At 45.4% G+C, this 461,373-nt stretch carries 433 protein-coding genes, 2 riboswitches and 3 other annotated features (2 of these 438 only partly in view); of the genes, 69 read left to right on the forward strand and 364 right to left on the reverse strand.

The genetic code is table 11. The features are described 5' to 3' along the window. The 3 genes from NLBNIHML_RS04720 to pdhA form a co-directional block, all read right to left on the reverse strand. Positions 1–954 carry the 5' portion of a dihydrolipoamide acetyltransferase family protein gene (locus tag NLBNIHML_RS04720; RefSeq protein ID WP_339234468.1) on the reverse strand. 369 nt of this gene lie to the left of the window's left edge, so the window shows 954 of its 1,323 coding nt (coding positions 1–954); it begins with the start codon at positions 952–954; its stop codon lies beyond the left edge, outside the window. Between the two features lie 176 nt (positions 955–1,130). Further along, positions 1,131–2,108: an alpha-ketoacid dehydrogenase subunit beta gene (locus tag NLBNIHML_RS04725; RefSeq protein ID WP_339234470.1), complete on the reverse strand. Its 978-nt coding sequence runs from the start codon at positions 2,106–2,108 to the stop codon at positions 1,131–1,133. Between the two features lie 101 nt (positions 2,109–2,209). After that, the gene (pdhA, locus tag NLBNIHML_RS04730; protein ID WP_017688072.1) at positions 2,210–3,277 is read right to left on the reverse strand and encodes a pyruvate dehydrogenase (acetyl-transferring) E1 component subunit alpha; all 1,068 of its coding nucleotides are present in this window, start codon (positions 3,275–3,277) and stop codon (positions 2,210–2,212) included. A 256-nt stretch (positions 3,278–3,533) separates the two neighbouring features. On the opposite strand from pdhA, the gene NLBNIHML_RS04735 reads away from it, so the two are divergent. Next, a complete protein-coding gene (locus NLBNIHML_RS04735) occupies positions 3,534–4,268 on the forward strand; it encodes an alpha/beta hydrolase (RefSeq protein ID WP_253437164.1) in 735 nt (244 codons plus the stop codon). Positions 4,269–4,438: 170 nt separating this feature from the next. Here the strand turns inward: NLBNIHML_RS04735 and NLBNIHML_RS04740 are convergent, their stop codons facing one another. Together NLBNIHML_RS04740 and NLBNIHML_RS04745 are read right to left on the reverse strand one after the other, a co-directional pair. Then, complete coding sequence (locus NLBNIHML_RS04740; RefSeq protein ID WP_494353888.1) at positions 4,439–4,909, reverse strand: low molecular weight protein-tyrosine-phosphatase; 471 nt, start codon at positions 4,907–4,909, stop codon at positions 4,439–4,441. Between the two features lies 1 nt (position 4,910). Next, the gene (locus NLBNIHML_RS04745; RefSeq protein WP_339255833.1) at positions 4,911–5,612 is read right to left on the reverse strand and encodes a trimeric intracellular cation channel family protein; all 702 of its coding nucleotides are present in this window, start codon (positions 5,610–5,612) and stop codon (positions 4,911–4,913) included. Positions 5,613–5,794: 182 nt separating this feature from the next. Here NLBNIHML_RS04745 and NLBNIHML_RS04750 point away from each other — a divergent pair, with 182 nt between their 5' ends. Both NLBNIHML_RS04750 and NLBNIHML_RS04755 read left to right on the forward strand, forming a co-directional pair. Beyond that, positions 5,795–6,436 (forward strand): thiamine diphosphokinase, encoded by a 642-nt coding sequence (locus NLBNIHML_RS04750; protein WP_339234479.1) that lies wholly within the window; start codon positions 5,795–5,797, stop codon positions 6,434–6,436. 293 nt (positions 6,437–6,729) lie between these two features. Then, positions 6,730–7,230: a C40 family peptidase gene (locus NLBNIHML_RS04755; RefSeq protein ID WP_339234482.1), complete on the forward strand. Its 501-nt coding sequence runs from the start codon at positions 6,730–6,732 to the stop codon at positions 7,228–7,230. 114 nt (positions 7,231–7,344) lie between these two features. Here the strand turns inward: NLBNIHML_RS04755 and NLBNIHML_RS04760 are convergent, their stop codons facing one another. The 26 genes from NLBNIHML_RS04760 to metH form a co-directional block, all read right to left on the reverse strand. Beyond that, on the reverse strand, positions 7,345–8,049 hold the full coding sequence (locus NLBNIHML_RS04760) for a winged helix-turn-helix domain-containing protein (protein WP_494353889.1): 705 nt from the start codon (positions 8,047–8,049) through the stop codon (positions 7,345–7,347). Between the two features lie 119 nt (positions 8,050–8,168). After that, positions 8,169–9,224 (reverse strand): MoeB/ThiF family adenylyltransferase, encoded by a 1,056-nt coding sequence (locus NLBNIHML_RS04765; protein ID WP_494353890.1) that lies wholly within the window; start codon positions 9,222–9,224, stop codon positions 8,169–8,171. Then, positions 9,221–9,988, reverse strand: coding sequence for a thiazole synthase (locus NLBNIHML_RS04770; protein WP_494354672.1), 768 nt, complete (start codon positions 9,986–9,988; stop codon positions 9,221–9,223). The genes NLBNIHML_RS04765 and NLBNIHML_RS04770 overlap by 4 nt, the downstream gene beginning before the upstream one ends. Before the next feature lie 2 nt (positions 9,989–9,990). Next, positions 9,991–10,194: a sulfur carrier protein ThiS gene (thiS, locus tag NLBNIHML_RS04775; RefSeq protein WP_339255841.1), complete on the reverse strand. Its 204-nt coding sequence runs from the start codon at positions 10,192–10,194 to the stop codon at positions 9,991–9,993. After that, positions 10,191–11,426, reverse strand: coding sequence for a glycine oxidase ThiO (gene thiO, locus NLBNIHML_RS04780; RefSeq protein ID WP_494353891.1), 1,236 nt, complete (start codon positions 11,424–11,426; stop codon positions 10,191–10,193). Before thiO ends, thiS begins: the two co-directional genes overlap by 4 nt. Positions 11,427–11,440: 14 nt before the next feature. Next, positions 11,441–12,136 (reverse strand): thiamine phosphate synthase, encoded by a 696-nt coding sequence (locus NLBNIHML_RS04785; protein WP_494353892.1) that lies wholly within the window; start codon positions 12,134–12,136, stop codon positions 11,441–11,443. 193 nt (positions 12,137–12,329) lie between these two features. Further along, a riboswitch (TPP riboswitch) is annotated at positions 12,330–12,439 on the reverse strand. A gap of 75 nt (positions 12,440–12,514) precedes the next feature. Beyond that, on the reverse strand, positions 12,515–14,065 hold the full coding sequence (locus NLBNIHML_RS04790; protein ID WP_062834886.1) for an ABC-F family ATP-binding cassette domain-containing protein: 1,551 nt from the start codon (positions 14,063–14,065) through the stop codon (positions 12,515–12,517). Positions 14,066–14,202: 137 nt separating this feature from the next. Continuing rightward, positions 14,203–15,186, reverse strand: a complete 984-nt coding sequence (locus NLBNIHML_RS04795) for a hypothetical protein (protein WP_494353893.1) — start codon at positions 15,184–15,186, stop codon at positions 14,203–14,205. Further along, the gene (locus NLBNIHML_RS04800; protein WP_494353894.1) at positions 15,173–15,724 is read right to left on the reverse strand and encodes a hypothetical protein; all 552 of its coding nucleotides are present in this window, start codon (positions 15,722–15,724) and stop codon (positions 15,173–15,175) included. Before NLBNIHML_RS04800 ends, NLBNIHML_RS04795 begins: the two co-directional genes overlap by 14 nt. Further along, the gene (locus NLBNIHML_RS04805; protein ID WP_339234501.1) at positions 15,721–16,119 is read right to left on the reverse strand and encodes a hypothetical protein; all 399 of its coding nucleotides are present in this window, start codon (positions 16,117–16,119) and stop codon (positions 15,721–15,723) included. The genes NLBNIHML_RS04800 and NLBNIHML_RS04805 overlap by 4 nt, the downstream gene beginning before the upstream one ends. Before the next feature lie 16 nt (positions 16,120–16,135). Beyond that, positions 16,136–16,621 (reverse strand): ABC transporter permease, encoded by a 486-nt coding sequence (locus NLBNIHML_RS04810; protein WP_494353895.1) that lies wholly within the window; start codon positions 16,619–16,621, stop codon positions 16,136–16,138. A gap of 62 nt (positions 16,622–16,683) precedes the next feature. After that, entirely contained in the window at positions 16,684–18,750 is a 2,067-nt protein-coding gene (locus NLBNIHML_RS04815) for a hypothetical protein (protein ID WP_494353896.1), read from the reverse strand. Then, positions 18,740–20,566: a pilus assembly protein CpaF gene (locus NLBNIHML_RS04820; RefSeq protein WP_494353897.1), complete on the reverse strand. Its 1,827-nt coding sequence runs from the start codon at positions 20,564–20,566 to the stop codon at positions 18,740–18,742. The genes NLBNIHML_RS04815 and NLBNIHML_RS04820 overlap by 11 nt, the downstream gene beginning before the upstream one ends. A 7-nt stretch (positions 20,567–20,573) precedes the next feature. After that, complete coding sequence (locus NLBNIHML_RS04825) at positions 20,574–21,404, reverse strand: CpaE/TadZ family protein (protein ID WP_494353898.1); 831 nt, start codon at positions 21,402–21,404, stop codon at positions 20,574–20,576. After that, entirely contained in the window at positions 21,401–22,114 is a 714-nt protein-coding gene (locus NLBNIHML_RS04830) for a hypothetical protein (RefSeq protein ID WP_339234509.1), read from the reverse strand. The genes NLBNIHML_RS04825 and NLBNIHML_RS04830 overlap by 4 nt, the downstream gene beginning before the upstream one ends. An 84-nt stretch (positions 22,115–22,198) precedes the next feature. Continuing rightward, a complete protein-coding gene (locus NLBNIHML_RS04835; RefSeq protein ID WP_494353899.1) occupies positions 22,199–23,218 on the reverse strand; it encodes an SAF domain-containing protein in 1,020 nt (339 codons plus the stop codon). Positions 23,219–23,244: 26 nt separating this feature from the next. Continuing rightward, positions 23,245–24,723 carry a serine/threonine protein kinase gene (locus tag NLBNIHML_RS04840; protein WP_494353900.1) on the reverse strand — a complete coding sequence of 493 codons (1,479 nt, stop codon included), beginning with the start codon at positions 24,721–24,723 and terminating at the stop codon, positions 23,245–23,247. Positions 24,724–24,949: 226 nt separating this feature from the next. Beyond that, entirely contained in the window at positions 24,950–25,999 is a 1,050-nt protein-coding gene (locus NLBNIHML_RS04845) for a 23S rRNA (cytidine(2498)-2'-O)-methyltransferase RlmM (RefSeq protein WP_494353901.1), read from the reverse strand. 6 nt (positions 26,000–26,005) lie between these two features. Then, the gene (locus tag NLBNIHML_RS04850; protein ID WP_494354673.1) at positions 26,006–26,779 is read right to left on the reverse strand and encodes an ABC transporter ATP-binding protein; all 774 of its coding nucleotides are present in this window, start codon (positions 26,777–26,779) and stop codon (positions 26,006–26,008) included. A gap of 2 nt (positions 26,780–26,781) precedes the next feature. Next, positions 26,782–27,099 (reverse strand): thioredoxin family protein, encoded by a 318-nt coding sequence (locus NLBNIHML_RS04855; protein WP_062834898.1) that lies wholly within the window; start codon positions 27,097–27,099, stop codon positions 26,782–26,784. Further along, positions 27,096–27,437: a cyclic-phosphate processing receiver domain-containing protein gene (locus NLBNIHML_RS04860; protein ID WP_339234516.1), complete on the reverse strand. Its 342-nt coding sequence runs from the start codon at positions 27,435–27,437 to the stop codon at positions 27,096–27,098. Before NLBNIHML_RS04860 ends, NLBNIHML_RS04855 begins: the two co-directional genes overlap by 4 nt. A gap of 19 nt (positions 27,438–27,456) precedes the next feature. After that, the gene (locus NLBNIHML_RS04865; RefSeq protein WP_494354674.1) at positions 27,457–28,305 is read right to left on the reverse strand and encodes a deoxyribonuclease IV; all 849 of its coding nucleotides are present in this window, start codon (positions 28,303–28,305) and stop codon (positions 27,457–27,459) included. Continuing rightward, on the reverse strand, positions 28,295–29,116 hold the full coding sequence (locus NLBNIHML_RS04870; protein WP_339234519.1) for an Fpg/Nei family DNA glycosylase: 822 nt from the start codon (positions 29,114–29,116) through the stop codon (positions 28,295–28,297). Before NLBNIHML_RS04870 ends, NLBNIHML_RS04865 begins: the two co-directional genes overlap by 11 nt. A gap of 6 nt (positions 29,117–29,122) precedes the next feature. Further along, a complete protein-coding gene (locus NLBNIHML_RS04875) occupies positions 29,123–29,932 on the reverse strand; it encodes a TIGR01457 family HAD-type hydrolase (RefSeq protein WP_494353902.1) in 810 nt (269 codons plus the stop codon). A 355-nt stretch (positions 29,933–30,287) separates the two neighbouring features. Then, positions 30,288–31,226 carry a ribonuclease Z gene (rnz, locus tag NLBNIHML_RS04880; protein ID WP_494353903.1) on the reverse strand — a complete coding sequence of 313 codons (939 nt, stop codon included), beginning with the start codon at positions 31,224–31,226 and terminating at the stop codon, positions 30,288–30,290. A 76-nt stretch (positions 31,227–31,302) separates the two neighbouring features. Beyond that, on the reverse strand, positions 31,303–34,743 hold the full coding sequence (gene metH, locus NLBNIHML_RS04885; protein WP_339255862.1) for a methionine synthase: 3,441 nt from the start codon (positions 34,741–34,743) through the stop codon (positions 31,303–31,305). A 180-nt stretch (positions 34,744–34,923) separates the two neighbouring features. On the opposite strand from metH, the gene NLBNIHML_RS04890 reads away from it, so the two are divergent. Further along, entirely contained in the window at positions 34,924–35,469 is a 546-nt protein-coding gene (locus tag NLBNIHML_RS04890; RefSeq protein ID WP_036613600.1) for a cupin domain-containing protein, read from the forward strand. 96 nt (positions 35,470–35,565) lie between these two features. On the opposite strand, the gene NLBNIHML_RS04895 is transcribed toward NLBNIHML_RS04890, so the two are convergent. From NLBNIHML_RS04895 to NLBNIHML_RS04930, 8 genes are all read right to left on the reverse strand, one after another. Then, entirely contained in the window at positions 35,566–36,240 is a 675-nt protein-coding gene (locus NLBNIHML_RS04895) for a GntR family transcriptional regulator (RefSeq protein ID WP_339234531.1), read from the reverse strand. A 102-nt stretch (positions 36,241–36,342) separates the two neighbouring features. Then, positions 36,343–37,977 (reverse strand): ABC transporter substrate-binding protein, encoded by a 1,635-nt coding sequence (locus tag NLBNIHML_RS04900; RefSeq protein WP_494353904.1) that lies wholly within the window; start codon positions 37,975–37,977, stop codon positions 36,343–36,345. A 97-nt stretch (positions 37,978–38,074) separates the two neighbouring features. Continuing rightward, positions 38,075–38,947 carry a carbohydrate ABC transporter permease gene (locus NLBNIHML_RS04905; RefSeq protein ID WP_036613592.1) on the reverse strand — a complete coding sequence of 291 codons (873 nt, stop codon included), beginning with the start codon at positions 38,945–38,947 and terminating at the stop codon, positions 38,075–38,077. Between the two features lie 12 nt (positions 38,948–38,959). After that, positions 38,960–39,889: an ABC transporter permease gene (locus NLBNIHML_RS04910; protein WP_371129062.1), complete on the reverse strand. Its 930-nt coding sequence runs from the start codon at positions 39,887–39,889 to the stop codon at positions 38,960–38,962. Between the two features lie 596 nt (positions 39,890–40,485). Beyond that, positions 40,486–41,277: an HAD family hydrolase gene (locus tag NLBNIHML_RS04915; protein WP_472477555.1), complete on the reverse strand. Its 792-nt coding sequence runs from the start codon at positions 41,275–41,277 to the stop codon at positions 40,486–40,488. Positions 41,278–41,305: 28 nt separating this feature from the next. After that, positions 41,306–41,815, reverse strand: a complete 510-nt coding sequence (locus NLBNIHML_RS04920; protein WP_339234540.1) for a hypothetical protein — start codon at positions 41,813–41,815, stop codon at positions 41,306–41,308. A 125-nt stretch (positions 41,816–41,940) separates the two neighbouring features. Continuing rightward, positions 41,941–42,150: a DUF896 domain-containing protein gene (locus tag NLBNIHML_RS04925; RefSeq protein ID WP_017688036.1), complete on the reverse strand. Its 210-nt coding sequence runs from the start codon at positions 42,148–42,150 to the stop codon at positions 41,941–41,943. A 94-nt stretch (positions 42,151–42,244) separates the two neighbouring features. After that, positions 42,245–42,622, reverse strand: coding sequence for a LysM peptidoglycan-binding domain-containing protein (locus NLBNIHML_RS04930; RefSeq protein WP_339234545.1), 378 nt, complete (start codon positions 42,620–42,622; stop codon positions 42,245–42,247). Positions 42,623–42,918: 296 nt separating this feature from the next. Between NLBNIHML_RS04930 and lexA the strand changes: the two genes are divergently transcribed. Next, on the forward strand, positions 42,919–43,545 hold the full coding sequence (lexA, locus tag NLBNIHML_RS04935; RefSeq protein WP_017688034.1) for a transcriptional repressor LexA: 627 nt from the start codon (positions 42,919–42,921) through the stop codon (positions 43,543–43,545). A 108-nt stretch (positions 43,546–43,653) separates the two neighbouring features. On the opposite strand, the gene NLBNIHML_RS04940 is transcribed toward lexA, so the two are convergent. Then, positions 43,654–44,955 (reverse strand): aldehyde dehydrogenase, encoded by a 1,302-nt coding sequence (locus NLBNIHML_RS04940; protein WP_494353905.1) that lies wholly within the window; start codon positions 44,953–44,955, stop codon positions 43,654–43,656. An 855-nt stretch (positions 44,956–45,810) separates the two neighbouring features. On the opposite strand from NLBNIHML_RS04940, the gene NLBNIHML_RS04945 reads away from it, so the two are divergent. Beyond that, positions 45,811–46,278, forward strand: a complete 468-nt coding sequence (locus tag NLBNIHML_RS04945; RefSeq protein WP_339255872.1) for a hypothetical protein — start codon at positions 45,811–45,813, stop codon at positions 46,276–46,278. A 548-nt stretch (positions 46,279–46,826) separates the two neighbouring features. On the opposite strand, the gene glnA is transcribed toward NLBNIHML_RS04945, so the two are convergent. From glnA to NLBNIHML_RS05040, 19 genes are all read right to left on the reverse strand, one after another. After that, positions 46,827–48,155, reverse strand: coding sequence for a type I glutamate--ammonia ligase (glnA, locus tag NLBNIHML_RS04950; protein WP_091029299.1), 1,329 nt, complete (start codon positions 48,153–48,155; stop codon positions 46,827–46,829). Between the two features lie 129 nt (positions 48,156–48,284). Continuing rightward, positions 48,285–48,698 carry a MerR family transcriptional regulator gene (locus NLBNIHML_RS04955; RefSeq protein WP_056689944.1) on the reverse strand — a complete coding sequence of 138 codons (414 nt, stop codon included), beginning with the start codon at positions 48,696–48,698 and terminating at the stop codon, positions 48,285–48,287. An 82-nt stretch (positions 48,699–48,780) separates the two neighbouring features. Further along, a complete protein-coding gene (locus NLBNIHML_RS04960) occupies positions 48,781–50,034 on the reverse strand; it encodes a methionine gamma-lyase family protein (RefSeq protein WP_494353906.1) in 1,254 nt (417 codons plus the stop codon). A gap of 83 nt (positions 50,035–50,117) precedes the next feature. Then, on the reverse strand, positions 50,118–51,404 hold the full coding sequence (gene hflX, locus NLBNIHML_RS04965; protein WP_339234679.1) for a GTPase HflX: 1,287 nt from the start codon (positions 51,402–51,404) through the stop codon (positions 50,118–50,120). A 119-nt stretch (positions 51,405–51,523) separates the two neighbouring features. Next, complete coding sequence (locus NLBNIHML_RS04970) at positions 51,524–52,495, reverse strand: AAA family ATPase (protein ID WP_062834999.1); 972 nt, start codon at positions 52,493–52,495, stop codon at positions 51,524–51,526. 110 nt (positions 52,496–52,605) lie between these two features. Next, positions 52,606–53,169, reverse strand: coding sequence for a ribonuclease FAU-1 family protein (locus tag NLBNIHML_RS04975; protein ID WP_062835000.1), 564 nt, complete (start codon positions 53,167–53,169; stop codon positions 52,606–52,608). 288 nt (positions 53,170–53,457) lie between these two features. Beyond that, the gene (locus tag NLBNIHML_RS04980) at positions 53,458–56,130 is read right to left on the reverse strand and encodes a PBP1A family penicillin-binding protein (RefSeq protein ID WP_494353907.1); all 2,673 of its coding nucleotides are present in this window, start codon (positions 56,128–56,130) and stop codon (positions 53,458–53,460) included. Positions 56,131–56,299: 169 nt separating this feature from the next. Then, on the reverse strand, positions 56,300–56,542 hold the full coding sequence (hfq, locus tag NLBNIHML_RS04985; protein ID WP_494353908.1) for an RNA chaperone Hfq: 243 nt from the start codon (positions 56,540–56,542) through the stop codon (positions 56,300–56,302). A gap of 373 nt (positions 56,543–56,915) precedes the next feature. Continuing rightward, complete coding sequence (gene miaA / locus NLBNIHML_RS04990; RefSeq protein WP_494353909.1) at positions 56,916–57,872, reverse strand: tRNA (adenosine(37)-N6)-dimethylallyltransferase MiaA; 957 nt, start codon at positions 57,870–57,872, stop codon at positions 56,916–56,918. Further along, positions 57,853–58,638: a class I SAM-dependent methyltransferase gene (locus NLBNIHML_RS04995; RefSeq protein WP_494353910.1), complete on the reverse strand. Its 786-nt coding sequence runs from the start codon at positions 58,636–58,638 to the stop codon at positions 57,853–57,855. Before NLBNIHML_RS04995 ends, miaA begins: the two co-directional genes overlap by 20 nt. A gap of 17 nt (positions 58,639–58,655) precedes the next feature. Then, positions 58,656–60,857: a DNA mismatch repair endonuclease MutL gene (gene mutL, locus NLBNIHML_RS05000; protein ID WP_494353911.1), complete on the reverse strand. Its 2,202-nt coding sequence runs from the start codon at positions 60,855–60,857 to the stop codon at positions 58,656–58,658. A 21-nt stretch (positions 60,858–60,878) separates the two neighbouring features. Next, positions 60,879–63,689 (reverse strand): DNA mismatch repair protein MutS, encoded by a 2,811-nt coding sequence (mutS, locus tag NLBNIHML_RS05005; RefSeq protein WP_494353912.1) that lies wholly within the window; start codon positions 63,687–63,689, stop codon positions 60,879–60,881. Positions 63,690–63,892: 203 nt separating this feature from the next. Beyond that, entirely contained in the window at positions 63,893–65,143 is a 1,251-nt protein-coding gene (locus NLBNIHML_RS05010; RefSeq protein WP_494353913.1) for a putative amidoligase domain-containing protein, read from the reverse strand. A 201-nt stretch (positions 65,144–65,344) separates the two neighbouring features. Continuing rightward, entirely contained in the window at positions 65,345–65,905 is a 561-nt protein-coding gene (locus NLBNIHML_RS05015) for an outer spore coat protein CotE (RefSeq protein WP_339234691.1), read from the reverse strand. Positions 65,906–65,980: 75 nt separating this feature from the next. Beyond that, the gene (locus tag NLBNIHML_RS05020) at positions 65,981–66,958 is read right to left on the reverse strand and encodes an aromatic acid exporter family protein (RefSeq protein WP_124116373.1); all 978 of its coding nucleotides are present in this window, start codon (positions 66,956–66,958) and stop codon (positions 65,981–65,983) included. A gap of 347 nt (positions 66,959–67,305) precedes the next feature. Further along, complete coding sequence (locus NLBNIHML_RS05025) at positions 67,306–68,097, reverse strand: ABC transporter permease (protein WP_494354675.1); 792 nt, start codon at positions 68,095–68,097, stop codon at positions 67,306–67,308. A 38-nt stretch (positions 68,098–68,135) separates the two neighbouring features. After that, positions 68,136–68,930 carry an ABC transporter ATP-binding protein gene (locus NLBNIHML_RS05030; protein ID WP_339234693.1) on the reverse strand — a complete coding sequence of 265 codons (795 nt, stop codon included), beginning with the start codon at positions 68,928–68,930 and terminating at the stop codon, positions 68,136–68,138. A 28-nt stretch (positions 68,931–68,958) separates the two neighbouring features. Beyond that, positions 68,959–69,963 carry an ABC transporter substrate-binding protein gene (locus NLBNIHML_RS05035; RefSeq protein ID WP_494353914.1) on the reverse strand — a complete coding sequence of 335 codons (1,005 nt, stop codon included), beginning with the start codon at positions 69,961–69,963 and terminating at the stop codon, positions 68,959–68,961. Positions 69,964–70,123: 160 nt separating this feature from the next. After that, complete coding sequence (locus NLBNIHML_RS05040) at positions 70,124–71,638, reverse strand: carboxypeptidase M32 (protein WP_339234696.1); 1,515 nt, start codon at positions 71,636–71,638, stop codon at positions 70,124–70,126. Positions 71,639–71,990: 352 nt separating this feature from the next. On the opposite strand from NLBNIHML_RS05040, the gene NLBNIHML_RS05045 reads away from it, so the two are divergent. From NLBNIHML_RS05045 to NLBNIHML_RS05060, 4 genes are all read left to right on the forward strand, one after another. Then, a complete protein-coding gene (locus tag NLBNIHML_RS05045; RefSeq protein WP_339234698.1) occupies positions 71,991–72,566 on the forward strand; it encodes a beta-class carbonic anhydrase in 576 nt (191 codons plus the stop codon). Between the two features lie 172 nt (positions 72,567–72,738). Beyond that, complete coding sequence (locus NLBNIHML_RS05050) at positions 72,739–73,305, forward strand: PadR family transcriptional regulator (RefSeq protein WP_253437997.1); 567 nt, start codon at positions 72,739–72,741, stop codon at positions 73,303–73,305. A gap of 98 nt (positions 73,306–73,403) precedes the next feature. Continuing rightward, positions 73,404–73,907, forward strand: a complete 504-nt coding sequence (locus tag NLBNIHML_RS05055; protein ID WP_339234702.1) for a hypothetical protein — start codon at positions 73,404–73,406, stop codon at positions 73,905–73,907. A 5-nt stretch (positions 73,908–73,912) separates the two neighbouring features. Then, positions 73,913–74,191, forward strand: coding sequence for a YxcD family protein (locus tag NLBNIHML_RS05060; RefSeq protein WP_017687903.1), 279 nt, complete (start codon positions 73,913–73,915; stop codon positions 74,189–74,191). A gap of 93 nt (positions 74,192–74,284) precedes the next feature. Here NLBNIHML_RS05060 and tyrS read toward each other — a convergent pair whose 3' ends face one another. From tyrS to NLBNIHML_RS05100, 8 genes are all read right to left on the reverse strand, one after another. Next, positions 74,285–75,547: a tyrosine--tRNA ligase gene (gene tyrS, locus NLBNIHML_RS05065; RefSeq protein WP_091011938.1), complete on the reverse strand. Its 1,263-nt coding sequence runs from the start codon at positions 75,545–75,547 to the stop codon at positions 74,285–74,287. Positions 75,548–75,663: 116 nt separating this feature from the next. Then, positions 75,664–75,891: a binding site (T-box leader), on the reverse strand. Between the two features lie 84 nt (positions 75,892–75,975). After that, the gene (locus NLBNIHML_RS05070; protein WP_494353915.1) at positions 75,976–76,440 is read right to left on the reverse strand and encodes a DMP19 family protein; all 465 of its coding nucleotides are present in this window, start codon (positions 76,438–76,440) and stop codon (positions 75,976–75,978) included. Between the two features lie 20 nt (positions 76,441–76,460). Further along, positions 76,461–76,904, reverse strand: a complete 444-nt coding sequence (locus NLBNIHML_RS05075; protein ID WP_494353916.1) for an Imm63 family immunity protein — start codon at positions 76,902–76,904, stop codon at positions 76,461–76,463. Positions 76,905–76,977: 73 nt separating this feature from the next. Then, complete coding sequence (locus tag NLBNIHML_RS05080) at positions 76,978–78,447, reverse strand: protein adenylyltransferase SelO (RefSeq protein ID WP_494353917.1); 1,470 nt, start codon at positions 78,445–78,447, stop codon at positions 76,978–76,980. 338 nt (positions 78,448–78,785) lie between these two features. Continuing rightward, positions 78,786–80,102 (reverse strand): nucleobase:cation symporter-2 family protein, encoded by a 1,317-nt coding sequence (locus tag NLBNIHML_RS05085; RefSeq protein WP_494353918.1) that lies wholly within the window; start codon positions 80,100–80,102, stop codon positions 78,786–78,788. 321 nt (positions 80,103–80,423) lie between these two features. Beyond that, a complete protein-coding gene (locus tag NLBNIHML_RS05090; RefSeq protein WP_494353919.1) occupies positions 80,424–81,200 on the reverse strand; it encodes an NRDE family protein in 777 nt (258 codons plus the stop codon). 45 nt (positions 81,201–81,245) lie between these two features. Beyond that, positions 81,246–81,545, reverse strand: coding sequence for a Dabb family protein (locus tag NLBNIHML_RS05095; RefSeq protein WP_494353920.1), 300 nt, complete (start codon positions 81,543–81,545; stop codon positions 81,246–81,248). An 80-nt stretch (positions 81,546–81,625) separates the two neighbouring features. Then, a complete protein-coding gene (locus NLBNIHML_RS05100) occupies positions 81,626–82,234 on the reverse strand; it encodes a TetR/AcrR family transcriptional regulator (RefSeq protein WP_494353921.1) in 609 nt (202 codons plus the stop codon). Between the two features lie 193 nt (positions 82,235–82,427). On the opposite strand from NLBNIHML_RS05100, the gene NLBNIHML_RS05105 reads away from it, so the two are divergent. The 3 genes from NLBNIHML_RS05105 (at position 82,428) to NLBNIHML_RS05115 (ending at position 85,564) form a co-directional block, all read left to right on the forward strand. Next, a complete protein-coding gene (locus NLBNIHML_RS05105) occupies positions 82,428–83,546 on the forward strand; it encodes an NADH:flavin oxidoreductase (protein ID WP_494353922.1) in 1,119 nt (372 codons plus the stop codon). Positions 83,547–83,786: 240 nt separating this feature from the next. Then, on the forward strand, positions 83,787–84,638 hold the full coding sequence (locus NLBNIHML_RS05110; RefSeq protein WP_494353923.1) for an AraC family ligand binding domain-containing protein: 852 nt from the start codon (positions 83,787–83,789) through the stop codon (positions 84,636–84,638). Then, positions 84,635–85,564 (forward strand): DMT family transporter, encoded by a 930-nt coding sequence (locus NLBNIHML_RS05115; protein ID WP_494353924.1) that lies wholly within the window; start codon positions 84,635–84,637, stop codon positions 85,562–85,564. The genes NLBNIHML_RS05110 and NLBNIHML_RS05115 overlap by 4 nt, the downstream gene beginning before the upstream one ends. Positions 85,565–85,634: 70 nt before the next feature. On the opposite strand, the gene NLBNIHML_RS05120 is transcribed toward NLBNIHML_RS05115, so the two are convergent. After that, a complete protein-coding gene (locus NLBNIHML_RS05120; RefSeq protein WP_494353925.1) occupies positions 85,635–86,336 on the reverse strand; it encodes a pseudouridine synthase in 702 nt (233 codons plus the stop codon). A gap of 198 nt (positions 86,337–86,534) precedes the next feature. Between NLBNIHML_RS05120 and NLBNIHML_RS05125 the strand changes: the two genes are divergently transcribed. The 5 genes from NLBNIHML_RS05125 (at position 86,535) to NLBNIHML_RS05145 (ending at position 92,137) form a co-directional block, all read left to right on the forward strand. Continuing rightward, the gene (locus tag NLBNIHML_RS05125; RefSeq protein WP_494353926.1) at positions 86,535–87,167 is read left to right on the forward strand and encodes a hypothetical protein; all 633 of its coding nucleotides are present in this window, start codon (positions 86,535–86,537) and stop codon (positions 87,165–87,167) included. A gap of 331 nt (positions 87,168–87,498) precedes the next feature. Then, positions 87,499–88,707 carry an MFS transporter gene (locus tag NLBNIHML_RS05130; protein ID WP_494353927.1) on the forward strand — a complete coding sequence of 403 codons (1,209 nt, stop codon included), beginning with the start codon at positions 87,499–87,501 and terminating at the stop codon, positions 88,705–88,707. A 90-nt stretch (positions 88,708–88,797) separates the two neighbouring features. Beyond that, on the forward strand, positions 88,798–90,036 hold the full coding sequence (locus NLBNIHML_RS05135) for an aspartate aminotransferase family protein (protein ID WP_342570426.1): 1,239 nt from the start codon (positions 88,798–88,800) through the stop codon (positions 90,034–90,036). A 238-nt stretch (positions 90,037–90,274) separates the two neighbouring features. After that, complete coding sequence (locus tag NLBNIHML_RS05140; RefSeq protein ID WP_253438041.1) at positions 90,275–91,324, forward strand: zinc-dependent alcohol dehydrogenase; 1,050 nt, start codon at positions 90,275–90,277, stop codon at positions 91,322–91,324. 75 nt (positions 91,325–91,399) lie between these two features. Further along, positions 91,400–92,137, forward strand: coding sequence for an HAD family hydrolase (locus NLBNIHML_RS05145; RefSeq protein ID WP_494353928.1), 738 nt, complete (start codon positions 91,400–91,402; stop codon positions 92,135–92,137). Positions 92,138–92,278: 141 nt separating this feature from the next. On the opposite strand, the gene NLBNIHML_RS05150 is transcribed toward NLBNIHML_RS05145, so the two are convergent. From NLBNIHML_RS05150 to NLBNIHML_RS05165, 4 genes are all read right to left on the reverse strand, one after another. Next, positions 92,279–92,461, reverse strand: coding sequence for a YjfB family protein (locus tag NLBNIHML_RS05150; RefSeq protein ID WP_105599263.1), 183 nt, complete (start codon positions 92,459–92,461; stop codon positions 92,279–92,281). Between the two features lie 198 nt (positions 92,462–92,659). Further along, positions 92,660–93,520, reverse strand: a complete 861-nt coding sequence (locus NLBNIHML_RS05155; RefSeq protein WP_494353929.1) for a Cof-type HAD-IIB family hydrolase — start codon at positions 93,518–93,520, stop codon at positions 92,660–92,662. Between the two features lie 76 nt (positions 93,521–93,596). After that, positions 93,597–94,055: an SMI1/KNR4 family protein gene (locus NLBNIHML_RS05160; RefSeq protein WP_339255920.1), complete on the reverse strand. Its 459-nt coding sequence runs from the start codon at positions 94,053–94,055 to the stop codon at positions 93,597–93,599. A gap of 50 nt (positions 94,056–94,105) precedes the next feature. After that, entirely contained in the window at positions 94,106–94,630 is a 525-nt protein-coding gene (locus NLBNIHML_RS05165) for a GNAT family N-acetyltransferase (RefSeq protein WP_494353930.1), read from the reverse strand. Between the two features lie 216 nt (positions 94,631–94,846). Between NLBNIHML_RS05165 and NLBNIHML_RS05170 the strand changes: the two genes are divergently transcribed. Beyond that, complete coding sequence (locus NLBNIHML_RS05170) at positions 94,847–96,007, forward strand: S8 family peptidase (RefSeq protein WP_091020575.1); 1,161 nt, start codon at positions 94,847–94,849, stop codon at positions 96,005–96,007. A 227-nt stretch (positions 96,008–96,234) separates the two neighbouring features. Here the strand turns inward: NLBNIHML_RS05170 and NLBNIHML_RS05175 are convergent, their stop codons facing one another. From NLBNIHML_RS05175 to NLBNIHML_RS05200, 6 genes are all read right to left on the reverse strand, one after another. After that, positions 96,235–97,677, reverse strand: coding sequence for a 6-phospho-beta-glucosidase (locus NLBNIHML_RS05175; RefSeq protein WP_494353931.1), 1,443 nt, complete (start codon positions 97,675–97,677; stop codon positions 96,235–96,237). Between the two features lie 34 nt (positions 97,678–97,711). Beyond that, the gene (locus tag NLBNIHML_RS05180; RefSeq protein ID WP_494353932.1) at positions 97,712–99,625 is read right to left on the reverse strand and encodes a beta-glucoside-specific PTS transporter subunit IIABC; all 1,914 of its coding nucleotides are present in this window, start codon (positions 99,623–99,625) and stop codon (positions 97,712–97,714) included. A gap of 502 nt (positions 99,626–100,127) precedes the next feature. Continuing rightward, positions 100,128–102,068, reverse strand: a complete 1,941-nt coding sequence (locus NLBNIHML_RS05185) for a beta-glucoside-specific PTS transporter subunit IIABC (protein WP_494353933.1) — start codon at positions 102,066–102,068, stop codon at positions 100,128–100,130. Positions 102,069–102,236: 168 nt separating this feature from the next. Then, positions 102,237–103,079: a BglG family transcription antiterminator LicT gene (licT, locus tag NLBNIHML_RS05190; RefSeq protein ID WP_253438078.1), complete on the reverse strand. Its 843-nt coding sequence runs from the start codon at positions 103,077–103,079 to the stop codon at positions 102,237–102,239. A 224-nt stretch (positions 103,080–103,303) separates the two neighbouring features. After that, entirely contained in the window at positions 103,304–103,609 is a 306-nt protein-coding gene (locus tag NLBNIHML_RS05195; RefSeq protein ID WP_339255928.1) for a hypothetical protein, read from the reverse strand. Between the two features lie 94 nt (positions 103,610–103,703). Further along, entirely contained in the window at positions 103,704–104,681 is a 978-nt protein-coding gene (locus NLBNIHML_RS05200; RefSeq protein ID WP_494353934.1) for a hypothetical protein, read from the reverse strand. A gap of 358 nt (positions 104,682–105,039) precedes the next feature. Here NLBNIHML_RS05200 and NLBNIHML_RS05205 point away from each other — a divergent pair, with 358 nt between their 5' ends. Continuing rightward, positions 105,040–106,101 carry a cysteine peptidase family C39 domain-containing protein gene (locus tag NLBNIHML_RS05205; RefSeq protein ID WP_339255932.1) on the forward strand — a complete coding sequence of 354 codons (1,062 nt, stop codon included), beginning with the start codon at positions 105,040–105,042 and terminating at the stop codon, positions 106,099–106,101. Here NLBNIHML_RS05205 and NLBNIHML_RS05210 read toward each other — a convergent pair. From NLBNIHML_RS05210 to NLBNIHML_RS05325, 24 genes are all read right to left on the reverse strand, one after another. Beyond that, a complete protein-coding gene (locus NLBNIHML_RS05210; protein WP_494353935.1) occupies positions 106,087–107,877 on the reverse strand; it encodes an ABC transporter ATP-binding protein in 1,791 nt (596 codons plus the stop codon). The two genes, NLBNIHML_RS05205 and NLBNIHML_RS05210, sit on opposite strands and share 15 nt — an antisense overlap. Before the next feature lie 2 nt (positions 107,878–107,879). Beyond that, the gene (locus NLBNIHML_RS05215) at positions 107,880–109,568 is read right to left on the reverse strand and encodes an ABC transporter ATP-binding protein (protein WP_494353936.1); all 1,689 of its coding nucleotides are present in this window, start codon (positions 109,566–109,568) and stop codon (positions 107,880–107,882) included. Between the two features lie 119 nt (positions 109,569–109,687). Beyond that, a complete protein-coding gene (locus NLBNIHML_RS05220; protein ID WP_494353937.1) occupies positions 109,688–110,881 on the reverse strand; it encodes an acyl-CoA dehydrogenase family protein in 1,194 nt (397 codons plus the stop codon). A gap of 42 nt (positions 110,882–110,923) precedes the next feature. Continuing rightward, a complete protein-coding gene (locus tag NLBNIHML_RS05225) occupies positions 110,924–112,078 on the reverse strand; it encodes a nucleotidyltransferase domain-containing protein (RefSeq protein WP_494353938.1) in 1,155 nt (384 codons plus the stop codon). Positions 112,079–112,109: 31 nt separating this feature from the next. Continuing rightward, on the reverse strand, positions 112,110–112,943 hold the full coding sequence (locus NLBNIHML_RS05230; protein ID WP_494353939.1) for a class I SAM-dependent methyltransferase: 834 nt from the start codon (positions 112,941–112,943) through the stop codon (positions 112,110–112,112). Beyond that, positions 112,940–113,452, reverse strand: coding sequence for an NUDIX hydrolase (locus tag NLBNIHML_RS05235; RefSeq protein WP_494353940.1), 513 nt, complete (start codon positions 113,450–113,452; stop codon positions 112,940–112,942). Before NLBNIHML_RS05235 ends, NLBNIHML_RS05230 begins: the two co-directional genes overlap by 4 nt. Beyond that, entirely contained in the window at positions 113,442–114,311 is an 870-nt protein-coding gene (locus NLBNIHML_RS05240; protein WP_339234784.1) for a hypothetical protein, read from the reverse strand. The genes NLBNIHML_RS05235 and NLBNIHML_RS05240 overlap by 11 nt, the downstream gene beginning before the upstream one ends. 46 nt (positions 114,312–114,357) lie before the next feature. Continuing rightward, positions 114,358–115,824 (reverse strand): class I adenylate-forming enzyme family protein, encoded by a 1,467-nt coding sequence (locus tag NLBNIHML_RS05245; RefSeq protein ID WP_494353941.1) that lies wholly within the window; start codon positions 115,822–115,824, stop codon positions 114,358–114,360. A 28-nt stretch (positions 115,825–115,852) separates the two neighbouring features. After that, positions 115,853–116,584 carry an SDR family oxidoreductase gene (locus tag NLBNIHML_RS05250; RefSeq protein ID WP_339234790.1) on the reverse strand — a complete coding sequence of 244 codons (732 nt, stop codon included), beginning with the start codon at positions 116,582–116,584 and terminating at the stop codon, positions 115,853–115,855. Between the two features lie 13 nt (positions 116,585–116,597). Beyond that, positions 116,598–116,846 (reverse strand): phosphopantetheine-binding protein, encoded by a 249-nt coding sequence (locus tag NLBNIHML_RS05255; RefSeq protein ID WP_253438113.1) that lies wholly within the window; start codon positions 116,844–116,846, stop codon positions 116,598–116,600. Between the two features lie 44 nt (positions 116,847–116,890). Beyond that, complete coding sequence (locus NLBNIHML_RS05260) at positions 116,891–118,108, reverse strand: phenylacetate--CoA ligase family protein (RefSeq protein WP_494353942.1); 1,218 nt, start codon at positions 118,106–118,108, stop codon at positions 116,891–116,893. Positions 118,109–118,123: 15 nt separating this feature from the next. Then, positions 118,124–119,257 (reverse strand): amino acid--tRNA ligase-related protein, encoded by a 1,134-nt coding sequence (locus NLBNIHML_RS05265; protein ID WP_494353943.1) that lies wholly within the window; start codon positions 119,255–119,257, stop codon positions 118,124–118,126. Between the two features lie 41 nt (positions 119,258–119,298). Further along, a complete protein-coding gene (locus tag NLBNIHML_RS05270) occupies positions 119,299–120,144 on the reverse strand; it encodes a phytanoyl-CoA dioxygenase family protein (protein WP_494353944.1) in 846 nt (281 codons plus the stop codon). A gap of 30 nt (positions 120,145–120,174) precedes the next feature. Further along, entirely contained in the window at positions 120,175–121,131 is a 957-nt protein-coding gene (locus tag NLBNIHML_RS05275) for an aldo/keto reductase (protein WP_494353945.1), read from the reverse strand. Positions 121,132–121,156: 25 nt separating this feature from the next. Further along, positions 121,157–122,236, reverse strand: a complete 1,080-nt coding sequence (locus NLBNIHML_RS05280; RefSeq protein ID WP_494353946.1) for a phosphotransferase enzyme family protein — start codon at positions 122,234–122,236, stop codon at positions 121,157–121,159. A 31-nt stretch (positions 122,237–122,267) separates the two neighbouring features. Further along, complete coding sequence (locus NLBNIHML_RS05285) at positions 122,268–123,029, reverse strand: P-loop NTPase (protein ID WP_494353947.1); 762 nt, start codon at positions 123,027–123,029, stop codon at positions 122,268–122,270. 29 nt (positions 123,030–123,058) lie between these two features. After that, the gene (locus tag NLBNIHML_RS05290; protein ID WP_339234808.1) at positions 123,059–123,301 is read right to left on the reverse strand and encodes a phosphopantetheine-binding protein; all 243 of its coding nucleotides are present in this window, start codon (positions 123,299–123,301) and stop codon (positions 123,059–123,061) included. Then, complete coding sequence (locus NLBNIHML_RS05295; protein ID WP_494353948.1) at positions 123,282–124,550, reverse strand: type III PLP-dependent enzyme domain-containing protein; 1,269 nt, start codon at positions 124,548–124,550, stop codon at positions 123,282–123,284. The genes NLBNIHML_RS05290 and NLBNIHML_RS05295 overlap by 20 nt, the downstream gene beginning before the upstream one ends. Before the next feature lie 5 nt (positions 124,551–124,555). Continuing rightward, positions 124,556–126,046, reverse strand: a complete 1,491-nt coding sequence (locus tag NLBNIHML_RS05300) for a class I adenylate-forming enzyme family protein (protein WP_494353949.1) — start codon at positions 126,044–126,046, stop codon at positions 124,556–124,558. Between the two features lie 156 nt (positions 126,047–126,202). After that, a complete protein-coding gene (locus tag NLBNIHML_RS05305) occupies positions 126,203–126,460 on the reverse strand; it encodes an acyl carrier protein (protein ID WP_339255960.1) in 258 nt (85 codons plus the stop codon). Next, a complete protein-coding gene (locus NLBNIHML_RS05310; RefSeq protein ID WP_494353950.1) occupies positions 126,444–127,241 on the reverse strand; it encodes a helix-turn-helix domain-containing protein in 798 nt (265 codons plus the stop codon). Before NLBNIHML_RS05310 ends, NLBNIHML_RS05305 begins: the two co-directional genes overlap by 17 nt. A 480-nt stretch (positions 127,242–127,721) precedes the next feature. Continuing rightward, positions 127,722–128,810 (reverse strand): acyltransferase, encoded by a 1,089-nt coding sequence (locus NLBNIHML_RS05315; RefSeq protein WP_494353951.1) that lies wholly within the window; start codon positions 128,808–128,810, stop codon positions 127,722–127,724. 139 nt (positions 128,811–128,949) lie between these two features. Continuing rightward, positions 128,950–129,489, reverse strand: a complete 540-nt coding sequence (locus NLBNIHML_RS05320) for a GNAT family N-acetyltransferase (RefSeq protein WP_494353952.1) — start codon at positions 129,487–129,489, stop codon at positions 128,950–128,952. A 143-nt stretch (positions 129,490–129,632) separates the two neighbouring features. Then, entirely contained in the window at positions 129,633–132,386 is a 2,754-nt protein-coding gene (locus tag NLBNIHML_RS05325) for a family 78 glycoside hydrolase catalytic domain (protein ID WP_494353953.1), read from the reverse strand. A gap of 101 nt (positions 132,387–132,487) precedes the next feature. Here NLBNIHML_RS05325 and NLBNIHML_RS05330 point away from each other — a divergent pair, with 101 nt between their 5' ends. Then, positions 132,488–133,372, forward strand: coding sequence for a helix-turn-helix transcriptional regulator (locus NLBNIHML_RS05330; RefSeq protein WP_339234826.1), 885 nt, complete (start codon positions 132,488–132,490; stop codon positions 133,370–133,372). A gap of 13 nt (positions 133,373–133,385) precedes the next feature. On the opposite strand, the gene NLBNIHML_RS05335 is transcribed toward NLBNIHML_RS05330, so the two are convergent. The 4 genes from NLBNIHML_RS05335 to licT (NLBNIHML_RS05350) all read right to left on the reverse strand — a co-directional run bounded on the left by NLBNIHML_RS05335 (position 133,386) and on the right by licT (NLBNIHML_RS05350) (position 138,542). After that, complete coding sequence (locus NLBNIHML_RS05335) at positions 133,386–133,952, reverse strand: 5' nucleotidase, NT5C type (RefSeq protein ID WP_339234829.1); 567 nt, start codon at positions 133,950–133,952, stop codon at positions 133,386–133,388. Positions 133,953–134,120: 168 nt separating this feature from the next. After that, positions 134,121–135,584, reverse strand: a complete 1,464-nt coding sequence (locus NLBNIHML_RS05340; protein ID WP_494353954.1) for a glycoside hydrolase family 1 protein — start codon at positions 135,582–135,584, stop codon at positions 134,121–134,123. Positions 135,585–135,633: 49 nt separating this feature from the next. Continuing rightward, positions 135,634–137,553: a beta-glucoside-specific PTS transporter subunit IIABC gene (locus NLBNIHML_RS05345; protein WP_494353955.1), complete on the reverse strand. Its 1,920-nt coding sequence runs from the start codon at positions 137,551–137,553 to the stop codon at positions 135,634–135,636. A gap of 146 nt (positions 137,554–137,699) precedes the next feature. Further along, positions 137,700–138,542 carry a BglG family transcription antiterminator LicT gene (licT, locus tag NLBNIHML_RS05350; protein ID WP_339255973.1) on the reverse strand — a complete coding sequence of 281 codons (843 nt, stop codon included), beginning with the start codon at positions 138,540–138,542 and terminating at the stop codon, positions 137,700–137,702. Positions 138,543–138,803: 261 nt separating this feature from the next. Between licT (NLBNIHML_RS05350) and NLBNIHML_RS05355 the strand changes: the two genes are divergently transcribed. Beyond that, entirely contained in the window at positions 138,804–139,826 is a 1,023-nt protein-coding gene (locus NLBNIHML_RS05355) for a hypothetical protein (protein ID WP_494353956.1), read from the forward strand. 232 nt (positions 139,827–140,058) lie between these two features. Here the strand turns inward: NLBNIHML_RS05355 and NLBNIHML_RS05360 are convergent, their stop codons facing one another. The 4 genes from NLBNIHML_RS05360 to zwf form a co-directional block, all read right to left on the reverse strand. Next, positions 140,059–141,159, reverse strand: a complete 1,101-nt coding sequence (locus NLBNIHML_RS05360) for a metallophosphoesterase (protein WP_494353957.1) — start codon at positions 141,157–141,159, stop codon at positions 140,059–140,061. 245 nt (positions 141,160–141,404) lie between these two features. Beyond that, positions 141,405–142,823 (reverse strand): NADP-dependent phosphogluconate dehydrogenase, encoded by a 1,419-nt coding sequence (gnd, locus tag NLBNIHML_RS05365; protein ID WP_494353958.1) that lies wholly within the window; start codon positions 142,821–142,823, stop codon positions 141,405–141,407. 68 nt (positions 142,824–142,891) lie between these two features. Beyond that, positions 142,892–143,557: a fructose-6-phosphate aldolase gene (gene fsa / locus NLBNIHML_RS05370; RefSeq protein ID WP_091020607.1), complete on the reverse strand. Its 666-nt coding sequence runs from the start codon at positions 143,555–143,557 to the stop codon at positions 142,892–142,894. Between the two features lie 36 nt (positions 143,558–143,593). Then, positions 143,594–145,117 carry a glucose-6-phosphate dehydrogenase gene (gene zwf, locus NLBNIHML_RS05375; protein ID WP_494353959.1) on the reverse strand — a complete coding sequence of 508 codons (1,524 nt, stop codon included), beginning with the start codon at positions 145,115–145,117 and terminating at the stop codon, positions 143,594–143,596. Between the two features lie 112 nt (positions 145,118–145,229). Here zwf and NLBNIHML_RS05380 point away from each other — a divergent pair, with 112 nt between their 5' ends. Next, positions 145,230–146,114 (forward strand): LysR family transcriptional regulator, encoded by an 885-nt coding sequence (locus tag NLBNIHML_RS05380; protein WP_253438181.1) that lies wholly within the window; start codon positions 145,230–145,232, stop codon positions 146,112–146,114. Between the two features lie 96 nt (positions 146,115–146,210). Here the strand turns inward: NLBNIHML_RS05380 and NLBNIHML_RS05385 are convergent, their stop codons facing one another. The 12 genes from NLBNIHML_RS05385 to NLBNIHML_RS05440 form a co-directional block, all read right to left on the reverse strand. Then, positions 146,211–148,226, reverse strand: a complete 2,016-nt coding sequence (locus tag NLBNIHML_RS05385) for a chemotaxis protein CheW (protein ID WP_339255981.1) — start codon at positions 148,224–148,226, stop codon at positions 146,211–146,213. 14 nt (positions 148,227–148,240) lie between these two features. After that, positions 148,241–148,666, reverse strand: a complete 426-nt coding sequence (locus tag NLBNIHML_RS05390) for a chemotaxis protein CheW (RefSeq protein WP_339234855.1) — start codon at positions 148,664–148,666, stop codon at positions 148,241–148,243. Positions 148,667–148,691: 25 nt separating this feature from the next. Further along, positions 148,692–150,281 (reverse strand): methyl-accepting chemotaxis protein, encoded by a 1,590-nt coding sequence (locus NLBNIHML_RS05395; RefSeq protein ID WP_339234858.1) that lies wholly within the window; start codon positions 150,279–150,281, stop codon positions 148,692–148,694. Between the two features lie 548 nt (positions 150,282–150,829). Continuing rightward, a complete protein-coding gene (locus NLBNIHML_RS05400) occupies positions 150,830–151,510 on the reverse strand; it encodes a hypothetical protein (RefSeq protein WP_342570469.1) in 681 nt (226 codons plus the stop codon). Positions 151,511–151,723: 213 nt separating this feature from the next. Next, positions 151,724–152,320, reverse strand: a complete 597-nt coding sequence (locus tag NLBNIHML_RS05405) for a cupin domain-containing protein (protein ID WP_342570470.1) — start codon at positions 152,318–152,320, stop codon at positions 151,724–151,726. A 134-nt stretch (positions 152,321–152,454) separates the two neighbouring features. After that, complete coding sequence (locus NLBNIHML_RS05410) at positions 152,455–153,411, reverse strand: aldo/keto reductase (protein WP_494353960.1); 957 nt, start codon at positions 153,409–153,411, stop codon at positions 152,455–152,457. A 135-nt stretch (positions 153,412–153,546) separates the two neighbouring features. Next, positions 153,547–154,353: a helix-turn-helix transcriptional regulator gene (locus tag NLBNIHML_RS05415; RefSeq protein ID WP_494353961.1), complete on the reverse strand. Its 807-nt coding sequence runs from the start codon at positions 154,351–154,353 to the stop codon at positions 153,547–153,549. Positions 154,354–154,753: 400 nt separating this feature from the next. Further along, complete coding sequence (locus tag NLBNIHML_RS05420; RefSeq protein ID WP_339234869.1) at positions 154,754–155,476, reverse strand: GntR family transcriptional regulator; 723 nt, start codon at positions 155,474–155,476, stop codon at positions 154,754–154,756. Between the two features lie 11 nt (positions 155,477–155,487). After that, the gene (locus NLBNIHML_RS05425) at positions 155,488–156,501 is read right to left on the reverse strand and encodes a sugar kinase (protein ID WP_494353962.1); all 1,014 of its coding nucleotides are present in this window, start codon (positions 156,499–156,501) and stop codon (positions 155,488–155,490) included. Next, the gene (dagF, locus tag NLBNIHML_RS05430; protein WP_494353963.1) at positions 156,494–157,249 is read right to left on the reverse strand and encodes a 2-dehydro-3-deoxy-phosphogluconate aldolase; all 756 of its coding nucleotides are present in this window, start codon (positions 157,247–157,249) and stop codon (positions 156,494–156,496) included. The genes NLBNIHML_RS05425 and dagF overlap by 8 nt, the downstream gene beginning before the upstream one ends. Then, entirely contained in the window at positions 157,246–158,355 is a 1,110-nt protein-coding gene (locus NLBNIHML_RS05435) for a DgaE family pyridoxal phosphate-dependent ammonia lyase (protein WP_494353964.1), read from the reverse strand. Before NLBNIHML_RS05435 ends, dagF begins: the two co-directional genes overlap by 4 nt. Continuing rightward, complete coding sequence (locus tag NLBNIHML_RS05440; RefSeq protein WP_494353965.1) at positions 158,333–159,433, reverse strand: amidohydrolase/deacetylase family metallohydrolase; 1,101 nt, start codon at positions 159,431–159,433, stop codon at positions 158,333–158,335. Before NLBNIHML_RS05440 ends, NLBNIHML_RS05435 begins: the two co-directional genes overlap by 23 nt. 221 nt (positions 159,434–159,654) lie before the next feature. Here NLBNIHML_RS05440 and NLBNIHML_RS05445 point away from each other — a divergent pair, with 221 nt between their 5' ends. Further along, positions 159,655–161,985, forward strand: coding sequence for a helix-turn-helix domain-containing protein (locus tag NLBNIHML_RS05445; protein ID WP_342570475.1), 2,331 nt, complete (start codon positions 159,655–159,657; stop codon positions 161,983–161,985). Positions 161,986–162,063: 78 nt separating this feature from the next. Here NLBNIHML_RS05445 and NLBNIHML_RS05450 read toward each other — a convergent pair whose 3' ends face one another. The 4 genes from NLBNIHML_RS05450 to NLBNIHML_RS05465 are packed head-to-tail and all read right to left on the reverse strand — an operon-like array spanning position 162,064 to position 166,692. Further along, entirely contained in the window at positions 162,064–163,080 is a 1,017-nt protein-coding gene (locus NLBNIHML_RS05450; RefSeq protein WP_339234884.1) for a glycoside hydrolase family 130 protein, read from the reverse strand. A 57-nt stretch (positions 163,081–163,137) separates the two neighbouring features. Next, positions 163,138–164,748, reverse strand: a complete 1,611-nt coding sequence (locus NLBNIHML_RS05455; RefSeq protein ID WP_494353966.1) for an extracellular solute-binding protein — start codon at positions 164,746–164,748, stop codon at positions 163,138–163,140. Between the two features lie 38 nt (positions 164,749–164,786). Beyond that, the gene (locus NLBNIHML_RS05460) at positions 164,787–165,698 is read right to left on the reverse strand and encodes a carbohydrate ABC transporter permease (protein WP_091017811.1); all 912 of its coding nucleotides are present in this window, start codon (positions 165,696–165,698) and stop codon (positions 164,787–164,789) included. A 16-nt stretch (positions 165,699–165,714) separates the two neighbouring features. After that, the gene (locus tag NLBNIHML_RS05465) at positions 165,715–166,692 is read right to left on the reverse strand and encodes an ABC transporter permease (protein WP_339234889.1); all 978 of its coding nucleotides are present in this window, start codon (positions 166,690–166,692) and stop codon (positions 165,715–165,717) included. A 372-nt stretch (positions 166,693–167,064) separates the two neighbouring features. On the opposite strand from NLBNIHML_RS05465, the gene NLBNIHML_RS05470 reads away from it, so the two are divergent. Together NLBNIHML_RS05470 and NLBNIHML_RS05475 are read left to right on the forward strand one after the other, a co-directional pair. Next, on the forward strand, positions 167,065–167,673 hold the full coding sequence (locus NLBNIHML_RS05470; protein ID WP_494353967.1) for a CPBP family intramembrane glutamic endopeptidase: 609 nt from the start codon (positions 167,065–167,067) through the stop codon (positions 167,671–167,673). Positions 167,674–167,696: 23 nt separating this feature from the next. Continuing rightward, a complete protein-coding gene (locus NLBNIHML_RS05475) occupies positions 167,697–168,443 on the forward strand; it encodes a MerR family transcriptional regulator (RefSeq protein WP_494353968.1) in 747 nt (248 codons plus the stop codon). A 229-nt stretch (positions 168,444–168,672) separates the two neighbouring features. Here the strand turns inward: NLBNIHML_RS05475 and NLBNIHML_RS05480 are convergent, their stop codons facing one another. From NLBNIHML_RS05480 to NLBNIHML_RS05510, 7 genes are all read right to left on the reverse strand, one after another. Then, complete coding sequence (locus tag NLBNIHML_RS05480) at positions 168,673–170,025, reverse strand: glucoamylase family protein (protein WP_494353969.1); 1,353 nt, start codon at positions 170,023–170,025, stop codon at positions 168,673–168,675. A gap of 289 nt (positions 170,026–170,314) precedes the next feature. Continuing rightward, a complete protein-coding gene (locus NLBNIHML_RS05485; RefSeq protein WP_494353970.1) occupies positions 170,315–170,806 on the reverse strand; it encodes a hypothetical protein in 492 nt (163 codons plus the stop codon). 20 nt (positions 170,807–170,826) lie between these two features. Further along, positions 170,827–171,207 (reverse strand): hypothetical protein, encoded by a 381-nt coding sequence (locus NLBNIHML_RS05490; protein WP_339234901.1) that lies wholly within the window; start codon positions 171,205–171,207, stop codon positions 170,827–170,829. An 18-nt stretch (positions 171,208–171,225) separates the two neighbouring features. Beyond that, positions 171,226–171,969, reverse strand: coding sequence for a hypothetical protein (locus tag NLBNIHML_RS05495; protein WP_494353971.1), 744 nt, complete (start codon positions 171,967–171,969; stop codon positions 171,226–171,228). After that, on the reverse strand, positions 171,969–173,276 hold the full coding sequence (locus tag NLBNIHML_RS05500; protein ID WP_339256014.1) for an SPFH domain-containing protein: 1,308 nt from the start codon (positions 173,274–173,276) through the stop codon (positions 171,969–171,971). Before NLBNIHML_RS05500 ends, NLBNIHML_RS05495 begins: the two co-directional genes overlap by 1 nt. A 284-nt stretch (positions 173,277–173,560) precedes the next feature. Then, positions 173,561–174,628, reverse strand: coding sequence for an ankyrin repeat domain-containing protein (locus tag NLBNIHML_RS05505; RefSeq protein WP_494353972.1), 1,068 nt, complete (start codon positions 174,626–174,628; stop codon positions 173,561–173,563). Between the two features lie 29 nt (positions 174,629–174,657). Next, positions 174,658–175,443: a hypothetical protein gene (locus NLBNIHML_RS05510; RefSeq protein ID WP_494353973.1), complete on the reverse strand. Its 786-nt coding sequence runs from the start codon at positions 175,441–175,443 to the stop codon at positions 174,658–174,660. Positions 175,444–175,628: 185 nt separating this feature from the next. Between NLBNIHML_RS05510 and NLBNIHML_RS05515 the strand changes: the two genes are divergently transcribed. Further along, a complete protein-coding gene (locus tag NLBNIHML_RS05515) occupies positions 175,629–176,609 on the forward strand; it encodes a serine hydrolase domain-containing protein (protein WP_494353974.1) in 981 nt (326 codons plus the stop codon). A gap of 96 nt (positions 176,610–176,705) precedes the next feature. Here NLBNIHML_RS05515 and NLBNIHML_RS05520 read toward each other — a convergent pair whose 3' ends face one another. Continuing rightward, positions 176,706–177,728, reverse strand: coding sequence for a serine hydrolase domain-containing protein (locus NLBNIHML_RS05520; protein WP_494353975.1), 1,023 nt, complete (start codon positions 177,726–177,728; stop codon positions 176,706–176,708). Positions 177,729–177,905: 177 nt separating this feature from the next. After that, entirely contained in the window at positions 177,906–178,637 is a 732-nt protein-coding gene (locus NLBNIHML_RS05525) for a DUF1361 domain-containing protein (RefSeq protein WP_494353976.1), read from the reverse strand. Positions 178,638–178,900: 263 nt separating this feature from the next. On the opposite strand from NLBNIHML_RS05525, the gene NLBNIHML_RS05530 reads away from it, so the two are divergent. Both NLBNIHML_RS05530 and NLBNIHML_RS05535 read left to right on the forward strand, forming a co-directional pair. Beyond that, entirely contained in the window at positions 178,901–179,542 is a 642-nt protein-coding gene (locus tag NLBNIHML_RS05530) for a spore coat protein (RefSeq protein ID WP_445252976.1), read from the forward strand. 242 nt (positions 179,543–179,784) lie between these two features. Then, on the forward strand, positions 179,785–180,738 hold the full coding sequence (locus tag NLBNIHML_RS05535; RefSeq protein WP_494353977.1) for a hypothetical protein: 954 nt from the start codon (positions 179,785–179,787) through the stop codon (positions 180,736–180,738). Between the two features lie 99 nt (positions 180,739–180,837). Here the strand turns inward: NLBNIHML_RS05535 and NLBNIHML_RS05540 are convergent, their stop codons facing one another. Continuing rightward, the gene (locus NLBNIHML_RS05540; protein ID WP_494353978.1) at positions 180,838–181,773 is read right to left on the reverse strand and encodes a sigma-70 family RNA polymerase sigma factor; all 936 of its coding nucleotides are present in this window, start codon (positions 181,771–181,773) and stop codon (positions 180,838–180,840) included. A 33-nt stretch (positions 181,774–181,806) separates the two neighbouring features. Continuing rightward, the gene (locus NLBNIHML_RS05545; protein ID WP_339256030.1) at positions 181,807–182,253 is read right to left on the reverse strand and encodes a carboxymuconolactone decarboxylase family protein; all 447 of its coding nucleotides are present in this window, start codon (positions 182,251–182,253) and stop codon (positions 181,807–181,809) included. Between the two features lie 405 nt (positions 182,254–182,658). Here NLBNIHML_RS05545 and NLBNIHML_RS05550 point away from each other — a divergent pair, with 405 nt between their 5' ends. Beyond that, positions 182,659–183,702 (forward strand): Rieske 2Fe-2S domain-containing protein, encoded by a 1,044-nt coding sequence (locus tag NLBNIHML_RS05550; RefSeq protein WP_339256032.1) that lies wholly within the window; start codon positions 182,659–182,661, stop codon positions 183,700–183,702. 226 nt (positions 183,703–183,928) lie between these two features. Here the strand turns inward: NLBNIHML_RS05550 and NLBNIHML_RS05555 are convergent, their stop codons facing one another. Together NLBNIHML_RS05555 and NLBNIHML_RS05560 are read right to left on the reverse strand one after the other, a co-directional pair. Beyond that, complete coding sequence (locus NLBNIHML_RS05555; RefSeq protein ID WP_494353979.1) at positions 183,929–184,726, reverse strand: cupin domain-containing protein; 798 nt, start codon at positions 184,724–184,726, stop codon at positions 183,929–183,931. A 151-nt stretch (positions 184,727–184,877) separates the two neighbouring features. Then, entirely contained in the window at positions 184,878–185,927 is a 1,050-nt protein-coding gene (locus NLBNIHML_RS05560; protein ID WP_494353980.1) for a leucine-rich repeat domain-containing protein, read from the reverse strand. Positions 185,928–186,035: 108 nt separating this feature from the next. On the opposite strand from NLBNIHML_RS05560, the gene NLBNIHML_RS05565 reads away from it, so the two are divergent. Next, positions 186,036–186,356 (forward strand): hypothetical protein, encoded by a 321-nt coding sequence (locus tag NLBNIHML_RS05565; protein ID WP_494353981.1) that lies wholly within the window; start codon positions 186,036–186,038, stop codon positions 186,354–186,356. Positions 186,357–186,452: 96 nt separating this feature from the next. Here the strand turns inward: NLBNIHML_RS05565 and NLBNIHML_RS05570 are convergent, their stop codons facing one another. Genes NLBNIHML_RS05570 through NLBNIHML_RS05600 form a run of 7 tightly spaced genes read right to left on the reverse strand, consistent with a single transcriptional unit; the run spans position 186,453 to position 191,504 of the window. Then, the gene (locus NLBNIHML_RS05570) at positions 186,453–187,064 is read right to left on the reverse strand and encodes an SMI1/KNR4 family protein (RefSeq protein ID WP_494353982.1); all 612 of its coding nucleotides are present in this window, start codon (positions 187,062–187,064) and stop codon (positions 186,453–186,455) included. Beyond that, on the reverse strand, positions 187,064–187,507 hold the full coding sequence (locus NLBNIHML_RS05575) for a hypothetical protein (protein ID WP_342570492.1): 444 nt from the start codon (positions 187,505–187,507) through the stop codon (positions 187,064–187,066). The genes NLBNIHML_RS05570 and NLBNIHML_RS05575 overlap by 1 nt, the downstream gene beginning before the upstream one ends. Positions 187,508–187,539: 32 nt before the next feature. Then, complete coding sequence (locus NLBNIHML_RS05580) at positions 187,540–188,841, reverse strand: hypothetical protein (protein WP_494353983.1); 1,302 nt, start codon at positions 188,839–188,841, stop codon at positions 187,540–187,542. A gap of 20 nt (positions 188,842–188,861) precedes the next feature. Then, positions 188,862–189,596 (reverse strand): hypothetical protein, encoded by a 735-nt coding sequence (locus NLBNIHML_RS05585; protein ID WP_494353984.1) that lies wholly within the window; start codon positions 189,594–189,596, stop codon positions 188,862–188,864. 44 nt (positions 189,597–189,640) lie between these two features. After that, positions 189,641–190,201, reverse strand: coding sequence for a hypothetical protein (locus NLBNIHML_RS05590; protein WP_494353985.1), 561 nt, complete (start codon positions 190,199–190,201; stop codon positions 189,641–189,643). Continuing rightward, on the reverse strand, positions 190,198–190,848 hold the full coding sequence (locus NLBNIHML_RS05595) for a hypothetical protein (protein ID WP_339234959.1): 651 nt from the start codon (positions 190,846–190,848) through the stop codon (positions 190,198–190,200). The genes NLBNIHML_RS05590 and NLBNIHML_RS05595 overlap by 4 nt, the downstream gene beginning before the upstream one ends. Positions 190,849–190,895: 47 nt before the next feature. Next, a complete protein-coding gene (locus tag NLBNIHML_RS05600; protein ID WP_339234961.1) occupies positions 190,896–191,504 on the reverse strand; it encodes a hypothetical protein in 609 nt (202 codons plus the stop codon). A 279-nt stretch (positions 191,505–191,783) separates the two neighbouring features. Between NLBNIHML_RS05600 and NLBNIHML_RS05605 the strand changes: the two genes are divergently transcribed. Next, on the forward strand, positions 191,784–192,773 hold the full coding sequence (locus NLBNIHML_RS05605) for a multicopper oxidase domain-containing protein (RefSeq protein WP_494353986.1): 990 nt from the start codon (positions 191,784–191,786) through the stop codon (positions 192,771–192,773). Between the two features lie 54 nt (positions 192,774–192,827). Then, positions 192,828–193,532, forward strand: a complete 705-nt coding sequence (locus NLBNIHML_RS05610; protein WP_339256044.1) for a Crp/Fnr family transcriptional regulator — start codon at positions 192,828–192,830, stop codon at positions 193,530–193,532. Between the two features lie 102 nt (positions 193,533–193,634). Here the strand turns inward: NLBNIHML_RS05610 and NLBNIHML_RS05615 are convergent, their stop codons facing one another. Continuing rightward, positions 193,635–194,357 carry a ZIP family metal transporter gene (locus tag NLBNIHML_RS05615; protein ID WP_339234968.1) on the reverse strand — a complete coding sequence of 241 codons (723 nt, stop codon included), beginning with the start codon at positions 194,355–194,357 and terminating at the stop codon, positions 193,635–193,637. Between the two features lie 184 nt (positions 194,358–194,541). Here NLBNIHML_RS05615 and NLBNIHML_RS05620 point away from each other — a divergent pair, with 184 nt between their 5' ends. The 6 genes from NLBNIHML_RS05620 to NLBNIHML_RS05645 all read left to right on the forward strand — a co-directional run bounded on the left by NLBNIHML_RS05620 (position 194,542) and on the right by NLBNIHML_RS05645 (position 198,275). Next, the gene (locus NLBNIHML_RS05620; protein ID WP_494353987.1) at positions 194,542–195,243 is read left to right on the forward strand and encodes a Crp/Fnr family transcriptional regulator; all 702 of its coding nucleotides are present in this window, start codon (positions 194,542–194,544) and stop codon (positions 195,241–195,243) included. A 238-nt stretch (positions 195,244–195,481) separates the two neighbouring features. Then, positions 195,482–195,715: a DUF2249 domain-containing protein gene (locus NLBNIHML_RS05625; protein ID WP_339234973.1), complete on the forward strand. Its 234-nt coding sequence runs from the start codon at positions 195,482–195,484 to the stop codon at positions 195,713–195,715. A gap of 17 nt (positions 195,716–195,732) precedes the next feature. Continuing rightward, the gene (locus tag NLBNIHML_RS05630; protein WP_342570497.1) at positions 195,733–196,107 is read left to right on the forward strand and encodes a hypothetical protein; all 375 of its coding nucleotides are present in this window, start codon (positions 195,733–195,735) and stop codon (positions 196,105–196,107) included. Continuing rightward, positions 196,094–196,699, forward strand: a complete 606-nt coding sequence (locus tag NLBNIHML_RS05635) for a DUF2249 domain-containing protein (RefSeq protein WP_342570498.1) — start codon at positions 196,094–196,096, stop codon at positions 196,697–196,699. Before NLBNIHML_RS05630 ends, NLBNIHML_RS05635 begins: the two co-directional genes overlap by 14 nt. A gap of 13 nt (positions 196,700–196,712) precedes the next feature. Further along, on the forward strand, positions 196,713–197,945 hold the full coding sequence (locus NLBNIHML_RS05640; RefSeq protein ID WP_494353988.1) for a hypothetical protein: 1,233 nt from the start codon (positions 196,713–196,715) through the stop codon (positions 197,943–197,945). Positions 197,946–197,975: 30 nt separating this feature from the next. Further along, entirely contained in the window at positions 197,976–198,275 is a 300-nt protein-coding gene (locus tag NLBNIHML_RS05645) for a metal-sulfur cluster assembly factor (RefSeq protein WP_339234983.1), read from the forward strand. A 267-nt stretch (positions 198,276–198,542) separates the two neighbouring features. Here the strand turns inward: NLBNIHML_RS05645 and NLBNIHML_RS05650 are convergent, their stop codons facing one another. The 9 genes from NLBNIHML_RS05650 to NLBNIHML_RS05690 all read right to left on the reverse strand — a co-directional run bounded on the left by NLBNIHML_RS05650 (position 198,543) and on the right by NLBNIHML_RS05690 (position 211,357). Next, the gene (locus NLBNIHML_RS05650) at positions 198,543–198,884 is read right to left on the reverse strand and encodes a cupin domain-containing protein (RefSeq protein WP_339234985.1); all 342 of its coding nucleotides are present in this window, start codon (positions 198,882–198,884) and stop codon (positions 198,543–198,545) included. A 143-nt stretch (positions 198,885–199,027) separates the two neighbouring features. Then, positions 199,028–200,986, reverse strand: a complete 1,959-nt coding sequence (locus tag NLBNIHML_RS05655; RefSeq protein WP_494353989.1) for an ABC transporter permease — start codon at positions 200,984–200,986, stop codon at positions 199,028–199,030. Beyond that, positions 200,961–201,731 carry an ABC transporter ATP-binding protein gene (locus NLBNIHML_RS05660; RefSeq protein WP_339234990.1) on the reverse strand — a complete coding sequence of 257 codons (771 nt, stop codon included), beginning with the start codon at positions 201,729–201,731 and terminating at the stop codon, positions 200,961–200,963. Before NLBNIHML_RS05660 ends, NLBNIHML_RS05655 begins: the two co-directional genes overlap by 26 nt. Before the next feature lie 194 nt (positions 201,732–201,925). Beyond that, complete coding sequence (locus tag NLBNIHML_RS05665) at positions 201,926–202,924, reverse strand: sensor histidine kinase (protein ID WP_339256054.1); 999 nt, start codon at positions 202,922–202,924, stop codon at positions 201,926–201,928. Then, complete coding sequence (locus NLBNIHML_RS05670; RefSeq protein WP_494353990.1) at positions 202,921–203,634, reverse strand: response regulator transcription factor; 714 nt, start codon at positions 203,632–203,634, stop codon at positions 202,921–202,923. The genes NLBNIHML_RS05665 and NLBNIHML_RS05670 overlap by 4 nt, the downstream gene beginning before the upstream one ends. 83 nt (positions 203,635–203,717) lie before the next feature. Next, positions 203,718–204,692 carry a diacylglycerol kinase catalytic domain-containing protein gene (locus tag NLBNIHML_RS05675; protein WP_494354676.1) on the reverse strand — a complete coding sequence of 325 codons (975 nt, stop codon included), beginning with the start codon at positions 204,690–204,692 and terminating at the stop codon, positions 203,718–203,720. Positions 204,693–204,763: 71 nt separating this feature from the next. Next, a complete protein-coding gene (locus NLBNIHML_RS05680) occupies positions 204,764–205,807 on the reverse strand; it encodes an SPFH domain-containing protein (RefSeq protein WP_339234996.1) in 1,044 nt (347 codons plus the stop codon). Between the two features lie 201 nt (positions 205,808–206,008). After that, entirely contained in the window at positions 206,009–210,385 is a 4,377-nt protein-coding gene (locus tag NLBNIHML_RS05685; protein WP_494353991.1) for a glycosyl hydrolase 53 family protein, read from the reverse strand. Between the two features lie 255 nt (positions 210,386–210,640). Further along, complete coding sequence (locus tag NLBNIHML_RS05690) at positions 210,641–211,357, reverse strand: YceI family protein (protein WP_494353992.1); 717 nt, start codon at positions 211,355–211,357, stop codon at positions 210,641–210,643. Positions 211,358–211,545: 188 nt separating this feature from the next. Here NLBNIHML_RS05690 and NLBNIHML_RS05695 point away from each other — a divergent pair, with 188 nt between their 5' ends. After that, a complete protein-coding gene (locus tag NLBNIHML_RS05695; protein ID WP_342570512.1) occupies positions 211,546–212,232 on the forward strand; it encodes a response regulator transcription factor in 687 nt (228 codons plus the stop codon). After that, positions 212,217–213,683: a HAMP domain-containing sensor histidine kinase gene (locus NLBNIHML_RS05700; RefSeq protein WP_342570513.1), complete on the forward strand. Its 1,467-nt coding sequence runs from the start codon at positions 212,217–212,219 to the stop codon at positions 213,681–213,683. Before NLBNIHML_RS05695 ends, NLBNIHML_RS05700 begins: the two co-directional genes overlap by 16 nt. A gap of 71 nt (positions 213,684–213,754) precedes the next feature. Here NLBNIHML_RS05700 and NLBNIHML_RS05705 read toward each other — a convergent pair whose 3' ends face one another. Next, complete coding sequence (locus NLBNIHML_RS05705) at positions 213,755–214,567, reverse strand: AAA family ATPase (protein ID WP_342570514.1); 813 nt, start codon at positions 214,565–214,567, stop codon at positions 213,755–213,757. Between the two features lie 336 nt (positions 214,568–214,903). On the opposite strand from NLBNIHML_RS05705, the gene NLBNIHML_RS05710 reads away from it, so the two are divergent. Beyond that, entirely contained in the window at positions 214,904–215,056 is a 153-nt protein-coding gene (locus tag NLBNIHML_RS05710; protein WP_074095586.1) for a DUF1540 domain-containing protein, read from the forward strand. Between the two features lie 201 nt (positions 215,057–215,257). Further along, positions 215,258–216,715: a 4-hydroxyphenylacetate 3-hydroxylase family protein gene (locus tag NLBNIHML_RS05715; RefSeq protein ID WP_339235030.1), complete on the forward strand. Its 1,458-nt coding sequence runs from the start codon at positions 215,258–215,260 to the stop codon at positions 216,713–216,715. Positions 216,716–216,733: 18 nt separating this feature from the next. Here the strand turns inward: NLBNIHML_RS05715 and NLBNIHML_RS05720 are convergent, their stop codons facing one another. The 3 genes from NLBNIHML_RS05720 to NLBNIHML_RS05730 are packed head-to-tail and all read right to left on the reverse strand — an operon-like array spanning position 216,734 to position 218,617. Next, entirely contained in the window at positions 216,734–217,300 is a 567-nt protein-coding gene (locus NLBNIHML_RS05720; protein WP_342570515.1) for a nitroreductase family protein, read from the reverse strand. A 52-nt stretch (positions 217,301–217,352) separates the two neighbouring features. Continuing rightward, on the reverse strand, positions 217,353–218,159 hold the full coding sequence (locus NLBNIHML_RS05725) for a hypothetical protein (RefSeq protein WP_339256069.1): 807 nt from the start codon (positions 218,157–218,159) through the stop codon (positions 217,353–217,355). A gap of 5 nt (positions 218,160–218,164) precedes the next feature. Continuing rightward, positions 218,165–218,617, reverse strand: coding sequence for a flavodoxin (locus NLBNIHML_RS05730; protein ID WP_339235037.1), 453 nt, complete (start codon positions 218,615–218,617; stop codon positions 218,165–218,167). A 292-nt stretch (positions 218,618–218,909) separates the two neighbouring features. Between NLBNIHML_RS05730 and NLBNIHML_RS05735 the strand changes: the two genes are divergently transcribed. The 3 genes from NLBNIHML_RS05735 to NLBNIHML_RS05745 all read left to right on the forward strand — a co-directional run bounded on the left by NLBNIHML_RS05735 (position 218,910) and on the right by NLBNIHML_RS05745 (position 220,968). After that, complete coding sequence (locus tag NLBNIHML_RS05735) at positions 218,910–219,773, forward strand: class I SAM-dependent methyltransferase (protein ID WP_017687801.1); 864 nt, start codon at positions 218,910–218,912, stop codon at positions 219,771–219,773. A gap of 2 nt (positions 219,774–219,775) precedes the next feature. Further along, positions 219,776–220,507: an RluA family pseudouridine synthase gene (locus NLBNIHML_RS05740; protein WP_494353993.1), complete on the forward strand. Its 732-nt coding sequence runs from the start codon at positions 219,776–219,778 to the stop codon at positions 220,505–220,507. Between the two features lie 116 nt (positions 220,508–220,623). Then, positions 220,624–220,968, forward strand: a complete 345-nt coding sequence (locus tag NLBNIHML_RS05745; protein WP_494353994.1) for an MGMT family protein — start codon at positions 220,624–220,626, stop codon at positions 220,966–220,968. A 110-nt stretch (positions 220,969–221,078) separates the two neighbouring features. Here NLBNIHML_RS05745 and NLBNIHML_RS05750 read toward each other — a convergent pair whose 3' ends face one another. The 25 genes from NLBNIHML_RS05750 to leuC form a co-directional block, all read right to left on the reverse strand. Next, a complete protein-coding gene (locus tag NLBNIHML_RS05750) occupies positions 221,079–222,590 on the reverse strand; it encodes a DHA2 family efflux MFS transporter permease subunit (protein WP_124116268.1) in 1,512 nt (503 codons plus the stop codon). After that, a complete protein-coding gene (locus tag NLBNIHML_RS05755; protein WP_062835118.1) occupies positions 222,587–223,033 on the reverse strand; it encodes a MarR family winged helix-turn-helix transcriptional regulator in 447 nt (148 codons plus the stop codon). Before NLBNIHML_RS05755 ends, NLBNIHML_RS05750 begins: the two co-directional genes overlap by 4 nt. Before the next feature lie 278 nt (positions 223,034–223,311). Further along, entirely contained in the window at positions 223,312–223,752 is a 441-nt protein-coding gene (locus tag NLBNIHML_RS05760; RefSeq protein ID WP_253438342.1) for a MarR family winged helix-turn-helix transcriptional regulator, read from the reverse strand. A gap of 232 nt (positions 223,753–223,984) precedes the next feature. Further along, positions 223,985–226,444, reverse strand: coding sequence for a DNA gyrase subunit A (gyrA, locus tag NLBNIHML_RS05765; protein WP_339235046.1), 2,460 nt, complete (start codon positions 226,442–226,444; stop codon positions 223,985–223,987). A 12-nt stretch (positions 226,445–226,456) separates the two neighbouring features. After that, positions 226,457–228,436, reverse strand: a complete 1,980-nt coding sequence (gene parE, locus NLBNIHML_RS05770; protein ID WP_253438346.1) for a DNA topoisomerase IV subunit B — start codon at positions 228,434–228,436, stop codon at positions 226,457–226,459. Positions 228,437–228,512: 76 nt separating this feature from the next. After that, entirely contained in the window at positions 228,513–229,502 is a 990-nt protein-coding gene (locus NLBNIHML_RS05775) for an ABC transporter permease (RefSeq protein WP_253438348.1), read from the reverse strand. Then, entirely contained in the window at positions 229,495–230,460 is a 966-nt protein-coding gene (locus tag NLBNIHML_RS05780; RefSeq protein WP_494353995.1) for an ABC transporter ATP-binding protein, read from the reverse strand. Before NLBNIHML_RS05780 ends, NLBNIHML_RS05775 begins: the two co-directional genes overlap by 8 nt. After that, positions 230,461–231,333, reverse strand: coding sequence for a GDSL-type esterase/lipase family protein (locus tag NLBNIHML_RS05785; protein ID WP_494353996.1), 873 nt, complete (start codon positions 231,331–231,333; stop codon positions 230,461–230,463). A gap of 290 nt (positions 231,334–231,623) precedes the next feature. Further along, positions 231,624–232,409, reverse strand: coding sequence for a CAP domain-containing protein (locus NLBNIHML_RS05790; RefSeq protein WP_339235054.1), 786 nt, complete (start codon positions 232,407–232,409; stop codon positions 231,624–231,626). A 257-nt stretch (positions 232,410–232,666) separates the two neighbouring features. Beyond that, entirely contained in the window at positions 232,667–233,125 is a 459-nt protein-coding gene (locus NLBNIHML_RS05795) for a GNAT family N-acetyltransferase (protein ID WP_253438357.1), read from the reverse strand. Then, entirely contained in the window at positions 233,115–234,302 is a 1,188-nt protein-coding gene (gene purT / locus NLBNIHML_RS05800; RefSeq protein ID WP_339235059.1) for a formate-dependent phosphoribosylglycinamide formyltransferase, read from the reverse strand. The genes NLBNIHML_RS05795 and purT overlap by 11 nt, the downstream gene beginning before the upstream one ends. Before the next feature lie 254 nt (positions 234,303–234,556). Then, positions 234,557–235,579 (reverse strand): NAD(P)/FAD-dependent oxidoreductase, encoded by a 1,023-nt coding sequence (locus NLBNIHML_RS05805; RefSeq protein ID WP_494353997.1) that lies wholly within the window; start codon positions 235,577–235,579, stop codon positions 234,557–234,559. A 62-nt stretch (positions 235,580–235,641) separates the two neighbouring features. Next, entirely contained in the window at positions 235,642–236,631 is a 990-nt protein-coding gene (locus NLBNIHML_RS05810; protein WP_494353998.1) for an ABC transporter substrate-binding protein, read from the reverse strand. A 119-nt stretch (positions 236,632–236,750) separates the two neighbouring features. Beyond that, complete coding sequence (locus NLBNIHML_RS05815) at positions 236,751–238,403, reverse strand: AraC family transcriptional regulator (protein WP_494353999.1); 1,653 nt, start codon at positions 238,401–238,403, stop codon at positions 236,751–236,753. 217 nt (positions 238,404–238,620) lie between these two features. Further along, the gene (locus tag NLBNIHML_RS05820) at positions 238,621–240,471 is read right to left on the reverse strand and encodes an ABC transporter ATP-binding protein (RefSeq protein ID WP_339235068.1); all 1,851 of its coding nucleotides are present in this window, start codon (positions 240,469–240,471) and stop codon (positions 238,621–238,623) included. Then, positions 240,468–242,240 (reverse strand): ABC transporter ATP-binding protein, encoded by a 1,773-nt coding sequence (locus tag NLBNIHML_RS05825; protein WP_339235070.1) that lies wholly within the window; start codon positions 242,238–242,240, stop codon positions 240,468–240,470. Before NLBNIHML_RS05825 ends, NLBNIHML_RS05820 begins: the two co-directional genes overlap by 4 nt. Before the next feature lie 324 nt (positions 242,241–242,564). Beyond that, complete coding sequence (locus NLBNIHML_RS05830) at positions 242,565–246,251, reverse strand: dynamin family protein (RefSeq protein ID WP_494354000.1); 3,687 nt, start codon at positions 246,249–246,251, stop codon at positions 242,565–242,567. Positions 246,252–246,614: 363 nt separating this feature from the next. Next, entirely contained in the window at positions 246,615–246,887 is a 273-nt protein-coding gene (locus NLBNIHML_RS05835) for a hypothetical protein (RefSeq protein WP_017687779.1), read from the reverse strand. A 23-nt stretch (positions 246,888–246,910) separates the two neighbouring features. Further along, a complete protein-coding gene (gene nth, locus NLBNIHML_RS05840; RefSeq protein WP_339235075.1) occupies positions 246,911–247,606 on the reverse strand; it encodes an endonuclease III in 696 nt (231 codons plus the stop codon). A gap of 163 nt (positions 247,607–247,769) precedes the next feature. Further along, positions 247,770–250,508, reverse strand: coding sequence for an S-layer homology domain-containing protein (locus NLBNIHML_RS05845; RefSeq protein ID WP_494354001.1), 2,739 nt, complete (start codon positions 250,506–250,508; stop codon positions 247,770–247,772). A 71-nt stretch (positions 250,509–250,579) separates the two neighbouring features. Then, positions 250,580–251,257 (reverse strand): GerMN domain-containing protein, encoded by a 678-nt coding sequence (locus NLBNIHML_RS05850; protein WP_494354002.1) that lies wholly within the window; start codon positions 251,255–251,257, stop codon positions 250,580–250,582. Between the two features lie 35 nt (positions 251,258–251,292). Further along, the gene (locus NLBNIHML_RS05855; RefSeq protein WP_339235081.1) at positions 251,293–252,702 is read right to left on the reverse strand and encodes an N-acetylmuramoyl-L-alanine amidase family protein; all 1,410 of its coding nucleotides are present in this window, start codon (positions 252,700–252,702) and stop codon (positions 251,293–251,295) included. Positions 252,703–252,960: 258 nt separating this feature from the next. Next, positions 252,961–254,367 (reverse strand): N-acetylmuramoyl-L-alanine amidase family protein, encoded by a 1,407-nt coding sequence (locus NLBNIHML_RS05860; RefSeq protein ID WP_494354003.1) that lies wholly within the window; start codon positions 254,365–254,367, stop codon positions 252,961–252,963. Between the two features lie 412 nt (positions 254,368–254,779). Beyond that, on the reverse strand, positions 254,780–255,382 hold the full coding sequence (gene leuD, locus NLBNIHML_RS05865; RefSeq protein WP_091028995.1) for a 3-isopropylmalate dehydratase small subunit: 603 nt from the start codon (positions 255,380–255,382) through the stop codon (positions 254,780–254,782). Between the two features lie 31 nt (positions 255,383–255,413). Next, on the reverse strand, positions 255,414–256,835 hold the full coding sequence (leuC, locus tag NLBNIHML_RS05870; protein WP_472479213.1) for a 3-isopropylmalate dehydratase large subunit: 1,422 nt from the start codon (positions 256,833–256,835) through the stop codon (positions 255,414–255,416). 377 nt (positions 256,836–257,212) lie between these two features. Between leuC and NLBNIHML_RS05875 the strand changes: the two genes are divergently transcribed. Continuing rightward, positions 257,213–258,133, forward strand: a complete 921-nt coding sequence (locus NLBNIHML_RS05875) for a LysR family transcriptional regulator (RefSeq protein ID WP_339235087.1) — start codon at positions 257,213–257,215, stop codon at positions 258,131–258,133. A gap of 509 nt (positions 258,134–258,642) precedes the next feature. Here NLBNIHML_RS05875 and NLBNIHML_RS05880 read toward each other — a convergent pair. From NLBNIHML_RS05880 to NLBNIHML_RS05890, 3 genes are all read right to left on the reverse strand, one after another. Continuing rightward, positions 258,643–259,464 carry a carbon-nitrogen family hydrolase gene (locus NLBNIHML_RS05880; protein ID WP_494354004.1) on the reverse strand — a complete coding sequence of 274 codons (822 nt, stop codon included), beginning with the start codon at positions 259,462–259,464 and terminating at the stop codon, positions 258,643–258,645. A 73-nt stretch (positions 259,465–259,537) separates the two neighbouring features. Then, positions 259,538–261,160, reverse strand: coding sequence for an ABC transporter substrate-binding protein (locus NLBNIHML_RS05885; RefSeq protein WP_494354005.1), 1,623 nt, complete (start codon positions 261,158–261,160; stop codon positions 259,538–259,540). A 199-nt stretch (positions 261,161–261,359) separates the two neighbouring features. Further along, the gene (locus NLBNIHML_RS05890; protein WP_494354006.1) at positions 261,360–262,379 is read right to left on the reverse strand and encodes an ABC transporter substrate-binding protein; all 1,020 of its coding nucleotides are present in this window, start codon (positions 262,377–262,379) and stop codon (positions 261,360–261,362) included. Positions 262,380–262,641: 262 nt separating this feature from the next. On the opposite strand from NLBNIHML_RS05890, the gene NLBNIHML_RS05895 reads away from it, so the two are divergent. From NLBNIHML_RS05895 to NLBNIHML_RS05925, 7 genes are all read left to right on the forward strand, one after another. After that, entirely contained in the window at positions 262,642–263,850 is a 1,209-nt protein-coding gene (locus NLBNIHML_RS05895; protein ID WP_494354007.1) for a pyridoxal phosphate-dependent aminotransferase, read from the forward strand. 64 nt (positions 263,851–263,914) lie between these two features. Next, positions 263,915–264,129: a binding site (T-box leader), on the forward strand. An 82-nt stretch (positions 264,130–264,211) separates the two neighbouring features. Beyond that, positions 264,212–265,315 carry a glutamate 5-kinase gene (gene proB / locus NLBNIHML_RS05900; RefSeq protein ID WP_339235101.1) on the forward strand — a complete coding sequence of 368 codons (1,104 nt, stop codon included), beginning with the start codon at positions 264,212–264,214 and terminating at the stop codon, positions 265,313–265,315. Between the two features lie 57 nt (positions 265,316–265,372). Beyond that, positions 265,373–266,620, forward strand: a complete 1,248-nt coding sequence (locus NLBNIHML_RS05905) for a glutamate-5-semialdehyde dehydrogenase (RefSeq protein WP_339235104.1) — start codon at positions 265,373–265,375, stop codon at positions 266,618–266,620. A gap of 35 nt (positions 266,621–266,655) precedes the next feature. Next, positions 266,656–267,522: a pyrroline-5-carboxylate reductase gene (gene proC, locus NLBNIHML_RS05910; protein WP_339235107.1), complete on the forward strand. Its 867-nt coding sequence runs from the start codon at positions 266,656–266,658 to the stop codon at positions 267,520–267,522. After that, positions 267,515–268,738: a 2,3-diketo-5-methylthiopentyl-1-phosphate enolase gene (locus tag NLBNIHML_RS05915; protein ID WP_339235110.1), complete on the forward strand. Its 1,224-nt coding sequence runs from the start codon at positions 267,515–267,517 to the stop codon at positions 268,736–268,738. Before proC ends, NLBNIHML_RS05915 begins: the two co-directional genes overlap by 8 nt. Continuing rightward, complete coding sequence (locus NLBNIHML_RS05920) at positions 268,735–269,412, forward strand: 2-hydroxy-3-keto-5-methylthiopentenyl-1-phosphate phosphatase (RefSeq protein ID WP_339235113.1); 678 nt, start codon at positions 268,735–268,737, stop codon at positions 269,410–269,412. Before NLBNIHML_RS05915 ends, NLBNIHML_RS05920 begins: the two co-directional genes overlap by 4 nt. Before the next feature lie 3 nt (positions 269,413–269,415). Then, positions 269,416–270,069, forward strand: coding sequence for a methylthioribulose 1-phosphate dehydratase (locus NLBNIHML_RS05925; protein ID WP_339235115.1), 654 nt, complete (start codon positions 269,416–269,418; stop codon positions 270,067–270,069). A gap of 163 nt (positions 270,070–270,232) precedes the next feature. On the opposite strand, the gene NLBNIHML_RS05930 is transcribed toward NLBNIHML_RS05925, so the two are convergent. The 25 genes from NLBNIHML_RS05930 to NLBNIHML_RS06050 all read right to left on the reverse strand — a co-directional run bounded on the left by NLBNIHML_RS05930 (position 270,233) and on the right by NLBNIHML_RS06050 (position 294,893). Continuing rightward, a complete protein-coding gene (locus tag NLBNIHML_RS05930) occupies positions 270,233–271,528 on the reverse strand; it encodes a multi-tm2 domain protein (RefSeq protein WP_472477325.1) in 1,296 nt (431 codons plus the stop codon). A gap of 28 nt (positions 271,529–271,556) precedes the next feature. Beyond that, positions 271,557–272,009: a hypothetical protein gene (locus tag NLBNIHML_RS05935; protein WP_339235121.1), complete on the reverse strand. Its 453-nt coding sequence runs from the start codon at positions 272,007–272,009 to the stop codon at positions 271,557–271,559. Next, a complete protein-coding gene (locus tag NLBNIHML_RS05940) occupies positions 272,002–272,502 on the reverse strand; it encodes an RNA polymerase sigma factor (protein WP_494354008.1) in 501 nt (166 codons plus the stop codon). The genes NLBNIHML_RS05935 and NLBNIHML_RS05940 overlap by 8 nt, the downstream gene beginning before the upstream one ends. A gap of 248 nt (positions 272,503–272,750) precedes the next feature. Next, positions 272,751–273,455 carry a DnaD domain protein gene (locus NLBNIHML_RS05945; protein WP_339256098.1) on the reverse strand — a complete coding sequence of 235 codons (705 nt, stop codon included), beginning with the start codon at positions 273,453–273,455 and terminating at the stop codon, positions 272,751–272,753. A gap of 20 nt (positions 273,456–273,475) precedes the next feature. Beyond that, on the reverse strand, positions 273,476–274,771 hold the full coding sequence (gene asnS, locus NLBNIHML_RS05950) for an asparagine--tRNA ligase (RefSeq protein ID WP_017687752.1): 1,296 nt from the start codon (positions 274,769–274,771) through the stop codon (positions 273,476–273,478). A 101-nt stretch (positions 274,772–274,872) separates the two neighbouring features. After that, on the reverse strand, positions 274,873–276,078 hold the full coding sequence (locus tag NLBNIHML_RS05955; RefSeq protein WP_339235126.1) for an acetate/propionate family kinase: 1,206 nt from the start codon (positions 276,076–276,078) through the stop codon (positions 274,873–274,875). Then, positions 276,075–276,947 (reverse strand): 3-hydroxyacyl-CoA dehydrogenase family protein, encoded by an 873-nt coding sequence (locus tag NLBNIHML_RS05960; RefSeq protein WP_253438508.1) that lies wholly within the window; start codon positions 276,945–276,947, stop codon positions 276,075–276,077. The genes NLBNIHML_RS05955 and NLBNIHML_RS05960 overlap by 4 nt, the downstream gene beginning before the upstream one ends. 133 nt (positions 276,948–277,080) lie before the next feature. Then, entirely contained in the window at positions 277,081–278,583 is a 1,503-nt protein-coding gene (locus NLBNIHML_RS05965; RefSeq protein ID WP_494354009.1) for an AAA family ATPase, read from the reverse strand. Beyond that, positions 278,576–279,103 carry a hypothetical protein gene (locus tag NLBNIHML_RS05970; RefSeq protein ID WP_253438514.1) on the reverse strand — a complete coding sequence of 176 codons (528 nt, stop codon included), beginning with the start codon at positions 279,101–279,103 and terminating at the stop codon, positions 278,576–278,578. The genes NLBNIHML_RS05965 and NLBNIHML_RS05970 overlap by 8 nt, the downstream gene beginning before the upstream one ends. Before the next feature lie 300 nt (positions 279,104–279,403). Beyond that, positions 279,404–279,934, reverse strand: a complete 531-nt coding sequence (locus NLBNIHML_RS05975; protein WP_339235134.1) for a DUF5590 domain-containing protein — start codon at positions 279,932–279,934, stop codon at positions 279,404–279,406. A gap of 39 nt (positions 279,935–279,973) precedes the next feature. Continuing rightward, positions 279,974–281,278: an amidohydrolase gene (locus tag NLBNIHML_RS05980; RefSeq protein WP_494354010.1), complete on the reverse strand. Its 1,305-nt coding sequence runs from the start codon at positions 281,276–281,278 to the stop codon at positions 279,974–279,976. Further along, positions 281,265–281,918: a redox-sensing transcriptional repressor Rex gene (locus NLBNIHML_RS05985; protein WP_253438523.1), complete on the reverse strand. Its 654-nt coding sequence runs from the start codon at positions 281,916–281,918 to the stop codon at positions 281,265–281,267. Before NLBNIHML_RS05985 ends, NLBNIHML_RS05980 begins: the two co-directional genes overlap by 14 nt. Positions 281,919–282,137: 219 nt before the next feature. Beyond that, complete coding sequence (gene dinG / locus NLBNIHML_RS05990; protein WP_494354011.1) at positions 282,138–284,999, reverse strand: ATP-dependent DNA helicase DinG; 2,862 nt, start codon at positions 284,997–284,999, stop codon at positions 282,138–282,140. Between the two features lie 142 nt (positions 285,000–285,141). Next, entirely contained in the window at positions 285,142–285,789 is a 648-nt protein-coding gene (locus NLBNIHML_RS05995; RefSeq protein ID WP_339235142.1) for a tetratricopeptide repeat protein, read from the reverse strand. Positions 285,790–285,882: 93 nt separating this feature from the next. Further along, complete coding sequence (panD, locus tag NLBNIHML_RS06000) at positions 285,883–286,266, reverse strand: aspartate 1-decarboxylase (protein WP_017687742.1); 384 nt, start codon at positions 286,264–286,266, stop codon at positions 285,883–285,885. Then, positions 286,259–287,155, reverse strand: a complete 897-nt coding sequence (panC, locus tag NLBNIHML_RS06005) for a pantoate--beta-alanine ligase (protein ID WP_494354012.1) — start codon at positions 287,153–287,155, stop codon at positions 286,259–286,261. Before panC ends, panD begins: the two co-directional genes overlap by 8 nt. Next, positions 287,152–288,027 (reverse strand): 3-methyl-2-oxobutanoate hydroxymethyltransferase, encoded by an 876-nt coding sequence (panB, locus tag NLBNIHML_RS06010; RefSeq protein ID WP_339235148.1) that lies wholly within the window; start codon positions 288,025–288,027, stop codon positions 287,152–287,154. The genes panC and panB overlap by 4 nt, the downstream gene beginning before the upstream one ends. Before the next feature lie 344 nt (positions 288,028–288,371). Then, a complete protein-coding gene (locus NLBNIHML_RS06015) occupies positions 288,372–289,349 on the reverse strand; it encodes a biotin--[acetyl-CoA-carboxylase] ligase (protein WP_494354013.1) in 978 nt (325 codons plus the stop codon). Further along, positions 289,336–290,634, reverse strand: coding sequence for a CCA tRNA nucleotidyltransferase (locus NLBNIHML_RS06020; RefSeq protein ID WP_494354014.1), 1,299 nt, complete (start codon positions 290,632–290,634; stop codon positions 289,336–289,338). Before NLBNIHML_RS06020 ends, NLBNIHML_RS06015 begins: the two co-directional genes overlap by 14 nt. Positions 290,635–290,696: 62 nt before the next feature. Then, entirely contained in the window at positions 290,697–291,857 is a 1,161-nt protein-coding gene (gene bshA / locus NLBNIHML_RS06025) for an N-acetyl-alpha-D-glucosaminyl L-malate synthase BshA (protein ID WP_339235154.1), read from the reverse strand. Positions 291,858–291,957: 100 nt separating this feature from the next. Continuing rightward, positions 291,958–292,656, reverse strand: a complete 699-nt coding sequence (gene bshB1, locus NLBNIHML_RS06030; RefSeq protein WP_339235157.1) for a bacillithiol biosynthesis deacetylase BshB1 — start codon at positions 292,654–292,656, stop codon at positions 291,958–291,960. Then, complete coding sequence (gene mgsA, locus NLBNIHML_RS06035) at positions 292,653–293,093, reverse strand: methylglyoxal synthase (RefSeq protein ID WP_017687735.1); 441 nt, start codon at positions 293,091–293,093, stop codon at positions 292,653–292,655. The genes bshB1 and mgsA overlap by 4 nt, the downstream gene beginning before the upstream one ends. A 12-nt stretch (positions 293,094–293,105) precedes the next feature. Then, the gene (gene dapB, locus NLBNIHML_RS06040) at positions 293,106–293,909 is read right to left on the reverse strand and encodes a 4-hydroxy-tetrahydrodipicolinate reductase (RefSeq protein WP_339235159.1); all 804 of its coding nucleotides are present in this window, start codon (positions 293,907–293,909) and stop codon (positions 293,106–293,108) included. A gap of 79 nt (positions 293,910–293,988) precedes the next feature. Then, positions 293,989–294,513 carry a tetratricopeptide repeat protein gene (locus NLBNIHML_RS06045; RefSeq protein WP_307410829.1) on the reverse strand — a complete coding sequence of 175 codons (525 nt, stop codon included), beginning with the start codon at positions 294,511–294,513 and terminating at the stop codon, positions 293,989–293,991. A gap of 50 nt (positions 294,514–294,563) precedes the next feature. Continuing rightward, positions 294,564–294,893 (reverse strand): nucleotide pyrophosphohydrolase, encoded by a 330-nt coding sequence (locus NLBNIHML_RS06050; protein ID WP_017687732.1) that lies wholly within the window; start codon positions 294,891–294,893, stop codon positions 294,564–294,566. Between the two features lie 173 nt (positions 294,894–295,066). Between NLBNIHML_RS06050 and NLBNIHML_RS06055 the strand changes: the two genes are divergently transcribed. Next, positions 295,067–295,936 carry a YitT family protein gene (locus NLBNIHML_RS06055; RefSeq protein ID WP_253438555.1) on the forward strand — a complete coding sequence of 290 codons (870 nt, stop codon included), beginning with the start codon at positions 295,067–295,069 and terminating at the stop codon, positions 295,934–295,936. 116 nt (positions 295,937–296,052) lie between these two features. On the opposite strand, the gene NLBNIHML_RS06060 is transcribed toward NLBNIHML_RS06055, so the two are convergent. The 32 genes from NLBNIHML_RS06060 to mtrB form a co-directional block, all read right to left on the reverse strand. Further along, entirely contained in the window at positions 296,053–296,922 is an 870-nt protein-coding gene (locus NLBNIHML_RS06060; protein WP_494354015.1) for a sporulation protein YpjB, read from the reverse strand. A gap of 151 nt (positions 296,923–297,073) precedes the next feature. Beyond that, positions 297,074–297,700 carry a DUF1405 domain-containing protein gene (locus NLBNIHML_RS06065; protein ID WP_339235168.1) on the reverse strand — a complete coding sequence of 209 codons (627 nt, stop codon included), beginning with the start codon at positions 297,698–297,700 and terminating at the stop codon, positions 297,074–297,076. 110 nt (positions 297,701–297,810) lie between these two features. Next, on the reverse strand, positions 297,811–298,695 hold the full coding sequence (locus tag NLBNIHML_RS06070; protein WP_339235171.1) for a menaquinol-cytochrome c reductase cytochrome b/c subunit: 885 nt from the start codon (positions 298,693–298,695) through the stop codon (positions 297,811–297,813). A 22-nt stretch (positions 298,696–298,717) separates the two neighbouring features. Next, positions 298,718–299,389, reverse strand: coding sequence for a menaquinol-cytochrome c reductase cytochrome b subunit (qcrB, locus tag NLBNIHML_RS06075; protein ID WP_017687726.1), 672 nt, complete (start codon positions 299,387–299,389; stop codon positions 298,718–298,720). Between the two features lie 15 nt (positions 299,390–299,404). Then, entirely contained in the window at positions 299,405–299,947 is a 543-nt protein-coding gene (locus tag NLBNIHML_RS06080) for a QcrA and Rieske domain-containing protein (RefSeq protein WP_017687725.1), read from the reverse strand. 193 nt (positions 299,948–300,140) lie between these two features. Further along, on the reverse strand, positions 300,141–300,563 hold the full coding sequence (locus tag NLBNIHML_RS06085; protein ID WP_472477306.1) for a DUF2487 family protein: 423 nt from the start codon (positions 300,561–300,563) through the stop codon (positions 300,141–300,143). A gap of 152 nt (positions 300,564–300,715) precedes the next feature. Further along, complete coding sequence (locus tag NLBNIHML_RS06090; protein ID WP_017687723.1) at positions 300,716–300,895, reverse strand: IDEAL domain-containing protein; 180 nt, start codon at positions 300,893–300,895, stop codon at positions 300,716–300,718. A gap of 23 nt (positions 300,896–300,918) precedes the next feature. After that, on the reverse strand, positions 300,919–301,425 hold the full coding sequence (locus NLBNIHML_RS06095; protein WP_339235180.1) for a gamma carbonic anhydrase family protein: 507 nt from the start codon (positions 301,423–301,425) through the stop codon (positions 300,919–300,921). A gap of 44 nt (positions 301,426–301,469) precedes the next feature. Continuing rightward, positions 301,470–302,588 (reverse strand): hypothetical protein, encoded by a 1,119-nt coding sequence (locus NLBNIHML_RS06100; protein WP_339307336.1) that lies wholly within the window; start codon positions 302,586–302,588, stop codon positions 301,470–301,472. Between the two features lie 276 nt (positions 302,589–302,864). Continuing rightward, entirely contained in the window at positions 302,865–303,464 is a 600-nt protein-coding gene (locus tag NLBNIHML_RS06105; protein ID WP_339307334.1) for a histidine phosphatase family protein, read from the reverse strand. Positions 303,465–303,507: 43 nt separating this feature from the next. Next, on the reverse strand, positions 303,508–304,143 hold the full coding sequence (locus NLBNIHML_RS06110; protein WP_339235188.1) for an anti-sigma factor family protein: 636 nt from the start codon (positions 304,141–304,143) through the stop codon (positions 303,508–303,510). Beyond that, positions 304,140–304,733, reverse strand: coding sequence for an RNA polymerase sigma factor (locus NLBNIHML_RS06115; RefSeq protein WP_062835180.1), 594 nt, complete (start codon positions 304,731–304,733; stop codon positions 304,140–304,142). Before NLBNIHML_RS06115 ends, NLBNIHML_RS06110 begins: the two co-directional genes overlap by 4 nt. Positions 304,734–305,444: 711 nt before the next feature. Beyond that, on the reverse strand, positions 305,445–306,539 hold the full coding sequence (locus tag NLBNIHML_RS06120; protein ID WP_339256126.1) for a prephenate dehydrogenase: 1,095 nt from the start codon (positions 306,537–306,539) through the stop codon (positions 305,445–305,447). A 26-nt stretch (positions 306,540–306,565) separates the two neighbouring features. Next, the gene (gene hisC / locus NLBNIHML_RS06125) at positions 306,566–307,666 is read right to left on the reverse strand and encodes a histidinol-phosphate transaminase (RefSeq protein WP_494354016.1); all 1,101 of its coding nucleotides are present in this window, start codon (positions 307,664–307,666) and stop codon (positions 306,566–306,568) included. An 86-nt stretch (positions 307,667–307,752) separates the two neighbouring features. After that, entirely contained in the window at positions 307,753–308,559 is an 807-nt protein-coding gene (trpA, locus tag NLBNIHML_RS06130; RefSeq protein WP_472477301.1) for a tryptophan synthase subunit alpha, read from the reverse strand. Continuing rightward, positions 308,556–309,755: a tryptophan synthase subunit beta gene (gene trpB, locus NLBNIHML_RS06135; RefSeq protein WP_215076005.1), complete on the reverse strand. Its 1,200-nt coding sequence runs from the start codon at positions 309,753–309,755 to the stop codon at positions 308,556–308,558. The genes trpA and trpB overlap by 4 nt, the downstream gene beginning before the upstream one ends. Further along, positions 309,752–310,453: a phosphoribosylanthranilate isomerase gene (locus NLBNIHML_RS06140; RefSeq protein WP_494354017.1), complete on the reverse strand. Its 702-nt coding sequence runs from the start codon at positions 310,451–310,453 to the stop codon at positions 309,752–309,754. The genes trpB and NLBNIHML_RS06140 overlap by 4 nt, the downstream gene beginning before the upstream one ends. A gap of 35 nt (positions 310,454–310,488) precedes the next feature. Beyond that, positions 310,489–311,277: an indole-3-glycerol phosphate synthase TrpC gene (trpC, locus tag NLBNIHML_RS06145; RefSeq protein WP_494354018.1), complete on the reverse strand. Its 789-nt coding sequence runs from the start codon at positions 311,275–311,277 to the stop codon at positions 310,489–310,491. Beyond that, positions 311,267–312,307, reverse strand: a complete 1,041-nt coding sequence (gene trpD, locus NLBNIHML_RS06150) for an anthranilate phosphoribosyltransferase (RefSeq protein WP_494354677.1) — start codon at positions 312,305–312,307, stop codon at positions 311,267–311,269. Before trpD ends, trpC begins: the two co-directional genes overlap by 11 nt. A 68-nt stretch (positions 312,308–312,375) precedes the next feature. Further along, on the reverse strand, positions 312,376–313,944 hold the full coding sequence (gene trpE, locus NLBNIHML_RS06155; RefSeq protein WP_253438597.1) for an anthranilate synthase component I: 1,569 nt from the start codon (positions 313,942–313,944) through the stop codon (positions 312,376–312,378). Between the two features lie 690 nt (positions 313,945–314,634). After that, positions 314,635–315,012, reverse strand: coding sequence for a chorismate mutase (gene aroH, locus NLBNIHML_RS06160; protein ID WP_253438600.1), 378 nt, complete (start codon positions 315,010–315,012; stop codon positions 314,635–314,637). A 5-nt stretch (positions 315,013–315,017) separates the two neighbouring features. Beyond that, positions 315,018–316,112: a 3-dehydroquinate synthase gene (aroB, locus tag NLBNIHML_RS06165; RefSeq protein WP_494354019.1), complete on the reverse strand. Its 1,095-nt coding sequence runs from the start codon at positions 316,110–316,112 to the stop codon at positions 315,018–315,020. Between the two features lies 1 nt (position 316,113). Then, entirely contained in the window at positions 316,114–317,283 is a 1,170-nt protein-coding gene (aroC, locus tag NLBNIHML_RS06170; RefSeq protein WP_105599406.1) for a chorismate synthase, read from the reverse strand. 178 nt (positions 317,284–317,461) lie between these two features. After that, positions 317,462–318,256, reverse strand: a complete 795-nt coding sequence (locus NLBNIHML_RS06175) for a CheR family methyltransferase (protein WP_062835189.1) — start codon at positions 318,254–318,256, stop codon at positions 317,462–317,464. Positions 318,257–318,281: 25 nt separating this feature from the next. Next, on the reverse strand, positions 318,282–318,725 hold the full coding sequence (ndk, locus tag NLBNIHML_RS06180; RefSeq protein WP_339235211.1) for a nucleoside-diphosphate kinase: 444 nt from the start codon (positions 318,723–318,725) through the stop codon (positions 318,282–318,284). Between the two features lie 154 nt (positions 318,726–318,879). Next, the gene (locus NLBNIHML_RS06185; RefSeq protein ID WP_017687703.1) at positions 318,880–319,854 is read right to left on the reverse strand and encodes a polyprenyl synthetase family protein; all 975 of its coding nucleotides are present in this window, start codon (positions 319,852–319,854) and stop codon (positions 318,880–318,882) included. Positions 319,855–320,195: 341 nt separating this feature from the next. After that, complete coding sequence (locus tag NLBNIHML_RS06190) at positions 320,196–320,816, reverse strand: UbiX family flavin prenyltransferase (RefSeq protein WP_494354020.1); 621 nt, start codon at positions 320,814–320,816, stop codon at positions 320,196–320,198. Then, a complete protein-coding gene (locus NLBNIHML_RS06195; protein ID WP_091028934.1) occupies positions 320,817–321,683 on the reverse strand; it encodes a UbiA-like polyprenyltransferase in 867 nt (288 codons plus the stop codon). It lies immediately after the preceding gene. Beyond that, complete coding sequence (locus NLBNIHML_RS06200; RefSeq protein ID WP_339235218.1) at positions 321,676–322,404, reverse strand: demethylmenaquinone methyltransferase; 729 nt, start codon at positions 322,402–322,404, stop codon at positions 321,676–321,678. The genes NLBNIHML_RS06195 and NLBNIHML_RS06200 overlap by 8 nt, the downstream gene beginning before the upstream one ends. 15 nt (positions 322,405–322,419) lie before the next feature. Then, positions 322,420–323,283, reverse strand: a complete 864-nt coding sequence (locus NLBNIHML_RS06205) for a heptaprenyl diphosphate synthase component 1 (protein WP_339256140.1) — start codon at positions 323,281–323,283, stop codon at positions 322,420–322,422. A gap of 101 nt (positions 323,284–323,384) precedes the next feature. Further along, on the reverse strand, positions 323,385–323,936 hold the full coding sequence (locus tag NLBNIHML_RS06210; RefSeq protein ID WP_339235223.1) for a hypothetical protein: 552 nt from the start codon (positions 323,934–323,936) through the stop codon (positions 323,385–323,387). Between the two features lie 121 nt (positions 323,937–324,057). Then, positions 324,058–324,279, reverse strand: coding sequence for a trp RNA-binding attenuation protein MtrB (gene mtrB / locus NLBNIHML_RS06215; RefSeq protein WP_017687697.1), 222 nt, complete (start codon positions 324,277–324,279; stop codon positions 324,058–324,060). Between the two features lie 147 nt (positions 324,280–324,426). On the opposite strand from mtrB, the gene NLBNIHML_RS06220 reads away from it, so the two are divergent. After that, positions 324,427–324,588, forward strand: a complete 162-nt coding sequence (locus NLBNIHML_RS06220) for a hypothetical protein (protein ID WP_339235225.1) — start codon at positions 324,427–324,429, stop codon at positions 324,586–324,588. A gap of 66 nt (positions 324,589–324,654) precedes the next feature. Here the strand turns inward: NLBNIHML_RS06220 and NLBNIHML_RS06225 are convergent, their stop codons facing one another. From NLBNIHML_RS06225 to NLBNIHML_RS06335, 23 genes are all read right to left on the reverse strand, one after another. Continuing rightward, positions 324,655–324,927, reverse strand: coding sequence for an HU family DNA-binding protein (locus NLBNIHML_RS06225; protein ID WP_024630670.1), 273 nt, complete (start codon positions 324,925–324,927; stop codon positions 324,655–324,657). A 217-nt stretch (positions 324,928–325,144) separates the two neighbouring features. Next, positions 325,145–326,131 (reverse strand): ABC transporter permease, encoded by a 987-nt coding sequence (locus NLBNIHML_RS06230; protein WP_062835197.1) that lies wholly within the window; start codon positions 326,129–326,131, stop codon positions 325,145–325,147. Continuing rightward, the gene (locus tag NLBNIHML_RS06235; RefSeq protein ID WP_494354021.1) at positions 326,128–327,645 is read right to left on the reverse strand and encodes a sugar ABC transporter ATP-binding protein; all 1,518 of its coding nucleotides are present in this window, start codon (positions 327,643–327,645) and stop codon (positions 326,128–326,130) included. The genes NLBNIHML_RS06230 and NLBNIHML_RS06235 overlap by 4 nt, the downstream gene beginning before the upstream one ends. Before the next feature lie 114 nt (positions 327,646–327,759). Beyond that, positions 327,760–328,857, reverse strand: a complete 1,098-nt coding sequence (locus tag NLBNIHML_RS06240; protein WP_494354022.1) for a sugar ABC transporter substrate-binding protein — start codon at positions 328,855–328,857, stop codon at positions 327,760–327,762. A gap of 218 nt (positions 328,858–329,075) precedes the next feature. After that, positions 329,076–330,554, reverse strand: coding sequence for a stage IV sporulation protein A (spoIVA, locus tag NLBNIHML_RS06245; RefSeq protein WP_017687692.1), 1,479 nt, complete (start codon positions 330,552–330,554; stop codon positions 329,076–329,078). A gap of 454 nt (positions 330,555–331,008) precedes the next feature. Beyond that, entirely contained in the window at positions 331,009–331,788 is a 780-nt protein-coding gene (locus NLBNIHML_RS06250; RefSeq protein WP_494354023.1) for a YphF family lipoprotein, read from the reverse strand. A gap of 27 nt (positions 331,789–331,815) precedes the next feature. Beyond that, a complete protein-coding gene (locus NLBNIHML_RS06255; protein ID WP_494354024.1) occupies positions 331,816–332,166 on the reverse strand; it encodes a 2Fe-2S iron-sulfur cluster-binding protein in 351 nt (116 codons plus the stop codon). 11 nt (positions 332,167–332,177) lie between these two features. Beyond that, a complete protein-coding gene (locus tag NLBNIHML_RS06260) occupies positions 332,178–332,795 on the reverse strand; it encodes a hypothetical protein (protein WP_494354025.1) in 618 nt (205 codons plus the stop codon). A gap of 83 nt (positions 332,796–332,878) precedes the next feature. Further along, on the reverse strand, positions 332,879–333,058 hold the full coding sequence (locus NLBNIHML_RS06265; protein WP_278294380.1) for a DUF2768 family protein: 180 nt from the start codon (positions 333,056–333,058) through the stop codon (positions 332,879–332,881). A 173-nt stretch (positions 333,059–333,231) separates the two neighbouring features. Continuing rightward, on the reverse strand, positions 333,232–333,507 hold the full coding sequence (locus tag NLBNIHML_RS06270) for a stage VI sporulation protein F (RefSeq protein ID WP_017687687.1): 276 nt from the start codon (positions 333,505–333,507) through the stop codon (positions 333,232–333,234). Between the two features lie 102 nt (positions 333,508–333,609). Continuing rightward, on the reverse strand, positions 333,610–334,650 hold the full coding sequence (locus NLBNIHML_RS06275) for an NAD(P)H-dependent glycerol-3-phosphate dehydrogenase (RefSeq protein ID WP_494354026.1): 1,041 nt from the start codon (positions 334,648–334,650) through the stop codon (positions 333,610–333,612). Further along, a complete protein-coding gene (gene plsY, locus NLBNIHML_RS06280) occupies positions 334,643–335,266 on the reverse strand; it encodes a glycerol-3-phosphate 1-O-acyltransferase PlsY (RefSeq protein ID WP_339235242.1) in 624 nt (207 codons plus the stop codon). Before plsY ends, NLBNIHML_RS06275 begins: the two co-directional genes overlap by 8 nt. A gap of 11 nt (positions 335,267–335,277) precedes the next feature. Next, positions 335,278–336,600, reverse strand: a complete 1,323-nt coding sequence (gene der, locus NLBNIHML_RS06285) for a ribosome biogenesis GTPase Der (RefSeq protein ID WP_253438644.1) — start codon at positions 336,598–336,600, stop codon at positions 335,278–335,280. Positions 336,601–336,785: 185 nt separating this feature from the next. After that, on the reverse strand, positions 336,786–338,000 hold the full coding sequence (rpsA, locus tag NLBNIHML_RS06290) for a 30S ribosomal protein S1 (RefSeq protein ID WP_062835205.1): 1,215 nt from the start codon (positions 337,998–338,000) through the stop codon (positions 336,786–336,788). Between the two features lie 142 nt (positions 338,001–338,142). Then, positions 338,143–338,730, reverse strand: a complete 588-nt coding sequence (locus tag NLBNIHML_RS06295) for a lysophospholipid acyltransferase family protein (protein ID WP_339235244.1) — start codon at positions 338,728–338,730, stop codon at positions 338,143–338,145. Then, complete coding sequence (gene cmk, locus NLBNIHML_RS06300; RefSeq protein ID WP_339235246.1) at positions 338,727–339,431, reverse strand: (d)CMP kinase; 705 nt, start codon at positions 339,429–339,431, stop codon at positions 338,727–338,729. Before cmk ends, NLBNIHML_RS06295 begins: the two co-directional genes overlap by 4 nt. Before the next feature lie 103 nt (positions 339,432–339,534). Continuing rightward, positions 339,535–339,759: a hypothetical protein gene (locus NLBNIHML_RS06305; protein WP_339235248.1), complete on the reverse strand. Its 225-nt coding sequence runs from the start codon at positions 339,757–339,759 to the stop codon at positions 339,535–339,537. Between the two features lie 63 nt (positions 339,760–339,822). Continuing rightward, a complete protein-coding gene (locus NLBNIHML_RS06310; RefSeq protein ID WP_339235250.1) occupies positions 339,823–340,476 on the reverse strand; it encodes a flagellar brake protein in 654 nt (217 codons plus the stop codon). A 148-nt stretch (positions 340,477–340,624) separates the two neighbouring features. Further along, positions 340,625–341,971 (reverse strand): germination protein YpeB, encoded by a 1,347-nt coding sequence (gene ypeB, locus NLBNIHML_RS06315; protein WP_339235252.1) that lies wholly within the window; start codon positions 341,969–341,971, stop codon positions 340,625–340,627. Between the two features lie 121 nt (positions 341,972–342,092). Beyond that, positions 342,093–342,263 carry a hypothetical protein gene (locus tag NLBNIHML_RS06320; RefSeq protein ID WP_167350887.1) on the reverse strand — a complete coding sequence of 57 codons (171 nt, stop codon included), beginning with the start codon at positions 342,261–342,263 and terminating at the stop codon, positions 342,093–342,095. Between the two features lie 115 nt (positions 342,264–342,378). Beyond that, on the reverse strand, positions 342,379–343,074 hold the full coding sequence (prsW, locus tag NLBNIHML_RS06325; RefSeq protein WP_339235254.1) for a glutamic-type intramembrane protease PrsW: 696 nt from the start codon (positions 343,072–343,074) through the stop codon (positions 342,379–342,381). A gap of 43 nt (positions 343,075–343,117) precedes the next feature. Continuing rightward, positions 343,118–343,732: a genetic competence negative regulator gene (locus NLBNIHML_RS06330; RefSeq protein WP_076209900.1), complete on the reverse strand. Its 615-nt coding sequence runs from the start codon at positions 343,730–343,732 to the stop codon at positions 343,118–343,120. Positions 343,733–343,919: 187 nt separating this feature from the next. After that, positions 343,920–344,273 carry a hypothetical protein gene (locus NLBNIHML_RS06335; protein ID WP_339235257.1) on the reverse strand — a complete coding sequence of 118 codons (354 nt, stop codon included), beginning with the start codon at positions 344,271–344,273 and terminating at the stop codon, positions 343,920–343,922. A gap of 94 nt (positions 344,274–344,367) precedes the next feature. On the opposite strand from NLBNIHML_RS06335, the gene NLBNIHML_RS06340 reads away from it, so the two are divergent. Continuing rightward, positions 344,368–345,261, forward strand: coding sequence for a polysaccharide deacetylase family protein (locus tag NLBNIHML_RS06340; protein ID WP_339256155.1), 894 nt, complete (start codon positions 344,368–344,370; stop codon positions 345,259–345,261). Between the two features lie 46 nt (positions 345,262–345,307). On the opposite strand, the gene NLBNIHML_RS06345 is transcribed toward NLBNIHML_RS06340, so the two are convergent. Genes NLBNIHML_RS06345 through NLBNIHML_RS06355 form a run of 3 tightly spaced genes read right to left on the reverse strand, consistent with a single transcriptional unit; the run spans position 345,308 to position 347,177 of the window. Next, positions 345,308–346,108, reverse strand: a complete 801-nt coding sequence (locus NLBNIHML_RS06345) for a metallophosphoesterase (protein ID WP_494354027.1) — start codon at positions 346,106–346,108, stop codon at positions 345,308–345,310. Positions 346,109–346,134: 26 nt separating this feature from the next. Then, a complete protein-coding gene (locus NLBNIHML_RS06350; RefSeq protein WP_494354028.1) occupies positions 346,135–346,587 on the reverse strand; it encodes a hypothetical protein in 453 nt (150 codons plus the stop codon). After that, complete coding sequence (locus NLBNIHML_RS06355) at positions 346,584–347,177, reverse strand: CPBP family intramembrane glutamic endopeptidase (RefSeq protein ID WP_494354029.1); 594 nt, start codon at positions 347,175–347,177, stop codon at positions 346,584–346,586. The genes NLBNIHML_RS06350 and NLBNIHML_RS06355 overlap by 4 nt, the downstream gene beginning before the upstream one ends. Before the next feature lie 335 nt (positions 347,178–347,512). Continuing rightward, positions 347,513–347,743 (forward strand) — a binding site (T-box leader). A 199-nt stretch (positions 347,744–347,942) separates the two neighbouring features. Between NLBNIHML_RS06355 and serA the strand changes: the two genes are divergently transcribed. Further along, on the forward strand, positions 347,943–349,538 hold the full coding sequence (gene serA, locus NLBNIHML_RS06360; protein WP_253438670.1) for a phosphoglycerate dehydrogenase: 1,596 nt from the start codon (positions 347,943–347,945) through the stop codon (positions 349,536–349,538). A gap of 304 nt (positions 349,539–349,842) precedes the next feature. Here serA and NLBNIHML_RS06365 read toward each other — a convergent pair whose 3' ends face one another. From NLBNIHML_RS06365 to NLBNIHML_RS06585, 45 genes are all read right to left on the reverse strand, one after another. After that, the gene (locus tag NLBNIHML_RS06365; RefSeq protein ID WP_494354030.1) at positions 349,843–354,528 is read right to left on the reverse strand and encodes a BclA C-terminal domain-containing protein; all 4,686 of its coding nucleotides are present in this window, start codon (positions 354,526–354,528) and stop codon (positions 349,843–349,845) included. A 194-nt stretch (positions 354,529–354,722) separates the two neighbouring features. After that, positions 354,723–356,120 carry an ATP-binding protein gene (locus NLBNIHML_RS06370; RefSeq protein ID WP_339243132.1) on the reverse strand — a complete coding sequence of 466 codons (1,398 nt, stop codon included), beginning with the start codon at positions 356,118–356,120 and terminating at the stop codon, positions 354,723–354,725. A gap of 55 nt (positions 356,121–356,175) precedes the next feature. Then, complete coding sequence (locus tag NLBNIHML_RS06375) at positions 356,176–356,892, reverse strand: response regulator transcription factor (RefSeq protein WP_494354031.1); 717 nt, start codon at positions 356,890–356,892, stop codon at positions 356,176–356,178. Positions 356,893–357,031: 139 nt separating this feature from the next. Beyond that, a complete protein-coding gene (gene ccsA, locus NLBNIHML_RS06380) occupies positions 357,032–358,294 on the reverse strand; it encodes a cytochrome c biogenesis protein CcsA (protein ID WP_339235269.1) in 1,263 nt (420 codons plus the stop codon). Next, the gene (gene resB / locus NLBNIHML_RS06385; RefSeq protein ID WP_339235270.1) at positions 358,291–359,964 is read right to left on the reverse strand and encodes a cytochrome c biogenesis protein ResB; all 1,674 of its coding nucleotides are present in this window, start codon (positions 359,962–359,964) and stop codon (positions 358,291–358,293) included. The genes ccsA and resB overlap by 4 nt, the downstream gene beginning before the upstream one ends. A 14-nt stretch (positions 359,965–359,978) precedes the next feature. Beyond that, complete coding sequence (locus NLBNIHML_RS06390; protein WP_494354032.1) at positions 359,979–360,506, reverse strand: redoxin family protein; 528 nt, start codon at positions 360,504–360,506, stop codon at positions 359,979–359,981. A 133-nt stretch (positions 360,507–360,639) separates the two neighbouring features. Next, positions 360,640–361,389: a pseudouridine synthase gene (locus tag NLBNIHML_RS06395; RefSeq protein ID WP_124116190.1), complete on the reverse strand. Its 750-nt coding sequence runs from the start codon at positions 361,387–361,389 to the stop codon at positions 360,640–360,642. 197 nt (positions 361,390–361,586) lie between these two features. Further along, positions 361,587–362,405: a S1 family peptidase gene (locus tag NLBNIHML_RS06400; protein WP_494354033.1), complete on the reverse strand. Its 819-nt coding sequence runs from the start codon at positions 362,403–362,405 to the stop codon at positions 361,587–361,589. 63 nt (positions 362,406–362,468) lie between these two features. Beyond that, a complete protein-coding gene (locus tag NLBNIHML_RS06405; RefSeq protein WP_062835224.1) occupies positions 362,469–363,002 on the reverse strand; it encodes a spore maturation protein in 534 nt (177 codons plus the stop codon). Positions 363,003–363,008: 6 nt separating this feature from the next. Further along, a complete protein-coding gene (locus tag NLBNIHML_RS06410) occupies positions 363,009–363,635 on the reverse strand; it encodes a nucleoside recognition domain-containing protein (protein WP_339235281.1) in 627 nt (208 codons plus the stop codon). A gap of 31 nt (positions 363,636–363,666) precedes the next feature. After that, the gene (locus NLBNIHML_RS06415) at positions 363,667–364,854 is read right to left on the reverse strand and encodes a D-alanyl-D-alanine carboxypeptidase family protein (RefSeq protein ID WP_494354034.1); all 1,188 of its coding nucleotides are present in this window, start codon (positions 364,852–364,854) and stop codon (positions 363,667–363,669) included. Between the two features lie 161 nt (positions 364,855–365,015). Further along, positions 365,016–365,819: a sigma-70 family RNA polymerase sigma factor gene (locus NLBNIHML_RS06420; protein WP_339235284.1), complete on the reverse strand. Its 804-nt coding sequence runs from the start codon at positions 365,817–365,819 to the stop codon at positions 365,016–365,018. 66 nt (positions 365,820–365,885) lie between these two features. After that, entirely contained in the window at positions 365,886–366,587 is a 702-nt protein-coding gene (locus tag NLBNIHML_RS06425; RefSeq protein WP_494354035.1) for a lytic transglycosylase domain-containing protein, read from the reverse strand. 63 nt (positions 366,588–366,650) lie between these two features. Continuing rightward, positions 366,651–366,866, reverse strand: a complete 216-nt coding sequence (locus tag NLBNIHML_RS06430) for a hypothetical protein (protein WP_472477252.1) — start codon at positions 366,864–366,866, stop codon at positions 366,651–366,653. After that, positions 366,863–367,237, reverse strand: a complete 375-nt coding sequence (locus tag NLBNIHML_RS06435) for a hypothetical protein (RefSeq protein ID WP_472477250.1) — start codon at positions 367,235–367,237, stop codon at positions 366,863–366,865. The genes NLBNIHML_RS06430 and NLBNIHML_RS06435 overlap by 4 nt, the downstream gene beginning before the upstream one ends. Before the next feature lie 78 nt (positions 367,238–367,315). Then, on the reverse strand, positions 367,316–367,702 hold the full coding sequence (locus tag NLBNIHML_RS06440) for a hypothetical protein (protein WP_494354036.1): 387 nt from the start codon (positions 367,700–367,702) through the stop codon (positions 367,316–367,318). Between the two features lie 135 nt (positions 367,703–367,837). Beyond that, positions 367,838–368,404, reverse strand: a complete 567-nt coding sequence (locus tag NLBNIHML_RS06445; protein ID WP_339235296.1) for a sigma-70 family RNA polymerase sigma factor — start codon at positions 368,402–368,404, stop codon at positions 367,838–367,840. Positions 368,405–369,000: 596 nt separating this feature from the next. Beyond that, positions 369,001–369,417 carry a Na-translocating system protein MpsC family protein gene (locus NLBNIHML_RS06450; RefSeq protein ID WP_339235298.1) on the reverse strand — a complete coding sequence of 139 codons (417 nt, stop codon included), beginning with the start codon at positions 369,415–369,417 and terminating at the stop codon, positions 369,001–369,003. A 234-nt stretch (positions 369,418–369,651) separates the two neighbouring features. Then, entirely contained in the window at positions 369,652–369,849 is a 198-nt protein-coding gene (locus NLBNIHML_RS06455; RefSeq protein ID WP_494354037.1) for a hypothetical protein, read from the reverse strand. Next, the gene (locus NLBNIHML_RS06460) at positions 369,818–370,141 is read right to left on the reverse strand and encodes a hypothetical protein (RefSeq protein ID WP_494354038.1); all 324 of its coding nucleotides are present in this window, start codon (positions 370,139–370,141) and stop codon (positions 369,818–369,820) included. Before NLBNIHML_RS06460 ends, NLBNIHML_RS06455 begins: the two co-directional genes overlap by 32 nt. A 155-nt stretch (positions 370,142–370,296) precedes the next feature. Next, on the reverse strand, positions 370,297–371,211 hold the full coding sequence (locus NLBNIHML_RS06465; protein ID WP_494354039.1) for a hypothetical protein: 915 nt from the start codon (positions 371,209–371,211) through the stop codon (positions 370,297–370,299). Between the two features lie 14 nt (positions 371,212–371,225). Continuing rightward, entirely contained in the window at positions 371,226–371,621 is a 396-nt protein-coding gene (locus NLBNIHML_RS06470; protein WP_036672279.1) for a hypothetical protein, read from the reverse strand. Further along, on the reverse strand, positions 371,618–372,178 hold the full coding sequence (locus tag NLBNIHML_RS06475; RefSeq protein WP_494354040.1) for a hypothetical protein: 561 nt from the start codon (positions 372,176–372,178) through the stop codon (positions 371,618–371,620). The genes NLBNIHML_RS06470 and NLBNIHML_RS06475 overlap by 4 nt, the downstream gene beginning before the upstream one ends. 14 nt (positions 372,179–372,192) lie before the next feature. Then, positions 372,193–372,984 carry a hypothetical protein gene (locus NLBNIHML_RS06480; RefSeq protein WP_339235310.1) on the reverse strand — a complete coding sequence of 264 codons (792 nt, stop codon included), beginning with the start codon at positions 372,982–372,984 and terminating at the stop codon, positions 372,193–372,195. A 16-nt stretch (positions 372,985–373,000) separates the two neighbouring features. Beyond that, positions 373,001–373,954: a hypothetical protein gene (locus NLBNIHML_RS06485; protein WP_339235312.1), complete on the reverse strand. Its 954-nt coding sequence runs from the start codon at positions 373,952–373,954 to the stop codon at positions 373,001–373,003. Positions 373,955–373,957: 3 nt separating this feature from the next. Continuing rightward, positions 373,958–375,019 carry a hypothetical protein gene (locus tag NLBNIHML_RS06490; RefSeq protein ID WP_494354041.1) on the reverse strand — a complete coding sequence of 354 codons (1,062 nt, stop codon included), beginning with the start codon at positions 375,017–375,019 and terminating at the stop codon, positions 373,958–373,960. Positions 375,020–375,031: 12 nt separating this feature from the next. Further along, entirely contained in the window at positions 375,032–375,385 is a 354-nt protein-coding gene (locus tag NLBNIHML_RS06495; RefSeq protein WP_494354042.1) for a hypothetical protein, read from the reverse strand. A 1-nt stretch (position 375,386) separates the two neighbouring features. Then, on the reverse strand, positions 375,387–377,153 hold the full coding sequence (locus tag NLBNIHML_RS06500; protein WP_494354043.1) for a hypothetical protein: 1,767 nt from the start codon (positions 377,151–377,153) through the stop codon (positions 375,387–375,389). 59 nt (positions 377,154–377,212) lie between these two features. Then, positions 377,213–378,346 (reverse strand): hypothetical protein, encoded by a 1,134-nt coding sequence (locus NLBNIHML_RS06505; protein ID WP_494354044.1) that lies wholly within the window; start codon positions 378,344–378,346, stop codon positions 377,213–377,215. 16 nt (positions 378,347–378,362) lie between these two features. Beyond that, positions 378,363–382,769 (reverse strand): hypothetical protein, encoded by a 4,407-nt coding sequence (locus NLBNIHML_RS06510; RefSeq protein WP_494354045.1) that lies wholly within the window; start codon positions 382,767–382,769, stop codon positions 378,363–378,365. Between the two features lie 270 nt (positions 382,770–383,039). After that, on the reverse strand, positions 383,040–388,838 hold the full coding sequence (locus tag NLBNIHML_RS06515; protein ID WP_494354046.1) for a hypothetical protein: 5,799 nt from the start codon (positions 388,836–388,838) through the stop codon (positions 383,040–383,042). Positions 388,839–388,939: 101 nt separating this feature from the next. Next, the gene (locus tag NLBNIHML_RS06520; RefSeq protein ID WP_494354047.1) at positions 388,940–390,076 is read right to left on the reverse strand and encodes a hypothetical protein; all 1,137 of its coding nucleotides are present in this window, start codon (positions 390,074–390,076) and stop codon (positions 388,940–388,942) included. 13 nt (positions 390,077–390,089) lie between these two features. Further along, on the reverse strand, positions 390,090–392,045 hold the full coding sequence (locus tag NLBNIHML_RS06525; protein ID WP_494354048.1) for a hypothetical protein: 1,956 nt from the start codon (positions 392,043–392,045) through the stop codon (positions 390,090–390,092). Between the two features lie 11 nt (positions 392,046–392,056). After that, entirely contained in the window at positions 392,057–392,467 is a 411-nt protein-coding gene (locus tag NLBNIHML_RS06530) for a DUF8551 domain-containing protein (protein WP_076331348.1), read from the reverse strand. Positions 392,468–392,485: 18 nt separating this feature from the next. After that, positions 392,486–392,902: a hypothetical protein gene (locus NLBNIHML_RS06535; RefSeq protein ID WP_494354049.1), complete on the reverse strand. Its 417-nt coding sequence runs from the start codon at positions 392,900–392,902 to the stop codon at positions 392,486–392,488. Further along, positions 392,902–396,042, reverse strand: coding sequence for a M23 family metallopeptidase (locus NLBNIHML_RS06540; RefSeq protein WP_494354050.1), 3,141 nt, complete (start codon positions 396,040–396,042; stop codon positions 392,902–392,904). Before NLBNIHML_RS06540 ends, NLBNIHML_RS06535 begins: the two co-directional genes overlap by 1 nt. Before the next feature lie 15 nt (positions 396,043–396,057). Next, complete coding sequence (locus NLBNIHML_RS06545; RefSeq protein WP_494354051.1) at positions 396,058–397,395, reverse strand: hypothetical protein; 1,338 nt, start codon at positions 397,393–397,395, stop codon at positions 396,058–396,060. A 115-nt stretch (positions 397,396–397,510) separates the two neighbouring features. Next, complete coding sequence (locus NLBNIHML_RS06550) at positions 397,511–398,161, reverse strand: S-layer homology domain-containing protein (RefSeq protein ID WP_282320884.1); 651 nt, start codon at positions 398,159–398,161, stop codon at positions 397,511–397,513. Positions 398,162–398,175: 14 nt separating this feature from the next. Next, complete coding sequence (locus NLBNIHML_RS06555) at positions 398,176–402,039, reverse strand: hypothetical protein (protein ID WP_494354052.1); 3,864 nt, start codon at positions 402,037–402,039, stop codon at positions 398,176–398,178. Positions 402,040–402,106: 67 nt separating this feature from the next. Then, complete coding sequence (locus NLBNIHML_RS06560) at positions 402,107–402,439, reverse strand: hypothetical protein (protein WP_494354053.1); 333 nt, start codon at positions 402,437–402,439, stop codon at positions 402,107–402,109. A 20-nt stretch (positions 402,440–402,459) separates the two neighbouring features. Then, complete coding sequence (locus tag NLBNIHML_RS06565; protein WP_339235341.1) at positions 402,460–402,939, reverse strand: hypothetical protein; 480 nt, start codon at positions 402,937–402,939, stop codon at positions 402,460–402,462. A gap of 128 nt (positions 402,940–403,067) precedes the next feature. Beyond that, positions 403,068–403,889 (reverse strand): YomU family phage tail tube protein, encoded by an 822-nt coding sequence (locus NLBNIHML_RS06570; protein WP_494354054.1) that lies wholly within the window; start codon positions 403,887–403,889, stop codon positions 403,068–403,070. Positions 403,890–404,142: 253 nt separating this feature from the next. After that, the gene (locus tag NLBNIHML_RS06575; RefSeq protein ID WP_494354055.1) at positions 404,143–404,781 is read right to left on the reverse strand and encodes a hypothetical protein; all 639 of its coding nucleotides are present in this window, start codon (positions 404,779–404,781) and stop codon (positions 404,143–404,145) included. Beyond that, entirely contained in the window at positions 404,765–405,856 is a 1,092-nt protein-coding gene (locus tag NLBNIHML_RS06580; protein WP_494354056.1) for a glycosyltransferase, read from the reverse strand. The genes NLBNIHML_RS06575 and NLBNIHML_RS06580 overlap by 17 nt, the downstream gene beginning before the upstream one ends. Beyond that, positions 405,834–406,493 carry a glycosyltransferase family 2 protein gene (locus NLBNIHML_RS06585; RefSeq protein ID WP_494354057.1) on the reverse strand — a complete coding sequence of 220 codons (660 nt, stop codon included), beginning with the start codon at positions 406,491–406,493 and terminating at the stop codon, positions 405,834–405,836. The genes NLBNIHML_RS06580 and NLBNIHML_RS06585 overlap by 23 nt, the downstream gene beginning before the upstream one ends. Positions 406,494–406,682: 189 nt before the next feature. Here NLBNIHML_RS06585 and NLBNIHML_RS06590 point away from each other — a divergent pair, with 189 nt between their 5' ends. The 4 genes from NLBNIHML_RS06590 (at position 406,683) to NLBNIHML_RS06605 (ending at position 408,654) form a co-directional block, all read left to right on the forward strand. Then, positions 406,683–407,423, forward strand: coding sequence for a GT-D fold domain-containing protein (locus NLBNIHML_RS06590; RefSeq protein ID WP_472477202.1), 741 nt, complete (start codon positions 406,683–406,685; stop codon positions 407,421–407,423). 183 nt (positions 407,424–407,606) lie between these two features. After that, on the forward strand, positions 407,607–407,876 hold the full coding sequence (locus tag NLBNIHML_RS06595; RefSeq protein WP_339235354.1) for a hypothetical protein: 270 nt from the start codon (positions 407,607–407,609) through the stop codon (positions 407,874–407,876). A gap of 174 nt (positions 407,877–408,050) precedes the next feature. Continuing rightward, positions 408,051–408,278 carry a hypothetical protein gene (locus NLBNIHML_RS06600; RefSeq protein WP_472477200.1) on the forward strand — a complete coding sequence of 76 codons (228 nt, stop codon included), beginning with the start codon at positions 408,051–408,053 and terminating at the stop codon, positions 408,276–408,278. 187 nt (positions 408,279–408,465) lie between these two features. After that, the gene (locus tag NLBNIHML_RS06605) at positions 408,466–408,654 is read left to right on the forward strand and encodes a hypothetical protein (protein WP_339235359.1); all 189 of its coding nucleotides are present in this window, start codon (positions 408,466–408,468) and stop codon (positions 408,652–408,654) included. Positions 408,655–408,679: 25 nt separating this feature from the next. Here the strand turns inward: NLBNIHML_RS06605 and NLBNIHML_RS06610 are convergent, their stop codons facing one another. The 17 genes from NLBNIHML_RS06610 to NLBNIHML_RS06690 form a co-directional block, all read right to left on the reverse strand. Continuing rightward, positions 408,680–409,447 (reverse strand): peptidoglycan recognition protein family protein, encoded by a 768-nt coding sequence (locus NLBNIHML_RS06610; RefSeq protein ID WP_472477198.1) that lies wholly within the window; start codon positions 409,445–409,447, stop codon positions 408,680–408,682. Then, a complete protein-coding gene (locus NLBNIHML_RS06615) occupies positions 409,444–409,869 on the reverse strand; it encodes a phage holin family protein (protein WP_339235365.1) in 426 nt (141 codons plus the stop codon). The genes NLBNIHML_RS06610 and NLBNIHML_RS06615 overlap by 4 nt, the downstream gene beginning before the upstream one ends. A 161-nt stretch (positions 409,870–410,030) precedes the next feature. After that, positions 410,031–410,513 carry a GerW family sporulation protein gene (gene ytfJ / locus NLBNIHML_RS06620; protein ID WP_307534717.1) on the reverse strand — a complete coding sequence of 161 codons (483 nt, stop codon included), beginning with the start codon at positions 410,511–410,513 and terminating at the stop codon, positions 410,031–410,033. Between the two features lie 148 nt (positions 410,514–410,661). Then, positions 410,662–411,399 (reverse strand): DUF2953 domain-containing protein, encoded by a 738-nt coding sequence (locus NLBNIHML_RS06625; protein ID WP_494354058.1) that lies wholly within the window; start codon positions 411,397–411,399, stop codon positions 410,662–410,664. A 416-nt stretch (positions 411,400–411,815) separates the two neighbouring features. After that, on the reverse strand, positions 411,816–412,472 hold the full coding sequence (scpB, locus tag NLBNIHML_RS06630; protein WP_339235372.1) for an SMC-Scp complex subunit ScpB: 657 nt from the start codon (positions 412,470–412,472) through the stop codon (positions 411,816–411,818). Next, positions 412,441–413,241, reverse strand: coding sequence for a segregation and condensation protein A (locus NLBNIHML_RS06635; protein ID WP_494354059.1), 801 nt, complete (start codon positions 413,239–413,241; stop codon positions 412,441–412,443). The genes scpB and NLBNIHML_RS06635 overlap by 32 nt, the downstream gene beginning before the upstream one ends. Before the next feature lie 104 nt (positions 413,242–413,345). Further along, positions 413,346–413,813 carry a 6,7-dimethyl-8-ribityllumazine synthase gene (gene ribH / locus NLBNIHML_RS06640; RefSeq protein ID WP_017687651.1) on the reverse strand — a complete coding sequence of 156 codons (468 nt, stop codon included), beginning with the start codon at positions 413,811–413,813 and terminating at the stop codon, positions 413,346–413,348. 102 nt (positions 413,814–413,915) lie between these two features. Then, the gene (locus tag NLBNIHML_RS06645) at positions 413,916–415,148 is read right to left on the reverse strand and encodes a bifunctional 3,4-dihydroxy-2-butanone-4-phosphate synthase/GTP cyclohydrolase II (RefSeq protein WP_339256167.1); all 1,233 of its coding nucleotides are present in this window, start codon (positions 415,146–415,148) and stop codon (positions 413,916–413,918) included. A 31-nt stretch (positions 415,149–415,179) separates the two neighbouring features. Beyond that, positions 415,180–415,848, reverse strand: a complete 669-nt coding sequence (ribE, locus tag NLBNIHML_RS06650; RefSeq protein WP_150364570.1) for a riboflavin synthase — start codon at positions 415,846–415,848, stop codon at positions 415,180–415,182. Positions 415,849–415,874: 26 nt separating this feature from the next. Beyond that, positions 415,875–416,978 carry a bifunctional diaminohydroxyphosphoribosylaminopyrimidine deaminase/5-amino-6-(5-phosphoribosylamino)uracil reductase RibD gene (gene ribD, locus NLBNIHML_RS06655; protein ID WP_339235382.1) on the reverse strand — a complete coding sequence of 368 codons (1,104 nt, stop codon included), beginning with the start codon at positions 416,976–416,978 and terminating at the stop codon, positions 415,875–415,877. A 320-nt stretch (positions 416,979–417,298) separates the two neighbouring features. Further along, positions 417,299–417,465: riboswitch (FMN riboswitch) on the reverse strand. 188 nt (positions 417,466–417,653) lie between these two features. Beyond that, positions 417,654–418,958 carry a hypothetical protein gene (locus tag NLBNIHML_RS06660; RefSeq protein ID WP_494354678.1) on the reverse strand — a complete coding sequence of 435 codons (1,305 nt, stop codon included), beginning with the start codon at positions 418,956–418,958 and terminating at the stop codon, positions 417,654–417,656. 183 nt (positions 418,959–419,141) lie between these two features. After that, positions 419,142–419,573, reverse strand: coding sequence for a peptidylprolyl isomerase (locus tag NLBNIHML_RS06665; protein WP_253438709.1), 432 nt, complete (start codon positions 419,571–419,573; stop codon positions 419,142–419,144). 247 nt (positions 419,574–419,820) lie between these two features. Next, on the reverse strand, positions 419,821–421,152 hold the full coding sequence (gene lysA, locus NLBNIHML_RS06670; RefSeq protein ID WP_145148860.1) for a diaminopimelate decarboxylase: 1,332 nt from the start codon (positions 421,150–421,152) through the stop codon (positions 419,821–419,823). Between the two features lie 104 nt (positions 421,153–421,256). Beyond that, a complete protein-coding gene (locus NLBNIHML_RS06675) occupies positions 421,257–422,924 on the reverse strand; it encodes a spore germination protein (protein ID WP_339235387.1) in 1,668 nt (555 codons plus the stop codon). 24 nt (positions 422,925–422,948) lie between these two features. Further along, entirely contained in the window at positions 422,949–423,377 is a 429-nt protein-coding gene (locus NLBNIHML_RS06680) for a stage V sporulation protein AB (RefSeq protein ID WP_339235389.1), read from the reverse strand. Next, positions 423,358–424,014 (reverse strand): stage V sporulation protein AA, encoded by a 657-nt coding sequence (locus tag NLBNIHML_RS06685; RefSeq protein WP_339235392.1) that lies wholly within the window; start codon positions 424,012–424,014, stop codon positions 423,358–423,360. Before NLBNIHML_RS06685 ends, NLBNIHML_RS06680 begins: the two co-directional genes overlap by 20 nt. Positions 424,015–424,592: 578 nt before the next feature. Next, the gene (locus NLBNIHML_RS06690; RefSeq protein ID WP_494354060.1) at positions 424,593–425,492 is read right to left on the reverse strand and encodes a helix-turn-helix transcriptional regulator; all 900 of its coding nucleotides are present in this window, start codon (positions 425,490–425,492) and stop codon (positions 424,593–424,595) included. 107 nt (positions 425,493–425,599) lie between these two features. On the opposite strand from NLBNIHML_RS06690, the gene NLBNIHML_RS06695 reads away from it, so the two are divergent. Continuing rightward, positions 425,600–426,514: an EamA family transporter gene (locus NLBNIHML_RS06695; protein ID WP_494354061.1), complete on the forward strand. Its 915-nt coding sequence runs from the start codon at positions 425,600–425,602 to the stop codon at positions 426,512–426,514. Positions 426,515–426,615: 101 nt separating this feature from the next. Here the strand turns inward: NLBNIHML_RS06695 and sigF are convergent, their stop codons facing one another. The 11 genes from sigF to NLBNIHML_RS06750 form a co-directional block, all read right to left on the reverse strand. After that, positions 426,616–427,371, reverse strand: a complete 756-nt coding sequence (gene sigF, locus NLBNIHML_RS06700) for an RNA polymerase sporulation sigma factor SigF (protein ID WP_036607856.1) — start codon at positions 427,369–427,371, stop codon at positions 426,616–426,618. Positions 427,372–427,385: 14 nt separating this feature from the next. Then, positions 427,386–427,841 (reverse strand): anti-sigma F factor, encoded by a 456-nt coding sequence (gene spoIIAB / locus NLBNIHML_RS06705; RefSeq protein WP_036672324.1) that lies wholly within the window; start codon positions 427,839–427,841, stop codon positions 427,386–427,388. After that, positions 427,838–428,191: an anti-sigma F factor antagonist gene (spoIIAA, locus tag NLBNIHML_RS06710; protein ID WP_017687636.1), complete on the reverse strand. Its 354-nt coding sequence runs from the start codon at positions 428,189–428,191 to the stop codon at positions 427,838–427,840. The genes spoIIAB and spoIIAA overlap by 4 nt, the downstream gene beginning before the upstream one ends. 143 nt (positions 428,192–428,334) lie before the next feature. Then, on the reverse strand, positions 428,335–429,456 hold the full coding sequence (locus NLBNIHML_RS06715) for a D-alanyl-D-alanine carboxypeptidase family protein (protein ID WP_339243135.1): 1,122 nt from the start codon (positions 429,454–429,456) through the stop codon (positions 428,335–428,337). Positions 429,457–429,758: 302 nt separating this feature from the next. Beyond that, complete coding sequence (locus NLBNIHML_RS06720; RefSeq protein WP_062835238.1) at positions 429,759–430,583, reverse strand: purine-nucleoside phosphorylase; 825 nt, start codon at positions 430,581–430,583, stop codon at positions 429,759–429,761. 178 nt (positions 430,584–430,761) lie between these two features. Then, on the reverse strand, positions 430,762–431,652 hold the full coding sequence (locus NLBNIHML_RS06725; protein WP_339256174.1) for a tyrosine recombinase: 891 nt from the start codon (positions 431,650–431,652) through the stop codon (positions 430,762–430,764). 75 nt (positions 431,653–431,727) lie between these two features. Further along, positions 431,728–431,970, reverse strand: a complete 243-nt coding sequence (locus NLBNIHML_RS06730) for a DUF4227 family protein (protein WP_017687632.1) — start codon at positions 431,968–431,970, stop codon at positions 431,728–431,730. Positions 431,971–432,129: 159 nt separating this feature from the next. After that, positions 432,130–432,597 carry a ferric iron uptake transcriptional regulator gene (gene fur / locus NLBNIHML_RS06735; RefSeq protein ID WP_090922447.1) on the reverse strand — a complete coding sequence of 156 codons (468 nt, stop codon included), beginning with the start codon at positions 432,595–432,597 and terminating at the stop codon, positions 432,130–432,132. Positions 432,598–432,704: 107 nt separating this feature from the next. Further along, positions 432,705–433,334, reverse strand: a complete 630-nt coding sequence (gene spoIIM, locus NLBNIHML_RS06740) for a stage II sporulation protein M (RefSeq protein ID WP_339256176.1) — start codon at positions 433,332–433,334, stop codon at positions 432,705–432,707. 174 nt (positions 433,335–433,508) lie between these two features. Beyond that, a complete protein-coding gene (locus tag NLBNIHML_RS06745) occupies positions 433,509–434,729 on the reverse strand; it encodes an endonuclease Q family protein (protein ID WP_494354062.1) in 1,221 nt (406 codons plus the stop codon). A 2-nt stretch (positions 434,730–434,731) separates the two neighbouring features. Continuing rightward, positions 434,732–435,325 (reverse strand): NUDIX domain-containing protein, encoded by a 594-nt coding sequence (locus tag NLBNIHML_RS06750; protein WP_494354063.1) that lies wholly within the window; start codon positions 435,323–435,325, stop codon positions 434,732–434,734. Between the two features lie 122 nt (positions 435,326–435,447). On the opposite strand from NLBNIHML_RS06750, the gene NLBNIHML_RS06755 reads away from it, so the two are divergent. Next, positions 435,448–435,594, forward strand: a complete 147-nt coding sequence (locus tag NLBNIHML_RS06755) for a Z-ring formation inhibitor MciZ (RefSeq protein WP_253438738.1) — start codon at positions 435,448–435,450, stop codon at positions 435,592–435,594. A gap of 145 nt (positions 435,595–435,739) precedes the next feature. Here NLBNIHML_RS06755 and NLBNIHML_RS06760 read toward each other — a convergent pair whose 3' ends face one another. After that, entirely contained in the window at positions 435,740–436,873 is a 1,134-nt protein-coding gene (locus tag NLBNIHML_RS06760) for a tripeptidase T (protein ID WP_339256182.1), read from the reverse strand. 78 nt (positions 436,874–436,951) lie between these two features. Here NLBNIHML_RS06760 and prli42 point away from each other — a divergent pair, with 78 nt between their 5' ends. Beyond that, positions 436,952–437,053: a stressosome-associated protein Prli42 gene (gene prli42 / locus NLBNIHML_RS06765; RefSeq protein ID WP_017687624.1), complete on the forward strand. Its 102-nt coding sequence runs from the start codon at positions 436,952–436,954 to the stop codon at positions 437,051–437,053. 26 nt (positions 437,054–437,079) lie between these two features. Here prli42 and lipB read toward each other — a convergent pair whose 3' ends face one another. From lipB to lpdA, 5 genes are all read right to left on the reverse strand, one after another. Beyond that, positions 437,080–437,787, reverse strand: coding sequence for a lipoyl(octanoyl) transferase LipB (gene lipB, locus NLBNIHML_RS06770; RefSeq protein ID WP_339235412.1), 708 nt, complete (start codon positions 437,785–437,787; stop codon positions 437,080–437,082). A gap of 111 nt (positions 437,788–437,898) precedes the next feature. Continuing rightward, a complete protein-coding gene (locus NLBNIHML_RS06775) occupies positions 437,899–439,350 on the reverse strand; it encodes a dihydrolipoamide acetyltransferase family protein (RefSeq protein ID WP_494354064.1) in 1,452 nt (483 codons plus the stop codon). Positions 439,351–439,406: 56 nt separating this feature from the next. Beyond that, on the reverse strand, positions 439,407–440,393 hold the full coding sequence (locus NLBNIHML_RS06780) for an alpha-ketoacid dehydrogenase subunit beta (RefSeq protein WP_062835245.1): 987 nt from the start codon (positions 440,391–440,393) through the stop codon (positions 439,407–439,409). A 2-nt stretch (positions 440,394–440,395) separates the two neighbouring features. Beyond that, the gene (locus tag NLBNIHML_RS06785; protein ID WP_342570561.1) at positions 440,396–441,424 is read right to left on the reverse strand and encodes a thiamine pyrophosphate-dependent dehydrogenase E1 component subunit alpha; all 1,029 of its coding nucleotides are present in this window, start codon (positions 441,422–441,424) and stop codon (positions 440,396–440,398) included. Positions 441,425–441,563: 139 nt separating this feature from the next. Next, positions 441,564–442,988, reverse strand: coding sequence for a dihydrolipoyl dehydrogenase (lpdA, locus tag NLBNIHML_RS06790; RefSeq protein ID WP_339256188.1), 1,425 nt, complete (start codon positions 442,986–442,988; stop codon positions 441,564–441,566). A 224-nt stretch (positions 442,989–443,212) separates the two neighbouring features. Here lpdA and NLBNIHML_RS06795 point away from each other — a divergent pair, with 224 nt between their 5' ends. Continuing rightward, a complete protein-coding gene (locus tag NLBNIHML_RS06795) occupies positions 443,213–443,530 on the forward strand; it encodes a DUF2627 domain-containing protein (protein ID WP_494354065.1) in 318 nt (105 codons plus the stop codon). 63 nt (positions 443,531–443,593) lie between these two features. After that, on the forward strand, positions 443,594–443,941 hold the full coding sequence (locus NLBNIHML_RS06800) for a potassium channel family protein (RefSeq protein WP_192133999.1): 348 nt from the start codon (positions 443,594–443,596) through the stop codon (positions 443,939–443,941). A gap of 8 nt (positions 443,942–443,949) precedes the next feature. On the opposite strand, the gene NLBNIHML_RS06805 is transcribed toward NLBNIHML_RS06800, so the two are convergent. Beyond that, positions 443,950–444,162, reverse strand: a complete 213-nt coding sequence (locus NLBNIHML_RS06805) for a hypothetical protein (RefSeq protein WP_253438764.1) — start codon at positions 444,160–444,162, stop codon at positions 443,950–443,952. Between the two features lie 176 nt (positions 444,163–444,338). On the opposite strand from NLBNIHML_RS06805, the gene NLBNIHML_RS06810 reads away from it, so the two are divergent. Continuing rightward, complete coding sequence (locus NLBNIHML_RS06810; protein ID WP_339235429.1) at positions 444,339–444,938, forward strand: thymidine kinase; 600 nt, start codon at positions 444,339–444,341, stop codon at positions 444,936–444,938. A gap of 119 nt (positions 444,939–445,057) precedes the next feature. Here the strand turns inward: NLBNIHML_RS06810 and NLBNIHML_RS06815 are convergent, their stop codons facing one another. From NLBNIHML_RS06815 to NLBNIHML_RS06835, 5 genes are all read right to left on the reverse strand, one after another. Further along, positions 445,058–445,534, reverse strand: a complete 477-nt coding sequence (locus NLBNIHML_RS06815) for a hypothetical protein (RefSeq protein ID WP_017687614.1) — start codon at positions 445,532–445,534, stop codon at positions 445,058–445,060. Positions 445,535–446,067: 533 nt separating this feature from the next. After that, positions 446,068–446,718, reverse strand: a complete 651-nt coding sequence (locus tag NLBNIHML_RS06820) for a hypothetical protein (RefSeq protein WP_339235432.1) — start codon at positions 446,716–446,718, stop codon at positions 446,068–446,070. Positions 446,719–447,049: 331 nt separating this feature from the next. After that, positions 447,050–448,087 (reverse strand): NAD(P)/FAD-dependent oxidoreductase, encoded by a 1,038-nt coding sequence (locus NLBNIHML_RS06825; protein WP_494354066.1) that lies wholly within the window; start codon positions 448,085–448,087, stop codon positions 447,050–447,052. A gap of 159 nt (positions 448,088–448,246) precedes the next feature. Further along, complete coding sequence (locus tag NLBNIHML_RS06830; protein WP_494354067.1) at positions 448,247–450,217, reverse strand: AraC family transcriptional regulator; 1,971 nt, start codon at positions 450,215–450,217, stop codon at positions 448,247–448,249. A gap of 191 nt (positions 450,218–450,408) precedes the next feature. After that, entirely contained in the window at positions 450,409–452,373 is a 1,965-nt protein-coding gene (locus NLBNIHML_RS06835) for an ABC transporter substrate-binding protein (RefSeq protein WP_494354068.1), read from the reverse strand. Positions 452,374–452,577: 204 nt separating this feature from the next. Between NLBNIHML_RS06835 and NLBNIHML_RS06840 the strand changes: the two genes are divergently transcribed. After that, entirely contained in the window at positions 452,578–453,387 is an 810-nt protein-coding gene (locus NLBNIHML_RS06840; protein ID WP_494354069.1) for a hypothetical protein, read from the forward strand. 263 nt (positions 453,388–453,650) lie between these two features. On the opposite strand, the gene NLBNIHML_RS06845 is transcribed toward NLBNIHML_RS06840, so the two are convergent. From NLBNIHML_RS06845 to dxs, 8 genes are all read right to left on the reverse strand, one after another. Beyond that, positions 453,651–454,607 (reverse strand): GGDEF domain-containing protein, encoded by a 957-nt coding sequence (locus NLBNIHML_RS06845; protein WP_494354070.1) that lies wholly within the window; start codon positions 454,605–454,607, stop codon positions 453,651–453,653. 419 nt (positions 454,608–455,026) lie between these two features. Continuing rightward, the gene (gene spo0A / locus NLBNIHML_RS06850; protein WP_062835258.1) at positions 455,027–455,833 is read right to left on the reverse strand and encodes a sporulation transcription factor Spo0A; all 807 of its coding nucleotides are present in this window, start codon (positions 455,831–455,833) and stop codon (positions 455,027–455,029) included. Positions 455,834–456,027: 194 nt separating this feature from the next. Continuing rightward, the gene (gene spoIVB / locus NLBNIHML_RS06855) at positions 456,028–457,356 is read right to left on the reverse strand and encodes a SpoIVB peptidase (protein ID WP_339235449.1); all 1,329 of its coding nucleotides are present in this window, start codon (positions 457,354–457,356) and stop codon (positions 456,028–456,030) included. A gap of 120 nt (positions 457,357–457,476) precedes the next feature. Next, positions 457,477–459,195, reverse strand: a complete 1,719-nt coding sequence (gene recN / locus NLBNIHML_RS06860) for a DNA repair protein RecN (RefSeq protein ID WP_339235453.1) — start codon at positions 459,193–459,195, stop codon at positions 457,477–457,479. Positions 459,196–459,249: 54 nt separating this feature from the next. After that, complete coding sequence (gene ahrC, locus NLBNIHML_RS06865) at positions 459,250–459,699, reverse strand: transcriptional regulator AhrC/ArgR (protein ID WP_017687604.1); 450 nt, start codon at positions 459,697–459,699, stop codon at positions 459,250–459,252. Between the two features lie 84 nt (positions 459,700–459,783). Continuing rightward, positions 459,784–460,269, reverse strand: a complete 486-nt coding sequence (locus tag NLBNIHML_RS06870; protein WP_339235455.1) for a hypothetical protein — start codon at positions 460,267–460,269, stop codon at positions 459,784–459,786. Between the two features lie 84 nt (positions 460,270–460,353). Next, positions 460,354–461,199: a TlyA family RNA methyltransferase gene (locus tag NLBNIHML_RS06875; RefSeq protein ID WP_494354071.1), complete on the reverse strand. Its 846-nt coding sequence runs from the start codon at positions 461,197–461,199 to the stop codon at positions 460,354–460,356. A 22-nt stretch (positions 461,200–461,221) separates the two neighbouring features. Further along, a protein-coding gene (gene dxs / locus NLBNIHML_RS06880) for a 1-deoxy-D-xylulose-5-phosphate synthase (RefSeq protein WP_339307194.1) crosses the window boundary here: on the reverse strand, positions 461,222–461,373 show its 3' end. Its footprint extends 1,756 nt past the window's final position; only the last 152 of its 1,908 coding nucleotides appear in the window; the start codon falls outside the window, past its right edge; its stop codon occupies positions 461,222–461,224.

Raw genomic sequence — 461,373 nt, forward strand, 5'->3', positions numbered from 1 at the left:
AACAGGAACGATCAAGCCGTTGTCTGTATCTGTTGCGATACCGATGTTGTAGTATTTTTTGTAGACAATTTCGTTAGCTTCTTCATCAATCATAGCGTTCAGAGCAGGGAATTGGCGGGAAGCCGCAACCAGTGCTTTAACGATGAATGGCAGATAAGTAACTTTTGTTCCTTTTTTCTCTGCAATAGGTTTCATACGAGTACGGAAAGCAACCAATTCAGTTACGTCCACTTCGTCCATGATTGTAACGTGAGGTGCTGTGTAAGCCGATTTAACCATTGCGTTAGAGATCGCTTTACGGATACCTTTGAATGGTACGCGCTCTTCTTCAAGGTATTGTTCACCTGCAGCCGCTGCTGGTGCTGCGGATTTTTTCTCTTCTTGAGCCGGAGCTTCGGAAGATGCCGCTGCGGAAGAACCGCCACCGTTTTTGAAGGATTCAACATCTTCTTTGGTTACTTTACCGTTGTTGCCAGTACCGTTAACCTGAGCGATGTCTACACCTTGTTCGCGAGCAAATTTGCGCACGCTTGGCGTTGCCAGAACGTCTTTGGCAGGTACTGCCGGAACGCTGTTGTTTCCGCCTTCTTTAGCTGAATCCGAGCTGGAAGCTGCTGCAGAAGAACCGCTAGTATCAGCTCCGCCTTGAGCTGCATCTTTCTCTTGCTCGCCTTGATCGCCAGCAGGAGCGTCTTCTTGCTCAGGAATTTCACCTTCTGCATCAATGATGGCAACAACTTCACCAACGTGGCAGACTTGACCGTCTTTAGCGAATACTTCAGTCACTGTTCCGTTAACCGGACAAGGTACTTCAACTACCGCTTTGTCGTTCTGTACTTCCATGATGATATCATCGTCAGTTACTTTGTCCCCGACTTTGATGTGCATCTTGATGATTTCGCCTTCGTGAAGGCCTTCGCCTAGTTCAGGGAATTTATATTCAAATTTAGCCAACTGAAAAACCTCCTTGATTATGTGCTCAATCCTGAAAACAACCCTTAACTCCAAGAACCAACTGTTACTGCTAATGCAAATAACTGTTACTCAAGGGGCTAATGGCTGTTTACAGTGCAGCCTGCGCTGCGGTGTGAATCACCATACTGCGCCTTGCGGCATGTCAGATGATTAGATTAGAAATTCACGACTTTGTTAACCGCAGCAACGATACGTGCCGGGTTAGGCAGCCATGTATCTTCGATTTGTGCAAAAGGATATACAGTATCCGGACCAGCTACACGCAGAACCGGTGCTTCCAAGTGCAGGATTGCTTTTTCATTGATTTGGGCAATAACTTCAGCTGCAACACCTGCGCTCTTTTGAGCTTCCTGTACAACAATTGCACGGTTTGTTTTCTTAATAGAAGCAACGATGGTATCGATGTCGATCGGGCTAACCGTACGAAGGTCGATAACTTCAACGTTGATACCTTGTTTTTCGAGTTCCTCTGCTGCTTTCACAGAAGTATGAACCATCATACCGTAAGTGATGATCGTTACATCGGAACCTTCACGAACAACGTTCGCTTTACCCAATTCAACAACGTAGTCTTCTTCAGGAACTTCTGCACGGAAAGCATGGTACAGGTTCAAGTGCTCCATGAAGAATACAGGGTCATTATCGCGAATAGAAGCGATCATCAAACCTTTTGCATCGTATGGGTTAGAAGGAACAACTACTTTGATACCTGGTGTTTGCGTGAGCAGACCTTCCAGGGAATCTGTATGCAATTCTGCCGCTTTTACACCGCCACCGAATGGTGTACGGAATACGATTGGAGAATTGTATTTTCCACCGGAGCGGAAACGCATACGAGCAGCTTGCACTACCATTTGGTCAAGGGCTTCGAAGATAAAACCAACGAATTGGATCTCAGCAACCGGACGGAAGCCTTGCACACCCAGACCTACAGCCAAACCGCCAATAGCGGACTCCGCCAGTGGTGTATCAAACACACGCTCTTCGCCAAACTCTTTTTGCAGACCTTCCGTTACACGGAAAACGCCGCCTACATTACCTACGTCTTCACCGAAAAGCAGAACGTTAGGATCACGTTTCAACTCCACGCGAAGCGCATCACGGATTGCTTCTTTCATGTTCATTTGTGCCATTTGCTTCATTTCCTCCTTAAACATTGACAGTTCACATTTGAATTCGTACATGTATACCGGGACATTAAAGTCGCGGATGTTTATGCTTTATCGGAAAAAACTTATTGGAAATCAGCTTTTTGCTCTTCCAAGTGCTTAGGCGTTTGTTCGAACATGCTGTCGATCAAGCCCGAAATCGTCATTTTCTCGGTTTTTTCCGCTTTTTTGATTTCTTCATTTACTTTAGCTTTTGCTTCTTCTTTCACACGTGCTGTATCTTCTTCAGTCCAAAGACCTTTTTTCTCCAGATATTTAGCGAAACGTGCGATAGGATCTTTAGCAGACCATTCAGCCTCTTCTTCTTTTGTACGATACTTGGAAGCATCATCCGAAAGGGAGTGAGGGCGGAAACGGTATGTTACTGCTTCGATCAATGTTGCGCCTTCTCCGTTACGTCCGCGTTCAGCAGCTTCCTGAACAGCTTTGATAACAGCGAAGATGTCCATACCATCAACTTTAACACCTTTGATCCCTGCTGCTACCGCTTTGTGAGCGATGGACAGAGCTGCTGTTTGTTTAGCAAAAGGAGTTGTGATGGCATAACCATTGTTTTGTACGAAGAAAATTACAGGCAGTTTGTATACACCAGCGTAGTTCAGACCTTCATAGAAGTCACCTTCAGAAGAACCGCCATCACCTGTGTACGTGATAACAACTTGTTTTTGTTTCTTCAATTTGTAACCCATAGCGATACCCATTGCATGCAGAATTTGTGCACCAATGATGATTTGTGGCATCAATACATTAACGCCATCTGGAATTTGTCCACCATGTTGGTGTCCACGGGAGTACAAGAATGCTTGATAAAGAGGAAGTCCATGCCATACGAGTTGCGGAATGTCACGATAGCCAGGACATACAAAGTCTTCTTTTTCAATTGCAAATTCACTACCAACCATTGTAGCTTCTTGACCAGATACTGGAGCATAGAAACCAAGACGACCTTGACGGCCTAGGTTTACTGCACGGTCATCCCAAGTACGGGTAAATACCATGCGGTACATAATTTCTTTTAATTGATCATCGGAAAGTGTAGGCATCATGTCTTTGTTAACAATTTCGCCGTCAGGAGACAGCACGGACAGAGCTTCTACATCCTCTGTATACACTTCATAAGGAACCTTGCTCATTTTTTTCTTCACCTCAACAAAAAATTTGAATATCAAGTTCCGCTGTTATAATATTATTATACACCTGTTTCACTCCATACGTCAAAGAAATCCGTAATTTTTTTATGTTTCCTGTCGGATTGTATGTATAACAGGGGCTTAATATTGGTATAACAGCATAATACATGATTGCGTGTTTGACCTAACCCCGCACAAGGGTAATCTTACCGTATTGCGCGGTCGAATGCAAAAAATTAACCGAGAAAGGTGACGTTTTATGACGGATTCCCGCTATTTGAAACGCACGATTGTGAAGGAAGAGATTGAAAGTCGCTATCTCGGAGAGAAGCGAACGCTCCGTATTTATCTTCCTCCGGGCTATAACGAATTACTTAGCTACCCTGTCGTATATTGTCAGGATGGTGAAGAGTTTTTCAATTTCGGTCGAATTGCCACAACAGCTAACCGAATTATTTTGGACGAAGGAGCTGAACCTTTCATTATTGTAGGTGTTCAGGTCGATGTGTCTGTAAGAACGCAGGAATATGCTCCATTCGGAGATCGGTTCAAGGCATATACCGCTTGCTTCGCTGAAGAGATTATTCCCTATATAGAAGAGAAATATCCTGTGCGCCGTTCTCCGCAGGAACGTATTCTTGCCGGAGACTCGCTAGGTGGCAGTGTTTCGCTTCATCTTGCTCTGTTATATCCGGATCTGTTCACACGTGTAATCAGCATGTCCGGTGCCTTCTATTCTGCTTCTCAAGAAATCTATGCTGCAGCCGAAGATCTGTCCTGGCTCTCGATCTGGATGATCGTTGGTTTGCAGGAAACTGCATTCAAGGCAGACACAGGTACATATAATTTCGTTCAATTAAACCGGGATACGCGTGATTTGCTGGAAAAACGTGGCGCTCTCGTCTCCTATCAGGAGAAAGACGGGAACCACCAATGGGGTTTTTGGCAGAATGAATTGCCAGATGCATTGTTATATTTTCTTCAGGAAAGATAAAAATAAATTGGATCACTTCAACAGGCGGCTGAAATGCCGCTTTTGTTTTGCGCCATAATGATACCGCTTACAATTGTAATCTAAAAAGAAGCAGGATTCCCTGCCTGGTTAAATGCCCACTCCTGCTTCTTTGTCCGATTACAAGTGAAATATCAGTTCACGTTTAGTTACTAGGCTATGGAATGTTCCTTTTTAATCTTACTCAACAGAACGTCGCAGCCTGCGCTAACCAACTCGTACACCTCTTCAAAATTGCCAGTGTAGTACGGGTCAGGTACTTCCCTGAGTTTTTCCTCCGGAAGCATGTCCATAAACTTGATGATTTCCGCCTCAGCTCCGCCTGGAACGTTGCGTACATTATCTGCATTCGAATTATCCATACACACAATATAATCAAATTGATCAAAGTCTTCGCTGGCGAATTGTCTCGCTGCCATGTTGGCATAAGAAATCTGGTATGAATCCAGCAATTTTCGAGTCCCTTCATGCGGAGGTTTACCAACGTGCCAGTTCCCCGTACCCGCTGAGTCCACACGAATCTGTTGTTCAAGCCCATTCTCCAGGACTTTGTGGCGAAGAACTGCTTCAGCCATAGGTGATCTACATATATTGCCCAGACATACAAATAAAACGTGAATCATATTAATCCCCCTTGCTTAACGTACCTTGAAGTACCGACGATGTTGGCTGTGTTACAATGCTTTCCGGCTGAGGACCGATGTTTCCCGTCTCGGATGGCACCAGCGAACGGCGTGGCAGTTTCCATTTATAATGTACAGAACACATTCGGAAAAACACAACAGCCGCGAAACATAACAATAATCCGGCATTCGTTGTTAACCAGCCCATACCTATGACAAAACCGGCTGTCATTGCCCATACAGCATAGATTTCATCTCGCAATACAAGCGGCTTGCGCCCTGCAAGCACATCACGAATAACGCCCCCGCCAATCCCTGTCATTACAGCCGCTACAATAACTGCGCTAATAGGATGTCCCATGTTTGCAGCGTACAGTGCACCTTGGATTGCAAATGCTGCAAGTCCGATTGCATCAAACAACGCCTCTGTTCGCTTCCAGTGACTAATCCACTTAAGAGGTAATATAAACGCAATCGCTACAGATACTAAGGCCAACATAATTAGTGATCCCTGGCTCCAGAGTGTAGTTACAGGTATACCTATAAGTACATTCCGAATAATTCCGCCTCCGAATGCCGTGACAAGTCCCAGCACAAGTACACCCAAAATGTCATACTCCTCTTCCATTGCCACGAAAGCACCGGACATTGCAAATGCGATGGTGCCTATAATACTGAATACTTCAAAAATGTGTAAGTCCAACCTGTTCAAACCTCACTTTTCAAGTCATCTCCATGTCGCTCTACCCATTGTATCCGCGAGCACTGAAATTGTGCAACCACATTTTGTGGATTATACTGGTTTGGTGAATATATTTGTACAGTTTCCTACAACATATCTGAACAACGAACTATTTTTCTTTGAACTAGGAAGGATGAAATAAAATGACGGTGAAACGGATTGTTATATTTACAGGCGGAAATCTATCTCCGGAATTACTTCAGGAAATACGTGATGATGACATGATCATTGCGGCTGATCGCGGCGCATTATTTTTAATTGAACACGGCGTTCAGCCTCATATTGCAGTTGGTGATTTCGACTCTATCTCCGAAGAGCAACGTATAATTGTTAGTAACAACAGCACAAAGTTCATTACATGCGACCCTGTTCATAAAGATCTTACCGATACGGAAATGGCTTTTGAAACAGCGTTAGATCACGAACCTTCTCACATTCTGATGTTAGGCGCTACAGGTACTCGGATGGATCATACACTCGCTAATGTACATATTATGGTTCGTGCAATGCAGCATCATATCTCATGTGTAATTCAGGACAAGCATAACTATATGACTCTGACAACTTCCAAAGCTGTAGTTGAACACCGTGACTATAAATATGTTTCTTTACTCCCCTTAACTCATGAAGTTACAGGAATAACACTGGAAGGTTTCATGTATCCGCTGAATCAAGCGACTATTCGCATGGGCCAATCCCTTGGCATAAGCAACCAACTTCTAGGCGCTTCAGGTACCGTCACTATCGATAGCGGCCTACTACTAATCATTCAAAGCAAAGATTAAATGTATCCGCATGGCATTTTAATTATTACGTTTTTGTAACCAATGATTTCGATCATAAAATAGATTCATACACAACAAAGACCCTTGAGATTCAAGGGTCTTTTCTATTTCATCTTTATTTATTATTCGTCAATGATTAATTTTTTGACATTTTTAATTATATTTTAATAAACATACCCAAACCATTGTGGCGCAAGGGATTACACATGCCCATCCAATTTCTAGGCTGTTACAAAGCTGTTATACTCGCTCTAGCAACTTAACGAAAACGAATTTTGGAGGTACTAACTAATATGAAAACAAACATCTTTGTCCAAAAGGCCGTAACCGTCGGGTTGTGCGCTACACTAGGTTTTGGAGCTGTATTAATGACTAACGCCCCTGTCGCACAGGCAGCAACTGCATCTGTGTCCACAGGTCAACAAATTGTTAACTATGGTAAAAAATTCACTGGAACTCCATATGAATTTGGTGCTTCAACAACAACAACCAGAGTTTTTGATTGCTCTTCCTTTATGAAATATATTTTCAAAAAGTATGGTGTAGACTTGCCACGCACTTCCGTGAAACAATCTAAAGAAGGTAAAGCTGTATCCAAAGCTAATCTGCGTGTTGGTGATCTTGTATTTTTCTCCAGCGGTAGCCGTTCTACAGGCTCCAACGTTACTCATGTAGGCGTATATGCAGGTGACGGAAAGATTCTGCATACGTATGGATCTCCAGGCGTAACGATCTCGGATCTGAACTCCGGTACTTGGAAAAGAACTTACGTTAAAGCTCGTCGTGTACTCTAGAACCGTTTATAGTTCATATTTAATCAGTAAGGGCCGGATAATATGATCCGGTCTTTTCTTTTACCCTTTTTTCACCACACTTTAAACTGGAGATTCATGGAATGGTTGAAATTTCTAAATTTTATCATGAAGCATATAGCCGATCCCACGCACAGTATGAATCAGCTTCACACTTCTTCCCTTATCTACCTTAACCCTCAGATGTTTGATATACACGTCCACAACGTTCGTATCCATGGCATACTCATACCCCCACACTTCCCTTAAAATATCACTCCGGGTACATGCTTCATTCACATGCAACGCCAGAAATTCCAGCAATTCGTACTCTTTTGGCGTTAATGTTAGGTACTCACCCGCACGATTTACCCGCCTTGAACGTAAATTCACTTTAAGATCATGAACTACAATCACTTCTTCACTCTCCTGCGTTGCATTCGCAAAAACACGCAATAGATTTCGTATTCTGGCTAGCATCACGGTCAAGTGAATGGGCTCCTCCATCACGTCATTAGCTCCGTAATCCAGCCATTCCACGATGACCTGAGGAGATGCATTTGAAGTAATAACCAGCAGAGGGATCACCTGTCCGCTCTCTATCCAACGTTTCAACTCTGATTTCTGATCCTGGTTAAGGTGTGCATGCTCCTCTTCCCGGTCTACCAGGATGATCAGGTTAATATGCTGCAACGAAGGCTTGACGGATTGGTTTAGTTCAGAACACTCCATTCGTTGCACCTCATACCCTTCAGCACATAAAACGTCGTAAATAAGGCTAACCTGCTCTCCTGCTCCAATCAGCAAAATGGCTGTTTTCACTGTTTTTCACCCGGCCTGTCTCTATCCCCGCCGCTCGTAGCAGTGGTTGGTACAGTTAGCATGCCGTAAAATGAAAAAGTCCATTCCCTCAAGGGAACAGACTTTGTTTCTTTCTTGCTTTAACCAAAGTAACGATGAACGAGAGTACGCGCTTCAGCTGTATCTTTTGTTCCGTGCACGAGAACACGTCCATCCTGGAATACGACCATTCTATGAGCTCCTGTTGTAAAAGAAACCAGAAACGGATTGGATTCCACTTTTCCTTCTTCAAGTCTGCTCAAGCGATCCGCCGTTTGTTGAAGATTCAAATTCATGCGCCGTGCAGGGCGGATCTGAACGGTATCCCTTCCACACAACACATCGGTTTTTTCCAGATTGGACGCAGAAAGATATGGATACGTTGCCGAAGCACCGCATGAAGGACAGTCTTGCTTTTTCGCACCATCCACATTGATGGATATGTATTCGTTCCTCCACACGTCAAATGACAACAACTTGCGTCTCAATGCATTCTCATTGCCACTAAGCAGCTTCATCGCTTCTGCTGTCTGATTCGCCGTTACCATTTGTACCGCTTGTGGAATGATGCCAGACGTATCACAGGTATCTCCACCCAGGGGGACTTCACCCAGCAAACAATTTAAACATGGCGTCTCTCCAGGCATAAACGTATAGGTGATGCCGTAACTCCCCACGCATCCACCATAAATCCAGGGAATACGATGCTTTTGTGCCATATCATTGATGAGTAGTCGGGTATCAAAATTATCCGTTGCATCCATGATCAAGTCTGCATGCTGAATGAGTTCTTCCAGTTCATCTACCCTGACATCCAATACCTTTCCTTCCACATGAACCGTGGAATTAATGGCAGATAAACGTTTTTTCGCAGCCATCGCTTTCGGCATCCGTTCAATTGCGTCCTGCTCTACATATAATTGTTGCCGCTGCAAATTACTCCACTCCACATAATCACGATCCACGATCGTTATGTGCCCGACGCCTGAACGCACTAACGTTTCGGCAATTCCTGTTCCGAGTGCGCCAGCGCCTACAATTAAAACTCTGCTGTCCTTTAATCTGTCCTGGCCTTCCTTGCCAAGTGGCGCATACCTTTCCTGTCTGGAATACCGGTCGGCCTGCTCGGAGGAAATTGATTGTTGTTGATCTATCATGTATGAACCATTCCTTCCACCGGACTACTGGCCGCTGCATAACGCTTCACAGGAATCATGCCTGCCTCATATGCCAGTCTACCTGCCTCTACACCCATTCGCATCGCTCTAGCCATATTCACCGGATTTCCTGATCCGGATACTGCTGTATTCAACAATACACCATCTGCACCAAGTTCCATGGCATAAGCAGCATCTTTTGGAGAGCGCAACCCTGCATCCACAATCACAGGCACAACGGCCTGCTCAATGATGATCTCAAGATTATAGGGATTAATGATGCCTCTACCTGCTCCGATGGGAGAAGCGCCAGGCATTACGGCATGTACGCCAAGCAATTGCAGCCTTTTGGCCAGAATGACATCATCTGAAATATAAGGCAATACGGTGAAGCCCTTTTCAAGCAAAATTTCGCAAGCCTTGTACGTTTCAATCGGATCTGGGAGCAATGTCTTTCCATCTCCGATGACTTCGACTTTTATCATATCACAAAGTCCCGAAGCCCGCGCAAGCTCGGCGATCCGCACTGCCTCTTCCGCAGTGGAAGCCCCGGCGGTATTCGGAAGAAGCGTGTATTTATCCAGATCCAATGTATCCAGGAAATGCTTCTGGTTACGTTCCTCCAGATTCAGACGACGAACAGCAAAGGTTAAAACTTCCGTTCCAGAAGCATCCACAGCCTGACTCTGCACTTCAAAATCCGAAAACTTGCCTGTTCCGAGCAATAATCTGGACTCAAACGTATATTTACCAATGTTCAACATCATCAACCGCCTCCTACAAAATGTACAATCTCGATTCGATCGCCTTCTCTTAATGCCGTTGACTCGTGATACTCACGCGTTAAGATATGCCTGTTCAGCTCGACAACTACAGTCTTGACTTGCAGGTCAAACGATTGGAGCAGTTTATCCACACGATTTAATCTGTCTTCAATCTCCATCCGTTGTCCATTAACAATGATATTCACTGCACCACTCCCTTTCTGTTCAAACGCTCTGGATTCAGCACTTCAATTCCGAGTTCTTCTGAGCTTTTGCCAGTGATTAACTCCGCGATAAGCCTGCCTGTTATCGCACTTAGCAAAATACCATTACGGTAATGCCCAAAGGCAGCGAACAGTCCAGGTATACTCTTGCATGCACCTATATAAGGCAGCCCATCTGGCGTTGCCGGTCTTACACCTGCCCACGCTCGCTTAAATTGCGCTTCTTTCATCCCGGGTACCCAGTGGGTAGCCGCTGTTAGCAGCTTCTGAACACCCTGTACAGAAACATTCAAATCCGTTCTGCCCGGCAGACTGGTTGCCCCGAGCCAAACTTCGCCATTGGCTTTGGGAACAATATAGACATCCTCTGCATAAACCGTTCTGTCAGGTCTGTACCCTGCATGTTCATCTGAGAACTGAACGGCAGCTATTTCTCCTTTTACCGACCACACAGGTAAGCTCAGATTCACATGTCTCATCAATGCTTCACTCTGTAATCCAGCCGCTATAACGACATGTTTGCACGTTATCTCACCGATCGATGTGGTGATCCCCTGCACGCCGTGTTCGTTTGCTTGTACACGTATACCCTGTATGTCCTCTATAAACCGAGCTCCCATGGCTTGAGCAGATTCCGCATATGCCCTAGTTAGATGGACAGGAAGGATTTCACTCTCGTATGGTCTGTAGTAGGCTCCGTATGTATCTCTGTTAAGCCACGATGCCTCCTGTTGCACAACCGAACGATCCCACCACACCTCATCAGCAGACAAACCGGATTTTCGATTGTTCTTATAGCGGTTTAATTCACTGTATGATCGAAAAGGGGTCAAGAATCCATGGCGTTGCAGGCCGATATCTACCCCACTGAGGGTACCCATTATCCCTTGTTGCTCAATAAGTAACTGTCTACTCTGCCTGGCAAGCTTAGCCATCAAAGGATGAGCAAAATCCTCACTATCTGGCGCAAGCATTCCAGCCGCTGCGCAAGAAGTGCCTCCCGCAATCGCGGAACGCTCCAGCAACAAAACATCCTGTCCACGGGAAGCAAGCTCATACGCAATGGCACAACCAACGACACCTCCGCCTACAATAATCGTTTCTGCATGAATCTTATCCGGATTATCAGTTACACTTTTGCTTCTTGATTCCGTTTCAGAGTTCAGTTGATGACTGAAATGATTCCTGTTCTGACCCGTTACGATCTCATTCATCCTCTCATCTCCTTTCACCGGCTTAGACTTCCTGTAGCAACGATAGCCTGCCTTAGTGATGCAGCTGCCCGATCCGGGGAATCGCTCGACCATACATTTGAGATCACGGCGACTCCCTGTGCCCCTGTAGTGCGAATCGCTTGGATATTTCCCGGCTCTATGCCTCCGATCGCGATGACAGGAATGGAGACACCTCTGCATACTTCATCAAGAGCATATAATCCTCTTGGTTCTAGATCTGGCTTGCTATTGGTCGCGAAGACATGCCCAAAGAAAAGGTAATCAGCTCCCTGTTCTTCAGCGATTTTTGCCTCATCGATGGAATGAACAGATACACCCAGACGAAGTCGCTGCATTTTGCTTATGACAGCAGGGTTGTATTTACGTATCGCATCTTGCCCCCAATGAACACCGCCATAGAGATCATTCTGTGAAGGCAGTTCTGAACCATTGATAACGATGCGACAAGATGGAATATTAACATTACGCAGACTTTCAGCCCAGCCGATCTTGTCTTGCCATGTAAGTTGTTTCTCTCGTATGTGAATATAGTCCACCCATGGCCAAACGTCCTTGGCTGCTTTTACAAAAGATGCTCGATTTCCTGCACCCGTAGATACAACATGCAATTCAAATGATTCGTCAACATGCTCATGAAAAATTGCGGTACCCTCCCTCTCCTTCCATGCGTGAATGCTATGAAAACACAAAAAAAGCCACTCCCGTAGGGGAGTGGCTGCGTATGAATTATAGGATCAGATCACTGACTGATGCATACAGTTTATTTCGTGCAGTACAGCTATAGATCTATAGCCATAACGTTATACACGCAACTGCATGTTTCAATTCGCTAAGCAGACGGTTGAAATCTTTTCGAGTTGCCGTTTGCTCACGTCATTCACTGAAACGCGCTCGCCACTTCCCTACGCTGGTATGATCCAGATCAGGTGCAAAGGGTCCGGAATCGCATTCTTCCATCTCAGCCGCATCGTGCGGCCCCCCTAGTGTTCATATGAAGTTGTAGCCTATGTTACCATAGACGGATTTTTTTGTCACCGTCATTTCTGTTAAACATGGTCTCAAATCATCTAGTTTTTCTCAGACCATTCTTCGACATTCCATGTTTTGGTGACCCAACCCTCGTAAAAATCAGGTTCATGAGATACCAGTAGCACCGTTCCCTTAAATTCTTGCAAGGCACGTTGCAACTCCGCTTTGGCTGTGACATCCAGATGGTTTGTCGGCTCATCAAATAAAATCCAGTTGCTTTCGCGCATCAGGAGTTTGCATAAACGAACCTTGGCTTGTTCTCCACCACTCAGCATGTTGAGCGGACGAGTAATGTGCTCATTCTTTAATCCGCAGCGAGCGAGATGACCCCGGACCTCATTCTGAGTCAAATGTGAAAACTCATTCCAGACATCCTCGATCGGCGTGATATTTCCAGCACGAACCTCCTGCTCAAAATAGGCCGTTTCGAGATAATCTCCCAAAAAGGTCTTTCCACTCAGTGGAGATATTTTCCCGAGGATGGTTTTCAGCAGTGTCGATTTACCCACACCATTACAGCCTACAATGGCAATTTTCTCACCACGTTCAATCGTCATCGTCATTTTGGGCAGCAAAGGATAGGTATATCCAATTTCAAAATCAATGCCCTCAAAGACCGTTTTGCTACTCGCGCGGGCATCCTTGAATTTAAACGTTGGTTTAGCCGCTTCATCTGGGCGATCAATACGTTCAATCTTGTCCAGCTGTTTCTCGCGGCTCTTCGCACGACCTGAAGTTGAAGCCCGCGCCTTATTACGCTGAATGAAATCTTCCTGTTTCTTGATGTACTCTTGCTGTTTCTCGTATGCATCAATATGCTGGGCTTTATTCATATCAGCCATCTCCAGGAACTTGTTATAGTTCGCTGCATATCTCGTTAATTTGGCAAATTCCAAATGATAAATGACATTTACGACTTCATTCATGAATTCCGTGTCATGGGAAATTAAGAGGAATGCATGCGGGTAGTCCTTTAGGTAACGCGACAGCCATTCAATGTGCTCTACATCCAGATAGTTGGTTGGCTCATCCAGTAACAGAGCTGTAGGTTTTTCGAGCAGAAGCTTGGCAAGCAGCACCTTGGTGCGCTGTCCACCACTTAGAGCTGCGACATCTCGATCAAGACCAATTGCAGACAAACCAAGACCATTGGCCATCTCTTCAACTTTTACGTCAATCAGATAAAAGTCGCCCTGTTCCAGTTGTTCCTGAATATCGCCCATCTCTTCCAGCAACTGCTCCAGCTTATCTGGATCTGCATCTGCCATCTGGTCCGTAATATTCATCATTTCTTTTTCCAATTCAAGCAACGGAAGGAAAGCATCCTTAAGCACATCACGAATCGTTTTGCCTGGCGTAAGCTTTGTGTGCTGATCCAGATATCCATAACGGACCTTAGGTGTCCATTCCACTTTTCCACTGTCTTTAAGCAATTTACCGGTAAGGATGTTCATTAATGTGGATTTACCAACACCATTGGCACCAACAAGTCCTACACGCTCTCCGGCGAGTAAACGAAACGATACATTTTTAAATAACGTGCGATCTCCAAAATTGTGACTCACGTTCTCTACTGACAATAAACTCATAAGATGAGGTTGCTCCTATCTATTAGACATTACTTTTATTATGGTTCCGAACCCCTATTCTAGCACAGGTCTCGTCTTTTCTGAAAGTAATGTAAACAGTTCAGGAACTCCTTCCAAGATTTTGTCATGTACGCAAGCTAACGATTAGAGCAGTTATATTCGAAATAGCCTTGTGCAGCTGCTTGTCTTCCGTCTGTGAACACCTCTTCGGCACGGTAACCATTACCACATGTGGAGGGATAGTAGTACTTGATACCCGTTAAAGGATCTACTCCACCTACGATGGCCGTTTTCTTCACAAGTCTGCCTCCACCAATCGCATAATTGTTGATCTTCTGGTCACCAACACCTATACCTTGGATAAAGGCCATAATTCCTGTATCGTTGATGGAGTTGTACCAATCTTCCTGTGCTATCAGGGGCATCGTAAATGTATAGGATACACCGTTCTTTCTGGCAAACTCATTATGGCGATTAATCACATCAGCAAGATCATCCTGCACAGAAGTCACAATCCGGCTTCGTCGAACTTGTTCAAATACGCTGCTATCTTGAAGTAAAGGAATCTGTGTGGTTGAAACCAGTTCTTTTTGAAAGCCCTCCACCCATCTCCCTGCGCTTGCGTCGTAGGCATAGACATAGTCGTCCAATGTAAAGTTAATACTGTTACCGTATGAATCTGAATATGTATAAGGTTTCTTGGGACTCCATACTTGCCTGAAAGAATCTTCCCGGTTACCTGTCAACTCTGTTTCTGTGGACATCATATAATAGCCATCGTAATCCAGAATAACCACGGCAGGAATGTAATTAAACATGTTTCGAATAGCTGCGGGATCATCCTGAATCCCCATATTCAAAGCCATCGTCTGAGTAAACGTCAACAAGGCAAGCTCCTTATCCGCTTTAACAAACTTGGTTGAATCATAACCTGCTTCATCACTTTGTTTCTCATTTTGATGCATAACTGCACCTGCATCCATCACTGCGGTTTGAAGTGCAGATCTGTATCGATGTCCAAGAAAGTTAGCCTCTTCGGCATCTTGGGTATGGAGTGAGATGATCCAGAAGAGCGGGAAGAAGATCAGCACGAATACTATGGATAGCTCAGTAATCTTCATTGAGGACCATACCTCCGTAGGTTACAAATACCGCTGAGGCCTGAGCCGTACCACTAAGCCATTCACGAATGAGCATGGAAGGTGTACGGTTTGTATTTTGGAGCGTCACGGTAAAAAAATCTCCTGTTGTCAACGTGTATCTTCGACCAGGATCATCAGCCGGAATCACACTTGAGGTAGGGAATAGTCTCTCTCGAATCTGAGCTGCATAATATCCATCCTGTACAACCTCGTACGTCCCAGTAAAACTATTAATGTTCAACGGGTCCGTATAATGAGGTACATATTTCTTATGTAAATGTTCCATCGACACCTCATACACATTGCCCGTCTGGGCCAGTTGCTCCTCAAACTCAGCCAACATTCGAGGTGAAATATACCCTTTCGTGCGGACTGCATCGACAAAACGTGTTACATTCTGTATAGCCGTCATACGTGCTATATCATCCTGCCGATCGGCTGTTTCAGCAGCTGGATACACATAGAGCAGAAGAACTGCGAGCAATACGGCAAGCAACTTGGATGCAGCATTAATCAATTCACACTGGCCTCCTTCCAAAAAACAATCTTGAGCAGTTCTCCAGTTTCATTTCGTATCAACTCTGGTCTGTAGGTAGCATCGAGCTGGACAGGAATAGTCGCTGTTTTGCTGACTAGTGTATCGATTACATATGAAGTCCCGTCTACCTCCACAGGCACGCCTGTGCCTGTCATCTGTCTTACGGTATGTAACACTTCCGCACCACTATACTGAGATGGTTTGGTGGTATGCAATGTTGTTGTCAGACGACCTTCCATGCCGACTGCTGTCCGTACTCTATCGTTCAATGAAGCTGATAAAATCTTAACATTCTGTTGCCCGTACAGGCAGGCTGTCACAAACAGGACAACCGCCGTACAAAACAACATAAGATGCTGGGTATTCTGGGACATGTTAAACCAACTCCTGTCAGGATTGCTGGAAGATTAGCCCTCTTACCACGTTGGAGCGGTCTTTTATAATAATGGCTTTGAATTTACCACTTGGATTGACATATTGATTGTCCTTTTCACTCATGGTCTGGTTAATAATCCCCACTTTATCGTCAGGAGCAATAACCGAGCCGTAGTCCGCGTTATTGAGATCCTGTGAAATGTTCAATTGGTTGCCATACCATTGACCCGCTTTATTTTTACCTGTAATGACTTGAATACCGAACTGATCCTTGTCCGCGTATTTACGCAGCGCATTAGTTACCTGTGATCCACTGATCGTTGTTCCGTCATACACCGTGAATGCAGCCTGAGACAGCTCGGTCTGAATATCAGCAAAATTGTTCTGCGCCGTCTTGGTTGCTTCCTGAGCCGAAATAAATAACAGAACTACAATTGTGATCAGAGCGATTGTCAAAAATATCCCTGCTGCTACCTTTAAAGCGCTTGATGCATTGTTCATGATAAATCCTCCCAAGTTATAAATTATTAATATATTTCAGACTGTCACACAGAAGAATTGTGCTACAGTTTCTGAATTTGTTCATAATAGATGTTCATCTGCAGGAAGCTCATACCGACCAATGGTATGACCAGGTACAAAAAGATTAGGGCATACATGGGAGCAAATCCGATGGTTCTCCCCCAGGATGCTTTAACATCAATCATTTTGCTGTACTCCTGCTTGCGTTGTTCAAAATAGAATGCCATCATGCTCTCAAGATCATCAAAAGCTTCACGTATTGAGATTTTGCCAAGGGCAAGCTGCAATTTATCAATCAGTCGCTGGAATTCGGGCAAGCCCGCCTCTTCCTTTAATTGATCAAGTGCAAGCTCTGGCCCATGTTCAAAATGCAACAAACACTTTTGCAGCGGACGCTTGAAAATGACGGCAAATCGATTAAGCCATTCCAATATCTCCTCGACTGACATCCGATCCATCTCACGCAGAATGGATATCACTGTCTGAAATTGATAGATTTCATGCCGCATATCCAACTTTCGCATTTTCCGCTGAAATAACATGAGCCATATGGGCATGTAATACCCTGCTACACCGATGAGAATTGCTATAATCATTTCCCACCAGCGTACATATTGCTTGTTATACACCTCAAGTTTCTGCATGATGCGCATGATGGTCTCACTCTGGGTATCATGGTCCAACTGAACGGGAGATAACTGCTGTAACGCGTTGGAGACTTCTTCGTATGTAGCTCCTCGGTTCATCTCTACACTTTCCAGCACGGATTGATCCAATGCTGTTTTTTCCTTGGCTTTCCTGAGATCCGCTTCAGCCATTGCACCAAACATTCGATCGTCCCGGATTGGATCATGCAAGATGTGGTTACGTTCAACCTGGTGCAACAGCAAGATGCAACCCAGTGTAAGGACCAAACAACCTGCGAATAACATCACTCGGCGAATGGCGAGCCATTCGTATTTCAACTCCGAGCTACTCTCCCTCATAAGCCGTATCGTTTGGTTGTACTGTACACTGCCAGGTTTCGCCGCAAACAACATCGCCAATTTCCGGATGAAGGTCTGCCTGTATAGAAACTGATCCAACCATGAATGCTTATGTCCTGAGCGGTAACGAGTTTCATCGTATTGCTGGAGCCTCTGCAGAAGCAAATAAGCAAGAATGATGATGACATAAATTGATATTTTGGTAACAAAACCAATCTTGCTGCGATAAAATTCATCCATCGTTGGAAAACTGACTCTGGCCCAGCGTTCAATTGGAGCGGTGAATAATACAGGGGCAAGCGCGATGATATTAAGTCCTTTAAGCAGGTAATCCAATTTGTCACGCCGCAAAATCTCCAGATGAATCTCCTGTGTCAGGTTCCCCAGTCCCTTAAGATAGATAGACCCTTGTTCTCGGTCCTTATCCCCGAACTCCATGACCATATAGGAAACGCCGGCGAAGCCTTTGAGAAAACGGTTGGGTGCCACTTCATAGTAACGCTCAAGTGCTTCATTCGGATCTGGAGAAGTTAGAGCTTCATAGATCAGTCTTACCTGTTCTGCTGCTTCTCCTGTACCGGCTTCAGCCGCTTCATAAAGTGCTTCCTCAACCATGCCATGCTGGTGATACCGATGTCTTACATCTGCAAAGATATCCAGCATTTGAACCAGCAACCGTTTCTCCATACGACTGAGGCACATATCCAGCACCAAGCTGTTTAGCACCACAGCACAGAGCACGGACAATATTACAAAAGCGATACCCGGCTGCAGAAGGAACAGAATGACACTTATGCCTCCATAGCCTCCCAGAATAATCAGAACCACTGTCATCGTCAGTCTTCGAAGTGAAGGCTCATCCCCTACATGTCGAAATGAAATACGTTTCTGCACTTGTAGAATATAGGTGGATAGCAGTGGAACTTTCATTCCCAGGCGGTAGGACTGCAACAAGAATGATCCCAGTCCCTTGAACCCCTTCGTTCCGGGAGTTAGAATAACGCCGGATGGACTTGTTGGACCCCTTTCTCTGCGACGTAATACATTTAAAACCAGAAGTGTGATCAGCAACCCTCCTGCACAAATACCTAATACGAGGAGCAGAATCCATTTAATTGTCATGCGGATCACCCCAGTGTTGCCTCATAAAATGTCCAAATTTCTCGGCATCCTGCAATGTCATCTGTTCTCGCATATCCAACATGCATTCCGAGGAGATTGGAGCTGTTGCTACATACTCTCCATCTCTGTACTCCACTACATTACGAAATGTAAAACCTGCCCTCTCTTCCACGCTGTCACCTTGATTCGCGCGAGGAAGACATTCCGTAATACGTTCGATATATCTTCGTCCCTCAGCATCTTTCTTCATATGAACATCGAAATTGATGACACTCACAACCTGCTCCTCAGCAATATGCTCATGTTGAAACATGCCTGTCTTGAGTAAGGAATTACGAAGAGAGAAGACCAGATCACGAAACGTTTTGGCATGGTGGGTAAACAGGGTGAACAGACTGGCAACCTGAGACATTTGAATCATCCATGCGGCCACTTCATCACTCGCAACCTCACCAAGAATATTGACGGTACCATCCGTTTTTTTCTGCAAATCTAGCCCTTGTTGACCTGAAATGTGCTCAGTTTCTCGGAAACTCAAAATATTACGTCGGCTATAGATCCGTCTTAATTGAAGTTCGAACGCCATCTCCTGCACCCGAAGGGTGTACGATGCATAGATGTGCTTGACCATAGCCATAAGTAATGTCGTTTTACCAGAACCCTGTGCTCCGGTTACCGCTGTGATCCGGCTTCCTTTCATCAAATATTGAAGCAATGTAATTGGCAGATCTGCGTTGTTACCCGTAATCAATTGCTCAAGTGAAGCATTTGGGATATCGAACTTCCGGACGAAGAACGCCCACGATTCTGCAAAAGGAGGTCTGACAACAACCACACGGGAACCGTCTTTCATCTCGTTCACTTTGTATCCACTTGCTTCTGACAACTGTCCCGGATAATTGTATTTGTATATATTCTGGCATACCCTTTTCAGTTCACGGATGCTGCCGAAGGACAGAAAAGGTAGATGAATGGATTTCCCTTTATAGAAAATCCAGACACTCTCCATGCCGCTAAGCGGTTCTTCATGAGTATCATCCTCCAGTCCTTGCTCCAACAGATCATTCCATGATGCCGGTTTCTGAAATCCAATATTATGAGCAGTATCCAACATACCGCTGACACCACCACTAACGCCGTCAATACGTTGGTCCCTTATCTCATCAACAACCGAAAATCCTTTGTAATGCTGATAGATACGCTGCACGATGATATCTGTCTTTTCTCTGAACCCAAGCTCTCGATATTCGCACTCAAAAACATAGTGAATGTCTTCCTCGGAAATATAATAACTCCCTCCGTCCTCCGTTCCTTCCTCCATTCTCAGCCTTCCCAGATCGTAGGTATCAATCATTCGGGAGAGTGCATCCACACCGAATTGCTGTCGGTACAGATAAAACACAATTTCGAATCGGTCCTGGATCGTCAATAAATCCGGTTCTGCAAACAAAATGACTTCATCTACATTTGATTTGTTCAGTCCTATGCTTCGGATCAGAAGATCCCCTATCAGATTTTTGACATACGTTTTGTCACTGATACTGCCTGAGACACAGCCCTTCAGCGCTTTTCTCATCTCTGCACGTTGATTGATTCTTCGACGATATTCTTCTTCATGCAGACCTGCATCCGCGAGCTGACTATGACTAAGCTCATGAAGTGAGTTCTTCACCTTCTCAATCAACATGTCAATCGTGAAGGATTGCTGTTCAGGAACACGAGCATTCTTTTCACGAAGAAACGCACTATACTTGAACCAGACATAAGTCAGACACAGAATCAAAATTAAACTTATCCATATGGTATTCCAGAGCATTGGAGGTTCAGGCTCCCCTTTCCAGCCTCTTCAGAACTGTGCGCATACCTGCACCGTCCATAATCAGGCGAGCGAGTTCGCTCATGCTTGCAGCAAAGCTCCCTTTACGAATATCCTTATCCTCAGACAAACTTTCCAACTGCAAGTACCTGGCGACATCTCGTCGATTCATTGCATCCAGGTAACCAGTTGTGTACGGTATCGCAGATATCGTACCTTTGTATCTAAACTGGCGCCGAATATTGGAAAGCGTTGCACGGGAGTGAGAATCGTATTTGTTAATGACAACATGCATATTCTTATTGTTCATTCGTGTTGGCAGAATCTCTTCAAAGAACAACTCCAGATTTCGCATATTTTGATCGAGATTAATGACAACATAGTCCGCTTGTTGCAGCTTGAGCTGCAAATCGACACCAGCATGATCCGCATCCAGAAGAACCAGATCATAATACTCGTTAGCTACTTTCAGCAGCTTTTTCACAGTCTCACCCTGTTCCTGCGGGGAACGTTCCATCTCAACAATTCTCCCGGTCAGGAAATCAAGTCTTTCTTTCAAAAGTGGCTTGGTATAATCCCTGAGATTGTGCTTATTCAGACTTCCGCTCGAATGCAGCCGTTCAATCGCATCCCAGCCCCCCTCTTCGAAGGAGAACATAAAATCCGCTGAATCCGAATCTTTGGATGGTAGAGCAGCTTCTGTGCCAGTTCCAGCAAGGCCTGCGTTAACAAGTAACACTCTTGTCCTGTAGTGAAGTGCCATCGCATAGGCACTAATTAATGTGCTTGAAGTGCAGCCTGTTCCTGCAAAAGGGCTCCAAAAGGTAATCGTGCTCATGCTCTCATCCTCTCTGCTTCTTTCATCGCACGGCGACTACGAACACTTTCCCAACCTGTTAGCTGCTCGACCACGCGGCACAACGATTTTTTGTAATTTCGTGATAAAGGTCCAAGATGAACTCGGCGATGATGCTCATTCTCAAGCTTAACCGCCGCTGTTAACTCATCCCACGGAAGCACTAAGGATTCTCCTGTCCACACAAATGGACTGCCCTCCAGATATGCCCACAGATAACGAGCTTCAAGTTTGCAATCAACCCCGTTAATTAAGAGCCGCTGAAATGACAGCTCACCAGGCAATGACTGTTCTTCAAGCAACCGCTTCAACCAACCCTTGCCACGTTCCAGATTATAACGCTCATAATCACTTACCCAGACTCTTACATCAGCGCTTAGCCAGAGATTACGTGAAGCAAAATGTGAGGTCTCCATGTCATATAACACATAGTCATAACTGTCCAATCGTTCTCCATTTACTTCTAGATGATTCTCTACAGCTGCTGAAGTGACAAAATGACAAGCGATATCAAATCCTTCAAATTCCGTAATTCGCAAAGACTGCTGACTGTCACCTACACCGTACCCATACTTTTGTAGTAAGGTTCCATCTACGAGTAAGACCTTGTTACCTGTCGAAGCCAATATCTTGCAAAGATATAACATCAAATCATTCTTCTCACACAAACCCGCAAAGATCCATGATCGCATAGATCTTATCACTCCCTCTCATTTCTCAAAAACCTTGTTATCTGAATTTTATTCAACTGAACACGTGAACATTGCTATCGGCCTCTACTCTCCGCCTGTTAACAAACTCTGCTGTTCTGTCTGTAAAACTTCAACGGGATCATTAACACTTCCAGTATTAGTTTCTGCTCCGTTACCTGAACCATCATTCCACATCACTGCATCCGATGTTGCCGAATTATTCGCTGATGGACGACTGTTATAGGTAACTGAGGATTGTGCCACATCCTGTTCAACGCCTTTTGATGGGGCTGTCACGGAGGCAGCCAGTGAACTTTCAAGCGAACTTCGCACCTGTCTGGATAACTCCTGTTCCGCTCGTCGAACAATATTCGGATCACTCTCCAGCAGTTTTAATACTTCTGAATTGGCAGGATACGTCGCGATTGCAGGTGTCTGAAACTGTGGTTCTACATAGGTTAAGGCATAGATTGAAGCTTTATGTAAATAGGCATCTACAATTGCACTGGAGAGTGACAGAATCTCTTCCTCCGTCATCGTAATCCATAAGGTAGCTGAATTGAGTCGTTCCACTTTTTTCTTCGATAAGAGAACATAATCCTGCCCTGTCGGGAACTGAATACGAACATCAATAATATCTCCCTTAACGAGTGAGGATGGCAATAATACAACTTGCAGCTCTCGATTTCTTAAATCAGGCGGAGCCGGTGTATCCTCATACACCATCTCGGTAGTAATGGCTGTTCCTTTTTTCAACTCTATTTTGGCCACTTGGCCTTCCATTTGCTTGGTACTGGACCAGAGATTTCGTGGTGCTTGTGCATCTGGAACAGCAATGAGCTTCAGATCCTCCGCTAATATCGGTTCACCTGCTTCAATATCCCGAACCGTGACCCATCCTTGTGCTCCCGAATCCCATTGTTGCTTTAATTCAGCTTCCTTTTCCTCATATGCCGATAAATAACGGGCTTCTACAGCTGACCTGACATCAGCCATCGTTTTGACATTATAAATAACATATCCTCCGAACACCAACCCTACAGCGCCTGCTCCGATAAGCCCGGCATAGATCAGTTTACGGCTTTGTTTTCTTAATTTAGACAAAAGAGGCTCTCCTTTCGTAATCTCGTCTAATCATGAACTTTCCTTCTTGAAAAGAACGAACGTTTCTTGGGTTGCTGTCCCATCATATGCGTTAAAATATGAGAAAACACTTTATCCATCTGTGCGTCCTTGTCAAAAGGGTCAATATGTAACGGCAGACCATATACACTCGATGTATCCAGCGTTTTACGAATGCGCTGAACAGCTTCAGTTGCTGCGAGGGGCAGACAATATATCCATTTCTCTCGTGGATACCGATGATGTGATCGAACAAAGGCGCCAATTTCCGCCTGTCTCCATTCGGCACCTGAGCCAATAACAATCGGCAGATCTGCACGCAGAAATTCCTCCAGCCGGTTCTGGTCCTGACCACTACCGAGGTCCATCACGATGAACTGATAGCTCCCCCCAAGCAAAGACAAAATATCTGCTCGCCCGGATTGTTTCCAATAATGCACACCATCCACTGCAAATTGTCTACCTGCCGGCACCGGTTTACCGGCTTGAGCGATTTGTTGGATTCTTGCAAAGGATTGAGAGCGAGGTGACATTTCAATCACAGCGACTTTAAAGTTTTGCCTTTCGAGATAATGACTGATAGCTATAGCGGTGTGGGTAACCCCTACACCAGATGAAGCACCAGTTAAAGCAATAACTCTTGTTCCGCCATTCAGGGTCATGGTCGCATCTCCACCAGGCGTTATTCCACCAGGTATGCGGAGCAGTTCCTTCCTCACCTCATCCGCAGATTGGAATCGCTCCTCGGCATTATACCTTAACAGTCTTCTCGCCACAGGGATGTACGTCCGTGGAACATCACTCCGAATAGAGCTTTCTACACCTTGAATCCATTCTGTATATGCACCACCAGTCATAAGATATAGCAACAATGCTCCAAGTCCATATAGATCCGAACGGGCATCGGTCTGACCCGAGCCATATTGTTCTGGAGCGGCGAAACCAGCTGTTCCCAACTTGATGGTATCTTCGGCACTTTGCGGCTTGTAACTTCTGGCGATGCCAAAATCGATTAATCTTACTTCATGTTCCGGGGTGATCATGATATTGGATGGTTTCAGATCCCTATAGATGACAGGTGGATTCAGACTATGCAGATAACTCAACACATCCAGCAATTGAAGCACTAGCTCCGTTAACTGCTCCATCGGAATTTTCCCGCGGCACTGCTTGAAATACTCACTGAGCGTTAACCCTTCGATGTATTCCATCACCAAGTACGTGTACCCATCTTCATCCGGGACAAAAAAATCAACAATTTGCGGTAATCTTGGATGGCGGAGTGATGTCAGGAGAGCGGCCTCTGTCTCCATGCTGCCTTCATACGGCATAGCCGTTACGCTTTCTTTAATTGCCCATATCTTGCCCGGCAGCTTCAGATCCTCCGCCTCGTATACATGGCTCATTCCGCCTGTTCCCAGAATGGATACGATACGATATCTACCTCCCAGCAGGCTTCCGCGTTCCAGCCTGGCCGGATGTCTCATACCAATTCCTCCTTCAATACACAACAAAAAAGGGAAAACTTCACCGAAGAAGAACAGACCGGATATCCGGTTTCGTTCGCTTCGGGATGCTTTCCCTTAGGTTTGTTATGGTTAATATTGGTATCATTATAGTACAGGCCGGAATAGATTGTAAAGCACAAAATTTAATGTGCTTAATCGAATCAATTCATAATACATTTAGCTGCTTTAATCAAGGCTAGATCTCTTAATATTTGACCATATAGAGTGTAATCTCTTCCCGGTTATGGAACAACTGCTTGGAACGTTGAATCTGCATTCGCGAACGCTCAAACGTATCGATAACATCCTTAATGAGTGCGAGCGGTTTTTTATGCAATAACTTCACAGTAACAATCGCTGTTCCCCCAGGTTGAAGACTATATAGAAGGTCTGATACAAGTCGGCTCATCAACTTGGGACTCCAACTCATATCACATACGAGCAGATCAAATTCTCCTTCGCGAAAGCGTACATCGCCTGCATTTTTCTTCAAGAAAGTCAGTTTTGGTGATGCCAACAGCGTTGCATCCATCTTCGCGGGATCTACCGCAGTAACTTCAAGCCCGCGTTCAAGCAGGAACGAGGTCCATCCACCTGGCGCTGCACCGATATCAAGTGCTTTACGAAATGAAGTAAAGTCAATGCCAAACGTTTGCTCGGCTTCAAGCAATTTGAACTTGGCACGCGAGATCTGTCCATCTTCTTTTTGAAAACGTACGGCGCCCCCGTTCCAGTCTGACAGGTTCTGTTCAGGTCTGGATACACCTGCATACAACATGTCATTCGCAGCAAATACGGAAATGACATATTCAGCATCACGTACGACCCATTCACAGCCAAGCTCATCCAGTTTTTCTGTCAGCAATTGTTTCAATGAAGCTGCATTTTCTTGCCAAAAGGCCCCGTCTGTCTTCCGTACCTGTAGTACGACAGGGGTACCCGTCAGTTCCTTATGATTCATTACAAATGCAATCAATTTCTCAATAGACTGCTCCGAATCTTCTGTATTCTCCTGAAACTGAACAGGCTGGATATGACGTAAAAACGTTGGATAATCTTCCAGCAGTTTACCTGCAACTTCTTCCTCCGCTACAGGCAGACCCGCAAACAAAATTTCTCCCGGTACGAGTACTGTGCTCTTCACCGCACCAAACGTACGGCGTAATTCTTCCTGTGCATAAGGGGCAAAGCCATGATTGGCTGTGCAGATAAAACGGGAGAAGTTGCCTTCTTCCCAAGACGATTGTGTACTCAAATTGTGTTACCCTCCAGAACGTACGCGTATCCACGGACGACCATCATCCCACTGGATATCGACCGGAACATCGTACGTATGCTTAATTGTATCTTGTGTCAAAACTTCATGCTTGGGGCCAGCCGCCGAAATGCGTCCATCGCGGATCAAGGCCACGTGCGTAAATAAAGGTACGATCTCTTCAACATGGTGTGTTACATACACCACTGTAATGTTACGCTGGCGCAAACGATCAATCTCAGCCAGCATTTTCTCACGTTCATATAAGTCCAGCCCGGCACAAGGCTCGTCCATAATCAGCAGTTTTGGCTCAGCCATTAATGAACGAGCAAGCATGACTTTTTTGCGCTCCCCTTGGGATAACGTTCCAAGCGGGTTGTTGGCGAGGTTGGCAAAGCCCATGTCATCTAGTAAACTCATTGCCTTTGCTTTTACTTCATCAGGAATGGTCTGATAAAAACGCAAAAAAGCATAAGCCCCAGTAGCCACGACCTCCCATACCGGATCTCTCGGTGTGAGTTTCTCAATCAACGTTTGGCTGATATAACCTATTTCCTTACGTACTTCCCTGACGTCACACTGTCCATACAGATTACCGAGTACTTCAATGCGTCCCTGGCTTGGAAACAGATATCCGTTCATCATTTCCAGTAACGTTGTTTTACCAGAACCATTCCGGCCGAGAATAACCCAATGCTCGCCTTGTTCAATGCGCAGATGCACGTTATCCAGAATCTGATTCTCTTCTCGTCTGAGTGAGACATGTTCCATTGAGATTATACTCATTTCAGCACCGCCTTCCGGATCTCCGAGAGTAAATGCTCCACAGAGCTCATCCGATAAACCATTTTTGGAACATCTTGCTGGCCGTCAAACAGCATCACGGCTGGTACGCTTGAAATTTGAAATTGTTGTACAAGTTCAGGAATGTCATGGATGTTCATTTCGGATAAAATACCTTCTGGCAGCATGTGCTCAACAACCTCTAACATACGCCGTGCAGCCGCACATGTCCCACATAAAGGGGTGTATATAAACACAGCCTGTGGCATGCCTTCCCATACGCCGCGCATTAACATTTTGGATGTAATTGGCTTCATGAACTTTCTTCTCCCGCAGCAACACGCAGCATAACCTCACCCGTCATAGGACCATTATGAATGGTAACCGTATCGGGTTTATTGCTATATAACATCTCGTACATCTGGCGTTTGCCAAACATACTGGACGTATGCAAATAGATTTCACGCGGAAATAAACCTTCTCGTACAATGGATGCCGCAACCTCACCGCCATTCGGCGAATCCGGCCCAAGCTCATAATCCAGAGACAATATGTCCACGTCACCTTCTCTTAGCAGCATCAGGCACTCTTCTGCATTCGTTGCCAGAACAAATCCTTTTGGACATGCCCGATAGTCATCCAAAAAAACATGCATACAATCGCTCCTCTCCCCATTATAACCAGGAACGCATGAGCGCTATATCATCACGGTGCGTTCCATCTTCGCCCGTTTCTGTCTCGAGCACAACAACCGCCTTTTGGAACTCAGGCGCATTGATCAATGTTTTCAGTGATTCATTTCCGATATATCCCTGTCCGATCCTCGCATGTCTATCCTTACACGAACCAGACGCATATTTGGAATCATTAAAATGTACAGCAGCAACATCATCCCAGTATCCGAGCACCCTGCCTTGATCAAGCATCTCTGATTCGTTGCCTGACGACCACATACCAGAAGCAAAAGCATGGCATGTGTCAAAACAAAATGCAATATGCTCTGGATATCGAGACAATTTGCGAATCTGTATCATTTCTTCCATTGTCGTGCCCATGGGGCCATGATCACCTGCCTGATTCTCAAGCAACACCTTCGAATGACCATTCCAATTCTCCAAGGCGGTATCCAGACAATGAATGAGGTTCTGATACCCCTCAAGCGGATCATTTGTTTTGATGTGTCCAAAATGGACCACCGTCCCAACAGAACCGCAAGCATTCGAAATTTCAAGATCATTGCGAATAGAAGCAATTGTAGCATGAAACCCCGCCTCTCCACGGGTCATGCCCAACGCCGGATTCGTAGGATAGGGTGAATGGGCAATCGAAGCCAGTCCATGCTGTTCACACCAATCTCTGCACTGCTCAGCATCCTTGAGATCCAGACTTTTCAGACCAAGACTACGCGGGTTCTTCGGAAAATACTGAAACGCCGTTGCCCCCATCGCATATGCTCTCTTGGCTGCCTGAAGAAATCCACCTCTCGTGCTGACATGTGCCCCGATTCCGTAGTTAGGCTTCATGCTGGCATTTCGGACAGAAGAATGCCTTCTTGCCCGTAATTTCCACTCGTTCAATCGTTCCCCCGCAGCGCGGACAAGTCTCGCCTTCCCGATCGTACACCCGACATTGCTCGTCAAAGCTTCCTGTCTTCGTATCCCCTTGCATCAGTGGCATTTCCATATATCCACCTTCAGATGCTGCTTCGCGCAACACGGACTGCATCGAATGGAACAAACGCTCCGTCAGCTCAGGTGAAGTCGCGATGTTCTGCGTTTTGGAGCTTGGTCTCAGACCTGCAGCGAACGCAATCTCATCCGAATAACAGTTGCCAATCCCTGCAATGATATGCTGGTTCACCAACGTTGTCTTGAGCGTACCCCGACGACCTTTCAACAGAGAAGCAAAACGTTCCACGTTCATCCGTCGATCCAAAGGTTCCGGTCCAAGATCGGACATTGCCGCTTCGGTTTCTTTTGAAGTAAGCAGATGTAAATACCCCAAGCGCAGGCCAATAAAGAATAAAATGTGATCTCCAAACTGGATTTCCACCTGTGTGGAACGATCAGGGCGTTCCTCTTCCGTGCCCCAGAAAATCATACCGCCCAACATGAGGTGCAGCACCAGACGTTTGCCATTAGCCAGGTGGAAAATCAAATGCTTTGCTCGGCGCTCAACAAATATGATGCGATTGCCTGTAAGTTCATTGATGAACAGATCAGGCTCCGTATTTATCGTTTTATCGCGGTTAATTACAACACCTGTAATCGGTAGATCAAGTATTTTCTCGGACAACAAGGTCCGGTAATTTTCCATTTCCGGCAGTTCCGGCATCGTACATTACCCCTTTTTGGAAGTTTGGTCTGTCTCTTGCGACAGCCACTCCATCAATTTATGCAAATCTTCAAACACATGATCAGGTCGAGCCTTGGCTGCTTGAATGTGTCCATCCATATTTTCCCGTGTTGTCACACCGGTAAGTACCAGCATCGTCTCACATCCTGCTGCGACTCCAGCTGCGATATCGGTTCGCATATTGTCTCCGATCACTGCCACTTCATGAGATGCCAGGTTCAGCCGGCTAATGGCTGACTTCATTATAACACTGGATGGCTTGCCTATGACTGTAGGACGAACTCCGGTTGCGGCTTCAATTGCTGCTCCAATCGTTCCAGCACCAGGCGTCAGTCCATCATCGGAAGGAAGCTGCAGATCCGGGTTGGTCATGATGAACTTTGATCCCGCATTAATCCACCTTAGCGCCTTGGTCAGTTTAGAATAGGAAAATTCACGATCAATACCCTGTATCACGTAATCAGGTGCATCTTCTGTCAACTGTAGTCCTGCTTCTTCTATGGCTTGCAGCAGTCCTGCTTCACCAATACATGCCACTTTTGCACCCGGAGACTCTTCGGCAACATATTCAGCAGCAGCCACAGCAGAAGTACACACTTGAGACGCATCGGCAGGTATGCCCATCCCGTTCAGATGGTCTGCCACACCTTGTGGTGTACGAGAAGAATTATTGGTTACGAATAAATACGGCTTGCCTAGCTCTTGCAGTGTTCGAATAAGCTGATCGGCTCCTTCGATACGATGTCTGCCATGATAGAGCGTACCATCCAAGTCAATCAGATAGGCCTTAATCACACACAGCACTTCCTTTCTTTATTCCATTAACGTTTCATGTCCTTAATCATTTACCTTGAACTTGACCGCGAACCTATGTATTCAGGCAAAAATAATGGCTTGCTGACATGTGCACGCAACAAGTCGAACCAAATCGAACACCGACGGTTTAACTCGCGCGTCTTCTGCACAAGCTTGTCATTTCCTGCGCTTTCCCGGAAAATAATTTGAATCATTTCCCTCTTCATATTGCCCATCCTACACGCTTTCTGACCAGATTGCAAAAGGGACCGCGGGAGTTCCTCTCCCTCAGTCCCGTGCAATTACCCGGTTCATTATATGACGTGTTTAGCCGTGCAATGGATCGCAATCATGGTTAAGATTCTTGCTTGCGATGCACGACAGGAATAAGCTGGTGTTCGTTTGCAAGTCTGGTATTCGGAAATACGGACTGTGCTTCTTCCAAAAGTGGCTGCAGTTGATCCTCATCCTTATAACGTGAGCTAAAGTGAGTCATGATCAATTGCCCGACATTCGCTGCTCTAGCCGCTTCCGCCGCTTGTTTTGAAGTACTATGATAGTATTCATGCGCTGTATCGGCCAGATCATGCATAAATGTAGCTTCATGGACAAGCACATCTGCATTTACGGATAGAGGCTGTACATTGTCGCATGGACGTGTATCACCCAATATGGTGATTACCATGCCGCGTTTTGGGGTGCCCAATACATCCTCTGGACGAAGCGAATCACCGTTATCCAGCGTAATGGTTTCTCCACGTTTCAGCCGGCCGAACAACGGGCCTGGTTTCAAACCGTATTCCGCCAGTTTGGCCGGGTCCAGGCTCCCTGGACGATCTTTTTCCGTAATTCGGTATCCGTAGCTATCAATCCGATGCTCAAGCAAAGCAGCTTCCACGATAAAACTTTCATCCTCGAACAGGACGCCGCCCGTATGTTCCACGATATTCAACTCATAGTTGACCCGTGATTGGCTAAGCTCCATGGTTGTACTGATCATTCGTTCCGTACCTGGCGGACCATATACTGTTAAAGGTGTAGTGCCACCTTGATAGGCTCTGCTCGAAAGCAGTCCTGGAAGTCCAAATACATGATCACCATGCAGGTGTGTAATGAATATTTTCTCCAATTTGCTTAGTTTAAGCGGAGAACTTAAAATCTGATGCTGCGTTCCTTCCCCGCAGTCAAACAACCACAAAGCTCTGCGCTCATCCAACATGCGTAGCCCAATGGAAGTTACATTCCGTTGAAGCGTAGGTACACCAGCATTAGTTCCCAGGAAATATAGTTCCACTCTGGATCGCACCTCTTTCTGTTGCCAGCAAAAAACCTCCGACAATGCGGAGGGCTTTGCCTGACACCCAACTGATTTATGCCTTTTCTACGTTAAAATACTTGGCTTGCGGATGGCTGAATACCATCGCTGATACGGATGCTTCAGGTTCCATCATGAAACCTTCCGTCAATTCCACACCGATATCCTCAGGCTGTAACAACTTGAACAGCGGTCCTTGGTCTTCCAAATCCGGACAAGCCGGATATCCAAAGGATACCCTGATCCCCTGATAACGCGCACCGTGTCGTTGCTTCATCGTCATCTGTGCAGAATCTGGGAATCCCCAGATATCTCTCATCATATGATGCACACGCTCAGCTAATCCCTCTGCTACTTCGAGCGCTACGGATTGAAGAGCATGCGAGCGAAGATAATCCCCTTGATCTTTCCACGCCGTGGATAGTTCACGCACACCGTGTCCGGCAGTAACAACCATGAAGCCAACGTAATCCATTTGACCGGATTCAACAGGTTTCAGGAAGTCGGACAGGCACAGGAATGGCTCGACTTTTTGACGTGGGAACGTAAATGTATGCAAAATATTGCTCGTGTCCTTTGGATCATAGATAATGATGCTGTTACCACTGGACTGAGCCGGGAAGAAACGATACATGGCATGCGCCTGTATAATCCCGTCACGAACAGCCTCTTGCATGATATCATCCACCACTGCTTTCAGGTCGGTAGCCTTTTTGTCACCTGAAGCAAGCAGTTGTTCAACTGAACCGCGCAACCCTAAATGGTGTCCAAGCAGCATCTGCATGTTCACGTATGGCAGAATATGTGATAACGGATAGTTGCGCATCGTATGTCGCTCCAGATCCGGCGGTACAAGAACCGGATGATCTACAGCAATATCCGAACGCTCCACTCGTGTAAGCTCTGGAAGGGCCTGAACAGCTACAGCACCTGAAGCATCCGCTTCTTTCTCCGCATCCATCTCCAATTGCATGGCTTCACGTGTAACGGGATTCATCAATTTGTTCGCCAGATCCAGACCATCCATCGCGTCTTTGGCATATACAACCATTCCATTATACTCAGGTCGGATACGGTTTTTGGTGAATTTACGAGTTAGCGCCGCTCCGCCAACCATAATAGGTACATCAATCCCTGCTGTTCGCAAATCCTGAGCGGTAAGAATCATCTGCTGGGCTGATTTTACCAATAACCCCGAGAGACCGATTGCATCGACTTTCTCTTCTCGGTAAGCCTCAATAATACGTTCTGGTGGTACTTTTATACCCAAATTAATGATCTGGTAACCGTTATTGGACAGGATGATCTCTACCAGGTTCTTCCCGATGTCATGCACATCACCCTTAACCGTGGCCAGAATGATCTTGCCTTTAACCGAAGTCTCGTTCTTCTCCATGAATTGCTCCAGATATGCTACAGAAGCCTTCATAACCTCCGCACTCTGCAACACCTCGGCTACAATCAACTCATTGTTGTTAAAGAGACGACCTACTTCCTCCATCCCCCGCATAAGTGGACCATTAATCACTTGAAGTGCTGTGTATTTGGCAAGTGCCTGTTCGAGATCTGGCAGTAATCCTTCTTTGCTTCCTTCAACAACATATGAAGCGAGACGCTCTTCTAATGAAAGGTTCGAGATTTTTTCCTTCTTCTCCACCTTCTTGTTACGGAATGCCGCTACGAATGCCGCCAGTGTATCATCATTCGTGTTATATAAAAGCTCTTCCGAGAGCCTGCGTTCTTCTTCAGGAATGGATGCATAACGCTCCAGTTTCTCTGTGTTCACGATGGCATAATCGAGACCTGCTTTGGTACATTCATACAAAAATACAGAGTTCAGCACTTCACGGCCTGCCTCAGGCAGTCCGAATGAAATGTTACTGATCCCAAGTATCGTATGACATTCAGGCATCGCTTCTTTGATCACTCTTATACCTTCAATGGTTTCTTTGGCTGAACCGATGTACTGTTCATCTCCCGTACCTACCGGGAACACCAATGTATCGAAAATAAGGTCTTCTGGTTTGAGTCCATATTTGTTCACCAGCAGATCATAAGAACGCTTGGCTACGTCGAGCTTGTCTTCCCGACTAATCGCCTGACCCCGCTCATCAATCGTTCCGACAACAACCGCACCACCATATTTATGAAGCAACGGCGTGATCAGCTCAAATTTCTCTTCGCCATCCTCAAGGTTAATGGAGTTAATTATCGCTTTACCTTGCGAGTACTGAAGAGCCAAATCAATGACTGAAGCATCTGTCGTATCGATCATGAGAGGAACCTTTACTTTTTTCACAACCAATTCAAGGAACTTCACCATGTCTTCTGACTCTTCACGGTCTGGATCTTGTACACACACATCGACAATGTGCGCTCCATTTTTCACTTGAGCACGAGCAATTTCCGAAGCTTCTTCATATTTGCCTTCGACAATGAGTCGTTTGAATTTCCGTGATCCCAGCACATTCGTACGTTCACCGACCATGTAGGGACGATTGTCCTGTTCGATATAGATTGGTTCTATACCAGACAATGCCGGTGGATGTGTTCCGTTCATTTCTCTTGGGGGGTACTGGGCAAGCGTATCACGCATAGCCCGAATATGTGCAGGGGTTGTCCCGCAACATCCACCAGCGATATTCAACCAGCCCTGTTCCGCAAATGCACCTATCTTCTGAGCGAGTGAGTCTGGTGACTCATGATAATTACCGTTCTCATCCGGGAGACCCGCGTTCGGGTAACAACTAACCGCAACCGATGCCATTCCGGAAAGCGAACGAATGTGATCACGCATGAATTCCGGACCCGTAGCGCAGTTTAGTCCTACCGAAATTGGGTTAAGGTGTTCTAAGGATATATAAAAGGATTCGATGTTCTGGCCCGCAAGGGTCGTTCCCATCGGTTCGATCGTTCCTGAGATCATCAGGGGCAGTGTAACACCGCTCTGTTCGAAGGCCTGCTGAATTCCGATGCTACCTGCTTTTACATTGAGGGTATCCTGTGAGGTTTCAAGCAGTAGCGCATCAACGCCTCCCTCTATTAAAGCAAGCGCTTGCTCCAAATAACTGTCGATAAGTTCCTGGAACGTTACTCCCCCGGTTACAGACAGTGTTTTGGTTGTTGGTCCCATCGCACCTACCACATAACGTGGAGATTCCGGTGTAGAGAAACGATCAACCGCAGCTTTCGCAATTCTGGCTGCTTCCAGGTTGATTTCGCGTGCCCGATCCTGAATATCGTATTCAGCAAGCACGACCGATGTCGCACCAAATGTATTGGTTTCAATTAAATCGGCGCCAGCCTCCAGATATTCTTCATGAATGCGCTGGATCAGCTCTGGACGAGTAAGCACTAACATTTCATTACATCCATCCAGATCTTCGCCGCCAAAATCTTCGCCAGTCAGATCAACTTGTTGAATCATGGTCCCCATCGCACCGTCGAGGATTAATATTCGTTGTTTTAATGCATCGTGTAGACTAATCTTATCCAATATCTTCACCCCCGCAAAACGTTAAATCTTAGTTTAACAGAAACTAACTTAATGTGAAAGATCGGGTTTTCTCGCGAAAGATGGCGGGTTTACACGAATTATGAACGGAATTTGAGAATCGACAAAAACAGAGCAATCCGATATAATTCAATTAAACCAAGTGGAAAAGAGGGAAAGAACATGGCTGAAATTGTTATCCGAAATACGAACGAACGCATCACTGGTGACGAAAATGTTCGAAATTTCTTAAACAAATACGAAGTATTATATGAGAAGTGGGACGCATCCAAACTGAACACTGATCTGCAAAATAACTTTGGATTAACGGATGAACAGAAAACCGAAGTTTTGGAAACTTACGACTATGAGATCAGAGATTTGGCTGCACGTCGCGGGTACCAAATCTGGGATGTGATCACACTATCCGAGCAAACACCAGATATCGAAGAAAAGCTGGCCAAGTTCGAAGAGATCCACACCCACGCTGAAGATGAGATCCGTGCGATTGTCGCTGGTAAAGGAATCTTTGTTATCAAAGCCACAGATGATGTAGGTTACTTTAATGTAGAACTGTCTCCTGGAGACGTCATTTCTGTACCCGAGAATACACCGCACTTCTTCACCTTAATGGAGAACAAACAAATTATCGCTGTACGTCTGTTCATCGAAAAAGATGGCTGGATTGCAGATCCATACCCTGATCCTACATTTATCAAAAACGCCTGACACTCTCATGTTATAACTTGCTTAACCAAAACCCCTGTTCAATTGAACAGGGGTTTTCGCATATGCATATGGAGATTATTATACAACATCCGTGCATTATATAAAATAATGCGGGTATTTCGCTTTTATCGATTCTTGTTCAATCACAACCAGTCTGAGATGAGCTTCCATTACCTGAACAGCCTGTTCTGTTTTACGCTCTGTGATAAGTCGATATATATCTTTGTGTTGGGAGATAATGACCTCCAGGTTGGAGTCCTCCGCTAGACGTAACAAACGCAACCGATTAAACGGAATATTCAGTTGTTGCAACATTTTCCATGTTCTTAGCTTACCCGTGCCCTGAAACAAAATCTGATGAAACTCTTCATCCAGCTCAAAAAGACGATAGAAATTGTTTTTTCCTATACAAACTTCCTGCATCGCAATGTTGGTTTCAAGTCGAAATCGGAATTCTTCAGGAAAAGAAACACATGCCAAAGTCACGATTTCCTTCTCCATCTTTTCCCTCGTAAACCTGCCTTCTTCCACATGCTCTAGATTAATATGAGAGACGATCGTTCCACTCTGGGGAATAATGTCCAGCAGTTCTTCTTCTGCAAGCTTCATGAATGCTTCTCGCACGGGGGTTCTGCTCACTTGCAATTCATCTGCAATCTCTTTCTCTGAAATTTTAGTACCAGGCTTAAGTTCCAGATGCAGAATTCGTTCCTTTAACAAATTATATGAATATGCCCGGGTCGAGCCTCTAATTTTTTGATTAATTGACATGCCTTGACCTCTTTCTCTCAGCCGTATTCATTCATATTAGCACAAATTACCGTTCCACTTAAATATCGGTGTGAAACGGTAATTTGGCCAACCTTAACTATGTTATTGCTTGTTTTCTTTGTAGGCTTTATACGTGTCATTTGCAAGCTTCAGATAATTGGATAGGCCTTGACTTTCCAGCTCTTTGGCAAACGTATCGAATTCCGACAAGTCCCGCTCACCCAAGATAAATTTAAGTGTATTTTGGTCTGAGTAATCTTTCAGTGGAGTACTCAGAAGTGTCACCCGTTCACGATCCTCAGAAGAGTATGGAATCGGTGGTTCAGCCGGGATCACTTCTTTGGTATCCTTCATGTCTTGCTGGAATTTCAACTCTTCTTCACTAAACATCGATTGCAGCAGATCTGTTGTACCTCCGTAGGCAAATACACCACCTGAGAAGCCAAAGTCAATACGCAGATCCTTCGTTCCTTTTGGATTCAAACCATTATAGTTAACGTCTTCAACCAATTTACGTGTTCCGCCCTCTTTGGTAAATGTTTCGCCTTCAACACCCCATTTGGCAAACTCTTGACCCTCATCACTGTAGTATAACCAATCAATAAATTGCATAATGGCTTTGAAATTTTCGCTTTTTTGAATTTTCCCAGAGATCATGACACCGTTTTCAAGTCTGGAGCCTGACATTAATTGGCCTTTTGGTCCACCAGGAACTGTAATCTTCTCAACTGAGAATTTGCCCTCTCCCAGCGTTTTGTTCATATCAGTTCGGTGCATTACCAGCGTTTGGGAATTGCCGTTAATCATAAAAGATTTGCCGGATACAAATTTCTGTATTGCCTGATCGTCATCCTGTGTAAAACTTTCTTTGTCCAGCAATCCTTCAGATACCAACTTGTTAAAGTAGGTCAACAGCTCTTTGTATTCTGGTGTTGTAGCCGTGTATACGAATTCATCCTGATCTTCTTTATACGTCAATCCATTACCAAAACCCCATCCAGCCTTGGTACCAAAACCGGTAGCAGCGATGTTCAATGTACTATTGAATTTAAATCCATCCGAAAATGGAATGGAATCGGGGTAGATTTCTTTCAGCTTTTTGGCTGCATCATACAATTCGTCCCATGTCGTCGGGATGGCGATGTTATTTTCTTCAAAAACATCCGTTCTTACCAGTAATGTATAATCCGGCCATACTTCTTCATGCAGACCCGGGAGCACATAGTACTTTCCATCTTCTTGCCGAAGTCCTTCCAGTTCATCCTCCAAACCCCATTTTTCCACTTTATCCTTGAAGTTCGGCATCAAATCAATGTAATCACTAATGGGCAAGACCGCACCGGAAGATACAAATGCAGATTCTTCACCAGGATAGGTTTTGGGAATAATCAGCGGTGCATCGCCTGAACTAATTAGAAGGGATCTCTTCTGAGAGTAGTCACTCATGGGAACAATCGTTGGCTCAAGCGTAACACCCGTCAGTTCGGTAATTTTATCGAAAAGTAACCAGTTTTTTTTATAAGGATAAATAGGATGATCACTGTATAGTATGGATAGATTAAATGGCTCGGTCGCCTTGAATGTATCCCCTACATTGTACGTTTCCATCGCTGCCTTGGTTTGAACTTCCGTGACGTCACCTCCAGCTCCAGTACCGCTGCTACATGCTGCCAGAACGAAGGTCATCATTGTTGCCAACACCATTTTACCAACAAACTTACGTGGCTTTTGATTCATTTAGGTTATCCCCCTGAATTTGGTTTAGGTTGACTTTGCCTTAAACTTTAAACAACATCTAAAAATTAATCATGTGAATTACTCTAGCTGCTGCTTTTTACTGTTTGACAGACCCTAACATGATTCCGGTTACAAAGTATCTTTGGACAAATGGATAGATGGTGAGTATCGGCAAAATGGTTAATACCATCGTTACTGATTTAATATTGGCAGCAATCTGTGTCAGGTTATCCGCTGAGGTTGCACCGGCAGACGCCCCGCTTGTCGCTCCTGCAATCATATTGCGCAGATAAATGGTTACCGGGAACAGTTCTTTTTTGTCCAAATACAGAAAGGCTGGGAACCAGGAATTCCAATGGCCCACTGCGTAGAACAGCACCATGGTTGCCATAACTGCTTTACTTAGTGGCAAAATAATGCGTAACAAGATTCCGTAAGTGTTCAAACCGTCAATCGAGGCAGCTTCCTCCAGTTCTTCAGGCATATTTTCAAAAAATGATTTCATGATCAGCATGTTGTATATGCTAATTGCGCCAGGAACAACAAGTGCCCACATGGTGTTGTTGAACCCAAGGGAATTAATCAACACATAGTTTGGAATCAATCCACCACTGAAGAACATGGTGAATACGGCGAACATGGTCAGAAATTTGCGACCCATTAATCTCTTTTTGGACAGGGCATATGCGAAAATAGTTGTCATGAACATGGAGATTAGCGTACCTACCACGGTGTAGATAATCGTATTTTTATAATTCGTCCAGAACATGCTGTCACGCGAGATGGTCTTATACGTCTCCACATTGAATCCTCTTGGGAACAGACTAACCTTGCCCGAATTAATATAGGACTCACTACTGAAGGATTGTGCCACGACATTTAAGAATGGATAGAGCGTTATAAATACTACGAACAGCAGAAAGATAACATTGAATACTTTAAATACCTTGTAAGATCTGGATTCCTGCATGATGCTCCTCCTTTACCATAAGCTTCTTTGTGTCAGTCTGCGTGAGATCGCATTTACGGAGAACACCAGAATCAGACCGATCAGCGATTCGAACAAGCCAATTGCGGTAGCATAACTGAAGTTACTGGATTCCAGTCCGACCCGATACAGGTAAGTCGAGATGACATCAGATGTCTCGTAGATTAGCGGATTGTACAAGAGTAAGATTTTTTCGAATCCAACAGCAAGGAAATTACCCATGTTCAAAATCAATAATGTCACAATCGTTGGCAAAATCCCTGGTATCGTTACATGAATCGTTTGCTTCCACCGATTGGCACCATCGATACGCGCAGCTTCATACAAAGAATCATCTATGGTTGTCAGTGCAGCCAGATACAGAATCGCTCCCCAACCCATACCCTGCCATACCTCAGAAGTGATATAGATTGTTCGGAACCACTCCGCCCGCTGCATAAAAGGAATATTGTCTCCAGTGAAGAAAGCTACCAGTCCATTAATGGAACCATTCACTGCTGTCAGCTGCAGGATCATACCCGCCACGATAACGATGGACAGAAAATGAGGCAGATAGGACGCGGTTTGAACAAACTTTTTGAATCGTTTACTCTTCACTTCGTTAAGCATCAAGGCAAAAATGATTGGAACCGGGAATGTAAAGAGCAACGCGAGTCCGCCCAACATCAGCGTGTTACCAAATACTCTCCAAAAGGTAGGGTCCTCAATGAACATTTTGAAGTATCTTAACCCAACCCACGTTTCTCCAAATATACTTCCTCCCGGAACAAAGCGTCTGAACGCAATCACATTTCCGATCATCGGCCCATATTTAAAAATAAGGAGATAGATGATGGGAAGGATTAATAGTGAATACAACTGCCAGTCTTTGCGGAACAAAGTTGCTGCCGTTCGTAATCTGCTTTCTTTACGTAAAGATGTCATGGTTAACGTTGTTTTAGCGGTTTCCGACTCCATGTGTTTTCACTCCAATCCAGGACTTGATAGATATAAACTATTTCACGAGCAATTCCCATCGCTTCTTTGGTAGAAAACAACCAATCCTTCAATTTCACCCCCACCACGAAATAGAGTACAGTCCAATGTAAGCGATATCATTTTGATGTTTTATGTAAAATCACTCAATCCAAGGTGCTTCACATCATGTATTAGCACTTAATAATTGGTGTGATCTCCAAATCGAAAGAAGGTCTTCGAAGTGTATAAAGCGCTTACAACAAATAAAAAATAATTAGCAACAACCCTCGCTTCCATTCAAATGAATTCAAATGAATTAAGTCAAAAGAAATTGCTCAGAATAATCTAAATACTAGTCATACTAGTATGTTAGTTATATTTTAATCCAGCTCCCCCCTAATTTCAATAACTTTTAGCAAAATAAATGGAAATCTCATTTAACAAGGTAACTTAGTTAATTTACTCAAATTAAAAAAACATTGGTAACTTCAAGAACGATATCATCGTTCATTGAAGCTTCCAATGTTTCAGAGTGCTGAGGAAAGATGTTATGGCTGATTTGCTCAGAACTTAGCAATAAGTTGATCTAATTCGGATAAATGCGTAATTTCATGGTCAGGCGCATACGTTTCATTGTTGTTCTTATGCTCACGGTTAATCCATACGGCTTGGATGCCTGCTGATAGAGCACCACGAATATCCGTCGTCAACTTGTCCCCAACCATCATGCTCTCTTCGGGTTTAACACCCAGTTTACTCAAAGCATGCTCGAATATGGACGGATCTGGTTTTCCTTTTCCAAAGTTACCCGAGATAACAATCTCATCAAAGAAAGGAGTCAATTCAGGTACACCATCCAACTTCTCTTGTTGCAAAGCAGGACAACCGTTCGTTAACAGCAAAAGTTTGTATTTCCCTTGTAATTGACGCAAAGTATCCATCGTTTCTTCGTACACATGAGGTCTGGATCTACGTTCTACTCCAAACTGCGCGGCCAGTTGTTCAGCAAGATCTTCCCGATCTATACCCAACTTCAACAAGCCACGACGCCAGGATTCTTTACGGTAAGCTGGAGCAAGTTGTTCCAACTGACGGAACTCAGCTTGATCCCCACCAGTAAAGTTGGCCCAAAGGCCTTCAAACGGATTGATTCCAATCATTTTGGTAAAAGGAAAGGTCTCATAAGATTCATACAGTGCACGTGCCTCGTTACGAACAGCTTCTTCAAGTTCCTCCGGTTTGACCCCAGTCTCTTGTGCTGCAATTAGACAAGTCTCACGAAATGCTTCTCGAACACTGCGCTCATCCCACAATAAAGTATCATCCAGGTCGAACAAAATCGCTTTTAACGCCATTCCGATCATCTACCCCTTTATGCAATAATTACTTATCGATCGTTTCCACGGTGATCTGGTGTGCTTTTGCAAACTTCAGCAAACGTTCTGCAATCGCATCTGTATCGTAACGGTTCAATAACTTGGTGAACACCCATCTTTTCCCGCGACTTTTATGTTCGATAACAACTGTGCCTGGTTCAATTCTGAATTTGACAATATCTTCAACCCCGATTGAACGTTCACGATTACCCTTTGTTGTTATAATCCGATTACTGCTGATCTTGATGTATGGACGACGAAGCATGAAGATGACTGCCAAAAATACGTAAAGCAGCATCGTCACCCAGTCCCAGGTTGTCATCGGAGCTTGCACAAGGAACGTGCTCATAAACAGATACAAAAAGGCGAGACCGATCAAAAATATAGGGAACAAAAGGCTACGTCCCTTAAAGACTTCTTCACCTGGTGTACCTGTGATTGGCTGACCACTTTTTTTGCGTTGCTGATTTAACTGCTTGGAATTTTTCTTAACCGTTCTCTCGAACGAACGCGACATGAGAATCCCCCTTATGTGTCTTTGTATCGGCTTACATAACTGTAAACCAACATTTCCCCCTATAAATTGCATACTCAGAATAACAGGAAGAAACCTAAATATCATAATGATATCATTAGGTTTCGTTAGTGTTTGAGTTTGCCTTGGTGGCCTTTGTCATTCTCATCATCAACAATCTCAATGGTATCCAGTTGTTGTCTGAAATTGCTGCGAATATTACTCAAATAAATCTCTCTTAGCTCGGCACGTTCAGCAAGTTCTTCCTCCGACAATCCAGTGGACTTTTGCTTACGAGCCAATTCGTTAATACGTGCTACCAGACTATCTATATCCAAGCTTGTCCCCTCCAAAAATACAAAGTCATATTAACTTTGCCATGATAAAGGCTGCTTGTCAAGCTGACACGCGTTAACTCTCATTGATGTGCATTTATTCTGCGAATTGCGGTAGAGTTAGTACTTGTCCCACTTGGATCGAAGTCGCTTGAAGTTGATTCACTTTCTTAATTGCTTCTATATATATACGTGTATCCATATTAGTCGGTTTATGTTCCAAAGAAATACTCCATAATGTTTCCCCTTGTGAAACGGCTATCTTTCCTCCAGGCAGAACATCATTCTCATTGCCAGCAAATACCGTTAATACAGTGCTACATCCAATAAATATAATCAAAGAAGTGATGGCTACCTTTAATATCCATGAAGAAATCTTGAAACGCGCTAAAACCTTCTTGTAGTTCCCTATGTTAGACTTCACCAGTTCCGAATTCATCGGTTCATAAATACTTTGATAAGTTGAATATCTCATTAAATACCCGCCTCCAAACGTTTGTTCCTATCTGTTGAAATCAATATAACACGAACACTTGTTTTGTTCAATAGATTTTTAGAACAATTGTTCGCTTGTTTTTTGAAGGAGAAATATCTTAATTCAAACCCTTCTGCGAAGCATTTGCAGTATTCTGCTCTGACTTTTGGATAAATTCGGTTCTATAAGTTAAAAAACACTGATTATATGCCATTTTATTTAGAACTTATGTTTGTACGAACGGAGGTTCTATGTTATAATTTTCCCAAACGTTACTAAAATGGGGTTGATACGGTATGTCGAAGATATCCAGCAGGCAGCAGGCAATTCTGGAATTTATACGAAATGAAGTCCGGTTGAAGGGGTATCCTCCTTCCGTACGGGAAATTGGTGAAGCTGTTGGACTGGCTTCCAGCTCAACAGTACATGGACATTTGGATCGCCTGGAGAAAAAAGGTTTGATCCGACGCGACCCTACCAAGCCAAGAGCCATTGAGCTTTTGAGCCAGGAAGAATCTGAGCATTCTCATCAATTTGCTCATAGCGTTGCACGTATTCCTGTCGTTGGTAAGGTTACAGCCGGGGTTCCAATTACTGCAACCGAGAACATTGAAGACTACTTCCCTCTTCCTACACATTATGTAGGTGAACAGAAAGTGTTTATGCTTTCGGTAGTCGGAGATAGTATGGTGGAAGCAGGAATCGTTAACGGAGATTACGTTATTGTCCGTCAACAGCAAACTGCTGATAACGGTGATATCGTAGTGGCAATGACTGAAGACGATGAAGCTACAGTGAAAACGTTCTATAAAGAGAAAGATCATATTCGCCTTCAACCGGAGAATGCGACTTTCGAGCCTTTACGTTTGAAACACGTTAGTATTCTGGGTAAAGTCATTGGCCTTTTCCGAGATATTCATTAATATCTAACCTGAGTAACAAAACTAGATGCAATACACTGAAATACAAAAAGAGGTTGCCCTGATGAACAGGACAACCTCTTTTTATGTTTATATTGTTTTATCGGATAATTATTCGCTGCGTTTCAGAACACTCTTGTGATGCGAGAACACATCAAAGCTCTGTTGTCCGTGATATGAGCCCATACCACTCTCTCCTACACCACCAAACGGAAGATAATGCGAAGTCATATGAGAAAGCGTGTCATTAATACATCCCCCACCGAAGGAAACTTGATTCAGCACCTGATCCTGTAGTTGCTCATCCTGTGTGAAGAGATATAGTGCCAATGGTTTTGGCCGGCGAACAATCTCATCCAGCACGGGATTCAGGTCGCTGTACGTAAATACGGGAAGAATCGGACCAAAGATCTCTTCTTGCATGACAGGTGAATCCCAGTTCACATCTCCAAGTACAGTCGGCTCAATCAGCAACTGCTCACGCACAGACCGTCCACCTATCAGCGTTTTGCCATCTGTAAGAAATTTCGACAACCGATCAAAGTTACGCGCGTTGACAATATGTGGGAAATCAGCATTCTGTAACACATCATCCCCAAATTTATCTTTGACCTCTGCGCCAATCAGATTAATTAATTCGTCATGAACTTGTTCATGCACAAGCAAGTAATCCGGAGCAACACATGTTTGCCCTGCATTCAGGAACTTACCACGAACAATACGCTGAGCCACCAGCTTCAGATCTGCGTCACTATGGACAATAGCAGGACTCTTACCACCTAATTCAAGAGTTACAGGAGTCAGGTGCTCCGCAGCTGCCTTCATAACAATGCGACCAACACCCGTACTACCTGTGAAGAAAATATAATCAAACTTCTCTTTCAACAATGCTGTGCTGGCTTCGACTTCCCCTTCCATAACGGCAATATACTCCTGAGGGAAGATCTCCTGAATAAGATCATACGTCAGACGAGATACGGCTGGTGTTAATTCAGAAGGTTTGATAACTGCACAGTTACCGGCTGCAATTGCTCCAATCAGTGGACCAAACGCCAGTTGGAAAGGATAGTTCCAAGGTGCAATAATAAGAGCCACTCCGTATGGTTCAGGGTAAATGGTGCTCACCCCATCCGGCATAGCCGAATTAGTTGGGACTTGTTTTGGCGCAGCCCATTCCTCCAGATGTTCTAATGCAAAATCCAATTCACCCAGAACAATGCGAATCTCGGAACCGTAAGCTTCCGCCTCGGATTTGTTCAGATCCACCCGAAGTGCATCTTGTATCCGTTGCTGATACTTTTCGATTCCTTTTCTAAGCTGTTGAAGTGCATTAATCCGATACTCGATATTTTTAGTTTGTCCTGTATAAAAAAATGTACGTTGTTCTGTCACCAATTGTTTTGCCTGATCCATATTAACATCTCCAATTAATTATTTAAAATTAAATTGCTCAAAATTCAATTAAAGTATACCTCTTCTATATGAAACTATCAACATAATATTGAAACATTAATTTGAAAATTTCTGAAATTTGGTAGGCGTTTCAAGATATGAGAAAGCTACCCTTTTTTTTATGTAAGTGTTCGACTATAGCGAATTATTGGGTATTATTAGAATTCATCTTTATTTCTCCAGAAGATTATATGTACTGAGATCTAAAGAGATGGATGTAGCCTTGTAAATCTTACGCAATGTCAACATAGAGATCATATGTCCTAATTGCCGATAACTCTGCGGACGTGGAGAAGTAATTTCTCTAATTCAATGACTTGTGGTTTTGTGTTGGTTTTGTTTGCATAGTAAACAAAGAAGCCGGCCTATTTTTGAATCTTTTACTCGAATGTATCACGAAATTTTCTCTTTTCCATGTTCTTAATGGATAGTGTGCGCTACGCTTCTACTACTCCTCTATAATCAAATACTAGATAGGTACCCGAACCTACATAAGACTACCGGGAGGAAATCATTTTTCATATCTTAATGTCTTATATGTATATTTATCTTATTATCACCCAAATCTATTAGTTCGATAAAAGGCATGCTTAATAAATCATTTCTATCAATTAGTCAAAATTAGCATTTCAAAAGAATATCCATAAATCCAACATTTTACAACTATATTATTTACAAATAGTAATCTTATATGGTATATTTAACCATGGTTGGCCAACCTAATTATTTGAACTCTACTCGATATCTTTAATTTCAAATAACAACTTAAAACAGAATCTTACTCTATTGGTTCTAGTATATTTGGGAGGTTTGAATATGAAAAGATTAAGAAAATTCTCTATTTCTGTTATGGCAACTGCTTGTCTATTAGCATTCGGTTCCAGCTCTGCATTCGCTAAAACTGGTTGGGCTGATTCATTTGAGACAGCAGAAGTGATGTACTCAAGTGTAAACCAGTCTTCTGGATTTAGCGCAACACAGTATTTAGATAGCATGAGCGACAATGATTTTTATGTAGTCGACAACACAAACGGTACATCCGAAATCACATATTCTGTTATAGCCACTCCACCAGCTAACTTCGACATTGTTATGGGTGTTATTAAAATGAATGCAAGCGGTGCGATCCTGTCCATTCAAATGGATAACTGGAATGGACGGGGATACCCTGAGGCGATTAGTTGGAATGCTAAACCTGGTGAGAAGGTTTACTTCAGAATTATGGACAACGGTATCAACAACTATAACGAGCCTTATACAATTCAATTCACAAAAACCAGCTAAATAATATTTTAGTAGATATTCAATGGCTCCCCGCTATATTAATGGGGGGGCCATTTTTTATACTTTGTAGACAAGGATGAGTACAGCGATAAATTTATTTTATGTTTTCCAGAGATAATGCTCTTTTAATTGTTGAATTATAGCTTAAGAGGATGTTTCATTGAGTCATTATTGCTTATTCAGATTGAAAAGAGCTTTATTAAATCAAATTCTCGAAATAGCTATGCATCATATTTTATCATTTTCAAAGTTTGAACGAAGTTTTTTTACTCATGGTCAGGAAACAAAATTCAATGGAATATTTTGAGGTTCGTTATTGAATCTAGAGTTAACAGAATCTTAGAACATTGTGATCTTCCTTACCTTTTCGTTCACTATCTCAGGCCTGCGTAGTTCTTTTACTTGAGTGCGGGGAAGATACGAAATTCACTGAAGAAATTTTTGTGTAGAAAAATATTTTGGGGGCATTTTGATTTTTCTTTAAATGTTTAGGGATTGCCCACAAAAAGAAAAACCCCTCAGCGCTAGAGCGCCAAGGGATTGAGCTATTAGTACAAAGTGATATATTGATCGCGTTCCCATTGGTGGACTTGTGTTCTATACATATCCCACTCAATTTCTTTCAGCTCATAGAAGTGAGCCAAGGCGTGGTCGCCGAGAGCATCACAGATAACTTCGCTGCGGATCAATTCATTCAGTGCTTCTTTCAGGTCAGCTGGCAAGCTTGGAATGCCTTCTTCCACACGCTCTTCTTCTGACATGATGTAGATGTTACGGTCAATTGGAGCTGGTAAGGAAAGCTCACGTTTGATTCCGTCCAGACCTGCTTTCAACAAAACAGCCAAAGCCAGGTAAGGGTTAGCAGCCGGATCCGGGTTACGAACCTCAACACGTGTGCTCAAACCACGGGAAGCTGGAATACGAATCATTGGGCTACGGTTACTCGCAGACCATGCTACATAACAAGGAGCTTCATAGCCTGGTACAAGACGTTTGTATGAGTTCACAGTTGGATTAGTAATAGCTGCAAACGCACGTGCATGCTTCAGAGTTCCAGCCATGAAGTGACGTGCAGTTTTGCTCAAACCAAGCTCGTCCGACTCGTCAACGAATGCGTTCTCATTGCCTTTGAACAAAGATTGGTTGCAGTGCATACCGGATCCGTTCATACCAAACAGCGGTTTAGGCATGAATGTAGCATGTAAACCATGCTGACGTGCAATCGTTTTAACAACGAGTTTGAACGTTTGGATCTGGTCAGCCGCTTTCAGCGCATCAGCATATTTAAAGTCGATCTCATGCTGACCTGGAGCTACCTCATGGTGGGAAGCTTCGATCTCAAAGCCCATTTCTTCAAGGGTGATAACGATGTCACGGCGACAGTTTTCACCAAGATCCGTAGGTGCCAAGTCGAAATATCCACCTTGGTCATTCAGCTCGTTGGTCGGGTTTCCTTTTTCGTCTGTTTTGAACAAGAAGAACTCAGGTTCAGGACCGACGTTGAAGGAAGTGAATCCCATATCTTGGGCTTCCTTCAGGTTTCGTTTCAAGATACCACGTGGGTCTCCTGGAAACGGGTTACCATCTGGAAGGTATACGTCACAGATCAGGCGTGCAACACGGTTTTCTGCTACCCATGGGAAAATAAGCCAAGAATCTAGATCTGGATAGAGGTACATGTCGGACTCTTCAATACGTACATAACCTTCAATGGAAGATCCATCGAACATCATTTTGTTATCCAGAGCCTTAGTCAACTGGCTCACAGGAATCTCAACGTTTTTGATAGCTCCAAGCAAATCGGTAAATTGCAATCGAATGAATCGTACGTTTTCTTCTTTCGAAATGCGGAGAATGTCTTCTTTTGTATAGCTCACTATAACCTCTCCCTTTCTTATCTGCGTATTTGGCTTGCCTGTTATATTTGTACATTAGAAAGTTCCACGGGTCAAGGATTCTTACACCATAAGTGCATGATTTCCTCTCACTCGCCAAGTTATGCGAACTTACTTTTTATTAAAGAATCGGGAAAGCTCTCCCTGAATGAGAGATACTTGTCCAGGTCTCTTACCTGACACAAGTTGCTGCTTCAGCAAACGATGCAACTGCGTATCGGACAGTTCTCTGCGTTTAACTTCTGTATCTGGCGTGATCACTGTAGCTTCCTCGGATTCTTTCGAAACAGGATTCATCACTTGTTTGATCCCTGCGATGTTAACTCCTTTTTCAATCAAAGCCTTGATCTCTAGCAATCTCTCTACGTCATTAAAAGAGAATAACCGCTGATTACCTGACGTTCTCGCAGGAACGATCAAGCTGTGCTGCTCATAATAACGAATCTGACGTGCAGACAGATCCGTAAGTTTCATTACAATACCAATTGGGAATAAGGCCATATTTCTGCGAATTTCATCACCCATGTTCATCAACCTTCCAGTCATCTATTCTTCACCCTATTGTACATTTAGTTGTTACCAAGTGTCAATGATGTGTTAGATAAACTCACAATAATTTACGATCTTTCATGGTCTGTAATGCCATCAAAACGCCATATTTGACATGAGAGTACGTTAATCCGCCCTGCATATACCCAATATACGGCTCCCGAATAGGCGCATCGGCTGATAATTCCAGACTTCCGCCCTGAATGAACGTACCTGCCGCCATAATGACAGGATGTTCATAACCAGGCATATCCCACGGTTCAGGAACCACATGACTATCTACAGCTGCTGCACGCTGAATTCCCTGCACAAAGGCAATTAAATGCTCAGCAGAACTGAACTGAACAGCCTGAATCAGATCTGTACGAGCTTCATTCCAAGCGGGCTTGGTTACAAATCCCGATTCAGCAAACATCGCAGCAGCAAACGTACTACCTTTAATAGCTTGTCCTACGATTGTCGGTGCCATGTAAAGTCCTTGGTAGATGCCACGTGTTGTTCCCAGCATTGCTCCAACCTCTCCCCCAATTCCCGGGGCTGTCAGGCGATAAGCTGCCAACTGTACGTATTGTTCCTTCCCACATATGTATCCTCCGGTTTCTGCAATACCTCCACCAGGATTCTTAATAAGTGATCCGGCCATCAGATCAACTCCGACTTCTGTCGGTTCACGTTCCTCCGTGAATTCACCGTAACAATTATCCACGAATACGATGACATCCTCCTTAAGCCCTTTAACACGTGTCACCATCTCGGCAATCTCAGCAACACAGAAGGATGAGCGCCAATCATAACCACGTGAACGTTGAATCCCAATGACTTTTGTAGCCGGTGTAATGCTTTTCTCAACTGCTGCCCAGTCCACGCCACCTTCAACAGTTAAAGCCGTCTCACGGTAGCCGATACCAAAATCGCGTAACGAACCTGTACCATCACCGGGTTTGCCAATCACTTTATGCAATGTGTCATAAGGCTTACCCGTGATGTACAATAATTCGTCACCTGGGCGCAATACGCCAAAGAGAGCTGTACTAATCGTATGTGTACCTGAAGCAAAATGAGGACGTACCAACGCGGCTTCCGCGCCAAACACATCAGCATATACTTCATCAAGTACTTCACGCCCACGGTCGTTATACGCATAACCTGTTGAACCTGCAAAATGAAAATCACTTACTTTTCGCTGTTGGAAAGAGTTAATCACTTTCCATTGATTGTGATCTGTGATCCGATCAATCTGTTGAAGTTGTCCTTCAATCTGACGCTCCACTTGTTGCTGAAGTTCAGATATTTCTGAATCAAAGCTTACCATCTTACTTCATTCCCCTTCATAGCACGAATCTGACGTTGAATAGTCATTATCGTGTAACTTATCACATCAATATGTCATGAATATTACGATTCAATAAAATTTTCGAGCATATAACCAAATTTCTCATATTCACCTTTTTGCAATTCCACTTCATAAATGACATCATTCTCCTCAAAGCTGGTATCCACTACATCACCAATTTTGTAGAGTACCGACGTAAGATCCCCACGTTCTGCCGGAATACGGAAGCGTTTCGTGTCACCTGTCAGCTCGTTCTGAATCAATTCACGGATTTTAAGCAGATCCTCTGAATCTAATGCGCTTACTTTAATATGATCTTTATCCAGTGGAAGCATCTCAAGCTGTTCTGGTGTGCACGCATCTTTTTTGTTATACAGGACTAACTGCGGTTTATCCCCTGCACCAAGTTCTTGCAAAATCGTGTTAACCGTTCTCATCTGATCTTCACGCATAGCTGATGAGGCATCCACAACATGCAGGATGAGATCTGCTTCATTCACTTCTTCCAGTGTTGCCCGGAAAGCCGCAATCAGATCATGCGGGAGATTTTGAATAAATCCAACGGTGTCGGTAAGTACGATTTCTTTACCACTTGGAAGTTCCATCGTGCGTGAAGTTGGGTCCAAAGTAGCAAAAAGCTGATCTTGAATATACACATCTGCCGCAGTCAACTGCTTGAGCAAGGTTGATTTGCCAGCATTGGTATAACCAACAAGGGCCACTTGAACAATACCTGTCTTCTTCCGGCGTTCACGGTGCAACTTGCGATGACGTGTCAATTCTTCCAGATGACGCTTCAGATCGTCAATGCGGCCACGGATGTGACGACGGTCTGTCTCCAGCTTGCTTTCCCCCGGCCCTCTTGTTCCGATGCCCCCACCGAGTCTGGACAGATTCTTGCCATGACCCGACAAACGTGGCAACAAGTAGCTATGTTGAGCCAACTCCACTTGAATGATACCTTCTCTCGTGTTGGCACGCTGTGCAAAAATGTCCAAAATCAACTGGGTACGATCAATAATTTTGAGATCAAGGGTTTCTTCCAGATTGCGAACCTGTGCTCCTGACAATTCCTGATCAAAAATAGCTGTAGTTGCTCCGAGTTCCTCTGCAATTGCACGAAGCTCTTCTACCTTACCTTTACCAATGAACCATTTGGTATCCCGTTTTTCCCTGTTCTGAGAAAGTACACTTAGCACTTCCACTCCAGCTGTCTCGGCAAGCTTCACCAATTCCTCTAAAGAGTACTCAGGATTGATACCCGTGCGTTTTACATCATCCGTAACAAGACTCACCAAGACGGCGCGATCTTTTTTGACCATATCTGTATCATGCGTGCCATTTGTCATGTATATGTTCACTCCCTCTAATTACTTATTCGTTGATATTCATTACCACAAATATGCCATGGCATGCCTTAAGCCGAACCGGTTGGCCCGGCCGGCTAGTGTAAAAACTATATTATCGCTTACTTTCGCTCAAAGTTCAAATCCTCTGTACGGATTGTCATCAGCTCCAGTTTCCCTGGACTGCCTTCCGAGTATTGTTCCAACAAACGAACCGCCTGATGCCTGATCGAACGCTCAATGGCATTACGAACGTATCTGGCGTTACTGAACGCATGTAGCGAATCATTTTTTTCCTGAAGCAAATGCTGCTTAAGTTTGAGTATGGTCTGAGGCATTAGAATATAATCACGCTCTTTGGCCATAATCTCAGAGATTTGAATCAACTGATCAATGCTATAGTCTGGAAATTCCACTTGAATGGGGAAGCGGGAAGGCAATCCGGGATTCGTTTGAAGAAAAAAATCAATCTCTTCCGAGTACCCTGCAAGAATCAGTATAAACTGATTTTTGTTATCTTCCATGGACTTAACAAGCGTATCAATGGCTTCCTTGCCAAAATCCTTCTCTCCGCCGCGGGCCAAACTGTAGGCTTCATCAATGAACAATATCCCACCGAGTGCCTTCTTGACCAGATCTCTTGTTTTCTGCGCCGTGTGACCAATATATTCTCCAACCAGATCCGCACGCTCAACTTCAATAAGATGACCTTTACTCAACACACCCATCTTCTGAAAAAGTTTGGCAACAATCCTCGCCACGGTTGTTTTACCAGTCCCCGGATTACCTTTGAAGATCATATGATACACGTGCGCACCACTAAGTAAGCCTGCTTCGGTACGCATCTGAGCAATCTGTAAGAAAGCATAGATCTCAAATACCAGGTCTTTGATATTTTCAAGTCCAACCAACTGCTCCAATTCACCCTGTATCTCCTGGAAGTGCGCATGTTTGGTTATGCTCTTGGCCGCCTGTACTGCCGCTGCCTCATCTTTGACCAACATCTGAGGTTCCTGGTTACGTAACACAATATTAATTTGTCTGGATGGTCTGCCTCCTGGTTGCTCTCCTGCAGCCATGACCCGTCCGTTCATTCGCCATCACCTCTATTTTATCGGGCTGAACTCTCCTGATTATTAATGTATTCTATCAGGCGCTCCAATATTAGAAGGATCATGAAGAATTCTACGGTTAGGTATATGTCTTAGATCTGAATGTTTTTTCGAAATTCTCCGTTCTCAAACAAACTCTGCCTATGCTTCAGTGATAACTGAAAGTATGGGAATACATGTGCATCAATGGCATGCAGCAATTCCTTTGCCGTCTTGTTAGCCAAGTCATAATCACCTGTCGTAATATGCTTCCGCGACAATGCATCTTCAAGCTCATCTTCATCCAGCAAAAAGACCTCTCCATCTTTCAGCACAACGACATCCAGATACAGGTCATCAAACCAAGGTACCCCCTGATCGGTTATCCCCTGACTGCGACATGTATCAATATACCATTCCACAATCCGCTCCTGATCATCAAACATCGCTGTAACAACGAAATGCTCTCCCTTCGGGTAGTATTGCAGCCAAGAATACCCTTTATCTGCAATACAGAAGGTACTGCCTCCATATGTTTTCCACAGAGGTTCTTTCAAATCCTGTATGGTGTACAACGTAATATAACCTGTGAAAATTTTGGATTGAACGAACCGGCATGTGAATTGTCGGTTCGTAATCCGGCGCCAGTTCGCGCGGTCCCCGAATTTCCGTTTCATACGAACCCCTCTTTGCCGACTACAGGTCCGTGACCTGCTCTGATGTTATTGGTGAACAATGTAATAACGTCCGCATGATAAATTCCAGCGCTCTGGGCCCACCTTGCACAACGTATTACGAATAGTTACAGCTTACCATATTTAAGGTATACACTCAAAATCAAGCTTTGTCCCACCTATTCATTAAATGATCTTCTATTAAAGAAGGTTCGTATAACCAAAAAAAACTGCTTCACCGAAATTCCGGGAAGCAGTTTAATTCATGCAGCTATTTAGTTATTCACTGGTTTAGCCGCCAGTTCCAGCTTGAGAATCTGCAGGTTCGTCTGTTCCTCCAGTGTCACCACTCGTTCCGCTGTCTGGAGTTACAATCTCGCCCGGTGTTGTTACGGCCCCATCATCAGAGCCTTCACCTGTACCGCCTGGCTCTGTTGTCCCCTGACCAGGTGGGGTCGTATTTCCTCCACCAGGTTGACCGTTACCTTGGCCGGCTCCGCTGTTATTACCATTGTTTCCATTATTGCCGTTATTACCATTCCCATTTCCGTTGTTGCCATTTTCATTCCCATTTCCGTTATTACCGTTCGAGTTGCCATTATCCGGTGAACCATTGTCCGGATTCTCCGTACCTGGCTGCTCAGGATTTGTTTCTGTACCAGGGTCTATACCAGGATCAGGTTCCTCTGGTGGCATTTCCTGCGCTTCAATCATCAGGGAAATGGTGTTCGAAGGATCCGTCTCCTGTCCTGATGCCAAGTCGTAAGCTGTCACATAGTACTCATAGGTCAGGCCAGGCAATGCACTTAAATCTTGTGCACTGGTCGATCCCACTGAATCAATGAGATGCGTGAACTGGCCTTCGGAGGTTTCTTTACGATACACCCGATACTGCGTGCTCGTGTCACCTGTTCCAGTCCAACTCAGTGAGACGGTTTGAGCATTTGGATCGTATGATCCACTCAGACCACTAACGGATAGTGCTGGTTGTTCTGGTTCTTCTACTGGCGGAGGTGCCTGCCCTCCAGCCGGTGTTTTGAATTGCTTCACTGGAACGCCTTTTAAGGCATCCCCCATGACTTTGGCAAAGAAAGCTGCTGACAGCTTACTGCTGTTCTTAAGCATATGATTGGCATCCGGATTGTCATAGCCCATCCAGACTGCGGCAGTCCATTCCGGTGTGTATCCAACGAACCATACATCACGGTTGGCACTGTTGCCAGAGATACCACTTTGAACCGTTCCTGTTTTACCCGCTACCGGACGATCCAGACGTGCCGAACGTCCCGTACCATCATTAACAACATTCTGCAGCATCTGTGTAAGCTGATACGCATTTTGCTCGCTCATGACACGCGTGGTGTCCGAGTTATCGTGTTTATACGTTGTTTTGCCTGCGCTATCCTTTATTTCCTTGATCGAATAGGCTTGACGGTATTCTCCGAGGTTGGCAAATGCACTATAGGCTTGCGCCATTTCCAGTGTATTTGTCCCTTTACTCAGACCACCGAGGGCAATTGCCAAGTTTTTGTCTTCATCTGTCAGCTGTATACCTACACTCTTGGCAAAATTAATACCTGTGTTAACGCCGATTTTATCAAGTAACCAAACCGCAGGAATATTTTCCGATTTCGTAATGGCATCTGTCATACTGATCGTCGAAGAATATCCATGCAAGTTACCCGGACAGTAGTTACCAAAACATTGCTTCGCATTGCTCAGCGCCGAGTTGGCACTGTAGTTTCCTGTTTCAAGCGCCGGTGCATAAGACACAATTGGTTTAAAAGCAGAACCCGGCTGTCTTCGACTCTGCGTAACACGGCTATAACCTTTAGTCTGATAATCACGTCCACCCAGGAGGGCAACGAGACTGCCATTCTCGTGGTTCATGATGACCATGGAACCTTGAACCTGTTGATCGTCTTTACTTGCCTCGAACAGACTATCGTCTGTAAAGGCAGTTTCCATGGCTGTTTGAGCCTGTGCATCCATGGTTGTATAGATTTTGTATCCGCCAATATTCAGATCATCTTCCGTTTTACCTGTTACGCGTTCAGCTTCACGGAGCACATAATCTATAAAGGCTTGATATTTCATGTCTTTCTCTGGTCGCTTGTAGTTATAGTTAATCTCTTTTGCTTCATCCATCTCCGCCTTGGTGATGTAGCCTTGTTCATACATCAGCTGCAATACCACACCACGGCGTGCTTTGGAGTCGTTTGGATTGCTTACCGGGTTATAGGCAGAAGGGCCTTTCGGCATCGCTGCCAATGTAGCAATTTGCCACAACTTCAACTTTTTGAGATCGGTAACTCCAAAATAAAATTCAGATGCCGCTTTAATCCCGTAACGCTGATGACCGAAGAAAATCCGGTTCAGATACATCGTCAGAATTTCGTCTTTGGTGTACTTGCGCTCCAATGCCATGGCAATGGATACTTCCGTTGCTTTACGGAAGAACGTTTTGTCACGGGACAAGAACATGTTCTTGGCAAGCTGCTGGGTTAGTGTACTACCACCTTCCACCATGGAACGAGCCATGACGTCCTTAACCGCCGCACGCCCGATGGACCAGATATCCACGCCCTGATGATCGTAGAATCGCTTATCCTCTGTTGCAACAAAGGCTTGCTTCACCAGCTCAGGAATATCATCTTCTTTGACGGGTTCCAGCTTCTGAATGGATAGCTCCCCCATTAATTGGCCATTGCGATCATATACTTTTGAAGTTTCATTAATTGTAGTTTTGTCCTTGTTGGCTTTGAGCAGATTTTCACCACTCACCATAATAAATAAATATCCGCCTAGTGCACAGAATATGGCGATTGCCATTGTGAAAAACAGTGTCCATCCAACGCGTTTACCCGTAATTTTTTTCTTTTTAGAGGTCTTTGGCTTCGCTTTTTTGGGTGACTTGTTATTGTTGTTGCGATTATTAGACCTCGACAACGGATCGTTTGGCATGTTACCTCCTGACTCCCTTTCAGTTGCATAATTTCTATTCGTCTGTTGGCTCAAGCATATATTAAACATATTTTGCCCGGAATGAAAAGAACAACCCTTTATTCAGGTTGCTCTGTTTCAATACCTATACTTGTAGACGAAATGGTTGGTGAAAAGGTTTCGTAATTTTTTAAGCTTCGCCGCTATTTTCTTGCTGCATCAGCGATACGCTGCGTTGCGGCGTGAACGTGGAGATGGCATGCTTGTAGACCATTTGCTGGCGTCCGTCGCTGTCGATGACGATCGTAAAATTGTCAAATGCCTTGATCGTCCCGCGGATTTGGAAGCCGTTGGTCAGATAGACCGTAGCAGGAATATTTTCTTTCCGCAGTTGGTTCAAGAACGTATCTTGGATGTTGATGGACTTGTTCATTAGCCGTACCCCCATTGGTTCATTTGAATTCGTGTTCAAGTAATATTCAATATCGCTGAGTAGCTTTCGTGCTATTATATCATGAACAGTTTCATATAATCCACAAAAACCCCTTGTCTGCTATTTTACACCCATTCTTGGCAAGGCAAACAAATAGAAGACTTATCCATTATACACCGCTTGCCAGTTTTGCAAAAGAGGGACAAACTCTTCATTTTAAAGCTCATTTATTCATTGTTTGGCGAATTTTTAATCTCTTACACCTATTCTAGTGATACATAAAAACCTCTATCCTTCTGATGACCAAAAGGTAGAGGTTTACATATCTTGATCTAATCGATGCCTGTCAGAAGAATACTAATCATCGCTCAAATCAATCAAATTTTTGTGTAATCAATTCACTTATTTGCTTGTATTTCCCTTCAAAATCCTGGGTATCCGTCATGTCTACCCATTCAATATCCTTCATATGGCGGAACCAGGACAGCTGTCTTTTGGCAAACCGGCGCGTATCCCTCTTTAACCACTCAACCGCAGCTTCCCAACTCACTTCCCCTTGCAAGAACGCTGCAATTTCCTTATATCCCAGCCCTTGCATGGAAATATGACCTCTCGCCACGCCCCGTTCCAACAAGGATTTCACCTCATCTACCAGACCTTGTTCGATCATCAGATCAATCCGCTCTTCTACCCGGGCGTACAATTTCTGCCGATCCATTGTCAAACCAACAATAAGAAGGTCATAAGGCGACTCTTTCTTCTGTACTGCCAGCTGATCAGACCACTTCTCGCCTGTGAGGTGATGGATCTCAAGCGCACGCACAATTCGCCTTTGGTCATTCGGATGCAGACGATCTGCACTGACCGGATCTACTTCCCTCAGACGATCATGAAGGGCCTGTGCGCCATGTAGCTCCGCATAGCTGAATTGTTGCTCCCTGAACGCTTCATCCGAACCACTATCGGAAAATTGGAAGCCGTAACATACCGATTCCACATACAGACCGGTGCCACCTACAATAAAAGGCATTTTACCACGTTCATGGATTTCACTAATCAATCGGGTGCAACTCTCCTGGAACTCGGCCACAGAGTAAGGGTACTCAGGTTCATGTATATCAATGAGATGATGAGGTACACCCTTCATTTCTTCAGAGGTAATTTTGGCAGTTCCGATATCCATTTCACGATATACCTGCATCGAATCCCCTGAGATAATCTCACAATCGAAAGCTTGGGCAAGCTCGATGCTCATTCTTGTTTTGCCTACTGCTGTTGGTCCAACCAGCACAAGCAGTTTGGGTTTTGGTTTAACTTTCACGTTCAACATTAATCACTCCGTACAGGGTTTTTGCATTCGCTCGATCAAGTATTTCAAATCCGAGCCTGTCAAACTCCGCGCTGCCGCGCTTTTCTTTCATCACTACCCTTTTACGGGCGACCCGTCTCGCTTCCATAATGCTCTCTTCATCCAGCGCATGAGCATTCGCATAATCTCGCAAGGGCTGTATCGCACTAGAATCCATCATCGGTTCACGGAACATGGGGTCAAAATATACAGTGTCACAGCTTCGATCTGGCATGGAACGCAGTAAATCAAGATGATCCACATGCCGCAGATCTATGCGCCGAAAAGCCTCATCCACCAAGGGTTGATTGCTCTTATAATGCGACATGCCCTCCAGCAACAGTGTATAGAGTGGTTGAGAACTTTCGCAGGCGATGACCCGTCCACTCAACCCAGCCGCAACCGAAAATACCAGCGCATCAGAACCAAGTCCAGCGGTACAATCAACAATGGTGTCTCCTTCAAGTACCGCACCAGCTTCCAGCATGGGATCAGCTTCGCCTCTTAGAACACGTTTAGCGCGAACAAATCCCATACTGGGGTGAAATTCAAGCTCCGTTGCATCTTTGCGAAACAGACGGGCTCTGCCATTGAGTACCACTAGTATTTCATTGATACCATAATGTTCAATCAGTCTGGGTAAAGACGTTCTATTGCGCGGTACGTAGGTACCTCCTGTCGTTTCGGCGAGCTTACGCGCACGCTCCACCTGAGAGGCAATCTCCTTGTCACCGGTTGTAATGTACATAATGTCCCCCTAAATAGCTACATCACTCGTTTAAATAATTTTTCTAGATCATACGTTGAAAATGAAACCACAATCGGCCGCCCATGTGGACAGGTGTAGGGCTGACGACATGAACCCAGACGCTGAATCAGCACTTCTGCTTCCTGATCCGTCAGCTTCTGATTGGCTTTGATAGACGCTTTGCAGGAACACATGATGGATGCAGCTTCTCGCATCTTGGCCACATCTATGCTTCGTTCGCTTAGAACCCATTCGGACATCTCTTCGATAATGTCTTTCTCATCCCCTTTGGGGAACCAGAATGGATGGGAACGAACACGGAACGTCTGTCCACCAAAATGCTCCAAATATACACCGGCCTGCTCGAACCAGGCCAGCCTTGTTTTCAGCTTTTCAGTCTCTGAAGGTGTGAATTCCAAGGTAATCGGTAGCAGTAACTCTTGTGAGGCTTGAGCAGGGTTGCCGAATTTCTCGTAATAATATTCATAATTCACACGTTCATGAGCGGCGTGCTGGTCAATCAAATATAAACCTTGGTCATTTTGCGCGATTAAATACGTACCATGATGCTGTCCAATGAGGCTCAGCTCCGGAAATGCCGGCATGGATGCATCCGATTTAATGGCAGCAGCAAGTTTAGTGGCATCAGGCAAACCTGAAGTTTTCCACATCCGTTCAGTTCTCGCACTCGAAGACGGATTGTAGGGTGAACGAGCTTCCCTAACCGGCAAAGTTACGGAATCGGACTGGTAGGTAGTCGGTTTGCCATCAGTCAGCGGTTTCTCTGCTGCTACACGATCTTGAGAAGACAGGTCAGACTTTGGAGAAGCTTCGGAAGAACTTGCACTTACCTCTTTAGTAACTTCCTGCACGTTAGCATTTGTCTGCCCTCCATCATGACTCGACCCCTTCTGCAAAATATGCCCGTTCCAACTTTCTAACTGCTCAGGGGGGTGTGTAACCTCAGGTGGAGCTTCGGGCAGCGGCACGGTTTGTCCCTGTTCAGATACCGGTTGTACTTCGGAAAGATCCGCCGGAGCATCCAGATCATCATCTTCCGTAGTCAACTTTAACAATGCCTTAGAAGGTTTTCCGAGTGGACCTTGTTGCCCATAGCCTTCTGCATCAGACTGGTCTTTCAGCGGACCACGCGGAAAGAGGAATTGTTCCTGGATAAAGGAACTATCATCTCCACGTCGAATCTGCTGCTTCTTGACCTGCGGAATCAATACCTCCTGCCGGAGGATCCCCCTCAACGTCGTCTCCACAAATTCATAGAGTTCTGGTTCCTTGCTAAAACGTACTTCCAACTTGGCCGGATGCACGTTCACATCCACAAGAGAGGGATGCATCTCCAACTGCACCACGACAAGCGGGAAGCGATTGATGGGCAGCAAGGTATGGTAGGCTTTGAGAATCGCCTGATTGAGACCGTAATTGCGAACAAATCGCCCATTAACGATCGTCGACATACCACCACGATTCGCTCGTGTCCATTCTGGCAGGCTGATCAGCCCGCTCACCCGGTAATCCAGACTTTCACCCTGAATAGGAAGCATCGCTTTGGCAGCACTTGTCCCATAGATGGCTGCAACCACTTGCAGCAGATCGCCGTTACCCAGCGTCTGAAGCAACACATTCTCATTATGGCGCAATCTGAACGAAATGTTTGGATGCGACATCGCCATTCGGTATAGAACATCAGATATATGTCCGAGTTCCGTCTGGATCGTTTTCATATATTTGAGTCTGGCTGGTGTATTGTAAAAAAGTTCTTTCACTACAAAATCTGTACCTTGGGGCGAGGTTGCATCTTCATGAGAGACAAGATTCCCGCCTTCAATTACAATGCGGCGCCCCCGCCCGTCATTGTTACTTGCCGATAACACCTCTACCTTGGAGACTGCGGCAATACTCGCCAGGGCTTCCCCGCGAAATCCAAGACTTGTGATCTGGAACAGATCTCGTCCATGGGCTATTTTGCTGGTTGCATGACGATAAAAGGCCGTTTCCATATCCTCTGGCTCAATACCTGACCCATTGTCTTTGACACGAATACTGAGGAGTCCGCCCTCTTCCACAGTCACCTCAATCTTGGTGGCGCCTGCATCCACCGAGTTTTCAAGCAACTCCTTGACGACTGAAGCAGGTCGTTCGACCACCTCACCAGCCGCAATCTGGTTGGCAATATGTTCATCTAGCACATGTATTTTCGCCACAGGTTTTCCCCTCCCTTATATTCAGGATAATTGCTGTGCCTTCAATTTGAGATCATTTAATATCTGCATCGCCTGAAGAGGCGTCATGTTCATGACATCGATATCTTTCATCGTCCGTATGAATTCTCGTGCTGGCTTATCTTCCACCACAACTACATCCGTTTTCGTTGCCACGTTCGGCTCATCATCCCCAAAGATGGACAGTTGAACCACATCCGAATGGCTTGCGCTGGACTGTGCTTTGCTGTTAGATTTCTTGGTATTCTGCTTCCCAGCTCCGGTTGAATCTTCAATAGGAGATGTGTAATCTGCACTTTCCGCAGTAACATGCTCCCGGAGTATAGACGCTGAATCCGTGTGTTGGAGCTCTCCATCTTTTAATCTCAAGCCTGCTTCCTGCTTCTCGTTTCCGATGTATTCACTACCCACCGCTACTTGCGCAGCCGCATGTTCGAATCCATGCAACAGTCCATTCGCCCGCTCAATAATGCTATCAGGCAGACCTGCAAGGCGTGCACAATAGATACCATAACTGCTGCTGGCTGCTCCGGCAATCAGTTTGCGCAGGAAATTAACCTTGTCACCGCTCTCCTGTACCGCCATTGAGTAGTTTGCCAGCTTGTCCAGACTCTCCTCCAGATGAGCAAGCTCATGGAAATGTGTGGATACGAGGGCTTTACAGCCGATGATATCATGTACATATTCAATAACAGACTGAGCAATAGCCATGCCTTCACTGGTTGATGTTCCCCGTCCCAATTCATCGATTATAATCAGACTGCGTGGTGTTGCTTTGTCCGTCATGACCTGAATGTCAGCCATCTCCACCATGAATGTGCTTTGACCACCAATGAGATCATCCGCTGCACCAATTCGTGTGAAAATGCGATCCATGATCGGCACCTCCGCTTGACCCGCAGGCACAAAACAACCCACTTGCGCCAAAATGGAAATTAAAGCGACTTGTCGCATATATGTGCTCTTACCAGCCATATTCGGTCCAGTAATCAGCAGAATACGGGCCTCTTCCTTGGTCATTGCCGTGTGATTGGCAATAAATGCACCATCTCGCATAACTGCCTCGACCACCGGATGGCGTCCTTCTTCCACAACCAGATCATAACCGTCGGTCAATGTAGGCCGTACAAAGTTTCGCTCAGCACTAATCACCGCAAAAGATTGATACACATCAATTTCGGCTACCTGTTCAGCCAGCTTTTGCAATCTTGCAATCTCTTTGTTCAGCCGCTCGCGCAGTTCTGCGAACAGTCCATACTCAATATCAACCATTTTGTCCTGAGCTTCGAGAATCAGCGTCTCTTTTTCCTTCAACTCCGGCGTAATGTAACGTTCTGCATTGGCAAGTGTCTGTTTACGTTCATAACGTCCCTCCGGCAGTGCGGACAGATTGGACTTGGTGATCTCGATATAATAACCAAACACTTTGTTATATCCAATCTTCAGCGATCGAATGCCTGTCGCCTCACGCTCTCGCGCTTCAAGCTCCGCAATCCACTGTTTCCCGTTAACCGAAGCCTCACGCAATTCATCCAGACGTTCATGGTACCCTTCACGAATCAGGCCTCCGTCCCTTACGGATACAGGCGGCTCGTCCACAATGGCTTGCCCGATCGCTTCACGCAGATCATTGCAATCATCCATCGTTTCGGCAATATGCTGAAGTGTTGCGGAAGATGATCCTGAGCAATGCTGACGAAGTCCTGGAATTTTCTCCAGTGATGATTTGAGCGCATTCAGGTCACGACCATTGGCATTACCAAACGCAATCCGGCCAACCAAGCGCTCCAGATCATAGATATCTTTGAGTTCTGCCCGCAGGTCCTCACGCAATATAAACTGGTTGTACAACGTATCCACTGCTTCAAGACGCTCATTAATCTTCCCTTTTTGCAATAATGGCTTATCGACCCAGCGACGCAGCATTCTTGCACCCATGGACGTCTCGGTCCGATCAAGCAACCAGAGTAATGAACCTTTTTTGGAGCGTTCACGCACGGTTTCAACCAATTCCAGGTTCCGGCGGGTAAACGGGTCCAAGATCATATAATGATCTGGCTCATACGTTGAGATTTGGGTTAATTGTCCCAGAGAGCGTTTCTGTGTCTCACTCAGATAGGAGAAAAGACGTGCAATGCACGCTTGACGTTCAGGTTCTAATCTTGCCCACACAGCCTCACCAAACTGCTGACGAACCAGATCTTCCTTATTCTTTGTCCACGCCGTGTAGACCACAGGGCGACCGATTGGAGATGCCTCGGCTTCTACCGTGTCAAGCAGCGCTGCATCCCCCACCAGCTCCGATGGTTCGTAGATACCGATTTCATCTTTAAGCCATTCCTTGGAATAGGGTACGGATGTCACATACAACTCACCCGTTGACAGATCACAGGCTGCGAGCGCGAGCGTATTCTGATTACCAGTAAGACACACCATGTAGTTGTTGGATTTGTCCCCTAGTGTTTTGCCTTCCATTACCGTTCCGGGTGTAACCACACGAACAATTTCACGTCGTACCATGCCTTTGGTTACACTCGCATCTTCCATCTGTTCACATATCGCAACTTTATATCCTTTTTCAATCAGACGCTGTATGTAATTGTCAGCCGAATGATAAGGTACACCGCACATCGGAATTTTGTCATCAGTGCCTCCGTTACGTGCAGTCAGCGTGATCTCAAGTTCACGAGCAGCATTAATCGCATCCTCGAAGAACATTTCATAGAAGTCACCCAGTCTAAAAAATAGAAAAGCATCTTGTGCTTCGGCCTTCACTTGCAAATATTGTTGAATCATTGGCGTATACTGAGCCATGATGAATATCCTCCATCCCGTTCCTATAATGTCAGGAAGAAACGCGTCCTGGAAGGACAATAAGACGGTCAGGCACCGTGTTAGCGCCTCCGCCTTATGTTTTGGCTATTCGCCACTTCCTTCAAAGGTTGCTGCTCCATATCTTCCGTAATTACTACTTATAAAAGACTTGTTTCTTATTATATCAAAAAAACGTCCGTTCTTCATGAACCTGCCCGAATATTCCAGAGTTTACGGATATCCCGGCTCTCATCCCAGGTTCTTCCCAATTTTAATTGAAGGAGTAACGGAGACGCATAGCGTTCATAACGTGCATATCCATCCAATCTCTTCAGATCATCTGCCAGAGCTGGAATGTGTTCCTTGATCACTTCACGCTTTCCTTCATAAAAAGCGGTATGAACCTCCGCTTTCTCCAACGGACGCAGCAGTAATTGAGTATACCCGCTTGCGATTAAACCTGCCAATGCCACAACGCCCTTGGCAACAAGGGGTGACACAAGAAAGCTGGGTAACGTACGATACTCAAACCCACCGTAGGATTTCAGGCGAAAATCACCAAGCGCTCCATAACGTGGACGTCTTCCCGATCCACGGGGGTCCTGAAGAAATGCCAGTGGCAATGCCAGATAATTGTCCAGTGCGCGGAGCAGTTCCCCGGTAAGGTTCACGCCGCTAAAATGAATATGACCACCAAGAGGTAACCCCCGCTGTGGCATCCCCCCTGCCTGCCAGATGAGCGAGTGATCGCTTATGCTGCGGGAAGCTGCTGCAAATGCCCTCATCAGATGAGCCAGTAGCTCTCTTGGTTCGGGGCTGGGAGCGGGCCTCAATTCGGCAACCGGGTAGATGCGCCGCCCACCTATTGTCACGGAATCACAGCCTGCCATTCCGGTACGTTCCAGAAATCTGGAGGCGGGGACAATTTTGGATTCCGGCATCTGTACCAGAAGAAACTCAGGGTCCATGCCAAGTATGGGAATAGGTCTGCGACGCTGCTCCTCATCCAGCAGTTCCTGATGCTGCTTCCAGCTTTCCCTGTAGATTGCAGCAAGGTTCGTCACCCCTTTCCACGGACTCGGATCGATCGAAATGACTGCACAACCACCATTCCCTGAGGATTCCATTCGAACGGCTCCATGATCCAGTCCCAGTGTGTACAGCGTTTTGATCGCAAGTCGTTCTATGCGCTTAAACAAGGTTGAACTCGTTTCACGCTCCAACAGCGTTTCCTGCGCCCCTCCCATGCCACTCGTATCCTTGCGTTTGATCCGGATCGCCTGCAGACAACTTATCTCTACATCATAGCGTACACGCAAGCCTGGTTCTCGTTTGCGCCGATCGCGCAGTGACAATACTTCAATGCCTGCCTGTTTCAACCGTTCTGTACGTTCTCCGGAGGTCATCCTTTCATATCGGCGTAATGCCTCCTCCGCTTGTTCCATCACATTCATGACGTCTCCCCCTACCCGATCATGCAACAAAATAAAAATAACCCCGCAATGCGGAGCCTTCCCGTGAAAGGTATTCCATGCGCATTGCGAGGCTCGTTACCACCCATTTTTCAATATTTAAGAAGAAAGAGGGCTTACGCCCTCTTCACCGCGCCTTCTGGCGCATATGATACCTTAGGTTATCAAATACTTGAGTCAATCTCACAGCTCATCGTCGAGCAGGTCGGGATCGAGATCGTCATAATCTCCATCACCACTGCCAAATTCATAATCCTTGTCTTCGTAATCACCGCAACCATCTGTGCAGACCTTCACACAAACTTTGGTTTCGGCAACGAGTTCGACAGCGAATTCCCGTTCTACCCGGATAATTACACTGCTTCCACCCGCCGATACTGTGGCTTCCACACAGCTAGGTTCCTGCGTTGCATCCGCAGATACCTCCACTGTGGAAGTCCGGTGTTTCGGGTCCAGATAGGACAAAGGCACATGTTCTACATACGACACCGTTTCTTTGGCTACATCCGTCTGCGAATTCTTGTCATAGGAATACCAAATGTTGATATCGTAAGTACCAATAACTTCAATTCCGTCACCCGCTGATACGGCTTCATATTGGTGGTTGATAATCCAAGCCCCCAAAATACTTGTCGGACCATTTGGCGGAGTCACGGTATGTGTTACGGTAGAGAACTTACGACCTTTGCCGCAGATCGCCTTCGTGATAATCTCTCTACATTGATGTTTATGACTCAATGACATCTTTAAACCTCCTCCATACAATCATTCACTACAAGTGTATGCAGGGCATTCGTCTAGGGTGACAACTATTTTCTATTATTCGTTTGTAGATTGGGACCGGTCCGATATTGGGGACGGTGCTTTGTCCTTCTTCGCGACTTTCAGATACAGCGCGAGTTCACGGCACAACTGGAGAATTGCGGAACGAATCTCGAATTCTTCCCTTGTATCCGGCAGCTCCATACGTTTGAATTCTTCTTGCACATTCGCAAGAAGTTTTTCAGTTCGTCCGGTGTAGGATTCAGTAAGTACATCCTGACTGAGCTGATCGAACAGTTCCGAGACCATTTCCGCGTGTGGCATCTTCTGATAGATCTGGGACACCAGATGCATCATGTGCTGGATGGAGTCGAGCTGCGTTTTGCGCATATAGAAGTAGACACTCCATTCCTCATTCGGATGAATCACCTGATTCTCCAGAGAACGCTTGGCTGCATCAATACCACCCAGAATCGCTTTATCTGCTTCAATCAGTTCTCTACCCGCCCATGCTTCATTGGGATTACGCAGCGTCGCCGCGAATTCTTTGAAAATCTTCGAAAAGAGTTCATCGATCCGTTTACGAATGCGCAGCATCTGTGGATCTGCTGCTGGCATATAGGCCAGGTTAACCGCCATTGCGGAACCAAGACCAATCAGTAACAAAGCAATTTGTACGAGGACAACATTCACGTCCATCTCTCCGCCGCTGAACACGCGAAACACAACGACTGAACCTGTTACAATACCTTCCTTGAAGCCCACCCGGACAATAACCGGGAATGCGATCAATATGTATACGGCCAGTACCCAGTAATGGAATCCTAGAAAGTGAAAAAGTACACTTGCAAATAGAAGTCCAACGACTGAAGCAAAGAACCTCGCCGATATGGTGCGAATACTTCGTTTTCTCGTTACATCCACCCCAAGAATGGCAAGCAATCCTGCTGAGGTTGGTCCTGGCAAGCCGCACCAGTCCGCAATCAACACAGCCATTAATGCGGCGATTGCGGTTTTAATTACCCTAAAACCCATTTAACATTCCATCTCCTCTAAGCTGTAAAAAAATTGTTAGCCAGCTCGTCGCCTCATTCATTTATCATGACTAGTATGTCTCGTCCAAGTGTAAACTAGACGACATCAACCGACATGCGCATGCATGCCGGTCACAGCAATACGCCCCGAATGAGGGATGCTGGCAAGTTAGATCGTTGCGACAGAACCTCAAGGCCCTCTTCTCCAATCATCGCATTCATTCCGGATCAGCGCGGAATATTCATACTAAATATGGTACTTGATTTTACGGTATCGGGCAACGTGACACCCCTTGTGAAATTGTATACATATATAAACGTTCATCAAACGAACAAAACATAGCCACATTATCTGCGCCCAGCCAGCAATTTGCGCTCTGCATAGACAACAAGTTGATACATGGCCGTTGCAACTGCTGCAATAATTAACAGACTTGATAACACAAGCGTGAAGTTGAATACCTGGAATCCATAGATAATGAGATAACCAAGCCCTTGTTTGGCGACCAAAAACTCCCCTACAATTACACCCACCCAGGCCATGCCTACATTCACTTTCAAGGTGGATACAATCGCCGGAAAAGAAGCTGGTAATACAACTTTCGTAAAAATCTCGGAACGGTCTCCACCAAACGTACGAATCACTTTAATATAATTGGGATCCACTTCATTAAAGCTGTTATACACCACCAGTGTTGTAATAATGACGGTGATGGACAACGTGGTCATGACAATGGCTGTAAAACCTGCGCCGAACATAACGATAAAGATTGGGCCGAGTGCTACCTTTGGCATACTATTGAACACAACCATATAGGGGTCCAGCACTTTGGACAAAAAAGGAGACCACCAAATTAAAACCGCAAGCAAAGTTCCAACGAGTGTCCCCAGTAAAAAACCAACGGCCGTTTCCCCTACGGTTACCCCAACATGCGCCCATAATTCGCCACTAGCGATATCCTTGCCAATCTGTGCAAATATCTTGCTTGGATAACTGAATAACAGTACATCGATCCAACGGAGCCTGCCCGCCACTTCCCATAACAAGAACATACATACGAGCATAGATAACTGTACGCCAAGAACTTGATGTCGCCATCTGGCCACCTGCTGAATATGATTCCGATGCAGCTGTCCCATCCATTCGTCACGCTTTTCCTGCTTGGGATTCGTTTGATTCACGCGTCTTTCTCACCTCCCCCGGGCTGATCCAGTTCACTCCATAATGCCTGAAACAATGCATTGAACCCTTCTTGCTCCCTGGCATGGAATGGCTGAGCCTTCCGAATTTCATCGGGAATGATAAATTCACGACGAATGCGCCCAGGATTGCGATCAAGTACAATGACGCGATCACTGACTGCAATGGCTTCAGACAAATCATGGGTGACGAGTACAGAGGTTTTGCCAAACTGTTTTAACGTGTCCGAGACCAGATCTTCCAATTGCAGCTTGGTTTGATAATCGAGTGCCGAGAATGGTTCATCCAACAATAAAATTCCCGGGTCGGTTGCCAGCGTGCGCACCAGAGCCACCCGCTGTCTCATGCCCCCTGAAAGCTCTGAAGGGTACTGATTCTCTGTTCCGGCCAAGCCCATACTTATCAGCAGTTCCCGTACACGCTCACGACTCCGTACATCCAATCTGCCTGTCAGTTCAAGACCAATCAATGCATTATCGAGAATGGTCCGCCATGGAAACAGATAGTCCTGTTGAAGCATATAACCAATCTGTGCGGAGGGACCGCCAACGAGTTTCCCCTTAACCTTAACCTCTCCTCGGGTCGGTGTGAGCAGCCCAGCGATGATCGACAACAATGTCGTTTTCCCGCATCCGCTCGGTCCAACGAGGCTGACGAACTCTCCTTTTTGGATCTCCAGACTCAAGTCTTCAATCACCAATGAAGCTTCCCGCTCGCTGACGTATACTTGAGAGATCCCCTCCAGTCGGATCACACTTTCGGATTCAGGCATTCTGCTCACTTCCTTTCCTGAATACCCATTACTTTGAATTTGCAGCTTCTTTCGCATAGACATTATCCACAATTGCATTCATATCCACGCGTTCTTTCAGCTCTCCGGCAGCACTCATAACATCAAGCAGATTGTTCCACTCTTCCTCATCAATGATCGGGTCCATAGCGTAGCTGCCCTGTTCTTTATAACGGTTTACACTGCTGACCAGAATGGCTGGATCAATGTCTTTGAAGAAAGGAGTAATGACTTCTGCAACCTCTTCAGCCGTATGTGAATCTACCCACGCTTGCGCTTTGTGCAGACCGTACGTAAACTTTTGCACGATATCCTTGTTGTCGTTAATATAGCTCTGTTTCGTCATGAAGACCGTGTAGGGCAGACGACCACTTTCTGTTCCAAACGATGCAACAACCTTACCTCGACCTTCTTGTTCAAAGATCGATGCCTGGGGTTCAAATAGTTGAACATAATCTCCCGTGCCTGAGGCGAAAGCAGATGCAATGTTGGCAAAGTCCACATTCTGAATCAGCTCCAGATCACTCTGCGGATTAATGCCATGTTTGTTCAATGCGAACTCCCCTGCCATTTGCGGCATGCCGCCTTTACGCTGTCCTAAAAATGTGGAATTCCTCAGTTGCTCCCAATCGAAGCTGCCTTCGGGGTTACGTGCGAACAGAAAAGTACCATCCGTCTGGGTGAGTTGAGCAAAGTTAATGACCGGATCTTCCGCTCCCTGCTGATAGACGTATATGGACGTTTCCGCTCCTACCAAGGCGATATCCACCGAACCTGCGAGTAATGCCGCCATTGTTTTGTCACCGCCAGCAGTCGTCTGAATATCCACCTCAAGTCCCTGCTCCTCAAAAAAGCCTTGAGCCACAGCCACATACTCCGGTGCGTAAAATACCGAGCGAGTCACTTCGCCAATCGTAATTTTGGCTTCATTCTCTTCCTTATTACAGCTGGTAAGCGCCACAATGATAATCAGCAGAATAACGATGCCCCGGACGAACCATGGCGTGTATTTCATGTTGTTTCCCTCCTTCACTGGTTTCAGCAGTTTCTCTCTATTATGGATATGCTGCTGCCCAACAAAAGGTTAAGAACTTGAATGCAAAAAAAGAGCCGGGCAATGATGCCCGACTCTTCCGCTATTCATAATGCTATTCAATACGTTATATATGTGGTACCTACAGCTTGTATATCTCGGCGTATTTAGCTTCCAGGTAATCAGCAAGATAATCCGGGTTCAATTCTTCACCCGTTACGGCAACAATCAATTCGGAAGGTGTCCGACTTTTCCCATGCCGGTAGATCTTGTCTGTAAGCCATTCCTTAATCGGAATCAGATTACCTTCGGCAATGAGGGTATCAAACTCCGGCATTTCCTTACGCAATGTATGTAGAATTTGTGCTGCATACATATTGCCCAGAGAATACGAAGCAAAGTATCCAAAGTCGCCACCAGACCAGTGAACATCCTGCAGAACGCCCTCTCCATCATTCGTTGGCATAATACCAAGGTATTCCTTGTATTTCGCATTCCAGGTCTCTGGCAGATCCTTCACTTCCAAGCCATCGTTGAATAACATTTTTTCAATCTCATATCGGATAATAATGTGCAGATTATAGGTCAGTTCATCCGCTTCAATCCGAATGAGTGAACTCTCCACCCGGTTGATTGCACGATAGAAATCTTCCAGTTCAACTTCGCTCAGTTGCGGGAAATGCTGCTGCAAATCTTTGTAATAGCGTTCCCAGAATGGCAGGCTGCGACCAATCATGTTCTCCCAAAGACGGGACTGAGACTCATGAATTCCCATGGACGTTCCTTCAGCCAGAAGGGTACCCGCCAGACTGTCATCAATATTTTGCTCGTACAGGGCATGTCCGCCCTCATGCAATGAACTGAAGACTGCGCTTGCTACATCATCCTGCAGATAATGTGTTGTGATCCGCACATCACCCGGGTTAAGCCCCGTTGCAAAAGGATGCACACTCTCGTCCAAGCGTCCAGCTTCAAAGTCATAGCCCATTTGTTCCAAGATGAACAGACTGAACTTCTCCTGCTGTTTGGTGTCAAACAACTGATTCAGGAACTCTGTATTGGGCTGGTTGTCCGAAGCATTAATTTTCTCTTGCAAAGGCACCAAACGTGCTTTGAGCCGAGCAAATACAGCATCCACTTTTTCAACGGTCAGATCCGGTTCGTACATATCAAGCAGCGTATCGTAACGCGTATCCTTTACACCCCAATAATCAATAAACTCTTGTTTGAGCTTAACGATATCTGTCAGATATGGGGAGAACCCTGCAAAATCACTGTTATGCTTGGCATCTTCCCAAGCGGTTTCGGATTTGGCCGTGAGTACGGTATAGGCTTGCACTTTCTCAGGTGGTACGGATTGACTGCGATCATACTCTTTCTTGCAATCTTCAACCAGACGACGATCTATATCTTCGAGTTGTTCCAATACTGCTGGAGTAGTCAATGCATCCAGGTAGGTTTTCATGTCAGCCGAGGTTTGCAGCTTGAATGCTTCGGTGGACAACATACCCAGCGTCTCCGAACGAGTCGGAACGCCTTTTTTGGGCGCACCTGTGCGCAGATCCCAGTGAAGCAAACCAATGGCTTCATGATAGCTCTTGATTTTACGAGCCAGATTACGGAAGGATTCCAAATGTTCCTGTGTTTGTTTATCCATTGTTATCGTTCACCTCTTCAAAAAAAGTTTATTCACCTATTGATGATACTTTTCCTATTGCGTATAATCAACTTTTAACAGAGGCAAATCGCATTATCCTCCTCAAGATACGTGTTCCAAAAGTCTGGTTTTCATTACCGAGAAGATAGAAATGAATTTCAACTTCGATGCTGATGATGCCCTTCGGGCATGATTTGTAATCAAAAGTGGACTTTTTGAACAACCTCTATAAGGTTGGAGTAATGCCATTTGCTGACCGTGATACATTATTAAAGCAAAAAGGCGCGTAGGACAAGCTGCATCAATTGCAAGTGGCCGTGCTCGTCGTATTGGATAACAGGAGGCAATGGACATGAATAACATTCAAGAGATTTTGGCTTACAACAAATCATTTGTCGAGACTAAAGAATACGAGAAGTATACGGCTAGCAAGTTTCCAACCAAAAAGATGGTCATCATCACTTGTATGGATACCCGTCTTGTAGAGCTACTGCCGAAAGCGATGAATCTGAAAAATGGCGATGTAAAAATCATCAAAAACGCAGGTGCCATTATCTCCCAACCTTTTGGTAGTGTTATGCGTTCTGTATTGGTTGCTATCTATGAATTGGGCGCTGATGAGGTATTGGTGGTAGGTCATACAGAATGTGGTATGGCTTCCCTGCATGCTGAAACGATGATTGGTCACATGACAGAACGTGGGGTTTCCGAAGAGGTCATGTCTACGCTTGAAAATTCCGGCATTCGTCTGCAAAAGTGGCTGCGTGGGTTTGACAGTGTTGAAGAAGGGGTAAAAGGAACTGTGGAAGTGATCAAGAAGCATCCATTACTTCCTCCCAATGTACCTGTTCACGGCATGGTTATCGATTCTGCCACAGGTGAGCTTGATGTTGTCGCTGAAGGGTATGGACAACAGGCATCTCTCTAAATGGTTTGAAGTGCGGACCTTATGGTTCGCACTTTTTTTGTCTAAATTAAGGCGGTTGCTCTATCAGGTTGTCAAACCATACAGTTTCAGTGTACACTTTTATGAAAGCGGTCAAAGAAAGCAAAATCAATTGTTTTCTCTGACCCAGCCCTAATATTAAGGAGACATGTGCATGAACATACTTTCCTACGGATTACTCGGGCTGCTTACCCGCGAGGAGTCATCGGGCTATGATCTAATGCTGAAAATCCAGCCGCATTGGCAGGCAAAACACAGCCAGATCTACCCACTCCTGTCCAAGATGGAAAACGATGAGTTATTGGCCTCCCGCTGGGTACAACAGTCTGACAAACCGGATAAGAAAATGTACGCGGTTACGGAAAAAGGCATTGAAAAGCTATTGGAATGGATGATCACTCCGGTTACCGCACCGGTTACACGCGATGAATTTAATTTGCGTATTTTGTGTGTTGGCATAGCGGAAGACGGAAGCATGAGACGCATTCTGAATGAGCGTAAAAGCTGGTTTATGGAACGTATACGGTACTTCGAGGATCTGAAGTCACGTATACCTCTGGATAATCTTCGTGTAGGCAATCGAGATTTTGGAAGCTACATCCTGGTACAAAAAGGGTTAATGCATGCGCAAACAGGTCTGGAATGGTGTCATTGGGTTACCCAATTGCTTGATGGTCAAGCTGCAATTCAAGACCCCAGTCCAAGCGTTTCTGAAATTTAATAAAATTTGAAACGTTCCTGTAGGTTAACCGTATTACTTGAGTAAGGTCCAATTATGGGCGAATCAAACAAATTAATCGGGGGGTTACGATCTTTACAATGAAGAAAAAATTCGGAGTTAAACATCTAATGATGGTATTTATGGCCTTTACATTATTATTCGCAACAGTGGGAGTAACAAATCCGGATTCTGCGGATGCAAGACGTGGTGGCGGATTCAAATCCGGTACAAAAAGTTATACCAACACACCTAAGAAATCCGACTCCAACAGCAACGTGAATCAATCCAATTCCGGTAATAACTCCGGTACTGGTGCAGCTGCAACTCGTGGTGGTGGATTCTTCGGCGGTGGCGGCGGATTCATGAAAGGCATGATGCTAGGTGGTCTTGCGGGTATGATGTTCGGCGGATTGTTCGGTGGCATGGGCGCTCTGGGTAACATCCTTGGATTGCTCGTGAACGTTGCAGCAATCATGTTGATTGTTATGCTGGCTATGGCACTCTTCAGAGCCATTACAAATCGTCGTAAACCTGCAGCGGATGGCCGTTATGACCGCCGCAATGATCGTGATGATGACCGTAACAGAAACGGACGGTACTAATCTCTATGGTTCTGAGCATGGATGAAATTGTGAATGCAATCTGTATTCATATGGCAGAACGTAAGGGTGTACGTCCAACCGATGTGAATGTAGAACTGAGCTGGGAAGAAGATACAGGTTATTCCGCTGAAGTTTGGATTCAAGGCCGTAGTCAATATCTGGTAGAGTCCAATATGATTGAAGCGATTCTTCGTTACCTGCACAGCGAATACAACATTCGGGCGTACCGTGAGAACGTACGACTTGATCTGGATGAAGAGATCACAGCGATTGTTAATCAATAAAATAGGTCAAGCAATGACCCGTGATACAAAAGACCGTCTCCGCTCTGTCGCCTGACAGAGATGGAAGACGGTCTTTTTGTTCCTGTAGTTGTACTAGGATTGAAGTTTAACCAGACTGTAGTTCTTTTTACCTTTACGGATAATGATGAATTTACCGCCAATGGCATGCTCTGCAGACACCGTGAATTCAAGCTCCGTGATTTTCTCACCATTCATGGAAATCGCACCTTTGGTGACATCCTCACGCGCCTGGCGCTTGGATGGCTCTAGACCCAGATCCACGAGCCAGTCCACAATATTTTTGGCTTCGCCATCCGTTTCAAAGGTAGGCATTTCCTTGAAGCCCTGCTCGATTTCGTCTGCCGTCAGGGAACGGATATCACCACTGAACAGCGCCGCTGTAATACGTTTAGCCTGTTCAAGCATTTCTTCGCCGTGAACGAATTTTGTCATTTCTTCCGCAAGTGCTTTCTGTGCTTCGCGTCTGTGCGGCTCTGTCTCTACCTTTTCAGCCAAAGCTTCAATTTCTTCTTTGCTCAGGAAGGTAAAGTATTTCAAGTATTTGATCACATCACGGTCATCTGTATTCGCCCAGAACTGGTAGAATTCAAACGGTGTCGTTTTGTTCGGATCAAGCCAGATTGCGCCGCCAGCTGTTTTACCAAACTTGGTTCCATCGGATTTGAGCATAAGTGGAATGGTCAGACCGTACGCCTTCGCTTCAGATCCTTCCTTTTTACGAATCAGATCAAGACCACTCGTGATATTCCCCCATTGGTCTGAACCGCCGATTTGCAGCTGTACATCTTCGTTCTGGAACAGGTGCAGGTAGTCGAGTGACTGAAGGATCTGGTAGGAAAACTCAGTGAACGAGATGCCGCCTTCCAGTCTGCTCGCCACTACATCCTTAGCCAACATTGTGTTAAGGTTAAAGTTTTTGCCGTAGTCACGCAAGAATTCAATGACATTGATTTTGTGCGTCCAATCGTAGTTGTTCACCATGCGAACCTGATTATCCCCATCTGTTACAAACAACTTCTTCATCTGCGCTGTCAGTGCATCCACATTCTCCTGCACTTGCTCCATCGTTTGCAATGACCGCTCTGCCTGACGACCACTCGGATCACCAATCGTACCTGTTGCTCCACCAATCAAAATGACTGGACGATGTCCTGCCAGTTGAAAACGTTTCAGCATCATGAAGGGAATTAGATGTCCAATATGCATGCTATCTCCCGTTGGATCAACACCGCAGTACAAAGAAACGGACTTCGTTTCAGTCAATTCACGTAATCCCTCAGCATCCGTCTGCTGATTAATGGCGTCACGCCACTGTAGTTCATCAATAATATTCATTCGTATAACCCCTTTTCTATCCTCAAAATTCAGTCATGATCTACGTTAATTTACGAAATAACACGCTGGAACGGCTTTTTTGGACACAAAAAAATCGCCTCCTTGTCTTCATTAGACACAGGGACGATTATCATAACCGTGGTACCACCCAAATTGCATGGATAACACATAACCTTAACACGCTATCCATACCACTTTTGGCAATATATCGTTTGCCCATCCGCTTGGCATTACCCAAGTACTCCAGAGTGTAATTCGCAGCCCTTGTATGTATCAGGTTCCATCAACCCCTGACTTTCTGTAACAGGGACAAAGCCGCTACTGCGCTCTATCAACGTGATTCATGTATTCAATTTATAGCAAGTATAGCCGAACGTTTCGGTCATTGCAAGACCAAGTATGCAAACCTTAAACAGAACAACGGATGCTTAGTTAAAACCAGATGATATAATCATCATGTTCAATTTTCCTTGATAATAACCATAGGCTTTCTCCGCGATCTGATCCTCATTGTTCCAAAATTGCTGATCCAGCGCATCTAACTGGTGCTCTTGTTCCTTTGTCAGTAGTTTAGGAATGTCCCATAGTCCAGTAAGCCTTTCATCCTCTTTCAGATGCTCAATGCAGCCGTATGCCGAGGTTATAATCTCCACTACTTGAGTCGCACCAATGTTATGTAATGCCCGTAACGCGTAACGGTATACTTCTTCCCCCCAGTTGCAGAAAAACTGTATAAAACCGCCATTAAAGACATCCGCCTCTAACAGCCATAAAGCAGCAATGTCCTGCTCGTTCGAATTCAACGAAGCCCATGCCTGTTCAGATTCATTCTTTTTTTCGACAAATAATACAGCATACTCATACCAAATATCATGGATATCTTGCTCGCTCACGTAACACACCTCACTTTTCTTTATTCCAAACGCTCTAATTCCTGACGTTTACCCGTCTGATACCAATGTAAATACGGATCACCGATCTGCTGGAAAGCTTCCTGAACACCCCTGTTCAGTTCCTTCATCACTTCATCTGTATAGTTCAAATGCGTCCGTTTATTATCGACACCATGTCTTTCCAACAACCCTACATGCGTCGCGGTGAAAATAATATCCTCCAGCAGCCAATAGATGACTTCCTCCGGCTGTTTTACTCGTTTCTCTAACGAGACGAGACCACGTTCGTATATTCGAACGATATACGTATCTTTTCCACACTCCACATAGGGTACACCGTCCCATTTAAAGGTCTCATACAGGCGGTTAACATAGTTCTGCATCTGTTCCCTGCGGAAAGAAGTTCGCTCTAAAAGCTGTATAAGGATGTCTGCCAATTGTTGTTTGTTTAACATGTTGGACATGAATGCACCTGCCTATTTTAATAAAAAAAATGAAAAAGCTGCCAAAGGCAGCCTCTTCTTCCTTACTGTTCAATCAGGTCCCACAAAAAGTCTGGTACGAAGTATCGCATTGTGCAGGTAGTTCAGCATACTCAGCCTGTTCAGGTGAATGTGCGAACGGATCTGAAAGGACAGCCAAAAGCTTCTCCATCACGCTAAGATCCCCATGATTCTCCGCTCGCTCAAGGGCTTCCTCGACCCGATGATTACGGGGAATGACCGCTGGATTGCTCGTTCTCATCAACTGCGTAGAGACTTCCTTCCCACCTTGCTGTCTGTCCAATCTGGCTTGCCAACGCTCATGCCATTCAGCAAATTCTGACGTGCCAAACCAGGCTGTTCCTTCCAAAGTATCAAAAGTCAAAGCCAGGAACGTATTCGTGTAATCTGCACTATGCTTCTCCATGAGTTCAAGAAGATCCTTGACCAAGGCTTCATCTTCGGCCTCTTCATCCAACAAGCCCAGTTTGGCACGCATCTCCTGGAGCCAATGATGATGGTACAATTCAGAGAATTGTGCGATGGCATCTTGCGCGAGTTGCACCGCCTGCTCTTCATCTTCGTGCAACAACGGCAGAAGCGTCTCGGCAAATCGAGCCAAATTCCACCCTGCAATATACGGTTGATTGCCATAAGCATAGCGACCTTGTCTGTCAATGGAGCTAAATACGGTTGAAGGATTGTAGGCATCCATAAAGGCACATGGACCATAATCAATGGTCTCACCACTAATAGCCATGTTATCCGTATTCATCACGCCATGAATAAAACCAACTCGCTGCCACTGGGCAATGAGAGCCGCCTGCCTCTTAATCACTTCCTGAAGGAGCAGAAGATAACGATTTTCGGCTTGAGCAACCTCAGGAAAATGTCGATGCAACGTGTAATCAGCCAATGCCCGAAGATCTTCAATAGAACCCCATCTGGCTGCGTACTGGAAGGTTGCTACTCGGATGTGACTGGAAGCCACACGAGTCAAAATAGCCCCAGGCCGCTCTGTTTCGCGAATAATGTTTTCTCCTGTTGCCACCACGGCCAAACTGCGAGTCGTTGGAATACCCAGTGCATGCATCGCTTCGCTAATGATATATTCACGCAACATGGGTCCAACAGCAGCTCGTCCATCCCCTCCACGGGAGTAGGGGGTTCTTCCTGAACCTTTCAACTGGATATCCACTCGCTCGCCCTGTGGCGTAATCTGTTCTCCCAGCAGCAAAGCCCTTCCATCACCAAGCATGTTAAAATTGCCGAATTGATGTCCTGCGTACGCCTGCGCTAAAGGTTCAGCTCCTTCCGGAACCAGGTTACCTGCAAAAATTTGCGCTCCTTCATCACTGTCTAGTGACTCCACATCCAGTCCCAAATTGGAGGCAAGCAGTCTATTGAATATGATTAGCTTTGGTGATTCAACAGGCACTGCGCTCTGACTTGTAAAAAAAGGTTGTGGTAACTGCGCATAACTGTTGTCCAAATTCCATCCTTTGTTCAACGTTTCTTCTTGCATGGTGATCACAACTCCTTTTCTGTACCAAGGGATCATCCCAGGTTATATTCTTGCCTTGTGAACCAATGCTCATTTATGTAGTCGCATGGAAATTCAAGAGGATGTTGACTTAAACGAACATATAAAATGTTCTTGATGAAACTTTAGCATATTTGCATTCTTTTTGCATTCTTCATGAATAGTCACTTTGATAAGGGAAATAACCCATTGTTGGTTTCGCGCAAAAAAATCCAAGAAGATTCTCTGCTAAGTGGAGTCATTCCCTTTCATTCCACTTCCCGGAAAAACCGTCTTGGATCTATTCCGTCTACGCGATGACATGTATGTTATTACAAGAATTACGTATGTGCTTCCTGAACCTGTACGGGTTGTACAGGCAAGCTTTCTTTTTTGAAACCGAGGTTAAAGAAGATATTGAGTAGGATCGCTGACAGGCTTCCTGTGATAATACCATCGCTAACAATGATGCGAATACTTTGAGGAAGCTCGGCGAAAAGATCAGGTACAGCAGTAACACCAAGCCCAAGTGAGACGGAGCAAGCCACGATCAATAGATTGGATTGTTTGCTGAAGTCGACGTTTTGCAGCATTTTGATCCCGGATGAGACGACCATTCCGAACAGAACCACCGTCGCTCCTCCGAGGACAGCACTTGGTATAATGGTTGCAAAAGCAGCTACCTTCGGAATCAGTCCCAGAAAGACCAGAATACCTCCGGCTGCAATCACGACATTGGTCGTTTTCACCTTCGAGAGCTGAACCAAACCAACATTCTGTGCAAAGGTATTGTATGGAAAAGCATTAAATATGCCGCCCAGGACAAACGCGAAACCTTCTGCGCGATATCCCCGTGCCAGATCTTGCTCGTTAATAGGTTGATCACAGATTTTGCTCAAAGCCATAAAAACACCTGTTGATTCAATGATGACAACCGTACCTACAATGATCATTGTAATAATGGGACCAATTTCGAAAGTAGGCCATCCGAAGTAAAAGGGTTGAGGTAAATGGAACCAGGAGGCTTCCTGTACAGCGGCAAAATTCACTTTTCCCATGAAGGCTGCGATGAGGGTCCCCGCGATAATACCAAGGAGAACAGCCAGGGATTTAACAAAGCCGCGAGCATATCGATTCAGAATCAGAATGAAAAGTAAAACACCAAATGAAAGAGCCAAATTGTCCAAACTTCCAAAATTCTCGCTGTTTGCTCCACCCGCCATGTTTTTAATACCGGTTGGGATTAACGCAAGACCGATGATGGTTACCACTGTACCGATCACCACTGGTGGAAACAATTTGACGATTTTACTGAAGAACACGGCGAAGATGACGATAAATAAACCCGCTGCAATGATCGACCCATATATGGCAGGAATGCCGTATTGCGATCCAATCGCAATCATCGGTGTCACCGCGACAAAGGAACTGCCGAGCACTGCTGGCAAACCGATCCCCAAGTACTTGCCTTTCCGAGCCTGAAGCCATGTTGCAATCCCACACGTTAACAGGTCAATGGATACCAGATACGCCAACTGTTCTGCTGTCAGATTTAGCGCTCTGCCCACGAGCAAAGGTACCAGAATTGCTCCCGCATACATTGCGAGTACGTGCTGAATCCCCAGTGAAAAAACTCTCATCTTTTTGGTTTCTTTCATCCCACGTTGCCCCCTGAAATTAGAATCAACCGAACCGCTGCAAAAATCATGTTATGTTGATTCACATTATATAAACTATTCAGGGAAGTTCCATGATTCATAACATAGAATTGTGATCAGAGATAAAGAGCCCAACTAAAATTGGGCGTGTTATACAAAAGGTACTCTCATACCGATTATGTCGCGTTATATTAGTTGACACAGGAGGTTGGATAGCCCTCTTTGACACTCGAAAAAAAGAGACATAAATGTGGAATTTAAATTCAGTGTTGCATGTTAATGCGTATTTCTCAACATCACTTGTTGCATATTCTTAGCTTGTCAGTTGAGAAGCTTGATGTTAAAATGTTGCTCCATTATCTCACCGTTCTGGTGAACCATTTCTGTAAAAAACACTTCTTCTCTGTTCATCAGAACAACGGATGAAGCTCTCGTCCCATAGTCAAATTTCTCACTTCTGACGAAGATGGGAGAAAGCAAACGTTCCCACTCCAATGGAACACCTGTATGAGGCAGAAGTTCATCCACTGTAGGATCTGCAATTTGTAGCAGATTTAATATTTGTTCAGTGAGAGTATCCTCGTCCAGGTTCTCTCCTTGAATGATTCTCTCCAGCCCTTCTTTCCCACGTTTCACCTTGGGCCAATCTGTATTGATCAAGTGATTACTAATCCCGTATATTCCCGGTTTCAACTTCATCACGACATTACCCACATTCGAATAATAATAGAGCCCATCGCGATCCCCCACTAACAGGTTGTAGCCAGGATAATCATTGCGACTTTGCTCTGCATGTAATACATATTGCTCAGGTGTGGACGTTCCCTTTAAAAAGTCAGCAACCAGATCTCCTCTTGAGCCCTTGGCATGTATCTCTTCATTCGGATCACGATAATTCGTAACAGCAGCCAGACGCCCACCGGTTGTTACGCCCATCCAGGTTCCCATTTTTGACAAGTCTCGCCCTGCCAATATCTGAGGGTAATCTTCCCAATAATGTGCTTGAGCCGTAGGTCTGTGATAGAATTCATCCCTGTTTGACCCCAGTATAAGCGGATACGTTGGATGCATGTGGTAAGCAAATAAAATTAAACACATGGGAACCTTCAACTCCTATAGTCGTTAACCTCTAGAATCGCAACTTCATATCGCATAATCAACAACAATGACATCTTCCACCCAACCATCGAGAGAGGCTACAAATGCCTGATGAGCAGGATGTGGACCATAAGCACGCAGTGCGTCCTGATCTGCAAACGTCACTCTCAATCCAATCGTATAACCTTGAATACGGTCTGTTTCTTCTGTTACATTGATCCCTGCAGTCAACGCGGCAATCCCCGGGATTTGTTCCTGTAGCGCGAGCAATTGCTCCACCCATTCCTGCTGTTTGGCTAGCGTGGTTTTATCGTTAAATTTGAAAACAACCAAATGTTCAATCATCTTGTCACTTCTCCTTCGTCCATTCGAATAGTAAAGCGATTTCGTTAAATGAAGTTAATTAATGAAGTTAATTCATGAAGTTAATTCAACAATTCCAATCCGCCCATCATATAAGGGACAACTCGCTGGGCCAAGTCAGTAGGAGATTCCTCTCTTCCATCCATATTCCATCGATACGTCATTCCGTAGATCGACCAGCTTAGCATCGTTGCAGTTATATTCAGCGTTTTGAAATCTACATCCTTCGCCGTTCTGCTCATTAATTCAAGCAAGAATTGCTCCAGCTGTGTCTTAATGTTTTCTTCAATTATCGGTGCAACCGTCTCATATTTCTTGATGCAGTCATTGCTTGAGACGTGGTAATCACATAATGAAAATATAAGTTGCTGTATGGTTTCCGCTGATAACCGGGCATCCGGGTCCACCCTTTTCGTTACATATTCCATAAAAGCATCCGATAACAAGGCTTCAAGCAATGCATATTTATCCTGAAAATGAGCGTAAAAAGTGGCTCTGTTAATTGTGGCTTGTTCCGTAATATTCTGAATCGTAATGCTGTTGAAATTTTTAAGATTCAACTGGTGCAGAAACGCATCAAGAATTAATTGCCGAGTGCGAACTACACGCGGATCGTTCGAGTTTGGAGACAATACACCAGACAAGTCCCAGTCCTCCTTTGTGCATAACATATTTGGCGAGACTCCTTTATTATAGATAAGTGCTATTGGTTCAACAAGTGAAAGCAAGTGCAAAGACGCCATACAATAATCCGTGTCTTTCGCTTAAGCAACAAAACAATCAAACTGTTGGTTGAGTAAGCTTGTAGGGATTGCTAACATTGCACTCGTACCCACTGAGAGGTACAACATTATGGAGGTGCATATGTTGAGTAATCCACAATATAACATTATTTCTACAGAGCGTTTGTTTCAACCATACACCGTTGCCAAGCTAACCTTGTCCTCGCGCATCGTCATGTCTCCCATGGCTCGAGCCTTCTCCCCGGATGGTGTCCCGGGCCCCGATGTAGCCGCATATTATCGTCGCCGTGCCGAGCATGGTGTTGGACTCATTATTACCGAAGGTGCGACCATTGATCATCCGTCTGCATCAAGTGAGCCTAGAATCCCTCATATGTACGGAGCAGCAGCTCTTCAAGGCTGGTCTGAAGTGGTCAAACAAGTTCATGAAGCTGGCAGCAAAATCTTCCCTCAGATTTTACACATGGGAATCGTTCGTCCTTCAGGATCTGACCCACACCCGGAAGCTGCATCACTCAGTCCATCGGGAATGGATATGGAGGGTAATCAAGTAGGTGCGCCCATGACGGAGGCAGAGATTGCAATGGTGATTCAAGCTTATGCTGATGCAGCCGTTAATGCGCAACGCATCGGTTTTGACGGAATTGAGCTTCACGGTGCACACGGATTTTTGATCGATCAGTTTTTCTGGAAAACGACAAATAGAAGGACAGACCGCTACGGTGGTGACCTTCGGAAACGAACTCAATTTGCAATTGAACTTGTCATGGCAGTTCGTGCTGCGGTAGGTCCTGATTTTCCTATTGCAATGCGGATTTCCCAATGGAAAATGAATGATTATCAAGCCCGACTGTTCGACACACCGGAACAACTGGAACAATTCCTTCGTTTGCTGGTTGACGCAGGTGTAGATATCTTCCACTGCTCCACACGACGCTTCTGGGAACCCGAGTTTGAAGGATCGGATCTTGGATTTGCAGGGTGGGTGCGGAAGTTAAGTGGTCAAACCACGATAACGGTCGGTTCTGTAGGTATGGCAGATGAACCTGAAGCAGAAGGCGATGAAGTCAAACATCCCGGGATGAGCGAACTTATGAAGCGATATGAGCAAAAGGAATTTGACCTGGTAGCTGTGGGACGTGCACTCCTTGGTGATCCGGCATGGGCTGCCAAAATACGCGAAGGCCGCGTCTCTGAGATTCAGACTTTTACACCTGAAGCACTGGCTACGCTACACTAAGAACAATGATTTATCGTTCCAGACATTTTTTCTCACATCATTTTTTCTCACATATATGTAGGTTTGATCCCATGTATCAACTATACTATGCAAAGGGCTCGCTTTCCCTCCGGGATTGCGGGTATTTTTTTTTTGGAGATAACTGTACAATCAAACACTTGGAGCACATAGCAATATCGTTCAAGAAAATTCCTTCTTTGCATCCTATAATGACCTTAACATACAGAAAGAAGGTGCATCATGACTCGGGAAGTCCGGACTGTGGTATTTGATACCGACTTACAGCTAGAAGCTTATCAGTTTGAAGGCATTATGCAGAAGTTTCCCAATCACTTTCATGACTATTACGTCATTGGTTTTATTGAGCAAGGCAAGCGTCACCTCGTCTGCAACAGTGAAGAATACATTTTGAGTAGCGGGGACATGATTGTCTTTAATCCACACGATCCTCATGCCTGCGAACAGGTCGATGGCAGAACACTCGATTATCGCTGTATCAACGTCCAGCCTGAGGTGATGCGAGAGTATGCGAGAGAGATTACCGGACAAGCTTACTTGCCACGGTTTACAACCCCCGTTCTCTACCAAAGTGAACTTGTGGGTTCCCTTCACGAGCTGCATCAGATGATTTTGGAGGAGCAATCGGATTTCTGCAAAGAAGAATTGTTACTCTTTCTGCTGGATCAATTGATGCGAGAATATTCAGATGCTGAACCGCCTGTTTCCACTCAGGATGTTACTATGGAGATCAGACGCATATGTGAGTACATCGAAACTCATTACATGGAGAGCATCTCATTAAACGAGTTAGCCGACTTGACGGAGATGAGCAAATATCACCTGTTGCGTTTATTCACTCGTCAGAAAGGCATATCACCCTACCGCTACCTGGAAACAATTCGTATTAACCATGCCAAACGGTTCTTGGAACAGGGCCAGCTTCCGATTGAAGTTGCTGCACAGACAGGATTTAGCGACCAGAGCCACTTCACGAATTTTTTCAAAAAACTGATTGGCCTGACGCCCAAGCAATACCGACGTATCTTCAATCATGATACCGAGCCGAAACGAACTACCCAGCACATCGTATGACGAGTCATCAGAACACCACGGTCTCTACTGGGCATTTACTCGCTTTGTTTACCATATTGATCTGGGGCACTACCTTTGTCTCGACGAAGGTTCTGCTGATTGACTTCACTCCAGTGGAAATTTTATTTTTTCGCTTTTTGATCGGGTATGTGGTACTAATACTGATCTATCCGCGTTCACTGCGGACCGCCTCATTCAGAGAGGAATGCTTATTTATCGGAGCAGGAATATGTGGAGTGACTCTATATTTTCTCATTGAAAATATTGCGTTGCTGTACACAACCGCTTCCAACGTGGGAGTTATTGTCTCCATTGCCCCGTTCTTCACTGCCGTACTCGCACATTTCTTCCTGGATGGTGAGAAGTTAACACGCCGCTTTCTTATCGGATTTGGGATTGCCTTGAGCGGCATCCTACTCATCGCACTGAATGGCAGTTTCGTACTGCAACTGAATCCGGCAGGTGATCTGCTTGCTTTCATAGCACCTGCGGTATGGGCGATTTATTCTGTATTAATGCGTAAAATTGGCCAGCTTCGCTTTCACACGATTGGTGCGACTCGCAAAGTATTTTTCTATGGCCTGATCTTCATGCTGCCAGCTCTTTTCCTGTTTGAATTCCATTGGGAACTCGGGCGCTTCACAAGTATGACCAATCTTTCTAACTTACTTTACCTCGGTCTGGGTGCCTCCGCGTTGTGTTTCGTGACCTGGAACCGGGCTGTGAATCTTCTCGGAGCTATGAAAACAAGTGTATATATCTATCTGGTGCCTGTCATTACTGTCGTGTCATCTGCACTCATTCTTCGGGAACAGATCACCTGGGTGATTGTAATTGGTGCGTTCTTAACCCTATTCGGCTCTTACATTTCAGAGCGCAAGGCACACAATCTTAACAACAAAAACACTAATCCACGGATGGGTTAGTGTTTGCTTCAGTTTTACGGATATAACTGGAACGCTTGGTTGCCCACCGTTGACATGCAGCAGAATTCATTCATGTGATCTCATTCAATTGAGACAGCAGAATCTCCAGTTCCTCTTGCTCCAGATGACGCCATTGCCCCCGCTCCAGTTGATCCAGCGTAATATTCATAATTCGGATGCGCTCCAGCTTCAATACTCGGTACCCCAAAGCTTTGCACATTCTGCGGATCTGCAGATTGAGCCCCTGTGTCAGAATAATACGAAACACATGTTCACTTTGCCTATTCACTTCGCAAGGCTTGGTCACCACGTCCAGAATTTCAACACCTTCAGACATGGACTTTACAAATTCATCTGTAATAGGTTTGTCTACAGTCACTACATATTCCTTATCATGATTATGCTCCGAACGCATCATCTTGTTCACAATGCCTCCATCATTCGTAAGCAAAATCAACCCCTCAGATGCCTTATCCAGCCTGCCTATTGCAAATATGCGAGAAGGATAATTCATATATTGAATGATGTTGCCCTCCACATGTTCTGCTGCTGTGCAGACAATACCGATCGGTTTATTCAGAGCAATGTAGACAGGTTCGCTGTCATTACGAGGAATCTGCTTGCCATCAATGAGTACCACATCGTCAGGTTCAACTTTCGCCCCTTTTTCACATACCCTGCCATTGATCGTTATGCGTCCGGCTGCAATTAATCGGTTCGTTTCCCTGCGGGAGCAGAATCCCGTTTCACTTATGTATTTGTTAATTAACATGTGTCACCGCTTCTCATCTGTAGTATATCTGCTGGTTTAATGAATGATACGTTCATTTACTGCTGCAAGAGTTAGTACCTTGTACTGATTCTCATTCCCCATCATCTCATTTATACTGATACGAAGCAATGAATGGTTGTATGAAAACACATACCACGGTTCATAGGAAAGCCAAAATACACTCTGGAAGGAGTATCCATGAACAAAGTTACTCGACTTACAATTGTTCCCGATGATCCAAACCTAGAATCTGGCATATGGATTGGTGGAGAAATCGCATACGTTGCAGACTGGCCGGTCAACCCTGAGGGGCAGCCTTTAATGCATCTGTTCTCCATCCATTGCCATACACTTTCGCAGCATGTCGATATCCCTTCTTTACCACAAGATAAATATATCTCGGTCTTCTCCACCTACTCCGCCTCCGAATACTTTCTGGACCAGGTAACCTATGCGGGAGATGAGCTGGAATGGAACGAAAATATTCTCGCAGGATACACTTATGTCTCGGTATCTTCGCATCCGCTAACTTCCGTATGCCCCCTTCCACCCATTCCGTTAAGCGGCGTACGTTTGATTGAAATGGAGTTGGACGATCAGGAGTTCCCTGCATGTTCGTTTTTCTCTCCGACTTTACCAAACGGTGTGAAGGGAATTGAGCATCTGGTAGAGGAGTATCAACTGGTGTGCCAAATATATTCCGGAGATTTTCCTGATCCTTATCGGGATATATTGGGTCTTTCGGATGCTAACGGTTATTTATTTTTGCGAAAGGGTCTCGCGTCTGCTCACGCACCATTCGATGCAATTTTCTTTGTACAGACTGCTTAATGGCGATATGTTGAGGTCAAATACCATCATATAGAACGGCTAATCAGAACGTTTCCCGTCTACTCAGACAGGGAACGTTTTTTGATATATGCCCAGTTTACAATCCTCGTTCAATTCAAATGCCAACACTGTTAAAAGTTCATATTGATTGGATCGTATCTATCCTTTCGACACGAAATCGTTTTAGAAAAAAATGTAACACGAATGTTCAAAACTTAACATTATTTTACAATAAAAAGCATGTACATTTGGGCAATTATGGTATAAGTTATATATGAAATAAACATTAATTACATAATATAAAATTTTAACCCAATTAGGAGGCGGGCTTTTGAAAAGAATATTCGCTCTAAGCTGCGGTTTTTATCTGTTAATCGGCATAACCAGCGTTGTGCTCGGTGCACTTCTCCCTGTTTTATTGTCATATTATGAGCGCGGTTACAGTGATGGCGGATTTTTGTTATTTCTGCAGTTTCTTGGATTTCTTGTCGGTGTACTTGTAGCTCCTGCCCTGACAGCCCGGATTGGAAGAAAAGCGATGCTTACCCTTGCCTTGATCTGTATTGTAGCCGCCTATACATTACTCGGTTTTTTGCCATCCTGGGCTGTAGTTCTCTTTCTCACAATGATCGTAGGTTTCGGTTCAGGTATCATCGAACCCTCTGTAGGTGCATTCACGATCGAATTCACTGAGAATCAGAAGGCAGTCGCCATGTCCAAGCTGGATGTCTTTTTTGCTCTTGGAGCACTTCTCATCCCCGCTGTCGCTGCTTTATTTATCTGGATAGACATGTGGCATCTCACTTTTTATGCGGTGGCCGTGTTGTCACTGGTTCTCATGTTGCTGTGGATCACTATGCCCCGGCCAGCCGCACTATATCTGGAACAAGCTGGTGAGAATACAGTGGCGCATGCCGCAGGTAAAGCCAGATATTCAAAAAAACATCTAGGTCTGCTGACGATCTTCGTCATCTTCTTTTTCATCTACATGGGACTGGAACTGGGACTGATGAACTTCCTGCCCTCCATTCTCGTAGAACGATTGCAGCTTCAGGAATCTGTCGCATCACTGAGTGTCTCCATCCTGTGGATTGCGATGATCATCGGCCGTCTTTTCTCGGGAAAAATAGCGGAAGCGGTCAACTATATGCCTTTCCTGATCTGGAGTACGATCGGCACGCTTATGTTCGCAGTGGCTATGGTATTTGTAACTGGACAGTGGGCAACGTACGTGCTGATCTTCGGGACCGGTTTGTTCATGTCAGGGCTGTTCTGTATCGCACTCGTCTATGCTAATGTTCTGATTCCCGGCATGACCGAACGCACAACCAGTATCCTGATCGCATCGGGTGGTATTGGAGGTGCAGTCTTGCAGTATGTGACTGGATGGAGTATGAGTGCCTGGCCTATTGTGAATACCATCTGGATTTTGGCCGGATTCTGTCTGATCCTTCTTCTCACATTGATGGTCTCTCATCTATGGACTGTTAAGAATAATACCGTAAGTGCAGCTCTCGCACAACATAGTAAGGAAATGTAAACTTCATTTCTTAAGGGAGGTGATGCCCGCATCATCCGGGATTGTTGAGCTTCGTTCGAGCTAGTACACCATAATATTGGAGGAAATCGTATGCAAACTTTGACCAACAACCGCTTCGTAGCCGGAAAAGGGATTAAGTTGATTGACGATTCAGGTGTTGAATACCTCGATGGCGTATCAGGTACGTTCAATCTGTCACTGGGCTATAATCACCCACATGTAGTCAGCAAAATTCAGGAACAAGTCGGCAATCTGACGCATATGTCTTCCTCCTTCACTGAACCATACGTAAATGAAGTACTTGATCACTTAATCGAATATGCTCCAAACGACATTAATGCCGGATGGATGCGGGATATTACCGGTTCAACTGCAAACGAATGTGCAACAAAAATTGCACAGAAGTATACCGAATCGACAGACATCATCAGCCTGTATCTATCCCATCATGGACAGACCCAATTTGCCACCGGAATCTCGGGAAATGCCTTTAGACGGAAACGGTTCCCCAATTCAGCAGCGGCTAACGCTGTTCATGTACCTGCCCCATACTGTTATCGCTGCCCATTCAAATCCTCAAACGGAGACTGCGCCTATCAATGCGTTGAAGCTATCTCTGATGCGATTGAATATGCAAGTTCCGGCTCAGTCGCCTGCATGATCATTGAACCCATTCTGGGGAATGGTGGCAATATCATTCCTCCTGCCGGATATTTCAAACGACTGCGTAAACTGTGTGATGAGTACAACATGCTTCTCATTGCGGACGAAGTACAGACCGGCATCGGTCGTACGGGAACCATGTTTGCCAGCGAGCTGTTTGATATCCAGCCTGACATGATTACCCTTGCCAAAGGTCTTGGCGGAATCGGCGTACCTGTTGCTGCTGTATTAATGCAATCCCGATTAAATGTGCTCGAAAAGCACGAACACTCCTTCACCTCTGGAAGCAATCTGATTTCCGTAACCGCTGCCAAATCCACCCTGGAGGTGGTATCTGAACCCGGATTTCTCGATGCCGTGAAACGGAAAGGTGAAATTCTGGGTGAATTGCTGCATGAATTGGCTATGAAATACCCAAGTATCGGGGAAGCTCGTGGTGTCGGGTTAATGTGGGGGCTGGAGATCGTGGGTGACGGTAATGAACCGGATACACTTAAAACCAATGCCATTGTTGATCGCGCTTTTACAGATGAGCATCTGATCTTGAGAAGTTCAAGATATGGCTTCGGTAACGTGGTTAAGGTCCGGCCTTCTCTTACCACAACCGAAGACGAACTGGTAGAGATTGTGGAGCGGCTGGATTCGGTGCTTGCCAGCGTTCATTAAAACATTTCAATGCAACTGTTCGAAGTGGTCGTTTCGGTTACGAATCGTTCTTATGATCGCTGTTATCCACGGATTTTCTTGATTTTCCTTTCCCAAGGGAAAAATCCGGTGATAAAGGCGAACGCTTCGCTTCTCCAGAATCGATTTCGTCCCCTTCACTACTTTCGTATCTTGTCAGAAACTGCTTTAAGATCAAACGCTATATTTATATTTTATATAATTACAAGGAGGTTATATCATGCTTGCATTGGTATATAAATCAGCCTGGGATGTTGCACTTGAGGAACGGCCCGTCCCGGAAATTACAAGAGATAATCAGGTATTAGTTCGTATTCGGGCGACAGGCGTGTGCGGTACCGATCTCGGTATTGTCAGCGGCAAATATCATGCGGTCCCTTCCGTTATTCTCGGTCATGAGTCTGCCGGGGAAGTCATCGATGTTGGCTCTGCGGTAACGACATTACAACCGGGCGACCGGGTTGTGATCGACCCTACCTACTATTGCGGACAATGTGACATGTGCAGAACAGGCAGACAAAATCATTGTACACATAAGTCTGTTACGGAGACAGGTGTAAGTGCTGACGGGACATTTACGGATTATTATGTGACTGAAGATCGCTTTTTGTACAAATTAAAGGATCATGTGAGCTATGAGGAAGCGACGTTGACGGAACCGCTCAGTTGTATGCTAACGGGGATTAATCAGATACATCTACTGCCGAATTTCAGAACGATCATCCTCGGCGCAGGCCCGATTGGCATTCTGTACAGCTACGCGCTCGCTTCCAAAGGTGTTACTGGCTGTCTGGTCGACATCTCGGAGGAACGCTTGGCGATTGCCGGTTCCATTGCACCAGATCGCTGGCAGGTTCATTCATCCTTCGAAAATGCAATAGAATCGCTGTCACCTGCAACCCATCAGGTCGATATGATTGTGGATACTACAGGTGTTGTAGGTACACAAGTACTTTCCCAGCTCGCCAGTGGCGGTTATCTGATGCTGGTAGGTCTGAGAGATGGAAATACGTCCTTTAATCCAAAAGAAGTCGTGGACCGCAGTCTGAAAATTATTGGCTCCATTGATTCTCTGGGCACATTCGCAACAGCACATTACATGATTGAACAAGAGATCATTCCGGCTAAAAAAATCATTACCCACTCCTTCCCGTTGGAGGATTACGAAGAAGCATTCCGCACACTTGGCTGCGATATCCAGGGGCGCACACTTCAAGCCTCTTCACATGCAATCAAAGTTGTACTGCAATCCAGCGGTTCCCGTTTCTAAAACGCTAAGCTAACCATGATAAAATAGAGTAGATTAGAGATATATGTTTACACAATCCTGGAGGAGGAATACAACATGGTAGCAAACCAAGAATCTGGCGGACTGGGTGCGGCCGATGATAACATCATTCAAGCGGTCATTTTTGATATGGATGGTGTACTGATTGACAGCGAACCGATATATTTCGAGATTGAGCGCAGCTCTTTTGCCCATTTTGGCGCAGTGATGACCGAAGAAGAACACCATACTTATGTTGGAGTTACGCTGGAGTCCATGTGGCAGCAAGTATTGGACAAACATCAACTGACAGCTACGTTAGATGAAGTATTGGCTTATCATCAGCATAATGTGATGCAAACCATGCTGGCTCATTCCAACTTGACGGCAATGCCTTCCGTGGAACGTTGGTTAAGCTGGCTGCACGAGCAACACATTCCCATAGCCGTTGCTTCTTCCTCTCCACGTGCACTGATTGATTTGATCATGAACAAGACCGGACTTGGGCGGTACTTTGAGGTACGAATGACCGGAGAGGAAGTCAAGAACGGCAAGCCGGCACCGGATATTTTCCTAACCACAGCTGAAATGATTGGCGCATCGCCGTCCAATTGTCTGGTGATTGAGGACTCTCGTAATGGTGTTCAGGCAGCCAAAAGTGCAGGCATGCGCTGCATCGGTTATCACAATCCGGGATCAGGCAACCAGGACTTATCCAAAGCCGATCTTCAGATTTCCAGTTACGATGAGTTATGGACGTTGAAGGATACACTGCCCTTTGAAGGCAGATTGCCAAGCCTGGCGAAGCTACGCTGAGCAGAAGTAAGTCTGGAAGTAAACGCCTAAACATATCTATGGAAAAAACAACCCGACCCGCTTCCATTCTTTCGAATTGGAGCGGGTCGGGTTTTGCTTGCTGCAATGGGTGTTACATTAAAACACATGCTGTAATATCAATTAAACCGAAAGATCGAGACTTCCACCCAGATTGGGATGAGGAGCAGGCACAGACTTCAACATCTCCGTCATCTGCTGGCCTTGCTGCTGTGCCATGTCTTTTGTAATTGACATCACTTGCAAGCTTGCCGACTGTACGACTGAAGCTTGGCTCATTGCCATTGATAATGCTGCAATATCCATGATCTTCACTCCTTTCTCTATCTTATATATGGGCGTACTTACTTTATATCGGTCAGTAGGATTCAAATGTTGAGTAAGCCACACCACTCTACTTATATGTAAGCAGACTTCATTCGTTTTAGTTGGTATGTTAAACTCATTCGGGAGCGATGATCATGTTGCCTGTCTCATTTCAATTTACATACATAACAAGTCTACTTACCCCTCAATCAATCCATACTTCACAAAACTATGATACAAGCCATCTTCCTCAACTGTGCCAGTAATATCGTCTGCAATGGCTTTCAGACCTGGCTTAGCATTGCCCATGGCAATGCCGACGTTACAAAACTCCAGCATCTCGGCATCATTCATGCCATCACCGATGGCGAATGTATCCTCCTGCGACATGTCCAGATGCTTCAGCAGATCGGCGATTGCAATAGCTTTGTGAATGCCAGGGATCATCAGCTCACCACTTCCTTCACCAAAGATCGGCACCGTGCACTGAATGACTTCAAATTTGCCTTCGAACTCCTGCTTGATTCGCTCAAACGGGATCACTGCGCTCTCCAGGAAACATACTTTGTTCACGTCATCCTTGTACAGGTCGCTCTCTCCATACGTCAATCCGGCAATAAACGGGTGTGGCTTCAATTCCTTCTTCTCTCTGGCTACAGGATCATTCTCCACATCACCATAGATACGGCGTTCTAAGTGAGGTTGCAGATTACTACTCGCATACAATGCCGAATTAGATTCAAGGTAGAAGTCAATGCCGTGTTCATTGAAGAAATCGACCATATGACGAACATCTTCCGCTGTAACCCTTTTGTGATACAACACATCCTTGCCAAACTCCACATAACCTCCACCTGCACCAATCAGGCCATCGAACCCTACATCCCAGATGGAATCATAGATTTCCGCCTTGGACCGGCCTGTACATAAATAGAGCAGATGTCCATTTTCTCTGGTCTGTTTGCAAGCCTTCTGCGCTGACAACGGAATGTTTCCGTCATCATCTACCAATGTGCCATCAATATCAATAAATACAATTTTCCGCTTCATTTCTTGCATCTGCTTATGCCCCTGTCATGTAATGTTGTCTATGTCTAACCTAGCGAGTGCCGACAGGCATTTTCCTGATATAAAATCACCTATTTCGTGGTGTTCGCTGATCGATCAACTTCTCCAAAAATCCGGCAAAAGAATCCGCGTATACCTCAGGTTCCCCATTAAAGTAATCCAAACGCATCACTTTAAACTCCCCAAGGTGATCAGCCGTCTGCGTATCAAAGTAGTAATATTCATCCTCGTCCGGCACAAACAGCTCCAGCTTCCCTTCCTTCTTTGCGTCTTCATCGGCAAGTCGGTATCTATACAAAATGTCAGCATCGGTATACTCTCGGTGTTCCGAAGACGTAATCGTCAGAATTTCTGTTCCGCTTAACAGCGCTTGACCATAATTCAGAAGCCACCAGCGATAGGATGGGGGTAACGAAAAGCCCAACTCTTGTTCAACTTCAACAATCCAGCTCTCTTGAACTTGATGGTTCGGGAACCAGCGTATAGCCTCGGTATGTTCCAATTTCTCAATCAGACTTGAATACATGGATAGATCTCCTCCAATACCATTGTAATGTCATTGAGTTATGATTACCTTCATCCCAACTTGTCCATATGTACAGTTTGCCAGTCATCATTTTCCTCAGCAATAACCGTAAACCCTTGACGCTTCCAGAAATCTATGGCTCCTGGCAAGAAGCGATGTGTATGCAAGTAGAGCGTAGTATAGTGCATATCCTTCACCACATTCTCCAGTTCTTTTACCAGCATGGACCCAATGCCATATCTGCGATACGCAGGATCTACATAACATTTCACAATTTCGGCTGCAGATTGGGCTGCATATCGACCGTCTACGGCCTGAATACGTCCATCATATGGTAATATTCCAATCGTTCCGACGATGCCCGCATCCCCCATCATTGCAACAAGAAAAATCGATTCATTGGATACCAGATAATGTTCAGTGAACTGCTCTAAATCCACAGGTAACCTCGTGTGATCCATCATGGGAAACACTTCTCTACGTACACGCATGGCAAAATCAATGGCATCATGAATCTGGTGTGCCTGAACTGGTGTTACTGTCGGTATACTCTGAAGTTGTGTCAAAAGATCCACATTCCTTCTCCTCTATATTGGGAGCGATCTCTAGGCATTTCCTTGATCCTTCTTCATGCCATGTCAGATCGACTCTCTTCATCTCATCTTACCGAATTTGTCCCTCCCTATCAATCTATCTACACTACTAACCAAATTAAAAACATGCCCTCACAGTCTGATAGAGTTCGCATACGATAAGGCGTGTCACAATCCATGTTGGAGGGAGAAACGCTCATGTGGTTATGGTTAGGTGTTTTTGGTTTCATTTCGCTAGCAATAATCGTGTTCGTGTATCGTTTTCTGGACCAACGTGCCGAGAGCAAGTTTCACCCCCATGCTCCCAAGCAGCTCTTAGTCAAATTCAAGGAAGGTACAACACCAGATGAAATGCACACCCTTCACAAAAAAGGGAGATGTAAAGTCGCGGAAACATACGAGGATTTGGGTTGGTACCGTGTGGAATCCCGCAAAAAAATGCACCGGATCCTGAAACATTACAAAGATCATGAGTTGATTGAACATGCAGAGCCAAATTACCTTGTTGAGGCTTCCTTCACCCCTAACGACCCTTTCTTCCCTTACCAGTATAACCTGTCCAAAATCAATGCACCCGCTGCATGGGATATCACTCAAAGTAACAGCTCTGTTAAAATCGCCATTATCGACACTGGTGTACAGCTAAACCACCCAGAATTGGCTTCCAAGCTCATACCCGGTTACGATTATGTTGATTATGATAATATCCCTGAAGACGGGAACGGACATGGTACCCATGTAGCAGGGATCGCTGCTTCTGTTACCAACAATGGTGTGGGAATCGCAGGCGCTGCACCACTTGCATCCATCGTTCCGCTCCGGGTCTTGGATAACAACGGGCAAGGAACGGTCGGTAATGTCGGTAACGGTCTTGTCTATGCTGCCAATAACGGTGTACAGGTGGTTAACCTGAGCCTTGGTGGTCCGATGGGAGACGCATTCCTCCAAGCTGCTGTGCAGTATGCCTGGGATCGTGGAGCCGTAATTATTGCTGCAGCCGGCAACGACAACACTACATTCCCGATCGTACCCGCATCGTATCCCAACGTCATTGCTGTCGCTTCAACCAATCCTTCCGATCTCAAATCCAATTTCTCCAACTATGGTTCGTGGGTCGATATGGCTGCACCAGGAGATACCATCCTATCCACCTATCTGGGTGGTTCCTATGCCTACCTAAGTGGAACATCCATGGCAGCACCACATGTGGCTGGAGTAGCCGCACTTCTCGCTGCACAAGGTAAAACCAATGCCCAGATTCGGGATGCACTATGCTTCGCTTCTGATCCAGTATCCGGCTCCGGTGTCTACTGGACTTACGGACGATTGAATGCCTATAGGAGCTTACAGGTGCCATGATACACTAACTATCCTCACGATTGCCGGGCATATCCTTTCCGCTTTTCACGAATAAAAAAAGAAGGGCATCTGCATGTAAGATGCTACTTCTTTTGCTTTAAAAGTATTCGTCTTTTGTTCCCATTTGGCATATAAATGATCCCAATCGATTTTCTCGGTTGCCAGTCAAAGAGCAATCTTGTAATAACGAGACTGCCCTTTGTCAATTCTATAGCGTCGAACACCTATCAGAAATATTGTGCGCCATTACTCGCAATGACATCTTTGTACCAATGAAAACTTTTCTTTTTCACTCTGCGAAGTGTGCCCGTGCCATCATTATTTCTGTCTACATAGATGTAGCCATACCGCTTCTTCATTTCTCCGGTACCCGCACTGACCAGGTCTATCGGTCCCCAGCTTGTGTAACCTATGAGCTCTACACCGTCTTGAATCGCTTCAGCCATCTCGGCAAAATGACTATTCAGATATTCGATACGATAGTCATCTTCAACGACGTCATTGTCTAACAACACATCGGTCGCCCCAAGTCCATTTTCCACGATAAACAAAGGTTTGCCATAGCGGTCATACAGCTGATTACACGTAATTCGAAGCCCCTTAGGATCAATCGTCCATCCCCATTCGGATGCTTTCAGATACGGGTTCTTCACTGAACCAAACACATTACCCTCAGTCGAATCTTTCAAAATTTCAGGGTCCGTACTTGTACAACGGCTTGCATAGTAGCTAAAACCGATATAATCAACCGTATTCTGCATCAAGATATCTGCATCTTCTGGTTGCATTTCAATCTGAATATCATTTTCTCTGAAAAATCTTTTGGTATAACCCGGATATGCTCCCTTCGACTGCACGTCAATGAAGAAAAATGACTCGCGATCTTTCTCCATAGCCTTCCACACGTCATCCGGATTAGAGCTGTATGGATAGACCATGCCAGCGGCTAACATACAGCCGATCTGTGCGTCAGGAATGATCTCATGACAGGCCTTCACAGCAAGGGCACTGGCTACCAATTCATGATGCGCTGCCTGGTACAGGACCTTCTCTTTGTCTTCACATTCCTGAAGAACAATGCCTGCTCCGATATAAGGAAGATGCAGTAGCATATTGATCTCATTAAACGTCATCCAATACTTCACTTTATTCCTGTATCGATTGAATAGCGTCGTCGCATATTTCTCAAAGAAACCGATCATCTTGCGATTCTTCCACCCGCCGTAAGTCTCGACCAGATGTACAGGTACATCGAAATGACAGATCGTCACAACAGGTTCAATGTTGTATTTCAATAACTCATCAAATACATCATCATAAAATTGCAAGCCTGCTTCATTTGGCTCCGATTCATCCCCATTAGGGAAAATCCGTGCCCAGGCTACGGAGAGTCTCAGGCACTTGAATCCCATTTCTGCAAATAGCGCAATATCTTCCTTATACCGATGATAGAAGTCTATAGCTTCATGTGAAGGATAGAATTCACCTGCTTTTGGCTCATACGAATCAAGGTTACCCAGAGCAATATTCCATCGATTGGCACCAATCGGAATTAGATCTACAGTAGTTAACCCTTTGCCACCTTCCAGATAGGCACCTTCCAATTGATTCGCTGCGGTTGCTCCTCCCCAGAGAAAATTCTCCGGGAAGGCTGTAAATTTATCATTCATTGAGGAATTCCTCCTAAACCATCTGTGATTTCAATTAGCTTAATACCGTGATCAATTTATCTTTCTCATGAACGGATGCATCTTTCGTTCCTACAACGTCCAGATAATTCGAAGTATTCGTGACAATAATCGGTGTTACCGTCTCATATCCAGCATCCTTAATCGCTTGCAGATCAAACTCAACAATCAGGTCACCTGCGTTAACACGGTCTCCATCTTTCACATGGGTTGTAAAATGCTCGCCTTTCAGCTTGACCGTATCCTGTCCAATGTGGATCAGCATCTCTACACCATCATCGCTTACAAGACCAATGGCGTGTTTGGTACGATATACGGTTTGAACAATACCCGTAATTGGAGATACCACTCTACCGCTGGTTGGACGAATCGCAATCCCTTTACCCATGTGCTCTCCTGCAAACGTTACGTCATTAATATCTTTCAGTGCAACGACTTCACCAGCCATTGGGCTTACGATTTCGTATCTGCTGTTCGGATTTGGATCAAGTACTGGTGCTGGTTTAGACGCTTTGTCAACCGGATCTTTGAAACCAACAACATATGTCAAGATGAAACCAAGGATGAATGCAATAATGGTTGCTGCAACAGTCCAGAAGAATACGGAATTCATTCCTTCCGTAGGGCTTACATAGCTCGGATAACCGAAGATTCCAAGACCACCAATGATATAACCTTTAGTTCCGACAAAACCAAGGATACCTCCACCAATACCACCAGCAATACAGCTCATGATAAATGGTTTTTTCAATGGCAATGTTACACCGTAAATCGCTGGCTCAGTGACACCGAAAATACCGGATATAAACGCAGGTGCACCAAGCGTTTTAATTTTTTGACTTTTCGTTTTCAGTGTAACCGCAAGCACTGCACCAATTTGAGCAAAGGAAGCTGCAAAAGACAATGCCAGAATCGAATCGTAGCCAAGCGTTGCAAGGTTAACGAATACCAATGGAACGAGTCCCCAGTGGAGTCCGAACAATACGAATACTTGCCACAAACCGCCGATTACAAGTCCTGTAAGTAAAGGGCTCAGTCCATAAATCGAAGATGTGAATGCACCTAACAGTTGGCCCGCCCATGTCGCAACCGGTCCAATTACCAGGAATGTTACGGGTACAATAACTAGCAAAGTACAAAATGGAACTAGGAAATTGCTGACTACTTTAGGCATAACCTTTTTGAAGAAACGTTCGATTTTAACCGCGAAGAACGTTGCTACGATAATCGGAATAACGGATGAAGCATAATCCATTAAAATAACCGGGATACCTAGAAACTCGATCCGAATCGGTGATTCGAACAAAGTGCCTGCAAACAAAGTGTATAACGGTTCTCCAGCACGAATTCCCGCAAGTGTTGGGTAGACTAACGATGCACCAATAGCCATACCTAGGAATGGACTTCCACCGAATTTTTTAATAGCTGTGTATCCAAGGAAGATCGGGAAGAAGTAGAATAAGCAATCTCCTATGGCATTCAATAAGGCATACGTACCAGCAGTATTGTCGATCCAACCCAGCGACACGAACATCGCCGTGAAACCTTTGATCATCCCTGTGGCTGCTAGTAAACCAAGAACTGGTGTGAACACGCCGGAGATCATGTCTACAAAACGGTTAAAGAGATTTCCTTTAGGAGCAGAGTCTACTTCATTTTCATCAATCTGACCTTCAGCAGACAAATTTCCTGCTTTAACAACTGCTTTATATACATCCGGCACTTCGTTGCCGATAACAACTTGATACTGTCCACCACTCTGCATGACGGTAATAACACCTGGCAGATTTTTAAGTTCTTCCGTTTTGGCTACGCTTTCATTTTTTAGTTTAAACCGCAGCCTTGTTACGCAATGGAATACACTGTTTACATTCTCGCGACCACCTACACGTGACAGAATGTCCTTAGCTAATTGATCGTAGTTGCTCATTGTAATTCTCCCTCTCTAAGTGAACTCCCCATTACTTTTGAAACAAATAAAACCTGAACCACTGAACATACACAACATACCGGATCGTCCGGAAATCAGTCGTGTTATTCAGCAATTCAGGTTTTGCCCTTAACGGTTGCAACCCTGTAAGGCTGTACACATTGGTATTTAATTATTTTACTAGTGAAAGTAATTTGCATGCCATATCCTCTGAACTGAGAATGGTCGGAATTGCCTGATTAAACAGTTACAACCCGATTGATGTATGCGCTTACTTCTTGAACTCATCATAGTACATCTGAACTACGTTTGCAACACTTATTTTAATAAATTATTGAATAATCATCAATGACCTGTCGTTCTAACAACATGAATATATTTACCGGTCAATTCATGACGTTCCATGCATTGTTTCTGATCGAAATAACATAGAAATGACCCGCAAGAGATCACTTTTTTTCAACGTGTGCAGCTTGCAGGTCTTTATAAGATACGGACAGAATTAACCAATAATCGTAATCAATTTATCCTTTTCTTGCACTTCACGATTTGTTGTCGCAACCACGTCCAAATAATCAGCTGTATTGGTTACAATAATCGGTGTGACGGTCTCATATCCCGCCTCAATAATAGCTTGAAGATCGAATTCAACGATCAAATCGCCAACACTCACACGATCCCCGTCTTTTGCATGTGCTGTAAAATGCTGACCCTTGAGCTGTACCGTATCCTGACCGATGTGGATTAGAATCTCTATACCTTGATCATCTACAAGTCCAATCGCATGTTTGGTACGGTAAATCGTCTGTACCACACCATTAATCGGGGATACGACTCTTCCACTGGTTGGACGAATCGCAATACCTTTACCCATATGTTCACCAGCAAAAGTAGCATCATCAATTTCTTGCAAAGGAACCACCTCACCCGTCATCGGGCTGGCAATTTCATAACGATTGTTTGGATTAGGTTCAAGTGCAGCCTTCTCTTCTTTTACTGGCTCAGGAGCCTGTTTTGCAGCCTCTGGATTAGCAGGATCTTTGAATCCTACAAAATAAACGAGAACAAAGCCTAATACAAAAGCAATAATCGTAGCCATCATGGCCATCCAGAATTCATAGTTGATCCCTTCTGTGGGACTAATGAGCGCTGGAACACCGAAGATGCCTGAAGCAAATACAAACATTTTGGAACCAGCGAATCCAATAATACCTCCAGCCGTTGCAGAAGCAATGCAGCTCATAATAAATGGTTTCTTCAACGGCAAAGTTAGGCCATAAATTGCAGGTTCCGTTACACCAAAGATACCAGATACAAAGGCAGGAACACCCAGTGATTTCAGTTTGGTATTTTTCGTTTTAAGCATAACGCCAAGAACGGCACCAATCTGAGCAAAGGAAGCAGCAAACATCATGGCCAGAATCGGATCTGCTTTCAGTGTAGACAGATTCAGCAACATGATTGGTACAATTCCCCAGTGTAGCCCAAAGATAACCAATACTTGCCACAATCCACCAACAACAATACCGGTTACCAATGGACTCAATCCATAGATGCCTGATACCCCAGCACCAATCAGCTGACTAGACCATGTCGCAATTGGACCAATCAAGAGGAATGTTACAGGTACAACAATCAGAATGGTAAAGAATGGCGTGAGGAACGTTCTCACAACAGAGGGAATAATCTTTTTGAAGAACGTTTCTACTTTTGCTCCAAAATAGGCAGCTATAATAATCGGAATTACGGATGAGGAATAACTCATCAGGATAACAGGAATACCCAGGAACGTGATATGAATCGGTGATTCAAACAATGTGCCTGTAAACAACGTATATAACGGTTCCCCGCCACTTAGACCGGTTAAGGCCGGATATACAAGTGATGCTCCGATGGCCATCCCGAGGAATGGAGATCCACCGAATTTTTTCATTGCCGTGTAACCCAAGAAGATGGGGAAGAAGTAGAATAGGCAGTCTCCTGCAGCATTCAACAATTGATATGTTCCCGAAGCCGGGTCCAGCCACTCGAGAGAAGTAAACATGGACAAGAAACCTTTGATCATCCCTGTTGCAGCAAGCAAACCGAGAATCGGTGTAAATACACCTGAGATCAAGTCGATAAACTGACCCAGAAGACTTTCTTTTTTGCCGGAAGATTCAGACCCATCATCACTAGAGACTGGTCCATCAGTACTCATATTGCCAACCTGTAGCAAGGCTTTATACACATCAGACACTTCGTTACCCACAACAACCTGATATTGCCCACCGCTTTGCATGACTGTTATGACTCCGGGCAGATTTTTGAGTTCATCTGTTTTGGCATTATTGTCATTTTTTAATTTGAAACGAAGTCTGGTTGCGCAGTGCACCACGCTGTTAATGTTCTGTTTACCACCAACGCCAGACAGAATGTCTTTGGCTAATTGCTCATGTTTCATGAAGTTACTTTCTTCCTTTCTGGTTAGAGACGGATTCGAAACCTATTGGAGAGAATAAAAAAACCTGAACATCTGAATGTACGGAACATCCGGTTAACGGTATGTTCTATCATTCAATCGTTCAGGTTTTGCCCTAGTGGTTGCAACCCTGCAAGCTGATCTATGGGATTATTCAGAAGTTGCATTCACAACTCTCTCAATATGAATCGTTAAGTACATGATTTCTTCGTCAGTTAGTTGATAGGTGTAGTTGCTTTCAATGAACTTCTTGATTTTCTCCGAGCACTTGTGCGCTGCTGGATACTTTTTCTGAATCATCAGGAACAGTTCATCGTCGTTGTTGCTCTTGTAATGTTTTCCCTTCACCAAACGTTGAGCGAAAAACTTCAAATGCGTCACAAAGCGATAGAATGTCAGTGAGTTCTCATCAAAATCAATCTTGAAATGATACTTGATGATCGTCAAGATTTCCTGCATGACCTGCGTCATACTCTTGATGTTGGGCATTTCCTCGTTCAAAGCTGCATTGACAAAGTGAAGTGCCATAAAACCGGCTTCGTCCTCGGGCAGAATTACGCCAAACTGATCACAGATCATGTTGAGCGCTTCCATTCCTACTTCGTATTCCTCTTTGTATAACTGCTTCGTCTCCCAGATCAACCCGTTGCGTATAGGCAGATTCTTGCGATACCGCTCAATGGCAAAGTGAATATGGTCTGTGAGGTGCAAGTAAATGCTCTCATTCAGTTTCTTGCCAAGTTTTAATTTGGCATAAGCGATGATTTCCTCGGACACTTTCATGTATTCCAAAGGAATGCTTGAGATTAATGCCTTGAAGTTTTCCTGAATATCTTCATTCTGTAAAGTAAATATCTTATCGATATGCTGCTCGGAAACCATATCACCCGCCCGCTTCTGATAAGCAATCCCCCGGCCAATGATAATAACTTCCTGTTGTTCGTCATTCATGGCAACTACAGCATTATTGTTCAGCACCTTCTCGATTTTCACTTTATCACTCCAATATACAGAAAAAGACAAACCAGTCCCTTTTCTCAAGGTAAACGGCTTTGCCTGATTCAACAGTTACAACCCGATATGTTGTACGCGCTTCCCTCATAATATTACAAAGTTCTACACAGTGCAACAAAAAGATATTATCTTATTAAAATGACTCCCGATCTAGGTAAATATACTCACAAGCGTAAGCAAAACAAGAATCATTTTACAATAATTTACGATTTATTGTTTTTGCTTTCTTTCTCCAGTTCCGCTTCAATTCTTCGATTAATGATATCCATCTGTTCTGAATCCAAACGATCGACTTGCTTGTATTCTTTATTCATCTCGTACTCCTGCGCCTCGCCTTTGTTCATTAACCCCAGATGATTCTTGATGTCTCGGATATCATCACGCATATGCATCGTCTGGCGATATTGGTCCACAACAAGTGCAAAAATAATGCCACCTGCCACTATTGGACCAAATGGGAACAAGTAACATAAAACAAGTCCTATGAGCAAAAATATAACAAAATACATGTGTAATGCCCCTCTCTATAAACTATCTTTTCTGCTAAGGTAGCTGGGTCTCAGCTTACAAATTGAATCGTGTCTAAATAAACTTTGCCACTTTTCACTTGGATATTAGCTTTATCATTTCATCCAAAATAAGCTTTTCTTCATACAGGCCATCTAATATCTGATCTCTGATCCTAAATAAAACATCCCGGTCCTTGGTTATGTTATATCTTAAAGACAAGTTTTTTATAATTTCGAATCTTCTTAGGATGTCTTTGTAACTTTCTGAGACATGTTCATATTTTAGTTCGTTTACATGGATTAAGTAATTAATTCGACTCAACATTAGTTTCTTGTGCTCCAAGAATAAATGAAACGCTCTTTTGTCTAGTAGTTTGTTTTCATCCTTTATCATTTTATCTACTGAAAATAATATTGCATTTTGACCAAACAGAGTTTTTTCTTTGAAAGAAACATCCAGTGTAATAACTGAATTGAGATAATTTTCAATGGACAATATAATTTGGGGAAGATTTAAAGTATATTCCTCCTCCTCTTTCTTACTTAATAAGTGAATGTTGAGAAAAAAATTATTACTTACTTCGATTGCGTTATGTCCCTGTGCAATTTCTTCAAATGTACATTCAGTCTGTACATATTTCCCATCAGATAAATTGTCGGCTATCAAAAACCTCTTACTTTCTGAATTGAACCCATAAATAAAGATCTCATGTACATGAGACCATTTTAGATAGGCCTTAGAAGCAGATATGGAATATCGATCAACATACAAGTAAACATAATGACCCAATTTTATTGAGTGCACTATGAAATCTACTATTGAATCCCACTTACTTTCGATAACGAAACGAGGAACTATATGATGATTTAACCAAGGACAATTATCCAATAATAAATGATGGTTATCAAAAAAAAACGTATCCCAATCATACACATATCGAATTTGAATAAAATTATTATAAAACCAGGGGAAGCACTTTTTATTGTTAGATATAATAGATGAAATACTACCATAAACATTAAATGTGTTGATAATAGTATCTTGAATGGGTAATTCAATTTTCACCATCATAACGTCTCTCCCTAGGACATTGTTGTTAAACCTAAGCATTCTTTTAAGCCAGATTATAAAGCAAAAGTTCACATGTTAATATATAAGTACGGGTAAACACTCCCGATCATTTGCATTGAATTTAGTGTTCCTTTCCACGCAACCCTCTCCGGCAAAAATAGCCAGAATACTAATTTTCATTTCCAAAAAAAGTAGAAATCTAATGAAATATCGCTATTTTTACAATTTTGAATATCTGTGACTATTTAAATATTTGAATTTTTAACAAATATATACTAAAATACAAATAAACAAGCAATAATCTCCCATAATTAAGGTATATGAGTAAAAAATTTATCTAGTGAAGGGAGCACCATTGATGAAAACTTTGCCTCTTTGTGATCCTCTCATTTCAAACTATCCTCAACATGCCTTTTATCTTTCCATTATTTCTGACCATCAGGAGTGCCAACCTTGGATTTACTCGAATTATACGAATCTATTTCTATCCGATTGGAAAAATGACGAGATTTTCCTGGACTTCTACGTACAGACACCGGAACATCACTTTAATCCCTGGTTCAAAGACTCACAGCGACTGCACCGCGATCTAATCTTGGGGTCAATTCCCGATTTCATCTCGTTTATTAAGGATCAGATCGATTCCGGGTATTACGTATGGACTCACGTGGATGAATATTATATTCCTGATACGCCTTCGTTTCGCAATTATCGTTTTGCACATGCGGTTATGATCTATGGATATGATGACACCGCACGGGAGTTCCAGCTTGCTGGATTCTTCAAGTATCGGATTTATTCTCGAACAACCGTCTCTTATGATGATCTGAAGACGGCGTTCGAGCACTGTGATATCTATGATGATTATCTTAACTTCACCCATCTGTTAAAGATTAACCCGGAGTACCACAATGGAAAAATTTATGAGTTTTCTCTCTCCTACTTTGCCGAGTGTATGGAAAACTACTATACCTCTCGTAATGAAACGGAAAACTTCAAGAGCTTTTATACGCCAGCGCTTTATTCGGATCGAACCTTCGGTCTGGATATCTATCATAAACTAATCATGTTTTTTGAAATGATGCTTTCCAAGCAGCGAACCATTGATACACGTTTGTTGTATACGTTGAAAGAACACAAAAAATTTATGAATCTCAAAATTAAATATATAGAACAGGAAGGCCACTATGTTTTTCCCGTAAAGTTTAAAGATAACTATATTCGAGTTGAACAAGAAGCAACGATTATCCTGAATCAGTTTTTAAAATACGGCATGACCCAACGTGAGGATCATATCATCAGCTTGATGGGCAGATTAGGTGCTCTCTACCAACTGGAGAAAGAATCACTTGAGCTGTTATTAAATGATTTCAACAGTCGGGGTATTCGCAGTGGCAAACCGATATTAAGCCAAAGCTGACGGCCCACTTTGGTTCAAACTCTGGAGAAGGTCCGTTTGTTGTCCTTCTCCATTCAAGTCCTGTAGACTGACCATATCCCGGTACAATCCCTCTCGATTCAACAGTTGATCATGCGTCCCTGATTCAACCATCTCCCCTTTATGCATGACAAAAATCAGATCCGCATTTTGAATCGTTGATAGACGATGAGCAATAACGATGGTTGTTTTCCCTTTACGGTAACAGTCAATAGCTTGCTGCAGGCGTCTTTCTGTTGTCAAGTCCAGCGCCGAGGTTGCTTCATCCAATATCAGAATGTCTCTGTTTTGAATTAAGGCTCTGGCGATGGCAAGACGCTGACGCTGGCCTCCAGACAAGGTGATCCCCCGATCACCAATAAAAGTATCGTATCCCTCCGGCAGACTCACGATATAATCATTGATTTGTGCTGCCTCGCAAGCGGATCTCATCAAATTGGCACACTGCTCATCTTCTGTTCCCATTAAAAGATTGTTTTGAATGGTATCCGGAAAAAGATAAGGTTCCTGAAATACAATGCCTATACGCTCTGTCCAGTCTGAACGGTACAATTGGTTGAGCGGCTTACCATTCACCAGTATACAACCGGCATCCGGATCGAAATAACGGATGAGGAGTTGGGCAATGGTTGACTTTCCGGAACCGCTGGTACCAACAATGGCAATTTTAAGTCCCATAGGAATGTCGAAGGTCAGATTATTCAATATAACATTTCGCCCTGGCTCGTAGCTAAAGTCAACATGGTTAAAAGATATGCTTTGCAACGGCAAAGGTACAGGAGAGTTGCCTTCCTCCATTTGCTCCCCTTCCATCACGTTGAGCAGTCTTTCCACGCTGGCACCGCCTGCGGACCAGTCCATGAATGAATTGAACAAATCCTGTAAGTATTGGATAAACTGGAATCCAAGCTGGAAAAGCACAACGAACATGCCAATGGATAGTTCGCCTTGTAGGACGAGCAAACCTCCATATCCAAGAATGAGCACTCTTACTCCCCAATTCAGGGGTTCGCTAGTAATCATTTTGAGATTCACTTGTTTGCCTTCCTGCATTACTTTCTCATAATACGTATTGTACAGCTTGTCATATCTCTCTTTCTCCCAGTCCAGTCTGTGATAAGCCAGCACCTCTCGGGTGGACGAGATCCCTTGCTCAATATGAACGAGCACATCGGATTTCGCCTTCTGAACATGGCCGGCTGCCTTCTTCAGTTTAACTGCGAAGAATCTGCCAAGAATCACGTATGCCGTACCCAGTACAAAACAGGCAATCAGCATGACTGGACTGACCATGCCAATCATGACAGCTACAAACAGAACAACAAATAGCTGCTGAATACCGCGAGGAATCTGATTTCCGATCATATCGGCAACCTTGTCCAGATCCTGGGTAATGTAATGCACATATGTGGCTATGCGTTCTTTTTGCAATTGACGTATTGGAATTCTGTATACATAGGACATAAAATCATCGGCCATATGGGATTGAATAACGGATTGATTTCGATGCATCATGTGCGGAGCATAGGTAAACAGCACGGCATAAAGAAGGAAAGCCAGCACAAAAAGACAGACGATCTCTGGCACAAGCTCATATTGGCCTTGTAATAAAATATTGTCAATGAGACGCTGCTGGAGGCCGATGATACTCAGGAAAGACAATGACTCCAGGGACATCAGAATGATGGAGATGAGCAGCAATGAGGGACGCGACATGATATATTTTTTCAGAAAGTGAATATGCTGTTTCAGCGACATGCTCACCCCTCCTCTCCCGAATTCAGCTGATAATACGCTCCCTGTCTTCTCATCAATTCCTCGTGGCTTCCCATTTCCCAAATTTGTCCATGTTCGAGTACAACAATTACATCATAATCCTTAATGGTAGATAACCGATGAGCAACAGCAATGGTCGTCCGGCCTAGCAGGAGACGTTCCAGGGCTTGCTGTACTTCTTGTTCACTCGCTGTATCAAGCGCGGACGTTGCCTCATCAAGCAATAGAATAGAAGGTTTCTTGATAAACATACGTGCAATGGATATACGTTGCTTTTGACCTCCGGACAAGTTAACGCCTCTTTCCCCAAGCAGCGTGTCATATCCATCCGGCTGAGCAGAGATGAAATCATGAGCATATGCGGCCTTGGCCGCCTGGATCATGTCTTCCTCTGTCGCATCCGGATGACCAAAAAGAATATTATTGCGAATGGTATCGCCAAAAAGATACGTTTCCTGAGACACATATCCTATACTTTCTCGCAATTGTGCAAATGAAAGTTTTCGTATAGGTACACCGTCCAACAGAATTTCGCCCTGCTGTGGATCATAAAAACGAACCAGAAGCTGAAGCAGGGTAGATTTTCCGTGTCCACTCGGACCTACGATGGCCACTCGTTGACCGGTCTTAATCACCAGATTAAAATCCGCGAGCACTTCCGGACCCTTGTTGTATCGATATGTGACGTGTTCGAACCGAATCTCTCCTCTGATTTCCTTCAAGCAGATAGGTGCGGCCTCTTCGACAACCTGAGGTTCTGTTTGCATGAAGCGATGGATTTTGGAAGCTTGATGCATCAGAACTTTCTGCTCCGTAATAACCGTAATGACCAGAGTTACCGTTTGCATGACCTGAAAATAGTAAAGCAAATATGCAGACATCTCTCCTACGCTCAACGCCTGTTCCTTGACCAAGTGAATGCCGTACAGGATGACTGCCACCCCACCGACGTAATAGGATAATCGGCGTATCGTTCCCCTCCAAAAGGCCATCCATAACATGCGAACCCTTCCATCCAAAAAAGGCTGCATGTGTCCCTTGAACCGTTTCCAATCCCAGTCCTCGGCTCCGTGAGCACGCATTTCGGTCAGAGCTGACACACTCTCGTATACTTTTTGATTATAGGCTATGCGCTGTTCCGTATTCTGCTTGGCCAAGATGGTAGCCTTTCTTTCGATGGATGGTCCGACCAGATAATAGAGAAGCAGGCACGGCACCATGATCAGTGTTAAAGGAATGCTAATAGCACACATCACTGTGACAGATACAATAGAGACTACAATGTTTTGAATCGTATGCGGAAGAAGAAACCGATAGAAGTCCTGCAGAATACTCACTTCCGTGTTCATAAACGACAAGCTTTCACCAACAGGGCGTTGTTGAAAATAAGAATACCCCAGCTTCCTCATATGACTAAAAATATCGTATTGCAGATCTCGTGCCGCCTTCTCCTGAATGGACCTCTGCAACAGATTTTGCCATGCCATCAGACCAAACATCAGAAACATGCCGGCAACCAACAGTATAATGAGCCATCGGAATCGGATCACGTCTGCGGATGGAACGATGATATCGATGAAGTACTGAACACCCTTGGGAATGGAAACCTGAATGAACGTGACTCCAATACCGCAACATACCAGCAGCCAAAACATGCCATAATATTTTTGCACATAAGAAAGGACCCATCGATAAGTTTTAAATAGTGAGTCTTGGGGAGGTACCGATTGTTTAGATTGTATTGCTGCTGAGACATTATCCTTCATATGTCACCCTCAAACTTTGCGCCCTTTCAAGGCAGCAACCTGTGATCTATTAAATTCAGCTTTCCGTTCGCCAGTAACAGCCGATCATTGTGATACATCAGACTTGCAGAACGCAAATCCCGAAAAGCCCTTTCCAAGGGAAGCTGGTCATTAGCGGTATATCCGTAGGATAGTCCTGCAATGTCTATCATTTGATCCGTTGCCTGAAAAAGAGTCTCTGATGCCAAAATTTTAAGATTATTGATGTGAATATTGAACCGCGGCGCTTCAAGCAGCTTCAAATTCCCCTGACTGGAATGATCTTCATACTGTTGGATCATCTCGTTCAGGTATATATTAACTGTGTCCAACTGCAGTCGAATCCTTGCAAGCCTTGCATAGAACAACTCGGACTGCAAATTGAAGCGGGAACGATTTTGCGGATTACGGATGAGTTGTATTAACCCTTCGTATACTCCCTTAGCGGCTCCAAGCCAACAGGCAGACCATAAAATATGTCCCATGGGAATCATCGTCTGTACAGCTAACGGTTTGAAGTCTATCGCTGCACCGATCAGCTGTTCTTCTTCAATTGAGCCACGAATGTGCATGCCCACACTGCCGGTCCCTCTCATCCCCATGGCATGCCATTCGGAGACACTTTCCAGTTCCAGTTGATGTCGTTCGGCAAAAACCAGTTGAACGTCACTGTCGGGACTTTCATCAGAAGGTTTCATTGTGATGAGAAACCAGTCGGCGTACTCACCGCCGGTTACGACTGGAGCATCTCGGTCAATATAGAGCGAGCTTCCATTGGTAACCATCGGACTTTGGGACGAGAGCAAGTGCCCCCCTTTTCCTTTTTCAGTTGTGACTGAGGCGATTAAGGGCTGTTCCTCCTGCAGTCTGGACAGAAGATGATCTGAAAAATCATTCTGTTCTTGACGGATTAATACCTCCACCTGCTGTATGTGCATGGCCCATATCATTCCCGTGGATAAGCACCCGCTTGCCAAAAGTTCTGCCATAGAGGACAAGGAACGGAGTGAAGGCCGTTCACCGCCTGACCGGCTAGGGATTGATGCTGACATCAGGCTTGCAGACTTCAAGTCAGCTATATTTTCTTTGGGGAAGGACCCATCCCGGTCGAGGTCACCGGCCCTTTCAGCAAATCGCTTTGCCGCCATTCTTACCTCGGACAATGTGTCCGTGACTTCGGATACTTCATACGAATATCGCATATCAAAATCCCTTTCACTCAAATGGATTTGGTCAGAAATGCTTCATCTTTTCCCTGGAACGATTGGATTGCTCTTCTGAAGTTTGAACGGTCGATTCGTATCAAATAAACGTTCCTCAAAGGAATTCTGCCAACGGATAGCAATATCTTCACTGTTGTACCGATACACCTGATCGAGGAATTCCCGATCTTCAATATTCAGCTTGTCCAGGAATCTTTCCGGTCCGGCCTCGCCATACAGGATCTGCGTATAATGCAGGGCATAGAATACTTCCTTTTGGAAATTCAAATCCTGAGCCCGCTGCAGTACCTTATCCCAATCCACATTCACTTGAGGGCTGTCCAGGAATCGGTGAATGTCCATGAATTTATAGAGCAGGATATCCTTGTAGGCAATAACATCCAATTCACTTGTTGCTTCGCGGGTAAGATGGATAAGCATGAATAACAGCAGATCTTCCCATTCCAAAGTGCGAACAGGATGTCCTGCAACATCAATAATCTGGCTTCTCTCCAGCATTTGCTGCACTGCCGTATCTGTTCGGCGGCTGGTCATGAGATCAAGCGAAAATTGCAAATCCAGCGCATGATATTCGAGAAACGGACTATTTTCGATATATTTGATCAAAGGGATGACTTCATGGGACACCATCGATCGGATCATAATTTCCCTGCGAGGTAGCGGGGTAACCGAATTCGTTTTATAGTTAATCATCCCCTGCACGTATCCCATTTCCTTCATAATCGCTATCGCTTCATCAATTTGGCTTGAATGTATAAGCATATCATTATCTTTGAAATCCCGGCTTCCTAGATCCCCATAGGCGACTTGGGAAAGTACGATCCCTTTCAGCAAACTGTATTGAATACTTCGCTTGTCCAGCTCATGGCAAATATCAAGGGTGAATCTGCACTGTTGTTCGCCTCGCATTTTTTGCATATGATACATTTGCTTGACCGAACTAACGAATTTGCCGTAGACTGCCTTCTCCGTGCCTTTCACCAAAAAGTAACGCTCGATATTCTGCCATGCGGTTCCCATCACACCATGGGTATGCAGCATGCCGAATACTCGGCTCCAGTCCATGTGAGCAGCCATTAATTGACGAAAATCTTCAACCTCCGCATTCCGAAGAGCAGGTTTTGAACACAATAAAACCAATCTTTCTTCATCGGTTAGGGTAGAATCTGATGACATGGAAAACAGCTCCTTTCGCCTTGGAAGAGAATTACTTCTGCCCGACAATAAAAATATTGTTTCCACGCGATACAAGTTTTTCTACGTCAAGATACTGGGATTCAATCTCCAAAATGCTCTCGAACACAGCCGGATCAGACAAAATCTCGCTTAGGGTTTGGGTGTTACCCTCAATCTGTGTCTCCAGAAATCCGGGATAAATGAAGGCAGGGAAGCCTTTAAGATTTAATACCTTCAGCCCGCATTCAACGTAATATTCTTGAAGCTGCTTGGGAGTAAACATATAAATATCGGGCATTTCAAGCGTGAAGCGCCCTTTGCCGCCCGTTAACTTCCGTGCCTCTTCAATTCTGCCTAGGGAAATATTAAAGTACAGGGCATGGTACAGATTAGGTGTAAACGATACCAAGTATCCCTTGGGTTTAAGCAACTTTACGACTTCATGCAGCATTTTAAGCGGCTCTTCCACAAATCCCAATACGTTATGAAAGTTAAAGCAGACATCCACCGATGCCGGCTGTACGCCTTCAATAGCATGAAGGTCACCTTGCCGGATCGTCCATCTATCCTGAAGATCATTCGCTTCGCGTTTGGCCTTCGCTTGTCTCAGCATGTCTTCCGACAGATCATACGTATATCCGGTGCTCTCCGGGTATTCTTGAAGGACTTTAAGCGACCAGCGACCAGTCCCTCCACCCGCGTCAAAAAACGTGAACCCGGCGGGTAATCGATCCAAGACCTCTTTTTTGAAAACGTTCCATAACAGCTGGTCGGAGAGCTGCCAATATGCCTGTTCCTCTACCAAGTCGTACTTGTCCGCTTTATTTTTGAAATACGCAATGGTGTCGTGTGTTGTTTTGCTCATCTTAAATCCCCCTTCTCCAATGGTTGAAATAGTTTATTCTCTTCCGATTGCAGATACAACTGGATACCCACAGAATCAATCCAGCTGAAGGCTTCCAAATCCTGCTCTGCCATTTGCCTTAATTCTTTGACAGGTATCCAACGTCCGTCACGAGCCTGATCGCCAGACTGCAAGGCTATGCCTTCAGCTTCGCAGCGAAAATACACGCCCATTGAATCGATAGGTCCCTCCAGTGTCTGGTAGACAGCAAAAGGTTGAATGCCCTCCAGTAAACCTGTGCCTGTCCTTACCTGCAAATACGTATCCTTACCTGAAATACGAGTCAGTTCAAGGCCTGTTTCTTCCCTGACCTCCCGTTTCAGTCCATCGATCATGGACTCGTACTCTTCGAGTTGCCCTCCAGGCAATTCCCATGCTTTGGGTTGATTGGGCTTGTCCCGAATCTGTAAATAAAGTTGAAGCTCACCGTTCACCACTCTTTCGATCATAGCGCGTACGTTAACGTACATGTTGCCCCTCCCCAGATAGGAATTCGCCCATCACGTCATCCAGCTTCAACTGCAGATTGAATTGGAGATGATAAGCCTTGTACTGCCTCGTAATTTTACGTGTATACCCCAGCAATCGTTTGGCAATGTCGCCACCTAGTCCTCCGCTGGAGAATGAGAAGATATGAGTGAGATACTGTGTCTCAAAAATTCGTTCCTGCAGAGATTGTACGAACGGTTGTCTGCTGGCCGGTATGACAGTATTAACAGCATCCTTCCCCAACAGAACAAACGCACCGACCGTCCAGAATCCAGGCTGTCCAATAAGACCAGATCGGGAAATATACGGCGTGGCATATACTCTCAATTCATCCTCGACAAACATCAGCAACGCCGTGTCATCAGTAATGACGGAGTACCCTGAATCGATTGCTTTCTGGGCAATCGTCGATTTACCGGCTCCGCTTGTTCCTAGGAAAATAATCGCTTTTCCGTCTTGACCTACAACACATACCGAGTGCAAGAGAAATGCGTTCATGTCCATCAATTTGGGAAAAAGAGAAATCCGTTGAGAGAATTCCCATGACCGATCTTCATATTCGTCATACCCCGTCCGCTGAACAAAATGCAGTCTGCTGTTCCAAGCAGAATCCCAGTCGATGTTATAATTGAACTGAAGGCTGGAACGAATTTCTACCCGGTCTTCGCCCCAAATTACTTCGTCTCGTTCCGGGTTGTTAATCCAAGGGCTTGTGTCCCAAGCTTCAATCCTGCAGTGATGATCCATCTTTTCCGGTTGATCATCTATCAAGACGTGTGAGTACCATTGTCTGGTTCGTTCCTCAAGCGCATGAAGACGAGATGCAAAATCTACCTGCACATGAAAGGGACCGTAACGATAAATATACAGAAGAGTTCCTCCTTCCTTAATCTCTTCGGATCTTTCCGGTAGCGGTTCTCGGAAGGGTTTGCACAATTTCCACCCTTTTAGGTACCTTGTAAGCGGATAACTTGGAACGGCAAAAACGCAAAATGTCTGTAGCTTCAACAAGTGTATCCGACTTGCGAGGAATGATGTAAGCCACCAGTGCTTCGCCGAGCCAGGGGTCGGCCTCTCCTTTGACAATGGCTTGCTCCAGTGGAAAGTGCTCCATGATCAGTCGCTCAATTTCCTCAGGATGTACTTGTTTTCCTCCTGTTTTGATCAACAGTTTGGTTCTTCCCAGTAGCCACAGATTATTTTGTTCGTCCAAGTAACCTCGATCTCCTGTACGAAGCCATCCGTTTTGCAGAACTTTATCCGTCTCTGCTGCATTGAGGTAATATCCCTTCATGATGCTGGGACTGTGAATCCATATATCACCAGGTTCATGAACGCCTAAGCGATTCCCTTCTTCATCTCTTATAGAGATTTCAACCCCGCGTATGGCTTGCCCTACATTAGATGGTTCGTATACTCCCGAAATGATCCTGGTTGTAATACGCGGACCAGCCTCCGTTTGGCCGTACGTTTGCACCATTTTCACATGGGAAGGCAGTTTCTTGCGAACAGATTCCAGTATGTTAGGCGTGACTTGTCCTCCCCCAAAGCAGATATAACGCAGATGGGGCAGCGCTTTATAATCGGATTTCAGCATGCTCAACGCTTGCAGCATGGTTGGTACTGCAGTAACTACGGTAATGTCTTGCTCTTGCATCGTTTTCATGAATGAAGACGGTAGAAATAGACCAGTCATAATGACCAATTCTCCACCCAGGTACAGGTGGCTCAAGAACTGGGAGGTATTGCAATAGCCAAAAGGCATAGGCAGGGTAATCAACACGGTATCTTTCTCCGTCAGTGACAGAGATTCGCAATGAGCCTTCACATTGGTAATTAGGCTATGGTGAGTGTGCTGCACGATTTTGGGATTCCCGGTCGTTCCCGACGTTTGCAGCATTAAGGCAACCTCGTCTGCAAGACGAGGCCTGTATATGGGCTTGGTCTCCTCATCCGGTGCCTGCCAATCTTCCTGGCTCAGGACGGACAAGTTCTGAATACGTAGCTTGGATTTCATCTCGTGAGTAGTGATACAGAGAGCAGCGTCTACCGTGCGGCACGCCAGCCTGATTTCTGCCTCGGAACTGCCGGAATAGAGCGGCATGATTACCGCTCCCAGTAAGGTAACCGCGAAGTAAGCATGGATATAGGCAGGAGAGTTGGGCAAGCAGATCACCACCACTTCGCCTTCCCTAACACGGTCCTCAATCTTTAACTGCAAGGCCGCGGTTGTGGACAAAAGTTGCTTATACGTGCACTTCTCCTCGCCGAATGTTACGGCAATCCGATCCGGACTCCGTTCTGCCTGATGTAACAGTATTTCCCCGATACACCGAGGTTCCATATCCTTCATCCACTCGCCTCCTTCGCGTATATTTTGTCTAGCCCCTGCTGTCCATTTGAAAGATTTGCCCGCTGACGTTGGCAACGTGTTCGGACAACAGGTAGAGAATAAAATTCGCTGTCTCCTCCGGTGTGGAAATGCGGGACAAAAGACTCTCATCGAGAGCCTTTTGATATTTTCCAGCATGATGCCGGTTCAGATTGGTTCGCATAAATCCGGGACAGATTGCATTAACGGCAATGCCGAATGAACCCAACTCACGTGCCATTGATTTGGTCAGAGCATTAAGTCCGGCCTTGGAAGCTGCATAATTACTTTGCTGTGCGCTTCCTACAATACCGCGGTAAGAGGACACGTGAATGATTTTCCCCCTGCCTCGTTCCTTCATCACCTTGCTGACCTTCTGAGAGACGAGAAATGCGCCATCCAGGTTAACCTGCATAACATCGCGCCATTGAGCATAACTCATCTCCTCTAAAGACGCATCGTTGATAATTCCGGCATTATATATCAGCCCATCCACCCATTCCAGTCGATCCATCAGTACTTGCAATGATTCATCCAGTAGTTCCGTATTCGTGACATCCAGATGACCGACATGCAGACGATCCTGTATACCCATATGATAATCATTACTATGAATAGGGGTTTGGTTATAGGTGGCAGCAACAATCGCCCCTTCTTGCAGCATTTTTTCAAGAAGACACCCTCCAAGCGTTCCCGAACCCCCAACAAGAAGCAATCGAAGTCCTTGAAGAGAAATGTGCACGAATATTCATCCTTTACGCTGTCTTGGTATCAACGAAGGCCGTTAACACTTCAACATTCTCAAATAGTTGCGGTGTAAGTTCATCATCCTCAATCGTGATTTGAAACTCATCCTCCATCTTGATGATCAACTGAAGAATCATGATGGAGTCCAGTTGCAGATCAGAAACCAGATTTTCTTTTCCCGAAAAGACATAATTCTCTTCAATTCGATCCTCAAGCTCTTCTTTTACGAGCCTGCACACCGTTTCATAATGCGACATATGCTCACCCTCAGATATAGAATGATTTGGTAATATTGCTGACATCATGTATTCGCCTGGCGATAAGGAATAAAATAATCGAACTTGGGACCATCCATACTCAGTCTGTCCTGATGAACAATCGTCAGGTTAACATCGTCAGGCAGTTTGTGCAGCAATTCTTGCTGCAATAGAAACTCGGATGCTTCCTGAAATCCCTTGCCAGGCACAAGGTAAAACATAAATTGCTTTTCCTGCACCTGCATTACACGAAATTGTCGAACGGCATCCGGGAAATTCCGGTTGACCTTGGTTACAGCATAATGAAACAGAATCGGATTGGCGATCCAATCACCTGATCGAATATATTGGGTTGCCCGCCCACCGGTCACTTCGATAACGGGATATCGCGATCCGCAATCACATTTCTGTTCAGACAGCCTGCCAATATCTCCCGTGTCATACCGGATCAAAGGCCAGATTCGATTGGTCAAGTCAGTAATCACTACGTTTCCATAGCCATCTTTGTCCGAATTCGCAATTTCCACATATAATTGATCACTAGATAAGTGCAGATTACCGCTTCTGCAGCTCATGCCAATACACCAAAATTCGCGGGAACCATAATGGTTATAAACAATGGGACCAAAGGCCTCTTCAATCGTCTTACGCTGATAGTCAAATAACATCTCTCCGTTAATTTCGATATATTTAAACGGAAGTTTGCTCCGATCCAGCTTTCGCTCCAGCAGATGATTCGCGAATAGATAGAGTGCGGTAGATACGGACAGCATCCACTGCGGACGATACTTCAGCAACGCTTCATAATAGTCATCCAGTCGTTCCGGGGACAGATCAAGCATGGAGAGATACATGACCTCATGGTAGATGGATATGGGATCCGTTGACAGATCATCTTCATTGAAGGCATAAAACATGGCATACGGATCTTTAGGTCCAATACCTCCATTAGTGTTTCGAAGGCCCCATAAGAGGCGTGCTTTTTTCCATTTTTCTTCAACTGATTTATAACATTTGAGCGGTTGTCCCGTGGAACCACTGGTATATTCGACATAGAGTTTGGCCTCATTGTCCGTCAGCAGCGATTCTTCTCTGCCGGTCAACTCAGATTTCTCCAATATGGGTATCTGCTCAAAACGGGCTTGGCTCCAGCTGGCATCGGTAACGCCTTGTAACCTTTGTTTGTAGAATGAAGACTTTGCTGTTGCGTGTTCGATTAAACCTAGTAGCTTGTCCTGAACATGGTCCCACTTGGTTATCATCAATGGTTTCCCACCTTATGGTTTCAAAGTCACATTGGTTCTTGGGAACTGAACGGCACTCCATATATATGGCATCTCCAGCAAACCATGGATCAATCGCTCCCATCCGACGCCAAAACCCGATGTCTCCCTGTAGTTATCGAGCGTTCTGGACTGGAGATAACATGCGTAATCTTCTTCAGGCAGGTTAAACACTTCTGCTTTTTCTTTCAATTGCTCAAGGGTACCCACACGCTGACCGCTCCCGATCGTTTCCCGATACCCTGGCCAGATATAATCCGTGTTGTTTGCAACGCGTCTGTCCCGACCCTTCATTTCGGCGTGGTAGAACGGTACTTCAAGCAAAGGAAACTCACTAATTGCCAGGAATCCGCCATAAATCTCGGTGAGTCGGACTTCTTCCCAAGAACCGAAGTGTTCAAGTGTGAATTTGTTGTAGATTTCATCTTTTGTATCTTCGTAAAGTGCGGCTATAGCTTCTTCAAAAGTTAATTCCGTTATTTTTTGACTGCGACTGACTTCGTCAAGTTGATTCAGACGATCTTGGGAAAGGAACACACTCAGATCCGCTTCATTATGTTTGAGCAAATCCTGAATGACTCTAAACAACAATTGACGGATTATCTCCTTATTTGCTACTTGATCAACCGCGCCTTCATATTCGATATGGTGAAACTCGGACAGATGGGATGCATCCACATTTTCCTTGCGGAATGAGTTATACACGGAGTATACATGATCTACCTGGTGCTGGAGCACCGACAATTCCAGATAAATTTGTGAGGACTCTGATAAAAATGCCTTGTTCGGCAGATCAAACCACTCCAATGAAATAGGGCATACATCCGTTGTATAACTGATGGCCTCGCGACCGTATACGGCACCTGGGGAAGAAATCATTCGAGTAGTCAAGGGCAGCAGTGTAAACAGGGCATTCATTTCTCCAAAAAACAGATTGCTTGACATATTGATCTGATGATTAATTCTGGCGATAGCGCCCCAATACTTCTGTTCGCTGAAGCTTTTGACCCGATTTTCAGCTTCTGCCAGCGTATATTGCCCTGCAAGTACGTTATCCAAGGCATCGTATATGTTGTTCCCGCGATATCCCAATTTCTTGTCTTTTTTTGTATAATAAGGTCCTAACATAAGCTCATCTCTCCTCATATGGATATTATTTTGAGTTAAAATCAAACCTGGCCGGCGATATACTTTTCCCGTTCGTGCTTGCTTCTTACCTTTCGTAACAACTCCGATGGAGACAGGGGGTGAGATTCATCCCATAGGACAGAATTAATCATCAGTTGCTGAACCGTGGGGTGCATCTGATCCAGATATGCCTTTTCCTTCATCTCCGGATAGGAAGTATGTCCTCCATACGCTTCCTCTTTACCTTGAACGCTGTAATGCAACGTTCTCCTGTAGTCATGAGACGTACATGCTCCGCGATGAAGTGTATGCGCATTCATAAATAGAACGTCTCCGGGTTGACATGTGATTCGAACCTCGTTAGGTAACGGATTAGCCCCGTTATTGTTCACTTCCCATCTCTCCTGATCGGAAAGTGCACGTCGGTGAGAACCGGGAATCGCGATAAAACAAGAGTCTGGGTACAAGGGAATATTGAACTGCACATGGTTGGGAATACCTTCTGGGTGATATAACTCGTTATCCCCGTAATCCCGGTGCCAACGCAATCGATAATTGATCTTCTCCGGCGACCACAGCGCATGGGCTCCCCAAAATCGCAATTCTTCGCCCAATATCTCTTGAAGTACTTCCATCAGACGTTCGTTCCCAAAAACGTCTCCGAAGGCGGGCTCGTACAAGTCCAATTTGAAAATATTATTTACACCCCAAGTGTCGTAATCAGGCTCCTGTTTCAAGGTGTAACGCGTCGTATACCGGAGTGGTTCCTGCTTCACCTTGGTGATCAATTTTTCCATCGCAATCCTTAGCTGATTCACCTCATCCGATACAAAAATTCCTGTAACGACAGCATAACCATCATCTAGAAAACGCGATTTCAGACCCATGATCAAGCAACTCCTTTCTTGCTATTGGTGTTATGGAACCGCGAACCATTCCTTGTCCATCCGTTCCTTCCAGCGCTCTCGAATGGCCTTATATTGTTCCTCAGCAAGGTTCCCTTTGCTTGCCAATGCATAATTGTCCCGCCAACGATCTGGTTTCGTCGTGCCAATCATGACTGTGTGCACACCGGGAATCGACAGCGCAAACCTCAGTGCCAGTTCTGTCGTAAGCAAAGGATCCTCTTGAAAGGAATACCCCAGCTTGAGCAAACGCTCCTCATAGGTTACTTTTGCTGGCTTGACCATAGATTCCGGCGTCTTGCCCATTCTTTTCCACATAGCAAGCTGGCGTTCATAACGTTTCTTATGCTCCAGAGAATTAACCCAAGCGGCGTTGGCAATCGGACGCTTCACAATGACCCCAAGCTGCTGCTGCTGTGCTAAGGGAATGATTTCGTCTAAGGCGATTTGATCAGCAATATTAACGGTCACCTGCAGCGTATCAAAACATTGCATCTTGATCGCATATTTCGCTTGTTCCCCGTCCCCGCTGTAACCCAAATATCTCGCTTTTCCCGCTGCCTGAATCTTTTTTAGCGTCTGAATGACTTCACCACGTTGTAAAATCTCTTCAGAGCAGCCATGCAGTTGCAAAACATCAATATAATCTGTGCCCAGTCGCTTCAGGCTCCGGTCTACACTCAGTTCCAGCCAGTCAGGGTCCCAATCGTGATACTTGTCCTCGTCCGAGTGGCCACATTTGGTGAATAGATAGAATTCTGCACGCCTTCCCGAAACGGCCTGACCAATTCGTTCCTCGCTGTTCGGGTAACACTCAGCAGTATCGATAGCATTAAGTCCATGATCCAGTGCAAGATTCAGTAGGTGGTTCACTGTTTCCTGGCTGGTTTGTTCATAACCGATCTGGGAGCTGCCGAACCCCATGACGCCTACATGCATATCTGTCTTTCCCAGCGTTCTCTTTTCCATGTCCAACCTCCCTCCCCTTGTGGGTTCAGTAATTTTCACTCAAATACGCTTGAGAGTTCTTCACGACATTCCGAATGTTATCGATGTGCATACTCGCTGAGGAAACTGGCCAATCCCCTCGAATGAGACCAAGACTTGCCAGCCTGATGCACGTTGTGCCCATTAACAGCGGAAGTACCGTAATTTCTTCGGCCAGCAGGGAATGATGTTCTTGATAGCCTTCAAGAAACTGTCGGAACGGCTGAGGTTCCAATTCATGAACGGCTTCAAAACGCGAGCTGCCGTACCGGTAAGTTATGCCGGAAAAAGTAAGCAATCCTTCAGCCAGATCCACAAGGGAATCGGATAAGCATGCATTGTCAAAATCAATCAGCGCCGACACCGAACCGTCGGATGAGAAAATGAAATTCATCGGATTCAAGTCTCCGTGCGCAATCGATGTCACCGCTTCTGCTCTGTCAGCATGCTGAACAGACCACTCGTCTACCAGTTTCTTGCAAACCTGGACAAAACGTTGCACATGCTCCTGATCCTCTTTGCTCATTTCATTGCGTTTCTGCATGTACTTTTTAAGCAAAAGAACAAGTACATCCTTTGTAGAAACATAAGGAGATTGCTCAGGCAACTTCAGGGTCTGAAATGAATTAGCGGACGCAGCCTTTACACGAAATTCACCCAATAAAGCGCCGGCAGCACGTATCTGTTGAGGCTGCGCATTGTATATTGAGCCGTTTGGTATGTACGATTGAAGGTATAATGTACTTTGGTTACCTGCATGTACAATCAGCTCCCTGGATGTAGTTAACTGAACGGCAGGGACACGAACCGCTTTCTGAGCCAGCTCATGCTGGAGCTGAATTATGCTCACGGCGTGCTCAATGGATCGGATATACCAAGGAATTTCTTTCAAAAAGTAGAGGTTTCCCTCCCGGTCTTCAACAAGGGCTTTTCTGGATGTCTCCGAAACCCGGTTGATCGGAACGACAGTACCATTCATATTGAGATACGGGTACGTTGTGTATTCCATGATGCCGTACTGCTCTAACGCTTGCGATAGCATATCCTCCGGGATAAGTCCTCTGCTCAGCTCTAACGGTTTTAGCAACGGCATCCTCCCCTTCACCAAAGTAAGACCCTTAATGTACACTCCATGTGTTGAACTTTTGTGTGAGTAAAATAACTAGTTGACGTCCAAGTCCGGCCATTCGCACACTAACAGGATGTTCTGGATTCGCAAGTACAAATGGAATGCCAGCGTTCCCCTTTGCACTAAGTTCAGGTATTATAGGAAACGTGTCGAGCACTTGCAGACCGTTCGGAACAGCTAACATGCCTTGGGTATCCCCCGAAAAGATTGCAGTGGAATGCCCGCAGCATTCGCATTGGAATTGAGACATATTTTCGACGATACCAAGCAGCGGAACCTCCATCCGTCGCATCAAGTCGATCCCTTTCTGAGTATCTGCAAAACTTACCGTCTGAGGCGTTGTAATCAGAAGACATCGCCCTTTCAACAGACGAAGCAGCTGATGGTGAATCTCGGAAGTCCCTGGAGGCATATCAACGATTAATACATCTACATCCCAGCGGGCTTTTATCAGTAACTGATCCAGCGCACCTTCCAGATATTTGCCTGAAAGAGATCTGCTGAGACCGTTGTTTTCAATCAGCCCAGAGGAAGAGATGCGGATGCCTGCGTAGGTTCCCGGGTGGATTCCAAGTCCTTCTGCTACCATAGACTCGTCTTCAACTCCGGATACCATGGTAGGTATACTTGGCCCTTCAAAATCTGCATCAAACAATCCTACTCTTAACCCTGGTAATGAATAGGCCAAATTTACAGCGAAAGTGGATTTTCCGACTCCACCCTTTCCGCTATAGATGAAAAGTACGTCCATGGCATCCTCCCTCGCCCCTAATAGAAAAGCTAAGCATTTTGCTTCAACGTATGGATCATGTTCACAATGTTGCTCATGGAAGCAAACGTATCATTAATCATGTACTCGTCGGGAATAGTCATTTCAAACTTCTCTTCCAGTTCTAGCAGCAAATCGATCGCTTTCATAGAATCGAGACCTGCACTTTTTAGATCGTCCGTCATCTCCAGATCCCGATGAATTTTCTGCTTTACCAGCGCCGTGACTTCATGTTCAATGTATTCCATGCTCATGAATAGTCCTCCCTTCATGCATTTCATTCAAATGCGTTCTTCGTGTTAGAGCAAGCTGTGAGACATGCTTCACGTTACCGTCATCCACGACCAATTCAACGGGAATTTCCCTGCTCAAAAATCCCAATAAACTGGCCGTAATCCCATAAGCCCCAACATTCGGAATGTAGACCTGCTCTTCCAATTGTAAGGAAGGTATAGCTGCTTTTTTGTTAAAAAAATCAAGAGGGGTGCACAGCGGTCCTACAATGTGGGTCGACTCCGGATGAGGGTCGGTCTTCTCTGTGACGGGCTTGATGTCATACTGAACACGTGGAATGCGTCCGAGCCCCGCCATCCCGCCCAGATGGTGAATGCCGCTGTCTAGAACGATAAAGTGGCTGCCCTTACTTTCCTTGATATCCACAACCGAGCTAACGAGAACACCGCATGCGGCCGAAAGATATCGTCCGGACTCATATGCTATAGCAGGCTCTCCCATTCTCCATCCCGGCATATGCTTATCGAGAGCAGTCTCCAATTGGACCTTGATTTCACTAAAATCCGGAGGGGGGCCTGACACAGCATAAGGATGTCCAAATCCTCCTCCTAAATCCACGAATTGGAGTGGGATTCCAGTCTCCTTGGATATTCTCGCAATCACCTGAATGGAAGAGAGAAAAGATTCCGCAAGTCTCTCTGCATTCGCAGTATTGGTGCCATTGAAAATATGAAAACCGGCAATACGAATTTCGTCGCATTCCTGCATTTCCTTCAGCTCTCGCAAAAGCTTCTGCTCATCCGTTCCAAACTGAGAGGGTGTGCCCGTCATGGCCAGTCCAGCATCAGCCAAGCCCTGATCGGGATTGATTCGCATAATGACTTGAATTGGAGGTGTACCAGAAGACACTACAGACCTTAATCTTTCCAGCTCCTTCATTGATTCGACCGAGAACCATTGTACTCCCTGTGCAACAGCCACCTTCAATTCCGATTCGCTCTTTCCAGGACCCGTGTACAATACATCCCGGGGCAATCCTCCAGCTTCTAACACGGAATTCAGCTCACCTAGCGATGAAACTTCAGCCCTGCACCCCAAATCTAACAACTGCTTAACGATTGCCGGGTGAGGATTGGCCTTCAGAGAGTAATACAACATCGAAGGCTCGGGTAATGCATCTCTCAACCTGTGGCAGGATTGGCGAAGAATATTCAAGTCGTATATATATAACGGACTGCCGTATTTCGACCGCAACTCTCCATAGTCCAAACGCTTCACTCCTTTTCCAGGTCTGTTTTCAGCTTGTTTTTATCAATTTTACCGTTCGAAGTTAAAGGTAACTGGTCTGTAACATAGATGTGTGCTGGCATCTTGTAATCTTCCAGCCGCATTCGTAATTCGTCGAGAAGGCTATCCGCAGTCCGTGTAGAACTCACCGCAAGAATAGGCACAGCAGTGTCTCCGGTCAGTATCAGCGCGGCTTGTTCGACGCCATCGATGTCGACTGCTGCCAGTTCGATCTCCGTAGGACTTACACGAAAGCCGTTTTGCTTGTACATATCATCCTTGCGAGCGTAGAAATACAAGAAACCTTCATCGTCCATCCAGAAGTAGTCCCCTGTGTGCAAGCTCCGCTCAGGAGAAGCCATATTTCGAAAAACGTGCTGTGTTCGTTGCGGATCATTCCAGTAACCCATCATGACATGAGGACCATGCACAACCAATTCGCCAACCTTATTTGGTGGCAGTTGCAATCCTCTCTCATCGATTATGGTGCAACTTGTACCCGGAAGAGATGTTCCGACAGAACCCGGTTTATCAGCGAGAAATTCCGGCTGAAGGATGGAGACCCGTTTACACTCCGTCAGTCCGTACATCAGATGTAGCCGGGCATTCGGGAAAAATGTTTTGAATTCGTTTACATAAGTTTGAGGAAGTGCAGCTCCTGTATTGGTAATGAAACGAATCTCCGGTAATTGCGTCATCTGTCTGCGCATAAGTTTGATCAGCGCTTCTCCCATGCTAGGTACAATTGGTAACCCGGTAATACCCCATTCCCTTATTTTATGAATGAGCGCCGGGCCCACATCAGATCGCTGACCCAAGGCTATCGTTGCATTTTGATTAAATGCTAAAAAAACCTGATACATCCCGTAATCAAAAGACAATGGAAGAAAATTGCCGATTACGTCGTCTGCTTCTATTTTCAGGCAAGACTGAATGCTCTCCAGTACAAATAGCATGCTAGAGTGGTGTGACACCACGGCCTTCGGCCGGCCTGTACTTCCCGATGTATACAACAGGCAGGCAACTTCATTACCTGAGCGATCTTCGTAATCGGGGTCATCTAATCTGCTATGCTCCACTGCATGTGTGGTCACGTCATTTTCTGATATGACCTTAATCCCTATATAGGATGACATCGCCAACTTTTCAACAAAAGCATCGGTCGTCAGCAGATAGGAAGCTTGCGAATCTTTAACAATGTAGTCCAACTGATACCTTGTTGTACTCTCATGCAAGAGGATATAAGTTGCTCCAAGCCTGGAGGCAGCAAAAATGGATGAGACGAGAAATTTGCCATGAGGCAAAAGCAGTATGATTCGCTCGCCAGTTTTTACACCGCAGGTTTGCAAATAAGTGGATATACGATCCCTCTCCTGAGTTAGTTGACTATAAGTAAAATGGCCTTCGTCTGTGATCAAAGCTGTTTTATGCGGATATCGTTGTTCTGAATGATCTAACAACTCACATAATCGTTTCAATTCAGACCCTCATTCCATGAATTCGCAGTGTTTATTTTGCACGATTTCTGTGATACGTTCATCGCATAAATTGTCGTTAACATGTTGTTTGATGAATATAATTTAATTATAGAGCCTTGAACATAAGTCGCTGTCCATATTTTCCCCAGCTATTTCTTACGCAGAAGATACCATACCTGAGATTCTCCACTCTATCTGCTCGACTGTAGCAAAACATTCATACAACAGGTCCTCGTCGCGGAAAATAATCTCAAACTCCTCTTCTAGTGAAACAATTAGTGAAATATATTTTATTGAGTTAAACCCGAGATTCTCTAATCGCTCATCCAGAGGAATGTCCAAGTGATATCCAAGTATATTGTGAATAATCTGAATGATTTTTCCTTCAATCATCGAGTTAGATACTTGTTCCATCACTGATTCCCTCCCCTGTCTTATTGCACAGATGTTTACGATATTCACTTGGAGAGCGCCCGTAATATTTTTTATAGTACCCGGAGAACTGTGAACTAGAGATATAACCGACAGACTTCGTAATTTCATTGATCGTCAGATCGGTATGCTTAAGCAGTTCGCGTCCTTTTTGTACTCTAATTTTCTGAAGAGATTTAATGGGTGAACAACCGAACACTTTCTTGTATGTGTTACTTAAATAGACCGGATTACAGCTAATTCGTGCGGCCATGTCTTCAAGAGTAAGCGGCTCCGAATATTGACTTCGTATCATGCGATGAACGATAATTAATCGGTTGTCAATCTTACCTTTCAAATTATCGGTGCTCTGGTTCATCACCCGGTACATATTGAAAAATCGTGTGAATTCAAGGGATAGTTGTTTGCTGTACTCAGGTTTGAAAGTGCTCTGTTCGAACATCTCTAAAACGCATTTTACAAACAACTTGACTCCGTCGTCTTGTCTGGATAATACCATTGGAAAGCCAAAGCGCATTTTAGTCATGTTTTCCAAGGTCAGAACGCTGATTACGACAGGTACTGACAATCGGTTTAACAGGATGAGATCGTTGCCCACCAACAAGTCCCTGGAGGAAATATAGTACGAGGTGTCACGATACCTCGTTTCAAAAGACTGTTCGGTAAACGCTACCAAAATTCTATTTGGCTCCGTACATACTGTTTCAGAATAGCCGGGAGCCATGATCATTTTGGGCATCATACTGTACAAATTCCATGTCATCAAAAGTCGCCCCCATTTGAAGAAATTGGAATGTTTTATTAAATTTTAGTTGATTCCTAGACTGAAATCAACAATATTATACATAAATGTGAAATTGATCATAATCTGTAGAAATAAATGAGTGAGGTTGTCGAGGTAGGTTTACTACTAAAATATGCAAAAAATATGTAGGTAGACTCTAACTTTTGTACTTAAAGGTGAATGGCCTAGCATCTTTGGTCAAAATATTCTTAAGGACGTTCCCATGGAATTCATACATATTACCACAAACAGTAACAGTAGATCCAATACGAACCAATGAGTTCATTCCATCTGATAAAGCGCTCTCAATTAGTATGAGTCTGATTCCATAGAATTGTTCTAAATAAAGGTACCCATACACTAAACACTGCTTTTATACGTGTTCAGTGTATGGGTACCCGATTACAATGCTTGATGGCTTGAAAACTCTTTTCTTAGATGACATAGATTTATTTTAACTTAACGTCCTATCAGGACCCATCCCCACTTCATCCGGCGCAATCCCATCGCGCAGATCCATGAGATCAGGAGCGCCACAACATAAGATAGGATGATACCCACGCTGAAGTGCCGAGCCAGGTCATCTGAGAATTCACGTCTCCAGAAGAGCAGTACGAGGGGATGCATTAAAAACACACCGAACGCAACTGTACCCAAGGAATCCAGAACATGCGTAGCTTTACGAACTTCAGTATGTTTTCCTGCGCCCAACCGTTCACTAAAGATCAGCAGAAGCAAGCAGGCTGACAACGTAAACAGATTGCGGAACAGGAACAACACGGTATAGGTTACCCCCGGGTATGCAGGAAAAGCGGTTTTGATATAAGCATTACCATATATAAAAATGGCACCTCCGCTCAATAACGCAACTATAAGTGCATAACGGTGAGTATACAGTTTCTTCAATGCCCACTCAAAGTTGAGCCCAACCCATGCGCCAAAACCAATTACAATCAAATAACTGGGTAACAAACTTCCTGTTCGCTCGAAGTGAAACTGCAAATGCAGTGCATAGAAGATTGCTTGGCCCATAATAAAGAATAATGGCAAATACCGAGTAAAAAGAAGATGGCGTGTTAGCGACAGAAGCAATGGAAAAACGATATAGAATTGAAGAATAATCAGAAAAAAGTACAGGTGGGTATGAGCGGTTCCCATCACTAATTGTTTGGCAAATTGCACACCATGGGTCAAAGGTTCTTTACCCGCAAGCAACTGTTTAACGGTAAAATAGATAAAGGACCATACCACATAGGGTACACATACATAGAATAAACGCTTTTTGTAAAAGGTGAGCATCCAACCCTTCTCATTCACCTTGGAGCTGTAGTTGTAGAACAGAACCAGGGAGGACAAGAACAGGAACGCTGGAACGGCAAATTGCAGGAACGTGTTCCAGAAGTAATACACATCATGATCTAACGTGTGCTTGGGGTAATGCGCAACTGCTGTTGAAGTCGCATGGATGGCTACCACTGCCATGATGGCCAATGCACGATAGAGATCCAGATACTCAATACGCCGGGGCCGATTAACCGGTTGATTCATAAAATAACCTCACTTGTGCCTGATATGGGATGATAGTTTCCGGCCGCAATCCAGATTCTATGCTTCATTTTAATCAGCACGCGAGGGTATTACAATCATAATCTATATTATTTTCGTTAAATTTCACCATCATTCTTCATTATTCGACATTCTCTATCCAGAATCGTTCAACAACATTGCCATTGGACTCCACATAGTCTTCATCCTGAATGCCACCATTTCGAAGAATAACTCTTCTGGATGGCCCATTATTTGCATCACATACGACCAATACTTTGGTGATTCCAAGCTCTCTCGTTTTCTCCAAAGACAGCCTGAGAATTTCGGAACCATAGCCACTTTGCCGCTCTCCAGGACGAATGCCATATCCAATATGTCCTCCACTGTTGAACAATTTGTCGTTAAGCTCATGCCTTATATTTACAGCACCCACGATTTGTTGACTCTCGGTGAGTAGCCAGTATGTACTGTCTTTGACCCAACCTTCGGGAATATCGATACCTTGTTCATTGCGCTGCAAAAACGCCAACATCTCACCAAATGCAGAAGGATCTTTGGAAATGACCCACGGTACCATCAACTCTCCACTTCTCACCCAGTCTTCATAAAATTCCAAATATGCATCCTTATACGCTCGCGATGGTTTAATTAATCTAACATGTTCTTTCCCCACAGTCATTACACCCTCCCAACAGATATTGAAACTACCATGCTGCCGCTTCCAGGACACAACATTCTTGCTCTTCCATCAGACAAGTTCGAAAAAGGACCTGCGTGTGAGCAGATCCTATTCAAAAGTACATCTTACCGTTTATTCTATTATTATACGGACTCTGTCAATGTAACATCCTGAACATCTCGGTCCTTCTTCATATCCGTGTCCTTGTACTTGAATTGGTAACTTCCTGATCCAAGTGTAACTTCAATATCGTCTCCAATACTTCGAATATCCTGAACTTCATTTACCTGATCCAACGGTTTCCCTTGCTCCAGAACGATCTGTGCACCTGCTCCAGGAAGACGTACCGTACCTCTCGTATTGACAGGAATGTGCACGCGTATCTCCATTTCTCCCTCCGCCAGCCGATGCCAACTTGAAGCAACTTGACCATACATCGTCTCCAAGCTCGCTTCCACCCAATCCAGTCCAGGTCCGGGTTGCGGCTCAATATGCACCATTCGGAATCCTGGCTGATGTTCATCGGACTTGATTCCGGCAACATAACGATACAACCATTCCCCAATCGCACCATACGCATAGTGGTTAAATGAGTTCATATCAGCACTCCAGAGACTGCCATCCTCTTTGATCCCATCCCAATGTTCCCAGACTGTCGTTGCGCCTTGAGTCACCTGATATAACCAGGACGGATAATCCTCTTGAAAAAGTAATGTATAAGCCAGATCGTGAAGACCTGCATCACTCAGTACCGGATTCAGATAAGGTGTACCCACAAAGCCTGTAGTAAGATGATTGCCCGCCTCTTTCACGAGTTTTGCCAATTGATCGACAGCGCGAGTTCGTGCAGTCGCGTCCAGCAGGTCAAATTGCAGCGCGAGAACATGCGCTGTTTGCGTTGGAACAGCAATTTTGCCGGCTGGAGTGACGAATTCTTTGTTAAACGCAAGAACAATGTTGGTATGCAACGTTCTATAATATTCAGCATCATCTGTCTTACCAAGTACCTCTGCCGCTTTTTGAGTTAACGAAACCGAATAGGCATAGAATGCAGTTGCTACATAGTCCGTGTCCGTTGCGCCAACATAACTATCCGGCTTGGAATCCAGTCCCAGCCAATCGCCAAAGTGGAATCCTGTGTTCCACAGATATGGGTTATCGCCCTGCCCATGAATGTACTCGATCCACCGCTTCATACTCTCATATTGTTCAGCCAGTAATCTGGCATCCCCATACATCTCATAGATGGTCCAAGGACAGATGACTGCTGCATCACCCCAAGCGGCGGAGGAATGACTGGTGTCTCCCCATCCTTCCGACGTGGAACTTCTCAGATCCGGAACGAAGAATGGAATACCTCCATCTTCTCCCTGATCCGCTTCCAGATCCCGCAACCACTTGGTGAAGAAAGGCGCCGTATTCATGAGGTAGGAGGACGTGCGGACAAACATCTGTGCATCACCGGTCCACCCGAGCCGTTCATCCCTCTGTGGGCAGTCTGTCGGCACATCAAGGAAATTCCCCTTTTGCCCCCACAATATATTGTGATGCAGTTGGTTCACCAGGGGACTGGAGCACAAGAACTGACCTGTTTGCTCCATATTTGAGTGCAGCACTATGCCAGTGAAATTATCGAGATGAATGTGTTCAGAAAAGCCAACCAGCTTCACATATCGGAACCCCTGGAACGTAAAATGCGGTTCAAATGTTTCTACTTCATCCCCCTTGGATGTATAGCGAATACACTGCTTGGCAGCTCGAAGATTATCGGTGTAGAAGTTGCCCTCATGATCCAATATCTCAGCATGGTGCAGCTCAACCGTCTGACCGACCTCACCTTGAATGCTAAATCTCACCCATCCCACCATATTCTGCCCCATGTCTATTACACGATCTCCCTGTGGAGTTGTTAAGAAGGCGATTGGCTGTATTTGTTCGACTTGGGTAACGGGTACATTCTCCTGCGCAACGATGATATCCTTGGGATGTTCCAATATGTTCACAGGTGACCAATTCACTTCAGATGTATCCGACCAATCAGACTCCAATCGCGCATCATACGTCTCCCCCATATAGATGTCCGACATGCGAATGGCACTTGGAGCAGTCGTCCACTCACCATTGGATACAATACATTCCTCTGATCCATCTGCGTATTTCATATGCAGTTCCAGCAGCAATGCGGACGTTGAACCAAATATCTCCCGTTCTTTGTTCCAGCCAAGATATCCCCGATACCAGCCATCTCCAAGATATGCACCCAATATATTCTGTCCATTTTGAAGCAAGTGGGTAACATCATAGGTTTGATATTGTAATCGCTTACGATAAGAAGTCCAGCCAGGTGTAAAATAATCTTCTCCTACTCTTGAGTTGTTGATGTACAACTCGTATAATCCAAGTGCTGTGACATATATTCTGGCAGACGTAACAGGTTGTTTCACATTAAACTGCTTGCGCATACGCGGGCATGACGTATCTCCATCATCTGATGCTTGAGCTGTGATCCATTCTGCTTGCCACTTGTTATGACGATCCATAAGTCCCATCTCGAAATAAGCCGTTTCGGACCAACCCGAATCACTTCCTGTATCATCCCATGCCCGAACCCGGTAATAGTATCGTGTTTGCGGAGAAGGCTGAAAATGGTTTAGTTCCACATGTATGGATTGATCACTGCTTATCTCGCCAGAATCCCATGTAATCCCTTCAAAATCTTTCGTTAGGGAGAGTTGTACCTGGTAAGCGGATTGCATACAGTTCCGCCGATCAGACTGCAACTGCCAACTTAATCTCGGTGATTTTACATCGAGGCCTATCGGGTTGACTCTATATTCACAGCGAAGGTGACTAACGTTGAACATTAGCAGATCGTCCTTTCCATCTTGGCTTCCCATTCGGGGTTACGATATAATTATATCGATCCTGCTGTCGTAAATACCCGGTGATCCGGACTATTTCATCCGGTGATTCAGCCATCTATGCGAGGAGGTTGCCTGTGGATTCATCTGTACAACTTATGAAAAGCGAATACTTTCTGCATAATCATCTGCAACTTTTTGTCAATCGTTGCTCTGAAGATTTTATGCTCCCTTTTCACGCACATGATTTTATTGAGTATAGCTATGTTGCTGAAGGAAAGGGCTTTCATCATATCGGTGAAGATGTCATTCCCGTGAAGAAAGGCATGCTGTTTGTCATTCCTGTTGGCGTTCCTCATGTCTTTCGTCCTGCGAGTACAAACGTGACCGAGCATCCGCTAATTATCTATAATTGTCTGTTTAATGCTGAGTTGATCAACACGCTGACAGCCATCATTCAGGAGAAAGAAATCATTCAACATCTGATGGACTTGGCACAAAATCAGGTTCCTTATATATCCATTGTGGATCGCAACGATCAGATGGAAGAACTAATGGTGAAGCTGTATCGTGAATCCTCCGTTCCTGGAATCGGCTCGTCTACCATGTTATACACCTTGGTAAGCCAGTTGGTATTGATGACCTACAGACAACTGTATCAAAAGGATCAGGATGAAGAGAATCATTCCACTGGCTTTGATTACATCCTTCACTATATCAAGGAACACGTAAGCAATCGTATTCGGATGTCTGATCTGGTACGCATATCAGGCTGGAGCGAAAAGCAGATTGGGCGAATGTTTCTGCGGCATACCGGACAGTCCTTTAGCGGCCACCTGCAACATCTACGCATACAAAAAAGCTGCGAAATTCTAAAGAATTCACAGCACAAAGTCAGCCTGATTGCCGAGCTGGTCGGATATCGGGATATGGATTCATTCTATGCCGCATTCAAAAAAATAACAGGCGAAACACCTCTCGCCTATCGCAAAAAATCCAGAGCACTTCACTCTGGACGATAAGATTAACTACCTTTTAGACACCAACAACCTGTAACATTTCATCTATGTATGCCTTGGCTTCTTTCCATGAAGACATCAACGGAAAGTTGTATCGCTCACGCTCCTGTATATTCCACGGATGCGGGATACAGATAACCTTTTTGCCATCCTCATGCGCGGGAATCAGATTATGTGCTCCATCATCAATGAGCAGATCGAATCCGAGCAAGTTTTTTCGTTTGCATGTAATAAACTGTTCAGCGGTTATAAAAGGCATGTGCTGCTGAAGCCAGTTCCACTTCTCAACCACTGTTTTTGGCTCTGCTGCTGTCACGACAATGACATCATAGGCATCGTTCAGCTTGCGCATCTCATCTACAACATATTCGTCGTATAATTCCAATTCCTCGAACAGACCCGGCCGACCATAAAATACATCGTGCGTGCTCTCTGGATGACGCAAATGGGACGTATCCCAATGAATCATATCCTCATACCGCAACGGATGGGTCGGGAAGTTAAGGTTGTTGTGATATATAGCCCGCTTGACCAGATGACATATCGTGTCATCCATATCTACAGCAATAATAGGCTTCTTCATGGTTATCCCTCCCCCAATACGATCACAGTATACCATCCAGTATGTTATGAAGTCATCCCTTTTACCTTGAAGTGCCATTAGCGTGGATGAAAATCCTGCGAGATGATATTAAAAAGGCACCCCGATGGCGTAACACTAGCTATGCCTGGGGTGCCTTTTTAGATTAATTTATTCCAAGTTTTCGCCATTGGAGGCAATGACCTTTTGGTACCAACCAAAGCTCTTTTTCTTATACCGATTCAATGTGCCTTGTCCGTTGTCGTCCTGATCCACGTAGATCACGCCATAACGCTTGGACATTTCCGAAGTGGATGCGCTGATGATATCAATCGCTCCCCAGTTGGTATAGCCCATGAGGTCCACACCATCCATAATGGCTTCTTTCATTTGTGTAATGTGTTTTCTCAGATAATCAATCCGGTAATCATCGTTAATGGAACCATCTGCTTCAACGGTATCTTTCGCGCCAAGTCCATTCTCCACCACAAATAATGGCAATTGGTAACGATCATACAACTCTTTCAATGCTACACGCAGACCAATCGGATCAAGCTGCCAGCCCCACTCCGTACGCTCCAGATTAGGGTTCTTAATCGTGCTGTACAGGTTGCCTCCAGTCACTCCATATTCTTCTGGATTTACTGCGGACACCAAGGATGTGTAATAACTGAATGAGATGAAGTCAACTGTGTGCTCACGCAGGATCTGCTCATCCCCCGGTTCCATGGCAATGGTAATCCCGTTCTCTGCCCAGTACCGAGCCATGAATGTTGGGTAACTACCACGAACTTGTACATCCGTATGCAGCAGGTTCAGCTGGTTATCGATCTGTGCTTGCAGCACATCCTCTGGCTTCGATGTCGCCGGGTAGTGAATCATGCGTGCAAGCATACATCCGATCTGGAAGTTCGGGTTAATCTGACGTGCTTTTTCCGTTACCAGGCTGCTGGCTACAAATTGATGATGAAGTGCCTGATAGGAAGCCTGCATCGTGTTCTCCACCCGGTCTTCAATAATACCTCCGCCTGTGAACGGTTCAATAATGGTCGTGTTAATCTCATTAAACGTCAACCAGTATTTTACCTTGTCCTTATACCGATTCATCACGGTTTCTGCATATCTTACAAAATGTCCAATCACTTCGCGGCCTGCCCAGCCGTTATATTTCAGTACAAGTGCCATCGGCATCTCATAGTGCGAGAGTGTTACGAGAGGTTCGATATCGTATTTACGGAGTTCATCGAACACATCGTCATAGAAGCGCAGTCCCTCTTCATTTGGCTCGGCATCATAACCATTCGGGAAAATGCGCGGCCAGTTGATGGACAGACGAAATGTTTTGAAGCCCAGCTCAGCGAACAGCGCAATATCCTCTTTGAAACGGTGGTAGAAATCAATCCCATAACGCTTCGGATAACCTTCCGCACTGCGATGTGCCATTGCTTTCTCAACCGTTGCACTCGTAACATGCATCAGTTCTCTAAGGTTGGTGTAATCCTTTTTCTCAAAATAAGGAACCATGTCGGCCGTCGACCATCCTTTGCCGCCAGCGTCGAATCCACCTTCAGCCTGATTGGCGGCAATAGCGCCGCCCCACAGAAATCCTTCCGGAAACCCTTGTCGATGAATCATCCGTATCTCTCCTTCTTTTTTTGAATTTGTCTATTAGTCCTAAGACGGTTTAGATTTCAGCTTTCAAGACGTCTTCACCCATCGTGATATCGCCCAATTTCACCGGTAGAACCTGCTTGTAATCTGCCGTATTGGTAACAACCATAGCCGTTGTAATGTCGTATTCTTTGGCAATCTCGGCCAGTTCAAATGTGAGTAACTTGTCTCCGGCTTGTACACGTGCTCCTGTAGCCACATGTGCATCGAAGTACTGTCCACGCAGCTTCACCGTGTTGATTCCGACATGAATCAGCAATTCCATTCCGTTATCACTGCGGACAACGATCGCATGTTTCGTTTTGAACACATTCATGATCGTACCCGTCACTGGAGATAGCAATTCGCCCACCGTAGGAACAAATGCCACACCTTTACCCATCAATTCATCACCGAATGTTGGATCATTGACTTCTTTGAGCGGGATCGCTTTACCTGTCATCGGAGCTACGGCTACCGCATCACTCGTTGGTGACGGAGCGCCCATATCGTCCACGTTCACGCTGGCAGCATCACTTGAAGCTACTTTCGCTGCCGCAGAAGAAGCGCCTGGTGAGAATTGAGCCAATGCCTCAGCGTCTCCTTCTTCTTCCTTAATACCGAATATCGTAGACATAATCGTACCTACAACAAATGCAAGAATCATACCGCCAAAGGAATACCAGAACGTTTGACCGATCAGAGAAGGAAGTCCTGGGAGACCACCGTTACCTGCAAGTACGTATGCTTTGGCGCCAAAAGCAAGGGCGAAGCCGCCACCAACTGCGCTACCAATCATCGCTGCGGCAAATGGTTTTTTATACTTCATGTTAACCCCATACATCGCCGGCTCCGTTACACCCATGAGTGCCGTGAAGCTCGTTGATAATGCCACGGTTTTGAGTTTTTTATCTTTTGCCCGGAAGAATACACCAAGAGTTGCACCAGCCTGACCCATATTGGAGATAAAGGTCAATGGCAAGAATTTATCGAAGCCCAGTGTAGCGATATTACTCAAGATGATCGGCACAAGTGCATAGTGCATTCCTGTCATAATAATGAGCGCCATTGCGCCGCCCAGTACGATACCTGCAATCAATCCGCCTTCATTCAGCAGCCAGTTGATGCCGCCAGACAATCCGCTACCTACAAATGTACCCAATGGACCGATTGCAATCAGTGTCACCGGAACCATCACAAGCAAGGTAATCAAAGGCACAAGCAATAGCTTGAGTGCAGCAGGAATAACACGGTCAACCCATTTCTCAACATAGGACATCAACCATACAGCGAGTAAGATTGGAATAACCGATGAAGCATAACTTACAGCCGTAACCGGAATTCCCAAGAATCCAACCGATTCACCGCTAGATAGCAATGCTGTCATGTCTGGGTACATTAATGCCGTACCTAGTGCAATGGCAACAAACGGATTACTGCCGAATTTGCGAGCAGCGCTGACTGCAATCAGTAAGGGCAGGTAGTGGAATACGCCGTCACCAATGGCTGAGAGAATACGGTACGTATCTGTTCCAGCGGACATCCAACCTATGGACACGAATAGTGCCAGTAACCCTTTGAGCATACCTGCCGCTGTAATCGCTGGAAGCATCGGGGCAAAGACACCTGCGATCGTTTCAAAAATTTTCAGCACGACATTTTGTTTTTTATCCGACTTAGGCTCTTTATTTTCCGTACTTTGCTGGATTGCAGGATGTTCCTTCACCATGGCGTCGAATACTTTCGACACATCATTACCGATAATGACCTGAAATTGATCACCAGAAATATTCGTACCCATGACTTTATCCAGTTTATTGAGTGAACCGTTATCGACTTTGTCGTTGTCTTTCAGATCAAAACGCAAACGTGTAACACAGTGATACACTGAATTGATATTTTTAGTTCCCCCAACGGCTTTGATGATTTCCTGCGCCGCTTCTTGATGTTTCATGATGTTTTCCTCCTCATTTTTCCAATAAAAAATACCCGAATGAATATAGCGCAAAAATGTGGCGCCATCTCATTCGGGTATTGCCTGATTGAACAGTAACAAGCCCATGGGATATCCAGTTGTAATTTCATACGATCGCGTGAACATTATACGTCCCGCTTGGTTTTCATCAGACGTTCCAGATGGAGCGTGAGATATAACTGCTCCGAGTGTGTCATGTCATACTGATAGTTCTTATGGATAAACGTCTCGATCTTGCCAATACATTTGAATGTCTCCGGATAGTTTTTCCGAACCACTTCATACAGATACTCCTCAGCATCATCATGTGAAGAATGGGTAATGACACGCTGACAGAAATACTTCAAATGGGTGATGAAGCGGAAATAATTGACGCTATCTTCATCCAATTCGATATTGAAGTGATATTTGATGATATTCATAATCTCTTGCAGCAGCTGCATTAGATGAGTGACATCATTCATGGAATCATTCACTTCCGCATTGATGAAATGTAGTGCAATATTACAGATCTCATCTTTGGGGAACTCAATATCCAATCTTTCCTTCAGCAAAGTCAATGCTTCTCTGGCCACATCATACTCCGCCTTATAGAAGTGCTGAACTTCCCAAGAAAGTGGATTACGAGTGATCATTCCTTTTTCCAAGCGTTGAACAGCAAAGTGAATGTGATCCGACAGCGAGACATAGATCCCGTCACTGATGGTTTTATTCAATTGTGTTCGTGCCAGTGTCACAATATCATCTGTTGCCTGCAAAATCTCAATCGGCACTTCAGCTACGATGGATTTAAATTTCTCATAGATCGATGTATCCTGAAGACGGAATACCTTCTCAATCCGCTCTTCATCAATCTCATCGCCTGCTTTGAACTTGAATCCGATACCCCGGCCGAGGATCAGTAGTTCCTGATTTTTGTCATCCACGGTACTGACAATATTGTTATTAAATATCTGTTTAATAATCATTCTGGACCCACCTGGTTTTTTTTGAGGAATAAAAAAGGGCAAAACCAAAACAGAAATAATAAAATCATTTCCATAGTGGTTTTGCCCGCATTACCGGTAACAAGCCTCGGATCTAATTTATCATAAGCTGAAAACGGTGTCAACAGAAAACCGATGTTTGCGTTTATATGGTTAGGCAACATTTTACTTTTATGGTACATTGAAAGATATGTGCGTACTGACATTTAATAATATGACCTAAACTTAACAGGAGGATTCATTTTGAAAAAAATCGTTTCATTGACCGCATTTGTCGCCACCATGTCACTATTGTTGTCTGCCCCACTCACCTTGGCCGCAAATTCCAATAACCTCTCATTGATAGAGAGTCAAGAGTCTGCTGAGCACCTAGATTCGGAGACAAAAAAACTTTCAAGTGAAGAACTAGTTAAACTCGTGGGAAAACAGAACATTCAATTCACCACAATAGATTCATCATTTGATCCGTGGGTCATCAACGGAACTATTGATGAAACCGGGTTCGCCTATTTCACACAAACATACGATCCCGATGCTAATCGTGTCGCGTCCACCCATATCATGTATGATAACGCTGATCTGGATAAAGTCATGGATAATGCGCTGCTCCTGAAGCTTGATGCCTTCCTAAAAACATTTGAAGATGAAGATATCTTCATTAAGAGTGGTTTCTGGCGTTTCAAAGCCAATGATCCAGAACATGGACATTTACTCCAGAACTACTGGGTCATCTTTGGACCAAGTCAACAACTTTACATCGATGTGGACAAAGGTAATCAAATGTCGGCAATTCTGCAATATAAAATCGATGATTCCTATGCCTGGATGACAAACATAGCACGAAATTCACTCAAAACACTTGGAATTCCCTCAGTAAAAGCTTTTGATTACACCTTATTTACCGTAGAAGGAAAAGATATGTTATGGCAGTATCGGGATGACGACAATCTAAATTATGTACATATCGGCAGCAAGACCGGAAAAGTATGGAAAGTCACTAACGAACTAGGTATTAACTGGAAAAATGATACTGATTTCAAAAAGTCTTTCGCCAAGCCCAAGCTCAGCAAAAACAAAGCACTATCCCTCGCTGCACCTACAGTCAGATCTATATTTGGTATTAAGCTAAACGGTTATTCCGTTCGTATCCAAAACAACGAATACACCTTCACGAAAAAAGGAGCCACAACGCTTATCGGTAAAATCAATACAAAAGGCGCATTTTATTCGTTTGAAGCCCTTCCTGACAACGGGGTAAGAAACTAAATTTACATAATAAAAAACAGGCGGCTTAAACTCCGATTTCCGAGAGATCAAGCCGTCTTATACTAGTAAAAACGCCTTAAATAATCAGCGCGCGCCCATCTAATTTCGCATATGAAATACTCCGCTTTATCATGACAGTGATCTGAGCTTGTCATCATAAAGCGGAGCCGGTATCATCAATCTACGGTTGACGTGTTTATAAGCTATCCCTTTTCTCAACGGGCCTTCATCATTACTGGAACGTCACATGAATCTGCACAATCTCCGAACGACTGCTTGTACGAATTGGAGGCCCCCAGAATCCAAATCCCGAGGTTACGATGGAGTGCATGGAACCTTTTTGCAGATAACCCCAATCATTCTCATAAATAGCCTGTGTGATGAACTGAGCAGGTGCAATCTGACCGCGGTGAGTATGACCGGATACCACCAGATCTACATTGTTCTGTTCCGCAATATCCAGATCATACGGCTGGTGATCCATCATAAGTACCGGTTGTCTCAAGTCCGTATCTTGCATTAATGCGGCTACTTCTGCACGATCCTTCTCTGTCCGGTCTTTCCGTCCAATGAGGGTGATCTTGTCGTCCAGGACAATCTTGTCATCGTACAAAACTTGCATATTGCTCTTCTCCAGCGCAGCGATCAACTCTTCAATTGGACCATCAAACTTGTCGTGATTCCCGAGAGAAGCATAGACACCATATCGAGCCTGAATTCCACTGATAATATCAGCAATTCCGCTATTCAGATACATATCCAGATTGTCATCAATAATATCTCCCGGGTATAGCACCAGGTCCGGCTTCAGCGCATTAATCTCCTCCACCATGCGTTTGGCATGTGCAGGGCCAGACAGTAATCCAAAGTGCATATCGGCAGCCATGACAATGTTAAGCTTGTCCACACCTTCTACTTTTTTATCAATCTGGATATTATACGTTCTCACTACCGGGCTGTAAGCATTGAAAATTCCATAACCCATTGTGGACACTAACAGCACCAGTGTAACGACACCCGCCCATTTCTGTGTGTGATGTCTAGGAATACGGGTTAATCTCAGCAACCACATCGTAAGATGAACGACGGGCAGGATCAGCAATAACAACGAAAAGATCGCCAGCCAGTAAGAACCGATAATACTGAGAAACGAAATACTTCCAAACACACGTGCCAAAATGAAGGAAACAGCAAGGAATACAAGCGCTATAATATAAAACCATCGAAATCTGGCGGACACTACTGGTTTCATCCAACTCCAACCGCTCCAGCCTATGTAGAACACTAATAATCCATATACGACCAAAAACAATATACCCGCTAATACAAACATGCCCGGTCTAACCTCCACGTCAATAAGTTGTATGCTGAATTTTTAATCACGGATATAGTTCCGTCTGAACAAGTATAACGTAGTTGAAGGGCCAGATCATCTGTTTGCCCAACCCAGATTCGTACATTTTATTACAATTTGATGATATTCAAATTCGAACCATTAACGTGAAAAAGCACCCTTGCAGGTGCCATGAAGTTGAATTCATGACCGACTGCAAGAATGCTATATGTTTGAAACGAATATTACTCGTTGGTGTCCATCCATTGGAAGTGGAATGAACCTTCTTTGTCCACACGTTTGAACGTGTGAGCACCGAAGTAGTCACGTTGTGCTTGCAGCAAGTTTGCTGGCAAACGCTCTGTACGGTAGCTGTCGTAGTAAGAAAGAGCGCTGGAGAAGCCTGGTACCGGAATACCTTGTTTTACAGCAGCTGCTATAACTTCACGCCATGCACCTTGATAAGACTCAACGATGTTTTGGAAATATGGATCAAGCAGCAGGTTTTTCAGAGCTGCATCTTTGTCGTATGCTTCTTTGATGTTTTGCAGGAATTGTGAACGGATGATACATCCGCCACGGAAGATCATGGCAATGTTGCCGTATTTCAGATCCCAGCCATACTCGTCGGAAGCTGCACGCATTTGTGCAAATCCTTGTGCATAGGATACGATTTTACTTGCAAACAATGCTTTACGAACGTTCTCGATGAACGCTTTTTTATCGCCAGAGAATGCTTCAGTTGCTGGTCCACTGAGGATTTTGCTTGCTGCTACACGCTCGTCTTTCATCGCAGACAGGAAACGGGAGAATACGGATTCTGTAATCATGGACAATGGGACGCCGAGATCCAGCGCGCTTTGGCTCGTCCATTTACCAGTTCCTTTTTGTCCAGCAGCGTCAAGAATAACGTCAACCATCGGTTTGCCGGTTTCTGGATCGTATTTGGAGAAGATGTCTGCCGTGATTTCGATCAGGTAGCTGTCCAGCTCCCCTTGATTCCACTCTGTGAAGATTTCATGCAATTCTTCAACGGAAACGTTCAATACGGATTTGAGCAAGTGGTACGCTTCACCAATCAACTGCATATCTCCGTACTCGATACCATTATGCACCATTTTTACATAGTGTCCGGCACCATCTGGTCCGATATATGTGCTACAAGCATCATCGCCCACTTTGGCGGAGATTGCTGTAAGGATCGGTTCTATCAATTGATAAGCACTTTCCTGACCGCCTGGCATGATTGCCGGGCCTTTCAGTGCGCCTTCTTCACCACCGGATACACCTGCTCCGATGAAGCGGAAACCTTTTTCTTCCAGCTCTTTACTGCGACGTTGTGTATCAGGGAAGTAAGCATTACCTCCATCAATAATAATGTCGCCTTGATCCAGATGAGGAAGCAGTTGTTCAATCGTTGCATCTGTTGCTTTACCTGCTTGTACCATAATCAAAATTTTACGCGGAGACTCCAGAGATTCCACGAATTCTTCAATAGTGAACGCACCTGTCAGGTTTTTACCTTCTGCTTCTTTCAGAAGATCATGGGTTTTCTCTGGGGAACGGTTAAATACCGATACCGAGAACCCTTTACTTTCAATATTCAAAGCCAGGTTTTTACCCATTACCGCCAATCCAATAACACCGATCTGTTGTTTACTCATTATGTCCTCCCAATGCTCCATGATTTATATAATTCTATTGTAAGTTGAAACGAATAAATGTTCAGTGATTATTGTACTGTTTTTTTCCAGTCCGCTGCAAATTTGTCCATACCTTGATCTGTAAGTGGGTGTTTGGAGATTTGTTCAATAACGGAGAATGGAACAGTCGCGATATGTGCTCCCGCCATTGCTACACGTGTAACATGATCCGGATGTCTTACGGAAGCCGCAATAATCTGTGCATCCAGGTTATGTGTACGGAACAATTCAGCAATTTTGGTAACCAATTGTACGCCATCCTCAGAGATATCATCAAGACGTCCCAGGAATGGAGATACATATGTCGCACCAGCACGAGCAGCCAGAAGCGCCTGGTTCACAGTGAAGATCAACGTTACGTTGGTTTTCACGCCTTTTTTGGTCAAGTAACGGCAAGCTTCAAGTCCTGCAAGTGTCATTGGCAATTTGATCGTAATATTTTTGTCGCTGTTGTTAATTTTGATCAATTCGTTTGCTTGTGCAATCATATCTTCAGCAGTAAGGGCATCTGGTGTCACTTCCGCAGATACGGACTCCACTTCAGGTACCAAACGCAAGATTTCTTCAATACGATCTTCGAATTTCACGCCTTCTTTGGCTACCAAAGATGGGTTCGTTGTTACACCAGACAATACACCGATTTTGTATGCTTTTTGGATGTCTTCCACGTTAGCTGTATCGATAAAAAATTTCATGATTTAATTACCTCCAGATATATTTTTTATTATGGTTTAGAGATTCGCATTAACCGCCAAGGGCATGCTATTTGTAACTACAGACTCCTGATCCGCCGGCTCATCAAACCACCAGTGGTGACCATCTTCTTCAAGCATAGCATCTGATTCAGCTGGTCCATAGCTTCCTGCAGGATACAGGTGAAGTGGCAGCAGATTTTCCTGGAATGCATCCAGAATGGGTTGCACCCATGCCCATGACAATTCTACTTCATCCCAGTGGGCAAAGAAAGTTGGATCTCCCAGCAAAGCATCACGAATCAGATTCTCGTAAGCTTCCGCAAGGTCACCTTTATCCGGAGAAAGATCGATATGAACCGGTTTGAATTCACCTTTATTCTCTGGATCACTTGCATTCAGTTGCAATGTCATGCTCTGATCTGGACTCATCTCAATGACGAGCAGGTTTGGCTTGGAGCCTTTGTTTTTCAGCACATTCGTCTGTCCTGAAGGTTCTTTGAATTCAATCACAATACGTGTTGATTTCTCCTTCATTCTTTTACCCGTACGAATGTAAAACGGAACACCGCGCCAGAAGAAATCATCGATTTGCAATTTGGCAGCAATGAATGTGTCATTCATCGTATTCTCCGCTACACCCGGTTCAGCAGCATAAGCATTGACTGGTTGGCCTTGAATGTTGCCTTCTGAATACTGCCCACGAATGATGCTTGCGCCCACGGTTTGCTTTTGTAGCGGCTGGATCGATTCCATGATGTGCTTTTTCTTCAATCCAACTTTTTCGGAAGAACTGTTGTATGGAAGCTGAATCGCCATCATCATAAGCAATTGCAGCATATGATTCTGGAACATGTCTCGCACTGCACCTACATGATCATAATAGGATGCACGTTCTTCGACACCTACAGTCTCATTAGCCGTAATTTGCACATTGGAGATGTAACGGTTGTTCCATAACGCCTTCATGATTGGGTTACTCTGATGTAACGTCTCCAGGCGCTGTACCATCGGTTTGCCCAAATAGTGGTCAATCCGATAAATCTCTTCCTCCGTGAACGATTCGCTTAATTTGCGATTGAGGTCTCGGGCCGACGGCAGATCGTGACCAAATGGTTTCTCAATGACGAGACGCTTCCAGCCCTCTGTGGAACCCAGCCCACTTTGTTGAATGTTCTCGGCAATCGGTTCGAAGAATTCCGGACCAACCGAGAGATAAAACAAGCGATTGGACGGAATGCCAAGTTCAGCTTCTCTTTGTTCAACTAATCCCAACAGCTTTATATAATCTTCCTTATGGCTTATATTCAATACACTGTAGCGAAAAGCTTTCACAAATGACTTCACAACTTCAGGATCAGCCTGGCGTCTGGAAAATTCATTTAATGATTTTTCCACTTGTGCCTGAAAGAATTCATCAGACCACTCTCTACGCCCCAGACCAATCAATGAGAAGGTTTCAGGAAGCTTCTGCTCAAGATATAAGTTATATAAGGCAGGATATATTTTTCTTTTGGCTAAATCGCCAGTAGCACCAAATAAAACAATGGTAGTTGGTTCCATCTCACCGTTCTCCTTCCAAGTAACTCTGGTTTCTTTGTTGTAGTTACACTATAATACGTTTTATAGCCATACAAGTAATTAATATATTTCACAGGAGCTATAGACAACATCTATGACAACAAATTATGAACTATATAAAGTCTTTTATTGGGCGGCCAAAACGGGAAGTTTGACACAGGCTGCGAAAGCACTGTATATCACTCAACCCAGCGTCAGTCATGCCATTAAGCAATTGGAAGAGAGCTTTGGTCTTACCCTGTTTTATCGGAACTCCAAGGGTGTAGCCTTGACACAGGAAGGTGCCAGTCTGTACTCCTATATTGAACAATCCCAGATTCTGATCTCGCTTGCGGAAGAAAAAATGGCCGCACTGAAGAATCTGGACAATGGTGAACTCCGGATTGGTGGCAGCGACTCCCTGTTCAAGCATTACATGCTGGCGTATCTGGAGGAATTCCACACCCTGTATCCTAACATCAAGCTACATCTGAGTCATGGAACCACGCCGGAAGTCATCACTTTTCTAAAAGAAGGCAAGATCGATCTCGGTGTTGTTCGGATGCCCATTGTTGATCCGCAGCTCGAAGTCAGAGAAAGCATTCAGTTGAAAGACTGTTTTGTAGCCGGAGAACGCTATGCTCAGCTGAAGGGTAAAGTCATGACACTTGAGATGCTCCTAGAGCATCAACTGATCCTCTTCTCCCGGAACAGCCGGGTTCGTATGGCTATAACCGAGTTGTTTAACAGCTATAATTACACGTTGAAGCCTGAGATTGAGGTCGGTAGCGTTGATCTGTTGATTGAGTTTGCGCGTCGAGGACTGGGTATTTCCTATGTGACACGAGAATTCATCTCTAAAGAGCTGGAGGAAGGCTCCCTCTTCGAGATTCAGCTTGATGTTCCACTCCCCCCTTCCCATGTGGGGATTATGACCAAGCGCAATATGCCGATTTCTTTGGCTGCCAACCGCTTTATGGATCTTATTTTCCAGTCCTGATTAGTTACCATGTCAAAAAGCACAACGAAGAGCCCCACCATCCCGTTATGGATGATGAGGCTCTTTGGCCTGCATAATGTTTAGTTTATCTAACGATTAGTGACTGACCAGATAGGACGCGTCCAATATAAGGGCAACCTTACCATTTCCAAGGATCGTTGCGCCAGAAAGATGGTTCATCGCGCCCAGATACGTACCAAGTGTCTTAATAACGACTTCCTGATTTCCTATGATCTCATCTACTGCGTAAGCTGCAATTTTATCGACAGAGCGCACAATCACCAGAGGAATGGTTTTGGATTTGCGTTCCGTTCGTGGATAGTTCAATTTATCACACAGGCGGTGAAAGGGTACAATGCGTCCATGGTTCAGGATCGCCTGTTGCCCCTGGATCATCTGAATATCTTCAGGTGAAATCCGAACAATCTCGGACACGTTGTACATCGGCACGATCAGAACACGCCCCGATACTTTGACTAACAGACCTTTAATAATCGCCAAAGTGAGCGGTAGACGAATTGTAAACGTAGTACCCACACCAACCTCCGTATCAATATCAATGATGCCGTTCAGTCGCCCGATCTGGCTGCGCACAATGTCCATTCCAACGCCGCGACCTGATACTTCACTTACAGAAGAAGCTGTGGAGAAACCGGGCTCAAATATGAGATGTACAGCCTCCTGTGTTGATAGGCGTGCAGCCTGTTCCTCACTAATAATGCCTTTGCTCAAGGCGGAAGCCTTGATCTTATCCCCATCAATACCTTTGCCATCATCCGAATACCGGATGACAACATGATTCTCTTCATGGAATGATGTTAAGGTAATACGTCCCTTGGACGGCTTGCCCGACTCTCCACGAACCTCTGCGCTTTCAATACCATGATCTGCACTATTGCGAATGAGATGGATCAGTGGGTCACTCAATTCTTCAATAATCATCCGGTCAAGCTCAGTCTCTCCACCTTGAATAACCAATTCCAGATCTTTACCCAGCTTCTGCGAAAGGTCCCGAACCAACCTCGGGAAGCGACTGAACAGTTGATCAATGGGTAACATCCGGGTCTTCATCACACCGTCTTGGAGCTCCTTGATAACGCTGCCCATATGATCGGATACACCACTAATACTCTGAATCAGTGAAGAAGACTCCTTACGCGCACCCGACGCACTCAGATCTGCAAGGGATGTCTGATCAATTAACAGTTCACCGACCAAATTCATCAAATGATCCAGACGTTCAACACTCACACGAACTGTAGGTTGAGCAGCTTTCGCTTTCTCTTCCGGGCCAGATGTAGCCACGGTAGGCAAGCTTGGTTTTGTCTGCTCTGGTTCATTCATTAATTCAGGTTGTGCAGAAGCCGCTGCAACGTCATTGGATTCCAGCATATATGGATGAATCTCCAGCGTATGAATATCCGAGTCTGTAGACAATTCTGTCTCAAGCTGCTGAGAGTCCTTCGAAGTTGCCGTGATGATGATGAACTGACTGTAATGATCATCTTCATTCTGCGCGCCCGGCTGGATCTCCATGAGAGAAGTTGTAACAACCGTCCCACATATGTCTTCAATGCGTTGGCGCAAAATATGATATCTGGCCGCCTTCATCATACACTTATGCTCAAGCACAATGTGAATGGATAACAGGTGCTTTCCTGACTCAACAGCAACCTGTGCAACATTTGCCTCCGCTGGTTGCAATTGAGGTGCTGCAAGTTTCCCAACTACTGCCGGGGTTTGAATTAGATCCTTAATTTCTCGTACGACCGCTCGAAAGTCTGCATAGGCTTCTCCACGGATATACTGATCACGAAGCACCTTCATGGCGTCTAAAGAGCGGAATAACGTATCAATTAACTCGGAAGTCATCTCCGGTTTTTTCTCCCGAACCCATTCAAGGGCATACTCCACCTCATGAGTGAGGTCGCTTAATTCACGAAAATCCATTGTCGATGCCGATCCCTTGATGGTATGCGCTGCCCGGAACAGCGTTTGAACCAGTTCAACAGAAGGCGAAAGCTCCAACGCCAGCAAAGACTGATCCATCCGTTCCAGTTGATCATTCAGTTCTTCGATAAAGATGTCACGGTAGGCAGACAAATCCATCATTCGTATATACCTCCCTAACCGCCCAATATTTCGTCCAGTTTCAAAATGCCCACAAGCTTGTCTTCCTGTTGACCCACGCCATGGAAAAAGTCTTCACGGTTACGACCGTAACCCCCGGTTGGTGGATGTATTTCCGAATATGTGGTTACCTTGTTCACTCGATCCACAATCAGGCCAATATATTCATCCTGATACCGAACTACGATAATTCGTGTTGTTCTGGTATCCGGTTCATCCGTCATACCCAGCAGGTTGCGCAGACTCATCACACATACAACCTTGCCCCGCAGATTAACTACCCCTTTAATCTCCGGACGGCTAAATGGGATATCCGTAATGCTTAGCATTTTAATAATCTCGTGAATCTCTTCGATTCGAATGGCGCAAGTCTCTGAACCTACAGACAGCTCAATATATTGTTCTTTCTGAAGTGAAGACATCGATTCACCCTCAATTCAATTTGTTTTAATGGGTTTTGAAGGCAGCCGCAGATTTCGCCAGCTCTTCCGCCAGTTGTGCCAAAGACTGACAGGTTGCCGCAGTCTCTTCTGATGCAGCCGCGGATTCTTCACTGGAAGCCGAGATGGCTTCAACAGAACTCATTACTTCTGCCGCTTGCGCCGCCTCTTCCTCACATGCAGCTGCAATTTCGTTTACTTTCTGGGAGGAGTTATTGACCATATCAATGATCTGATCAAATGCCTGTCCAGTCATGGAAGACTGCTCAACACTGGCCGCTACTGCCTGCACACTCTGTCTCGTATTTTCCTGCATCGCTTTGATAATGGCTGTAATTTCTTTCGTCGCCTCGCCGCTTCGTTCTGCAAGCTTCCGGACTTCATCTGCTACTACGGCGAATCCTCGTCCTTGTTCTCCCGCACGTGCCGCTTCAATTGCTGCATTCAGCGCAAGCAGGTTGGTCTGCTCAGCAATATCGTCAATCACTTCAATGATGTCGCCAATCTTACGGGAATCATCTTCAAGCTTGGTCATTTTCGTATTAACAGCTTGCATGCCTTCCAGAGAAGTCTGTACAACAAGCCCACCTTCACGGGCAGTCTTCACAGTATCATTGGACAATTCAGCAGCTTCTTCCGCACTAGCAGCCACAGAGTTAATGGCAAGTGAGAGCTCCTTGAACAATTCCGAGATGTTTCCTGCCTCGCTGGATTGGCTTGTGCTGGTACTTGCTATTTCCTGTGTGCTGGCTGAGATCTGTTCCGAAGAGGCAGCAACACTTTGGGAGTTCAACACAATATTGTTGATTAACTCTTTCAGGTTGTCGACCATACGATTCAGGGCTGCTGCCAGTTGACCCACTTCATCTTTACTAGAGATGTCTGACTTAAGTGCCAGATTTCCCCCGGCGACTTCCTTAGCCAGAACCAACATGGACATGAGTGGTTTTGAAATCGAGCGAGAGATCATGTAACCAATGAGGATACTGAAGAGTACAGACAGAATCACAAGAATAATGGTTACTGCAAAAGAAGTTGTATAGGCTTCTTCAGACTTCGTGTTTGCCTGCTCTGCCAGGGTTACATTAAGGTTTACCAAATCAGAGAGTGTTTTTACCACCTCATCACCCGGAGGTTTCAATGTTGATTTGAGGAATGTAATGAAAGCTGCATCATCATTAGATAACGCCATAGTGACGCCTTGATCAAATAGTTTCATATAACTGTCATACTGGGTATCTAACTTACGAAGCAATTCCGTTTCTTCCGGGGTAGTAGCAAGAGGACGATACGTAGCAATTCGCTCCTCCATGGATTGACGAATTGTAGCCATATTTTCCGTAACTCTGGTCTGTTCTGCTGCTACAGTTTCAAAATTCAAATCTCGCACGTTAACTCGCAATCTCTGATAATCAACCTGAGCTGAGGACAGTTCTCTAACCGAGATCAGATTATTGTTATACATCTCTTGCATTCGTTCATTCGTACTTCTCAATGTTACTACCGAGTAGACGCCAAGTGACGCGAGGATTATCGACACAATTAAAAATGCCGAGATAATCTTTGTTGCTGTTTTCAAGTTTCCAAACCACTTCATGTAATCTCCTCCTAGGCATCGTAGTGTCCAGTTATGTATATAACGCTTGGCAAACCCTTCTCTTGGTCGCGCTCCAGACAACTTACGATTTATTTCGACATAAATATAATAAAACTGAATAGAAGATTTTTATTTATATGAATTTGCGTTATTATGAATTTTTATTTCAGATATAAAGAATCTACTTTTTTATGAGTTATATACTTTTTACCTATATAATTGTTTTTCAAAATTACATATCTACGCATAACAAAACAATTAGCATCAACTTGCATATACATCTACATACAAATTTTCATGTAATATGGTATTCTTAAATTTACATAAGAAACTATATAGTTCTTACGTCTAACACATTCATATTTCTTGTAAAAAAATATATGTATCAAAACATTCCAATTCCAAATTACAAGACTTAAGTCTATTAAATACTCACATATAATGAGTCCAATTTCCCACAAAAAAAACCAAACCCGAGTCAACAAAGTTTGGTTTGAAGCAAAAAAAAGATACTTTAATTTAACATATAACCCATTTAAAACTAATTTTCATGTGTTATATAATTGTTCCAGTTCCACTAAGCGGTCTTTAATCCTATGCGGAATAATACCAAACAGGTTATCCCACGTCATGAACATCTCCGGTCTTAATATATATTCTTCAAACTCCATGGTAGGAACGAACGCTTTGGTCTTTAGATAACGCTCCACCTGAGCATCGATCTGTTCATTCGTTTCAAAATAACCTTGAAACAACTCATTCACAAGCAGCCCATCACATCCAGCATCTGAACCCGCTGCACTATACAGGTTAGGCAATAACTCAAATACAACCGGAAGCGGTGAGAAAGCATGTTTGCCGGGCTGCGAGTACAGACATACATGATGCCCAACCATATTAACCCGTTCCTTCAATAATCCGCGCAGAACCTTACCATGAAAACTCGCTTCACAGTCTACTACCTCTCCGTTATGACCCACATATATCCATACATGCTCCATTTCGTACAGATGTCCAATCTCATAATCCCACCAAATTGCATATTCAATCACGTATTGAACGACCTCGCTTGGAAACGCAATTTCCCTTCTGAACGATGGTGAAGGCCCGGATTGAAGCAACACAGAAATACCAACAAAATCAGGATAAAAGGGCTCTGCTCTGTCAAACATCAAAATAGGTGCATAACTCATTGCAGTTTCAAGTGTTTCCATCTCTGACATGTTCATTAAGGAGTCCTCCGTTTTCATTGGATATTCATACTATACTAACAGAGAACGCAAGGCACTGACTCAGGTATTTTGAATTTTTTTCTAATATAATGCTACCCCCTCCATGGACTTCATACGATAATGATTACATCGGCACATCAAAAAGCCTGCAACTGTTATTCCCCAGTTACAGGCTCTGTACTTATATAATGATAAATAAGGAATTTTGAATTAAGACTTCTGCTTATCGGATGGTGACACTGGCGTCTTGGAAGGTGAAGTCGATTGATCAGAAACCTCCGTATCACATCCTATTGGAGGGCCCAGAATGGCATCATTTTTAATGGACGCAACGGCTCTGGCATACGCCTCTTCATCCAAGCAGTACGCGCGGTGAGCCACCTCCGGTGGTGTAGCTGCCAAGAAATCCGCTCCAAACACAATATCAGGGGTTGGTTGATCAAAGATCGTTAATACATATACATCATCTGTCTCAGCGACAAACCAGTGAAACCAACCTTTCGGAAATACCACAACTTGACCTGGTTTCAGGCGATATGTCAATCGTTCACGCGTAAACGGATTGAAGACTGACGCTGTAATTTCACCGCTGATAACTACAACCATCTCCGTGACATTGGTGTGCCAGTGTGGCTGTACAATAATTCCTTTGCTTAAGTACACGTTGAAGAAACCATTGGCAATGGTCGGCAGCTGTTCTCCAAACAACTGGGTTACATAGTTGCGTGAATCCCTCTGATAATTGACAACCGCATTGGAATCGGCAGCTAGTGGAGCATTTGGGGCTTGCAAAATCGGATTCATCATACGATCATTTCTCCTCCTTGAGCATACATCTCATTGTTGTACTGTATGCCGGAGATTAGGAAGATAATACCGTTGACTTGTTATACATTCTTTTCATCCGAAACTGCAGGTTTCATGAATCATGTCTTAAAGAGTTAGACTTGGCCCGGGAATCTGCCTCCAGCTGCGATGCCTTGGGGTGATATGCGATCAATCTGCTTCATCTCATCATCCGTAAGCGAAACTTCTAACGCGCCTAAGTTTTCGTGAACTCTTTCCAGGTTGCGAGTCCCCGGGATCGGAACGATATGCTCTCCCTTTCCAAGTAACCAGGCCAGAGCAAGTTGAGAAACGGTGCATCCTTTTTGCTTAGCCATCTCTTGGATCAATCCAACAACCTCCAGATTTTTCTGAAAGTTCTCACCTTGGAAACGCGGATAGTGACGACGATAATCATCTTCCGCCAAATCGTCTATAGATCGGATCTGACCAGTCAGGAAGCCACGTCCCAATGGGCTATATGGAACCAAGCCGATGTTCAATTCAAGCAGGACAGGCATAATCTCATCCTCAAGTTCCCGACTCCACAATGAATATTCCGTCTGCAACGCTGTAATCGGATGAACAGCATGTGCACGCCGAATGATCTCTACTGGCGCCTCGGACAAACCAATATATCGAATCTTTCCCTGTTGAACCAGATCGGCAAGTGTGCCTACCGTCTCTTCAATGGGGGTGTTCGGATCAGGACGATGTTGATAATATAGATCAATATAATCCATTCCCAGGTTGTAGAGACTCGCATCTACTGACTTTTTGATGTAGGCCGGATCTCCCTTGGGGCCCTGCGTGTGCGTAATACCGAATTTGGTGGCAACAACAACGTCGGATCTTCGACCTTGAAGCGCACGACCAAGCAGTTTTTCATTTCCTCCAAATCGCTGTTTTTCATACTCTCCGTACAGATCCGCCGTATCAAACATGGTGACTCCTGCATCCAGTGCACCCTGAATGGTATGTACCGATTCGTCATTATCCGGCATCATCATCACACCCAGGCCGAGCCCAGATATACGTAATTTGTCTTTGCCTAACGTTCTTGTCTTGAGCATGAGGCTTCCTCTTTTCATCTTAAAATAGAAACGATAAATAGCTACGAGTGAGCTTAAGTTCATTCTATTTTAATACCGAGACACCAACCACACTCCGTGTATGCTAGTAAAGAAATTACTAGTCTAGTCAACCTTCTACATAAGAACAGGGACGTAAATACAACAATGAATGCCTGATTGGCTGTTCAGATTATTCATGGAAAAGATATCGTACGCATGCACAACACCATCTGCCCGTTCCGTCGTCTCAAGCAGAACACGATTGACTTGTTTTAATTCGACTTGGTGCAGGTTCCAGATCGTTCGGAAGTCCACACTTTCTTCACTCAGTTGTTTCACGATGCTGCCAAATCCGGGGTCACTCGGATACTTATCATAATACGTACGAAAGACAGCTACCGAGTGCCGTGCGAATTCATCCCAATTGTGCATGCGCTCCTTCAGCGTTTCATCCAAGAATAAAATCCGCATCAATAGACGCTCATTCATATTCATCGACGAGAACTTAAAGAGGTTCGTATCCGCTGCTTCATTCCAAGCAAGCACCTCAGAGCGTTCATTGGTAATAAAGGAAGGATGAGTCAACTGACTAATAATACTCTGCCAACCTGGGTCCAGTTGTGAATACGATGCAAGAAATTCATGTTCCGCATTCGGGTCCCATAAGTCAAACAGATGAATCTTCTCTTCCGGGGTTAACCGGAGCGCGTTCGCTATGCTTTGTATTACTTCTCGTGAAGCTGCCAACTCCCTACCTTGTTCAAGCCACGTGTAGTACGTTGCGCTGACACCAGCCAATACCGCTACTTCTTCCCGCCTTAGTCCCGGTGTTCTTCGCTGTCCATAAGATCCTGACAATCCAACTTGTTCCGGTTGAATGCGGCTTCTACGTGATTTCAAAAACTCACCCAGTTTTTTGCTACGGCTCATACCTGCATCCATAGACATCGTTCCTTTTTATAAAAGTATTCAGGCCTATTCGACTCTATCCCAAAATGGTAGTCTCTGAATGACTTGGATATAATCCATTTATTGTTAGTTCTTCAGAATACCTGATTTACAAGTAGCTTAGCATCAAATGGTGCAGAACGAAAATACAAGCAGTGTTTGAAGGAAATTCGTCAATTAAGTCAACTAGAGCAGATGCAGCAGAATTAGGAACTGTGTCAAGATGATTCGGTAGAAGTTAATGACGAGGAATTATATGAGGTATTTGACGTTTGAAAGATTTCTAGGGATTTCACCATTAAACCGTTGTTTACGCAAAAAGGGCCCTGTTATCAAAAGTGCAGGACCCTTTTTTTGTATGAATACAATTTCTTTCACGATATGTCCGCCGGCCTCAAGTGTCATAACTAACCAGATAATGATGAAGTTCCGTGTTATAACACCCGATACTGTGCTCAATTAATCTGCCTTCTCCGTCGAAGGAGTTACGAAGGCGCTTTAGCACATGCGTTCCCAGGGAGATCTTCAGTAGTTGGCATACTTCAGGAGTTGCCGGCTCTACAAAGAAACGGTCTTTGAAGTTCTCCAGCAAAATGTCGTTCTCCTCCAGTGATTCATAGAGCGATTGGATGTCTCCATTGATTTCCTCCTTGCCTCCGCCGGGCAATGCAGCTGCTGCCAAGAAGTGTATCAGATGAATATAAGGTTGTCCGTTAAGAATGTAGAGTCTTTCAATCCGCTGACAATATGGCCCGTAGAGATCATACTCCTCCGTACCAGTATCATTGGTCAGTAACCGGGAATTCAGAACTTTCTTTTCCAGCTTATGACCCTCTTCTACGAGCAGTTCCGTAAACCGTTTGCCCTTTGAGAGCTTCTGATGAGAGGTATTGCGCATTACAATTGTACCGACTCCACTTTTCTTCTGCACATAGCCTTCCTGGGACAGCTCTTGGACCGCACCGCGGACTGTCATTTTACTGACCCCGAATTCCTTCTCCAGCTGTGGTTCGGAGGGAATGATGCTTCCGAGAGGATATACGCCATGTAGAATCCGATCTTTGAGAATTTTTTGGATTTGCTGATATAAAGGACCTTGCTTGCGCTTTAGGGACACTCTCCTGTTCACTACCTTTCAACATCTGAGGTACGGTCCGACAGCGCTCGGAGTACTTCATTCTCGGTAAAAAGCGCTGTATCACCTTGTGTGGTATGGGCCAGCATCGCTGCCGCCACCGCCATATTAACCGTATGTTCCTGTGGATATCGTTGCAATTCCCCATGGATGATGGCGCTGGCAAACACATCGCCGGCACCAATCCGGTCGTATACCGGGAACGTCAGCTTGCGGGAAAATACGAACGTACCTTGATGATAGATATATCCTGTCAAGGAATGCGTATGGTCCGCGTTGATCTCACGGTGGGTTCCTGCTACCGTTCCGATTCCGAAGCGCTGTGCAACTTCAGGAATCGCTTGCTTCATCCGTGTCATTCTATCATATTCTTCGGTACCGATGCCAAGAATGCCCTTCGCATCCATCTCATTCATCAGCACCAGATCTGCTAGCCCCAGTATTTCTTCATAATGCGGGCGGGCCTTGACATAGCCATCCGGCCCCCATAACGCAGGACGGTAATTACAATCAAAGACAACCTTGCCTCCAGCATTCTTCACTTCCTCCGCAAGCTGTTTCATCTGCTTGCGCACGCCATCATTCATAGCCAGCGTAATGCCACATAAATGAAGCACGTCGATCCGGGACGCAAGATCTCTCATATCATAATTGGCCGCACTCGCAGTATTGAAACTGCTGCCCAGCCGGTCTGTGTAAGTGACTCTGCCTGGGCGGGCTCCAAAGCCATTCTCCAGAAAATACATCCCAAGGTGTTTACCGCCCTGTCTAATAAGAGAGGTATCCACCCCAAGCTTGCGCAGATAAGCGATAGCCGCTTCGCCCACCGGAGTTTCCGGCAAAGTCGTAATAAGAGCACCGTTATGGCCGTATCTGGCTAGTGCTGCCGTTACATTCACCCCGCTGCCGGAAAAAGAATACTCCAGCCTGCTGCTCTGGACCAGCGTTTCGTATCCCGGAACCTGCAGCCGCATCATCACTTCGCCAAAAGCAGCAACCCTATGCATACTGGTCCACCAGCGATTTCATTATTTCGAGCAATCTGCGGACATCCTGTACGTTGGTATTCCCGGTCTGTGACTTAATAATTGAAGAATACACATGTGGTATAACTTGAGGTACACCCGCCTGTAGTGCAATCTCTAGAATGGGTCCAAAGTTGTCCAGGTCAATTCCGCCTGTGGGCTCCAGAGCAAAACTCGCTTCCCCACAAGCCTTGGCAACCGCACGGTACTCCTCCTCCAGCTTCAATCCCTGCATCGGATAATATTTGAGTGCGTTCCCTCCCATGTCACGAACCAGTGCAATGGCGGCATGAACTGGAACAATGGCCTGTGGAGTGGTTACTGAACTAACGGGGCCAGTCGATATATTCACATAGCCTGGTTGCCCGCACGGAGATACCAGGCAGTTAATCCAACTATCTTTAGGTCCCAGATTGGCACGGGTTGCCCCCACTGCCGGGAATACCTGATTGATATGGCTTCCCGGATAGCTCGCGGCAATCTCCGCCACAACTGCAGCCTGACGACTGTCTCCAGCTCCGAGTCCGATGGATACTGCATCTTGAATCGCTTGACCATATTCAGTCATGGCCACTACAGCTTCCTCCGACGTAGCATAGTTTTTGGAGAGCACACCAACAAGTACATAACCTTCCGCAGCCTCGTACACATCTCTAGCGTTCCCGATACTTCCTGCCAGTACATTTATTGCGGCTCTATTCTTATACAGACACTGCTGAATATGACTCATTCTGGTTTGCCTCCCACGATTTCATGTATTCTGCTGACGATGACCTGCAAATCATCCCCTTGCAGCGACCTTGGATCAATATCGAAATAACCCTGCTTGACGCCATAGTCTCGGGTGTATACCGCAATAACACCTTCACGCAGCTGGTCATTCACTTTCTTTGCATCCACCCCAGCAAGAGAGGAATCAATCTGGACACGCCCTCGGAAAATCGATCTGCCGGCTTCATCCTGCACAATGCGGACCGAAACACCAGGAAGTTCACCAAGTGGCTGAAGAGCCTCCAGCTTCTGCTTCTCTCGTTCACTATGGTCCGCTTTGTCCTGGTATTCCTCCAAAGCTTGAAGTAACCCAAAGATGGTCTCTTTGCCAACCTTCATACTGCGGCCGATCCCGTGAAGTTGTACCTTTAACCACTCCACATATTTCTTTTTGCCGGCGACAATACCGGAAGTAGGGCCTTCAATAGCTTTTGACCCACTATAAATGGCCAGATCCGAAAATTGGACATATTTGCGCAGATCCTCTTCCGCTGCCGCATCCACAATCAGCGGCACCCCTCTGCGCTGTGCCACCTCCCAGGCCTCTTCCACTGAAATCATGTTTTTCTGCACAGTGTGATGAGATTTAACATAAAGAATGGCTGCCGTGTTTTCACCGATCGCCTGATCGATATGCTGCTTGCGGCCTTCATTCGCATATCCAACTTCCACTACCCGGCCACCTCCAAGGAATACCATGGTTTCTACTGGCGCTCCATATTGCACATTATGGCCCTTTAGCATAATAATTTCATTTTTCAATACCGGCTCCTGATGCAAACGAAGGCTGATACGCGGATTTCCGGCGGTCACAATGGCCGCTACCGAAAGCGCAATACCACTGGATGCAGAGTTCACCACAACTGCGCTTTCCGAACCAAGAAACTGTGTAATATATTCTCCGGATTTGTTCACAAGATCAGCCATTTCCACGTACCGCTGTCCGCCCTGTTTCATCGCATCCATGACTGAATCCGTTGGTGCAGAAACGCCAAGGATGCTCATTCTTCCACTGGCATTAATAACACGCTTCAATCCATATTTAGCCTGTAGTGAGTGACCCATTAGCAAACACTCCTTTAACCTCAATATAGTGTTGTGTGACCCGGACATCTCCTTCCGAGTCCTCAAGCTGCTTTTCGCCTGCTTCCAGGGAAAACAAAGTCAGGTTTGCCTGCTGTCCAACCTTGATCTTCCCGAGCTCCGGCTTACCGAGCCACTCCGCTGGACTTCTTGTAACCGCGCGAATGACCTCTTCCAGACTGTAGCCGAGGTACAGAAATTTCGTCAGTACATTCGACATACTGTATACCGGACCATTCATACGGTTGCCTCGGTAAATGTCCGTACTGATTGTATTCAGCGCAATGCCTGCAGCCTTGGCCTGTTCTGCGATTCGGAAGGAGAAGCTCGCTGTACCATGTCCCACATCCAGATGAACTCCCCGAGCAGCCGCGTCCAGTAATTCTTGCAGCGGTGTGCCGTCCGGATGAAAAAGATTGTTGGACTTGCCGTTAAGGTAATGGGTGATTACATCGCCAGACTGTAATAACTCCAGCACATCCGAGATCGCGGGCGGAGCAGAACCGATGTGAACCATGAGCGGAAGTTTCGTTTCTTCCGAGAGTGTGCGTGCGAGCTTGAGGGGTTGTATCCCGCTGTCTTTAACGACACTTTCGCTGATGCGGGCTTTCAGACCAACAATGAAATCAGGATAAGCCGCTACCGCATTCAAGACCTTGGCCCGGTCAATCCATTCCAGCTGTGACAGTTCATCCGTCCGTTCAAGTCCGATCCTTGAAATATTCAACAGAGCAAATACTTGTGTAGCAGCCTGTAGTCTTGCGGTATAAAAAGCTCCTATTCGGTCTGCACCACAGCTTCCGGCATCTACAAGCGTTGTTACCCCCTGCTTCACACCAATTTCGTCGATATTATCGCCATAGGGGTCAAGGTCCTGGACGGCATGCACATGCAGATCAATCCACCCACTGGACGCATATAACCCTGAACAATCCAACACATTTTCTCCTTCAGCTTGGCCTGGCGGTGTTATGGCGGTGATGATCCCGTCCTGAATGGTGATATCCACGATCCGCCCGTCAACAAGCTGCAAATTGCGCAGCACATTCTCTGTGCCCACTCATCCCATCTCCTTTTTCAACCACGGTATACAGGCAAATTCCAAAAAAATGATTCATGACATGAGATCTGTATTTCCAAATCGTTAAAATAAGCCTGATGAGCTACTTCACTTCAAAGATTATAATGTTATAATGTTTATACTAGCACAAGTGTAATCCAGAAGAGAACAGCGATTTTCAATTCAAAATCCGATTATTTTAACACTGGAGGGACTGCTTCATGGCAAATTCCGCATTCAAGCCATCCTTGCTCGACAGATTCAGGCTCAGCTGGAATCATTTCAAATCAAGGCTTCTGCTGAAATATGCCTTTTCTTACATTCTCATATTTCTTATCCCTCTGACAGGTGTAACTATTTTTGTGTATGAAAACGCTGTCAAGGGATTGCGTGTTGAGATTGAACAATCAAATGTCAATCAACTTAACCAGGTGAAGAGCACTATAGATAACCGGATGAATGAACTTCAGGAAATAGCGGGGAGAATCGCCTATGACAAACACCTGACCCCTTATATGGTAAAGCACCCCTATTACAGCTTGGAGGCGATTCAAGCGCTGGCCAATTACAAAGCTAGCAGCAGCATTGCAGAGGATCTGCTTCTCTATTTCCATAATGATTCCCACATCTATTCGCACCGCGGTTTGGCTAATCTTGATGTCACCTTTGCTAGCCTTTATCAGTTCGAACATTGGAATCTGCAAGAATTGCGGCAGGACTTAAATGAAACTAGACAGCCGCTGGTCCGTCCCGCTGAGAACGTGAAGGTTAATTCCCGAATGGAGCCGATGCTCGTCATGCTTGTGCCTGTTAAACCGAATGACCCCTTTCCATATGGGACCGTTGTATATTTAATGAAAGAATCCAACCTTACCGGGGTCATGGATTCGATTTTGAGTGATTTTTCAGGAAGCAGTTATATATTCAGTCCCTCCGGACAGGTGTTGACCGCGAACAGCCATGGCATCAGCCTTCCACAGAACGAAATTGAGAACTTAGCTACACTTGCGCCTGGTATCCATAATTTGAAGATGGACGGAGAACAATACTCCGTTGTTTCTGTTCAATCGGAAGAAAATGGCTGGACCTATGTAACCACCATGCCAAGCTTCCAATTCTTCAGCCGTGTCGCCCATGTCCAGACTCTGATCCTGATCGTCTTCTGCATTACTGTCATTACCGGTATAGCTGCTGCGCTGTTGCTAGCCAAACGGCAGTACCATCCAATCAGAGATTTGATGGACAAGATGAGAGGCAACGGCGATGATGCTTCCAAGCTCCACAATGAATGGGAATGGATACGACAGACCCTACACAATTACAGTGCGAAAATTGATTTTCAGGAGCCCTTCGTCCGTAATCAGTGCATGCTGCTGTTACTCAAGCACGGCAAGCCGGATGATCCTGAGATCGAACAAATGATTCTGAGCGCCGGATTCCGGCATCCTCAAGGACAAGGCCTCTATTTCTCGGCTATATTGTCTTGGGATGATACTTTGCTTGGCGACAAGTGCTGGCAGGAACGCCTTCTGTTGCAGGATATACTTAGCAATGTATGTCTACCAGGCACCGGTGCTCAGATCTTCGGCGTTGAATTCTCGGTCAAAGAGCAGTTTGCTCTGATAATTTCACTTCCCGGTGATGTGGAGAAGCCGATTCAAAACCAATTGGAAGAGGTAATTGAAGCCATTCAATTGGTAATCCGCGAGCATTCGCAGCTATCTCTGAGTATCGGTGTCGGCACGGCATACGGGGACTTGGCCCGTCTTAACCAATCCTTCATTGAAGCTGCTACAGCTCTGGAGCACCGGATCATCCAACACAGCGGTCAGGTAACTTATTTCGAACAGCTTGCAGAGCTGAACCCTTCTGCTTCCGAGAGCTTCTGGATTCCACGCAAATCCATGCTGAAACTGGAGCAGAGCCTTAAGCAGGGCAACGAATCAGTAACCGTGCAACTGATTACCGAAACCATTCATATGATCAAAAATGAGCCATTACAGGTTCACCTGCTGCGCTGCATCTGTTTCGATCTGCTAAACGCTTTTCTACGCACCGCCTCCGAGCTTGGTATGAACGAGGTGTTCGCCAATATGTCAGAATTGACTGCCTTTGAAACACTCGAAGAGCTGGAGAGTCGTTTGCTCTGTCTGGCTGCTGACATTTGCGCGCAGGTGGAGCTGAATACAAAGACAAGCGAGTCAACATTAATGGATGATATTCTGGTTTACGTGGATCAACAGTTTGCAGACTACACACTCAGCCTAGAGCATGTGGCACTTAAGTTTGCCATTTCAACTTCATATTTAAGCCGGAGCTTCAAAGAGAAGACCGGCCGCAATTTCTCACAATATATCTGGCAGCGGCGTGTAGATGAAGTCATGCGGCTCCTGGAGAACACTAGCGCACCCCTCAAAGAAATTATCGAACAGGTCGGTTACATGGATGCGCCAAATTTCATCCGCAAGTTCAAAAAAGAAATCGGTTTGACACCAGGTCAGTATCGCAAGGAACATGCCCTGAGAGCAGCCACTATTAAAGGACCTGTTTAAGTTAGTGGAGCTTCCGCCTTTTCTGCACTACATTTTTATATTAAAAGATACGCTTCATCTAAGGTTTATTTTGCTTAGCTACTGCCCTTCCTGGAGGATGTGCTCTACCAGTTCGTCCAGCGGAACTGTTGCAAGAGCAATCGCCGTATCTGTTACCCCATAATAGATATAGAGCAGTCCATCTTTGACCACATTTCCAGTCGGAAAGATGACATTTGGGATCTGGAACCCAAATTTCTCATAATACATCTCTGGCTCCATAATAAAATGATGCGTTCGGGCAATGATTTTCTCCGGTTGCTCCAAATCCAGCAGCATGGCTCCCACACGGTAGACAATGTCCTCATCGACGCCATGATAGAGCACCAGCCAGCCCTTGTCCGTACGAATCGGAGGCGTTGAGCCGCCAATCTTCCTTGATTCCCAGGAGAAGTTCTGGGCGGTAGCAAGCAGCTTGGGCTCTTCCCAGTTCACGAGATCCTCGGAGTAGGTAATCCACATGGCCGCCTTATCCGTACCGTAGGCTTCTCCTACATATTCCTCAGGACGGCGCAACAGTACGAATTTGCCACCTATTTTCTCAGGGAACAGAATGTTGTCCCGGTCATTAATATCAAGAGGTGTCGTGTCCGCCACATACTCCCAATCCAGCAGATTATCTGATTTCAATATGGAGGACCGGGTTAGCCAATGTCCCGCCTCGTCCCCCCACCCGTCCGGATATTCCGGAATAGAGCGAAGGGGGACACCTGCCCCGGTAGGGTAATAACTCATGGCACAGGGACGAAGGGCGTAGTTTAGATAGAAGGTTCCGTCGATTTTGACAATCCGCGGATCCTGCACACTACCATAAGGGAATCCCAGCATGTCTGGCGTCACAATGGGCTCATCCTTCACGTGCGTAAAGTTCACCCCGTCTTCACTCTCTAGCAGACCCAAATAATTTTTGCATGGAGTTAGGGAACCCGCTGTACGCTCAATCATATAAAATTTGCCGTTATCGATGATAACCGCCGGGTTGAAAACCGTAACCTTACGCCATTCATAATCGCCCGGCACAACAATGGGATTATTCGGATGCCTCGTAATTTGCATGTCTATTCCTCCTGCATCTGCATGAATGTTCAGGGACGCGTTTTCGCATGGACCTGATTAGTTGGATTTCCAACGATCATAGGCAGCCTGATTGATTTCAACCATACGCTCTCCGCCCATTTTCTTGACTGTCGCCACATAACTGTCCCAGCCCGTAAGAGGCTCCGCTCCAGTGATGAATTTCGCCTCCATCTGATTCACATATGTCTTCAAATCAGAATTCAGGCCACTGATTTCGGTCTGCTCTTCCACGGTAAGGAACAGGGTCGGAAACGGAATCCGTGCGCCTTTATCGAGAAGCTTCTGCTTGGTCTCCTCTTCGACCCATAGGTCAAAGTCTGTCTTCAGCCCCTTATTAATATCATCCATGGACAGGGTTGGAGCGGGAATGCCGTAGTTAGGTGTCAGAGTTGCCCGATAATCTTCCATTTCCTTACCGTCCGGTACTGGCAAGTAACGTTTGACCCGATTCTCTTTGTCTGTGTACTCCCAGAGAGTGCCCTCTGGACCTTTATTAAAGAACATGGCACCTTCATAAGAATAGAGATAATCCACCCAGCGCATAGAGGCTTCCGGCGCAGGATTACTCTGCGTAATAGCAAAGGCACCGCTTGTAATCCCCCTGTTCTTTGCAATCGCTGGGGCAGCAACTGATTCACTGTGGACAGGTGCAAACATGGGATCTGCCGTCGAAGGCTCTCCACCTTTGCTCATGTAGGCATGCCAGTCCGAAAAGAGGGCGATTTGATTGTTCTGTGCTTTGGCCTTTTTTTGCTCCGCTGTTTGTGAGAAGCTCTCATGATCCAGCAGGTCTTCAGACCACAGTCGGTTCATATAGGTCAAATATTCCTTGTAGCCTTCTTCAAGCGGTGTGTAATGCACCTTGTCCGCATCGTCCACGTAAATTTCTTCTTCATAAATGCCGAAGGCACCCAGCAGCCATGTACGGATATCGCGGAGGTTCGCAGCGGGTGTAGTCACCGAGGAGATCGGAATTTCATCAGCTATGCCATTACCGTTGGGATCTTCCTCTTTCACACGTTTCAGATAGGTATACAGCTCCTCTGTCGTTTCGGGGAGTTTATCGATATTCAGCGCCTTGAGAAAGTCTCCGTTATACCACATCGGATTGCGGTACCAGTGCTGGCTAAGTTCTACTACTGGCAAGGAATAGATATGCCCGTCCGGTGCAGTTATCGATTTGCGGACATCCGGATTCTCCTCCAACAGCGCCTTGAAATTCGGAGCATACTCTTCAATCAGATCCTCCAGTGGAATGAGGATTCCCTGCTCTCCGTAATTCATCTGCTCTGCAGTTGTCAAACCGGCAGCATAGAGGATATCCGGGTAATCTCCACTGGCGAGCACCAGATTTTTCTTCGTTTCGAAGCTATCCTTCGGTGCGTTCTTGTATTCCAGTTTAATACCGGTCTTCTCTTGCATCTGCTGAAGCACAGCCATGTTCTCCCAGTTCTGAATCCCTACATCTGGCGCCATAAGCGACAAAGTAACGGGTTCATTAACAATCGGGAAACCTTCATTGTTCACAGCGACTTTTCCGAGATTGTTGTTCGCTTCACCTTCGTTTGTACTGCTGCAGCCTGCCAGTAATGTAATAACTAAAGCCGAAGATAACAGAAGCTTCCATGACCTACGTGTGGTTGGCATTTATAATTCCTCCCTTGATTTCATCACATTTTAGCTGTTTAACCTTTAACAGAGCCTATCATGACCCCTTGGACAAAGTAACGCTGCAGGAACGGATAAATTGCCACGATGGGCAGTGTGGAGACAACAATGACTCCATATTTAATCAGGGATGCCGTTTCTGCCTTATTATTCATGGCGGTCGCCACCTCGCCGTTGATGGAAGAGCCCGTCGTTTCCGCTGTCATTTCCTGAAGAACAAGGATCTGACGCAGAACCATCTGCAGCGGATACTTCGCTTCATCATTTAGATAGATCAGAGACGGGAAGTAGCTGTTCCAGTGGCTAACCCCATAGAACAGGGCCATAACGGCTACAATCGGTGCCGACAGCGGTAGAACAATGCGAATGAACAGCTTTAGATTCGTACAGCCGTCAATATGCGCTGCTTCCTGAAGTTCTTTCGGAATGGTCGTCTGGAAAAAGGTACGGGCTACGACGATATTCCAGACCGAAGCGGCCACCGGCAGGACCAATGCCCACATGCTGTTCATGAGTCCAAGATTCTTGACCAGCAGATACGTCGGCACGATTCCGCCGCTGAAGAACATCGTGAACAGAATGAGGCCCATGAACAATTGGCGCCCGACAAAATCAGATCTGCTGAGCGCATACGAGGCCGGAAGAGTGACGGCGAGATTGAGCAGAGTGCCCACCACTGTGTAGATAATGGTGTTCCAGTAACCACTCCATATCTTTGGGTTCTCAAACACAAGCTTGTATCCGTCCAGTGTTACATTTTTCGGAAACAACCACATCGCTCCCGAATTGACGTCCTGCGGCGAACTGATTGAAGCGCTGAGAATATAGATGAGCGGATAGAGAACAACCAACATTGCCAGACCCAGATAAATATAAGTGCTGATCAGAAAAAGCTTGTCCCCCCGAGATTCTTTCATCGCAGTAACCAAAGACTTCAACTCCTTTCTACCAGAGGCTGTTCTCACTGGTGCGTTTGGCGATCTGGTTGACCGTAACAAGCAAAATAACGTTGACAACCGAATTGAACAATCCGACAGCCGTTGAGAAGCTATACTGAGCGTTCACCAATCCGGCGCGATATACATAGGTGGAAATTACATCGGATGCTTCCATATTGAGTGAATTCTGCAGCAGCAGAATCTTCTCGAAACCAAGACCCAGTATATTACCCATATTCAAGATCAGCATGATCGTAATCGTGGGTAATATCGTCGGCAGATTGATATGTAGCACCCGTTTCATTCGGCTGGCTCCATCCATAATGGCTGCTTCATGAAGCTGGGGATCTACGCCTGACAGGGCTGCGAGATAAATAATGGTTCCCCACCCGGTGCTCTGCCAGACGCCGGAGAATACATATACCGTCTTAAACCATGCGGGATCAGTCAAAAACTGTGCTGGTTCAAGACCAATGAATTCGATGAACCGGACAATCATTCCGCTTGAGGGTGATAAAAAGGTAATGATCATACCTGCCATGACAACTACAGAAATGAAATGGGGTGCATAGGTGACCGTCTGGACCGATTTCTTGAACGGGCCGTTGCGGACTTCATTGAAGGCCAGCGCCAATATGATAGGCAACGGAAATCCGATGGCAAGTTCATAGAAGCTGATACTGAATGTGTTCCAGAGCAGATCCCAGAAAAAATAAGAATTGAAGAACCGTTCAAAATGATCAAAACCAACCCATTCGCTGCCTGTAATTCCTTTTGAAGGTACGAAATTCTTAAAAGCAATCTGAATGCCGTACATCGGGCCATAATGAAAAATAAGGAAATACAACAAAGCGGGAAGCATGAACAGATAAAGCTCCCAGTTTTTCCAAATTCTCTTGCCAAGGGAGTTCTTCTTCAATGAAGGATTTACGGATACTACTGTGTGACTCTCCTTCACTCTCTCACTCCTTTCTATGTCTTTCATTACCTACGGTTTATGTTGCTGCTTTGCATTCTTGCTGACTCCTTTTTGGTAACGCTTACAATCCGAAGTATAGTGAAACGAAGATGACACGGTAAATATGTAGGTTCTGCATTGTCACGATAGGGTGTGTAAAACCGCGCTACTGCGGTACTTTTCGTTCAGCCCTGATGTGGATGGTTGCAGATGGCGCAAGGCTGTAAATATGTGAATTACGAACCTCCTCCTCGTTGCAAAAGAAACATATTGTGATCACCGAGCAAGAATTCAAACGTTTGTTATGAGTAGCTGCTCATACTTTGATAAAAAAAGCTGTTGCGGAGGACGTTACGTCACAATCTACAATGAAAAAAATGTGATAAAGGAGTTTTCATTATGTCTGAGACCTATGCAAAGGAACATTACAAAATACTGTTGATCGCATTACTAACGCAATCAGCTTTTCTATTTATTGGATTTATTTTTATTGGTTTATTTAAGTGGGGAGAAATGTTGCCATTTATAGCTTCCTTATTCATGCCGAACAAGATTAGTTTATTATCCGTAATCATCATTGGTCTTATTGCCAGTTTTTTTATTACTACGATTGTCCTAATTACATTTATCAGAACAAGAACAGAACTCCCTAAAACCGAAGGGTCAGATATTATTAAAAAAATAATGATCCAACCAAGTGGTATAGCTTTAACGGCGATAGGTGGTATATTTGAAGAATTCTTTTTTAGAGGGGTCCTGATCGGATTATTTATTGGATACTCTTTGTTCGTAGATTGGCTCGTCATTCTAATAAGCACTTTTCTATTCTGGATAATACACGTTCCTCAATATAGAGGAGCTACGGGTGTCCTTATCGTTGTGTTTGTAAATGGTTTGATTTTTGCACTGCTCTTTTATTTTACCGGGTCGTTAATTCCCCCAATCCTTGCACATGTCATTTATAATATTTCTATTGGAATTATTCTGGCACGAAAATACAAGAACTGATTATTTGAAAAGAGGGACGTTAGATGCAATTAACAGTGAGTAAATTTGCAAAGCTGGCGGGCACGACAGTTCGTACGTTAAGACATTATCGACAACTTGGCATATTGGTTCCCTCACAAAAGAACGAAAATGATCATCATGTATATATAAATGAGGATTTTAAAAGGCTGCATGAAATTCAATTGTTGCAAAGTCTAGGACTTTCATTAAACGAGATTAAAGCCGGTTTGGATAATCCGCAATATTCTTTTGATGAAATCATTAGAGTTCAAGAACAATCGCTTAAACATAGGAGAAAAGCTATTGATTGTTCTTTAGCATTAATTAAACGAATGAAATTGTTAAAGGAAAAAGATCAATTCAATGAATTAAACTCAGAATTGCTCATATTACTTATGAACTCGATGCGTGTTGAGGAGGACCAAAAAAAGCTACTTCGAAAGTATGTTTCTGTGGATATTATTGAAAAGGTGTTCCCAGAGGATATCTCTAAGCAAACTTATTTGGATGAACAATTATTTAATTTGGTATTGCTTGTCCATCGAGCTACCCTACACGATCTTAAACCAGATCATCCTTCCATACAGCAACAGTTGAAGGATATCATTACAAATACCCAATTAAATCAACTGATTCTCCATGACGAAGAAAAGAACGAAGAACTTTATATAAACGTAAAACCCTATGAGTCGTTGATCCCTAAGCATACCATGGATTTTTTGACAGAGGCATTTGAGGTATTAAATACGAAGAAAAATTCTTCTCTATAGGATCTTGATAACGACCAATCCAACTCTAAGTCATTGCATCATTCATGAGAAGTACCAACTCCTTTCACCCAGCCTAAACATCTCAAGTTTACCGGAAGGCTCTTGGCGGTTCTCGCTACGGATAGGAGGTTTGGACCTAAGAGACGGTTCGACAAATGCAAATAGAACGAAGCAGAAAACACGCCGCTTCGTTCCGTTTAAACATCGGTATGGCAAGTTTTCCTCCCCTTCATTGAATAGAAAACACTTCTTTTTTCAACAATTCTTCTGGCGTCTGCCCTATCACATCACTGTGAAAATAATCGCGTATAGCACCGTCTTGAAGATAGTTAGCGATCGACACCATAATCATCCCTTGATCCAGTGCCAGATAAGCTTTTGCGAGTTCTCCCGTTTCAACATTGACTGAGTCATAGAACCCATACTTGCCAAACATTTTGAATTTTTTTAAAGCTTTAATATTCTTTCGAACAGCTTCAGGGGCATAATCGAGGGCAAGGAATGTTGCGTGTGCTGTAACCGTTGCTCCATCTTTATAACCTGAGGTCCCTAACGGCGTTGCTGCAAACTCACTGTAACCTGTCGGCGTTGCAGAAGGTGAAAACCCCCATGCTGCATACCCTTTTTCTTTGGCATATTCGATCTGCAATTCAACATGACGCTGGTTGTTCAAGCCCAAAGCTTGAGTACCCAGGTCTTTTTCCTTTATGACGATACCGGGCATAAGAGCTTCAAACATACTACCTCCCCAGCTTGGCACGAACTTTTTATCCTTGTATACATAACTTCCTTCAAACACATCCACTCCATCGTACTTAACGGATTTGCCTTGAGGAATCTGAGCTTGCCAATCCCATTCTTGAGGTAATGTGCGATACATCTTCCACCAATGCTCTTGCGGAACATCACCTTTCCCAATGGCAATATAGCTGCCTACACGTGGTTCCGTGTAAAACATTCCATAATGGTGATCCGTCAGTGTGCCTTTAGCCACATCATAGCCTCCGCGGAATTGACCGACTTCAGGATCATATAACGGAGTATAATTCATATTTTCGACCAACTCGCTTGTTGCCCTATGAAGTTCTTCATAGGCTTGCCCCACAACAATTAAACCAGCGGATAACCAGCCATTATCGACTTGGGATATAAATTGTCCCCAATCTTTCTTCACTGAACCGTCATCTGTGTTATACCAGTTATAAAATAGGCCGTTCCACTTTTCTAACTTTTCGAGGGAATTGATAGTCGTTTGCAGGCGATGAACAGCTTCTTTCTTCGAAATGATACCCAATTGTTGCGCTGAAACGGTGCTCATCATATACATGGCGATGTTCGTGGGCGAGGTGCGTTTAGCTTCTTCTGTCCCTTTTTCAGTGAGCCGAACTTCATCGTAAGTCAAGCCAGTGTTCTGATCCGTATAATCCTCAAAATACGAATAGGTTTTATATGCAATCGCTTTCAATTCTGCTCGAAATCCAATTAAATTGCTTGATTCACCTGCTGAGGCCATCGGAGTTAAAGCTAGATTAGCGAACAGACAAAAAGTTAAAATGAAGCTGAATAGTTTTACTTTTTTCATGATGTTCTCCCTTCAAATGAATTCGAAACGTTTCGTGTATATGTTATCATAAATTTCCCATTTCCGTAAACAAGAAAATAAAACGCTTACAAATTCTACATATATTATGGATCAACGATAGATATTAACTCGAAACGTTTCATTATTGATGCAACACGAGAGTAGTACACGCAGGATAATATGACGTATTAGTCTATATGAAGGTCTGTTATATTCTAAATTGAAAAGAAAAAAGCCTGACTCCATAGGAATGAGGCCTGATCCTTTCTCGTACCCATTCTGAACCGTCCTATGTTGCTACAACCGTTGTTCCACAATACTCGCAGTCCGTTGATTGCTTGGGAAGCACTTTTACCTTCGCCCCACACCCCGGGCAACTTACTGAAATAGGCCTTTGTGGCTCTTCTACTTTTTCTTCGACCTTCTCTTCAGCGTTTTGCTTATCTGAAAAATTAATCTCTGTATAGTTAATGGTATTATGACTACTGTAACTCACGGTGTTGCTATTGTAGCTTGAATACGTATGCGGATTTGCATTCTCGCGATCAAGATGACCGCCATAATCTCCCCCATAAAACTTTCGTTCAGGGACATGCTTTTTCTTCACACGTTTTTTCCTAAGCAATTTAATACCCCAATATAAAAATAAAAATTCAACGATAATAACTCCAGCCATAGCAATGAGATTTTTAGTACCTCTGAAATTATTTGCATTAAACATGGCGATCGGGATCGCAATGGCATATAACATGAAAAAGAGTCCAAATAACTTCCTTAACAACACCATTCCTCCTATGCAGTTTACGAGATCCTCATCGTTGTTCCGCAATACTCACAATCCGCAGACGAAGTAGGATATACCCTTACCTTGGCCCCACACCCTGAACAATTCACGGCTACAGTTTCTTGAGGGGCCTCGTCATATCTCACACGATGCTGATCTTCCTGATCTTGCTTATCATTAGAATCGTAATGATCGTAATGCTGGTATGGATCAGTCTTAGACTGAGATTTAGGTCGACCACACATTTTTATGCCCGTAACAAGTACGATAACCCCAGGGATAAAAAGAATAATCGTACTGATAATGGCCGTTTCTGTTCCTTCGGATATTAATATTAAAGATAACAGGATCGTCACGGACGAAAGGATAATGAATAAAATGCCAAAAAATTTCTTCACCGCGTTTCCTCCTGCAATTTATGATTTACTTATCAAGATCTGTTGATTGCGCTCTTTTAAACGGTATCTTAATTGGGATAGTTGCGAAGCAATACGTTCACTATTTACCAATTCCCCTGCTTCGTACTGATTTGCAAGTTCACTGTTCATCAATTCAATGTCCATCAAGATCTGGCGGTCATTTTTCTCAAGGGAATCCGGTGTGATCGGGTCACTATACTTCACCAGTTCAATTAATGATTGAACGGTTTTCCGCTCCTCTTCCACAGTTAGAACGGGATGTTGCATCATGGTGTGAAGCAATTGCTGTAACGCTTTTTCGATTAAATGTAAATCTTCGATTTTAGTATGTTCATTTGCTTCATGACTTCGCAGACTGTGAATGTAGATCATAATGATTCCACATAAAATAGTTGCGATCGCAAACGTTACCGTATGCAACAATACAAACCAGCGAAGCGCATGATCTGCTGAACCTGTCAACAACGTATAGATCATCACACAAATCAAATAACTAACCAACACTACACCTAACGCTGTGTAACCTGGAACAAACCGTTTAAACCGATCCATATTTTGCATGATGAACCGTGCGTAGATCCAAATAGCCGTAATGGCTACATAAGAAGCCACGAGGTTCATCCAAAAAGATAACGATAGTAGCGCATGATTAAACAAAGTAAAAGAAACGATTGTCGATACGAGCATGCATATTAAATAGATGACATCCAAAATCAGGAGATTGCTACGTTTTACCATCACTATGCCTGTCCTCCTTCTTGCAGATTGTTTCCGCAATCAAGACAGAACTTCTGGCCGGGTTTTACTTCATGTTGACACCGACTGCATTTCAAGCTTAAACTTGTGCCACAGTTGCCACAGAATTTGGTATGACCGGAATTCATATGGTTACAGTTCGGGCATGGGCTAGGCATCGGTTGATGACATTGGATACATTCCAATGCGTCCTCAGCATTATCCGCTCCACAGGATGGACACGCATGGTATTTGTCACCACAGTTAGGACAGAATTTGGTTCCTTTTGGCAAAGCATGTCCACAATTATTACAATCTGTTGTTACTGCGGATTTTTCGGCTAATGAATTGCCGCATTTGCTGCAAAAAGAGCTGTTCTCCTGGTTCGGATGATTACACTGTTTACATATGCTTACCGCAGGCGTCTCCTTAGTCGACATCACTTTAGACATCTGGGACATCTCGCTACTGAAAGAACCTCCCAGTCCAACCCCCATACCCATACCAAGTCCTGCGCCCATGATGTCTGACTGCATGCTTCCTTCATTTTTGGCTGCACCTTCCAGCGTATCAAACGAACGTTCTTGCTGATATGTGTACCCAATAATATCCATCTCAGCTTTGCGCGCCAACGCTTCTCTTAATCGAATAACGGAAGGATCTTCTTCGGGCAGATTGACGTTGTGAATATACAGGTTGATCAGCTCAATACCAAACTCTTCGAAAGTAGAAGCTATTGTGTCTGCGAAATGCCTTGAAATCTCGGCGATATAGGCATTGATCTCCAAAACACTAACTTTTCTATGTATTAGATAGGATGACAACATCGAGTTAATATTCATGATAATTAGCCCGCGGAAGTAATTAATCATATTAGCTTGGTTAAACTCAGGCAGTGTGCCCACAAGCTTGACCAAAAACTTTCGTGAATCCGAAATTTTAATTCCCATTTGTCCAAATGTTCTTACGGGAACTATAATATTATACTTGGGATCCTGGATCTGAATCGGATTCGCTGTTCCCCATTTAACGTCTAATGCGCTAACCTGATTGACATACCAGACTTCTGCTGCAAAAGGTGACTTTCCTCCAAACGGAAGGTTAACGAGTCGGTTCAAGATCGGGATATTCGCAGTACTCAGCGTATGCCTTCCTGGTCCAAACATGTCAAGCGCTCTTCCATCCTTAAAAAGAATCGCTTGTTGAGATTGATTCACAATCAACTGGGTCCATGTTCCCAACTCAGTCTCGGGATGTTTCCAAGCAAACACATCAGGTGAGCCATCATACTTAATTACGTCAATAATCGCCATGTTCAATTCCTCAATTCAGTATTAGATTACTATAATTTGATAAAAACACTCTTGCTAAAACACTGATTCTACACTATTTCCTATATTAAAAAGCTATAATGATCTTTCATTAACTTGTTTTCATGTTTAGGCATTGATATTTTACCATTTCTAACCTTATTACGCACTAGCATAGTTCATTTTTCATACGAAAATTTTCCTATATTAACATGTTCATAATAGTAAAGAACCTCTTCCATTATGATCATAGGAAAGAGGTTCATGGAATTCTCGTGTTACTCCATCTAATTCAGGATATCCTCTATAGCTGTATCTGGATTTAACATGAACTCTTCAAAGGTAGCTATCGTTCCATGTTCTTGATGTTCAATATCCGCATATCCCATCATTTTTTTGCTCGGATTCCAGACAATCAGGATATGTGAGTATTGATCGATATCCGAGGAAATACGCAGTAGCTTCTGTCTGCCCATTTTCATCTCTACGGTATCGATCAGATGAAAGAATTCTATATATCGGATGCCTGATTCACTATCTGGCAAGTCTATTCTTCTGGGTCCACTAGTTAGAAAATCAATAAGTTGCTGGGGAAGTTTATAAGACTTTAATGCATGCAATTTGTTGCTCATATCATGAAATTCTTGAGGTTCATGCCCATTTAGGTATTCAGCCATTTCTTCATTTTTCTGACTCACTGCGATCGTGTACGCTCGCTCTCCATCCTTCTCCTGAATGGTCACATCTGCTCCCTGGTCCACCAGATATCGAACCATCTTCATGTTATTAAGTCTTGCAGCTACCGTGAGAGGTGTCGCCTTATACGGGTATACCATATCCGGTTCATTGTAATTGACATCCACTCCTTGATCCAGCAAGTACTGAATTGTCTTCATATCGTGATCAGCTACCGCTTTGCGCAACGTTTTGCCTCCATATTTACGAATATCCAACCCCAGTTCATTCAGCACGGTTATATTCTTTTTGTTACCATAGTAGGCTTCATCATATGCACTGGATTTGACCCGATTAAGTCCATTTAACTTGGCACCTTGCTGGTACAGGTATCGCACCATTTCTTCTCCACAATATCTAACTGCCTTCAGGATCGCCGAATTATTTTTGACATTCAGATTAACTCCATGCTCGACCAACAACTTAACCACTTCCAGCTGATTGCAGATTAAGGCAAGGTCGAGTGGCGTTAATGCTATGTATTTGCTGAGTGTGATCTCTTCTTCAAGACCCATGCCCTGTTTAATGAATTGTTCTACAGCATCGGTGTCTCCATCATATATTGCCCTGGCATGATCAGGAAGCGTTTCGAACGATCCTTGATTTCCGATTTTGAACAAAGGTGTACCCTCCTAATGTTTAATTACTTTTACATTACGATCAGCCTTGTTTTCATACTCCTAGCTATCAGTATACCTGCAACAATTTGAATAATTAATGACAGAACAGACAATCTCCAATCAAGAAGTATCAAAAGAGAAGAAAACATCATGCTGAGTTTAAGAGATGATTCTAATTTCCCTCTAATATATAACTCACCATTCTTCCAGACTACAACAACCGCGAATAAAAACATTACACTTAGCGATGTTGTTACAAAACTAGTTCCTAAAAATAATCTGTTCCATACACTGTTCTCTAATAAGGCAAGCAATAGGAACCCTATAGTAACAAAGAACAACAAAAAAATAAGTAAAATGGGTTTCAAGGGTCTGTATAAACGAAGAATGGAATCAAAATCATCGCCCGAAACATCTTGAGATTCTATTTTATTTCTTTGGCTATCTAACTTCCTAATTTCAATTTTCATAAAACTCATAATCGTTACTAGGTTGGCAACATCTTGCCTAGTGTAATACTCTCTTATCAAAGCGCGTATATCTTCGGAAAAGTAAGAACTACACTCACCAAATTTATCGTATAAGTTCTGAAGCACTCCTACGTTGGCGGGTTGAGCTAAAATACTAGCTATGGCAGCCTCAACTTTAATGTATGAATCCATCCGCTTCTGAATCCTCGCCAGTTTATTTTGATTATCTCTTTCAATCATGACTTTAAACTCTTTATAAAGCCAGATAATAGCTGTACAAACAATAGTGGTAACGATTGAAAATTCAGGATTTGCCTTAAAATAAGTCAGTAACTGTTGAAGCATGATATACCACCCTTACTTCTGAAATATACTACTCACATGATGAACTCGCAGCTTTTACAAGCTGATTTTTCAAGCAAAACATTTACGCTTGTTGAGCCCTACCTCGGGAGTATGCTAAGATAATGGACACCCATTTCTACAAAATTCAAAATTCTATTACAAATCAACCGTACAGAAAGGACACTATGAATCCTTCATTACTTTCATCCAAGTTACAACAGATCATTCCACCGCTGGATCTGCGAAGCTGCCTCGTCAGTGTACGCGGTGAGCTTATGTACGAACACTACCGCAACCAAGAGGCTGCGACCGATATTGCAAAAATCAATTCCTGTACCAAGAGTGTGCTATCCGCACTCATCTGTATAGCGATGGATAAAGGCTTGTTGCCAGAGGCATCAGCCCCAATCTCTACCTTTTTCCCACAGTTGACATCCGATCCTGACCCGCGTAAGCCAGCAATTACACTGGAACAACTGCTCACCATGACAGCCGGATTCAACTGGGATGAGTTCGGCGGGCAGAATTCATTTCCTCGCATGACCCGCACCGATCATTGGGTGGATTTTGCGTTGGAACAACGGTTAAGTCATGTACCAGGTACACATATGGAGTACAATTCAGGAGTATCACAGATTCTATCCGCCATTCTGATGCAAAATGCAGGCATGAACTTCGCCGCGTTCGCAGAACGTTATCTTTTTGACCCGCTTGAAATTAAGGACTATGAATGGGAAAGTGACCCCCAAGGTGTACACACCGGCGGATTCGGTCTTAAGATGTTACCCGTAGATCTGCTAAAATTCGGTCAGCTGTTTCTACAGCAAGGGATGTGGGAAGGCGAGTCTCTCATTTCCAGTCATCTCGTTACCCGTTCAACGCAGCCATTCATTACAGTCAGCCCACCTAATTACGGCAGTTATGCTTGGCATTGGTGGGTCGATGTCTATCCGAATGAAAGGTCTGTTGCTGAAGATATTGCTGCTGAAAACGACAGACCCAATCTCCATTATTATTACGCACGAGGATTTGGTGGTCAGTATGTATATATTGTGCCTGAGCTGGAACTTGTTACGGTGTTAACCAATGACAAACGAAAGAAAGAGAAACCTCCGCTGGATGTTTTCCCTCGTTTAATCGCTCCTGAACTATGGAAAATGCTATAAATGCAGGCCGCTCTTGTATGTTGTTCGACCCATGGTCAGACCAATGAACCCCCAACCTATGAAGGCTTAACCAGCCCATAGGTTGAGGGTTATTTGTCATGCCAAAGCTTCTTCTACGGCAACCGTGATTGGATACGGACCAGACTCTTGATTCGAGAGCACAACCAGTTGTAGATCATAGTCTGGATACACGGAAGACATGAACGACACCCCTGGATCAAACCCCATGACATGAAATTTGAAAATCCCTTCCCCCTTGCGGTCAATCCAGATCCCCTGCCCATAATACTCTTCATCCTCTTGATGAGCATGTGGAGTTAATAACTGCCGTGTTGTCTCAGCATTCAACAATTGGTGACCCCGCAAAGCATCCCAAAATCGAACCATATCCGGCGCTGTAACATAGGCTCCACCATCTGATCCACCTTTGACAGGAATGGAGAACATATTGGTGTTCCAGGAGCCATCTTCATGATCGATATACCCTAAAGCCGTGTTACGCGGAAGCTGATCTGTTACGAAATAACCGGAGTCCTTCATGCCACACGGTTTGAAAATGTGCTCTTCCACATAATCTGTAAACGACAGTCCTGAATGTTGTTCCACAATAAGCCCCAGCACAATGAAACCCGCATTGTTGTAGTGAAAACGTTCACCCGGAGCAGACTTCATCGGCAGCTGCTGAAACATGGGCAGAAAGTCACTTAATCGCCGCATCGCGTAGACGGGTCTCTCTTTCCACAATTCCGAAAAGTCTTCCATCACTTCTTCATCGAAATAATCTGGAATACCCGACGTATGTGTTAACAATTGATGAATGGTAATTCCTTCGTCCCACTGCGGAAATTCCACATTCAACACATCCGTAAGCTTGGAATCAGCAGATAACTTACCCGCTTCAATGAGCTGGCATATACTCACTGCCGTGAAGATCTTACATCCTGATGCAATACCGAACCGTGTATCCACCTGATTGGCAAGCTCTTCACTGCGATTCGCATGACCACGTTTCATATTCAAAAGGGTTTTCCCGCCTTGTTGGAGTAATACAACACCCGAAAAATTCACGCGTTCCATGACTTCTTCTACCTTTGTTGTCAGCTCTAATACATTCAACATTTTGTTGTTCACCTACTTGTCTATGTATTCATTACATTCTCATTCTTAATTCTTCGTTATATCATCCTGCATACCTGCCAAATTTCCATAAAAAAGAAGAGTTACCCCCTATAAAAGGAAATATCCCTTCTTCATACAAGGTAAGACTAAGTTGAACAAAGTATACCCAAATGCTGTTCAATCACTTGTTCCACTCGTTTTATACCTTGGAATTCCTGCACTACTCTTCATATCACGGAGAGACCTCGTATTTATCAGATAATATAGTGTGGCATAGATTGTGATGATAAACGTGCCAAAGAACAGGCAAAATGCAAGAGACGGGCGGCTTACACTTTCGTGCATCAGCTCAATCAGCGTCTCGCGATTCGTCAGTGCATCCCAGCTATTCAGTCGATATACACGTCCAAGCAATACTCCATAACTTCCCAAAGCACAGCCTGCGAGTACAAAGATCCAAGATGCCCAGCGTCCGATTCGGTGATAGATCACTTCCTGAAGCTGATACATGGACAAGAAGCCAAGCAGGAGCCCCGTCCAGACAAACATTAAAACAACACTCAAGTCGTACCAATAGGTGTAGTCCACTCCATTTCCACCATAATACCGGGAACTTCTCGCTGTCAGATGAACCAAATCCGTAACAATGTAAGAAGAGTTGGGGAAAAATAATAACCACAGCAGCCCACTTGCGACTGCAAGCCATGCGGCACCTTTCCATTTCACATCAGATAGCAGATAGGATGCATAGGAGAACACAAAAGGAATCCAGCCCAAAAACAGATTCCAGATCAGGAAGCGGAAATAACGCTGATCCAGCCAATCTGCGGTTACATAGTACAAGCCCAGCGTTACGGCTGTGACCATACAAAGGAAAATAAATATGCGAATATAGTTCAGTTTTCTCAATGATTCTGACCTCACTTGATAAGATTTCATTTCATTGCCGAAAAGCGATGAATTCTTCCTTATTCTTTTCAACACGTAAATTCAATCCACAGTTATCCTAATACACCCCAATCGGTCTCCTTCAACTTAATCTCGATCAAACCTGTTCCTATTTGTGCTTACGCTTTTATCCATACGTATTACATAATTTCACTACTCTCCAAGCATACTAGAATCATACCATTTACCAAAGGAGAATCAAATTACCAATGAATCCAAATTCGATGAACCCTCAAAATGCAATGCAGCACAGCTTGAATACAAATCCAAATATCAGCCCTAACATGAATCATGGCGGTCATGAGATGTTCGATGTACACGAGATTTTGTCCTCCACCATTAACGTGCTGGATCAATATATGATCTTCCGTTCATTCGTGCAAAGCCAGGAACTGATTGGCATTCTGGACCGGCAGTATAACTTCATTTTATCCCAGTACAATCTGACAGCAGAGTGTTTTGCATCCGGACAGAAGCCTCATCAAGAGACGGCAACCTACATGATCCCCAACATCGTACCGCCAGTATATGGCCTTAAGCCATCAGCACCGAAAAAGCCAAACCAGAGCCTGGCTGATGTTAAGGATGCCGGGATTAGCGGTCATATGCTTGGACTCATTAAATCACATGCGAGTCTGCTCGGCATGTCCTGCAGCGAGATCACGAACGGAACGGTTCGCCGTGTCATCGCTTCACAGATCCAGCATTTTATCGAAATGGCTTATGAAATTTTCATGTTCCAGAATAAAAACGCCTATTATCAAGTGCCTCAACTCACTGCAAGTGATACACAACAGATGCTTCAGGCATATATCCCAGCAACCGGAGCACCTCAGATGCCTAACAGCAATAAACCACTTCATTAAGTTAGAACATAAAGTCTGAAGACCCAGAACAGTCTCTTCAACCCATTTGGGTTTTAGGGGCTGTTTTTTGCTTATTTACAATCATTTTCCTACTGAGGACTCTTGATTCGGTTACCAGAAACTGGTTTAATCAATGACAAACCCGTACTTAGTCAACTTACGGATCATACATATAGAATACCGTGAAATGCCGTTATACGAGAATTCAAATGGCTTTTTCTTATTTATAGGGAGGTATACGAATGGGATGGAAGCAACCTGCTAAACTTGGTTTACTGGCTATGGCTCTCGGCTGTACTGCCATCGGCTCAACACTTGTGACCTCAACAACACTGGCTGCACCCGTTTCCGCTTCCAAAGCGGTGTATCATCAATTCCAAACGTATCGAACGGAAGCAGCGAAATCCACAGCAAGTGTGGCTAAAGCACGTAAATACCTGATGAATCATATCGACAAAGTCGGTCCTTGGCAGGCAACATTAATGACGCTGCAACTGGAGAATATGCAGAATATGAAGCTGGCGGATATGGATCACCAAATGTATACGGAACAGTTTCAACAAGCCCTATCTCAAGCCCATGAACAACTTGGTTACGAACAGAAGCTTACATATAGTCGTCTGCTGCAAGAAATTAAAGATCCGACAGTGAGGAAGGTTCTGCAAGAAGCATCTGATCTCGGATTCAAACTGGAAACCAGTGAAGGCTTGTATTACCCTATCATCAATTATGAGATCTACCAAAAGTTCAAACCGTTTGTTAAGGCTGATATCGCTGCATACATCGACATTATGGCTACCGAATCCAATCAAATGACGACTGCAGATGCTGGCATTATCATCTCTTGGAATGAATTAATTCAGCGTATATTGGAGAAAGAGGCCTTTCTGAACAACTTCCCGAATTCCAATCGCACCTCAACAGTGAAGCAGTGGTTATTTGTAGAATATCTCTTTTACGGAAGTGACAACACGCCTGTATATGATTGGTACACGGATGAAGAAATCCGCACCATGGACCCTGAGGTGAAAAAAGCTTACGAGAAAGCTTTGGCTAAGCGGGAGCCCAATACGGAGAGTGTTCTTCTCGATACCATGGAAAAGATTTTGCAGGTTCTGAATCAGAACAATGATGAGCTTACACCTGAAGTCCGAGCAATCATTGAACCTGTTCAACAACAATTTGCCCTTGATTAACCCGGATCGAGAAAAGCCAAATACAAATGCAGAAAAGCGGCACACCTTCTGAACGAGGTTGCCGCCTTTTTGCATTACATACCACACCTTACGTTTGGATCAAAGAGATGAAGTGTCAATTGATGTAAGTTTGTTCGGATTAACGACGAGATAAATGCCCTCAATCCGCTCTCCTGAAGGGTCCAACCCCAAACAGAGCACCTCGGACAATTGTCCTTCTTTCATCAATGCAAGTTGAAGTTCACCATTCATCCACATCGGTACCCATTCTCTTTCACGCAATCGCGTAAGGACCCGCCGTGAGGTCAGAAGGGCAAGCACGCCTTTGTGAACGCTCATCGTTCTCATCACAGTATGCACAACGCCACCGCCGTCTGCTGTAAATACAGGCTGATCTGCCAGTAACTCGAGCATCGCAGCGACATCATAACGAAGGAAAGCCGTTGTAAAACGGCTGATTAATTCACCCTTCGCTATCATATCGGCATCACTCTGCTCGATTGGTGGAAGTTTTTCAGGCAAGTTCCGTCTGGCTCGGCTAAAGATTTGACGGCAGTTACTCTCCGTTTTGCCCAGCCAATCCGCTATTTCAGAATAGTCATACCGGAAAGCTTCACGAAGTACAAAAACAGCCCGTTCAACAGGCGAGAGCCGCTCCAACATGACCAGATAGGCATAGGAAATCATCTCTTTCTTCTGCATCGTTTCCTCTGGTATGTTTCCCGCCTTACTGTCTGCTATCGGTTCCGGAAGCCACTCTCCAACATAATTCTCCCTCTGGTTGCGGGCAGAATTGAGCAGGTTCAAACTTCGGTTCACCACGAGTCTGGCGATATAAGACTTCGGATTACGAATATCTTGAGTAGCATTGCTCTGAATCCCCGCAAAACAATCTTGAACCATATCTTCAGCTTCTACCACACTGCCAAGCATGCGATAAGCGATTGAAAATGCATAATTTTTATACCGTATATACAGCTCACCAACATCCAGAGAAGACACTTCTGGTTCATTGGCGTGAAGATTGGAATTCATAAGAATGGCCTCCTCTGGCATGGTGCATGTATTTTAGTTAAAGCAGCCCGGATACATCCCTGTTGTAATCGCAATCCGGTTCCAGTTGTTAATCGTGTTAATGGCCAGGATCAGATCCACCAGTTCGGCTTCACTGAAATGTTCACGAACCTTATCGTACAACGCAAGGGGTACACCATGTTCCGAGATACGGGTCACCGCCTCAGCCAGCTCCAGCATAACACGTTCTTGATCCGTGAAGAAAGACACTTCACGCCACACACTCAGCAATAGAATATGATCCGCATAATCACCCAGTTTCATTAGATCTTTGGCATGCATATCTAGACAAAAGGCACAGCCATTGATCTGGGACACACGGATTTTTAACAACTCATACAATACTTTATTTTCGAATTGCCCGGATATATACTGCTCCATCGCCATCATCGCTTTAAAAGCGCCTGGACTCACTGCTCTGTAGTTGGTTCTTAAATTCATTTCATTCGCCTCCATCATTTGGTTTACATACTGTAGACAAACGACGGCCGGGATCTGTGACATACTTTACGAAAATCTTTTTATTCCCACAAGAATGGTTGCTCAACTAACAGATATTACAATGAGATTCTAACAAAACATCTCCATACAGCCATCCATCAGTTAAAGAAATAACATGCCTAGAAGTTGTTTCCTCCCCCTACAGATAACATCTGATGTAAAGTAAACTCCAAAATTTCCGTGTTCGTGTACGGTTTTTGCTGTACCGTTTGTGATTTCAACCAAAAATAGGTTGGATATATTGATACTTTGACTATAAGAGTAGTAACATACGGCTAATAAAGTTAACTTTTCTAACATAATAAAGAGAAATGTTTATTCATATTGGTAAGGAGTGTTTTTACTATGATAACTTCCAACGCAAACCCTAATACGTCCGAATTGCCTAGAGGTTGTACATTCACCGCTGAAGACTGGCATGTATTATCACAATATTGGTATCCGGTAGCACAAGCTACCGAAGTAACAGACAAACCACTTGCTGCTCAATTACTCGATGTGAAGCTGGTTCTCTATCGTAGTAATGATCAGGTTGTCGTAGCCAAGGATCTTTGTTTCCACCGCGGGGCCCCACTTAGCAAAGGCTGGGTAGAAAATGGTGAGATTGTCTGCCCTTATCACGGCTTCCGTTATAATTGTGAGGGTAAATGTACCGCAGTACCTGCACACCCAAGCTCCAAGATCTCGCCTAAGCTCAAACTTATTGTGTATCCCGCAGTTGAACGTTATGGTTTAATCTGGACCACTTTGGCGGGAACGGAAGAACAGATCCCCTCCTTCCCTGGATGGGATGATCCGGAATATATCAATATTTTGCCACCCAACTTTGATATTGCCGGTTCTTCTGGGCGACAAATGGAGGGATTCCTCGATGTATCCCATTTTGCCTATGTGCATACGGAAACGTTTGGTGACAAAAACAACACAGAAGTCCCTCAATACAAAGTGAAACGTGAAGGTAATGAGTTACTGGCCGAGTATTGGAGTACGGTGAGCAACTATGGCAAAGGGCAAGATCTTGTTGCTCCAGAAGGTTTCCAATGGTTGCGTGAGTTTCGGGTATTCCCGCCTTTTGCGGCTTCGCTGACGGTACATTTCCCAGGAGACGACAAGCTGAATATTCTGAATTGTGCTTCGCCGATCTCTGCTCGGTATACCCGTCTATTCTGTCCAATCACACGCAACTTTGACAAAGACGCTCCTATTGAAGACACAATCAAGTTTAATTTGCAGGTATTCGAAGAAGATCGCGAGATGGTCGAGTCACAGAAACCGGAGGATCTGCCCCTTGATCTGCATGCCGAGGCCCACATTCCCGCTGACCGTACTTCAATTGCTTATCGGCAATTACTAACGGAAATTGGTTTGGGACGAAATTACACATCGTAAGTAGGTGTCTCAGATTCTTTAGACTTCTGGGCACGCTTTTAATCCTTGATTAAGACGCCTACGATTCGTTAGCGCCTCATGCTTAGCTCTAAACACGGCTTTCCGCAAGTATAAAGACACCCTTAATCAAGAAAAAAGAAGCGTTCGCCAAGGAAACGCTTCTTTTTCTATACCTTATTTAACTGAAGTACCTATGTGTACTATATAAACTTTGCTTAATAAACCGTCATCTTCCCTCTTGATTATTCGTATTCACAGGAAGCTCTCTATAATACGGACAACCCGGTTCGTGGATGATACGTGGATCGACCCAAGTACCCCAGTATGGAAGACGGTTTACGTAAGGTTGCATATTGGGCTGAGTATTTGGCGGCATGTTTGGTTGCATGTTGGGCTGTGCATTGGGCTGCATGTTTGGTTGTACATTAGGCATTACGTACGGCTGATGATTCACATTCGGAGCACTGTTAGAGATAGGGGCAGTGGACGTCATACAATCTGCCGGCGGGCCAATAATCACTGTTTTTTGAATGGGGGCCAGCGCTTCTTGAACTCTTTTCTCGTCCAGACAGTACGTATAAGCCAGAAGTTTGGCAGGTGTAAGTCGCAAGATGTCTGAACCAAATATCGCTTCAGGCACGGGTGCATCGAAGATCGCCAGTAAATGCGTATGATCTGCAGTAGCCACTTCATAATGCCACCAGCCTTGAGGTACATTCGCCACTTGCCCCGGAGTAATTGGGAAATGAAGCAACTCATTGGTGAACGGATTGATGAGGGACACAACGGCAGAACCGCTGATGCAATATACCAGTTCGGTCGCATTCTGATGAATATGTGGTTCAACCACATTGCCTGTGTTAAGGAAAATATCCAGTAAGGAAGTATTGCCCAGTGTGTTTAACTGGTTGATGGAGAGAGAGTTAATATAGTTGTCCTCATCCTTCTTGAATAACGGATTGTTGCTTAAATCGTAAGTAAATTGGGTGGTTGGTAAAGTATAATCCATGGTTGAGGTTGCCAAAATAAAACGCCTGCCCTTCGCTCTCGGTTTAGGTCATAACCTATATATCAGCTTATGCCCAGTGCCCAGAGACGTGAGCCCATTTCTGCCAAGTTTTTATCGCATAACAAATATCCCTGACTCGGATACACGGAGCAGGGATATTTGGCTATTATAATTCTTTTTCGTCGGAGATGTCCTCCCAACTGATCCCTAATGGAGTGCTTTCCAGATTTACACTCTGAAGCCATGTCATCCGCTTGACTATGTCCGGCATTCCTTCGATTAAACTATTCGTTATACTCAGATACCGCAGTTTCTTCAACTGCTCCAGTTCGGGTGGGATTTCACGAATGCCAGAGTAACTTATATCCAGACTCACAAGTTCACTCAATTCGCCAATCTCGGCTGGAATATGTTTCAGACCCAGATCCGACTTCTCCTTCGGCTTCCACCCGGTAGGAACATGATAAGAACTACCGCAATAAATTCTAAGCTCTCGAAGTTGTTTCAATTTTCCAATGTCTTGGTGAATGCCTTCCAAATCCGCTGTCATGATCTCCAATTCTTCCAATGATGTCAGTTCAAAAAGGGCTGGAGGAAGCGTATATACATCCTGCTCAAAAATCGTCAAACGTTTCAAATGTGTCAATTCCCGAATTCGTTCCGGAATCTCTTTCAAGAAATGTGAACTAATATTCAGCACATCAGTCTGATGCCTGATGGCATCGTCCAACAGTCGATGAATATCTCTCTGACGATCTAACTCGAAGAACAAGCCTGGAATACGCTCCATTAGCTCAATTGCTTCTTCTTGTGTAATGTGCATGCCATACATATGCTCATGAGCAACCGTGTAGAAGTAATCGCTCCCATCCTCTTTCAGAAAACAAAGATCATCCGGCAATGACGGATATAACCAGTCATGAAAGCGATTGGCTTCCTCTTTAAGGACCTGCCCGGAATCAGGCGTGCACCGATATATGTAATAGATGCCCTCTGAGTACATCGCGCCGCTTAGCATCATCATTTCTTCCATCGTACTCTTTTCAATCAGATACGGCTCAAGTCTTTGTAACACTTTGGCAACCCGCTCAGGTGTATCTCCCTCAACATACTTTCGGTCAACCAGCATAAAACGATCTGTCTTCTCGATCAATTCGTCAATCAACAGTTCATAGGCAGTTCCACTTGGATCGGTGTGAAAAGCTACAACTACCATAGGTTCCCCCTCATGACTCTATATTGATTAATCTTCAATCTGCTGTATCATCTGGAACCACTGTGGCATAGGCTGATATCATCAATCCAGTTATTGGAGGCTTGTTACATGGCATACGGCCCTGGTTCAGTATCATCCCCGCAACCTGCGGGTTATCCTTACCCTTATTATCCGCCACCACCACCGCCACCCTACCCTTACCCTTATCCCTATCCATACCCGCCCATCGTTCCTGTTCCACTGCCATTTCCGATCGGTGGTCCTTGGTGGCATGGTGGCTATCCCGGCGGTGGTTACCCCGGTGGACACCCTGGTCATTACCCAGGAGGTGTCTATCCCGGTGGACCTCACGGCGGTCCAGGCGGTCCAGGTGGACACGGAGGACCTCCAGGCGGAGGATTTCACGGACATCGTTTTTTTCAGTGGTAAACATGTGACTCATTCAAAGTCCAGGTTCAGATCAGATGAAGAAGCTGCTTCAGCAGCTTCTTTATTCATCTAGAGCTATCCTCTAATCGTTTGGACTTAATACGTGATCTCATCCATCACCTTCAGATTTCGGTTCGACATGCTGAGGAGATCCGTGAAGGTAGGCGTTAGATAATAGACAAAATCAGGATCATGCACGTACATAATAATCTGCCCATACGTCCCCTCTTCCGTTGGATCGAAATCGAGCATCAGATATAATGAACCTCCTGCGATCGTTGCAAATGGAATCCATGGTTTATGGAACAGATATGGCTTGATCTCCGGGTCCAACTGGCTGATCTCTTCCGCAGAATAATACTCTTCCAGCCTCTCATCCACTTCACAGAAATATTGTTTGGTCTCTCGAATCTCTTCCAATGACATCAGATAAAATGGCGTACAATGCCCAGCCTCAGCATCACCCGGGTACAGCACATGCAACCCGTAGCCACTGCCATCTTTGCCTTTGTAAAAAGCACGAAAATCAGCAGGCAATCTAATTCCATACTCCTTTTCGAACAAATCAAGACTTTCTTCGTATGCCCCATCCCGATGCTGATACTCTTCAAACAATTGGCGAATCTCTTGATCCTGTATTTTTTCATCAAGCAATCGATTCAGCTCGTCCATAAGTACGTTTAATGTTACATTCGACTCCGGTTTCACTAGGCCTCCCCTTTCTTAGCTACGCCATTCCCTTCTTGCACATATTGATGATATTCCCAGAATGCTTCTTCCTCTCCACCACCCTCGATCAGGATCATGACTGCGTAAGATAACAAATTAAGCCATTGTTCCATCAACACTACCTGCTCGTCCGAGATGAGATTGTTTCTGCGGAGCATGCCCTCGGGTTCAACAGCCCAGGCACGTGCCATGTGAGTAATTCCCCATAGACAAGCCATGACTTCCCGATCCAGTGTAGGCCGCGCAAGTTCTGGTGCCAGAACCCGTAATATCTCCATCAATTCATGAAAATTCTCCTCAATCAAATGTCCGCGAAAGGGACGCAGACTGCCAGTAAAACCGTTCTGCATCTTGGGATGACTCAGATCATCATAGGAAAAAGCATGACATTTTAATAACATTACAGCCTCTTCACGTTCCATACATTCACCCCTAACCAGCTCATCATGCTACCTCACCAGCGCAGAGGTTCTTCTCCACGCCACAATACATACCGCTCTAACTCACGTAGTGTACCTGTGCCGATCCCATACTCGTCCATCTCGTTGGAATGAAGATTGAGCACATGCAACATGCCACCATAGGTACCTACTGCCAACTTGGACTGCTCAGGGGATACAGCCAGAGAATAGATCGTACTGCCCACAAAATGACGCCATACTTCCTCACCCTCGCCATTCACACAGTACAGGTAACCATATGCATCTCCAAGCACCATGCCCGCCTCTATTTCCACTGCCGCATACACACGTGCATTCTCATCCATGACTGGCCAGTCTTCCTTCGTTTCGTTACCTGGTATATCTTCCAGCGGAACCTGTATCGTGACCCCATTATAGAAATGACATGCGTTAAACCACACGCTCTGCTTAGCACTCATGAATGCGGCATAATGAGGGTAACTCGATTCCGGATAGAGGGAGTAAGTTTTGTTCACCTGACGGTCCATCACCATATGATTGCTCCCTTGGCTACCATAGGCAATCCATCGGCCATCCCGAGATACCGCTGCATGTCCCATATCTATTTGTGTATCCTCTAACTCATACTCTTCGATCTCTGCCAGATCGGGATGAAGCAAGGTCACCTCAGCTTGTGTGACCAGATATATCCCATATCGTGATTGTATGAGTAGTGCTCTGCCTGCATCCATAGGGATAAGTCCCTCAAGTGTCCGTTCGGGATGCTCACAGTCCGCAAGCGATTCGATCCGAGGAAAGGAAGACTGTATCCGGGCTTGAATATCCTCCCAACGATATGTTGCCAACTCCTGTCCTTCCAACCTGCGATCAGGCTGACGAATGACACAAATCCCATCCGTTCCTGCAAGCGCATAGTCCAATCCGTCTGATGAACACCCTGCAAAAGTATACGAAGAAATCAACTGACATCCGTGCTGATCCATCGTATAGACCTGACCCTTCTCCGTGAAGATACCCGTATTACATACACACGTTTCTTCGTTCAAATAACCTGCAACATTCACCGCTTGCATGGAAGCCTGAAAGGCTTCGCTCAATGGCCATGTTGCTGCTGGCAATTCACGTCGGAGTACCTCTAGGTCACCTTGGAGATTGGCCTGTCTCACCATATGGAACACTTTAGCACTCATCGCGCTTCTGGAGTCTCCCTCCAGATCGGATTCATCTGGTTGCTCTCCCTCCATGCTTCTCCGTACAAATGTATTGACATCCCTTGCATAACGCTTACCTTCATTGCGCCATTGTTCCGCGATGTCTTCCTTTAACCAACTCATCTGTTCCCCTCCACCCTAACCTATTCATATGCCGTGCAATGATGTGCTTGCAAAAACAGACTGATATCGTTATCTGTAGCCTCTTCAGTACCGCTTTTTTCTTCATAAAACAAGGCAACTTCTCTCCCAGTTGCATAGTTAAAACGTACATATCCGCCCATTGACGCCATAAACAGCTTGCACATGTATTCATTCTCCAACACAGCGTCCCACTCGTATTCCGTTTTACACTTCTCCACCAGAGCCTTCATTGAAATTCCCTGTTCCAGACCTGTAAAGTGGTAAAACGTATGTTTCCGCAGCTCATTCCACGGTTCATAGTATCGAGGCATTATCGGTGTATCCTGATGGTAATACCCACAATAGATCCGATCCAGCGTTTTGCCAAATTCAGTCTCCGAACATGTCCATAAGGTGATATTCTCATCATGACGCGGTAGCCATAACAGCCCCTCAACTTCCGGATGAACAGCAAGGAAATCTCCATCTACAGAACTGCCGATGGTAATGCACTGCTCAAGTTGATGCTGACTTATAGGCGATTCATCCGTATGTATCCAAAAATCATATTCAACAAAAGGCTTCAACACTTCCGGGTCCGGTCTTTGCACATTCATCCAGCCCGTGTATGTGCCTTCCCCATATTGTTCAATCCAGTTACAGTATGACAAAGGTAGTGAGATGGCATGCTGTTGTTCAAAGTGATCCAGTTCCTCTGCTGGAACCGGCTTAAGTGCACGGGATACGATATACATTGTTTTGGCATCTCCCATCTCAATTTGGTTCATTCGTTACATATCTAAGCCAGTTCTTCCTGTACAATGTCAGTCCAGACCCCTTTACGATTCAGAATACGAATGGCAAAGGCATCATATCCATCACGTTTGACCTGAGCAAAATGCATGCGCTCTCCCGTAATCAGTTCATATGCACCATTTTCATCTACATCTTCGCCGAACTCTTCATCCCAAGGCACATTGTAGTAGGCCGTCAATTCCACTTCAAAGATGTCCTCTCCTTCAACATCCAGATAAGGGCGAAGAGGTCTGTCACGTAGTGTTTCTTCCGAATAGTTCTCACATAACATGGCATCATATCCGTGCTTGGCGGCATCAATGAGCAGGTAACGTTCGCCTGTGACGGTATGCTCCGCATATACAAGAAGCGGTGTCGAATCATGCCAGGTAATCAGATCATCTTCCGTCAAGTCACCATAATAAAAAATATGGAATTTATCATGACCATCACTCGTTAGAAGCTTGCCTTTCCACTCCACTTCCTCGGACTTAACGTCCTCTTCTTTTCTTGTCAAACCTTCCAGATATACAGGTCCGTGTTGTACACCATACTCATTCATCATCTCGCCTCCGATTTGTTCATTCGAATAGTAACTACTTTGTGCTCCTCATCCACCGTCAGTTTCACATCGATGTTTAGCTTGTCACGGAATAGCGCCGTAATATTGATATAAGGATCGCGAGCAGCTTCGCTGCCACTCCCACTGGTACGGCTCATTCCCTGATGAATTATGGACTTCACCAATTCGTTATCCGCTTTGCCAGTATTATCGTAGGTATAGACGATCTGCCCATCCTGATCATACAGATTTAAGACCGTTGAGAAGTCATTGGCATTCTCGTACTTTCTCTCGGTCTGCACGTAGTTATGGTCCGTATGTTCATAGTTCACAGTACCATCCAGATATGGATTGTCCCCACCGGGCTTCACTTCATACTCCCGATAGGCCAGATTAAACAGGTATTGGATATGACTCATATCAATCCGGTAATAAAACTGACGGTTATCCTCTTGTTTATCCATCGCTGCAAAACTGTTAATCAGCGGCCAGGCTGCATAGGACTTGCCATTCACATCAACCGCGAGAGCATAGTCAGATAAAACTGTCTGTTTTTGAAATACACCATAAGTCTGTAAAATAAAATAAGCTGGAATCATCAACATACCCAGAATGATTGCAAAAATAGTTAATTTCAATCGTAGTTTCATGTTTTACTCTCCCTTGCAGCGTTAACGCTTCATCTTCGCTTTCAGTCTCATCCAGTCTTATGCTGAAGCTTCGACAGTGTACGAACAACCACATCCCTGTTCTTCGCATCCTTAATATAAGCTGGGATACTGTGTGAAGCTGTTTTTAAAGGCATATTTCCAGGTTTTTCACGCAGATCTGCGGAAATATATGCGATGAGATAATTTAAGTGCTCCCGATTCACTGCCCATATTATTTTTCCTCTGAACTCATCCAGGAAGTATAACTCCAACCCGAATACAGGATCTTTCCCTGCACGAATCTCGGAAAAACACCTGCCGTACATCGGCTTCGCATGTAATTCAACCTGATTAACAGAACCACAATGTGGACATTCCACATGCGATGATCGGTGGGACGTCTTCTTCTCGTCTGTGACCTCCACGTTAAACCAACGTTCACATACAGCACAATTCCCCTTGGCTCTATATTGATACACTGGTTCTTCAAGAGCTTGAGCGTAGCATTCAAAACACTTCCATCCCAGTTGATTGTTCCGTTGTTCTATAGATGCGTGCCCACCGCATTGGGGACATTTCACATCAACCTGCTCGCCCCGACGAAGTACCGCATAGAAACTGTACTTATACGCACCTTCATCTTCGAAACGTTTCATTCCGTATCCACCCTTCCTTCTGTAACTAAGATATACACAGCATGAAAATACGTAACATTTACCAATCCATCTCTCTAAAATTATATGTAACTCCGTTCCTCAGCACAAGAATGGAAGCCAGATTGTTGAAAATGGCTCTAATAAGACATACCCAAGTGTGTGCCCCGTCACACCAGCTCCTGCCTCAATAACGTAATCTATAACTAAATAAATACTGGATTGAAAGTATACCTGCTTTTTATATTGTGAAAAACATCACTTAGCAAAGGTTGTGCACCTATGTTTTCCTTCATTAATGTATATAAATGGTCACTCCTATTCGCCATATTCACTGCAACTCTCTCTCACTGTAGTTCCACCGATACGATTAAACCTGTTCACAACGATGAAGTCTCCTCCTCTGCGGCCAGTCAACCCCCGGTGGACCCAATCATTCGTAGAGAAGGAACTACGATATATATTGAAATGACGGCTCAGGTTACAGACATCGAAATCTCCGAGGGTGTGATCTACAACGCCTGGACATTTAATGGTACTGTTCCGGGACCCGTCCTGCGAGTGACCGAGGGGGATACCTTGGTGTTCACACTAAAAAATAAAGATTCCAGCTTGCCTCACTCCATGGATTTTCACGCGGTACATGCCGCTCCCAGCAGCAAATTTATAGATGTTATGCCAGGTGAGAAAGGAACGTTCACCTATCCAACCTCCTCGCCCGGTGTATTCATGTATCACTGTGGAACCAAACCAGTGCTGGCCCATATTGCGAACGGCATGTATGGCATGATTATTGTGGAGCCAAAGGCTGGATACCCTTCCGATCACTTGGTTGATCGTGAGTATACCCTGGTTCAAAGTGAATGGTATAAAGAGCATGATTACGAAGCTTTTTTGAACGAAGAACCTGAATATGTCGTATTTAACGGCAATGATTATGGATTGACCAAGCATCCCCTGCTAGCCAAAGTTGGCGATACCGTGCGGATCTATGTCAGCAATGCCGGGCCCAATGAAGTCTCATCCTTCCACGTTGTAGGTACAATTATGGACCGTGTATATACCGATGGGAATCCACGCAATATCCAGTATGGAATACAGACGGTTATGCTTCCTGCAAGTGGTGGAGCTGTCGTGGAGTTTACCGTGACCGAAGAAGGCGATTATGCGATCGTAACCCACCAGTTCAATCATGTAGCAAAAGGAGCTGCTGCTGTTCTGCGTGTGACCAAGGATGGTAAAGATCATGGTGGATTCGCCATGTCTCACTAAAGACATAACAATAGGTAATGGCTGTACCCATCCTGAACATTTCGAGGTGATTATATGATGATCTGTGCGCACGAAGCGAAGGATACCTGTTTCTCCAAAGTATCTCTGTTCCAGCATCTGGATGAATCCGAAGCTGCATTGCTGAGCTCCCTTCTGCATACCCGCCGATATAACAAAGGTGAGATGGTTGTCCAGGAGGGCGAACGCTCAGATACGCTTTATGTGATTCATCAGGGATGTGTGAAGTTATCCAAATATAATGAAAATGGCAAAGAACATATTATCCGGTTTCTGTTTCCTGGAGATTTCTTCGGACAAGATTCCCTGTTACACCAAAAACCACATGCCGCGAACGCCGAAGTTCTGGAGCCTTCAGCCATCTGCTCCATCGGCAAGCATGATTTTGACCGGTTACTTGAACATGATCCAAAGCTTGCTTATCATTTCCTGCTTGCCATTTCCAACCTTCTGCGTGAAACCGATGAATGGAACTGCTCGCTTAGTGCCATGACAACGGAACAAAAGATTGCCAAGCTGCTTCTGTTCTTCCACAACCGAAATCATGCAAGACATGAGATCCGTTTGCCTGTCTTCAAAAAAGACATGGCACTATTACTTGGTATCACACCAGAGACGCTTAGTCGTAAACTCGCCATGATGCAAGCGCAGGGGCTTCTTCAGGTTACAGGGAACTGTATTCTTATTCTTCAATTGGAACAGCTCAGGGAAAGAATTGAACCGCCAGCGTTAAGCCAATGAACGTGGTAAGCAAGCTTGCAGGTACGAGCAGTCTGTTTATGCCAAAAAGAGTATCCGAACAGAGAGCTTCTGTTCGGATACTCTTTCGTATGGTCCTGTCATTCAGATATCCAACAACAGCGACACAAGCAGTCCCATGGATGCAATCAATCCCACTACAGGCCCGCCCTCTTCAAAGGCTTCCGGCATCATTGTTGAGCAGATCATGGCAATAATTCCGCCACCTGCAAATGCACCAATCGCTGCACCCATCTCTTTGGGAAGCTGCTCCAGAAACAGATAGCCCCCCAGTGCCGCAAGAGCAGAGATCAACAGGACACTCAGCCACATCAGCATGATTTTACCGCGACTGTACTTGCCCTGTAGCCCAACCGTACTGGACAGACCTTCAGGGATGTTGCTGACAAAGATCGATACCACCAGGACTACACTGACACCGTTGCCAGCTAGCAAGCTGGCTCCAAGCATGATGGATTCCGGGATCGCATCCATTACCGTTCCTGCAAAGATGCCCAGGCCGCTTTGATTGGAGTCTCCCGACTTTGCCGAACGTTTACGCCCTGCCCCTCCCTTTGCAGAAACGAGCAGGTCAAACAGCGTATACACAACAGCCCCCGCTGTAAATCCAATGGCTGTGGGTATAATACCTCCATCATTCAGCGCATCTCCGAGAAGTTCAAAGGTTGCTGCACCAATTAATGTTCCTGTTCCAAATGCCATGATCCAGCCAATGATTCGTTTGGGAATCTTCACAAACAATGCTGCGAGTGCGCCAATGACTACCGCTGAGGCAGAGATGCCGCCCCACATGAATGCAGTCCACATCCGGGTCGACCCCTCTCTTGTTCAATCATATTCTAGCTTCTATCATTCCATTAACCCTGGTTGAACAATCAAAAACAGTGATGTGGCTTTACGGTGATCTATATCACCTGATGTGTTTAAAAATCACGCTATGATAAAATGATGTCGTAGTTCAGAAATATGAGCACAGATAGGAGAGATTCTCATGAGTAGGGTAAACAAAGATACCACAGCGGAGTTTCTGCAACAGTTCCCCATCTTCCAGGATCTTAGCCCCGAGGAATTAAAGCAAGTCGAAGACATCGCCATTTCCAGAAGCATTCAGAAGAAATCGGTTATTTTCAGCGAAGGAAGCGAAAAAGAAGCTGTTTTTTTCATACGTACCGGCATTGTAAAGGCCTACAAAACCGATGAGAACGGGCATGAACAGATCGTCTCTTTCCTCAAAACAGGAGATATGTTCCCACACACCGGTTTTTTTAACGCGCACCCCTACCCGGCTACTGCGGAAGCAATTACCCCTACCGAGCTACTGGCCATACCTGTGCGGCTTTTCGAACGATTAATGTTGAGTACACCCTCCATTGCGATTAAAATTATGCGTGTGCTCGGTGATAAAATACGAGAATTGCAGGATAAGTTGCAGGTGCTCTCTGGTCAGGATGTGCGCAATCGTGTGCTTTCCTTCCTTCTTATGCTCGCAGAGCAGCACGGACACAAACATGAAGGACATATTGTCATCAATCTGCCCATGACACATCAGGAGTTTGCCAATTCCATTGGTACAACCAGGGAAACAGCAAATCGGCTTTTGAACCAGCTTACAAAAGAGAATCTGCTCGAAGTGGATCGCAACCGGATTATCATTCATGATTTGCAAGCTTTGAAGCAGCAAAGGGATACTTGATCTCCCTGCACCCAGGCTACTTTGTTTTTGGCCCACACTCTAACAATAAAACTGTGTTTGCACAAAACGACCTTAGCGCCCGTAACCCACGTTAAGGTCTCTTTGCGTATGCAGAATCCCGTCATATAAGGCGAGACAATGACATTGCAAATATGTGAGCAGGCTCACACAGATCCCTCTTCACATTTCCTATAATCAAATTGCAACACCACACTATCCCTAATTGGAGGAATGACACATGAACACATACACAGCAACCATTAATGCCACGGAGTATGCACCGCATTTGAAACATAAAGTGATTTTCGAAACGTTTGATCAGTTGCGACCACAGGAATCCATGCTGCTCATTAACGATCACGATCCAAAGCCACTTCGATTCCAGTTCCAGTCCACACATCCGGATGGTTTCAACTGGGAATATATTGAGCAGGGCCCTACAACCTTCCAGGTCAAAATCAGCAAACTATAGATTGGAGCTGAACCGCGATGGCGCACGTTGAAATCATTGATGATACTACACTTCGCATCACGCTACGGCTGGAAGATGCCATAACCATGGTGAAGATGGCACAGCGTGAACAGGCCGAATATGCGCAAGAGATTATTACCATTTACGAAAAAATGCCGGTGTTCGAATATACTCATTTCTGTTTTTACGCCTATGACAGTGCAAGACTATTTGAACAGATGCTCAGCATAGACCCCAAATCTTATCTGTCCTTCTCCCTCAGTGCGCCGGATTCATTCTTCTATGCACTGTACGGTGGGATGGCCGGCCTGTATGAATCATCTCTACAGTTAGTACAGCAGACGGCTGGAACTGGAGCAGGATTGGATGTGAACGCACATGTATCCATCTGATGTTCATGTTGTTGAATTGGATGTGCGTCCTCATCTGAGTAACAAGGTGGAGCCGTTTCAGCTGATTATGGACACGGTCAAAGGCCTTCAGCGTGACGATGTGTTTGTACTACACGCTCCATTCAAGCCAACACCTCTGCTCGGTATTCTCAAGCTGAAAGGATACTCCAGCACATCGGAACGAAAGGCTTCAGATCACTGGGTCACCACGTTTGTGCACAAAAAAAATAAAACCGGTGCAAAGGCAATTTCTGCAATGGTTTTATCTGGATCAGAAGTTAATTTAGAACCTGATTCAGATGAAGAATCAGCTTCATGCCATGGACATCCAGAGGAGCAACCTGCTGCATTTAAAAACCTAGAATCTCTACAGGCTCCCACCATTATACTGGACAATCGCGGATTGGAACCGCCACAACCCATGGTGAGAACACTCGCAGCTCTGGATCGTTGCAAGTCTGGGGAAGTCGTGCTGATCCACAATGACCGTGTACCTGTATTCCTGATTGAAGAGTTGAATAATCTCGGTTGCACCTACACGGTTGAAGATCAAACCGATGGCACAGCCAAAGTGAGAATTGAAAAAGGGTAAGGAGGCGAAAGCCATGTCCAGGTTGCCGTTTCTTTTTATCATCACGGGCATCTTTGGATTTGTAATGTATCATGTCTTCTCCCTGCTCTCGCTGACAGGCTGGCTTGGTGATGAACTCAGAGGACCCGAAGGCTGGTTTCATGCTCATTTGTTTGTGCTTGGATGGGCAACGATGCTGGCTATGGGTGCGATATATCAGTTGATACATGTTATTTTGCAATCCAATATCTATGGTCTGTTTCTCGGTTATTGTCATTATTTCTTGTTCAGTATCGGTATCTTGGGCATGTTATATGGCTTCATTCATGCTGATGTCATCTGGATTGCCGGTTCTGCTGCACTCGCGCTCTCTGGCATTCTGTTGTTCGGATGGAATATGGCTATTACCCTCTTCCGAGCTTCACAATGGAATCCGGTAACGATCAGCGCAGCTTGTTCCTGTCTTTATCTGGTTCTTACCGGGTTGTCCGGTATGCTGATGGGTCTGAATTTTGCCTTTGGTGATTGGAATGGCTTGCATGAACGCTTGTTCGGCGCACACATCTGGATGGGTACACTCGGTTGGTTTGGCATGTTAATTACCGGTTTCAGTTACAAAATGCTGCCCATGTTCTACCTGTCCCACAATTATTCCATTCGATTACAGAAAGTGGTCCTGGTTCTGTGGAACGCAGCCGTAATCACAGGCGTTGTTGCATTTCTCACTGGGCTCAAGGGAGGTTGGCTCTGGTTCGCGCTACTTCTCCTTACCGCAGCCTTACTCGTCTATGTGTATCACTTGGAGCAAATTCAGGAGAAACGACACAAAAGCAACCCAGGTCCAGGCATTCGCTGGTCTGTGTATGTAAGCCGTGCATTTGCCGCATATACTGTCGCCCTACTGATCTATTCCGCACAAGGGACTGAACTGCTGCTCCATCCACGTGTTGTTCTGTTGTCTGGATGGATATATCTCGGGGGCTGGGTGTCTCTCACCATACTTGGCTATGCCTCCAAAATCGTGCCTTTTCTGTGGTGGACCCACAAATATGGCAAGCAGGCAGGCAGACCCGGAACACCGCTGATGGCAGGTATGCTGAGTGAACGGTATGTCAATTGGGGGATGCTCGCCATGGTGGCTGGAAGCCTGCTGCTTGTCAGTGGAATTATGATTAATCTGGCGGAGGTCATGATGGTTGGTGGAACGATTTTGTCTCTTGTCTCCATCGTTTATATCGCAAATATTGCTTTGGTATTCAGACGTTAAAATTATGAAATCGATCGGAGCGTGGAAAAGGTGGAACAAACGACGCATTTACTCGAATGTCTCAAGGAAGTGTATGACCCTGAATTAGGTGTCAATATCGTTGACTTGGGTCTGGTGTATGAAGTAAGAGAAGAACCTGAACGAGTACATGTGCGGATGACACTGACTACACCAGGTTGTCCGCTGCACGATACCATCGTTGGTGCGGTGAAGTGGGTTTTGCAGGAAAATACGGGCAAGACTGATATTGATGTTCAAGTCGTGTGGGAGCCACAGTGGTCTCCACAGCGGATGTCGAATGAAGCCAAGGAAATGCTAGGATACTTCTAGGCCGAATGACTATAGACCGGATGAATGAACAAGTTGCTGACGGAATATGAAAAAGCATACCTGATATCTGATGTTCTCTCAGACCCAGGTATGCTTTTTGTTTTGCGAAGGATTGACTTGCACTGGATCGTCTCCTACGAAATGGCCTTGTCGGACACATGCAGTGATTTTTGGATAAAAAAATAAATAAGGAAACTCCAGAATAGAGTTCCCCCTTATATTCGTGCCGATCAGTGAATCATTGTATCTATTCCATGATTTTGGATCTTAGATGTCCTTTGCATACGATGCTGCTGGCACTTTATTTAACACCACGAACAAACGAACTTCCTGTTCTCCTGTATTACGGAATGCGAACTCTACCTCGCCGCCGCAATGGATTACATCCTCTTGATTCACCACTTGTTCTTCACCATCCAGAATAAGTGTGCCTGTGCCTTCGACCACCAGCAGAATAACGTCTGTGCCCGGATGTTGATGGACGGGAAGCTCTTGTCCTGGCAGAAAATGAAGGACAAAGGTCACTCCCCCACCCTGTTGGAATAATACCCGTTTCGTAAAACGATCCTCGCTGAATGTTTTGACTTCTTGCAATGACGTAATACTCATGATTAATCTTCCTCCTCGATAATATAATCTGTGAATACATTCATCTTATCGCAAGAAAGCCCGCATTTCCTTGATCTGAATCAAGGAATGCAGGCAATGAACAGATCATGGTCGATCCTTACGACCCTTTGTTTTTAAGATGGTTACACCATCATTTTGCGCAGAGAAGCGATATATCTCGAACGTATAACGATGAAATAAAACGTCTGTGCAAGTACAAAGGCACCAAATACAGTCAACACCGGCATCGTATAATTGGTAATACCGAATTCAGTAAGAAATGGCTTAACCACGACCAACGTTTCAATGATAGCTACCCCGATCGGTAAAAAGAACAGAATAGCAATCTGAACGGTGGATGATCGTTTCATCTCCTGGAAACTGAGACCCATTTTCGAAAGAGAATGCACCATCTTTCCATCCGCTTCAAGATCGGTATGCAGTCTGAAATACAGAAAGCTTGCGGAAGAGATGGAGAAGATCAATCCGATAAATATGCCCAAGAAGGTAAATAGTGCTGTCCCCTGTCTGAATCTTTCAAAATCACCGTACCGTGTACTCAGATATCCGGAGTAATTCTCATCCGAAGCATTATCGCTTCGAATGGTATCTGCGGACGAAAGTAACTGATCGCTAACCATGGCTTCCGAGGAGTGCCGGTCAGGTACTGCATGACCCCAGGCAGGAATCTGATACAGAACTTTGCCAGATAACCTATTTTCATGGACCTGTTGTGTAATCTCTTCAAACTTCTCATCCGGGAGGACAACTACACCTGTTGAATAGATTAAGGTTGCAAACCTTGGCTCCACATCTGTAGCTGTAACTCTTGCTTGCATTGGGCCAGCTTCTAGATTCAAGGTCAATGTGTCTCCTTCCGAAAAATTGCGAAACCTGTTGCGATCGATCTGAGCCTGATCCTTCTCATTCCGGGAATCTACGAACAATGCTGAATTTGAATCCAATTGGAATGTCTCTTTTCCTAGAATTGTATTGAATCGGTTGTAGTGACTAAGTGGCATAACCGAGACAGCACTCTGATCCGCATCCGACCAGAAGTACTCCAGATACATTTGCTGATAATCCAAGCCTGCGGCTTCAAGTGCTGAATTAATAGCGCTCATATTCATTTGATCCGTAGGTGTGTACACATTGTACTGGATTGCAAAATCGTTATTGGTAAATTGCTCCCGGTTCTCTTGATCCAGTGACAAAATCACAACTGCACTCATCGAAGCAATCGCAATGACCACGGTCACCATAAAGAGCATGCGAGCATTATCCTTCATTTTGTAACTCATCTCTGAGATCCATAACAGACGAGTACCATGCCATACCGTTTTACGATTACGCTTTAATACCCGTATAATGAGCACGGAAAGTTGTGAGTAGAAAAAATACGTCCCCGCGATGCCTGTTACTGCTGCGAGTAAGATCGTACCGCCGCTCAATTTACTGCGGAGTACTACAAATCCGATTGTAAGTAATGTCAGGCCCAGAAGTGAGAAAAACCACGAAGCTTTGGGTTCTTTTTTAGGTTTGCTGGTCCCTGTCAAAAGCTCTAACGTCCGTTTGTTTCCGATAAATATCAATGTGAAAAGTGAAATGCAGAAAAATAATAACAGAAATGCCCCGATCGTAATCAGAATCGCTTTCACCGGAAAATAGAAGGGCAGATCATCCATCCCGATAAAACGAGTGGTTAACATCAGGAACAGCTTCGACAACAACATGCCTCCGCCGATACCCGCAATAATGGAAAGACAGCCGATCAACATATTTTCCAATATAATTAATTTCCGAATCTGTCCAGGCTCCGCACCAAGTATGGTTAGAATGCCAAACTCCTTGTTCCGTGATTTGAGAAAAGCACTGATGGAATACATGACAAAGAAAAATGCAAACACATATACAATGATCGAAGCCACCTGCATCCCCATAGCAGTTGTGTCACCCATCGGCAACTCTGTCACATACGGATGATAGATGAACACTGCATAAGCGAAGAAAATCATGACCATAAACACACTGCTTAGAAAAAAAGCAATATACGCTCGCCCATTGCGGCGAATGTTATTAAACGCGAACTGAGGAAAGCTCATGTGAATTCCCTCCCCAGAAGGATAACGTATCAATGATCCGCTGGAAGAACGTCTGCCGATTATCTCCGCGGTGTACCTCCGCTGCCAGTTTCCCGTCCTTGATGAATACGATTCGATTGCAATAACTTGCTGCAAGGGGATCGTGTGTCACCAGCATAATGGTCGTTTTCTCCTGCTGATTAATCTGTTCGAGCGACTCCATGACAGCCTGAGATGAAGTGGAATCCAATGCGCCCGTAGGTTCATCCGCCAATACAATTGAAGGCATATTGATCATGGATCTCGCAATGGCTGTGCGCTGTCGCTGACCGCCCGAGATTTCGTACACTCGTTTATCCAGAATATGATCAATCCCAAGCTTGGTTGTAATGCGTTGTAGTCTACTCTCCATCTCCTTCAGTTTGACCTTGTCCAGTGTCAATGGAAGTACAATATTCTCGGCAACCGTCAGCGTGTCCAACAGATTGAAATCCTGAAAGACAAACCCGAGTTCCCGACGCCGGAACATGGCAAGTTCTTTCTTTTTCATATCAAACGGGTTCATACCATTAATCAGCACCTTGCCTGAGCTGGGTTCATCAATGGTAGAGACCATGTTTAACAATGTGGTTTTGCCACTGCCGGACGGGCCCATAATGCCCACAAACTCACCTTGCTTGATTGTCAGATGAATATCACTAAGGGCTTGAGTCTGTACTTTGCCCTGATATACTTTGCTTAGTGCTGATACTTGTAACATTTCCATGTGTATTCCCCTCCGAATCTATTACTCTTTATATGTTAATCCTATTCTTATCCTAACTGACCTTCCGTAACGGTGCTATCGAATTACCTTAAACTTTCCTTACAGTACGTTTAAGGTTCTGTTCCCCTGCCTCCATAACTTTTGGTGTCTATATAAAAAAAACACCTCACCCACGGCTGTGGGCAAAGCGCTCTTTACTGCGGAACTTTCGTATGAACCCAGCTGAATCTAACCAATGTTCCCTTATTCAGCTCTGAAAATAACTCTACCCGGTTATCCAGGCGTGCACTAATCTCACGAACCAGATATAATCCCATTCCCGTAGATTCATGGTATTGCCTGCCACGTTCACCTGTAAAATAGGGATTGAACACACGATGAATATCCTCGGACGAGATGCCGATTCCCTCATCCTGAATATCCAGGATTGTACGCTCTTCCTGTTTATAGCCGGTAATGATCACTTTTTTGCCTGATTTGCTATCGGAATAGTTCACCGCATTGGTCAGGATCTGGGTGAACATGAACCGCAGCCACTTGGAATCACTGTAGATCTTAAGATCTTCCTCCATACGGATATCCGGCTTAATACCTCTGCGTATAAACAAACGTCGGTTCTCTGCAATGCTGCTCCGAAGTACCTCTTGCAGAGACAGCAGCTCCACACGAAAATCTCCTTCGAACTGTTCAAGCCGGGATGAATGTAAGACCATTTCAAGTCCTTTACGCATTTTATCCAGCTCATCCTGAATACTGCCAGCCGTCTCATCTTCCACGTCTTCCAAGGTCAGTTGGATAATAGACAACGGTGTCTTCATCTGATGAACCCAGCGATTCATGAATACCACCTGCTGTTCCTTGCTAGTACGTAACTGACCCATCTCGTTCTGCCGATTACGCTCCAGTTCGTGTAACAATTCCTGGATAGCCTCAGCTACAACCGAATTTCCAAGGGTCTGAAAAGACTCGTTTACCCATTTACGTGGTTGTTGAAGTAGATGATAATACGCTCGTAGCTGGAAGTAACGTACGACCAGATAGACCAGTAACACAACGGTACTAATCAGCATGCCATAGAGGATAATTTTCATCGGGCGATCTTCACCAGAGAGCCAATATACACACGGAACAAGCAGCATCTGCAGCACATAAAATCCAACTAACATCTGGTGGTCTTTCAGAAAAAGTTTCATTTCCCTTGTCCTTGTGCAGAAGCGCCCAGATCCAACACGCGATAACCTGCTCCGCGAACCGTCTCCAAAATCTCTTCTGCTCCCAGTTCCTTCAACTTCCGACGTACACGTGTAATATAGACATTCAACGTATTATCATCAATAAAATGCTGATCTTCCCACATCTGTTCTAGCAATTTTTCCCGGCTGACCACTCGACCTGCCTTCACCATCAGCGCTTGCACCAGTATCGCTTCCTTCTGAGTCAGTTCTGTAGAGCGTTCATCATATTCCAATACGAATCGCTCAGGATAGAGAATCATGGGACCGTTATTCACTTTCACTTCCTGCTGCACAGCAGCGTAAGAACCATAGGCTCTGCGCAGCTGACTGCGGACTTTAGCAAGCACAACTTCATATTGAAAAGGTTTTGTAATATAATCATCCGCTCCATGTTCCAATGCCATAATCTGATCCATGCCGCTATCCCGAGCGGATATGAATAGAATGGGACATATGGAATGTGTACGTATCTGTCTGCACCAATAGTAGCCATCAAATTGAGGCAAGTTCACATCCATCAGCACAAGATCCGGTTCCATCTTCACGAACTCATCCAATACATGACGAAAATCACCGGTGACCTGTACCTGGAATCCATTTCGGTTCAGATAAGCCGCCAGCAATCCTGCAAGCTTGGCATCATCTTCAACCAACAATATCGATTGCATCGTTAACCCTCTTCCCGTTTCCTGACGTCAATGTATCACACCTAGTTACCCATTTTAGTTGGAAACGGCTTGGAAATAAAGGGTCAGACTACGAGACGCCCCTTTCTCTCTGCCAAACCAATGATAGCCTCCACCCCTGAGTTGAACTCAAGAAAGTCCTGCTCCACCCCGTCGCTGAAAATAACTCCATCCTCCGGCATCTGGGATACAATGTGCAATGGTTGCTTCGAATGGATCTGTCCAAACACCAGGTTGGCCGCTGTCGTTCGACTTGGAAAGGGTTCTCTTACTGAAAAATACAAGTACGGCGCATCCCAGTTAAAATGATTCAGCTCCTGCCTGCTTCCATGAATGGATGAGGATGCTACAGCAACCTCATCTTCCGAATTCATGTTCTGCCACGCCGCCGATCCTACAATTCCAGTGGCCCCGGCCAGCACACTTTTGAACCAACCTGTCGATCCCATGCCTGTGGATACAATGATACCGCTGGAGGATTGTTGTTCTACGGATGTACCCAAACGCACTTCATAACGTGCCGATACATGTGTCTTCCGACCAATGAACAGATCGTTGACACCATATAGATACTGTCCATCATTGAGTTCCACTTTGGCGAGAGTGACTTCTTTCAAAGTCCGTTGCTTTCGAATGACATCAGGAACAATGAAGCTTAGATCCTCCACAGTAAAAGGTAATAACACCCCGTCCCACCGCATCGGGTCCGGGTTCACGCCAATGAGCGGCTGCTCGGTTACGTATTTGAGGGTATTGGCTACAAGCCCATCCTGTCCAACCACAACCACGATATCCTGCTCTCCAAAAATAAAGTTCGGCACATGTTCCCGATCAATGGTCTGTACACGACCCAATTGCCCCAGTTGCTGCTGCGCCTGCTGCACAGATAACCGATAACGACGGTCTTCCTCCATATAATCACTGAAGTCGGCGCCCAGACGTTCAATATAAAACTGAGCTTGCTGCACCGTATTATATCGAACTACCAACTCTTCCAGTCGGGTCCGACGCTTAACGAGAATGAGCTTGTGCTCGCTCATTCGATCGTCCGGCGCAGCCTGATGACGTACTGATTTCCCTGCTTGCTCTGTCTGCTCTCTTCTTCCTAATCTCATCGCCCTCTACCTCCCTGATCTCTGCCCGGCGCGGGAGACATCAACCCCTGCAACAAATCCGGCGAGATATTAAGCTGTCCGATCTTGCCTGCATTTTCAGCCAGCTCCTGGAATGCAAGTGCAATCAGCTTATCGGAATTCATGCCCATGTTTGCCATCGCTTGCAGTACATTTGGTTGTACATTTTGCAATGAGTTCATCACGGCAGCAATCTCATACGCTTTGGCATCTGCCTCGGCATTGTGATTGGCAATGGTCAATTCAATCAGTTGCTGCTTACGTTCCTCCATCGCTGTATTGAACTGAAGCTGCTCCTGCTCCATCTCGTTTTGTTTCTGTTTCACCGAGCGTTCTGCATGCAGTTGGGTCTCACGAATTTGCTGTTTCTTTGTCTCCACGGCAATTTCGGTGTTCAGTTCGTTCTCCTTCACTCGGCGTTCCTGTTCAATTGATGCATTGCGACGCACGTACAGCGCTTCATCAGCCTGACGCAAAATCTCTTCCCGCGCTTGTGCTTCCAATGCACGCATCGTCTCTTTATTGGGCAAAATGGCCAGGATGGATAGGCTCATCAGCTCAACGCCCAGTTTCTCCAACTCTTCACTCTGCACAACTTCGCGTTTCATGCTGCTTGCCAGCCGTTCACTGGATTGAATGGCCTCCTTCAACGGCATTTTCTCCAGATATTTCTTGGTTAGTACTTTCGCTGTGGTAATCACCCGTTGGTCCAGTTTGCCGGGATCGTCGGAAATATACCGATTCTTGCGCAAATTGTACGTGTAATTCAGGCTCTGGGTTATTTTCAAATAATCTACAATGCGATAGCTCAGTTGTCCCTGCACTGTAACAGTCTGATAGTCCGCCGTAATCTCTTCGAACATGAATGGTACATCCACCGAGGACACGGGCAGCACCACTACCGATGTGGTCGGCTCATAATAATAGAAAGACAATCCCACACCTTGACGTTGTACCTTGCCATTTTTCACTTTCATTACATATTCACTGGGTTGGAACTTCGCAAATCGGAATCCAAACATGGCTCATTCCCCATTTCTTAATATTGTCGTTTTGATATTATCGAAATGATAACAAATGAATTTGATATTGTCAATACGACATTAACAAATGATTTATATGACTATGTGGCGAAAAGCATTAAGTTCTAAACCTCTTTTTTTCGCAAAAAAACAAAGAGACCGAATCAGTTGATTCGATCTCCTTACCTGCTTTGTTATTTTCTAATACAGTCGTTCCATCAATCTGGCTACCACAACAGCCCCTTGTGCACGGTTCGCCGTTTCTTTCGGAGCAAACGTGCCATCAGGCATGCCATTCAGCAGTCCAAGTTGCTGCATCAAGTCTACAGCCTCTTTGGCGTATGGCGCGATCTCGTCGTTGTCTGCAAACACCATATTTCCTTGTACAGAATGGGTCGCATGCTCACGCTGCACAACCTGAAGAGCTCTATTCAGCATAACGGCCATATCTTCTCGTGAAATGCGTTCGTTGGCCCCGAAGCTTCCATCCGCTCGGCCTTGAATAATGTTCATTTCAATGCCAAGTCGTACTAAATCCGCATACCACTGCTCTTCCTTCACATCCGTTGGGAGCGAAATGGATGCATCGGACTGGCGTGCATCACCAATGCCTTTAATAATCATTTGCAAAAATTGTGCTCTGGTCAGTTCACCTTGCGGGGCAAAACGAGTTGCGCTCATCCCCGTAATGATTCCCTTACCGTAGAGGTTCTGCACTTCTTGGAGAGCCCAATTATAATTTTGCAAATCATGTAATGGCACTTCAACTTCTGCTATGACAAAACTGCCGGATTCCAGCGGTTTGAACGCCATCGTCTTCGTTTTGTCATCGTACTTGGAGTACGTAACAGGTGTCATCTCCCCAGTTGGAGATATGGAATGTACGATCGTAACCACATCATTCAGCTTAGGCTGCTCTACACTGGATAGAGCAACTTCAATCGCTCTGTTTGTCCATGATATTGGCTTATTGTTCATTAATAAATTCACATCAACAACCTTATGATGACCGATTGCTGCTTTTTGAGATGTGGATAGTGCATCTGTTGATCCTTTTGCCACTACAATGTCGAACGTTCCCGTAGTCTCAGCAATGGTTAGCGGCAGTGATTTTAGAGGAACACGAACGGTAGTCTGTCCTACGACTACATCCAGAGATTTTACTTCCTCGGAACGAACCCATGCTGCCAATTGACTTGCAGCCAATTGGAATGTAACTGTGTTGGCTGTATCAGGAACATCTGCAAGCAGCTTTAACGTACGATTTCCTGCATCCATGGATTGCAGTGCCTGAGTTAATTGGGATGCAGCCGGACGAATCGAATACTTGTCATCCCCGGTTGCTGTTCCTTTTATCGTGATTGAACCCTTCTCTGGTGCAGTGCCCGATCCAACGGGTGGGGTTACATCGGGATTCCCCGTCGAAGGAGCTGTGCCCGGGTTGGAAGGTTGTGAAGGTACACTTGGTTGTGATGGCTGACCAGGGCCAGGTGTACTATCTTGACGCACAAGCTTACTCATAGCATCTTGTAACGATTGATCCGCATTGCTTACATCTTGTGTTGAAGATTCAACATCCAGCATGAACGCCTTCGCTTCAGAAAGCGCCTTACTGAATACATTCCAGCTTGAAGTCGTGTACTCCGTTTGTTTTAATTTCTCAGCGTTATCTACAGAAACTTGCAGTGCAGATTTGTCCGCCGGGAACGTACCGTAGGCTTCAAATTCCATGAATCCTACCCATGTAGGACCTGCCGTAATCGTTACGCGAATATAACGTCCCTCCGTGCCTTCTGGAAGAACATGGCTAGGTGCGGTCGATACAACCACATCACTTGTGGTGTCCACTACTTTCACAAAATTTTGGTTATCATTGGACACTTCAATCTTGTATTTGATGCCGCCACTCCACATCGACATCTCGATCTTGCGAAGGTTAGCGACTTGTCCCAAATCCACTTGCCACCAGCGATCAATACTCTTATCCGTTCCCCATGAAGTGTTTGGATTGTTGTCAATCGCACCTTCAGGTGAGTTGGCTTGATTGCCTCCTGTCCCTGCACTGCTTGAAGCCGTTGCCGTTTTGCCCGTTGTGAGAGCCTCCAGAGAGACCAGATTAGTAAAGGCCTGTTTCAACGTACTCAGTGCTGAATTCACTTCAGACTGGACAACAGCTTGGTTATCTCGGACCTGAATCGCCGCCTTCAAAGATTGTTGCAATACAGACCAGCTCCGACGTGTATATGAGGATTCGTTCTGCTGCTGCATTTGTTGAATGTACTGGTGCAGTTGCGTTTTGTCGACATTGGATAGACCTTGAATGGCATCATGCAAACGTTTAACCGCTGTATTTGCATCCGTCTGTGTTGCTCTTGGATCATTCAAGACCTGATCAGCGCCTTCCAGTGCTTTGGTCAATACCGCCCAAGTGGCCGCAGACCAGTCAGCCTGCTGATACGTACGCCCTTCTGCTAATTTGGCTCGAAGCTCGTCAAGCTGCGGAGGGATAACCTGCATTTGCTGCATCACATGTTCTAATGCCGTTGTCGCTGCATCTGTATCTGCTTGAGTCACGCCACCCGGCGTGTATGCCTGTTGGTATATTGCATTCGCTGAGGAGATTGCCGGAGCCAGAGTACCCCAGCTTTCAGGAATAAAATCAGTCTCGACTAATGATTCGGCTCGTGCAAGCGCCGCAGCCAGTTGTTGGCGGTCTGCCGGCAGAAGATTTAATCCGCGCTTGTACACATCAAGGGACCATAATGCTCTGCCTTCATACGAATGGCCGCCGTTAGCCGGAAATTCATCGTAGTCAAACATCGCTTGGTTCTCCCATGCATTCCCTTCAGATGCAATCCAGCCTACACCGGCCGGAATCCATGCTGGCTCCCAGTAGAAGAAACCTGCACCATGATTATTCGGCACATTTGCAATCATGTCCATAATGCCGGCGATGGCATCATATTGACCTTGAACGGTTGCGGGGAAGTCTGCTCCCCCTACATGAAGCGCTTCGTCCGACCCGATGATGTTTCCATGCGCGTCCCCGTTTTTGTAGGAAAACGGATAGGACGTCTCGGCGATAATGACATCTTTGCCAAACTCGGCTGACACTTCATTCATCGTATTCTGTACATCCGCAAACGTCCCATGCCAGAATGGGTAATATGACAGTCCGATAATGTCATAGTCCAGTCCGCCTTTACTTAACTCTCCAAAGTACCATTTGAACATATCCGCCTTGCCGCCTTCAGCCAGATGGATCATGATCTTCACCTTATCCGCGTTATTGGTGATCTCTCCTTCTACTGCACGTACAGCATCAATTCCACTTTTCAGCAATGCAACATTTTTCTCGAAATCGACGTCACTGCTCAAGCCGTTCAGAACACCACTGTTGATCTCATTACCGATCTGCACCATATCTGGCATGGCGCCCTTTGCTTTCATCTCTCCCACAACTTCAACCGTATAATCGTATACGGCTTGCTTCAACTCTTCGTGGGAAAGACCTTCCCAAGCTTTGGGACGAAGCTGCTGACCCGGGTGCGCCCACTCATCCGAATAGTGGAAGTCCAACAGGATTTTCATACCTTTTTCCTTCACCCGCGTAGCCAAACGAATGACATCTTCCTTATCGTTGTAGCCCCCTGATTTCTGTGGATCATTCCACAGACGAAGACGCACGTAATTGACACCGCGATCCTTGAGAATATCGAGCAAATCACGCTCCGTACCGTTGCTGTCAACGTATTTGCCACCTTTGTCCTCAATGGCAGTCAATGTGGAAATATCGACACCTCTAACATAGTCTTCACGATATCCCTCAACGATCACCTTAGCTTTAAGCTGAGGCTCTGGAGGCGCACCATATACAGTCCCTGTTACCGTAAAATCGCCTGCAGAGGCGTACTCCATAGGGTCGATATGGTCCCAAGTCACAGGTACCATCCCCGATTTTCCATTCTGGAACTGTGCTTTTACCTCGTTGGGCAGAATTGGCGCACTTCTGGTCACCGTTCTCACTTCGATCTCATCATATCCTTTAATATTGGCCGGTTCAGTGCCATCTGCTTCTCCCCACACCTTGAACTCCAATATTTCCGGCCAGACTCCCTCACCCTTGTAAAAAGATATATTCAGTCTGATGTATCGTACATCATTCTGCTGAAAGGTCAGATCGGCGATCTGTTTGGGATCGGCATTTTCACTTTGATCAGCAACGTTGGTCCATGCTTGCTGGTCAGCAGATGTTTCTACCATATATTTCACAACCGTGTTTTCTCTCCACGTGATTTCCGCTCCGGACAGATTGTAGTCTTCACCCAGATCAATCATGACCCACTGAGGTTGTTCTGTTGTCACTCCAGCCGTAGCTGCCCAATGCGTGTCACTTTTACCATCAACCAAATGGTCTTTCTTGCTTCCCCACTCCAAATATTCTGTGCTTACCGTAACTGCCTTGTTAAGTGCCACGTTCACTTTCGCATCTTCCGCAGCCGCTGGACGAACCATCAGTCCCAGATCACAGAACAGCATCAGTAAGACCAGACAACCACTTATGTACCTTTTATTCACTCTTGATCTCCCCCTTTTTGTGTTTGATTGTGCATGGATCAATGAATGTGATCAATCCTCCTCATTGTAAGCGCTTAATAGTGGTGGGTAACACGGCATTTTCCAAAGGAAACAGCAGTTATTTTAACAATATGATCCTGTAAAAGTTACATTTGAGCTATAAGAATCACACTTTTTGTAAGAAACAAAAAAATCTGTCCGTACACCGGAATGCGGATGCAGAACAGATTTTTAGGTATATGATCGTTGCTATACTTATTTGGAGAGTTTTAATTCAAGCTGTACCTGAATATCATTTTCTGTCGAAAGCACAACCGAGTGCGGATTTTCCATTCCGAAATCTTCGAAGGTTACCATCGATGTCGCTGACAACAAAACTTCGTTATTCTCATAAGCCGCTTTTGCATCAAAAGTGACTTCTTTTTCAATACCTCTAACGGTTAAAGTACCCTTCATCTTGATATCAACCGTTTGACCGACAGGCCATTCTGCAGGTACCCCTTCAAATGAAGTCGCTGTAAATGTTGCTTGCGGATATGTAGCAATGTCGAAGAAATCCGCTTGCTTCACGTGACCATCACGCTGTCCATTCCCGGAATCAATTCCATCCATCTCGATCTGTCCTTCTGCTTTCATCTGAGCAGCATCGTCTACATTAATAGTCCAATTGCCTGTTATCTGCTCGTCCACAAAGTTAACGGTCTCCTGCGAAGTAGTTACAGAGAAGTATACTTTGGAACCTTCACTAATGCTCCAGTCTCCGTTCAATTGCTCTGCTCCCGCAGTTTCATTGGCTACAGCCGTTCCTGTGCTGTCTACCGTAGTTGTGGAAGTCGCTGTGCTCGCAGGAATCACCTGCTCAATCTCCACGTTGTTCCCCAAATAGCTATTGCTGAGATAGTATCCACCGCCACCGATTACGACAACAGCCGCTACACCTGTTATGAGCCATGCTTTTGCTTTCTTGTTCATCTCTATTTCCTCCAGTACATCATTGTTTAAGTTGGTTGTTGAATGGATCATATCAATTGAATGTGTCAGGAAGAAGTCAAGAAAAGACACAGCCCATATTTTTTCGAATCCGTAATACAGGATTGGCTTTACGCTCTGGCTCATGTAAAATCAGTACAAGTTTATGAAATGAAAGGAGAACGCTTTTCTTGAAATCCATACTTATCGTCGAGGATGAACAAGCTATTGCACGAGTACTGGCTGCTTATCTGAGAAAAGCAGAATTCGAAGTTCATCATGCAGCAGATGGACCGACTGCACTTAGCCTTTTTGATACCGTAACGCCTTCCCTTGTATTACTTGATGTGATGCTGCCAGGAATGGATGGATGGGATCTGCTGCGGATTATTCGTGAAAAAAGTGCTTGTCCCGTGATCATGCTAACCGCACTGGATGACATTTCAGACCGTCTTAACGGATTGAATGCCGGTGCTGACGATTATATGAGCAAACCTTTTGTACCGGAAGAAGTGGTCGCCAGAGTTAATGCGGTGTTGCGCCGTAATCCACATTGGACCTCAGGCGGCGAAGAGAAACGTTCCTTTGGAAATCTCGTCATTGATCTTGCTGCCAAGCAGGTGCTGCTGAACGGTGCAGAAGTTGCACTCACACCTCGTGACCTCTCATTACTGTTCTTCCTGTCCGATTATCCGAATCGTACGTTTACCAGGGATCACCTTATTGAACAGGTATGGGGGATGGACTATGATGGCAGTGACCGTGCTGTGGATCTATCGATTAAACGACTACGTCAAGCCCTCTCCCACTGGTCGCCAGAGACAGGAGAAATTCGGACGTTGCGAGGAATGGGGTATCAATTTTGGATCGCCAACTGAAGCAGAAGAAACCGAAACGAACGATATCCATTCTGTCACACTGGACACTGCGATATTTTCTGATTTTATGTATTGGTTTCACAATTATTGTGGCTGGGGCACTCTACTGGATTCGAACAACTTCCATTGAGAAAAGCCTCAAAACTGCAGAACTGCTGGGTCTGGAGATCGCAGATCATGTGACCAGTGAAAATAATATGCTACGGGTTCCACCCGATCTGGACAGACTGGTAACCAAGCGAGAGAAACTATTTAATACAGATCATTATTTTTGTGTGATGATCTTGGACAACAACAATCAATTGATTTTTTCCCAGCCTAAAATGGAGCAAAAAGATGTACAATATCGACTGTCAGACGACTATCTTGAACCGCGAAACAACAAATATGCAGGTGTAACGGTCAACATATCCGAGGGCGATCAAACCTTGGGTAAAGTGTGGGTCATGCAGTCCAAACAATCCATTACATTTGGTCCAGAGACCATATGGCTCGTGGCTCTAATCCTCGGAGGACTAATCCTCTGTGGATGGTTCACAATCTATCTCCTGTCCAATAAGTTATCCAGACCTATTCGTCAGGTAGCCTATGCAGCTGAACAGATTCGAGGTGGCAATTATGATGTGAGTCTTGACTTGAATACACGAGAGCGTGAGATCAATGAACTTGTTAATTCATTCCGCGATATGGCCTCTCGTCTCCAACAACTTGAAGAATGGCGCACACTTTCGCTGGCAGGGGTAAGTCATGAACTCAAGACACCGGTAACTTCCATCAAGGGGCTCGTAATGGCAGTACGTGACGATGTTGTAAGTCCACAGGAAGGAAAAGAATTTTTGGATATCGCTTTAAAGGAATCTGAACGCATGGAGCGTATGGTCGCAGATTTGCTGGATTATAACGCCATGGCAGCAGGAAGTGTTACGGTTCGCAAGGAACGGACGGATCTGAAGCTGTTGGTTGGTGAGATCATCTATCAGTGGAAGATTGCGTATGAGGATAAAATGCCAGAGGTTCAGCTGCACACCCCTCCAGTCAACTTCTTTACCATGGGGGATGCTCTCCGCATTCAGCAGATCATTGTTAATTTGCTCAATAATGCACTTCATGCCACAGCTCCTGAACAAAAGGCTGTCTTCGATATTTATCTACGCGCAGAAGAACAGATGTTATACGTTGATGTCAAGGACAACGGCACAGGCATCGCGTCCGAAGATCAACCCAAGATCTTCGAACGCTTCTATCGTGGAGAGCTCAAGAAACGTCGTAACCGCGGCCTGGGTCTAGGCTTAACATATAGCCGGTTACTCGCTCAGGAACAAGGCGGTGAACTGACACTTCTCTCCAGTAGTCCGGAAGGCAGCACGTTCAGATTGAGCCTGCCACGCTGGACTGCAAGTCAAGAAGCCGTGAATACGGAAAAAGCATACGGAGCAGCCGTTAAAGTGTAACGCAGCATGCTAACACTACAAATAGCCCAGGATTCCACTCAGGAGACTGGGCTATTTGAGCGTTTTTACAGTCAACACTCTAATACACGTGGCCTATATTCATCGTAAGCATCCGAGATCAGTTGCTTATGAAGTGTACTGCTGGCAATGATCGCTTTCCGTTTTGCTTTCAAAACGATCTGCTCTATATCCGCATAGCTGCACCCCGCCAAGTGTTCACATATGTAATCTTCCAGCCGGGTCTCCTGTTCAAATGCCCCCACCAACTTGCTGATATACAATCTGCGACTTGAATCATCAGGCATACCATAGGTCATCTTCGTATCAAAACGCCGCCATATGGCATGATCCAGTTGGGTTTCCAGGTTCGTTGCAGCCACCAGAATACTGTCTCCATCGAATTCGTCCAGACACTGCAACAACGTATTGACGACACGAGCCATCTCTTTCACTTCATCATTGCTCTCACGCGTCCGACCTATGGCATCAAATTCATCTAGAAATAACACACAGGGATTCATTCGTGCATATTCGAATAACTTGCGTACATTACTGCCCGTCTCCCCAAGGTGGCTATGAATGATCGCATCTAATCTCACGAGTACCAGTGGCAAATCAAGCCGCTCTGCCAGATGTGATGCCGTTAATGTTTTTCCTGTACCAGGTGGCCCGAACATGACCATTTTATTGGGGATGGACACATCATGCTCTCTGAATTTCTCTTTCATGCCCAGAATGGTGATGAATTCATTAATGATACGCTCATTTTCAGCGGAAAATACAATATGCTGGGCTTTGCGCCTACACTCTTTGGGTGTGTAAAAAGCAGCCATATCGATCCCTTTTGCTCGTGGAATCCGGTTCATATGGTTCATTTTGCTCATGTAACAAATGCTCCTTCACTTATAGTTTCAGTCCGTGATTCAAGTTATATAGAATCCAATAGACTTTAATCGTAATTATTACTATTAAATAATAACATACTAATGCCTTTTTGCAAGTCTAACCAAAGCACGTCCACTATTCTGCCACAGAAGGTAGTCATTGGTTGCAAGCTTCAATAAAATTTGCTATTCTAAATATGCATCGTTGTGTATAACGCAAAAAAGCCCTCCAATTTTCGTGAGAGCAAAAATTTTCCATATTCGCAAGCGGCAACTTGCTACATCTGGATTCTTTATACCAACGAATGTAATCCAATTAAAGTGAGGTTAACAATCATGGCAAAAGACGTATTGTGTGAAGTTAATTCCTGTCGTCACTGGGCTCAAGAGAACAAATGTAATGCTTCTTCAATCTACATCGTAAGCCACAGTTCCAAAGAAGCAAGTCAGTCTGCTGAAACAGACTGTAAGACTTTTGAAGTAAAATAAGTAATCTCTTGTAATTCCCTAAAGGAGCCCTTACCGGTTCCTTTTTTCTTTGTCTATTGTAACAAGAATGATAATTATTATCAAGCCCTAATCTGTAAAAATCCTTCTCACCTCTTAAATGCACATTGGACAGATCACCTACGTACACTACGTAAGAAGTCAATCTGCCCATGAACGATTAGAACCAAGAGGTGAATAACAATGCCTGTTAAAAGTGGCACACAGTATCGTGAACGAATTGATGCACAATCCGTCCCTTGCTGGTACAAAGGTAACCTTATTACTGGAAAACGCTCTGAACATGTAGCATTTGCTGGTTTAATGGAGACTCAGATGTACATGTATGATCTGCAATCTGACCCTAAATTTACGGAAACGATGACGTATGCCTCTCCGGCCGATGGAAAACCTGTGGGCATATCCTTCCTTCCCCCAACCAGTGCCGACGACCTCCGCAAACGACGGGAAGGGATGAATATCTGGGCAAATGTCCATCATGGCTTTCTTGGACGCTCACCCGATTACATGAATACAGCCATCATGTCCTTTTACACAGGTGCCGATCTTCTGAACGAATTGTCTCCCCAATATGCAGAAAATCTCAAAAATTATTATGCCTACTGCCGTGATCATGATATTACGCTATCTCATGCCTTCATTCAGCCTTATGCCAGCAAAATGTCAGGGCAATTGGATGCCACTGAGGATGCTATTGCCGCAAAAGTCGTAGATCGTACCGAAGAAGGTCTCATTATTAGCGGAGCATTTATGATGGCTACACAAGCGGCCACTTCGGATGAGATTTTTGTCTATCCGTCACCTTCTCCTGCCCCATTTGATGACGAAAATCCATTTGCTTTCTCTTTTGCTGTCCCCAATGATCTTCCAGGAATCAGTCTGGTATGCAGGGATACCTATGCAGCCGAATCTCACACCAACTATCCACTGAGTTCCAGATATGAAGAAATGGACAATATCGTTATCTTTGACCGGGTACTCGTTCCACATGAACGAATATTTTTTGCAGGAAGTGAGGAGATGTCCTCACGTCTCTTCAGTGGTAGTAACTTTCATATTCACGCAGGTCATCAGGTATTGTGTCGTTATATTGCCAAGACGGAATTTGTCCTCGGTACAATTCAGCTTCTCACGGATACTCTCGATCTGAATACGGAAGCACATGTTATTGAGAAAACTGCACGTCTGTTCGCAGGTCTTGAATCATTAAAAGCATTGGCTTTGGCTGCGGAGGCAGGTGCGATACCAGATGGAAGAGGATTTGTATTACCTGCACCCAAACCATTGATGGCAGCCAATCTTCTTTTCCCGAAACTTTATCCTGAGATGATTGAAACTCTGCAACTTTTGGGTTCGAGTGGGGTAATTATGATCCCTCAGGAAGAAGAGTTTCAATCCGATATCGCCCCTTCATTGAATATCTATCTGAAAGGGAACGATATGGCTTCTTATGAACGCAACGCTCTGTTCCGTCTGATCTGGGAACTTGGGGCTGGATCGTTCGGAGGCAGACAGACTCAATTCGAACGATTCTTTTTTGGCAATGTCCTTACCGTATCCAATCGATTATACTCCGTATATAACAAAGATCAGACAAATCGTAAGCTCGTTCGTGATTTTCTAACCAATACCAGCAAATAAGAGAACCAAAGATTCATTTTATACCAGATGGTCATAGACCGTCATCAGTTCAGAGGCCGGTCTGCTTGCATCGACATCCCGCAATCCAGGCTGGTCTCCGTAACCGATATGGAATACACCTAACACCTTCTCTGCACTTGTCAAACCCATCAGATTCATAAATACAGGATGTTGTTGATAATCATTGATCTTCCAGACAGCATTCAACCCCTGTTCCGCAGCCAGAATACTGAAACGTTTGCTCCAGGCTTTAGCCGCCAGAAGATTATCCTCACGGGCATTCACAGGCGCTACCACAACCAGATGGGTAGGGATCGCTTCCGTGTACTGATATGTAGCCCACTCGCCGTAACGATCAGCCAGATGGGGTGGATAGCTCTGTCTGACCGCTTCCAAATATAGCTGTCGCCCTTCGCCTGCAAACAACATAAACCTCCAAGGTTCTGAACTCATCACATATAATGAAGGATCTGCTTCATCAAGCAACTTTCGTATAACCGATTGGGGTACTGGCAACGGACTGAATTCACAAGTTCCTGCACGTCTCTTGCTACTGCTTATATCTTGACTTAGACCAGTAGACATGGCAACTTTCCCTCCTCTATCTGCATGATATATCGTTATCCTTCAACCGCCTTCACATCAACCATGTTTTCTTCGGTTCAACGGCTTCCGTTCTCCAGCGATCTACCTCTTCGTGTATGCGCACTTTATCACGCGTTGTAAACTGTTCTGACTCCACCACTTCTGCTTGCGGCATGCTATCACGTATCAAGTGAATGTAGTCCATGGAACGAATCAGAGACTGGCGTCCAGGGATGTACCTAATTTTGCGTCCTTCCAACAAGCAGTATATCTCGATCATCCCCGGTAATTTTCCGAAAGCTTCCCAGCAGAATGCACTGACCATATGCTGAAACGCCTCAACTACGTTCGGATCATGGACAACCATATATTTCTGAATAAGCAGCGAATCCCATCCTTCTGGTTGCCAGGCCGCCTGAAATATCATCGACAAATGCATGGATAATGAAGGTAACTCCGTTCTCCACTGTTCAAATAGAATGGCTGGATGCTTCAGATCATCGTTCATTGCAATGGCGAGTGACAATTCATCCGTGATCTTGCTCTTCACATCCCAGTAATGGAGTACCGATTCGAAACCATCTGTCTTTCTGGGCCACCACTTCTCAAGTAAATACTGTACGGGTACTTCTTTGCGAACATCGGGGTCCAGGCTATAAAAGGCATTAACCGCATGGCTCACCGCATATTGTACACGGTGCCTCCATTGCAGTGGAGGACGCTGCTCAGACACGGGTTCAGGGCGGATGAACCGGTCTGGGCTGCGCAGCATTTCTTCCAATCTGTAATCTTCAAGCAAGCGGACAGGAAGGTCATTCCTTCCGACCGGCATCGCCGCCTGAATATTATGTCTTAACATGATCTTTAGGACACCTGTAATCCGGCAGCAGCAAAGCGTTTGCCAAAGTCACGGCATGAATCCTTCTCCTGCTCAAGCGGACTGTATTCTATTTTTAACATCTCTGGAGAAACCTCCGCCCCACGCTCTTGCAGCTTGGCAGCAGCGAGATCAACTGCACCACAGAACTGCTCATACGAGGTATCACCACTTCCGAACACCGCGGCTCTCTTCCCGCTCAAGTCAAGCTCATCTAGCTCTTCATAGAAATCCAGGAATTCATCTGGCAACTCCCCGTCTCCCCAAGTGTAAACGCCAATCATGAATCCGTCATAGTCCAATACATCGGATGCATTACAATCCGTTACGGATTTCAGATCTGCCTCGTGTCCTCCCTGTGTAATTCCTTCCACAATCAGTTCTGCAATTTCTTCTGTATTTCCCGTCATGCTCGCATAAGCCACTAACAATTTAGCCATCTATTTTTCCCTCACTTTAATTGGATCATGTTAATATTCTCTCCGAAGAAAGAATGAATTTGAATTAACAAAATCATATGTGATAATGATTATCATTGTCAAATTAAATTTTGATTATCTCTGTTTTTCAATATATGGCGCACATTGGATTTCAACACAGCTAAACATCCTTCACCCTTTTAAGGTCCGATGTCATACCTTCCTCCAATGATACCGTCCCCCAACTGGCGTACAAGCCCTTTTTTGTTGTACAATAGTATCCAAATGACTTTTGAAGGATGGATAAATCATTATGTACGTAGCTAAGAATTGGAAGGACTATGAAGTAATCGATACAGGAGGCGGCGAGAAACTGGAGCGTTGGGGAGATGTGATTTTACGCAGACCCGATCCACAGATTATTTGGCCCCTTGAGCAAGAAACCAATGAATGGCGTCAAGTGCATGGTCACTATCATCGCAGCTCTTCCGGTGGCGGTAACTGGGATATGAAAAAGCCCATTCCCGAGCGCTGGACGATCGGATACGAAAACCTGAAATTCCACATTAAACCTACCAGCTTCAAGCATACTGGCCTGTTCCCTGAACAAGCTGCCAACTGGAGCTGGATGATGGATAAAATCTCCAATGCAGGACGCCCTATTTCTGTCTTGAACCTGTTTGCCTATACAGGCGGTGCAACGGTAGCCGCAGCTTACGCAGGCGCTTCTGTCGTGCATGTGGATGCAGCTAAAGGCATGGTTCAATGGGCCAAGGAAAATGTTCAATTATCCGGACTGGCTGATCGCCCTGTTCGTTTTATTACAGATGATGTATTCAAATTCGTACAACGGGAGCAACGGCGTGGAAATCGTTATGACGCCATTATCATGGACCCTCCTTCTTATGGCCGTGGTCCGAATGGAGAGACATGGAAACTGGAAGAGAACCTTTATCCATTCTTGAAATCATGTATGACAATCCTGTCGGATAATCCATTATTCATGCTGGTTAACTCCTACACCACGGGTATCTCCTCCACGGTTCTGCGCAACATGTTAACCATGACAATGTCTGCTCAGTACGGTGGTGACATTACTGCAGGTGAAATCGGGCTGCCGATCACACGCAGTGGTCTTGATCTGCCTTGTGGTATTCTGGGCCGTTGGGAGTCCTAATCATGTCAGAACATCGGCATGATCATGATGCAATTCCGATTCTGTTTGAAGACAACCATCTATTAGGCATTACGAAGCCGGTCAATGTACCTACCCAGGAAGATGCATCAGGTGATCCGGATTTGCTTACATTGCTGAAACAGGATCTGAAAGAACGATATAACAAACCTGGCAATGTCTATCTCGGGTTGGTACACCGACTTGATCGTCCTGTTGGAGGGGCAATGATCTTTGCCAAGACATCCAAAGCAGCTTCGAGATTGTCCGAGACAGTGCGGGGACGTCATTTCCGTAAAATATATGCGGCAGTTGTACATGGCAAGCTGCCTGCACAACAGGGAACGTTAAAACATACGCTCCTGAAGGATGCACGCACGAATACTGTTACGGTTGTACCTAAGGGTACAGCTGGTGGGAAGGATGCCGTTCTCGATTACCGCGTTATTGGGGAGACAGACCGTTACAGCCTCGTCCATATCGAACTGCACACCGGCAGATCTCATCAGATTCGGGTGCAAATGAAAGAAGTCGGCTGCCCTCTGTACGGGGATCAGAAGTACGGTGCAAGCGTGAATAAACCTGGGCAACAGATTGCGCTATGGTCTGTGATTGCAGCCTTCCCCCATCCAGTTACCAAGGAAGAAGTTATTCTGCAATCCTTGCCTGCAAGAGAATTTCCCTGGGCAGAATGGCCTGCTGCACTGTACCAAAAAGCTTTTGAACAACCTCTATAAGTACACAGGATCAGGTTAGATCTGTCCATATCACGTGTCGTTCAGATTCTGTATCTGACGACACGTTTTTTAATATTTCCAGCTATATGTCTAAAATACAGAGAGGAGACATTTTGATGACCCCGTTTACCAAACAAGTCATTGCGATTATTGCGGCGATTCCAGAAGGCAAAGTGATGACTTACGGTCAGATTGCAGCCCATGCCGGTAGTCCAAGAGCAGCGAGACAAGTCGTACGAATCCTGCACTCGATGAGCCGCAAGGAGCGTCTGCCCTGGCACCGTGTCGTCAACGTAAAAGGCGAAATCTCCATACCGGATGAACACTCGCGCATGATGCAGGAAACAGAACTGATTAGCGAAGGTGTGGAGTTCCAACTAAACGGAACCATTAATCTCAAACGGTTCGGACATGAGCCCGATCCTGTATTTCTTATCGATCCAACGATCCAGCCAGAATAAGATTCCTCTCTCCATATTTCAGCACACCAAAAAAGAGAACTCAGGCAGAGTTAGGGGCTACCCCTTTTCAACTGCTAGAGTTCTCTTTTATGGTTTTTATCTGATATTTGTTATGCGGTAGCCGTCGCTTTTTCCTGTTCTACAGTAACAGGTTCAACAGCCGGTTTCGTTTTACGAATAAAGAATGCCATAATTAAAGCAACCACGGTCATTCCGGTAGCCACGATGAATGCATAGTTAACACCATATATTGTTGCATCTGCCGTAGCAGCTATCATCGCTGTCTTATCAGTAGGATCAACCTGACCCGCAGCCACTGCATCGGCCAGATGTGTTTTGAGCTTGCTGCTCATGATGGTAACGAGAATGGCTGTACCGATCGCTCCGGCAACCGTACGCAATGTGTTGGACATCGCTGTACCATGCGCGTTCAGACGTTGAGGCAGTTGATTCAGACCTGCTGTCTGGATCGGCATCATCAGCATCGACATACCGAACATACGAGCCGTGTAGATAAACATCATGTAACCGTAAGTCGTGTCGATGGCCAGACGACTCAGTCCAAATGTTGTAATCGCCGTAATGGCAAGACCTGCAACTGAAAGCCAGCGAGCGCCTACCTTATCAAATATGCGACCCGTGATCGGAGACATGATCCCCATCAATATCGCACCAGGCATCATCAGAAGTCCCGATTCAATCGGTGAGAAACCACGAATGTTTTGCAGGAAAATTGGAAGCAGGATCATACCTGCAAACATCGCCATCGTCACAAGCATATTGATGATTGTCGTTAAAGAATACATATTGTACTTGAAAATACGGAATTCAAGGAGCGGATGATCTGTTGTCAGTTGACGAATAACGAACAGAATCAGGGAAATCGCACCTACGACGAGACATCCAATGACAATTGCACTGCCCCATCCATCAGTACCCGCATCACTAAATCCGTAAAGCAAACTACCAAAACCAAGCGTAGATAAAATAACGCCTGGATAATCCAGTTTAGGTCTGGATTGGCGTGTTACGTTTTTGACAAAAGCAATACCAATTGCCGTTGCAATAATAGAGAATGGCAAGATGATGTAGAACAATAATCTCCAGGAATAGTGCTCAACTACATAACCTGAAAGTGTAGGCCCAATCGCAGGAGCCAGAATCATCGCGATCCCCATGGTTCCCATGGCCTGACCACGTTTCTCAATCGGGAAGATGGTCAGGAATACAACGGTCATCAGAGGCATCAGGATACCTGCACCTGCAGCCTGAATGACACGACCCACCATCAGAATCGTAAAGGTTGGACTAAGACCACAGACTAACGTCCCTATGGTAAAGAGAGTCATGGCTGTAATGAAGATTTGACGAGTTGAAAATTTCGCAATCAGATATGCCGTAACCGGAATCAGTACACCGTTGACGAGCATGTAACCCGTGGTTAACCATTGGGCTTTGTTTGCATTGATCGCGAGGTCTTCCATAATTTTAGGAAGAGCTACGTTCATCAGGGTTTGGTTCAGGAATGCCACGAAGGCACCAATTAACAATGCCGCTACAATCGGGCCTTTCTTGATGTTGTCCATCGCGGAGGATGGAGCTGCAGCAGTAGTCGTGCTCATATGTTGTTCATCTCTCTTCCTTGTAACTTTTCAATCATTTGACTATGAATTCTAAGTAGGTGCTCAAGGTCTTCCTTCGATATATCCAGAATGGGTGACACTCTCTCCATCCAAAGATGGTGGGTTTCCTGTTGGGCCTGCTCCCCTTTATCCGTGATCTGAAGTTTAACAGATCGGCGGTCAGCATCAGAACGTGTCCGAACGATATACTCGCCCTTGACGAGCCGCTCCACAACAGCACTCATGGAACTGCTGCCCATATGGCATAGCTCAGCTACTTCGTTGATGCCGATGGAAGGACGCTCCCTCAGGATGGATAACACCATAAACTGAATCGAAGTCAACTCGATCTCCTTGTTTTCATTCCAGAATGCTCGAAAAAGCATTTGATTCACTTGGCGGAACGAATTGATAATATAGAATACTTCATACGTATCAGTCATTGTTTCACCCTTTTACTTATGGAATATAATATTTCGTACACGAAATATCAGGGGAACAATTATTTATTATAACAAAAATATTTACATAGTCAACTCTTTACATATGAAATCAACAAAATAATATTGGGGCATACTAAACTGTGTGATTTCCTTGCCCCTTTCCTCAACTAACCTGGACACAATGTGTATCATATGTAATTTGTAAATAAAATAACCATAGGGCTCCTGCACGAAACGAGCAGGTACTCCTATGGTTACTCAGAAGAATCAGCATTGTATTATACCGAAGTGGATAATGCAGGCTCTTTCGTTTTAGGTGTTGTCATTTTGCCTAACAGATATACCAGCAATTGTTGATTGTGCATCGATATGTTACTGAGAACAGAGTTCATGAATTCATTGCGGATGGTAATCCCCCGCTCTGTTTCCATTCTTCCTTTATCGGAAAGAGAAACCCAGACAATGCGTCGATCCTGATTATCCCGATTCCTGCGAATCAGATCATTCTTTTCCATCCGATCGAGCAGCATGGTTACGGCAGCTGGCGTAGTCGCCAGATAAGGAATCAGATCCGAAGGTTTCATCTTCTGATGATCCTCAAGCACCTCCAGGACAGCTAGCTGAGCCTCCGTCAATGAGGGGGCCAGCTCTTGATCCATATGCAGTTTATAATCTTTGGTTAGTCTGGACCAGCACTTGGCAAAATCGGAATTATACATCTTGCATCGCTCCTCTCTGCAACCGGTTATCACTTCACCTGCTTAAGTTTTCGCCCTCCAAAGCCGCATTCCTGCTGCCTTTTTTCATTTTCCTAGCGATCGACCGTAATCGACGAAGGTTGTTAAACTTCGCATGGATGTGCTCTTCTAATCCGCCTTCGAACAACAAAAAAAGACTCTTCGCATGACAGGATTAGCTGCGCTGCGAAAAGTCTTTTATGCTTACTCTTTATCAAGTTGATGCTGGCTGATTCTCATTGAAGTCCCTCAAAAGTTCAACGATCTCGTCCTGTTTATCCACAGGAACGAGCAGTTTGCCAATATGTTTGCGTTCCGTAATCGGAACACCTTCCGAAGAGATCGGATGCACGTGGCCTTCCTTGGTCATGACAGTGATGTTGCGTTGCTCTTTGCAATAAAAAGCGCCAACAATACGACTGCCATTCGGTTTCACGCGTTTGCCTTCCTTGAACTCGAATGTGGCAAGTCCCTTGCCTCCACGACTCTGCACAGCATAATCCAGCAGTAATGAACGTTTACCATATCCCAAATCGGACAACACGGCAACTTCACCCTCATCTCCTGCAACCCATAGGGCGGATACAACTTCATCTGTATCTCTCAACTGAATGCCACGAACACCACCGGATACACGTCCCATTGGATTGACCTCATCCTCACGGAAACGAATCGCCATGGCTTCTTTTGTAATTAACATAATATCTTGGTCACCCGTACTCAGATGTACAGATAACACTTCATCGTCCTTACCCACTTTACAAGCTGCAACTGCTCCGGAACGTTTGGTAACGTAATCCTTCAGTTCCGTCCGCTTCACCTGTCCTCTTCGTGTAACGAAGACCAGACTGTGATTCGGCTCTTCAAAGGATTTCACAGCAAGCACACTTGCAATACGGTCGTCTTTCGCAAGAGGAATGACGTTCACAATGGCTGTGCCCGGGTCTTTCCACTTGAACTCAGGTACCTGATGAACAGGTAACAGGAAATACTGACCTTTCCTCGTAAAGACAAGCAGATTCTCAAGCGTATTTACTTCCAGAACCTGAGCGATATAATCGCCGTCTTTTACACCACTTCCGCTCCGTTCACCACCAGAACGTGTAAAGGACTGCATGCCTGTACGTTTCACGTATCCTTCTTTGGATAACGTAACAAATACATCTTCTGCATTCACAAGTACTTCGAGATTAACCTTGAGTTCTTCCACTTCACCCTGGATCGCAGAACGACGGTCTATACCGTATTTCTCACGAATCTCCATCAATTCCTTGCGGATGACTCCGATAAGCTTGCGGTCACTATCCAGAATGGATCGTAATTGCGCAATCTTTTTCATCAGATCACCGAGTTCCTTCTCCAGAGAATTAATCTCCAGATTTGTCAAACGATACAATTGCAAAGTAAGGATGGAATCCGCTTGACGTTCCGTGAATCCAAACATCCACATCAGGTTATTTTGAGCATCCTGCCGATTCTTGGACGCTTTGATTGCTGCAATGACCTCGTCAAGGATGTTCAGAGCTTTAACCAAGCCCTCCAGCACATGTGCACGGTCTTCCGCTTTCTCCAGCTCAAACCGGGTACGGAATGTGACAACTTCCCGCTGATGGGCAATGTAAGCCTCCAGAATTGATTTCAATCCCATTTGCTGTGGTGCTTTATTCACAATCGCAACCATATTGAAGTTATAAGTAACCTGAAGGTCGGTTTTCTTCAGCAAATAAGCCAAAATACCTTGTGCGTCAGCTTCTTTTTTCAGCTCAACCACGATCCGCAGCCCTTCACGTCCGCTCTCATCACGCACTTCGGCAATACCTTCGACCTTTTTCTCAAGTCTAATGTTCTCCATCGCTGTAACCAGACGCGACTTCACGACTTGATAAGGAATTTCGGTAATGACGATTTGCTGTTTGCCACCGCGCATGTTTTCAATCTCGGTTTTGGAGCGGATATAGATCCGTCCCTTACCTGTGCGATAAGCATCCAGAATGCCGTCACCGCCCATAATCAATCCGCCTGTTGGAAAGTCAGGACCCTTCATGAACATCATGATTTCGTCCAGCTCAATTGACGGTTTCTCCATCACAGCGATCGAAGCATCAATGACTTCACGCAAATTGTGTGGAGGAATCTCCGTTGCAAACCCTGAGGAGATACCGCTGACACCATTAACCAGCAAGTTCGGATAACGGGATGGCAATACAACCGGTTCTTTGGCCGTATTATCAAAATTATCCTTAAACAGAACCGTCCGTTTCTCGATATCGCGAAGCATCTCCATCGCGATGGGCGACAAACGGGCCTCCGTATACCGCATCGCCGCTGCCGGGTCATCATCCTGTGATCCCCAGTTACCATGACCGTCCACGAGCATATGGCCCATTTTCCATGGTTGAGCCATCCGCACCATTCCCTCATAGATGGAGGAGTCACCATGTGGATGATAATTACCCATTACGTCCCCAACGGTTTTGGCAGACTTGCGGTAAGTCTTGTCAGGCGTATTACCTGAATCGTACATGGCGTACAGAATACGCCGTTGTACTGGCTTCAATCCATCCCGGACGTCCGGAATGGCTCGATCTTGAATAATATATTTGGAGTAGCGACCGAAACGGTCCCCTACGACCTCTTCGAGAAAGGCCGGCATAAATTGTTCTGATGGACTCATTCCAAGCACCTTCTATTCTTCGTACTCTGTAAAGTCGACGTTCTCTACAATCCAGCGTTTCCGCGGATCAACCTTATCACCCATGAGCGTAGATACACGACGTTCTGCTTTTGCTGCATCAACAATCTGTACCTTCAGCATCGCACGAGTTTCCGGATTCATTGTTGTCTCCCACAGTTGATCCGGATTCATCTCACCAAGACCTTTATAACGTTGAAGCTCAACATTATTACCGAATTCCTTCATATAATTCGCCAGTTCTTCATCCGTCCATGCATATCGAACACTCGCGAGCTTACCAGACTTACGAGTAAGTTTGTACAATGGCGGCTGAGCAATATATACTTTGCCTGCATCAATTAAAGGCTTCATATAACGATAAAAGAAGGTCAACAACAGCACCTGAATATGTGCGCCGTCCGTATCCGCATCGGTCATAATGATAATTTTGGAATAATTGCTGTCTTCAACTGCAAATTCGGTTCCTATGCCCGCCCCGATCGCCGCGGTTATGGCGCGGTACTCTTCATTTTTGAGAATGTCCGCCAGCTTCGATTTTTCCGGATTGAGCGGTTTTCCCTTGAGGGGCAGAATCGCCTGAATCTTCGAGTCGCGTCCCTGTTTGGCAGAACCACCCGCGGAATCACCTTCGACAATAAACAACTCATTTCGGGTAAAATCCTTGGATTGCGCCGGCGTTAACTTGCCGTTCAGGTTGGAACTTTCACTGCGTTTCTTGCCTGTACGCATATCATCACGTGCTTTGCGAGCTGCTTCTCTGGCTCTGGAGGCTTGAACCGCTTTGCGAATTAACGTTTGCGCTACCTGCGGGTTTTCTTCCAGGAACCGCTGAATATTCTCGGACACGACCGAATCCACAGCACTCCGCGCGGTTGCGCTCCCAAGCTGATCCTTCGTCTGACCTACGAACTCAACCTCTGACATTTTGACACTGATGACGGCCATCATGCCTTCACGCAGATCATTACCTTCGAGGTTTTTATCTTTTTCCTTGATCATGCTGGTACGCCGTGCGTAATCATTCATTACACGGGTATACGCAGCCCTGAATCCGGTCTCATGAGTACCGCCGCCCCGAGTAGGGATCGAGTTCACGAACGAAGCCAGTGTTTCCGTATAACCCGCGTTATACTGAATTGCCACTTCGACTTCAATGTCATCCTTCTCCGCATAGAAGTGAATAACATCATGCAGCACATCTTTATTTTCGTTAAGAAAAGCAACAAACTGGCTTGCTCCGCCTTCATACATGTATTCATCCTGATTGCCCGAACGTTCGTCCTTGAGCACAATTTTCAAACCTGAATTCAGAAAAGCAATCTCCTGAAGGCGTTCTGCCAATGTATCATAATTAAATTGAATGCCATTCTGGAACACCCGAATATCCGGTTTGAATGTCACTTTCGTACCTGTCCGATTGGTATTGCCCAACACTTCGAGACCGGAGACCGGTTCACCGACATGTTCAATCCCTTTTTTGTCCTTCCAATACTCGAATCGCTGACGATGAATCTTGCCATCACGGAAAATCTCGACTTCAAGCCACTCGGACAATGCGTTTGTAACTGACGCACCTACACCGTGCAAACCGCCTGATTTTTTGTATCCTGATCCACCGAACTTTCCGCCTGCGTGCAAAATCGTAAACACGACCTGGGGAGTAGGAATCCCTGTTTTATGTATACCTGTCGGAATTCCCCTTCCGTTATCCTGAACCGTAATAGAACCGTCCTTATGCAGCGTGATATCGATTTTGGAGCAGAATTTGGCGAGATGTTCGTCGACAGCGTTGTCGACAATTTCCCATACCAAATGATGTAAACCCGAAGTGCTGGTGCTGCCGATGTACATGCCCGGCCGTTTCCGTACTGCTACCAGCCCTTCAAGTACTTGAATGTCGTCCGCGTCGTAGCCTGAAGACCCCTGTCCTCCGCCTGTCGAACCTGCCGACATATCGATTTGCTCGACCATTCATGCTCCCCCTTCTTAACTTGCAACTAAAAAAATGCTTAAAATGCAAACAGATGTTTTCTTATCCTTGTCCATTTTAATTCAAGATATCCCGTTTCGTAAAGACAAGGAATGACACAATGAGTGAAGCAACGCCCCAAACACTAAGCACAATAAGAGAAAAACCTAAATTCATACCCTCGATTGGCGGTAATCCACCTGACAAATAATCAGGAAGTTCGAGGTTAACCATGAACAGATATTTCGCTGTTTGCCAAGATGCAGCCATACTCGTCAAGATAGTTCCTGCAATCAGAGCGGCCATCATAATCACGATACTTGCAGCTGTACTTCGCACAAGTACGGATACCATAAATGCAAGCATAGCCACGATTACACTCACAAACCAGATCAGTCCTGCCTGCATAAGCATATACAGCCACTGGTCCACAGCATGCACTGCCGACATATCTACATCTGTTCCCACAACTTTGAATCCTGTAAAGATTGGCATGTTGAAGCCTTTGTAGCCAAAGACCGCACCCGATATGACGTAACATATAATGTAGGCTGATACCACGATGATCGAAACAAACATAATCAGTGTAATTAATTTGCTCAGAAGCACTTTCCAGCGCCTAACCGGACGCGTTAAAAGCATTTTAATCGTACCTGTGGTACGTTCACCTGAAACAAGATCTGAAGCAATAGCCATGATTAACAGTGGAATAAACAATCCTACTGCATTGTTCATGAACTCCCGTGTAAAGGTAACACCACCCGGTTCTTTGGGATTGATGTCATTTTCGAGATAATACTGCATCTGCTGGATATACACGGTTCTATATTTCTTGTACTCTTCTGGCACGCGATCGCTCCCGAGCGAGTTTTGATTGTCTGTAATGGCCTGTTGCAGTTCAAGCCGCCAATCGCCTCCGAATTTGTCACGATTATTCTCCGCAGATTTCATCTGGGCATACGTAAACATCGGTACCAGGATCGCAAGTACAATAAATATAATATAAAGCCGTTTTTTCTTCACCATCTTAATCGTTTCATTGCGAATCAGCGGCATGATATTACTCAATGGATTCACCTTCTGTCATTTTTAAGAATAGTTGTTCGAGCGTAGGCTGAATCCGCTGTACCCCTTCAACCTGTACACCAGCTTGAACCATCTGCTGTACCATATCAGGAATTAGATCTTCGTGCATCTCGGCAACCACAGCGTTGGGACCAAGACCCGCAACAATGGTATCATCCATTACATCCGCAGGTCGACTTACCAGAGCAATGCCTGCATCCAGTAACATCTTTTTGCCTTGCTCCAGTGGTGAAATGTGCCATATGGCCAACTTGGAATGGTCTTCAATCAGTTCGCTTACGCCTCCAACAGCAAGCACACGCCCCGCACTGATAATCGCCACTCTGTCACAGAGAAGCTGGATCTCGCTTAACAAGTGACTGCTGACAAATACAGCCATGCCTTCACTCGCAAGTTGTTTAATAAAGACACGAAGTTCCTTAATTCCTTTTGGATCAAGACCATTCGTCGGTTCATCCAGAATGAGCAGACGAGGCCGCCCAAGTAGCGCTTGTGCAATACCGAGCCGCTGACGCATACCAAGGGAGTAGGTTCTGACTTTATCGTGAATACGCTGATCCAATCGTACAATATCCACAACTTCCTGGATACGATCATTGTCCACTCCCGGTTGCATGCGAGCAAAATGTTCCAGGTTCTCCCATCCGGTCAGATAGGTATATACCTCAGGATTTTCAACAATGGAGCCTACATACTTCAAAGCGCGCTCAGGGTCCCGATTCACATCATAACCACAGACTTTAATTTTCCCTTCTGTCGGTTTGATCAGGTCCACGAGCATCCGTATTGTTGTTGTTTTCCCAGCACCGTTAGGACCGAGAAATCCAAAGATTTCACCGGGTTTCACGTCAAATGTAACGTCTTTAATGATCCACTTGCGCCCGATCCGCTTCTTCAGATGCTGTACAGACAGGACGGAATCATACTGCTGCTCTGCCATTTATTTTCCGCTCCCTTCTGCCGGTGTATCCGCCTGGAATTCCTGTGCAATCCGAACTGCAATTTGCTCATAACCTTGGCCGTTTGGATGAAAATGATCTGACGAGAGATACTCCCCCAGATGATTTTCAAATAAATCGAATGTAGGGACAAGTGTCATCTTATCCTCATTGTTTAAAATAGCCAGTGCAGCATCGTTCCAAGCGGCAACAACCGCATTCCCTGGCTTCTCCAATTCTTTCACATCACCAAATGGATTGTACAACCCTATGTACGCAATCTGTGCATCGGGATTGATTTCTTTGACTTTCTTCAAAATCTCTTGAAGGCGTTTTGACGTTTCCGGTAAAGCCGCTGCCAGCTGCTCTGCTGTTGGCGGATCTTCCCCCTGTAGAACTTGCCCTCCCTTGAACAGATCATTCGCGCCAATGGATAGCAAAATAAAATTGGACTGCTGTAGGACGTAACGCACGCCTTGCTCATCGAGTTTCTCCAATAAAGCATCCGTTCTCAACCCGTTTACACCCAGATTATTTAGAACCTGAACATCATATCCTTTATCTTTAAGCAAGTTCCCTGCACGTCTCACAAAACCAAGTCCCTCATCATCCCCCGTACCTCTTGCCAAGGAATCACCGATGACGGCCATCCGAATCTTGCCATCTTCCACTACGGCCGGTTCACCTTCCTTATCCTTAGATGGAGCAGTTGCCTCCTGGCCTGTAGTTAACGCTGAATCTCCCTCGGGAAAAATCACGTCTTTTATAGCGTATCCAAATCCAAATAACAACAACAAGGTTGCCAAGATGGATACTGTACTGACGGTTCTCCAGATCCATGGTGCTGAATCAAGGCTTTTTTTCTTTTTCATCATCACATCTCCGCTCATGTACACCAGTCTGGGTGCTTAATAATTTATAATGACTTTACATCAAGGCGTGTCTGAAAATCCGCTTGCTTCGGAGTTTTCAAGACACGCCTTGATGATGCTATTCCTAAATAACATAAATGTTCTGTCGTTAATTTGCAAATTTTGCCGCTACATTCGCAGAATTCATTTTCTATATGTCATTTAACGGAAAAAAGGTTATGCCATACACAGATTTCAACTGTGCTGGCATAACCTTTTGATATACAAATTTTTATTTACTTCATTATAATTACTTATTTACCGATAAACTCTTGAGCCCAGTATCCGTTGTAGAACCCTACACCGATATGTGTAAAGTTTTTGCTCAGAATATTGGCACGGTGTCCTGCACTATTCATCCAGGCTGTTACAACTTCCTGAGGTGTTTTTTGTCCTTTGGCAATGTTCTCACCTGCATAGCTGTAAGTTACTCCGAATTGTTTCATCATATCAAACGGAGAACCATACGTCGGTGACTGGTGATCAAAATAGTTATTGTTGCTCATATCTTTTACTTTGGCTACAGCTACTTTGTCCAGAAGAGCATCTGAAGTCAGTGCGCTCAGACCTGCTTTGGCACGCTCAGCGTTCACAAGCTTTACAACTTGCGTAGCAAAGTCGGATTGTGTGCTTTCGCTGCCATTATTACTTGTATTGTTACCGGTATTACCTGTGTTTGAAGAATCTTTAGCTGGCGTGGTTGCCGGTTTTTCTTCTTGTGTTGGTTGTGCTGGTTTAGCCGGTTGCTCAGGCTTAGTTGTCGGCTGAGTTGGCTTTGTAGTCGGCTCAGCAGGTTTGGTCGTTTGATCAGGCTGCGTAGCAGGCTTCTCTACAATTTGTCCCTCGGATACAGTGTATCCGTTTTGTTTGAGCCACTGTTCGATATATGCTTTCAGGCTGTCTGTACTTGTAATTTTATACGTTGTGGTAGTCTTATATGTTGAATCTGCAGCAGACGCGGAAGCAGGGAGCATTACACCTACGGCCAGTACGGCTGTCAGACTACTCGTTACGACAGTTTTCATCCATTTCTTTTTCAAATTCATTCATCTCCTTAAAATTAGTTATTACAACTTTGTAATTAATACTCTAGCAGTATATCAATTCAACAAGAGATTGTGAACCTATAAAATATGGAAAAGTAACTTTTTTGTCATTTTTTAGCCATAAAAAAAAGACATTCAGACTAACAAAGCTAGTCGAATGTCGCTTCACCATTTATTTATCAGTCACTACATCAGAACATGCAGATCAGGATATCATGAGAATTTAATGTTGTAGGAAAGACCTTTTTATACTATAGAAGAACCTTACTGAACCGATAGCCTCTCTTCTGGAAACCAATGTGCTCATAAAAAGAGTACGTTGTTGAAGTCACTTCACGGTTTGCACCCGTGACAAACAGTTGTTTACCACCTTGCTGTCTGCCCCAATCTTCGGCACGAGCCATCAGACGACGGCCAATACCACCACCACGATGTTCTTGACCTACAATCAGGGAAGTAATTTGTGCGGCAGGTTCTGGATAGGCATGACTTTGCACACATTGCAAGCCAATCACACCAATAATTTGTTCATCCACTTCGGCAACAAGCATGCATGCGTTTGGATTAGTTTCCAAACATTCAATGCGTTCTTTCATGACATTAGCTGTTGTCGGATAGCTGACCTCTCGCATCAATCCTGTTACCGCTTCAGCATCTCGCAGTTCACACTCTCGGATCATCAGTACAGGGGCCTCAACATTATTGGACATGATTTACCTCCACTTTCAGCATATTAGCGGCTTGCACCGCTGTTTTACGAGCTTCTTCCACATCTTGGCCAGCACTTAGCGCTACAGCCATTCGGCGTCCTACCTTCGTCTCAGGTTTGCCAAATACACGAATCTGAGTACGAGGAAGAGCCAGTGCTTCTTCAATCCCGCCTACAGTAAAGTCAGATGTTTCATCATTAGCTTTCAGCGTTGCTGAAGCTCCCGGTGTCAACAGATGTACACCTGTGACCGGAAAACCAAGAATTGCACGTACATGCAGCGCAAACTCGGAACTGTCTTGCGTCACCATTGTAACCATACCTGTGTCGTGCGGACGAGGAGATACCTCGCTGAACACAACACCATCCGATGTTAGGAACAATTCCACTCCAAACAGTCCATAGCCGCCAAGTTCATCCGTAACGGATTTGGCAATATGACAAGCCTGTTTCCATTGCTCAGGCGTCATTGCATGAGGCTGCCACGATTCGACATAATCCCCATCCTTTTGAATATGGCCAATCGGAGGACAAAATACGGTGCCTGATACAGACCTGACGGTAAGTAATGTAATCTCACTATCAAATTGCACAAAGCTCTCCACGATGACACGAACGGATTTGCCACGAGCTCCCGAAAGAGCAATGTTCCAGCAATCCTCCACATCCCCCGGTGTACGGCATACACTCTGGCCTTTGCCGGAAGAACTCATCAATGGTTTAATGACACAAGGTGTGCCAAGCTCACGTACGGCTTCCTGAAGTTGTTCCAGGTTGTCCGCAAAAAGGTAATCAGCTGTCGGAAGTTTCAATTGTTCGGCTGCAAGACGACGGATGCCTTCGCGATCCATCGTTAGACGTGCAGCACGGGCAGTAGGTACTACACAAAATCCCTCTTCCTCAAGCTCCAGTAAAGCTTCTGTTGCAATAGCTTCAATCTCAGGTACGATGTAATGAGGTTTTTCTTTACGGATCAATTGTTTCAAAGCTTCGGCATCCAGCATGTCGATGCAATAAGACCGGTGCGCGACCTGCATTGCAGGTGCGTTCTCATAACGATCAACAGCGATCGTCTCTACTCCCAGTCGTTGGGCCTCAATAACGACCTCTTTTCCCAATTCTCCACTGCCTAATAGCAGCATTTTTTTGGCTTGAGCCGTAAAAGGAGCACCCCACATGTTCTTTCCAATCCTCCCAAAGAGAAATCTTCTATATATCTGTCTCTCTATTTTCGGGGTTTTGGTTAAAGATTGCAAGAGTGCTCCCTATTTTTCTTGTGAATTTTACAAGATTTTTTGTGTTTTTTCGATCAAATTTTACAATTACCGCTCACAGATTCGATACTCTTTCCATTCCTCCCAGAATTAAGGAAAAGTTAAAAGGGAAGATTTTAATATTTCAGAGAATCGGGGTGCACAAACAAATCCCAAATTTAAAATCTTGGGATTTGTCGATTTTTTTCTCTGAAAATTTCATTATGTGAGGAAACGTAAGCCATCTTGGGTGCGTCTGGAGTCATGTATTGCTTCGCACTATTGACTGCAACAATCGCATCATTAAAGGCTCCGGCAATGAGTCTGACTTTGCTCTCGTGGGTCGAACAGTCCCCTGCTGCAAAAACACCTGGAAGACTCGTCTGTGCATGGTGGCTCATTCGAACCATTCCATCGTCCATCTTCAGCCCACAACTGGCCAGATCACTTAGATTGCTTTTATATCCGTGACTAACAACGACTTCATCCACTTCCAACACGACATTGGCCTGACTTTCCATATGCGTAATCACAACCTGCTGGATTCGCTTACCATTATTATGAAGCTGCGTGATGCTGTATGGTGTTCTCACATCCGTTATATTGTTCATCTCACTGACATTTCGTTCCATTGCACGGAACTCATTATTCCGGTGAATTACAACTACACTGTGAGCAAGTTGAGCAAGCTCAATTGCCCAGTCTACTGCACTGTTGCCTCCACCCGAAATGAGTACACGCTTCCCGGAAAAATGTTCTGGATTTTGCACGGTGTAATGAAGATTCTCTTGCTCATATTCAATCGGCTCCTGAAGCTCCAGCTTCTGAATCTCTGCGATACCACGGCCTACTGCAACAATGATCGTACGAGTATAATGTATCTCTCCTCCAGTGGTATACATCCTCCATATTCCGTTATCCATTCGAGTGAACCTTTCGACTTTACAATTCAATTCTACCGTTGGGTTAAACGTATTGGCCTGCTGAACAAGCCACTCGATCAACCTCGAACATTTCATAGGCGGCAGACCGCCTACATCCCAAATTGTTTTTTCAGAATAGGTGTGCAGAAAACCACCAAGCTGGTCTTTACCTTCAATGATCTTTACTTTCATATCACGCATCCCTGCATAAAAAGCCGCATACATGCCGGCAGGTCCGCCTCCAATGATGGTTACATCGTAGATATCTTCTTCATTCATCTTGAACACACCCTGTTAATTTAGTTATGAATTAGAGAGATTCTGGTAACATACGGTTTGCCTTATTTATTTTTTTCTTCAAAAGCAGTTACAATATCATCAATGACATATTCGTCGGCAAGCGGGGACATTCCCAGATTGAACCATTCCTTGCCACCCACCATGTAAACATGGTTCTGCTTGACTGCTTTCAGATTTTTCCATAACGATGACGATAACATATCTTCAAATTTCTTTTTAATTTCCGGATTAGTATCATCATCCAGCTGAACGATCAGATGATCTGCGTCGTATTCAGGCAGTACTTCCAAGGATACGGACATGGCCGTTTGATCTTTCGGGAAATTAGGAAGTGGTTTCATTCCCAATCGTTTGTGGACAAAGTTTCCTCGGTCAAGATTCTCTCCATGCAGTACAATTTCTTTTTCCATCACTCTAATGTAGAGAACAGTCTCTTCACCAATCAGCTTATGAAATTTGTCAGCAGCTATCTTCTCCTTAGCGACCAAATCCTGAATAACCTTTTCTGCCTGCTCTTCTTTATCCAGAATTTTGGCCATATCCCGCAGTTCATCACGCCAATCATCACGCTGTGGTAAAAGTACGGTAGGTGCAATCAGCGTAAGCTGATCATAGTCCTTTTTGGACCACCAGTCAGGAGCGATAATTAAATCCGGAGCTGCCTCCATGAGGGCTTCAAAATTAGGTGTTCTTCCGATTCCCATTTTCATCGTGTTTGTGAACGGTTCCTGTAAGTAAGAAGGAAACTCCTCATGATAGTTCTGTACAGCAATGGGTACGATCCCAAGTGAATATAAAAATTCTGGATATACCACAGACAGACCCACTATTTTTTGTGGGTTTATCGGGATTTCAATCTCTCCCATTTCCGTGTTCACTTTCTTCACCTGACTTGCTTCTGTCGCTGAAGAATTGGCGGTACCCGCTTCTTGTCCTTCACTCGTGGACGCTCCTTTACCTGATGCCCCGCAAGCCGAAATAACGAGCATCAACATCATTGCACATATGAAGGTTAACCATCTGAATCTCATTCTGTATGTACCCCCTATAGGTCATTAATATATGACAATGTCTAATCAATAATAATTATCATTATCACTACGATATAGGAGTAGTATAATCAAATATGTTCAGGCATGATATTGACTATTCAGACTTTTTGCCATGGACGATCTTGCCATAACTTTAATATTTCATCCAACATAAGCTCATGGGTAAACGCCGTGTAGTCCAGCAGGACGCTCGACAAAAGGACATCTATTACGCCATTCTGTATCGCTAACAGCTCAAGCCACTCTTCAGACTTACGCACAACAGACCATGTCAGCCTGGATGTCTCATCATCACCCACAATCAGTAATATTCTTTCAATGTTAAGAACAGACAATTCCTTAATGCGCACTGTTCCCCGTTCCCAATAAGTTTCAATTCCTTCGGGACCATCCATTTGCATATCAATGTAAAAAACGGAAGCAATGCTCCTTGGGCCTAACACTTGCAACTCTTCGCCATAAAATTTGAGTACAACTAGCTTGTCTTTTCGTATGGAATCCGCAAGCTGATTCTTTATGACCGATACTTTCTCTTCATATCTTTGAAGCCATACCTCTGCAATATCAGACCTGTCCAAAAAACTTGCAACAACTCTCAAATGCTCTCTCCAATCCCCTTTTTCCCACGGGAGGTCACACACAGGAGCAATGGATTGAAGCTGACTTTGCAAAACCTCAGACTCCGTCCCAATCGTAATAATATAGTCAGGCTTAACTAATCGAAGCTGTTCCAGCCAGATGGTCTCACTCTCCGCAAGTGGCATAACTTTGTCCGTTTCATATTTACGTCTATAATAATATGTCCATGGATGACTTGCCGGCGCGGCACATGGAATGATCTGCAATGCAAGCAGTATACCAATGCTCAGGGAATGAATCGCTGCAATTTTTTGTTTGCTATTACGTATAAATGCTGCCGGTGGAACGCCGGAGATTTGCTTGAATTTACGCCGGAAATACGTCTCATCCTGATACCCCACGTACGATGCCACATCCTTGAGTCGATAACTGTGATCATTTCTCATTAAGATCTGGGCTTGTTTCATTCGATATAGCGTTAAATAGTCGACTGGACTGTAGCCATACCTTTTCTTGAATAAACGCATGAAGTGTCGAGGGCTCATTCGTGCCACATTTGCTAATTCCTCAATAGTTAATCTCTTGGAATAATTCTGCTCCATGTAGGCTTTAACATGTTCAATCGGTGAAGCCAGATCCGTCTTTTCTGCACAGGCCACGTCGTAAAACAGGGTATACAACAGTTCCTGAAAACGTATCTGACCATAGTACCTTTGCAAGCCATCCTTCTTCATTGTGTGGTGGTAAATCATCTGACAGATCACGCCAACGGCAATGGGAGAAGATGAGCTGACCTCGCCATTCACTTCATTACGTAAAAGTTGCTTCATCATATCAAGGGCTGTTCCACCCTCCTGCTCCAGTGCGTACATGACATCAAAACTCATGTGATACACGCCTCGTTCATCCAACGAATGCACATTTGCCTCAATCAACTGCCCTGGAAAACCTATGTACAGTCCGCCTGCTTTCAATTCAATGAAAGTCCCATCTATCTTTAACCAACCTTGGCCACTCGCTACAAATAATAACATGTAAGTTTCAATAAAGTGTTTCCTCAGAAGCCACTCCGTCGCAGGATCAGTCGTATAATTCACCTGAATGAGCCTAAAATTCATATGATCCAGGTGATCAAAATGTTTTGTGTCTATTTCGTTGTTGTCCATCTGCATTGATCTCCCTCCAGACTTAAACGATTATGCTGATTTCATTCTTAAAAACATAACATACCACACGAACTAAAGATAAAAAAAACACTCCGGCTATCCTTAACCTGTCTTCAATAAATAAAATGCACTTATTATTGAGGATCAGGCTAAAGAACGCCAGAGTATTATACGTTCATATGCGCTCAGACACTTTAACTTTAAAAGCCGTCCGAAGGTCTTATTACAAAAATCTGTATTGAGCTTCTATTAATCCATTATATACGCCTTGTTTTTGGATAAGCTGCTCATGGTTGCCCTCTTCTTTAATTTCACCATGATCCAGGACAATAATGTTATCTGCATTCCGGATGGTGGAGAGACGGTGAGCGACCATAAAGGACGTTCTTCCCTGCAACAATACCTTCAGTGCTTCCTGGATTTTAAGCTCTGTCTCGGTATCAATGCTGGCAGTAGCTTCATCCAGAATCAATATGCGAGGATCGGCAAGCAGCGCACGGGCAAAGGATAACAATTGCCGTTGTCCCATGGATAATACGTTTCCTCGTTCTTCCACTTCGGTATCATATCCGCCAGGCAGCTTCATAATGAACTCATGCGCATTGACTGCTTTGGCGGCCTCTTCCACTTCTTCATTCGTTGCATCCAATCGTCCAAATCGAATATTGTCACGAATCGTACCCGAGAAGATGAAGGTATCCTGCAAGACAATACTGATCTGGCTGCGTAAACTCTCTACCGTTACATCCCGCACATCCTGTCCGTCAATGGTGAGACGTCCACCGGATATATCATAGAAACGACTGATCAGGTTGATGATCGTACTTTTACCTGAACCGGTATGACCAACGAGTGCAATTGATTGTCCCGCAGCCGCCGAGAAGCTGATTCCTTTCAGCGCCTGTCTGCCCTTCTCGTATTCGAACACCACGTTTTCGAATGCGATATCTCCTTTAATAGAAGGAAGTGGCTTGGCACCTGGTTTATCCGCAATACTTGGTTTTTCATCCATGAATTCGAAGATACGCTCCGATGATGCCATCGCAACCAATAGCTGATTGTACATCTGTCCCAGACGGTTGATTGGGTCCCAGAAGTTGCCGACATAGTTGGCAAAAGCGACAAGTAACCCTACGGTTAACTGACCATCCTGAATCAGATAGGCACCAAACCAGAAAAGGATTAATGTCCCGAATCCGCCGGTAATCTCGATCAGTGGTCCGAAGCCCTGGTTCATCGCTGATGCTTTATCCCATGACTTTTTGCTGGACAGATTCATGTTGTCAAAATACTTCATGTTCTCTTTTTCCTGTGTATACGCCTGAGTCACTCGAATCCCTTGAATGGATTCATTCAAGTGAGAGTTAATCCGGGAATTCTTCATGCGAACATCCTGCCAGGCACGACGGATCAGCACCCGCAGTTTGGTCGAGATGATAAACATGATCGGCACCGTAATGATTACGGCAAGACCCAGTTTCCAGTTAATCAACAGCAAGATCACAATGATGCCGAGCAGCTGCACGCAGTCGATCATGACGTTAACTGCACCGTTCGTGAACAGATCCTGCAGGGAGTTAATATCATTCGTCACACGCACCAGTACGGAACCTGCCGGTCTTTTGTCAAAAAAGTTAAAGGACAGCTTCTGGATATGCTTGAACAGATCCGAGCGAAGATCGTAGATAACGCGCTGTCCAATAATGTTCGTCAATTTGATCCGGTACGTATTGGCAGCCCACTGAATGAGATACAACACGAATATGGAGCCTGCGATCAGATAAAGCATCGTCATACTTGGCAGCCCTGTGGCCGGTGCGATGGCCCGGTCAATCGCCAGACTGATCAGAAAAGGTACGGATAATTTCGTAATGGTACCCAGAATCATCATTAGAATAACGAGTGGCAACAGTTGTTTCGCATAAGGTTTCATGTATGCAAATAAACGTCCAAATTCTTTCCAGTTAAACGGTTTTTCAATAATTTCATCATCCTGATACACAAATCGTTCATTCAGTTTCTTCTCGGAGGCCCCTTTGGCCTCGCGCCTGTCTGCTATCGTCTCGGCACTCATGAATTCACCTGCTCCCCAGCCTCCCGCTTACCGCGGGCAATATAATCTGCGTATTGAATTTTATAAACATCCTGGTATGGTCCAGGTACTTCAATAAGTTCGGTATGTTTGCCACGTTGTACCACGCGACCTTCATCCAGCACCAGAATCTCATCTGCATGTCTTAGTGAAGATATCCGGTGTGCAATAATAAATGTAGTTCTACCGCGCATAACTTCCTGGAAACCAGATTGAATCTCATGTTCCGTCTCCATGTCCACGGCGCTTGTTGCGTCATCAAGTACCAGAATTTTCGGATTTTTCAGCAAAGCCCTTGCGATCGCAATCCGCTGTTTCTGTCCACCCGATAATCCCATGCCGCGTTCACCAACCACCGTGTCATATCCGTCCGGGAACTCCATAATGAAGTCATGAGCCTTGGCCAGCTTGGCTGCACGGATAATCTCATCCATGGTGACATTCTTGAGTCCGTAGGAAATATTATTGCGAATGCTGGATGAGAACAGGAATGTCTCCTGGAAAACAGAAGCGATCTGACTCCGCAAACTGCGAATGCCTATATCTTTGATGTTTTTGCCATCCAGCTTAATCGTACCCGAGTTGACGTTATATGCACGCATCAGAAGCTGAATGATCGTCGATTTACCTGACCCTGTGCCCCCGAGGAAACCGATTACAGAACCGGGTGCAGCATCAAAATTAATATCGGTTACCGCTGGCATTTTGTTGCCGTAGGCAAAGGTAACGGAATCAAATGTCACATGACCATTCACTTGGTCTGCTTCCACAATGACCGGATCTTGCGTTTCTTCCACATCCACTGGCGTATTAAGCAGTTCGAGCACCCGTTCACCTGAAGCTTTCGATTGCGTATAGTTGTTGATATGGAACCCCAGATTCCACATTGGACCGATTATGTACCAGATCAAACTGAAAAAGGCAACGAGTTCACCAAGTGTCAGCGTATTCTGTATAACCATTCTTCCACCGATTACCAGCAACAGCACGATGCTCACCGAAGCAAGAATCTCCATGATCGGAAAATAGTGACTCCACAATGTTGCGGCATGAATCTGATTCGTCTTGTAACGCTCATTGCGTGTGGAGAACTTCTCCACTTCATAAGGCTCACGTGCAAAGGATTTTACCGTACGCACGCCAGTAATATTCTCCTGTACCGCTGTCGTCAGTGAACTGAGCGCCAGCCGCATCTCCTGAAACGCAGGGTGAATTTTGGATTCGAATCTCAGCGCAACGAAGGCAAGTAATGGGATGCATATGAGCGTGAACAGTGTAAGCTGCCAACTCATGGTCATCATCATGATTGCGCCGAATACGACCATCAATACCATGTTGAGAATCTGGGCGAAACCAAATCCGATAAAGTTACGGATGGCTTCCAAATCTCCCGTGAGGCGGGACATCAGATCACCTGTCTTGGCCGTATCATAATAACGGAAGGATAAAAATTGAAGCTTTTCATAACATGCGTTACGAAGTCTGTACGCCAGGAAGTTACCCAAGCGTCCTCCAAAAAAGCCATGTAAAAACTGCATTCCTGCTTTTAAAATCACTACACCTAACACAGTTAAGGCAATTATGGGAACGTCTTCAAAAGTGCGCGGAACAATAACATCATCAATCAGTATCCTCAGCATGTACGGATACACCAACCCAAGTGCGGTCGCTAAGGCGAGGAACAAGATTGATACAAATAAATACGTTCGCTTTTCCCAAAAAAAGATTTGCAGTTGCCTAAGAACATCCATGTTTCTCCTCCTCTTATGTCGTTCAAAAATACTATGAACATTTATGAAGTTTATCACCGTACCCCATTCGCGGCAAAGCGAATAACAGACCATATTCTGCCTGCTTTCAGCTTATTGACGCATTAATGAAGGTAAATACCCACCTTTCAATCAAATGTTTGAATATTCTCTTTATTTCAGGTTGTTCGTACCAAAAAAAGGCTCCCTATATGCCTTTTCGGCAGGGGCCTTTTTAGGTTGATTTTCGCAACATTTTCAATGTGTTGCTGTATCATTCATTTTGTTTTACAAAGACTTCCAGAGAATACGCGTTATGCCGCGATTCTAACGGTGTTCAATCTGTTCCAGTTGGTTGGACAAGCTGGTCCATTGCTCCGCCGGAATTCCGCTCTCCAGTGTATCTTGAATTCCGCTCACTGCCTCGTCCAGACGTTCTTCCAACTGACGGGATTGGTGTTGCAATGACTGACTGAGCTGGTTGTCATAAAACTGAATCAGTTTGTCTTGCGCAGCAGGAAGAACTTCAATGATCATCTGTTTGAGGACCGGATCAAGCGCCTCTTGTAACCGCTGACGCCCATCCCCTTCGAAGAACTGTTTCGGATTGCGGAAATAATTCAAATAGCTTTTCCATCCAGACGGTTCTTCCAGACGGACTTCTTCAAGCACAGGTGTACTCCAGCGTTCGGTCAGTGGCAGTGACACATCCACCCCACCTGATAACTGTCTGACGTCATCTATACAATCTGTAACTTGTTTTGTCAGCCAAGTCTGACCTGTCTGTTCAAGTCTGAGGGTGGTCGCAAGCAGTTCCTGCTCAAGTTCTATCGCAATCATGCGCAACAGTTCACGTCCACAGGCCGCAAAAGCCGTCTTCAGATTGCCCCGATCCTCCCGAAGTACGGATGGATGGAATGCTTCTGCCATGAATAGGCCAAGGCGATAGGCAAGTCGCTGCCTCACATGGAAGAGCAGTTCTGCTGTTTCCTGTGACAGTTCTTCCTTCATGGATCGTGCTGCAAGTTGCTGGATGCGCTGGCGTGATTGTCCCTGGATCGTCTCCAGTTCATTCCGCCGCTGCTGCAAAGCTTCCTCTCCCTGAGCCGCATCCTCCGCGCGTTTCTTCAGCCGCTGAATGACACGTGCCATCTCTTCGGAAGCTCCGCCTACGGCAAGATCGGCTAATTCTCTGCCTGCAAACTGGTTGAACTCTTCCTCAAAACGAATAAATCCGGATTGCTCAAGCAGCTTTGAATCACCTGCCATCTTGCCTTCCATCGCCAATATGCTGGATACGGGGAAGAGTCGTGGTGCCCGAATTCCATTACTGCGCAATTGGGTGCTCACATGATCGAGAACCTGCTCCAGTTCTTCCTCGGAGGAAGACAAGTCACTAGCATTCACAACAAAGAACATCTGATCCATGGCAGAACTATCCTTAACACGTCCCAACTGATTCAGGAACTGCCGATCTCCTTGTGAGAAAGCATGGTTGTAATACGTCACAAAAATGAGTGCATCCGCATTTTTCATATAATTGAAGGTTACACCCGTATGACGAGCATTGACGGAATCCGCTCCTGGTGTGTCGACCAGCACAATACCCTGTTCCGTTACATCGCAACTGTAGTAGAGATCGATACTGTCTACGAAGCAGGACTTCTTCTCGTTTGCGACAAAATTACGGTAACCCTCCAAATCCACCAGCACATCCTGGCCCAGCTGGTCCGCTGTTTCTTCCCAGCCGGCTGCTGCCGCCTGCAAAAAGCTGTAATGCGGGCGCCCCGCCGGATGCACATCCTGTGGCGAGAGGGAACGTACTCGCTTCTGCCACTCGGTTCCAGGCTCACCCAGTCCAAGCAAACGGAAGGAATAGGCGAGGTCTTCATGGAAGGCGTCCCGGGTCTTCATGCGGACCCGGGCTGTTCCATGCTCCGCGCCCCCGGCAGGAGCCATGATCCGGTTAATCGCCGCTGTTGTTGGATGCGGCGAGACGGGTAGTACAGCTTCGCCCAGCAACGCGTTGGCGAAGGAGGATTTGCCGGCGCTGAACGCTCCGAACAGCGCGAGTGTGAACGTGCCGCCCGCAAGCGAAGCCGCGCGTGCACGCAGATCCCGTACCGCCGACCCCATGGCGGGGTACGGCTCTACCAGCGCAGCAGCGGCTTCGAGCCGTGCCGCTGCTGCGTCCAGGCGTCGGCGGCGTTCAGCGCCAGCCGCCGCCGTTGGCCCTGGCACCGCCGCTGCGACTGCGCGCTGCGCTGGCGGTGCCTCTGGCGTCTGTGGCTGCGCAGCCACAGACGCTGACGTGCCCGCATGCGGACCGGGTGCTTCGCCCGGTCCAGGCACCGCGGGCACGTGCGGGCCCTTCACCTCCGGCAATAGCCCGGAGGGGAGGGGGCCCGCATCAGGCAGCAGGCTGCGCAGCCCTGCTGCCTCTGCGGCGGCGCTGCGCTGGAGCGCCGTGTAGCGCGCCGCCGCCGCGGATTGCGCCAGCAGCGCTGCGCGGCTGGCGTCCAGCGCCTGGAGCGCGGCTTCGCCTCGCGCACCCAGCGCTTCAAGCATGCGGTCGGCCAGCATCATGGCCGACCTGCGATAGCGGGCCTCAATCTCGCCCCGCACATCTTTACTGAACTGAATCACATACTCGGGAGATACCTCTGCACTGGCACTGCGTTTCATCTCCAATAGTGCTTCATCCACAGCAGGAAGCTCCGTATTGAGCGCCTGCTCCCACTCCGCTCCCCATATCTGATGGGATTCACCCAGCTGCCTAAGCATCGTACGAATATGTACTTCCACTTGTCCGGAAGCCTGATCCTGTAATAAACGCACCAGTTCAGAAACACGGCGTTGTTTCTCCTGCTCGGTTTTGCCGCCTGAGAACAATAAGCCTACCCTGAAACCCGGTTTGCGGCTCTCCAAATAGGCAGCAGCCGACGCGCGAATATCCGCAGGAGTAAGATTTGCATTCGCCAGAAGAGGCTCAAGCTCTGCCCGGAATTTCTCACGCACTCGCGAAGGCCCGGTACGAATGTCTTCTGCTTGTTGATCGAGAAGCTCCAGCTCCCGTTCCAAGCGTTCAATTCCTTCCTTACCACCGATCTCATCCAGCAGAGATTGTTCTTCATCCTCACGTTTCTCCGCTTCTCTCGTCAGGTGCTGCTCCGTTACATGACTAGCCGAACTTGCCAAACTGTGCGTAATTAACGCTTCCTTTTCTTGCATCATGTGTCCAATGAGTTCCGGCAGCATATCCCACTGGTTGTAGCGATGCTCCTTGTCGCGGAGGGAAGTAAACAACAGTCCGTCATATCTAACTTCCCAGGCTGCAAATATAGCTTCGACCCCTTCGGTATATTGTTCAAAAGAAAGCTCACGTTCCCGATGCTTGTCGATCTGGTTCACGATCAAAAACAAGGGTTTGCCCCAATCCGACAAACTTTTGGCAAATGAAAGGTTCGTCTCGGACTGGACATGATTATAGTCCATGACATAGAAGACCACATCCGCCAGATGGAGCGCGGAATGGGTCGCAAGACTGTGCCCACGATCTGTAGAATCCACACCGGGTGTATCCAACAGAACAGCATCATCTTTCAGCAAGGGAATATCATCCCATACCTCAATGGAGCTGTACGCTCCCCCATTTTTGCAATACGCCTCCAATTCCTCTGGAGAAACTTCAAGTGTTCCTGCTCCATTGTCAGCGCTTACGTTTGGCGTAGTATAAATCAGCGCTCTCGGCTTACCATTACGTATCGATACCACATTCGCACTTGTTGGCACGGGACTTGAAGGCAGCACCCGCTTACCGCACAAACTGTTGATGAGACTCGATTTGCCTGCAGAGAAATGACCACAGAACGCAATCGTCAGATGTTTCGTTTCCGCCTTGCTGATTAAATCCGTTAAAGCCTGTACAGCCGTATGGTCCCCTGTCTGCTCCATCGCTTCACGCAGCGGAAGCAGAGGTTTGGCCATTTCTTTTGGGTAATCTGTTCTGGACATGACTGGCCTTCCCCCTGGCTCCTCTAATTTGACATCCGTTTCGATGTCTATCTCTTTTACAACATTTATTTTAACATTATCAAGTTTGAATTTGAACGATTGAATGGAATATACCTGAACTATCCTATATATACAAATGCAAATATAAGAAAAACGTTGATCAACGTATTTTCACAGAAGACAGAACGTGTTTAGTGATTGCTATTCTTGCAATTACCGAATTGTTCAGGTGCGCTGTGAACATATAAATCTATAAAAAAATAAAACCGAACAAGTCGGTTTTATCTGTCAGACGTTCTATACTCAGTATTTAGCATACTGCTTACTCTTTAATACAACAGAACCCAATTGTGTAATCACTACTTAGGAAACTGCGTTCTCCATGGAAGGAAGCAAGATTTCAAATACTTGTCCATGCTGAAGAATTGTAATGTCTCTGCCTTTGTCTCTCATAACCACAACTTCTGGTTTAACGGACATACGCTCCAGGTAATGTTCAGGCACGTCGCCAGAATGGCTTACTGTGATGCCTTCTACTTCTTTTTCTTCATTCTCCGCCATTTCCTGTTCAACGATTTGTTCAAAAATATCGGAGAAGGCCTCAAAATTGTCAGTGTACACGGAAATGCATTTCATGATTATTCATCCTTTTCTGCTCATTAATTTATTTTTCGTTTTCGGGTGGTGACACGTTCCTTATCTTTCCTGATTTGGGACGTTTTCATACGTTTTTTCCCTTCCCTGCATATGTCCAGCAATGGACAGATATGACACGCAGGGTTCTGTGCCTTGCAATGGTAGCGTCCAAAAAATATAAACCGGTGGTGAGTTAGTGTCCACTCATCCCGGGGTACGCGCTTCATTAGTTTCTTTTCGACTTCAAGTACGGAGTCATCCCAACCTGCAAGTGCCAGCCGCTTGGATACACGTTCAACATGAGTATCTACCGCAATTGCCGGTACTCCAAACGCATTGGAAACAACTACATTCGCGGTTTTCCGCCCGACACCTGGTAGCGTCACAAGCTGATCATGTTCCTGCGGTACATCACCGCCATACTGCTCTATTAAAATTCGGCACATGTTCTGAATATGCTTGGCCTTGTTCCGATACAAACCGATTCGCCGAATATCCTGTTCCAACTCTTCGAGAGGAACCGCCAGATAATCTGCTGGGCTTTTGTACTTCTGGAACAAATCTGCGGTTACCTTGTTCACCGTTTCATCGGTGCACTGGGCAGACAAAAGGACAGCTACCGTCAATTCAAATGCATTGCTGTGATTTAATTCGCAATGTGCATCAGGAAACATTGCTTCCATCGTTTCGAGTATATGCCTAACCGTCGCTGCATTCATGAAGAGCTACCTCCCACAAAATGACTCCACTCTGCGGAGCCTTACTTCGAAGCTTCATCCGAATACTTTGCGGGGACCTCAAAAAGCTTGCAAAAAAAACGTCTTGATGCGGGAAAGATCCCGTATCAAGACGGTCATTCTTTTGATCCTCGAAAAGAAACGATTACTGTTTTTGAATCTCCATAATCACATTGTTCAGGAGATACAATACAATATTATCATTATCTCTGAGAGATTGCACGCTTAAAGTATTGTCACCCTGGTGAACAAATACACTTGATCCGAGTGCAAAACGATAGTTTGTGTCTGCTGTCGTTTCCCGTTTAACCAAAATCTGGTTACCCACACCATCATAAGACCAGAATTGTTTGCTCATGACAGTTAGTACTCTGAAGCGTGTTGAATTATCCGTATCTTTTGTCATTTCAACACGATCACCGACCGTAAGACTAGTCAGCGAAGTTAACGTAGAGCCAGATTTTACGACTTTAACCGAACCGCTAACAGGCACGTTTTCAGTCTGGCCGTTAAACTGCTTGAGTGTTACGGATGAAGCATCCACTGCTGTAACTTCAGCCAGCGTACGCTTCACGACTTGAACCGCTTTTGGCGTAACTCCTTCAAATGTTACATTAATCAGGTTGCCTGCTGTCAGCTGTGAAGGCGTGATCGTCTGACCACTCTCTCCTGTCAGTACCGCTTGATCCACGTAGAACTGACTTGTCAACAGATCTGATTTTACTCGAATACGACTATTTGCTTCCAAGGCAACCACTTCGAATTGAGCCACAGTGTTCAGTGCAATCTTCTGCACTACATCCTGATTTGCTCCAAGTGTTATGGTAACTTTGTCACCAATCTTCAGATCTCCCAGACTTGCGCCGGATTTATTATACATCTCGACTGTAGGAACCGTAGAATAAGGCACTGTAATCGTCTGATTACCGGACAACAAACTGATTTTCTTGCCAGAAGTATCAATGTTGCTGATTGTACCTTCATACTTGTAAATCACTTTAACGGACAATGCACGTGTTCCCACATATGTCAGATCCAATTTTCGACCATCGTTTAAGAGTGACTCCAGACCAGCCAGTGTAGGTTTGGTCGTATTATAATCCAGCTTTGTTTTCTCGTCCAATGTAAATACAAACGGTTTTTTGTTGTTGTCCAGCACGGTAAGTACCTTTGTTTTACTATTGTAAGACACAACTGTTACCCCGTTCATAGGTTCCATTTGGCGTCCAATGACCTGAATACGCGTTACCTGGTCATCAGCGTTTAATGTCAGCTCCACCTGATCCCCGTTCGTAGCATCCGTGATGAGATCATTCAGCGTTGCATCCTGAATGCCATTGATAATGACTTCCGGCTTTTCAGTCAGCAGTTTCGCCTCCAGTGAACCTCCTTCACGTTTGAACGTTAACGTGGATTGGTTACCACCGATCTCAACCAGTGTTCCGCGCACAGATTGCTCCACACCTTGAGTTAATACGATCGTTTGCAGAACACTGTCCTTAACGGTGTATTTTACAGCACTGCCGGCTTTCAGATCAGCCACTGACAGGATACGGTTCTGATATGTGATAAGCAGATTGTCATTGTAAGCAAACTGCTCGGTAGCACCCGCTGCATTGACAAGTTTAATGGTTTTACCAGAAGTAGATACTTCAGCAACTACGCCATTGTCACTCTTGTTCACAATGCCGGATTTCACACGGATTGCGACTGTTTTTTTGTCAGCCGAGAACGTCTCACGCTGTACTTCGATGACACTATCTGCCGTAATATCGGACAGTTTGATTGCATTACCATTCTGATCGATGAATGCCGTTGCCTCATCATAACTGTACGTTTCGTAATTCTCGCCCACAAAAATACCAATCTTATTGCCAGACAATGAACGTGCAAATGTACCTTCAACGCTTTCCACCTGTGGTGTAGCATCAACGACTTCCACATAGGAAGCCCCGCCAGCCGAACCCACAACCATAACTTTCGTATATAGTTTCACATCTGTGGATGAAGCACGCGTCTCACTGTCTTTCGTAAAGTAAGGCGTACTGCTGTTCACTGCGAAGTTAACGGCTTTGCCGTCCACAACCAGCGTGATCTGCCCATCTTTCAATCCAGTTACATAACCCGTAGAAGTGTTCGGATACTTCGTATCCGTTAACGATTCGCCACGACTGAAGAAGGTAGCGAGTTGAGCACGGGTTACGGAACCAGTTGGATTGAATTTGTTGCCTTCCACACCTTTGGCCAGATCCAGGCTAACAGCCAGATTGACATAACCTTTACCACTTTCAGAGATATCTGCATTATCAGCAAATCCGGTAGATTGATTGTTTTGTGCCTTTGCTTCCGCATCCTTGTCCAATGAGCGGATTAACAATTTCGTAATCCATTCCCGTGAAGCCGGCTTTTGCCCCCATGATGTCTTGGATACATCCACAGTTGATTCTTCCGTCTTGTCAATCAGTCCCAGTTGAAGTGCCCGCGCGACATATGGCTTGAAATAATTTCCCACTTCCATGTTTGTCGGTAATGCCGCAGCCGTGTCGGTATTCAACTGGTCCTCTTGATTCATAAAACGGATTGCCATCGTTACAGCTTCTTGCTGTGTTACCGCGTCTCCTGGACGGAACAGGCCGTTGTTACCGAGAAGAATGCCTTGATATGCCAGTTTGTACACATGTTTCTCAGCCCAGTATCCGACCTTGATGTCACTGAACAAACCAGTTGGTGCAGCCGTATTCGTTATTGCAGCTGTCTGACCCTGCCCCGTTTCTGTTGATTCTGCTGCCATGGCAGCTCCGCCGGCGCTAAGGGCCATCATGCCTGCAAGCACGGCTGATACTACTTTTTTAGAGTGTGATGGATTGTTATATTTAAAAGTCACCTATGATTCCCCTCTCTCATGTAAAACGACCCATAATCCGTGGATTCACGGTACAACAACTGCTGTACAACCTATTCGGATCTTGTCATTGGATGTTCAAGATCCACATGGCCCATCAGACTCTCAGTCTGCTGACCATCCACCAGTAAATCAAGTGATTTTACTTCATCAAACTGGAAGAACGTTTGTTTCAGAGCATCCATCGCAAAGACTTCTCCGCCTGCTCCAAGACGTGCCGTATCTGGCATATGAATATCCAGGGTAAGAGCTCCATCCTTGAACTGAACAGATTTCAATTCAATTTCTTTAGACCACAGTGGAACAAGTTTATTGTCTTTGCTCTGTTGCAGTGATTCAAAGGCAGCTTTATATTTGGCATCATCCGATGCGTATGAAATCTCTGCCGAAGCTTTGTGCAACTCCAGTTCTTCTTCATCCGTATAGAATACAGTGATCGTTTTCTTTTCATTACTTTCGGAAGTTGTTGGCGTGTCCGTAGACGTTTCGCTTGGCGGAGTAGTTGTAGTCGTTCCCTCCGAACTGCCTTCCGTGGATTCTGTTGGTGTTGTGTTCTCTTCTGGTTCAGCAGTTACCGGTTCGGTAATGGTTTCGCCTTCAACCTCGGTCACATTGTTTTCCGTTCCCGCGCCTTGCGTCTGATTCGGAGCAGCTGTTGGCTTGCTTCCACATCCAGCAGCAACTGCCATAACCGTTACCAGCAAGGCTACAATCCATATTTTCTTGTTCATTCTAACTCCGCCTCCTCAACATAAGGGCTTGTCCCTTATTTAATTCCCAGATACTCCTTGATTCCTGCAACAATCCCTTTGGCAACACTATTCTGGAAACTTTCCGTGAAGAGGGCTGCTTCGTCGCTCTTATTGCTAAGGAATCCACCTTCCAGCAGAACTGCTGGCATTGTCGTTTCACGGGTAACATGGAGACTTGCCGTTTTCACTCCGCGATCTTTCAGTCCGGAAGACTGTAAGAGATACTTGTGCATCACTGTAGCAAGTGCTTTGCTGTTGGAGCGTGTATAGAATGTCTCTACACCGTTCGCAGCAGCAGGGCCACTGTTAGCATGAATGGAGATGAAGATGTCCGCTTTTATGTCTTGTGCAATCTTCACACGTTCTTTTAATGCCAAAAATGTATCATCGCTGCGGGTTAACACAACGTCAATTTTGGATTCTTTTTTCAACAAGGCTTCCACTTTCAGAGCCATTGCCAGATTGAAGTCTTTTTCACGTTTACCCGTTACACCAATTGCCCCTGGATCCTGATCTCCGTGACCTGCATCGATAACGACAACTTTTTTGCCATTATTCCCAACGGGAGGAGCAGGTGTACCACTTTGATTGTCGAGATTAATCATGATCAGTCCGGAATCATTTTGCACACTGTACCCTTTCGAACTGGACAGATCGATCACAAAACGAACTGTGGATGGACTGTTGCTGTATAACGAGTAACGAATCTTAGACACATCCGGATAGCCGCTAACGACGAGTTGTCCATTCTGGTTGCTGTCTAGAGCCTGTCCTTCACTGAATGAATCAGCAAATGCGGTATTCGGCAAGTCTATAACGATTCGATCTGGTCCTGTCATCGTGAAGACGTTCGGCTTCGTACTCCCGCTTGTTGCTATCATGAGGCGGTTGTCGCTGAAGCTGATGCCGTTCACCAGTACAAGACCTTCCTGATCCGATCCTCCGCCTTCATTGCCAGAGTTCGGAGGTGTGGTTGTCCCGTTTCCGGAACCTGAATTCTGGGTAACTAATGTTACCGTCTTCGTGGTATTGTTCCAACCCACCTTAAGACCCATTTCCTCACCGATAAATCGGAGAGGTACGAGCGTAGTACCATTTTTAACGAGTGGCGGGGCATCCAGGTTTACGTTACTGCCGTTCACCGTTGCCGTCTTCTGTCCAACAATCATCTGCATGGCAGTGTTGTCTTTGCTGATAGTCACCGTTTGCGTTTGCTGCTTCCACTCCACGCTATATCCAAGATTTTCGGACACAACCCGGATCGGAACCATCACCTTGCTGTTGATAATTTCCGCTTTTGCATCCGATGGCTGTACGATTTCTTTTCCGTCTAGGATAATTTTCGTGTCTGTTGCTGCGTGACTATAGCCCGGGAATACGAGCCCAAAGACAAATAACAGTACCAAAAAACCGAACTTCTTCATCCTTCACCCCTACCATTCTCATATTTTTTTGCCGCATGTTGTCATTTTCCAACTCCGACTGACCGTTTGGGCATTACCAGACACCTATTAGACGCCCCTCGCTCTCAAAAGTTGCGAATATATTCCAACATAACAGAAAAAAAACGTTGTCAGATCAAGCTTTTTTTACATTTTAATGTCTTATTTTTTCCTTATTTATCAAATATACATCTCTAAACAACGTACTAGCCTAACCTGCATAATTACGCACAATTCATTTTAGAGTCCCAAAAATTCAACAATTCCGTCCACAATCGCCTGAGCACATTTCTCCTGGTATTCTTCTGTGAGCATGACTGCTTCATCTGAAGAATTACTTAAAAAACCTAATTCAAGCAACACAGCAGGCATGGTTGTTTCACGGGTCACATGTAGACTAGCCGTTTTAACCCCACGATCCTTGAGTCCGGTTACCGGCAACACATATTTGTGAAGAGTATCAGCCAAAGTCTTGCTTTCTTTGCGACTATATAGCGTTTCAATCCCGTTTGGCACGGGTGTGGTGAATTTGTTTCCATGAATGGACACAAAAACATCTGCCTGATTCAATTCAGCAATATCCACTCGCTGTTTGAGTGAAAGCTCTGTGTCGTCCTGGCGTGTAATGACCGTTTGGATATTTGAGTACTTTTGAAGGATAGCCTGTACCTTCAGCCCTACAGCCAGATTGAAATCCTTCTCATAAGCTCCAGACAAACTTACTGCACCGGATTGACGACCACCATGTCCGGGATCAATGACCACAATGGCTTTGCCATCATTCGTAGGTAATGCCGGTTTGCTTGTGGGTTCTCCACTTGTAGTTGTCAGGTCAACAAGCAAGACATTGTTATCTCCAATTGACCATTTGGCAGTAGCCGGCTGACTCAGATCCAGAACGACACGCACGGTGGAAGGCGATTTACTAAACATGGCATACCGGACTTTCGAAACGAATGATGAATCCGTAACGAGAATCTGTCCACTGCCATCCACGTTAGAGGCTTGTCCCTGAATGAATTCCTGAGAAAATGTGGCTGAAGGCAGATCAACTATAATACGGTCTGGCCCGCCTATACTGGATACTTTGGGACTGATATTCCCATTTGTTGCTACAATCAACCGATCTCCACTGAAGGTGATCCCTTGAAGCTCTGTTAGACCATCCGGGACTGGAGCCTCGACGGGGTCACTGTCACCTTCCGTTCCGACTACAGGAGGAATACTAAATAGGCTTACTGTCTTGGTCCCATTGTCCCAACCAACCCGCAGACCCATGCCTTCCCCGACAAAACGTAACGGAACAAGTGTCGTTCCCTGTTTGATCAGTGGAGGCGAATCCAGATTCACCACGTTTCCATTCACTGTAGCTGCATCTTTGCCAGCCGTCATTTGAATTGTGCTGTTTCCTTTTTGAACCTGAACTGACTGAGTTGCCTTCTCCCACTTCACCTTATAACCCAGATTCTCCGATACAATTCGAATCGGAACCATGACCGTCTTTCCGATATTTTCAGCAGGTGCTCCTGTCTGCTGGTTAATGGTTACACCGTCGAGTACAATCGAGGGAGTGGTGTCTGCATGGGCCATGACTGGAAATAAACATAGGAACAGAAGAAAAACGATTGCTGCGGACCATTTTTTCATACCTCATCCACCATTCTTTTTGTCTTTTGAACATCCGACCTGATTCTCTGCAGCGTAACATCAATGGCGCTATGTAACCTTCCATAATCTACTAATCAGTTTATCAGATATTGTCCCTTCATCCGGTTACAACGTTGTCATATTCAGTCGGAAATAAGATAAAAAAAGCAGCTCACATTCAAAAACATCCTCTCTTTTACATGAATGTACATCAATTCCGTATCAATGATGTCATATATTGAAGATATTACATGTTGAAATATTCAATCGAGAAAGATCGGGAGTTCTATGTATAGATGATTCATTAAGATATTTTAGCTTCTGAAATTATAAAAAAAGCTTCTGTCTCATCCATAGGAAACAAGGTTCCTTTGGCGAGACAGAAGCTTTCTGCTGTACGCTAATCTAGCGATTAACCGAATAGTTTAGCCGCATGGCGTTGCTCATACGCAGCGATTTCGTCATCATGTTGAAGAGTGAGACCAATATCGTCCAGTCCTTGCAAAAGGAATTGACGACGATGCTCATCCAGATCAAAATCGATATGCAGTCCGTATGCATCGGTAATCGTTTTGTTTTCCAGATTTACATTCATCTCATAGCCTTCATGTGTCGCTGTACGTTGGAACAAGTCTTCCACTTGCTCTTCTGACAACTTGATTGGCAAGATCCCGTTCTTAAAGCAGTTATTATAGAAGATATCTGCAAAAGATGGAGCGATGACACAACGGAATCCATAGTCCATAATTGCCCATGGCGCATGCTCACGGGAAGATCCACAGCCAAAGTTGGCACGTGAGATCAGGATGGATGCTCCTTCATAACGAGGTTTGTTCATTTCGAAGGATGCATTATTGTTACCCTCTTCATCAAAACGCCATTCGTAGAACAAAAATTGTCCAAATCCCGTACGTTCAATCCGTTTCAGGAACTGTTTCGGAATGATTGCGTCTGTATCTACATTGACCCGGTCTACCGGTGCAACGATGCCTTGTAATGTTTTGAATTCTTCCATATTAAACGTTCTCCCTTCTGTCTGTTATAGATTAGATCGCTGCTTCCGTTTTGAAATTCCAATCCCGTACGTCCACAAAGTGACCCTTAACCGCTGCTGCTGCTGCCATTGCCGGAGATACCAGATGTGTACGTCCTCCGCGTCCTTGACGTCCTTCAAAGTTACGGTTGGACGTCGAAGCACAACGTTGTCCTGGCTTCAATACATCCGGGTTCATCGCCAGACACATGCTGCATCCCGCATCACGCCATTCAAATCCGGCTTCCGTAAAGATTTTATCCAAACCTTCTTGTTCTGCTTGGATTTTAACTCGTCCTGAACCTGGTACAACAATTGCTGTAACCTGACTGGATACCGTGTGACCTTTAGCCACTTTTGCAGCTGCACGCAGATCTTCGATCCGACCATTGGTGCAAGAACCGATAAATACATAATCAATTGGAATCTCGGCAATTGGTGTTCCCGGCTCAAGTCCCATATATTCAAGCGCTTTTTCAGCCGCTTTACGTTCGTTTTCTGTAGGCAATTCAGCCGGAACAGGAACTTTCGAAGAAATGTCGGTTCCCATGCCAGGGCTTGTTCCCCAAGTTACTTGTGGAATCAATGTCTCCACATCGATTTCAACCACATGGTCGAACTCCGCACCTTCATCGGTTACAAGCTGTTTCCAACCTTCTACAGCTTCATCGAACTTCGCACCCGCTGGTACGTATTCACGTCCACGCAGATATTCAAATGTTGTTTCATCCGGAGCGATCAATCCTGCTCTTGCTCCACCTTCAATGGACATGTTGCAGACCGTCATACGCTCTTCCATGCTCAATTCACGGATGGATTCACCCGTGTACTCAATAACATAACCTGTTGCAAAGTCTGTACCGTATTTGGCGATGACTGCGAGGATCATATCCTTCGCGGTTACACCCGGGTTACGTTTGCCGACAAAACGAACTTCCATCGTTTTGGCTTTCGCTTGTTGCAAACATTGCGTTGCCATAACGTGTTCAACTTCACTTGTTCCGATTCCGAATGCCAGTGCGCCAAACGCACCGTGTGTGGACGTATGACTGTCACCACATACAATCGTTTTACCTGGGTGAGTCAGACCAAGTTCAGGTCCCATAACGTGCACAACGCCTTGATCAACCGTGTCCAGATCATACAACTTCACGCCGAAATCACGACAGTTTTGCGAAAGGGTATCAATTTGTTGTTTGGAGATTGGATCTGTAATGTTGAAGCGGTCTTTGGTTGGAACGTTGTGGTCCATTGTTGCAAATGTCAGCTCAGGGCGACGAACTTTACGTCCACTCAGACGAAGTCCTTCAAATGCCTGCGGAGAAGTTACTTCGTGCACCAGATGCAGATCGATATACAGAATGCTTGGTTTGCCTTCTTCTTGATGAATTACGTGATTTTCCCAAATTTTCTCAAACATCGTTTTTTTACTCATCATTTTCACCTCATCATAAGTTCGGTCCTTGGAAGAGCCTCTGTTTTCCTTTAAAAAGTGAAGCTCTTGAATGACATAAATATATCACCCCGTCCTTCATTGTTCCAAGATATAATATCTATAGATGTAATAGGTTTAACCTATAATAAAAGAAAGGCAAATAAACCACTGCTCATCGCAGAGGTTTCAATTGATAACAATTATCATTATCATGTAAGTCTTATAGTACGTTCCCGCTTCGTCGCTGTCAATGTTTTTATACAAAATAAAGAAGCCACCTCTTAATAATTGAGTTTACCGGTAGTTCCGGTAATAAGAATGATTTCTTTATCTGTAGTGATATAATGGTGGCATAACGAAAGGAATGACCAATGACGATGGAATTCAGACAACTTCAATATACGCTGCAAATTGCGGCCGAACGCAATTTCTCCAGGGCAGCAGAAAAACTGCATATTGCTCAACCTTCATTAAGCCAGCAATTATCCAAATTGGAAAAAGAATTGGGCGTACTGCTGTTTCAGCGTAATACGAGTACAGTAGAGTTAACCCATGCAGGTGTTACGTTTGTGGAGCAAGCCCAAAAGATCGTAGATGCCATGGAGTTATTACGTCAGGAAATGTCAGACATCTCCCAGCTTCGCAAAGGTAAAGTCGTTGTGGGCAGCATGCCGATCACTGGCTCACACCTGCTCCCACACGTGCTTCCTGCATTCCAACAAGCGTACCCCGAGATTGAAGTCACCTTGTTGGAAGACTCCGGACTTACGCTTGAGAAATTGACAGCAAGCGGCAAAGCTGATCTGAGCCTGCTATCTCTTCCTTTACAAGAACCAAGCTTGTCTTATGTAACTATTGGCGAAGAACGGATTGATCTGGCGGTTCCCCCAAATCACCCTCTGGCACGCAGGGCAGATCCGGATAATCCGCTTCCTGTGCGAATTGAAGAGCTTCGGGATGAGCCATTTGTTGTATTGAAAAAAGGACAAGGTTTCCGCAAACTTACATTTGATCTCTGTGAGCAGGCTGGTTTTGATCCCCAAGTTGTGTTCGAGAGCACAAATATTGAAACCGTTCAGTCACTGGTCGCCACAGGGATGGGGATTACACTGGTTCCACGCTTTATTGCCCGTGCGCCGCGCAGTGAATTCGTACCCGTGTATGTGCCGCTTGCTGAGCCAACTCCCAGCAGAACACTTGTTGTGGCTTACCGGCAAGGCAGAGTACTGTCGAAGGCAGCCGAAGCATTCATCCATACGTTTCAACAAACGGTGGCCGAATTGTCCAAGGGAGACTAAGGAATTTCTCCTAGGGGTATGGAGACATACAACACAGACCAAAACAAAGGCTTGACCCTAATGGGCCAAGCCTTTGTCATATACTCGTTTCCCGCATAAGCAGGATAGAGTTCTTACAACGCAATCACAGTAACTGGTTAGAGTACAATGTTGCTTGTTAAGTTGTTTAGCTTTCATGATAATTTATAATGTTAATGTAGAAACGTACATAAGAAAACTTCATGTGTGACGGTTTATTTTCGCAAATTACGATCGCTTGTCAGCCTGTTTTGCTGATTCATTACACGGCCTTCGTCCTGAACAGTTGAATCAGGCGGTGATAGCCCTCCTGCTCCATTCTCTAAGAATGCCCTTAAGTGATCTTCCCTTGTGTTATCCTGTTCCAGTCTCCTGAGCGTATCTTTCACATGGTTGTCCATTGATTGATCATCTCCTTGGTAACGGGATAGTTATCATTACCCGCACGCTGGAAGAATAAACACTTTTTCTGCAGAATTTATTTCATTTTTTTATTTATCACCAAAATAAACGCCAGGTCGACGGTCTTCAAACACGGGAATACGTCCGCGAACCTCATCTACCAGGGAAGGGCGAATGATTCCGGTCACGATCTCTTCCCCTTCGCCACCTTCAGCCACAATCTCACCCCATGGATCAATGATGAGGGAATGTCCGAAAAACTCGGTGTCCCCCCCTTTTCCCACACGGTTACAGGCGATCACATACATCTGATTCTCAATCGCTCTTGCCGTAAGCAATGTACGCCAGTGATGCAGACGAGGATTCGGCCATTCGGCAGGTACAATCAATGCCTTGGCACCATTTAAAGCAAGGGTGCGGGCGAGTTCCGGAAACCGGATGTCGTAACAGATCGAAGCACCCGCTGTAAGACCATTTTGCAATTCAAAAATTTCAGGTTCCGCACCAGGCTCTAAATATTTCTCCTCGTCCATCAGACGGAACAAATGTAATTTATCGTATCGCGTTACCTGTGTTCCTTCACGATCATACGCGTACATTGTGTTGTATATTTGACCATCCCGTTTCTCGGCAATGGAACCGCCAACGATGGAAATTTGATGTTTTTGAGCAAAAGCAGACAGCCACTCCCGTGATTTCTGTCCTTCCGGGTCAGCGAGTTCATGAATTTGCGTCAACGCGTATCCGGTATTCCACATTTCAGGCAGCACAGCCAGCCCTAGATCCGGATATTGTTCTACCGCACGTTCAAGCAACGACTGCATATGTTTATGATTAGCCTCAGGGTCTCCGAGCTGGATATCCCCCTGAATCAGAGCTACACGCATTTCTCCCTGTTGTTGTTCTGTCATGACAAGCACTCCTCTGAACCGTAATACCTGCTATCATAGCTTGATCCTCTTGAAGACTGCAAGCCTGTTTTTGTTATGAACTTGCACACAATAACTCAGGCAGCAGGGTCAACAATCGATCGCTTGTGAGCGCATCACCCATGTTCCAGATCGACTCCTCCACAGCATACACCCGTCTATTCTGCACAGCCGGAAGGGCTTGCCAACTGGAACTTTTCATCAGCATCTCGGTAGCCTTTCTTGCCACGACTTCCTCAGGCAGCATAACAAATACATGATCCCCCGCATACTGTCGTACCGCTTCTGCTGAAATTTCCTTATAGGCCCTGCCCGCCGCAAGTGCTTCCTTCACTTTGGTAACCGGCCTGAACCCCATTGGATGGTATAACAATGGCGCCAGCCCGATATTGCCCATAACAAATAATCGTGCACCTCGATGGAATGTAAATACGGATGCTGTTTCCCCTTCTTCAATCGCTGTATGGATCTTCACCCACATCTGCTCAGTACGCTCCGCATAGGAGGTTAGCCACTGTTCAGCCTGAGGTTGTTTGCCAAACCAGTTGCCCAAACCACGCATTCGCTCGTCCAACATGGCATGTGAATTGTAAGCGAGTGTTGGTGCAATGTGGGAAAGTTGTTCATACTGCTGTTCATTGTTACTATCAAAAATTATCAGATCCGGATTCATGACAACAGCTGCTTCCACTTTAACCGGAGCAACCGCGTCATAAGTCTGATCTCCCAGCACCGGAATACCCAGCATCAGCAGATCTCCCGCGGAATCTCCGTAATACATAATTCGCTCCGGATTTACAGGAATATTCACTTCATGACCCATCCAGTCCTGTACCAACGTCTGCTGCTGAATAGATCTGTCATATTGACGAGGAGATAATCCAGTCATTTGGCGAAAACGCCTGCTGAAATAATACTCATCCTTAAACCCCACGCGGCTTGCGATATCCCGAAGAGGCTCATCCGATTTGCGGAGCCATTCCTTGGCATGTTTAATGCGTACGTGGTTTACATAATCAAGTGGCTTGTGACCTGTAAGTTGTCTGAATAGAATTGTATACTGCACAGGTCTGATCTCTGCAAGACGGGCCAGTTTCTGTACAGTGATTTCTTCAGTATAATGGTCGTCCACATACTGAATTGTACTGCGTAGCCTTGCTTCCATACTCTGCTCCTTCTTTGGAGAAGTGTACCGGGTAATAATTATCTCCATCCATTTTTGGAACTGTGCATTCAGATGACTGTACTCGGCGTCTGTTTTATAGTTCCGAATGACATACATCTGTTCCAATAGCCCACTTAACGGAGCATATGGATAGCCATTCAACTGGTTTCTGTGTGCAAATACAGGGCGGGTATAGAGCTCTGGATCGCTCGTCAACACATGAATAACATCAAAGCTCATCACGATATATTTCAATTCCGAATCCTTGCGATGTTCAATCTGGTAGCCTTCTCCCGGAGAAAGTGGATAAACAAATCCCGTAGTAAACGGATACTGTTCATCTCCAATATATAAACGTCCCTCTCCTTCTTCGCAGATCAGGAACGCATGTTTCTCGCAATCAACTTCTAGCATCACCTGTTCAGGTGGCTCAATTCGTCGTACCAGATGATCCAGCCGAAACATGAATGCTGAAAAGAACAACGCTCCCCCATCGGCATCCAGCGCCTGCATGTCGGTTCACCTCGTCTTTCTAAAATGAGAATGATTATCAATCGTTCTGTATGGTCTGATTATAAGCGAGTGATGGTTAATAATCCAGCTATGACTTTAATCAGCAAAAAAGAGCGCTCAACGAAAAGTTGAAGGCTCCTTTTACTTTTTAATCAACATACTTAAAGGTATTACTGGTGCCTTACTGGCTCATCACCAATTATTGGATCATCTGTTTAGGCAGCTCTTGTAACAGCCACTCCCTGGAAAGGGCATCACTTGAAGCTTTTACGATATCAAAACGATATACTTTTCCTTCCTTCACCGCAGGCAGGTTCTTCCAGATTGAACTATCCAGCAATTCCTTGGTGGATTGCTTGGCATCATCGGTCACAGGGTCCAGAATAAATATCCGATCACCGGCAATTTCAGATAATTTTTCGGTCGAAATCTCTACGAATCCCATGTCTTGATCCAATACTTTCTGAATTTCCGCGGTTGGCTTCAGTCCGTCCTTACCATATAACAACTGTGGCAATCCTGCACCTGCCATGACAAACAGACGATTCCCGGGATACATGGTGAATACCGAAGCCGTCTCCCCTTCTTTCAAGCCGTTCTCATGCAGTTGCTTCCACATCGCATCTGTTGCTTGTTGATGCTTCGTAATCCAATCCTCCGCTTCTTGCTTCTTGTTCAACAAGTCGCCAAGGATACGCAACCGATCTTCTATTGACCCGAATGAGTCAAAAGTAACCGTGGGTGCAACTTTCGCAATCTGATCATATTGCGCCTCATCACTGTTGGAGAAGATGATCAAATCGGGATTCAAGGCTAACGCCTTTTCCACACTAATCGGAAATCCTACATCTTCTGCCTGAGCAACCTGATCATCGTATACGGTTCCCTCCTGATGCAGTATGCCTACTGGTACAACACCTAGCGCGAGCAGGTCCCCGGTAACTTCTCCATGATAGATGACTCGCTTCGGATTTACAGGAACCTCAACCTCATGGCCAGTCCAATCTTTGAATACCCGGGTCTCACCCTCATTCGTTGTCTCTTCCGTTGCAGTTTGTTCCTGATTGGTTGCCTTTCCTTCTGCCTGAGTTTCTGTGGCTGCTTTGGAATCCTCTGCGCCAGCAGCAGGTGTTGCAGCCTGATTTCCACAAGCCAGTAGCAGCACGGATAACCACGTAATCGTAAATAATACTGCCGTATTTCGTATGCCCTTTTTCATTGCTGTTTCTCCCCCTGTATCATGTGCATTGTGCAATATAATTTAATGATATTGATTATCATTATCGGATATTATCATAAAACATGGCTTCTCTCAGCTCAATGGACAAAACGAAATGAGCACTTCCAGTTTTGTACAATCTCCTGCTCTTGGCACCTATGTACTGCATAATCAAGTGTATTTCCCTCTATACAGCTCGGGATTAGCGTGATAAATTAATGAGAACTATTTGCCATTATTAATAACCGGAGTGATGAAACTAATGACCCATTCAGACCATATAACTGCTCGTTCAGCATTTACCATACCAACTTCTGATGTAATGACACAGCTGCCAACGCAATTTTTTGCTACCCTTGTTCAAAATGTAAATCGTGAAATCGCAAGTGGACATGATGTGATTAATCTGGGTCAGGGGAACCCGGATACACCTACACCACCCCATATTGTGAAAACACTGCAAGAGTCGGCAGAAAATCCTCTCTACCATAAATACTCCCCTTTTAGAGGGTACTCTTTCCTGAAGGAAGCGGTCGCCAAACGTTATAAGGAAGATTACAATGTTGATCTGGACCCCGAGACTGAAGTAGCCATTCTGTTCGGAGGCAAAACAGGACTGGTTCAGTTACCTCAGGTTCTGCTTAACCCCGGTGACACTGTTCTCGTTCCCGATCCAGGCTATCCGGACTACTGGTCTGGTGTTGCACTCGCGAAAGCACACATGTCCTTTATGCCTTTGCTCGAGTCCAATGCATTCCTGCCGGATTATGAAGCAGTTACAGCCGAAGATCGGGAGAAGGCCAAGCTGATGTTCCTTAACTATCCCAACAATCCAACATCGGCAACGGCTCCACTGTCGTTCTACGAAGATACGGTTGAATTCGCCATTCAAAATCAAATCGTCGTTGCAAGCGACTTTGCTTACGGTGCGATTGGATTTGACGGACATCGTCCAGTAAGTTTCTTACAAGCCCCTGGTGCCAAAGAAGTGGGCATTGAGTTCTATACGTTATCCAAAACGTACAATATGGCTGGATGGCGCGTTGGATTCGCGCTGGGTAATGCGGAGATTGTCTCTAAAATCAATCTGCTTCAGGATCATATCTATGTCAGTCTTTTCGGTGGGATACAAGCTGCGGCAACAGAAGCACTTACTGGATCTCAGGAATGTGTCACTTCGCTGGTCTCATGTTACGAATCCCGTCGTAATGTGTTCTATGACGCTCTTTCTTCGATTGGCTGGCAAGCTTCGAAACCGGCAGGTTCATTCTTCAGCTGGTTACCTGTACCTGCAGGTTATACCTCTGCTTCATTTGCAGACTTGTTACTGCGGGAAGCCAAGGTGGCAGTCGCCCCAGGTGTCGGTTTTGGTTCACATGGTGAAGGCTATGTCCGCGCAGGACTGCTCAGTGATGAAAACCGATTACGCGAAGCTGTGGAACGGATTGGCAAGCTGAACTTATTCAAGTAATTTACAGGACGATAACCCCTTTGCATATGCCAAGTTTCCATGGTATGTTATAAGAAATATTGAACGAAACGTGATGACGGGACCAGTAAGAGAATATCAGTCGTGCCCAGAGAGTAAATTCCACCCTGCTGAAAGAATTTACCGCGGCTCTTCTCTGAAACCTACCCCTGAGCGGCCTGTTACGTACAGGACAGTGCCTTCTGTTACAGGGCATGAAGCCGGATGATTTAATCATCAATAAAGGTGGTACCGCGGAAGTAACGAACTTTCGTCCTTTTTAACTAAAGGGCGGGAGTTTTTTTTGTACCCGCTTAAGCCTCACACAAAATCACTTATTAATCATGTTTAAGGAAGTGAAATCATGACTTCACGTATTGTAGTTAAGATTGGAAGCAGCTCGCTTACCACGGAAGAAGGCGGTCTGGATCGCAGTTCGATCACCTTTTTTGCCGGAGAAATTGCAGCCTTGGCTGACCAGGGTCATGAGGTGCTCTTGGTTACCTCTGGAGCAGTGGCGGCAGGTTTCCGGGAGATTGGTTACCCTCAGCGGCCCAAACTGCTGCATGAGAAACAAGCTGCAGCAGCCGTTGGGCAAGCATTGCTGATGCAGGCATATCAACAGGCTTTTGCAGCGCACCGCGTTACTACGGCACAAATTCTGTTAACCCGCACAGACTTTCACAGTCGTAAACGTATGGGTAATGCGGGAATGACCGTAGAAGAGCTGCTCAAACAGCGAGTGATTCCGATATTCAATGAAAATGATACGGTATCCGTAGACGAATTGAAGTTTGGTGATAACGATCTATTGTCCGCGTTGGTGGCGAACCTGGTAAAAGCACAACATCTGATCATTCTAACGGATACCAACGGGCTGTACACCGCCGATCCACGTAAAGATCCATCAGCCATTCGTTACGACCGCATCCCTGAAATAACGGCTGAGATTTATGCGTTTGCCGGCGGTTCAGGATCATCGGTTGGTACAGGCGGAATGCGATCCAAAGTTGATGCAGCCAAGGTAGCAACCCGTGGTGGTGTCCCTGTATTTGTAGGAAGTGTGAAAGAGCCTGGAGATATGCAACAGGCCGTGGACGGAACGGGCAAAGGAACCTATTTTGAGACACGACTCGCTTCGTTATCCCGTAAAAAGCAATGGCTTGGCTTCATGTCCACTCCGCTCGGTACAATTGTTGTGGATGCTGGTGCTGAAGAGGCTCTTGTGCATGGTGGGCATAGTCTGCTGCCTGTAGGGGTCAAAAAGGTGCTGGGAACATTCCACGCCGGAGACGTCGTAGAGGTCATTGGAATGGATGAAACCTTGCTTGGTCGCGGTATTGTCAATTATGATGATGACCAGCTTCGACTCATTGCCGGACTTCCCAGTGGCGAAGTGATGAAACAGCTTGCCAGTATCCACAGACTTGAAGTTATTCATAGAGACGAGTGGATTACGTTAAAATAGACTTGGAGCTATACATTGGTCGAAAAAAAACTCAACTATATATGAGGAGGAATTACGATGAGTGAAGTGAGAGAAAAAGCCAGCAAAGCTCAGGCTACGGTTACACAGCTGAACCGATTGAATACAGATCAGAAAAATGCGGCCCTTCGTGTTATGGCCGATGCATTGATCACGGAGTCGGAATCAATCATCACAGCAAACGCTGAAGATCTCGAACGAGGCAGAGCACAAGGCACGCCGGAATCGATGCTGGATCGACTCGCACTTAATAAGGAACGGATCGCAGGCATTGCCGAAGGACTACGTCAGATTGCAGGTCTGCCTGATCCTGTCGGTGAGGTATTGGAGACATTCACGCGCCCCAACGGATTGCATGTTGAAAAGTTAAGAGTGCCTATTGGTCTAATCGGTATCATATACGAAGCTCGTCCCAATGTCACTGTAGACGCAGCCGGATTATGTCTCAAAACAGGTAATGCAGTGCTTCTGCGCGGTGGCTCCTCTGCCCTGTCCTCCAATCGCAAAATTGTAGAGGTTCTGCATCATGCACTGGCAACGACAGCCATGCCTGCTGATGCTTTGCAACTGGTTGAAGATGCGGATCGTGCTTCCGTAGATGAAATGCTCAAGTTGAACGGACTGCTGGATGTCATCATTCCACGCGGCGGGGCCTCCCTCATCCGTAATGTGGTTGCCAATGCGACCGTACCTGTTATTGAGACCGGTGCAGGCATCTGTCATACCTATGTGGATGAATCAGCTGATCCCGTCATGGCAGCCGAAATTGCCATCAACGCCAAGGCACAACGCCCATCCGTGTGTAACTCCATGGAGACGTTATTGCTGCATGCCGCATACGCGGAAGAGCATCTTCCTGCTCTTGCCGAGCAATTCCGTGAGGCGAGTGTGGTCTTGAAAGGTTGCGACACGGTGCGCCGTCTTGTCCCTACCGCCCTTGAGGCAACCGAGGAAGACTATGCGACCGAGTACAACGATTATATTTTAAATATCCGTGTGGTTGAGAACCTGGACGAAGCCATGCAGCACATCGCACATTACGGAACCAAACATTCCGAGTGTATCGTAACCCGGGATACAGCCCATGCAGAACGCTTCATGCATGATGTGGATGCAGCAGCAGTCTATCACAATGCCTCCACTCGTTTCACGGACGGGTTCGAATTTGGTTATGGAGCCGAGATTGGCATCAGTACCCAAAAACTGCATGCACGTGGACCAATGGGGCTGCCAGCACTGACATCAACCAAATATCGTATTACAGGCAATGGACAGATTCGTCAATAATATCCAGCACCAGTTATATAGGAGGAACGATTAATATGAGTCAAGAGCAACAGACGTTACTACAACAGAAGATTACTTTCCACGGAGCAGGCGCGATGGCGGAAGCCATCGTGCGGGGACTCATCTCCCGCCTTGTCGTTCGTCCTCAGGATATTACGATGCTGAACCGCAGCAACCAGAAACGTCAGGAGGAGCTCAGCACCCGTTATGCTGTACATACCGGAACTGCCTCGCAATCCTTGGATCATCTCGCTTCCACTCCGGTCATTGTACTCTGTATGAAACCCAAAGATGCTGCCGCAGCGCTGCGCGAACTGGGTCCGCTGTTATCACCTGATCAATTGATCGTGTCTGTCATTGCCGGATTATCGATCCGCACGATGCAATCCTTGCTTGGACGTAAACAGCCTATTGCCAGAACCATGCCGAATACATCCAGTACGATCGGGCTTGGTGCAACCGGACTTGCCTTCTCTGCGGAAATTACGGATGAGCAGCGCAGCACGGTGATGACCATGTTTGAAGCGGTCGGAATCGTAACCATTGTACCTGAGGATAAACTCGAAGTACTCACTGGGATTTCCGGAAGCGGCCCTGCTTATGTATACTATTTAATGGAGGCCATGATTGCCGCGGGCATTCGTGGTGGCTTATCCAGTCAGCAATCTCGTGATCTCACTGTTCAGACGGTGCTCGGCGCGTCACGCATGGTACAGCAAACCGGTATGGAGCCGATGAAGCTTCGCAGTGATGTGACATCCCCGGGAGGGGCAACACAAGCAGCACTGAAGACGCTGGACGAAGGTGATTTCTTTGAAAATGTAATCGCAGCCGTCAACCGCTGTGCAGAGCGCTCACGGGAGATGGGAGCTGCTTTGGAAGGGGATTTAAAAAATGAATAACATGTGCACAGCCACATATCGTCTGCATGATGATCATGCAGACTTCCGCAAGAAGGCCGAGTCCATCGCGATCGGCATGACCGTGGGCAGCTGGACGGAGTTACCACAAGCTCAACGTGAAGCGATGCAGAAGCATCTGGGTGAAGTCATAAGCGTAGAAGTACATGAAGCTGATGGAATGGCTGCGGGTGAGCGTTACGCTGACATTACCATCGGCTATCCTGATATCAACTTTAGCCGTGATATCCCTGCCCTGCTCGTAACGGTCTTTGGCAAAATCTCAATGGATGGCCGAATCAAATTGACAAAGCTTGGTTTCTCGGATGGCTTCCTCCGTGCATTCCCGGGACCCAAGTTTGGACTGAATGGTGTTCGTGATCTGCTTGGTGTACATGATCGTCCGCTGTTAATGAGTATCTTCAAATCCGTCATCGGGCTGAACGCTGATGAACTGCGTGAACAGTTTATCCGTCAGGCACTTGGTGGCGTGGATCTGATCAAAGACGATGAAATTCTGTTCGAGAACAAATTAACACCTATCGAAAAAAGAGTCGAGGTCTGCATCAAAGCTGCCGAACAGGCACGCCAAGAGACAGGCAAGAAGCTACTGTATGCAACCAATCTCACAGGACCTACATCTCGTCTGAAAGAGCAGGCTGAACGTGCCATCGGTGCTGGAGCCAATGCCTTGTTGTTCAACGTGTTGTCCTACGGGTATGATGTCCTGCATGAACTCAGCAGTGATCCTGATATTAATGTGCCGATTATGGCTCACCCTGCACTTGCAGGAGCATTGTATCCTTCACCACATTACGGCATCTCGGCTTCGGTTGTACTTGGCCAGTTGATGCGTCTTGCGGGTGCCGATCTGGTGCTCTTCCCTTCTCCTTATGGATCGGTAACGATGCCGAAGGAAGAAAATATGGCAATCACAGAACAATTACTGACAGCTGATCTGCCTGTAAGATCCAGTATGCCAGTACCATCAGCCGGTATCCATCCAGGCCTAGTACCGCTTATTTTGCGAGACTTTGGGACAGATGTTATCGTTAATGCTGGTGGTGGTATTCATGGGCATCCTATGGGAACTGAAGCAGGCGGACGTGCATTCCTGCAAGCGATTGAGGCGGCTCAGCGTTCCATTCCACTCGCTGAATATGCAATCGATCATCCAGAACTGAAAAGCGCACTGGACCTGTGGGGTGGCGAACGATGAGAAGTGATAAAAAAACCGTCATCTTCTGTGACTTTGACGGTACAATTACCCTCTCGGACAATATTGTCGCGATTATGAAACATTTCAAGCCTGAGGGCATTGAAGCAATTATGAAAGATACGATTGAGCAGAACATCTCGCTGCGTGAAGGGGTTGGAGCCATGTTCGCTCTGTTGCCTGCATCGCAAAAAGATGAAATTGTCGAATTCGTACTTGGACAAGCCGGCATCCGTGAAGGGTTCAGCGAATTTCTTGACTATGTTCGCGGCGAAGGGATTGAATTCAATGTGACCAGCGGTGGTATGGACTTCTTTATCGAACCCTTACTCGCGCCCTTCGATATCCCGCAGGATCATGTCTATTGTAACGGCGCTGACTTCTCAGGTGAGACCATCCGCATTGAATGGCCGCATCCCTGCCAGCCTCCTTGTGAGAACGGTTGCGGAATGTGTAAAACGACCGTGATTCGTACATTCCCGGCAGAACAATACAATCGAATCCTCATTGGAGACAGTCTGACAGATTTTGAGGGTGCAAAGATTGCCGATCTCGTCTACTCCCGCTCCATTTTGACGGATAAATGTATTGAACTTGGTGTGGACCATGTGCCATTCGCTACCTTTTACGATATCATCGAAGATATGAAACAGAAGCAAACACAAGGAGTGCTGTAAACGATGGGCTTTGAAAAGATTACATTGGAACACAAACGTCAGGTCCTTGAAGAACTGGCTGATATTAAAGCGTTGTTCGCCAGCCGTAACTGGTTCCCGGGTACAAGTGGTAACTTGTCGATGCGTGTAGGAGATTTTGACCCGGAGCAATTTTATTTTGCGGTTACCGCCTCTGGCAAAGACAAATCTCTTCGCACACCGGAAGACTTCCTTTTTGTGGACAAACATGGCAAAGCAATTGAGACAACAACGTTGAAACCAAGTGCCGAGACGTTGATTCACTGCGAAATCTATCGTTTGACCGGCTGCGGTGCTGTATTCCACGTGCATACCGTGTTTAACAATCTGATTAGTGAATTCTTTGGAGCAGAGGGTCAAGTGCCGATTCAGGGCATCGAACTGATTAAGGCTTTCAACATCTGGGAAGAAAATGCCGAGATTCGTGTCCCTGTCTTGCCTAACTTTGCCGACATCCCATCCATTGCTAAGTTGGTGCCGGATGTTCTGGATGCCAATGTGCCAGGAATCTTGCTTCGTAATCACGGCATATATGCGTGGGGCAAAGATGCTTTTGAAGCAAAACGTCACCTGGAAGCTTTCGAATTCCTATTCGAAGTGATGTACCGTCAACTTCTGCTGAAGGGTGCTACGAAATAGCAATCATTCATCTTGAAATCTAAAATGTAAAACAAAAAACACGCCAAAGGCTGAATTTTCACAGTCCTTGGCGTGTTTCTATGTTGTGGGATGATATGGAATAGAAAATTCCTTTGTCATCGCAGCGTCAATAAAATCATCTTTGATCCACTTCGATTACAACTTACAGCCGATCATTCCGATCCTTGAATAAAAAGAGGCTATCCACTTCTTCGTCATTCCGATGAACCGCATGATTGGTGCCTGTTCCCCGTTGCTTGCCGAACAGCAGCTTCAAGCCGCCAAAAATGAGCAGCAAGGAAACAATAACGGTGTTCAAATAGGAACGAATCTCATACGTCATAAATGCATTAGGGAAGAGCTCATTCAGCTGTGGAATGACAAGACGGATCGTCAGGTAATATAGACCCAGCGCGGCAATCCCGAATCCAATCAGTCGCTGATGGCGGGCCCAATCCTTGAAGATCGGCTGATCGATCAATGGCTCGCGTCCATAGCGGCTGGAACACTGTAGCCCGTCAAAGAAGCTGTAGAACCAGATTAACGGTATCATGAAAAGGAACACGGATAGGTGTAGCAGGTCCAGAACATAAATGCTGCCCAGGAATAGGAACATCAATTGCATGCCTCTTTTTTGCAAACCCAGATATAGATGACCCGCACCTGGAAAAGCAGATAAAAGGGTTGCCAGCACTTTACTGCGTCGTCCAGCTACTCTGCCCATCTCCAATTCTTCGAATAACGTCCGATCCTGCAGTACCTCTCCAGCCTGCTTACGGTGGACATGCTGCACCGCATCAAACATGCAGTATACCCATATTACGGGCAGTATGAGCAAGAACATTAGAAACACCGATTCATTAGTGATTGAAGCTACAAAGACCATCATGGCAAATGAACCAAAAAACGCCATCAGGAAGGACAACCCGCGATGCAACAATCCCAGATGAAGATGTCCCAATCCAGGAACAAATGAAAGTAAAATGGTGAAGAATCGTTCACCCTCACTGCCTTTTTGATACATGGGCTGACCATATCCACCCTCATGGTGACTATATTCACTACCTGGATGCTGATGCTGCTCATCTTCATTCATAGGTTCCATAGGCCCTTGTTGACCCATGTATGCTCCCTGGTATGCTGCTCCTTGTTGTGGCCCATAGTGCGCCGCGTATCCCCTGTAGTGAGCATCCCGGGCAGTAGGTGCACGGAGCAGAACAATAATCATATCCAGCATACTGATCCCCCAGAAGAAAGCCGAAAAAATGGCACCAATAATCAATAAATCATGTTCAGCAAGCAGCATTGCCAGCATGAATGAACCAACAGCTGTTCCAAAAAAAAGCAATGGATAAATTACAGCCCTTGCCGGCCTACCCCAATACATAAAACCAAGACCGGGTATCAGGTTTAATAGAAATGCGAGTAATTTATTACGATCTGAGTGCACAGTCGTCATCCTTTCTTTTCAGGCAATGTGAAACCATTTATGGTTTAGGCTTGAGGTTATCCAGCCATGAAGTGGCTGCCTCCGTCCATTTCTCCGTAAAAGACCCTCTGTGGTCGCCATCCTGAAACTTGTGATAAGGTGCTACCTTGTCAAAAAGTCCAGACGAGAGGAAGATCAATGTCAAACAGGCCGCTACCGCGTAATGGAACACTTTATGTTCAAGCCAGCGCCGGTTTCGTCCAGCACGGGATTTGCGTTGTGCCTTGGAGGAGTGAATCCCCTCAATCCGATGCATGACTGAATCTGCAAACCCTGTCGGGTCAGGCAACGAGGGCAGTTCTCCATGGATGCCGAGTGCTTCCAGATAGCTGTCCATCGCATCCGGGTCTTCCATCAGAAGCTGCTCCATTCGACTCGCTTGAGTTTCACTCATATAACCTTCAATATAATCCGTCCATTGCTCAGCGGTATACTTTTCCTGTTTACTCACGCCATTCATCCTCCTTCCAATGTTTTCGAATCCACTGCCGGGCACGGTACAAGCGGGATTCCACAGTTTTCACAGCCACCTGTGCATCGCTGGCAATCTGCTCATAATTTTTTTCGCTTAGATAATACGCAGTGATAATGTCACGGTGCTGAGCAGGCAACTGATTGATCCGTTCGCGAAGTTTGTCCTCACGTTCCTCACGAACGAGACGGGTAAGAACGTCTTCATCCCGTCCGGGCATGTTTATTATTTTTTCTTCTCCACCCAGATCCTCGGCCGTTCGTCTGCCCAGCTTACGTTTGGCATCAATCGCTTTGTGAAAGGCAATTCGGGTTAACCACGTTTTGAAACCTTCGGAACGGTAGTCGGGGAGAGACTTATACATCTGTATGAACGCCTCCTGAGCTGCATCCTGTGCTTCCTGATCGTTCCTGAGTACGGAATAGGCAACATGGTATACATGCTGGCTATACTTATCAATCAGAGTACGCATCTGCGATGTATCTCCTTGACGGATTTGTTCGATTACGCGCGCTTCATCAATAACTCTCCCCTCCTCTCCAATACAATAGACGACAGCTTGTGTGTTTACCCCTGCGTGATCTATCAAATTTTTGTATAACAAAGTGAAATCATTGCCTGAAAGGTTGATGTCGCTGATCACTCACCCAATCCATAATTCAAAAAAAGACAGGCACAGAATGACTTCTGGCCTGTCTCTTGTTCTTGCCCACACCTGAATTAACGTCCACCATTACGAAACCGCTGCGTGTATGCCTTCGCGTCTTGAACGGTCTTGACACGATTACGGCTCCACTCAAGCAGTATTCGATCGATATACCGGAAATGTACTTTACCTGCAAAAACCGCTTCCTTCAGAGCCATTAGAATCAATTCCTCTTGGTAACGGTCCTGATCCAACCAGCTGGATATCGTCTCACACTCCATTGGAGAGAGCGGACGTCCGAATTCTTTTTCAAAGATGGAGAACATGTTCCGTTCTTCCTCTTCTTTTTGAACACTGTTCGAATCTTGGCGTGCTGCACTGCTGCTCAGCTGCTCCGCACGCAATGCGGCTACTTCTTCCGCAGTGCACTTTGCAAGCTTGGCATAGAGTCCATGTAAGTCATATCGTTCGTACTGGATGTCATGTTCCTCGTCACGATGCTCGTCAATAGCGATATATCCATCCCTCATCAGACGTTGCAACATTCTGGCAATGCCTTCAGGTGCAAGTCCCATACGCCCCGCAAGCTCTTCAAGCGTCGGAAACTCATTGAACTCCGCCTGACGGAACCCTAGGAGTTGAATCAGAAGAAGCACTTCTGCATCTGATAGGCCAAGCTGGTGATAATAACGTAACAAGGCATAAGGCAGATGAGCTGTACCCGAAGTCATGCCATAAGCTGCTCCATCCAACCAGGCTTTGGATGTGGTATCTTCCATAGACGGTCCTCGGTTAAGCATTAAGGGTACAGACGATAGAGCATACGTGGGAATGCGATTGTTTCACGCACATGATCCAATCCACAGATCCATGCTACCGTCCGCTCCAATCCCAGACCGAAACCGGAGTGAGGAACCGATCCGTATTTACGTAAATCCAGGTACCATTGGTAAGCTTCATCCGAGAGATTGTGCTCCTCAAAACGTTGTTGCATCAATTCCGGATCATCAATACGCTGAGAACCGCCAATAATCTCTCCGTAGCCTTCAGGTGCAATCATATCAGCACAAAGAACAACTTCTGGACGATTTGGATCTGGTTTCATATAGAAAGCTTTGATTCCTGCAGGGTAATGCGTGATAAAGACTGGTGTATTGTACTTCTCGGCAATGGCTGTTTCGTGCGGTGCACCGAAGTCTTCTCCCCAAGGAATATCAAAGCCTTGTCCATGCAGGAATTCAATCGCTTCATCATACGTAATTCGCGGGAATGGCGCTACGATGCCTTCGAGTTTGGATACATCACGACCGATGGATTCCAGTTCTGCACGGCAGTTTTTCACCACGGATTGAACAACATGAGCAATAAATTTCTCTTGTACGCGCAGACTTTCCTCGTGATCTACAAATGCCATTTCCGGCTCAATCATCCAGAATTCAATCAGATGGCGACGTGTTTTGGATTTCTCAGCACGGAATGTAGGACCAAAGGAATATACTTTGCCCAGCGCCATAGCTGCTGCTTCCATATACAATTGACCACTTTGCGTCAGATAAGCATCTTCATCAAAGTATTTGATGTGGAACAGGTTTGTCGTTCCTTCCGCAGACGACGGTGTCAAAATCGGAGGATCAACTTGTGTGAATCCGTTACCATCAAAGAACTGCTGAACAGCACGAATAATCTCTGCACGAATCACCATAACCGCACGTTGCTTCGTAGAACGGAGCCACAGATGACGATGGTCCATCAAGAAATCAACACCATGCTCTTTAGGCGTGATTGGATAGTTTTCAGTCAGATGTATAATTTCGACCCCAGTCACAGTCATCTCGTAACCGGACGCACTGCGAGGTTCTTCACGAATAATCCCTGTAACATACAAAGAACTTTCTTGAGTCAGGCTCTTCGCATTGTTCCAGATCTCTTCGCTAACTTCACTTTTTACAACAACCCCTTGAATATATCCGGTTCCATCACGCAACTGCAAAAACTGAATTTTGCCGCTGGAACGTTTGTTGTTAATCCAGGCACCGATCGTTACGGTCTCGCCCACATGCTCGTTCACATTACGAATTACACAATTCGTATTCATGCCATATCTCCCCTTGGTTCCTGAAATTTGAAAATGCAGCGGACAGGCTGTTGCCTGTCCTCTGCACTTCCTTGCCACTCTATATTTACTTTACAGTTAGATTACTTAGAATTCAATACGATTCGATGCGTATCGCGCGCAATGACCAATTCTTCATTTGTTGGAACAACGAGAACATCCACTTTCGAGTTCGCTGTTGTGATGCGACGCGGCTCACCAGAACGGACTGCGTTCAGGGCTTCGTCCAGCTCAACGCCAAGATACGTAAGTTGCTCACATACTTTTTGGCGAAGAACAACGGAGTTCTCACCTACACCAGCTGTGAAGACAATCACGTCTACACCGTTCATTGCAGCTGCATATGATCCGATGTATTTACGCAGACGGTATTCGTACATTTCAAAAGCGAGCGTGGAGTTCGCATCGCCATTCTCCATACCTTCTGTAATCTCACGCATGTCGCTGCTGATTCCGGAGATTGCAAGCAATCCACTGTGTTTGTTCAACATGGAGTTCACTTCGCTTACGCTCAGTTCTTCCTTGTTCATGACATAAGGTACGATGGCTGGGTCAAGGTCACCCGAACGCGTTCCCATCATCAGTCCCTCTAGTGGAGTCATACCCATCGAAGTATCAACGGATACGCCACCTTTAACTGCTGTTACACTACCACCGTTACCGACGTGACAAGTGATGATTTTCAGATCTTCCACTGGACGATCCAGATATTCAGCAGCTGCCTTGCTTACGAAATCATGGGAAGTACCATGTGCGCCGTAGCGACGTACTTTATATTTTTTGTAAAGTACACGCGGAATAGCATACAGATATGCTTTTTCCGGCATCGTTTGATGGAACGCTGTATCGAAGACCATTACCTGAGGCACACCTGGCATATTTAATTCAGCCGCACGAATCCCCATCATTGCTGCAGGGTTATGAAGTGGAGCCAAGTCGAACAAACGACGAATTTCAGCTTTGGCAGCATCATCTACCAATGCAGATTCTTTAAATGCTTCACCACCGTGAACAACACGGTGTCCAACAGCTTGAATTTCATTTACAGAATCCAGTACACCATTTTCTTTATGAGTCAAAATATCAATGACTTTACGGATTGCTGTTGTATGCTCCAGAATCTCACTAACTTCTGTAACATCCTCACGGCCTGTCGGTTTGTGTGTCAGAATGGAGGAATCCATTCCGATCCGCTCTACCAGACCTTTAGCCAGGACAGATTCGTCAGTCATATTATACAGTTGATATTTGAGCGAGGAACTCCCCGCATTAATTACGAGTACTTTCACAGTCGGTCACCATCCTTGTCGTACTTGAAGAATCCTTCGCCTGTTTTGACACCCAGGTGTCCTGCACGCACCATTTTCTTCAGGACCGTGGAAGGACGATATTTCAATTCTCCGAATTCACGGAACATTCTTTCGAGTGCAGCTTCAACAGAGTCCAATCCGAAACGGTCAGCCATTTCGAGTGGTCCATGTTGGAAGTTGTATCCGATACGCATTGCATCATCGATATCTTCAGCAGATGCAACACCTTCCTGTAATACATGCAACGCTTCGTTAATCAACAGACAGATCAAGCGGGAAGTTACGAATCCAGGTGATTCATAGATCATGACTCCTTTTTTGTCTGCCACTTCTTCAACAAAACGTCTGGTCTCTTCGAATGTTGAATCCGATGTTTTCAGTCCACGAATAATCTCTACAAGATCAACCCGGGATACCGGGTGAATAAAGTGCATACCAATAACACGCTCTGGATATTTGGTCGAGCTTGCAAGCTCGGTCAAACTCAGCGTGGATGTATTACTTGCCAGAATGACATTGCTTGGGCAAACTTGGTCCAGTTGGCTGAATACTGCTTTTTTTGCATCCAGATCCTCTGAAATCGTCTCAATGACCATATCGCAAGTTCCAAGTTCAGCTAAATGAGCTACCTTGGTAATACGGGAAAGAATCAATTTCTTCTCCGCTTTTGTAATCGCCCATTTCTCCAGTTGTTTATCCAGGTTCGTTTCGATCATGTCATAGGCATGATCCAGTTTTTGTGTTGTATGCTCCACGAGAAGCACATCAAGTCCTTTGGCTGCAAGCATTTGGGAAATACCTTGCCCCATCGTACCGCCGCCGACAACTCCTATTTTTTTGAAAAACATGGTTCTGCTCCATCCTTTCGGTTCTCTATTTCTCTATTGTACCCTGTTCGCCGAAAATTACAAATTTCGACCCAACATATAATAATATCTTAGCACGAGTGAAATGTAAAAAAAAATAACCAGCATAAAGAAATTATGCTGGTAAACGGGCACTGTCACGAAATTGACAACGAAATTGTTCGCCGGACAAAACTTCCTCTCGAATCAGGATGTCGAGCGAATTGTCGAAAATTGTCCGTTGCTCTTCAAGTAAGCGCTTCGTCTGTTCCATGAGTTCTTGCAATATTAATTTATTCTCTCGCATGAGCTCTTCGGTGGTAACCATATCCATATTCACAATCCCAAGAGAAGTCAATCCGGAAGCCATCATCGTTTGCACGACATTGGTTGCTTGATCAAAGTCATTGCGCGAACCCGTAGAACGCCCACCGTAATACATTTCCTCTGCAGCAGCTCCTCCAAGTGCAATCATGATCTGCTCTTCAAGAAAACGCTTCGTATAAAGGAACTGTTCCTGTTGCGGGTTATGACGCACATATCCCAGTGCCTGTCCACGCGGACTGAGTGCCACCTGGCTTACACTGCCCGGACGAACAAGTTCAGCCATAATGGCGTGTCCCAATTCATGAATGGCAACCCTTTTCTTCTCTTCCACACTGGACTCACGGTCTGTTTTCTCGCCCATCATGACTTTATCAATAGCCAGAGACAAGTGCCGTTGTTCTATGTGTAACAGCCCATCCCGCATGGCATATATCGCTGCTTCGTTCATCACACTTTCAAGCTGCGCACCGGAGAAACCATACGATTCTTCCGCTGTCTTCTCCAGATTCACTTCCTTCATCAGAGGTTTATTCACCGCATGCAGTTCCAGAATATGCTTTCTACCCTTCTTGTCAGGCAAGTCTACTTGAATATGGCGGTCAAAACGTCCTGGACGTGTCAGGGCGCTATCCAGCATTTCCTTGCGGTTTGTTGCAGCAATAACCAGTATTCTTGGGGTATCGGAAGAATAAATTCCATCCATTTCCGTCAAGAGCTGGTTCAGCGTCTGATCATACTCCCGCTGTTGTCCGCCTTCACGTTTCCCCCCGATGACATCGATCTCATCGATAAATATAATAGCATTTTCTTTATTTTCCTTGGTGGCACGGGTTCTCGCATCCTTGAACAAATCCCGAATTCTGCTGGCACCTACACCAACATACATTTCCACAAACTCACTGCCCGATGCAGCAACGAAAACAGAATCGGTGTAATGCGCAGCCGCTTTGGCCATCAACGTTTTCCCTGTCCCTGGAGGGCCTGTCAGCAAGATCCCTTTTAACGGGCGAATCCCGAACTTGCGAATTTCTTCATGTTTGATGAGAAAGTCCAGTGCTTCACGCAATTCTTGCTTGGCACTGTCCTGACCACCAATTTCTTCAAAAGTAAGCTTGGAAGGACCTTTTTTCTTCCGTTTACGCTCCTGTGCAGCGCCTACGGTAATCCCGCCACGCATTTGCATCATGAACAACAAAGCTCCAACAAACACCGCTGCAATTAGAATCGGAATAATATTAACACCAGTAAAAGCAAGAAAAATAATCAACACAGGGACAAATCCAATGGCAATTTCTTTGGTCCACTTAGGCATTAGGCCACACTCCTATCTGACCGGGCACACGCGGCAGAATAATAAACTTGCTGGCATCTCCGTCTCTGAGACTTACATATACATTGTTGTCATCCATCGCTGTATTTACCTTTATTCCATTCGTAGCCATCTTGGACAATGTTGGTGTGATCTCGGTGTACTGTTTGTTCTCCATCGCCTGAGCCACGGTAAACATCGCATCACCCCACCAGCTTTCCAGTGCTTCACTGGAATGATCTACAACATCCAACTTTAATGAGCGAGTTCCAATCAAGGTCTGTCCTTCTTTGTGAATATATTGTACCAGTCTGCCCAAATCAACATCAGGTTGCAGATCCAGTTTCAATTGTACGTCATTGCGGTTAATAGTTAATTGAACGTCATTGACTCCATCGTACTGGGTAACCATCTTTTCAATCGGATTCTGCAAAGCCACCTGACGATACACAAACCAACCTCCAAACAACACAACGGCTGAAATGACGGCAGTTAAAGCAATAGGCAATACTTTTAGCTTCAAGTGAATTACCCCTCCCAGATTTTGGCCTAACTTACTGGCCTATTGGTATATACGAATATGTGCACATTGACTCCTGCGAGAATTTCGACAGGTTTATTTGTTATGAATGTAACTTTGAGTACATAACTGAGTATATCACATCGTATATACAATTTCGAAGGCGAAAATATGAATAAATTATTAATTTTAACTATTTAAATCAAAACTGTTCACAGGCAACACAAAGAACCGGTTCAGTCGGATATCCGTCTGCCGGTTCTTTCATTTCTACGATTCTCTAGCTAAGTTACTCTATTTGTTCTAGCTGTTCGGGAGTGTGTAAACCAAGTCTACCTGTTCTCCATTGCTAAAACGATAAAACCGATAGTGGTTATGCGTACCGTCTTTATAATACACTTGCCACACATATATTCCATTCACAACTCCGGGCATGATTCGTTTAATCTCACCGGCTGGAACTTCGGAACTAAAGCGATTGCGTATCTGTGCTTCGGACATGCCATTCTGCAGCAGTTCACTGTGTATAGCGTTAGCACCTGTAGCAGGTTGATTATTTGCATCGAATTTAACCCAGACCATAACATCCTGGTTATCCTTGTTTTTGCCGAGCAGGGTCCAGTAGATGTTGTCAGAGCCTTCTTTATCACCCCAGATGTACTTACGCAATTCATCATAAGATGTAATGCCCAGTTGCTCCTGTGCTGCCTGTATGGCGAGCGCTTCTTCCTTACGCTGGTCCTGTGTGACATACACGTAATAACGCTGAAGTCCAAACAGAATCAGAACTAGTGCAAGCAGCGAAATCCATATCCACTTCTTTTTTTTCTTCAAAAGCCGAACTTCCTTTCCCTATGATGCTCCGCAATACAATTAACGAGCAAGCAAACCATCAAATGCCAATTGAGACTCACGCAAAATACGTTCTTCGTCCAGCGTCAGACATTCGCCATGTTTAACCACTTGTTTCCCATCTACCCATACGTGCTCCACATCTTTGGCAGAGGCTGAATAAATCGTATGCGAGATCAGGTCTGTATGTGGGTAGAAGTGTGCCTGTTCAATGTCCAGGGCGATGAAATCAGCCTTCATGCCTACCTGAAGCGCACCGGTATTGTTCAGGAAGATGGATTTAGCACCATATGAAGTTCCGAGTAGTAACGCTTCGCCCGCTGGCACGGCAGTCGGATCACCAGACACACCTTTGTGAATCAATGCAGCCAGTCTCATTTCTTCAAACATATCCAGGTTGTTGTTGCTTGCCGGTCCGTCGGTTCCAAGTGACACGGTAACTCCTGCTTTCAGTAATGCAGGTACCCGCGCAACACCGGAAGCGAGTTTCAGGTTACTTCCCGGGTTATGGGATACAGCCACATCATGGCGGGCCAAAATTTCAATCTCTTCATCATTCAGGTGCACCGCATGTGCTACCAGGGATGGACGGGAGAAAAAGCCCAGTTTCTCCAGATGTGCCACAGGACGCAGTCCATATTCTGTAACGTTCTGCTCCACTTCACGAAGCGTTTCCGACATATGTGTATGCAGAGGAAGGTTAAGATCATTTGCGACCTGTACAAGCTTCTCTATGTAGTCAGGAGGGCATGTATATGGTGCGTGTGGCGAGATTACGGTTGTGATGCGACCATCTGCCTGTCCATTCCACTCACGTGCAAACGCTGCCGACTCCTCCAGCTTCCGCAATTGCTCTTCTTCCGAGCACAGCCCGATTACACCACGTGCAAGTGCTGCTCTAACGCCGGATTGTTCCACAACTTTGGCAACCTGATCCATATGATCATACATGTCCAGGAAAGCTGTAGTTCCGCCTTTCAACATTTCAAGCACGGATAGCGAAGTTCCCCAATATACGTCTTGAGAAGTCATTTTTGCTTCCATCGGCCACATTTTTTCCTGCAACCATACTTGTAACGCAAGATCGTCCCCGTGTCCTCTAAGCAACGACATCGCTGCATGACCATGCGTATTGATCAGACCCGGCAGGAAGAACAATCCTTTTCCATCCACTTTGGTACAATTTTCGTCTCCATCCGGCAATGTCTCACCAATATGCACAATCTTGTCATTCTCGACAACCATGTATCCATGAACCACGTTCCATGTCGTGCCTTCATTAACGGCAAATTTGCCGTTGTGGATTACCCATCTATTTGTTGTCATCTTCCTCGTCGTCCTTTCCAGTCTCCAAGTAATAGGCCAAACTAAGCAGATCCGTTGTAAAGTCAGCATGGTGAATGCGGATATGTGGCGGTGTTTTTAGAATAGTTGGTGCAAAATTAAGAATCGCTTCGATTCCCGACTCAATAAGTTGATCGGCTACATTTTGAGCTTCCGTATCCGGAACTGTAATAATTCCGATGCGGATGTTATCTGTCTTAACCGCTTCCGTTAATTCATTCATTGGTTTTACCGTCAAACTGTTGATTTGACTACCAATCTTCGGTCCATATGCATCGAATACAGCAACAATCTTCATGTTGTCTTTCAGATATGCGTTGTAGTTGGACAAGGCCTGTCCCAGGTTACCAGCACCTACCAAAGCTACATTAATTTGCTGATCAATTTTGAGAATGTGACGAATTTTCTCGATCAAATAGGATACATCATACCCGATCCCTTTTCGACCAAAATCACCGAAGTAAGCCAGGTCTTTTCGAATTTGGGCCGGATTCAGATCCAGCCTCTGTCCAAGCTCTTGAGAAGAAACAGTAGCCACCTCACGCTGATGCAACTCGTTCAAATAGCGCAAGTATACAGGCAGACGTCGTACCACCGCTTCCGAAATTTTATCCGATTTCATTCTTGCTCCCCCTTACCAATGCCACGATAAAATAATAGATGAAAAGATGAGCATTCTGTATAAACTCAAAGATAGACGTGACATTTTATACAGAATGCTCTTTGTAATTTAGGTTATAAGTTCTTACGTGCAACTGCTTTAATCGGATACGGAAATATCTAATAAAGTTTAACGCCAAACGATAGTGTCATGCAATGATATAACGAACAAAGTTAACCATTATTCTTGTTCATTAAGAGGTTTTTCTAACCACTCGGTAATTCGGGGAACCATCTGCTCCGTGAGCATATGCTCCATTTTGGGACCAGGTAATGAATATAAAAAGAATTTGCCATAGTACGCTTCGATCACACGTGTATCATAAACAATGACAATACCTCTGTCCTTCGCTGTTCGCACCAATCGGCCAAATCCTTGCTTGAAACGAATGACCGCTTGCGGCACAGACAGTTTCATGAATGGATTTTTCTTTTGCTCCTGGAGCAATTCACTCTTGGCTTCAACCAACGGATGATTCGGCGGCTGGAAAGGCAGACGCACAATAGCGAGACAGGTCAGTGCTTCTCCCGGGATATCTACACCCTCCCAGAAGCTGCTTGTGCCCAAGAGTACCGTAGCTTTGGCATCCTGGAACCTGCGAGTCAACTTGGAGCGGCTTCCACTATCCACACCTTGACCCAACAACGAGATGTCGTTACCAGACAGTGCCTCCTTCAGCGGATCATAGACCTGTCGCAGCATCTTGTATGAAGTAAACAGAACCATCATGCGTCCACGCGTGGCAATTGCGGTCTCTGCGAGTGATTGCACCAGCATATTAACAAAGTGCGCATCACCCACACTGCCTTTCACACTTGGGAAATCACGCGGAATCACTAGAAGTGCCTGATCACGATAATTAAAAGGTGATGGCAGCATCGACGTTAAAAGCCGATTATTCTCAGAGGCTTCCTGTAAGCCAAGCTGCTCAATCATGAACTGGAATGACTTATCTACAGAGAGCGTAGCCGATGTAAGCACAACACTTTTCTTTTTATCAAAGAACAAATCCTTCAGTTGTGCACTGACATCGACAGGTACGGCGTACAGTTGAAGAGATTTACTGCGGAACTGACCGCTGGCTTCCATCCAGTACACCGTTTTGGCATCATCCATACGCATGAAGAATCGCAGATTCTCCTTCAATGTGGTCAGATCTTTCAGCAGTCCTGTAATGTCCGTAATCAGACTATCCGATTGATAATCATCCTGATCCTCTTTCACCTCAAGCAGCAATTTGTCCCCTTTGCGAACCAAATCGCCCAGAGTCACATAGATCTGGTTCTCCAGATCCTGCAACTCCTGCCATTTCGCAGGTTTCTGAGATGCCTTCAGGCGCAGGGAAAATTGCCCTGTCTCTCCCGGTGAAGCATCACTTCGTTCAGGCAAAAGACCGAACAGGGCATCGCTCATACGATCCCACAGTTCCTTAACCTCAACAGCTAGCGGGAACATCTGATCTACCATGGAGCCCCATTGCACCGAATTTTCATGCCCGGATAACTGCGAACGAAGCATAGGCAATTGTCCATTACGACTGTCTTTGAACAGACGGGTCAGGGTATGAACCAACGTGAAATATTTCATATGCATTCCAAGATGTTTACCCGCTACATCTTCCAGATGATGGGCCTCATCGATCACAAGACTCTCATAGGCTGGCAACAACTGATGTGCTGCTTTGACATCCGTAAACAATTTGGAGTGATTGGTTATTACGATATCAGACAACCCGGCCTCATGTTTGGCGCGATGATAGAAACATTTGCGGAACCATGGGCAGGATCTTCCCAGACAGGACTCGGATTCGCTCTGTACCGTCTCCCAGAAGTCGCCTCCGCGTCCGCTAAGGTTAAGCTCCTCATCATCTCCAGTTTCAGTCTGTGTGAGCCACACGATCATCTGAGCGGCTGTGAAATAATCCTCTTTGGGAGTGGCGAATTCACGTTTATTGATTTTGTGTTCAAATTTGCGCAGGCACAGGTAATGTCCACGTCCTTTGAAGACAGCAGCCTTAAACGGAAACGGAACCACTTGGGTCAGCATCGGAATATCTCGCTCTCTCAATTGCTCCTGCAAATTGATCGTATGCGTGCTGACCATGACTTTCTGTTCTTGTTTCACACTTTCGTATATCGCTGGCAGCAGATAACCCAGAGATTTACCGGTACCTGTTCCAGCTTCGATCAAGAGATGTTTCTCTTCATCCAGGGCTTGCCTTACACTGCTGAACATCTGGGTCTGGGCTTCACGCTCTTCGTAATGATCCAGCGTATCCTTCAGGTTCTCCCGAACCTGGTCCATAAACTGTTCGAAGCTTACACCATCGAGGGGGTTACCTTCCCGCTCATCACGTGGTGCACCAATATCGGTCCAATCACTTACATTAAGAGCAAGCTGCCGATAATAGGTATGTCCGTCCAGATCCTGAATCGGCTCTGCTTCCTTCTCACTGCGCATCCCGTCCAAGAACCAACCCAAGTCACTGTCTTCTGGTGCGAACAGGTCACTGAGCCGTTGAATCGTTATGAGCGGTAATTCCTTTAACTCATCCAGACACTTGAGCAGCACATAGGCTGTCGCCAGTGCGTCACTGTCGGCCTGGTGAGGGCGATCATGTTGAAATCCAAATTCAGAAGACACATAACCGAGTTGATAAGAACCCAGTGATGGGAACGTAATCTTCAGAAAATCAATGGTATCCAGAATACGGCCAGTGAACGGCAGATAACCGCAACGGTCAAGAGCATTCTGCAAAAAGTGAAAATCAAAAGCGACGTTGTGTCCAACAAGCACCACATCGTTAAGCAGCGGAACCATCTCCATCATCATCTCTTCGAGTGATGGAGCGTCCGCCACATCTTCATCGGTAATACCCGTTAGCCCCGAGATAAACGGGGGAATCGGGACACCAGGGTTCACATAAGAACTATATATTTGAGTTATGCTGAAGTCATGATCTATGATGGCAAGTCCGGCTTGTATAATCTCACCGTCGGACTGCGTGCCGGTTGTTTCGAAATCCAATACGGCAAATTTCATTGCAATATACGGTCCCTTCCATTCCAGTCTATGTTACAGCATAGCAAAAAAAAGGGGATTTGAAAATTAACTGACAAAAAAGCGGTGTCCCCGCCGCTATGCCAAAGGAGGGAACACCGTTTTTTTGTCGCCGAATTCCCGCTTAATGAAGGGTCGTCAGCTGATTAGCATATTGCAATTTTCCCCTGTTCAACCTGCAAGCTTCCATGTTGTACAGCGGTTCGGTCAATGTCGGGTCATACTGAAGGGCCTGTGCAAAGAGTGAACATGCAGCCTCCGGGTTCGCAAGCTTGGCTTGAATACAGCCCAGAGCGTTACATACAAGCCCTTTCAAGCGAGGTGAGCCCTTAAGATACATGATCTGCTGCAAATGTGTCCCGGCTTCAGCGATTTGTTCCAGATTCAGATATGCGAGTGCCAAGTAAAAACGAGTTAATGCACTCTCCGGATGGTCGGTCACAACCCGGGAGAACTGCAAGATCGCCTGCGGATACATCTGTAATTTGAAATACCCTTGTCCTCGACTGAAACATTCCAGATGGAGTTCAGGCAGAGCGGTGACAGCTTCCTGTTCCGGTTCAAGGGACGCAGGCTTATCCATCTCCCGTTCCCTCACCTGGCTCATCTTTTCTTCAAACATCAGCCATTCATCCAACATTCCGTCACTCATCCGCTTAAGCAAGTTCCACTTTTGCAGCAATTCTTGTTTGTTCAGACCTTCAGCGGAAGGATAGCTCTTGATAATTTCATCTAACATGTCGTTCATTTCTGCGAAAACATGCTGGAACATCGTTGCATCCCCACCCTTGAAAAAATGGATTAGTGCAGTGACCTGTACTCATTTTTTGCTTCAAGGGCCGATTTCATTCTCCTTACCAGTCGATTACATAATTGTTGCGTGAACTTCCTGCTTCATGGTTTGTACAGGTTTATTCTGTCCATCTACAAACACAACGGTTGGTTTGTGAGTATTTGCCTCTTCTTGCGACATCATGGCATAAGAAATGATAATGACGTTGTCTCCAGGCTGCACCAGACGAGCAGCTGCGCCGTTTAGACAGATGACCCCGCTTCCGCGCGGTCCTGGAATCACATAAGTTTCCAGACGTGCACCATTGTTGTTGTTCACAATCTGCACTTTCTCGTTTTCCATCAAGTCGGATGTTTCCATCAAGTCTTCATCTATGGTAATGCTACCCACATAGTTCAAGTTGGCTTCCGTTACCGTAGCCCGGTGAATTTTGGATTTCATGAGTGTTCTAAACATGGGACAGCACCTCCGATTTTTGCAACCTTATATTGTCAATCAATCTTGTTTTTCCGAATTTCACCGCAAGTGCAATGAGCAGATCGTCACGTCCTTGAACTTCTTCCTGATCTGCGAGCGGCTCCAGACTTGGAAAAGCCTGAATCTCAGCATAGTCGATCACTGCAAGCGATGAGGTTGCAATCTGCTCGCGCAGAATACGACGGATATCTGCGGCGTTCCTAGCTATCCCTGTATCTACAGCTTCCTGGGCTGTGCGCAGTGCTTTCGACAGAACTAATGCCTGTGTACGCTGCTCCGAGCTAAGATAGACATTACGTGAACTAAGAGCAAGACCATCCTCTTCGCGAACAATCGGACAGGGAACAATTTCTACAGGCATATTCAAATCATTCACCATCTGTTGAATAACCGCAACCTGCTGAGCGTCTTTCATACCAAAAAAAGCACGCTGTGGCTGTACGATGTTGAAAAGCTTCGATACTACCGTCGTTACTCCGTTAAAATGTCCTGGTCTGGAAGCGCCACATAAGCGCTCAGTCAATTTTGACACAGATACCGTTGTCTGCGTTGCCTGTGGATACATCTCTTCAACTGAGGGAATAAATACGATATCCACTCCTTGTGAGCGTGCTGTTTCCACATCTCTGGCTTCATCCCGCGGATAGCTGTCAAAGTCTTCATTAGGACCAAATTGAATTGGATTAACGAATATGCTTAATACCACGATATCGCTCTGTTGTCTGGCTGCTTGCATCAAGCTTGCATGACCTTGATGTAGATACCCCATTGTCGGTACCAGACCTACAACGGACGCATTGGATCGAATCGCTTGACGCTTCAAGCTTAGCTCCTGTCTTAACTCTGCGATTGTCCGTAATACTTTCATGAGTTACTTCCCACCTTTTCCTTGCGTTGTCCATACAATTGATCCAGAACACCATCCGCAGCATTAAATACATGCTCTTCGGCCGGGAACGAACGATCTTTAACTTCTTTCACGTAAGCTTCGATGCTGGTTCTGATTAATGTACCCACATCTCCATAGGTTTTGACAAAACGTTTTGGCGTATACGGGGAGGCGTATTGAACCACATCGTGGAATACCAGTACCTGTCCGTCACAGCCCCGTCCTGCACCAATCCCAATGGTAGGGATCGACAGTTCCTCCGAGATCGCCCGTGCAACTTCTTCCGTAACCAGTTCAAGCACGATGCCAAATGCACCAGCAGCTTCCAAGGCTTTGGCTTCGTCCATCAAACGTTTCGCATCCGCTGCATCCTTGCCCTGAATGCGATATCCACCAATTTGATTGACCGATTGAGGTGTCAGCCCGATATGTCCAAGAACAGGCACACCTGCTTGCACAACGGCTCTGACGGTGTCCGCAATCTCCACCCCGCCTTCCATCTTAACCGCATGGGCATGCCCCTCTTGCATCAGTCGACGTACACCCTTAAGCGTCTCATCCACGCTGCCATGATAAGTCATAAAAGGCATATCAGCCACGATAAACGTCTTCTCCGCCCCGCGTACGACGGAACGTGTATGGTACACCATATCGTCGATGGTCACCGGAAGTGTTGAGTTATAACCCAGCACTACATTGCCGAGTGAATCACCAACTAGAATCAGATCGATTCCTGCTTCCTCTGCGAGGAGCGCTGTAGGATAATCATAAGCCGTGATCATCGTAAGCGGCACGCCATCCTGCTTATATTTTTTCATTTTCACAATATTCATCGCTTGTTTGTTTGCCATTTTCTCTCATGGCTCCTTTCTTCTTTTCAAATAAAACGCAACAAAAAAACCTTTTAGTTTTCCACTAAAAAGTCCCGAAAAGTCAAAAAAGAGTCACTTGCGATCGTCCCTTCTGTCTCGGTCCTCTTCGGCTCAGAGCAGAATCCAACAACTCACTTAAACGTATTTCATTCTTGCACTGCGATCTGCTTACATCAAACACATCAAAGCAGAACAAAGGTTACTGTTACGGGAGTGCAATTCGGTCTGCATTAGCCGATATCGCCTCACGAAGACAGTATACCAAAGTTCTGCTCAAACTTCACGTCTTATGTTCATTTTCCCAGTAAAATTCGACATATTGTTTACGATTTCCAGGAAATCTCACCAGAGATGACGTGTACTTGTTCTCCATCATGTTTTTCCACAAGGAGTGCTCCTGAAGGGGCCAGACCGATTGCTGTCCCTTCAATGACACCCTGAGGATTCGTCACTGTAATCTCTCGATTTATCGATACGGACAAGGCCTCCCATAGAGCTGAGATCACACCGAATCCTTCTTTTTGATACAAAAAATATAACTGTTCCAGCTCGGTTAAAATGGCAGCCGTGAGCTTGGTACGATCAACAGGTTGCCCCGTCTCCATCTTGAGTGAAGTAGCTATATCTGTCAGATCTTCCGGATAATCCTCGGGATCAAAATTCACGTCAACGCCTATACCTGCAATACAGTATCTGACTTCATGATCTTCCACCGTGGATTCAAGCAATATGCCACATACCTTGCGTCCATCAATCATCAGATCATTGGGCCATTTGATGCCTGCATCAGTGCCTGTACAAGCTCGAACGGCACGACATACAGCCACTCCTGTTAATAAAGTAAGCTGTGGCGTATGCTGAAGTGGTAGATCAGGGCGCAACAGGATACTCATCCATATTCCTTTTCCCGGGGGAGAGAACCACTGGCGACCAAAACGTCCTCGTCCTCCTGTTTGTTCCTCCGCAATGACCACAGCACCTTCAGCTAGCCCCTGCTCAGCCAGCTTCAGAACATCCCCTTGTGTAGACAAGGTCGAGGTTAACAGAACAGCCTTACGGCCGAATACGGCCGTATCCAGCGCCAATTGGAGGGCAGTTGCGTCAATGCTGTCCGGCTTCGTGACCAGACGATATCCTTTGCGGGATACAGCTTCAAACTCATACCCCATGTCCCGCAACTTGTTCACATGTTTCCACACAGCAGTCCGACTGATGGACAGATGACGGCTAATCTCTTCACCCGATACAAACCGTCCTTCTGCATCTAATAACATATGTAACAGATCTTCATGCTTGGTCATCTTCAACCACCCGCTTCACTTCTGCACTTAGTGCTTCATGCTGATTCGCTATCGTTCCAATCGCCGTTTCTCTTAACAAATGTTTCATCAGTTGACCCAGCCAAGGCCCGCCTTTGCGCTGCAGCATTTGTAATACTTGTTCCCCTGTGATGTGCAATTCTTTCAAGTCATGCACAGGGATTGATTGACTCCATTCGACTGCCATTTCTTGAACCAAAACAACCTGCATTTCTGCCTGTTCGGTCTGATTCCGCCACCCTGCTGGCAGTAGAGACTGTATGCGAAGCCAATCATTAGTAGCCTGAACACCACAAGCCAGTACAGTAACAATCCAATCGGAACGGAGACTAACCGTATCCTTCTGCTCCTGAACGGAAGTATAAATCAACTGCTCCACCTGAAGGACCCCTGATATACGAGAACGATGTTCATTAGAGAATGTCCACTGACGTAATAATACGTCTGCTTCGTCCTTGCTATAACCGCCAGCAAGCAGAATGAGTGACCAACGGAGCAACACATGCTCACCTGACAGCTGTTCCAGATTAAATAACAACGTCTTGTTGAATCGGGCCGAGCTTACCGGCGCTTTGACATGTGCAAGCGCATTACTTCTGTATAACAGTTCCAACCCTCTTAATGGATGCGGCCCAGACATCATTTTTACCATCTCGGTCCGTACCCGTTCCATTGCAATATGTTGAAGCAGGTCTTTCTGCCTTACAAGACCCTTCCACGTGTTATGGGCAATTTTAAAATCAAATACCGAAGCAAATCGCACACAACGGAGCATCCGCAGTGCATCTTCACCAAACCGTTCCATCGCAGAACCTACACATCTGACTCGCTCTTCCTTAATATCTGCCTGTCCATCAAACGGGTCAACGATTGTCCCAGTAACGTCCATCGCAAGAGCGTTCATTGTGAAGTCACGCCGCTGTAAATCTTCCTTGATATCCTGAACAAATTGAACTGCAGCCGGTCTGCGGTTATCCTGATAGTCGGATTCTGTTCGAAACGTGGTCACTTCAAAGTAATAAGCGCCTGAACGCACGGTAATTGTCCCATGTTGCAAACCTGTAGGAATGCAATCGTCGAACAATTCCATGACTTGCTGGGGAGAAGCAGATGTCGTGATATCCATATCGTCTACAACACGTTCCAACAATTCATCACGAACACAACCACCTACCCAATATGCCTTGTAGCCATGTTTGTTTAAAGTTGTGAGTACATTCTCACTTTGAATTGCCATTTCACGATCAACCTGTGTCCATTGAACCACCACATATCACCTCTTCTCTTGCCTGTTGTGGTATGCACAGTATAATTACGTCAAAAAATTGATTAACCGCAAACCGGCTTCAAGTTCGGAACTTCCCTTCCCAACACCCGGTAATAAATCTGCTCGTATTCATGCCGAATGGCATCATTGCAAAAGTCATGATGTGCGCGCTGAAGACACGCTTCCCTGAACTCCGCAGCCAAACGATCGTCCGTTAACAAACGGATGGTGTTCTCGGCCATGGATTGTGTATCCCCAATGGCGGATAAGAATCCCGTCTTGCCATGTAAGACCAGTTCCGGAATTCCTCCAGCCTGTGAACCGATCGTGGGTACGCCGCAAGCCATTGCTTCGAGCGCCACAAGTCCGAAACTTTCCTTCTCCGATGGAAGCATCAACACGTCAGCCATGGAGATCACTTGGGCAATATCATCCTGCTTACCAAGGAAATGAACCTTATCATTTAAGCCGAGATCATTAATCTTCCATTGCATCTTCGGCAAATCGGGCCCTTCTCCTACAAATAACAGTTTTGCCGGAACCTGCTCCTGTACCTGACGGAAGACCTCTACCACATCCTGAGTTCTCTTCACCGGTCGGAAGTTGGAAATGTGCATTAATATTTTTTCTTCAGGCGCAGCAAAGTCTCTTCGCAGACTGGCAGCATCCCGCGGATAATATATTCGTTTGTCAATAAAATTATAGGTTAAATCAATTGGACGTTGAATATCCAGCAATTCGACCGTTTCCCGAATCAAATCTTGTGATACAGCAGTAACCGCATCACTTTCATTGATGGCAAGTCGAATCAGATCCTTCAGAGATTCATCCTGAGCCAGAACCGTAATATCCGTTCCATGTAACGTGGTAACTACTTTCAAGCCGTCCCCTACCATCTGTTTCGCGAGAAAGGCGCATACGGCGTGTGGCACTGCATAATGAACATGCAGCAGATCCAGCTGCTGTGACTTAGCCACCTGGGCCATCTTCGTTGCCAGTGACAGATCATACGGAGGGTAACGGAAAACATAATAATCATTCACTTCAACTTCGTGATAAAAAATATTTTTCTGGAACGTACCCAGTCTGAACGGGATACTGTTGGCAATAAAATGAACCTGATGCCCCTGTTCGGCAAGCAATTTGCCCAGCTCCGTTGCGACAACGCCAGACCCTCCGAGGGACGGATAACAGGTGATGCCGATTTTTAACTTTTGATCCATCCGGTGGACGCTCCTTTGATCTCCCGCTTCATGCAGGTTGATATAATGCAACGGAATAATGAAACAAATCGTCTCATTAATACGTAGAAAATGAAATCGTTTATTGGGCACTCGGGCCAAATTGATGAACCACGTAAGGCGTAATTGTAGCAAATCCTTCTGCAAACGGGATGAGACTTCGTTGTCCGAGCAACGAATCACGGGCTCTTACACGTTCAATGTACCCCTGATTCAATGGCGTCGAGACCGCTCCGTCTCCCAGTTCGAATTGGGAACGATAAGAGAGCAATGAAGTTTCTTTTTGCTCATAGTGTTCCGTAATATCTACAATCAAATCCGTAGGTCCAATGTCATTAATAAAGTAAAAATAAAGTTCCTTCACCTGCACGGCAGGCATATCTGGCATGTAGTTCCGAAGCTTGGCATTAAAAACAGCCTCCTGCACAAGCTTACTGCAATTGACATGATCCGGATGACGATCTTCCCAATAGGGAGCAAATACCATCCGAGGGGCATGACGGCGGATCTCAGCCGTTACTGCCTGTACATGTTCTGGAGTAAGATACAACCCACGATCAGGAAGCCCCAGATTCGTTCGACACGAAAGACCGAGGACGCGGGAGGCTTGCTCCGCTTCCTCGGTTCTGCGCTCTACTGTTCCGTTGGAGGACATCTCAGCACGAGTCAGATCACACACGCCTACTTTCAAGCCAGCAGCGGTATGTTTGGCAATCGTTCCACCCATACCAATCTCCGCATCATCCGCATGAGCTCCAAAGATGAGAATATCCAGACTCATTCGGAATCACCTGAATTCAATCCAGCCTCCGGCTTGTATTTATGTACCAGCTCTCTCCAGGCAAAATCGCCACGATCCAGTGCCTTAACCAGAATCTCAGCGGTTGCGATATTCGTGGCAAGTGGAATTCCCTGCACATCACAAAGACGTAACAATGCATTGATATCCGGCTCGTGAGGTTGTGCCATCAGTGGATCTCGCAGGAATATAATCAGATCCATCTCATTTTGAGCAACCAAAGCTCCAATCTGCTGATCTCCGCCCAATGGGCCTGATTCAAATCGATGAATCTTCAGAGAGGTTCCTTCCATAATACGAAGGCCTGTGGTTCCTGTAGAATACAATTGATGGTCCGTAAAAACAGGCTCATATGCTGTCACGAAATTAACCATCTCTTCTTTTTTACGATCATGGGCGATAAATGCTATTTTCAACATGACAATCTCCTTTTAGTCGATAAAGTGGTCAAATCCGTAGATCATTCCTGTATATTCCATAACCTTTTGCACACCAATCTTAACACCAGGCATATAACCTGCGCGCTCGTAGGAGTCATGCCGAATTTTGAGTGACTGTCCATAGTCTCCGAAAACAACTTCCTGCTGTGCGAATACACCAGGCAAACGTACACTGTGGATTCGGAAGCCGTTGTAATAACCGCCACGTGATCCTTCGATCGTTTCTTCCTCATTCGGGTTACCCTGGCGAAGTTCTTCCCGATTGGCAGCAATCAGTTCAGCCGTTTTGATCGCTGTTCCGGAAGGAGCATCCAGCTTCTGATCCCCGTGATATTCGATAATCTCCACATTCGGCATATGTTTGGCAGCCTGTGCTGCGAATCGCATCATCAGAATGGCACCGATCGAGAAGTTAGGGGCAATAAGCCCTCCAATTCCTTTGTCCTGGCATTGCTTGTCCAACTGTTCAATCTGCTCCGGCGTAAAGCCGGTAACACCCATGACAGGTCTAACCCCATGACGAATCGCGATCTCGGTATGTGCAAATGCATATTGCGGCACTGTAAAATCAACCATAACCTGAGGTTTTGTTTCGGCAAACGCCATTTCGATATCATCAGTCACCAGCACTCCACACTCCGGCAAACCAACAAGGGTTCCTGCATCCGTGCCTGCTCCGGAGCGGTTGACAGCCGCTGCAAGCTCCAATTCCGGGTCCTGAAGTACCAATTTCACAACTTCACGGCCCATTCGGCCAGCCGCTCCGATGACGGCAACTCTAATTACTTCACTCATATTGACTGCATCTCCTCGCTATGTTGGATCATATCGTTGAATCCATTTCAACTCAAAAGAATCTTTGCAAAATGAATTCTTATTGAATGGATTTCATACGTTGCTTGATTTCCTGTAACATCTGATGCAGCTGCCCATTCTGCGGGTCCAGCAAAATTGCCTCACGCAGCACCTGAATGGCATAGTCAAATTCATTCAAATCACTGTAAGCTAGCGCAAGCATAACATGAGCTTCCACGGAGAGCGGATCAAGTTTGACCGCTTCTTGCAGAAGCGTTGACGCTTCCACATAGCGCTCCTGTGTTGCAATACCCGCCTGCTCCAACAGCAACTTCGCTCTGGAGGTCAATTGTTTCGCTTCCAGCGTCTGCAGATGTAATATATACTCTTCTGTTCCTGGCGACAATTCAACCGCCTTACGCGCATATTCAAGCGCCGGAACCAGATGCTTGCTGCGGGCGTGGGTAATGGAACAGCGATAATATAACTCCGCATGTTTGGGATGAGCGTGAATGGCTGACTCGAACCAACGAATCGCCTGCTCAAAATCATTTTGCAATATACAGCGGTAAGCCTGCTGCATATATTCTTCCGGTTTCATCATTAAGCTGACCCTCCCCGATCGGGTGATGGTACAGCATATGTAATCTACGCCTAATCGGTGTTTTTGGGAGTCCACCGATTGGCATCGCGGGTGTTAAATTTATGCATGACTTTGTCGTGCGCCTCAGCCAGATCAATGCCGAGTGAGTTCGCAAAACAAATCGTGATAAATAAAATATCTCCAAGCTCAAGTTCAATGGAATTGGCCGCTTCGGAAGATTTCTTTGGCTTCTCGCCAAACTCATGATTCACTTCCCTGGCAAGCTCCCCAACCTCTTCAGACATCCGGGCCAACATAGCCAGAGGACTGAAATACCCCTCCTTGAACTGGGAGATATACTGATCAACCTCACGCTGCATTTCTGCGATGCTTTTCTCCATGAGAACGGATTCTCCTTTTGAAATGATGTCGTATTTGTTCCTAATAATATCAGTTATTTAGATTCACTTCCACCATCATCAGCGACAAATCATTTTTAAAGAATCAATAAACAGGTATACTAGGATGGGAATGATTGCTTCTTCATTCTAATTTATATACAGCGAGGGATCTTATGAGCACTGCCAAAACCTGGGTTCAAGTTAAACTGGTACTCCCCATCCTGTTGGGTACAGCCTTATATGCCTTTGGGCTCCTCTATTTTATTATCCCTAACCAGCTTATGGAAGGTGGCCTCACCGGGGTTACCGTGCTGATCAATTATGCTTTCGGCATCTCACCTTCTCTAACGACCTTGATTCTTAATGTCCCCCTCTTTCTGATCGGGCTCAAAATTTTGGGCGGCAGACAGATGATCTATACGGGTATCGGAATCGGGGCTTTGACCGTTTTTCTATGGTTGTTTGAAAAGTTGATTCATCTGGGCTGGATTGAACCATTACATACCGAGAATGACTTGCTGTTAGCAGCACTATATGCAGGTGTCACCCTTGGAGCCGGTCTTGGCATCGTATTTCGTTGGGGTGGAACGACGGGCGGTTCAGACATCATTGCTCGCATTCTAAATCGCAAGTATGGGTGGAGTATGGGACGGGTATTGCTTGGCATCGATTTTGTTATTATCGGTCTCTCTCTCATCTACATCCCCAAAGAAAAAATCCTGTATACGCTCGTAGCTGTATTCATCGCTTCCAAAGTCATCGACTTTATTCAGGAAGGTGCATATTCTGCCCGGGCATTTATGATCATTAGTGACCATGCACCCGAGATTGCGGACCAGATCACACGGGATATGGATCGTGGCGTTACCCTCATTCCAGCCATTGGCGCATACTCTAAACAGGCCAAACACATGGCCTACTGTGTGATCTCCAGGCAAGAGTTCCGGCGTCTGCAGACTATTGTACGTTCCATAGACCCCAGAGCTTTTGTCATCATCAGCGATGTTCACGATGTACATGGAGAAGGTTTCAAAGAAAGCTGACATGCTGTAGAAACTACAAAAAGACCTCTTTTCACATGAAGAGCCGTTACCGTGGCTGTTTATGCGAAAGAGGTCTTTTTTTATAATAAATATACCACGATCACGTTTATATCCAATTAGCGCCGAAAAGGAAAAATCCCCTGCTGCTGTGCACGATATTTACGATATCCGGCGTAAGTTAGCGTCGCCACAATGACCGAACTTATCAGCAGCCCGGCTGCCCTTCGATCAGGGCCTTGTACAAACGGTACAAAGGCACTCTCGTCCTTCTCGCGACCAAATAACTGGTTCACCAGTTCCTCACCGTGGCCCACCATGCTCTTTAACTGAGCCAGATCAGGCTGTTTTGCAGCGGTAAGCCCTTTGGTATGAGATAACCAAGCGTCCATCTGAGCAATTTCATACGGTTCACGTCGAATCAGAGCGGCAGGACGTATCGTCTCATAATGCTCCTCCAAAACGGTGTAGCGATTTGCCAGCACAGCCGCAGTTTGCCCTTGATCTGTAGCAGCGGACAAAGCATCCAGATCGTTTTTCACGATTTTATAATACTGAAGCCATAAAGGCTTGGTTGGATTCGCGAGACTATCTGCTGCAAGTCTGAGTTTGGCAGAGGACTGCTGAAGAGAAGCGTCGTCATTTTTCACCTTCACAACGGCTTGTTTCACTTCAACTATGGTTTCGGACAAGGCGTGAATGCCTTCGACTGTCGTTTGTCCCTCAAAGGAGATATGCTCCAGACTTTTACTGATACGCAGAATGCTTCCTCGCACTTCTTCAATATTGTTCTCCAGTGCCTGACGATACAAAATGGCTGCTTCTTCATTAAGTTGCGCAATTGAATTGCTAGTGGACACTTGCTGATCCGAAATCGAATTCAGTCCATCACTTTGCGCGGATACACGATATGCTAAGTTCGTCCAAAGCAGCAGAGCCATGAACGATACCACCAATAAGCCGGTTTTGATCCCGAACGTTCTCTTCATGGACATCCCTCCCACCACCAATGTATGGCGGGGGACAACTCGTTAGAACAAGCAGAAGAGGATTCCGTACCCTAATCGATTTGTGACATAGAAAAAGCCGCTAAAATAGCGACTCTTCATGAGACTGTTATCCACTCCCCAAAGTATGAGCTCAGGTACGTCTTGCCTGTCTTAAGGCTAGCCACGCGCACAGAATGCTCACCAGTGTCAGTCCGAATGTGAAATTACGCACACCATCAACATGATCATAGAGGGAGGCGGGTAACCAAGGGTAAATATCATATGTATAATCCATTGTATCGTTCAACAGCGTCCAGAGACCTGCAATGACAAGGGCAGCCCATCGGAAGCCGAAAAAGCGTACATATATAAGAGCTTCAATCGCCATTGCGCTATGGGAAGCAATCAACATCCAGTCTTGCCAGTGCTGTGTGCCACCTTGCATCCAGCCAGCGAAAATAATGGATACGGCCCACACGCCATATTTCACAGATGTGACCACAGCAAGCGCCTGAATCACATGTCCGATCCGTTTGATAACGATGGACCGTGGTGGGTACAAGATCCATAGCAACGCTAAAGTAAAAAACAAACTCGCTGTTGGACTATCTGGCACAAATACGATCTGCCACACCGGTTGCTCAGCCAGCGTCAATTTCATTTGCTCTCCGTACCAGATGTATCCGTATACCGTTCCTACCGCATTACACCAAAATAATAGCCACAGGAAATAACGATTGGTCAGAAACTCCCTGCTCCAGAAATACGATAAAGCCACATTCCCTGCCCCTTCCTTCATCATATATTGCGCACATACAGTGCTGTCCAAAAAACACTTCAAAAAAACCTGACCGCATAAACGATCAGGTTTCATTGGTTATTTCGATTTTACTGTTCTGCTTTCTGTTTCGCAAGCCATTCGGTCAGATGAGTAATCTCTTCATCCGTTACACCTTGAGCAATAGCATTATTGTACTGAGGAGGCATCTCGTTGTAGCCTTCTTTGATAATGGTCAGAATCTCTTCCTGGCTGTGCTTGTCACCTACACCCCGAAGTGAAGGTCCACTTGCACCCTTCATATCAGCCGCATGGCAGCCAATACACCCAGCCTTCTTGTACGTTTCCATTGCAGGATCATCCTGTTCCACGATCGCAACTTCTTCTTGCTGTCCAGGTGCATTGGAAACTGGAGGGAGCCCCTGTTCACGCCTCTCCAGTGCTTCTTCTTCACGTTGAATATGTTCAGGCTTCTGTCCACTTGCTTCCAACTCATGCTCGTAGTGTGTCCACGCTACATTCGTCAGATAGAATACAGAAATGACCGACAGAATCATCAGTGATGAAGCAATGGGGCGCTTATAGAAACGCCGCTCCTTACCTGTGTCCAGAAATGGTGCCAGCAGCAACGCTCCAAAAGCGACCCCGCTGACCCCCAGTACCCCGAGCAACACGTAATCGCCCGATGCGTATGGATACTTCAAGTACTGATACAGAAAAAGGAAGTACCAGTCCGGCATGGGTATAACGGATGCGCTTGGATTGGCCGGATACCCCAAAGGTGCAGGTTCTGAGATCGTTAGTACCAAAATCCCTACCAATACAACGACACCAACCATCCATTCTTTCAGCAGGAAGTTAGGAATAAAGGCTTCTGATTTGCCGGGATACGCCGTGTAATCAGGCGGGGTAATGAATCCCGCACCTTTACGAACCCGTGAATCACCGACAAAGATAACCTTTTCCTCATCATGCTTCTTATGTCCGTGAGCCATTGCGATTCCTCCCTTCTTTCGTTTATAGTGGTCCCGAAATGCCCTGTCTGCGGATCATGATAAAGTGTCCGACCAGAAGCACCAGAAGCACAGCGGGGAGGAAGAATACGTGCAGGGCAAAGAATCGGGTTAGTGTCTGTGCACCAACAATCGTACCGCCTTGCAGGAATTCTTTAATAATTGGTCCCAACCAAGGAACCGTATTGGCAATCTCCAGTGTTACTTTTGTTGCGAAATAGGCTTTGTTATCCCATGGCAACAAGTACCCTGTCAGACCCAGGCCCAACATGACGAAAAAGATCAGCATGCCGACAACCCAGTTCATTTCACGCGGTGCCTTGTAAGAGCCTGTAAAGAACACACGCATCGTATGTAAGAACATCATTACGATAACCAGACTGGCTCCCCAGTGGTGCATGCCGCGAACAATTTGGCCGAAGGCTACTTTGGTCTGCAAATACTCCACACTTGCGTAGGCATTGATAATATCAGGTACGTAATACATGGTCAGGAACATGCCTGACAGAATCTGAATAACAGTAATAAAGAACGTCAATCCACCAAAGCAGTACACGAATGCGGAAAAGTGATGAGCCGGATTTACATGCTCTGGAACTTCATGATCCGCAACGTCCCGCCATATTGGCGTGATATCGAGACGCTCGTCAATCCAGTCATAGACATTTTTAAACATCTGCGTTCACGCCTCCTAATTCACTCGGGTGTTCGGAACAATGTCGCCCAGATATACCCAACCCTGCTCTTCCTTGACTACGTACTCATCCAGCGGTTTGGGGGCTACGGCAAGATTCTTCCCTTCCTTGTCATAGTGCGCGCCATGGCAGGGGCAATGATACTCGTCAGGGTACTGTTTGTCACTATTCCAGCCTACTGTACATCCCAGATGTTTACAGATAGGTGAAAGTGCATAAATTTTACCCTGCTCGTCTTTGCGAATCCACGCCACTAACGATGCATTACTCAGATACCAACCATCCTGTTGTTTAAGTTCAAAGGTGAATTCTTGAGGCTCATTCGTAATTTTGCTGATTTCAGCTACTTTGACAGAGGTGCCTTCTCCCTTATGTTGCAAAATCGGGTCCACCGCAAAACGGACCATAGGAAGGATTGCACCGGCGGCCATGTAGGCTGTAGCTCCACCAAGCGTGTAGGTCAAAAACTGCCTGCGTGACATCTCCATGCGGCTTGGCAATTTCAATGAAGCTTCGTGGTGGTCATGCTCACTGCTCATACTGTCTCCAACCCCCTTTTTCAGCCAACTCTCTCAACCGTTTTCATTTTCATAAATTCCACGACTTACTAGAACATACATAATCATATAGTAGCCCTAGAACACCGTCAAGAATTTGTCACACATTTTTAAGGTTCATTTGTAAGCGTTATTAAAAAAAATGTTGTAAAATTGTCACATTTGTCGCCAAAAACTATTTTTTCCACAACTCTCGTATCTTTTCCCCTACAAATCTCGCAATGCCCTCTTCTCCGACCTCATGAGTTAATACGGACCGACTCAAAACCAGATCAGCAGAAGGAATTTCCACCTCATTTAATTGACCATCTGATGACATAATAACCACATATTTGAATCCGGAAGACTTAAGCTGTGAAGACAAGGAATTTAATGTCATTGACAATTTCGGATTAGCATAGTGAAAGGCTGGATAAGTCATGATTCTCCCTTTGAAAGGAATTTCGACTAGATCCAGAAAATCTCTCAGCCGCTCCAATGCCTCGGTAACTTCAACCGGCGACTGCTCACCGCTAAGAGCTGTATATGGAATAAGGCATGTATCCAGATAGAGTTGCAGTTCAGCCCAGCTGTCTTGAGTCATCTCACTGAATTTCAATTCCCTATATCCCCTCTCTATCCATTTTATTCCCATATTATATATGACCATTTCTTATAAATCCAGACATTCATTTCGTAATTTCACATATCAAAAAAGGAAACACGCATCTGCGCATTCCCTTTTATCTCAGAAAGGAACTATTTTGCCCATCAGTTTATGGTCCTCAGTTCATCCGTCAGACTCCGGAAAGCTACTTCGTCTCCGGTAGCTAACGCTTTATCGATTTCCAAATAGAGCTTCTCGCTGCGCTGTTTGCGAAGCGCTTCGTCCCACACCATCTCAGCTGCTAGCCCCAACATGACTTCATACGTAACTTTCATTTTATCCAATAGGATGCACCTCCAAAACGGATTTAAGAGCTCCTATATTCTTTTCCTTTGGTGACATAACCCAGTGAAGTTCTGGACATCCGCTCCAGATCAGCATCAGTCAACTCACGTATCACTTTGGCAGGTGTCCCCAAAGCAAGAGTATAGGGCGGAATTTTACTATTCTCAGTAACAACAGAACCGGCTCCAATCAGCGTATATTCCCCAATGTCTGCTCCATTCAGCAGAATGGCTCCCATGCCGATTAATGATCCTGTTCCAATACGACAACCATGAATGATCGCTGTGTGTCCTACGGAAACATCATCTCCCACAATTAAAGGTTGATCCGTATTGACATGCCCAACAACATTATCTTGAATATTACAGCGCTTTCCAATGACAATAGGAGCCAAATCAGCCCGCAGGACCGCATTGAACCAGACGGAAGACTCTTCTCCCATTCTCAAATCACCAATTAGTTTCGCACCTTCAGCTATATATACCGAAGAGTGTAACTGAGGTTGTAGGCCTTTGTATGGAATTATCATTATTATCACTCCTTAATTTGGGAGTGATTTTAGCAACTTGTCCTTCACTTGTCAAACATAATAGGTGTAACGTCTCCTGAAATGGAGCGACAGGATGCAGCAAGACGTGAACCCCAAGCTGTCATTTGTATCGTCCGACCTTCCTCATGTTCCCCAATTCGGACCATGCCAAGATGCAACATCATTTTAACAATTCTGTTATCATAGATGGCCTCCGCCGTATCATAATAGAACGGCTGAATGAATGGACCGATCTGACGAAACAGCGACTCGGCGGTCGACCATTCCAAGGCACATTCGCCTGTCCAATACACAATAGAGGACAGATTGGGAATAGCACCTTTATACAATCTTAACCAAAACCTAAATAGCTGTATCATTTCGGCCGTTTTCTCAGCCCCCAGCTTGTCTTCTCCGGTTGGTGACAGCTTCAGCGTGCCTTGCTCCTCACGAACCAGCCGGTGGTGAAATGCATAGTCGTAGAGAAGTGCAAAACGATCCGGGTAATCCTTGAATGAACGACCATATCCGAATCTCCAGCCACCTTTGCCCACCAATTCCTCACTAATGTGTAGATGCTCCATAATCTGCTGTTGAGAGCGCCGGTACATCATGCCCTCAGCGTTAAGGGCAATTTCGTGCTGCTGGACAAACTGTAAGAACAACTTGAGATCATCCGCTAAGAGATGATACTCATCCCGATACATGGGCGGTTCCGTTGTTTTGGTGATCCCTGCTCGCAGATGTGTGGATAACACATCCCTGAATCTTAATTTCAGATCCTGTGGCACCTGATACAAATACCTGGTCTGCTGCGTTGTCCCATTGAACAACCATCCACTCTTATTGAAGCGAACGATGAGATCACGTGGACTGGCGCCTGCCTCACTCTCCTTTTTGTCCATCGATTGACGGGCTATGGCAATGAGTTCTTCCATACCATAATACTGGCGAGGATCAAACAACAAGTTGTTCAAAAAGCGCTGATCTGCTTGATTCAGTTGTCGTACCTGCTGCTCAAAAAAGGGTCTGCTGCCCAATGTAGTGAGAATACTCTGGATGAGTTCATGTTTGGAGTTGGGTTTGCATTCACATTGGTAATAGTCTGCAATTCGATTAAGCTGGCCAATATCGGCAAAAGTAAGCATATCCGCTAGATTCATGGGTCCATCGCCTCGCCCGTTAACTACTTCGGCTGCTGATTCGGAGCCTGAAATAGTTTGGTTTTGTAAACATCGTTGACGGAATTCCCATAATCTAAACCTCTTTTTGGAAATCTTTTATGTTTGAATCAATTTCATAATATCTTTAGTGAATTATGAAATTAATTGTTAATCATACTATGCCCCAAGTCGGCCAATCAGAAGAAAAATGAGAGGTTTGAAATCATATAAAGGCTTTATTCCCCCTAAAATGCAAAAAAAACAACCCAAGTTGGATTACTCAGGTTGTTTTGCTGTGTCCAAAGACAGATGTCGTGTGCAATTATATAACAGCGGACTCCAGTCATCACGTTCCTTTTCCAGGATCGTCAGTGACAGGTTTCCAATCCGCTGCGTATACCGATCTTTAAACAAGGCTGTTAACAGGTTGGCCAGAAAAGCTCCGTGAGTGACAATGAGTACGTTTTGGTCCGAATAGGCAGACCATAGATCTTCCAGAAACGCCATTGCACGAAGCTGGATATCCGCAATCTTCTCCTGTCCCAAGTCCAATGTCTCCCAGGATTGGCCCCAACGGGCAACCCGCTCTTCTGACGTCAGACCTTCAATCTGACCAAAAGCCCTTTCTTTCAACCGTGCGTCCGGCTCAAGCATAGGTACATTTAACAGTTTGGAGATAATCTCCCCTGTTTCCTGTGCCCGCGATAATCCACTTGTGATGATATGGTCCCACTGGTAATCTTCAGTCAACAGACGTCTTCCCAGTCGCTCAGCCTGTTCACGACCTTCCCCATTCAGAGGTATATCAGTCTGCCCCTGTATACGGCCTGCCGCATTCCAGTCTGTAAGACCGTGACGAATAAGCCCGATTCGCACTTACATCCCTCATTTCTCCACACGGCGAACGAAAGGTTATTACCTATGCACTCGCACTTTGTTTACGTTTATTCGTTGTTCGATGCATACGGCCAAGAGAAAATAACGCCATTCCAATTGCAAGTAAAGACAGGGCCATCCAATACTGCGGATAAGCAGGTCCCATACTCACTACAAAAGGTTCGATAATGCTTCCTCTATCCGCTCCAGTCATGTCGTACTGATATAATCCAGATGACGAAGGTGCGCTTCCGGCAACTCCTGTCTCCAGAATACCCGTAGCAACAACTTTGGTTTGCTCAGCTTCTGACACATCTGGCTTAAACATTGCCATGTACAGAAAGCTGCATAAAAAAATAGCCAGGAACGCGGCAATCCACAAAGACATATGCTTGCGGATCGCAGCAGAGAAACGATTAACCTTTGCCTCCTCCGGCAATAACCATGGAGACTCCGCATAAATCCGGTCCATAACGTTACGGTTCACTCTCTCTGCCTGTTGTTCTGTCACTGGAATCGGGATGCTGTGCAGCAAGATCTGGGCTTCTTCCCAAACCTCAAACTGCTCGGAGCAGTCTTCACAACCAGCGAGATGAGCATGAAATGCAATCCGCTGAGGATGATTCTCCGGCAAGTCCCAGACCAGTGCAAACAGTTCCTGGGCATCATTGCAATTCATCGGTTCTTCATCCCTTCATATGGCTCGTACACCGGTTCGAAGAAATAAGGTTCCAATTGAGTTTTTACGCTTGATCTTGCTCTGAATAATAGCGATTTCACAGAACTGACGCTCTGCCCAAGAATATTCGCAATCTCCTGGTAGTCTAGTTGATCATACTCGCGGAGTATAATCGCAGAACGTTGCTTCTCCGGCAAGTTGTTAATCGCATCTCTAACCAGCATCACCCGCTCGCTGCGCAGTACAGCATACTCCGGTGCATTCTCCGAAGGAGCAACGGGAACAATCCCGCTCTCTTCAAGTGGGACATTTCCGCTGCGCTGTTTGCGAAGCTCACTCAGTACCGTATTTCTCGCAATGGTATATAACCAGGTTGAGAATGAGGCATCCACCTCACGGAAAGAGTGCAGACTGCGGAACGCCTTATAGAAAGTCTCAGAACAGAGATCTTCCGCAAGCAGCTCCATATTGGAACTTTTCAACATATGATATACGAAAGCCAGTATTTTACGCTGATAACGACTCATCAGCTCGGAATATAACTCCAGGTTACCTTCCTTGATCTCTCGAATCAACTGGGAATCCGTCATTTGAGTGCGACCCCTCCTCGCCCATCCATGTGCTTCTCCCCGTTCGACTCTATCCATGTATTACCGAACAGGCACAAAAAAGTTGCGGTTTTCACCGCATATAAACAGCGTTCAGCGCCATAACTGGCCTTCCCGCCAAATTCCCCTATGTAATGGCAATTTCCCCAACGTTTCTACATTAACAGTATTTATTGTACAACGGTCTGCATCATCCTGGCAAATCCATTGCTGTCCACAGAACCCGACCTGTCATTCATATGCAGTCATTTTCACGTTCATGACTTCATTTAGAGCCTTTTTGGTAAGCCTTTCATATATAGACGCATGATATACTGAAAAGGTTACAAAAATGTGATATTTTTTTTTGATTTCAGGCCCTCAAAAAAAGGAGTTATTATCCTGAATTACCGAAAGATATAATTAATTCAAACAATTTTATTTAAAGTGTTGACAGAATGAAAACGTATACATATAATAAGGGTACAGTATGGTTTCTCTCCACTCCTATCCAATAACTGTATTGCTCCACGTGAGCAATGGCCGCTTTTGTAAGCGGTCTTTTTTTTGTCTTCAAAAAGGAATTACCTCTAGTTTAGAGGTTAATATTTGCATTCATCTTTTATATATCACCCTCTTTGATTTCTGAGGAAATTCATATAACAACTCCAATACAACCCCACAAAAAAGAGGGCTTTCGCCCTCTTTCTCGTCTTATACCCACACTTGATAGCCTAAGGAATCCAACAATGTCTTGGCTCGTTCCATATCCTCTTCCTGACGGAAAGACAGACGCATGATGCCCGGCACATCCACCCGGTTTTCGATAATCTCCAAGTTGCTCAGGTTAATGTCATTCGCCCCAAGCTCAGTTGCGATCTTACCAATCATACCCGGAGCATCCTGGACATCGGTGTACAGATCAAATAACGGTGAAATCATGCCTTTGCGTCGTTCGGGCAATACACTGCGGAACTCACGGGCCTGACGGAATGCTTCCTCTATGCCATCACCGTTCTTATGCTCCAGCATATCCGTAAAGGCCGTCATTTGGCTATTCCAGTCCTTAAGCAAGCCCAGTAGGACATCACGGTTGCTAAGCAAGATATCTCTCCATACAATTGCATCACTGGACGCAATCCGGGTAATATCCCGGAAACCACCTGCAGCCAGCATTTTATACAGCGGATTTGACTCATTATATTCACGCACCTGATTGACCAGCGCAACAGCAATAACATGTGGCAAATGACTAATCGCACCCACGATGTCATCGTGCAGCAGAGGCTCCACACGCACGATCTGTGCGCGCGTATAGGCAAGCAGCTCCGACAACCTGCTGTAAGCTTCTTCAGGTACTTGCTCTGAAGGGGTTAAGACATAATATGCATTCTCAAACAACACGGCTGAGGCCGCATCCACGCCCGCACGCTCCGACCCTGCCATAGGATGACCACCAATGAAGTAAGCGTCAGTCAGCCGCACATGCTCGGCACAAGCGGCAATGGAAGCCTTGGTGCTTCCTACATCCGTGATGATACATCCTTTCTTCAATGGCAGCCTGGAAAGCTTCTCGAAATAGGACTCAAGCAAACCTACGGGAACGCACAAAAAAATAAAGTCGGCATCCTCTACCGCTTCTTCCAGAGAGAGTGTAGCATCATCCACTACACCGCTCGCTATGTACTTGTCCTTCAGTTCATCCAAGTGGGCATAGCCCATCACGGTTACACCTGGCTTGCCTTTGAAGCAGAGCGCAAGTGAACCGCCGATGAGTCCTACACCAATCATTGCAATTTTTAGTTTCATGGGTCCTCACTCTTTCATCGCCAGTATTAAGGGCTTGCTACCGCCTTCTCAGCCAGCGTGTTCTCCAGTGCCGTGACAAATGCACGGTTCTGTTCTGATGTTCCGACGGACACACGAATGTAAGTTGGGTATACGTGGAATCCTGGGCGAACGATAATGCCTTGTTTCAGCAAGGATTGGAACGCCGTTGCCGAAGGCATGTTCAGATCAACCATAATGAAATTACCCTGTGAAGGGAAATACGACAATCCGAGCCGTGTAAATTCATTTTGCAGGAAATCCCGATCCGTTGCATTCCGCTTCGAGCACTCTTGAACAAAATCCTGATCCAGTAGTGCAGCGGTTGCCGCAACCTGTGCAAATCGCGAAGTGTTAAACGGCTCACGTACACGGTTAATCAAATCAATAATTTCGGGACGTGCGATGCCGTATCCGATCCGGAGCGAAGCCAAACCGTAAATTTTGGAGAATGTCCGCAGAATGACCAAGTTCGGATACCGTTCGATCAATGGTATGCTTTGCGGATATGCTTCATCGGTTACGAATTCATAATAAGCTTCGTCCAGTACAACCATCACATGAGCAGGTACACGGTCCATAAAGGCTGTAAGTTCCTGCTCAGAGATAATCGTACCTGTCGGATTATTTGGATTACACACCCAGACCGCTTTCGTTTTGTCGTTAATTTGCGCAAGCATCGCGCTCAGATCATGCGTTCCATCTTTAAGAGGCACTTCGATGGTAACGGCTCCTTCAATATCGGCATTGCTTTTGTATACGGAGAATGTCTGATCTGCCATGATGGTCTCGTCACCCGGCAAGAAGAAAGCTCTCGTGATCAAAGCAATAATCTCATCAGAACCACAACCAAATATTAAGTTGTTCCGTTCAATACCAAGATGCTTGGCAAGAACTCCAGTCAGCTCAACCGAGCTACCGTCTGGGTATATGCTTATGTTAGTCATTTCTCTCGTAATGGCTTCCAGGGCGGCAGGAGAACTGCCGTATGGGTTTTCGTTGGAGGCCAGTTTGATGACTTGTTCAAGCCCCAGTTCACGTTTCACTTCTTCAATCGGTTTGCCCGGTTGGTACACAGGCAGATTGACAATCTGGGATTTCGGTTTCAACCCGACCGCCTCCTGTTATTGAAATAATGTTAGACACGAATGAGCGTGCACCTCATGTGTCCAAGGGATGTACTTTCAAGACATCTCTATCCCTTCAATTGTGCCACAAAGTTGCGAATTTGCAACAGTCCCTCTGCACGCGTGTCCGGATTTCCAAGCAGAGGGATCGCTTCTTCCACCTGACGAACGATGGCACTACCTACAACAACACCATCGCAGATGCGGGAGAAATGTTCCACCTGCTCATGACTAGAAATACCGAAACCTACCGCTACAGGGACGTCTGTCAGACTTTTCACCGTCTCAATGAAGCTTTCTACACCATCAAAGAAAGAAGCTCTCTCTCCGGTTACTCCAAGGGAAGATACACAATAGATAAAGCCACTTGCTCCATTCACAATCCGCTCAATCCGTGCATTAGATGTAGGTGCAACAAGTGGCACCAGATGTACTCCCGCGCGATTAGCACGTTGTCGCATCTCTTCCGCTTCCTCAATTGGCAAGTCCGGAATGATCATGCCACTAATATCGTGTTTGACCAATTCTTCAAAGAATACATCCAACCCGGTCTGCAAGACCGGATTATAATAGGTGAACAGCACAAACGGCAGTTTCACGCCTGCCTTACGAGCTTTTGCTGCGGTTTCCATAACCGTACGAATGGTAATCTGGCTTTTCAGCGCACGTTCGGAAGCACGCTGAATGACGGGACCATCTGCAAGTGGATCGGAATAAGGAACACCCAATTCCAAAATATCCGCTCCGGCCTGCTCAAGCTCCTTGATGATATCGATCGTTGTATCCACATCCGGGTCTCCCACGGTTAAGAATGGAATAAGTGCCGTTCGGTTCTGTTGCTTCAATTGCTGGAAGGTCTGGTCCATCAGATTCATCCCAAGTCGCCTCCCGTGTATTTCATGATCGATTCAACGTCCTTGTCTCCACGTCCCGACAGACAAATGACTACAATATCATCTGCTGTGAGTTCAGGCGCCAGTTTGACAACTTGTGCAACCGCATGTGCAGACTCCAGAGCAGGAATAATTCCTTCCGTCCGACATAGGAGTTGCAGAGCATCAAGTGCTTCCTGATCCGTGATCGGTACATATTTTGCCCGTTCAATATCCTTGAGATAGGAATGCTCCGGACCAACACCCGGATAATCAAGTCCGGCCGAGATGGAATGCGCTGGCTGAACCTGTCCATACTCATCCTGCAACAGGTAACTCATAGATCCCTGGAACACACCATGCGTACCTTTGGTCATCGTCGCAGCGTGATACTCGGTATCGACCCCTTTGCCTGCGGCTTCAACGCCAACAAGCTTCACATCCTGGTCACCGATAAATGGATAGAACATGCCGATTGCATTACTTCCTCCACCGACAGCTGCTACAATTACATCCGGCAAACGTCCTTCGATCTCCTGAATCTGACGACGGGTCTCATCACCAATCACTCGTTGGAAATTCCGTACCATCATCGGATATGGATGAGGTCCAACCACTGATCCAAGCACATAGAACGTATCCTCCACATTGCTGACCCAGTAGCGAAGCGCTTCATTACCAGCATCCTTCAGTGTCCGTGTTCCGGACGTAACCGGAATTACTTCTGCTCCGAGCAGCTTCATCCGAAATACGTTTAACTGCTGACGCTCTGTATCTTCTTCGCCCATAAATACTTTGCATTCCAGTCCAAGCAATGCGGCTACAGTTGCCGTTGCAACGCCGTGTTGACCTGCACCCGTTTCGGCAATAACTTTCTTTTTGCCCATCCGTTTGGCAAGCAGACCTTGTCCAATGGCGTTATTAATTTTGTGCGCGCCTGTATGATTGAGATCTTCACGTTTCAGATAAATTTTCGGTCCGCCCAATCGGCGTGACAATTGCTCTGCATGATACAATGGGGTTTCACGTCCAGAATACTCGCTCAGCAGATAATTCAGTTCCTTGTTGAATTCCTCATCTTCAGAGAAGTGGCTGTATGCCTCCTCCAACTCAATAAGTGCGTTCATTAGTGTCTCAGGTACAAAGCGGCCTCCGAAGTGACCGAAACGCCCGTGTTGATCCGGCAATTGATGTGTCATGCCTGCTTCACCCTTTCTACGAATGCTGTAATTTTGGCAATATCCTTCACACCTTCAGTCTCAACGCCACTGGATACATCGACGCCGAAAGGTGCATATGTCTGTATTAATTGCTGTACATTGTCCGGCTGCAAACCTCCTGCAACGAACAGAGAGATTTCGCGACTTTTCGCCCATTCCGCATAGGCAGGAATTCGCTCCCAGGCAAATGTTTTCCCGGAGCCCCCTCCATATAGAGGATCATGGGTATCGAGCAATATCGCATCAACGAATTTATCGTAAGCATCAAGAGCCCTTATGGCTACATCATCAGCTTCCGGACCCGTTTCATCTTTGGGAAAAGAAAAAACCTTGAATACTTCGGCATTCCACCGCTGCTTGACCTGATGGCAGAATTCCGCAGTCTCCTGTCCGTGTAGCTGAATAACATCCAGGTGAGCAATCTCCATAATGTGTTCAAGCTCTTCCAGCGTAGGATTCACAAATACACCCGCAAGTTTAGGCCGATCATAGGCAGACCATTCGAACAACACGGATCTTAATGCAGCAGCCTGCTCGGGTTCGATTCGGCGGCGTGATTTGGCAAAAACAACACCAATGTAATCCACAGGCAAGTTTATCATCGATTTTAGCACTTCAACGTCCTGAAGTCCACATATTTTTACGGCCGCTGGCAGCGGGTTTCTCCGTTCAGACATACTGTCACCTGTGCCATCGTGTATGGAAGTATTCATCATTTGGATCCCATCAGATCATATACAGCCGCCTCGACATCATCCTTACGCATGAGATGCTCACCTACGAGAATACCATGAACACCGGCTTGGATCAGAGGCACTGTTGATTCTGGTCCGTCAATACCACTTTCGCTAATCAAAGTGACCCCACTTGGAATCAATTCCATCAAATCCAGTGTCGTGCTCAGACTGGTTTCAAATGTTTTCAAATTACGGTTATTAATGCCTACAAGTGTGGCCTGCGGAATCTCCAATACCTGCTCCAGTTCTGTTCGATCGTGAACTTCAATCAAGGCATCCAGCCCCAAACTTTTGGCAAATTCCAGATATTGACGAATCTGTTCAGGTGTCAGAATACTGGCAATCAGCAGGATCGCATCAGCACCCAGTAATCTTGCCTCGGCAATCTGTCGTTCATCTATAATAAAATCCTTGCGTAATAGCGGAATATTCACCGCTTGATGGATCGCCAGCAAGTACTCGTTGCTCCCTTGAAAATACGACACATCCGTTAATACGGAGATGCAGTCTGCACCTGCTCGCTCATAAGCAGCAGCAATCTCTACCGGATGAAAATCCGGGCGAATTAACCCTTTGGATGGTGAAGCCTTCTTCACTTCAGCAATAAGGCCGAGTTTGCGATTACGTCTGCTTGATAATGCTTGTTCAAATCCCCGGGTTGCGGGTAGTTGTTCGATTTTTTGGATAGCCTCATCCATGCGAAATGTCTGTGCCAATACTTCTACTTCTTTATGTTTGGTTGCAACGATTCGATCAAGATACATGACTGTACGCCTCCGTTGTATGAATTAACTGTTCAAGCTTCCCGGCAGCTTTGCCTGAATCTACCGCTTCAGCGGCAAGTGTGACCCCTTCAGCAATGCTATCTGCAAGACCGGATACGTAGATGCATGCTCCAGCGTTCAACAGTACGACATCACGGTAGGCACTCTGCTCACCCTGGAAGATCCTCTTAATAATTTCGGCATTCTGTGCCGCATCTCCTCCAAGCACCGCTTCGAGCGGATGCAGAGACAAGCCCATATCACGTGGATCAATATCGTAGGTGTGCACTTCACCATTGCGAAGTTCAGATACCTGAGTTGGCGCCGAGATACTGATTTCATCCAAACCATCATGACTGGCCACGACCAACGCTCTTTTGAGACCAAGACGATTCAGCACTTCAGCGATCATCGGCGTCCGGGAACGATCATACAGACCAAGCAATTGGCGATCTGCTCCCGCAGGATTGGTTAAGGGTCCGAGCATATTGAAAATGGTACGCACACCCAGCTCTTTTCTCGGTCCTGCCGCATGTCGCATGGAAGGGTGATATACTTGGGCAAAACAGAAGCAAATTCCGATATCATCCAGACATTGTCTGGCCTGTTCCCCGTTCAGATGGATATTTACACCGAGTGCCTCTAATACATCTGCACTACCTGCTTTGCCTGAAGCTGAACGGTTGCCATGTTTGGCGACCCGAACCGAGACGGCGGAAGCAATAATGGCAGATGCCGTGGAAATATTGAATTTATGAATTCCCGATCCGCCTGTTCCACAAGTGTCCAACAAGCCGCTGCCATCCGTGAGAATCCGTCCGCCTTGACCACGCATCGCTTCAGCAAAACCGGTGATCTCATCCACCGTTTCCCCCTTCATGCGCAGCGCCATTAACAAACCTCCGATTTGAGCCGGCGTTGCCTCACCTCTCATAATCGAATACATCAAATCTCGCGCTTCGGCTTGCTCCAGATGGCTGCCCTCCAAAATCTTCGCTAATCCATTCTTCATGCCATTCTCGCGAGTCATCTCAGTAATTGGGGTTACAGGGTTTTCATTCATAATCGGGTTTATGTTCATCTCCGGTCTCTCCTCTCTTAGTTTTTAGCGGCCGCTGGTGTGACAAAGTAATCTGCATTTGCTAGTCTCAACGTGCTGTCCTTTTCTTTGGCAGGAAACATGGCTTCTGCTGTTCGAATCGCCTTAAGCAATGCTTTGGCTTTGTTAACCGTTTCTACATATTCATTCTCAGGCACTGAATCCCACACGATGCCTGCTCCGGCCTGCACATATGCTTTTCCTTTTTTGAAAATAATCGTACGAATCGTAATACAGGAGTCCATGTTACCCGAGAAACCGAGGTATCCAATCGCTCCGGCGTATGCACCGCGTGCCTCTTTCTCCAGTTCCGCGATGATCTCCATTGCACGCAGTTTCGGTGCACCCGATACGGTACCCGCTGGCAAGCATGAGAGGAACGCATCGAAGAAATCCTTGTCTTCTCTTAGCTCGCCCGTAACGTTGGATACCATGTGCATTACGTGAGAATACCGTTCAATCTCCATGAACATGTCACACTTCACACTGCCGAAGCTGGATACCCGACCCAGATCGTTACGGCCCAAATCAACCAGCATGAGATGCTCCGCACGTTCCTTCTCATCCTGGAGCAGATCAGCAGCGAGTGCACGATCTTCCGCTTCGGTTGCCCCCCGTGGACGTGTTCCCGCAATCGGACGTGTCTCCACACGATTTCCGTCCACCTTGACCAGTGCTTCAGGCGAAGTGCCGACGATAATTTCATCATCCATTTTGAGGTAGTACATATAAGGTGATGGATTCAGGGTCCGAAGCACGCGATACACGTGAAGCGGAGAAACCTCTGTATCAATGTGAAAACGCTGGGATAATACCACTTGAAAAATATCACCTGCGCGAATGTACTCTTTGGCTTGCTCTACATTACCTATGAACTGTTCCTTCGTAAGGTTGGAGCGAATATCTCCCAGTTCCACGTCTCCCGGAATGGAACGCGGATTCAGGTTTTCCCCTGGTCCTTGCTGCTGCAACCGTTCAGCGGCCTGCTCCAGCTTCTCCGAAGTCACCGCATACGCTTGCCGTATCTCATCATCCGTTGCACCATCCTTGACGTGTACATTACCGACAAGCAGCATCTGCTGCTTCACATGGTCGAACACGATAATCTGGTCACAGAACATAAAACGGATGTCATCCATATTCAGATCATCCAGCGCGTGGGCTGGAAGCTTCTCATAATAGGACAGCAGATCATATCCGAAGAAACCAATTGCCCCGCCTGTGAATGGTGGCAGTTCATCATCTTTTGGGCTACGGTACTTACGCAACAGTGCTTTCAGTTCTTCAATCGGTTTGCCTGGCAATTCACGAGTCTGTCCCGCTTCTTCCACTACAATCCGGCCCTTCTTGGCCGAAATCATCAGGAACGGATCTGTACCGATGAACGAGTATCTCGCCCATTGGATCCCCCCCTCTACACTTTCCAACAGGAATGCCCGGTCGTTGTCAGCAAAACGGCGGAATATTCGAATCGGAGTCTCCATATCTGCCAAAATCCGTTTGACTACCGGAATCAGATTATACTCATTTGACATTTTCAGTACTTGATTAACGTTTGGCGTTATCATCAAATCACGTCCTTTCAGATTTATATAAGTTCAACTAGTGAGGTTTACACTGAACACTCCGATGACAGAACAACCTTCCGATCGCTGTTATCCCCAGAATTTTTTGACTCCCTTTCTAAAGGGAAAATCCGGTGATAAAGGCGAACGCTCCGCTTCATCAGGTTATTTCTGTCCTCTCCGTTTGTGTAAAAAGCTTAGTTGAACCTATAAGGGTAGAAGAAAAATAATATGTACAAAAAAACCTCTACCATCAGGTAGAGGTTTGGTTATAAGCTGTATTCAACAGGGTGATGCTTCATAAATAACAAGTCCCTATACTTCGCTCTCGGATTATTACAGGTCTCTGAATTGATGCATGTTACATCATCCAATGCGGGAAAATAAATCAGTTATAACACATCAACTACTCATTCCAATATTTCGTAAAATATGGGAGAGTACATGTTTGTGTTGTACCGATATATATCTACACAAAAGGTGTCCTACGACACATTTGCTGCTTCCCTGTTCCTGTTACAACTTCCGTAGCACGACGTACCGTGAATCAGTTGACCGGTTTCTGTTGCCCCGGTTACCACCCACTGGACTCTGCTATATACTCCACTAGCTCAGCTGCTCTCAGCTCAATCTCTACTCTACTCAACTGGTTCTCACTATACATCATTATGATCGGTTTGACAACCTGCTTCTTTAAGATCCAGAAGGTGCTGCCAGATCCGGACGCAATGCCTGTGCACCGTTCAGATACACATGATGGATTTCGTTCTGAGCTTTGTTTGTATTGACATGTACCATGAATCGAATGCATTGTGCCAAGGCACCTTTAACTGGAACTTCCAGCGCACACATCAGTGGTACGAGTTCCCAACCATCCAGTTGGCGGATAGCTTTTGCCGGGAAAGCAGCATCCAGATCCCCAGTTAACGTAATCCACACACTACAGATATCTTCCGGTTGGATCTCATTACGATCCACAATCTCCTGCAGCAATACAGCCGTTTCTTTCAAAATCTGTTCTTCGTTGTTCTGCGTGACTGTTGTAGCCCCGCGAATTCCCCGTGTGACCATTGCTGTTATTCTCCCTTCCTGAGCAATTCAATGACGTCCCTAACTGCCGACACAGGTACGTCCTTCACAATTCTTGCAGCCCCAATCCGATCAGGAATGATGAACACCATATGACCTTCACGGAATTTTTTGTCATGCATCATCGCTTCCATTAATGCATCCGTGTCCAGATGAGCAGGCATCGTTGTTGGAAGGCGAAGTGAACGCAACATGCGGACCGTATCTTCATACAGCCCTGCTGGCGCACCAAGCTTCTCACCAAGCAATGCCGATCCAGCCATACCGATGGAAATTGCTTCTCCGTGCAGGAATTCTCCATAACCGGCAATCGCTTCAATGGCATGACCAATCGTATGTCCAAGGTTCAACAATGCACGTTCTCCATTTTCACGTTCGTCTCTGGATACGATCTCTGCCTTGATACCACACCCGCGCTCCAAGCCGTATCCCAGTGCTTCGGGATTGAGCGCTAGCAACTCCTCTGCATGTTCCTCACACCAGTGTGCAAAAGCCGCATCACGGATCAGCCCGTGCTTCAGCATCTCTGACAAACCTGCCGAAACATCTCGTGGCGGCAAGGATTGAAGTGTGTCCACATCGTAGAGTACCAGCTCGGGCTGGTGGAATGCACCGATCATATTTTTGGCCAGCGGATGATTGACAGCCACCTTGCCACCTACGCTGCTGTCATGCGCCAAAATCGTTGTAGGTACTTGAACAAACTTGATTCCACGCATATATGTAGCAGCAACAAAGCCTGCCAGATCACCTACGACACCACCACCTAGGGCCAGAATCGCAGAACTCCGATCCAGTTTGCCTTCGATCGCGACGGTCATCATATCCTGATACACCGAAAGGGATTTCGATGTTTCACCAGAGGGTACAACCGCCGATACGACTGTATAACCAGCCGAACGCAGCGTTTGCTCCAAACCTGACAAGTATTTGGGAGCCACATTTTCATCTGTTATGATGAGTAACGGACTTTTTTTGGTTAGGCCATATTGCTCAAAATATTGAGGGGCTTGTGCCAATAGGCCGCTACCAATCAGAATCGGATATGAGCGTTCCTCCAACTGTACCGTCAGCTGACGCATATTAGTAATTCTCCAGTTGAGCGTTATAGTTAGCAACATTAGCACGGATCTCTTCCATGGAATCCCCACCGAATTTCTCCAGGAATGCCTTGGCAATTTCCCACGCTACAACATGCTCCATCACCACACTTGCTGCTGGTACAGCACAAGCGTCCGAACGCTCAACCTGAGCCGTAAATGCTTCTTTCGTATCAATATCCACACTTTGCAGTGGCTTATACAACGTTGGGATTGGCTTCATCACACCGCGTACAACCACTGGCATACCGTTCGTCATCCCGCCTTCGAATCCGCCCAGACGGTTGGTTGCCCGGTGGTAGCCGCGTTCATCCGTATGCATGATTTCATCATGCACCTGTGAACCACGAATGACTCCGGCTTCGAATCCGATACCAATCTCTACACCTTTGAATGCATTAATGGACATTACGCCTTGAGCGATTCGCGCATCCAGCTTGCGATCGTATTGAACATAGCTACCCAGACCAATTGGCACCCCTTCAACGATACATTCCACGATTCCTCCGATGGAATCGCCTTCTTGTTTAATCTGGTCGATGTAGGCTTCCATCTTCTTCTCTGTCTCAGCATCCGTGACACGTACAGAGGAAGCTTCTGTCACTGCGATCAGTTCATCAATCGGAAGGTCCTGATATGGAGCTTCGATCTCTCCAATACGAAGTACACGTCCAGCTACCTTGATTCCAAATTCAGCCAGGAATTGACGTGCAATGGCACCACATGCCACACGTACTGTTGTTTCACGTGCACTGGAGCGCTCCAATACGTTACGCAAGTCTTTGAGATTATACTTGAGTCCACCGTTCAGATCAGCATGTCCGGGACGAGGACGATGAACGCGACGTTTCTCTTCGTCACTGCCTTCGATCGGCTCAATATTCATAATATTCTGCCAATGTTTCCAGTCATTATTTTGAACAACCAGCGCTACCGGAGCACCTGTTGTATATCCGTGACGGATCCCACCAACGAAATTCGCCTGATCCTTCTCGATCTGCATCCGGCGTCCACGACCATACCCCTTTTGGCGGCGGTGAAGCTGGAAATTCAGTTCTTCAAAATCAATCGTCAAATTACTTGGCAATCCTTCAATAATAGCGGTCAATTGGGGTCCGTGCGTCTCCCCTGCGGTTAAATAGCGTAAACTCATAATACGTTCCCCCTTTAAACTGTTAAACTTCACATTGCTAAAATCCCATAATTTCTTTGCTTATTATAGTATAGCTGACCGGCTTTGACAAGAAAGTCGGCTCTTTCTTGTACTTGGTATACAAATAACCGCCTGAACACATGTACATGTGCTTCAGACGGCTGAACAACCATTATCATTATTTTTTCCGATAGAAAAATGTTTCTGCTGTCTCCAGACCATATTGTCCCGGGGAGAAGATCTGCTCCGTACTGCCCACAAATAAGATACCGCCTGGACGTAAACTTGCTGCAAATTTGTGATACAACAGGTTTTTGGCTTCCTCGGTAAAATAGATCATGACATTTCGGCACACAATCAGATCGTACCCATCGTCAAAACGGTCCACCAGCAAATTTTGTTTCATGAACTTGATCGAATTTTTGAGTTGCTCATCAATACGGTATACCAGGCCATCCTGCTTGAAGTAACGGTTCGCCGTTTCCTTTGGCACATCCTTAAGTGAGCGTTCCATATAACGCCCTTCTTTGGCTTTGGCCAATGCACCTTCATCCAGATCACTTGCCGTAATCGAGCTGTCCTTCAAAATGCCCATCGTGTCCAAAATCATGGCAAGTGTGTATGGTTCTTCACCTGTTGAACAGGCTGCACTCCAGACTTTGACACGACGCTTGGACCCTAGCAGTTCAGGCAGGATCTCGTCCCGCAGCACTTCCCAACGATTGGGATTACGCCAGAATTCAGACACGTTAATGGTCATGCGATCAAGGAACTCGTAGAACAATGATTTATCTTTCTGCATAGCATCAAAAAAGTTAGAAAATGTATGAAACCCGTTTTTGTTGCGAAGTGTGGTCAGCCTTCTTTTCATCTGGCCTTCCTTGTATTGAGCAAGATCAATGCCTGTGCTCTCTTTGATTTTACGAATGAATCCGGTGTAATCCGGGTCTAGTAGTTGTTCTTGCTCCAGCATCGTGTATCACCCTTTTGGCTAATAATTACAACCAGGCTGCGATGCTCTTGTCGTATACCACCAATTCATCTGAAGCAAAGAAATTGGCTGCTTCACGGGAAGCACTTTCCGGTGAATCTGCCCCATGAATCAGATTATGTGGTGTGTGGCTGGCGAAGTCTCCGCGAATGGTACCCGGAGCTGCTTCCTTCACATTGGTTTTTCCGATGACGATGCGCGCAAGCGCCACAATATCGTCCCCTTCCCACACCATGGCAAATACAGGCCCAGATGTGATAAAACGAACCAAATCATCGAAAAACGGTTTGCCCTCATGTTCAGCATAATGGCGTTTTGCCTGTTCCTCAGACATCTGCACCAATTTGCCTGCCACCAACTTAAATCCTTTGTCTTCCAGACGGCTAATAATTCGACCGATCAATCCACGCTGCACACCATCCGGCTTCACCATCAAAAATGTACGATCCATCAGCTCACTCCTCACTCACGGTTCAAAGTTAATCACTATGTAAACGCAATCCCTCTGATTGTAACATACATGTCCAAATCCTCCCAATGAGGAATATCACAAGTCTGTTCATCTTTGGGTATGAGCGATCTGAGAGTTGAAGGTCATACAAAGTTTAATGCGTACGTTTAACCACAAAATGAGCGATGTCACGCAGGTTTTTGGTCGTCTTGATGTTAGGTAGCTGATCGAGAGCATCGAGCGCTTTCTTCATATATCGGTCAGCAAGGGCTTCTGCTTTAGCGATTCCTTGACTTTGGCGAATCATTCCAATTGCATCCGATGCACTTGCCCGTCCTTCTTCATGCTGGACACGGGAAATCTCCTTAAGCAAAGGTTCCCGCAGATCGGATTCTTCTAGGGCATAAAGTACAGGAAGAGTAATATTTCCTTGCTTCATATCACTGCCTGGTGGCTTACCAAGTTGTTTCTCGGTACCTACCAGATCCAGTACATCATCTTGAATCTGGAAAGCCATCCCCACATTGTATCCGTATGTATACAGCAGGGAAGATACATGCTCAGGCGCGCGTGTGGCCAATGCTCCTAACTGACAGCTAACCGCAATCAGAAGTGCTGTTTTACGGCGAATCCGCAGCAGATAGTTACGAACACTTTGTCCCGTATTGAAAAAGTCGCGAATTTGCTCCATTTCACCAATGGACATCTGTACCATGGCTTTGGCAAGAATACGATGAATAGCTGGATCGGATAATCCGGCAGTCATCTCAAGTGCCTTACCGTAGATATAGTCTCCTGTGTACATGGCAATCCGATTATCCCATTTTGACTTCACCGTGGGTTTGCCTCGGCGTGTCTCCGCATTATCAATCACATCATCGTGAACGAGGGATGCGGAATGAATCAGTTCCAGCGGAACCGCGACCAGCTTCAGACGTTCAATGTCATATGTACCAAATTTCCCGCCAAGTAATACAAAAACGGGCCGCAACCGTTTTCCTCCTGCTTTGAGCAAATGAAGCGACGTTTCACTCAGCAGCTTCTGTTCTCCTCGAACACTGCGATAGAGCTCTTTCTCAATGTAATCCATGTCCTTTTTTAACAACCCGAAAATATCCAATAGTTTCATTCGTTCACCCGTATCAGCGTATTGTCAGTCCACAAATCCATGCTTACCTTCCCCTCCAGCAAGTCGGGCCTGCAGGCATTACGAAAAACCCGTCTTACCGTTCTTGCTTGTGTTTTTCCATAAAGATCTAACGTATTCTTCTTCACCGAATGTCATGGCCGACACCCGGGAATTAAACTCTGCGACTTGTTCTGAAACAAAATACAGAAGTTGCCGGAGCATGGGTCAAGACTGTGGTTCATGAAGACTCACCATCAGCACTCACCAATACCCCGGGATTCGGGGGACAAATAAACCGAGCAACACCTTGGCAAAAAACTGCCTTGTATCAGACTCAGTCATTATCCCCGTTCATCCGGTTCTCCCCATCTTGTAAAAAGTTGATGTGGGATGCGCAAGCTATCCAGCACTTTTCCCACCAAAAACAGAATCAACTCATCCATAGTCTGAGGTTTGTAATAAAAAGCAGGCATAGCCGGTATCATACGCACACCAAGACGTGAAAGCTTCAGCATGTTCTCCAGATGGATTGCATGAAGAGGCGTCTCACGTGGTACGAGGATCAATGTTCTTCCCTCTTTCATCATCACATCAGCTGCACGGGACATCAGATTATCCGAGGATCCCTGCGCAATGGACGAAAGAGTTCCCATAGAACATGGCATGATAATCATGCCGTCGGCCAGATAAGAACCACTTGCAATGGAGGCCCCTATATCACTCACAGGATGATAGATCAGAGAACCGGCACGGTTGCCGAATTTTTCTTCCAGCACCGCATCCCGATTCGTCACATCCCAGTCCATTTCTTCTTTCAATACACGCCACCCTGCATTGGATATGACCAGATGAACGTTATATTCCAAATCAAGCAGCGTTTCAATTAATCGAATGCCATATATACTGCCACTCGCTCCGGTAATTCCGACAACCAGTCGTTTATTGTCCGGCTGCTGTACCATTTATTTCACCGCCAGATCAATCAGAGTAAACGTAAATACGATTATACTAAGCAAACTGTTCATGGTAAAAAACGCCGTTTGAACACGGCTCATATCATTAGGCGATACAATATAGTGTTGATAGAACAGAATTCCATACGTCACCAACATGCCTGCGCCATACCACCAGCTCAGATCTGTCATCAACAATAATGCAAGAAAACCAATTGCAGTAATCACATGGAAGAACTTAGCGATCTGCAAGGATTTAACCAGGCCAAAACGGGAAGGTATGGAGTGAAGACCCTCTCCCTGATCAAATTCCAGATCCTGACATGCATAGATAATATCAAAGCCCGCTGTCCAGAACACAATCGTAACGTACAGCACAATCGCTGTCCAATCCATCGTGCCTGTTACAGCTACCCAGCCACCAAGTGGTGCCAAACCAATCGTCATTCCGAGAACAACGTGGCATAACCATGTGAATCGTTTGGTGTACGAATACAGTACCAACATAAACACAGCAATAGGCAACAGCTGCATGGATAATACATTAAGATTGGATGAGGCCCAGAATAACAATATAAATGAGATAATGACAAATATAACAACTTCCCCATTTTTCAAAAGCCCTGCCGGGATGGCTCTCATCGCAGTACGCGGGTTTTTACCATCAATCGCTTGGTCAATAATCCGGTTCAAACCAAATGCTGCACTACGTGCACCGACCATCGCAAGCAATACCCACATGATCTGCATCCAGCTTGGGAAGGTATCATTCACTACCATGGAGCCTAGAATGGCCCCCATAAATGCAAAGGGTAAAGCAAAAAGCGTATGTTCAATCTTGATCATTTCTAAAAAGATGCGAATTTTCCTAAACATGCTGATTCTCCTTGGTTCCAATATGCAATGCCGCGATACCTCCGGTTAGAGGGTAGGCCTGCACTTCTTGTAATCCTGTTTCTGCAAAAATGTCCGCCAGTTCCTTCCTTCCGGGAAAAATTGCCAGAGAGTCGGGCAGCCATTTGTACTGCTCAAAACTTTTAGCAAACACTTTGGCAAGATTCGGTAAAACCTTCTCAAAATAAAAATAATAAATACCTTTAAACGGCTGCCATGTTGGCTTGGACAATTCCAGACACACAACCATACCGCCCGGTTTGACCACACGTTTCATTTCAGATAACACCTGTCTGAGATCCGGTACATTGCGAAGCCCGAACCCGATTGTCACATAATCAAATGAATTGTCTTCAAAAGGAAGTGACATGGCGTTTCCCTGTGTCAGGGTAATCTGATTCTGACGTTGCACCGCATTGATCTTCGTCTGGCCTACCTCCAGCATGTTGCTGCTGAAATCAAGTCCATGCATGTGCCCTGTTTCACTTGCTTCTGCCATAGCAAGCGTCCAGTCACACGTGCCGCAGCACAAATCAAGACCGGTGTCACCTTTGGACATATTCATCTTTTTCATGGTGAATTTGCGCCAAGCCTTATGCCTGCGGAAACTTAGAATATCATTCATGACATCATATTTTCCGGCTATGCTCTGAAAAACCGAATGGACATATTCTTCTTTCGGTTTGGTCTCTCCGCTCCCCATTCGTCTGTCTCCCCCTCAATCTTCCCTTACTGCCGCATGTGAAGGCTGCAAATATGCCAAGTAAGGCTCAAGAATCGCATGGATCTCATGCAAGCCCATTCGCCCTTCCTCGTCTTGCAACAACACTTGAATGCGGTGTGTACAATCGCGAAGCTTGTCCAGCAAAACTTCACCAACCCTATGCTTCAGCATCATAGCGTTCCATGCACGTACATCCGGTTCAGATTGACGCAGCACAGTGCGCTCATCATCATTACCATGCTCGTATATGTGCCAGTATGCATAGCTGTGGAGATATTGTCTTTCGTCATTCATCCGCTTCAGTTCTTCCACGATCGTTTCGCAGGAGCTGAATTCGGTCAACAGGCTGTTCCATAGTGATTCTTCGTTATCTCGAATCATGCCTGTAAATGAAAGAAACAGCTGCATTCTCAGCTGTACCGTTTCACGCAAGTATTCATCAGCCGAAACGAGAAGCTTCTTCATCCGTTCATACAGCGTCATCTTGCGTGCGTTCACTTCGGATACAGCACCACTGAGTTTGCCAATCATTTCAATTCTGCCCGCTTGGGCAAGCAATTGATAAAAACGGCTACTTAAATAATCTCCGGCGAGTACATTCAACTGGCGTGAACGCATCTCCTGCTCTCTCCGCTCACCGGAAATGGTATCGATTCGATCATGCGTATCCATGGCCAACTGAACGAGCGAAGTTGCAAGAGCATATAACTCTTGATGCAGCTTTTCGTCTGTGCGGCCCACAAATACCTGCAGCAGACGTGCTCGGCTATCCGGAAATGATGGGATTTCCGTATGTTGTCGAATCATGTCGTAATCCGTATATTTCTTTGCTAGTTGGGGTACGCGATATGAATTCATTCTCAGCCTCCGAGCCTTAACATTGTTAAACCATTTCTGCACTACAATCTTATATATTATAGCATATGTTGATCGGGCACGCACTGAATCCTGCTATTCTATTACCCCTGACTTGTCATTTCGAATTGCTTCTTCCAGAGTTCGGTTTCCATCAAATGAAACCAGTCCTTCAATTCCTCTGAAAAGGCCGCACTTTTCCAGTTCCGTAATGTGTCAATCGCATACAGGGGCCACTCACCACGCCGAATATCAGCAGCAAGCAACAGATGTCGTTTATGCATCCATTCATCCTCTGCCATCACACGCAGCAGCACCTGATCCACGTTATCCAGAGTACGAAAGCCCAGATCCGCCACAGCTGCCATGTTCTCATAGATTTCAGTGTAACTTGTACCCGTTCCTTTTACTTTGAGGTCCAGTGTCAAAATGGACTGTTTCCATTCCACTCTTGCGATGGGTGTGGATAGTTGCATGGAGCTTAGCACATCAACCAAATTGTCATTCGTTAGCTGAACAGGATGATGTGATGCAGAGGCAGGTTGTACGTTTTCCCCGCCCCAGGTACGCATATGTAAGGTTTGTATCGCAACAAGCAGAAAGACTGCCGCAACCGTTGCCAGCATTGAAGCAGTAACAATCATCCGCGGATTCATATACGCCTCCCTGCCTTTACCTGTTAGTGTAGTCTGTCCGGTAAAGGCTCATACCTCATTGTACAATGAAAAAAAGCAGGCTATGCCTGCAATCTTCATTTGATTGTATTCAATCTGTACATTACTCCGATTCAATCTGTCCATGCTTGGTAATCAGCGTGGCTTTGCCCCGGATTTTAATAGCTGAGGTATGGGTGGTAAATTGGGCAAACATCACTTCACCCTTGTCCAATTTCTCAGTGTGGTGAAAACGTGTATCCTGACCTCGGGTTAATCCGATCACCTGGACACCATTTTCCTCTGCCTTAATTACAATATAATCATTGCCGGTTGGATGATCCATCACGCATGTCCCCTTCTTAAGTTCGATAGCGTTAATGATGATTAAGATTGTTTCATTTGTCAACCTGCGCCTTATACGAATGCACCGCAAGAATCAGCTACCCCCGGGTCATACTACAGTTGTACCCCCACAGAAAGGAGAATCTACATGAAGTACACCCCTGCCGCACTTACAGACGAGCATATTCATCAGTTAAAAGAAATTGAACAGCATCTGTCTGCAGCTGCTGGCGAAGAACTGATTCTCGTTGCTTATACCGGGCAACCGGATGATCCTGAGCACTCGGATAGCCGCAAGAATCATCGTTAAAGGGCAAAAGAAAAGGCCGTGAACAAGTCACGGTCTTTTTGTCGACATATGGAATATGTAGAAATCTTATTTAATTCCGTCTTTGAGCGCTTTACCTGGTTTGAATGCAGGAATTTTGCTCGCAGGAATTTCGATTTCTTCACCTGTTTGCGGGTTGCGTCCTTTACGTGCGGAGCGCTCGCGAACTTCGAAGTTCCCAAAACCAACCAATTGTACTTTATCTCCGCTTTGAAGAGCCTCAGAGATTGCTTCGAATACGGCATCAACCGCTTTCGTTACATCTTTTTTGGACAATTCAGTCGCTTCAGATACGTGTGTAATCAAGTCTGATTTGTTCATTTGTTTTTCACCTCCTGTATCAATGTCCTGAATGTTATACTGTGTTTCCGTTTTATAGCGAAATATACGTTCATACGCAAAAAATCTACGTACATCTTGAGCGATGAACACAAATCTCCGCTTGCGGTTAACAGTCATTTTCGGCAGAATGTCGTCTGAAACCACGGGCATTTCAGACGCCGAACAAATTTCATACTAATACAGACAGCCCACAATTTCAAGTCCGGTTGCGGTTTAAGACGTAAAATGTAACCGCCAGGGCAAGCACGAGAACTCCACCTTTTACAATATCATGCGTGAAATACTGTACGTTCATCATCGTTAACCCGTTCACAAGAACACCAATCAGAACCGAACCGATGAAGGTTCCGATGACATTCGGTTTACCCGCGCCGAACACAGAGAAACCGACAAACACTGCCGCTACGGATTCCATTAACAACGGTGATCCCGCATCGATTTGCCCAGATCCTACTTTGGAAGCATAGATGATACCACCGATTGCTGCAAACACTCCAGCGGCTACATAGGCGAGTGTACGCACCTTTTTCACCTTGATTCCAGACAATCGTGCAGCTTCCTCATTACCGCCTGTAATGTACATCTGGCGCCCATATTTCGTATACGTCAAAAAGATATGCACACCTATTACCGCAATAAGCAGCAGGATAACCGATATTGGCATCCCCAGCCATTTACCCTGCCCTATAAGCAGGAAGGTCGGGTCCATCTCGCCCGCAGCTTTGCTTCCATCAGGGAACTGCATATGATTGTAAATGGTATATCCCTGTGCATACGTTTTGTGAATACCTCCGATGATGTACATCGTGGCGAGAGTTGCCAGCAAATCCGGAATACGCAATTTTACAATGAGCAAAGCGTTCAACAAACCAATAACAGCACCGATAATTAGTGGCACGATAATGACGATTGCTAGCGGTTGTTGATACCATATCATTAACGAAGCCGTCACGACGGTGGTCAATGAAACAGTCGCCCCTACAGAGAGATCAAATCCATCAACAATGAGAGATAACGTAACACCTATTGCTACAAACGTGACGATTGAAATGGAGCCCAAAATATCGGTCAAGTTACTGTACGTAAAGAAATAAGGCAATTTAATGCCGAAAAATGCGATAACTCCTATAATAACTATAATTGCTCCGTAACGGAACGCAAAATCCAGTGATTTATCCTTCATGATTGCACCTCTTGTCCACCGCTTGCATAGTATAGCAGCTGTTCTTGATTAGTCTCGCCTCGATTGAACTCTTTCACGATAACACCCTCGCACATGACAGCGATTCGGTCGCCAATTCCCATGCCTTCATCCAGTTCACAGGTGAAATAGATGACGCCCTTGCCGGCTAAAGCCAGTTCGTTGATAATGCGGAAAATGTCACTTTTTGCCCCGATATCTACGCCTTTGGTTGGCTCATCAAATATAAATACATCTGCATCCGCGTTAAGCCATTTGCCAATGGCTACCTTCTGCTGATTACCACCGCTTAGATATTTCACTTCCTGCTTCACTGACGATGTTTTGATTCCAAGCTGTTTCACCAATGACTCAGCATTCAGACGTTCCCGTTTGCGGTTTACGAAACCTAATGTACTGAGACGGCTAAGCAAAGGCAGACTTAGATTCCGTTCCACGTTCTCCTGAATCAGGATTCCTTGTTTACGTCGCTCCTCCGGTACAGAAACAATCCCCAGAGCCGCCGCATCCGCAGGCTGAGACAGACGGAGATTACGGTTGTTAAGCCGAATCTCTCCTCCCTCTAGCCGATCTGCACCAATCAGCAAACGGGAGCTTTCCGTTTTACCCGCGCCTACCAGGCCAACCACAGCGAGAACTTCACCTCGGCGTACAGAGAGGTCAACACCTTTAACTTTCACTCCACGACGAAGCCCACGAGCTTCCAACAGCATCTCCCCCACGGGGGCTTCCGTCTTCGGAAACTCTTCTTCAAATGGTTTGCCTAACATCTGAGTAACCAAATCGTTGATTGTCAGTCCCTTTGCTTCGCCGGTAAATACATGTTGCCCATCCCTCATAACCGTAACGCGATCACAGTGACCCGTCACTTCAGCAAGACGATGTGTTATGAAAATGCAGGCTACGCCCCGTTCCTTCAACAGATGAACAATCCGGAAAAATGCATCCGTTTCTTCCTGACTCAGCGGTGCAGTAGGTTCGTCAAAAATGATGACCTTGGCATCCTGAATCAAAATCCGCGCCAGCAGTATCATCTGTTTTTCTGCAAGCGTCAGATCCGCCACTTTTTGGTGAACGGATATGTCCGCCCCTAATTGCTTCAATGCCTCAATCGCACGCTGTTGCAGCTTCCGCGGACTTTTCCACCACCCCCCGGCAGGTGAAGCCAACTGATCCAACATAATGTTCTCCGCAGCCGTCAGCTGTGGCACCAGTGCCGCATCCACTTCCTGATAGACACAGTGAATCCCGCTTGCCTTCGCGTCTCCCGGAGAACTTAAATGAAGCGCTTGTCCACTCAGCTGAATCGTCCCCTGATCCAATGGATAAGCACCAGACAAAATTTTCATTAACGTACTCTTACCGGCACCATTGGCTCCCAGCAGTGCATGAATCTCTCCGCCTTTTACAGAGAAATCCACATCCTTCAGTGCAGGTATGCCTGAAAACTGCTTGTGGATGTGTTCCATTTGAAGCAGAATCGGTGCAGTGCTCATGATGTTAACCTCCAATCGTTCCCTTCCGGGAGCATCCCTTTTTTCATCCAGGCCATACATATCTTCATTATGTTTGAAAAAAGCGCGCCTTGCGGCGCGCTTCCTATACGCTGCTTATTTAGCAGTAATACCGTATTCGCTCATCCAGTCCTTGATTCCTTGTGTGCTTCCACCCCATCCTTCAACGAACTCTGACAGCTCCGAAGTGGAGATTTGTTGATCTGGCAGAGCTTCACGTTGAACATAGACCGGGTTAAGCACAACTGAATCTTCTGTCTCGTCCCCGTTCAGTTTCTGATAAGCATAACGGACTTGGACGCGACCAATATCCGTTGGATCAACAGCAGCAGAAGCAACCCAAGGATTTTTCGGGTCCTGAATCATTTGCAGATCCTCGTCACTCATATCGATACCATACACTTTGATCTCGTCACGTCCAGCTTGTTGAATGGCACGCGCTGCACCTTTGGCGAATTCATCCCATGCAGTCCATACAGCTGTAATCTCACCTTTTGGATATTGCTTGAGAATAGCTTCCATTTTGGCTTGAGTATCCAGCGCCGGATTCTGTGCGGAACCAAATGTAGCTATTTCCTTGATGTCCGGATTTGCTTTCATGAATTCACCGTATGCAATCTGACGACGTTCCATCGGTGCGAAACCAGCTACCCATACTTTCACAATATTTCCTTGTCCATTGATATCTTTTTTCATTTGCTCCAGTGTGAGCTCAGCCATCTTCTGGTCATCCTGTGACAGGACTGTAGCTCCCGGAACGCTAATAGCTGCGTCGAATACAACTACTGGAATATTCTGTTCTACTGCCTTCTTCACGCCTGGCTCTAATAGGGAATCCCCATGATCCGTGAGAATGGCATCAAATTTTTGGTTAATAGCGCTATCAAGCAAGGATACCATCTTTGCTTTGTCATTATCGGCAACAAACGTTGTCAGTTCTCCACCGAATTTTTCGATTTCTTCTTTTACACCCTGTACATATTGCTGCGAGAAAGTACCTGTATTGAATTCCATAATAAGTGCGATCCGTTTTCCGCTTAGTGGACCTGTGACTGCTTCTGTTTTTGGTGTATCATCTGATGCACCCGAAGCCGGAGTTGCTGCCGGTTCTTTTTTAATTCCGCAAGCGGACAGCGCCAATGTAAATACTAATAACACACTCAACCATACCCATTTTGTCCCTTTTCTTTTCATCTCTGTTTCCCCCTGTCCACTCTCTGTGATCTCGATCACAATAGTTGAATATTAATATAACGGCTAATCCCTAGTATGTAAATGGGTTTTAGTAATTTAAAGCTAAAAATCGCTAAGTTTTTTTTGAAAGCACTATTCTCCCCATCCATTTCATCCAAAATAAAGAAATCACATAAAAAAGACCGCGAGGGGATTTCCCCTTACGGTCTTTTGATGTCTTACAAAATGATAGCGATCAAGCCACCTGAACCTTCGTTAATGATTCTTCCCAGCGTCTCTTGCAGTTTGTATCTTGCATTATCCGGCATCATGGCAATCTTGCCCTGAATCCCTTCTCGCACGATAGAGTGTAGCGAACGGCCGAACATATCTGAATCCCATACCTTGATCGGATCGTTCTCGAAGTCCTGCATCAGGTATCTCACCAGTTCCTCACTTTGCTTCTCCGTACCGATAATTGGAGCGAACTCCGATTCCACATCAACCCGGATCATATGAATGGACGGTGCCGTAGCTTTCAGACGTACGCCAAATTTGGTGCCCTGACGAATGAGCTCAGGTTCATCCAGAGCCATCTCGGCGAGAGATGGAGCAGCAATGCCGTATCCGGTCGTTTTGACCATCTCCAGCGCTTCTGCGAAGCGGTCATATTCTCTCTTCGCATGCGAGAATTCCTGCATCAATTGCAGCAGATGATCCTTACCGCGAATCTCGATGCCGACCACTTCCACGAGAATCTGATCATACAGTTCATCCGGCGCATACAGGTCAATTTCAGCTACACCCTGCCCCATGTTCATACCACTCAGGCCTGCGCGATCAATGAATTCATATTCCATGAACTGAGCGACAACCCGATCCACATCGCGAAGTCTGCGAATATCCTTCACGGTATCCCGTACAGAATTCTCGTAGTTGCTTCGCAGCCAGTGAGTCTCGTTCAGCACCATAACCCAGCTCGGCAGGTTTACATTCACTTCATGCACAGGGAACTCATAGAGCACTTCACGAAGTACACCCGTCACATCATCTTCAGTCATTGTGGCTGCACTGAGTGTCATCACCGGAATGTCGTATTTGGCAGCAAGTTCACTACGCAATTGCAGGGCTTCTTCACTGCGTGGGCGAGTGGAGTTGATGACCAAGACAAACGGTTTACCGACTTCTTTCAATTCCGCAATAACCCGTTCTTCGGATTCCACATAGGAACTGCGGGCAATTTCGGCAATTGTGCCGTCTGTTGTGACCACAACACCCAGTGTGGAATGCTCCTGAATGACTTTGCGAGTCCCAATCTCGGCGGCTTCCTGGAACGGAATTGGCTCTTCGAACCAAGGCGTGGAGATCATGCGCGGACCATTTTCATCCTCGTACCCCTTGGCTCCTTCCACCGCGTAACCCACACAATCCACAAGGCGTACATTGACATCAAGCCCTTCGGCCACCTTGATCTGAACTGCGTTATTCGGTACAAATTTTGGTTCGGTTGTCATGATGGTTTTGCCTGCTGCACTTTGTGGAAGTTCATCCACTGCACGGGCACGATCGGCCTCGCTTGCGATGTTGGGCAATACGATCGTTTCCATGAATCGTTTAATAAATGTTGATTTTCCCGTCCGGACTGCGCCGACAACCCCGAGATAAATATCCCCTCCGGTCCGCTCAGCTATGTCCTTAAAAATGTCCACTTTCTCCAATGAAATCCCCTCCCTAAATTACTCCGAAGGAAAAATGCTAAAGAGCATCCGCTTCGTTTTTTCAATCAGAAGACTGAAATCCCTGCAACGGTAGAGCCGCCTTTGTGAGTGCCCGGAAGTCGTCCGCCGCCGAACGTTGCATTCTGATGAAACCGGCGAGAGCGGCGTTAACTCGTACATGCAATTGGACTAGTATCATCTTATGTATCCGTATGCGGCAATATGACGCGTATTTTTGTTTTTTTATCTTATGGTGATGACATTAGGAGAATCCCCCGATCTCGGACTGCGCGTCTTTATTTCAATCTACTTTATGTGATCCATGAAGTTTTTATGACGGTTATTGCTCATACGGACAAAAGAAAAAAGAGATATCCCTGATTTGGAATATCTCTTTTTGAACCCTTGGAGGCACGGGGGGCATACAGTTAGATCATATGAATGGCAACCAGACTTATTTTGTTGGCTGTGCCACTGGTGCATTATTTTGCCAAGTGTATAAAACAGATTTTACAGGTACGAAGTAGGAGTGTTCCAACAGAAGATCCCGAACATCATCCGTCTCTGCTGGAGACACATCAGACTTTTCCACTGCCTGCATAATGTCAAAAGCATAATCTACATAGACTTTGCCTTCGTCATCCATCATAAAAGGTAATGCCTGACCCGAATACACACTATTCAATGTAGTGGAAGGAGTTCCTGCCTGTGCAGCCTGATCCATATCCACAGCATATAACCCCGGATACAATTCTTCCCCGCTTGGCAGCTTATTGTTATGTACGGATTTATATTGATTAACCATTCGCTGCACATCGTTGACTTTCTGAACAGTCAGGAGGTCCATCACTTTAACGGTGGGATTCACTTCTTCATCCTGGATAAGGAAGTAAGCGCTACCACCGCTTTCAAAAGCGGTTCCCGGTATTTCATCCAGATACCCCAGTTGCTTCAATTTGGGCAGATCCACTCTAAATTTTTCATATTTTGGCGTTTCCATATCTGCATTGAGGATGGGTAAAATCCCCTCATCTTGCTGGAATGCCTCTACCGCACTCTGGATACGGCTCACGCTTTCCCGATAGGCTATTTTAGGGTCCGAATTGCTCTGCGATGGATACATACAACCACTTGCTGTAAAAGCAAACAACAGGAATAACAGCAGACCGCTCATCTGATGCATCAGACGGTGCCGTCCGCTTCCTTCAACACCTTTTGGCTTGTTCCTAATCATTCGTGTCCTCCTAGAATAACGCTTATCTCAGAACCAGTCGTCTTCCTGCTGCTGACGTTCCAGTTGTTTCCGTATGGCTGCCTTCAGCGGGTCCTCCGGAACATGAACCGATAGAGAACCACACACCTTGGCCTGACAGGACAGTCTTGTACCTGTTTCCAACAATGAACCCAACTTGCGCTTTTCTGCATCCGTTGGCGGATACAGTTCCGCCCGATATTCTTCGCCTACGTTCACCTTGCACATCAAGCAAGCAGCTTTACCATCACATCGGGTCGTAATCTTCACTCCGGCTCGTCGTGCTACATGCAGAAGTGTCGCCCCTGGTTTAAGCACGATTGATTTGTTCATGGGTAAAAAAGTAACTTTGTAGTCCATTATGTTCCTCCCTACTGTGACCAGGCAAAGCCAACAAGTTCTTCCACTTCGGCTCTGAAGCGGCTTGTCCATACATTCTGTTGACTTAAAAGCATCATTATAGGCTGATGGGCATTTGGTTGCTGACGCATCTGTGATGCAATGGGTACATAACGATCTTCTCGACCTCGCAGCATATTAAACAACAGCTCATGCGCAAGCGGCATCAGTCGCAGGGGATATGAACCCACTTGTGCTACTGGTGCATGCGGAGCAAGTACATGTTCAATATCGATGCGGTACCAACTTTTGCGAGCCCATATTTCGAAGCCACCAACCAGTTCCAGCGCACATTCACCAACCTGATAGTGGCTTAGCAGAGAAGCATAAGGTCCTGTTTTATCCACTGTAGGCTCGTCAAGCATTTCCCCTGGAGCACTACGGTGAAGTTCCTTAGCAGCAGCAACATCCGCATAAATATCAATATCTCTGGGAGCCTGTTGCAACTCTACCCCCTGAAGCAGCAACCCACAGCTTCCTCCAAGCAACCATGTCTGTGGCTGTGTGTTCCAGGCTTTGGCCGTTTCCAGCAAAGCCGCGTGTAATTCCGGATAACGCTCTGTCCGACCCTCCGTATCATGCGGCCCCATAGGCTCACACTCCCCTCATCCGTGTTCATTGTGTCAGTTCTTATGATGTGCTTATGCGGATGTTAACCTTCAGGCATAGGAAATCAGGTCAGAGAAGCGATTCCACCGAAAAAGCCAATCAGCATAATCAAAAATGCAATGAAGGAAAGAATCCCTCGTACAATACCTTTTGTTTTGGCACGAGCAAACGTAATCAGGAATACAGATAGTCCCATAATGAGGATGGCGACCAATGACAGCCACATCTTGTCCATTGCGCTCATAATCCAGCAATCTCCCCTTCAGTCCGATATTCATCACTGACACTGTGACAATTGCAACCATTATAACACGAAATTCAGCGCAACTTTCCAAAAAAAAGACAAAAAAGCAAGCCGACAGGAGCCGACTCGTCTTTTTGTCTTACTGGATCACCTGCACAAGCAGGCGTGATCTATTATTTTTTCATCATCATTTTCATTAACGATTCCATACTGCTCGGATTTAATCCGCTTTTCTTGACCGCACTCACAATATCCTTAACCGTATCCTCAGATACCGGAACTTTCGCCATGGCGGATACTTGTTTGATCAATTGGCGCAACTGAGCTTCATTTTGAATCGTCGTTGGTTTCACCGTGCTTGCCAATTTCTTGACGGCACCTTCTGTGATCGTTTTACCCGTTTTCTTGTTGATTGCATTCAGCGCATCTTTGGAAATGTTGTTACCCATTCGTCTCCCCTCCTCCGGCAATACTCATGTGTATAGTATGAGTCCGGAACAGAAAAGGTGAATAAGCTTCTCATTTCACAAATAGGTTTAGGCGGATTACAATCAGGAATGCCACTGCTCCCAGGTTTCAAGCTTCATGACTTCCATTTCAGTCTTCGGGTCACGTCCCATCAAGGCTTCAACTGCATCACGCGGCTGTCTCTCCTGGAATAAAACGTGATACAGCTGATCCGCAATCGGCATTTGCACACCGTATTTTTGCGATATGAAATAGGCAGCTTGGGTAGTTCGAATGCCTTCTACCACCATGCCCATGGACTTAAGAACATCATCCAGCTTCTCTCCCTGGCCCAGCATCGAACCTGCTCTCCAGTTCCGGCTATGCTGACTTGTAGCCGTTACAACCAGATCTCCGATTCCGGCAAGTCCCGAAAACGTTAACGGATTCGCTCCCATCTCTACTCCAATACGTGTGATCTCTGCCAGACCACGTGTTAGCAAAGCGGCTTTGGCATTATCACCGAACTGAAGACCATCGGACATACCTGCACCAAGAGCAATAATGTTTTTGAATGCACCTGCCAGCTCAACACCGAGCATATCCCGATTCGTGTAAACCCGGAAATAGGCATTCATAAACAAAGCTTGAGCAGCCTCGGCAGATGACTTATCCAATGAAGCTACAACCACAGTAGTCGGACAACGCTTCACCACTTCTTCCGCATGGCTTGGGCCAGAAAGAACTACAACACGGCCTTCTTCACATTCAAGTTCTTCTGAAATGACTGTAGACATCCGTTTCAGGCTTTCTGTCTCAAAACCTTTGGTTGCATGAATGACTAACATCTCAGGCTTATAATAAGCCTTAAGCTGGTTCGTAACTGAACGCATGGCTGAAGAAGGCGCAACAATTAACACAGCTATAGCGCCTTCCACCGCTGCTTCCATATCACTTGTTGCCTGAATTCGTGGTGAAAGCTCCGCATCCGGTAGATAGCGAGCATTGGTGTGCTTGCTATTGATTTCGTTAGCCTGGTCTTCACCACGTGTCCACATCATCACGTCCAACTGATTGGCGGCAAGTACACTGGCCAGAGCTGTTCCCCAGCTCCCAGCAACCAGAACAGCAACTTTTTTAGACAACACGTTTACCCCCTCCAGGGTTTTTCGATCCCAATTTATTTTCCTGTCCTTTGGCGAGCTTCGCAATATTGGTACGATGTCTCCAGAACGCAAACAGACAAATAATCAGACTCCCCCAGAAGATATTCATTGAATATCCGGGTAATACCAGAATAAAGATGGGTGTAAATGCTACAAAAATCAGAGACCCCAATGAAACATACCGGGTCAATACAATAGACAGAATAGCGATCACCCCAGCACATAACGCAGGTAGGAAAGCAAGACTCACCAGAACACCAATGGCCGTGGCAATCCCTTTTCCTCCACGAAAATGGAAGTAAAGAGGCCAGTTATGTCCTGCGATGGCTGCTATACCACTGAGTGCAGGAATCCAGGCAGAACCGTTGCCGAGCCAGATTCCAATCCATACAGCTGCAACACCCTTAAGTACATCAAGTAACAGAACAGCAATAGCCGGTCCTTTACCCAATATACGCAACGTATTGGTAGCTCCTGCGTTTCCGCTTCCGTGCTGACGAATATCGATCCCCCGTATCGCTTTTGCAAGGAGGACACTAAAGCTGATCGAACCGAGCAGATAACTCAGCACAATCGCTGCGATTGGTAAAATCACACACTTCTCCCCTAACCTTCGTCGGACTTCCTCCGAGTAAATATACGGATTGGTGTACCTTCAAAGTTAAACGCTGCACGGATCTTGTTCTCCAGATAGCGCTCGTATGAGAAGTGCATCAATTCCGGATCGTTCACAAAAACAACCATGGTCGGTGGCTTAACGGCAACCTGAGTCACATAGTTGATTCTCATTCTCCGTCCTTTATCTGTTGGCGGAGGGTTAATAGCTACCGCATCCGATACGACATCGTTAAGCAGATGCGTCTGAACACGCAACGAGTGTTGTTCCGCCACATGTTTTACAACCGGCAATAATTTTTGTAAGCGTTGTTTTGTCAGGGCTGACAAAAATACGACTGGAGCATACGTCATAAACAGGAAGTGATCCCGAATTTTCGTCTCAAACTCTTTCATCGTTTTGTCATGCTTCTCGACTACATCCCATTTGTTCACGACAAACAAAGAAGCTTTGCCCGCTTCAAATGCATATCCAGCAATATGCTTGTCCTGCTCAATAATGCCTTCTTCACCATTAATGACAATCAGAACGACATCTGCACGCTCAATCGCACGCATAGCACGCATTACACTGTATTTCTCAGTTGTTTCATATACTTTACCACGCTTACGCATCCCTGCTGTATCAATCAGCACGTAACGTTGGCCGTCTTTTTCAAAAGGTGTATCAATCGCATCCCGGGTCGTTCCAGCCACATCACTTACAATGACACGCTCTTCCCCCAGAATAGCGTTCACCAGTGAAGATTTACCCACATTAGGACGTCCGATCAGAGCTACACGAATGACATCTTCGTCGTAAGTCTCTTCCTCAAGTTCTGGCAACTTCTCCACAATAGCATCAAGCAAATCACCTACACCTGTACCGTGACTTCCGGATACGCCGATGGGATCACCGAAACCGAATCCATAAAACTCATAAATGAGCTCACTTCGTCCGATATTATCCACTTTGTTAACCGCTACAACAATAGGCTTGCCTGAGCGGTATAGCATCTCTGCTACCTCTTCATCCGATTGCGTAATACCTGCTTTTGCATCACACATGAATACAATAACATCTGCTTCTTCAATAGCGAGCTCTGCTTGCATCCGAATCGATTTTAAGATTACATCTTCACCATCAATTTCGATACCACCTGTATCAATAATACTAAATGGTTTACCGTTCCATTCACCGATTCCATATATACGGTCACGGGTAATGCCCGGCTTGTCTTCCACAATGGCCAGTCTGTCGCCGATGATCCGATTGAAAATGGTGGATTTACCCACGTTCGGTCGTCCGACAATTGCCACAACGGGTCTTGCCATACAGTCCACTCCTCCTGTCCATACTTACGATAATCATCATAGCAAAAAAGATAAGTCTTGGCTAACGTTTCATGCCAAATTACTTGCAATAAAAACAATCGGCGAACCCGCCTGGGGCTCGCCGATCTTGCTTTTATTATTCAGCAAAATATGCAGTATATAACTTAGAACCATGCATTGTTAACTTATTTGAATTTGCTTAGTTTGTCACCAAACAGTTCGCCGAGCGTAGTGCTCATACCTTGATTGTTCAAGGAAACGTTTGGATTGTTGATTTCTTCACGTGGAGCGTTGTTTCTTGCTGGACGCTCTGATTTTTGTGGTTGAGCAGGAGCTTCTTCAGTTTCTTTGATGCTCAAGCTTACACGTTGCTCAGAAGGGTTCATGTCCAAGATTTTAACTTGAACTTCTTGTCCTTCTTTCAGCACTTCATGAGGAGTGCCGATGTGTTTGTGGGAGATTTGTGAAATATGCACAAGTCCCTCAACACCAGGAGCGATTTCAACAAATGCACCGAAGTCGACCAGACGTTTTACAACACCTGTTACGATATCGCTGGAATTGAATTTCTCGCTTGCAGTTTCCCAAGGACCTGGTTGAACTGCTTTCATGCTCAGGCTGATTTTGCCTTTTTCAGGGTCAACTTTCAGCACTTTCACACTAACTTTATCGCCTTCAGACAGAACGTCGGATGGTTTTTCAACGTGTGTCCAAGCCAGCTCGGATACGTGAACCAAACCGTCAACTCCGCCCACATCAACAAATGCGCCGAATTGAGTCAAACGTTGTACTGTACCTTCGATCACTTGACCTTCTTGCAAACCAGCCATAACCGTTGCTTTGTTTGCTTCGAATTCTTGCTCCAGTACGTCTTTTTGGGAAAGGATCACTTTGTTGTTCTCACGGTCGATCTCTTTCACTTTAACACGCAGTGTGCGTCCTTTGTAGTCGCTGAAGTCTTCAACGAAATGGCGTTCAACCATGGATGCCGGGATAAATCCACGCACGCCCACGTCTGCTACCAGACCGCCTTTAACAACATCACCTACAACAACTTCGAATACGTCTTGGTCTTCAAAATGCTTTTGCAATTGATCCCAAGCGTTTTCGCTGTCGATTGCACGTTTGGACAGAACGAGTTTTTCTTTCTCGTCGTCGATGCTAAGAACTTTAGCTTCAACTTCTTGTCCAACTTCTACTGCATCAGACGCGCTGTCCACATGTAATGAAGACAGTTCACGAATTGGAATGACACCGTCATATTTATATCCAATGCTCACATAGGCTTGGTTATCTTCCAATTTGACGATGGTTCCTTTTACGGTATCTCCTTTTTTCAAGGAAACGAATTGATCCAACTCATCTTGGGTTGCTTCTTGATTTTTCATTTCTTCCGACATGTCAAATACCCTCCTCAATTCAAAAACCCCATTATATTCAAACCTGCCTGTAGCAGAGTTCAAAACACTTTCATCACTGAGTACTCAAGCTTTAGTCTCCCTCAAAAATATGGAAACATGCACTCAGCTACCGACGAAGCCATTACTTGCTTGGCACGCCCGTTTGCACCATTTCGTTAATCTTGGACATAATCTTTTCGGTCGCCTTCTCCAGAGCTTCTCCGGAGGGGTCTTCCTTGAACTCGTCCAAACTTACTGGTGCTCCATATACAACTTTCATCTTACGAAAAACTTTGTAGTTACCGATAATAGCAGTAGGAATAACTGTAGCGCCACTACGGAGAGCAAAACTCGCTGCTCCTTTTTTGCCGATACCTCCATCATTGTGACGGCTTCCCGAGGGGAAGATCCCAAGCACTTGACCATCACGCAAAATATTGAGTGAGGTTTTGATGGATTCCTTGCTGACACCTCCACGTTTAACGGGGAAAGCGCCCACGGCTTTGATAATTCGGCCGAGTACCGGAATTTCAAACAATTCGCTTTTGGCCATGAAACGCACCTGACGGCGAATTTTGATACCAACAGTTGGAGGATCGAAATTACTAATATGATTGGAACATAAAAGTACGCCGCCTTCTTCCGGAATATTCTCCCGTCCAACGGCCTCCAAGCGGAAAAGAATGGTGTAAATGATCCGCAGTAATGTGCTGCAAAATGTGTAAATCATAGACCGATCTCTCCTCTGACCATTGTGCAATAAGATACGATTTTGTCAACCACTTCATGAATGTTCATCTTTGTTGTATCCAGGACGATAGCATCCTCAGCACAACGCAGTGGGGAAATTTCCCGATTCTCATCCAATCTGTCACGGGTGGCAATGTCTCGCTCCAGCTGTTGCAACGTCAGTCCTTCAGAGGGGTCCAGTTCTTTGAAGCGGCGAAGCGCACGCTCTTCCACACTGGCAGTCATAAAGATTTTCACTTCCGCATCGGGCAATACTGTCGTTCCGATATCGCGTCCATCCATAACGACGCCCTTGCGCAAAGCCATTTGCCGCTGAGTATCCACTAATTGCGTACGCAGCCCCTCGATTTGCGCATATCGGGACACGATTCCCGTCACTTCACGGGAGCGGATTTCCGAGGTTACTTCTTCCCCATTACAGAACACTTTCTGTCCGTCGGGATCCGGTTGTAAATCAATGACCAGCTTTTGGGCTTCCTGAAGTACCTGTGTCACTTCTTCTGGCGCAATATCTTTCCGAAGCATGTGCAAGGTTACCGCACGGTACATTGCGCCTGTATCGACGTATACATACGCGAGCGCCTCTGCAACCAATCGGGCCACCGTGCTTTTCCCGGCACCGGCAGGTCCGTCAATTGCAACGTTCATTTTCCCGTTCTCTGATGTGTTCTGGCTTGCCAACGGGGCATTCCTCCTCAAACGATAAACCTCAATAAAAAAACAGGCATTGCCTGCATCGTGAAAATTATACCACACTCTACACATGGATGCAAAAACAGACAAATCAGCGCTGCCCGTACTCATTCACCATTTGCAATTGAACTGGCGTTCCTTCCAGACGGTCAATAGTGGTCAAATTCTTTTTGAAGCCTGGTACCAACAGCAGTAATTGATACACCACAAGCAGGATTAAAAGGCCTGTAATCAGAATCGTAACCCGTCGTTCCATTCGTCTGGAGAAAACATAATAAAGTCGTTCATATCTGCGGGTTGCATGACGATAATTCAAGACAATTCCTCCGTTTTTTACATTACAGTGCCCGCAGTTCCCTCTATTTATGCCACAACATTCCTATTTCGTGCGATAGTCCAGTTGCCGTTCGAAACAAAACTTGATAATTTTCTGGCGCTCCGAATCTGAGATCTGCACAAATTTCAGCATGCATAGCTGTCTGCCGGTTTCCAGGGTTTTGATCCGCACGACTTCAGCTTCAAAATTCACATGTTCTATGATTGAATTCCGGTATGGAACAAGCAACCAGCATTTCAATTTTTGACCTTCAGCTATTGGAAACCCTGATTCGCCGTAGATGGACAATCCACCGCCACCAATATCTTCAGTCAATCCGACGGCACGGGTCAGATCTTCACTCTGGATGGCCAATTCGAGATTTGCATGAACACGAAGAAAGCTACGCCTTTGTATTTTGGATATATCGCTCGCAAGCGGTTTGCGTATACGAACAAGACGAACCACATCTTCTTCAAATCCTGTGACAAAGGTATTAAAATAATGTCTGACTCCATCTTCCGTAATGTATGAAATGGACAGTTCCTCTCCGAAAAAAAGTCTTTTCAGACGGCTGCTTCCTTGTTGCATTGGGACCTCAATCAGAAAACTGCTGTCATCCATATCTGCAATGCGTGATTTGTACTCTTTGTGTTCCTCTTTTTCATCTGCAGAAGCAATCTGGATGAATAAAATTTCATTTATTTTAGGAAACAAGCTGTTCACCGCCACTTTATGTATTTATCTTCGTATGTACAAGGACTATTATACCATGACCTTTCTCACATTGAACAAGAAAAAAACAGACCACATCGTGGTCTGCCGCAATTATTCGCTCAACTTAAAATTGAGATTATCCATCTTTTTATGAGGTTGCATTGACCGGTTTGATCTCTTCAACCGCTTCTTCTATTCCTGTATTCGCATTAATGTATATCCGGTAACGAGAACCGTTAATTTTCCCTCCGAATTCATAACACAATACTTCTTTGCTGTAATCATTCTCAATCAGAGATTTTCGTACATAATTTTCTTCAAAGTCTGAGTTGAGCTTTTGACGTGCCTGTTGCTCCGTAAGTGTTGCTTTCGGAATTTTGCGCTTGTCATTATGTTCATAGACAAAGTCACTCGCCTGAAATCCGGTTACTTCTCCTGTATCCAGTCCTACACGAACTGACATTTTCTCAGGATAGATCAAGGTGTCCCCTTGCTTACGCACGTAAGTAAGGTTACCCAAATTACCAAATTCATCGTAATTGACGGCTTTCATATCTTTGTAGCCTTTATTCGTTAGAAATTGATCTGCTTTTGCCATGGCATCCTGACGAGATACTTTTTTGGTTCCAATCGGACGTGTATCACTATAAGAGATAAGCATCCCCCCATTACGGGTGAAATCCATCATCAGTTTGCCATTGTTGGCATGATCGACCGTCGCAGTATACGATTCCCAGTCCGTTCCTTTACCGTTTTCCTGCACCTTAATTTTGCTGCTGTCCGCATCAGAGAATTTTGCAGCCTTGCTCTGAATCTGTTCTTTGGTCACCGGCATGCCGTCCAGTTTCTTGACTGTTCGTTTGGCATAGATATTGGATACGGAAGGACCCCAATCAAGCTCCGGGTATTCCTGCACCTTTTTATTCACTGTACGAAAACCGTCAACGATCGTGTTGTCCATGGATTGCTCTTGTGTTGCCATGGCAGTCTCCGCGTCCATCCAGCGCAAACGGTCCGTCAGCACTTTCTGCTGTACATCCTGCAGATTCTTGGTAATTTCGGATGAATTCTGATACAGCTTTTTCAAGTTGCCCATTTCCTTCTCACTGAGCGGCTCGTTCGTCAAGTCACGCATCGACGCCCGATAGGCAAAGTTGGAAATGCGCGAGAGGAATTCCTCTGTCTCGTTAAATGGCAGCATGGTGAGTGGCAGCTGGTTAATCTCATTCTGTGCTTCACTGGTGAGTCGCCATACATTCATCAAACCTTTGCGGTGCATTCCCTGTGATGTGGAGTGAACCGCCAAGGTGTTGCCAATCTCCGAATGCAATTTATCCATATGAAAAGATAAATCGTGAAAGGCACGCTGATATTGGTTCTCTGCCTTGATCAGAATCGCATTCTTCTCCTGATTCTCCTGATAGCCCCACACGAGCGCACCGACCAGCAGAACCGCAAATATCGGAAACATAACTGAACTTAAACGTTTATACATCGGTAGAGTCTCCTTTCTTCTAAACCACTACCTCTATTGTGGATCGAAGAAAGACCTCTTATGCATGCGATTTCCAGTCCTTACACAAGCAGGCTGCTGAAGTACCGTTAGGGTCCTGCTTTTAATTCAACTGAACCCCAGTTGCCATGCCCTCTTCTTCAATTTCGAACTGGTCTCTGTTATCACAGAGGCACTGCTTGAATCCCGTCTCAATTCGGCCCCGTTCTTTCTTGCCACGTAATGTAAAACGTTCACCACATTGTTTGCATCTGATTTTAATTTTAATTCTCATCACAGTTAATCTCCGTTTCTGTTGGTCATTCCCCGGAGTATATTTCGCAAAAATAAAAACACACCGGAGCCATAGGCGCAATATGCGCTTTATGTCCACCAGTGTGTCCGTATTTTTATAATTTAACCTCTTCCTCCCGCTTCACAAAACGAAAAGGAGAACGGTTATTGGCACGTGTGATTTTACCCATTGCCCCATACCACAGGCCCGCCATTAGCGGCGCTATAAACCATAACCAATAATTCACCATGGTGTTCATGATGACATCGTATAACGCATGCCAGAAAAAAGGTAACACAAGGGAAAGAACCAGGTACCACCGCTTTTTCTTGCCACCGATAAACTTGGCCTTGCCCATGTAATAACCCATGATTACCGCAAACATAGCGTGCCCTGATACAGGAAGCAACGCCCGGAGAAACATAGCTGAGACGGATGCATTCCCCGCAAAGGCATACAACACATTCTCAACTGTGGCAAATCCAAGCGAGACAGCAACTGCATATAAGATCCCGTCATACGGTTCATCAAATTCGGTGTGATTGTAGATGATATGATAAAGCACGAACCATTTGATGAATTCTTCCACGCCACCTGAGATCAGAATGGACTCAACATAAGGATTATCTCCGAGCCACATCATCATGCCACGCTGAATGATCATCACTGGCAATACCATGAGAATTCCCATGAGGAACACTCGCAATACCATATGAAGTGGCTCATAATCATAACGGTCTTTCAGGTAAAAGTATGTTAACAAGGCGAGACCCGGAGCAACTGCTGCCGCTAAGACCGAAAACAAAAGCACCGAAATTCCCTCCTCTGACTAAAGACGCGATTACAACTAGAGATTAATCCTGGCGTTTGAAGTGGGTGCAGATAACATCAATCGCTTGTGCAGGAATAACAACTTTACCATACTCTTCCATAACTGCCGGAGTCACTGAGGAGCCTTCACCAAATTCAGCAAGCAAGGCAATCAATGCCGCATGTTTGGTGGAATCAACCTCATCTGGCTCCAAATGCAAGAACCACTTGTCTTTATAAGAATAAAGTCTCCCAGCATCCGTAACATGCTGACGCAACATATGTGCAGCTTCAATGAGCACTTCAAAGTCCTTGAACGCATAGACGATGGAATCGCTTTGCTCGAGTGTAACTTCCATTTCATATACTTCTTCAGGAAGATCATCTTCATGACCTGAACCATATTGTTGCGGATCATATTTTCCACGTGTGACAATGACAACCATCCCTTGAGCGGGAAGTGCGAATACTTCGACAGCGAGTGGACCCGTGGCATCAAATCCAAGTTCGGAATAGGCCTGATCCATCATTTCAGTGAACAGTTCATGAACCTTAGGTATTTCCTGCCACATATCTTCTTTTTGTATTCCGCGCTCGCTCAGATCGTCAAAGGTCAGGAAAATCCGTATCTTATCGTGACTTAGTCGTTCTATTTTCATACAGGATCTCCCCTTTATAAGCAAGTCTTATAACAGATTATGAAGCACAAAACAATATGTGCTGAAAATAAATCTATGTAGTTATGTTATCATTTTATACCTCTAAATGCACGAAGTAAAATCGACAAAAAAAGAATCATTCCACAGCCAATCAAGACTGTGGATGATTCTAATTGGAGGTTTTGGTTTATAAACCCGGTACTGTTGTGTTTGTTTGGCTTAAAATTTGCTCAACTTCATGCTTCACATCTGGATTAGTGCGAATAAAATCTTTGAGCATACTCATATTCGCTTCTTTTTCCTGTGGTGTGATTGCTCTTGCGCTCTTTGCCACTGGATTTTTGTGTGATTCACCATGTTGATTTTGCTTGCTTGTGAACCCATCCATACCCGGGAAAGTCATCTCCATCATCTTATGTTTTGCCTGATCCATCATGTTTCGTGATGAACCCGATGACATCATGGGCAATTTGCCTTTGGACAGCCATGAACTGGCTGCAACACCAATCACAATGCCCCAAAAAAAGGATGACGTCTTCATTACACCAACCTCCTTCAAGTGTTAAAATCATATTTAGTGTTTGCGGTAGTGAGCAATCTCATTCCGCATAAATACAGGAAAGCGAGTTGAAATCATGTTCAGACATACAGCCTCCCTGATTATTGCTGCAAGTTTGCTGCTGTCAGCCTGTGGGGTAGCCGAAGAAAAAACATCAGAAAATTCCACATCAGCAGGCGAATCCACCACGATTCAAGAAGAACAAAGTAATTCTAACCCGGCTGAAACAGGAGAATCCGGAACCAGTGCCCCTGAACTCCCAGCGAATGATACAACTGTGACTGAAGAAGAAACCGAATCTTCGGGGAAGGTTTCTTCAGAAGAGAAAGTGGAAAAGACCTATCATATGAATGAAAATTATTATATTAAACCGAACGATGATACAAGCCAAAGCAAAGTGGTCTTGTTAACGTTTGATGATGGACCTAAAGAAGAAAAAATGATTACCTCACTAATCGACACTCTTGATAAACACAACGCCAAAGCGATATTTTTCGTCAATGGATATCGGGTGAAAAGTCATCCGGAATTGCTCAAACTTATCCACGAACGGGGTCAGATTGTAGGCAATCATGCCTGGGATCATGAGGATCTCAAAAAAATGTCTAATGCTGAAGCGGCAAAACAGGTTACAGATGTCCAAAAAATAGTGAAGGATACCATTGGTGAAGAACCGCAATTCTTCCGCCCACCTTTTGGATCGGGTAATGATGCACTGAAAGCTGCTGTGAAGAAAAATGGCATGTTATATATGACATGGTCTAATGGTTCCCTTGATTGGGATAAAAGCACCAAAGACAAACCGGAAAAAGTCATTCAAAATGTAATGGACCAGTTAAATCCAGGAAGTAATATTTTGATGCATGAATTGCCATGGACGGTTGAAGCATTGGATGAGTTGCTGACCAAGCTCGAAAAGAAAGGCTACGCATTTGTCGATCCGCGTGCAATCGAATTGGAAGCTCGTTAAATCCTTATTTCTCGCATCAAAAGTTAAACAGCCTTAATCCAATGGATCAAGGCTGTTTCTCTGTGAGTGCTTTTTCCGCGGGCACTCTTAATGTGATGATATGCATCTCCGCAGGACAACCTAGTCGGAGAGGAAGATGATTCGTACCGTATCCTCTGCTGACCAGCATTTTACCTTCTCGATGAACGTCCTCCGGATTGCGCTTCAGGGAGTACCACCCATTCGATATGGGACGATACGCTTTACTAAGGAAAACGGGTCCAAAAAATGGTAATACCAATTGCCCGCCATGTGTATGACCACTTAAAATAAGATCTGCATTTTGCTCCAAGCGAAGGGCCTGCAAAGGATCATGAACAATCGCAATTTTGCAAAAACTGTCGCCGATCTGCTCTAACAATTCATCGCCCTGTCTGGAACGATAATCTATACCGATCAGGCTTAATCTGTCGTTGCCCCTTTGCAGATATTCCACATTATCCTGCAAGAGCTGAACGCCCGATTGCTGAAGAATACGAGCAAGTTGAGTGGTACCAGCCCGCTTGTCATGGTTGCCATACACGGTAAAAGAAGGAGCAATGTTCGATAAGAGTTTCATATTATGTCTTACTAGAGACCATGAGATTCCTCTTTCCGCAACATCCCCACCGATCAGAACCCAGTCCACCTTGTTTTTAAAGTTTGCCAGATCCTTCTGCTTTAGCTTGCGCTTATGAGTGTCGGATACATACAAAATCATGGCCCCATCAAAGGATGTTGGCAGATGAGGAACATCGACCTCTTCTTCAATCAATTGATGAACATGGGCTTGACGCCACATATGAGAGAGTAGCAAAATTCCAATCAAAATGATTAATCCTGCGAGTAATAACATTACCACGGCAAGGGAAGGAACGTATTCAGAGCGGGGGCCCCTTTTACTCCCCACCAAACCAGACTAATCGTTAGCATGACAAAAATAAAAATGAGTGAATTGACAAACCTCTTGCTCAATTTTAAACGACGTGAAGGATGTAATTCTGTCCGTGTAGGAAGCGAACCCGCTTCGGGGATCGATTCTTCTGTCGATTTTGGCGTTTTTTTGGAGCGTGATGGTGCCCTTTGAGGAAGTACTGGACTTTCCAGCTTTTCTGTATAAGGCTTGCGCTGTGATCTAGGTAAAGTAACGGAAGTAATTGGTGTAATTCCGCCAACCTCAGCAGCTGCTGCTGTTTCAGCAACGATGCTTACTTGAGAAGCCATCTCTCGCTCGGATGTCTCTTTTTTATCCGATTGACGATGGCGCTGACTGCCATATGTCTTCATTCTACTTAATGGCTGATTCATGATCCCCTCCGAAAACGTATCGCTAATCCGGACACCAAATCAATAATAAAGTGACATAATATAGGCGCCCATAATGTGCCGGATTGCAGGTAAATCCAACCCAATCCATAACTTGAGACAAACACCCAGCCTGTTGGAATCCAGTGGCGCAAATAACGAATGTGGATAACTGCAAATAAAATACTTGTCCAGTAAGGACCGATGGCATGTTGAATGGCTCCACGGAATAATAATTCCTCACACACAGCAACAATGGCTGCTATACATACAATGTGCCAGATCGGACGTCCACGGAACAACATCTCGTTAATTCCACCGTCATCCATGCTATCCTGAGGTATAACATACGACAGTACCAAGTCCATAACAAGCATAATGCCAGCAAGACCAAGACCCCACCATACAAATTGGTAATTGTCAGGCCATGCGAGTACATCTAACAAGTTTCGTTTTTGCAATAAGACCCACACAACTCCGATAATCAGTGTCAGACCTTGAGTAAAGTATAGATTGATTAAAAGCAAACGCTCGGTGAGCTGCTGTGGCTCAGCCTTCTGAATCTTGAACTTGGGAAACTTGAATTTTTTCATCGGATGCGTCTGTCCTCTTGAGTTAAATTTGATGGATAACAATTACGTTGTCCAATCGGATAGTATACTAAATCATAGCCAAAAAACCAAATAGGTTCAAGGCCTGCCCCAAGTCCTGGTTTTGCGTCAGTGACATTACTTCATTATAGCAGTAAAATCCGATTCACCAAACAGCTTACATTCCATCTTCTTGTAGTAGATAGAATAAGGAATGCATTGCTTATGGTGTCTTGGTATAGGTAAGAAGCGAAAGCCATCTGCGAAACAATTTAAAACATTTAAGCCTATTGACATGCTCATGTCAGCCATGATACATTATGAAAAAATTAGTCACGTTAAACACGATGATGGAAAAAAGACGTTGCTTCGTCTTACAGAGAGCCGATGGTTGGTGTGAATCGGTGGCAGGCAAATGGTCTTGAGCGCTCCTGAGTTATTGCATTGAAATTGGAGTAGGTGCAATCGGTTTAGACCCGTTATCCTCTTCGGTCTTCATTGACCGCTAAGACTGTCGTTGCGAAACGGCGGTGAATTAGGGTGGTACCACGACAACTCTCGTCCCTTATTGCGCAAGCAGTATGTGGATTGAGAGTTTTTTGATTTATTTTAATGGATATCTGTGGAATCACTCTATTTGCTTCACCTTCCCCCTCTGTTGCGACACCGCGTTGTTGGGCGGAAGAATCAATCTGGTTTTAAGGAATACCTCTTCCCTGAGGTCAAACCTTGACGATATAGATACACATACCTAAGGAGGAAGAAACCATGTACAAAGTGTTAGTGTCGGACCCAATCAGTGATCTCGGTATCCAGCAACTGGTGGATGCAAATGATGTTGTTGTTGAGAAGAAAACCGGTCTTAGTGAAGATGAACTTGTTGCCATTATTGGTGATTATGATGCCCTCTTGGTTCGTAGCCAGACTCGTGTTACAGATCGTATTATGACGGCGGGTACCAACCTTAAAGTGATTGGACGTGCAGGTGTTGGTGTAGATAACATTGATCTGGAAGCTGCTACACAGCGCGGGATCATCGTTATTAATGCACCTGATGGCAATACCATCACAACCTGTGAGCATACGTTTGCCATGATGATGGCATTGGCACGACACATTCCTCAGGCATACGCCAAGACTATTCAGGGTACGTGGGATCGTAAAACCTTCCTGGGTGTGGAATTAAGAAATAAAACGCTAGGTGTACTGGGTATGGGACGAATCGGTAGTGAAGTTGCCAAACGCGCCAAAGCATTCGGAATGGACATCCTTGCATACGACCCGTTCCTGACGGAGGAGCGTGCCGAGAAGCTGCAAGTGAAGCTGGCTAGTGTAGATGATATCATTCGTAATGCGGACTTCATGACCGTTCATACGCCATTAACACCGGAAACACGGCACATGATTTCACGTCCACAATTCGAAGTTATGAAAAAAGGCATGCGTATCATCAACTGTGCTCGTGGTGGTGTAGTTGACGAGATGGCACTTGTGGAAGCAATTGACGAAGGCATTGTTGCTGGAGCAGCATTTGATGTATTTGAAAGTGAACCACCTGCTCAGGACCATCCATTCCTGAATCACCCTAGCATCATCGTCACACCTCACTTGGGTGCATCGACTGTTGAGGCACAAGAAAACGTGGCAATTGACGTTTCTGAACAGGTTCTTCACATTCTGCGCAATGAACCTTTCAAGAACGCAGTTAACATGCCGGCTGTTGCACCAACCGTAATGAACAAATTGCAGCCTTATTTCAAATTGGGTGAAACATTGGGAAGTTTTGCAGCACAGATTACACAAAATGCAGTGCAGGAGATCCGAATCGACTATGCTGGCGAACTTTCTGAAGTAGATACATCGCCTCTTACGCGTTACATTGTGAAGGGTATTCTCGCCAGACATTTGGGTGGGGAAGCCAACATCGTCAACTCCATGCATTTGGCCAAAATCCGTGATCTGAATGTGGTTGTAAGCCAAACCTCTGCAACCAAAGGATTCACTAACCTGATTACTGTAACATTGGTTACAACTCAGGATGCTGAGGAACGCCGTGTAGCAGGTACATTGCTTGCAGGTTATGGAGAACGTATCGTTCGTCTGGACAAATTCCCGGTAGATATCGCTCCGGAAAGTCATCAAATCTTGATCTCACATAACGATAAGCCAGGTATTATCGGTCGTGTAGGAACACTGCTTGGACAAAACGATGTCAACATCGCATCCATGCAGGTTGGACGTAAGATTATTGGTGGTGCAGCCATCATGATTCTGACCGTAGATAAAGCTGTGCCAAAAGACGTGCTTGTGCAGCTTGCTGCGCTGCCTGAGATCAATACTGCTGTTGAAATCGTGCTGGAATAATCATACGTATTATAAATGTAAAAGAAAAGACGGGACCATCATGGTTCCGCCTTTTTTTGTCGCGAATTAAATGAAGTTTTCATTTACATTTTCAAGTTAAATTTGATAATGGTGAGTGATACTTCTGGCCGTGCACTTTCGGTTGCCCCAAACACCTGTTGTTTGATTGACCACTATCTGGAAAGAAAGAGAAACCCGAGTTATAAAAACGATTTGGGTTTCTCTGGATTCTGATGCACCAATCCCGTAATGAGTCCCTCTTCTTTTGCCCATTAGTGATTCATCTTAAGACGTTATCAGACGATTAACTTAACTGAATAATATTTAGTGTAGATCCTGGAGGAGAAAGAATAGCTGTGCCAACAAGCCCGAATAATTGTAACTGTATTGTTGAACCAGCTGTAACGGTAACCATAAAGTCAGACTGAAGCTGACTGAGAGAAAGTGCTGGAGATACTACACTCGCTGGAATAGCTGTACCATTAAGTAAAACCCGAGATTGAATAGCAAGTGCAGCTGTCAGATTTATTTTGTATGAGATGTAGTAACGACCTGCATTGGCAAGTGTGAAGGTGTCATTTGTCCCATTGACGGTTATACCTGTGCCGATATTTTGGTTATTCGGCAATGGAACGAGTGTACCTCCCAATATTACAACAATCGTACCATTAGTGTTCTCAGCAAAAGCAGAGTTAGATGTTACAGATGTTCCGGTTGCACCGGTAGCTCCTGTTTCACCAGTCGCACCCGTTGGTCCGGTACTTCCTGTTATGCCGACTCCCGTGGCTCCGGTTATACCTGTCGCTCCTGTTCCCCCAGTCGCGCCCGTTACTCCCGTACTTCCCGTTACGCCGACTCCTGTGGCTCCTGTTTCACCAGTGACACCCGTTGGTCCGGTTGTACCTGTAGCTCCTGTAACCCCAGTCGTTCCGGTCGCCCCTGCAAGACCCGTTACTCCACTTACTCCCGTTTCACCAGTAGCACCCGTTATACCGGTACTTCCTGTTATGCCGACTCCTGTGGCCCCGGTTATCCCTGTCGCTCCTGTTTCCCCTGTCGCACCCGTTGGTCCAGTGCTTCCCGTTATACCAACTCCTGTGGCTCCGGTTATCCCTGTCGCTCCTGTTTCACCAGTGGCACCCGTTGGTCCAATGCTTCCCGTTACACCAACTCCTGTGGCTCCGGTTATCCCTGTTGCTCCTGTTTCACCAGTTGCACCCGTTGGTCCAGTGCTTCCTGTTATGCCAACTCCTGTGGCTCCGGTTATCCCTGTCGCTCCTGTTTCACCAGTGGCACCCGTTGACCCGGTACTTCCTGTTATGCCAACTCCTGTTGCTCCAGTTAACCCTGTCGCTCCTGTCTCACCAGTGGCACCCGTTGACCCGGTACTTCCTGTTATGCCAACTCCTGTTGCTCCAGTTAACCCTGTCGCTCCTGTCTCACCAGTGGCACCCGTTGACCCGGTACTTCCTGTTATGCCAACTCCTGTTGCTCCAGTTAACCCTGTCGCTCCTGTCTCACCAGTGGCTCCCGTTACTCCCGTACTTCCCGTTATGCCGACTCCCGTGGCTCCAGTCACACCTGTCGCTCCTGTTTCACCAGTGACACCCGCTGGTCCAGTGCTTCCCGTTACACCAACTCCTGTGGCTCCGGTTATCCCTGTCGCTCCTGTTTCCCCTGTCGCACCCGTTGACCCGGTACTTCCTGTTATGCCGACTCCTGTTGCTCCAGTTAACCCTGTCGCTCCTGTTTCACCAGTGGCTCCCGTTACTCCCGTACTTCCCGTTATGCCGACTCCCGTGGCTCCAGTCACACCTGTCGCTCCTGTTTCACCAGTGGCACCCCTTGGTCCAGTGCTTCCCGTTACACCAACTCCTGTGGCTCCCGTTATCCCTGTCGCACCCGTTGACCCGGTACTTCCTGTTATGCCAACTCCTGTTGCTCCAGTTAACCCTGTCACTCCTGTCTCACCAGTGGCTCCCGTTACTCCCGTACTTCCCGTTATGCCGACTCCCGTGGCTCCAGTCACACCTGTCGCTCCTGTTTCACCAGTGACACCCGTTTCTCCGGTACTTCCTGTTACGCCGACTCCAGTGGCCCCCGTTATACCTGTTGCTCCTGTTCCACCAGTGACTCCGGTTAGCCCTGCCGTTCCCGTCGCTCCTGTTTCCCCAGTTGCACCGGATGCCCCTGTGTCTCCAGTACTGCCGGTTACGCCAACTCCTGTGGCTCCCGTAACACCCGTTGCCCCTGCGCCCGCGAGCAACGTAAAATCCGGTGAAGTCCCTGGCGTTCCCGTTGGTGATGCCACATTCGCGATATACGTACTTCCATTAAACGTTACGACCTGACCGACTGGATACGTCGGCGCAACTGCTGGATCGAACGGCACCACTCCCGTGAGTCCTGCACCCGTAACACCCGTTGCTCCGGTATTCCCTGTCACTCCAGCTCCCGTTGCACCTGTCACACCTGTTGCTCCCGCACCCGCAATTAATGTGTAATCTGGTGATGTACCCGGTGTGCCCGTTGGAGATGCAAGATTGGATATATACGTACTGCCATTAAACGTTACTACTTGACCCGCTGGATACGTTGGGGCTACGGCTGGATCAAATGGCACGAGGCCACTCAAACCTACGCCTGTCGCTCCTGTTACACCTGAAGTCCCTGTAACGCCGGTACTTCCCGTTACCCCAACTCCGGTGGCTCCGGTAACTCCCGTCGCTCCTGCGCCTGCAAGCAACGTATAATCTGGCGACGTGCCCGGCGTGCCCGTTGGTGATGCCACATTCGCGATATACGTACTCCCGTTAAACGTTACAACCTGACCCACTGGGTACGTTGGGGCTACCGCTGGGTCGAATGGTACGATACCACTCAAACCTGCACCTGTCGCTCCCGTTACACCTGAAGTCCCTGTAACGCCGGTACTTCCCGTTACCCCAACTCCGGTGGCTCCGGTAACTCCCGTCGCTCCTGCGCCTGCAAGCAACGTATAATCTGGCGACGTGCCCGGCGTTCCCGTTGGTGAGGCTACATTGGCAATATACGTACTGCCATTGAACGTTACAACCTGACCCACTGGGTACGTTGGGGCTACCGCTGGGTCGAATGGTACGATACCACTCAAACCTGCACCTGTCGCTCCCGTTACACCTGAAGTCCCTGTAACGCCGGTACTTCCCGTTACCCCAACTCCGGTGGCTCCGGTAACTCCCGTCGCTCCTGCGCCTGCAAGCAACGTATAATCCGGCGATGTACCCGGCGTTCCCGTTGGTGCAGCTACATTGGCAATATACGTACTCCCGTTAAACGTTACAACCTGACCAACTGAATATGTTGGAGCCACGGCTGGATCGAATGGCAAAATGCCTGTTAGTCCTGCCCCGGTTGCTCCCGTTACACCTGAGGCACCTGTGGCTCCTGTAGGTCCTGCTCCTGCAAGCAATGTATAGTCTGGCGAAGTCCCTGGAGTACCCGCAGGAGAAGCCACATTTGTTATATACGTACTGTCATTTAAGGTAACAACCTGACCGGTTGGATACGTTGGAGCTACTGCAGGGTCAAACGTAACTGCACCATCAAGGCCTATGCCCGTAGCTCCAGTCGAACCTGTAACTCCAGAACCTGCTAGCAGTGTATAATCTGGTGAACTGCCGGGTGTACCTGTTGGTGATGCCACATTGGTAATATAAGTACTTCCCCCAAATGTGATGATCTGTTCAGCGGGATAGGTTGGTGCTAATGCCGGATCGAATGGCACGATACCACTTAAACCTACGCCTGTGGCCCCGGTTGCTCCTGTCGTTCCTACACCCGTGTCTCCCGCAGCCGCAAGCAGCGTGTAATCCGGGGAGCTTCCTGGTACTCCTCCAGGACTTGCAACATTCGTAATATAAGTACTCCCGTTGTACGTAACAACCTGACCGGTTGGATATGTCGGGGATTGAGCCGGATCAAAAGAAGTTATTCCAGTTAGGCCTACACCAGTTGCACCGGTGTCCCCTGCAGCCGCAATTAATGTATAATCTGACGAAGTTCCCGGTGTTCCTAGAGGACTGGCAACACTTGTAATGTACGTACTCCCGTTATACGTAATTATCTGACCGGCTGGATAACCCGGGGCAAGCGCTAGATCAAATGCTAATGCACCCGTTAAACCAGCTCCGGTTGCTCCTGTAGCTCCGGTCGTTCCTCCCGCCAACAAAAGAGTGTAATCCGGGGAACTCCCGGGTATACCCAACGGACCGTTTACATTAGCAACATAAAGATTCCCCTCATAGCTTACTACCTGACCCTGAGCATATGTCGGTCCAAGTGCTGGATCATATCCGGTAATATTGTTTAAACCTATACCAGGTGCTCCTGCCGGACCCTGTGCTCCCTGTGGGCCAACTGGTCCTACTGGGCCGATTGGTCCAATTCCTCCTGCCGGTCCAGTAGCACCTTTCACCCCGGGAACACCCGGAACACCTGGTACTCCTGGAACTCCCTGTGGGCCAGTTGGTCCGGTAGCTCCTCCGTTTCCAAGAGTTGTCGTCGCCCGACTTAAGGATAACGATATCGAACGGATTAACCCTACGAATTTATCTTTTTCTACAGGTGGCACTTCAAGAAGTAACGTCACACTCAATAAATCATCTAGTAAATGTTGCAAGTTACCTGCGAGATTAATTAAAGGAACAGGAATAACCTCTGAGCCTGCAATCGTTAATTCCAGTACTGCTTGTAATTCTGCTTTTACCCCGGCACGAAATCCGGATTCATTTACAAATGTAAGTAACGGGCGTAATCCATTCTGTAATGCTAGTATATTGGCTGAAGTCGGCTGGCCGAGTGCAGCTGGAATAGTCACAGCGAGAGAACGCAGTATGGATTCAAATTGCTCCTGTTCTTTAGTGGTTATGGGAATAAACGGAGAGCCCGCTCTAAAAGATCTGCCTTCCAGAAAAGCTTTAATATTGACCCTTTTTCGATCATCGGACATGCTTAACTCAATCCTCCTCTATCTTGCTTGCTTTTCAAGCTTATGTAACATAGGAAGGAAAATTATCTTGGACACTCTTTTAAGTCAAAAATAAAAAAAAATCATGTTCCACGATGAACAAGATTAAACGGTACTCTTCAACAAAAAACACCCTCCGTAAGAGGGTGTTTCCGCACTTTTTGTATGAAATCAGGCTATTTCGATGAATCCAAGGGAAATTGTAAAATAAACTCTGTTCCTTCGCCAAGCACACTGTTGACGGTAATCATGCCTTGATGCGCATCAACAATATTTTTCACAATCGCTAACCCAAGCCCTGTACCTACACTTTCTCCCCGAACACGAGCCTTGTCTGCTTTGTAGAATCGTTCGAAAATAAATGGCAAGTCGGATGAAGGGATACCTACACCCTGATCCTTCACTGAAACTCTAACGAATGGCGCACGAAGATAAGTGACCCGCTCTGCCGAGATCATTACATTTTTGCCAGTCGGCGTATGCCTGAAGGCATTATCCAGCAAATTCGTAAAGACTTGCTCAAGTCGATCCTCATCTGCCTGTTGAAGTTCAATGGTTGGCTGTTCACATTCGAAGTGCAGTTGAATTCCCTGTTCTTTCGACCGCACTGAGAACTTCCGGTATACACGCTCAAGTAGTTCCCCAAGGTCAACTTCCTTCATCACCATGTCCGTGTGTCCAGCTTCCATCCGAGCCAGATCAAGCAGGTCTTTGACCAATCTGCCCATTCGCAGGGACTCATCATGAATAACCTGGATAAGTTCTTCGCTCTCTTCCGGTGAGGTTGCCATACCGTCCAGTAGGGCTTCACTGTAACCTTGCATCATGGATAGCGGAGTTCGTATTTCATGAGATACATTAGCCACAAAATCACGCCGCATTTTCTCCAAACGCACTTCTTCTGTTACATCTCTCAAGACAGCCACAGCGCCTCTGACAACACTGTCAGCATACAGCGGTGCCATCTGGACAGACCAAACGCCTTGCTGTACATGAACATTGGAGTTCTGATCCCCACCTTGCTCCATCACCATTCTGAACAATGGAAGAAGGGGCTCAGGTACATCACGTGAAGACTTGTCAAACTGTTCAGAATCTTTTCCTTCGTCCACTTTCGCCCAATCCAGATCATACCAAGTCTGCATGATCTTCTCTCCTGGCGGATTCGTCAGAATAACTTTGCCTTCACCATCAAATGTAACCACCGCATCGGTCATGCTTCGAAGCACACTAGCCAAATGTTCCTTCTCATGGTTAAGGTTTCGAATATTATCTTCCAGTTGGGCAGCCATATGATTAAAAGTATTGGCCAATTCACCAATCTCATCACTCGTTACCAGGGAGAGACGTGTTCCGTAGTTGCCTTTGCGAATCGCATTGGCTGCCTGAATCAATTGCTGCATAGGCTGCGTTATTTTGGTGAATAGGAACAATGCAAAAAAGGTAGTTAAACTGAATCCGATAATACAGATATAGGTGAACAACCGTTTAATATCTCTGGACTCGGATTCTGCAAAGTTCGTATCAATGTAGGGCAGCAAAAAAAGACCCAGCGCTATAAGTACACAACCCACAAGGCAGATAATAGTGATCCATAACTTCCCGACCAGCGATCTCCAGAAACTTAAACTACTTCGGTACTTCCAGTTTATAACCGACACCCCACACCGTCGTAATCATGGCCGCCGACTCTGGCGATACCTTGTTAAGTTTCTCGCGAAGACGCTTCACATGCGTATCCACGGTACGAAGATCGCCAAAGAACTCGTAGTTCCATACATCTTTGAGCAATTCTTCTCTGGAGAACACTTTGTCGGGAGATGTTGCCAGGTAGTGCAACAATTCATATTCTTTTGGTGTAAGGCTAATCTCTTCACCACCAGCCGTGACCCGGTGGGCATCATGCTCAATAACCAAATGTGGGAACACGATGTTATTACTCGAATTGCTCTCCTTCGAGAGATAAGCTGTCGCGGAAGATCGACGCAAAATCGCTTTGACACGATAAATCACTTCACGCGGACTGAATGGTTTTACTACGTAGTCATCAGCGCCAACTTCGAAGCCTTGAACCCGGTTAATCTCTTCACCTTTTGCAGTGAGCATCAAAACCGGCGTTGATTTCACCTGACGAAGACGGGTACACACTTCAACTCCATCCATACCCGGTAACATCACATCAAGCAAAATCAGTCCGTAGTCCCCTGCTGTTGCTTTACGCAGCGCAGCTTCCCCATCCTCAGCTTCATCAATTTCATAACCTTCTTTTTCGAGATACATTTTCAAAAGTCTGCGGATTCTCTCTTCGTCATCCACGACCAGTATTCGATTCTCATGTTCAGCCATGCCTCTCCAGCCCCTTTGCAATAACTCCTGATCACTTCTATTATGTTCGATCTGGCGAACAATATTTGAATACCCTTCAATAAAAAGGTACGTTTGTGTTTCCCGTTTCTAAATCCAACCTTTGCAAGACGAGTCTGTCCTAGTCCGCTCCAGCGTACGAATGCAATCCGGCAATGATCAGATTCACCCCAACCAGCGTAAACATGACAACCAGGAAACCAAGAACCGCAAGCCATGCAGACTTTTGACCTTGCCAACCTCTGGATAAACGCAAATGCAGATACACACTATAATATAGCCATGTAATTAACGCCCACACCTCTTTGGGGTCCCAACCCCAAAAACGACTCCAGGCAATCTGAGCCCAGATCATGGCAAAGATTAATGCTCCCAGTGTAAATATTGGAAAACCGATGGCAATCGCACGATAACTTATCTCATCCAGATCATCGGCATCGATTCCATCCATCATTGGCTGTAACGCTTGTCCAAGGGGTCTGCGCACAAGAAGTCGTACAATTCCATACAGGATCAGACCTACAATAAGTGACCAAATCACCGTATTCAGCTTACGCCCGGCATTTACGCCGTTCATCCAGGAAGGCGTCTCAAGTAAAGGTTTTTTCATGCCAAGAAACGGTGTCATGCTCTCCACTTCGCTATTATATGGCGCAAAAATTGGAGGCATGCGATAATTCACTTTCTCTATTGTACTATTTTCCTGTACCTGCGTGTCAATGCTGACCGTTTTCTGCACAAAAACCGCTTCATAGCCAGCTGCGCGAAAGGCAAATACCGTTCCTATAAATCCAATAACGACAACGATCGTAACCAGGGTGAATTCAACCCATCCTCGTTGACGTCTTGAAGACTTGTCCTTACCACTAAAATCAACAGTACGGAGCAAATACATGAACCCTGCGGCAAAACCCACGGCGAAGAATGCTTCACCAAGTGCGGCCAACGTCACGTGAATTTTCAGCCAGATGGACTGAAGTGCCGGGATCAACGGTTGTACCTCCTGAGGAAATACAGCGGCATAAGCCATTATAATGATGGTAAGTGGTAAGGCAAACAAACCCAGTAACGACTTCCGATATATCGCGTATACAACGATAAATGCAACCATGATCATCATGGACAGAAAAGACATGAACTCGTACATGTTACTAACAGGAATATGCCCTGCCCCAGCCCATCGGGTTGCAAAGAATACAAGATGTGCCGCCAAAGCGACAGTCGAGGCAATGAAAGCTCGTTTACCCCAGCGATTCATGTGCGCCAGAGGATCACGATTGCTCCATTTTTTGCCCATTACCGCAACACCATATAAAAAGAATGCGGCACAATAGAGAAAGAAAGCTACGATAAATGCGTCGCTGCTGAAATCCAATAAATTCATGCTTGGTTCCCCCCGTTATCCAACGACTTCTCTTCCACTTCCAAATTCATTTGTTTCAAAACAGCCGCCACTTCACGCCTGAAGCCAAACCAGTTTTTGTTGGTATGTCCACCCAAGGTAAGCTGTTGATCATCAAAACGAATCCAGATGCGGCGATGATGCCAATAAAAACCCATGACCAGACCCAACATGACAATGCCGGCTCCTACCCACACAAAAGGCATTGCTTTATCTACGCGTATATTGAGATAACTTACGGATTGAATAATATCAACCTTGTCCATGCTGTCCACTTCCAACTGTAAAGGAATCTCTGTTCCAATTAGCTGTTGGTTAATTGCATCCTGCTGAAACCGTTGTTTATCAATCTGCTTCGCAAAATAAAGATATTGTATCCCCTCTTCCGGCAGATTCGGTCCCTTAATAAGAAAGAGAAAAGCAGGTGCATTAGGTGAAGGCGATATTGATTTGGGCTGTCCATTCTCATCCAATCCAAAGTCCATGAACTTTTCCTTCACGGTCAGTTCATAAGGTCCCGCTTCAAATGTTTTTTGGGTATCGACCATATCAATCTTAATCGCCCCATATACTTCACCAGTCTTTGTATTAACCAGATCCGGCGTTACGGATCGAATGGTGGGTGTTAGATCATAATCAAACTGATATGCTTTCAGACCGTTATAATTTAAGGGATGATTCACACGAACATCATGTCTGGCCACCTCAGCTAATTGAGGTTTTTTTGAAAGATCCGAACAATCTGCTGTACATTCATACAAAACAACTTTTGTTTCGAACAGTTTTGGAACGGTCTTGTTCAGGTTACGGAATTGCTCCGGTACTTCTTCCTCACTGTAAAATTCAACATTAAACTGTTCGTTTTTCAGATACATCGACGTATTCGGTATCTTTTTGATCTCACCTTCCGGAAAAGCAACATGCTCATCCAGATTCAGGCCAGGCAGCCCTCGTGCAAGCACCGCCAGCAGAAATATAATGAGTCCAATATGAATGACATATGGGCCCCATCGACTGAATCGCTGTTTCTCGGCGAGTAAAGCATCACCCTGAGTATGCACGCGGTAGCCTTTCTTTTTCAGCGGCGTAACCGCTTTCTTAATCCAGTCTTCTGGTGCCTCTTCGATAGGACCTTGGTACACCAGACGCTGTCTTGTTAGAAATTGCGTGTGTTTACGTATTTTCTGTTTATTCAGTGCTTTGTAGAGCGGTAGGACGCGATCCAGACTGCATATCACCAATGATGCACCAATCAGCACCAACAGCAAGATAAACCACCAGGATTCGTATGTATGGGATAAACCCAACAGATAATAGATATGACCCAACTGACCGTATGTTTCTTTGTAATACACGGAAGGATCAATATTTAGAAATGTACTTTCTTGCGGATAGATCGTGCCAAGCATAGAGCCTACAAGCGTTAACACAATCATATAGACAGCAATTTTGACGGATGAAAAAAAGTTCCAGATGCGATCAATGATGTTGGGATTACTGCGCTGTGAACGGCGCGCCATGCCATCGTAACGCATTTCCAGCACTTCATTCGATTTAGCTTCAGACTCCAGTAGTGGTTTCCCACATGCTTCACATAGTACAGTGCCAACCGGATTTTGGTGTCCGCACTCACATTTGGTATTTTGGAACACGAATAGACCTCCTGTCAGGGCTGCTTCGCCAGTTGCGAAATTTGAGTGTCAAGTGTGTCCAAATCAAGTTGCCCGATATGAATCGTAGAGATTTTGCCGGTGTCGGATACAAAAAATGTTGTTGGCATCGGAGAGATCCCGAAATCACGAACCGAGTTTTTCTCACGGTCTAACATGATTGGAAATGTAACCCCAACCTGCCGAACAAAATTATCCACGGTCATCTGGTCTTCTCCAACATTAATTCCGACAAATTGTACTCCCTTGTCCTTCCATTTGTCAGCTTGTGCCTGAAGTGCAGGCATTTCTTTAACACAAGGTTCACACCAGGTGCCCCAGAAATTGATCACCAATGCTTTTCCTTTGTACTCGTCAGACGTATGAACTTGACCATCCAGGCCCAGCAGTTCAAAAGAAGGAGACTTGTCCCCTTCCTTTGGCTTGCCGTTCGAGCCGGATACCGATGTCGTAATCGCATATCCGCCCAACACGAGGATCAATGTCAAAATGACGATTTGCACCGTTCTTCTTGATTTCCCCATGTGCTGCTCCCCTTTTAAGTGACTCTAACACTCGCATATTATTGAACTGGACAACTGTGAACATCCTATGAACAATTATAGCGAATTTCGTCACAAAACTGCGGCGGTTTTATGAAAATTATGTGTCCTCACATTACCTTTTTTTCATTTTTCTGGCTGGTTCTGATTGTGCGAGGGTAATCAGGTTGTTAACTTCCTCTTTGGTCAGATTGCGTGTCAAACCACGTTTCAGGTTTTGTAGCAAAATGCCACCAAACGAAATCCGTTTCAACCGGGTTACCGGATGGTTGATCGCCTCGAACATGCGTCTAACCTGACGGTTACGCCCTTCATAGATCGTAATGGAGATCACCGACTCATTGGCCGCTGTATCCACATCTTTGTACTCCACCTCTGCAGGAGCAGTCATGCCATCATCCAGCATAATGCCTGTCTTTAATTTTTCCAGAGCCGAACCATGCGGCACACCTTTGACCGTTGCGTGATACGTTTTGGGTACGTGATGTTTCGGATGCGTCAACAAATGTGCAAACTCACCATCATTGGTCAGAATTAATAAGCCCTCTGTGTCATAATCCAGACGACCCACAGGGTAAACACGTTCCTTGACACCTTTCAGGTAGTCGGATACAATTTTCCGACCTTCCGGGTCAGATGCACTTGTGATTACGCCTTTTGGCTTGTTCAACATCAAGTACACTTTTTTCTCACTGCGGATCGGTTTTCCATTAACCGTAATCATATCCTCTTCGGGGTTCGCTTTCGTACCCAGTTCGGTTACGACCTCCCCGTTAACTTCTACTTTGCCGGACAGGATTAGTTCCTCGCTCTTACGGCGGGATGCAATGCCTGCCTGTGCGATAATTTTTTGTAATCTTTCCATGTTTGTCATGTCACCTCACACTAATGATACCCATCACGCAAGGAAATCACAAGGATAATCCAAGGATTTTGTAAACTGACGACACGAATATCCATTTCAGGCTGACTTCCCCTTTGAGATTCACGTAAAAAAAAGCCTACCTTTGCACGATCTGTTCAACACAGATAGCGTAAAGATAAGCCTTTACCTCAAACCAATTAATTGGAAACTTTTCCGGCAACTGCAACCTGTTTTTTGGCAGGCGTAGCGCTGTCCTTAATGAAAGACTGCAATGTTTTGGAAGTAATATAATAGGTGCGTCCACCGTATACAAATGTCATCATACCAATGACCCGGTTGTTCTGGTCCAGCACAGGGCCACCTGAATTACCTTGTGCCATGGATTTCACAATACTGCCGATTCCTTTTTTACCCGGAACATCCGAGGCTTGGGAACTGAATACTCTGCTTTTGGCTATCGTATTGTAGGTTGAAGGAAAATCTTCATCCAGGATGACCAGATCACCAGCAGGATTTTTGGGGAATCCAATCGTATAGACAACCTGGTTATCCCTCGCGTTTGCAAATGAGACCGGTTGGGCGTCTATTTCCTTGTCCAGCTTCAGCAGCGCCATGTCTGTCACCGGATCTGTCTTCACAATCTTTGCCTTGACAGGCTTACCTAAGGAACCCGGACTCGCAACAGTCAGTGTGCCTTCATCACCATCAGACAGTTCAGCATAACTCTGAACCACATGGTAATTCGTGAGCACTTCATCCTTCGAGATCAGTATCGAGGTACCAATATCATAATATACCATATCGGGTTCATTCTGCTTGACCAAACGTACATTCACGACGGGGAAAGAATCCGCTGTGACTGCCATTTGTGCACGCAGCTGTTTGTCGAAGTAACCTGTAAAATGTATCGTCTGAACGGCTTGAGCCGCCGCCAGCCCCGTTGAACCAGCGAGCATTGCAATGGCAAGCACACCTGACATTCCAACACGGAGCATTCGTTTCCAACTCTTCTGCATGTCTCACTCTCCTCCGCTATTATTCTAGCATAACTAATATATCGGAAGGAAAGGAGATATCTTTTAACCAAAAACGAGCAAACAAATGGCGAGGGCAGCAATAAAACCAACGACATCGGAAAACAACCCTACTTTGAGTGCATACCGACCATTCCTTATGCCTACAGCCCCGAAATAGACAGTCAGCACATATAATGTAGTATCTGTACTCCCCTGAATCGTAGATGCCATACGTCCAATCATGGAGTCGGGGCCATGGGTTTTGATCAGATCGGTTGTAAACGCCAGGGAGCCTGTCCCAGTCAAAGGACGCAGTATTCCGAGTGGTAACACTTCGCCTGGAACACCCATCCAGGACACCAATGGAGCCAATAGACTAATTACAAAATCCAGTGCACCCGAGGCACGAAATACGCTGATTGCGACCATCATGCCTACGAGATGCGGGATAATACTGATTGCAGTAGAGAATCCATCCTTGGCCCCATCAACAAAGGATTCGTAAACCGGGACCTTTTTGGTAAACGCATATAATGGAACAAACGCGATAATAACCGGGATGGCCCAGACAGAGATCCAGTTGATGAAGGTTAACAAAGCTACTCATCCTTTCATGCCGGGTTTGCCACTTTTCTGTATACGTGGCGGTTTATGTAAAGCCCTATTCCGATACCAGCGATCGGCGATTATAGCAGCAAGTGTAGCGATAATGGTAGCCATTAATGTTGTTCCCACGATCTCTGTAGCATTGGCGGAATGATAGTTTAATCGGATGGCAATTAGCGTTGTTGGAATAATGGTAATGCTGGCCGTATTCAGAGCCAGTAAGGTGCACATGGCTGGAGAAGCTGTTTGTTTATCCGGATTAAGCTCCTGCAGCTGTTGCATGGCTTTGATTCCCATTGGTGTCGCCGCATTTCCTAGCCCCAGCAGATTGGCACTCATATTGGAGAGAATATAACCCATCGCCGGATGATTTTTGGGCACATCGGGGAACAGGAAGCCCACAATGGGACCGAGCAGCTTAGCAATCCGAGACAGGAGACCGGCATCCTCAGCCATTTTCATCATGCCCATCCAGAACACAAGCACACTGATCAGTCCAAAACATACTGTAACTCCCGTGGCCGCGCCATCAAAAGCGGCTTGCGTGACCACCTCAATATTGCCGTTGATGGCTGCAAAAGCAAATCCGATTAAGATCATTAGTAGCCAAATTAAATTGATCAATGGTTATACCCTCCCTTCAACGATGGTTCTACTAAGGAGACAACAGGTGACTTAACACGGCACGCCAAGCTGCTGCCCAGGAAGACACGTCTCCGATTCCCCCCATCGTTGCTTCATCTGTCTTTGGTTCAGGAGGAATAAAACTGCCTTTGCGATATACTGGAATCGAGCCAACAAGTTTTCCGTCAAGTTGCATATCGATGCGTCCTGCCAATCCAAATGTAGGGTCTGTGGATTGTTTATTCCCTTCCGTTTCAGATTGGGCGCGATTTCCGTGCAAAATCAACTTTTTAGTCAATGAACTTTTCTCACTCTCAGCAAGTGGATACCAGAATCCCCGGCCTGTAACGACATCTGTATTTTGCACAAGCTGTTCTTGCCGCGCAATCTCTACCAATGGGAAGTATTCAAACCCAAAATCAAGCATCCGAGCATGATCGTTCCAATCATTTCCATCGTTCAGCGTTACCGCGGCGAGCTGCTGTCCATTGCGTGTAGCCGAACTGACCAAACATCTGAAAGCTTTTTTTGTATAGCCGGTTTTCACACCATCTGCACCTTCATACATCCGCAGCATTTTATTTTTGTTGTGCCAGGAGTATTCCCAGCTTTCATTGGGGTTCGGTGCGGATTTGTCCTCCGTGGCCACGATGCGTTTGAACACCGGATTGTGCAACGCGTAGGCAGTTAATCTGGCCAAGTCATTGGCTGTAGAATAATGACCTTCTGCATCCAGTCCATGAGGGTTCATAAAGTGGGAGTGCGTCAGACCGATTTGCTCTGCCTTTTTGTTCATTAATAGCACAAATCCTTCTTCCGAACCCCCCACATGCTCTGCGATCGCAGAAGCCGCGTCATTGCCTGAACGGAGCATTAGCCCGTACAACATGTTCTCGAGTGTCATCTCTTCACCTAACTTCAGATAGAGAGACGATCCTTCTTTGGCAAAAGCCGTGGGAGACACTTTCACTTTCTCATCCAGCTTACTGTGTTCAATCGCTACGATCGCCGTCATGATTTTGGTCAAGCTGGCAATTCGCAGTTCCTTATCCCCATCCTTGCTGTATAAGATCCGCCCTGATGTGACATCGATGAGAGCAGCGCTTTGAGCATGTGTGGACGGACCTTGAATTGTTGCCTGGGCTTGAGTAACCCCTAAGGAAGACAGCAAGAAGACAGGGATAAGCATGCATGCAAGAACTTTCGTTATTTTTCGCATCAATTCATTCCTCCGGGTCGCTTGGAATCTTGTACTATCTTATGTTCGGACAACTTGGAGTATGTCCCATAGGGCAAAAACAGCAAAAATCCCTCACGCTTGGAGCGAGAGGGACGTTATGTATGAAACATTATATAAAATATCAATGGCTGTGATGACGATTACGCCTGATCCGGTTTATTCAGCATTTTAGCCACTTTTCGCATAATTCTGGAGACTCTCATCTGGCTAATATCTTCCATATCTGCGGTCTGAGTTTGATTAAATCCGTCTACACGATGCTTCAGAACCGTAACTTCTTTCTCACTAAGCTTGCGCTTGACCGAATCAATGACCGCATCAACATATAACTTATCCAGAATACCTTCTTCAATGTTCTCCCCACTATAGATAGTATCCATCAACGTCACGGATTGAGTTTGTTGATCATCAGCACCTACAGGCTCATCAAGGTACTTCACACCTTTACCCACCTGAAGTGCCTTGTTGATCTTATCTTCCTCCTCATCCAACAGCAGTGCGATTTCATGTGCTGGTGGCAGGTAGCCCATATCGTGTTCAAGTCGATTAATTCGGTTAATTAATTCCGTAGCTGTGCGAGTTGGACGAATAATGCTTGCACTATCTCTTAGAAAACACCGAATTTCTCTGACAATCGCAGTGACAGCAAACGAGCTAAATTTTACGCCACGCCCGGTATCAAATGCCCTAATCGCTTTGATAAATCCAAGACGGCCCAGTTGTAGAATATCATCCTTTTCTACACAATGATTCTTAATAATCATTTCCGGCTTTCCTATATACTTATGAACGGAATGCCAAATCAGGTTCTCATTGACCAGAATGCAATCCCCGAGGAAATGTTCATCGAGCTTACAACGTTCAATATTTTCTACGTCATCCATTGTGTAATGCTTCTTATCTACCTGTAAATTCATACTAATATGTTCTGGAAATTTTCCCATTTGGATCTCCCTATGTAAAATTGATAAACGGTATTGTAATATTCAAATTCTATTGTTAACTGATGTTCATAGACCTTTTTTGATTATTTCAAGCATTTTGTTATGGTGTTCCTTCACTTGATTGTAATACCAGGGGCGAGCCTTTCCCTTAGCTACGTTGCCTTCTCCCTGATTGTACGCAATGATTGCTGTACGAAGATTCCCATCGTACTTATCCATAAGATATTCCAAGTAGGTAATACTTGTCCTGATATTCGTTTCAGGCTGATGTAGCTCCTGTTGGCTCACTCCAAACGATTTCGCTGTGCTAGGCAGAATCTGAAGTAAACCAATCGCTCCATGGGATGATACACTTTCCTCTAACATCCGGCTCTCTTGCCACATCATTGCCAGAATCCAGACGGAATCGATATCCGTATCCTTCGAATATTGAATTACCCACCTCACATACTTCAGCAGCTTTGCGCGGCTCACTGTTTTCTCCTGGTGGAGTTCTATATACTGCTCAAGCATATCCGTCATTCGTATGTGCGCAGGAGCAACCGATTTAACTTGTTTCTGTTGTTTTTCTTGTTCCTCTTGCTTCATTGGCTTTACTTGCTTTATCTGCTTTATCTGCTCTTCTTGTGTTACTTCCTTTAATCTCTGAGAGCCAACTATTTCTTCGTAAGCCCGTTTGAAATTTTCTGATGTCGATAGACTCCCGTATTGCGAAGCCAATACCACAACAGCAATAACAACACCTATTACTCTTTCTAAAGTGAACAACAGATTCGTCCACCTCCTTACTGAAAGCCTCTATATTATAGAAGGGATAATCTCATGCATAAGTTAGGATTGGTCTTGTTCACTTGGTTGGTATACAATGATTGCTGCAAATTCCAACATACTGCTGAGTGGATCAACGGTGGAGGTAAACTCCAGTCCGGTAACAAATGTGTGTGGTTTGGATAACATCCATGCGTTGATCAGTTCTTCCATACCTGCAGCGCTAGTGGACACAAACGTTTTTACTGCTAAATCAGAGGCGTAGTTCAACACCTTCATTGCTCTTCACCACGTGAGTCTTGTTCTTCTTCCTTTTTCTCTTCAATGAGTTGATTAAACTCCTCTTCGGTCAGTTCATGAATTTCCAATTCGTAAGCACTTGTCAGAATGTACCCCATACCATCCGTTAAATGAACGTTATAAAATGTTTGTGGTTCTTCATGAAAGGTACCCTCTTCGTAATTGAATCCAATAACGGCTTTTTCGTAACCCGCTACACTGCCAGCAAACCATACGTTAGCCTGGGTTGTTGCACCGGTTGGCGTCTGGACCTCATGCATATTGATTGGTGCGTGGATATACTTTCCAATCATGCTGGCTACGATTTCTTCCGTTAATTTATCTTCTTTTGCTTTGATCACATGTGTCATTGAATTATTCCTCCATTAGTTAAAGTCTCGCGAATATTCTTGCCCTTACATTCTCTATACGTGTTATAGGAGCAGCAGTTAAATTGGAGCCGCAGATGAAGTATTGGTTCCGCTGCTTAGGATCAAATACTTCGTCCGCATATGGAGTACAGCTGTATCCAGATCAGTCACTCGTTTGGATACAAAATCTTCGATAACAGGCTCCAATGGTTTGAAACCCACACCCAAGATTGGTTTTTTATGTATATAAGCATGATGCATGATCACAATATCAGTAGAGGTCAAATGATCCATAGCCAGATTAACCAAGACGGCATCAGCCTGTACGACTACTTTCTCAATAATCAAGGCATACTCCCTGTTGCTTAAATCAGCAGCTGTCGACGAATCATGACTTGCCCAAGCGATATCCGAATACCCCTTCAGACGTTCCATCGTAAATCCTAAAACCACCACACTAAGCATCTTGTTCCGCCTTTCTTTCTGTACTAATCACTCTATACGACTTAAAAGAGCACCCAGTTAAGGGTGCTCTCTCTGTTCTATGTAGGTTACTGAATCTATCTTCATCTAACTTAGGCTATTAATTGCCACTTATGACTACAATGCTTCGTACTTCTCACGAATCGCTTTCCATAACTGGGATATACGTGCCTTGGATACACCTAGCATTCCTGCAATCTCTACAAATTCATACCCCGAAGTCCGAAGTTTAAAGATTTGCTTCTCACGTTCGTTCAGCCTCATATTTTCCATAATATCTGTTACAAACTCAAAATTCTCATATGCAAATCCAGCATGACCAAGCGCTAATGCAATATCTGAACTTTCCGATTCATCGCCACCACTCTGATCCGTGCACATGATCTGTACAGCGTTAACCACACTGAGATTTTTCTCAGACATGCACTTGCGGTACATGTCCTTGATTTTATTTTCGATAAGATGATCAACAAACGTCGACATTTTCGCTTTTTCTGCATCATACTTGTCCAGGGAATTAACCAATTTGATCATAATCTCCTGGGTTACATCTTCTTTCTCCATCCCTGCAAATGTTTTCCCTCTAAGCTTGTGACGACACTTCTCCTGAGCTTTATTCAGGAACATGTCTATATCCCCAATCTCAAATAAATCATCAAAACCCATAGCAGTTGTAGCAGACATAATACATTTCCCCCATTAACTTTTAATTATCGTCGGTCGTATACTTTCTTCACAATCTAGTTACTATCCAGCGTGATTTTACTATACACACCCGCTATTGCTCCCTAAATCTCACATACCATATGTAGTCTTGTTACAAACAATTGAAACTAATAAGCCTAATTACATACAAACGATCAAAAAATCCCCCTTTGATCCGCCTCCTCATTCCCATCCTATTACATTCAGAATAACAAATACGAACTAATGTTCGCAACATTTATTTATTTCGTTCGCTTATATGCCTTTTACTGACTATATACGAAGTATACGGTGAAAGGTAAAGCAGCATTTTTTACAAACAAAAAGACCAACACAGAGCACACCACTGGAAAATACCAAAATGGTGGAATGTGTCGGTCTTGGTCTGACATCTATTTCGTCCCAATTACCGAAGATATGGCCTTCAAGTTCTTTAACAAGGTTATAGGCTTCGTCAAGATTATTAATCTATTCAATCGCCATAAGGGTAGTATAAGGAAATATGTAGGATATTGTCAACAACAAAAATTAGTTCCTAAGAACCTGTATAGTATTCAAAATTTAGTTAATAGGACTTAAGGCATGTTTATCTCATCATTTTTCAGCAGCACTTCAACATCCTTGTTCATCTTGAAGACTGTAATCTGTTCTGCAAAATCAGGGCCAAAAAATGTTGTTTCGATGTCTTCGATCTTCAGACCCATGTTGATATAGGAGAAAACGGGGTTGAAATTTTCTCTCATCATATGTGCTAGCTTCATCTTGTATTCGGCGAAAATTTGACTTGAGTGTGATTGCATATGTTCCAGCATGAATGCTTCAGGCTTGGTGAATTTTGCTGTAAACTTTAAGATGATAAAATGATTCATGATAGAGACTCTGGTATCTACCGGCCCGCGTTCAGTAAAATCTTTTCTTATTCTGGATGCCAACTTTGCGAGCTCTCTTTCCAAGTCTTTTATCTCAATGTCCCATCCCTCCTTGCCAATCATCCTGACCCCTTCTACTGCCCCTGAACATATGAATTCAACCTAGTTTAATCAAAACTACTTGTACAAGACAAGTTTCAATGGATGCATTAAATCAAGTCACGTTCATCTTTTCATGAAAAAGGAATAGACCCCAGAACTAGGCTTGGGGTATATCACTTTATTAACTATATTTTATAATTATTCAAATAAATTAGCAGTTGATGCTGAAAAGCTAACATTAGTTAGCGTAAACGCTTAATTTATCATTTCATTGGTAAGCTCTATTTTGAGCAGGCTAAACGCGATCAGGTTCAAAGCGACAGTGGCTCCATAGTCTCTTTCGATCAAATCGAATGCTTCTTCGGTTGCTCCAACCAGATCCTCCTTATCCGAAGTCATCTCGGTAGTCACAATTTCCTCATCATTCAGTGCGAAGGTCAGTCTGTACAGCATCTGTATTCCCCTCCTTAGAAGTCAATTCAATGTTTCGTACATCCGTAAGATCAATGATATGAACCACATAGTCTGTATCTTCCAGCGTGATCGATTTCCCCTCGTTCTTGTGTTTAGTGAAAAGTCGTCGATATTCTTGCTTGACCTCATCCGCTGTTAACGGGATTTCACGTACGACCTTATCCGAATCTTTCTCTTTCTGTTGTAATCTAGGATTATCTTCTATCCAGTTCACCGTTTTTTTCTTCCCACTTCCCTTGAAATAGAAATGAGCAGTCAGTTCAATATTCATCGTACACTACCTCCCGAAATAATTACGTTCTCATACTACTTTCTCTATACGACTTGATCAGCCAAGTGTTAATGCTAGTCTTCATATGGTGATGGATATACACTAATAACTTCATTGTTAAAAGAAAAAAGGACAGCATATGCTGTCCTTCCGTATTAGTATTTCTTAACCGCTATGCGATTGCCGAATGAGTCATATATATATTGAAAGTTGGTTTGAATAGGTGTTGTTCCCATTCTGGCGATGGACTTCGCCACCAATCTTCCCTCGTTATCATACTGATAAATGACATCAACCAAAGGTGGGAGTTGCACGAAGTCCAGACCGTCATATCGATAAATCTCACCAATGGAAATGACCAAGAAGGAATCACCCTTTGCGTAACCCTCTGAAGAAATCGGCATGGTCAGCACAGGTTCTCTAACCAGCTGCTCGGTGTAGTTGTCCGTAACGACTTGTCTAATAACTCTTCCCTGCATGTCAAAAGCAAAATATGTAACCACAACGGTATAATCCACCAAGTCACTGATCGATTCCAACGGGTCCATGACACTCAGGCGTTTTCGTTCCCCCCAAGTCATGCTCACATGGATCTCTCCATCACTAATCATATCGGCACTATGTGTATCAGGATGTGTGTAATGATTGGCCTCGCGCTCAATGTTGGACAATTTCTCACGTTCATCCAGTGTCATGATAACATTATGAGCTCCATCTGTTAGCATATCAGCACTGTGTGTATCAGGATGGTTGTAGATCACCGTTCTGGTACCATTAAGATTAATGGTTCCATTCTCCGGATGGTTTGAAACTCGATCACCACCCACCTTTACATATTCCCCGCTGCTGTATGTATAGGTCGTTGATTCATTCTGATTGCTTGGGTCTTGGCGTACCAGATATAATCTTCCTGCTTCACCTACGGTGGGCAGTTCTGTTTTGAGTCTGACCGAGACCACGTTTCCTACTGACACCGCGTCCAATCTGCCATCAAGTGAGGCATAAGAATCCCTGGCTTGTTTAACTTCACGTTCTACTTTGGCAGCTTTGCTGAATGAAACAATATCCATGTGGTGGTCCCCTCCTACCTCGTAGTCAAGCCAACGACCTCAATATCGAAGTTGGCCACATCTGTACCCAGATTTTTTAACGACAAGTGAAGTGTTGAAGTCCCATCTACGTCCTCATATGGCAAATCGATCATATCATAGATCCCTTCCATAAAATTCCCCGTTGAGTATTGGGCATTGTTGAAATAGAGAACTTCTGGATGTGGACCGGCACTATTCAACACATGGACTTCCACATTTGTCTCTCTGGACGGAATGACTCTGATCGTTTTGATCATGAATCGAGGATGTTCCATGGGAATATCAATCATTGCCTTCGCCCCACCTCCAACATACTCTACTCTTTGGGCAAACGATACCGGCAATAGCACTTTTCTCATCTCCTCCATCAGTTTCCATGTCCTGTTCAAGAGTCTTCCCTCCTTCTAGGAATATGTGTACCCGGATACCGTCGTGGACGAAGATGATTGCCAGAAGTGTTGCCACTTCCGCTGTAAGACCAATTCCCCCACGTTTTCCCTACTAACCCCGCCTGCTGGGTAGGAATCTTGACCTTAATACACCAATCGAGCCCCGCAAAATTTTGTTTTGCTTTTAGTCCTCTTATGGTTTCTCGAATTAAACCTACTCCACTGGATTGGGTCAAAAATTTATGCTTCAGTATCATATTTTTTTCATTAGGAACTCCCACGCTCGTTCGTGGCCCATAAATATACTTATCTGTAACGTATCCAATCAAAAGATCGTTATGGTTGTCCAGTACCCTCCATGTACCCCAGCGATAGATGTCAATTAATTCTGCCGTAGTTGATAACGTTCCTAATGAATAGACCATTTCCTTACCCTCAATGGTTAACGGAACGGCATCCAGATCGTATCCAATGCCATGGAGGACCACTGCCTTACTCTGGGTAAAAATAGAACCGCTCTCGGCGGTCCCTACAACTTTCCCTTGATGTATTGCCATGTCCATTCACCACCTTAATTCATCAGGACAGCAACCGTAGCTCCTGATAAGAAGCTTTGTCCACCAATCGATAGAGAGTATACCTTATATGTTTTGGTGCCCACTTTGATCTCATCTCCATGAGAAACTCCGGCAGAAGGTACCGCATAGATATCAATAAGTTCGCCTCTCGGTCCTTCCACACCATTACACATAATAACCGGAGCAAGATGATAAAGGGACCCCCAGCCTGGATTAACAGGAAGCATGGCAGAGTAAGCATCATATATGTTATTCACCATCTGTTTATCTTTATCGCGCAACGTCCGGATCCCGTTATCTCCGTTGTAGCTGAGGCCTACACTCAAACTCGAGGAATCTGTCTCTGTGGCATACCTGTTCAGAATTCCAAAGTAACCCAGATTGGATATACCGGTAACCGAGTTCACATCCCCCTGCAAATAAATAATAATTCGGTTGGGTTGAACTGAAACTTGGTAATCAATTAATAGATTCGTATCAACGGCACTCGTATGACATAAGAAGTCCTTTTTCACTTCGGCTCTGCCTAAGGGAATACTGCCATCTGTTGCCATCACATCTTCAGCCACACTCACAGTCAATGTGTTTCCCGTTGTTCCCTTCGTGTTCCCAACCTCAAGTCTGAAGAACAGTTTATCTGAACCCGTTGTGCCCACCGATTTCAACACGATCACACTCGCTGTCTCGTAAAAAATGGACCATGGAGATCCCGCAATCGTTTTAAATCCCTGAACAATATTCGCGAATAATTCATTCATCTTCACTTTGCCTGTGAAATTAGCCATCCCTCATCGACACCTCCTATATTTGGAAAAGTAAAGCTCTCTGCCCCCCACCAAGCAGTCGGGCACCATGGAAGAACTTTGGTCTTGAATACACTGGAACTTGGTTCGAATTGTAGTAATAACGTCCATAGTCTGTATTCGGGTAATCCTGATCTACGACATGAAAGACGTAGTACTTGCCATCATTGCCAAGATCGAGGATCGATCCGTCCGGGTGCTGTGCACTGTTTTTAAATACAATGGAGCGCATACCCTTGAATTCACCCCTAGCCCCTTCAGATGGATGATAGACCATGAAAGGTGTAACATAATATCTGGAACCCACACCTGGGGAAGGAATCGACTCTGTTCCAAAATTATAAAGTGCATACTCCGTTCCATTCCGTGAAGTCATAACCACACCCCTCGGTGTATCGTATTGATCTGTTATGTTGTTATCCGAAGCGGATAAAGGCATATGTGGGAAAACGCCATAAAATTTATTGGCAATCGCCGGGTCTTCTTGCTCTAGTGGCTGGCATTTGCCTAGGAATATTCGTACTGGGTACGCTCGTTCCGGGTAATTCAGACTTTCTCCATGGATAAACAGGATATCCTCATTCGTAATTACAGACCACTTATAGTTCACATTGTACTGCACGTTATGACACAAAAATGGCGTTTCCGTCATGAATTTATCCGTGTCCACGGGCGGATTTACGAATAGATCTGGTGATGCCACATTGTTTCCCAGGTTCTTCAGTCCCCAGCGAATGTTGACTCCTCTGGCGTGCGCCCATACACACATGGTAAAACGCATGGATATATTTTTTTTATTGGTAAGCAGCGCATTACCCCAGTTGGCGTAAGTCGTTTCGGCCGTATGTAGGGTATCCCAGTAAGGATCAAGTGCATCTTTCAATGTGTTAACAAGTGTTGAAGTAAATAAGCTTAGCGTACTGGTAAACTCGTGTCTGCGAATCATGGTCATGCCCTACACCTCCTTCTCAATTTCGAAAAGCAGCACCCGCTGCCCGCCGCCGAGGAGTAAGGGGGAGTCAAAGAAATAGGGTTGGCCATTGTAGTAAGCTCCATTGCTTGCATAAAAACCTTGATGTGTTGCGGGATGCTGCTGGTTCATAACATGAAAAACATAATAGCGTTCGTCTCCAAGATCTAGAATAGAACCATCGGGATACATACCTGCATCCCTCAAAACAGCTGTTCGAATACCATAAAACTCTCCACGAACACCTTCTGATTCATGCCATACATAGAAGGGCGAAACAAAGTACCTCCCACCCAAACCCGGAGAAGAGACTTGAGAACTTGTTGAAAAGTGATATAAAGCATTGGCTGTGCCGTTTCTTGATGTTCTCACATAGCCTCGCCCTGTACTAAACTTTAATTCGTCGTCCGACATGTTCAACCCTAGAGGATAATGTCCGAAAACGCCTACAAAATCGTTAGCTACTAAAGGGTCCTCATTTTCGAAAGGTTTCAATTTTCCGAGATACAATCTTACTGGATACGCTACGTCAGTAGCATTCTGTGGTTCACCTAACATGAAAATATAATGCTGTGAGCTGAATAAGCTCCATTTCCAGTATACATTTGGGGCAGTGCTTCTGTCCGAATAGGCCTCATTGATGCAGGTATTTAGTGGTATTTCTGACACAGCGCCTACTTCAGTATAAAGATCAGGTTTCACTACTGAGCCATTGTTTCTATATCCAGTTCTAAGTAAATAACTCCGTGTGTAGTCATTAGTATAATAATTAGTATAAAATCTTGAGATGTTCATACTTATTGTAAAAAATAAACTTGGATCATTCTTATTTTTTGCCGTTATCGTTCCTTGGTTTCCTGTAAATCTACTGGTGCTATTCCAGCTTCTTGGAATCGCATACTCATTCGTTGTATTGTATTCCCATTCCCAGTTGGTATCTCCATATAACTCTTGACTTACAGTTTTATAGAGTTCTGAAATAAATGTGGACGAGTAAGAATAAAACTCGTATCTTCGTAGCGCGCTTAGTAGAATGTTCTCAGCCACTCTAATACCTCCTTAAGTCCCGAATCTTAAACTCATATCACGAAAAATATGTTCCTTAATAACAGTAAACAAGACTGTTTTCACCATGTCGCTTCTCTCATTTATGAGATTCTCTTGATAAGACTGTTCTTTGTCCCCAACTCCATGCTCTGTCTCCACACCACTAGCAGCAGCCTCATGAATTTCAGGTAGCCCTTTCAGTGAAGGCAGAAATTTATGAGCCACATTATCAAACAGAATATTGCTCTCAAAAGCAAAGATCAGAATTTCAATCTCCTCTGTACTGTATGGCTCCGAGTGATTGCCCACTAATTTATCCATAATGGTATGTAGAGCAAATTTCACATCCTGCACGGTCCTCGTCACGTCAAATCACAACCTTTCTAATTTTTACTTGTTTGATGTTACCACTGGCATCGTATTCAAACGCCTTTTGAACGCCCTGACCGTCATAGATCAATGTCTCGGTCTTAACGGTACCATCTGTATTGTAAGTGAACGATGTTTTCTTCAATAGCTGCGGTGTCAATTCTACGGAGAACACTTCTTCTGACTCGATGTCACCATTAGAGAAGTAGTTATACACGACATCGAGCTCAAGTGTACTTCCTTCAAGAAAGACAAGCCTCCTCCGGATGTCCGTGTCATCGAAGGTAGCACCACCTTGAAGTACATAATAATCTGCACCGTTGTTGATTTCGCGCAGTACTTTACCCGTAATGTCACGCTGATACTCAATAGACTTAATCTGTCCGTTACTCTCCGTAACCTCTTGTCGTTCCAGATTTCCATCCGGGCTATAAAAGTGCTCAATAGTGCGGTTAATTCCTCCATCAATCTTCTCGGTATGTACTTTTCCATCTGGATAATAGGTGTATTCGGTTACCGAAGTGGTGTTAATAATAGACCCACGACCAATGACCGTTACCCGCGCTTCCCTGGGCACATCAAAAGTAAACCGTATAAGCGTATCATTATATTCAATGTAATCGTCTCCTGCATCCATGCGTATTCCGTCCAGAAATACCTCTGCGGAATTCGAACCAATCACATATCTGGGCACTTGAAAATCCCTTGTCGTCGACAACCTGCTGTTAGGAGCAGAAGTGAAATGAAATACGGATTGATGCTCCATGGTGCCTCGACTCTCAGCGAGTTCAAGACGACTCTGCATGTTGTCGAGTCTGTCCTTGAGAGCATCATAGACGACTCCGTTTTTATCTTCTCTTGAAACCACAACTTCTTCAGCAGTTGCTTCTAATTGGGCTTCCATCGCTTCGATCGCCGTATGATGTGAAGCAATTGTTGCGGTCTGCTCACCAACGGTTTTTTCCAGATCATCTACACGAACTCCCAATACAGACATGTCATTTTCAATAGAACCCTTTGTTAAGAAATACCTGAAATCCAAAGCTGTAAGTGAAGTTGTTGGAGAAACTCCGACATCGAGTCCACCAATGATCATGGCATCCTTGGGCTCTTTTTGATCTGAACTATAAGAGTACTCCCCATTTTCATGAAGGAAAATATAATATGTTGTGTTTGCCACAATGTCCGGGATGCTGAATGTCTGAGTAAACTGATCTACAATAACCTTATTGATACTGGCTCGTCCTGCATTAATCGTAACTTGAACACTGTTATTTGTATCTAGATACGTGGGGTTGGTAACACTGAGATCCTGAATGGGTTGCTTCGCTACAACTTCAATCGCTTTCTCCAACGTGTCAAATCGATGATCTATGGATGCCTCTGCTCCACGTGCTTCTTTTATTTCCGTCTCAGCGAGGCTCAACCTCTTCTCATGGTCATCCTGGCCCTTAGAAAGAGTATTGACATCTGCTCTTGCCGTCAGAATATCCTGCTGAACATCATCCAGTCGTGAGCTGTTTGAGATAACCTTAGTCTCAACATCGCCTAGTCTCTGCTCATGATCTTTAACAGCATCTCGACTATCGCTTGCAGACTCTTCTACGCGAGTGATTCGGTCACCTAGACTGAGTGCAGACCCTCTGGCTTCTTCCAACTCTGCAAGACAGGAATCAATCTCATCATGCGTACGGACCCCAATATCACTCAATTCCTTATGACTCTTGGCGGATGATCGATGAGACTGGTTAATTCTTACTGACATTTGACCACCTCCATTCATGCCTTACTTGCTCTATACGTAATTAGTCCAATTCGATTAAGTCATATGTATGTCGAATACATCTGTAACGAAAATTTGACCTGAGAAGCATACCTGTCTTGAGACTCTTCCCTTTCCATTCGCAGCCAAAATCGATAGGACGCTCCTGGCAAAATGGTAAATGCGGTGACCGAGTAGCTAAAGGACCCAGGAATGCCATCAACATCAGGCGCAATCTGCACTTTATCCGTACCGCTTGTGAGCGCAAAGGTTACATTTTTAAAGTCTCCTGATATCATGGGGTTTTTAGCAAACATTCGAACTTCTTGTGTAGCGGAACCACCTGCCGTTAAATAGCCTAGAAACCGATCCGTATTGGGATAGAGAAGCACATCGAAATCTTCTCCTGTTTCAGGATTTGACTCTTTGTAATACAGATCTGGTGTAACCTCAAAATACATGAGGTCTCCTCGGTATAGCTTTATAGAATCTATGGCCTGAAACCGATTTCCATCTGGAAGCCTAATCCCAAAATTGCCTTCAAACGGATATGCATAAGGATCCATGTTAAAATGTACAACCGTCTCTTCAGATCGGCATACCCTGGATTCAAGCACAACACCATTCTGATCGATTAGATCAACCACAGTTCCTTTGGTCAGATTGTCTACGGCAATAGATGTTCCTTTGTTAATTCGAATATACTGAACATGCATGGGATGATCTCCTTCACCCTTCAGATAGAGACCTATTTTAGGAGCTCCCACAAGTTCTACAGAACCAATGATGTTCCACATCATACCATCATCCGACCAATACGCCGTGTAATAGTTGTAATCTCGAATCAAACGTATCCACGGGTAGGTCTTTAACAAAGGCGTAGGCAAAGACATATCCAGAAACTCTTCAATCTCCATGTAATTATGTTCGTCTACCAAAACAATAATCCCACCATAACATCCCTCCGTATCGGGATTATAATTGTTTTTCACATCCATGACGAATTGCTTCATATCTGTCAGAGGCTTATAGAACATATACAGTGGATCTGGACCATGATTGAGCACCAGGCTGCCACTACCCGCTTCATAGCGAGTAGTATCGTTAGGGAGTACTTCCCATTTGGAATCCAGGCTGGCGGTTGCGAACGCATCCTCATATATCCTGCCTGACTCTTTTAATCTTGCAACACCCATACTAGTCCTCCTTTCTTTACGTGAATAACCAGATGCGTTTACCGATTACACACATCTTAGGCCGTGCTTTCCATACTTCCAGCAGGCATTTAATAAGCGCTTCAACACACTTGTCTCCCCCACCGCCTTCGCAGTAGGGAATGACATAGACGTCATCACAGATCCAGTTGGTCAGTTCCATCCAATCCAGATTAGCGTATTCGTAACTACGCGTACCCACTTCCTGAAGCGAGGTAAACACCCATTTGAATTCATGTTTGCCTTTGGGCACTGGATGTGAAAATGTATAGTATCCACCCTCCTGGGTGAATGTTTTGATCAACTCATCATCAATGAAAAAATCCAGCTGACAATCAAACGGCTCAGGTACCCATACCCATCTTTCGTAGGCTTTGAAGTCATGCACCCGGAAGGTGGTCAGATATCGTTTTCCTGTCCAGTCACTGATCTGTCCCTTCTGATCTGTTGTAATCTCCACTTTATACTTGCTATAAGGCTTGGGAGCCAGTTCATTCAGTTCGAAGCCACGGAAACCATCTCCGTAATACTTTTCATCCCATAACACTTTTCCGTCCTCACGGGTAATTTTCACGCGCATATTACTGTTATCGCAGCCGCCCATCCAGATCGGTTTGTTATTCCAAACTTCAAAGTGAGTCACCTCAGCCCAGGATGGATCAACTTTAATAATGTCATCAATATTAAGTTTACCTCCCCAGATCATGGCGCCATCTCCAGGACAATCTTGTACAAAACGAACTTGAACTTCATACTTCCGCTTCTCATCTGAGGTATTTTCAACTTCAATTGTAACCAATGTGTCATCTTGATTCGTCACATCTCGGGAATGAAGAAATTTCCCTTCTTCGAAGGTTTCAATAACGATTTTCGTCCCAGAACACGCTCTGCTGTTATTTTTATATAGACGAATAACATCTAGCCAAGCATGACTCCCACCATCTGGTGTTGTAGTGTCTGGTGGATTCGATGGATCCTTGCCTGGGTGAGGGGAATTGCCTTCAGGGAACATGTTTCCACTTGCATCAATACAGTAGTTAGGCCATCTCTCGGAAAAACTACCTTCACTTAATGTAAATCCACCTGCATCAAGACCTGTCGCGTTGGTTGAGGTTTTATCTTTAATAAGTGTGTAAACCACTTTATATTTGTGCCCGGGTATTAATGAGGGAGGGCTGTTAATGAAATCGCTAACTTTTTGACCATTTTCAACGGATACTTTAATAGGATTAAATTTGTTTTTTTCGTCTGTTAAATCAAACCACTGCACATTCACATAAGTTGATCGATCCACCAAGACTGGATTTAGCAGTTTATTTTGATTCACACCATCAGGATCATCCGTGCGAACCACAAGATCTTTGATGGCTGCATAATAGTAATTACCTTCTTTTCCTCTTTCACGCCCATTATAAGTATCAGTAAGACCTATAATTAATGTATATTTTCCAGGTTTCTCAACTGTAATTGGAATAGAAAACTTTTCTGCTTTTTTCCATTTTGTTTCATCAATACTTTTGCTATTATATCCTTTTTGATCTCCAAAATTATCGTTACAATCAAGAATTGTTACCGCTTGACTTGCTTTATCTTTAGGATAATAAGCAACCCTAAGTCGCCCGGCTTGAATTGAATCTTGTAACAGGTAACACAAATATTTAAATTTAATATCAAATGATTCAACACAATAGAATTCAAAAGTTATCTTCTTGGTATCTGAGCCAAATAAACTATATTCAGGACTTTGAGGGTTGTTTCCAGAAACATCCAATGAGTAATAGTCCACTGTACCATTTGATTTGTTAATAGTTTCAGCACGATCATATTGAGCACTCTTATTATTTAGTTCTCTTTTCACAAAGACTCTTCTCTTTGTTACTGGATAGACTGTCAACAATTCAGAGTAATTGAAACTTCCAATCTTAGGGGCAGTAAACGTACGAACAATTGTCGAATTTTGCTTAGTAACACCCAATGCGTACGCTTGACCAGAGGATGAGTAAACTTCACCTCTATTGGTTGCATCAAACTTAGCAGCACGTGGCGAATGCCCTCCATATGATTTTTGCGCGTACTGGATGTTATTCGTTTTTGAATCTCCTGTATAACACTTCACTCCATATGGATCTTTCGTTGTATCGCCTTGCTGATCAGTTCCCGTACCTGGTCCAGTGGAATCTTCCACCCCCCCATCTCCGTTACCTGGTGTATATTTTTTACCGTCACGGTATCTCCATCGGAATTGATGATTCCCCGAAGGTAGAGGATACATACAATTGGTCCCTTCTCTGTCATTCGACTGACTGCCTGTCCATACAGAGACACCATCAATTTGTAGTTCCAATTTTTCTCCCGGATCAAATTGCCCTCCGTATTGCCAACAGATGTAACCAGAATTATCTAAATGAGCTTCAAAATCACATATAAAATCCTGATCATGCCCCTGTGCCCACATAACCCCATCACCGTTTACAATTTTTTTCCACACCCAGTTTCCAGAGAATCTTAATGCTTCATGATACTTGCCTTCCTCATTAAACAATTCTTCAAAAACGTTAAAATCTCTTGTTACCCCTTTGTCTGGATCGTATGACGAGTCCATCGCTGGATAGATACGCATATGCTCTTGAATGCTAAACTTAGCTCCAGGATTTAACTCTGCATTATATCTAATTGTATCACCAGATTTTTCTGTTCTAGCTCCTGCATCTGTTACATCCCATCCACGAGTCACATCAACATACGAGCCTAGATCAGTTACAGTTCGATATGTATTCCCAGTATTGTTCCCGTACGTGAATAATTTTTCTATGTTATCGATGAAAGGCTGCTCAGTGTAATAATCTCGAATATAGAATTGGATAATATTTAAACCTTCCTCTAGCGGAATTCGTATCTGCTCCCCCTGGCTATGCATCGTTGAATAGTATTCAAGCATGCCATTTACAGTCACCTCGAACGATTCCGTAGCTCGTAATTGATGAGAATAACTAAACAAAAACCAACCCTCATCTTGCAAGTTCACTTCGGTTTGAGCAATCATATCCCCTTCTATAGGTTCATCCAGTCTTAATACATTCCCTGATCTTACCCATGGCGGACTGCCCGACATCTGCCACTGATAACTCCCAATCCCTTGACCATGAAGCGATGGTTCCCAATAATCAATCTCGTACGTTGGACATATAACTTCAACTACACCTCTTAAATCTACAGTCGTCTCAGGACCTGCTATAATTTCGTATTCAATCTTGGCTTGATTAGCTGTTGTTTCTGAATATTCCTCATTGATATTCCACTCTACACCGTGTAAAGATTGAGCATGGCTACCATGCCTGCTTTCTCCATGCTGAGTTCTGGATTCAAAAATGTCATCAAAAAACAATTCATAATCTATAGTTGGATATGATTCTTTATCTACTCCCATGAAGTAAGCAAAAGAAACTGTACCGTCACATTCATTATCCAAATCCATTTTCATCGTTTTACTTCGATCTTCATCTGTAATGAACTGAGCTTGAAAATGGGCTTGTGCAATGCTTTTTGAAGACTTTACATACCAATCACTATCACTTCCCTCCCCATCCAGATCAATATCCAAAGGAGCAGGCGGCTTGCGTGTATCCACAATCTCAACGACCTCAACATCCTTGATATAAATGCCATTGTTTTGCCACACTTCAGGTCTCATTTTACGAATTAACCAGTCGAACTTGTACATCTGTCCTGGCTGCAACGTAAATGCAGCTTCTTGCCATCCGCTATTCTCGCTCCATTCGCCCCCAACTTGCTGCCCATTAATATAGAACAGCATGCCATTACCGCGCTTGGCACTAGCCAGGTACTTGAACCTGATCTGTCCATAACGCTTCACACGCCAGTTAAATGTAATTTTGGATGAGTTGCCAATCTCCAGAAGTCCTAGGTCCAGTTTCAAGATCATCTCTGAACCAGATTGTTCATTTCGGCCTACGGAGTGGACAGCTACCCATTCCTGATCCTCCGTTGAGGATACATATCTGAAGAAATCAGGGAATTTATTCGAGAATGGGACGTCTTTTTTCATCGAAAAGAGCGGAATCTCATATACGGTTGCATCAAAATGATTGAAGTAATTCCCACTAAAATGATGGTAGTAGGGTGCCGGACAGATCGGCAATGACACACCATGATGGCTACCGCCAGGCTTCTGGGCGTTTTCAAGAATTTTGTAAATACAGTCTTTCACCATTTGCAGAACTCTCTGATATTGTGTTTTATCTGGAGGCTGCTGCTGTTCTACCCACCATTCAATCCTGCGGTACATATTCCACAGTGCTTCACGGCATCGCACACTTGCATACCAAGACTTATCCTTCAGATATTGCTCAATGATCTGATCAATACTGTTCTCCAGTGCATCCAATTGAACCGTCTGCCATCGTCCGATCTGACCGTACCCTGGATCACCCAGAATAGGATTATTTTCTTCGCCGTGCCGGTCCGTTTCACTCCTCGGTGCATTGGGACTCTGCGGTAAATACGCAGGGTTATTGGGGTTGCTGTAACTCTCGTCCGCAATCTTCGCTCTCATATTCGCGAACAATACACCTTTCTGTGATTTGGAGAACAAACCAAATGTATGACCCATACCAATCACCTCCCATTCTCTCTATACGACAAAAAGAGCACCGAGTTAATCGGTGCCCGTCAGATCATATTGCAATTTCGAATCTGTGTAGATCTGGATCTTATTTTGCATTACTGTTACGGACAATGTATACCATTTATCCTTCTCCCACTTGAAAGGTTGCATCGGGGAACCCACTGCAGTTGGATTGCCAGCAACGATTTTATATAGCTGCATCGGCGTTCTCATATCCAGACTGTTATCACTGTCTCCTCCGTGAACCATAAACATCCAATAATTATGTTCATCGAAGTATTTGAAAATAATTCCTGCGCCATCGCCATCCGTACTTGTATCTACCTTGAAATCAATGGAGAATTTATACGTCTCAGCCAGGAAATTATTACGATACCATCCACTGATGTCCTTCGTATCTTCCTTGGAATAAAACTTTCCAAGCAATTGATCCCGATCCCAATCGCCTTGACCGAATTTAGTCCAATCATCGGACTGAGACAACTCCAACGCATCCATATCCTTGGAATACGGATAGTACACATTAAACGGATCATTCGGATCGTAGTCCTCCGGCACGCCCAACCCGCCTTCCCAGTCTTCAGGATCTATTCCTCGATCCAGCAGATCTTCCGAATAATCGAAGATAAGCCCCTGCGCCATGGTGTCCATCATTGGAATGTAAGCCTCAGCGGATTCCCGTTCAGCCACCGGGTGATCCGTCAGTGTGAAGCTCTCACGTGGTTCCATCTTGGCTTCGTGATACAGTTCCATAAGATGAGCTGTTCTCTCGGGAAGGAACGCGTGCAACTGTTCTAGATACTCTGCTCTTTTCTCAGGTCTTTCAGCGAAAATAAAACCTGTGATGACTTGAGAACAGCGTTCTTCAAATGAAGCCATGAGAGAATCAGGATTTTCAATCTCAGACAATCTGGCGTTCGCTGTTCCAGTCGGTAATTCTCTTTCTATGCCGGATTCACGTTCCTCAGTTATCCCTTTAAAATCACTTTCACTAAGATAACCCGGGTCTATTAACTTGCTGCCAAAACTCTCCCCGTCATTAACAACGTAGCTTGTGTACGGAAGACTACTTCCGTAACTTAACTCGTCACCTGAGAATGCAAACCTCTGGAGTGTGGTCCCGTATATCCCATCAAAATGCTCACCGGCTCGCTCACCCCCAACGCCACTTTCCATTTCATGTGAATGACCATATCGATCCATTTTCCCCGCTGCGAATTGCTCCCAATCCAGAGTCGTGCTTCTTAACAAGTTCATTCCAGAATCCAATTGGTGGTTATACGCGTCATAAGAACTTCTGGAGCTCATGAAAGAGTTATCCTCAATATGAACGTCTCTCGTTTTAAGGTAAGAATATTCGCTTTGGATCAGGTCTATCTGTTTATATTGGAAGCCAACAAGTTCCATGTCCAAAATAGATTCATTAAATTCCTTGTTTCCGTAGAACATGTCCTGATCCAACAATCCATTTCGCAGCTTCACTACATCATTGATCGTCTCATGAGTATGAGCCCATCTCTCAGCTTTTCCTCCAAAAAGGTTTTCATGCAAGAATGCTGATCGATCCTTTTTATTTAACTCAAGCGTTTGGATCAAATCAGCTTCTTTACCGTTTTTAAGCGCATGAATTTGCTCATCCATAGTGGAATCTTTGGCATTTTTCAGACCGTACATGTTCTCTTCCAAATATCCATGTTGCGGTTTGTCGGCGAGCAGATTCTCTTCCATATTGCCGTACTGGGGTTTGTCCGCTGAGAGTACAATCTCTGTTGTTCCATACTTCAAGTTTGTTCCACCAACAATCTCAACTGGAACATCACCGTATTTCAGATTTGTTCCGCCAACAATCTCTACAGGTATATCTCCATAACTGAGCCCCGTCCCACCCACGGATTCCACTGGAACATCAGCATATTTCAGATTAGTACCGCCTAGTGGTAGCGTGAGGTCCATGTAACCATATTGCGGTTTATCCGCTAACAGTTGTTCTTCAAGATTAGCAATTTTTTCAATCGTGCTATCCGTTGTCTCATGAAGGTAAGCATCGTGAGTATGCTTGTAGGCAAGGATCACATCACGATCCAATGCCGAATTCTTTGTACTCTTTATCGAATCATAGATCAGTTCGACCAAGTCGGTATCTCTGAACCCTTTACCACCATACCAACCCTCACCATGCAATTCACTCAAGCGTAACTTGACAACTTCACTCTCCATCTCATGGACGGATGCCTCTTTCAAAATTCTTGTAGAATGGTTTTCTTCAAGCATAAGAGACAATCTGTTCATGTTATCCGAAAGGATTTCAACGTTGAATTGCCCTTTGCGCATGATTGAATGAGCCGTCTTCATATCGTCAAGATTTGCAAATTTCATTACAGTATTGGCTAGAGATATCTCATCTTGAACCGATCCATATCCATCTACCCTAATCGCTTCAGAAGCATTATTGATCAAAGTGGATTCCCAAGCTTGCCGCATACCTGCGTTAAACTCAATATCCATCGCACTTCCTCTTGCCCACGATGAACCAAGAGTATATCCAATCTCAGCTACTCCATTTCGATATTTCGCGCTGCTTATGGAATACTCGTCGTTAAGCAATGCTGATCTCCATTCCATCGCCGCCAGTGAGTAATCGATATCAGTAGCCGCCTGACGTGGGTCAATCATGCCAATCGAATAGCTCTCATTGAAATACAACTGTCTAATATTGGCTGTGCCTATAGAGTACTCCCCACTGATTAAACCTTCTCTTGTTGGATTAGTAGAAATAGGTTGTTGATCATACACGTATCCCTCACGAGTCTTTGACGTTCCAATAGCATATTCGCTATTGAGAAGCATCTGGCGCAAGTTCGTACCACCCATGGTGTATTCATCATCAATCATTCCATAGCGTTCGCGGGATACTCCGCCCATATTGAATTCGGTATGAATCACACTCTCGCGGTTCATGTTGGAACTTACGATATGATGGTCAAGAGCCATTCCATTCCGTTTGTCTTTCTCGCCTATCCCATGCTCATCAAAGGCTTGTCCTCTGCGTTCAACTTGACTTCCTTCATACGCTGGGTCATCCGGGAATAGTGCCCCTCCAGGATTCAGGTAACCTAATGAATCTTCAAACTCAATAATCGCCGGTCTTGCATTAAAATCTGCGCCGTAAATAACTTCCGTAATTTCGCCATGCTGATCTTCCTTTATTTTCACTCCCTCGAAAATATCTGTCTCTAGAGTAGAATTACGTCTGTTCAGTTCAGCCGATCTAGATTCATCTTCAAGTACTGCCATGCTCAACTCTCTGGATGCTTCTGCAAGTTCTGTCCCTATATCACCTGGCTGAGATTCCTTCGCACCTTCGAAATTAAAGGAAATGATGCCTGATCTGGTTGCTTCTTTGTCAGCTGTTAAGATCCCACAATTAACTAACGCATCTATCCGCTCTCTAACCCCAGCCAAAAACGGTTCATCAAAATAAACCGAAGCGTCTGCATTATTCACAGCTTCCATCATCATCTCCAGAATGACAGCCGGGCTGTTCTCCAAGATCTCCCCAACAATAAATTCCTCATCCAGATACCCTGGGTATGCTTTATTCCCCAACCATCCTCCACCAACCAATTTATCCAAGAGCTCATCCCGAATCATGGTTGGTCGACTACGATCTCGAATGGATTGCCGGAGCGTTTCCAGATGTAGCTTTTTACGTTCTCTATGTAACAAAAGAGGTTTCTCAGTCAGATGTATATGCTTCTGTTCGTCGTTCTTTCCATATGAATTTAGCTTTTCGAGCATGGTAGAACGTAATAATTCTTTGTCAGCCAATTGATCCTCCGACTCAGGTAACCACAAATCATGAGCTATTGCTCTATCTGCCGTTATTGAACCAGCCGCATAGCTTTCAAAGGCAGTTTCTCTTGCTGCACCTTCCTCGCTGTTCGGGATGTACAGATTCCTTTTTTCTGTTTTTGCAGTATGGAAGTTATTCTCAATATAGCTGTCTAACTTGCTTTCTCTTTCACCGAGTGATTGCTTGTTGAGTATTTCAAGAGCCTCTGCTGTCACTCGTTTGCTTAGCCAGCTTTCCCTTTCCACATACCCCGAAACCTTACTGATCCTTCTGCTCTCCTGCAAATCTCTAAAAACAAAACCGTGCTCCCTACTTTCACGATAACCCTGCTCTGCATGACGGTCTACCTCACTATGAACCACATAAATCCGTCGCGCCTTAGGACGCTCATGCTCAATATACATTTTCTCCAAATAAACTCTTTGTCCCGTAGTCAGATCACCTATGACGTTCATATCTTCTGCTTGATCCCGAACAGCCCAAGGAAACTGCCTTTCCACATCCGTAATAGTTCCTATATCTCTGGATGCCAAAATGATACCGGATGCTGTAGTTGCCGGATGTTTGTCTATTATTCTGTGAGCTTGGAGCGGATGCCATAGGGTATTACTAGCACGAAAGACTAACGCATTACGATGTTGGTCACGGCTGCTTTGAATTAGATCATCATGAAAGTACAGTTGCTCGTTGACTTCTCGCGTACTTCTCATATCGGTATGCAGAACTGTGGGGTACTGACGATCCTTCAGTTTGGCAAGTACATTCTCATGAGTAGTCAATTCATTCTCAATAACCCGCCTAGCCTGATTCAGTCGTGAAAGAAACATCTTCTCTTCAATGTCTCTGACTGCTTGAACAATTCTGCCAGTAGTCATTCCAGTAAAGGTTGTTTCTCGCATAGCTGTCCCTAGTGTTTGCATGAGTGTCAATTGGGATGTGTTAGAGATTCTTTGAGCTAAAGGCAATGTCCGATCAAAATGCATATACTTTATTTCCTGAAAGCGACGAATATAAGCAGTCGACATATCCGATAGAATGGATAACTGCTGATGATCATCTACCCTTTTCCCCATCATGGCAGCTTGTTCGGCAAATGTTTCTTTATGACCATCTCGTAAACCTAGCAGATCCCGATATAGAAATTCCACATCTTGTTTGCTTACCTTCCTGGATTGAAGACTGCTCTCCAGTTCTGTACTTCTGAAGTGGTCCTGAATGGCTTCTAGCAAAAAATCATTTTGTGTCCGGCGTCCAATGATTTTCTCCACTTTCTCGAAAACCTCTGCCACATCCATATCCGGTTTGTCGTTTCGAACAGCGTGTATCCATTGCTTAATTTCCAGTTCAGAGCTGCTATCTTGCTCTGCACTATCTGCATAATCCGCAATCATCCCAAATTCACTAACCCTGAAACTGATTTTTCCTGGCTCCAACTTATCCAGATTCTTCACAAAATTACGAGTTAGACCCAAATTACGGACAATCTTTAACTCTTTATCGTTATCTACGCGCCAGCCCTCTGACATATTTTCATGAATGAATGAATCCTTTAATCCTTCGGGCCTGTGGCCTTCGTCTTGATGATCCATTTCCAAAGCTTCAATTAACGCAGATCGCTCCATTTCGAACGAAAATTCCATGACATCGCCTTGCTTGGTAGCTGAGCTCGATCCTTCCATGGAACTTTGCAAAAGTCCTTCTTTATCCTGTTTAGCATCACTTAGGACAATAAATCGTTCTTCTCCTTCCAGATCCTTGCGAATCGCTTCCACAAGTTGATGATTAAATCCATGTGAGATGGATCTTGCCATGTAGAAATCAAGCATCAGGACACTTGGATACCGGCTGTAAGGCATATATATAAATCGATAATCCTCAGGCCTGCTTCCTGTAGTTCCGACTGTAAACAGGTAACCGTACTGAGTTGTCGTGTAATCTATAACGGTGAAATCAAACTTGTTGATTACTTGATTCACGTCACTGCCCCCTTCCAACTAAAAAAAGGGAACCCCTGAGTGGAGTCTCAGAAAGTTCCCTCTCACTGAATCTATACGACTCAGCTTTGATTCAGTTTAACTTACGCCGTATAACGGACTTCCTTCAGAATAGCCACACCCATGCGTTGGTTAGCAGACAGATTCATGAAATTCTGTGCTGTATCGGTATCGAAGTAACGATACACCTCTTGGTCCCAAGACTTGCCTTCCACATCAATAATTAACTCATCCAGATGAAGGATATTATGCTTCGTAACCGCGATGCAGTTATCAAATTGACCACGGTAGCCCTCATAAGGATGAACCACGTAGATCGGAGACAAGTGATATTTAGACGTCCATTTGGATGCCTGGAAGCCCTGTGGCTCCAGTTCCAAACCGGTATCACCCAATTCAGGATCTTGATAAGCTTTACCTTTCGGTGGAGCTTGCGTGATAAAGGAAGGATAGTGCTGCTGGAATTCAATACCTGATTTGGTTTTCAACATCTGAAGTGTGTTGTTACCTGCTGAGGTATATTGACCGTAGTAATACGTTCCTGTTGTGGCAATCTGAGCGATATCCGGTTCTTCAATTACCGCTCCTGCTGTCAGCATTACGTTTCCGTCTACATCATTCAGGTTGTATTTGAACGGTTTCAATGCACCTGCATACAGGAAGGATTTTTTGTAATCAAGGAAGTTTACTGCTGGGTCAGCAACGAGAACCATCGCCAAACGATTGTTCATGACATTCACATACATGTATACAGGTTTTTCTTTATTTCGATCCGTTGGTGTATAGTTTTCTAGTGCCCATTGGTAGAGTACCGGATGTCCTGTCAACTTGAATGTTGGACGAGTAGTTACTGGTAGTGTAGTTGGTTCGCTACCTTCGAATCCTTCAAGCAACTGCACAGTCAACGTACTGTGCTCCTCATAGGCTGGAACTGGTGCAACAACACGTGGTACCAGAGCATGATTGATAAAACTTACATAGAAATGCTTAGTAATCGGTGTTGCTTGTGTTCCAATGGTCATGGTTCCACGAAGAATCAGTTCCTGAATTCGGTCGCTACTGTCCTTTTCCTCGTAGAATACTTCCCACAGATTTTGTTCCTGAGACTCGCCTGCAGTGGATTCAAATGGGAAACTCTTAAACCCTGTTACTTCCTCTTTCAGTTTTGTCAACACGTCCTGTGAAGTGGTGATTGTTTCTACATATTTAAAATTTGCCATTATGTAATCCTCCTTATTTTATCTCTTTCAAAAATGCAATCGTAATTACATCTGGGGATGGGGAATGTTTGAATAGATTCAACGGACTCTTGATACTGAAAAACTTGTAAACTTCTGTCCACGTACCCAACGCAGGTTTGGAAGGATCTTTCAGAATTTCTGTATCTACGATTAATTCATCGCGATTGACCAGGTTATGGTCGTATATCGCAACTACACCGTCCATATAACCCCGATATCCTTCTGCCTGATGAACAAGGTAGATTGGACTCGCATGATACTTTCCTGTCCAGAGAGATTTCTGGAAGCCATCCGCATCTACAATCAATTTAGCAAGGCCCGGGGGAAGTTTACCCACAGAAGGATAGTTCGGAAGATGCGAAATAAATGCCGGGTAATAGCGCTGGAACAAGACATTACTGCGTGTCTTCAACATGGACATGGAGTCCATGCCATTTGAAGTGTACTCACCATATTTGGCATAGAGATCCGGATTAAGATCCGTGAGAATATCATTTTTCGTATAACCTGTCATATCTGTTCGCAGATCACCCATACCTACAGTGACACCGAAGTTACCTCCATGGTCATAATCATTGAACGGAACAATCTTGCCTATGTATCCAAAACTACGGTAATAGCTATGAATATTCGGTGAAGGATCACCTTCCAAAACAAGAACTACTCGATCATTATTTACCGATAAAGTGTAAGCTACCAGGTAATCCGGTCTGCGTTTTTTGTTAGGCAACCATGAGGTTGTAGAATGTCTGCCGTGGAAAAAGCGAGCAGCCGGGCTTACGATCTCTGTCTTGCCGTCATAATCCAGCTTCCACTTCGTGGACGGTGGGATGAAAGGTTTAATGGCTAAAGAATCATTCCATGTCAAATACATATAATGTGCCTTCAATTGGTCAATGACTGTAGGTGCCTTCCCAATCGTTATGGTTTCAGGATCACAGATCCCATCATACGTTTCGCGCTGGCTTCCTTGAGCAACTTTTCCCTCGAAGCCTTCTCCATAGTAGATGTTAATGTAGTTCCAGTCATGAGCTGGCTGCTCAAGCATGACATAATAATCACGAACTTGAATTCCTGTGGGAACTGTAGGCGTTGCTTTCACTACTGTCTGAGCTGTTACATTGTTCAGTACATCCGCTGTATAAAATAGTTCATCAAACTTGTAAAGTTGCTTTACAGGTTCATAAAAAGTATCAACAATGTTTGCCCATATCCAGTAGGGACTGTATCCATAGTCATTGACTTTTCTAGAAAAATTATATTGATATTTTCCCTTGGGGGCTAATTTGATCGCATATGCCCAATCCGTCGGCATTTCTGTGACTATTTCAAACTGATTCCATTCATTTGACGATTTAGTCGATCCATCGAGATTTCCAATTACCTGATTTACCAAGTATGCTCTATACCCGTCAGGAACTGAATCATCCACAACAACAGTCACCAAACAACCAGGAATATCTACGTACTTTGTTTCATTGGTTTGACCATCTTGGTAAGTGAATTGAACTACCTGAATTTTACGTCCTGTTCTATAGTTACCGTAAGTAATTCCTATGTTTGCTCTGCCCGGTTGGGCCATGCCTTCAATGGTGTCATCGAAATAGGTTTGCCTTACTTCCCAAAGACAGCCATTAGCATCCAAGGCAGAATCGCCCGAATGACTTTTTGCCTCGGTCCAATCCGGAATTTTGTAAACTTCGTACTGATTCCCGTCAGAATGGGCGTACATCCCAATAATACCCTTGTTATAGCTTTTGCTGTAGGTTACCCATTCAGCTCCATCAGATTCATAGACCTTCTCCCAGCGATTGGCGTCAATTCCGCCCTCTACTCTAGGAATATCAGCACCTACAATTTCATCGGCCAGCGTGTTGATTAATTTTTGTGCTTCCGACTCTCCGTCAATATAAGCGGCAAAGTTCGTCTGCGGTTTTTGTAGTGCCATCGTCACCCTCCTTATCTCAAAAATTTGATGTTGTACCAGACCGACTTGGCTTCAGCCACCGCGTTAAAAAAGTCAAACGTGATGGTCGTTCCCGCTGGAATGGGGTAGACAATCCCGAAACTATTCCCCATGGAAACCGACTCGGGAAGTTCCTTCGCATAAATGGTGCGGCACACCTTTTCCGTCCCGATCGTCAGTTCCCAGTAATCGCCGACACAGTAGTGGCTCGCAGCAAACGCAATGCTCAGAAACTCCGTGTCATACGCCAAGGTGAATGTATCCGACTTGGTGGTCTTCGCCGCCGGAATGTCCAACATCTGTCCCCGAATGAACGGGATCGTCTTTTTACTGAAGTGTGGGTACGGCAGCTCGCGCACTTTGTCGATGACGCCACCCGCGATGTAAGATACATTAAATGCCATGGAACCACCTCCTACATGTTATATACGACTTACGCTCGTTCCAGTTAAGCGTCCTTCGTCATCATAATTTAGAGCAATATTGTAAGTGAACATCGACTCTCCAGATGCATCATATGTACGGGCCGTCACCTGCGTTAGCCTAAAATACTTATAATAATCATAATCCGGGTGAGAGTAGCCCACCCCGGAAGGAAAGTCTTCCTCATCCTCTGAGCCAAACTTCATCCAGATCGAAACCTTCCATGCCGATTCATACAAGAGGTCTGCTCCAGTCACCCGGTCAGGGTCCTGCATGTGCTCCCGATATAATGTAACGGAGGGCTCACCTTCGAGAGGAGAAATATTCGAATTGGAGATACTGCTATATTTGCGAAGTTCCCGGTGGATGAGATCCAGCACGGGAAAAACAATATTTTCATTTACAATGCCGGCCATTACACCATCACGCCCTTTCTTGCCCACATCATATCAATAACCTGTAACATGCCCCGGTCGACCGAATAACTGGTTTTAATACTTTTAATCGTATATACAGCTCGTGTGGTGGTCGTTTTATCCGTCACAACGACATTGTCGAGCAGATCAAGCGCAGGGTTGGCAGGTATGGATACCTGTAGCGTACGACACATGCGTTTCATGTCAAAAAAAGCTCGTTCTGCCACCTGTCTTTTGGCTTCAACCGTCTTCGCCCAAGGAACGGCCAGCACCATGGTTCGGATCTCTCCTTTGAGTTCAAGCAAAATCTCTTTGTCTACAAAACTGCTCTGACTGCTATTTGAGTCGATAACAACGATGTGACTTCTTCCTCTGGACCAATCCGTAGATTTGGTAATGGAGATCAGATTGTCATTCTCGGAAAACTCTGCTGCGACCGGTTTGTCATAATTCAGGCGCTCCAATCGGTATGTACCATAACGGTCACAGTAGCTTCGATACGGAAGCTCCGATATAACCTCCTGAACGGCTTCCGTAACTTTGCCTGACCATTGCTCAAACGTCCTGCCATACTCCTCAATAAATGGATTAAGCCATCCGTTCGGTGTCAGCACTGTACTTGCGTCCTTAACTTCAAACTCACCTTCCTGACCCGGTACGGGAACAATGACCCTGCCCGTCTTTTGATTCACCTCAATCAGATAGGTCTCGTCAATCACATAGTCAGGATAAGAGCGATCCTCACTGGTTGCCCTCCAACCGACCATACCTGCATGTTTAACCAGATCCAGTACAACGGTTGATTTGACCCAAGCCGGCTTTTCGAATTCTACAGGCTGAGCGGGTGTTGGTGTAACTGTCGGAGTGGAGGTTGCTGTAATGGTCCAGCTTGCCGGGTCTGCGAGCATCTCCTGATAATAGGTCCATACCTTGTCCACCCAATTCTCCCGATCCTGACTCCAGGTCATGGGGGCAATGTCTCCACCATTATGGAAATAAAGTACATCTGCCTTGGAAGTCACTTTTTTCCCTCTCGAAGCCAGTGCCTTGGACATCCGTTCTGCTCCGCGCTTCATTTGCTCCTGAATACCTCCGTATTTCTCAGTACACGGTCCCTCACTAGGACAGCCGTATCCAAGAATAAAGCTGCCGTTCTCATCTTTACCCTTACCTTGTGTTCCGAGAACGGTCTCATGCCTGCATATCGCAAGCAAAAACTTATGATCAGGTACACCATACGCTGCAGCTTGAGCCTGTGCGGCCTGAATGATAGATGATGTCCGATCCGTGCCAACTGCTGCAGGCGGCACCGGATCTGGCACATTATCTATCTCATCCACTTCCGGATAGGCTTTTTTCTCGGAAATGACTTTCTCGATAATACGCTTGTACATATCTCGAGCCGTGATCTCCAACGTGGAGCCTTCGCCATTGATGTCCACCTTATCAATCAGTCCCGTAAATACCCGCATCATGTGCTGACCATATCCCATATATATGCGTATCGGTGTGTTTTCACTCAGAACCCCGATATGGAATCCGTTTGCGAAATACGACCATGGAGACGGTACGCCCCCAAGCTCAGGAAAATGAGCAGGATTATAATCGGGGGAGAAGAATCCTCTCGGATTAGAGATCGTCAGCCGTGCTTCCCGGGCTTCAGAATCAAACTGATCATCGATTTCGGCACTAATGATATTGGGAAGAACCTGTGTGTCCATATAAACAAAAGACCCGACCTGAATAACATCCGTCTCGACCCTTTTATTATTGATAAAATCTGTGTAGCTGTTCGTTTGATAATATCCTTTAGATGGATCGAGCCCTTCTTCACTCTTTTGATTCTTCAACGGAGCAGGCAACAACTCTTGAATGCGAATATAATCAATGGCGAATTTTTTATACTTCTTACTTGAAGCAGGAACAGACCCGGTTGGGACAGTGGAGTTTTGTTTGCCCCCATACGTCACCTTAATCTTGATACTCTTGGCTTTTGCAGGGATCACAATATTATTCAATTCCGTCAGTTTGGTCAGATCATATGCCCCGTTGAATTTATTGACATAGGCATATGTTTTACCATCAATCACCACGACGAAAGAATCCCCTTCCGCTTCACTGAAATTAGTCCCCATTCCAATACTAAGCAACCCTTGTGTGGGCATACTCAGTTTCGTCACGTTAATTTCGAATTCAGCTACGGCAGCTTTGCCTTCAAACGTATACAGCAACTTGCCTCCTGAATCAAACATAGTCCAGCCCGATTCAATCTTGGCATAATCCGAAAATTTCAATCCGGTTGTATAAACGTCTTTCTCATGCCAGTTTCGCTTGTCGAACTTCTCATTCAGTTTAATCTCTCCGGGATATCCCTCGACCTGAACCGGCTTTACATCAGTAAATGTTGTTGTGGCATTTCCGTGCATTTTACGCTTTCCGCTCAGATATAATCGGGGATCGACTGCCTTACCTCCCTCTCCAGTCTTAGACGTTGGACTAACCCCTTCCCAAATTTCAAAATGTAGATGTCTTCCTCTGCCAGCGGCACGTTCAGCAGCTGAAACCTTGTGACCATTGGTGTACACTCCCCCTGTGTTACCTAGAGTACCAATCACTGCTCCCTGAGCCACTTGATCATCCACCGAACAGAGAATGTCTTTCAGATGAAAGTACTTGGTGAGTAAACCACTGGCATGCCTGATCGTTACGGCATTCCCCGCACCCTTTGTTTTATTGCGAGCTGTATGTACGACCTTACCAGCCCAAGCAGCCAAAATCGGGGTTCCGATCTCATCCCACAAATCGATGCCTCTATGGCTTCGAGACCCCCCATCTCTGGCTGAACCAAATTTATCTGTAACTGTAATGCTATCAATCGTTTTACCCTTGACAGGAAAAAAAATCTCCTGAGCATTCGCATGAGTCGAACCATTATATGTACCATTGCTCGACTCATCCACCCAAACGGATTCTGTACTGATGATGGGTACCTGCTCGGTTACGATATGCCTGAACTCTTCTGTCCGTCCCGGGATAAAGGCCAGCCGATCTACTTCGACACGGATATTGGGAAGCGCTCCTTCCCCCAGCTTCAGACGCTGGGACAGCACATTCATAACCTCATCCGAAATTGGAATCATATTGTAATCTCCCCCTTACTTGAATCGCTCGATGGTCCATTTCATGAATCGGTCCAGGAAAGCTGCGGCTTCAGCCCGTGTCATAGCGGAATTTCCAAGGAACCATATCTCTTCTTCGTCTGTGCCATTTACAGGTCTCCCCATTTCCGTAACTACTGCCGCACCATCCATCTTTTTCTTGATAGGAATGCCATTAATGAGTGGATCATTGTTCGCAAATGTTTCGTCCTCCATTTCTGAGACGGCTATTTTCCAAAAGGCATCCTTGGACTGTTCTACCCGCTCACCTTTGGTTTGATAATAAATGGCTGAATCTTTGCCAACGTCTGCAAACCTCTCGCTCACATCTTTGAGATAATAGAACGTCACTTCGTCGCCTTCTGAAAAAGGTTGATTAAATACAACCGTGTGGTTGTCAATTTCCGAATAAGCGGGGGTTTCTGGGACGTTATCTTTTTTTTCGTCTTTAAATTTCACTGTGACTTTAAGTTTCTTTTTACCTGCCGGATAATTGCCGTTAAGTCTAAAGACCCGTTGACCTTGAAATGCCGTAATAGGCTGATTAATCTCCGTCGTTGGTGCTTTCATGTCCGTAAATCTGGCATAGAACACCTTGCGCAACTTGTTAATCAGATGAAAGGCTTCTCCCCGCTGTATAATGGCATTAGGAAAAAAACAATTGTTGTAGGCTGGTTTGAGGGTTGTTGCTTTGATATTTTCACTCATGAACTTGTTATTCTTCGTCCAATAATTGAACTTGCAGGTGACACCGTTCAGATTAAAAGGAAGAAACACCGAGCCCCCAGGGCTGACACAATATACATCCGTTCGGTAACCAATCGCCTTGGTTGCAATTTTGGTTACCGCCTCTGCGTCTCCCATGGTGTCTGCCCATACCTCGGAAGGAATACTGAGTCTGCGAAGCGGTTGGCCTGCTGCATATAAATATTCCTGATGATTACGACTGAATGGATCGTAGAAATAGGTCGTCGCTGCGCTAAGTACAGCTCTGGGCAGATCTCCAGTCCAGGACACCGGTGGCCTTTTCCAAGCACTGTCCAGCAACGGTTCACCATAACTACAGAAGGACACCACCTGTCCTGCTTTTACACCGGTATACAACTCCACATCGGTTAATCCCTTACTATTGGTTTCAGCCGTTTGGTAGATGGTTTGAACACCGTCAATAAACACATACAGTGGATTGTCATCTGTTGGTTTAATCAGCACAGGCAGACTGAATGAGGTTTGCCCCGCTTGCCCCTTGATTTCTTCATATACAAAAGGTTTGCCTTCCTCAAACTTGTTATAGTTGATCCCGGCAACAAAGACTTCACCATCTTCCAAAACCATATTCGTGGCTTCCATAACATCGTTATAGAACCAGTCCCCTTCGTTTACATCAACCCATTTTCGTATGATAAACACCTCCTATATTTAGAATAGACAGAAAAGAGAGTAGGTCACCCTACTCTCGAATTGTTCGTTCCAGCAAACGCTTGGTACGCATCAGAAAAGTAACAAACTCTGCTCTGGTTATGAAGTTTTCCGGTCTGAAATATAGAATGGGTGTGCCATCCAATTGGGTTACAACCGTCAGTCCCAAATCAGCCAAGCGTTCAATGGAATCTCTTGCCCAGTGGTCCTTGCCTTCTGTCGTCTGTAAATCCTGAAACTGTATCGCACTTTTTCGATCATATCCATCTTTTTTGATCAGGGTCATGGTCAATTCGACCTTGTACCCCTTCTGATCCTTATCCATCGTATCCTGATGGTAGAAAATTGGGTCAACTTTGATGGACTCTACAACACCAACATAGATATTGCCCTTCTCATCATAAAATTTGTGTGTCCAGCCTACGTACATGACGTAGTCGTGATAGGATTGCTTATCTTTAAACAGGATGTTAATGATCGCCTTGTACGAAGACACACCCATCTGATGAAAATGTGAGGGAGCATTAATCATTTTAATTTCCCTTACTTGCGGATTGGGCGAAGGTGAAGAGTACGGATCAATAATTCTTCCGTTTACTGGCTCGAACTTCATGCCTGTATCTACATATAGCTTTCTTTTATACCGGTCATTAACTAAGCCAAACGGATTTTGTTGAGTCATATCAGAGTTCCTCCTTATCTACTATATCTAGGGATATGATTCGTTCCCATTCCCGCACCAACATTGCTGGCCATATAGTTCACCATACCCGGGTTGTTCTGCCGCAGTGTCTTGTCCAACGTAGATGTCAGTCTCTCCACATCTTTTGTGCTGCCTGTCATATTGTCGATGTTCACATGAACCGTGACATCACCCGAACCAACCATCACACTTTTATGTGTATTGTTCGTAGTCATGTAATCAAAGTAATCCATGACTTTTAGACCTGCTGGAATGTTGAAAGTGGATATCGGTTTATCCATTTTTTTACTAATTTCAGCCAAATTTTTGGCTTGTTCTACACCCAATGACTGAATCTGTTTAAAAATATCCATATATTCATTGGACCCTGGTTTAAATACACCGCTACTCAGTAGATTCTTCCACTCTTGCTTGATCGAACTTATCTGTGAGTTCATTTCGGATGCACGGGATTTGTTCAATGCAATTAATTCGGGTGCATCTTCCTTACCCCCATTAGCTGCAAGGAGATCATACATTCGTTTATCATAATCCAACTCCGTCAATTCAAACTGATCATTCATCTTGCGTCTAAGCTCATCAATTTGGCTGTTTTTGACACCATTCAGTTCAAGCTCTGACTGGGCCTTTTGCTGTTTCTTCTCATTAATCTCCAGGCCCAGTTCATCTTTATCCTTACCTTCAGCCATCTTGTCGTACGTCTTCTGTAAACTTGCAATGGCCTTATCGAAGAACTTGATATTCTCTTGCAAATATTTCTCCATTAGCGCACGCATCTGACCCGAATCTTCGCGAACACCACTAATCAACAGACGGGATCGAGTGACTTGGTAATTGGTTTCGTTATCACTTGTCGATTTGTTAAGCTGCCGATTAATCTTGGCGATCATTTCATCAATACCATTGCTTTGCGGCTGAGGCTTATACCCATTCGCCATGGCCCCTACTCCGCCGGCAGCAGGTATGTATTGCATTTGGGGTGGAATGTATTGTATCTGCGGTTGTTGTTGATTCTTATCCCCAGGTGGCTTGCCTGACTCTTTATCCATTTGAATCTGGGCCTCTTTTTTCTCTTGCTCGTAGTTATACTCTTTGGCCAGTTTCTTCTCAACTGCATCTCCGCCGTCTTCGCTCCATACCGCCTTAAATCCCTTCCAGTAGTCCCCGAACTTATTATTGGTGGCATTGTTACCAAATAGGCTGCTGATTCCTCCCTTAACAACTGCATCCATTCCAAGGTTAAGGCCTTTCCACACTTTACCTACAACTGAAGACTGCTCCATATCTTTAAAATCCTTGGCCAGTTCCTCTTTATTTGATGCACGAATACTTTGCTTCTCCGCTTCTGACTTACCCATATTACTCAGCGGATCAACAAGACCGGACACTACATCCACAGCAGTCATGGCAGCCCCAAGATAAGGAACGGCTTTTAGGGGTTTCAGTATCGTCTTACCCAACTTGCCGAGCTTTGCCCATTTCCCTGGAATGTCTCCGTTTTTCTTACGCTCGATCGTGATATCACGCTGGGTAAGGATATCTCCAGGGGTTCCGTCAGGTTTATCCGGTCCTCTGAGTACTTTTCCATCCTTGTCACGAATAGGTGCATGACCGTTGAAAAATGCTTTTTTACTACCGACTTCCTTCATATCTTCGAATCTTTGTTTAATCCCTCGTCGCTTGGGCTTGTCCTTCTTCTTCTTGTCTGAGCCAAAATCCATAACTTCCTCAATCTTTGATGTAGCCATATCCTTAATTGCATCATTGATGAGATCTTGATGTCTCTCTAGAAAGGGTTTGTTTGCTGAATCTTCCTTGTCATCCTTAACAGGGGATTCACCACTTCCTGCTCCTGGAACAACTAGCAATCCTCCTGGACCACTCATCATACTCGCGAGCTGAACTTGTTCAAGTTCCTTCAGTTTGGATATGTATGCTGTAGCATCAATCATGCCCTGTCTAAAAGACGCATTTAACTCATTGACTTCGGTTCTCAGTTTAGAGAGAACATCATTCAACAGCGTTGACTGTTTACGCAGCTTCTGGATCTCGGATTCGTAGCGCTGAACATCGGTGGAACCGTATGTAAACTCAGCATTAAGGAAGTACAACTTGTTTCGTAGTTCAACTGCATCCAGGTCCATGTCATCCATCGCCATCATCAAAACTCTAGATCGATGTTCAAGTTGCATTATGGCTTTACTCGTGTCATCCAGTTCTCGGCCTAGAAACTCAAGACTTCGCTTCGTCTTTGCAATCTGAATATCGAGTGAATGCATTTCTTCTCGCAACAGAAGAAGTTCTCGACTATACGTTTTGACTCGCTTCTCAGCTTCGTCACGTTCTTCTGCATGAATGGAAGAAGCCGCTATATCCCCATCTTGTATAGCCTGATTGTACATATCATGTTGATGATCTCGGTTAGTCCGTGCCTGAAGTACCTCATCTTGCTTAACTGCGACCCTACTTTGAATTTCTGTTCTGCGATGATCCAGAGTCTGTAGACGACTCTGCTGTCTGCCCATTTCTTGTGCTACACCAGCACGTTGCACATCCGTGACTCCAAGTCGCTCGGGAACATCACTTCCCGTATTTCTGAGTTTCCCCGGTTCTGATGTTGTAGCAGCATATCGTTTCTCATCGCCTTCATTCATCACTTCACCGAACTTATCCCACGCAACCTGAACTCCGACTTCATCCATAATTCGGTTAAGCAGTTCCATATGATCAACAATGCCACCCGTGCGATCACCAATTAACCGCATGACTGCGCTCAGATAATTGCCCAGCTCGGTAAATTCATCTTTCAACCCTTGCATCGCCTCATGTGTTGCAATCTGAAATGCGATCTCGATCTCTCGTTGTCGGAATTGAAGGTTGTCTCTACTTCCGGTGAGCTGATGAATCGATGTGTTAGCATCCGTAGCCTTCAATTGTTCAGCAAGAAGATCGAATCTAACTCGATTTGATGCAAAAGCCTGCTGCGGAATCATATCTCCTTTGTCCTGAACCGCCATTGCAGCCTTGCTAATCCAGTTGGCTAATGTATCTTCTTCTTCTGATGCAAGCATTCCATTAGGGTTACCAACCACTGGAAGGGTCTGACGCATCATATCCATCAAGTCCTGAACGCCAATATCCAACAGCGTTGCAGCCCTGATCATCATGTCTGTGACTTGGGACAGATCCAAACTACTGCTTCCCGAGGCCGAAGTAACAGCTTCCAGACTTGTTGCCGTCTGTTCCACATCCGTATTGCTTACTGCATTCAGCTTGGCTACTTCTTCTGCAAACGCGACAGCTTCAGATGCTTGATCATAATTACGAGAACCAATACGATAGGCAAGACCTACATCTTCCTGGTCCATACCATGTTGCAGTGCAATTCGTTGCAGATTTTTGACCGTTCCGGTTTGTGTGTATTGCCCGCTGTCATTCGTTGACCCAGATGATCTAAGCTCGATATTCTGGTCGGCCCGGCTCATCTGTTGATCCATCTGCTGCGACGAGTCAAGGGATTTCTTGAGCATTGTTGACGAATACCCCTTGGTTTCACCTGCTGAAATATATTTCATCGTATTCAACACGGAGTCTAACAACTCCTGTGATCCAGCTGCAGACACATTCTTCAATTCCCTGAACGCTCCACGATAAAAAAGCTCCAGATCGTTAGTCAGTGTTTCAATCATCTGCGACTGCATATCACTTCTGATCGTCTCCACACGTCTAACCAGCGTGCTAACACCTGATAGGTAGCTCCCATTCAGCGCTGCCTTTTGTCCAGTTAATTGATCTCTATCCGTTAATATTTCTTGTGTTAAGGAGTGTTTGTCTCCTTGTCCTTCTGTTTCAGTCAATAGAATCACCGCCTTTATGCATAAATCCCGTTCTACCTTCATTTAGGCAAAACGGGATATCTCTCTCTTATCCTCCGAGCGCTTGTGCAAGCATACCTATATCATCTTCTGATATCTCCGTGTAATCCTCGTCATTGAAGGTTCTTTTACGTCTGACGGTCCCATCGTCTTCGACTTCCTCGCCCCCACCGCCACCGAACATGCGAAGAGGTGCTGTCATAAGTTCAATCTCAAATTGAATATATTTCTCGGCTGACTTGCACAGCTCCGCAACCTGAGGGAGTGTGTACTCCCAAATCTCCCACTTGTTCAGCCCACAGTGTTTATGGAGGGTGAAGAAGATCTCTCCCCAGTGAACGGGTTCTTGTGTTTCCGTATCACGGATTTCGGTTCCCTCCAAAGACTCCCCCTCGGTGCGTTCTACTTTTTTAAACCATTGAGTCCAATGAGCATATCAATGACTTTACGAGCTGTGTTCAGATCGAGGTACTCATCCAGATATTCTCGATTGATGATATACTCACCATGCTCATCTTTGGTCACGATATGTGGATAGTTTTTGAATGCCATTGCCAATACATCAAATAAATCCTGCTGCCGCTTTTCGTCCAGTTCATCATTCTCCGTCGGGATGAAGTTAAGAATAATGGCATCGATATTCACCGTCTTCAGCAATTTCATCAGACGACGGGCATCCTTCAGGTTACATGGCGGAATTCGATATTTCCGTCGATCCCGCAGCGTAATAATCTCATCATCTTCAAAGAATGCACGCTCAGCTGCTTCCACTTCCTCTGGCGTCACTCGTTTGTTCTCCGGATCATCCTTGATTCGTTGTGCCGCTTCCTCATTCAGCTTTTCCGCAAGCTCCCGCTCAGCTTTTTCTTGTTCTGTTTCCATGAATTTAAAGACCTCCCTAGGACATTCTCCCCCATATAATAAAAAACCTGGCAAGGCAAGGCGCTGTGAAGGGGAGGACACAGATGCCGTTTGATACCTTGCCAGGAGCAATCAACCTTATTTAGATATTAGATCTTGCTTGGTGCACTGAAGCGTTTGATACTGCCAATTTTTCCATCAGCACGTTCCGGATCAAGAATCTGCAAGGAGATGGCAGATGCAGAAGCGGCAGCACGCTGGGCATTGATGCTGAATGTTCCTTTTGCACGGCACATGTACAGCTCAGTTTCAACACCTGCATACGAACCATCTTTTTGCTGGAACGTACCATGATGAATGACAGAGATCGGGAATGGGACTTCATCAACCAACAGATCAACCATGTCTACAATCTGATCTCGCTTGTAGTTCAACACAATCTCTTTACCGATATGGACCGCATTTAGGATGACTACACCATTCACTTCGTCGTAGAAGAACTCATTCGGTTCCACGGCCGTTCCCTTTAAAGTGAGTTGTTTCAACAACGTGTTGGAATCCTTGAGACGAACCGTAATGTCACCGTTACTTCCATAGATATCACTCGCATGCTTCGGTTTGGCTTCAGCAAATCCAGAATTGGATACGCCAGCAGCCACTGTAGACTGCTCATTCAGTACCCATACATAAGACTTCACTTGCTCTTGTACCGTTGAACCCATCATCAGCTGGATCGCATCCAGATCGAATTTGGCATCTGTTGCCGATACTTCGATCGATTTCGACTTCACCAGTACATCAATGGCGAACAGACCGTCACCACCAAAGATGTCCTCAAGCTCCACGTTAAGGTCAATTTTCAGATCTTGCAGCGTACCCAGGGTAACTACCTCAATTTCGCCCATCGGATCTTTTGGGAGGCGTTTAGCCATAAACGTACCTACACCTTTAATAATCATTTTTTTAGCCATTGAATAGTCCACTCCTTAGGATAATTATGTAATTTGAGCTACGGAGACTTGCTTAAGCCGGGATCAGGTTAAATGACTTGATGATCGGGAGATCCTTCGTTAACCTGTCTGGCTATTGGCCGTCTCTGCTTTTTATAGTGTAGAACGCAATCTTCATTCCCTAACGATAATGTAAACGAAATATATTGAAGTACGAATTGCCCTGTCATCCTTGCAAAAGGAATAGCCCTATATCTAATCAAAGAAAAGACCCCTACATCAGAGGGGCCGTTCTGTTTGGCAAAGCATCTATAATTTGCGCTACCTGTTCTGCACGTTCTTTGATCTCAAATTCATCGGCAGTAATCAGATGAACATGCGAGCAATATTTGCCATGCTCATAGATTCTCTCGGGAGTAATAAAGACAACGTCAGCAATAGCTTCCATCTTGTGCTTGTGCTTCTCATATTGATCCGGATCGGTCAACGAATCAAATACGACCAGATCAGGATATGCTGTCTCGACCGAACTTGCCAGCCGACTATCGTTCACCCAATAGATTACGCGATCCCCCTGAAACAGCGTACGGACATTCTGGCCCACACGGGCTACGACAAAGTTTGGAAGCTCCGGATGAGGATACTCCAAGGCATCTACCTGATAGAACTCATCACTGGAGTTGATATATATTACTTTGTAGCCTACTTCCGCGAGTGCTTTTAACAGCCGCTGTGGTCGACGCCCGAATCGTTCACTATGGAAATCGATCGCAGGCAGATATACAATCGTTGTATTCGTGTTTGGGGTGTATGTCGTAACATTGAACTCCATCGCATCAATCTCTATTTTTGGAAGCTCCATTGGCGGAGTCGTTGATTGACTACCAAACATTCGTTTAAATATCTTTTTCATGATTTCTGCCTCCCATCACCTGATTAATCATCCTCACGGCATCCATTGCCCTGCCATCCCAGCTATTAGACTTAGCCACTTTTACTCGCTCAGCAATTCTGGAAGCACTATTCTCACGAATGGCTTTCTCCAACATCACTCCGCAATTATGCTGATTCATAAAGTAAGTTACATCGCTGTATTTATGAACAATTTCCTCCATACGCGTCGTTAACACAGGCTTGCCCGCAGATAAATATTCGTAATACTTGATTGGATCGCAGCCACGGATCATCTCTGTCAGCTTGAATGGCACGATACAGACGTCGAATTGAGCAATGTAGGCTGGAAGCACTTTATAATCTTTGTGCGGAAGACAAGTCACATAGGGATGCACAATATTTTTTTGATAAAGGGCATTGTTTCCAATCAAAACGACACGATAACCTTTATCTGCAATAGCGGTAATCAGCGAATAATCTACCCACGATGCCATTGCCCCATGGAAACCCACCACCTTCTGCCCATCATGAACTTCGGGGAAGTCCGCCGGTTTCGGCAGATCCGCTCGCGCTTTCTCAAAATGATGAACATCTGCCCCATTGGGGCACATAAAAATTGGTTTGCCGTCATGTTTATGGGCTTCATACATCACCTTGGCAGTTGTAGCGATCAGATCTGCACGGTCAAAACATTTCGGGATGTAGGATTTCCACACAGCAAACTCATCAGCTGAATTATCGAGGTAATCAAATACGGTAAAATCAAACTTCCGCCCATCCGAATAATTGTACTGGCCTGGATTCGAGAACCAGAGTACCTTCTTCCCTTTGACCAAGTGATCGTAGTTCACGCCTTTTTGCACAAGGAACAGATCCTCATTTAACTTTTCAATCGGGCGGCTCTGCTTTTTATACGTTTCTTCATTGATAAAGATAGCCCGTACACCTGGAATATTGGAGAAGGCGGTCATCAATTGCTGAGGACGTTGGAACAAGAGGTTCCAGTCAAGTGCAGGCGGGTAGACGATGGTCATTTCCATACTTTCCAAACCCGGATTTTCTCGTTGTTTTCTACGAAGCAGCCAATTGAGCAATCAACTCCACTCCTTCCGCATAGGCATGAATGGGGCGCAACCGAGTATCTACATACAGTTCAAACCCCAATCCTCGTGCTTGCTCACAGAATGGTGCATCTTCACCTGTTGGATGAGAACCATATCGAACGCCTGCTTCGATCACTTCACGCTTAATCAAATATACGGCACCTGTCAGATCTACCTGAAACAAAGCCGCTTTGAATTCAGGTATATGTTTTCCGCCAATCATGGCATTATGAGCCTTCAACTTTGGATGATTCCGTATAAGCATGGAACATACATCCTTGTCATTATCCATTAACTGCAGTAGGCTACCCTCGGGAATGATGATATCCGTATCGATTGAGAACAGATAATCACAGTCCGATTTAAGAAACTCATCCAGAAGCATATTTCTCAACAACGCCAGATTGTGATAGGAATATTGTCCACGTATATGTCCATATGTTCTCCCCAGATTGTGAGTCAAATAAGGAATCTGATGACGATCAAGGATATGTTCCGTCTGATCTTCACTATCATTCAGGATGTACATATACTGGCTCTGCACAGCTTGTTGTTCAAGTGATTGAAAGTGCCTTTCCATAATCCAAGCCCGATTTCGCACAGGACTACCTATATATACCTTTTTCACAGTCTATCCCCTCTCCCTTTTTACATAGTCTAGACTGTTCCTTTATAACCTTCGCGCGTTGAACAAAATGTAGTGATTCTTCAAAAGAAGAGAGAGAACGAAGCATTTTTCCTATTCTAGTACAGAAGGAGTTGATGAATATGTATACCAAAGAAACCATTATTCACAGATGGGAAGAAGGTGATATGCATGCTGGGGAGTGTAGATTTAATCCGCAACTGGTTCCAAATGGCCTCTGATGGAGAAGCCCACGCTTCTGTTCGATTTGGGGATGCTTCCAACACCATTCTGGCTCACGACACCGTTCTGACTATGGATTTCATCAAGTCTCATTACGGCTGGCTGAACGATCCTACCTATTGTGGGATAACCTTACCCAATGCAAGTGCAAGAGAAATTATCGTACACTGCCTGCGAAAAGCGGACTACGTCGGACATCTGATCCAGACAGATCACTGGTATTTCAAACCGTTATTTGATATGTGCCTTGCCTATTACAATGTGGAACCCAAAGAGACCTTCTATGCTTTTGAGAATAATTACATTGCCCGATTCAAGTTATTCTATGAAACATTCAAGAACATGCCTATTCTGATCTGTGGGGCCAAAGCCGAACAATATCGAGAAGTTCTGGAGCGGAGATACGGGTGGACAAGCATCGTGGGAACGGTGGACTGTCCCTCATGGTCTCATGTGAGCACAGCTTCCAAGCAAATGGAACATATCTATCAACAGACACCGTGGAAGCTTGCTCTGGTATGCGCAGGTGCTCCCGGCAAGGTACTGGCTATTAAGGCCAAAGAACTGCATACCGTTGGTGTTGACTTAGGTTCCGGAGCAGATGTTGCCATTCAAGCCGACAACGAAAATCTGAACGCCTGGGATTACAACGGATTCCCTGATTATTGGGAAGGCAGACCCAAAAAATGACCCTCTCCGGGTCTTTTTTATTGGATAAAACGGTGATTCCAATCCGATTTTATTGACTTAGTGGCTGTTGATAAATTAAACTATCTGCCTTATTATTGTTAAGATAACTCCTAATCTAACCTGGTTTAAACTTGCATGAAGAGGAGCTCTGCTAAGATATTCGAACCGTTGGAGGGAAATGTAATGGCGTACTCGCAGTCAAAGACTGAAATAGTAGCAACTCATTTAAGAACAAGATTTATGGAAGGTAATGTGGAGGGACATGAGATCGTTGTTGCCTTGATCAGTATGGTCAAAGCTGAGAAGATTAATCTAGATGAGGTTGCACCTATTCTCTCTACAGTCTTTTTTGAACAACCACAAGGTATTCTGTTGGCACTCGAAAAAGCTAGCACGCTGATTGATGATGAATTAATTGATTCCATTCTCCACGAAGTAAACAAAAAAGCTTAATCTTACATACAAGGGGAGAGCTTACCATCAGATTTTAATTACATCAACCCATTATTCTCTCCACACTTTTAGATTAAATAGATTAACTACTGAGAAATTGGGCTTTCTCGTTATTTTATGTCCTCCTCCGCTTATTCTAGTAGTATTACGAAGGAGGGGACACCGATCGAGACAGTGAATAAGGCCATTTTATTTTTAGCAGTTATTGAAAATTTGCTTGAAGCGCTACACCATACTGAAGTAGATCAGACAGAACTTGTGGATTCGCTTGTTATGTTAGGTTTTGATCCCATTGAGATGTTGTACGAAACGAATACGATTAGATCTTTCCAAAAGATATGCAGGGCTTTTGCAGAACTCCATCTTACTGATGAGGCCCTAGACAAGTTCTCAAAAGAATAATTACATAAGCAGAACCTCACATTACATTCAACGTGGGGTTCTGCTTTTATTTATATTTATGAATTCGGAAGCATTTTGATCAAATCAACTTAATCTTCTCCATCCTGCTTCGTATAGGTCATCTAGGGACCATGGACCTCTTCATCGCCCCTATTGACTCTGACTTAATATACGAAAGGATGGTTGTATGAGCTCACCCGCAACAACACATGTGATTAAAACAAATCAACTCGCGGTTATTGGAATCGTCGATGAATCCTCGATTCAGATCCAGTATGAACTTGAGTATCCTGATCATATCGTGATTATACAAGATTTTTATTTTCTGAAAGATCAAGCACACTTTAACTCATGGTTAATCGGCAGGCATCCTTAGCTCCTAATCCACATGAATCTCACGGTTAGGACTTTTTGCGTCTGCGCTCATCAATCAAGACCTTCAGTAACAGCAACTCTCCATACGTTAACTTCTTTTTGCGTACCTTCTCTACCCAGGCCCAATCATCGATTACTTTGTCGTTATAGGCATCTCCAATGTACTGATCAAGTTCATTCCAGGCCCATTGTGCGTAATCCAAAACGGTATTCATGTCATCATCCTCCGTGACTGCTATTGGTTGTAGTGGGTTTAATTTTGTATGTACTGCTTGCTTGAATCTTTCATATTCGTTTGGTTGTTTAATCCATGGGAGTGGGCATTCCTTCCATCCAACCACTTCTTTATGTGTAAAGAAGACAGGTGGGAAGCCTCGTTCCTTGATCAGGTATACCGCAAGATCTACAACGTTATTGAATGTATCTTCATGGATACTGCCATCCTTTTCTATGCACATCTCAATGCCCACTGTACTATTGTTCGGATATGTCCCAAGATTGGCTAGAGCTTCCTTCGTGTATGTTGCGCTCCCGCAATGGTAGGCCAATTCATCATCCGGCAGACTGTTATATATCGAAGTTCGATCTACCGAGTAATGTGCACTTGCATAGCGGCCTTTAACTGCTTTGTTGGAATCTTGCTGTGCCAAGCTCGCAAAGTATTTGCTAATATTCTTGGCGGGCGCTCCGGGAGAAGCTGTATAATGCATCACAATTCCACGTTTCGCTTTTAATTTCAGTCCGACTCGGCTGTATTTATTAACCGGGATGTAGTCTTTGGTGATTTGTATCATGACATCTTCCCCTCGTCTTCAACTTGATCTTCATTGCCTCGAAGCTTAAAGAGAGCTGAGGTAATAAACTTTGGTACAGGCAGGCCCAATTTCCCCAGGTTCTCCAATATACTGATTCCTTCTGTACCGATAATGAACATTAACATCGCATCTCTCATAAAATCATTGGAGTTGCCTGCAACCATATCCAGTTGATGTGCAATAATGACAAAAACAAATGTCAATGACTTACGAGCAAGCCCCCACCATCCAACCCTGCTGGATAACTCCTTCCTATACCATGCAGACATTACGCCTGTGATGTAATCCAGCCCCACAAAGATGGTCACTGCAATAAACAGGTGATCAATCCCTCCTACCAAATACACGACTGCCGATAGCAGCCAGCCAAACAAAACCATAAAAACGGTGTCTCTGTGCATTAACGTTCCCCCTTCCATAACCTATTTCATGTCTAGGTTAGGCGGATCATAGACATAAGTCTCATACAATACAAAAACCTTCAAAAAACCACTCACCATTCACCAAACAAACAGCAAAAATCCCTCACGCTTGGATGCGGGAGGGATCATGACCAACTTATTCAGCTATAGGTTGAAGGATCTGGTGTAACCGGTACATCTGTTGTATTCGTTGGTGTTGTATTACGTTGGAACATGCCTTGAATTCGATCAAGAACATAAGGCGTAGAGTCAATGAGTTTCTCAAACAGATGTGTGGAGTTATCAAGTGGCACAATGTGTACCCCCTGTTTACCTACCACCAGGAACGCAATAGGACGTATGGATACACCGCCGCCGCTACCGCCACCAAATGGAGAAGCCACTTTTGCTGAACTGGCATGTTCAGTAGAAGTCCCCGTGGCACCACTTTTGCCATTACTTTCTCCATTGACGTGAAAATCACTACCACCGGCAGCAAATCCGAATCCCACCTTACTGATTGGCAGAATCACGGTACCATCCGGCGTTTCGACTGCATCGCCAACAATTGTATTGACATCCACCATGGCCTTGATATTCTCCATAGCGGTTTCCATTAAGCCTTGAATTGGATGATCTGACATTTTAATTCCCTCCAGTTTCAATGTAAGCTAGGTTTGATCTAACCATATCATCCCCAAACTTGAAGGGACTTATGTAAATAAGCAATTTAAGTACACTCACTGAACTCCAACCTCACACTCCCAAAAACAGACCGACTAAGATGGACATCTACAGTGCTGTCCCACTAAGTTTTTTCTTTTGCTTTCGCTTCTCCTTACGCTTACGGCGTTGTTCTTGAAGAAGCTGAAGCCACATCCGCCATCCGCCTTCGACTTGGAGCACACGGGTTAGCAGTGTAAATCCAGCGATCAAAAGAGCTGTAATCCGAATCTTTACTCTGCAATCGAGCTCTGTTCTGAACTCCATCTCGTCTGACCACACCGGCATCACCTGAAGCACGGGTGTATCATCGAAACGAATCTGATAGGTGAGAAAACCAATAATAATGGACTTGATACTCCACACCCAGCCCGTCAGCACCGCGGTGTATGCTGCATCGCCAACGCCGATGTGGGTAGACCAGGACAGTTGAGTCATATGCACATGCATGAGTGTTTGCTTGAGCCACAGCTTGAGTGCATCAGTCGCTCTTAGCATAACCTTTACATCTTTGGCCCACTTTTTGACTTTACGTTTGTTCACCCGCTCACTACCCTGGGCTTCCCCTCTGGAATGATTCATGGACTGTTCAGTCTTGACCAGAAAACCTTCCTTCATATTGCGAAAAACAATACTTGGGATCTCATAGTTAATCCGCACAATTCCATAAAGAACACGAACATTAATATTGGCGTAATCATCACTTTTATGCTTACTGAATGTAAAATGTACATGAACATTTGAGATGAGGACTGCGGCAATCAGCAATGCGAACAATAAACCGATTCCTCCAAGCCAAATCCACACAGGCCTTACCTCCAAGCCCTCAATTCTTTTCTCGTCTAGTATGGCACTCTGGATAGGAAAAAATTCACGTCTGACCTAAAAATCCCATTTCAGATTTATTTGGAACCGGTCCGTAACCTTTTATATAGACAAATTTGCACTTAAGATTAGTTACACTGGTCACTCCGATGACAGAATAACCTTCCGATCGCTGTTATCCCCAGATTTTTTTGATTCCCTTCTCTAAAGGGTAAATCCGGGGATAAGCGTATGCTTCCGATGCAGCTTTCTTTCAGAAAGCTTTTAGGCGAACACTCCGTTTCTTCAGATTATTTCTGTCCTCTCCGTTATGTGTAAAATCTTTAGTTCAATCTATCTAAAACAATGCACAAATAACCGACTCCACTGCTGGGTGTCGGTTATCATGAATTTGCAAATTAGAATGATGAATCCGTATTATCGTCTTCGTTGTCTATTTGACTCCCATCATCTGTCGGATCAGCGCTTTCCGGTTCCAATTGTTGCAAATCCAGTTTGTTGAACAACAGTTGTGTCTCTTCCTCCAGGTTTTCCGAATCTTCAAACAACCCTGGTTCCGGAAGGTCTTTGATTGAAGCTAGTCCGAAATAATCCAGAAATGACTTGGTCGTTCCGTACAAAATGGGGCGTCCGATTGCCTCCGCTCGTCCCACTTCAATGATCAGATCCTTATTCACAAGCGTATGAATAGCCCGTTCCGATTTTACACCCCGAATCTCCTCAATCTCAACCCGGGTAATCGGCTGCCTGTACGCCACGATGGCCAATGTCTCCAGAGCCGCCTGGGATAAGGAAGTCCGTGCTGGAGAGTACGCCAATTTCTCAAAATACACAGCATGCTCAGGCAAGGTGCCCAACTGAACTACGCCAGCAATCTTTAGAATCTGTACGCCTCGGCCTTGCTGTGAAAATTCACGAATCATCTCCTCAATCGCGTCCGTTACAAGCTCCACTCGCTGGTCGACGATCTCGGCAATTTGTTTGATACTTAGACCCTCTTCTCCGGACAAAAACAGCAGGCCTTCAATAATCGATTTCAATTTCGGAAAATCCATGATTCTTTGTTTCCCCTCTCCACTCCATAACGATATCCTCAAACAACCGTTCCTGATAACAGACAATCTGCTTCATCTTCATCAGTTCCAGCACCGCCAGAAAAGTGACAACAATCTCATGGCGATAGATATGCTCATCCATCAATTTGGAGAATAACAGTCTGCCTCCCGGCCCCATACTTTCCAAAGCGCCGATGACATCCCGTATCCGGTCCTTAACCGAAATCTCATCCCGTTTGATACGGGTTACGGTTGTACGCTTCTCAGCCTTGCGTAGCGCCTTCTGAAATGCTGCAATCAGGTCAGAGGTATGTAATCCCTCAACCGGGTTCGAAGGAGCTTCTACGGGCATATAAGGGCGCAGATCCTCGGGCTCTTTGGAAAATATAAGGCTGCGTTCCCATTCCCGTTCATGAAGATGACGCGCAATTCCCTTGTATTTGCGATATTCTATCAGACGCGCAATCAGCTCTGCACGTGGATCATAATCTTCTTCTTCCATATAATCATAATCCTCGAAATCCTCAATGACCGGTGGTTTGGGCAGTAAAAGTTTGCTCTTGATTGACAGCAATGTAGCTGCCATAACCAAAAATTCACTCGTAATATCCAGTTCCAGTTCCTGCATTGAATGCAGGTACGCCATGTATTGATCGGTAATATCGCTGATGGGAATATCCTGGATATGAATTTCAGCCTTGTCAATCAGGTGAAGCAGCAGATCCAAAGGCCCTTCAAAAGTCTCCAGTTTGTATGTAACTACCGTCACTAGACGAATCCTCCCGCCAGAAAAATACAAAACCCTGCCAAGCCGTCCGAATCCGGTCTCCCGTCTTCGTCTGCGCATAGCAGGGCACTACTATTAAATAAGCACTATTTTAGCTGTTTCGTCAAGTTTGCCATCTCAATTGCCGCCGTAGCTGCATCCCAACCTTTGTTACCCGCCTTGGTTCCGGCACGTTCAATCGCTTGTTCAATATTTTCTGTCGTAACCAATCCGAAGATCGTAGGCACGCCAGTTTTCAGGTTAATTGCTGCTACCCCTTTAGCCATCTCGTTGCACACATAATCGTAATGTGTAGTTGATCCACGGATAACGGTTCCCAGGGTAATCACTGCATCATACTTGCCGCTCTCTGCCATTTTCTGCGCAATCAAAGGGATTTCGAACGCTCCTGGAACCCAGGCTACATCTACTTCATCATCCTGCACACCGTGACGTTTGAATGCATCGAGCGCTGCGCTAAGCAATTTACTGGTGATAAATTCGTTGAAACGTCCAACGACAACTCCATATCTTGATCCTTCTGATACTAAATGTCCTTCGAAAAATTGTGGCATTCAAGTCATCTCCCTAACGGTATAATGTAATGTAAGTAACGGAAATTCCTAAGTAATCAATTCCATAAATTACATGGTGAACGTTGTTCATCTAAAACGCATTTACTGTTCGTTCTGCTCGATATCATCAAACTTGAGCATATGCCCCAGCTTGGCTTGCTTCGTATGAAGATACACCGTATTGTCCTCGTTCTCTTTCATTTCGATCGCAACACGCTCTACGACTTCAAGTCCATATCCTTCAAGACCTTTAATTTTACGAGGATTATTGGTTAGCAGTCTGATCTGACGAACCCCAAGGTCTTTCAGAATTTGGGCGCCAATTCCATAATCACGCAAGTCGGCAGCAAATCCCAGCTTCAGGTTTGCATCCACCGTATCCAGACCTTCCTCTTGCAGCTTGTAAGCTTTGAGTTTGTTGATGAGTCCAATGCCTCGACCTTCCTGTCTCATATAAAGCAGTACGCCGTTGCCTTCTTCATTGATCTGTTTGAGTGCCGCATCAAACTGAGGACCACAGTCACAACGATGGGAATGGAATACATCGCCTGTCAGACATTCAGAGTGTACCCGTACAAGTACAGGTTTGGAACCATCAATCTCACCTTTAACCAGAGCCACATGTTCCTTGTTGTCTACAGCATTTGTATAGGCCACTGCTTGAAACTCGCCAAAGTCTGTTGGCATACGTACAGCCACTTCGCGTTGAACCAGCTGTTCTTTTTCATTACGGTAACGAATCATGTCCTGAATACTGATCAGCTTCAGATCATGTTTGCGGGCAATCTCCTGCAGATCCGGAAGTCTGGCCATTGTGCCATCTTCCTTAATCACTTCACAGATAACGCCTGCGGGATACGAACCACACATAATGGCCAAATCTACTGCCGCTTCTGTGTGGCCCGCACGACGAAGTACACCGCCGTCTTTTGCAATCAGCGGGAACATGTGACCAGGCTTACGGAAGTCCCCGGCTTTCGCCTCAGGATCGATCAGACCTTTCACGGTAATAGAGCGTTCATGTGCCGAGATACCGGTTGTGGTATCTTTGTGGTCCACAGAGACCGTGAAGGCAGTTCCGTGGAAATCCGTATTTTGTTGAACCATTGGTTTCAAGTTAAGTTCATCCGCACGTTGTTGTGTAATCGGAACACAGACCAGACCTCTACCTTCAGTAATCATGAAATTAATGACTTCAGGTGTCGCCTTTTCAGCCAAAGCGATAAAATCGCCTTCATTCTCCCGATCTTCATCATCCACAACAATGACGGGTTTGCCACGCATGAGATCATATATGGCTGCTTCTATCGTGTCCAAAATGGATTGTTCTGACATTGTCCCACCTCCAGTTTATTTCTTTCTCTATTTATGCAAATCCGTGATTGGCGAGAAAATCTTCACTGATACTGCGCGGCTTGCCAGCACCCGTCTCTCGATGTCCTCTCCCATACTGGAGCAGATGATCCACATATTTGCCCAAAATATCGCATTCGATATTAATGGTATCCCCTGTCTTTTTCACATTTAGTACAGTTTCACCAATGGTATGCGGGATAATGGAAACCGTGAATGCGGTATCCGATGTATGGACAACGGTCAAGCTAATGCCATCCAGTGTAACCGATCCTTTGGGGATCAGGTATTTGAACAACTGGTGATCATCCGGCTTGATCTCAAACACAATCGCATTCTGATCACGTGTTATACTGCCAATCACTCCAGTACCATCGACATGGCCCTGAACGATATGTCCGCCAAAACGGCCACCGGATTGCATGGCCCGCTCCAGATTAACTTTACTGCCGGATTGCAGCTGACTGAGATTGGTATGGCGATACGTTTCAGGCATGACATCGGCGGTAAAGCCGCCACCTTCCAACGTTGTCGCAGTTAAACATACTCCGTTCACTGCTACACTATCACCTATCTTCAGATCGTCCATGATGGCGGAAGCTCCGATATTCAGGACCATCGCTTCGCCTTTCCGACCAATACGCCGGATCTGACCAACTTCTTCCACCAAACCGGTAAACATGCTGCCGCCTCCCTTGTTTAATTTATTTATTCAGGCCACACCGGAATACCGCCAATGCTGATATTATCTCCAACTTGTTCGATCTCCAACTGATTCAATTGAATTGCCTGATTCATACGTTCCACACCCTCGAAGCGGAAACTGCCAGGTGTATCATAACCGCCTACAATCTTAGGAGCGATAAACATGAGCAGTCGATCGACCAACCGTGCCTCCAGCATCGCTCCATTCAGAGTGCCTCCGCCTTCAAGCAAAATCGAACCAATCTCACGCTCACCCAACTTGCTAAGTCCGTTTAACAGATCCACACGTGGTCCAGGACCACAACGGATAATTTCAACACCGTAGGCTTCCAAACGTTCAGCAGCTTCAGGACTGGCTTCGTCTGTTGTCAATACCCATGTTGGAGCAAGACCATCCTTAACCATTTTGGAACCTACTGGAAGACGCAACTTGGAATCCACCACGATTCGTACCGGGCTGATGCCTTCCACTTGCAAGCGGGTTGTAAGCTCCGGATTATCTGCGATCACCGTGTCGACACCAACCATAATGCCTTGGTGACGATGACGAAGGGCATGCACAATCTCACGAGCGGACTCGTTGGAGATCCACTTACTGTCTCCGCTGCGAGTGGCAATTTTCCCATCCAAAGTCGTAGCCGTTTTCAGTGTCACGAAAGGAAGGCCTGTTGTAATAAATTTAATGAATTTTTCATTCATGCGTCTTCCACGCTCACGCAGTACGCCAACTTCAACTTCAATGCCTTGTTGACGAAGCATGCTTATGCCTCTGCCGGATACTTGCGGATTTGGATCTTCACAACATACCACAACACGTTTTACCTTTTCATGAATCAGGCGTTCACTGCAAGGTGGCGTCTTGCCATAATGACTGCAGGGCTCAAGTGTAACGTATACCGTACTGCCTTCTGCATCGCTGCCCGCCATGTTCAGTGCATGTACCTCCGCATGACCGGTTCCACGTTTCAGATGGCTCCCAAGGCCTACAATACGCCCCTCTTTCACAACCACACATCCAACAACCGGATTAATTCCCGTCTGTCCCTGTGCTCGTTCCGCCATATCTAGTGCCAGTGCCATATAAAATTCATCATTGATCATTTCCAAATCCGTTCACCCCGCGGTTTAAAGTCTTGTTTATTAAAAAATCCCCGTCGAACAACCGTTCGATGGGGATGATGAGAGACAAATGTCAACAACAGGAGTCAAATGGATACAGCACGCCAACACTTTGCCCAAAACTTCATTTCGGGCAAGTGAAAATAGACACATACCTTAATGAACATCAATTACAGGTAAAGAGCTTTATCGTGTGGCATATGTATGGAACTGTCCGGCCTAACCGGATCTTCCCTGCACAGTGCAAGACAAACACATCGTGACTGTACAGCCAAACTCCTGCTGAATGCAAACCTGTTAGGTCTGCACCTCTCCTTCTCCCATCCAGACTATACTGTCGGTTCTGGAATTACACCAGATCAGCCATCTGCCACAGGCAGACAGGTCACGGACTTTGCATCAAGTGCTGGACATGTGTCCTTACACTCTCTGCATCACCGCCGGTAGGGAATTGCACCCTGCCCTGAAGGATTGCTTTCGTTATTAATTGGATGTTAGCACTTTAATGCCAAAAAATCAATTGTTTTTTGTTCCTTTTTGTCACATACTAACTTTTAATAAGCTAAGATACAGCAAAAAAACCGCATCTCACTAAGAGACACGATTTTAAGTTTTTAGATTATAGATTTTAGTTTACATCCTTCTCAGTTCCATCACAGCATTCTACATATCAGGAAAACACCATCGCACCATATGCTTCAAATCTTTGGCATTGTGAAATGGCGAGCGGTCAGGTTCTGGCAGCGGCGAACTGGGAAGCGGAATACCTCTCGCAACTCTTCTGACCCAACTTGTGGAATCGATCGCGATAGCCGAGCATTGCCAGCGTCCAGTCGTCCTCGGTCGAAACGTTCTCTGCAAATCGGTTTTTCCCGGCATGTCAGGAAAGACACCATCGAGATATTCAACAATAACGCGTTTGTCTCTGACTTCATGACAGTATACCGTCACCCATACACCTTCCCTGACCCGAACAGCATACACATCTCCAGCTTCTGCCTCCCCTGTGCCTGCATCAGGAGATTTCTTTGGCACTTTCCCTCGAACACTTCTCATCTTCTCCAATGCTCCCAGGATCGTTTCCTTTACAGGTGGACTCTCTTCAGGCTTATCCGCAAGAGATATATTACTCAGATCAAAATCATGGAATATCTTGTTCAGGTTGTTCTCATTAATTCCGACAGATGAGTCCCACCACGCCAGAGGCGCCTGTACCTCAACCCGCACATTGGGGCGCGCGTCACGCTGTATGTAAGTCGTGTATTCTGTGATCATTCCGGGATGTTCCGGCGTATCCAGTATGCCAATCAGAGCTAATGTCTCAAGCAAGTCCCGATAGGCATATTCCTTTTGTGTAGGCAAAAGACGTTCCTTCTTGAGTGCTATTGCTGCTTTGCTGTAGCGTGTTTTTGGAGGTAATTGGCGCAGCACCGTTAACACCGCACGGAGTGTCCAGTGGTCGTAATCATTAGGTATTGGAAGCTCCTGCGCGGAAGCTAGCTCTCGAAGTGCCAGTACATGTCCAAAGGGATCACCATCCAAAGGTGTTCCATTGGTCATGCGCCAATACCATTGCAACGTCGAGTCGGTTGCTTGATCTACGCCTAATCCGCAGATCTGACAAGTACTCGAAGATGGATATGGCGTGTGTTCATGGCTTGGCATACCGCTTGCAATAAGTTTGCCCGTAATCAGCGAGCGCCAGATCATGGGTGCTGACCACATCGATGCAACAAAGGCCTGTGCTGCTTCATTTATCGTCCATTGATTTGCAAGTTGTTTCAGCTCAGTGATCGTTTCATCATGCCCCGGACGTACAAACCGGTTCGGTTCATGCCCCGCTGTCTCAAGCGCTTCTAAATCCGGTGTGGATATACTCTGAGAAACATCATGTCGGGATGCCTGTAGTTTTTCGTCCCATCGTGTGGGTCCGCTATAGACTTGTTTTAACAAACGTAATTGATCCACTGTATTCAAAGGTTCTTCATCCTCCCTTGTCGCTTCGTCTAACGACAGAATAACCCCATGCCAGAACTTTCGCCAGATTCATTATGCTCATTTTGCACTATTTCATGATGAAAATAAAAAAAGTGCTTCTATAAAAAGAAGCACTCCGAGTTTAAATCAAGTAAGTCAACGTTACAAAGCTTATTAAGCTTCTACAACTTCAACAGTCTCCATTTTGTCTTTACCTTCCAAAGCGTCCACGAACTCCATACCTTTGGTTACTTTACCAAATACAGTATGTTGTCCATCCAAATGTGGTTGTGGTTGGTAGCAGATGTAGAACTGGCTTCCACCTGTGTTACGGCCAGCATGTGCCATAGCCAGTGTTCCACGCTCATGTTTGTTCGGGTTGATTTCACAGTTGATTGTGTAACCTGGGCCACCTGCACCAGTACCGTTAGGGCATCCGCCTTGAGCTACGAAGCCCGGGATAACGCGGTGGAATGTAAGACCATTGTAGAAACCGGAGTTAGCCAGTTTCTCAAAGTTTGCTACTGTGTTGGGAGCTTCTTGATCGAACAGATCGATCAGAACTTCTCCGCCGTTTGCCAATTTAATTTTCGCTTGTTTCGCCATATGTAAATGACTCCTTTCGTATTGACCATCGTTAATGGTGCCAAAACGCATGACCCTGGGTCAAGCATTACAGCACTTTTCTTAGTGTACACCGAAAATGACTGGATCGCAAAAAAAACGGCAACTTTTTTCACAATTTAGTCCGAATACGTAAAAAGCAGACGAAAAAGGAAGTTCCCTTTTCATCTGCTTCAACTATAGAATCCCTATATCCTGAATCATGCAGAAACGCATTATCTTTGACGAATTAGCGAGTTACTGGCTGTTTGCCAATACGCGCTGGTACCAGGTCATTCTGGATGATATCCTGATACGTCTCACGGCGTACCACGACATCTCCTTGACCGTCTTTGACAAACACAACAGCTGGGCGACGAATCCGATTGTAGTTGCTCGCCATGGAGTAGTTATACGCGCCTGTGCAAGCTACAGCGAGCAGATCACCACTTTCCACTTTTGGCAGGTCCAGATCCCAGATCAGCATATCGCCACTCTCACAACATTTACCCGCAACGGATACCGTTTCCTGAGCAGCCTCATTTGCACGGTTAGCAAGCACAGCTTCGTACTTGGATTCATACAAAGCAGGACGAGGGTTATCGGTCATACCACCGTCAACAGCAACGTATTTACGCACGCCCGGAATGTCTTTGCTTGTTCCAACGGTATACAGCGTTGTTCCTGCTTCACCCACGATGCTACGGCCTGGTTCAACCCAGATCTCAGGTACGGCATAGCCGATTTGGGCAAAATGATTTTTAACTGCGTCTGTAATAGCCTTCACGTATTGCGCAACTTCAAGTGGTGTATCTCCGTCGATATAACGGATTCCGAATCCACCACCAAGGTTAACCACTTTGAAAGCAACGTTAAGACGTTCATATACGCTTGCTGCAAATTCAGCAACACGTTGAACAGCCATCTGGAAGCCTTCAACTTCGAAGATCTGGGAACCGATGTGGGAATGCACACCGAGCAATACCAGGTTAGACTGCTTGGAAGCCAGTTCAATCGCTTCAAATGCTGTACCATTGCCGATATCGAATCCAAACTTGGAATCCGTTTGACCAGTGGAAATATATTCATGCGTATGGGCCTCAACACCAGGCGTCACACGAAGCAAAATGTTTACTTTACGATTTTTGTCCGCAGCTACAGCCTGCAACAGATGCAATTCATTGAAGTTATCAACAACAAAGCATCCAATCTCTGCATCAAGAGCCATTTCGATCTCTTCCAGCGTTTTGTTGTTACCGTGGAAATGAATGCGCTCAGCCGGGAATCCTGCTTGCAGTGCAGTGAACAGTTCACCATCAGATACAACATCCAGGGAAAGTCCTTCTTCAGCTGCAAGTGCACACATCGCCATTACACAGAATGCTTTACTTGCGTATGCAACCTGGAAACCCAAGCCGGAAGCGCGGAATGCTTCCATGTACTCTCTGCAACGCTCGCGAACCAATTGCTCGTCCACAACATACAGGGGAGTTCCAAATTGTTCTTTCAGATCTGTTGCATCCACTCCGCCAATCTCCAGATGCCCTTGCGCATTTATTTTACTTGTACCATGTAAATACATAATCTGCATTCCTCACTTTTTTGTATACTGGAACAGTTGCTATTCCAATGATTTTACACCAGTATATCAAATTAGGCGGCGAGATGAATGGATTTTTCGGAAGATCATTTGTGTTTTTTACTTTTTCGCAGTTCACCGTCCGGATCATCGGACATTTTGGTGTTGTCACGGGTTTTGTTGAATGATGGACGTTTTTTATTTTCCAGTAAAGGCAGCCGGAATAAAAAGTTGCCCAAGGCCTTTGCATTAAACGGTATAAAAGGCCATAGATACGAAGAATTATATGACCGGTGAACGGTGAGTGCCAATATGAGCAATGTACAGCCAACAACCAATCCCGGAACTTTGAATATCGCTACTGCTATGAGTAAAAACAGTCTGACTAACCTGTTGGCAAGTCCCAACTCGTAACTTGGTGTGGCAAACATTCCAATGGCTGCAATGGCCATATAGAGTACAACCTCATTAACAAAGTATCCCGTTTTCACAGCAATATCTCCAACAAGAATGGCCGCGATTAAACCCATGGCCGATGCCAGAGGTGTAGGCGTATGAACTGCAGCCATCCGCAATAGATCGACACCAAGCTCTATGAGAAGAAACTGCAAAATCAGAGGCAACTTCACATTTTCCTGTGGACCAATGAAGTCCAGCCCCATCGGTTTGAGCGAAGGTTCTATTACCATGAGAAGCCATAGGGGCAGCAAAAACAGCGATATGAGAATCCCTGCAAAACGAACCCATCGTAAATACGTCCCCATCAATGCCGTCTGTCTATTTTCCTCTGCATGTTCACACAGGTCGAAGAACGTCGTTGGCAAAATCATTACACTGGGAGAAGTATCAACGAAAATGACGACTCTGCCCTCCAGCAGATGGGATGCTGTTACATCCGGCCGCTCCGAATATCGAACGAGCGGGAATGGGTTCCATCCCTTGTTGATAATCGCTTCCTCCAGCTGTTTATCTGCGGCGGGAATACCATCGATATCCACCCGCTGAATTTTCTCACGGACTGAGTCCACCTGCACTTTATCCACAATATCGTCAATGTATACCACGCAGACATCGGTTTGTGTTCTCCGCCCCACCTGCATGATCTCAAACTTAAGTCCAGGGTCGCGTATTCTGCGGCGCACCAAGGTTACGTTAGTCAGGAGGGTTTCCGTAAAGCCATCTCTGGAACCTCGGACTACCCTTTCCAATGAAGGTTCTTCTGGTGAACGAACCGGGTAACTCCGGGTATCCATTACTAGGACCGAGCGATCCCCTTCAACGAACAATGCACTCATACCTGTAAGAACCTTGTTAATGACCGCACTCATCTTCTCGACTTTTTCCACCTGTATATGGGGAATGTAACAATCGAAATAAGATTTTAGTGCGTGCTCAGATACCTGATCAGGCGTGAGATAGGTTAACCTTTTTAATACTTCCAGTAGGATCTCATCCTTGGCGAAACCCGTCAAAAGAAGCAATCCCACATGTTTGCCACCCAGCACCATCTCTCTCATATCCACATCAAAAGATTCCCCAAGTCCGAGAACTTGCTTGAGCGTATTTTTGTTTTCACTCATCCGAGGGGAAATATCATCATTTTCCTGCCAATACTGTACGGATTCCTCAATACTGTCGGACATCTCATTTTGTTTTTTCTTATTGTACGCTTTCTCCTCTTCTTCCTTCTGAATCTCATATGCAGACTTGTGCAGCATCTCTTCCGTTATACCTTCACTATGTTCCTGGCCTGTGTGCTCCGTTCGTTCATCCATCTTCCATCCTCCTATGGCCACGAGTTACCGTTGATATATAAAGAAATCAAACAGGGAACCTGTCATTTTACCCAAAATCATGGCGAGCAGTAATCCAAACAAATAAGGTTTCATGCCTAATCGTTTAGCTAGCACGGGCAGTACATTAAGCACCTCGGTGAGTGCTGCGGCGAGCAGACCGATGAACACACCACAGAACAACCCTACGATCGGGCTAAGCAGCAGCACCCCATGCATTTTCCAATGCCAGAAGTCCGCCACCGTTCCGAGCAGTGAACCACCGATTAGCGCCCCTTCGTACCAGTGAGTCTTGTCATACGTTTGCGTAAGTTGAGCCAACCTGGGAATCATATCGAGCACCAGAATAAGCGCAATTACGCCGCTTCCTACGGCAATTCCTCCGGCAATACCCAATACAATGCTGATTGCTCCATTAAGAACGCTCATCCGCATTCATCTCCCTGCGTTCCTGCTCATGCATCCGTTCGCTTTCCTCGATGACCACATATTGATCTACATTTTGCTGGTATAGGAACATCTCCACTTCCAGCGGGGTAGGCTCCTCATTCCACTTTTTCTTGAACAAGTGATTAAAAAATACTGCCATTCCGAATCCAATGCCAATCGAATATGCCACTTGGAACAGGTAGGGATGTTCGTCCCGATGCCCAGTGAGCATCTCCACAATTCGAATCTGAACTTCCTGCATGTTCACATCGGCATGAAAATTCATTATGGTTAAGGCTGATCCGAAGAAAAGAAGTAACCACACCAAAATGAACAGGGACTTGGAAGGTTGACCATTTCCCGCGATGACTTCAACCAACGTATGACCTGATCCCATCAGTTCAACACTGACCTCCGGCAAGATGTGCCGAATTCGGGGAATAATCTGTAATATATCAATGAGGATCAGATTGCCATCCTCCGGTCCAGGACGTAAAAGTTCAAGCTCCAGTAGCCTGCTCTCCTGATTTTCAGAAGTGGTCAGTACATGTGCAATGTCTCCAAGCTTGACTGCCCTGCCCCTCTGGATGCGAATGCGGCTGCGCAGTCGAACGTAGACCATTGGAGTGGGCGTCTGAGACATCCATAACACTCCTTTGCTGCGTAATTTAGGTTAGTATTTGAAGAATGTGCAAATTTATTACAAACGGGTTGGAAAAAGATCGGGAGGTGGGTGCGGGCGCTGCGGGATAGATCGGTCATTGATCGCTGTTGCTCGGGGGAGGATACATGCAGACACTCCGACGGCAGACCAACCTTCTGATCGCTGTTGTCTCCAAATTCTTCTGATTGATTTCTAAGTGTTAGAAATTTGGAGACAAAGGCGAACGCTTCGCTTCTTCAGGTCTAATCTGCCGCCTGCGTTGCTTGTGTATCATTAGGCAAGTCCTCACGCTTCGCTCCTTTTGACCGATTCCATCCCTCCGCTGCCCATCGTCCTCCCGTTTCCAAACGTTGTAATAAATATGCTAGGGAGTGGGAAGGAAGGGATTTATAAGATGAGTTTTTGAGGTTATTTTTGCTTAGACGGGGAGCGGCTATTGATCAGGTTGAGGGAAACTGAGTGTGGAGCATTGTATTCCATATCAAAAGAGTCGCCTTATGGGCGACTCTCCGGTGTTGGTTGATAGACTTACAGCTCAAGAATTACTTTAAAAAATATTACGGATTCCTTTGTTGACTCAATTTCCTTTTGAATTGTAAAGGGGTTGAATTCATTGTTTTGCGAAACTGATTAATGTAATAACTTGTGCTGTTAAAACCGACTTCATAGGCAATTTCGGTAATACTTCGTTCGGAGAGTTGTAAAAGTTCAATGCTTCTTTGGATACGGTACTCTATCACATATTGCATGGGTGTTGTTCTCAATATTTGCTTGAAGTAACGACATGTCTCTGATCGACTTAACTGTCCCATCCTCGCAATATCTTCCAGCCTGATCGGGTCAGCATAGTTGAGATGAATCCATTGCAACATGTCTTTCATTCGCTTGTTTCTGCTCATCTCCGATGGATCATGTTCCAGGGAATATCCATTCATAATCAACATTTTCCACATATCCAGCACCGCAGAAGCAACATTCACTTCATAAAACGGAACTTGGTCCACAAACTCTCCTCTAATCCGTGCAATTGTGTCCAGGAACTGTTCTCCCCACACATTCGTTCTTTCGATATACAGAAAAGGCAAATTAGTTGCTGTTACATATGGATGTACATACTTCATATACAATTCCGAAGGCATGATAACGTGTGGGGACAAATTCAGACATAAATAAATGCAGTTCTCGCTCACACCGTGATCTTCGGCCATATGCATCATACCACTGTTGATAAAAATCCCGTCACCTTTGGGTACTACTATTTTTTGATCGTTGATATGGAACAATGCCTTACCTTGAAGAACAGCAACAAACTGCAATTCATCATGCCAGTGGAGAGGAATATGTCCGTGAACATGTTGAACAATGGTTGTCTCATAACAGGCTACCGATAATGCATCGGTGCGGTGTTCCGTCATTTCTTTCAAATTGTGATCAATGATAAATTCAATATTCTGCATAGGCCTCATCTCAATATTGTTATATTTTTAAGTGCGATATTGATATTAATGTACTGAATTCCTCCTTAATATAACACTATTCTTATATTTAAGGTGAGGCGACAAGCATGATAACTTTTGCAAAATCCAAATATTCAGGTATTTTACTCGTCCTGACGGGAGCAATATGTTGGGGAGTCGGAGGTACGGTATCTCAAAAACTGTTTCAACTGGATGGCATTGAGGTCAACTGGTATGTAACTGTTCGATTGCTGATTGCTGGGCTACTCCTTTTGGTTATTCAATCGTTTACACGTGGAAGAGTTCAGATTTGGGATGTGTGGAGAAATAAGAAAACAGCAATACAGCTGATCATTTTTGGACTGGTGGGCATGCTTGCCGTTCAATATACCTACATGGCATCCATTAAACATGGCAATTCCGCAGTAGCTACACTGCTGCAATACCTGTCCCCTGTTATGATCATGATTTACATCGCCCTCCAGAAACAGTCTGTCCTTACACGAAATGACGTCGCATGCGCCGTACTGGCTCTCGGAGGCTGTTTCCTCCTGCTAACGAACGGCTCGTTTACGCAGTTATCTGTCTCCTGGCTTGCAGTTATATGGGGGTTGTTATCCGGGATTTCCGCTGCATTTTATACGCTGTATGCCGTGCAATTAATTACAAGGTTCGATTCACTTGTTGTGGTTGGCTGGGCTATGATCATCGGTGGTCTGGGAATGAGTTTTATTCACCCGCCCTGGGTCATGAATTTTGCGAGCATCAGTCTTAAAACTTACGGTTATTTGATATTTACGTTCCTTTTTGGAACCATGATTGCTTTTTGGTTTTATATCGCAAGTCTCAAAAGGCTTTCTCCTAAAGAGACCAGTCTACTCGGGAGCGCAGAGCCCCTTGCTGCGGTTGGAACAACCGTCATATGGCTTCATGAACCCTTTGGCATCTATCAATGGATCGGTACGGCATGTATTCTTGGCATGATGCTGGTCATGCAGTCCAATCGTTCGGGATCTCACTGAATTAACAACAAATAACCTCCCCCGCCATAATGCGCGATAGAAGGTTGTTAGTTGTCGTATATTGGTGCATAACCGCCAATATTGTTGTTGCAATCCCCGAATCACTGCGCGATCTGGTCGCGGATGGATTGCAGTATTTTTTTCTCCAGACGGGATACCTGCACCTGAGATATACCCAGCCTGCTGGCAACCTCGGACTGCGTCTGATCCCGATAATACCGAAGATAGACGATTAACCGCTCCCGTTCGCTGAGACCACCGATGGCTTCGTTCAGAGCCAGTTTGTCAAACCAACGTTCCTGAGACTCGTCGGCAATCTGGTCCATTAATGTAATGGGATCACCGTCATTCTCAAATACCGTCTCATGGATAGAGGTCGGCGGTTTGTTGGCTTCCTGGGCAAATACGACTTCCTCCGGGGTTACTCCCAACTCTGCGGCAACTTCCTTAATCGTTGGCAGTCGATCCAGATGTTTGGACAGTTCGTCCCTTTTTTTGCGGACTTTATTCGCCATCTCTTTCAGTGAACGACTGACCTTCAGGGTACCGTCATCTCGCAGGAATCGCTGGATTTCTCCGATGATCATCGGTACCGCGTAGGTTGAGAACTTCACGTCATAACTGAGATCAAATTTGTCTACTGACTTGAGCAGACCGATACAACCAATCTGGAACAGATCTTCCGGATCATATCCCCTGTTCATAAAACGCTGTACGACGGACCAGACGAGTCTGATGTTGCAGTTCACCAGCGTATCCCGCGAAACATGGTCACCCGACTGACTGAGCGCAATCAGCCGTTTGACCTCGGCATCGTCCAAATAGGTCTGTGAAGATGGTTTCACTTCAGCATCCATAAGAACACCAACCCCTAATTATACAATGCTTTCTTGGATTCAATCCTTTTTTTCATCTTGATGGAGGTGCCTCTGCCGGGCTCACTGCTGACTTCGAATTCATCCATAAAGTTTTCCATAATGGTGAAGCCCATGCCCGACCGCTCAAGTTCGGGTTTGGAGGTATATAACGGCTGCTTGGCCAGTTCAAGATCTTCGATACCTTCACCGCGGTCTTCCACAATAATCGTGATCATGTCTTCCCGAATCTCGGCCTGGATAGACACCACACCCTCGGAGTTGTTGTTATATCCGTGGATGATGCTGTTGGTCACGGCTTCCGAAATGACCGTCTTCAGGTCACTGAGCTCGTCCATCGTTGGATCAAGCTGGGAGATAAATGCAGCAACGGTTACCCGTGCAAACGATTCATTCTCTGACTTGGCCGCGAATTGCAGATTCATGAAATTTGTCCCTGTTCCTTCATTCATGAGACGACCTCCAGACCTGAGAGAGCAGTTCCCTCATTTTCGTATATCGGCATTATCTTGAACAGACCCGACATTTCCAGCAAACGGTACACCGGCGAATTGACGTCACAGACCACCATCTTACCGCCTTTGTTCTTAATGAGCTTGTATCTTCCCAAAATGACACCCAGGCCCGAACTATCCATAAATTGCAGATCTTTCAGGCTGAGTACCAGATGCTCGCTTTGTCTCCGCTGGATGGCTTCATCCATTTGCATCCGTACCATGTCAGCTGTATGGTGATCCAGCTCCCCGGATAATCGTACAATCAGAATCCCGCGATGGTGTTCCATTTCCACATGCAAGTTCACGTTTGCCCACTCTCCTCCCTGTCTTGAACAAGGATTTCTACGTATCCAAAGGCTTTTCCTGCCCCCCGACAAAACTAGAAGAAAACCCCTATTTAACTACAAAATATGTTCGAAGGATGCGAACAACTCGCGTAATTCGCCTTTTAATCAAACAGGTTGGACGTAGTCCGTTTAAACAGCTTCCACCAGCCAGCTTTATTCACGTCCTGTGGAGCCTGAATGTCGAATTCCTTAATGACGTCATTGCCCTGGTACACCACCAGTTTACCTATACTTTGTCCAGCCTTGATCGGAGCTTTCAATTCTTTGGCAACCAGCAATTCATGCCGGATGTCATTGGATTTCGCTCCTTTGCGCATCAGCACACTATAATTTTGCGTGGCATTCAGAGGCAATTCGGCAACTTCACCTTTTTCGATCTTCAGACTGCCCAGCAGATCCCCTGCCTTGTAGAGAGCCTTCATCGTATATTGACTAAAGGCATAATCAAACATCGATGACACTTCGCTATTTCGTGTTTTGGTATTTGGTTCACCAAGTACCACGGAAACGACACGCAGTCCCTCCTTGGACGCTGTTGCGGACAAACAGAACTTCGCTTCGGATGTATAACCTGTTTTCAAACCATCTGCCCCTTCATAAAAACGAACCAGCTTGTTCGTGTTCACCAGCCAGAATGGCTTTTCCGAGTCTTTGCGAAGATAATCCTGATAGGCACCGGTGTACTTCGTAATCCCGGAATGCTTCAGCAGTTCACGACTCATGACGGCAATGTCGTGGGCTGACGAATAATGATTATCCACCGGCAGACCGTTACAGTTGGCAAAATGAGTATCCTTCATGCCAAGCTCCTTCGCACGCTCATTCATCAGCTGTACAAAGGATTCCTCCGAACCAGCAATCTTCTCAGCCATAGCCACTGAGGCATCATTGCCCGAAGCCATCGCGATCCCTTTTAACATGTCATCAACGGTCATCTCTTCCCCAGGCTCCAGAAAGATCTGCGAACCGCCCATGGAAGCTGCATATTCGCTCGTTCTTACTTTATCTGTCAGCTTCAGCTTGCCGGAGTCGATCGCTTCGATTGTAAGCAGCATGGTCATAATTTTTGTAATGCTCGCCGGAGGCAGCTGATCATGACTGTTTTTCTCATATATGACGGTTCCTGTGTCCGCATCCATTAGGATCGCAGAGCGTGCCGACGGGGCAAGATCCGTCCCTCCCGCTGCCTTCGGTGTTTCTTCAGCCAATGCCGTTGATGCCATAAGGGACAGCAGGATACAAAGGGTCATGAACGATGCCATTATTCTTTTCTTCACAAGGTTACCTCCTCAAATGACTTGCTTACTGCATGTTCCATGCATGTACTGCTAATCATTGTCGGCCCGTTTCCAGTAAATTATTCCATGTAAAGCATGATTTCCCGAACTTTTATTGAAAATGTGATCAAAGCGAAAAAAACGCACTTTACTCAACGCATGAGTAAGCGGACGTTCAATACAACAAAAAAAGGTTACCCCCGATGATTTCTCATTCGAAGAGGTAACCTTCTCTACTCAACTCTTGCTTACATTTGTGGAATAACAGCCAATACCAGCGCCAGGAACGACTCACGAACACGCTCCGTCGTTTCCATCACCTCATCATGTGACAGTGGCTGGTCCAGAATTCCGGCAGCCATGTTACTGATACAGGAAATACCGAGCACTTCCAGACCTGCATGGCGTGCCACGATCACTTCAGATACAGTGGACATGCCCACGGCGTCTGCGCCCAATGTACGCAGCATTTTGATCTCTGCTGGTGTCTCGTAGTTCGGACCAAGCATACCTGCGTATACCCCTTCACGTACGTTAAAACCTTGTGAAGCCGCCGTATCCTTTGCCAGCGCACGCAAACGGCGGCTATAGGCTTCGGACAGATCAGGGAAACGCACGCCCAGGGCAGCGTCATTGGGTCCGATCAGTGGATTTTTGCCTGTAAGATTCAAGTGATCAGAGATCAGCATCAAATCTCCAGCTTCATACGACGTGTTCACGCCGCCCGCTGCATTGGTTACAAGCAAGCTGCTTACACCCAATTCTTTCATTACTCGTACCGGGAAAGCTGTCAATTCCGGACCATATCCTTCGTACATGTGGAAGCGGCCTTTCATCATCACGACTGGACGGCCTTTAATGGTGCCGACCAATAGCTCACCTTCATGTCCTTCTACTGTGGACACCGGAAAATGTGGAATATCCTGATAAGCGATGCTTACGCCATCTTCAATCAGTTCTGCCAGTACGCCAAGACCCGAACCTAAAATCAAACCGACTTCCGGCTTGATGGAGCTTTTACTTTGAATATAAGAGGCTGCTTCCGAAATCATTTGTTGGTTTAATGCTGTCATGCGATGTATGTTCCTCCTTGAGTTGAAACGATCCGTCTATAGACGCATTTTGCAAAATCTATTCAATCCGAATTTATGCAAACTGCTTATGTATAACGGCGTTTGGATGTATTCAATTTATTTTATCCTAAATCGTCGCGATGTTCCGCATTTATTTGTGAATGCCATGCGTCAAAATCTATTTTGCCCTCGGGTGATGGGTTTCATAGATTTCTTTCATGGTTTTGCGACCATGGTTGCCATATTGTTGCCCCGGCTGCTCTACGTGACCCAGCATATCCTGAACCGCACGTGTGTCCGCCCCATTGGCAATCAGGTGCGCCGCAAAGGAATGACGCAGCGTATGCGGTGTAATTTCGTCCGAGATTCCTGCGTCCACTGCCGCTTTTTTGAGCAGCTTCCAGAAGCCCTGCCGGGTTAAACGTCTGCCAGATACATTCACGAACAGTGCCTGCTCGTCCGAATCGGTTTTGAGCAATTTGTTGCGGAATTCCTCCACATATACACTTGCCCAATGTGCAGCGGGTGCACCGATGGGAAGAATACGTTCTTTGCCCGCTCCACCGCATCGTATAAAACGCATGCCTGGCTGTACATCCCGAATGTCCAGCGCAATCAGTTCCGAGACCCGAATACCTGTAGCATATAGCAGTTCAAGCATCGCTCGATCTCTCACACCCTGCGGTGAACGAATATCAGGCGCTGTCAGCAGTTGTTCGATCTCCTGTATGCTTAATACCTGTGGTGGCGACTTGTCCGCCTTGGGAGCTTCCACATCAAACGTAGGGTCCTGTATAATCTCCCCCCGGCGCATCAAAAAGTGAAAGTAGGAGCGCAGAGATACGATGCTGCGGGCAATGGTTGCGTTGGCACGTCCTGCCTGTTTGAGCTGACCTGCAAACAGGACGACATGCGTGCGTCTGACCTGATCGGCTTTGTGTATGCCAAACTCCTTATCTGCAAATTCAATGAACTTGTCCACGTCTCGGAGATACGATTCAAGCGTGCTGCTCGACATCCCTTTATCATCTTCCAAGTATAAGGCATAGGCGTGTATCGTCTGTTTCATGTACAACGCTCCTCAACTGACAGATCTGCCGCTCTGGCAGACTGCTCCCGTATTTGCATCCCTGACTGTTCGAAGCTACTCCCCGTACCAATAGAACAAACGGAGACGCTCTGCCATCGTAGGACGTCCTTCTCCATTACCCGGCCAATCCGTTTCCTGAAATACTTTGATTGCATTGCCAGTCGGCATCTGATACTGGTCCACAGGTGAGATCCAGCCATTGAACAGATCCAGAACATGATAGAACAGATAGACTAGTGCAGCAAAAAATATAATAAATCGAATAAAACGGAGCCCTCTCCGCACTGATATAATCATGGGTATATCCCCCTTCTGATTCAAATCCGGTAACGTCCTTGAATCAGGGTATGTCCATAAACACAAGTTTATGCCATTCGGGGTAAACTCCAGATCACGTCCGGTGCCAAAAAAGCTCTCCCGTCAAAACCGCCGGTGAGAGCTTGAAGATATGCTATGTTATTCTTCATCTTTGGGTTTCTGTTCATTTTTAGCTTTGCAACGATAACAAATTCCATGAAAATCCAGTCGGTGATCTACTACCGAAAAGTTGAATTCCCGCTCCAAACGCTCTTCAAGCGGTCCAAGCCAGTCTTCACGTATTTCATCCATACTTCCGCATTGAACACAGATTAAGTGATGATGGTGATGCTTGGATGTATCTCCGCGCAGATCATAACGCGCTACACCGTCGCCGAAGTTGATTTTCTCTACAACATGCAGCTCACTCAGCAGTTCGAGGGTACGGTACACGGTTGCCAGACCGATTTCGGGAGCCTTTTCTTTAACGAGCATGAATACGTCTTCTGCGCTCAGATGATCTTCTTCATTCTCAAGAAGTACTCTTACGGTGGCTTCCCGCTGGGGCGTTAATTTATATCCTTGGGACTGTAGTTGCTGCTTAATTTTATCAATCCGTGCTTCCATTTTCTCCCTCCCCCTAGGAAATCACTGCACACTGCAACTTAACCCACTCTTTTCATTATAGGGGGAGTGCGTAATTAAAGTCAACATTTTACACTATGCATTGCACGTTATGCCGGTAGTAGCATTGGCGTGACCCAGCGCATCATCGCAGGTGTAACCCATGTTTCAAAAGACGCCACGCCGAGCAGCATTGCAGCCATAACCAAAGTTAACACTATATATGAAGCAAACGGCCTTTGTCGACCAGGTGTTCGCTGCATCAAAACACGATTGCGAATGATGTATAGCGAGAATGTCATCGCCGCCACACTGCAGATCAGAAGGATTGGAATGACAAATAGATTATGTGGTGCCACGGAAACCAGTGCAAACAGCAGCCCTTTCCAAGAATACTGTCCAACCAGGTAACCCACAGTGAATCCAATGAGCACACCTTTCAGAAAATCCAGAACCAGTATACCGGGCAGTCCAACGACGGATAAACCCAGAATAAAGATTAGACCTACCCATTTCAGATGAAGCATGGCGATGTCCCAATAGGCCCCGGTCTCTGTCACCTGTGCACTGTGCTGCACGGTCATGAAGAAATTACCGAGATAACCCTCCAGATCCTGGCGTTGATCAAGAGACAATGCATTCACCATAAGCGCGCCAAAAATGACACCGACCAGAAACAAGACAGCCACGAATACATATAACGAAGTCTGACCTTTAAATGTAAAGTAGGATGAGCGCATACAGGTACGAGTCCCCTTTCCGGTATCATGCTGCAAGGATTCTCAGTTACATCCTCATAGTCATTCTTATGAACCGGAATGCACCTGTATGACTTCTTGTCCAGATTGGTTCCCTGTATGGTGAAAGCTATATGAGTTGAACCTCGGAATATAACTACAGCATATTTACACGAGTCACTCCGTGGCTCTTTCCTGAACAGCAACTTTACCATACGTTCCTCCACCTCCGGAGGACAATTCCAGTTGCCCATTCCGCGCAGCCACGATCAAGCCAGCCAGCACAGGTCCAACAACCGCAGCAAGTTCTTCCTCATGCGTACGATGAAGCACATTCATTTCTGTACCAAAATGGTCCAGTAACTGGCGCAATTTGGCTTTGCCAAGTCCCGGAATGAACTCCAGTGGTACCTGATAATGATAGGCGGGTCTGTTTGCAGGAACATGAGGAATCTCCCGATCAGAGATGGCCAGAATGCGATCCAATACCCCTTGAACAAGCTTCAGACTGCCACAGTGAGGGCAACGCTCTGCCGACATCGCTTGCTCATCCATGATACTGCCACACGCCGCACAGTAGGTACGGTGATACTTGCCCAGCCTTGGATTCAGTCCATAATTGGCAGCAATGCTCCTGCCATCTTCTCCTTGAAGTGCCATACGGAATTCATCAAAAGAAGGGGCAGCAATTAGTAATTCGTTATACTCCCGTCCAATCTTACCAAGTGAATGAGCATCCGAATTGGTCAGGAACGGTACACGGTCCAACTCTTGAATATAACTGGCCATGGATGAGTCTGAGCTTAACCCCAGCTCTACCGCATCCACAAGACGGGTATCCAGCACATCGCCCATACGGGGGGCTGTACTGCCATAGATGCCTTTATGCGGTGTAAATACATGTGCAGGCACAATTAGTCCACCACGTGCCTTAATCTCGGCCTGCATCTCTAGAGCGGGCACGTATACCCGCTGAGAACTGAGATTCACATTTTTCATATAACGTTTCATCCAGTCCGTGAAGGACTTCATCGTTTTCAGATCACGGAAGTATGCGAGCATATGGAACTCGCGCATTTCAGGCTCGCGCAGCTCAATCTCTGTACCCAGCAGAATGGTGGTGTCCTGGTAGGCAATACCGCCCCCCTCAATCTGGGACATCGTACCGTTCTCCAGCAATTGCTCGATATCCATCTGTACAACCGGCGAATGACAATCAATCACACCCAGCAAATGAATTCCTTTGCGATCCGATGCTTCCCGGGCAATATTCTCAAATGTCAGATCGCGACTGCCACTGATTTTTACGGCCTCGCCGCGAGAGGTTCGTCCGATGTGAATATGCAGGTCTGTATAACAGGGCTCCCACATCGTGGACGTTTTCAGTTGGTCATTCATCCCTAGAACCGTCCTGTCGTTCTGTAGAGGTCCCACGCGTACACAGCCATCATCGTTTTGGCATCACTAATCCGGTTATCGTCCATGAGTGCGTAGGCTTCCTCCAGTGTGATCTCGGATACTTCAAGGAATTCATCTTCGTCAAGTTCCATATCTCCGGCTTCCAACTCTTCAGCGATGTATAGATGAATGATCTCATCTGCGAACCCTGGTGAGGTGTAGAACGAACGCAGATGACGCAGTGACTTGGCCACATATCCCGTCTCTTCTCGCAATTCACGTGCGGCAGCCACTTCCGGCTCTTCTCCAGGGTCCAGTTTTCCCGCAGGTATCTCCACTTCGGTGCGCCCCATTGCTTGACGATACTGATCCACTACAAGCATGCGATCCCCATTCAGAGCGAGCACAGCTACTGCTCCAGGGTGCCGGATTATCTCACGTGTAGCCGTCTCACCGTTCGGCAGTTTAACCGTATCGACCTGTAGTGAAATCACTTTCCCCTCGAAGATGGGCTTGGTGGATACGGTCACTTCATCCAACTTCGGATTGGCAGGTTGCGCTGTATGGATGGATTGAGCAGATTGGTTTGGTTTCATTCGTTCTTCAACTCCATATCATTGGATTATATATTCGTTTAATGTATAAATCTCTGATTTTGGGCATATGGTGAGCGTATAGAACTCTCACAGCAAATATAAACAATTCAGGGGGAATTTTGATGAACAGTTATTTGACGCCTAAATCCGTACACGTGGTAGGACAAGCCCGGCAAGTACAGCTCATCCTTAAGCAATGGTTGCACGAGTGGGGACCGGATGCCAAATTAAGTGATCTGCTCGCTGGACGCAAATCAATGGGGCATTGATCTATTCAGCCATAGACACATGTTTCATCCAATATTAACGAGTCTTCTCCCTTGAAATATAACATGAATTTACAAAAAGTCCGAATCCGTACAGACCGGGTTCGGACTTTTGTCTAAAAACATGTGAGGTAACATGTGCAGTATCTTATTTCTTGCCAGCTGCCGTTTCCTGAATAATTGCCACCACCACTTGGGACAACTTCACAATGTCTTCGGCACGAATACGTTCTTTGGTTGTATGAATATCCTCATACCCTACCGCCAGATTCGCGGTTGGAATACCAAATCCGTTAAAGATGTTGGCATCACTGCCCCCACCAGAAGCGAACGTACGAGTCTCGAGACCCATACTGCGGATGGCGCGCTGTGCAAGCTGCACAACTTCGTGCTCATCATGGAAACCAAATGCCGGATAAAGGATTTCACTTCTGAATTCAGCCGTTGCACCGTATTTGCGACATGTTGTTTCGAGCGCATCACGCATCTGTGCTACCTGCAATTCCACTTTTTCCTGCACAATACTGCGAGCTTCCGCTTCAATCTGTACAAAGTCACATACCACGTTGAGTGCTGATCCACCCTGGAATTTACCAATGTTTGCTGTTGTCTCATCATCAATTCGTCCAAGCTTCATCGCTGCAATGGCTTTGGCAGCAACCTGAATGGCGCTGATCCCGTCTTCCGGGTTCACGCCCGCATGTGCGGACTTCCCATAGATGCTCATTTGGATTTCGGCTCTGGCCGGTGCAGCTACACAGATCGTCCCTACAGCTCCGTTGGAATCCAACGCATAGCCGAATTCGGCATCGATATCCTTCGGATTCATGGCACGTGCGCCCACCAGGCCAGACTCTTCGCCCACCGTAATGACGAATTGAATTTTACCATGTGGAATCTTGTTCTCTTGAATCACACGAATCGCTTCGAACAGTGCCGCAATCCCTGCCTTGTCATCTGCTCCCAGGATCGTTGTTCCATCACTGCGAATCCAGCCATCTTCACCCAGTTCAGGTTTAATGCCCTGTCCAGGCGTTACGGTGTCCATATGACATGTGAAAAAGATGGGTGCAACACCATCTGTTCCTTCGGCCTCCCAGGTAATGACAAGGTTTCCCGCGCCATGTCCGGTTTGTTCCATGGTGTCGTCCTCATAGACATGAAGGCCGAGATCTGCAAACTGCTCTTGAAGCACCTTGGAGATGTTCTGTTCATTTTTCGTTTCACTATCAATCTGAACCAGTTCCATGAACTGATCGATAACACGTTGTTGTTTAATCATAGGACTTTCCTCCCTCTCGTGGATACGGTACAATACAATTACTATGGCTTACTTTATGTTGAAAGGAGTTCTCTCATCATGCAAAAAAAGAAATGGTTCAAAATCATCATCTATCTCATGCTGATCGCCATGATCGGGTCCACCCTTTTCATCGCTCTCGAACCGTTGCTGTTCGGATAGCCACATGAAGCCTTTCGACGAACTGTTTACAGACGTTGAAGGGCTTCTTTTTCGCTAATCCAATTGATTTGATATGGAAAAATGCGATTAAAGTACGGAACAATCTCGCGTGCTACCTGCTCCACTGTATAAGACTTGCCCGTGATATCCTCCAGTGAAGTAACACCATATTGCTCAATTCCACAAGGAACAATCCCCTGAAAACCAGCATGTTGAATGCCTGAGCTGATGTTAAAAGCAAACCCATGACTGGTCACGAAACCGCGGCGATGTTTGCAGCGATTAAACTTGATGCCGATCGCAGCAATCTTCATATCGCCGATCCACACACCCGTATACCCCTCTTTGCGTCCGGCTTCGATGCCTTGGTCTGCGAGATAATCTATAAGTACCTGCTCAAGTTTCCGCAAATATCCGTGTAGATCCAAGTCTTCATCCCGACCAAGAATCAATAACGGGTAACCTACCAACTGGCCCGGGCCATGATAAGTAATATCACCGCCCCGATCAATCTGAAACAAAGAAATCCCTTGCTCACGCAATTCTTCCGGACTGAGAAGCAGATGCTCCGGATGATTTTGTGAACCAATCGTATACGTTGGCGGGTGTTGTAAAAGCAGCATCTGCTCGGCTCCCTCGCCCTCGTCCAATCGCTGCACAATCGCTTTCTGGCGGTTCCAAGCCTCTTCGTAATCAAGCATCGGTATGTATGCAACATCCAGCGGCTTGCTCATGATTCCCCACACCCTTCTGCTTCAGGTTCAATGTACAATTGAGCACTTGTCCATAGACAACAGGAAAAGTGCACGGCCTCCGGCACATACACTTTCCCGTCTACTATTTACTTAATACACCGTGCTCTCCATGGTATATCCTTCAAGGTTTTCTTTGACACGTTGCAAGAAACGTCCGCTGATTACGCCATCCAGGATTCGGTGATCCAGCGACAGACACAGATTAGCCATCGAACGAACAGCGATCATATCATTAATAACCACGGGCTTCTTGACAATCGACTCGAATGTAAGAATCGCTGCCTGCGGATAGTTAATGATTGGCTGGGACAGGATTGAACCGAATGAACCTGTATTGTTCACCGTGAACGTACCACCCTGCATATGATCAAGCTTCAATGTACCTTCACGTGTTTTGCGAGCCAGTTCATCCACTTCACGGGCCAGACCTGCGATATTACGCTGATCGGCATGTTTGATTACCGGTGTAAGTACGGAATCTTCGGTTCCTACTGCCATGGACAGGTTAATGTCCCGTTTAACGATAATTTTGTCTACTGCCCATACGGAGTTCATGATCGGGTAGTCTTTAATCGCGTTAACGACTCCCTTCATCATGAAGGACAGATATGTCAGATTGATGCCTTCCTTGCGCTTGAACTCATCCTTGAGTTTATTGCGCAGCATTACGAGATTCGTCACGTCTACTTCGATCATCGTCCATGCATGCGGGATTTCCGATACGCTCTGACGCATATTCCGCGCAATCGCATTACGCACAGGGGTAACATCAATGAAATACTCCGATCTTCCCTGGCCGCCACCTTCTACTTCGATCTGTGGAATTTTCGGGCTTTCGGTTAGATGAATACCTGAATGTCTCACAGGAACGCCTGCATCGGACGCTGAGATCGCTTCTCCAGCGGTTAAACCCATGTCTCCGTTTCCACGATTTACGCCACTGAATGGAGAAGCAGACGGCACACCAGAAGGTGTATGCTGTGCAACTGGAGATGATGCTTGTGCAGACGCAGACGATCCAGCCACATTACCTCCCTGTGCAACAAATGCCAGCACATCTTTGCGGGTAATACGACCACCTGCTCCAGTACCTTGGATGCTTTGCAAGTTCAAACCATGCTCTGCTGCCAGGGATTGCACTGCCGGGGAATACCGATTACGCATCGGCTGATTAAGGTCATGTGCTGCTGTATTTGAGGCGGCAACAGGAGTATGGGCCGTATTATGCTGCACTTGCTCCTGTTGCTGCGATACTTGTGTTACCTGCTCAGCCGCTTCTTCGTCAGAAGCTGCGACCTGCATGCGGCAGATTGCTTCACCAACAGCAATCGTTGTGCCTTCTTCCACCAAAAGATCACCCATAATTCCATCCACCGTGGATGGAATCTCGGCATTGACTTTATCCGTGATTACTTCACAGATCGGCTCGTACTGTTCCACACGGTCGCCCGGTTTTTTCAACCATTTGCCTATGGTAGCCGAGACCAGCGATTCCGCCAATTGCGGCATAATGACCTCGATCCATTTCATACGTTCAGCCATTTGATTATCACTCCAAACTTTACTTTTAAACGATTAAACGATCCAATAAAACGAAATTAAAACTCGGCAAGTGTACGCATTGCTGCTTTGGCTTTGTCCTTGCTCAGCATGTAAAATTTCTCCAATGTTGGGCTAATTGGCATGGCTGGCACGTCAGGTCCACAGAGACGCTGAATCGGCGCATCCAGTTCAAACAGACATTCCTCACTAATAATCGCGGCAACTTCGGCACCTACACCACCCGTTTTGTTATCTTCGTGAACGATCAGCACTTTGCCTGTCAGACGAGCGGAAGCAATAATCGCTTCACGATCCAGCGGTTGCAATGTGCGCAGATCCAGAACGTGTGCGGTAATGCCTTCCTCACGTTCCAGCTCCTCAGCAGCCTGCATGACAAAATGCAGCGGCTGGCTGTAGCCGATCACCGTAATATCCGCACCCTCACGAAGTACGTTGGCTTTGCCGATCGGAACGATGTAATCATCCTCAGGCACATCTTCCTTGATGAGCTTGTAGCATTTTTTATTTTCAAAAAAGAGTACCGGATCCGGGTCGCGAATGGCCGCTTTGAGCAGACCCTTGGCATCGTATGCCGAGTAAGGCGCTATAATTTTCAGACCAGGTGTACCAAAGAAAATCGATTCCGGGCATTGGGAGTGATACAACCCACCGAAGATTCCGCCACCAATCGGCGCGCGGATAACAATCGGACAACTCCAGTCATTGTTGGAACGATAGCGGATTTTGGCCGCTTCACTAATGATCTGGTTTGTTGCCGGCAGCATGAAGTCCGAATATTGCATCTCGGCAATCGGCTTCATGCCATACATCGCTGCACCGATGGCAACACCTGCAATAGCGGATTCGGACAACGGTGTGTCCATGACACGCATCTCGCCAAACTGATCCTGTAAGCCTTTGGTTGTGGTAAACACACCACCTTTGACCCCTACGTCTTCACCGAGGATAAAGACATTCTCATCCCGCTCCATCTCTTCTTTCATCGCGAGACGGATTGCATCAATATATTCCATCACTGCCATACTTACCGTCCCCCTTCTTCGCTGTCCGCATAAACGTGCGTCAGAGTGTCCTCAGGTTTCGGATATGGCGCGTTGTCTGCATATTCAGTCGCTTCTTTCATTTCCAGCGCAAGCTGGGAAGCCAGATCCGCATCCCGGGCTTCGTCCCAGATGCCGCAATCAATCAGATAGTTCTTCATGCGAAGCACGCCGTCCTTCTTCCAGTTCTCTTCAACTTCTTCCTTGGTCCGGTAAGCCAGATCATTGTCAGAAGTGGAGTGTGGAGAGAGACGATACATCATCGCTTCGATTAGTGTGGGGCCTTCGCCTGCTATGGCACGTTGACGTGCTTCCTTCACAGCAGCGTATACTTCGAGCGCATCGTTACCATCTACACGCAGTCCGGGGAAACCGTAACCGAGTGCACGGTCCGATATTTTACCGCTAAGCTGCTTGTGAATTGGAACCGAAATCGCATACTGGTTGTTCTCACACATAATAATGACAGGCAACTTGTGTACACCTGCAAAGTTGGCTCCCTCATGGAAGTCACCCTGATTGCTTGATCCTTCACCAAACGTAACAAAAGAAACAAATTTTTGCTTCTTCATTTTGGCAGCCAGCGCAAACCCGACAGCGTGCGGAACCTGTGTTGTAACCGGGCTGGAGCCCGTCACAATCCGCAGCTTTTTGTGACCGAAGTGACCCGGCATTTGCCGACCGCCACTATTCGGATCTTCCGCTTTTGCAAAAGCAGACAGCATCAACTCACGCGGAGTCATGCCTACCGCCAGTACAAAACCATAATCGCGGTAATACGGTAAATAATAATCGTGATCCCGGTCCAGACCAAAAGCAGCGCCTACTTGCGCAGCCTCCTGCCCTACACCGGATACGTGAAAGTTAATTTTGCCAGCCCGTTGCAAGAGCAAGCAACGCTCGTCAAACTTGCGTGCGAGCAGCATGTATTTGTACATATCCAATACTTCACCATCGCTAAGTCCCAGCTGTTGATGCCGATGGACCGCGTCTGCAGTACCTTGTGAACTCATATGAGGTACCTCCTTTTAATCAGAGCCTGTGCCACTCTTACTACCCGATCTTATAACCTGGTACTAAGACTTGGCTTAACCTTATTATAATCCCTTTTACCCAAAAAAGGAAAGAACCTTTCTCATAAGCCTCTTTGGCTTACATTCCAATGGCCTTTCCATCGACCGCCAGCATGGCTTCACCCATGATTTCCGACAGAGAAGGGTGTGGATGAATGGTTTGGCCGACTTCCCAAGGTGTCGCATCCAGCATCTGAGCCAGTGAAGCCTCAGCGATCAATTCCGTCACATGGGTGCCAATCATATGTACCCCCAATATATCATTCGTCTTGGCATCTGCGATCACCTTCACGAATCCATCACGACTTCCGTGAATGAGCGATTTGCCAATCGCCTGAAACGGGAACTTGCCTGTTTTGATGTCATAGCCACGTTCTTTGGCTTCACGCTCGGTGAATCCAATGCTGGCTGCTTCCGGACGTGTGTACACACATCGCGGTATACGGTGGGATTCAACGGCATGTACCGTTTCCCCTGCCAAATGATTGACAGCGAGAATGCCTTCATGACTTGCCGCGTGCGCAAGCTGTAGACCACCAATGCAGTCGCCAATGGCGTAGATGTGACCTTCACCTGTCTGTAGCTGTTTGTTCACAGCAATGAAGCCACGCTCCAGCTTGATATCTGTATTTTCGAGTCCGATATTTTCGACATTGGCCTGACGTCCAACCGACACGAGCATTTTCTCCGCTTTCAGCGTTTCCTGCTTTTCGTCACCAAGCTGCACATCAATCTGGATGCCATCTGTATCCGTGCTATAGGTTTCCGTTAGCACTTTGGCTCCTGTCAGGAAACGAACCCCCCGCTTACCAAGCAATCGTTGCATCTCTCTTGCAACATCCTCATCCTCTGCAGGCAGCACGTGAGCAGCAGCTTCTACCACCGTGATGTCTACACCAAAGTCATTCAGCATGGATGCCCACTCCAGTCCAATCACACCACCGCCGACAATAATAAGTGATGCAGGAAGCTCGTCCATACGCAGTGCTTCGTCACTGCTCATAATAAACTTGCCATCCGGTTCCAGCCCTGGCAGCACACGTGGACGTGAACCAGTAGCAATAATGAGATTGGTCGGCACAACCGTATCCATCTCCCCATCTTCAAACTCTACAGCGACCGCTCCGCTCTGCGGGGAGAAGATGGAAGGTCCGATCACGCGACCGTTCGCGTGTACGACCTGGATTTTATTTTTTTTCATCAAATATTGAACGCCCTGATGGAGCTGCTCCACAATCGCATCCTTACGCGCCTGTACTTTGGGAAATACAAGTGTGGCTCCAGCTGTCTCAATACCATACGTCTCGCTCTCCTGAATCTCGGCGTACACTTCCGCGCTTTTCAGCAAAGCTTTGCTCGGAATACACCCACGATGCAGACAGGTTCCGCCGAGCTTGTCCTTCTCAATAATAACCACCTGTTTTCCTAGCTGTGCAGCTCGGATTGCGGCTACATATCCACCAGTTCCTCCTCCAAGAATTGCTACATCACATGTAATTGGCATCTCTCATGCTCTCCTCTATGAATCAAATTTCAGTATCATTTATGATGGCTTGAATCATGGTTTGGCTTATACCCTCTATATGCCATTGTACTCTCCTTGAGCGGTCAACTCAAAGTTTGAACCAATCACACATGGACAGCCCGTGCATTCCAAGCTATGATGGAATCAGGTATGATCTGTAAGCGTAACCTTTATTTAATGTCGACTTTGGCAGAAAGGGTATAATGCTCATGAATACAAGATTGGTATTTGCGCGATTTTTGGCGATTGTTGTTCTGGTCATCCCCGGTTTAATGGCAATGAAGGGTTTTCTGATGATGAAAGACGCCCTGTTCCTATATTATGCCGAGCACGGGAACGAACTGATTTCACCAGGATTCCAGTGGCTTTCCTTTGGCGGTGGACTTGTCCTGTTTGCCGCAGGTATGAGTTTTCTGGGAGGCTGGATCTTGTTCCGTGACCGCAAGCGTAATTATGTAGGTCCCCGTTTCCGATCCAATAATGTACCCGAAAAAGCAGAGACGCCCGGAGGGACTCGTTGAGTCCGGGCTTTTTGTGTGTTTTTACAACACACCGCCTACTTTACATAGACAGGATGGATCATCATGGTATCATTTTTAATCACGTTACAACGACTGCTCAAAGGCATTTTCCATGCGTTCAAAGACCCCAAGTTTCTGGCTTTGTTCGCGTTAACGGCAGCAACGTTGCTGTCAGGCACTTTGTTTTACACTCGTGTTGAAGGTTTGCACTGGATCGATGCATTATACTTCTGTGCGGTTACTCTGACTACGGTTGGACATCCTGAATTTGTGCCATCCACCGGATTCAGTAAAGCCTTTACTGTCATCTACATGTTTGCAGGCATAGGTCTCACCTTTGCCATGATTGCCAGAATTACAGCAGGTATTCTATTCCCTCGCAAATTAAAGACAGAAGAGGACCCGGAGTAATCTCCGGGTCATTCGTATAAGGCATCCCTCAGTTTGGTAGACATACGTGATTCTTTGGAAGAAGACTTCAGGATCGTTCTGCGCAGCGTCAGGTTACTTGCCTGCAGTCGCTCCGCTTCTGCGAACAGTTCTGCAAATAATGCCTGCGCCGCTTCATCCAGTGATGCCTGCTCTTTCAGGCTTTCATATCGTTCTTGAAGTGATGTTAATACTTCACTCATCGTAAACACCTCTTTTCCATAACTCCTAGTAACAGCTGGCGGAACCAACGGCTTAACATTCCATATAGTAACACAAAGCTGCACAGATTAGTTCTGGCTCTTACCAAAGATTTTGTGGTACTCTGTAATGGTCGCTTTTTTTGTTGAATCCCGTATGTGAGAGGAGTAGCAGCACCGTGCAAACAGGACGTATTACCGTAATTACTGGACCCATGTTCAGTGAAAAGTCCGGTGAACTCATTCGCCGTTGTCAGAAATTAATTCAATTTGGCCGTAAAAAGGTTGTGGCCTACAAACCAGCCGAGGATGATCGGTTTGCCCAAGATGAAATCGTGAGCCGAATTGGTTATCGATTGCCTGCTCATTCCATTCCCCGGCAATTAACCCCGGAATCCGTAGAAATGATCCTGAATCAAACCATAGATGCTGATGTTGTTGCATTTGATGAAGTACAATTTTTCAGCAGTGCCATCATGGAACTGGTCTCGGAGCTAGCCTATTGTGGCAAACATGTTATTGTGGACGGACTTAATATGGATTACCGTGGTAAGGAATTCGGATATATCGGCGGTTTGCTTGCCATGGCAGATGACATTGAGAAACTCTCGGCTTTCTGTGCCGTATGTGGTAGCCCGGATGCTGCCTTTACGCAACGTATCGTCAATGGGGAACCCGTTACCTTGGGTCCGGTTGTTATGATTGGCGATTCAGAAGCTTACGAGCCGCGCTGTCGTTGCTGCTTCATTCCTCCTCACAAAGTTGAATGCTCATCATAGTTTCTAAATGATCTCTAAGATCCTCCAAAAAGCCCTTTTTGGGCTTTTTTTGATTATCGCAGCGAACTTTTGCACAAAAAAGCACCGCTTTGCAGCGATGCTTACAGGATCACTTCCCGCTAGTCTCGGGAAACAAAATATTTGTTGGTCATGTAGTAAGCGTCACCACGCGACGTTTCCACCATTCCTTTTTTGGCATCCAAAAATACAATCTCTTTACACTTTGTGCAGTACCATTTCGTGCGCTTGTATGGAGATTCCGTCACGTAAGCCGTGCCGCATTTACAATCAATCTTCATTAATAACTCGGTTGATTTATAAGCACTGGACAGGCGTTCCAGGTTATCCTGTTGCTGTGTAGGCATAATGGTCTGCTGATAATCCGATAGATGATTCTGAACCTTAAAGTCTGCTACCAATCCTGCATTCAATCCAAAAAACTCCTTGCCGATTTCGGTCACGAAGCGCTTCTCATTTCTGTAGCAATCCAGCCACTCAATAATCTGCTTATTAGACAGTGGAACCGTACCCTTGATACCGCTGTTTAAGGTGTAGGTCATGATGTATAAAGTATCGTCTTGTCTACCTGAGTACATTAGAATCCTCCTTCGAATACATTTGCTAATGTACTACAAAAACGCGCATAAATCAAAAAATTCTTATTTCCTGAGCGCATCTCTTCTTATTAAATGGGAAACATTCCTCTTTCATCCGCCAAAGACTTACAAGAACTGCATACACCTGAAACATTTCCCTGCGGCGCCGCATAATGCACAACCGATCTGACGTTTTTCTTACATATGGAACAGTAGTGCCTCCTTTCTTTTTTTGGGATATAGTCCGATAGCTTCACTACATTTTGGTTCTGTCGGAATCGTTGTAAGAAGCCCAGCCATTTCATCTCGCTTCACTCTCTCTTGTTCGCTTACCTCGTAGTCGTTTTTCGCTTTTGGTTAAAAATTATCGCGCCTTCTGTTATGTATACGATTCCAAGTTGTGCATGCCTATCTCATAATCTATTCGACGTTTTGGGCATTTTTCCTGTTTTTAATCTCTACACATATAAAAAAAACCGACATAACCTGCTTTCCTTCCTTTTGGAAGAACAGTATTTTAGTCGGTTCCCACCTTATTTATAAAAAGTTCCCAGAACGTCCAGCTCTGGTGAGCGCTCAATTCGAAACGGGTAGATATACCCCTGATTCATTCGGGTAAATTTGCGACTCCACAGATCCAGTCCGGATGTGAACTGATAGGCCTGATATATAAACTTGGAACAGTAATTACGCTCAATACTGCGAAGATTGGTCTGCAAACGGTAAAATTTCACCTGCTTGTAATGGTCCTGTACCCAACCGGCTGCTTTCATGCCTGCCTCACTCAGCCTGGAACGGAATACAATGAAGCGATCTCCTTCATAGAAACGTGTGAGATACCACTCTAATGAATCAGCAAATACAGGCCCATAAGGATGCACATGATACACTTTGCCGTCCAGCCCAATAATCCCCATATGCCCGGCGTAATACGTTGATTCCGAACTTGGTGTGTACACAATATCTCCAGGCTCCAGCTTCATCTCGCCTAATGCGTTAATGGGCAAGTCTTGATGCAGCCGTTTGGCTGCTGTACGTTCACGCCGTCCTTCAACCAACAAGCGATGAAGTGCCCCGGCAAGTGCAAGATATATTTCAGACCATTTGATCTTTTTTTTATCAGATCGTTTGAACCACCGCTGGATGAAGGTGAAACCTCGCTGTGGCTGTGATCCCTTTTTCATACGCTGCACTCCACTCTCATCTATTTATTGGATTTATTGGATCTATATATAAAAAATATTTTCACTGACACTACGATGACAGAATAATCTTCCAATCGCTATAATCCCCAGACTTTTTCTGTCCTCTCCGTTATTGTGTAAATGATTATTTCAGATGATGTTTTTGTCATTCTAATGTATCTCAGGCCTATTATAGACATTTGGTAGCACATGTTCAATTCGGCAACCATTGTGTCTGTTGAAATTATGCCTTCTTATTACCCATTTTATACAAAAAAGATGACTTCGGGATTAACCCGAAGTCATCTTACTCGTATCCAAATGTAACCCTCTATTCTTCTACAACACCAAGGGCTTTATTTTTCTCCTTAAAGCGACTGTTATGGGAAGAAACATAAGCCACTTTTTCCGCTTCAGGGTCCATGTAAAGCTTTGCACTATTCACCGCAAGAGCAGCATCAGTGAAAGTACCCGCAATCAGATAAAGTTTACTACCATAATCTACAAAATCACCTGCAGCAAATACGCCCGGTATATTCGTTTGTAATCTCTCCGTTGTAGTGACGTGCCATTCGCCAAGGTCAAGTCCCCAATCCCGAATTGGACCAAAGTCACTCTTCATGCCATGGTTCACAATGACAGCATCTACTTCAAGCAGTTCAGTCTCGCCCGTGTCCACATGTGAGATGGTCACTTGTTCAATCACATCGCCCCTCATACTATGCAATGTCTCTACCGCATAAGGTGTACGGACATCTACTGAGGATTCTCTCATGCGCAGTACATTACGCTCCAACCCGCCAAAACGGTCACGACGATGCACAACTGTCACTTGCTCTGCCAATGCTTCCAGTTCATTCGCCCAGTCTACAGCAGAGTCGCCTCCACCAGAGATCAGTACCCGTTTACCCCGGAATGGCTCGAGTTCCTGCACGGTATAGTGCAGATTGCTAACCTCATAACGGTCAGCACCTTCAAGCTCCAGCTTGGCCATTTTATATATACCATATCCGATTGCCATAATGACGGTACGTGTCCAGTGTTGTTCACCTGTTGCAGAAGTTAACAGAATTGTGCCATCAGGTTGACGCTCGAATCCTTCGATCTGTTGTTCGAACACAAGCGTTGGATCGAAAGTTCGTGCCTGTTCTTCCAATTGTTTAATCAGATCCTCACACAGGATTGGCGTCACACCCCCGACGTCCCAGATCATTTTCTCCGGATAAAATAACATGCGACCGCCTAATCTGTCCCGTGCCTCAATTAACTTGGTCTTCATATCCCGCATGCCGCTATAAAAGGCAGAGTACATGCCCGCAGGGCCACCGCCGATAATGGTTACATCATAGAGTTCTAACTGCTGATTCATATTAAAAATACCTCCGTTAATTCGATCCAGAACATCGAGTATTTGATATCGATTCTCATTATCACTTAAATCCTAGTGTAATGGTAATCTTATCAAAATACAATGGCTAAAAAACAAACATTTCTTGTACAAAACATTTACGAACTACTCTGTACTCCACTATTGCGCTCTTGGAGCCGCCAACAGCTTTTCAACGACAAAATCAAGTTGTTTATTGATTGAATAGATATCTGAATAGTAGAAGAAATCAAAATCAATCTCAATCAGACGACCTTCCTTGATCGCAGGGATGCTGCTCCAAATTGGATTATCCGTCAAGTTATCTGCCCCATCGTATACAGAGCGAAATACATAGTCACCGATATATTCAGGCAGTACTTCCATAGAAATACTGGAGCCAGCTGCCTCCGAAACCACATCAATTTTTTTCTGTACAACCTCAGGCGCTTTCATTCCCAAGTACTCATATACCGCCTGAGATCCTCGGCCAAACTGTTTGCTCTCTACAATGACCATGCCTTTCAAACCGCCCTCCACAATGGAGATCGTTTTGTCCAGTATGCCTGCATCTGCAAGAGTTTTCTTACTCTCTTCTACTTTGGTTTTGAGATTGAGGAGTAACTTCTCGGCTTCCTGCTCTTTGCCAAAAATACTCGCTATACTATGCAGTCTTTCTTCTGTTGTCATTTTCTCGTACGGAATATATACAGTAGGTGCAATATCCTTTAATAACGTATATGTCTCTTCAGAGGGAACAATGATCAGATCCGGATCAAGATCAATGACAGCTTCAGGATTCGGTTCAAACCAGGTACCCAGAGCATTTACACCTTCAAGCTCACTCTTATATGCAGCCCCGTCATATACATCTGAGGTAGCGATCGGCTTAACCCCAAGGGCAACGACATCTCCCTGGAGATACAGAACAACAACCCGTTTGGGGTCAGCTGGGACAACGACCTCACCCTTAACCGTCGAGACCGTGCGTGTTTCATTGTCCTTGTTGGTCTGGTTTCCTGTGTCTGATGACACGGTCGTACTGCTGTTATTGGAACTGGCACCCGTTCCTTCGCCAGCTGTTGGTGTGGTTGTACCTGAAGAGCAGGCTGAGAGCAGCATCGTGATGCTCAATAGAGCCACCATAATCATACTTGAACTTGTTTTTCTTTTTTTCATTGGTGTAGACCCTCCGTCTATATATTGATAATGATTCTCATAATCAATATATCCTGACTTCCATCTACGGCCAATGGACGATTCAGATATTTGTAATGGACGATCCTCTGCTCTCGCTTCTTCTCTCCTATTTCGTTGATACTGGATTGGTGAGATCCCCACATGTTTTTTGAAGATACGACTAAAATAATACACATCCGAATAACCCACTTCTGCTGCAATTTCACCAAGCGTTGCATCAGATCGTACAAGCAGAGTACGAGCCTTGGCAAGTCGAGTCTGAATTAGATAATCAATCGGACTGTAACCCGTTTTTCGTTTGAATTGCATGGATAAATGACGAGAGCTGTAGTTGAATTGTTCAGCCAGAGAATCAAGCGTGACCTGTTCCCTGTAATGGTTCTGTATGTAACGAAGTGTTTGTTTCACCGGATCAGCATGTTCTGTTTTGATCTCTTGCTCTGTTAGCTGAATCAGCATTTCATGAATGAATTGGTAAAATAAACTTTTCGTATGAAGCAGATCCAGACTGCCGGACTGTGCCCATGCATCTTCAAGCTCATCTAGGTAACGTAACAGTCCAAGCGGACTATTCGGCGTAAAACCATATTGCAAAGAGAACGGTGCAACCTCAGGCTGTGTCAACAACCACGTTTTGCGATAACCAGGAAAGGCAAGGAATGCTCTGTAATAGAGCAGTAGATATTCCAAATCTTCATTGGTTTGAATATCCAATGAAGCACCCTTGGCCCCATGAAGCATGAAAAATCGCTCTGCCTTGTATGCTCGTCCATCCAATTGAAGCACAGCCGATCCTCGGATTGTATATATAAAACCATTTGCCGGAAGTGTGTAGGAACTCAGTTGTTCCCCCGCCTCCATAACGATCCGGCGTATATCCAGAACCTTAACAGCGGCAAGATTCCAGCATTTTATCTGTTCATCTATTTGCATCAATTACTCTCCAATCCCAGCCTCATCCGGAACAAAGACCTTACAAGGCATCATTCTGTCATACATCCGACAACATATGCGGAGCAGAGTTTCACTAATAATATACTTTTATTATAAATGATAATAATTTTCATTATCAACTGTAATTTTAGAGAGGAGTTGGATTTCATCTCATCAAGCACTTGTTACGCTTATTTTGGTTCAGAGATCTTCGTAAACCACGCGGCCAATTCCTCTGTTTGATCCAATGTTGCAATGGGATCAAAGTACCACGAACGATCGGGGCTCCAGATAAACACACGATCATTTTTAACCGCATCCAATGAGCTCCAGACCGGTTTTAATTTCAACTCTTCGAGAGTCAGTTCATCTGCTGTAAGAATGATGTAGTCACCAGCAAATTCAGGAATTGCTTCTGAGGATACTTCCACTAGTTGATCCTTCATTAAGATCTCTTTTTTATCTGCAGGAGGATTCAAACCAAGCGCGCTGTAGACTGCTTGACCTCCCCGACCAAAATTATCACCAAAAGCTAATGGGCCTTTATCATTGAACTGCATGACCGACACCTCGGCTGCTGGATCAATCGCCTCACCGACGCGATTCTTGGCATCTGCAATTCTTGCATCATAATCGGCTAACCATGCCTCAGCTTCTTTTTCTTTATTCAGCACTTTACCAAAATAGGCAATCTCTTCGTGGGTGTTTTTCAATTCGCCAAACGGAATAACTAACGTAGGTGCAATTTTGCTAAAGGAATCAAATAAATCAGGATTACCTGTCACAATCAGATCCGGCTCAAGTTCCAACACTTTTTCGAGAGAGATCGTTTCGTACTCGCCAATATTTTGCACACCCTCAAGTGACTTGATAAAATAAGGATTCTTGAGGTTCAACTCGGGTGTACCCACAGGTTTGATCCCCAGGGCAATTAGGCTCCCTAGATACAAGTCAACTACAATCCGTTTAGGTTCAGCAGGGATTGTAACATTTCCCTTCACCGTTGAGATTGTACGTGGTTCAGATGTTTTGCTTTCACTCTCTCCTGTTGCTGTTTTCGTGGGACTTGAAGCACTATTGTTTCCAGATGCATCCACGTTTGAATTACTCGCAGCCCCTGTAGAGCAGGCACTTAACAGTAATGTAAGACTTAGTAGAATACTCAGCAGCATTCCCGTTCTTGTCTGTCTGTTCATTTTGATTGACCCTCCATGCTTATATTGATAATGATTATCACCATCACTATAAACATACCTTCCACTTCCGCCTCTGAAAATGTCATTTCGCGCCACGCCTGATGTCAGATCAGGCCAATATAAGGGTTCTGAGGTCTTATCTTTGAATTGCAAAGGAGAAAGACCTGTATGTTTCTTGAACATACGTCCCAAATAATAACCATCCGGATAACCGATACCGGCTGCAATCTCATCCAACGTGGCGTCCGTTTGTAGCAACATTTCCTTGGCTTTGAACAACCGAAACTGAATCAGATAATCGATGGGACTGGTTCCCGTCGACTGCTTGAACTTGCGTGACAAGCTTCTTGGGCTGGTGCCGATCATGTCTGCCAAAACATGAAGTGTAAGTGGCTGGGTATAGGAAGACTCTACAATTTCAATAACTTTGCTGACTTGATCCATCATACTTGGATAATAACGATTGGATACAAGAGGAACCTGTGACGATATCTGCTCCACAAATGCATAAAACAAACTCTTGACCTGAAAGTGCTGAATGGGGTTCTTTTGCTCCCACAAAAAACGCATCTGCTTCAATTGCTCATATAGAATGGTTGGCATATCGGGGGTAAAGCCATAGTTCAATCGAAACGGATTGATACGCTCCATTAACCTTCCCAGATCGGTTCTTCCTCTGCTAGGTAGGTTAGCTTTGTACATCAAGTAATAGAAGCGCAATCCGGCTTCGCCTGCTTGAATCACCAATTTGCTCCCTTTACCGCCATGGAGAATATAAAAGCGACTCACTTCATACGTTGCGTTGTCAATCATCACTCCAGCTTCACCCTGAATGGTGAGCACAAAGGTACTTGCTGGAAATTTGTATTTCATCTCCTCATATGCCTCTAATTCCATGTAACGGATATCTGCTATACTCACCGCAGCATAGTTCCAGAGGATATAATAATCATTCCACATTTCGCTAACCCAACTCCGTCTTCATGTATTATGTCTTGATTTCCACCCACTTATTGATAACCATTATCAATTAATATGATGAAGTATGCAATACAAGCGAGGTAAATGAGACCATTCTGACTGACATAAAGCTATTCAAATGCTTCTCTTAACATCCGATATATGTAAATAGAACCATGATAAAGAGAGAAGGAGAACGAGGATATGAATTCAATCTCATCTGCAACCAAAAGCAGTTTCACTCCCGGGAATCAAGTCTCCAGTCGGGATAAAGAAATTCAGGGACTTATGCAGCAGAAGGTGCGGCTCAATGAAGAAATACAAGGGGTAAAAACCAATGATGAGTTGGATACCAAAACCAAAGCTCAGCGGATTAAATCCTTAACAAGCTCCATATCCCAGATCGATAGCCAAATTGCTCAGATTAAAGCAGAGGAATTGCAAGAGAAGAACAAATTAAGACAGCCCGAAAAGACTCAACAGCAACAACCCAAACCTAGCGATGAGACACAAGCCCCTTCACTGGATCATCTAATCAAACATAGTCAGACTTATGATCAATTGGGTAAGCTCGTCGGTTTGCGTGATCGCATGCAGGGCTCCATTCAGACCACTGAAGGGGAGACCCGCTTCGACCGACTCGTTCTGGAGATCAATCCTCCTGCAAATAGTTCTGATCTCGGCAAATCAATGATGTTGGAAAACTCAGAGCGTACCGTCTTTCAGGCAAAACGAGAGGTTGTTCAGGACATCACTTCTCAGCTCAGCAAGGTCAATCAAAAGATTGGCGATCTGGTGAAAGAAATTCATCAGCCTGCACCTAAAGAAACAACACAACCTCCGATCTCTGCAACATCTGGAGAAGAAGATCAGGAAGTAAATGAAGGAAAGAAAAAGGAAAGTAAGGAGCCATCAGATGTGGGAGCCACGAATCAGAAATCCGGAAACGGCACGCAAACTCCGGCTTCCGCCTCTCCAGCTACGTCATATCCATCTGTAGATATTCGAATCTGAGTACCATTTGCTCAAACATAACTTATATGTATACATATTAGGGTTGAGGTGTTTTGTTTTCATAGCAAAGTTCTCAACTCGCATCCAATGATAGAAAAACCACTATTACAGGTGACTAACTCCTGATAAGTAGTGGTTTTTCTTCATTTCTGCATATTAATGGTATAGGTTTAAAACGATGCTTCACTTCTTGAGGTTCATTCTGTCCTCTATATTCTCTTATAAATGTATGTTTCAATTTATTTCGTATGCGAATTCCACTTCTAACATGGATTGCTTGTGGTATCATTTGCACAGATGATGCTGCCGGCAATCGCTTTACAGCCTTTTTTGATCCGTGTGGCCTCATCAATAATCTGATCTATGTTTTCATATTTTTGCTTGCTGTTGGTGACAACGGCGATGGATACCGACACCAGAGGAATGGGCCGAGTCTGCCCGGAACGTCCTTCCCCCAGAACATATTGATGATGCCAATCTTGCTCGTTGTAGAACGTCTTTTTCATTTTCTCAAAACCCGAAATGACTTCATCACTAATGCGCTTGTAATCATGGTGATTGAGAATCACAATAAAGTCATCACCACCGATATGTCCAATAAAAGCTTCGGGAAAAACAAAAAGCTTACGAAGCAAATTAGCTGTCGCCTGAATAAGCTGATCCCCCATTTTGAAGCCATAGCTATCATTGTAGGATTTGAATTGATCGAGATCAACGTATAGTACGCTAAAATGGTCCATCTGAAGAGCATGAGATAGCCTTTCATCTATGATATGGTTACCTGGAAATCCAGTCAGGGGGTTCATAAAAATAGCCATTTCAGCGCGTACATCAGCAACAGCAAGCAGCAAACGGCGAATACTCACAGCTCCAAAGAAACTTTCTCCCGTCGTGACCAGCACAAGGTCATATATTTCCCCTTCATCTCGGTCCATGGCGAGAACACTGACATCTGTAATCTGTTCCGAATAATCCACAACCAGTGCCTGCATGTTCATCACCAGTTCTACAGTACGTCCCATATACAGATTATAGCCATACTGAGTCCCAATCTGTTGAAAGAATCGTTGGCGCATCATCAAAGACACCCCCTTCTCCCCCATAACAGCTATACCTTCCAGACTGGCATTGGACTTGAACAGATGATAGACGATATCACATTTTGTATCAGATTGTACTACAGGAATTGGTTCAGCAATCTCGCCTATTTGCGTAAACATACGATTCTACTCCTTTGTTCGTAGCATCTAATCTGGACTTCCCAAATATATATGTAGGTCTTTGTCAATGGTCACATCGTACCACTTTCTACTCAAAAAAGCGTTAACTGAGGGTAAAAGTTTATGAAAGATTTCCTTCTACTGAAAATTAACTAAATCGTATTACTCTAATACTGAATCTCAAATGCTGGGAATAATTCGTACACAGATCAATTTCATCATTTTGCTTCATAATAGTTTAAAGCAAAAATACCGTCATTTACTGGATGTACTACATCCAATAAATGACGGTATTCGTTAGCATATATCTCAGAAGTTGATCGCCATGAAATGTGCCAATTCAGATATTTATCGCCAAATTCATGCGGCTGGAAACTAATCTGAATACAAGTTTCCTCCCCACATCACTCCTGATCCTTTCAGGACACCTTATGCTCAATTCTCAGCTTGTCTGCAACCATCGCGATGAACTCGCTATTTGTTGGTTTCGACTTGCTGATGTTGATCGTGTAGCCAAACAGGTGGCTGATGCTGTCGATGTTACCACGCGTCCACGCCACTTCAATGGCATGACGAATCGCACGTTCGACGCGAGAAGGCGTGGTTTTGAATTTTTCGGCAATCGCAGGATATAATGTTTTGGTGATAGCTCCCAAAATTTCGATATTGTTATACACCATCGTAATCGCTTCGCGCAAATACTGATATCCCTTAATATGCGCAGGTACACCGATTTCATGTATGATGGACGTAATGCTTGCATCCAGATTTTTGTGTTTGCCCATTGGCACGACATTGGATTTCATAAACATGGATGAACCGCTGCTTGTAGACATCGCAGTCTGTGTTCCCACCAATTGACGTACCCGGTTCGCAAGCACTTCCATGTCAAACGGCTTGAGAATGTAATAGGAAGCTCCGAGTTGCACGGCACGCTGTGTGATATTCTCTTGTCCGAATGCCGTCAGCATAATGACTTTAGGCTGTGGAGACAGGTTCAGGTTGCGCAAGCGCTCAAGCACACCCAGACCGTCCAGATGAGGCATGATGATATCCAGAATCAATACATCCGGCACATCCCGAGTTTGCTCCAGCAATTGCAGTACTTCTTCTCCATTGTATGCAATACCGGTTACTTCCATATCTTCCTGCTCAGATATATATTCGGCAAGCAAATTCGTAAATTCACGATTATCATCGGCCAGCAATACCTCAATTTTTTGCAAAACGGTATCCTCCTTTAAATTAAACATCGTTTCGTACATTTCCTTACAGGTTAAATTTTCGACACAGCAAGTTAAATTCCTCCTGTCGAAAATTATTTTTCTTTATTTTTTTTTCTCAATCCTATATAATAAATAATTTATTTCATTATCCGATATATTATGTTTCGTTTCGACAAAAAAGAACCTCAGGCTGATTATCCAGCCTTGAGGTTCTTGGTGTTTTCCTTTTTCATCATCACACCAGCATCTTGTAACATCCATTCAATGAAGCAACCATAACCCGATTTCGGATCATTCACGAATACATGAGTAACTGCACCGATCAACTTACCATTTTGTACGATGGGGCTACCGCTCATACCTTGAACGATGCCTCCGGTCTTATCCAGCAGTTTCGGGTCCGTAATTCGTAGTACCAGACCTTTCGTTGCTGGCTCCGTTTGATCTGCCACATGGACAATGTCAATGGAGAAGCGTTCAACTTGTTGACCGTCAACCACGGTAAGTATTTCGGCCGGTCCTTCTTTGACTTCATGTGAGAAAGCGACGGGAATACCTTTTGAATACAAACTGTGCTCAGGATTTCCGGACATTTTACCAAAGATGCCAAAAGCCGTATTGCGTTCAATATTGCCCAAAATTTTGCTTTCCTTGAGGAAATGAGCACGTTTTTCACCCGGATCACCGGTCTCACTTTTCGAAATGGACGTCACATTGGACTGAACAATCTGACCACTACCCACAACAATAGATGTTTGTGTATTCATATCTGTAATGACATGGCCCAGTGCGCCGTATACGCCCTGATCGGGAGCATAGAAGGTAAGTGTGCCAACGCCGGCTGCGGAATCACGAATGTATAAACCAAGCCTCCACGCTTGATCCTCGGAGTCATAAGCCGGAGTCAATCGAGTCTTGACCGTTTCATTACCACGTTTCAACACAACATCAATACCTTTTTTACTTTTCCCTGCAAGCTCAACGGCTTCAGAGACACCTGCCACGCCATCCAGACGTTTACCATCCATATGCGTGATCAGATCTCCGAGCTTAATGCCTGCGTTTTCTCCTGGCGATACACGCTCATCCTGCCCGGAATGGACTAGATGATGGCCAACCACCAGAATGCCTGCCGATTTCACTTTGACGCCAATCGTTTGACCCCCGGGTACAACACGCAAATCCGGTATCACATTCACATGCACTGTTTTGACCGGAATTTTCCCCCACAACTTCAACGTTAATTTGGCATGTCCCGTCTGTTGTGGGTTAAGATGCAAAGGTTGTTGACTCGTAACATGCATCGCGGCCTGATCATCCAAGCCAACAATATCCGGACGATCTACAACGGCGCTTGAAGCAGCAGGTACAGCGAGCCGGACATCTGCTTGCCTGCCAGCAAACACCTGCAATTCATCCGGCAGTGAAGCATAACTTTGCACAGGCTGAATGGCCTGGCTAATCACACAAAGAAAGAAGGCAAATAAAAGACCTAGCAATTTCTTCCTGAGGGGGGAATTCAATGGCTGTCACACTCCCTTTGCTTCTTTCGCTTGACGAAAGGTGGTCGCCAATTGCGTACCTTTAAGATAACCTTGCCCCCAGGCTTTTATTACTGTCAATCATTACGCCAGCCGTTCGTTTCACCCTTTTTTGGCTTCCGCCAAATTCAGCATTTCCTGTGCGTGATGCAGTGTTTTTTCTGTAATTTCCACACCACCTAGCATACGTGCCAATTCCTTCACTCTGCCTTCGTCTGACAGCGATTCCACTTGCGTCATCGTCCGTCCATCGTAGACATGTTTCTCAATGAGATACTGATGATCTGCCATACAAGCCACTTGTGGCAAGTGAGTTATTGAGAAAACCTGACAAGTCGAAGAGAGACGGAACAATTTTTCAGCAATGGATTGAGCCGCTCTACCGCTAACACCTGTATCAACTTCATCAAAAATCAACACAGGTATCCGGTCATGTCGTGCAAAGATACTCTTCATCGCCAGCATCATTCGTGACAACTCACCACCTGAAGCAATTTTGCCCAGTGGTCGTAATGGCTCGCCCGGATTCGGTGAGATCAGGAATTCCGCATTGTCGGCACCCTGACGATTCAGACGAATACGGCGTCCGTTCCATTCTATGCCCTTCGGATCTTCAAATGGGGTAATCTGAACACGCAGTGTGGTGCGTTCCATCTGCAGATCTTTGAGCTCACTTTCCACCTGTGCAGCAAGTTCTTCCGCGCATTGTTTGCGAACCTTGCTGAGTTCTTCAGCAGACTCCATCACAAGGTTAAGCATTTTGTCACGTTCAGCTCGCAATTTCTCCAGCCGTTCGTCCTTGTTCTCCAGTTGATCGGTTTCATGGCTAATCTGCTCATAATAACTCAGAATAAGTTCAACACTGTCCCCGTATTTCCGTCTGAGGCCAGAAATCAGATTCAGCCTTTGCTCCACTTCTTCCAATCTTGCCGGATTGAATTCAATCTTCTCCCGATAATCCCTTAACTGGAATGTCGCATCTTCCAATTGATAAAATGCGGATTGCAGCTGTTCCACAATGGGTTGTAATCCTTTGCTGTCATATCCAGAAATGTCTTCAATTCTTGAAAGAGCAATGCTCACAGCTTCAAGCCCGCGTTGACCACTGAGCAGATCATATGCACCAGCGACACTGTCCATCATTTTCTCACTATGGGATAGTTTGACCCGTTCTTCCCCGAGTAATTCATCCTCGCCACGTGTAAGGCTTGCAGCTGCGATCTCCTCAAGCTGAAAGCGATACATGTCCAAGAGTTGATATGCCCGCTGACTCGACTCCTGAAGCGCACGAAGTTCTTTTTCCGCCGTGATAAACTTGCTGTAGCGTTCTTGGTACTTCGCTTTGACAGGTCCGATTACTTCCGAGCCATAGGTATCAAGAAGCCCCAGATGGCTCTCTGCACGCAGCAAACTCTGATGTTCATGTTGTCCATGGATATTGATTAACTTCTCGCCTACTTCACGCAGCATGGTCAGATTGACCAATTGTCCATTAATGCGGGACGTACTTTTCCCCTGAGTATTTAACTCACGTCGAATAACCAAATGCTCTTCCGGCTCACAATGGATACCAAGCTTCTCTAATGTCTGCCATACCGGATGACTTTGTTCCATCTCAAACAGAGCTTCCATCTCTGCCTTCTCGCATCCGTACCTAATCAAATCAGCCGAACTGCGTCCACCTGCAATTAAGCCAAGAGCATCTATAATGATCGACTTCCCTGCACCCGTTTCCCCTGAAAGTACATGGAATCCCGGATGGAATACAACGTCCACTTCTTCCACCACAGCCAGATTGCGAATCGATAACGTAACTAACATCTGCAAAAACACCTCCGGATGACTACCTCAGATATTATGTTTTTGAATCATTCATTAAGCAATATAACCCATGATCCGCTCAATAACGGTCACGCTGTTTCCTTCAGTCCTGCAAATAATAAGAATGGTATCATCTCCACAGATTGTGCCCATGACTTCATTCCACTCAATATTATCAAGCAGCGCTGCAATGGAGTTGGCTGTTCCTGGCAGACATTTCATCACAACCAGGTTGTTCGTGTGATCAATGTGCAAGAAGTTGTCAACGAGTGCACGCTTCAATTTTTGAATCGGATTATATCGTTGATCTGTCGGCAAAGAATATTTATACCGTCCGTCATCCATCGGGATCTTGATTAACAGTAGTTCCTTGATATCCCGGGATACCGTCGCTTGAGTCACCTGAAAACCTGATTTCCGCAGTGCTTCAACCAAATCATCCTGAGTCTCGATTTCATTTTGACTAATGATTTCACGAATCTTGATGTGCCTTTGTCCTTTCATACATGCCTCCAGTTAAATGTATTGCAATAAAGCAGCAATTGTAATCCGCCGCAGACTTTGCCCTGCGATGTTTATTCTTTTATATTAGTCCAGATCATCCCCATCATAAACATCTTCCTGATAGTCCATGAGCCTGATTAACTTAATATCGGAATCCTCCAAGTCAACATACAGCAATCCTTCACAGCCAGGATATAACAACAGATAATTGAGAAAGCGATCCCTGAGCGCAGGGCCGGTCATTTCAAGTGGCTGTCTGCGACGTGATGTTTTCACCAGGTATCTGAGATCCTCACGTTCTGCAACATAATCGATAAATAATCTGCTGTAATAAACGGATTCATTGGCTTCAAAAGCCAGAGGGACTTTCATTTTGCCACCGATAACTTCGTAACCCTGTGCTTCAAGCAAATCCAATGCAGGAGAATCCTGAATCTTCACGTTCAGTTGCATTCCAGACAAGCTTACCGGTATCGGTCGGTTTACCCAATTACGCAAGCCGAAGAACAACCACAAGATCAAACAGACAGCAAGTACACCTATAACGATTGTGTCATATTGACCATCCATTATCGCTCACCTCGAAGACATATTCGAGGTTCATTCCCGATTTCCCTTTACACCAATCATCTTTCCAGCGAAAAGAAACCCATCTTATGATGAGTTTCCCGTAAATGTATGAGCTGCTTCCTTGGCAACTTGCTCCGCAAGTGCATCAAGTGAAGCTGGATCGTTCTCTGGTTGTGATGCATCTGGTTCTTCCAGACGCCAATGTGCGAGAAATTCTATGTTCCCTTCTCCACCGGTTATCGGGGAAAAAGTTAAACTCTTCAGATGCAAACCAAGTTGACTGGCAAAATGAAGCATCGTCTGCAATACATCCTTGTGCACCTTCGTATCACGTACCACACCGGACTTGCCTACTTTTTCACGTCCTGCCTCAAATTGAGGTTTGATCAATGCAACGATATCTGCAGGTTGTCTCAGCAGAGCCAGAAGTGGCGGTAATATGATTCGCAGTGAAATGAACGACACATCAATGCTCGCAAAGTTCGGCAACGGTCCCGTCAGATCTTCAGGAGTGACATAGCGAAAGTTGGTTCGCTCCATAACCGTCACCCGCTCATCATTACGCAAAGACCAATCAAGCTGATTATAACCCACATCAATAGCGTAAACGTGAGACGCACCATGCTGTAGTGCACAATCCGTAAATCCACCGGTGGATGAACCAATGTCGAGCATGACAAGTCCATTCATATCAAGGCCGAAATGACGGATCGCTTTTTCCAGCTTCAATCCGCCTCTGCCGACATAGGGATGTACCGAGCCTTTAACTTTCAGCTCGGCTTCCCTTGGAATTTTCATGCCCGCCTTTTCGATCGGCTCATTATTGGCATACACCAGTCCAGCCATGATTGCAGCTTTTGCCTTCTCACGGCTTTCATAATAGCCCTGCTCAACCAGCAGAACATCAATTCGTTCTTTCGGGAGTGACATGTATTTCTCCTATCATGTAGATTTACGAAGGAAAACGTGTTTTGGGGATGCCGTAGGATGATTGAACGGCCATCTTGCGCAGCTCAGCACATACATTTTCCACGGTAAGACCCACTTCCTCACGTTGTTCCTTAATACTGCCATGCTCAATGAAGCGATCCGGAATCCCCATTA

The organism is Paenibacillus sp. JNU01, from assembly GCF_059130585.1.

What these genes read in the sequence shown, in the direction of transcription:
- NLBNIHML_RS04725 (WP_339234470.1), bottom strand. Translation starts at nt 2,108, where the DNA reads ATGGCACAAATGAACATGAAAGAAGCAATCCGTGATGCGCTTCGCGTG.
- pdhA (WP_017688072.1), bottom strand. Translation starts at nt 3,277, where the DNA reads ATGAGCAAGGTTCCTTATGAAGTGTATACAGAGGATGTAGAAGCTCTG.
- NLBNIHML_RS04735 (WP_253437164.1), top strand. Translation starts at nt 3,534, where the DNA reads ATGACGGATTCCCGCTATTTGAAACGCACGATTGTGAAGGAAGAGATT.
- NLBNIHML_RS04740 (WP_494353888.1), bottom strand. Translation starts at nt 4,909, where the DNA reads ATGATTCACGTTTTATTTGTATGTCTGGGCAATATATGTAGATCACCT.
- NLBNIHML_RS04750 (WP_339234479.1), top strand. Translation starts at nt 5,795, where the DNA reads ATGACGGTGAAACGGATTGTTATATTTACAGGCGGAAATCTATCTCCG.
- NLBNIHML_RS04755 (WP_339234482.1), top strand. Translation starts at nt 6,730, where the DNA reads ATGAAAACAAACATCTTTGTCCAAAAGGCCGTAACCGTCGGGTTGTGC.
- NLBNIHML_RS04765 (WP_494353890.1), bottom strand. Translation starts at nt 9,224, where the DNA reads ATGATAGATCAACAACAATCAATTTCCTCCGAGCAGGCCGACCGGTAT.
- NLBNIHML_RS04770 (WP_494354672.1), bottom strand. Translation starts at nt 9,988, where the DNA reads ATGTTGAACATTGGTAAATATACGTTTGAGTCCAGATTATTGCTCGGA.
- thiO (WP_494353891.1), bottom strand. Translation starts at nt 11,426, where the DNA reads ATGAATGAGATCGTAACGGGTCAGAACAGGAATCATTTCAGTCATCAA.
- NLBNIHML_RS04790 (WP_062834886.1), bottom strand. Translation starts at nt 14,065, where the DNA reads ATGAGTTTATTGTCAGTAGAGAACGTGAGTCACAATTTTGGAGATCGC.
- NLBNIHML_RS04795 (WP_494353893.1), bottom strand. Translation starts at nt 15,186, where the DNA reads ATGAAGATTACTGAGCTATCCATAGTATTCGTGCTGATCTTCTTCCCG.
- NLBNIHML_RS04805 (WP_339234501.1), bottom strand. Translation starts at nt 16,119, where the DNA reads ATGTCCCAGAATACCCAGCATCTTATGTTGTTTTGTACGGCGGTTGTC.
- NLBNIHML_RS04810 (WP_494353895.1), bottom strand. Translation starts at nt 16,621, where the DNA reads ATGAACAATGCATCAAGCGCTTTAAAGGTAGCAGCAGGGATATTTTTG.
- NLBNIHML_RS04815 (WP_494353896.1), bottom strand. Translation starts at nt 18,750, where the DNA reads ATGACAATTAAATGGATTCTGCTCCTCGTATTAGGTATTTGTGCAGGA.
- NLBNIHML_RS04820 (WP_494353897.1), bottom strand. Translation starts at nt 20,566, where the DNA reads ATGCTCTGGAATACCATATGGATAAGTTTAATTTTGATTCTGTGTCTG.
- NLBNIHML_RS04825 (WP_494353898.1), bottom strand. Translation starts at nt 21,404, where the DNA reads ATGAGCACGATTACCTTTTGGAGCCCTTTTGCAGGAACAGGCTGCACT.
- NLBNIHML_RS04830 (WP_339234509.1), bottom strand. Translation starts at nt 22,114, where the DNA reads ATGCGATCATGGATCTTTGCGGGTTTGTGTGAGAAGAATGATTTGATG.
- NLBNIHML_RS04840 (WP_494353900.1), bottom strand. Translation starts at nt 24,723, where the DNA reads ATGAGACATCCGGCCAGGCTGGAACGCGGAAGCCTGCTGGGAGGTAGA.
- NLBNIHML_RS04855 (WP_062834898.1), bottom strand. Translation starts at nt 27,099, where the DNA reads ATGAAGCCAATTACATCCAAAATGTTAATGCGCGGCGTATGGGAAGGC.
- NLBNIHML_RS04860 (WP_339234516.1), bottom strand. Translation starts at nt 27,437, where the DNA reads ATGCATGTTTTTTTGGATGACTATCGGGCATGTCCAAAAGGATTTGTT.
- NLBNIHML_RS04865 (WP_494354674.1), bottom strand. Translation starts at nt 28,305, where the DNA reads ATGAAGCCTAACTACGGAATCGGGGCACATGTCAGCACGAGAGGTGGA.
- NLBNIHML_RS04870 (WP_339234519.1), bottom strand. Translation starts at nt 29,116, where the DNA reads ATGCCGGAACTGCCGGAAATGGAAAATTACCGGACCTTGTTGTCCGAG.
- NLBNIHML_RS04890 (WP_036613600.1), top strand. Translation starts at nt 34,924, where the DNA reads ATGGCTGAAATTGTTATCCGAAATACGAACGAACGCATCACTGGTGAC.
- NLBNIHML_RS04895 (WP_339234531.1), bottom strand. Translation starts at nt 36,240, where the DNA reads ATGTCAATTAATCAAAAAATTAGAGGCTCGACCCGGGCATATTCATAT.
- NLBNIHML_RS04900 (WP_494353904.1), bottom strand. Translation starts at nt 37,977, where the DNA reads ATGAATCAAAAGCCACGTAAGTTTGTTGGTAAAATGGTGTTGGCAACA.
- NLBNIHML_RS04905 (WP_036613592.1), bottom strand. Translation starts at nt 38,947, where the DNA reads ATGCAGGAATCCAGATCTTACAAGGTATTTAAAGTATTCAATGTTATC.
- NLBNIHML_RS04910 (WP_371129062.1), bottom strand. Translation starts at nt 39,889, where the DNA reads ATGACATCTTTACGTAAAGAAAGCAGATTACGAACGGCAGCAACTTTG.
- NLBNIHML_RS04915 (WP_472477555.1), bottom strand. Translation starts at nt 41,277, where the DNA reads ATGGCGTTAAAAGCGATTTTGTTCGACCTGGATGATACTTTATTGTGG.
- NLBNIHML_RS04920 (WP_339234540.1), bottom strand. Translation starts at nt 41,815, where the DNA reads ATGTCGCGTTCGTTCGAGAGAACGGTTAAGAAAAATTCCAAGCAGTTA.
- NLBNIHML_RS04930 (WP_339234545.1), bottom strand. Translation starts at nt 42,622, where the DNA reads ATGAGATATTCAACTTATCAAAGTATTTATGAACCGATGAATTCGGAA.
- lexA (WP_017688034.1), top strand. Translation starts at nt 42,919, where the DNA reads ATGTCGAAGATATCCAGCAGGCAGCAGGCAATTCTGGAATTTATACGA.
- NLBNIHML_RS04940 (WP_494353905.1), bottom strand. Translation starts at nt 44,955, where the DNA reads ATGGATCAGGCAAAACAATTGGTGACAGAACAACGTACATTTTTTTAT.
- NLBNIHML_RS04945 (WP_339255872.1), top strand. Translation starts at nt 45,811, where the DNA reads ATGAAAAGATTAAGAAAATTCTCTATTTCTGTTATGGCAACTGCTTGT.
- NLBNIHML_RS04955 (WP_056689944.1), bottom strand. Translation starts at nt 48,698, where the DNA reads ATGGGTGATGAAATTCGCAGAAATATGGCCTTATTCCCAATTGGTATT.
- NLBNIHML_RS04960 (WP_494353906.1), bottom strand. Translation starts at nt 50,034, where the DNA reads ATGGTAAGCTTTGATTCAGAAATATCTGAACTTCAGCAACAAGTGGAG.
- hflX (WP_339234679.1), bottom strand. Translation starts at nt 51,404, where the DNA reads ATGACAAATGGCACGCATGATACAGATATGGTCAAAAAAGATCGCGCC.
- NLBNIHML_RS04970 (WP_062834999.1), bottom strand. Translation starts at nt 52,495, where the DNA reads ATGAACGGACGGGTCATGGCTGCAGGAGAGCAACCAGGAGGCAGACCA.
- NLBNIHML_RS04975 (WP_062835000.1), bottom strand. Translation starts at nt 53,169, where the DNA reads ATGAAACGGAAATTCGGGGACCGCGCGAACTGGCGCCGGATTACGAAC.
- NLBNIHML_RS04980 (WP_494353907.1), bottom strand. Translation starts at nt 56,130, where the DNA reads ATGCCAAACGATCCGTTGTCGAGGTCTAATAATCGCAACAACAATAAC.
- hfq (WP_494353908.1), bottom strand. Translation starts at nt 56,542, where the DNA reads ATGAACAAGTCCATCAACATCCAAGATACGTTCTTGAACCAACTGCGG.
- miaA (WP_494353909.1), bottom strand. Translation starts at nt 57,872, where the DNA reads ATGTTGAACGTGAAAGTTAAACCAAAACCCAAACTGCTTGTGCTGGTT.
- NLBNIHML_RS04995 (WP_494353910.1), bottom strand. Translation starts at nt 58,638, where the DNA reads ATGTACATTACAACCGGTGACAAGGAGATTGCCTCTCAGGTGGAGCGT.
- mutS (WP_494353912.1), bottom strand. Translation starts at nt 63,689, where the DNA reads ATGGCTCAGTATACGCCAATGATTCAACAATATTTGCAAGTGAAGGCC.
- NLBNIHML_RS05010 (WP_494353913.1), bottom strand. Translation starts at nt 65,143, where the DNA reads ATGAATGTGATGGAACAAGCGGAGGAGGCATTACGCCGATATGAAAGG.
- NLBNIHML_RS05015 (WP_339234691.1), bottom strand. Translation starts at nt 65,905, where the DNA reads ATGTCATTGAGTCATAAACATCAATGTAGAGAGATTATCACGAAGGCG.
- NLBNIHML_RS05020 (WP_124116373.1), bottom strand. Translation starts at nt 66,958, where the DNA reads ATGGGTTTTAGGGTAATTAAAACCGCAATCGCCGCATTAATGGCTGTG.
- NLBNIHML_RS05025 (WP_494354675.1), bottom strand. Translation starts at nt 68,097, where the DNA reads ATGGGACAGCTGCATCGGAATCATATTCAGCAGGTGGCCAGATGGCGA.
- NLBNIHML_RS05030 (WP_339234693.1), bottom strand. Translation starts at nt 68,930, where the DNA reads ATGCCTGAATCCGAAAGTGTGATCCGACTGGAGGGGATCTCTCAAGTA.
- NLBNIHML_RS05035 (WP_494353914.1), bottom strand. Translation starts at nt 69,963, where the DNA reads ATGAAATACACGCCATGGTTCGTCCGGGGCATCGTTATTCTGCTGATT.
- NLBNIHML_RS05040 (WP_339234696.1), bottom strand. Translation starts at nt 71,638, where the DNA reads ATGGATAAACAAACACAGGAACATTTGGAATCCTTCCGTAATCTGGCT.
- NLBNIHML_RS05045 (WP_339234698.1), top strand. Translation starts at nt 71,991, where the DNA reads ATGAATAACATTCAAGAGATTTTGGCTTACAACAAATCATTTGTCGAG.
- NLBNIHML_RS05050 (WP_253437997.1), top strand. Translation starts at nt 72,739, where the DNA reads ATGAACATACTTTCCTACGGATTACTCGGGCTGCTTACCCGCGAGGAG.
- NLBNIHML_RS05055 (WP_339234702.1), top strand. Translation starts at nt 73,404, where the DNA reads ATGAAGAAAAAATTCGGAGTTAAACATCTAATGATGGTATTTATGGCC.
- NLBNIHML_RS05060 (WP_017687903.1), top strand. Translation starts at nt 73,913, where the DNA reads ATGGTTCTGAGCATGGATGAAATTGTGAATGCAATCTGTATTCATATG.
- tyrS (WP_091011938.1), bottom strand. Translation starts at nt 75,547, where the DNA reads ATGAATATTATTGATGAACTACAGTGGCGTGACGCCATTAATCAGCAG.
- NLBNIHML_RS05075 (WP_494353916.1), bottom strand. Translation starts at nt 76,904, where the DNA reads ATGTCCAACATGTTAAACAAACAACAATTGGCAGACATCCTTATACAG.
- NLBNIHML_RS05080 (WP_494353917.1), bottom strand. Translation starts at nt 78,447, where the DNA reads ATGCAAGAAGAAACGTTGAACAAAGGATGGAATTTGGACAACAGTTAT.
- NLBNIHML_RS05085 (WP_494353918.1), bottom strand. Translation starts at nt 80,102, where the DNA reads ATGAAAGAAACCAAAAAGATGAGAGTTTTTTCACTGGGGATTCAGCAC.
- NLBNIHML_RS05090 (WP_494353919.1), bottom strand. Translation starts at nt 81,200, where the DNA reads ATGTGTTTAATTTTATTTGCTTACCACATGCATCCAACGTATCCGCTT.
- NLBNIHML_RS05095 (WP_494353920.1), bottom strand. Translation starts at nt 81,545, where the DNA reads ATGATTGAACATTTGGTTGTTTTCAAATTTAACGATAAAACCACGCTA.
- NLBNIHML_RS05100 (WP_494353921.1), bottom strand. Translation starts at nt 82,234, where the DNA reads ATGTTATGCACAAAGGAGGACTGGGACTTGTCTGGTGTATTGTCTCCA.
- NLBNIHML_RS05105 (WP_494353922.1), top strand. Translation starts at nt 82,428, where the DNA reads ATGTTGAGTAATCCACAATATAACATTATTTCTACAGAGCGTTTGTTT.
- NLBNIHML_RS05110 (WP_494353923.1), top strand. Translation starts at nt 83,787, where the DNA reads ATGACTCGGGAAGTCCGGACTGTGGTATTTGATACCGACTTACAGCTA.
- NLBNIHML_RS05115 (WP_494353924.1), top strand. Translation starts at nt 84,635, where the DNA reads ATGACGAGTCATCAGAACACCACGGTCTCTACTGGGCATTTACTCGCT.
- NLBNIHML_RS05120 (WP_494353925.1), bottom strand. Translation starts at nt 86,336, where the DNA reads ATGTTAATTAACAAATACATAAGTGAAACGGGATTCTGCTCCCGCAGG.
- NLBNIHML_RS05125 (WP_494353926.1), top strand. Translation starts at nt 86,535, where the DNA reads ATGAACAAAGTTACTCGACTTACAATTGTTCCCGATGATCCAAACCTA.
- NLBNIHML_RS05135 (WP_342570426.1), top strand. Translation starts at nt 88,798, where the DNA reads ATGCAAACTTTGACCAACAACCGCTTCGTAGCCGGAAAAGGGATTAAG.
- NLBNIHML_RS05140 (WP_253438041.1), top strand. Translation starts at nt 90,275, where the DNA reads ATGCTTGCATTGGTATATAAATCAGCCTGGGATGTTGCACTTGAGGAA.
- NLBNIHML_RS05145 (WP_494353928.1), top strand. Translation starts at nt 91,400, where the DNA reads ATGGTAGCAAACCAAGAATCTGGCGGACTGGGTGCGGCCGATGATAAC.
- NLBNIHML_RS05150 (WP_105599263.1), bottom strand. Translation starts at nt 92,461, where the DNA reads ATGGATATTGCAGCATTATCAATGGCAATGAGCCAAGCTTCAGTCGTA.
- NLBNIHML_RS05155 (WP_494353929.1), bottom strand. Translation starts at nt 93,520, where the DNA reads ATGCAAGAAATGAAGCGGAAAATTGTATTTATTGATATTGATGGCACA.
- NLBNIHML_RS05160 (WP_339255920.1), bottom strand. Translation starts at nt 94,055, where the DNA reads ATGTATTCAAGTCTGATTGAGAAATTGGAACATACCGAGGCTATACGC.
- NLBNIHML_RS05170 (WP_091020575.1), top strand. Translation starts at nt 94,847, where the DNA reads ATGTGGTTATGGTTAGGTGTTTTTGGTTTCATTTCGCTAGCAATAATC.
- NLBNIHML_RS05175 (WP_494353931.1), bottom strand. Translation starts at nt 97,677, where the DNA reads ATGAATGATAAATTTACAGCCTTCCCGGAGAATTTTCTCTGGGGAGGA.
- NLBNIHML_RS05180 (WP_494353932.1), bottom strand. Translation starts at nt 99,625, where the DNA reads ATGAGCAACTACGATCAATTAGCTAAGGACATTCTGTCACGTGTAGGT.
- NLBNIHML_RS05185 (WP_494353933.1), bottom strand. Translation starts at nt 102,068, where the DNA reads ATGAAACATGAGCAATTAGCCAAAGACATTCTGTCTGGCGTTGGTGGT.
- NLBNIHML_RS05195 (WP_339255928.1), bottom strand. Translation starts at nt 103,609, where the DNA reads ATGTATTTTGTTATATTTTTGCTCATAGGACTTGTTTTATGTTACTTG.
- NLBNIHML_RS05200 (WP_494353934.1), bottom strand. Translation starts at nt 104,681, where the DNA reads ATGATGGTGAAAATTGAATTACCCATTCAAGATACTATTATCAACACA.
- NLBNIHML_RS05205 (WP_339255932.1), top strand. Translation starts at nt 105,040, where the DNA reads ATGAAAACTTTGCCTCTTTGTGATCCTCTCATTTCAAACTATCCTCAA.
- NLBNIHML_RS05210 (WP_494353935.1), bottom strand. Translation starts at nt 107,877, where the DNA reads ATGTCGCTGAAACAGCATATTCACTTTCTGAAAAAATATATCATGTCG.
- NLBNIHML_RS05220 (WP_494353937.1), bottom strand. Translation starts at nt 110,881, where the DNA reads ATGCGATATTCGTATGAAGTATCCGAAGTCACGGACACATTGTCCGAG.
- NLBNIHML_RS05225 (WP_494353938.1), bottom strand. Translation starts at nt 112,078, where the DNA reads ATGTCATCAGATTCTACCCTAACCGATGAAGAAAGATTGGTTTTATTG.
- NLBNIHML_RS05230 (WP_494353939.1), bottom strand. Translation starts at nt 112,943, where the DNA reads ATGAGCAAAACAACACACGACACCATTGCGTATTTCAAAAATAAAGCG.
- NLBNIHML_RS05235 (WP_494353940.1), bottom strand. Translation starts at nt 113,452, where the DNA reads ATGTACGTTAACGTACGCGCTATGATCGAAAGAGTGGTGAACGGTGAG.
- NLBNIHML_RS05245 (WP_494353941.1), bottom strand. Translation starts at nt 115,824, where the DNA reads ATGAAGGATATGGAACCTCGGTGTATCGGGGAAATACTGTTACATCAG.
- NLBNIHML_RS05255 (WP_253438113.1), bottom strand. Translation starts at nt 116,846, where the DNA reads ATGTCGCATTATGAAACGGTGTGCAGGCTCGTAAAAGAAGAGCTTGAG.
- NLBNIHML_RS05260 (WP_494353942.1), bottom strand. Translation starts at nt 118,108, where the DNA reads ATGATAACCAAGTGGGACCATGTTCAGGACAAGCTACTAGGTTTAATC.
- NLBNIHML_RS05265 (WP_494353943.1), bottom strand. Translation starts at nt 119,257, where the DNA reads ATGTTAGGACCTTATTATACAAAAAAAGACAAGAAATTGGGATATCGC.
- NLBNIHML_RS05270 (WP_494353944.1), bottom strand. Translation starts at nt 120,144, where the DNA reads ATGGGTCTGAAATCGCGTTTTCTAGATGATGGTTATGCTGTCGTTACA.
- NLBNIHML_RS05275 (WP_494353945.1), bottom strand. Translation starts at nt 121,131, where the DNA reads ATGGAAAAGAGAACGCTGGGAAAGACAGATATGCATGTAGGCGTCATG.
- NLBNIHML_RS05285 (WP_494353947.1), bottom strand. Translation starts at nt 123,029, where the DNA reads ATGGACGTACTTTTCATCTATAGCGGAAAGGGTGGAGTCGGAAAATCC.
- NLBNIHML_RS05290 (WP_339234808.1), bottom strand. Translation starts at nt 123,301, where the DNA reads ATGAGCATGGAATACATTGAACATGAAGTCACGGCGCTGGTAAAGCAG.
- NLBNIHML_RS05305 (WP_339255960.1), bottom strand. Translation starts at nt 126,460, where the DNA reads ATGGAACAAGTATCTAACTCGATGATTGAAGGAAAAATCATTCAGATT.
- NLBNIHML_RS05310 (WP_494353950.1), bottom strand. Translation starts at nt 127,241, where the DNA reads ATGACATGGAATTTGTACAGTATGATGCCCAAAATGATCATGGCTCCC.
- NLBNIHML_RS05315 (WP_494353951.1), bottom strand. Translation starts at nt 128,810, where the DNA reads ATGAATCAACCGGTTAATCGGCCCCGGCGTATTGAGTATCTGGATCTC.
- NLBNIHML_RS05320 (WP_494353952.1), bottom strand. Translation starts at nt 129,489, where the DNA reads ATGACTGTGGGGAAAGAACATGTTAGATTAATTAAACCATCGCGAGCG.
- NLBNIHML_RS05325 (WP_494353953.1), bottom strand. Translation starts at nt 132,386, where the DNA reads ATGGGAAGCCAAGATGGAAAGGACGATCTGCTAATGTTCAACGTTAGT.
- NLBNIHML_RS05335 (WP_339234829.1), bottom strand. Translation starts at nt 133,952, where the DNA reads ATGAAGAAGCCTATTATTGCTGTAGATATGGATGACACGATATGTCAT.
- NLBNIHML_RS05340 (WP_494353954.1), bottom strand. Translation starts at nt 135,584, where the DNA reads ATGATTCATCGACAAGGGTTTCCGGAAGGATTTCTGTGGGGCGGCGCT.
- NLBNIHML_RS05345 (WP_494353955.1), bottom strand. Translation starts at nt 137,553, where the DNA reads ATGAAACATCAAGAAGCGGCGCAGGAAATCATCAAAGCCGTTGGGGGA.
- licT (WP_339255973.1), bottom strand. Translation starts at nt 138,542, where the DNA reads ATGATTATTAAACAGATATTTAATAACAATATTGTCAGTACCGTGGAT.
- NLBNIHML_RS05360 (WP_494353957.1), bottom strand. Translation starts at nt 141,159, where the DNA reads ATGTTTGTATTAGCGGGTATATTGTTTTTGGTCGTATATGGATTATTA.
- gnd (WP_494353958.1), bottom strand. Translation starts at nt 142,823, where the DNA reads ATGAGTAAACAACAGATCGGTGTTATTGGATTGGCGGTAATGGGTAAA.
- fsa (WP_091020607.1), bottom strand. Translation starts at nt 143,557, where the DNA reads ATGAAATTTTTTATCGATACAGCTAACGTGGAAGACATCCAAAAAGCA.
- zwf (WP_494353959.1), bottom strand. Translation starts at nt 145,117, where the DNA reads ATGGAACCAACTACCATTGTTTTATTTGGTGCTACTGGCGATTTAGCC.
- NLBNIHML_RS05380 (WP_253438181.1), top strand. Translation starts at nt 145,230, where the DNA reads ATGACAACAAATTATGAACTATATAAAGTCTTTTATTGGGCGGCCAAA.
- NLBNIHML_RS05385 (WP_339255981.1), bottom strand. Translation starts at nt 148,226, where the DNA reads ATGATGGATTTGTCTGCCTACCGTGACATCTTTATCGAAGAACTGAAT.
- NLBNIHML_RS05390 (WP_339234855.1), bottom strand. Translation starts at nt 148,666, where the DNA reads ATGTCTTCACTTCAGAAAGAACAATATATTGAGCTGTCTGTAGGTTCA.
- NLBNIHML_RS05395 (WP_339234858.1), bottom strand. Translation starts at nt 150,281, where the DNA reads ATGAAGTGGTTTGGAAACTTGAAAACAGCAACAAAGATTATCTCGGCA.
- NLBNIHML_RS05400 (WP_342570469.1), bottom strand. Translation starts at nt 151,510, where the DNA reads ATGAACATGTCAGAGATGGAAACACTTGAAACTGCAATGAGTTATGCA.
- NLBNIHML_RS05405 (WP_342570470.1), bottom strand. Translation starts at nt 152,320, where the DNA reads ATGATGAATCCGATTTTGCAAGCCCCAAATGCTCCACTAGCTGCCGAT.
- NLBNIHML_RS05410 (WP_494353960.1), bottom strand. Translation starts at nt 153,411, where the DNA reads ATGCTCAAGACAAGAACGTTAGGCAAAGACAAATTACGTATATCTGGG.
- NLBNIHML_RS05415 (WP_494353961.1), bottom strand. Translation starts at nt 154,353, where the DNA reads ATGGATGCAGGTATGAGCCGTAGCAAAAAACTGGGTGAGTTTTTGAAA.
- NLBNIHML_RS05425 (WP_494353962.1), bottom strand. Translation starts at nt 156,501, where the DNA reads ATGCATAGGGTTGCTGCTTTTGGCGAAGTGATGATGCGGCTGCAGGTT.
- dagF (WP_494353963.1), bottom strand. Translation starts at nt 157,249, where the DNA reads ATGAGTCATATTCAGCAGTGTCTGTATAAGAATAGAGCCGCAATAAAT.
- NLBNIHML_RS05435 (WP_494353964.1), bottom strand. Translation starts at nt 158,355, where the DNA reads ATGGGTCACTCACTACAGGCTAAATATGGATTGAAGCGTGTTATTAAT.
- NLBNIHML_RS05445 (WP_342570475.1), top strand. Translation starts at nt 159,655, where the DNA reads ATGGCAAATTCCGCATTCAAGCCATCCTTGCTCGACAGATTCAGGCTC.
- NLBNIHML_RS05450 (WP_339234884.1), bottom strand. Translation starts at nt 163,080, where the DNA reads ATGCAAATTACGAGGCATCCGAATAATCCCATTGTTGTGCCGGGCGAT.
- NLBNIHML_RS05455 (WP_494353966.1), bottom strand. Translation starts at nt 164,748, where the DNA reads ATGCCAACCACACGTAGGTCATGGAAGCTTCTGTTATCTTCGGCTTTA.
- NLBNIHML_RS05465 (WP_339234889.1), bottom strand. Translation starts at nt 166,692, where the DNA reads ATGAAAGACATAGAAAGGAGTGAGAGAGTGAAGGAGAGTCACACAGTA.
- NLBNIHML_RS05470 (WP_494353967.1), top strand. Translation starts at nt 167,065, where the DNA reads ATGTCTGAGACCTATGCAAAGGAACATTACAAAATACTGTTGATCGCA.
- NLBNIHML_RS05475 (WP_494353968.1), top strand. Translation starts at nt 167,697, where the DNA reads ATGCAATTAACAGTGAGTAAATTTGCAAAGCTGGCGGGCACGACAGTT.
- NLBNIHML_RS05480 (WP_494353969.1), bottom strand. Translation starts at nt 170,025, where the DNA reads ATGAAAAAAGTAAAACTATTCAGCTTCATTTTAACTTTTTGTCTGTTC.
- NLBNIHML_RS05500 (WP_339256014.1), bottom strand. Translation starts at nt 173,276, where the DNA reads ATGGCGATTATTGACGTAATTAAGTATGATGGCTCACCTGATGTGTTT.
- NLBNIHML_RS05510 (WP_494353973.1), bottom strand. Translation starts at nt 175,443, where the DNA reads ATGCTTCAACAGTTACTGACTTATTTTAAGGCAAATCCTGAATTTTCA.
- NLBNIHML_RS05515 (WP_494353974.1), top strand. Translation starts at nt 175,629, where the DNA reads ATGAATCCTTCATTACTTTCATCCAAGTTACAACAGATCATTCCACCG.
- NLBNIHML_RS05520 (WP_494353975.1), bottom strand. Translation starts at nt 177,728, where the DNA reads ATGTTGAATGTATTAGAGCTGACAACAAAGGTAGAAGAAGTCATGGAA.
- NLBNIHML_RS05530 (WP_445252976.1), top strand. Translation starts at nt 178,901, where the DNA reads ATGAACCCTCAAAATGCAATGCAGCACAGCTTGAATACAAATCCAAAT.
- NLBNIHML_RS05535 (WP_494353977.1), top strand. Translation starts at nt 179,785, where the DNA reads ATGGGATGGAAGCAACCTGCTAAACTTGGTTTACTGGCTATGGCTCTC.
- NLBNIHML_RS05540 (WP_494353978.1), bottom strand. Translation starts at nt 181,773, where the DNA reads ATGAATTCCAATCTTCACGCCAATGAACCAGAAGTGTCTTCTCTGGAT.
- NLBNIHML_RS05545 (WP_339256030.1), bottom strand. Translation starts at nt 182,253, where the DNA reads ATGAATTTAAGAACCAACTACAGAGCAGTGAGTCCAGGCGCTTTTAAA.
- NLBNIHML_RS05550 (WP_339256032.1), top strand. Translation starts at nt 182,659, where the DNA reads ATGATAACTTCCAACGCAAACCCTAATACGTCCGAATTGCCTAGAGGT.
- NLBNIHML_RS05560 (WP_494353980.1), bottom strand. Translation starts at nt 185,927, where the DNA reads ATGGTAGTTGTAGCTTTTCACACCGATCCAAGTGGAACTGCCTATGAA.
- NLBNIHML_RS05565 (WP_494353981.1), top strand. Translation starts at nt 186,036, where the DNA reads ATGGCATACGGCCCTGGTTCAGTATCATCCCCGCAACCTGCGGGTTAT.
- NLBNIHML_RS05575 (WP_342570492.1), bottom strand. Translation starts at nt 187,507, where the DNA reads ATGGAACGTGAAGAGGCTGTAATGTTATTAAAATGTCATGCTTTTTCC.
- NLBNIHML_RS05580 (WP_494353983.1), bottom strand. Translation starts at nt 188,841, where the DNA reads ATGAGTTGGTTAAAGGAAGACATCGCGGAACAATGGCGCAATGAAGGT.
- NLBNIHML_RS05585 (WP_494353984.1), bottom strand. Translation starts at nt 189,596, where the DNA reads ATGTATATCGTATCCCGTGCACTTAAGCCGGTTCCAGCAGAGGAACTG.
- NLBNIHML_RS05590 (WP_494353985.1), bottom strand. Translation starts at nt 190,201, where the DNA reads ATGATGAATGAGTATGGTGTACAACACGGACCTGTATATCTGGAAGGT.
- NLBNIHML_RS05595 (WP_339234959.1), bottom strand. Translation starts at nt 190,848, where the DNA reads ATGAAACTACGATTGAAATTAACTATTTTTGCAATCATTCTGGGTATG.
- NLBNIHML_RS05600 (WP_339234961.1), bottom strand. Translation starts at nt 191,504, where the DNA reads ATGAAACGTTTCGAAGATGAAGGTGCGTATAAGTACAGTTTCTATGCG.
- NLBNIHML_RS05605 (WP_494353986.1), top strand. Translation starts at nt 191,784, where the DNA reads ATGTTTTCCTTCATTAATGTATATAAATGGTCACTCCTATTCGCCATA.
- NLBNIHML_RS05610 (WP_339256044.1), top strand. Translation starts at nt 192,828, where the DNA reads ATGATGATCTGTGCGCACGAAGCGAAGGATACCTGTTTCTCCAAAGTA.
- NLBNIHML_RS05615 (WP_339234968.1), bottom strand. Translation starts at nt 194,357, where the DNA reads ATGTGGACTGCATTCATGTGGGGCGGCATCTCTGCCTCAGCGGTAGTC.
- NLBNIHML_RS05620 (WP_494353987.1), top strand. Translation starts at nt 194,542, where the DNA reads ATGAGTAGGGTAAACAAAGATACCACAGCGGAGTTTCTGCAACAGTTC.
- NLBNIHML_RS05625 (WP_339234973.1), top strand. Translation starts at nt 195,482, where the DNA reads ATGAACACATACACAGCAACCATTAATGCCACGGAGTATGCACCGCAT.
- NLBNIHML_RS05630 (WP_342570497.1), top strand. Translation starts at nt 195,733, where the DNA reads ATGGCGCACGTTGAAATCATTGATGATACTACACTTCGCATCACGCTA.
- NLBNIHML_RS05635 (WP_342570498.1), top strand. Translation starts at nt 196,094, where the DNA reads ATGTATCCATCTGATGTTCATGTTGTTGAATTGGATGTGCGTCCTCAT.
- NLBNIHML_RS05640 (WP_494353988.1), top strand. Translation starts at nt 196,713, where the DNA reads ATGTCCAGGTTGCCGTTTCTTTTTATCATCACGGGCATCTTTGGATTT.
- NLBNIHML_RS05650 (WP_339234985.1), bottom strand. Translation starts at nt 198,884, where the DNA reads ATGAGTATTACGTCATTGCAAGAAGTCAAAACATTCAGCGAGGATCGT.
- NLBNIHML_RS05655 (WP_494353989.1), bottom strand. Translation starts at nt 200,986, where the DNA reads ATGAGCTTTCCTCAGTTCGCGTTTAATAACATTCGCCGCAATGGGCGA.
- NLBNIHML_RS05660 (WP_339234990.1), bottom strand. Translation starts at nt 201,731, where the DNA reads ATGGAAATGTTACAAGTATCAGCACTAAGCAAAGTATATCAGGGCAAA.
- NLBNIHML_RS05665 (WP_339256054.1), bottom strand. Translation starts at nt 202,924, where the DNA reads ATGAAACTTTTTCTGAAAGACCACCAGATGTTAGTTGGATTTTATGTG.
- NLBNIHML_RS05670 (WP_494353990.1), bottom strand. Translation starts at nt 203,634, where the DNA reads ATGCAATCGATATTGTTGGTTGAAGATGATGCCAAGCTTGCAGGATTG.
- NLBNIHML_RS05675 (WP_494354676.1), bottom strand. Translation starts at nt 204,692, where the DNA reads ATGAGCGAGCACAAGCTCATTCTCGTTAAGCGTCGGACCCGACTGGAA.
- NLBNIHML_RS05680 (WP_339234996.1), bottom strand. Translation starts at nt 205,807, where the DNA reads ATGTTTGGATTCCGATTTGCGAAGTTCCAACCCAGTGAATATGTAATG.
- NLBNIHML_RS05690 (WP_494353992.1), bottom strand. Translation starts at nt 211,357, where the DNA reads ATGAACAAGAAAGCAAAAGCATGGCTCATAACAGGTGTAGCGGCTGTT.
- NLBNIHML_RS05705 (WP_342570514.1), bottom strand. Translation starts at nt 214,567, where the DNA reads ATGAGCAAAATGAACCATATGAACCGGATTCCACGAGCAAAAGGGATC.
- NLBNIHML_RS05710 (WP_074095586.1), top strand. Translation starts at nt 214,904, where the DNA reads ATGGCAAAAGACGTATTGTGTGAAGTTAATTCCTGTCGTCACTGGGCT.
- NLBNIHML_RS05715 (WP_339235030.1), top strand. Translation starts at nt 215,258, where the DNA reads ATGCCTGTTAAAAGTGGCACACAGTATCGTGAACGAATTGATGCACAA.
- NLBNIHML_RS05720 (WP_342570515.1), bottom strand. Translation starts at nt 217,300, where the DNA reads ATGTCTACTGGTCTAAGTCAAGATATAAGCAGTAGCAAGAGACGTGCA.
- NLBNIHML_RS05725 (WP_339256069.1), bottom strand. Translation starts at nt 218,159, where the DNA reads ATGTTAAGACATAATATTCAGGCGGCGATGCCGGTCGGAAGGAATGAC.
- NLBNIHML_RS05730 (WP_339235037.1), bottom strand. Translation starts at nt 218,617, where the DNA reads ATGGCTAAATTGTTAGTGGCTTATGCGAGCATGACGGGAAATACAGAA.
- NLBNIHML_RS05735 (WP_017687801.1), top strand. Translation starts at nt 218,910, where the DNA reads ATGTACGTAGCTAAGAATTGGAAGGACTATGAAGTAATCGATACAGGA.
- NLBNIHML_RS05740 (WP_494353993.1), top strand. Translation starts at nt 219,776, where the DNA reads ATGTCAGAACATCGGCATGATCATGATGCAATTCCGATTCTGTTTGAA.
- NLBNIHML_RS05745 (WP_494353994.1), top strand. Translation starts at nt 220,624, where the DNA reads ATGACCCCGTTTACCAAACAAGTCATTGCGATTATTGCGGCGATTCCA.
- NLBNIHML_RS05750 (WP_124116268.1), bottom strand. Translation starts at nt 222,590, where the DNA reads ATGAGCACGACTACTGCTGCAGCTCCATCCTCCGCGATGGACAACATC.
- NLBNIHML_RS05755 (WP_062835118.1), bottom strand. Translation starts at nt 223,033, where the DNA reads ATGACTGATACGTATGAAGTATTCTATATTATCAATTCGTTCCGCCAA.
- NLBNIHML_RS05760 (WP_253438342.1), bottom strand. Translation starts at nt 223,752, where the DNA reads ATGTATAATTCCGATTTTGCCAAGTGCTGGTCCAGACTAACCAAAGAT.
- gyrA (WP_339235046.1), bottom strand. Translation starts at nt 226,444, where the DNA reads ATGAGTCCATCAGAACAATTTATGCCGGCCTTTCTCGAAGAGGTCGTA.
- parE (WP_253438346.1), bottom strand. Translation starts at nt 228,436, where the DNA reads ATGGTCGAGCAAATCGATATGTCGGCAGGTTCGACAGGCGGAGGACAG.
- NLBNIHML_RS05780 (WP_494353995.1), bottom strand. Translation starts at nt 230,460, where the DNA reads ATGGCAGAGCAGCAGTATGATTCCGTCCTGTCTGTACAGCATCTGAAG.
- NLBNIHML_RS05785 (WP_494353996.1), bottom strand. Translation starts at nt 231,333, where the DNA reads ATGATGAAAAAGAAAAAAAGCCTTGATTCAGCACCATGGATCTGGAGA.
- NLBNIHML_RS05795 (WP_253438357.1), bottom strand. Translation starts at nt 233,125, where the DNA reads ATGTCCAATAATGTTGAGGCCCCTGTACTGATGATCCGAGAGTGTGAA.
- purT (WP_339235059.1), bottom strand. Translation starts at nt 234,302, where the DNA reads ATGTGGGGTGCTCCTTTTACGGCTCAAGCCAAAAAAATGCTGCTATTA.
- NLBNIHML_RS05805 (WP_494353997.1), bottom strand. Translation starts at nt 235,579, where the DNA reads ATGAATGAAGAAGATATCTACGATGTAACCATCATTGGAGGCGGACCT.
- NLBNIHML_RS05810 (WP_494353998.1), bottom strand. Translation starts at nt 236,631, where the DNA reads ATGAGATTCAGATGGTTAACCTTCATATGTGCAATGATGTTGATGCTC.
- NLBNIHML_RS05815 (WP_494353999.1), bottom strand. Translation starts at nt 238,403, where the DNA reads ATGCAGATGGACAACAACGAAATAGACACAAAACATTTTGATCACCTG.
- NLBNIHML_RS05820 (WP_339235068.1), bottom strand. Translation starts at nt 240,471, where the DNA reads ATGAGTGCCGAGACGATAGCAGACAGGCGCGAGGCCAAAGGGGCCTCC.
- NLBNIHML_RS05825 (WP_339235070.1), bottom strand. Translation starts at nt 242,240, where the DNA reads ATGGATGTTCTTAGGCAACTGCAAATCTTTTTTTGGGAAAAGCGAACG.
- NLBNIHML_RS05830 (WP_494354000.1), bottom strand. Translation starts at nt 246,251, where the DNA reads ATGTCCAGAACAGATTACCCAAAAGAAATGGCCAAACCTCTGCTTCCG.
- NLBNIHML_RS05835 (WP_017687779.1), bottom strand. Translation starts at nt 246,887, where the DNA reads ATGAAATGCATTTCCGTGTACACTGACAATTTTGAGGCCTTCTCCGAT.
- nth (WP_339235075.1), bottom strand. Translation starts at nt 247,606, where the DNA reads ATGAATGCAGCGACGGTTAGGCATATACTCGAAACGATGGAAGCAATG.
- NLBNIHML_RS05850 (WP_494354002.1), bottom strand. Translation starts at nt 251,257, where the DNA reads ATGAACAAGAAAATATGGATTGTAGCCTTGCTGGTAACGGTTATGGCA.
- NLBNIHML_RS05855 (WP_339235081.1), bottom strand. Translation starts at nt 252,702, where the DNA reads ATGAAGAAGTTCGGTTTTTTGGTACTGTTATTTGTCTTTGGGCTCGTA.
- NLBNIHML_RS05860 (WP_494354003.1), bottom strand. Translation starts at nt 254,367, where the DNA reads ATGAAAAAATGGTCCGCAGCAATCGTTTTTCTTCTGTTCCTATGTTTA.
- leuD (WP_091028995.1), bottom strand. Translation starts at nt 255,382, where the DNA reads ATGGAAGAATTCAAAACATTACAAGGCATCGTTGCACCGGTAGACCGG.
- leuC (WP_472479213.1), bottom strand. Translation starts at nt 256,835, where the DNA reads ATGAGTAAAAAAACGATGTTTGAGAAAATTTGGGAAAATCACGTAATT.
- NLBNIHML_RS05875 (WP_339235087.1), top strand. Translation starts at nt 257,213, where the DNA reads ATGGAATTCAGACAACTTCAATATACGCTGCAAATTGCGGCCGAACGC.
- NLBNIHML_RS05880 (WP_494354004.1), bottom strand. Translation starts at nt 259,464, where the DNA reads ATGACAGAACAACAACAGGGAGAAATGCGTGTAGCTCTGATTCAGGGG.
- NLBNIHML_RS05885 (WP_494354005.1), bottom strand. Translation starts at nt 261,160, where the DNA reads ATGCAGGCGCTGGATGCCGATGGGGGAGCGTTGTTCTTTTCAGCATTC.
- NLBNIHML_RS05890 (WP_494354006.1), bottom strand. Translation starts at nt 262,379, where the DNA reads ATGAAAAAGGGCATACGAAATACGGCAGTATTATTTACGATTACGTGG.
- NLBNIHML_RS05895 (WP_494354007.1), top strand. Translation starts at nt 262,642, where the DNA reads ATGACCCATTCAGACCATATAACTGCTCGTTCAGCATTTACCATACCA.
- proB (WP_339235101.1), top strand. Translation starts at nt 264,212, where the DNA reads ATGACTTCACGTATTGTAGTTAAGATTGGAAGCAGCTCGCTTACCACG.
- NLBNIHML_RS05905 (WP_339235104.1), top strand. Translation starts at nt 265,373, where the DNA reads ATGAGTGAAGTGAGAGAAAAAGCCAGCAAAGCTCAGGCTACGGTTACA.
- proC (WP_339235107.1), top strand. Translation starts at nt 266,656, where the DNA reads ATGAGTCAAGAGCAACAGACGTTACTACAACAGAAGATTACTTTCCAC.
- NLBNIHML_RS05915 (WP_339235110.1), top strand. Translation starts at nt 267,515, where the DNA reads ATGAATAACATGTGCACAGCCACATATCGTCTGCATGATGATCATGCA.
- NLBNIHML_RS05920 (WP_339235113.1), top strand. Translation starts at nt 268,735, where the DNA reads ATGAGAAGTGATAAAAAAACCGTCATCTTCTGTGACTTTGACGGTACA.
- NLBNIHML_RS05925 (WP_339235115.1), top strand. Translation starts at nt 269,416, where the DNA reads ATGGGCTTTGAAAAGATTACATTGGAACACAAACGTCAGGTCCTTGAA.
- NLBNIHML_RS05930 (WP_472477325.1), bottom strand. Translation starts at nt 271,528, where the DNA reads ATGACGACTGTGCACTCAGATCGTAATAAATTACTCGCATTTCTATTA.
- NLBNIHML_RS05940 (WP_494354008.1), bottom strand. Translation starts at nt 272,502, where the DNA reads ATGCGTACTCTGATTGATAAGTATAGCCAGCATGTATACCATGTTGCC.
- NLBNIHML_RS05945 (WP_339256098.1), bottom strand. Translation starts at nt 273,455, where the DNA reads ATGGAAGATACCACATCCAAAGCCTGGTTGGATGGAGCAGCTTATGGC.
- asnS (WP_017687752.1), bottom strand. Translation starts at nt 274,771, where the DNA reads ATGAATACGAATTGTGTAATTCGTAATGTGAACGAGCATGTGGGCGAG.
- NLBNIHML_RS05960 (WP_253438508.1), bottom strand. Translation starts at nt 276,947, where the DNA reads ATGTTTTTCAAAAAAATAGGAGTTGTCGGCGGCGGTACGATGGGGCAA.
- NLBNIHML_RS05965 (WP_494354009.1), bottom strand. Translation starts at nt 278,583, where the DNA reads ATGCCTAAGTGGACCAAAGAAATTGCCATTGGATTTGTCCCTGTGTTG.
- NLBNIHML_RS05980 (WP_494354010.1), bottom strand. Translation starts at nt 281,278, where the DNA reads ATGACAACAAATAGATGGGTAATCCACAACGGCAAATTTGCCGTTAAT.
- NLBNIHML_RS05985 (WP_253438523.1), bottom strand. Translation starts at nt 281,918, where the DNA reads ATGAAATCGGATAAAATTTCGGAAGCGGTGGTACGACGTCTGCCTGTA.
- dinG (WP_494354011.1), bottom strand. Translation starts at nt 284,999, where the DNA reads ATGAAATTTGCCGTATTGGATTTCGAAACAACCGGCACGCAGTCCGAC.
- NLBNIHML_RS05995 (WP_339235142.1), bottom strand. Translation starts at nt 285,789, where the DNA reads ATGTTCCAGCATGTTTTCGCAGAAATGAACGACATGTTAGATGAAATT.
- panD (WP_017687742.1), bottom strand. Translation starts at nt 286,266, where the DNA reads ATGTTTAGAACACTCATGAAATCCAAAATTCACCGGGCTACGGTAACG.
- panC (WP_494354012.1), bottom strand. Translation starts at nt 287,155, where the DNA reads ATGAAAGTATTACGGACAATCGCAGAGTTAAGACAGGAGCTAAGCTTG.
- panB (WP_339235148.1), bottom strand. Translation starts at nt 288,027, where the DNA reads ATGGCAAACAAACAAGCGATGAATATTGTGAAAATGAAAAAATATAAG.
- NLBNIHML_RS06015 (WP_494354013.1), bottom strand. Translation starts at nt 289,349, where the DNA reads ATGACCAAGCATGAAGATCTGTTACATATGTTATTAGATGCAGAAGGA.
- bshA (WP_339235154.1), bottom strand. Translation starts at nt 291,857, where the DNA reads ATGGATCAAAAGTTAAAAATCGGCATCACCTGTTATCCGTCCCTCGGA.
- bshB1 (WP_339235157.1), bottom strand. Translation starts at nt 292,656, where the DNA reads ATGAGTCTGGATATTCTCATCTTTGGAGCTCATGCGGATGATGCGGAG.
- mgsA (WP_017687735.1), bottom strand. Translation starts at nt 293,093, where the DNA reads ATGTTGAAAATAGCATTTATCGCCCATGATCGTAAAAAAGAAGAGATG.
- dapB (WP_339235159.1), bottom strand. Translation starts at nt 293,909, where the DNA reads ATGAGTGAAGTAATTAGAGTTGCCGTCATCGGAGCGGCTGGCCGAATG.
- NLBNIHML_RS06045 (WP_307410829.1), bottom strand. Translation starts at nt 294,513, where the DNA reads ATGATGAAACCGGAAGAATATATGCAGCAGGCTTACCGCTGTATATTG.
- NLBNIHML_RS06050 (WP_017687732.1), bottom strand. Translation starts at nt 294,893, where the DNA reads ATGGAGAAAAGCATCGCAGAAATGCAGCGTGAGGTTGATCAGTATATC.
- NLBNIHML_RS06055 (WP_253438555.1), top strand. Translation starts at nt 295,067, where the DNA reads ATGAGCACTGCCAAAACCTGGGTTCAAGTTAAACTGGTACTCCCCATC.
- NLBNIHML_RS06060 (WP_494354015.1), bottom strand. Translation starts at nt 296,922, where the DNA reads ATGAAGAGAACGTTCGGGATCAAAACCGGCTTATTGGTGGTATCGTTC.
- NLBNIHML_RS06070 (WP_339235171.1), bottom strand. Translation starts at nt 298,695, where the DNA reads ATGGCTCACGGACATAAGAAGCATGATGAGGAAAAGGTTATCTTTGTC.
- qcrB (WP_017687726.1), bottom strand. Translation starts at nt 299,389, where the DNA reads ATGTTTAAAAATGTCTATGACTGGATTGACGAGCGTCTCGATATCACG.
- NLBNIHML_RS06080 (WP_017687725.1), bottom strand. Translation starts at nt 299,947, where the DNA reads ATGAGCAGTGAGCATGACCACCACGAAGCTTCATTGAAATTGCCAAGC.
- NLBNIHML_RS06095 (WP_339235180.1), bottom strand. Translation starts at nt 301,425, where the DNA reads ATGATAATTCCATACAAAGGCCTACAACCTCAGTTACACTCTTCGGTA.
- NLBNIHML_RS06100 (WP_339307336.1), bottom strand. Translation starts at nt 302,588, where the DNA reads ATGAATCTAGCGGATATGCTTACTTTTGCCGATATTGGCCAGCTTAAT.
- NLBNIHML_RS06110 (WP_339235188.1), bottom strand. Translation starts at nt 304,143, where the DNA reads ATGAATTGCAATGATGCCCAGGAACTGTTTGCACTGGTCTGGGACTTG.
- NLBNIHML_RS06115 (WP_062835180.1), bottom strand. Translation starts at nt 304,733, where the DNA reads ATGACGGATTCCCAGTTGATTCGAGAGATCAAGGAAGGTAACCTGGAG.
- NLBNIHML_RS06120 (WP_339256126.1), bottom strand. Translation starts at nt 306,539, where the DNA reads ATGAAACTAAAAATTGCAATGATTGGTGTAGGACTCATCGGCGGTTCA.
- trpA (WP_472477301.1), bottom strand. Translation starts at nt 308,559, where the DNA reads ATGAATCTGATGGACCAGACCTTCCAGCAATTGAAGCAACAGAACCGA.
- trpB (WP_215076005.1), bottom strand. Translation starts at nt 309,755, where the DNA reads ATGACACATCAATTGCCGGATCAACACGGGCGTTTCGGTCACTTCGGA.
- NLBNIHML_RS06140 (WP_494354017.1), bottom strand. Translation starts at nt 310,453, where the DNA reads ATGTCTGAACGGAGAAACCCGCTGCCAGCGGCCGTAAAAATATGTGGA.
- trpC (WP_494354018.1), bottom strand. Translation starts at nt 311,277, where the DNA reads ATGTATCTTGATCGAATCGTTGCAACCAAACATAAAGAAGTAGAAGTA.
- trpD (WP_494354677.1), bottom strand. Translation starts at nt 312,307, where the DNA reads ATGACTCGCGAGAATGGCATGAAGAATGGATTAGCGAAGATTTTGGAG.
- trpE (WP_253438597.1), bottom strand. Translation starts at nt 313,944, where the DNA reads ATGATAACGCCAAACGTTAATCAAGTACTGAAAATGTCAAATGAGTAT.
- aroH (WP_253438600.1), bottom strand. Translation starts at nt 315,012, where the DNA reads ATGGTCACACGGGGAATTCGCGGGGCTACAACAGTCACGCAGAACAAC.
- aroB (WP_494354019.1), bottom strand. Translation starts at nt 316,112, where the DNA reads ATGCGTCAGCTGACGGTACAGTTGGAGGAACGCTCATATCCGATTCTG.
- aroC (WP_105599406.1), bottom strand. Translation starts at nt 317,283, where the DNA reads ATGAGTTTACGCTATTTAACCGCAGGGGAGACGCACGGACCCCAATTG.
- NLBNIHML_RS06175 (WP_062835189.1), bottom strand. Translation starts at nt 318,256, where the DNA reads ATGCTGGAGCAAGAACAACTACTAGACCCGGATTACACCGGATTCATT.
- ndk (WP_339235211.1), bottom strand. Translation starts at nt 318,725, where the DNA reads ATGGATCGTACATTTTTGATGGTGAAGCCGGATGGTGTGCAGCGTGGA.
- NLBNIHML_RS06185 (WP_017687703.1), bottom strand. Translation starts at nt 319,854, where the DNA reads ATGAAACTATTGGATATTTTCGGGTTGTTAAAAAAGGACATGGATTAC.
- NLBNIHML_RS06190 (WP_494354020.1), bottom strand. Translation starts at nt 320,816, where the DNA reads ATGGTACAGCAGCCGGACAATAAACGACTGGTTGTCGGAATTACCGGA.
- NLBNIHML_RS06195 (WP_091028934.1), bottom strand. Translation starts at nt 321,683, where the DNA reads ATGTTTAGGAAAATTCGCATCTTTTTAGAAATGATCAAGATTGAACAT.
- NLBNIHML_RS06200 (WP_339235218.1), bottom strand. Translation starts at nt 322,404, where the DNA reads ATGGGGAGCGGAGAGACCAAACCGAAAGAAGAATATGTCCATTCGGTT.
- NLBNIHML_RS06205 (WP_339256140.1), bottom strand. Translation starts at nt 323,283, where the DNA reads ATGAATTCATATCGCGTACCCCAACTAGCAAAGAAATATACGGATTAC.
- NLBNIHML_RS06210 (WP_339235223.1), bottom strand. Translation starts at nt 323,936, where the DNA reads ATGAATCCGCGGATGATTGTTACTGCTTCAATGCTGGCAACGGTTGCG.
- mtrB (WP_017687697.1), bottom strand. Translation starts at nt 324,279, where the DNA reads ATGGATCATCCAACCGGCAATGATTATATTGTAATTAAGGCAGAGGAA.
- NLBNIHML_RS06220 (WP_339235225.1), top strand. Translation starts at nt 324,427, where the DNA reads ATGAAGTACACCCCTGCCGCACTTACAGACGAGCATATTCATCAGTTA.
- NLBNIHML_RS06225 (WP_024630670.1), bottom strand. Translation starts at nt 324,927, where the DNA reads ATGAACAAATCAGACTTGATTACACACGTATCTGAAGCGACTGAATTG.
- NLBNIHML_RS06230 (WP_062835197.1), bottom strand. Translation starts at nt 326,131, where the DNA reads ATGAAGGATAAATCACTGGATTTTGCGTTCCGTTACGGAGCAATTATA.
- NLBNIHML_RS06235 (WP_494354021.1), bottom strand. Translation starts at nt 327,645, where the DNA reads ATGAGCACTGCACCGATTCTGCTTCAAATGGAACACATCCACAAGCAG.
- NLBNIHML_RS06240 (WP_494354022.1), bottom strand. Translation starts at nt 328,857, where the DNA reads ATGAAAAGAAAAGGGACAAAATGGGTATGGTTGAGTGTGTTATTAGTA.
- NLBNIHML_RS06250 (WP_494354023.1), bottom strand. Translation starts at nt 331,788, where the DNA reads ATGATTAGGAACAAGCCAAAAGGTGTTGAAGGAAGCGGACGGCACCGT.
- NLBNIHML_RS06255 (WP_494354024.1), bottom strand. Translation starts at nt 332,166, where the DNA reads ATGGACTACAAAGTTACTTTTTTACCCATGAACAAATCAATCGTGCTT.
- NLBNIHML_RS06260 (WP_494354025.1), bottom strand. Translation starts at nt 332,795, where the DNA reads ATGGGGCCGCATGATACGGAGGGTCGGACAGAGCGTTATCCGGAATTA.
- NLBNIHML_RS06265 (WP_278294380.1), bottom strand. Translation starts at nt 333,058, where the DNA reads ATGAGCGCAATGGACAAGATGTGGCTGTCATTGGTCGCCATCCTCATT.
- NLBNIHML_RS06270 (WP_017687687.1), bottom strand. Translation starts at nt 333,507, where the DNA reads ATGGGTAACAACATTTCCAAAGATGCGCTGAATGCAATCAACAAGAAA.
- der (WP_253438644.1), bottom strand. Translation starts at nt 336,600, where the DNA reads ATGGCAAGACCCGTTGTGGCAATTGTCGGACGACCGAACGTGGGTAAA.
- rpsA (WP_062835205.1), bottom strand. Translation starts at nt 338,000, where the DNA reads ATGTCGGAAGAAATGAAAAATCAAGAAGCAACCCAAGATGAGTTGGAT.
- NLBNIHML_RS06295 (WP_339235244.1), bottom strand. Translation starts at nt 338,730, where the DNA reads ATGATTTACACATTTTGCAGCACATTACTGCGGATCATTTACACCATT.
- ypeB (WP_339235252.1), bottom strand. Translation starts at nt 341,971, where the DNA reads ATGTATAAACGTTTAAGTTCAGTTATGTTTCCGATATTTGCGGTTCTG.
- NLBNIHML_RS06320 (WP_167350887.1), bottom strand. Translation starts at nt 342,263, where the DNA reads ATGAGAATTAAAATTAAAATCAGATGCAAACAATGTGGTGAACGTTTT.
- NLBNIHML_RS06330 (WP_076209900.1), bottom strand. Translation starts at nt 343,732, where the DNA reads ATGAAAATAGAACGACTAAGTCACGATAAGATACGGATTTTCCTGACC.
- NLBNIHML_RS06335 (WP_339235257.1), bottom strand. Translation starts at nt 344,273, where the DNA reads ATGAAGACGTCATCCTTTTTTTGGGGCATTGTGATTGGTGTTGCAGCC.
- NLBNIHML_RS06340 (WP_339256155.1), top strand. Translation starts at nt 344,368, where the DNA reads ATGTTCAGACATACAGCCTCCCTGATTATTGCTGCAAGTTTGCTGCTG.
- NLBNIHML_RS06350 (WP_494354028.1), bottom strand. Translation starts at nt 346,587, where the DNA reads ATGAATCAGCCATTAAGTAGAATGAAGACATATGGCAGTCAGCGCCAT.
- NLBNIHML_RS06355 (WP_494354029.1), bottom strand. Translation starts at nt 347,177, where the DNA reads ATGAAAAAATTCAAGTTTCCCAAGTTCAAGATTCAGAAGGCTGAGCCA.
- serA (WP_253438670.1), top strand. Translation starts at nt 347,943, where the DNA reads ATGTACAAAGTGTTAGTGTCGGACCCAATCAGTGATCTCGGTATCCAG.
- NLBNIHML_RS06365 (WP_494354030.1), bottom strand. Translation starts at nt 354,528, where the DNA reads ATGTCCGATGATCGAAAAAGGGTCAATATTAAAGCTTTTCTGGAAGGC.
- NLBNIHML_RS06375 (WP_494354031.1), bottom strand. Translation starts at nt 356,892, where the DNA reads ATGGCTGAACATGAGAATCGAATACTGGTCGTGGATGACGAAGAGAGA.
- ccsA (WP_339235269.1), bottom strand. Translation starts at nt 358,294, where the DNA reads ATGAATTTATTGGATTTCAGCAGCGACGCATTTATCGTAGCTTTCTTT.
- NLBNIHML_RS06390 (WP_494354032.1), bottom strand. Translation starts at nt 360,506, where the DNA reads ATGGGGAAATCAAGAAGAACGGTGCAAATCGTCATTTTGACATTGATC.
- NLBNIHML_RS06395 (WP_124116190.1), bottom strand. Translation starts at nt 361,389, where the DNA reads ATGGAAAGATTACAAAAAATTATCGCACAGGCAGGCATTGCATCCCGC.
- NLBNIHML_RS06400 (WP_494354033.1), bottom strand. Translation starts at nt 362,405, where the DNA reads ATGCAGAAGAGTTGGAAACGAATGCTCCGTGTTGGAATGTCAGGTGTG.
- NLBNIHML_RS06415 (WP_494354034.1), bottom strand. Translation starts at nt 364,854, where the DNA reads ATGCGAAAAATAACGAAAGTTCTTGCATGCATGCTTATCCCTGTCTTC.
- NLBNIHML_RS06420 (WP_339235284.1), bottom strand. Translation starts at nt 365,819, where the DNA reads ATGGGAAAATTTCCAGAACATATTAGTATGAATTTACAGGTAGATAAG.
- NLBNIHML_RS06430 (WP_472477252.1), bottom strand. Translation starts at nt 366,866, where the DNA reads ATGAAGGTGTTGAACTACGCCTCTGATTTAGCAGTAAAAACGTTTGTG.
- NLBNIHML_RS06435 (WP_472477250.1), bottom strand. Translation starts at nt 367,237, where the DNA reads ATGACACATGTGATCAAAGCAAAAGAAGATAAATTAACGGAAGAAATC.
- NLBNIHML_RS06440 (WP_494354036.1), bottom strand. Translation starts at nt 367,702, where the DNA reads ATGCTTAGTGTGGTGGTTTTAGGATTTACGATGGAACGTCTGAAGGGG.
- NLBNIHML_RS06445 (WP_339235296.1), bottom strand. Translation starts at nt 368,404, where the DNA reads ATGTCTGCTACAACTGCTATGGGTTTTGATGATTTATTTGAGATTGGG.
- NLBNIHML_RS06450 (WP_339235298.1), bottom strand. Translation starts at nt 369,417, where the DNA reads ATGATTGGCAAGGAGGGATGGGACATTGAGATAAAAGACTTGGAAAGA.
- NLBNIHML_RS06455 (WP_494354037.1), bottom strand. Translation starts at nt 369,849, where the DNA reads ATGCTGTACAGACTGACCTTCGCACTGAATGATGAGGAAATTGTGACT.
- NLBNIHML_RS06460 (WP_494354038.1), bottom strand. Translation starts at nt 370,141, where the DNA reads ATGAATATTGAACTGACTGCTCATTTCTATTTCAAGGGAAGTGGGAAG.
- NLBNIHML_RS06465 (WP_494354039.1), bottom strand. Translation starts at nt 371,211, where the DNA reads ATGGATATTGTTTCATTCAGCAAAGCTGCCAAAGTAGAACGTGAAGTT.
- NLBNIHML_RS06475 (WP_494354040.1), bottom strand. Translation starts at nt 372,178, where the DNA reads ATGGCAATACATCAAGGGAAAGTTGTAGGGACCGCCGAGAGCGGTTCT.
- NLBNIHML_RS06480 (WP_339235310.1), bottom strand. Translation starts at nt 372,984, where the DNA reads ATGGCTAATTTCACAGGCAAAGTGAAGATGAATGAATTATTCGCGAAT.
- NLBNIHML_RS06485 (WP_339235312.1), bottom strand. Translation starts at nt 373,954, where the DNA reads ATGACCATGATTCGCAGACACGAGTTTACCAGTACGCTAAGCTTATTT.
- NLBNIHML_RS06500 (WP_494354043.1), bottom strand. Translation starts at nt 377,153, where the DNA reads ATGTCAGTAAGAATTAACCAGTCTCATCGATCATCCGCCAAGAGTCAT.
- NLBNIHML_RS06505 (WP_494354044.1), bottom strand. Translation starts at nt 378,346, where the DNA reads ATGGGTGTTGCAAGATTAAAAGAGTCAGGCAGGATATATGAGGATGCG.
- NLBNIHML_RS06520 (WP_494354047.1), bottom strand. Translation starts at nt 390,076, where the DNA reads ATGGCAAATTTTAAATATGTAGAAACAATCACCACTTCACAGGACGTG.
- NLBNIHML_RS06525 (WP_494354048.1), bottom strand. Translation starts at nt 392,045, where the DNA reads ATGGCACTACAAAAACCGCAGACGAACTTTGCCGCTTATATTGACGGA.
- NLBNIHML_RS06530 (WP_076331348.1), bottom strand. Translation starts at nt 392,467, where the DNA reads ATGGCATTTAATGTATCTTACATCGCGGGTGGCGTCATCGACAAAGTG.
- NLBNIHML_RS06535 (WP_494354049.1), bottom strand. Translation starts at nt 392,902, where the DNA reads ATGGCCGGCATTGTAAATGAAAATATTGTTTTTCCCGTGCTGGATCTC.
- NLBNIHML_RS06540 (WP_494354050.1), bottom strand. Translation starts at nt 396,042, where the DNA reads ATGATTCCAATTTCGGATGAGGTTATGAATGTGCTGTCCCAGCGTCTG.
- NLBNIHML_RS06545 (WP_494354051.1), bottom strand. Translation starts at nt 397,395, where the DNA reads ATGGTTTTGGAAGATGGTGAAGTCTTTGTTGCCGGGATCAACTATAAC.
- NLBNIHML_RS06550 (WP_282320884.1), bottom strand. Translation starts at nt 398,161, where the DNA reads ATGACTCAACAAAATCCGTTTGGCTTAGTTAATGACCGGTATAAAAGA.
- NLBNIHML_RS06565 (WP_339235341.1), bottom strand. Translation starts at nt 402,939, where the DNA reads ATGGAAACAGAACAAGAAAAAGCTGAGCGGGAGCTTGCGGAAAAGCTG.
- NLBNIHML_RS06570 (WP_494354054.1), bottom strand. Translation starts at nt 403,889, where the DNA reads ATGGCTAAAAAAATGATTATTAAAGGTGTAGGTACGTTTATGGCTAAA.
- NLBNIHML_RS06575 (WP_494354055.1), bottom strand. Translation starts at nt 404,781, where the DNA reads ATGAAAAAGATATTTAAACGAATGTTTGGTAGTCAATCAACGACTCCG.
- NLBNIHML_RS06590 (WP_472477202.1), top strand. Translation starts at nt 406,683, where the DNA reads ATGCTGGGGAGTGTAGATTTAATCCGCAACTGGTTCCAAATGGCCTCT.
- NLBNIHML_RS06595 (WP_339235354.1), top strand. Translation starts at nt 407,607, where the DNA reads ATGGCGTACTCGCAGTCAAAGACTGAAATAGTAGCAACTCATTTAAGA.
- NLBNIHML_RS06605 (WP_339235359.1), top strand. Translation starts at nt 408,466, where the DNA reads ATGAGCTCACCCGCAACAACACATGTGATTAAAACAAATCAACTCGCG.
- NLBNIHML_RS06610 (WP_472477198.1), bottom strand. Translation starts at nt 409,447, where the DNA reads ATGATACAAATCACCAAAGACTACATCCCGGTTAATAAATACAGCCGA.
- NLBNIHML_RS06615 (WP_339235365.1), bottom strand. Translation starts at nt 409,869, where the DNA reads ATGCACAGAGACACCGTTTTTATGGTTTTGTTTGGCTGGCTGCTATCG.
- ytfJ (WP_307534717.1), bottom strand. Translation starts at nt 410,513, where the DNA reads ATGTCAGATCATCCAATTCAAGGCTTAATGGAAACCGCTATGGAGAAT.
- scpB (WP_339235372.1), bottom strand. Translation starts at nt 412,472, where the DNA reads ATGGATTTTCCGAAATTGAAATCGATTATTGAAGGCCTGCTGTTTTTG.
- ribH (WP_017687651.1), bottom strand. Translation starts at nt 413,813, where the DNA reads ATGCCACAATTTTTCGAAGGACATTTAGTATCAGAAGGATCAAGATAT.
- NLBNIHML_RS06645 (WP_339256167.1), bottom strand. Translation starts at nt 415,148, where the DNA reads ATGTCAGAACAATCCATTTTGGACACGATAGAAGCAGCCATATATGAT.
- ribE (WP_150364570.1), bottom strand. Translation starts at nt 415,848, where the DNA reads ATGTTTACCGGTTTGGTGGAAGAAGTTGGTCAGATCCGGCGTATTGGT.
- NLBNIHML_RS06665 (WP_253438709.1), bottom strand. Translation starts at nt 419,573, where the DNA reads ATGGCGAAACAAGCGAAAATTAAATTGGCAAACGGCGGAGAAGTTCTG.
- lysA (WP_145148860.1), bottom strand. Translation starts at nt 421,152, where the DNA reads ATGTATTTACATGGTACAAGTAAAATAAATGCGCAAGGGCATCTGGAG.
- NLBNIHML_RS06675 (WP_339235387.1), bottom strand. Translation starts at nt 422,924, where the DNA reads ATGGATGAACGAACGGAGCACACAGGCCAGGAACATAGTGAAGGTATA.
- NLBNIHML_RS06680 (WP_339235389.1), bottom strand. Translation starts at nt 423,377, where the DNA reads ATGCGGATGAGCGTTCTTAATGGAGCAATCAGCATTGTATTGGGTATT.
- NLBNIHML_RS06685 (WP_339235392.1), bottom strand. Translation starts at nt 424,014, where the DNA reads ATGTCTCAGACGCCCACTCCAATGGTCTACGTTCGACTGCGCAGCCGC.
- NLBNIHML_RS06690 (WP_494354060.1), bottom strand. Translation starts at nt 425,492, where the DNA reads ATGCAGAATATTGAATTTATCATTGATCACAATTTGAAAGAAATGACG.
- NLBNIHML_RS06695 (WP_494354061.1), top strand. Translation starts at nt 425,600, where the DNA reads ATGATAACTTTTGCAAAATCCAAATATTCAGGTATTTTACTCGTCCTG.
- sigF (WP_036607856.1), bottom strand. Translation starts at nt 427,371, where the DNA reads ATGGATGCTGAAGTGAAACCATCTTCACAGACCTATTTGGACGATGCC.
- spoIIAB (WP_036672324.1), bottom strand. Translation starts at nt 427,841, where the DNA reads ATGAATGAAGGAACAGGGACAAATTTCATGAATCTGCAATTCGCGGCC.
- NLBNIHML_RS06715 (WP_339243135.1), bottom strand. Translation starts at nt 429,456, where the DNA reads ATGGCATCAACGGCATTGGCTGAAGAAACACCGAAGGCAGCGGGAGGG.
- NLBNIHML_RS06720 (WP_062835238.1), bottom strand. Translation starts at nt 430,583, where the DNA reads ATGACAGCATTAAACCAACAAATGATTTCGGAAGCAGCCTCTTATATT.
- NLBNIHML_RS06725 (WP_339256174.1), bottom strand. Translation starts at nt 431,652, where the DNA reads ATGAAACAGACGATACACGCCTATGCCTTATACTTGGAAGATGATAAA.
- NLBNIHML_RS06730 (WP_017687632.1), bottom strand. Translation starts at nt 431,970, where the DNA reads ATGATTATATCAGTGCGGAGAGGGCTCCGTTTTATTCGATTTATTATA.
- fur (WP_090922447.1), bottom strand. Translation starts at nt 432,597, where the DNA reads ATGGAAGCACGGATTGATAAAATTAAGCAGCAACTACAGTCCCAAGGA.
- spoIIM (WP_339256176.1), bottom strand. Translation starts at nt 433,334, where the DNA reads ATGCGCTCATCCTACTTTACATTTAAAGGTCAGACTTCGTTATATGTA.
- NLBNIHML_RS06745 (WP_494354062.1), bottom strand. Translation starts at nt 434,729, where the DNA reads ATGAATGACCAACTGAAAACGTCCACGATGTGGGAGCCCTGTTATACA.
- NLBNIHML_RS06750 (WP_494354063.1), bottom strand. Translation starts at nt 435,325, where the DNA reads ATGAAACCAAACCAATCTGCTCAATCCATCCATACAGCGCAACCTGCC.
- NLBNIHML_RS06755 (WP_253438738.1), top strand. Translation starts at nt 435,448, where the DNA reads ATGAACAGTTATTTGACGCCTAAATCCGTACACGTGGTAGGACAAGCC.
- NLBNIHML_RS06760 (WP_339256182.1), bottom strand. Translation starts at nt 436,873, where the DNA reads ATGATTAAACAACAACGTGTTATCGATCAGTTCATGGAACTGGTTCAG.
- prli42 (WP_017687624.1), top strand. Translation starts at nt 436,952, where the DNA reads ATGCAAAAAAAGAAATGGTTCAAAATCATCATCTATCTCATGCTGATC.
- lipB (WP_339235412.1), bottom strand. Translation starts at nt 437,787, where the DNA reads ATGAGCAAGCCGCTGGATGTTGCATACATACCGATGCTTGATTACGAA.
- NLBNIHML_RS06775 (WP_494354064.1), bottom strand. Translation starts at nt 439,350, where the DNA reads ATGGCTGAACGTATGAAATGGATCGAGGTCATTATGCCGCAATTGGCG.
- NLBNIHML_RS06780 (WP_062835245.1), bottom strand. Translation starts at nt 440,393, where the DNA reads ATGGCAGTGATGGAATATATTGATGCAATCCGTCTCGCGATGAAAGAA.
- NLBNIHML_RS06785 (WP_342570561.1), bottom strand. Translation starts at nt 441,424, where the DNA reads ATGAGTTCACAAGGTACTGCAGACGCGGTCCATCGGCATCAACAGCTG.
- lpdA (WP_339256188.1), bottom strand. Translation starts at nt 442,988, where the DNA reads ATGCCAATTACATGTGATGTAGCAATTCTTGGAGGAGGAACTGGTGGA.
- NLBNIHML_RS06795 (WP_494354065.1), top strand. Translation starts at nt 443,213, where the DNA reads ATGCTCATGAATACAAGATTGGTATTTGCGCGATTTTTGGCGATTGTT.
- NLBNIHML_RS06800 (WP_192133999.1), top strand. Translation starts at nt 443,594, where the DNA reads ATGGTATCATTTTTAATCACGTTACAACGACTGCTCAAAGGCATTTTC.
- NLBNIHML_RS06805 (WP_253438764.1), bottom strand. Translation starts at nt 444,162, where the DNA reads ATGAGTGAAGTATTAACATCACTTCAAGAACGATATGAAAGCCTGAAA.
- NLBNIHML_RS06815 (WP_017687614.1), bottom strand. Translation starts at nt 445,534, where the DNA reads ATGTACTCAGGTAGACAAGACGATACTTTATACATCATGACCTACACC.
- NLBNIHML_RS06820 (WP_339235432.1), bottom strand. Translation starts at nt 446,718, where the DNA reads ATGAAAAAGGGATCACAGCCACAGCGAGGTTTCACCTTCATCCAGCGG.
- NLBNIHML_RS06825 (WP_494354066.1), bottom strand. Translation starts at nt 448,087, where the DNA reads ATGAATCAGCAGTTAGAACTCTATGATGTAACCATTATCGGCGGTGGC.
- NLBNIHML_RS06830 (WP_494354067.1), bottom strand. Translation starts at nt 450,217, where the DNA reads ATGCAAATAGATGAACAGATAAAATGCTGGAATCTTGCCGCTGTTAAG.
- NLBNIHML_RS06835 (WP_494354068.1), bottom strand. Translation starts at nt 452,373, where the DNA reads ATGTGGAATGATTATTATATCCTCTGGAACTATGCTGCGGTGAGTATA.
- NLBNIHML_RS06840 (WP_494354069.1), top strand. Translation starts at nt 452,578, where the DNA reads ATGAATTCAATCTCATCTGCAACCAAAAGCAGTTTCACTCCCGGGAAT.
- NLBNIHML_RS06845 (WP_494354070.1), bottom strand. Translation starts at nt 454,607, where the DNA reads ATGTTTACGCAAATAGGCGAGATTGCTGAACCAATTCCTGTAGTACAA.
- recN (WP_339235453.1), bottom strand. Translation starts at nt 459,195, where the DNA reads ATGTTAGTTACGTTATCGATTCGCAATCTGGCTGTGGTGGAAGAAGTG.
- ahrC (WP_017687604.1), bottom strand. Translation starts at nt 459,699, where the DNA reads ATGAAAGGACAAAGGCACATCAAGATTCGTGAAATCATTAGTCAAAAT.
- NLBNIHML_RS06870 (WP_339235455.1), bottom strand. Translation starts at nt 460,269, where the DNA reads ATGGATGGTCAATATGACACAATCGTTATAGGTGTACTTGCTGTCTGT.
- NLBNIHML_RS06875 (WP_494354071.1), bottom strand. Translation starts at nt 461,199, where the DNA reads ATGTCACTCCCGAAAGAACGAATTGATGTTCTGCTGGTTGAGCAGGGC.